The sequence below is a fragment of the Paenarthrobacter sp. E2MeOHC11 genome (assembly GCF_058744955.1).
In genome coordinates this window covers 1,440,482-1,892,399 of sequence record NZ_CP196673.1, presented here as the reverse complement: position 1 = coordinate 1,892,399, position 451,918 = coordinate 1,440,482, and the positions used below count along the sequence as shown (strand labels likewise).

Here is a 451,918-nt window from a genome sequence, read left to right as displayed (position 1 = left end):
TGCTGGATGTGGCGTACGACGACGGCGTATACCGCCTTTCGGTGCAGGGCCCGGACGGCGCTGAGGTGCTTCGCGCCCGCAAACTGGTCCTTGGCACTGGCACGTCCCCGTATGTTCCGGACTCCTGCGCGGGGATAGTCGAAGCCGGCGGACTTGTCCTCCACAACGCCGACTACCTGTCGAGGAAGAGTGAGCTGCAGTCCAAGCGCAGCATCACCATCGTGGGCAGCGGCCAGAGCGCCGCGGAGCTGTATTACGAACTGCTTCAGGAAATCGACGTCTACGGCTACCAGCTCAACTGGGTGACCCGTTCCGGCCGCTTCTTCCCGCTGGAATACACCAAGCTCACCCTTGAGATGACTTCCCCGGAATACGTGGACTACTTCCACTCGCTCCCGGGCGGGCAGCGGGATTCCCTGATCAAGAGCCAGAAGAACCTGTACAAGGGCATCAACTCGGACCTGATCGACGACATTTACGATCTCCTCTATACCAAGAGCCTCTCCGGCATGGTGGATACGCAGTTGCACACGCACTCGTCCCTCACCGCCGCAGAGTGGGACCCCACCACTGGTACCCACGCCCTCCAGTTGCACCACGAGGAACACGGCCGCGACTACAGCCTGGAGTCCGAGGCCGTCGTCCTCGCTACCGGCTATACCTACAAGGAGCCCGCCTTCCTGGCCGGCATCCAGGACCGGATCCGCCGTGATTCCAAGGGCCGTTTCGACGTCGAGCGCAACTATGGGACCGGCGTCGAACCCGGCGAAATCTTCGTCCAGAACGCGGAGCTGCACACGCACGGCTTCGTCACCCCGGACCTCGGTATGGCGGCCTATCGCAACTCCTGCATCCTGCGCGAAATCACGGGCCGCGAGGTCTACCCGATCGAGCGCAGCATCGCCTTCCAACAGTTCGGCGCTCCCGCTCCCGTGGCCGCAGCGCTTCCGGATGCAGTGGGGGCAACCGTATGAGCTTCACCTTCCGGCCCGTCGATCCAGTGACGGACGCACCTGTCCTCCACAGCTGGGTCAGCCAGGAGTACGCGCGGTTCTGGGGCATGGTTTCCGCCAGTGAGCAGGATGTTGTGGAGGAGTACACGAAGATCTCGGATTCGGGCCATCACCAAGCGTTCCTGGGGCTCGACGACGGCGTTCCCGCCTTCCTGATGGAGCGGTACCGTCCCGAGTTATCGCCGTTGGCGGACGTCTACGAGGTCCAGCCCGGTGATGTGGGTATGCACCTCCTGGTATCCCCGCCATCCGGCGAACCGCAGCCTGGGTTCACTACGTCCGTCATGCAGGCCGTGATGGCCGAACTGTTCGCTGACGCGGAAACCCTGCGGGTCGTCGTCGAGCCTGACGCCCGGAACCACAAGATCCATGTCCTGAACGAAAAAGTGGGCTTCCGTCCGCATGGCGTGGTGACCCTTCCCGCCGTCGATCCCGCCGAAGACCACAAGCAGGGCCTGCTGAGCTTCTGCACGCGCGAGGATTTCCTCGCAACCCTGACCCCGATTCTGGCCGCGCCTGTCGCGGCGACCAGAGGAGAATCCCTGTGACCACCACTGCCGACAACGCGACTACCACCGCCATTGATTCCGTGTCCCACCTGACCCCTGAACGCTGGGCCATTGCCAACAGGCACCTGGTCCGCAAGGCCATCGCCGAGTTCTCGCACGAACGCATCCTGGTCCCGGAGCTGATCCGGGAGGAGGGCGCCGGCGTCGGCCTTTACAAGGTGGTGAGCGACGACGACACCGTTGAGTACCGCTTCCGGGCGCGCCTCCTGCAGTTGGAGCACTGGTCCGTCTCCGCGGAATCCATCGTGAAGCTGCGTGACGGCGAGGAATTGCCGGTGGACGCTTTGGACTTCATCGCCGAGTTCCATGAGGCACTGGCCATCCGCCAGGAAATGCTGCCTGTCTATCTGGAGGAAATCAGCAGTACGCTGGCCAGCCACGCGTACAAGCAGGGCAAACCGTTCAGCTCAGCCCAGTTGGCTGCGGGCATCACTGGCGGGGCTGACCGCGCTGCCGACTTCCAGGCCATCGAACACAGCATGACCGAGGGGCACCCTTGCTTCGTGGCCAACAATGGCCGGCTGGGCTTCGGGATTGCCGACTACCACGCCTTCGCGCCGGAAACGGGTGCCACGGTGAAGCTGCAGTGGATCGCGGTGCACCGCAGCAAGGCGGTGTTCACGTCCAGCGCAGGACTGGATTACCGGACCCATTTTGAAGCCGAACTCGGACCAGCCACGCTTGATTGGTTCAACGCTGAACTCTCCGCATCCGGACTGGACCCCGAGGACTACCTGCTCATGCCAGTCCACCCCTGGCAGTGGGACAACAAACTCACCGTGACGTTCGCGGCAGAAATCGCCCAGCGCCACATTGTCCACCTCGGAGCCGGGGAGGACGCCTACCAGGCGCAGCAGTCCATCCGCACGTTCTTCAACACCGACTACCCGGAGAAGGCCTACGTCAAGACGGCCATGTCCGTGTTGAACATGGGCTTCATGCGTGGCTTGTCCCCGCAGTACATGAAAGCGACGCCGGCCATCAACGACTGGCTGCAGGAACTGATCGGACAAGACCGGGAGCTCCAGAACCGGGGCCTGGCCATGATCCGCGAATCAGCAGCCATCGGTTACCACAACCACTACTACGAGGCCGCCTCCGCCAAGGGCTCTCCCTACCGGAAGATGCTCTCGGCGCTGTGGAGGGAAAGTCCCCTTCCGCTGCTCAAGGACGGCCAGCAGTTGGCCACCATGGCATCGCTGCTGCACGTTGATGGGGCCGGGAACTCCGTGGTCACGTCCCTGATTGAACGTTCAGGCCTGGCACCCACAGAGTGGCTTCGCCGCTACTTCGAGGCCTACCTGGTGCCACTGGTCCACTGCCTCTACGAGTACGAGCTCGCGTTCATGCCCCACGGCGAAAACGTGATCCTGATCCTCGAGGACGGTGTGCCGGTCCGCGCAATCATGAAGGACATCGCCGAGGAAATCGTGGTCATGGGGGACAGGCTGGAACTGCCGGAGGAGGTCTCCCGCGTGAAGGCCGAGATCCCTGCCGAGGAAATGGTCCTGGCGATCTTCACGGACGTGTTCGACTGCATCTTCCGCTTCCTCGGGGCCATCCTTGTGGAGGACGGGACGTTGCGCGAGGACGAGTTCTGGGGAACCGCAGCTGCCGTGCTCCGCGAATACCAGCAGCGCCACCCGGAGCTTGCAGACCAGTTCGCCATGCACGATCTCTTCGCGGCCGACTTCGAACTGTCATGCCTCAACCGCCTGCAGTTGCGGAACAACCAGCAGATGCTGGACATCTCGGATCCCTCCGGAGGACTCCAGATGGCAGGCCGGCTGGCGAACCCGTTGGCTAAGTTCGCCTAGTCAGGCGCAGTACCACCTCGGTCTCATAGGCCTGCGAGGACTTCATTGATCCCCTGAACCAGCACACTGCGTGCACCGAAGGGTCGCCGGGCACCACCATCGGGCGGAGGTTGTCCACGGAGGAGTCTTCGGTCACGGCTTCCCACGTCCAGCTCACTCCGGCGTCGGAAGTTACACCGCGGTAGATCTCGTAGTGCGCGGTAGCAACAGCCGTCCGTGGATCTACCGGCGTGGAGATGTACACCCGGTCCAGGTTGTTGGGGTCCACGGCGCCCAGCCCTGTGTAGTCCTGCTCGTGCGGCAGCAGGCCCGCACCGGCGACGGCGAGCGGATGAAGTTCCCAGCGCACCCCATCAAAGCGGGCGTACAGCAGGCGGTGATCGTCGACGTCGAGCATTTGCTCCCGCTGCAGCGGACCGTTCACGTCGTTGGCCCGGCAGGTGACGATCGCGGCAAGTTCCTTGCCCTGCCGGCGAAGGTCAGTAGTCCAGCCATGGGTGAGGGTGTCGCCGTCGAGCGTCATCCCGGCCTCAAAAACGGTGGTGAGGGCCATCTGGTTGACGCCGGCCGAACCGATGACGGGCTTGCCAACCACGGTCCCCCCGGCGTCGTGGAGCCCATCGCCTTGGATGTAGCCGTGGTAGATGCTGTTGTTGAAGTCGCGCGGGTGGTGGTCCGTGGTGATGAGGTCGATGCGGTCAACGCCGTTGGACACGTACCGGGTGTAGCCGTTGACATAGCCGATCTTCGGGCGGGTGAAGAGCTTGCCGCCGTAGCTCCAGGTGCTGCCGTCATCGTCGGAGACCAGCAGTGTGGGGTCGTCGTTGATGGCGCGGACAAAGTTATAGACCCGTTCTTCGGCGTCGAGCCGGTGCAGATTGGAGTAGGTGGCACCGCGGCCGTCCGCCAGCTCAGTCCAATCGAACTGCTGCTCCGGTTCCCATGCGGAAGCGTCGTGCGGGCGGGTGGAAACCCGCCACAGTGAGTAGTTGTCCGTCTTGTGCTTGGCGTACATTGCCACGTAACGGCCATCCGGCCGGATCAGGAGAGCCGGCGCATTGTGGTCATCGGCCTCCAGGCGTTCGTGGAGGACGTGGATGCTGCACTCGCCGGTAGCAAGATCCAGGACAGCGACTTCGATGTTGCCCCCGCGTTCAAGCCCTCCCGGGCCCTCCGGTGCGGCAACCGACCCGACCAGCAGCGAGTTGTTGGCGGGGTCGATGAGTGCCCGCTCATCCTGGAACCAGCACCAGGCGCCGTTGTTGTTGAGGACCAGTGGCTCCTGCAGGGATGGGGCGTCGTTGACCATGGAAATCCTTTGCGGCTTTGCATCGTTTCAAAACCATCTTACGCACCGACGTTCCTGTTAGTGGCAATCCTCCTCGGCCGTATCGTCATGAGGTGCCATCCCGGCGCGGGCCGGGGAGGGGACTAGTCTTGGCGCATGACGACACGAGCCAATGAACTCACCGCCTTGGTCACTGGGGCCACCGCCGGGCTCGGTGCGGAATTCGCCCGCCAACTCGCCGAAGCCGGCCACCACCTGGTCCTGGTAGCCCGCGACGAAGAACGCCTGAAGGAAACGGCAGAAGAGCTTGAACGCGACTTCAGTATCTCGGCGGAGGTCCTGTCCGCGGACCTGACCACCGACGTCGGGGTTTCGGCAGTGGCGGACCGGTTGCGGGACGCTGGCCGTCCGGTGGACGTGCTGGTCAACAACGCCGGCATCGGGTTGTTGAAGTCATTCGAAAGGAACGGCCTGGATGAGGAACGGCGACACCTTCGGCTGCACGTCCAGACACCCATGGAGCTGTGCCACGCTGCGCTCGAAGTGATGCTGGCACGGGGGAAGGGCCGGATCATCAACGTCGCCAGCGTGGCAGCGTTCGCCAACAGGGGCACCTACTCTGCTGCCAAGGCCTGGCAAGTGACGTTCAGCCGGTGGGCCAACATCACCTACGCGAAATCCGGAGTGCAGGTCACCGCGGTTTGCCCGGGTTTCACCCACACCGAGTTCCACGATCGCATGGGCATGGATAAGTCCGTGGCTCCCCGATTCCTGTGGCTCACAGCCGAACGAGTGGTGCGCGAAGGGCTGGAGGACAACGCCGAAGGCAGAGGCGTTTCCATACCGACGCGCAGGTACAAGGTGGTCAGCTTCTTCGCCCGCATCCTGCCAGCCAAGCTCACGTCCGGCCCACCTCGTCGGCCACTGGAGCCATCGACGTAAAACCCGGTCCGATGGTGTTCACTTGATCGGTTCCGGGCCTTAGGCTGGGGCTGGAATGTGGCACCGGGCGCGGCTGCCGCACTGGGGCTACAGCAGCGTGGTCCCGCATGCAGGCCTCACGAAGGTCTTGTTTGCCCGCGTATGATGCCGTGTCCGAAGCGGGTAGCGGCATGGGCGAATCGGCTCCAATGGGGGGCAAGGGGCGGCGCGGAACGCACGACGGCGGTGCCGTCGCCATGGCGGACAGCGACATGGAACTGGTCCTGCAGGTCCGTTCGGGGGACAAAGCTGCGTTCGAGACGCTCTATGGGCGGCACCATTCCATTGCCCAAACGGTGGCCGCAGCGCAACTGGACAACTTCGCTGACGTGGACGATGTTGTGGCTGACGCTTTCGCCTCTGTTTACCAGGCCCTGGCCGCGGGGAAGGGACCTGATACCTTTTTCCGCGCGTACCTTCTGACCGCGGTCCGGCGAACGGCCCACCTCATGAACAGGGCGGCGACCCGTACGCGCCCAACATCTGAGTCTTACGTGTTGGATTCGGCAATTGCCCATGATGATCCAGCCCTGGCTGCGTTCGAATCAACAGCGGTGGCCCAGGCGTTCCGCTCTCTTCCTGCCCGTTGGCAGGAAGTCCTTTGGTACGTGGACATCGAGGGGCTGAAGCCCGCTGCAGTTTCGCCGCTGCTTGGCCTGACTCCCAATGGAGTCTCCTCCCTTGCCCTCCGCGCACGGGAACGCCTGCGCCAGGCCTACCTTCAGAACCACATCAGGTCCTCGGCAGGGGAAGACTGCGAGGAATACTCAACCCAGTTGGGCGCGTACTCCCGGGACGGGCTGAACCGGAAGAGCCAGGACAGGGTTCAGGCACATCTTGAGAACTGCCCCAAGTGCACTGCCTTGCTCCTGGATCTCAATGACGTCCAGTCAGCCATGCGGGCTGTGGTCTTCCCGTTGGTCGCAGGTGCAGCGTTTACCTCCGTCTTTCCAGCTCTCGCAGGGGCGGGCACCGGCGCCGGGGCAGGCGCCGGCTTGGTGCACGGCGTGCCGCACAAGGAGATGGCCTTCTTCTTGAAAGTGGGCGCAGGTGTGCTGGCCGTCGCGGCAGTGACGGTGGGCGCGGCCGTGGCGTTTGGAGGTGGAGGACCAGCCGCGGTGGGCCCGCCTGTGGCGGAGGCGTACCCTACCTCTGGTGGGCAAGTTTCCCATGGCACAGATCCGCCCGGCCCTGGAGCCGGGGAAGACGAGGAGTCCGAACTACCGGGCCGCGATGAGCCGTCAAACGGAGGGATCGAGAAGCCAGCCTTGTTTCCCTTTCCCATGCCCACGAAAACAGCACCCATCGGGTTCCCAAAGCCCGCGCCGTCCCCGACGCAACCACTATTTCCGACGTTCGCACCCACAGGGCCACCGACCTTCCCGGCCCTGGTGCCGACTCCGGGCCCAACCCTTGCTCCAGGCCCAACGTCAACGCCGAGTCCTTCCGCAACGCCAGTCCCCCCTCCGCCGCAAACCCCCACGGCCACGCCCACCCCTACCGCCACCGACGCACCAACACCGGAGCCCGCAGTGACGGCGACGTTCACGGCAGAACCGGGTACCACGGCCTCGGATACCAATGTCTCCATCACCTTCCACCTGCAGGGAGGGACTGTGCCGGCCGCCGCCGAGGTGGTGTTCACGATTTCTGCCGGCGCGGACATGATTCCAGGAAAATTGATCGAACCGCCAGGCTGGAACTGCTCGTCAGATGACGCGGCCACCAGGCAATTCCGCTGCACCAGCACCGCTGTGGACCCGGAGGCCCTGGAGTTCCTGCTCGGCGTCTCCAAAGTGGACGACGCGGGGACCACCACGATGTACTACGAGTTCAGCGGCACAGGCATTGAGACGGCAACATTCTCCAACACCTTCTAAGCGACACGTTCGGAGGTGACTGGCTTCAGGTGCGGGGGACCGGGTTAATCTGCGGTCCCTGCGGAACGCTCCTCCGCGGTGCCCGAACCAACACGGCCACCGCGATGCCCACCACCGCTCCCACGAACGTCTCGATGGCACGCTCCATCACCAGCACGCCTGGATCCATGGGTGCCGCAAGCTGGGCGATGAGCAGGATCACGGGAGTGAAGAACACCATGGCCCATCCGTAATGCCGCGCCATGAACAGCTCGGTGGGGAACTGGCACACCACCACCAGCACGGCGAGGACCACTGCGGTCTGACCAGGGAAGTACTGAAGCGGCGATAGCGGACCGGGGAAAAGTACGACGGCGACCACCGCCAACCCGAGGAACGTCCCCACAATGCGGTGGATGCCCCGGTGGACTCGGCTGGGGAGGTCGGCGCCGGCGAGTGGAACGGCTGCGGCAGCCATGGCCCAGTGCGGGTGGCCACTGCCGCTCAGGACACCGATGGCCCCGGCGGCACTTACCGCGAGGGAATAGCGCGCAGCATGGACCAGCGCTGCCTGACGCAGCGGGCCGCGGAGGACGGGAACATCGCGGGCAGCGCCAGCCTCCCACGCGCGGTGCCGGAACCAGCCGGCGAAGCCAACCAGCAAGGAAAAGCCGGCGGATGCAGCCCCGATGAGTACCGCCGTCGTCCAGGGAACATTGGTGGGCACGGACGCGCAGGCGCCCAATGCGAGGATGCCGAAGAACGGTCCTATGGGCCTGAGGCGCACGGCGTCCGCATAGAGGGAACCGGCGCCGGCGAACACGGTGGCCACGAGGACCAACCACCAGGAGTGGATGTGGTTGACGGACAGGAACACGCCGATGGAAAGCCCACCCACCAGGAACAGGGCCGCTTGGGACTGGTGCTTGAGCCTGAGCTGATGTGCCTCGTTGCGCCCGTACATCCCGGTCAGAGCACCAAACACGGCGTACATCATGAGGTCCGGGCGGCCGATGAGGATAAGGAACAGTCCCGGCACCGCGACACTGAGGGCAACACGTACAGCCGAGAGGCGATCGTTGTTGGCAGGGCCCAGCCGGTGTAGTTCGCGGGCATGGGCGATGATTGCGGGCACGGGGAAACACCACCAATCATCGAGGGACTCCCTTGAAAATTATCAGGATGACCAGCACCCCGCCATTAGCCCGGTCACAAGCCGTAGCGGGATAGGGCACACGCACCCCGCATGGTCTGGGAAGATCGAGGTATGCCCGTCGCTTTCGTCTGCCGCACCCGCTCCGCCATGCCGCCGCAGGAGTTGTTCGATCTCGCCCGCAACATTGACGCCCACGTGGGGTCCATGACCAAGAGCCGCGAGAAGGCCGTGGACGGTGTCACCACTGGTTTGATCTCCGAAGGTGAGACTGTCACCTGGCAGGCGTGGCACCTTGGCGTCCGGTTCCGCATGACCAGCCGCATCACGCGGATGGAGGCACCGGCGTCGTTCTCGGACGAACAGGTGAAGGGCCCCTTCAAGTACCTCCGCCACACGCACGAGTTCCGGCCCGACGGAAGCGGGACACTCATGGTGGACACTGTGGAGTTTGCCGCACCGTTCGGTCCGTTGGGCCGATGGGTGGAGAAGCTGGTGCTGGCCCGCTACCTGCAGAACCTGATCGAAGTACGCAACGAATTCCTGGTGGCCCAAGCACCTCCAGCGCTGGATAGCCGGCCATGATCAGGCTCGCGCATGCGGACGATCTCCTGATTTTGCAGGACATCGAGCGTGCCGCGGGCCAGGCTTTCCGGGCATTGGGGATGGACTCCATCGCCGAGGACGAGCCCCTCTCCGTCGAGGAGCTGAACCACTATGCCGTAGCTGGCCGGGCATGGGTGTTCGTGGACGGGCTCGACTATCCAGTGGCTTATCTCCTGGCGGACATCGTGGATGGAGCCGGCCACGTTGAGCAAGTCAGTGTCCACCCCGACTATGCCCACCAGGGCCTGGGCCGCGAACTGCTGCACGCGGCGCGGGTATGGTCCAGGGGACATGGGATGCATCGGCAAACCCTCAGCACTTTCCGGGATGTGCCGTGGAACGCCCCGTACTACCGTCGGCTTGGGTTCGAAGTGCTCGACGCCGGCACCTGGGGGCCCGAGCTGGCCCGCCTCATGGAGCACGAAGCCGGGTTGGGCTTGACCCGCTGGCCACGAGTAGCGATGTGGCGCCCGGCGGTACCGCCGAAGTAGGGCAGGAAACTTTCGTACCGTGGTTACACTTGCCGGGCTGCCGGACATTAACCGGGTATGAGCTTGCAAACGCATCTGGGGGATCGCGTGGACGTGAAAAGACAAAAGCGGTTTACGGCGGCCCATGCAGCCTGTCACGACGCCGTGTACCGCTACTTTCGTCGCCGAACCACGAATCCTTCCACGGCGGAAGACCTATGCGCCGAGGTCTTTCGGATCACGTGGGAGAAGTCCGCGCATGAGGACCAAGACCTCTCGGCCATGGTCCTCTTCGGCATCGCCCATAACGTATTGCGCAATCACATGAGGTCCTCGGCACGTTCCGCCAACCTTTTGTCTTCCCTTTTCATGGAGCGCATGGACTTGGGCCAAGACCACGGAACCGACGCAGATGCGTCCGTCCGGGATGCCTTGGACCAGCTCAAGCCGGACGACCGCGAGGTCCTACTGCTCACGTACTGGGACGGATTCACCTCGAGCGAGGTATCCGACCTCCTCAACACCTCGGCCACCGCCGTACGGATGCGCCTTCACCGTGCCAGGAAAGCGCTCGGCCACCTGCTCCAGCGCGAACGAGAGTCACAGGAGTCCCAACGATGAAAGAGCTTTCCGCAAAGGATGTGGACCGCCTGCTCGCTGCCGACCCTGCCTCGGATGTCACAGAGTCCGAGTTGGAACGGAGCCGGGCCAGAAGCCTGTCATTCCAGGACTCGGACCTGACCCACATCTTTGCCGGCGGTTCCGGGATCGGCCGCCAGCGGAGGGCCGTGAGGCGCCGCCGCTGGGTCGGCGGCATAGTGGTGGCCGCCGCGGTGGTGGGGGCCACAGTCCTTGTTCCCGCCATCCTTCAGTCACCGCCCTCCACTCCGCCGGCGGCAATAGAGCTGCCGGCTGGTACGGGGACCGGGGCAGCAACTCCGACGCCCACCGCCGCGCAACTTCCGCCGGCCGGGCCGTTCCATGACATGTTCGTCTCCGCGGACGAAGTGCTGGTGGTTGAAGCATTGCCCACCGGGAGCATGCAGCAACTCGGCATCGAACCGGTCAACGTCAGGCAGGTGTTGAAGGGCTCAAGTGCTGTGGGAACCACCTCGGTTGACGTGTCTGCAGCTGACGACAGGATCAGCGGAACGCTGCTTTGGCGGGATTCCCAGAAGGAAGCACCCATGACGTTCCTCGGCTTCTTTGCCCGGGGTGGTGACGGCGGTCTGCAGTTGATGAACACAGCACACTCACTGCTGCGGGTTCAAAATATCCGTACCTCCACCACAGTAAATCCGGTCACGGATGAGCCCGTCGACATCGGCGATGACCTGCGTGCACGCATAAATGTCGCACCCATGGGGGATGTTCCGGTATCGACATACGAAGGAAACCGTTCAGGAGGGGTGGCTCCCGATGTCGTCAAGGGAACGGAGGGCACGGGAGGATCAAGGGAAGGGGTGGTCCGTGGGCACATGTCCGTTGCCGGGGCCTGCTTCACCTTTGAGAACAGTGCCGAGAAGGTGTACCTGCGCTGGCCCACCGGATTCACAGCGGCCATCAGGTCGCTGCCCGTGGATGCCGAGGGCCGCGTTTACGCTAATGCAGCGGTGCAGGCGGACACTCCGGTCATTCTTAATGAGTGGGGCTTCATTTACATGACCGACCTTGAACCGCGGCCCCAAGTGTCCGGCGAATTGACCACGGAGACCGCTTCCTGCGCTGGCGAGACGCTGCGGGTCTTCGAAGTCACCCCCGAGCTTCCAGGGGCCAGCCCGTTCCAGAAGAAGCACGGAGTTGCGCTGCCACGGCCCTAGCGCGCCACGAGTTCAACCTCGAAGCTTCTATGAGGTCCGCGCCCGTTCCACATCTGCCGCGCTCGCCGGGTCGCCCACAGTGCGCAAGCCCTCGATGACCCCGGCCACGTCTGCGGCGCTCCGGTTCTGGCTGAGCTTCGTCTTCGCCTCCACCCGGGTGATCACAAGTTCGACGCCGACAATCGCCTTCAGCTGCCCGGCGATGAACCGCTCGGGTGCTTCGTCCACAGTCCAAGGCTGCGGCATCGCGGCTTCGTGCTGGTGTGACAGGCGGCGCACGTGCCGGGCCAGCCATTCGGCGTCGTCATGGATCACCAGCTCGCCGTAGACGTGGGCGGTGGAATAGTTCCAGGTCGGCACCACCCGGCCGTGCTCGGCTTTCGAGGCATACCAGGAGGGCGAGATGTAGGCGTCGTTGCCCTGCACGATCATGAGTGCCTCACCGGTAACGGGCGAGGACCACTGCGTATTGTTGCGGGCCATGTGGGCGTGCAGGGCACCGTGGTCACCTATCGATGGCTCGTAGACAAACGGTAGGAGCGTGGCGAGCAGTTCATCCTCCGACATGGTCACGAGGTTTGCGGCACCGGCGTCCTGGAGCAGCGCCTCCACGGCTTCGGCGGAGGGGGCAAAGTGTGCGGGTGTGTACATGGCTTCCTACTTCCTGAGCCTGACGCGGACAGCGGCACCGGCGCAGACGATGACAGCGAGGCCACCCACTACGGTGGTCCACGTCATCGGCTCGCCCAGGAGAAGGGCGGCCCACGCGATGGTCATGACGGGTTGGACGAGCTGGATCTGGCTGACCTGCGCCATGGGCCCGATGGCCAGGCCCCGGTACCAGGCGAAGAAGCCGAGGAACATGCTCACTACACCCAGGTACGCGAAGGACAACCATTGGACGGGCGTAGCGTTCGGCATGCCGGAGTCCAAAGACAACAGAGTCAGCACGATCATCGCTGGCGCAGCCACCACCAGTGCCCACGAGATGGTTTGCCATGAGCCGAGTTCGCGGGCCAGCAATCCTCCCTCTGCGTAGCCAATGGCTGCAGCAAGGACCGCTCCGAGCAGCAGGAGGTCGGCCCAATGCAGGGAGCCGAAACCACCGGCTTGAACCAGCGCGAAAACAAGCGCGGCCACAACACCCACGGCCGTAAGGATCCAGAAGAGCAGGCGTGGACGTTCCCGTCCCCGGATGACCGCCGCGGTAGCCGTGGCTGCGGGTAGTAGCGCGATCACCACGGCGCCATGGCTGGCAGAGGTGCTGGTGAGGGCGAAGGTGGTGAGCAAAGGGAACCCGGCCACAATTCCGCCGGCCACCACGGCCAGTCGGATCCACTGGCGGCCCTGTGGAAAACGCTGCCGGGTCAGGGCCAGTGCCAGCGCCGCAAGGATGGCTGCCACAACGGCCCTGCCCGCTCCGATGAACAGGGGAGACATTCCCTCCACAGCCACGCGGGTGAGCGGCACGGTGAAGGAGAAGGCAACAACGCCGAGGAGGCCCCACCAGATTCCGATCGATGTCGGAGTGGATACCACTGGCCGCGAAAGAGTAGTAGCGCTACTATTGTGACTCATGAACAACGATAGCAGTTCCCTCATCGTCTCGCGAGTAAAGGAATGGATCGCAGGGGCGGCCCCGGGAGCTAAACTGCCATCTACCCGGCAACTCGTAACTGAACACAAGGCAAGCCCGGTCACCGTTCAAAAGGCCCTGCGGACGCTCACAGCCCAGGGTTTGATCGAGAGCCGCCCGGGCGTCGGGACATTCGTCCGGGCGTACCGCACGGCACGGCCTTCGGACTACGGCTGGCAAACAGCCGCTCTGAGGGCAGCCAAGGCCGCGCGTCCACTGAATTCAGCCGCCATGCGCAGCGCCTCCAACGACGTCATCGCGTTCCACTCAGGCTACCCGGCCCGCGAATTGCTTCCCGAACGGCTCGTACGTGCGGCGCTGACGCGGTCTGCCCGCGGAGACGCTGCCCTTTCAAGACCGCCGGCGCAAGGCATTCCCGAGCTGCAATCATGGTTCGCGCAAGAGCTCAGCACCTCAACGCCAGTGGGCGTCACGCCGCCCCAGCCGAGCGACGTCGTCGTACTTCCCGGCAGCCAGAGCGGACTCAGCTCGATCTTCCGAGGTCTGGTGGGGCACGGCCAGCCCCTGCTGGTGGAGTCCCCCAGTTACTGGGGCGCGCTGCTGGCCGCCGGCCAGGCCGGCGTGAATGTCATCCCTGTCCCCAGCGGCCCGGAAGGCCCCGATCCCGACGAGCTGGACAGGGCCTTTGCGGAATCCGGGGCACGCCTGTTCTACGCCCAACCCAACTTCGCGAACCCCACAGGTGCGCAGTGGTCGGCAGAACGCGGCGAGGAGGTCCTGCGGATCGTCCAGCGACACGGCGCTTTCCTTGTGGAGGACGACTGGGCCCACGACTTCGGCATCACCGCCCCGTCCGTTCCGATCGCAGCCAAGGACGATTCCGGCCACGTGGTCTATATCCGCTCGCTGACCAAGAGTGTCTCGCCATCCGTCCGCGTGGCCGCGATCATCGCCCGTGGTCCGGCGCGCGAACGCATCATGGGCGCGCAGGCCGCGGAGTCGATGTACGTTAGCGGACTGCTTCAGGCGGCGGCGCTCGACGTCGTCACGCAACCGGGGTGGCAGACCCACCTTCGCGGTCTCAGCCATCAGCTGCAATCACGCCGCGACCTCCTGGTCACCAGCCTGCGGGAGCACGTGCCGCAGGCGCACCTCAGCCATCTGCCCAAAGGCGGCCTTAACTTGTGGTTGCGGATGCCGGACGGGTTCGACGTCGAGCAACTCACCAGGGATTGCGAGGCGGCCGGGGTGCTCATTGCCGCCGGCACGGAGTGGTTCCCCGCTGAACCGGAGGGCCCGTACATCAGGCTCAATTACGCGGGACCCAACCCGGGCGCCTTTCCGGAGGGTGCACGGATCATCGGTGAGGCAGTCAAAGGCTTGCTGCAGGCCTGAGCCGCGGGCGCCGTCGAACCCCACTTAACAGCCGTAGCCACCAGCACCAAGGAGAGCGCCTTGGGGTTGGTGGCTACGGTGGGCGGCAAGCTGCCGCGAACTATCTGAATCGCTGCGCAGAAGTTGCAGGCAAAGAGTTCCTAAGCGGGTGTCAGGTCCTTGTTGCCTTTGCCAAACACGGCATCATCGATTGGCTGGCCGTCGAACGGCATCTCGTCCAGGTTGATGAGCGGGTTGGTGTCCTGCGTTGCTACGAGCTCGCGTGCTTCAGCCTGGGTGTCCACGCTGGGCATGGAGCCCGGCAGGGGGCGCTGGGCCGATTCGCGCAGGAAGTAGATGGCGATCGCACCGATGATGGACGTACCCATCAGGTAGTACGCCGGCATCATGTCATCGCCGGTGCCCTCAATGAGTCCCTGGACGATGAACGGCGTGGTTCCGCCGAAGATCGCCACAGAGAAGTTGTAAGCGATACCCATGCCGCCATAGCGGCTGGACGTCGGGAACAGCGCCGGCAGGGCCGAAGCCAGGTTGGCGATGTAGAACGTCACTGGGAAAGCGATCAGCGCAAGGCCGGCCAGTGTGGACCAGATGTCGCCAATGCCGATCAGAAGGAAGGCAGGCACCGAGAACACGATGGTGCTGCCTGCGCCTACCCACAAGACGGGGCGGCGGCCGATACGGTCCGAGAGCTTGCCGGTCAGCGGGATGCATACGGCCATGATCACCAGGACCGGGATGGTCAGCAGGGTGCCGTGGACGGGGTCGTAGCCCTTGGAATCCGTCAGGTACGTGGGCATGTACGAGGTCAGCGCGTAACCAACGGTGTTGGCTGCGGCCGCGAGGATCATGGCCAGCACGATCTGGCGCCAGTAGGCCTTGATGATGCCAATGGGTCCCTTGGCGACAGCTGCATCCTGGGATGCGGCGTCCTTGGCGGAGGCCTCCTGGGCGTCAAGGGTTGCCTGGAACTGGGGAGATTCCTCGATCTTGCTACGGAAGTACACGGCGATAAGGCCCAGCGGACCAGCGATCAGGAACGGAATCCTCCAACCCCATTCCTCCATGGCTGCCTGTCCGAGCGTGAGCTGCAGGACCGAAACCAAGGCGGCGCCGAGGGCGAAGCCGATGTAGCTGCCCATATCGAGGAAGCTGGCGAAGTAGCCGCGGCGCTTGTCCGGGGCGTACTCGCTGACGAACGTTGTGGCACCGGCGTACTCGCCACCGGTGGAGAAGCCCTGGATGAGCTTCAGGATCACCAGCAACGCGGCGGCCCAGATGCCAATCTGCGCGTAACCGGGAAGGAGGCCGACGGCGAACGTACTTGCCGCCATCAGCATCAGTGTTGCTGCGAGGACCTTCTGGCGGCCCACCTTGTCGCCGAGCCAACCGAATACGACGCCGCCGAGGGGGCGCGCGATGAAGGTTGCGGCGAAGGTGCCCAGAAGGAAGAGTGTCTGGACGGACTTGTCTGCTTCCGGCAGGAAGACAGGGCCCATGGTGGTGATGAGGTAGCCGAACACGCCGACGTCGTACCACTCCATGGTGTTGCCGACGATCGTGCCGCCGAGTGCTTTGCGCAGCATCGGCTTGTTCACCACGTTAACGTCGGACTCTTTGAGCCGGCGCTTCGGGCGAAGCTTCGTTTTCTTCGTTGCGTTCTTTACTGCGTTTGCGGCGCCCGTGGGGGCTGCCGGTTCCTGGTTTCCGGTGGCGTTCCTTGCGCCATCCGGAGAGACGGACTTGCTTTGGTCTATGGGCATTTGGGCTTCTCCTAGGGAGGTCATTTGCTTGCGACTTCTGCTGCCCCGCTCTGGGCAGGGTTTCAATTTTACGCGTTTTGGGCCGAAAACCCGAGTTGAGATCGGATTTTTGGGCCAAATGAGGGTGCAAATTGCCTAGCTGTGTTGCATCTCATTACCCGCTCTTGCCCTGCAATCAAGCGGAACGTGGCCGGTTTTTGCCCCGGTGAGCACGTTGTTACCAAATTGTTTAGCTGAGCCCACTTAACGGGGCGGATTCGGGCCTAAAAGCTGATGGTTTGGGAGTCAATCGCTCCGATCATCGGCCCACTAATACGCGCCGGGCAGTTGCCCGAGTAGAACCAGCCGATGGCACATTGACGGTGGCCACCAGCATTGCGCCGATGGCCACCGCTCCCGGTTAGGGGATGTTGTGCCAGAACAGGCGGACGACATCAACGACTAGTCGGATGATGTTGACCACCAGGTTCCAGGCGCCCCATGGTTCTTCACGTTTCCGTTTGGATTCCATGCCGGCACCTCCTCCCGGAGGAACAGGGCACGGCCTGCACGTGTCTGTGGGCACAACAACGTTGCGCCCTACGTGCGTAGGGCCATACACTCAAAGTGTTCGGATTTGAGGATATGACCCTCTGACCGCACCAATGAGCGCACCGCGCTGAACAAAGACCCGATTGCACTCGGGTCTTTCGTTCGTTAACGGCACAGCAGGCTCGTGCCTGATGATTCCAGCGTATCGGCCAGAAGGCACCTCAACGACCACGCCGGCGTAGCTTCCAGCTAAAGCCGTGCCTCCGCAAACCGAGGCGCCATAGACTCCATCTGCTCCATCACCAGTTTGATCGCTTCAGGCTGCTTGTCCGGCGGGTACCCGAAACGGACCAGAAGCCTCTTGATCGAGGAACGAAGTTTTGCCCTGACGTCATCACGCACCGTCCAATCGGTCCGAACGTCCCGGCGCATCACTGACAGCAGCTCGCGGGCGATATCGGCGAGCACGCCTTCGCCCTGTATCTCCACGGCAGACTCGTTGGAGGCCACAGCGTCATAGAAAGCCAGCTCGTCCGAGTTTAGAGGGGGCGTGAAATGAGCGCCTCGGTTGCCCTCGGCCGCGACTTCGCGTGCCAGCTCCACCAACGCAGCGATGACCTCCGCCGATGTCAGCTGCTGGTTGGTGTACTTCCGCATCAGCTCGGTAATGCGTTCCGAGAAGGCCCGCTGGCGAATCACGTTGTTTCGCGTCACGACGGCTGACTCGTCAGCGATGAGCTTTCGCAGTGCCTCAATTGCCAGCTGCGGGTTGCGGGCGTTCTGGGTCTTGGCCATGAATTCCGGCGTCAGGTCGTCCAGCGACGGCTTCGGCATGCCGGCTGCTTCGTAGATGTCCAGGACCTCGCCGGAAGAGGTTGCGGACGCCACTAGGTTGCCCAGCAGCCGCTGGATCTCTTCCGGGACCGGCTCACCGCTGGCCTGTCGATCTGCGGCGTCGAACTTGGCCATGTAGATCCGAGTCTCCTCGTAGACCTGGATTTCGGGCCGCAGTTCGGCCAAGGTATCCGAGCCGGAACTCAGCGCCCACGCCCGTGACAACTGGCCGGAGTACCGACGGTATTTTGAGGCCAGCGTTTCTTCGCCCTCGGCTGGCTTATTACCCGGTGTCTCCGGGCTTCGCAGATAATTAGCCGCGCCCGTCGCAGCGCTGACAAAAGCCCGCGGGCCGCCCTTCTTCAGCACGGATTTCCAGTCGTATCCGGAGACCATCCCACGGAGTTCTTCGACCAGCAGCACCGTCTGCCCAACCGCTTCATCTAGGTTCTTGCCGACTGGCTTGTTCGCCTGATCATCTTTCGTGTACTCGCCCAACGCCTGGGTTAGATTCTCAGCCAGCGGAGCGTAGGCCACAAGCAGGCCGTCTTGTTTGCCGCGGAAGGTGCGGTTTACACGGGCCAGGGTCTGCATCAACAGCGCACCCTTCAGGGGCCGGTCCAGGTACAACGTGTGCAGGGGCGGTGAGTCGTAACCGGTGAGCATCATGTCCTTGACGATGACGAGCTCCAGTTCGTCGTCAATGTCCTTAAGCCGCTCTTTTACCGTCGCATTCGCCGAGTCGCGTCGCACGTGATCCGACACCGGGGGAACATCGGTGGCGTTACCGGAGTACACCACCTTGATCTTTCCCTTGGCAAGGTCATCCGAGTGCCAGTCAGGCCTCAGCGCCACGATAGCGGAGTAGAGGTTCGCGCAAATTTCACGTGTGCCGCCCACGATCATCGCCTTGCCTGGCGCTTCAATGAACTTGCGCATGCGTTCGCGCCGGTTCTCCCAATGCGCCACCAAGTCTTCCGCCAACGCAGCGATACGCTGCGGCGCACCGTACACGGCGTTCACGACGGCGACGCTCGCCTCGAGTCGCGCTCGTTCAGTATCGTCCAGGCCCAGGGTGGCCTCGTCGGCTGCCTGATCGAGGACCTCTTCTGTCACGTCGGACGCGAGTCCCACCTTGATGAGCCGCGGCTCAAAGTACACGGGCACCGTGGCGCCGTCCTCCACCGCCCGGGTGAGGTCGTACACGTCGATGTAATCGCCGAAGACTTCCTGCGTGTTCCGGTCATCAAAGGAGATCGGCGTTCCGGTAAAGGCGATCAACGTGGCATGGGGGAGTGCGTCGCGCAGGTGCCGGGCGTATCCGTCCAGGTCGTCGTAGTGCGAGCGGTGCGCCTCGTCAACAACCACAATGATGTTGCGTCGGTTGGAAAGCAGCGGGTGCTCGGCGCCGGCATCTTTTTCGGCTTTGCTGCGCCCGAACTTTTGCAGGGTAGTGAAGTAGATACCGCCGGTCGCACGGTTAGTAAGTTCCTCCCGCAGTTCAGAGCGCTTCCGGATCTGCTGTGGCGACTCGGCCAGCAGCAGGCTCCTATCAAAGCCCTCGAACAACTGGCCGTCGAGCTCGTTTCGGTCCGTGATCACCACGACCGTCGGGTTTTTCAACTTCGGATGCCGTGCCACCAGGTTGGCGTAGAGCTCCATCTCCATTGACTTGCCAGAGCCCTGTGTGTGCCAGACGACGCCTGCTTTGCCGTTGCTTTCCACTGCTTGAACGGTGCTGCCGACGGCTTTGGTGACGGCGAAGTACTGGTGCGGCTTCGCGATGCGCTTCAATAGCCCTTCCGGGCCACCGTCGAACGCAGTGAAGTTACGGGCTAACTGCAGAAAACGCTCTTGGTTATACAAACCGTAAAGGGCGGTCTCCAGGGCCGTGACGGCGACGCCGGCCTCCATGTAGCCTGGTGCGATCGGCCGACCATCATCGTCCACATTCCATGGCGAGAAGTGGTTGAGGGGAGTGAACGGAGTGCCGTACTTTGCTTGGATACCATCTGATGCGAGCGTGAACACACAGAAGCGGAACGCCATGGGAAATTCCCGAAGATAAGTCTGTAGCTGCGCATGCGCCGCGGCCACGTCAGCCGTGGCGCTGCCTGCCTTCTTCAGTTCGATGACACTCACAGGCATGCCGTTGCAGTAGAGCACGACATCGAAGCGACGCTTATAGTCCCCCTGCACCAGCGTGACTTGATTGACGGCGAGCCAGTCGTTCTGGTCGGGGTCCCTGCTCAGCAGGTGGATGGTGGGGTTGGCTTCGTTACCGTCCGAGTCGATGTAACTGAGCCGGTACCCATTCACGAGGTAGTTGTGGATGCGGTGGTTTTCGGCAATGGCGTCGATCGATTCCGGAGCGGCGATCTCGGCGAGTGCCTGCTGCAGGTATTGGGCGGGAACAGTAGGGTTGAACCGCTGGAGGGCGGCGAGCAGCCGCGGCCGGATCAGCAGTTCATCCCATGTCTCCCGCTCGTCCGATCCGGGAGCGATGTCCTGCCCCGGCAAGGGCCGCCAGCCGAGTGGCTCGGCCAAGAGCTCAAGGGCCATGCCCTCCCAGTCAGCTTCGGAAAAGGCTACTGCTGGTGTTCCTGCTGTCACGGTTGTTCCCCCTGTTGGACCGGTGGTCATTTAAAATGTTGTGTGAATCCTGCTTCTGTGTCAGAGTCGCTGGTCGGGCTGGCGCGTCCGACCTCACACTCCCGCGTCCTCCAATACCTTCTCCGCGTCCTTGACTCGCAGTTTGCCAGACATGAGCTGGGGGAGGAGTGTATCCCGGGTGGCGGCCAAGGTTTCTTTCTCCTCAACCGCTCTGCGCTTTAAAGCCGTCTCCGCACCGACTATTGTCTCCAACCTGTCAACGTTCCTTGCAGGCAACTCCAGCGCTAGTCGCTTCAGGTTGCCCATGTTGATCTTGGGCTGCACTGCCCCGGTGACCAGCGTCGCGACCTGTGCCCTTGCGATTGCGAGGTACAGAAGCTCCGTGGAAACTCCGATGCCCGTCAGAACGTGTGCATGGTTGTTGACCCATGCTGGCCCCCAAATGTATTGAACAACAGGGGTGCCATCGGCATTTATAACAGAGCCGTCTTCTCCCACCAGCACCAGTGGTTCATCGAATATCGCTTCGTTTACATTTCCAAATATGCCGCTGGCCCCGTAGTATGGAACGTTGCCAGGTCTCAGTTCACGTTCTCGAGCGGACAAGGGTACACGGCGCCGATTATGGAACTCCGCGACCGTAGATAACGGTGCTACGCGCGTTCCTTCGTCAACTGCCGCGGTGTATTCAAGCGCCATTCGGGCGTCAAGTAGGGCGATGAGTTTGGTGTTGGCGGAAATCTTATCGTCGAGAGCGCCCAGAACCTCCGCAATGGCTTGCTGTTCGACGAGTGGCGGGATTGACACGGGCCACGCACCCATCGTGGAAAGACTGATGCGGTTAACGGTCGCCCCATGAATAGTATGTTGTTCAATCGTTCGCTGGAACCCTGGGCTCAGATAGTAGTAGAGAAGAAACTTTGGGTCGACTACTGAACGGTTTGGACGAATAAGTGCCATGCGCCTGCCGAGGCATGCGCGAACGTTCGCGGGCATGAGAGCTGCCTCGCCGAGCCGCGTCTCATAGGAGAAGAGGAGATCTCCTTCTCTCGGCTCAACGCGCCTAGTCCACTTCTGAAAGTCTGGTTCTGATACTCGATCGGACTGGTTCAGATCCAACCGCCCGCCGTTCAAGCTGGAAATGTTCAGGAAGTATGGCCCCGATTCAATTCGCGTGGGTGTTGCGTGGGGACCATCAAAGAGGGTGCCAAGGTCACGAACGGTCCCCTCAGACATCGACCCTCCCCAACTGCTTGCGCACAACCGCCGCCAGCCGCTCGGACTCTTCGAATTGTTCAAACAGCTCCTTCGAAAGCCGCGCGATCTTATCCTCAATCGGTTCGCCGTCGTCCGCTACCTCGGCGGCCCTCACATACCGTCCAGGCGTCAGCGCGTAGTCCGCAGCCTTGATCTCGGCAAGTGACGCCGAGTAGGAGAAGCCGGCCTCGTCGTCGTACGCCAGGTCTGCTTCAATCGCTGATGCTGTGCCGCGCCATGCGTGGTAGGTGTTGGCGATCTTAGCGATTTCGTCGTCGGACAGCGCGCGCTCTGCGCGGTCCACCATGTCGCCGAGGTTCCGTGCATCGATGAAGAGCACTTGCCCGGTTCTGTCAATGGAGCCGCGGGGGCCGGCCGTCTTGTCCTTGGCGAAGAACCATGTGCACACCGGAATGCCGGTGCTGCGGAAGAGCTGGGTGGGCAGGGCCACCATGCAGGAGACGAGATCGGCCTCCACCAGCTGAGCGCGAATCTCACCTTCGCCGCCGGAGTTGGAGGACATGGAGCCGTTAGCCATGACCACGCCGGCGCTGCCGCCGGGGGCCAGCTTGGAGATGATGTGCTGAATCCAGGCGTAGTTGGCGTTGCCTGCCGGGGGTACACCGTACTTCCAGCGGGGGTCGGATTCGGAGCGGGCCCAGTCCTTGATGTTGAAGGGTGGGTTGGCCATGATGAAGTCGGCGCCGTTGTTGCCGGTCAGCTCCGGGTGCTGGTCGCGAGCGAAGGTGTCGCCCCAGCGGGAGGCGAGGTTGGCGTTGAGGCCATGGATGGCGAGGTTCATCTTGGCCATCCGCCAGGTGCGCTCGTTGAGCTCCTGGCCGTAGACGGAGATGTCGGAGCCTTCCGTATTGTGGGCCTCCAGGAACTTCTCGGCCTGAACAAACATGCCTCCGGATCCGCAGCAGGGGTCGTACACTCGCCCGCGGTGCGGCTCCAGTACCTCCACCAGGACGCGGACCACGCCGGCGGGGGTGTAGAACTCGCCACCTCGTTTGCCCTCGGCCTTGGCGAACTTTTCGAGGAAGTATTCGTAGACCTCGCCCAGCAGGTCTCGGGCCTTGCTAGCGCCCTGGCCCGTAAACCGTGCGGAGTTGAACAGGTCAAGCAACTCGCCCAGTCGGCGCTGGTCCACGTTGTCCCTGTTGTAAATGCGGGGGAGCGTGGCGGACAGGGATTTGTTGTCCATCATGATCATGTCCATGGCCTCGTCGATGAGCTGGCCCACTAACTTCGGGTGCTCGCCCATGGCTGCAGGCAGGCCCTTGGCGTTCTCCGCCAGATAGTTCCACCGCGCCCGAGGCGCCACCCAGAAGACACCGCGGCCGGTGTACTCGTCGACGTCGTCGATCAGCTGGGCAATCTGGTCCTCGTTGAGACCGTCCGCCTCCAGTTCGGCTTGGATCTGCTCACGTCGTTCGTCGAAAGCGTCGGAGACGTACTTCAGGAAAACCAGGCCCAGGATCACGTCCTTGTACTGTGAGGCATCCATAGAGCCGCGCAGCTTGTCCGCGGCTTTCCAGAGGGTGTCCTTGAGTTCCTTCATGGTGGACGGGGCGAGGTCCACCTTCAATTTCGGGGGCATTACTGGGTTCCTTTTGTCTGTGGGTCGGCGAGATTACTGCTGGGATCTATCAGGGTGAGGCTTCCGCTCGCCACGCCGTCCGTAATCAGCGTAGCGACTTCGTGGAGTCGCCCGAGCCGTTCTCGGGCTTGTTGCTGCTCCTGCTGCAGCCAGGCAAGAGCATCGCCCAGTTTCCTCCGCTGGGCCTCAGATACGCGACGCAGGCGCCACCTGCGCCAGGCCTTGTCCGTTGGGGAAAGGCTGTTGATGTCGGAGGCAACGACGATCGGCGACAGCCCTCCCGGGTCAGCGGCGTCAACCCGTAGTACCTTCGCCGGGAACATGACGACGGAGCCACCGTGCGTGTCCACCATTGCAGCGGGCTGAGGGCTCGTGCAGAAGACGACGTCGCCTGGCTGGGTGAGCCGGCTCGCTGGATACTTGGCTGCCAGGTCCATTAGGCCGATGTGCCGGGGCGGGACGTTGTGCGGGTCAAGCAGCTCCGCCGGGCCCATTGCCCGGGTTCCCGCCAGCGGATTCAAGTCCACCTCTGCCACCCGGTTTCCCTTGATGTGCTTGAGAGTACCGGCGGAGATGAGTTCTTGGACTGTAGCTGGCTGGGTGTTCATGTTCGTACCTGTGGGCAAGACGTGAATGGCAGGCGGGCCGATGGGCTGCAGCAGACGCGCCAGTTCCTCCACCCGGAGTGCTGCCTCGGCACCATTCGGCATGCCCGCCGAACGATGGGGTGGCGCTGGCACTAAGGACTTCCTGCTGACCAGCAGATGCCGGGTCTGCACTAGCCGAGCGAACCGGAAGGAATGGGCGCGCACAGTTGCGCCGTTTCCCATGGAGGCAACGATGTCGCTAACCAGGTCCTGCTTCACGTCTTCTGTGAGGTCTTGGGTGCTGAGGTCCGCCACCATGGTCCAGCGCTCGGCAATGGGAACCTCAGTGAAGGACGGTCCCATCACCCAGAGCGCCTGAGCTTCGCGGGGCTTGGCGCGCAGCAGACCCAGGGGCAGTCGCACGATGGCGCGGACCCGGCCGATTCGCAGCAACTCCGCACGGAGCGCTGAAGAGTGGCCGTCCATCGGCGAATCGCAGAGAACCCGCGCCGGGGCGATGATGACAGCCCGCTGGTGATCATCCATCTGTAGGAGAATCTGTTCCACCGCCGCAAGGATTTGCGCTCCGTCCATGCCGGATTCACCGGGGGACGGGTACTGAGCCACGTGAACTACAGGTCCTTGGGCGGCGAACTCTCCACTTGGATCGAGATGGATCTGCCCGCACTCCACGCCGTGTACCCGCAGTCGGCGACGCGCCAGGCGACCCGAACCGCCGTCGTCGTCCGCGGTCAGGAAAGTGACCGGCGCTGCTTCCCCGGCGGCATGGACGACGCCCATAAGAAGATCACTGCCGCCTCTTGTGGAATCAGCAAAGACGGAGTTTCCGCCAAGAGTCGCGGCCAGTTCAACGGCGGCAGCTGCCACCAGCCCCACAGCTGAGTCGGTGAGGGCTGTGGCCGAGTACTCTCGCAGCCCCTCGCGGAACCTCGCGGCAAGCAGATGTTCGAAGGCCGCCGCCACGTTGTAGGCACTGTCCACCAGCCGGTCGGCGAATGCCGCCGTGGAGGCAAGCGATGTCCCCGCGGCTTCCATTTCGGAATACAGGAAACTGTCATCCGGATCGCACTCGTCTGCAGCGTCCAGCAATTCCTCCCGGCTCAGCTGTGCCAACGAGTTGCCAGTAATTTCCTTGAGCGTCAGCAGTGCCGTGAGAGTGTCGAAGGTGTTTCCCCGGGCTCCATCGACAGTCATGCCGGGCATGCGGGTAAAGGCGGCGACGTCGTTAGCTGCCTCCCGGTTGTTGCCCCGCCCAGTATCGGTCAGCCAAGCAGCGATGTGGCCGGAGTCAAAGAGTTCCAACCTGCCGTTGAGCGCTACAGGCTTCGGAAATGGGTGGGCGGATCCGGCACTGCGTTTGCGCCACATGGACACTACCGGGCGCTGGACCTTTGCGAGTGCGGCGACGTCAGACAGGGTCATGCGCATGGATTCTGTTTGGTTCATGTCCGCCTCCTTTCGTCGTTGACCTCACCTTATCGCCGTGGAGCGTCTAACAAAACAACAGGCTTGATAAGTAGGGTTATCAGAATATTTGTTTTTGTTATTCGAACCTTGCCGTAGCTTCGTTCTCAAGCAACGAGGGAAGTCTCCGGTTGCGACTGCTGCAGGAAACCATGCATTGGGGGGACCGGTTCCCGCGTATTTCGACAATCCCTCTCCCTCCGAAAGATCGGAGGGTCCACCAGTGCGGCTACACGAGGCCGACATAGCTGATTGAGGTTCCAGACATGCATGACATCAAGTGCCCGCACTGCGGACAGACATTTACTATCGACGAAGCCAGCTACGCCGACATCGCCAAGCAGGTTCGCGATGCTGAGTTCGAACAGCAGCTCAACGAACGGCTTGAACTGGCAGAGCAGGACAAGGCCACGGCTCTCGAACTCGCGGAGGCGAAGTCCGCTGGCGAACGCCAGAAGGTTGCGGCGGCCAAGGATGCTGAGATCCAGGACCTGAAGTCGAAGCTCGATGCTGGTGAGGTTGCACAGAAGCTCGCCGTAACAGAGGCGCTTGGAGCCGTCGAGAAGGAGCGCGATGGGCTGATGAAGGAGCTCGAACAGGCGAAGCAGGAGAAACAGGCATCAGTTGAACTGGCCGAGGCGAAGCTCGCTAACGAACTTCAGAAGACTGCATCGGAGAAGGACTCCGCGATCCAGGACCTCAAGGCGAAGCTCGAAGCCATCGAAACCGTGCAGAAGCTTGAGATCTCCGAAGCAGTCACCACGGTCGAAAAGGAGCGAGACAAACTCAAGAGCAGCCTTGAACGGGCCGATCTCGAGAAGCAGCTCGGTGAGAAGGCTCTGAAAGACAAGTACGAAACCCAGATCAAGGACCGTGAAGAACAGATCGAGCGGCTGCGGGACCTGAAAGCGAAGCTGTCGACCAAGATGGTCGGAGAAACTCTTGAACAGCACTGCGAGACCGAGTTCAACCGCATTCGTGCCACAGCCTTTCCCCTTGCCTATTTCGAGAAGGACAACGATGCGCGGGCCGGGAGCAAGGGTGATTACATCTTCCGCGACTCAGATAGTGCCGGTACTGAGATTGTGTCGATCATGTTTGAGATGAAGAACGAGAACGACGGAACCGCGACCAAGCATAAGAACGAAGACTTCCTGAAAGAGCTGGATAAGGACCGCACGGAGAAGGGGTGCGAGTACGCCGTGCTGGTCTCTCTGCTCGAGCCTGATAGCGAGCTCTACAACACCGGGATCGTCGATGTCTCTCACCGCTATCCGAAGATGTACGTCATCCGGCCGCAGTTCTTCATCCAGTTGATCGCGCTGCTGCGGAATGCCGCGATGAATTCGCTCGAATACAAGACCGAACTTGCGATGGTCAAGGCGCAGAACTTGGACATCACGAATTTCGAACAGCAGATCAGCGATTTCAAGGACGCGTTCGGTCGGAACTGGAGGCTCGCCTCCGACGGTTTCGTGGAGGCGATCAAGCGCATCGATGAAGCGATCAAGGACCTGGAAAAGACGAAAGTGGCGCTGCAGAAGTCTGCCGACAACCTGCGGCGTGCGAACGCCAAAGCCGACGATCTCACCATTAGGAAGCTCACGCGAGGCAACTCGACAATGACCACCAAATTTGCCGAGTTGGAGGCAGCGAAGACGGCCGGGTGGGACGTCAACTGACGCGCCTTTGCCAGGGCCGCTTAATGTGTTGATTCCACCACAGACCTGGAATCCGCCATAGCCGCAAAAGACTTACCGACACTTCCTGAAACAGTGAAGGCTGGCACCCGAAAAGGTGCCGGCTTCCACTGTCTCTGTGTGAGCACGGCTTGGGTCAAAAGCTGCTGGTTTGTCCCGGCCGGCCGCGTGATCCGACTACCACCGTCGCATCCAATCCTTCGTTCGAGGCCACGTCCACGAGCAGCCCTGAATCGGCCATGAGGCTGGCGGTCTCCGGTGCCTGAGTCTTTGAGGTCTCAATGAACAGGAACCCGCCCGGTGCCAACCACTGAGCCGCCCCCTGCGCAACCCGGCGTTGAACGGCCAAACCGTCAGCGCCGCCGTCGAGCGCCACCAGCGGCTCGTGGAGCCGCGCCTCCGGTGGCATCATCCCGATGGACCGGGTGGGAACATACGGCGCATTCGCCAGAAGCACGTCCACCCGGCCCATGAGTTCCAGCGGGAGCGCCGTGTAGAGGTCGCCTTGGTGGACGTTTCCGCCGCGGGGCTCAACGTTGCGTCGTGCGCAGTGGACCGCTGCCGGGTCGATGTCCGCAGCGTGCAACTCGCAGCGCCCCAGACTGTCGCTTAGCGCCGCACCTAAGGACCCCGAACCACAGCAAAGGTCGACGACGACGGCACCAGGCCGGGCGATCATCGCCGCCTGACTCACCAGGAACTCCGTGCGACGACGCGGCACGAATACTCCGGGTTCCACTGCCATGCGCTTCCCGCAAAACTCCACCCAACCAACGATGTGCTCAAGGGGAAGCCCATTGACGCGTTGGCTCACCATGCGGTTGAGCTCGTCCACGTGGCGGGCCGCGTCAACCAGGAGCTGGGCCTCGTCGTCGGCAAAGACACATCCAGCAGCGCGCAGGGTGGTGGCAACGTTGGCGGTGGTGGCAACGTCGGATCCCCGGGTCATGTTGGCCATGCTAGCCAAGGGGTTCCCAAAGTTCGCAGTTTTTGGTTAGGGTAAGAGGCATGGGAACACTGATTTTTGAGTAGACCGGCGCCTGCTTCTGTAGCACGCACCGAGTTTCACCTGACAAAAATCCACGCCTGTCGAGGCCCTGCCTCCATGCCGTTCCCGTTGTCGACGCCTTTTTCTCGAACCGCAACGCCATGGCACAAGTGTCTCTTCAGGACTCACACTCTAGGAGTCCACGCATGACTGCCAACCGCCCTTCCGACAACACCGCACCTGAGAACACCACCCCTGGGGGCGGAACCGAATCCGCTGCCCAGGCTCCGGCCTCCGGCGGCATCAAGTCCAAGCTGACCGACGCCCAAAAGGCCATGCTCGCCAGCAAGTCCGGTGGCGGGGCTCCCGCTGGCTGGCAAAGCACGGGCAAGGGCCACAAGCCCACATCGGCCAGCGGCAAGCTGGCCAAAACGGAGAAGAAGGTCCGCTGGTAGGAAGCAGCAGCCAGCTGATTCCTGCAGACAAGCCTCTCCGGCGCACCTAGTATTGAAATCCCTTCGTTTCACTCTGGAAAGGAAGAATCATGACTGCGAAACATGAAGCTGAAAACATCAATCCTGAGGTAGCAAGCCACTTGGTGGAGTCCATGGACATGGCTCCGATGCCCGAACCGGCAACCATCGCGGTTGCGCTGGGCACGGAACAAGGCAATCAGTGGCCTGACGGGAATGGCAAACGCCGGCACCCGAAAGACCGCGACCAGGCCCACGGCCGCATGGGCCAGGGCGCAGCTGTGACGGCAATCCACAGAACCAGCCGCCCGCAGATGCCACACTCCTCCTAGGCCCGCACCCCCGCAGCCAGCCCAACTGCGACTCAGTTGGGCTGGCTGACGTCTGAGGGGGACTTGTCCGGACGCCACCCACGCCACACGGGGTGACGCAGCCGGCCGGGGCCCGTCCATTCGCCGAACGTCACCTCGGCCACAAGGCCAGGACTCACCCACTTCGCGCCCGCAGCGTCTTCCCGGGGAATATCGGCAAAGGGAGAATCAGCAATCACCAGGGGCTCCAGCTTTTCCATGATGTCCCGGAGCTGCCAATCCTTGAACCCACTGCCAACCCTGCCCACATAGTGCAGCTTGTCGCCGTCCGGAATGCCCAACAGCAACGAGCCGAACGTCCCGCTTCGGGCCCCCGCGCCGGTACGCCAGCCACCCACCACCACCTCCTGGCTCTGCTCCAGCTTGAGCTTGAGCCAGGACCTGCTCCGGCGCCCGATCACGTAGCGGCTGTCCGCCTTCTTCGCCATGACGCCTTCCAGGCCAAGCTCGGCGGCGCTGGCCATGAGGTCTTCCACGTCGTGGTCCAACACGGCGGATAGGTGAAGGGGACAGCCTTTGCGCACGCGCTCCGCAAAGGCTGAAAGCCGTTCGCGGCGCTCGTGGAATGGCAGGGCGCTCAGGTCCGTGCCGCCGTCGTAAAGAAGGTCGAACAGCATGAGCTGCACCGGCACCGATGCGCGTGCCCGCTCGATATCTGCGGTTTTGACCAGGTTCATCCGCAGCTGCAGCCGACCGAAATCCGGTCGGGAGCCCTTGCCCAGCGCCACGATTTCGCCGTCAGCCACGAAGTCACCGTCGGGCCAGCACGCACGGTCAGTGAGCTCCGGGTACGTGGCCGTGAGGTCGTTCCCGTTGCGGCTCATGAGGCGGATCCTTCCCTCTGTACCTGTGATAACTGCGCGGATCCCATCCCACTTCAGCTCATACAGCCAGTCGTCGCCGTGGAGATCGTCCGTGGACCCCGAGGTGGCCAGCATGGGGGTGTAGTCCGGCATGGCCTGGGGTGTGGGCGGCTCGACCGGCGGCTGGGAGAGCGCAGGCTTCACGTCCTTGCTTGGTGGGCCCTTCCGCCCTCCAGGCTGCTCCTTCATGAGGTGGATCAGCCAGTTCTGACCGGTGTTGATGAGGGCGAACCGCTTGGTCCCATGCAACCCACCGCCGGGCTCGCCCGTGAGGGTCGCGATCACTTCCTTGCCATCGCGCCATTTCTCGCAGGTGTACTCCCCGCGGTCCCAGATGCTGACCGTCCCGGCGCCGTATTCACCTTTGGGAATGACGCCGGCGAAGTTGGCATAGTCCATGGGATGGTCTTCGGTGTGCACGGCAAGGTTGTTCCGGTCCGGGGTTTCGGGCACGCCGCGGGGGAGTGCCCAGGAGACCAGGACGCCGTCGTGTTCCAGCCTGAAATCCAGGTGGTAGCGGCGGGCGTGGTGCTCCTGGATGACGAAGGTGCCGCCCGGTGGCGGTGGCTCGCCGGGTTTCGGCTGTTCCGGGGACGAACTACCGGACGGCGCCCTCGCGGCAGATGCGGCCGACGACGACGGAAACGGTTCCGGGGTCTTGTCCGGATCGCGCATCCCAACGTACTTGGCGAGACGGTTCTCGACCGTCACCGCCCGCTCACGGGAGCCGGCCCCACCCGTGCCTGAACTGCCGCCGGCAGCACCGCCGTCGTCATTGCCATCCTCGCCGTGCGGCGGCAGGTGCCGGTCGGAGATCGAAGCGAAGTGGTCCTTGCCGGTGGAAACCCGCTTCATCACTGCGGTGTAGTCGAGATGGTCCAACGATACAGAGGCGAGTTCCCGCCACGTGCGGGGCGCTGCCACCGTGGGGAACGCCCGCCCGCGCAAGGAGTAGGGGACGATCGTCGTCTTATTTCCGCTGTTCTGGCTCCAGTCCACCAGGACTTTGCCTTTGCGGAGGGACTTCTTCATGTCGCTGACCACCAGTTCCGGGTGGTCGGACTCCAGGGCGCGCGCGAGCTCGTGGGCGAAGGCGGAAACCTGCTCGGACGTCAGGGTCCCGTCAAGGCCCGTGTAGAGGTGGATGCCTTTGCTGCCGCTGGTGACCGGGACGGGGTCCATGCCCATGTCCTGCAGGATGGAGCGGGCCAGCTTGGCCACTTCAACGCATTCGGGAAGGCCGGCTCCGGGGCCGGGATCAAGATCCAGCACGAAGCGGTCGGGCCGGAGCGGATTCCCGGCGGCGTCCACCTGCCATTGCGGAACGTGGATCTCCAGGGAGGCGATTTGGGCCATCCAGGTGAGCGTGGCCAGGTTATTGACCATGGGGTAGTCGTTGGTGTGGTCCGAGTGGTGGATGGTGGCCCGCGGTATCCACTTGGGCGCGGAGTCCTCAAGGTTCTTCTGGAAGAACACCTGGCCTGGGTGCTCTGCCGTACCAACGCCGTTGACCCAGCGCTTTCGCGTCACGGGCCTGTTCGCCGCTGCCGGGATGAGAAAGGGCGCGACGGCGGCGTAGTACTCCAGCACTTCGGCCTTGGTTGTCCCGGTTTCCGGGTAGATGATTTTGCCCAGGTTGGTGAGGGTGAGCTCGTGGCCTTCCACGTTTACCCGTTCCTGTTGCTTGCCTGCCACCTCTTCTCCTCTGCTGTCTTGTGCTGTTGACTGGGTGCATGAGGGCCATATGGAAGGGATCCATCGCGTTCGGTCTGGTCAACGTACCAGTGAAGCTCTACAGTGCCACGGAGGATCACGATATTGGCCTGCACCAAGTCCACAATAAGGACGGCGGGCGCATTCGGTACCAGCGAAAATGCGAAATTTGCAGCGAAGTTGTGGCCTATGAGGATATCGACAAGGCCTACGAAGAAGAAGGCCGGACTGTGGTCCTTACCGCCGCTGAATTAAAGTCCTTGCCCGAGGAGAACAGCCGTGAGATCGAAGTGGTGGAGTTTATCCCCGCTGAGCAGCTGGATCCCATCATGTACGAGCGCAGCTATTTCCTTGAGCCGGATTCCAAATCCCCCAAGGCCTATATGCTGTTGCGGCAGACGCTGGAGGACACGGACAGGATAGCCATTGTCCAGTATGCGCTGCGCCAAAAGACCCGGCTGGGGGCGTTGCGGGTACGCGGCGATGTGCTGTTGCTCCAGGCACTGCTATGGGGCGACGAAGTCCGTGAGGCCAAGTTCCCGTCGCTGGAGACGGACATCAAGATCTCCGACAAGGAACTCGAGATGTCCTCCGCCCTGGTGGAGTCCATGGCGCACGACTTTGATCCGGACGAATACACCGATGACTATCAAGCGCAGCTGAAGACGCTGATCGAGGCGAAGCTGGATAAGGGCGAGGCCCTGGACACCGAGGCCACCTTCGGCGTCGTGGAAGGCGAAGGCGAGGGCGGCGACGTCATCGACCTCATGGAAGCACTCAAGCGCAGCCTGGATAAGAAGCGCGGCAAGGAAAAAGAGTCCGACGACGATGCTGCCGCCAGCAAAACTGCCAGCAAGCCAAAGGCGAGGGCAAAGAAAAAGGCGTGAACCGGCGTCGTCAATTTCCTTTCCCGGATGAGGTCGCCGCATTGCTCACTTGGGTCGCAGCATTGCTCACTCTTCCTTCGAGTCGCCGTTGTTGCGCATTCCTTGCCGGTACAGCCATAAAGGCATTCCGACCACCAGGACAAGCAGCACCAGGATGATGAAGCCGCCCGCCACCAATCCGGCGGTCCTGCCTGCCGTGACGTCGAAGACCAGCGATGCGGAGCCGGTGATCAAGATGGCGACTCCACCCAGCGCCCATTTGGTAATGGTGTCTGCGCTGGAGACGAGCACGGATTTGAGGCCGCGGCGGAAGAGTCTTCGGTGAACGCTGACGGGAAGCACTATGAGCACGGTGGTCAGGGCGGCAACCATCACGTTGGTGAGGTAGAGGCTCCGTTGCCAGTCGTCCAGTTCGCCAAAGCGCGGTTGAAAAGGCAACGTCAGCAGGAACCCGCCCAGGATCTGCACTCCGGTTTGAAGGACACGAAGTTCCTGGATTAATTCCATCCAGTTCCGGTCCATCCGTTCTTCGGTGGACTCGTTCCTGCCGAATCTGGGTGCCGGTTCCGGCTCTACCATTCGTGCACCTCCGCGACTTGGTGGACGCCGACGAACGCCTGCGCCCGAACAGGAAATGCCCGCCCATGGATCCCGACGCGGCGCCGCCGCCCTCAGCGACTGGTAGCGCTTCGGACGGCGGTTGATCACGCCGGAGGCCCGACCTCAGTGCGCGTTGGGGTCGCGGTGTGTCTAAACCGTATGGCCCCGACGGCCTGACATGAAGCTCAGCAACCATCCGATGGCCGCGACGACGAGGAGGATGACGCCCACCCAAAGCAACCAGTTAAGGGCTTGGGAGAAACCGCCTACAAGGAGGAGAACAATTGCCACTACACCAGCAATGATCAGAAGCGTATTCATGGTCAGCACATTCCTTTCTGGGGGAACTTTGGCTATTGCCGCCCGTTCCCAACTATGCATTCCGTTTACTTCGATTTAGTGATGCCGGTACTTTGAAGCGGCCCTGCCGCCTCGAAGTGCCTTTCAGTTATCACATACTGGTCTTCGCTGAAGGGGCGAAGTTCGCCAGTCGTGAACAGTAACACTTCTCATTGTACTACTAAGCACCCTTATGAAAGGCTTGTTGAAGTCGTCACCTGATGATGGGGGCAGATGCCGTGGGTATTAGGCGGCATCTCTTCGCTCACATGAACGTCCACGAGAGGAACACATGAAAGCGTCACAGCAGCTTGCAGACAACCTTCAGATCGTCCTGACAGACCTTATCGAGCTACAGCTCCAAGGGAAGCAGGCCCACTGGAACATCGTGGGACCGAACTTCCGCGATCTGCACCTTCAGTTGGACGAGCTGGTCCTCGCCACCCGCCAGTTTGCCGATGACACCGCCGAGCGCATGCGGGCCCTTCATGCATTGCCTGATGGCCGCAGCGCAACCATCGCCAAGGGCACCCGCCTGGAGGAGTTCCCGGCCGGCCTGGTCAACACCAAGAACGCCGTCAAATTGGTGACCGACCGCGTGGAGCGCGCTGTCCAGACAATGCGCGACGTCCATGATGAGGTGGACGAGGAAGATCCCACGACGGCGGACCTGCTGCACGCGTTCATCGCCCGCCTTGAGCAGCTGGTGTGGATGATCAACGCGGAAATCATGAACGCCGGCGCTTCCGTAACGGACCCGGACGAAGCCTAGCCTGGCCGGCTGATCACGGACAGGGCGGATCAACCGTGCCAAGGCTTAAGCGGAGTGACCTTTCCAAGCCCGGCATTGTTCGCCGCAAGGTAGGAAAAGGATTCAGCTACCGCCACCCGGACGGGAGTCTGGTCAGCAAGGAGGATCGCCAGCGCGTCAATGCGCTGGCGATCCCGCCTGCTTGGACCGATGTATGGATCAGCCCTTTCGAGAACGGGCACATCCTGGCGACTGGCGTGGATGATGCGGGGCGCAGCCAGTACATCTACCACCCCACATGGCGGGAACGGAAGGACACCGAGAAGTTCATTCGGGCTGCCACGCTGGGGAGGGTCCTGCCGTCCGTCCGACGTAACGTGACCGTGCATCTCCAGGATTCAGGGGACCCCCGGCAGCAAACCCTTGCTGCCGCAGTGCGGTTCATGGATCTGGGTGCCCTGCGCGTCGGGTCGGAGATCTACATGAAGCAGAACGGCTCCTACGGGCTCACCACTCTCCGGTGCCGTCACGCGCGGGTGGAAGGACCGGACGTCTTCCTCAAGTTCCCCGGCAAGAGCGGCCAATTGTGGGACACCTCCATCCGCGACCCTGCCCTGGCGGCCTTTCTGGAACCACTGGCGGAGCGGCCAGGCAAGGAACGCCTGCTGGCTTACCAGTCCGACGGAACCTGGGTACCCGTCGACGCGTCCATGATCAATGAATACCTGCGTGGCATCGCGGGGGAGGCCTATTCCTCGAAGGATTTCCGGACATGGAAAGGCACTGCGGCTGCGGCGCTCTGCCTCATCAAATCCGGCCACAAAGGCACTCCCCGCCAGGCCGTAGTGCGGGCCATCAAGGAAGCCTCGGAACTTCTGGGCAATACTCCATCCGTGGCGCGATCCTCCTACGTGGACCCGAGGATCATCGAGGGGTACCTGTCCGAAGAACTCAAGGACGTGAAGCCCACCGAAGCGTCGATTGCGGCCTACCTGAACGGAAGCGACTCCTAGAGGCGGGTGCTACAGAAAGAGCCTGGCGACACCCATATCCGGGTGTCGCCAGGCTCTTTCTGCGTCGCTGAGTGGTTCCCTACTCGGCGTCGTGGTCCGTTTCGAGGATCTTCACCAGGCTGTCCAAAGCGGCGTCCGCACCTTCACCCTCGGCACGCAGAACCACCACGTCACCGTGGGATGCTCCCAAGCTCATCAGGGACAGGATGCTGGCAGCGTCCATGGCGTCGTCAGCAGGCTCGCCTTGGCGGGCGATGGTGATGTCGAGGTCAAGGTCGCCGGCAGCTTCGGCGAAGATTGCGGCGGGGCGGGCATGGAGGCCCACACGGCTTGCGATGGTGGCGGTACGTTCAGGCATTGGTGCTCCTTTGTGGTGGTGGGTGGCTTTGTGGGAAGTCTAGACCGTAGGACCTTTAGACACTGGCGGTTGCAGGAACGGGTTCTGCTTCAACCGGCTTCTTCACGGCCCAGCGCTTGAGGGCGATGACAGCCAGGGCGCTGACCACCATTCCGGCCACGATGGCGACGACGAACATCACCAGGTTGCCGATGGCGAAGAAGACGAACAAACCGCCGTGCGGTGCCTGGGATGTGACCCCGGTGGCCATGCAGAGTGCGCCGGTCAGTGCGCCGCCCAGCATGCTGGCGGGGATAACACGCAGCGGGTCGGCTGCGGCGAAGGGAATGGCGCCTTCGGAGATGAAGGATGCACCCAGCAGCCAAGCCGCCTTGCCGTTCTCACGCTCGTTGAGGGTGAAGACCTTCTTGTCCAACGCGGTAGCCAAGGCCATCGCCAGCGGCGGGACCATGCCGGCCGCCATCACGGTGCCCATAATCATCCACGGAGCCTGGTTGTCGGCGCTGCCAGCGCTCAAGCCGGCAACTGCGAAGGCATAGGCAACCTTGTTGACCGGACCACCCAGATCGAAGCACATCATGAGGCCGAGGATGATGCCAAGGACCACGGCGGAAGCGCCGCTCATGCCGGTGAGCCAAGTGTTCAGGGCTACCGTGAGGCCTGCGATGGGACCGCCGAGAACCAGGAACATCAGGCCGGACGCGACGATGGAGGCAAGCAGCGGGATGATGACGACGGGCATCAGGCCACGGAGCCAGCGGGGTACCTGCCAGGTTCCGATCAGATGCGCGATGTAACCGGCCAGCAGGCCGCCGACGATGCCGCCGAGGAACCCTGCACCCATGAAGCCTGATACGGCACCGGCGACGAAGCCCGGGGCAATACCCGGACGGTCGGCGATGGCGTAGGCAATGTAGCCAGCCAGGGCCGGGACCAGGAAGCCCATGGACAGGGCGCCGATCTTGAACAAGACCGCACCGAGGTAGATGGTGAGGCCGCCCTCAGGCAGGTTGCCGAAGTTGTTCTCCAGCACCACCTTGTCCGCCACGGCAGTGATGTCATAGCCGCCCAGCAGGAACCCAAGGGCAATCAGCAGACCACCACCGGCCACGAACGGAATCATGTAGCTCACACCGGTAAGGAGTGCGCGCTTCAGCTTCTGGCCGATGTGCTCGCCCTTCTCGTCCTCGGCACGCTCAGCCTGCTCTTCGGCACCGGAGTGCGGAACACGGCGGGCACGCGGATCTTCAGCGGCGGCGAGAGCTTCCTGGACCATCTTGGTGGGTTCGTCGATGCCGCGCTTGACCGGTGCGTTGATGACAGGCTTTCCGGCGAAGCGCTCCTTGCCGCGAACATCAACGTCGACGGCGAAGATCACTGCGTCGGCCGCAGCGATCACCGCCGGGTCCAACGGCTTGGCGCCGGAAGAACCCTGGGTTTCGACCTGCAGGTCAACGCCCATTTCCTTGGCGGCGGCGACGAGGGAATCAGCAGCCATGTAGGTGTGTGCAATACCCGTTGGGCAGGCGGTCACGGCGACAATGCGCTTTGGCGCGGCAGCCGCCGTCGTGTTTTCTACAGGAGCTGCGGCAGCAGCCGCAGGCTTGTCTGCCAGCGCGCCGTCCACGAGGTCCACGATGTCCTGCTCAGTGGCGGCCGCACGCAGCGCCGCCGTGAAGTCCTTCTTGATCAGCGAACGAGCCAGTTTGGAGAGCAGCTTCAGGTGTTCCTGGTCCGCGCCGTCAGGGGCTGCGATGAAGAAGATCAGGTCTGCCGGGCCGTCCTTGGCGCCGAAGTCCACCTTGTGCGAGAGGCGGGCCATGGCAAGGGCAGGTTCGGTGACGGCGGCCGAGCGGCAGTGCGGGATGGCGATACCGCCGGGGACGCCCGTTGCGGTCTTCTGCTCGCGGGCAAAGGCATCAGTGAAGAGCCCTTCAACCTCGGAAGCACGGCCGGTGTCGGCAACTTTGCCGGCCAGGACGCGGATGACGTCGGCAGGGGAGTCGCCCAAGTTTTGGTCGAGGGTGACCAATTGGGTTGTGATCAGCTGGGTCACTGTGAGTCCTTCTGGAGGGCCGTGATGGTTACGGCATCGGGGGTTGTTTGGTGGACTGCCGGGACAGTGGAGCCCGGCAGGGAAGCAGCAGCGGCACCATGTGCCACGGCCTGACGAAGGCAGTCCTGCGCGGACCCGCCTTGGGTTGCAGCCAGCAAATATCCGGCCAATGCAGAGTCCCCGGCGCCTACCGTGCTGACGGCTTTGATGGGCGGATGAGTGGCAAGCCACGCTCCGTCTGCCGTCACCAGGATTGCTCCCTTGGACCCGAGTGTTGCGAGAACGGCGCCTACACCGCTGGCGACGACGGCGGCGGCGGCTTGGACGGCCTTGGCCGGGTCCGCTTCCAGTTCGTCAGCTGTGGAGACGTTGGTGAAGCCGGCGGCGGCGGCAAGCTCTGCGAGCTCTTCAGCGTTCGGCTTGAGGAGGTCCGGTTTACCTGGGGCGTCGCCCACCAGCGCAGCCGCAAGCGGTGCCCCGGAAGAGTCGATGGCGATGCCGGGGGCGGCCGTTCCGTCCGCGTTCGACCGGAGCCGACGCGCGATTGTGGCGTAGAAATCCGCGGGAACTCCTGGTGGGAGCGATCCTGCGAGTACCACCCAGCTGGCGCCACGGGAGCGCTCCAGCAAGAGCCCGATCAGGGCCTCCTGCTGGTCACCGCTCAGCTCCGGGCCGGGTTCGTTGATCTTGGTAGTGACGCCATCCGGTTCCGTGAGCGTGACGTTGCTGCGCAACGCCTGACCGATGGGCAGCGCCGCGAACGGCACGCCGGCGTCGTGCAGTCCTGAAAGGACCGGGTCCGAATCTGCGCCCGGAAGCACTGCCAGTGTGTCGAGTCCGGAGGCCACCAGCGCCCGGGAAACGTTGACGCCCTTTCCGCCGGACTCCTGGTGGACGGCCACGGCGCGCTGTACCTCACCGCGGGCGAGGGCTCCTGGGAGTTCCACGGTGCGGTCCAGGCTGGGGTTGGCGGTCAGGGTGACGATCATGCGATCACCACGTCAACGCCGGCATCGGCCAGGGCCGCTGCGAGTTCCGCGGACGGTTCGCTGTCTGTAATCAAGGTGTCAACATCCTTCAAGGTGGCGAACTGGACCAGCGTTTCGGCGTCCAGCTTGGAAGAGTCGGCCAGGGCCACCACGCGGCGGGCTGACGTGACGAAGGCGGCTTTGACCGCGGCTTCCTCGGGATCGGGAGTGCTAAGCCCGAAGGTGGAGTGAATGCCGTTTGCGCCCACAAATGCGATGTCGGGGCGAAGTTTGTAGGCCGCCTCCACAGTGGTCTGCCCGACGGCGGCCTGCGTCAGTCCGCGGACACGGCCGCCAAGGATCTGGAGTGCGATGCCCTGCGTGGAGGAAAGTTTGCCGGCGATGGGAATGGCATGGGTGATCACCACGAGTTCATCGTTTCCATTGGCCGATGGTGTCCGCTGGGCCAGCAGGTCCGCCAGGATTTCCGTGGTGGATCCTGCGTCCAGCAGGATGCTGCCTGTCGTAAGTTCCGGAATAAGCGCCAAGGCCGCGTTTGCGATGCGAAGCTTCTCTATCTGACGTTGGACCGCACGTTCCAGGATGCTTTCTTCACGTGTGCTGAGACGGTCCGACGGGACGGCGCCACCATGGACGCGCCTCAGGTTCCCTGAGACTTCAAGGGCTGCGAGATCCCGGCGGACTGTCTCAGTAGTGATGCTGAAACGGTCGGCGAGGTCGGTAACGCTCACCCGTCCGCGCTCTGCGACGAGTGCGGAGATCAGTTGCTGGCGCTCTTCTGCGAACACTTACCCTCCATTGCGGTAAAAGCCAAGATTTTCAGTTCAGCCACCTTGGTGACTGCTGTCACAACGTTGTGGAATTGCTTGACTCTATCTTTGTTTATGTTGGTAAGTCAATAGAAATCAACATAAACAAAGATCGCTGGGGTGGGCTGCCTCCGGACATGCCAAAGGGCATGCCGCGCTCCCTGTAGCGCGACATGCCCTCGTTCGGATCCCGACTGGGGGATTTGCCGGGATCCGGTCCTTGGATGTGCCCGGTGGACCCTAGGTCAGGGGAGCGGGCGGTTCTCCCTGTCCGGGCGGCGACGGCATGGTCGGTCCGGGCGTGGGGTCAGGAATGGGCGGTGGCCCAGGCTCCGGCAAGGGGACGGGCTCGGGAGTAGGGCCGGGCTCCCGGGTTGGATCCGGACTTGGATCGCGTGTGGGATCAGGCTGTGAAGGGTCCGGTGGGAACTCGCTCATGATCAGGCGCTCCTTCGGTGTGAGGGGTGTTTTGGTCCCGGACTTTTGGGGACGGCGGAGGGGTTTCGCTGGGAATCCCACCCGGCGGCCCTGTAGTCAATGGGCAAATTATCCGGATCCGGCGGGTCGGGAAGTTTGTGCCTGCTGGCCGGCCGCGGCGTGGAACCTGTTGTGGACGTTTCTTTCCTCTGTGATTCTGCGTGCATGCTTTCCCTCCCTGTAGCTCCGAAACTGCTGTGCGCTGGTCCTCAGTCCGGGATTTCCATGCGGAAACCGCACTGGCACCCCAGGATGCGCGTGTTGATGAGTACCTCGTAGATCCGCAACTGTCCACCGGGCTTCAGGGCAAGGGGAGCCTGGATCCTCCGCAACTCGCAGCTCTTGGTTTTCATGGGCTCACCGCAGTGCAGGTACTGGCCGCCGAATTGAAGGACACCCTGCGAGACGCCGGGACGGTTCAGTATCACCGCAACCCTCTGAACGGAGGCGATCTGTTGGTAGGCGTACTTGCAGGCATGGCATTCATAGCTGACGTCAACCATGTTGGGCGCGGGTGGATAGTGCGACTGGATGGAATTCACCAGCAAGTGCTTGTCCGAATTGCACCGCTGGCACCAAAGAGGTTGGTCGGGCGGTTGGTGGGCTTCGTCCGGGACTCTGGACGCTGGCTGGGCGGGCATGGGTGTAACCTCTGCATCAAAAAATGCGGGACGCCCGTCTGCATGAGCTAAAAGCCTGGGTCCTGTGATGGGGACTGTTAGCTAGATTGTGCACATAGGTGCACCGCAGATGCAAGGATTTCTGCGGCCTTTCGCCAGAGGGTGACAAGCCGAACCCGGACGACCGTAAACTAAGGCATGGACGAAATGAACGTTGAATTGGCGCTGCCTGATGCCGCTTCAGCGCCCGACGATTCTTCGGTGCCTGAACGGCTGCAGGACCTTGTGATCGACAGCGAAGACGTGGGTGGATTCCTGGGAGAACTCGCTGTGTTCTCGGCCGCGGCCGTGTCCCAGGCCGTTGGCATGAATGTTCATTGTGGCATCACCCTTAGCCGGCGCCGCCGTACGGCAACGGTGGCCGGCAGTACCCACGAAGCCAGGCTGATCGATGAAGTTCAGCAGGCCTACGGTGATGGGCCGTGCCTGGAGGCGATGCGCAGCCACGCAACCGTGCATGTTCCCCATACTTCCACCGAGGAGCGGTGGCCGGAGTACTGCACGGTGATTGCGGAGCGTGGTCATCTTTCCGCCCTCTGCGTCCCGCTGGAGCTTGATGAAGGAGCCACTGCGGCCTTGAACTTCTTTGCTCCGCAGATCGACGCCTTCGATGCAGCCACCATCCAAAATTGCGAGCTGTACGCCAGCCAAGCCGAGCGCTCCCTGCGGTTGGCTGTGCGGATAGGCGTGAAGCAGCAACATGCTGATGACCTCCAGGAGGCCATGCAGTCAAGGACTGTCATCGACCTTGCCTGCGGCATCATCATGGGGCAGAACCGCTGTACCCAGGAAGAAGCATTCCAGATCCTCAAGAAGGCCTCGAGTACCCGGAACCAGAAGCTGCGGGTCGTCGCCGAGTCGTTGGTCAAGACCGTGGCGCATCAGGCTCCCGTTGCCCACTTCGAGGCCTGACCCCACAAAGGGTGCAAGCCGGCAAACCCATGACTTGTGACGCGCGCCACTGGTGAACTACATTTTAGGTGGGTTAAGCAGATAGCCCTTGGAGTCTCATGACGTTGTGCCATCCCGGATGGACCAAGAACTGCACCTTTAGCCGTGGCCGCTTTCGGCCGGCTCGCAGCGTGCCGCATGCAGGCTCCTTGGAGTACTAAAAGGAGAATGGCAATGACGCTTGGATCCCTGCCCGTCCCGAAGCCTGCGCGAGAGACAGAACCCGCAACTGCCGAGACCGGGGTACGTCCTTGGTGCACAGCTTGCGGCACTGATTCCTACATTTTTGTGGAAACGGTGGTGGAAGCGGAAGCGAATCAGTCAGAGGTTGTCGAAGTCAGCTACACCTGCAGCGAGTGCGATACGTTCTATGCCCACACAGTCCGCCTGGAGTCATTGGTACCGGAGATCCAGCGGGAATTTCTTTCAACTTCGGCAGCGGGACTCTGGTTCAGCTGTACCCATTGCGGCGATCCGATGACCTTGGGGCGTCCCGCCGAGCGGGTGATTGAGGCCCCCCGGACCACCGATGATCCGGAAAGCCCCAGCCTCCTGGAGGTCTACTTGCAGACGCAGGTGCTGCATTGCCGTTGCGGTTTCCAAATGGAGGTTCCACGCCACGTTGGATGACCGCCGTCTCTGAATAACTCATCGCGGGGAGGGGTGGCTGTGCGCACGTTTGGTGTTGAAGAGGAACTACTGATCGCGGATCCCGCGGACGGCTTGCCGTTGGCGCTGGCGGCCGACGTCCTGGACGTGGCAGCTCCTCGGAGTGGGGAGGCCGGGCGCGGGGAGTATGGCGCTGATGAAGCGACGCTCAAATCGGAGTTCAAGCAGGAGCAAGTGGAGGTCAATTCACGCCCCTGTAGAACTGCGGCCGAGCTCCGTGCTGAAATCCGTGCCGGACGGGCGATGTCGGACGAGGCCGCGAGGGCCGTGGGTGCGCGGGTTGCCGCGCTGGCCACACCCCCGGTTTTTCATGCCACGCCTACCTTGGGTAATCAGCGGTACAGCACCATGGGCAACGAGTTTGGGTTGATAGCGCGCGAGCAGCTCACCTGCGGCTTCCACGTGCACGTCTCCATCGAGTCGCCCGAGGAAGGTGTCGCAGTCCTGGACCGGATGCGCCATTGGCTGCCCGTACTCCTGGCGTTGAGTGCGAACTCGCCGTTCTGGATGGGGGCCGATACCGGCTTTGCAAGCTACCGTACCCAGATTTGGAACAGGTGGCCCACGGCCGGACCCATGGACGTTTTCGGTTCCGCCGATGGCTACCGGGCAGTGCTTTCCGAGCTTCTGGAGACGGGAGTTCCGCTGGATGAAGGCATGATCTATTTCGATGCCCGGCTGTCCAGGGGGCACCCCACGGTTGAAGTGAGGATCGCCGACGTCTGCCTCTACGCCGAAGATGCACTGACCATTGCGGTCATCGCGCGTGCCCTGGTGGAAACAGCGGCCGCCGAATGGCGGAGCGGCGGGCCGCCGTCGAGCACCATGACCCCCGTTATTCGTATGGCGAACTGGAAAGCCAGCCGGTTTGGTGTCAGCAACCAGCTGCTCCACCCGCTGGAGCAGCAGCCCTATCCCGCCGCGGACGTGGTGGGCGCCCTGCTCCGACACGTCCGCCAAGCCTTGAGCGAGGCCGGGGACTTGGGGCTCGCGCGGGCTGGAGTCGCGAACATTTTGCGCCGCGGAACCGGCGAGCGGCTGCAACGCCAGGCGTACGGTCAACGGCGCCGATTGTCCGACGTCGTGTCCGCCGCCATTGCGTCGACGCACCAGGACGGTGAACTGTCCGACGCCGGCCTGCTGAGTCTCTAGCAGGCCGGCGTCGCCTGAATCAGCCTTGGTTGATGCGGATCATATTGCCCGAGGGATCGCGGAAGGCGCAGTCGCGCGGACCCCACGGCTGGTCGATCGGTTCCTGGAGTACTTCAGCGCCGGACGCGCGGAGCTTCTCAAAGGTGCCGTCCAGATCGTCCGTGTTGAACACGAGCATCGGCATGACGCCCTTGGTCAGCAGTTCCTGGATGGCGTCGCCGTCGGCCTGGGAGCGGCCGGCGTGCGGAGGGGACAGGACCAGTTCAAGGTCAGGCTGGGCATCGCTGCCCAAGGTGACCCAGCGCTGGCCGTCGGAGCCGACGTCGTTCCTTACTTCCATGCCCAGGGCGTCCCGGTAGAAGGCGAGCGACTCATCGACATCGTTGACTGTGACGTGTGCGTACTTCAATGAAATATTCATGAATCACACGCTATTGCAGCTGTGACGTGGGCGCTTCTTCAATCCTGCTCAGGTTTTTGTTGCTGTCACTGTTCCTGGTTCTTTCAGGGCGGGTTTGCTGCTTGGCGATGCAATTGGGCATGGCTTTCACCGCGTGATGTTCACGGGAGCGGTATTCGCTGGGGTTGATGCCCACGATTTCGGTGAAGCGTGCGCTGAAGGAACCCAACGACGTACAGCCCACTTCCATGCAGGCATCGGTGACGCTGGTGCCCGCACGAAGCAGGGCCATGGCCCGCTCGATCCGCCTGGTCATGAGGTAGTTGTAGGGGGATTCGCCGTATGCGGCTTTGAACTGGCGGGAGAAATGCGCAGGAGACATGAGCGCGCCGGCGGCCATGGTGGGCACATCCAATGGACGCGCATACTCGCGATCGATGAAGTCGCGTGCGCGCCGCAGATGGGCCAGGTTGGCCAGTTCCTGCGGAGTCATGGCGCCAGTCTACTAGGCTCGTGACCATGGATTCAGTGGTGTGGTCGAAGCCCGAAAGCCAGCGCAAGGACACTCCTCTGCTGGTGATGATGCACGGTTATGGAACCAGCGAACAGCGCATGGTGGACCTCTTCCCGCACCTGCCCGGCGAGTTCACGTGTGCCGCACTTCGGGGTCCCAAAGTGATCGGCGACCACTACGGATGGTTCCTGCTGGACTACTTCCTGACCAACGACTTCGCCGACGTCATCGCGTCCACCAACTCGGTGTTCAACTGGATCAACTCCGTCAAGGACAACCACAGCAGTGTCAGCCTGCTGGGCTACTCGCAGGGTATGGCCATGGCCAGCACCCTCCTGCGTTTGCGGCCGCACGCCTTCAGAGCCACCGTCGGCCTGTCCGGTTTCGTCCTGGACAACGATCTCCTCGCCCTGAGTGAGTCCTTCGATTCCCCGCCGCCGTTCTTTTGGGGCCGGGACAAGGCTGACCCCGTGATCAACGAGGACGCGATCGCCCACACCGAAGAGTGGTTGGAGGCCAATGTTGCCCTCACCGCGCGAAGCTATCCGGGCGTGGGGCACAGGATCGAAGCGCCGGAGCTGGTGGATGTCAGTGCATTCCTGAAGTACTACGTCCTGAACGGTGCCTGACCTGTCCTGTCCTGAACGGTGCCTGACCGCTGCCGGACCGTGGAAGGAATGCCCGGATTAGAAGGCATCAGGGCTCCGGAATCAAGCCCTTGGTGAGATTCGCGTCACAATATCGCATTCGACTGCACTCTATTGAATGACAAAATTGTAAGCGCTTACACTTTTGGCTGGTGACCCGGTCGGGGTCTCACGCCCCAGGCGTCAGGCGAGCATGGAAAGGGTTGAGGCCGTGTTGCATGGTTAGGACTCACAGGGTGACGATCCAGGACGTTGCCGTCCTCTCCGGATTGTCCATTTGCACGGTGTCGCGGGCACTCAGGAAGCTCCCCAATGTTTCTGAAAAGGCACAGCGACAGGTGGCGGAGGCCGCCAGCAAACTTGGCTACAAAGCCTCGGCTGCCGCGTCACGGCTGGCAGGCGGCACCACGGGATCGGTGGCCATCGTTGCACCTACGGCCACGGCCTGGTTCTTCGCCCAAGCAGTGGAAGCAGCAGAAGAAGTCTTCGGCGACAGCGGCTATGACACAGTCCTGATCAGCCTGCGCAACAAACCCAGCGTGAGGAAGCAGGTCTTTGGGGAGTTGGAGAACCTCGCCCAGAGGGTGGACGGGCTTCTCCTGCTCAATATTGACCTCGCGGCCGCGGAGGTGGAAGCGTTGCAAGCGTCCGGGCTGGCAGTGGCCAGCGTGGGTATGGGAAATGTTCCGTGGGACAATGTAGGTATCGATGACGAACACGCGGCCTGGCAGGCCACCCAACACCTGCTGGGGCTGGGCCATTGGGACTTGGCCGTTCTCTCGAGCAATGAGCACCCCGTTGTGACTGAGACCCCACGGTTCCGTGGTTTCAGGCGTGCGCTGGATGAACACGACCTCACCGTCCACCCGGACTTTGTGGTGGGTTCCGGGCCAAGCATCGACGACGGCCGGCGGGCAATGACAGAACTCGTCGCCCGCGGTGCTAGGCCCACGGCAGTGTTTGCCCACTGTGATGAGGCCGCGTTCGGTGTGTTGACTGCGCTGCGCGAACACGGCCTGTCCGTGCCCAAAAACGTGTCCGTGATCGGTATGGACGACCACCCCATGAGCGGGTTCCTTGGCCTGAGCACTGTGGCGCAGCCCGTCGCAGACCAAGGCGCCTTCGCAGCAAACCTGCTGTGTGAACGCCTGCTGAATATCGAAACTCCCCATCAACCGACCAACCACCTGCTCGATACCAAGCTCATCGAACGCAAAACCACGCGCCACAAGCGCTGAACGGAATACTGCATATGACTGATCTTCGTACTGCCTGGACGGGCGCCTCTGCGCTGTTGTTCGACCTCGACGGCGTGCTGACGCCCACTGCCGTGGTGCACGAGCATGCGTGGCAGGAGCTGTTCGATGGCTACCTGACTGGTGCGGGCCATCCGCAGGGTTACCAGGAGAGCGACTACTTCGATCACATCGACGGGAAGCCGCGCTTCGACGGAGTCCGGGATTTCCTGGCCTCCCGTGGCATTACCTTGCCCGAAGGTCCGGTCCACGACGACCCCGACAACGAGACGGTGCAGGGCCTGGGCAACCGGAAGAACGCGATTTTCAATGAGATCGTGAATTCCCGCGGCGTCGAGCCGTACGAGGGCTCGGTCAAATTCATCAACGCGGCGGTGGAGTTGGGGCTCAAGGTGGCTGTGGTGTCCTCCTCCCGCAACGCGCCCGCAGTGCTGAAGGCCGCGGGCCTGGACCACCACTTCGAGGTTGTCGTCGACGGTCAGGTGGCCGCCGCCGTCGGACTTCCCGGTAAGCCGGACCCGGCCACGTATGTCTATGGAGCAAGCCTGCTGGGCGTGCCCGTGGAGGAATGCATCGTGGTGGAGGACGCAGTGTCCGGCGTGCAGGCCGGCGCCGGTGCCAACTTCTTCGCCGTGATCGGTGTGGACCGCGGAGCAGGCCGACAGGCCTTGCTCGACGCCGGCGCCACGCTGGTGGTCGACGACCTCAACGATCTTCTCTGACCCTACTTTTTCGAAGGACTTCAACAGCCCATGGCACTCATCAGCTCCGATCGGCTGCGCTTCCCCTGCGAGCCCTGGAAGCTCGTGGAAAACATCCACGTCGCCGGTGACGAGGGAACGCTGGAAACGCTGTTCGCGCTCGGCAACGGCCACCTTGGTATCCGTGGCTCGCATTCAACGGCCGGGGACAGCGAGCTTCCCGGTACGTTCGTCAACGGTTTCCATGAGATCTGGGACATCAAGCACGCCGAGAATGCTTACGGCTTCGCCCGGACGGGCCAGCGGATCGTCTACGTGCCGGACGCCAACAATTTCACGGTGTCCATTGACGGTGAGGCCCTGAGCCTGGCGGAGTCCACGGTGGTGGACTACCACCGCAGCGTGGACTTCTCCACAGGCGTCTACGAGGAAAGCATTACCTGGGCCTGCCGTTCAGGTGCCACGGTCACCACGGTGGAGCGCCGTGCGGTCGGGTTCGATTCGCGCGGATGCCTTGGCTTGGAACTGTCGCTGACAGCTGACCGGGACGTGTCCGCGGACATCACTTCCGGCGTCGTCAACCGCCAGGACCAGCCTGTGGAGGACCACTCCGTCCATGATCCGCGCCGCTCCGGCCGGCACGCCGGCCGCGTCCTGTTGCCCTTGCACCTGCAGGGAGCCGACGGTTCCCTCCGCCTGGCGTGGGAGACCTCCGAATCGCGACAGCGTGTTGCCATGGCCGTGGATCACTGGATCTCTGCCGAAGGCCAGCCGTTCGAGACGTTGGTGGCTGAGGACGAATCGTCCGTGCGCTATGTCCTGGCAATCCACGACGGCGACACTTTCCGCGTCGAGAAGTCGGTCAGTTACGTCGTGGCCGGCTCCAGCGACGCCGAGGACCGCGGCGAGAGCCTGGCCGCCGATGCGGAAGCCAACCTCGTTTCCTTCGCCGAGGTCCTGGCGCAAAGCAAAGCGCACTACGAGCAGTACTGGACCACGGCCGACATCTCCATCGGCGGCCAACCCGAGATGCAGCAGGCCGTTCGCTGGGGACTCTTCCAACTGGCGCAGGCCACTGCACGTGCCGGGGTGGCCGGTATTCCGGCAAAGGGCGTCAGCGGGTCCGGCTATGAGGGCCACTACTTCTGGGACCAGGAGGTCTACCTCCTGCCGTACCTGACGTACACCAACCCCTGCGGTGCCCGGAAGGTGCTCGAATCCCGCCATGCCATGCTGCCGGATGCCCGGGTGCGGGCCAAGGAGCTCAGTGTTGATGGCGCACTGTTCCCGTGGCGCACCATCAACGGGCTTGAGGCCAGTGCCTACTACGCTGCCGGGACTGCCCAGTTCCACATCGCCGCGGCCATCGCTTTCGCGGCCAACCGGTACCAGTGGGCCAGCGGCGACGACACCTTCAGCGGCGAACTGGGGGCCGACCTGCTGATTGAAACAGCACGCATGTGGGCCTCCCTGGGGTTCTTCGGCAAGGACGGCATGTTCCACATCCACGGCGTCACCGGCCCGGATGAATACACGGCCGTGGTCAACGACAACCTGTACACAAACGTCATGGCGCGTTTCAACCTGCGTGCCGCTGCCGCCCTGGAGGATGAGGGAATCGCCGACACCGAGCGGATGGTGTGGCGCCAGGCTGCCGAGCGCATGTCACTGCCTTACGACCCCCACCTTGAAGTGTTCAGCCAGGACAACGACTTCATGACCCTGGAGCCATGGGACTGGAACACTCCCAAGTCCAAGTACCCGTTGCTGCTGAACTTCCACCCCTTGGTGATCTACCGGCACCAGGTCCTCAAGCAGGCCGACACCGTGTTGGCGATGTTCCTCCAGTGGCAGGACTTCACGGCGGAGGAAAAGCAGCGCGCCTTTGACTTCTACGATCCCATCACCACCGGCGACTCCACCCTGTCTGCGTGCGTCCAAGGCATCATGGCGGCCGAGGTCGGGTATGGCGACGTTGCCTTGAAGCACTTCACCGACGCCCTGTTCATCGACCTCGACAATTCCCACGGCAACACGATCGACGGCGTCCACATCGCCTCCACCGGCGGAATCTGGAGCTCCTTGGTGTGCGGTTTCGCGGGCATGCGGGACCAGGGCGAGGTGCTGCGCTTCGATCCGCGTCTGCCCGTGGAGTGGGAGGGTTTGTCCTTCCGGCTCAAGGTCCAAGGACGCTTGCTGGCCGTGGATCTTTCGCAAGGTTCCATCGCGCTCACACTCGCGGGCGGACCGGACTACAGCGACGAGCCGCTGCGCCTGAACGTGCGGGACCACCACGTTACAGTCGGCGCGGACACCGTGACGGTGCCGCTGGAAACCGTACCGGTCCCGCCGCCGTCGATCTTCCCCAGCGTCTTCCCGACGGCGGGCCTCCCGATCATCCGTTAAGTCCCGCCTTCGCGGGGCTACTTGGCGGCTACTTGGCCGCGAGGTCCATGGTGGTCAGGCGCAGCCACAACCACAGCCGTTTCTGCGGGTCCGCCAGGTCCAGGTTGAAGTCCTCGGCCAGGCGGGCCACGCGGTAGCGGACGGTGTTGTTGTGTACATGGAGGTGGGTGGCCATGGCGGAGATGTTGCCGTTGGACGCCAGATAGGCCCGGAGGGTTTCGAGGTAATCTGTTTGCTGCTCGGCGTCGCGGGCCTGGATCCTGGCGATCCCGTCCGAGCCGCCCAGCCCGTTGTCCTCAATGAACGCGCCGATTTTCAGCAGGTCCAGCGGTATTTGAAAGTCTTCAAAAAGTGCAATGCCCGGCGCTTTTATCCCGCGTGCCTTGTTCTCACGTGACTGGAGGTTCAGCAGGTGGTGCAGGGTTTGCATGGCCTCGGACCTGGATCGGGCAAGGCCCTCGATGCTTTCGGCGATGCCTCCCACGGTGGCGATGACCGGGAAGGAGCTGATGGTGTGCGAGTACGCCTCAATTTCCTGGATGATCCGTCCGTGCAGTGCTCGCGGCGAGGTCCCGTTGCAGGGGAGCAGTGCGTAGACCACAGACCCGATCAAGGCGCTGTGGCTGGTGCCGAACTGCACATTGCACACAGTGGTTACAAGGTGCAGCAGGCGATGGATGTCACGCACTGATTCAAGGCTTCCGGTCTCCGGCCGGACTATGGAAAAGGCCGCCACGGCCAGGCCGTTGGCTGTGTCCAGGCCCAGTTGGGCAGCAGCAAACGATGCGTGCGGAGTGTCATCCATGAGGGTCCGGATGAGGTCGGCATTGCGTCGCTCGCCAAAGTCCGAGGCCGAGCGCGCGTGGAGCATGTGCAACCCGGCCAAGGGCGCCATGCGGTCCAGTGCGTTCAACGCGGTGGCGCGTTTCTCCTCACCAGGGTCGATGATCCAGACGGAACCCAGCAGCTCACCGCCGGCCCGGACGGCCAGCGCAAGGCGGGCCATGCCGTCGTCGGGCGCCGGCACCAGCACCGCTCCCGGGGCTGCGTAGACGATCTTGAAGTCCTGGTCGAAAGCCGGTTGGGTGGTCTCCTGCAGGGTGAGCGTGGTGATGCGCCGGAGCTCATCGATGGGCTGGCCCGGCAAGGTGGAATAGCCAAGGATGCGGCCGAGCGGATCTACTATGCTGGCGGCGCCGTTGGTGATGGAGGCCGCGGCGTTGGCGAAGGCGTAGAGGTCACCGAGCCGTACCCCTGAGACTGAATCCGCTGCCGCACCCATCACCGATGCCCTGGCCAGTGCCACCAACCGCGTCCAGTCCGCGGTATCAGGGGCTACGAGCACGGACAGGCTGTAACCAACCGCAGCAGAACGCAGCTGCTCCATCTTTGCGCCATGTGCCTTGACGATCACTGCAGCCGCGTTGCTGTTCGCCGCCCTGTGGAGGAGTTGATCGAAATCCGGGGACCCGAAGGTGCATCCGACCGCCAGGATGATGCGGTCGTCCACACTGGACCAGTTATCCAGGGGGTCGTACATCAGCACGTCAGAAACGGGGTGCCCCAGGTTCTCCGGTGTGGGATTGGCGTGCACCAGGTCCGCCTGCATGAGTTGGATGCAGTCGGACAACCGCACCACGGATTGCTGCATCCCTGACTGGGAACGCTCGGCCTGTTGAGGATCGGGAAGCGGCGCTGCTTGGTCCATGAATGGACGTTATCACAAGAGGGATTCCTATCTTATAGAGGAATTTACATATAGAGAGATGGAGATCTGCGTCACTATTGGGAAAGGAGCTGGGAGGGTAACCCCAGCAGGAACGCAGAGGACACACCATGAAACTCAAGGACATCAAGGCGCTCGCCTCGGTGCAGGGACCGGCCCGATCCGTCTCGGAGCGCCTGTCGCGTAAGTGCTACAGCGTGGAGGACATGCGGAAGCTGGCGGCCAAGCGCCTGCCCAAGAGCATCTTCGAATACATCGAAGGTGGCGGCGAGGACGAGGTGTCGCTGCGCCGCAACAGCGCATCGTTCGACGATTGGTCTTTCCTCCCCAAATGGGGCTCCGTGGAGAACCTGGACCTCAGCTCAACCCTCCTGGGCGGACCCGTTTCGATGCCGGTGACCCTCTCACCCACAGGCGGTACCCGGCTGTTCCACCCGCAGGGCGAGTCCGCCGTCGCCCGTGCAGCGCTCGCCGAAGGTATTCCGTACGGCCTGGCCCACCTGAGCACCACCACCATGGAAGACGTCAGCGCGGCGGCACCGGGACTTCGCCGATGGTTCAACCTGGAACCCACCTCGGACAAGGGCCTCCTGCAGGCCGTCCTGGACCGGGTATCCAACGCCGGCTACGAAGCCCTGCTGGTCAACGTCGATTGCCGGGCCATAGGACACCGCGAGCGCGATTACCGCAACGGATTTACCGCCCCGCCGTCCATCAAGCCGAAGACGGTTGTGGAGGGAATGTTGCACCCCGCGTGGGCGCTGGGATTCCTGGCCAATGACGCGATCGCCTTCCCCAACCTGGACGCCGAGGTGCCTGAGGGCCCACTGGCCAGCTCGCCGGACATGTGGCGCACGCTGCTTGCCGGTTCCTATGAGCCCACCGATTGGGACGATATCAGGGACCTGCGGGATCGCTGGAACGGTCCCATCGTGCTGAAGGGCGTTGTGAACGCGAACGACGCCGCGCTGGCAGCTGCCATGGGAATCGACGCCATCCAGGTCAGTAACCACGGCGGACGGCAGCTGGACCACATGGCTGCTCCACTGGATGTCCTCGCGGACATCGTTGAGAGGACCGCCGGCCGGATGGAGATCATTGTCGACGGCGGAATCCGCCGGGGTTCGGACGTGGTCAAGGCGTTGGCACTGGGCGCCGATGCCTGCTCCATCGGCCGCCCCTACCTTTACGGGCTGGCTGCGGCCAGTGAAGCGGGCGTGGCCCACGTCCTAAAAATGTTCCGGGCCGAAATGACCCGCACCATGATGCTCCTCGGAGTATCCACCATCAAGGAACTGCGTACCGAAGGCCGGGACTTGATCCGGCACCGCAACGAAGCGTTCACCCGCACCCAACCCAACCTAATCCCTGGGGCCCCTTCGGGCCTCGAAGAAATGAGGACCCCCTGATGAAGAACTTGCCTGCCAAACTCGGCTTACCCACCGTCGTCGTCACGGCAGCGCTCATGCTGGCAGTGACGGCATGCAGCCCCACCGGCAACGCATCGGCGTCGAACCCGTCCGGCGACGCAGCCGCAGCGGGGACCGGCGTCCCCGCGCTGGAAGTCAACCAAGCCGCCGTCGACCTTCTTCCGGAGTCCATCAAGGCTTCCAAGGTCCTGCGCGTAGCCATCCCCACCAACGAACCGCCAACGCAGTTCTACCGCGAAGGCACGCAGGAAATGACCGGAACCAATCCGGATGTGGCCCGTCTCATCGGCGAGGCATTGGGTGTCAAAGTGGACATCCAGGTGGCAAACTTCGACTCCATCATTCCCGGCCTTGCAGCCGACCGCTACGACATGACGGTCTCCTCCATGACCCCCACGGAAAAGCGCATGGAAGTCCTGGACTTCGTTGACTACATGCAAATCGGTAACGCGATCGCTGTTCCCAAGGGCAACCCGGCAGGCATCAAGGACGAGAACGCACTGTGTGGAAAGAAGGTGGGACTCCTCACGGGCTCGTACCAGCTGACCGTCAACGTTCCTGCATACGACGAAGCGTGCGTCGCGGCCGGCAAGGAAGCCATCCAGAAGAGCGAATTCCAGGACACCCGGCAGGCAATCTCCGCACTGACCAGCGGACGGCTGGATACGGTATTGGCTGACTCGCCCATCCTCAATTACGCAGCTACCCAGAACCCGCAGATCGAGGTTGCCCGTACGTACGAGTTCGCTCCCGTAGGGGTGGGGATGCCTAAGGAATCCGGCTTGGTGAAGTCCGTTTCCGCCGCCCTGGACGTCGTGATCAAGAGCGAGTCCTACATCAAGGTCCTCGGTAAGTACGGCCTGGAGACCAGCGCCATCACCGACGCCCGCGTCAACTTCGCCCAGTAGCGGAATACACAGTAATGAATTCCACCAGCAAAGAGGTGACGGCAATGCACAATCAACCCCCAGTCCCTGACACCAAGGAGCCGGCGACAGCGGCTTCCGGAGATTCGATTCCCGTAGTGCCCCTGAAGCACCCGGTCCGCTTGGCCCTGGCCATCGTCCTCATCCTTGTTGCGCTGAGCGCCGCCTGGGATGTGGCGGTGAACGAGCGTTACCGCTGGGACGTCGTGGTGTCCTACCTGTTCGCCCCGCAGATCCTTGCCGGCGCCGGACTGACAATCGTGCTGACAGTGGTGTCCATGACCGTCGGCATAGCCCTGGGTACGCTGCTAGCCATCATGCGGCTCTCCGACAACCCGATCCTGAGCACCATCAGCCGTGCCTACATCTGGTTCTTCCGCGGTACGCCGCTGCTGGTCCAGCTGATCTTTTGGTACAACATTGCAGCCCTTTACCCGGTGATCGCCTTCGGTCTTCCGTTCGGGGGACCGTCCATGGTCCTGGGCTCGGCCAACGTGCTGATCTCACCGCTGGGGGCTGCGCTCCTGGGATTGTCCCTGAACGAGGCCGCATACATGGCCGAGATTATCCGCGGCGGCATCGGCTCCGTGGATAAGGGCCAGTACGATGCAGCCCGTGCCTTGGGAATGAGCGGTGGCAAGCTGATGAACCGGGTCATCCTGCCCCAGGCCATGCGGGTGGTCCTTCCGCCCACCGGCAACCAGGTCATCTCGATGCTGAAGGGCACGTCGCTGGTGAGCGTCCTGGCGATTTCGGACCTGCTCTACTCGGCCCAGATCATCTACGCGAACAACTACCAGACCATCCCGCTGCTCATTGTGGCCAGCCTCTGGTACCTGCTCATGACCACTGTCCTGAGTTTCTTCCAAAACAAACTTGAACGCCGTTACGGACGTGGCTTCGACTCAGCACCCCGACGGATCCGCAAGCCTAAGACAAGGACAGCATGATGACTACCGCCATGGTGGAAGCCCGGGGAGTCCGGAAGAACTTCGGCGTTATCGAAATCCTGAAAGGCATCGACCTCAGGGTTGAAAAGGGATCGGTGACCTGCCTGATCGGTCCGTCCGGTTCCGGCAAGACCACGTTCCTTCGCTGCATCAACCATCTCGAAAAGGTTGACGCCGGCCGGCTCTACGTGGACGAGCACCTGGTGGGCTACGCAGAGCGCAACGGGAAGCTCTACGAAATGAAGGAACGCCAAACGGCCCGCTCACGGCTCAATGCCGGCATGGTGTTCCAACGCTTCAACCTCTTCCCGCACATGACCGTGCTGGAGAACATCATCGAGGCACCCGTGCACGTTCTTGGCCGGCCCCGGCGTGAAGTTGTTGTCGAAGCCCAGGCCCTGCTGGACCGGGTGGGCCTGGGTAACCGCGGGCACTCCTACCCCCAGGAGCTCTCCGGCGGGCAGCAGCAGCGCATTGCGATCGCCAGGGCCTTGGCCATGAAGCCCAAGCTGATGCTCTTCGACGAGCCCACCTCCGCTCTTGACCCCGAACTGGTGGGCGAAGTCCTGGACGTGATGAAGTCGCTGGCTGAAGCAGGAATGACCATGGTTGTGGTCACGCACGAACTCGGTTTCGCCCGGCAGGTGGCCGATCAGGTGGTGTTCATGGACGGCGGCGTGGTGGTGGAAAGCGGCCCGCCCGAGCAGGTCCTGGGCGATCCGCAGCACGAACGCACCAAGGCGTTCCTCTCCAAGGTTTTGTAAGTTCTCCAAGCACCGCGAAAGGCATCACCATCATGACCCGTCACCAAGTCACCACGGACCTCGCACCCAGCCCGGCCGGTCCCTACTCCCAGGCCATCGTGGCCAACGGATTCCTTTTCACCGCAGGCCAGACCCCGCACGACCCCATGACGGACGAACGCGTCGGGATCACCATCGAGGAACAAACCATCCAGGCCATGAAGAACCTGGGTGAGGTCCTGGGTGCCCACGGTCTGGACTTCTCCCACGTGGTTAAGGCGACCGTGCACCTGCACCACCCGGGGCGCGACTTCGAGGGCTTCAACGCCATCTATGAAAAGTACGTCGTGGCTCCTTACCCGGCGCGGACCACTGTTGGTTCGTTCCTGGGTGACTTCCTGGTGGAGATCGACGTCGTGGCGGCCATCCCGTAACAACCGCGCCCCCGCAAGAACGTCCCAACACCTTCACGCGGCCCCGTCCGATGCATGTCACAGCGTATTTGGGCGGGGCCTTCCTTGACTGCGCCCACGACACTGCCGCATCACCTTAATCCCGGCAGCTCCGTCCAGGCTTCTCCATCCCTTGAAAGGCCCGTTATGGCAGTCCAAACGACGCCCTGCCCAAACGGTGGTGACCCGGCTTCCGCAGAACCACTGAGCGACCAACAGCTGTTGGCGTTGGTGCGGGGAGGTGATGTTGCAGCCTTCGGGGAACTGTTCATCCGGTACCGGCGGGTGGGAAGTTTCGTGGCCCGCGCGGAATCAGACAACCCCTTTGACGCCGCAGACGTAGTGGGTGAAGCTTTTGCCGCCGTCTTCCAAGCGACCATTAAGGGCAAGGGTCCTGTGGAGTCGTTCCGGCCCTACCTCCTGACCACCATCCGCAGGATGGCCCACCGAAAGAACCAGACGTCCGCCCGGCTGGTTCTCACTGACTCCAGCGCGATGGATGCCCTGGCCTTTGCCGGTGACGATCACGTCCTGGGGACCCACGAGACCATCATTTTGGTGCAGGCCTTCCGTGATCTTCCCCGGCGCTGGCAAGATGTGCTCTGGTATGTGGACGTTGAGGGTCTCAAGCCGGCACAAGCCGGCCCGTTGCTGGGGCTGACCCCGAACGCCGTGTCCGCGTTGGCCCTGCGTGCACGCGAGGGGCTCCTGCAAAGGTACCTGCAGAAGCATGTGGGCGAGCCCACCATCCAGTCCTGCGCACAATATCTGAAGCATTTCGGCAGGTACGTCCGCAACGGTTTGAGCGGAAATGCGCAGGCCAGAATCAGGCAGCACGCGGATCACTGTCACCACTGTTCAGCAGTCCTGGCTGAACTCCAGGAGCTTCAGGTTTCCATGGGGGCCAACGCCAAAGGCCAGCCAGCCTCAGGAGGCGTCCTTGTCCGGGGCGACTGATGCCTGTCCTGCCACCACTGCGTCTCCGACCGGTGCCGTTCCGGACGCCTGATTTCCCGCCACACGTCGACGCTCCAACTCGCAGTTGATGAGGTCCAGCAGCGCCTGCGCTGGTTCGGATAAGTGATGCGTGTCGGGTGAACCGAGTTGGTCGCAATGGATCAGTACGTGGCGGATGCGTTCCAGTTCACGGGATGGCACCAAGGGCCAGCGGTGGAACAGCTGACGGACTGCAATCGCTCCGAGGAGGGCATCGGGCTTGTTTGCCACGCCATGGTTGCCGTGCTGAGCGGCTGCCCGTCGCCTGGCGATGGTGGCCGCCGAGAGCGCGACGCCATGGGCCATGAGATTCTCGGCCTTGAGTGAATTCGGGGCCATGGGGACCTCCCCGGGTAGGGCGAAGGAAGCCGTATGCCTGACTTTGAAATTAGCTTACAGAATGTGACTTATGTCATGTCAATATTAACGCGAGATATCCGCCGAGCCGTACTAAAGATGCGGGCGCCGCCACCCGGACAGGGTGGCGACGCCGATCGTTCAGCCCAGGTGAACGTGCGGGGTATCGCTTGTTCCGCTGAAGCTCCTGCGGTCGATCCTGATCAGGAGGAGTGCGAGTGGGGTTATCAAAACCGCCACCCCGGCCGCCCAAAGGAACACCATTGAATAGCCCGAGGTCAGCGCCGTAAGGGGACCGCCGCCAGCTGCCGTAGTGGTCGCTGCCGCGGTGGTAGCAGCCGCTATGGCGCTGAAGAGTGCAATGCCCAGCGATCCGCCGATCTGCTGCGAAGCGTTGACCAGGGCGCTGGCCACCCCGGCGTCGTCCTTGTCCACACCGAAGAGGGCCAGGTTCTGCATGGGGACGAAGACCAGGCCCAATCCGATGCCCATGAGGATCAACGCAGGCAGCATGTTCACCGCGTACGTCCCATCCGGCGTGACCTGAGTGAGCCACAGCATGGCTGCGGCCATGAAGACCGGACCCACTGCGCTGGGGACCTTGGCGCCCAGTCGGGGCAGGTTCTTCGCCGCAACGCCCGCCGTGATGATCAGCACCACCGTCATGGGCAGGGATGCGATTCCGGCCGCGAACGGGGCGAAGCCCAGAACGATCTGGAGGTAGAAGTTGATGAACAGGATGCCGCCGATCAGCACTGCTCCGGCAAGGAAGGACGCCAGGAATGCAGCGGCGCGGTTACGCTCGGTGGCGACGCGCAACGGAAGCAGCGGGTTCTTGACCTTGCGTTCGACGGCGACGAAAAGTACCAGCAACAGCGCACCTGCCGCAATGAAGCCCCACGATTCCACCGCACCCCAGCCGTGTTCGGCGTTGGCGAAGCCGTAGACCAATGAGCCCAGGCCCAAGGCGGCAAGGACGACGCCGGGCCAGTCGTATTTGGTGGAGCCTCCCGCTTTGCTTTCGCCCACCAAGGTCCACACGCCGATCAGCGCGATGACCGCGATAGGTACGTTGACGAAGAAGCACCACCGCCACGAGACAAATTCGGTGAGGAAGCCGCCCAGCAGAACTCCCACCGCTGCACCGACGCCGCTGATGGAGCCGAAGATGGCGAAGGCTGTGCCGCGGTCCTTGCCACCGGGGAAGGCTACCGTCAGGAGTGCCAGGGCCGCCGGCGCGAGGAGGGCAGCGAAGATGCCCTGAAGTGCGCGGGCCCCGATGAGTTCCCAGGGCTGCTGGGCCAATCCGCCGATGAGTGATGCCACCGCGAAGCCTGCCGAGGCCGTGATGAAGGTCCGCTTCCGTCCCCAGAAATCGGAGATCCGTCCGCCCAAGAGGAGGAAGGCGCCGAAGACGAGGGCGTACGCAGTGACCACCCAGGAGCGGGTGGAATCGCTGATGCCCATTTCCATCTGGAGGCGGGGGAGTGCCAGGTTCACGATGGTGCCATCCAGGACCACCATGAACTGGGCGAGGGCCAGGAAGGGTAGGGCCCGCCAGCCGATGTTGCCTTTACCGCCCGGTGGGGCTGGTGTGTTTGCTTGGGCTTGTCCGCCCGATGTCTCCAGTAGTTGCGATGCCACGCGTCACCCATTCTTGAAAGTAGTAATACTTATAGAAGTATAAGTACTTATGGTGGCGGGTGTAAGCCCGGATCAGGGTGACGTGCCTTACGTGTTCCTGGGGTGCGGAAGCTTGGGGTGTGCCGGGTCCATCTCAGGTTCTGAAAGGAACGAAGCCAACCGCTGCAGCGCCGGAAGGCTGGCCGCGATCTGCTCGCGCTCTTCGGGAAGCAGGCGGGCGCTCGCCGCGATGATGGCGTCGGCCCACCCATTCTCCAGGAGCGCCTTGATCCGTCTGGATTCGTCCGTGGGGTGGAGGGAAACGTAGCGCTTGTCTGAGGCATCCTTGACCCGCGTGACCAAGCCGGAAGCTACGAGCTCGCGCAACTGGGAACTGATGTTGCTCAACTGCCGCCCAAGTCTGGCCGCCACCTCGGCAACGGTGACACCAGGATGGCTTTCAACAACGCGAAGGATTTCCAGCAGACCATTCGAGATGGGGCGGAGGCCGGTCTCGTTCAGTGACTTGCGGCGAATGTCGGACGAGATATCAATCATGCAGACGGCCAGGGCCTTGTGGTCCACAGTCTCTTCTCCCATCCCTCAAGCATAGGTGGGGCCGTGCCTCTTCAAATCGCCGGCGGTCGGCTGCAATAGTGGCAGGATGATCAACCAGCAACAGCTCTGGGACGACGATGCCGCGCAGCAGTACGACACTCCCGGGCAGGGGATGTTCTCCCCTGACGTGCTTGGCCCCACCGTGGAGGTGTTGTCGGAACTCGCGTCGGGAGGTCCCGCCGTCGAGTTTGCGATCGGAACCGGGCGCGTGGCCATCCCGCTCCTGGAAGCCGGCGTGCCGGTCAGCGGCATTGAGCTGTCCCACGCCATGATCGCGCGCTTGCGCGAAAAGGTGAGCGAAGACCAGATTCCCGTGGTTCAGGGCGACATGTCCGAGGCTTCAATAGGCGGGAATTTCACCCTGGCCTTCCTGGTGTTCAACACCATCGCGAATCTTCTGACACAGGACCAGCAAGTCCGGTGCTTCGAGAACGCTTCCGGCCATCTCGCCCCCGGCGGTCGGTTTGTCATTGAACTCTGGGTCCCACAACTGCGTTCACTGCCCCCGGGACATGGGGGAACGGTGGAAGTGAGCGAGCCCGGCTACTTGTTGGTGGACACTTACGATGTGCTCCGCCAGCACGTTGTCTCGCACCATGTGCGGTTCGGCTCTGAGCTATCCGATGGGCGTGAGGCCCTGATTGGCCGGACGCCACACCGCTATATCTGGCCGAGCGAGCTCGACCTCATGGCACGGATAGCAGGTTTTGAACTGGAATCCAGGTGGGCCGACTGGGACCGCAGCGAATTCACCGCTGAGTCCCGCAGCCACGTATCGGTGTACCGGCTCACAGAACGCCCCTAGCCAATCACTGCCCTGACCTTGCGAATAGGCGTCGCATCCCACCACGCGCCAGCATCAGCACGATGATGAGGGCTGTCACTGCGAAGAACCCGCCGAGTTGTACGGCGTCGCCGAACACGAAATCGACCAACTCCAGCACCACGAACTTGCTTCCCGGCATGACAAACAGCAGTGCGACAACGCTGACAATCCGGGCTGCCACGGTCTTTCCATCCCTGATGCGTCCGACGATCTTCTTCTTGGCGAACATCACGATCTCGAGCACTGCTTTCAGCAGGATCGCCGTGAGAAGGGCCAGCAGGAAGGACTCTGAAATGACGGCGGGGAACAGCTGGATAAACACGCCCAACACGACCAAGTAGACGAGTACATCCACAAGATCGATCGGCCGGATCCGCATTCCGTGAGCGTATCAATCCAAGCAACCACGGACTAGGCAAACATGGGCCATGCTGCCGGATTGCTAGGCTGGACTCATGACCCGTCGCCTTGCAGCCCTGTCCGCCGTCCCTCTTTTGCTGCTGCTTGTCGGCTGCGGAGCAGTAGAGGAAGCTGCCGGAAATGCCGCCAGCGAGGCCGCCTCAAAGGTAGCCACTGCCGCTGCCGATGAAGTAACCAAGCAGATTTGCGCAGTGGTCCAGGACGGCTTGGTCAGCGTTCAGGACAAGCAGCTGCTGTCCGGTTTGGTGTCGGCAGCCAATGCTGCTGGAGTTCCCTCGGACATCACGACGCCGTTGAACCAGATCGCGGAGGCCGGCGACCAAGTGCCAGCTGAGTCCGTTCAGGCATTGAAGGACGCCTGCCCGGCATAGGGCGCGGCTGCGCTGGGGCTGCGCGGCGTTGCTGCTGCCCGGCCGGTTTCTAGGCTGGGACCCGCTTCTTTCTCCGGTGAAACTTGCCTGCCTTCGCGCGCTTGATGTGCCTGCGTCGGTTGTGCTGGGACTGCCGTTGGTGTGACTGTTGTTGCTGTTCAAGCGTGGGAACGCTGGTTGCCGGTGGAGGCGCCGCCACGTGCCCGTAGTTATGCCCGGGCAGAGGCTGGGCCTTCGATTGATAACTGTGACCGGTGGGTGTGCGGATTTCGAGAGTGTGGACACCTTCGGGGAGGGTTTTCGCCGTCCAGCCGGGGTTTTCTTTGGTGTGGTTGCAGGCTTCGCAGAGTCCAGCCCCGTTGGCCAGCGTGGTGGTCCCGCCGGAATGCCAAGGGACCACGTGATCGATATGCCGGATGGGCGCGTCGCAATAGGGGGTGCGGCAGGTGTCATCACGGGTTTCGATGAAGCGACGTAATCGTTGGGGGAAGATCCGGGCTTTGGAGTCCATGCTCAGGAGTTCGCCTGTGGCCGGCGCGGTGTAGAGCCGGCGGAGCCACACGGTTAGCTCGTCGTCCCGCGTTGGCGCCGGCTCCTGCCTTGGTGCCGGGGCCTGCTCGGACAGCGCCCCGCTTCCGGCGCCAACCAGTGCCCTAGCCCATTCTGCAGGCACAACTCCGTACCCCTGGAGCCGGGCAGGTTCGCTGTCGCCCTGAACGAGGGTTCGATCGGTCATCACGAGCTGCAGGTCGATTCCGCTGATCCCGCCGCGCCTGCCGGTGATGCGCTCGACGAGAGTGTCTGCCATGACCTGGCCCCGGATCCGGGGGTCCCCGGCCGAACGGGCAGAGTCAGCAGCCCGGGTCAGAGCGGTGTACGCCGCCACACCCTTCGCGACCGGAAGGAGGGCGGTCAGGTAGGTCATGGTGTCCGGCGCCGGGCGCAGGGTCACGGTCCGTTCGGTGGAAGCGTGGGCGGCGCGTTGGGCAACGGAACGCGGATCACGCCGGTAGGCGGCAGCCTTCGCCGCGGCGATGACCGCCCGGTCGCCCTTCCCCTCGAACGTGCCGGTATCTGCGGAGAGTTCCTCGTCCACGGCGCACCGGTCCTCCGCAGACAGGCATGCTGTTTCCTTGACCAGCAGCGTGGCCCGCCATTCATTCAACTGGCCCGATTCCAGCGCCGCCATGGTGTGCGGCATCTCCGTCACCAGCGCCTTCGCCATGCCCAGGAGTCGCGAGCCCCGGTTCGGGGATTCCCGCCGGGCCAACGCGATCTGCGCCCCAACACCGTGGCCCCGTTCGGACGCGGGCACACCCGCCGCGGCCTGCTCCTGCCGCTGGGCGAAGTCAAAGGCCACCGCGGCACGGGCCTGCAACCCCACGATGGCGGACTTCAGGTCTTCAAGCCCGCGGATCTGGTCGATAAGCTCCCGGCTCGCGGTGCCGAGGGGGATCGCGCCCAGGAGCGTGATGAGATCAGAAACCCGAGGCGTGGTCTCGTCGGTCCAATGCCTCGAGACAGGAACAAGCGCCGCGTCTGGCGGTGTCTGCATGCCCCGAATCTGCTCCATGCCTCAACTCTTCCAGCAGGCATTGGGCGCCATAAGGTCGAAAGCCCCCTATGTGGAAAAGCGATGACGTCTACGTCCAACGAGCAACTGATGCCATGCCGGAGCTGTCGGGGAAACGTGGTTGGATCTAGCGGCCTGCCAACACAGTCCGGGCCCTCACCGTGATGGCCGCCCCGAGAACCAGGGCAGCAGCGACGGCCGCCGCGACCGCCGTCGGGAAGGACTCGGGTGCATCGGTACTGCGGCCGACCGTGATCCAGACGAGGCCCCACGCGATGGCGGCTGCCAGGGCGAGGCGCCTGTGTCCTTTGATAGCCAAGGCGACACCGACGACCGCCACCACCACGAGCACAGCGACGGACCAGATCTCAGGACGCAGTCCGAAGCCCAGAAAACCAAACGCTTTCAAAGCTGCTGCGATGTTGGCGCACACGGCCACGCTGGTCCAGCCCAGATACAACCCCAGGGTTCCGTCCACCACAACTGCCTCAACCCACGAGGCAGCGCGGCTCTGGCTGTAGCGAAGGAACGCCAGGACGAGGGACACCAGCAGCGCCAAGATCACCAGAACACTGACGAAGAGCCACCCAGCCTGCACGGACAGGATCCACGCGGCGTTCAGGACCATGGACACGGCCACGATCCAGCCGAGGGAGCGCTGCCGCGGATTGGCCTGCTGGGACGGCAGCCACTGCCACACCGTGTAGGCAACAAGGCCGGTGTACACCACGGACCAGATGGAGAACGCGGGGGTGGCCGGAGCCAGCAGAGTGGAGTCGGCGGACAAAGCCCCGCCCGCTGCCTGCGCAATCGGGGTGCCGCCGAACACCCCCACGCCGATCATCGAGCCGATGATGCAGACCGCCAAGCTCACGGTGACCGTGATTTGCCGGGCGAGGTCGGAGCTTGCTGTTGCCATGTGCAGTGCCTCTTTCCTGGTGCTGCGTGGGTGTGGGATGGACGGTGTCATGCATTCATGGGGTCCGTGACCTAGTATCAAAATGCTAGTGAATCAAGCTTTACGCTTATCGAAGGAACATCGGATGGACTCGGAAGGCCACTCAAAGGGCTACTGGTACGGCAAAGACCCAGGTCAGAAGGCCATTGCCATTGACGTACTGAACGCCCTGCGCGATTACCGCGCCTCCGAGCAGGCGATGCGCCGGAGGACGCGTACGTCCATGGGAATGGGTGAGAAGGACCTGCTGGCCCTGCGTTATTTGTTCGAGGCAGAGGCTGCCGGCAAGGTGATGAAGCCGAAGGACTTGGGCGACAAGCTGGGGATAACGTCGGCGTCCATGACCACCCTGATCGACCGTTTGGTGGAATCCGGCCATATTCGCCGCGAACCCCACCCCACTGACCGGCGGGCCTTGATCCTGAAGGCCACTCCCGGTTCAGACCAGGAAGTGCGGCACACCCTGGGCGGAATGCACCGCCGGATGCTGGATGCGGCGTGCGCGTTGAGCCCGGACGAATCCCAGATCGTGGTGAATTTCCTCCAGCACATGCGCGAGGCCCTGGACACCCTTGACGAAGAGCCCGGGGACCAGCCCCGTTCATGATGTGAGGCTCCACTGCAGGATCAGTATCAGGGTCACCAAAAACCCTGAACCGTAGTTGAGCCAGATGAACCGCCGCCAGGCCACATTGGTGCGTGCCGCCGTCGTATCCGTAACGTTCCAGTAAGGCGCGCAGTTAACGATGTACGGGACGGCGATGATCGCCGCCAGGGGGCCGGGCCACGGCGTGGCCAACATTGCCAGACCGGCAACAAACCAGAGCATGACGGCGAGCCTCACCGTTCGTCGGGCACCGATGACTGTCGCTATGGAGCCGATGCCGGCCTGCCGGTCGGGCTCGATGTCCTGGACGGCGCCGAAGGCGTGCGCGGCCATGCCCCACAGGAAGAACGCCGCCAGCACGACGATCAAGCCCGGTGTCACATTGGCGTCGGCCAAGGCAAGGCCGACGACGGCGGGACTCACGAAGTGCGTGCTGGACGTCAGCGAGTCCAGGACCGGGCGTTCCTTGAAGCGCAGGCCGGCCACGGAGTAGGCCACAACGGCGAAAGCGCTGACGGCCAGGCTCAGCCAGGCGGCTGGTCCTCCGGCAACAGCGAGCACCAGCAGGAACGGCACATTGGTGATCGCCGCGAGCCACAGCATGGGCCGGTGCAACCGGGGCTGGAGCAGCGCACCCTCGATCCCACCCTTGCGCGGATTCTTCAGGTCCGACTCGTAATCGAAGACATCGTTGATCCCGTACATGGCCAGGTTGTAGGGGATCAGGAAATAGAACGTGCCGACAACCAGCACCCAATCGATCTCGCGGGTGGTCAGGAGCATGGCCGCGGCGAATGGGTAGGCAGTGTTGATCCAGCTGACCGGGCGGGATGCGAGCAATGCTTGGGGGACAAGGCCCTTGAGCCCCGGTTCCGCGCCGCCCTCGCTGGGTTGCTTGTGCTTGCGCGTCAACCACATCCACAGTCCTGGAAGTGCCACGACGCCGGCCAGCGGATAGGCGAAATCCTCGATCGGCGCGAGTCCTACCTTGACGCCAAGGATGTGCGATGCGTCGTAGTGGAAGAGCTCCATGCCGATCATGACGGAGTCGAACACAGCGGTCAGGACAACCAAGGCCGCGAACGCGAGGCCTACCGCTTTCCAATGCCTGCCTGCCTCGCCGGGAAACGCGCCGTGGCGGGCAAAAACCACGCCGGCCACCACTGCCGCCGCGATGAAGACGAGCGCGAGCCACAAGTACGTCATACGTTCTCCCGCTCCCGCTGCTTCCCGCTGCGGGTGGACGGGATCCGGTCAAGCAGCCGCCGGGAGCCTGTGTACAAAACCATCGTGCACAGCACCAGGAAAAGCAGGAAGACTGGCTCCTCGATGGGCAGCTCGGGGGCGATCAACAGACCTGTCGCGATGGTACCTTCACCGCGCAGGAAGATCCCCAAGCCGATTCCGGCCAGGTCCCAGAAGAGAAGGAACAAGACCCCGACGGCGGTGACGATCGCCGCTGCTTTGGCATCGCGCCAGAAAAACAGGCGGAAGCGGTGGTCCAGCAGGAGCATGCAGCCGATCCCGAGCAGCAGCGAGAGCAAATAGAGGACACCCATCAGCCAATCCTGCTGGCTACGGGCCTCACCGTGGTGGGGCCGGGACTGTGGTCGCCGCGGATCCGCTTCAGTACCAGCTCTGCACTGATGAGGCACATCGGTACCCCCACGCCGGGGGCAGTGGTGGCGCCGGCGTAGTAGAGGCCACGCACACGCTTGGAGGCGTTCTGGGCCCTGAACATTGCGCTCTGCCTTAGCGTGTGTGCCGGTCCCAGCATGCCGCCGCGCCATGAGTTGTACTCGTGGACGAAGTCAGCGGGGCCCGTGGTGTGCCGGACAACGATCCTCTCGCGGAGGTCCGGGATGTTGGCCCAACGGGCGATCTGGTCGATGGCGGCGTCGGCGGTCCGCTCGATGAGGGCATCGCCGCTACCGTCGGGACCACCGGCGCCAAGCTGCGGATCGGCCGGGACGGGAACCAGGACGAAGAGGTTTTCGTGGCCCTGCGGGGCGACGCCGGAGTCGGTGGCGCTGGGTTTGCAGACGTAGATGGAGGCGGGGTCGGGGATGCTGGTCTCCTCCCCGAAGATCGCGGCGAAGTTCGCCTCCCAGTTCCGCGTGAAGAACAGTGAGTGGTGGGGAAGTTCCGGCAGCGAACCCTTCACGCCAAGCATGACCAGGACTGCGCCGGGACCGCTGGTGCGGCTCTGCCAGTACTTGCTGTTGTAGCTCCGGTCCCTGACACCCAGCAGTTGGGTTTCGGTGTGGTGCAGGTCGGCGCCGGAGACCACGAGGTCCGCAACGCTGTAATGCTCCGCACCGGCGTGGTCGCGCCACTTTACCCCGGTGACCTCGCGGCAGTCCTTCCCGGAAAGAGGAGCAGGGAGCCTGACGCCATCGAAGCGGCCCAGCTTCTTGGTCCGGGAGGCCTCGCGCGTGGTGATCTTTTGGGCTTCCGCTCCGGTGTGGATCCTGACGCCGGCGTCCACTGCCAGCGCCTCAAGCCGGCCCACGAGCTCGTGGAACCCGCCCATCGGATACTGCACGCCGTCGCCCAGGTCCAAGGCACTCATCAAGTGGTACATGGCGGGAGCAGCTGCGGGGTTGGTGCCAAGGAAAACCGCCGGGTATCCGAGGACCTGACGCAGAACAGGGTGCTGGAACCGCTGGGACACGTACTTATCGAGGGGCGTCAGGAGCAGTTGCGCGAGCTTGGGCAAACTCCGCACCACCTCTGGATGGAGCAGCGCCTGCAATTTGGTGAACGGGTTATAGAGGAAAAAGCGTTCCGCCATCTCCGTCGTGTGCCTGGCGGAGGCGAGGTAGGAGGTGAGCTCCTTCGCGCTGCCAGGCTCAACTCCCTCGAAAGTCTCCAAGACCTGATCGCTGCCCAAGGGGACCGTCAGGGGGTCCGGCCGCACGCCGTCGTGGTTTGGTTCGCTGAAGACGCGGTACGCGGGACTGAGGGTGTGAAGGTCCAACTGTTCGGCAGCACTGGTGCCGAGCAACCGGAAGAAGTGGTCGAAGACTCCCGGCATCAGGTACCAGGAAGGGCCGGTGTCCCACCGGAAGCCGTTCCGTTCAAGGCTGCCCGCGCGCCCGCCAACCCGGTCGCGCTGCTCGAGGAGCTGGACCTCGTGTCCTTCATGGGCGAGGAGTGCGGCCGTGGCAAGCCCCGCGATGCCACCGCCGATCACCACTGTCCGGGTCATCGGTGCAACTCCATCCAGGTAGAGGCGACCGCGCGGGCGGCGAGGCCGGCCTTCACGGCGTCCGGAACCCGCACCCGGTGGCGGTACAGCTCGTCCACGGTTGTCTGTTCAATCCGGTCCGTCAGTGCGGAGAACAGGGCCAGGGCGCTGCGGACTGCCGCCCGGGCGTCGCGCGGCAACAGCGGAATGACGGCGTTGGCATCGGCCAATTGGGACCGGATGGTGCTGACCCATTCCATGCGATCGCGGTCCTCAAGGTGGTCCGAGGTGCCGAGGTAGCTGCGGCCCAAGCGGGTGGTGTCGTCGGCGAGGTCCCGCAGGAAGTTGATGTTTTGGAAAGCAGCGCCCAACCTGCTGGCGCCATGCTGCAAAGCCGCTGCGTCGCCGTCGTCGATGTTCTCATCCCGCATGAAGACGCGCAGGCACATCAGCCCCACCACCTCGGCGGAGCCGTGGACATAGCCGTCGTGGGCATCGGCATCGAAGCGGAGGGGTGCCGGCTGTTGCGAAGACGCGCGTGAGCCGGTGCCCTTGAGAGAGTCAGTGCGCTCGCCGAGGTCCATGCGCATGGAGTCAAAGAACGGATCGATGAGCGTGTCATCGATGCCCGCAGTCCGGGCCGTTTGGGCAAATGCATGGACGATGAGGTCGCTGCTGTAGCCGAGTTTGACGGCGCGGTGGGTCTCATCAATGAAGTGGGCCAAGGCGTCGCACTGTTCCTGGTAGCTGAGGCCGGCTTCGGCGGTGACGCCATCGACGAGTTCGTCCGCTACCCGCACCAGCGCATAAATATTGCGGACGTGTTGGCGGTGCCTTGGTCCCAGCAGCCTGCATGCCAGGCCGAAGGACGTGGAGTAGGCGGCGATGACCTGGTTGGCCGCGCGCTCGGCTGTCCGGGTGAAATGGATGAACGAGGTTTCGGTGGCGACGCTCATGATTGCCGTCCTTCCAGCTGCCCCGCAAGGTCAAGCAGTACATTGCGTGCGCCCGGCGGAATCGTGCTTGTCAGCAGTGTGTTGAAGGCCCGTACTTGGTCTTCGATGAGGCCCTGGACAAAGGCTTCCGCCCCGCAGTCGCTGAGGTGCCGGCGAACATGCTCGCCTTCGTTGCCATTGAGCCCGGGCCTGCCGAAGTAGGGCTCGATGTCCGGCCACGTGCTGGTGGTGCGGGCATGCGCGATGATGGCGGTTTCCTTGCCTTCCCGGAGGTCCGAAAAAGGATCTTTGCCGTGGCGGCGGGGATCTCCGAACGTGGACAGGAGGTCGTCCTGGAGTTGGAACGCTAGCCCCAGATGCCGGCCTGCAGTTGCCAGGGCAGTCTCGACGGCGAAGTCGGCGCCGGCCAGGGTTGCGGCCGCCCGCAGCGGGAGTTCGAAAGTATAGGTGGCGGTCTTGTAGCCGCACATGACCAGGATGGTCTCGAGGTCCGGGGCAATGATGCCGTCGCCCAGGCCGACATCCAGTTGCTCACCGGCAACGGTCTCGTTGATGGTGTGTTCCAGGAGGTCCAGCAGGCGCAGACGCGGTTCCCGGGGTAGATCGGCACGCGCAAAGGCTTGGTGCGTGGCGGCGAGCAGCATGTCACCCATCAGGATCCCGCCGGTTTGTGCCCAGTGCAGTCCGCTTCCGCTGCGTGCGCCATGGGTGTTGTCCGGGAGTTCGCCGGCCTCCGCGAGGAGGGAACCAATTAGGTTCGGGTGCCCGCGGCGGACGAGGTCGCCGTCGATCACGTCATCGTGGAGGAGGAAGGCATAGTGGAGGAGTTCGACGGCGGCGGCGATGTTGATGGCGGTTTCGCGCTGTTTGGAGCCGGCCTGTTCCAGGGCGTCGAACATTTCCATGAGCAGCAAGGGCCGGACGAACTTGCCGCCGAGCACATTCCGGCCTGCCAGCGCCCATAGCCGTGCGAAGTTGGGGCCATAGGCCGCTGCCGCGCTGGCCCTCTTGCCGATAAGTCCGCCCAGTTCGTTTTCGATGGCGGCGCAGAGATCGGTACGGCTTCGAATGGCGCCGGAGGTGACGGTCATGCGTCGGCCCCAGCTTGGAGGGGCAACGCGCGCGCTTTGAGGAGCTGCGGGAACTGCAGCCCGAGCCAGGGGCTGAAAGCGGACGGCGTGTGCTCCAAAGCGTCAGCGAGCAGCGAGGGCGAAATCCAGGCCCAGTCAGCGACCTCGGCGGGATTCGGGTGCAGTGCGCCGCTGATCCGGGCCACAAAGACGGGGCACACTTCGTTTTCCACGATGCCCGTGGGGTCCACCGCCCGGTAGCGGAAATCGGGGAGGACGAGTTCGATCCGGTTCGCGTCCACCCCGAGTTCGAACTGCGCACGCCGCAGCACGGCGTCTTCGAAGTCTTCGCCCGGTCCAGGGTGTCCGCAGAAGCTGTTGGTCCAGACACCCGGCCAGGTCTTCTTCTCAGGTGAACGGCGGGTCAGGAGAATTTCCCCGGCTTCGTTGAGCAGGTAGCAGGAAAAGGCCAGATGGAGTGGGGTTTCCAGTGTGTGCACACTGCTCTTCGGGGACTCCCCGATGGGAGCTCCGGCGTCATCAAGGAGGACCACCATCTCTGTCGCGTTCATCTTGCGCCTTCCTCCAAAGCCTGTGCTCTCATCTAAATAGGGATATTGCTAGACAAGCTAGAAGAAAGGCTACCATGTAGGAAGTTAGGTGTAACATACTCAACATGTCCAGTCCAGAAGAGATTCCTGAAGAAGCCGGGACCCCGGCTTCCTCCGGGATTTACCATTTGGACGCCAATGATCCGAACCACGAGCTGGTGGATCGCTCAGGTCTGTCCGAATCTGATGTTGAGCAGATCAGTGACCTCATGGCTGCACTGGGAAGACTGCGAGAGGCCGAACAGCGACTCTCCGACGCCTCACTGCGGTACATGAAACTCAACCAATCAGACATGCGCGCACTGCATTACCTGATCATCTGCGCCAACCATGGCGTGATTGCCACCCCTGGCGCAATAGCCGCCCAGCTTCACATTTCGACGGCGTCCACCACCAAGCTGCTTGATCGGCTGGAACGCGCGGGCCACGTCACGCGACACGCCCACCCCTCCGACCGCCGCGCGCTTGCCATCGCCATCACGCCCGCAACGCACGACGCTGCTATGCGGACAGTCGGGCGGCAGCAGGCCAAGCGTTTCCTGGCTGCGGCCCGACTGACGCCCAAGGAACGAAGAACTGTGAAGCGATTCCTGGATGACATGGCACAGGAAATCGAGGTGGCCGAAGAGGCATGGGCGGGGACATAGCCGGCTACTGCAGCGAGGGCTAGTACAGGAAGATCGGCAGCCACTCCCGGTTGTGGGCGTGCACCAGCGCCAGGAACAACACGAAGTCAAAAAGCAGGTGCACCGACACCACGTAGGTGAACGACTTGGTCAGCTTGAACGTGTAGCCCTGCAGCAGTGCGAAGGGGAACGTCAGCAAGGGACCCCAGGATTGGTAGCCGATCTCCCACAGGAATGAGGAGAACACCACAGCCTGCAGGAGGTTGGCCAGCCAATCCGGGAAGTGCTGGCGGAGCAGGGTGAACGTGGTGCAGATGAAGAATAACTCGTCCCAGATCCCCACGGCATTGACGCCAACGAAGAGCCGCCAGAAGACGTCGGGATCGGAAGCATCGGGCCAGTTTTGGTACACGCCGGTGCTGATCAGGTAGACGGGAAGAATGAAGTAGCCCAGTGCCACTACGCCAACCAGGTACAACTTTGCGGCCAACGGCCACTTACGGCCGGTGTTGACGGGGAACTTGATGATGTCTTCGCGATACACGAAGCGGGACACCAGCCAGGGCACCACGACAGCCAGCGCCAGCGCACCACCCATGAGGGCCATGTGTTCGGTGCTGAGGTCCGCGTTGAGGGGGACCTGGCTGAAGATGAACATGCCCGCAGCTATCAACGCGAGGTGACGCATCAACCGGTAGTCGATGAAAGCGGCCGTGACGACACCCGCGAGCAGCAGGCCGTACCCGAGAAGCTCGTTGCCAAAGGCGAAGAGCGGTACACCGGATAAGGAAAGCAACGCTGCGGGCAACAGTTTCCAGCTGAGCGCGGTGCGGGATGCTTCCGTTGAGATGGACGTCACCCCCTAAGCATCTCAGGGCTTGTGGCGCTGCGACACGGTTTTGCGCGTCTGGAAAAGCGCACCGCCACAACGTCGGAGGGTTCTTCTGTATTATTCGTGACAGGGCCCACAGATGGGTCGGTCGGGTAGTTGTCTGGCTCAGCCAGCGGGGGATACACATAAAGGAATAGCCGATGGCTCAAGAAGAGGGCTCTCTCTCACCGGACGGCGGTGCGGAATCCGTACGCCCGAACGGCGTTGACGCGTCACCGCCCGCTGAAGCGACCGTATCTGCTGAAACGACCGCGTCTGCCGCAGCGACCATGCGCGAGCAGGTGAAGGACATTATCGAGTCCATCCTTGCCGATTCTGAACCGCGCAGCGAAGGCGCCAGAATCAAGCTCCGCGAGTTGGTGGAGGCAAATCCGGACGATCCTGCGGGGGCCCTGCTGGAGCACCTGCTGGAAACGCGCAAGGAGCCTTCATCGGCAGCCGCCGTCCCCGTTCAACTTGAATCCTCCAGCGTCCACCTTGAGTCCGTTGGCGCCGCCCGGACCGTTTCAGTCCCCGTCAGCCACGAGGTGCGCGAAGGCATCCAGGCGATCCTCGCGGACAAGCTCCTCCTGACGGCCTTCCAACCTGTCCATGCACTCCCAACCGGCGATGTGGTTGGCGTGGAAGCATTGACAAGGTTCGTCGGAGAAGATGGTGCCGGCGCCGACGTCTGGTTCAACGAGGCTGCTGCCGCTGGACTGGGGACCGAGTTGGAGATTGCTGCGCTGCACTGCGCGCTGACGGCGGCGCACGACGTCCCGGACAACATGTCTGTTGCACTGAACCTCACTCCGGCAACGTCCAGTGACCCGAGGGTGCGGAACCTGCTGGCCGCCGCGTCCCTCGCCCCGGACCGGATCATTGTTGAACTGACCGGCAGCCTGGCGGATGTTGAGGCCCAAACCGGCAACGACGGACTGGGGCCGCTGCGCACACTTGGCCTGCGGGTAGCCATCAGCGCATCCGGCGCAGCTTTGGTCTCCTTGGAGCGGGTGGAACAACTGCGCCCCGACATCATCAAACTGGACCGGCACCTGATTGAGGGCATCGAAGGCAGCGAGGGGCAACGGATCCGGGCCCGGGCCATCGTTGAGCTTGCCAGGGAGATCGGTGCCGAAGTCATTGCAGTCGGCGTCGAAACAGCGGAAGAACTTCAGGAAGTCACCGCGCTCAAGATCACCGCAGCCCAGGGATACCTCTTGGGACGCCCTTCGGTTCACCCCCTGGACTGGTCGGCGTGGAGCATCCGCGCGCAAACGGAAGCCCAGCCCGCCGGCTAGGTGTCCGCGATGTTCCGGGGATCGTTGCCCACGAACATACCGGGAGGCATCCCGGCGCCAAAGACAGGGCCCGGGTCCGGTCGCTTGGGGTGACGGCCGTCGTCGGCATTCCGCTGCGTCAGGCGGCGCACGACCCACGGAAAGAGGTGTTCGCGCGCCCAGACGATGTCGCCCGCCCGTGCTTCGCGCCAGTTGCGCTCGGGCAGGGGTTTAGGCGTTAGGGGCTCCAAGGAATGTGGGACATTCAGGGTATCGAGCACCATGATGGCGATGGTGTGCTGCCCCAGCGGCGAGAAATGCAGCCGATCCGGGTCCCACATCCGGGGATCGGTGAGTCGGCGCAGCGCCCACAGATCCGCCACCACAGCGTCATGGCGGGCAGCTACTACCCGGATGTTCTCGTTGTAGATGGCAACCTTGCCGCGGGCCAGGCCCAACACCGGGGTAGCGCCCCAGTCCGGCCCGGTGAACAGTAGGATGGCGGCGCCGGTGGAGGCAAGTTCTGCCACGCCTGCGTCCAGTTCCAGCGCGAGTTTGTCGGGGTCGCTCCTATGGAAGAGCAGGTCATTGCCGCCGGCGTTGAGGGTGATCAGATCCGGCTTGAGGTCCAGTGCCGGGCCCACTTGCTCTTCGAGGATCTGATGGAGCAGGCGTCCGCTGATCGCCAGGTTCGCATAGGCGAAATCATCGTGACCGGCGCTCAATTCTTCCGCCACCCGGTCCGCCCACCCGCGGAGGCCGCCGGGGCTCCGCGGCTCCGGATCGCCTAAACCCTCGGTGAACGAGTCGCCCAAAGCCACATAACGGCTCCACGGGTGCAGGCCGGCCCCGAAGCTGCCGGAACCGCCCTGTGACCATCCATTGGCACTCTGGGCGTTCATCCCCCCATAGTGCGCTTAGTCGACCCGCTGCGCCATGGGTGGAGTGGCTAGATCCACTGTGGCGCTGCCGGTGTGGTGCTGTTGTTGTTGGGTCCGGTTGCTGTGACGCCCGTGGTGCCGCGGCCGGTGGCCCATTCGGCGACGGCGGGAAGGGGGCCGGTGATGACCGTCGGGTCCGCGGCGCTGGTGTCGCCGAACGTGAGGTCGGTGCCGTTCCCGGCAGTGTTGGTGGCCTTGATGAGGAGTCCGGTGTCTGTGCCGCGGGTTTTCCAGGCGCTGGTGATGTCTTTGAGCAAACGTTCGAGGACGAGGGCTGGGATGTCGTTGAACGTGGCTCCGTTGTCCAGGTCAACGGCGTGGACCCAGACTTCGCGGGTGCGCATCCACACGGTTTCGGACGCCGGGACTGTGCGGCCTTGGGCGGTGCGGACCTCGTTGGCCCAGTTCGCGTCGGGCAGGTCGCGCCATTCGACGGACAGGTGCACCGCGGAGTGGTCGAACAGGTTCCGCAACGCAATCGGAGACAGGGTCGCGCCGAAGTTGATTTCGTGGTTCCGTGCCTCGGCGGAGGGATACATGGGTGTTTCCACTCCGGTGGCAGCCCATTCCACCAGCCGGGCGATCGCGCGGGCGTTGTATCCCACGTGCGCGATGACGTGGCGGCGGGTCCAGTCCGGAAGGCGGGTGCCGCCGTCGAGCTGGGCATCGGTGAGTTCGTTGAGTTTGCGGGCGAAGAACGCGGTGCCCCGCCGCGCCTGCAGGAGTTCTTCCTGCAGGCGCGGATCGGTGGCGAGATCGTGGCGGGCTGCCATCAGGCTTCCTTGACCACGCGGTTGTTCAGTTGGCCCAGGCCCTCGATGGTGGTGACCAGGAGTTGGCCTTCCTGCAGGTACCTTTTGGGGTCCTGGGCGTGGCCCACGCCGCCGGGCGTGCCGGTCGCGATCACGTCACCGGGGTTCAGGGTGATGATGGTGGAGATGTAGGAGACCAGGAATTCGGGGGTGAAGACGAGGTCGCCGGTGGGGGTGGACTGCTGGATTTCGCCGTCCACGGCGGAGGTCATGAGCGGGCCGGCGGTGAATTCGTCGCGGGTGACCAGGGCCGGGCCGAACGGGGTGGAGTTCTCCCACGTCTTGCCCTGCAGCCACTGGATGGTGCGGAACTGGTAGTCGCGCATGGACACGTCGTTCAGGACCGCGTACCCGGCAATATGCTCGGCAGCGTGGGCTTCGGCGATGCGGCGGCCCTTTTTGCCGATGATGACGGCGAGTTCGGCTTCCCAGTCCACGGTGTCCGATTCCTGCGGCAGGGCAAGGTCATCATTCGGGCCGATCAGCGATTCGGTGTACTTCGCGAACAAGGTGGGGTGTTCGGGGATCTCGCGTCCCATTTCCTTGATGTGGTTGCGGTAGTTGTGGCCCACGCAGATGATCTTGCCCGGTGACGGCACGACGGCGGCGAGGTCGGCGCCGTCGAGCGCGTGCGTTGCGCCGTTGGCCGCCTTCGCTGTGGTTTCCCAGGCGGGGTCTGCCAGCAGCGCGCCGACATCGGCGAAGCCGGGGATTTCGGTGAGGGTGTCGCCGTCCTGACGGACGGCCTTGGTTCCGGTTTCGGTGCGGAGGGTGAGGAGTCTCATTTACTTGCGTCCTTCGGTGTAGCTGCGGTTGAAGTTCAGTCGTTCGAAGATGGGGGCGTCGCTGAAGCGGAACAGATCAAACCCTGTTTGATTAACAGCGTCCGTGTCGGCGGTCAGGGACCATTCCTGCCAGGACGGGACCACGAACAGGTCGCCCCTGGCCAGCTGCTTGGTTTCGCCGTTCAAGATCACGGTGCCGGTGCCCTCGAAGACCTGCCAGACACTGGACCCAACCTCGCGCAACGGCTCGGTGGAGGCGCCGGGACGGAAGCGGTGGAACTCGGCCCGGATGGTGGGCATGACGTCCCCGCCGGTGGTCGGGTTCGAGTACCGGACGGCGGCGTGGCCCTGGGACACGGTGGCCGGGTGGCCCTCATCCTCCAACAGGAGCTGTTCACGGAGGGCGGCGTCGGTGTGTTCCCAGCGGTACGCGGCGATGGGGGAGTTGGTGGTGTCATCGAGCCCGGAGAGGGGGCGGAGGCCGGGGTGTGCCCAGAGCCGTTCGGAACGGGAAATATCCGGGGTAGCTTCGTCGGTGACGCGTTCGGTGCCGAACTCGAAGAACCCGGCATCGGCGTAGTGCACGAACGGGATGTCGAGGCCGTCGATCCAGGCCATCGGCTGGTCGGTGTCATTGTGGTGGCCGTGGAAGTTCCACCCCGGAGTCAATAGGAAATCACCGCGGCGCATCGCCACCGGATCCCCGTTCACCACAGTCCACACGCCTTCACCCTCGACCACAAACCGGAACGCGTTCTGCGAATGACGGTGTTCCGGGGCCACCTCGTGGGCGCCCAGGTACTGGATCGCCGCCCACAACGTCGGAGTCGCATACGGGGTGCCAGCAAGGCCGGGGTTCGCGAGGGCTATGGCCCGCCGCTCACCACCCCGGCCTACCGGAACCAGATCCCCGGCACGGGCGGCCAACGGGTACAAGTCATTCCAGCGCCACACATGCGGAACAGCCTTCGGAGTAGGGACCATCGGCATCAAATCACCGATCTCCGTCCACAAAGGCACCATGTTCCCCGCAGCGAAATCCTTGTACAGCTGCTCCAACTGGGCAGCTTCCTCCGGAGTCGGCTCCGGCAAGGCGTGGCTGGCGGCCACGGATTCATGGGTCGTGTTCTCGGCGCTGATGGACACGTAGGCCTCCTCGATAGGGTCCGAACAGTTTTTGGCGTAGTTCGACCCTAGGGATGCCAGGCTGCGACCTCGAGTCAATTCTGCTGTACAGAATTATTCTTATTCGGGATCAGCCGGGTTTGCAGCGATGTCGATCTCCAACTGCCGGCAGGTTTCGCGCAGGGCGGCGACCAATCCGGCGTCGAACACCTTTCGGAACCGTGTGGCAGGCGTGGCGACGCTGAGCGCCCCAACTACCTGGCCGTGCCGGTTATGCAGAGCCATGCCCAGGGCGCTGACGCCTTCCTCGGTGCCCTCGAAGTTGGCCGCGAAGCCGTTGGCGCGGATGCTGTCGAGTTCGCGCAGGAAGGCCTGGTACTCGGCCTCCGGAATGGTGTCCCCGCCGATTTCGGCGTTCTGGCTCCGGAACAGTTGCTCGATCATGGCCGGGTCCAGTTCGGCCAACATCACCTTGCCACCGGACGTCTTGTCGGCAGGCATCACGGTACCCTGGCGGTCTCCGATCCTCAGGACGTTGCCGCCTTCAACTGTGCTGAGGAAGCGGACCTTGGTGCCGACGCGGACCATCAGGTTTACGGTCTCGTCGAGCCGCGAGGACAGGAGCTCCATGTGGGGCTGGGCGAGGTTTCGAAGGAGCCTGGTCCAGCTTAGGCCCGCCGGGCCAACACCCATTGCGGGCCCGGGCACGTAGCGGCGGTTTTCATCCTGGACCGCGAAACCGCGATAGACCAGCATCGCCAGGAGTCGATGGGCGGTTGACGGGGCTACGGCCAACTCCGCAGCGGCATCCTTGAGGCGGAGGGCGCCGCCGTCGCGGAGCAGCTGGAGGAGTTGAAGGGCGTTGTCCACGGCGTCGATGGAATACGTGGGCCGCTTCTGCACGGGTTTCCGGTTTTGGGCTGGCTTCCGGCTGGCCTGACCCGGGTTGATGTTCTGCACAACAGAATTGTATGGCCCTTCGCTTGCCGTTCACCTGACAGTGGTGGGATGAATCACACACTTCCCGCTGCAGCGTCGCAAGGGTCAATCGTCAACGCTGCCGGCAGTGCGCCGCGGTTCTCCAAAGGCTCTGCACTCGCCGTCCTGGTTTGTTGGCTGTTGGTGGTCTTCGACGGCTATGACCTCATCGTTTACGGAACGGTGCAGTCCTCCCTGATCTCCGAAACAGGCTGGGGCCTCACCAAGGCAACCGCAGGGACCATTGGCTCCATGGCGTTCCTGGGCATGATGATCGGAGCCATCTTCGCCGGACGCATGGCCGACTCCTGGGGCAGGCGCAAGACCATCCTGGGTTGCGCGATCGTCTTCTCCATCTTCACCATCCTCTGCGCGTTCGCCCCCAACGCGGCCGTGTTCGGTGCTCTGCGGCTGCTCGCCGGCATCGGACTCGGCGGTTTGGTGCCGTCCGCCAACGCCTTGGTGGCCGAACTGGTTCCCACCAAGTGGCGGTCCACTATTGCCACGCTGATGATGTCCGGCGTCCCGATCGGCGGCTCAATCGCCGCACTGGTGGGCATCCCGCTGATTCCCGCGTTCGGTTGGGAGGCCATGTTCCTGGTGGCCGTGCTGGCACTGGTGATCGTGGTGCCGCTGGGGCTGAAGTACATTCCGGAGACACTGACACCCGCCGGATCCGAAAGCAAAGCCTCCAAGGGCTCCGCCGGTTTCGGTTCACTGCTCCGGGCGCCCTACCTGGGCGTCAGCGTACTGTTCGCAGTGGCCACGATTGCCACGCTCTTCGCTTGGTACGGCCTGGGCACGTGGCTGCCTAACCTCATGCAGCTGGCTGGCTACAACCTGGGATCGGCGCTCACTTTCGCCCTGGCCCTGAATCTCGGCGCCGTTGCCGGTTCGGTCATTACCGCCTGGGCCGGCACGCGCTTCGGTCCGATTCCGACGGCGATAGCGGCAGCCGCGGTGGCCGCCGTCGGGCTTTCCGTCCTCCTGGCCAGCCCGCCCGTCACCGTTGTTTATCTCGCCCTGGTGCTTGCCGGCGTCGGAACCCACGGCACGCAGTGCCTCATCATCGCCGCAGTCGCCAGTCACTATCCCGACCATTTGCGGGGGACCGCGCTCGGCTGGGCGCTCGGAACCGGCCGCATTGGCGCCGTCGTCGCACCGCAGGTGGGTGGCCTCCTGCTGGCAGCCGGGCTGGGCGTCAACTCCAACTTCCTCGCGTTCGCCGGAGCCGCCGCCATCGCAGCGGTCCTGTTGGCCGCCGTCGGACTCAAAATCAAATCCACCATCTCGCAAGGAGCACGCAATGCCTGAGTACACCACATCCACCGATGTCCTGGTGGTGGGAGGGGGCATGGCCGGTTTGGCCGGAGCCCTGGCCCTCCGCGAAAACGGTGCCAACGTCACGCTCGTGGAACGGGCACCGGAATTTGGCGAGGTCGGTGCCGGCCTGCAGATGGCCCCGAACGCCTCCCGGGTTTTGAAGCGTTGGGGCCTGTTGGAGAAGGCGCTGGAGATCGGGGTGCAGCCCAGGCATCTGGTGTTCCGCGACGCGACCACCGGTGAGGAGCTCACCCGTCAGTCGCTGCGCGGGGAGTTTGAGGAACGCTACGGCGCCCCGTACGTAGTGATCCACCGCAGCGACCTGCACCGCGTGCTTCTCGAAGGATGTGAAGCTGCCGGCGTGAAGCTGGTCAACGACGTCATGGTTGAGAGCGTGGAAACCGTGGACGGACGCGGCGTAGTGCACACGGCAGCCGGCGTGGACTATGAAGCAGACGTAATCATCGGCGCAGACGGTCTCAAGTCCACGCTTCGCCCGCTCGTGGCAACAGATGAGCCCGTGTCCTCTGCCTACGTTGCCTACCGCGGCACCGTGCCTATTACCTCTGAGACTCCGGCGACCGACCTCGAGGACGTAGTTGTCTACCTCGGCCCCGACTGCCACCTGGTGCAGTACCCGCTGCGCAAGGGTGAACTGCTGAACACCGTGGCCGTCTTCAAATCGCCGTCGTTTGAGCGCGGTGAAGAGCAGTATGGGGGAGTAGACGAGCTCCAGGCCGCCTACAAGGACTGCATTCCCGCGGTGCAGGCAGCCCTCGCGAACCTCGGCACGGGCATCCGCTGGCCCATGTACGACCGCGATCCGATCGAGAACTGGATTGCCGGCCGAATGGTCCTGATGGGCGACGCCGCCCACCCCATGCTCCAGTACTTGGCCCAGGGTGCCTGCCAGGCACTCGAAGACGCCGCCGTGCTGCAGGACGTCAGCGCAGGCACCGTCTTCACCACCGACGGCGTCAACCCGGCGGCGTGGGACGAGGCAATTGTCGCGTTCAACTCCGCCCGCGCCGCCCGGACCGCCCGTGTCCAGAGCACGGCCCGCGTGTGGGGAGAGTCCTGGCACGTCTCCGGCTTGGGGCGCACGCTGCGAAACCTGCTCTTCAAGAGCCGCAAGGACAACGACTTCCAGTACAACGACTGGCTCTACGGCCAGGCGGGCGAAGGCGTGCCTGCCCCCGTGGCGCCGCGCGTCGCCAACCAGCTGCCTGCCTGACGGATGGCGCTTAAGCCGCCTGCCGCCGTCGTGCCTTATTAACAGCAGCACGACGGCGGTGGGCGGCTTAGCGTGTCTGCTTTCGGTGTCACTCCCATCGCCTACGATGACAGCACCGGCGAAGGAGGACGTATATGGGCGCCATGGATGAGCTGATCAATTCCACGGTGGTGACCGAGCTGCGCTCCATACTCATGGGCGCCAGTCCGGGCATTGAGCTGCCAACACTGGAGCGCTCACATGGTGACCTCGACGGGCAACGCCTCCGGCAGCGGGTGGATGTAGTGAGGGATGCCCTCCTTCAGGACTTACCGGCGGGATCCTCCGATGTTCAGAGGATCATGATCGATGCTCTCGACGACCCCCGCTTTACGGGATGGATGGTCTGGCCGGCCACCGAAGTGGTGACCGGAAGGGCACTTCACTCGGGATCGCTCACCGATTTTGATGCTGCGCTCGCGGTCCTGTCCCGCCTGACGGGGAGGCTCACGGCAGAGTTCGCCATCCGCGACCTCATAGCTGCCCGGCCGGAACGAGCCATTGCGACGATGCAAACCTGGACGAATCACAACGACGAACACGTTCGCCGACTCGCAACGGAGGGCTCCCGCGCCTACTTGCCGTGGGCCAAAAGGGTGCCGTGGCTGGTGGCCAATCCAGCGGCAACCCAGGAGATCCTTGATGCCACCTACCAGGATCCCACCGACTATGTCCGACGCTCCGCAGCGAACCATCTTAACGACCTGAGCCGGATCGATCCGCAGCTGGTGCTGGCTACTGCCCGCCGTTGGTCTGGAAAGCCGGATGACACCACACCCAAGGTGATCCGCCATGGGCTCAGGACCCTGGTTAAACAAGGCAATCCGGACGCGCTCGCCCTCCTGGGCTACACCGGCGGCCAGCTGGTGGTCAGGGAGCCTCACCTGCGCCACACGGCAGTCGCTTGGGACGGAACCGTGGAATTTTCAGTCGAGGTAGTCAACGAAGGCCCCCAGCCCGCCAACGCAGCCATCGACTACTCCATCGGGTTCCAGCGTTCCAACGGCACGGTCAGCGCAAAGACCTTCAAGCTCACGTCCCGCCGCATTCCACCCGGCGAGACCGTCACAGTCACAAAAACACACTCATTCCGCCCCATAACAACCCGCTCCTATTACCCAGGGCAGCACTACGTTGTGGTCCAGGCAAACGGCGTCGCGTCGACCCCTGCGCACTTCGTCCTGGACAAGCAGGAGCTCAGCTGAACCGGGTGCCCGGCAGCGTGCTTCAGCTCCTCATCAACCGCCGCATCTGCTCACCGGCGTCACTCCCGGGTGCAGGTGTATAGACCACGATGTGGAGGTCCGGCCGGTCCGATGGGGAGACCTGGTGGTGCTCCATGTGGAGAACGCCAACCGCGGGGTGGTGGAACTGCCGCTCGCGGGATTCGAAGCCCAGGATGTCGTACCGGTCCCAGCTCTCTTGGAACTCCGGGCTGGCTGCTTTGAGCCGTTCCACCTGGTACTCCACATCCGGATCACCCAACCGTTGGCCGGTTTCGGCCCTGAACTCAGCCAAAAAGCGTTTGCTCGTGACGTCCCAGTCCGGGAGCAGGTCACGAATGTAGGGATCGGTGAAGACAAGCCACAGCAGGTTCCTGTCCGAGGCATCGAACGTTCCGATGTTGGGGTACAGCGCCTCGTACGCGCGATTCCAACCGGCGATGCCCCAGTCCGGGGATAGCGCGTAGGAAGGGTTGGGGTCCAGGGCATCCAGCAGGCGTTGGACATGGGCCGGCGCATCGGCAGCCACCGGGCCCTTCGGTGGAGCGGAGGAATAGCCACCCAGGGAAAGCACGTAGCTCAACCCGGTATCGGAGAGATGCAGCGCCCGCGCTATGGATTCCAGGACCTGCCGCGAGGGACTGATGTCCCGGCCTTGCTCCAGCCAGGTGTACCAGGTGACGCTCACGCCGGACAGGAAGGCGATCTCTTCCCGGCGAAGCCCTCGCTCGCGGGATCGTCCTACCGGGGGCAGCCCGTAGTCCGAGCGCAGGGCCTGGGTGCGGCGTGTCCTGAGGTATAGCCCCAGCTCCTTGCGTCTCTCATCTTTCACGCCTTCAACACTATTACTCTGGTACTTGCACTACTAGTAGCAACACCGTCTTCCACCGACCAAGGAAGAACAGCAGGATGGTATTTATGCCTGCACTACGCTCAAGAACAGTTACCCATGGCCGCAACATGGCCGGCGCCCGCGCACTGCTTCGCGCCTCCGGCGTCGCCAACACGGACATCGGCAAGCCGATCATCGCCGTCGCCAACTCCTTCACCGAGTTCGTCCCCGGCCACACCCACCTGGCTCCCGTGGGCCGGATCGTCTCCGACGCGATCCTCGCCGCCGGCGCTGTTCCGCGCGAATTCAACACCATCGCCGTGGACGACGGCATCGCCATGGGCCACTCCGGCATGCTCTACTCCCTGCCGTCCCGCGACCTGATCGCCGACTCCGTTGAGTACATGGTCAACGCTCACTGCGCCGACGCCCTGGTCTGTATCTCCAACTGCGACAAGATCACCCCCGGCATGCTCATGGCGGCGCTCCGCCTGAACATCCCCGTAGTGTTCGTTTCCGGTGGTCCCATGGAGGCCGGCCGCGTAACCCTGACGGATGGGTCCGTCCGCTCCCTGGACCTGGTCAACGCGATTGCCGACGCCGTGGACGAATCCATCTCCGATGAAGACATCAACCTCATCGAAGAGAACGCCTGCCCCACCTGCGGTTCCTGCTCGGGCATGTTCACCGCCAACTCCATGAACTGTCTCGCCGAGGCCATCGGCCTGGCCCTGCCGGGCAACGGCTCCGTGCTCGCGACCCACACCGCCCGCAAGGCGCTGTACGAGAAGGCCGGCGCCACCGTCGTCGATCTCGTGAAGCGCTACTACGACGGCGACGACGACTCCGTCCTGCCGCGCTCCATCGCCACCGCCGAGGCCTTCGACAACGCCATGGCCCTGGACATCTCCATGGGCGGCTCCACCAACACCATCCTGCACCTGCTTGCCGCGGCGCAGGAGGCGGGCGTGGAGTACGGCCTGGCCGAGATGGATGCCAAGTCCCGCCAAGTGCCTTGCCTGGCCAAGGTGGCCCCGAATGTTGCCGGGGACAAGACGTATTACATGGAGGACGTGCACCGCGCCGGTGGCATCCCCGCCCTCCTGGGTGAGCTGAACCGTGGCGGTCTCCTGCACAAGAATGTTCATTCCGTGCACTCCAACGACCTGGACGGCTGGCTGGACGACTGGGACGTCCGGGGCGGCAAAGCCACCGCGGAGGCCCAAGCGCTGTGGCACGCGGCTCCCGGTGGCGTCCGCTCCTCCACCGCGTTCTCGCAGTCGAACGAGTGGACCTCCCTGGACACCGACGCCGAGGGTGGCTGCATCCGTTCCGTGGAGCACGCTTTCTCCAAGGATGGCGGCCTGGCGGTGTTGCGCGGCAACGTCGCAGTGGACGGTGCCGTGGTGAAGACCGCAGGCGTGGACGAGTCCATCTGGATCTTCGAAGGCCCGGCCGTTGTGTGCGAGTCACAGGACGAAGCCGTGGAAAAGATCCTGAACAAGTCCATCAAGGAAGGCGACGTGGTGGTCATCCGCTACGAAGGCCCCAGGGGTGGTCCGGGCATGCAGGAAATGCTCTACCCGACGTCGTTCCTCAAGGGCCGCGGCCTGGGCAAGAAGTGCGCCCTCATCACGGACGGCCGCTTCTCCGGCGGCACCTCAGGCCTGTCGATCGGCCACATCTCCCCGGAGGCTGCCTCCGGCGGCGCGATCGCCCTGGTTGAGGACGGCGATATCATCAGCATCGATATCACGCAGCGCTCCCTCCAGTTGCAGGTCTCCGACGAGATCCTCGCCGAACGCCGCGAAAAACTTGAAGTCAACGGTGGCTACAAGCCAAAGGACCGTGAACGCCACGTCTCACCCGCGTTGCGCGCTTACGCCGCCATGGCACTGTCCGCGGACAAGGGCGCCGTCCGCGACGTCTCGCTGGTGGAAAACCTGTAACGCACCGCGGCACGCGAACGTCGACCTGCCCGGTTGGGCAGGTCGACGTAGCGGAATTGGTCTGAGCTAGTTAATGGCTGCCTTCAGTTCCTTGGCGGCCAACCCGGGGTCTGAAGCGCTGTAGATGGCACTGCCTGCAACGGCGACGTCTGCGCCAGCCAGCTGCACGGCTGCAATGGTTCCGACGTTCACGCCACCAGCTACGGAGAACGGCACGCGTGCTTCCTCGCCTGCGTTGAGCAGCGTGCGCAGGTTGTAACCGGGCTGTGCCTGCTCATCCAGGCCTGCATGGAACTCAACGAACTTGGCCCCCAACGCGCGGGCTTCCTTGGCGCGGGAAACCTTGTCCGCCACACCGATCAAGTCCACCACGATGCCTTTGTTGTGAGTCTTCGCGGCCTTGACCGCGCCGGCAATGGTGGAGTCATCGGCCGTGCCCAGGACCGAGACCAGGTCCGCGCCGGCGCTGAAGGCCATGTCGGCTTCGAGCTCACCTGCATCCATGGTCTTCATGTCCGCGAAGACGATCTTGCTGGGGTGGGCTTCCTTGATCGCGGTGACTGCGCTCAGGCCTGCAGCTTTGATCAGCGGTGTGCCGAGCTCGATGATGTCCACGTGCTCGGCCACTTTGGCGGCCAGTTCCAAGGCGTCCTCGACGGTGAGGAGATCCAGTGCTACCTGAAGTTTCATGGTGTTCTTCTTTCATTCGGATGTTTCGTTTGGAGCGGGTAATGCAGGCTGGGGGTGGGAGCTACTCGAGATTGGCGTGGCGCAGCCAGAGGTGTTCCGCAGGCTCGTTGGTGTCCTCCCAGAGCGTTTGGAACACTGTCTCCGTTGCAAGGAAGAGGGATTGCTCGAACAGGCTGCCGGAGTACTGGCGGGAACGGCTGGAGCCGTGATCGGTTTTCTGCGCTGCGGGTATGATCACCAGCGCATCGGCCAGGGCGGCCAAGGGTGATTCCTGGTTGGTGGTCACGGCGGCAACGTCCGCCCCGGCGGCGGCTGCGGTTTGCGCTGACTTGACCACACCTGAGGTGGTTCCCGAGCCGGATGCCACCAGCAGGAGGTCACCAGAGGCGATGGCGGGCGTGGTGGTGTCGCCGGCAACATGGACCGTCAGGCCCAAGTGCATGAGTCGCATGGCTGCCATGCGAAGAACCAGTCCGCTGCGCCCGGCTCCTGCGAGGAAGACACGCTCTGCCCCTCGGATTCTGTCGGCGAGGACTGCCAGCTGGTTGACGTCGATCACGTTGGTGGTGCTGACCAGTTCGTCCTGGATCAGGGACAGGTTGAGCGCGGCCCGGGCTGGCGTTTGGCTCAGGGCGGGCTTTTCTGCGACAGCGTCCACACTCTCTCCTTCAGTAACCGTGGTGTTTGCTTCCCTTCCAGCTTGGTGCAGTCCAAGGGTGGGGAGAACGCTGATTTGTGACAGTCTCTCCTATCCGTTTGGGTAGTACCGGACCCTGTTTGGCACATATGCTGGCCGAATGCAGAACTGGGCACTCCTCCACTCCGTCAGCGACCTGGCCGCCGCGCCGCTGAACCGCATTGCCGAAAGCCTCCGTGAGGCCACCCTCCCGTTCCTGGCAAGCAGTGCCCTGGTCATCTTCACGGAGGACTGCACGGGACGGCCCCAGAAGAAGGCGGGCGACGAAAGCATAGTCAGCCGCGTGTCCATCACGGAACTGGACCAGTTGCGCTCGGCGATGCCGGGTGAGGATCCGTGGCGCACGTCCGCGGTCATCGCCGGTGAGGAGCGGCAAGTCCTTGCCTTGGGCTATGCGCCCAGCCAGGCGCTGCTGGTACTGACCGACCCCTCCGTGACTGCCGGGTTGGAAGGATCGGAAGCAGCAGGGGAAGCGCTCCGTCTTCTCAGCTATCTGTGGGGATTAACCGCCCGACGCATCCAGGAGAAGGTAACCGACGCGCCGCCGTCGTACCTTTTGGAATCACGGGCCGCATCCGCTGAGCGGATCCGCGTAACGGCCGAGCTGGTCGACCAGCACTCCACGACCCTTGAAACGCTGCTGGCGGCCTTGCGGTCGACCTCCATGAACGACGCCGCGGCGCGCGCCTCCGTGACGGACCTAGCCGTCAAGGCACTGGTGGATTTGCGGACGCTCAGCGACCGGACCAGTGATCTGGTGGAGGAACCGGTGGCGACCGCATTTGAGCGGCTTCGCGAAGACCTCCGGCCCCTGATGCACTTCAGCAATATCGACATCCAGTTCATCGAGCCGCCCGCCAACGGGCGTGCACTCCCTGGTGAAGTTGCCCATGCTGCCCGCGCCGTTGTCCGTGGGCTTGTGCTGGCCATCGCGGAGCAGCCGGACGTCCGCCGGGTCAGGGCACAGTGGGATTGCGACGGCGAGAACCTGCTGATCAATGTGCGCGACGACGGCCTGGGCGCCCTCTCGCCGGATTCTCCCAACATCGTCCGGCTGCAGCAGCGGGTGCAGGCAGTTGACGGGCGGATGTCCCTCGAGGTGATGCAGGGCTGGGGTGCCGATATTTCCGTGGTGTTGCCGCTGGATCCGCCGGCGGCTCCAGCAGGTGATGTTGCGGTCTGGAATCTGGCGCCCCGCGAGTTGGAGGTCCTGCAGTTGCTCACTTCAGGGCAGCGGAACCGGAGCATCGCTGGTGCGCTCCACATCAGTGAGAACACTGTGAAGTTCCATATCCGGAACCTCTTCCGGAAACTCGACGTGCGTTCCAGGACCGAGGCGATTGCTTTGGCGCACTCAGCTGGCCTGCGGTAAAGGAATCTATTTCGCACGACATCATGAACGCACGACGTCGGTGGGCGGCTTTTGTTTATGGGACGAACCGGTAGCCCATCCCGGGCTCGGTGATGAAATGGCGCGGGTTGCCCGGTTCAACTTCCAGCTTTCGGCGGAGCTGGGCCATGTAGACGCGCAAGTAGTTGGCTTCCTTGGCATACGCCGGGCCCCAGACTTCGCTGAGGAGCTGCTGTTGGGTGATCAGTTTGTCCGGATTGCGGACCAGGATGTCCAGGATGTTCCATTCGGTGGGCGTCATCCTGACGTCCTGTCCGGACTTGGTGATTTGCCTCTTCGCAAGGTCCACGGTGAAAGAGCTGGTCTCGATCGTGGTGGTTTCCCCGATGGATTCGGTGCTTCGCCGCAGGATGGCCCGGAGGCGTGCCAGCAGTTCGTCCAGTCCGAAGGGCTTGGTGATGTAGTCGTCCGCGCCGGCGTCGAGGGCTTCCACCTTGTCGCTGGACCCGTGCCGGGCTGACAGGACCAGGATGGGCACGGCGCTCCACTCGCGGAGCCGGGTGATGACCGTGGTGCCGTCGATGTCCGGCAAGCCCAGGTCAAGGATGACGACGTTGACTGGCCGTTGCGCGGCAGCGTGGAGTGCCGATTCCCCATCCATGGCTGTTGTGACGGTGTATCCCTGCCCTTTGAGGGTGATGGCAAGTGCGCGGACAATGTGGGGATCGTCGTCCACTACCAAAACGCTATTCATGCCGGATGCCATTCACTGGGTGTCTTTCGGGGGACGGAAGGAAGTACACGCCCGTGGATAAGGGCAGCCGGATCACCATGGTCAGGCCGCCGCCGGGCGTTTCCTCGGCGGTGAGGGTGCCGCCCATTGCCTCGGTGAATCCCTTGGCCACGGCGAGTCCCAACCCCACTCCAGTGGCGGCCGGGACGTCGTCGAGCCGCTGGAAGGGCTGGAACATTTGGAGCACGCTGGCCGCGGGGACACCTTGTCCATGGTCGATGATTCGGAGTTCGCTGGCCGGTTGCCCGGCCAAGGTGGTGGTGCTGAGTCCGCCGGCGGCGCCAACAATCACGATGTCGGAGTTCGGCGCGTATTTCACGGCATTCTCCACGATGTTGGCAACCACCCGTTCAAGCATGCCGGCGTCGGCGTCCACCTCGGGCATGTTGGGGAGGAGGTCCACACGGACCCGTCCAGCCGGGACTCCGTGAAGTGCAGCTGGAATCACGTCGAACCAACGGACGGGCTTGATCAGGGCGTTCACAGAATCGGACGTAATCCGGGACATGTCCAGGAGGTTGCCCACCAGCACGTCCAAGCGGTCCGAGCATTCATCGATGGTGGCCAGGAGCTCCTGTTCCTCTTGTTCCGTGTAGTGGATACCGGGCTGCCGCAGGCCGCCGACGGCCAGTTTGATGCCGGCCAGGGGGGTGCGGAGGTCGTGGGATACGGCGCGGAGAATGGACGTGCGCATCGTGTTGCTTTCGGCCAGCCGCATGACTTCGCGGCGGCTCGCTGCAAGTTGCCGGCGTTCCAGCTGTGCTGAGAGGTGTGAGCCGAAGGCACCGAGCAGGCGGCGGTCGCTGGCAGGGAGGACCCGGCCGGTCAGGACCAGTCGCGTGCTGGCGTCGATCTGTTCGATGTTCTCGTTGTCGTCCGGGGCTTCATCCCCGGCCGCGGCTACGAGACGCCAGCCGCCGTCAGGAGAAGAAGACTCGTAGAGGGCGGCCCGGCGGACTTGGAAGACGTCCACAGCCTGCTCCAGCAGGCCCACCACCGTGTCCTCGGCCGTGGTCGCTCCGCGGGTGAGATCGCCCAGGGTGGCTGCTTCCGAACGGGCCCGGGCGGCCTCCTTGGAGCGCCTGGCCGAAAGGTCCACCACCACGGCCACAGCCGAGGACACCCCGGCGAAGACCAGCAGTGCCAGCAGGTTCTGGGGATCGCTGATGGTCAGGGTGCCAAGGGGCGGAACGGAGAAGAAATTCACCAGGGCACTGCTCCACAGGGCACCCAGCAAAGCGGGCCACAGGCCACCCACCAGGGCAACGGCAACAGAACCACTGAGCTGGACCAGGACGGCCGTCGCGATGTTGTGCGATGGGCTTGCGGCCAACAGGAGTTGCAGCAGGACGGGCACCACAATGGCCATGGCAAAGCCAACCATCACCCGGACCCGGCCGAGGTCGCGTGGCCGCGAAGGCTCCTTGCCGCGGCCACCAAGGGGATGCGAAACCATGTGGACGTCGATGTCGCCCGAGTCCCGGACCACTTTGTTCCCTACGCCGCCGGTGAGCCGCCCGGCCAGGGCCTTCCGACGCGATACGCCCACCACGATCTGGGTGGCATTGACGCTTCGGGCGAAGTCGAGCAAGGCTTTGGCGGGGTCCTCACCAGCCACAATGTGGTAGCTGCCGCCCAGATCCCGGATGAGGGTGCGTTGGGCTTCCAAGGCCTGCGGGGATTCGGCGGCCACGCCATCGGCCGCGCGAACATGGACGGCCAGCAGATCGCCTCCGTTGACACGTTTGAGGATCCTCGCGGCCCGTCGGATCAGGACCTCACCTTCGGGACCACCTGTCAGTCCGATGACGATGCGTTCCCTGGCCGGCCAGCTTTCCTCGATCTGGTTTTCTTCACGGTAGCGGGCCAGGCCTTCGTCCACCCGGTCCGCAAGCCACAGCAGGGCAAGCTCGCGGAGCGCCGTCAGGTTACCCACCCGGAAGTAGTTGGACAGGGCCGCGTCGATCTTGTCCGCGGCGTAGATCTTGCCGTCGCCCAGCCGCTGCCTCAGCAGTTCCGGTGAGATGTCCACCAGGTGGATCTGGTCGGCGCGACGCACGACGTCGTCCGGGACAGTCTCCGCCTGGTGCACATCGGTGATGGCGCTGACGACGTCGCCCAGGGAGGCCAGATGCTGCACGTTGACGGTGGAGAGGACATCGATACCCGCTTCCAGCAGTTCCTCAATGTCCTCCCAGCGCTTGTGGTTGCGACTGCCGGGGATGTTCGTGTGCGCGTACTCGTCAACGATGGCTATGCGCGGCCGACGCTCCAGGACGGCGTCCAGGTCCAGTTCCTCAAACGAACTGCCCCGGTAGTCGATGCTCCGGGTGGGGATGACTTCGAGCCCTTGGGTCAATGCGCGGGTATCGGCGCGGCCGTGGTGCATGGCGAAGGCCACCACCACGTCCTCGCCACGGCCAAGCAATCTGTGGGCTTCCTCGAGCATGGCGTAGGTCTTGCCGACGCCCGGGGCGGCCCCCAGGAATATTCTCAGTGTTGCCCGCGCCATAACGTCATTCTTCCACTCGGAACGGGAGCCTACTGGTCATTGCCGGCCGCGGCGACATCCAGGTTCAGCAGTGTCACGTTGACCGACGGTTGGCCGAGGAACGCTTCCAGCCCGCTGCTCGTCCGCTTGTCCACCAAACCCTGCACAACGTCCGTGCTGAGCCCGTGGGCTGCAGCAACCCGGGCGACCTGGAGGGCCGCGTAGTCAGGTGAGATGTGCGGATCAAGGCCGGACCCGCTGGCCGTCACCGCATCGGCGGGGACGTCGGCCTCACTGACGCCTTCTGCCGCGGCCACTGCGGCGCGGTTGGCGGCAACGGCGTCGAGCAGTTTCGCGTCGTTGGGGCCCAAATTGCTGGCCGAAGACGATGCGGGATCCCATCCGACGGCCGAGGGCCGTGCGTGGAACCACGCGGGATCCTGCGTGCCGGCGTCGTCCGCAGACACTTGGGCGATCAGTGCCGATGCCGCGGGTTCGCCCGCAGAGTCCTTGACCACTGAACCGTTCGCTTGGAAGGGAGCCACCAACTGCCCGACCCCGAAGATCGCAAGCGGGTACAGGAGCCCCAGGACGATGGTCGCGAGAAGCAGGAACCGGGCTGCGGTGCCCGCCTGGCGAAGATAACCGGTAAACACATTCATGGTGGAGTCCTAGCCGATGCCGGGGATGAGGGAAATGATCAGGTCAATGAGCTTGATCCCGAGGAACGGTGCCACGAGGCCGCCGAGGCCATACAGCAGCAGATTCCTGGCAAGCGCTTGATTCGCGGACACGGCCCGGTACTTCACGCCTCGCAGCGCCAAAGGAACCAGTACCAGGATGATGAGGGCGTTGAAGATCACCGCCGAAAGGATGGCCGACGACGGACTCGCCAGGCCCATGATGTTCAGCATCCCGAGTCCCGGGAACGCAGCGGTGAACAGCGCCGGCACGATCGCGAAGTACTTCGCCACGTCATTGGCCACCGAGAACGTGGTCAGCGCCCCGCGTGTTATCAGCAGTTGCTTGCCGATGCCCACGATGTTGATCAGTTTGGTGGGATCGGAATCCAGGTCCACCATGTTGGCCGCCTCCTTGGCAGCGGGTGTTCCCGAATTCATCGCCACGCCCACGTCAGCCGCGGCCAACGCGGGGGCGTCGTTGGTGCCGTCACCCGTCATGGCAACCAACCGCCCTTCGCCCTGCTCGCGCCGGATGACGTCCAGTTTGTCCTCGGGCGTGGCTTCCGCCACGAAGTCGTCGACGCCGGCCTCCGCCGCGATTGCCTTTGCCGTCACGGGGTTGTCGCCGGTGATCATCACCGTGCGGATCCCCATCCTGCGCAGCTCCGCGAAACGGGCGTGCATGCCGGGCTTGACCACATCGGCCAGGTGCACTGTTCCCAGAACCCGGGCGCCGCCGTCGTGCGTGTGCTCGGCGACCAGCAGCGGCGTGCCGCCCTCGGCGGAGATTTCCTGCACTCGACGCTGGACTTCTGCAGGCATGCGCCCACCGGCTTCGGCGACGAAGCGTTCGACGGCGGCCGCGGCGCCTTTGCGGATCAGGCGCCCGTCGACGTCCAGGCCGCTCATGCGTGTGCTGGCCGTGAACTCCACGATGCTGATGTCCTTGGAGTCCTTACGGAGCTGGTCAAGCTCCGGGCCGTCCACGCCTTTGTCGTTGGCGAGTTCCACAATGGAGCGGCCCTCAGGGGTTTCATCCGCGAGGCTGGACAACCGGGCCGCGGTGATGAGTTCGTGGCGTTCCACGTCGTTGGCCGGGAAGAAGTTGACCGCCCGCCTGTTGCCGTAGGTGATGGTGCCCGTCTTATCCAGCAGCAATGTGGTGATGTCACCGGCAGTTTCCACTGCCCGCCCGGAGGTCGCCAGCACGTTGTGTTGGACCAGTCGGTCCATGCCGGCGATGCCGATAGCCGGAACCAGGGCGCCAATGGTGGTGGGAATGAGGCAAACGAGGAGGGCGACCAGGACGATCGGCGACGGCGTTGCTCCCGCCAGCGACGCGAGCGGGGCCAGGGTCATGGTGACCACCAGGAACACGATGGTCAACGAAACCAGGAGCACGTGCAGGGCGATCTCATTGGGAGTCTTTTGACGGACGGCTCCCTCAACGAGTTTGATCATCCGGTCAATGAACGTAGCTCCGGGTTCAGCCGTGATGCGGACCAGGATCCGGTCCGACAAGACCTTGGTACCGCCGGTCACTGACGAACGGTCACCGCCGGACTCCCGGATGACCGGTGCTGACTCGCCCGTGATGGTGGACTCGTCCACGCTTGCCAGGCCTTCGATGATTTCGCCGTCGGAGGGGATAACGTCACCCGCTTCGCAGATGACGACGTCGTTGAGCTTGAGGTCCGTGCCGGCCACTTCCTTGGTGGTTCCATCGTCCAGCCGCAGGCGGGCCAGGACGCCCTTGCGGCTGGCGCGGAGGCTGTCCGCCTGGGCTTTCCCCCGGCCCTCGGCGATGGCCTCGGACAGGGTGCCGAACAGGACCGTCAGCCAAAGCCACGCCGTGACAACAATGCCAAAGACTGCCGGTTTGAACACACAAATCAAGGTGCAGGCGGCGGCTCCCACCAGCACCACGAACATGACGGGCGAATGGACCATCTGCCGGGGATCCAGCTTTTTGAACGCCACCGGCAGGGCCGCGCGGAGAGTGGCGGCATTGAGTTTGGCCGGAGCCTTGGTGTGGTGTTTGTGTTCCCCGGGTGTTCCGAGTGGGTTGCCGTCAGCGTAGGTGAGTGCTGACGTGTCCGCGGCTGTAGCCGTGCTGGACCGGGTCATTTGATAAGTCCTTCTGCGAGTGGGCCCAGGGCGAGGGCAGGGAAGTAGCTGAGGGCCGTCATGATCACGGTGACGCTGAGGAGGAGTGATCCGAAGAGCCCTCCGTGGGTTGGCACGGTTCCCGCTGATGCGGGGATCTTCCGTTGCCGCGCCAAGGACCCGGCCAGTGCCAGGACCAGGACGATCGGGAGGAAGCGACCCAGCAACATGGCAATTCCGAGCATCACGGACAGATACGGTCCGGAGCTGGTGATACCACCGAAAGCTGAGCCGTTGTTGTTGGCGCCTGAGGTGAAGGCATACAGCAACTCACTGAACTGGTGGGGTCCGGCCGCCGGCGCGTTGGCCATGACGTCAGGGAGCAGCGCTGTGATGCCTGCCAGGACCAGCACCAGGGTGGGGGTCACCAGGATGTAGAGGGCCGCGAGCTTCATTTCCCGCGGGCCGATCTTCTTGCCCAGGAACTCCGGCGTCCGGCCGACCATCAGGCCTGCGATGAAGACGGCGATAATCGCCAGGATCAGCATGCCGTACAGCCCGGAACCGGTGCCTCCGGGGGCCACCTCGCCCAGCATCATGTTCACCATTGCGATTCCGCCCGCGAGAGGGGGAAGGGAATCATGGGCCACATTCACCGCTCCGGTGGAGGTGAGGGTGGTGGACGCGGCGAAGATGGAGCTTGCGGCTGGCCCCAGGCGTTGTTCGAAGCCTTCACCCAAGCCTCCGGCCGCCGACGATGCAGCCCCTTGGCCCGACGCGACCGCCCAGCCCATCAGGGCAGTGGAGGTCAGCCAAAGAGCGGCCATGACGCCGGCAACGGTGAAGCCTTGGCGCCGGTCGCCGACCATCCTTCCGTAGGTATAGGGAAGGGCGGAAGGGATGAGCAGGATCAGGAACACCTGGAACAGGCTGGTGAAGACACTCGGATTCTCGAAGGGGTGGGCTGAGTTGGCGTTGAAGTAGCCGCCACCGTTGGTGCCCAGGACCTTGATGGCCTCCTGGGAGGCTACCGGTCCGCCAGGTATCACCTGGGTGACCCCCGTGGCTTGGTTGGCGACCTCGGTGGACCAGAAATTCTGTACGACGCCGCCCATCACCAACGCGATGGCGCCCACTGCGGCGATGGGCAGCAGGAGCCGGAAAGATGCCCGGGTGACATCAACCCAGAAGTTACCCAAACGGTCCGTCTTTGTCCGCACGATGCCGCGGATCAAGGCCACCGCCACCACGATTCCAACTGCGGCGGAGAGGAAATTCTGCACTGCCAGGAGGCACATCTGGACGAAGGTGCCCACGGTGGCCTCAGGCACGTACGTTTGCCAGTTGGTGTTGGTGACAAAGGAGATGGCCGTGTTCATGGCGATCCACGGATCCACGCCCGGAAGCCCGTTGCCACCGGGCAGCAGACCCTGAAGCCGCTGCAGGGCAAAGATAGCCAGGATGGAAACGGCCGAAAAGACCAGAACGCTGCGCAGATACACAGACCAGCTCTGTTCAGTTCCGACGTCCACTCCCGCGAGCCGGTAGAACACCCGCTCCAACCTGGAATGTGTGCTCCCCGCGAAAACGCGTTCCATGTAGAGGCCCAAGGGCTTGTGCAACAGAAGCAACGCGAGGAGAAGGACAACTATTTGGGTGATGAATGCTGCCGTGCTGAAAACCACTTGCCGTCACCACTTTTCCGGGTGAAGCAACACAGCCAGCAAGTACCCGGTCATGGCCAGGCCCACGATGAACAACGCAACCCACATGATGGCGTCCAGATTCATTGCCCGCTCACCGGGCCCTCGCCGTCGATCATTTTGCCCAAAAGGTGGGCCACCCACATCACGATTCCCATGCTCACCACGAGAATCGCCACAACAGCCACGTCGGCCATTGGAACGTCCTTTCATCCGCGCCCCGTTCGCGGGGCTGATGTCAGTCAACCCCCGTGAAAGTGGCCAAAAGGCGTTCCTTACGGTTCCTTAACGCGGCGGCCCCAAATCTTGACGCGCTCTTAACGTTCCCCCGTATGGCGGGCTTCCCAAGGCAGCAGGGTGTCGCGGCCAGCGACCCGGTTCACGCATGCCTGGGCAATTTATCGTTCAGAGGCCAACAAATTTGCGCCATTGTGGGCTATCTTGATCGTTAGGCGGCTCAAATTGACAATTCCCCCGGGAGGGTCCGCAGGCTGCTGAGTAATAATGCTGTTGTTTCATGTTCTGCACGTTTGTAATTGTTCTGTATCGATGAAAGGAAAAGCCTTGGCTGTTTCTGTTGAATTGGGCAAAGCACTCGACAAATCCTACGAAAATGCAAGCCTGGACGAAGTCCTCGCCGCACCGCCGTCGGCGCTTGCCGGACTGACCGAAAAACACGATGAATTACTTGCAGGGCTGGGCATCAAGACGGTGCGCGATCTCGGCAGCAACAAGTTCTTTGCCACCGCCGGCGTGCTGGTGGCGTTGGCTGGAAAAGCTGACTGAAAGACTCAACGCCAAGCGAACGACGACGGGACTTCCCGTCGTCGTTCGCTTTGTCAGCGCAGTATCTCCACCAGGGCCACCCACGAAAAAACCACCGCACCGATCAGCGCGATGATCGTTCCGAGGGCCACCACCACCAAACCGGCCGGAAGGGATATAACGATCAGGACGCCGCCCACGGCGTATATCACCAAAGGGAAAACGAACGAGGCGATGTGCTGGGCATCCCAGCGGTGCTGATGCCCGGGAGTGTCGTCCTCCAGGAAGGTGGTTTACCCGGCAACAGGTGACGGGAGGCCGAACTCTTCCTACGATTAGGCCCATGGAACCCATGGACAATGCCGAACACATCCGAAGCCTGCACGAATTGGTAGTCGGCAGCTCAGACATCCACGGAATTTTGAACGGCGTGACTGGCTTCGCCTCCGACGCAATGAGCAAAGTGGCCGGGGAGAACATCGATTGTGCCCTCACACTGCGTCGCCGCAAACGGACCTCCACTGTTGCAGGTAGCAGTGAGAGGGCAATTCAGCTGGACAAGATTGAACAGGCCCTGGGGCAGGGCCCCTGTCTGGAAGCGTTGGACGCCGGCCGTCCGGTGCTGCTGGCAGACGTTGCCACCGACACCAACTGGCCGGAGTACAGCCGGGCTTTGGCTGCAGAAGGTATCCACAGTGCCTTGGGTGTACCGATGGCCCTGGGTGAGACATCCCAGGCGGTCATCAACTTCTTCGCCCCGAAGGCGGGTACATTCACTGATGCTGTGATAGCCGAAGCTGCCTCGTTCACGGAGGTCACGGGAAGTACCCTGCGTCTGGCCATCCGGATCGAAACCGTGGAGCAACTGAACGCGGACCTGAAGACGGCGATGTCCTCCAGGACTGTCATTGACCTTGCCTGCGGCGTCATTATGGCCCAGAACCGTTGCAGCCAAGACGAGGCCTTCGACTTCCTGACCAAGGCCTCGAGCCACAGGAACAAGAAACTGCATGCCGTCGCAACGGACATCATCGCGCACTTGAGCGGCAGCACCGAAAGCCATCTGCGCTTCGAAGACTGAAACCAGCGGTACAGCCCCCTCAGCAGTTCCACAATCTGCTCACGCTCGCGCGGTGGTGCCGGAATCCTGGCGTCCTCATGAGCATCAACCCAGTGTTTGCCGCGATCATCGGTGCCGTAGCCCTGCATCAGGACCTTGCCGTGGGGCAGTGGGCCGGGATCGGTCTGATCGTCGCAGCCATTGCGGCCGTGCTGCTGCTAAGCGGGTGCCGGGAGTCGTCGCGGCAACCTTGCGTTGATAGCCACGGCCCATGAGGGCCAAACTGATGATGGGTGCGAACAGCAGGAGCAGCAGGACGCTGCCCGTACCGGCTAGACCCGCCAGGAACACCAGTCCTGCCATGAACAACAGGCGGAAGTCCGGCGCTTCGGGCAACACAAAGGCGGCCGTCATGGCCATTCCGTGGGGTGAGTTCATTTCTTGCTCCTGGGGCGCATCCGTTGGCAGTTTTTCCGTCCACTGATAAGTGGGCGGAACCAGCTGAAAGTGACGCGGGTTCAGGCGGCCTTGTTGGTCAGGGCCGGCGCAACGGCATGTCCTTGGCCAGTTTCACCACGATCTTCTTGTCATTGCCTGGGTCCAGGGGGTCGTACCAGAGAGTGGTCTCCTGGCCGTCCACTACAGGCTCGGCGGCAGTAATCAGCAGCGGGCGCTGGACCCAGCGTTGGGTCCCGTTCGCATCGTGGAAAGTGAAAGTCACAGTAGTGAGGATCTTGGCGCTGTCGCTGAAGGACAGGTAGCCCTTGTCGGTGACCCTCGCTGACGTCATGGTGCCGGTGCTCATCACCATCGCTTCGCGGTGCGCGATGGCCCTGCGGGTCCTTGCGCCGATGATTCCCAGGATGCCGAGGAACAAGGCAATGGCCAGGCAGCCGGCGCCCACCCAGGTGAGCAGCGGCGTCAGGCCCGACTGGACCGCGATCGCTGCGACTCCGAGCGAGGCGCCAAGCCACGCCAAGGTCCCACCAAGGGCGAGTCCGAGTTTGCTGTGCTTTATGGCCACGGCAGTCCACGCGATGGAGCTCAGGACCAAAACCGGGATGCTTGAGACGATCGCGATCATGGGCAATGCCGGCGGTTCGACCTCTTCCAACAGGGCCAGGTGCGGCCAGCCATAACCTGCGGCGAGTCCGCCGATGAATTGGAAGGCCAGCGCCAGCACGATGCTGACCGGACCGGGGCGTTTGTTTGCGCGGAGTTTCCTGAGGGCGATGGGGTCCACAGTGCTCATGGGGCCCATTAAACAGGGTGGATGCAGTCATTCGGTGCTAGCCCTGCATCCGTTGCCTGAATTTCCGCGGCGTCTCGCCGGTTTCCCTGAGGAACTGACGGTTGAAGTTGGACAAGTTGCTGAAGCCTACCTCGTAGCAAATGTCCGATATTGGCTTGTCGGTGCGTTCCAGCAGGCGCCGTGCATGGGCCAGCCGCAGCTTCCGGACAAGGTCCGTGAAATTTTGCCCGGTGGCACGTTTGAAGTATTTGGAGAACGTGGGCTCGGCCATGCCCACCATCGCTGCGGCCTCTGACATGGAGACGCTGCCGGCATGGTTGCTGAACACGTACTCCAGGACAATGTCCACCACAGCTTCGGCCTGGCCGTCCAACTGCGGCCGGAACCATTCGTCGGCGAGATATTTGCGTTCGTGGTCCGGTGCCCGGGAGAGGATCGCGAACAGGGCCAGCAGGTGACGCAGCCGTTCCAATCCAGTGGAACTGCCCATGGCTTCAATGGAGGCGGCTGCCGTTTGTGCCGTCTGGCCAAAGAATTCGATCCCACGAGCCGACTGTTCCAGGAGCGGCAGTACCTCGGTCAGTTCGGGCACCAGTACAGCAGCCTGCTCCACCCATTTGCCGTCGAACTGGATCACGGCATCGCGATTTTCAAGGACTTCCCCTGGGTCGAGGTCGCTGACCCAGTCGTGAGGTAGTCCGGACCCGACCAACGCGACGTGGCCGGCCTCGAAGGTGCCGATATGGTCGCCCACAATGAACTTCCCGGTGCCCTTGCGGATCAGGTGGATCTCGTACTCGGGATGATAGTTCCAGCGGGCTATAGGGCTGGGGTAGTCGTGTTCGTGCCATCTGACCGAATGATGTGGATCTTCGGGAATCACTTCGCGGTTGGCGCGCATCCCCACCAGACGGTGTGCCAGCCGCGTCGCTGCACCGTCTCCAGGATCGGTTGGACTCATCAGAGGCCTCCAGGGGAGCAGGGAAAATAAGTATCAGTATGCGTCATCAAGGACGCTAGTTGTGTCCCACCCCACACGCCTAGTGTTGAGGAACACAGCGAGGCTCCCCGGATATCCCGGCTGAATGCCCCGCCCAGGTCTTGTACTTCCACGCAGTAGTAGGAGTGCGGAGACTGCGCACCCCCATGAAGAACGAAGGAGTCCTCAATGCGCCCAAATACACGTGCGGCAGCCCTTGCAGCCGGCGCCCTGTGCATCGCGCTCACCGCCACGGCCTGTGCCGGAGCGGGCGGAACAGGGGCTGGTGACCGGAACAGCATCAGCGTCCTCATGGTCAACAACCCGCAGATGGAAGATCTGCAGAGGCTCACTGCGGATAACTTCACCAAGGAGACCGGCATCCGGGTCAACTACACGGTGCTGCCGGAGAACGATGTCCGGGCAAAGATCAGCCAGGAGTTCTCCAGCCAGGCCGGCCAGTACGACGTCGCCTCGTTGTCCAACTACGAGATCCCGTTCTACTCGGCCAACGGCTGGTTGGCGCCTCTTGACGATGTCGCGGACGACCCGGAGTTCAATCAGGCCGACATCCTCCCGGCCTACACCGCGTCCCTCACCGGCACCGACGGCAAGCTCTACGGTGAGCCGTTCTATGGCGAATCCTCATTCCTGATGTACCGGAAGGACGTTTTCGACGCCAAGGGCCTCACCATGCCGGACAAGCCCACCTGGGACGAAGTGGCACAGCTCGCCGCCAAAGTAGACGGTGCGGAACCAGGGATGAAGGGCATCTGCCTCCGGGGCCAGCCTGGGTGGGGGCAGGTCTTCGCGCCGCTGACAACGGTGGTCAACACCTTCGGCGGTACGTGGTTCGACAAAGACTGGAACGCCAAGGTCAACTCGCCCGAATTCACTGAAGCAACAGAGTTCTACACCAAGCTGGTCCGGGAACATGGTCAGGCCGGCGCAGCCCAGGCAGGCTTCACCGAATGCCTGAACAACCTCACCCAAAGCAAAGTGGCAATGTGGTACGACGCCACGTCGGCCGCCGGAGCACTGGAGGCCGAAGCCTCCCCGGTGAAGGGCAAGATCGGTTACGCACAGGCCCCAGTGAAGGAAACCGCATCCTCCGGTTGGTTGTGGACGTGGTCCTGGGCCCTGCAGGCGGCTTCAAAGAAAAAGGACTCCGCCGAAAAGTTCATCGCTTGGGCCAGCTCCACGGACTACGAAGAACTGGTGGCCTCCGAACTCGGCTGGGCAAAGGTGCCCTCGGGCAAGCGCATCTCCACGTATGAGAACACCGACTTCCAGGACGCCGCCCCGTTCTTCGAAGCCGAACGTTTCGCCATTGAGAACGCAGACCCTAAGAACCCCGGCCTCCAGGAGCGGCCCGCCGTCGGAATCCAGTTTGTCGGCATCCCCGAGTTCGCCGCGCTTGGCACCAATGTCTCCCAAGGCGTGAGCTCTGCAATCGCCGGTCAAGGGAGCGTGGCCGATGCGCTGGCCAAGGGCCAGGAGGCCGCGCAAAAGGTTGGCGACAAATACAAGAAGAAGCAATAACGGAAACCCCAGGAGAACATCATGACTACCGCAACGGCGCGCATCTCCCGCCCGGGACAAGCCACAGCCAAACCTTCACGCACCAAAGCATCTCGACAACGCGCCCTCGCCTGGGCACGGCGGGCGCCGCTGCTTCCTGCCCTCATCTTCCTCATCATCGTCACGCAACTGCCGTTCGTGGTGACCCTGATCATCTCGTTCCTGAACTGGAACAGCCTGAGCCCCGGCACCACCGGCTTTGCTGGCTTCGAGAACTACGTCACGGTCCTCACCGATCCCGACCTCCGCCAAGCAATCTTCACCACCATCCTCCTCACGGTGGCCGTGGTCCTGGCTAGTCTGGTCATCGGCCTGGGACTGGCGCTGCTGCTGGACAAGAAATTCATCGGACGCGGCTTGGCAAGGACGCTGCTGATTGCACCGTTCCTGGTAGTGCCCGTGGCCGCTGCCCTGATTTGGAAGCACGCCCTTCTCAACCCCACCTACGGCCTGATCAATGGCGTCCTGACGTGGACCTGGTCCCTGTTTGGCAGCGATACTCCTCCGCAGCTGGACCTGCTGTCGCAAGCACCGCTGATGGCCGTCATCATCTCGCTGGTGTGGCAGTGGACCCCTTTCATGATGCTCATCCTGCTGGCCGGCCTGCAGTCGCGGCCCATGGACACCGTCGAGGCAGCCCAGATGGACGGCGCTACGCCGTGGGCCATCTTCCGGCACCTGACGCTCCCACACCTGCGCCAGTACCTGGAACTCGGAGGCCTGTTGGGTGCGATCTACATCGTGCAGAATTTCGACGCCGTTTTCACCCTGACGTCGGGTGGCTTGGGTACCGCGAATCTTCCGTACGCGATTTACCAGACCTTCTACTACGCCAATGAATACGGGCTGGCCTCCGCGGCCGGCGTCGTGGTGGTCATTGGCACCATCCTCGTGGCGACGTTCGCCCTCCGCACCGTTTTCTCGCTCTTCAAGAAGGAGGCAGCACGATGAGCACACTCAGTCCCGCCGCAGCCCGCACGACGCCTGAAAAATCGAGCGCGCCCGCCGTTGTCCGACGTGGCGGCAAATCCCGGATGGATCCCACGCGAAACAACACGGCCGCCGGCATCACAGCCTGGCTGCTGGCATTGCTCTTTGCCACACCCGTCCTCTGGATGATCCTGACCTCGTTCCACTCCGAGACGGACGCCGCCACCAACCCGCCGTCATTGGCTGCCAATCTCACCTTGGACGCCTACAAGGAGTTCTTCGGGGAGACCTCCGGGGTTAGTCCGTGGCCTTCGCTGATCAACTCCGCCACCGCCTCCATCATGTCCACGGTACTGGTGCTCGCCCTGGCCATTCCCGCCGCGTATGCCCTGTCCATCCGGCCGGTGAAGAAGTGGACGGACGTCATGTTCTTCTTCCTCTCCACCAAGATGATGCCGGTGGTCGCAGCTATCCTGCCGCTCTACCTTTTCGCCAAGACAGTGGGCGCACTGGACAACATCTGGTTCCTGATCCTCATGTACACGTCCATGAACCTGCCCATCGCCGTGTGGATGATGCGGTCCTTCCTCGCCGAAGTCCCCGTCGAAATGCTGGAAGCGGCACAGATCGACGGCGCCAACCTGATCCTCACGCTCCGCAAGGTGATCGCACCTGTGGCGATGCCGGGCATCGCCGCCACAGCCCTGATCTGCTTCATCTTCAGCTGGAACGAACTGCTCTTGGCCCGGGTGCTCACAGGCGTTGTCGCCGGCACGGCCCCTGTGTTCCTGACCGGATTCGTCTCCAGCCAGGGCCTCTTCCTCGCGAAAGTCTGCGCGGCCGCCGTCGTCATTTCGCTCCCTGTACTGTTCGCCGGATTCGCGGCGCAGGACAAGCTCGTCCAGGGCCTCTCGCTCGGCGCGGTCAAGTAATTCAGCGCGGTCAAGAAACCAACTCCAAGGACTTTCATCATGACAACCTCAACCACTCAAGCCCCTCTGCCCAACCAGCCCGGGCTGCCGGCCACCATGCGTGCGGCCATCCTGCAGCGCCAAGGCGAGATGACCATGGAAACCCTGCCCATCCCGCACCTCGAAGCCGATCAAGTCCTGGTGCAGGTATCCGCCGTCGGAGTCTGCGGAAGCGACGTGCACTACTACGAGCACGGCCGGATCGGCGATTACGTGGTGGACCACCCCTTGATCCTCGGCCACGAACTCGCGGGGCGGATTGCCGCCGTCGGAAGTTCCGTGGACCCGGCCCGCATTGGTGCCAGAGTCGCCGTCGAGCCGCAACGCCCGTGCCGGACCTGCAAGCAGTGCAAGGCAGGACGCTACAACCTCTGCCCCGAGATGGAGTTCTACGCGACCCCTCCCGTGGACGGTGCTTTCGCCGAGTACGTCACCATCCAAAGCGACTTCGCGCACGACATCCCGGACAACGTCAGCGACGAAGCCGCTGCCCTGATCGAGCCGCTCTCGGTAGGGCTCTGGGCGTGCGAACGCGCTGAAATCAAGCCCGGCAGCCGGGTCCTGATTGCCGGCGCCGGCCCCATCGGCATCATCGCCGCGCAGGCCGCCCGGGCCTTTGGCGCAAGCGAAATATATGTCACGGACATCGCCGGGGACCGCCTCGCCTTCGCCTTGGAACACGGCGCCACCCACGCGCTGAACGCGCTGACGGACACCGTGGAAGGGCTCGACGTCGATGCCTTCATTGACGCTTCCGGCGCACCTCAAGCTGTCCGTTCCGGCATCAAAGCAGTGGGGCCCGCAGGCCGGGTGATCTTGGTGGGACTCGGCGCAGACGACGTCGAACTGCCCGTTTCCTACATCCAGAACCGCGAGATCTGGCTCTCCGGCGTGTTCCGCTACACCAACACCTGGCCCCTTGCCATCCAACTGCTCGCAGACGGCAGAGTGAACCTGGATGTCCTGGTCACCGGCAAGTTTGCCCTCTCCGAGTCCGAAGCCGCACTCAAGGCCGGCAAACAGCCCGGCCAGCTCAAAGCCGTGGTGTACCCGGGAGAGCGTGCGTCAAGGGCGACGGCGTTGCCAGATTGCGCGCCCGAAAACAATTTTTGAAACACCGCGTCACGTTTACGCAGGTCAGAGCACATATTCAGTGCCCATGTCGCTGAACTGCGGAATGCGCCGTTGCCCTTTTCGGCTGCGTTGCGGTTCATCGACGGAGTTAGCAGCGATGGGTGTGGCGGGTTCTGGGGCCCGCCCGGGGCGCCGTCGCTGCGTAAAACGGGGCTAGTGCGGTCGGTCGTCTGAGTCGCGATCGACCGCACGATCCTTTTCTACGGCCGAATTGTGAGCGCAATTAGGTGTTTGTAGGCAGTTTGCCCAAGCTCTGGTGAATTCCGGAGATGTAAACCTAAACTGACCGCATGGCGCAGACCCAGACCCGCATTATTCGCACTGTTTCCCTGGCCTTCGTTGCTGCTTCTTTTCTGGCAGGCTGTGCGGGAAGCGGCACCAGTCCATTCGTCGGAGTCTGGGGCGACACCAGCGATGCCAAGCAACCGTCCCTCGATATGAAGACCGACGGCAGCGCCACGGGAACTGACGGTTGCAACAGGCTGGTCGGCTCCTGGAAAGAAGACGGCAAAACCATCACGTTCGGGGGTTTCTCGTCCACTCGCATGGCTTGTGAGGGCGTTGACACGTGGCTGTCGAATGCCGTGACCGCCAAGATCCAGGAAGACGGAAAGCTGGCAGTATTCGGCCAGGGCGGGGATGATCTCGGCACGCTTGCCCCCGGCAAATAGCAGGTGTCTCACGATCAGGGTTCATAAGCCAATCTTTGGGGGCAGCCGTGTTGGATTCGAATGTTGAAGGCGTGGAGCAGTCGGTCTCCACAGGAACATTGCCCGGCTGGGAGCAGGTTGATTCGCTGGTCGTCGAATCGCATAGCCGGAATCGTGCGTGCAAGGACGGTGCTGTCGCAGACTACATTCCTGCCTTGGCACATGCCGATCCGGAACTCTTCGGCGTCTGCTTGGTGGAGGTGGACGGCGGAGTGCATGCGGCCGGCGACGCGAACGTGGAGTTTTCCATACAGTCCATTTCCAAGGCTTTCGTTTACGCCTTGGTCTGTGGGGAATTTGGCCATGCCGCTGTGGCAGGCCTTGTGGGCGTCAACAACACCGGCCTGGCGTTCAACTCCGTGATTGCCCTTGAGCTCAACGACGGCCATCCCATGAACCCCATGGTTAACGCGGGTGCCCTGGCCACCACAGCACTGATGCCCGGCAGTACTCCCGATGAGCAATGGGAGGCCATTCACTCAGGACTATCGGCTTTCGCGGGTCGGGACTTGGTGCTGGATGAGGAGGTGTGCCGGTCCGAGGCAGCCACCAACACCCGCAACCGTGCCATTGCCCGCCTATTGGAAAGCTACGGGAGGATCGCTCGCGATCCGATGGAAGTGGTGGACGTCTATACCAAACAATGCGCACTCCGGGTCAGTGCCCGCGACCTTGCCATCATGGGCGCCACACTCGCCGATGGCGGCGTCAACCCTGTGACAGGCACGCGGGTGGTCTCAGCTGACGTCTGCCGGGACACCCTGGCGATCCTTGCAGCAAACGGGCTGTACGAAAGGTCGGGGGAATGGTTGTTCGAGATCGGCCTTCCGGGTAAGTCCGGAGTGTCCGGCGGCCTGCTGACCGTGTCTCCCGGGAAGGCCGGAATCGGGGCCTTCTCTCCGCGGCTCGATCCCGCCGGCAACAGCGTTCGTGGCCAGCAGGCCACAGCGTATCTCTCCCGCGTCCTGGGCCTGAACATCTTCGCTTCCCGGGCACAAGGTCAACCAAACGATTGATGGTCCGGCAGTCCTACCGCGTGATGGCCCGCATGGTGTTGTTCCGCTTCTCGTGGGTGAGCTCAGCCAAACCGAGCGCCTCCAGCAGCGGCGCATGTACATGCCGAACCTGCCACGGTAACCCTTGCGAAGCCCGTACCAGCCACCCACGGGGTTGCTTTCGCTGCGACCCCAGGCTTCGACGGTTCCGGGGGCGGCGTCCTTGCCTTCGTCAGCGGCACCCAGGGGAACCCAATCGCCTTGTTCCACGAGCCATGCATGGAGGTCCTCTATGGCGCGCAGCTGGTAAAGCAACTTGGTGGAACCCACCTGGCAAACAAGGGCAGGCGGATCTGCGGCGTCGTCCTTGTACATGGTGTAGTCGGAGGATCCCGGGGCAGTGGTGAGTTGCCAGGGATCGTCTTTGATTCCAGCGGCCATGGATGTGTCCTTCCTGAGGTACTGCACACGCTACACAGAGTCTGGCTGCGTGTCTGCAGATTCCGGATCCTCGGCACCGGAGGTCAAGGGGTTCTCGATCTCATCAGTCATCATTCGTGCTGCGAAGAGCGCCACGAAGGCCATGATGGGGCACGCCAAACCACCGATAAGGAAGATCAGCCAGAGGGGAACAACCTCCGCAACCGGGCCGGCCAGAGCCATGGAAACCGGCATCAGAGCCAAGGAAACAAAAAAGTCCAAACTGGAAATCCGGCCCAGCAAATGTCGTGGCACGCGCCGTTGCAGCAACGTGCCCCAGATGACTGTCCCGATGCCCTCTGTGACTCCGAAGATGAGCATGGCAGCACCGAGCATCCAGAAGCTGTCCATGAAACCAATAGCGGCAACCGGCAGGCTCCCCAAACCCCATGTCACCACCATCACCGTCAGGTAGCGCCGGGGGAGGCGTAAGGATGCCGTTGCCAGTGCAGCTATGGCGCTGCCGACTCCCATGATGGCCAGCAGGAAGCCAAACATCCTCGAATCGCCTCCCAACTGGTCCTGGACCACGAAGGGAAGCAGGACCTCGATTGGACCGATCAGGAACAGTACGGACAGGCATGCCCACATCAGCGTCCACAGCAGCCACGGGGTACGGATGGTGTAGCTGAATCCTTCCCGGAGGTCCTTGAAGAGGGATGACTTTGCCGGTGGCCCGCCAGGATCGGGGGAGGACGGACCGAGCGTTTGGTGGCTAAGGAAGTTCACGATCCCGAACGCCAGCAAATGGCAGACAGCAACCCCTGCGACAGCGTGTGCCGGAGACAGTGCAGCCACAAGGATCCCCGCAAGGGCTGGACCGGCGGCCTGCTGCAGAACCGGCCGCACAGTACCTTCCAAGCCATTGGCTGCCAGGAGATCATCAGCAGGCAGGATGCGTGGCAGGATGGCCGAGTAGGCGGGGAAGAAGAACGCCTGTCCAACGCCCAGGACGAAGGCGCCGATGGCCAGGTGCCACAGTTGCAGGACATTGAGCATGGCCAGCGCTGTCACCGTGGCGATGACGGCCAGGTTGGCGCCTTCCACCGCGATGATCAGCAGCCGCTGCGGCAGCCTGTCAGCCGCGATGCCGCCCGCCAGAACGAACCCCACCAAACCGACGCTGGCGGCCGTAGCAACCAGCGACAACTCCAGCGGGCCGCCGCCGAGGTGGATCACTTCATAGACCATCGCCACTGCCCACATACCGGATCCGAAGATGGAGATGGACAGCGCAGAAATCAGCACCCGGAATTCCCGGTGTGCAAAGGGACGCAGCGCCCTCAACGCGGCCATCCCACCAGCCTAAACCTGTGCGATGACACTGTGGAAGGCGGGGATTGTGCTGTGGCCGGCGCCCGGGGCACCGGAACGGCGGGCGGGAGGAGGCCACCCTCCGCCGGAGCTCCCCTGTGGTGTGCGCTCTGCGCGGAATCCTGTCCACATAGGACCATTTGCGGGTCCAGCATGTCAGGGGCGTGGCATAGGCTGAATCCAGCAGTTCCCCGTGAAACGACTAACTGCCAAGGAGAGGTGAAGATGCCAAAGCGACCCAACCCGGCGGTGAAAATCGCCCAGGAAACAGCCCACAACGCTGTGTTTGACGAGCAAGGCAACACCAAGCCCGGAGTGCACAACGTGTTGCTGAAAGCGGTGGAAGTCCAGCGCCCACTCGTCCTGGCCAACCTCCGCAGGCTGCAACGCCGGCACCCTAACGACTCGCCGGCCCAGCTCGCCGCGAAACTGGAGCGCCACTACCTGCTGGCCATCTCCGGCGGGGGAGCAGCGGTGGGTGCTACCGCCGTCGTGCCCGGTATTGGAACCGCCGCGTCGCTGGGACTTTCCGCGCTCGCAACAGTGGGCTTCCTGGAGACAACCGCGCTGTACGCGTCGTCCCTGGCCGAACTCCATGGCATCCGCCTGACTGACCCGGTGCGGGCGCAGACCATGGTCATGGCCATCATGTTGGGCGAGGAAGGTACTTCCATGCTCGGGGCACTGAGCGGACAGTCTTTGGGGCGCGGCAAGGGCGTCACCAACGCGTGGGGCAGGACGCTGACCAAGAAGATTCCCGGCAGCGGCTTCGGGGTCATCCGTGACACCATCCAGCGGGCATTCCTCAAGAGCCTGGTGAAGCGGCAAGGTTCCGCATTCCTGGGCCGCGCCCTGCCGTTCGGTGTAGGTGCCGTGGTAGGTGGTGCGGGCAACCTGATGATGGGGCGTGCCGTGGTGTCCACCGCCAAGGATGCGTTCGGCCCGCTGCCGGACACCGTCCCGGGCGAATTGCTCCCGAACGCACCCAAAAACGCCCTGATCAACCCAACGCTGGAAGGCGGTAGCAATGGACCTGAACGCTGACCTCGGGGAGTCTTTCGGCTCATGGACCATGGGAGACGACGCATCGATGTTCCGCATCGTGACCAGCGCCAATGTGGCCTGCGGCTTCCACGCAGGCGATCCCCTCACCATGCTGGACAGCTGCCGCGCGGCCTTTGAACTGGACGTCCGCGTTGGAGCCCACGTGGGATACAGGGACCTGGCGGGCTTCGGGCGGCGTTCCTTGGACATGACGTTCGACGAACTCTTCGGCGATGTGCTCTACCAACTTGGTGCACTCGATGGCATGGCCCACACGGTGGGAGCCTCGGTGGATTATGTGAAACCGCACGGCGCCCTCTACAACAGGATCGTCCGTGATGAAGAGCAGGCCGAGGCCGTGGTTGCCGCCGTCCACGCGTACGATCCCGGGTTGCCTGTGCTTGGCCTGCCGGGCTCGGCATGGCTGACACTCGCCGAACAATCCGGTCATCCGGTGTTCCGCGAGGCCTTCGTGGACAGGGCCTACCTGCCGGACGGCACGCTGGTACCCCGCACCCAGGAAGGTGCAGTTCTCCATGACCAGGCCGCCGTGGTGGCACAGGCCGTGCGGCTGGCAACGCGCAAGGAAGTGCTGGCCATCGACGGAACCGTGGTGCCGGTGCAGGCCGATTCGCTGTGCATCCACGGGGATACGCCCGGCGCCGTCACCATGGCTGCCGCTGTCCGGGAGGGCCTTGACCAGGCCGGCGTTCAGATTGAAGCGTTCGCATAGGTCTGGATCCTTAAGGAGGGTTTGCCTGATGAGTGCAGTCGTGACGGATCCGGGGACGTTGACACTTGCTGTCGAGCCCGACCACGCCTTGGACCGCGCGTCCATGTACCTCGCCAACACCCTGCTCGGCAATCCGGACACCTCAGCCGGGCTTGAGGTGCTGCTGGGCGGGCTCAAGCTGAGGTTCGTGACAGGGTCAGCCGTGGCAGTTACAGGTGCCGAGGGTATGGTGACGCTCAACGGCTCTGAACTTCCCCTGAACAAGGCGGTCCGGGTGGCCCCGGGGGCAGTGCTGGAATTCGGTCCCGCGTTGTTTGGGATTCGGTATTACGTAGCTGTTCAGGGCGGCGTGGAAGCTGGGACTGCACCCTTGCGGGCCGGTGCTTCGGTGACGTTCGGACGGCCGCACGGCCACGGCTTCCCCGAGCTCAATCATCCCGCCCGGCGTGCGCTGGATCCGGAACGACCGGTGGTCGCCAGGGTTATACGGGGGCCCCAGGCCAGGAATGACGACGCCGGCAGTTGGCTTCGGTTGACCAGCGAACCTTGGATTCTCTCGCCGGAGTCGGACCGGGCAGGTGCGCGACTGGCGGGGCGGCCTCTTGAGGTCGCTCCGAGGGAGGGCGGCACGACTCAGTCACCCCAACCACAACCGCTGGAAGCAGGCTTGGTCCTCCTGCCGCCGTCGGGCCTTCCCGTCATTGCGTTGGCCGGCCACCCGCCAACTGCCGCGTCCCCCGTGATAGCGGTGGTCCGCGACGAGGACCTGGACTTGATCGGCCAGGCAAGACCGGGACAGATGGTGCATCTGCTCGGCTGAGAAAGCGCGATATCGATTTTCTCGCGATGGGCTGGCTTTGGGAAACTGCTCGCCAGAGGACCATCTAAGGCCGCCGTGCCGCCTCCTATCGCCGACTTGATTCTGTGTCGTCGGATCCTGCCCTGAACCTATCCTTGCCGTTTCGCGGCCAGTTGCTGCATCTGCCAACCATGTACGTCAGCCAGCCATTCCAGCGGGGCCGAGGGTCCGATGCGGGGATCGTCGGGTTCCCGGCCGTCCCTGAGCGCCTGCACGTACGTGCGATCCATGCTGACCCGTTCCCCCAGTTGCACGGATCCGCCCACCGAGCCGTGGCCGGGGATGACGGCAACAACGTCGTCGGCCACCGACTCGAAGAGCCGCAAAGCGTGGAGGTAGTCGTCCAGGGGATCCGCTGCCTGCAGGTCGAGGAACGGCATCAGGATGTCGGAAAGCATGTCGCCCGCCACCAGGACGCCGGCTCCCTCGATCAACAGCGCCGCATGTCCGGGCGCATGGGCCTGATGTTCCAGGATGCGGACTGCGGGGCCATCCCAAGGAATGTGCGGAGTCTCTGCCGGCAGTCCGGTGATGAGCCCGAGCAAGTCCATCGGGATATCGTCGGCGTGCTCCGGCGGCAGCCCTTCGGCCACCTGTTCCTTCCAGTCCGCGTTGGACAGGACATCCTGGATGGAAGCCGCGCATCGGGACGTTCCGTACCGGGGCGGATCACCAAAATCGGGGTGCCACAGCACGTGGTCCCAATCAGGATGTGTGGAAAAGCCTGCAACCACCGGTTGGCCCAGCCCGCGAAGGTCCTTCGCGATCGCCGCCATTTCGTTGGCAGTGATCCCGGGGTCGATCAGCAACACCCCGTCCCGGCCTTGAACCACGGTGCAATTGCTCTGGATGAATTCGCTCTCGTGAACCAGAACGCCCTCAGCAAGTTGCTTCAGCATGGAAGGGCCTCCTTCCTGCAGTGCAACATTGTGCCCGCCCCGGTCTCAGCCTTGGAGTTTCTGGGCCAGCATGACCAAAATCCCGCTGGGGCCGCGGAGATAGGTGAGTTTGTAGACGTCGCCGTAGGTCGCCACGCCCCGCAGGGGGTGGCATCCATGCTTCGCAGCTATGTCCAGCGCGTGATCGATATCGTCCACCGAGAAGGCCACCCGGTGCATTCCGATCTCGTTGGGAAGAGTCGGGTTGGTTTCGATCGCGTCAGGGTGGATGTATTCGAAAAGCTCCAGTTGCCCGTTGCCATCCGGGGTCTGGAGCACCGCAATTTTTGCGTGGTTGCCATCCAGCCCCACGGCAGTGTCGGCCCACTCACCGCTGACTGTGTCACGGCCCAGCACTGTGAGGCCGAGGTCCGTGAAGAACGCGATGGTTTCTTCGAGATCCCGAACCGCAATACCGACGTTCTCAAGTTTGATAGGCATGCGTTGAAGGTACCAAGGCCCACTGGATAGCTCCAGTGCCCCTAACCGAACAGCAGATGCGCCACCGTGAAGATCGCCAACCCGGCCAGCGCACCAACCACGGTTCCATTGATCCGGATGTACTGGAGGTCCTTGCCCACCTGCAGTTCGATCTTCTGTGACGTTTCCTCGGCATCCCAACGGGCCACGGTATCCGAGATGACGCCGGCGATATCCGAACGGTAGGTGTTGACCAGGTACCCGGCCGCATCACCGATCCACGCGTTGACCTTGCCGGCCAGTTCGTCGTCGTTGACCAGGCGCGCACCGAACTCGCGGACGGCGGTCTTGAAGCGCAGGCTCAGTTCGCTGTCGGGATCGTCGACGGCGTTGAGCAGCGCAGTCTTCACGGTTCCCCATGTGCGGGATGCCAGTTCGCGGACCTCGGGGTCGCCCAGGATTTGCGCCTTGATGCTTTCAGCGCGCTCAATCATGGCGGGATCGTGCTGCAGGTCCTGTGCCAGGTCCGTGAGGTACGCATCGATCGACTGGCGGACCTGGTGGTTCTGGTCCGCTTGTACGGCCCGAACAAATTTGGAGAGTTCAACGTACACCCGGTCGCCCACCAGGCCGTCCACGAACGTCGGCACCCACAAAGGCGAGCGGTCCGAGACGAGCCGGTTCACCGTGGCATGGTTGGCGTCCACCCAGTCGGCGGCACGGTCAACCAACAAGTCAACCAGCGTGTGGTGGTGCCCGTCCGCGAAGATCCGTTCGGCCATCCGTCCAACGGGCGGTCCCCAAGGCGGGGTGAGCAGGTGCTTGCGGACCATACCCTCGATGACTGCCTGCACGTCGTCGTCGTTCAGGACGGTGAAGGCACCGCGGATCATCGCGCCGCCTTCCTTGGCTACACGTTCGGCGCCGCCCGGCGCGGACAACCAGCGGCCGGCCTTGCGGGCAATATCGATGCTGGCCAACTTGTCCTGCACAACTTCCTGGGACAGGAAGTTGCTTTCGACGAAGTCGCTGAGCGATTCGCCGATCTGGTCCTTGCGGCGCGGAATGATGGCCGTGTGGGGGATTTTCAGGCCCATGGGGTACTTGAACAGCGCCGTCACCGCGAACCAGTCAGCCAAGGCGCCCACCATGCCGCCTTCGGCCGCTGCACGGACGTATTCCAGCCACGGATACTGCTTCTGGAACGCAAACGCCAGCGTAAAGATGACGGCCATCGCGATCAACAGCGCCAACGCCAACCGTTTCATGCGGAGCAGCGCTGCCGCTTTTTCCATGTCGCCGGCAGAAAGGCCGACGGCGGCGGAACGTCCTTTCGCGGGAGCGGAACCTGTGGCCGGGGCTGGCCGGGCGGGGTTGGTGACGTCTTCGGTTGGGATTTGTTCAGAGTTCACCTGCATGAGCCCAGCGTAGCCCCCGTACATGCACCAGCGTGGGCTACCGTGTCTGCATGACTAGCGACGACTCCACCCCAAGCCGGCCCAAGGTCTACGCCCATCGAGGTGCCAGCGCGGCCTTCGCCGAGCACACCCGTGCCGCGTACCTGAAGGCCATTGACGAGGGTGCCGATGGGGTGGAATGCGATGTCCACCTGACCCGGGACCAACACGTTGTGCTGCTGCACGACGCCAACCTGGACCGGACCTCCACCGGTACGGGGCCAGTCGCGGAGCACACCCTGGATGAACTCCGTGGGTTGGATTTCTCCTCATGGAAAGGCGCACGCATTCCCGAGGCCTATGGGGGAGTGGCAGACCAACTCCTTACCCTGCCCGAACTCCTGGATATCCTGCGCGGGGCGGGCCGGGAGATTGGCTTGGCCATTGAGCTGAAGCACCCCAGCCCCTACAAGCTCAAGCTCGAGGACCGCGTGCTGGCCCTTCTGGAAGAAGAGGGCTGGACTCCGGAGGAGTCCCGGTTGGAGAACATCCGGATTTCCTTCATGAGCTTTGATACCGATTCTGTCCAGCGCCTCCTGCACAGCGTGCCGAAGGAATACATCTGCCAACTGGTGGACGACTTTACGGTCCAGGAACTCCGGCAGGAACTCGGATTGGGCTTCCTGACGGGCGGCGCCGTAGCCAACGTGATGCGGGCAACCCAGCTTGAGGCCGAACGAGTATTGGACGAAGGAGAAGTGGTCATTGCCGGCCCCGGAATTGAATACGTGAGGGAGCATGCACGGAACGTTCAGCGCTGGTTGGAGTCGGGCCGCATCTTCCGGGTTTGGACTGTCGACTCGGAAAGGGACGTCGCGCTCTGCCAAGGCCTCGGCATTCACGAAATCACGACCAACAGGCCGGCGCAGGTACTTGCGCAGCTGATGGTGTCCAGGTAGGTCGCAGCTGGCGACGTTTTGAGCCGTCAAAACGGCATCTTCTGCTACTTACTTGGGTCCGGCTTTGGGGGTCACCGCGCTTGTGATTGAGTGGTCTCATGTCACTTCGCTGGTCAGCACAAGCAACCCGAACAACTTCCGCAGTAGCCTTGAGCGCACTGCTCCTGGCCAGCGCAGCGAAGCACTTCCGCACGCCCAAGTTCTATTACCCAGTGGTCCCGGAGTACCTGTGCCGAAAGGACGAGCCGGGGAGCCGGCCCAACGGACCCCTGGCAGTCATGTCCCGCGAGGAATGGGTTGCCTCCTCCGGCCTGCTTGAGGCGACTGCCGCCGTCGGACTTCTGATCCCTGCTACCCGTAAGGTTGCCGCGAACGCAACGACAGCGATGTTTGCTGCATTCCTGGCGGGGCATATTGACGCCCTCCGGCGTGCCTATGGCCCCCACGGCACAGCGACCGAGCGGCGTATCCATACCCTTCGCCTGCCCCTTCAGGTTCCCCTCATCCTGTGGTCGTGGAGTCTCCGGAAATGAGCGGCAATGCCGCTCCCATGAAGCTCCGGGATTCGCCCGCCTTCAAGATCGCGGTGTCCCTGAGTATCGCCACGGGTCTTTATGGCGTATCTTTTGGCGCCCTTGCGGTGGCGTCGGGGTTCGATTTCTGGCAGACGATGGTGTTGAGCCTCCTGCTGTTCAGCGGGGGATCGCAGTTTGCCTTCATCGGTGTCGTGGCCGGCGGGGGTTCCGGCGTGGCGGCCATGACGGCCAGTGCCCTTTTGGGCCTCCGCAACGGCATCTACGGTATGCAGATCAACGCCATGCTGCGCCCCGGAGGGTGGAGACGCTACCTATCCGCCCATGTCACCATTGACGAATCGACGGCCACGGCGTCCGGCCAGTCCGATCCCGATGAGCAGCGACGCGGTTTTTGGACTGCCGGAATCGGAATATTCATCTTGTGGAATATTTTCACGGCCATCGGCGCCCTGGCTGGTGACGCGATGGGAGACCCTAAGCAATGGGGCTTGGACGGAGCAGCTGTTGCGGCGTTCCTGGCCTTGCTGTGGCCGAGGCTGAAGGGCCGTGAACCGTGGGCCATCGCCGCCGCGTGCGCATTGGCCACCATCCTGGCCGTGCCGTTTGTGCCCTCAGGTGTTCCCATCCTGGTGGCGGCAGTGGTGGCGGGCGTTATCGGATGGTTCAGCCACGCACGCATGGATGAAGGGCTTGAACCGGACGTGGATCCCTACGCAGGGCAGCACAAGCGCGAACACGGGGGCGGGAAATGAACCTCTGGCTTTGGATTCTTATTGCCTGCGCGCTGGCGTACCTCACCAAGCTGGTGGGCTATTTTGTGCCCGCAAAGCTGCTGGAGAGCCCGCGGATCATGCACGTCGCCGGAACCATGACCATTGGCCTCCTGGCCTCCCTGACAGCGGTGAACGCCGTAGCTTCGGGCCAGGGCTTGGTCTTCGATGCCCGCATCGGCGCCTTGGTGGCTGCCGCCGTCGCGCTATGGCTTCGGGCTCCGTTCCTGGTGGTCGTCATTTCAGGGGCAGCAGCCGCAGCGTTGCTGCGGCTGCTGGGTTGGGGCTAGCGGTACTGCTGCCCGTTGGGCTGCTGGACCGGCGGCTGGGCGTAGCCTTGCGGGTACGCCGGCGGATAGGCCACGAACTGTCGACCGGCAGCAGGTCCGAGGTACTGGGCGGAGCCGTAGGAAAGCATCGGCACGAAGACAACTGGCAGCAGGACCAGGCCGACCGTGTAGCCGGCGTCCTTTCCAAACGACTTGGCGAGGTCGTTCAATGACACGATGCCGAAGTAGATGCCTGCAAACGGGATGAAGAACAGCAGGTACCAGTACCAAGGACGGCCTGCGATCTCCAAGAGTTTAATGCCGTTGTAAACCGGCACGAAGGCACCCCACGCGGGGCGGCCGGCCTTGGTGAAGATTCCCATGTAAAGCACGCCAACGATCGCGAAAACCACGGCGAAGTAGATCAGCATAAACAGCAGGACGAGGCCAGCCGTGGCAGCGGACTCGGCGCCGCTGGAAGAGTATGAGCTCAGGGGAATATTCATGCGATCGACACTACGTGGGGTTGGGCTGTCCTGCCATGGGCAGGACTCACCATCGCAGGCCCGGCAAATGGACCTTAGAGAGGCTCCGCGAACGTCACGCCAGGGATATCCGATTGCTCAGGAAGCGGCCGGGACGGGCGCTCGGTGCGGATAGCGTCTTCGATCAATGCCACCGGACGCTTCCAGGCTTCTGATCCGGGTTCCATGGTGTCCACTGCCCCGATCAGCATGGCAACCAGTCGGACCATATCTTCGATGGTGATGTCACGTCGCAAGGACCCTTGGCCCTGGCCGCGCTCAAGAAGGGTCGCCATAGATCCGATGAGGCCGCCGGTGATGCCCATGAGAAGTCCGCGTCGGCCGGCGACGGCGTCAAGCAGGTTCGCATCGTCGCTGGCTACCTTCATCACGGCGTCGATGACGTTGATCAGGCCCTCAGCGGCGTCCATGCCGTCCAGGGCATCCGCAGCCACCGGGTCCACATGCTGCCGCAGCTGGCGGGACAGCGCGGCGAGGACCAATTGCTCTTTATCCGAGAAGTTGCGGAACAGCGTTGCGGGGCCAACTCCAGCGGTGGCGGCAATGGTCTGCAAGGGTACGTCGGGGCCATGTTCCCGGAAACACTGCCGGGCCGCCGTAATGATCTTGTCCACATTGCGTGCGGCGTCGGCCCTGAGGGGCTTGCGTTCAGAGGGCTGTTCCATGCTTGCCAGATTAGCAACGGAGGACTGCTGGCCCGTTGTTACGCGGGAGTACGTTGTTATATGACAAACCAGCACGTGAAACACTGGATTTCATGTTGCTTGCATTCTCAGTCGCCCCATCGGGCCAGCCCGCTTCCGCCGCCAATGGGGGACCGACCCCCGACGCTTCGGTTCACGACGCCGTAGCTGCCGCCGTCAAGATCGTCCGAGAGTCTGGATTGCCGAACCAAACGGACTCCATGTTCACCACCATTGAAGGTGAATGGGACGAAGTCTTCGACGTCGTCAAGCGCGCCACCGAGGCCGTCGGCCGCTATGGGAGCCGCGTCTCCCTGGTGATCAAGGCAGACATCCGTCCCGGTTACAGCGGAGAACTCACCGGCAAGGTGGAACGCTTGGAAGACGCCATCTCCGCCACGGACTAGATCCTTCCCCCGGGGTGCCGCGGATGCCAGACTGGGGGCCATGATTGAACACGTGACTGAACCCGGGTGGGTTGACGTCGAGCGTTACTTGACTGACGTCGTCGTCCGTCCTGATCCTGCGCATCAGCGCGCCCTGACATCCGCCGTCGAGGCAGGCATGCCTGCCATCGAAGTCGCGCCCAACGCGGGCAAGCTGTTGCGGATGCTGGTGCAGATGTCGGGAGCCAGGCGGGTCCTGGAGATCGGAACCCTGGCCGGGTTCAGCAGCATCTGGATGGCGCAGGGACTGCCCGACGACGGCAGGATAGTTACGTGCGAATTCCTCCAGAAACACGCGGACGTAGCGCGGGCAAACGTGGATGCTGCGGGCGTGGGGCACAAGGTGGACATCCGGGTGGGGGCTGCGCTGGACACCCTCCCCACACTGACGAGCCAGGAATCGTTCGATTTTGTCTTCATTGATGCGGATAAGGAAAACGACTCCAACTACCTGGAGTGGGCCATCAGGCTTGGCCACCCGGGAACGGTGATCGTGGTGGACAACGTCATTTGGGACGGCGCCATCCTTGAACCCGGGCGGGACGATGTCAATGCGCCCGGAATCGTGAAGGCGTTGGAAATGATGGGGCAGGATCCGCGCTTGGATGCCACGGCGATTCAGACCGTTGGCAGCAAAGGCTGGGACGGTTTCGCGATAGCGCGGGTGCGGTAGGTGGATTTCACTCTTCGCCCGGCAACGGTGGATGACGCCGAAGCCATGGCCATCATGCACGTCCAGTCATGGCGCGAGAGCTACGGGTCCTTGTTGCCTCCGGAGTTCTTCGCAAAGCAGGAGGCGGCGCTGCCTGATCGCATCGAACGGTACCGGGCCTTCATAGCAGCGGGGCACACACGGATGCTGGCCCACGGTCCTGACGGTGATCTTGTGGGGCTCGGGGCGGCCGGACCCAGCAGGGACGAGGACGGCCCCTGCGACGTTGAGCTGTTCATGCTTTACACCCTGGAGCGCATCCATGGCCGTGGTGTGGGCCAGGCCTTGATGGATGCCTTGATCGGCGACGGACCGGCCTACCTCTGGGTCCTTGATGACAACCCCCGGGCCCAGGCTTTCTACCGGCGCAACGGTTTTGTGCCGGACGGAAAACGGCAGTTGTGCGATCCCTCGTGGCATTCGCTGCCGGAACATCGGATGGCGCGTCCCGGAGCGCCCGCGGACTGTTCCCAGGGCTGACTCATCTCGATATGGTGATCACGGGCGGTGTCGATGGGGATCGCCCGGGTCGATTCTTGGGAGGAAGCATGTCCAATCCAGAGCAGGATCCAAGCGAGCAGGAAGGCCCGGCAGACGGCGGTGCGGCCGGAGTCCCTGGCGCCCACGACGGCGGCGCGGATGGTGGTGCCGACGGCGGCGCGGATGGTGGTGCTGAAGGGCCGGCAGACGGCGGTGCGGCTGGAGTCCCTAGCACCCACGATGGTGGCGCCGACGGTGGCGCGGATAGTGGCGCCGAAAGACCAGGCAGCTAGGTTTTGAGTTCCACCAGCACTGATTTCCAGGACCCCGGAGCTGTCAAGGATGCCGGGGTCCTGGAAACGCGCCTGATCGACATCGGCTATGAGAGGTTCGCCCGCGACGTCTGGGGGCGGACCGCGTTGCTCACGCGTGGCGTCAGTAACTTCTCTGATTTGTTCTCGGCCAACGCCGTCGACGAACTGGTCTCGCGCCGCGGATTGCGGACACCTTTCCTGCGCGTCGCCAAGGGTGGCTCGACACTTCCAGAGTCCTCATTCACTTCCCCGGCAGGCGTCGGGGCCACCATCTCCGACCAGCTCGACGACACCGAACTTTGGCGCAAATTCGCCGACGGAGCCACCCTTGTCCTGCAGGCGCTGCATCGTACATGGGAACCGGTATCGAGCTTCAGCACCCAGCTAAGCACCGAGCTCGGACATCCAGTGCAGGCCAATGCCTACATCACCCCGCCCCAGAACCGTGGTTTCGACGATCACTACGACATCCACGACGTCTTCGTCCTGCAAATCGAGGGCACCAAGCGCTGGATCATCCATGAGCCAGTCCATGTGGACCCGCTGCGCAGCCAGCCTTGGACCGATCGCCGTTCCGCCGTCGCCGAGGCCGCTCAGGGCAAGGCCTACATCGATACGGTCCTCGAGCCCGGTGACGTCCTCTACCTGCCGCGTGGATGGTTGCACGCCGCAGAGGCCCAGGGCAAGGTCTCGATCCATCTCACGCTGGGAGTCCATAACTGGACCCGCTACGCGCTGGCCGAGCAGCTCGCCCAGGCCGCATTGGCGGCTCTCAACGACGATCCCGAGATGCGCCGGTCCCTGCCATTGGGCGTCGATGGACCCGATGGGGACATCGCCGCCGTCCGTAAACGTCTCGCCGCCGCAGTCGTCGAGGCTGATTCCGCTTCCCTTTTCCACCGCACCCGGAGGGGACAGGGACGCCCGGCCCCGCTTGGTCCCGTCGCCCAGCTCGCGGCCGTCGAGGGCCTCGGCCCCGAGTCGCTGGTGCGGCTTCGGGATGCCTTGGAGGCCCGGCTCGAGGGCTCACGCCTGACGACCCGCGTGGGTTGGCTCGACTTTGCCGAGGCAAATCTGTTGACTGTAAGGCGCCTGCTCGACGGCGGGGATCACCTCGCGGCCGATCTCGGCATTGAACTCGTCGAAAGGCTGTTACGCGCAGGCGTTCTCGTCCCAGCTGAACAGTCGCATTGAGTTGAACAGTCGCATTGAGTTGAACAGTCGCATTGAGTTGAACAGTCACGTTGAGCTGAACCGTGACCTTGAGCTGAACAGCGACGGTGGACAGTGACGACCCCGGTGGCCGCAACAGAACGTTTCTTCTGCGCGGAAAGCGCCCGGATACGCGGCGACTCGATGGCGGGCACGGCGTCACCAGGCGTGGTTTGGGTCCTCATAGAGCACCGGGGTGGGTGGCCATCCACCGGCTTCGACGGCCTTGAGCTGGAGGCTGGGACCAAGGCCCTGGTGTTGGCGGCAGCGCGGACGGCGCGAGCACGGGTTCTCCTGGTCCGGCGGCCTGGCCCCCGCCAGAGCCGCGGTCCGAGCCGTTGGGCCGTGCTGCGCCATCAAAGCACCGGCGCCCATCAACAACTCTGGGGAACGTGGGCTCGGGATGGGGACCTTGCCGATATTGTTCCAGCACTGGCGTCACCTGGAATGCCCGGTTACCCGCCGGTCATCCTGGTCTGTGCGCATGGTCGGCATGATCCTTGTTGCGCAGTGCGGGGCCTGCCCGTGGGGCGTGCGCTCGGTGAGCGGTGGCCGGAGCTGGTATGGGAGTGCTCCCACATTGGCGGTGACAGGTTCGCAGCCAACGTCGTCGTCGCTCCGGACGGTGTGTACTACGGCGGACTCGATGCGAAGTCCGCCGTCGCTACCGTTGAGGATCATCTCGCAGGCCTCATCCACGCAGAATTCCTTCGGGGGTATACGGATCTATCCCCACCGCAACAAGCTGCTGTCGTGGCCGTGCTCGACCGCTTCGGTCCTGCCGGCCGGAATGACTTTCTGGTCACTGAGTCCTTGCGCGAGGGCGACTATTGGCACATCCATGTCACTGGCCGCCCACCCCACCCGGCAATGATCGAGGTGGAGCTGCGAGCCCGCCGCGAACCGGCGAGCCAGTTGACGTGCCGGGCCCCGGCGGCAGGCTCGGCCACCGTCTACGAACCCATCTCCATCCGCAGCTCCTGACACTTGGTGGACCACCGGCACGAGCCAGCAGTCGACGGTCGATACCTCCGTCCCCATGCTCCACTAGGCTTGAAGTATGACTGGGACAGGGCGGCAGTAGTGGCGAAACGCGGTAAACCAAGCAGGTCTCAGAGGTCGACGGCGGGAGTCGTCGAGGTGCCGGTCGGCGCCCGTCCTGACGGTCCGGTGGCGGGCGTTTACTACATCGATACCGGCGACTGCGAGTTGGTCCCGGACCAGGACAACTCCAACGGCTGGCTCCTGAAGATCAACGGTGTGATGAGCTCGCACATCGACCTCGCCGATCCGCTGTTCCTCGACTTTGAATACATGCGCTGGATCGCGGCGTTGGTGGAATCGCGGTGGCCCCGGGAGCAGAAACCGAAACTCCGCGCACTGCATTTGGGCGGGGGTGCCTGTTCCATGGCGCGCTACTTCCATGCCGCTTACCCCGAGGCCCGTCAGGTAGTTGTTGAGCTCGACGGCAAACTGGCCGACTACGTCCGTGGCTGGTTCGATCTTCCCAAGGCCCCCTTGCTGCGGATCCGTGTGGGGGAGGCCCGGCACGTGACCGAGTCACTTACTCCGGACACCCGCGACCTCATCATTCGCGATGTATTCGCCGGAGCCTTCACACCCCGTGCCCTCACCACTCGTGAATTCACTGCGTATGCGGACGCTGTCCTGGCCCCCGACGGCTTGTATGTGGTCAATTCCGGTGACGCCCCGGACCTCAAGAACGCCCGGGCCGATGCTGCCACCATCGCGGACACGTTCGAGCACACCATGATCATCGCCGACCCCGCCATGCTGAAGGGCCGCCGCTACGGCAACATGATCATGGCAGGGAGCCATGCGCCGTTCGGTGAAGACCCCACGTTGGCCCGTAAGCTCCTGGGCGGCGGCGTCCCCGCGCACATCTGGGATGATGCCAAGGTGCGCGCGTTCGCCGCAGGTACGCCGGTCCGGCACGACCCAGCGCCGGAGCCGGCCCCCGAGCCGGCCCCCGAGCCGGCGTCAGCTCCGGCTGAGTGAGCTGTTCCACGCTTCCCAGAGCGTTGCGTAGCGGCCGCCGTTAGCCAACAGTTCCTGGTGGGAGCCCGACTCGACAATCCCACCGTGGTCCATCACTACTACGGTGTCCGCCGAGGCAGCCTGGGACAGGCGGTGCGCGATCACCACGGACGTCCTTCCTGCCAGCGCAGCCTCGGCGGCCTGATCCAGCATGGTGGCCGAGCCCGTTCCTGCCTCAGCGGTGGCTTCGTCCAGGACCGCGATGGGCGGGTCCTTGAGCATCAGGCGTGCAAGCGCCAACTGCTGCGCCTGCTCGGGTGTGAGTTGGTGGCCGCCGGCACCTACGGACGTCTGCAGTCCGTCGTCGAGCGTTTCAACCCAGGCAGCCCCAACATCCTGCAGGGCGCGCGTAAGTTCCTCATCGGAAGCGTCGGGCTTGGCGAGCAGGAGGTCCTCGGCGAGCGTGCCGGAGAAGACGTGCACCTCCTGGCTGACCATGGCGATGCGCTCATGCAAGTCTTCCGGGGGAGCCGCCGCGGAGTCCAGCCCACCCACCCAGGCCGTCCCGCTTCCCGGATGTTCCAATCCCATGATGACTTTGGCCAGGGTGGTTTTGCCTGCGCCGGAGGTTCCCACAATCGCCACTCGCTCGCCGGGCTTCACGGTGAGGGAAACGCCGCGGAGGGCGGGGCGCTGGCCGGGGTAGGCGAACGTGACGTTGTCCAGGACGATGCCGGCGTCAGTGACCGGTGCCCTGGTCGGGGCGGGGGCCGGCGCCGCGGACATGGTCAGGCCGAACATCCGGCCCAGGCCGGCCGCGGCTTTCTGGAGCTCGTCGAACTGTCCCAGGACAAGGCCGATCGGATCGAAAAGCCGGTAGAAGTACAGTGCGGCAGCCGTGGCCGCACCAATGGTCACTGCGCCCTCGGCATGGAGCCAGAAACCCACCACCAGCACGGCGGACAGGCCGATGAGTTCCGCCAGGTTGAGGCGGTTGTAGAAGCGGGTCAGGTAGTTGACGCCCTTGAGTGCATGGCCGATGTTCTCCCGGGAAGCGGCAGCAACCAGGTCGGCGTGACGTGCCCCGAGCCCAAGGGCCAGGACGGAAGGGGATCCGTGAACCGTCTCGATGATCTGCTCGGTCCTGTTGGCCTCGGTAATCCGGACAGTCCGATAAATGGGTGCGGTGCGCCGGAGGAACCAGCGGAGGGTGAAGACCTGCAACGGGGCGGCAATGAGCACCGCGACGGCGAAGCGCCAGTCGATCACGCCCAGGCCCAACAGCGTCACGGCGATGGTGAAGGCCGCGCTGGTGAACGCGGGCAGTACTCCGGAAATTGCCTCGCTGACGGCCTCAACGTCGCCGGACACGCGGGCCACGACGTCGCCGATGCCTGCCTTTTCGAGTTGCGCGAGCGGCTTGCGGACAGCTGCGGCGAACACTTCCTCGCGAAGTCCGGCGAGGGCTTCCTCGCAGATCCGGGCCAGCAGGTTCTGTCCCAGTATGCCCAGCAGGGCACCCAGGCCACCGGCAACCAAGAGCCCGATCGCCAGCCAGAGCAGGGCCATGACGTCTCCGCCGCTGGCTGCAATATTGACCATGATGCCCAGGATGGCCGGTGCCGCCAGCCCACAGCAGGATGCTGCCAGCAGCACCAGGATGGTCAGGGTGAGCCGGCCGGGCCGCTGCGCCAGCAGGCGCCACATGGCCTTCCGGGTCTCGCGGGGTGTGGCAATGGGAAGGATTCCGGTGCTCAAGAGCCCACCACCCCGCGGTAGCCAGCGGACGTGGCAAGCAGTTCGCGGTGCGTGCCGGTTTCAGATGCAGCAGCGCCGCTTCCGCCCATCACCACCCGGTGGCAGACGGCCAGCAGCGTGGGACTGGTAGTCACCAGCACCAAGGCCTTGTCAGGGAAGTTCCGCAAGCCATCTGCGATCACGGCTTCGGTGGCGGTATCGACGGCGGTAGTGGGGTCGTGCAGGACCAGCACCGCTTGCTTTTGGTGCAGGGAACGGCCCAGGACCAGTCGCTGACGCTGACCGCCGGACAGGCTCTGGCCGTGCCCGGTAAGTACAGTTTCGGTGCCTTCGGCCAGTTGCGAGACGAAGTCCCCGACGGCGGCAGCTGCCATGGCGCGTTCCTCCAGTTGGGCGTCGGCTGCTGCGACGTTCTCGCGGACACTGCCGCGGAACAGCACTCCGTCATGGCTGTCTGCGAAGATCCTGGACCGGACGTGGAGCGGGTCCAGGTCTGCGGCGTCCTGGCCATCGATGGCCACCAATCCGCGGGGAGCGGGCGTGCGAAAGCCCAGGGTGTCCACCAGGAGCCGGGCTTGAGTACCGCTGGGAAGAACGACGCCCACGATTTCGCCGGCCGAGGCTGTGAAGGGAGGGAAAGCAGCGTCGCCGGAGCCGGGCCGGAGTTCCAGCAGCGGGACTGGTTCGCCCTGGGAGGTGAGCGTTGCTGCTGAGGTGGTTGCCGCCGTCGTGCGTTCTTCTGATTCAGGTGCGGGGACAGCATCCGGTTCCGCGAGCAGGACTGCTATGCGGGCCGCTGAGGCGCGCTTCCGAGCGAGTTCGACGCTGAGGAAGCCAAGGGCGGTCATGGGGCCCTGAACGAATTGGGTCACGCCAACAACTGCCACCAACTGTCCCACTGTGATGCTGCCCTGGACGGCGAACCAGGCCGCGAAGAAGGCGATTCCGGCCAGGAACGCTGCGGACAGCGCGGTGCTGGCGCCGTTGTAGGCAGATCGGGAGCGGACAGCCCGCAACCCCGCCACCAAGGAGGTCCGGCTGGCGGTCCGATAGCGGGTCACGGCTGCATCTTCGGCGCCCAAGCCTTTGAGGGGTCGTGATCCCGTGATGAAGTCCGTCGCCAGGGCGCCGGCGCGGGCCGCCGTCGACTGCTCCACGTCGCTTCGGTCCTCCAAGGGTTTGGTGAGCCGGCGCATGACCAGCAGCATCACGGGAGTCGCAATGAGAACGGCCAGTCCCAGAGGGACGGAAATGAGGAGGAGTGTGACGGCTGATGTGACGACGCCGGCCGTGGCAGCGAGGGCGCCGGCGATCAGCCACGCCAAGCCGGCCACCCTGTCAGCGTCGGAGGATGCAATGGCAACAATTTCGCCGGGTGCGCGCCGGGCGGCCATCCCGCGGGGGTGCAGGGTGCGCTCCACGGCAAGTTGCCGGAGGTCGTGGGAGCTCAGAAGGAAGGAACGCTCGGTGGCCAGTGTGCCAAGCCGCCAGGAAAGTGCCAGCACGACGAACACCACAGCCAACGCGCCGAGCCATCCGAGGAGGGCGCCGAAATTGTTCGGTTGAATGGCGTTGTCCACTGCGGCGCCGATGGTTGCAGGGACCAAAGCCTCGCTGACCTGATGCAGTCCAAGCCCGGCACAACCGGCCAGCAGGAGCTTCCAGCGGCCGTTGGCGAACAGTGCGACGGTGAAGAGTCTGGAGACCTTCCAGGGTGCTTGCTTGTTACGCCCGGGTGGGCAGGACGGAATGGCAGAACTGGAGGGCATGCTTACCATAGTAAGGCTCACCTAACTTCAAGAAGGCCAGATGACCCGCCAAGCTTTATCGCAATCCGGACAGTCCGTACCGCCGGTGGATGCAGAGCCGGACTTGCGGCCGGTAGCCCCCGACGAGGACCCGGCGTCCTTTCCGGTGTACGGCGTCTACACGGGATACTTCGAGTGCGCCACGCCCGCGACGTGGACTGAACATGTCCACGAAACCCATGAGCTGCTGTGGGGTGCCCGTGGCGTGCTGACCGTTGAGGCCGATGGCGGCTTCTATGCTGTTCCGGCCACCTTGGGGCTCTGGATTCCCGCGGGCGTGGTCCATGCCGTGAAATCCACGCAGGGGACCGGGTTCTACTGTTCGCACATTGATGCGCGGGTTGCCCCGAACCTGGCAGCTCGGACCGTGGCGGTCACGGTGCCCACTGCGGCTCAGGAGCTGTTGCGCCATATGAGCAATTTCGACATGGACGACTCCCTGAGGAGGCGTTCGGAGCGGGTGGTGCTGGGGTTGCTCGACGTAGTGGATGCGCGCCCCATGCTGCTGCCGATGCCCACCGATCCGCGGCTGGAACTCATTGCCCGCGCCCTCCTGGACAACCCCGCCCTGGACCGCTCGCTGGAGGAATGGAGCATCGAAGTATCCATCAGTGTCCGCAACCTGTCCCGGTTGTTCCACAAGGAAACCGGCATGACGTTTGCGCAGTGGCGCATCCATGCCCGGGTGCGCGTGGCGCTGGGATTGCTGGCGGCAGGGTATCCGGTGTCGTCCGTCAGCAGGCGGGTGGGCTACAACAACCCCAGCGCCTTTGTTCAGGTGTTCCGGAAGGTCATGGGGCACACCCCCGGTTGGTACGTGTCCTCACTTAAGGCCGGAAACCACCACTCTTTGGCCGGTTCCGAATAGAATCGAGCGGTTTCAGGGGTCGATGCGTTGTTAGGGTAGGTATACCTAACTTCGGTAGCCGCTCAGAGAATCCATCAACGGGTCGCGGCGCCAACGGGAGCTTCCCCAACTCCCCTGAGAATCAAGAGGACCGCAGTGATTTCACGCACCAAAACCATGTCCGCCGCCGTTGCGGCCCTGGCCTCCGCAGCTCTTCTCCTGAGCGGATGCGCCACCACCGACGCCAGCGCCACTGCCACATCGGAAACCCGGACGGTCCAAAGCGAGGTCAAGGAAGTAGTCATGCCGGCCGAGCCCAAGAAGGCTCTGGGCATGTACACCACGGACCTGGACATGCTCATCACCCTCGGGATTCCGCTTGCCAGCCAGCAGCCCATCCGCGACAGCGGTTACTCGGGCTTCCCGTACTTCTTCGACCAGGACGCCCTCAAGGACATCACACCGTTCACCAACTACCCGGAGTTCAACTTTGAGGCCATCCTCAAGGCGCAGCCGGATGTCATCCTGAACGGCCTGGGTTACGAGAAGGAGCTTGACGCCAAGCTCTCCGACATCGCCCCGACCTACACTTTCAACGGATTCGACGGCAGCGACTGGCGCACCAAGTTCAAGACCGTCGCCGAGTCCTTCGGCAAGACCGGGCAGTACCAGGCGTGGATGGACAAGTACCAGGCCAAGGTTGACGACGTGAAGAAGCGTCTGGCCGAGGCAGGCAAGAGTGACCTGGTCATCGGCCCGGTGGACTACTACGAAGACCAAGTATCGGTCAGCTGCTACGGAACGCCGTGCCTGGTCATCAAAGACCTCGGCTTGAAGGTTTCCCCGCTGGCCGATGGCGAAGGCGTCAAACTCAGCGCCGAGCAGCTCGAACAGCTCAACGGAATCGACGCCATCATCACCACCGAGGTCCCCGAAAAGGACGGCGCCAACCCTGATGCCTTCGCTCCTTTGGCCAACAACAAGCTGTGGACCTCACTGCCCTTCGTGGCCAACAAGCAGATCCACACCTACGACCTCGAAATGATCTACGGCTCCCCGAGCGGCCAGTACGCACTGCTGGAGAAGTTCGAAAAGGCCCTCCTGTCATGATGGGCATCTACCGGGCCGAGGTAGTCGCTACCCGCATGCTCACCCCCGGAATGGTCCGGATCACCTTTGGCGGTCCAGGGCTGGCCGGCTTCGACACCACGGGTGTCGGCGACGAATACCTCCGTGTGTTCCTGCCGGATCCGGGCACCCATGAGGCTCGCCTGCCGATCTCCACCGGGGACTCCTGGGACTGGTCCGAGGGCGTCGAACCGTCCGCCATGCGGACCTACACGGTCCGCGCTGTGGACGCCGCTGCAGGAACCGTGGACATCGACTTCGTCGTCCACGACGGCGGTTTGGCAGCTTCGTGGGCGCAGCGCGCCCAGGTGGGTGACGCCGTCGGGCTTAACTCGCCTACCGGACTGTATGAACCGCCGACCGGGCTGCAGTGGCAGATCCTGCTGGCCGACGCCACTGGCCTTCCGGCTGTTGCCCGGCTGGTGGAGCAGACGCCGCCGGGTGTCCGGACGCGTGTGCTGATCGAGGTTGAGGACCCGTCGCACCAGCAGGAGCTGACGCTCGGCGCTGGAACGGAAGTCGCATGGATTCACGGCGGGAACGGCCACAGCCAGTCCCGGCTGGACGAGGTCCTCAAGAGCATGGAGTTCCCCGGCGGCGTCGGCTACATCTGGGTGGCCGGCGAGACCAAGGTGCTGCGTGGGATCCGCAAGTACCTTCGGCACGAAAAGAAGCTCACGCCCGAGTCCTACAAGCTGATCGGCTACTGGACGGACAAGAGCGAAGCCTGGGAAGAGCGCTGGGAAAACCTCGACGCCGAAACCCGGCGCTGGTTCGACGACCTCTGGTCCAACGAGAAGCGGGATCGCGAGGAAATCGTGGACCTGCAGGACGCCAAGTTCGAATTGCTGGGCCTCTAAATGGCGTCCGGAACCATGGCGCCGCGTTCTGTTGCACCTCAAGCGCAGGACGCGGCACCGGTTTCTGCCCAGGACGCGCGCCAGGGTGGTCCACGCCCAGCGGGCTTGGCGGCCGTGAACCGGTACCGGTTCCTGGGGTTGCTCGGGGCGGTCGCCGTGCTGGCCCTGGTTCTCTGGTTGAGCCTGGTGGTGGGCTCCAAGGACGTGGACATGGCCAAGCTGTGGCCCGCGATCACCGCATACGACAGCTCGCCGGAACACGTGATCATCCACGACCTCCGCCTGCCCCGAACCGTCACCGGCGTGGTGGTGGGCATTGCCCTGGGACTGTCCGGGGCACTGATCCAGGCGCTGACACGCAACCCGTTGGCGGACCCCGGCATCCTGGGCGTCAACGCTGGTGCGGGCTTCTTCGTGGTCCTGGGAGTGGCACTTTTCGGAGTGACCAGCATCCAGGACTACATCTGGTTCTCCTTCGCCGGTGCTGTGGTGGCCACTGTGGCTGTGTACTTCATCGGGTCGCGGGGCAGGGGAGGGGCAACCCCGCTCCGACTCACCCTTGCCGGAGTTGCCCTGGGCGCTGTCCTGGGCGGTATTTCGTCCGGCATCACGCTCCTGCGCCCCGCCGTTTTCGACAGCATGCGCAGTTGGAGCGCGGGTACTTTGAACAACCGCACGTGGGAAATCTTCACCACCGTGGCACCGTTCATCCTGGGTGGAACCCTCATCGCCCTCGCCATGGCCCGACCCTTGAACGCCGTTGCCATGGGCGACGATACCGCCAGGTCGCTTGGTGCCAACATTGTGCGAACCCGGATCTGGACCATCGTCTCAGTCACCCTGCTCTGCGGCGCCGCGACGGCAGCCGCCGGCCCTATCGGATTCGTAGGGCTCATGGTTCCGCATGTCGCCCGGTGGATCGTTGGGCCGGACCAGCGCTGGATCCTGGCCTACACCCTGGTGCTCTCGCCCGTGCTGCTCCTGGTGTCCGACATTCTTGGCAGGCTCGTTCTCCGCCCCGGCGAAATGCAGGTAGGAATCATCACCGCATTCGTTGGCGCACCCGTCCTCATCTGGCTCATTCGACGCCGGAAAGTGAGCACGCTATGACATCGGTTGATCAGGCGACGTCCGCTGATCGTGCGTCTTCCATCGACTTCGGTCGTCGCACCTTCGCCGTCCGCCATTTTGGCGGACGCGTCTCACTTCGCGTCGACGTCCGCACCCTGGTTGTCACCGCCGTCCTGTTTGCCGCCGCACTGGCGCTCGCCGTCGTCGCCCTTGGCCTGGGCGAGTTCAGCGTTGCGGTACCGGACGTTGTTTCGGCACTGCTGGGGCACTCCAGCGGTGCCGTGCACATGGTGGTGGTGGAGTGGAGATTGCCCCGCGTCCTCCTGGCCCTGTTGTTGGGGGCGGCCATGGGGGTCAGCGGGGCAATCTTCCAATCGCTGACCCGCAACGCGCTGGGAAGCCCGGACGTAATCGGTTTCAACACCGGCGCCTACACGGGAGCGCTGGTGGTCATCCTGTTGATGGGCGGCGGCTACTTTGCCGTGTCTGCCGGTGCGCTGGTGGGCGGGCTGGTGACTGCCGCACTGGTTTACTTGTTCGCCTTCAAGAAGGGCATCCAAGGTTTTCGGCTCATCATTGCCGGCATCGCAGTGAGCGCCATGTTGGCGTCGGTGAACACCTTCATGATCCTCAAGGCGTCCTTGGAGCAGGCCATGTCCGCTGCCGTCTGGGGTGCCGGGTCCCTGAACAAGATCACATGGGACCAAGTGCTGCCGGTGGTGATCGTGTTCGTGGTGCTGCTGGCGGTGCTGTCACTGTACGGGCGGCGGTTGGGGCTCCTGGAGATGGGCGACGACGCCGCCCGGGCCTTGGGCGTCCGGCTGGAAGGCTCGCGGCTGGTCCTCGCAGTGGTGGGCGTGGCTTTGACCGCGATGGTCACCGCCGCGGCTGGTCCCATTGCCTTTGTTTCTTTGGCCGCCCCGCAGCTGGCCCGCCGCCTGACCCGTTCCGCTTCCGTGGGAATGGTTCCCTCTGCCGCCATGGGTGCATTCCTCCTGGTGGCCAGCGACATCGTGGCGCAGAACCTTTTCGCGCCGATCCAACTGCCCGTGGGCGTAGTGACTGTCAGCATCGGTGGCTGCTACCTCGTGTGGCTCCTTGCCCGTGAGGTGAAGCGGCAATGAGTGAAGAATTGAAGGAGATTGCTATGACTGACGTGGTGCTTGAAACGGTTCCTGTTCCTGGGCTGGCGCCGGGTGCCGCGCGCCTCAGGGCCGAGAACGTGAGCCTGGGTTACGCGGGCCGCACTGTGTCTTCGGCGCTGGACGTGCGGATTCCCGACGGCGAATTCACGGTCATCGTGGGCCCTAATGCCTGCGGTAAATCGACGCTGCTGCGGGCGCTGTCCCGGCTGCTGGAGCCCAGCTCCGGGTCCGTGCTGTTGGACGGCAAGAGCATCTCGTCCTACGGTGCCAAGGAGGTGGCCCGACGTCTGGGTTTGTTGCCGCAAACCTCCATTGCGCCCGACGGGATCACCGTGGCGGACCTCGTTGCCAGGGGGCGCTACCCGCACCAGAAGTTGCTGCGTCAGTGGTCTGAGGCAGATGAGGCCGCGGTCGTTGCCGCCCTGGAGGCCACCAACGTGACCTCGCTGTCCGGCCGATTGGTGGACGAGCTCTCCGGCGGGCAGCGGCAGCGCGTGTGGGTGGCCATGGTCCTCGCCCAGCAAACCCCGCTGCTCCTGTTGGATGAGCCCACCACGTTCCTTGATATCGCGCACCAGATCGAGCTTCTGGAGTTGTTCCGGCGCCTCAATGGCGAAGGCAACACCCTGGTGGCCGTGCTCCACGACCTCAACCACGCCTGCCGCTATGCCACGCACCTGATCGCGATGAAGGACGGCGCAGTGGTTGCCGAGGGCCGGCCCGCCGATGTTGTGACGGCCGAGCTGGTGGAGCACGTGTTCGGGCTGCCGTGCATCGTGATCGACGATCCCGTGAGCCACACGCCGCTGGTGATCCCGCTGGGGTCTTGATTTACCCGCGGGGTGGACCTCAGCCTGCGCCCAACAACTCCTCCCGCCGGTTCTCCGTCTCTTCACGCAAGGCCTGCACGACGGCGGCTACCGCGGGGCGGCGCATGGAGTCCGGGCGGAGGACCATCCAGTAGGGGAGGAGCTCGGCGAAGTCCGACGGCAGGAGCCGCACCAAATCCGCGTGCCGATCGGCCATGAAGCACGGCAGGAACCCGATGCCTGCCCCTGCCCGGGTGGCCTCGACGTGGACGAACACATTGGTGGAGCTCAGCCCGTCGCGCATGGTCGGGACCAACCTGCGGGGCGCATCCAGGTCGTCCACTTGCAGCATGGAATCCACGAAGTAGACCAGTTGGTGCTCCGTGAGCTCTTCGACGCTGGCGGGTGACCCGTGGTCCTTCAAGTACGCGCGGGACGCGTACATTCCCAGCCGGTATTCGCCGAGCCTGATCGCTTCGGCACGGTGCACCTGCGGCGTCCCGACCACCACCTCGATGTCCAAACCGGACCGCTGCTGCAATGCCCGCCGGGTCACTGTCACGATCTCGACACTCAGCCCGGGGTGCGCCCTCCGCAAGCGCGCCACCGCTGGGGCCGCGATATATGCGCTGAAGCCATCGGTCGCGGTCATGCGCACGACGCCGGTAATCGGGTCTGGTGCGCGGTCGCTGGGTCCCAGCGTGCCCACCGCAGCTTCGATACGCTCTGCGGCCTGCACGGCTTCGGTGCCCAACTCCGTCACCTCCCAACCACCGGCTGCTCGTGCAAGGACCCTGCCGCCCAGCGCCTTCTCCAGCGCCGCTATCCTGCGCGAAACGGTGGTGTGGTTGAGCCCCAAGGCTTGGGCCGCCGTCGTGAATCTTCCTGAACGTGAGACGGCCAGGAAGATGAGAAGGTCATCGGGATTCGGCTTCATATCTGCAATTTTGCACACACATGGTGCCTCTTTGGTCATTGAGGCGCGGCAAATCTGCGGCAATACTCAGTGGAGCATTTCGTGTTGTGGATCACATCACGTTCACAAGGGTCAAAGAGGACACTGAGGAGATGGATATGAGCGTAGAGCAGCGCTCCGCATCAAGAGCCGGGAAAGACGCCGGCAAGGGCTCCGGCCTGAAGAAGATCGTCGCGGCGTCGATGGTGGGCACCGTGGTGGAGTGGTACGAGTTCTTCCTGTACGCCACCGCCGCCACCCTGGTATTCGGCAAGTACTTCTTCCCCAGCACGGGCAACGAGCTCGATGGCATCATCCAGGCGTTCATCACCTACGCGGTGGGTTTCGTAGCCCGGCCACTCGGCGGAATCGTGTTCGGCCAGATCGGTGACAAACTCGGCCGCAAGCCTACCCTGCAGCTGACCATCGTGATCGTGGGTGTCTCCACCTTCCTGATGGGCTGCCTCCCGGGCTTCATGGAAATCGGGTACTGGGCACCGGCCATGCTGGTGGCTCTCCGCTTCATCCAGGGCTTCGCGCTCGGCGGGGAATGGGGCGGCGCAGTTCTGCTCGTGGCGGAGCACAGCCCCAACAAGTCCCGCGGCTTCTGGTCCTCATGGCCGCAGGCTGCCGTGCCGGTGGGCAACCTCCTGGCCACCCTGGTCCTGTTCGTCATGTCCACCACGCTCAGCAGCGAGGCCTTCCTCGGCTGGGGCTGGCGCGTCGCGTTCTGGCTGTCTGCCGTGATCGTGTTCGTTGGCTACTACATCCGTACCCACGTCACCGAAGCCCCGATCTTCCTTGAGGCCAAGGCACAGGTGGAGGAGTCCAAGGCCATCAGCTACGGCGTGGGCGAGGTCATCCGCAAGTACCCCAAGGGAATCCTCCAGGCCATGGGCCTGCGCTTCGCGGAGAACATCATGTACTACCTGGTGGTGAGCTTCGCGATCGTCTACCTCAAGAGCGTCCACAAGTACGACACGTCCTCGCTCCTGATGGCACTGCTGATCGCCCACGTCATCCACTTCCTGGTCATTCCCCAGGTGGGACGACTGGTGGATTCATGGGGACGCAAGCCCGTGTACCTGGTTGGCGCGATCGCCGGTGCAACCTGGCCGTTCTTCGCCTTCCCCATGTTCGACACCAGGAACGCTGTGGTGATCGTGCTCGCCGTGACCATCGGCCTCTGCCTGCATGCCTTCATGTACGCCGGGCAGCCGGCCATCATGTCCGAGCTCTTCCCCACCCGCATGCGCTACTCCGGCGTTTCCCTCGGCTCGCAGGTCACGTCGATCTTCGCCGGCTCACTCGCGCCGCTCCTGGCGACCCAGTGGCTCAAGGACACAGGCTCGTGGGTTCCCACCGCGATCTATCTTGTGGTCGCGTGCGCCATCACCGTCGTCGCCGTCGTTTCGCTCAAGGAAACCAAGGGCATCGCGCTCCAAGAGGTGGACGAGGCCGACGCGATCCGGCACGGGCTGGTTACTTCATCCGCTTCGAAAGGCTAGACCCATGGACAACTCCCTGAACGGACGCAAAGCCCTGGTGACCGGTGGCGCGAGCGGAATCGGGGCCGCCTGTGCCCGGGCCCTCGCCGCCCGCGGGGCGAAGGTAGTAGTGGCCGACGTCGATGCCTCCGGAGCCGCGGCCTTGGCCGACGAGCTGGGCGGCACCGCCTGGACGGTTGATCTGCTGGACGTGGACGCCCTGGCCGCACTGAGCCTCGACTGCGACATCCTGGTCAACAACGCCGGCATCCAGAAGGTCGCGCCGATCGAGGAGTTTGAACCCGCGGAGTTCCGGCGGATCCTGGCCCTGATGCTGGAGGCTCCGTTCCTCCTCATCAGGGCCGCGCTCCCGCACATGTATGCCAACGGGTTCGGCCGGATCATCAATATCTCATCGGTCCACGGCCTCCGGGCCTCCGCCTACAAGAGCGCGTACGTCTCCGCCAAGCACGGCCTTGAGGGACTCAGCAAGGTCACTGCCTTGGAGGGTGGCGAGCACGGCGTCACGTCCAACTGCATCAACCCGGGCTACGTACGCACGCCGTTGGTGGAGAAGCAGATCGCCGACCAGGCCCGGCTCCACGGCATCCCCGAAGCCGAAGTCCTGGCCAAAGTGATGCTGACGGAGTCCGCGGTCAAGCGCCTGGTGGAGGTGGAGGAAGTTGCGTCGCTGGCAGCCTGGATGGCCTCCGACGACGCCGGCATGGTCACCGGCGCGAGCTACACCATGGACGGTGGTTGGTCGGCCCGGTAGGCCCGGTTGGCGGGGGAATCCGGGCTAACTTTGGCCGCCGATGATTTCTTCGGCATTATCGAAGGCCCAGGTCACCAGGGGGATCAGCAGTGCCGTGAGCTCGCGGCCGCGTTCAGTCAGGCTGTAGTCCACGCGCGGCGGGATGACGGGTCGTGCGTCGCGGCGTACCAGTCCGTCCCGTTCGAGCGTTTTCAGGGTTTGGGCCAGCATTTTCTCGCTGATGCCCTCAGCCCGTCGGCGCAGTTCGCTCCATCGCTGATCTCCTTCGGACAGCGACAGCAGGATCAGCACGCCCCATTTGCTGGTGATGTGGTCCAGTACCGTCCTGCTCGGGCAGCCGGCTGGGAAGACACCGTCCGCGACGCCGGCAGGGAGGGGAGCCAAGAGGGTACTTACTTTCATGTCAGTACCTTACCTTTAAGTGCGTACTCTCTTTCGGGAAGTTATCCATGAAAGCACTGGTTGTGATCGGTGACCGACCCAATAACTTCCTTGAAAGGAACCAGTCATGAGCATCGTCATTACCGGAGCAACAGGCCAGCTGGGCCGCCACGTCATAGAGGCCCTGCTCGAGCGCAATGTCCCCGCTGACAGCATTGTTGCCACCGGCCGCTCCATCGAAAAGCTGTCCGGCTTTGTTGCCCGCGGCGTTCGCGCGGCTGCAATGGACTACGACGACGCTGCTTCGGTGGCCCAAGCGCTTAAGGGTGCCACCAAGGTCCTTCTCATTTCGGGAAGCGCCGTCGGTCAGCGGGTAGAGCAGCACCGCACGGTCATCGAGGCAGCAAAGGCCGAGGGCGTGGAGCTTCTGGCCTACACCAGCATTGCCAACGCAGACACCACACGCATGAAGCTGGCCGCAGAGCACCAGGCCACGGAATCCATCCTCAAAGAATCCGGCGTTCCCTTCGCCCTCCTTCGCAACAGCTGGTACATCGAGAACTACACCGATCAGCTGCCGGGAACGCTTGCGCAGGGAGCGCTTGCTGGCAGCGCCGGAAACGGCAAGGTCAGCGGCGCTTCCCGCGCAGACTATGCACAAGCTGCAGCCGCGGTTCTGGTCGCGGAGCACCAGGCCGGCAAGATCTACGAACTGGGTGGGGACGAGGCCTTTACCTTGGACGAGCTGGCCGCCGAAATCAGCGCTGCATCAGGGAAGTCCATCGAATACCGAGACCTCCCGGCAGACCAGTACGCCGATCTCTTGACGGGCGCAGGGGTACCGGAAGGCTTCGCGCAGATCCTGGCCGATACCGATCTGGGCATTGGCCGCGGCGAACTGTTGGTCACCACCGGTGATCTCCGGAAACTGATCGGGCGCCCGGCAACTCCCTTGTCCGACGCCGTGCGCTCCGCAGCTGCTGCAATCTGAGCCGAACCCCCCGCGAGACTACAGTTAATGCCAATGTTCCGCGCGAACATTGGCATTAACTGTAGTTTCGGCGCAGGGAATCAGGCGGTTTCGTCCACCAGCTCTGCCCGGCGCAGCCCTCCACCGCGGACCCACAGTTTGTAGGCTACGAACAGCAGGACCAGCCACGTGCCACCTACATACAGGGCTACCCGGGTGTCCTCGAAGACGCCGAGGATCACGATCACCATGGCCATGAACGCCATGGTCAGGATGGACGCGGCAGGCCACAGCGGCGAACCGAATTCCGACGCCGGCAGGCCCTTGCGCTTGATCTCCCGCTTCATGGCGACGTGCGAAGCGAGGATCATCACCCAGACCCATACGGTGGCGAACGTGGCGATCGATGCAATCAGCACGAACACGTCCTCTGGAATGACGGCATTCAGGACGACGCCCACCAGCAGGATTCCGCCCATCATCACCACGGTCATCCACGGAACACCATGGCGGGAGATCTTGCTGAAGCTCTTGGGTGCGTGGCCCTGCTGGGCCAGCCCAAACAGGATGCGGCCGGCGCCGAAAATGTCGCTGTTGATCGCCGAGAGAGCAGCCGTGATGACCACGGCATTGAGGATATGCGGAGCGGCAGGGATGCCCAGTCCGTCAAAGATCTGCACGAACGGGCTTCCACTGCTGCCGATTTCATTCCACGGGAAGATGCTCATCAGCACGCCCAAGGTCAGGACATAGAAGAGCAGAACGCGGACCGGAACAGTGTTGACTGCCTGCGGGATGACCTTCTTGGGATTGGCCGCTTCGCCGGCGGTGATACCGATCGTTTCGATCCCGCCGAAGGCAAACATCACGACGGCGAACGCGGCCAGTAGCCCCTCGAAACCGTTCGGGAACAAACCGCCATGGTTCACGAGGTTCCCCAGCCCCGGTGCCACGCCACCGCCGTCGCCCGTTTGGAAGCCGAACACGACGATCGCTGCGCCTCCGACGATCATGGCGACAATCGCCACCACCTTGATGAGCGAGAACCAGAACTCGAGCTCACCGAACACCTTCACGCTGAGCAGGTTCATGGCGCCCAGGAACAGGATGATCGCGAGCACCCAGATCCATCTGTCCACCTGAGGGAACCAGAAGCCCATGTAGATACTGAAGGCCGTGACGTCGGCAATGGCTACGATCGCCATCTCGAACACGTAGGTCCACCCGGTCACAAAGCCTGCGAACGGTCCCAGATACTTGCTGGCGTACTGGCCGAACGAGCCCGACACGGGGTGTCGAACTGCCATTTCGCCGAGGGCGCGCATCACCATGAACACGGCCGCGCCGCCGATGATGTAGGCGAGCAGGACGGCCGGTCCGGCCTTTTGGATGGCGGAGGCGGAGCCGTAGAAGAGGCCCGTGCCGATCGCGGATCCGAGTGCCATAAAGCGGATGTGGCGGACGTTGAGGCCTCGGCTGAGCGCCGTACCCGCGGCTTGGAGCACAGAGCTCTCCGCAGCCAGCTTGGTCTGTTGCATAGTAAAACCTTCTCGTCTTTGGGAGGGGATCGCTATCCAGCAGATCACTTTTGGGCCGCTTGTGATCGGACTCACGGGGGTTTGGTGTCTTTGATCGCAGACACTTTGCGGAAGGCTTGGGTGGTGGGAACAGCAATGTCTGGCATTTCAGACATTACCCCGGCGTGGTGGGCTGGTGCCTGCCCTGCCAAGGGTGCACGCTGGAGTACGGGATACCGGACATGCGCTGTTCGACGAGATACCGACCCCCCAGCAGTGAGGAACCATGACAACGTCGCCAATGGCACCAGGCAAGGCCACCTCCAAAGTCCCTGCCGCCGAAAACACGCTGCGGATCCTGAAACTGTTGGCCTCGCGCCGTGGTCCCATGGCGGCGTCGAATATTGCCACCGCGCTGGGTCTCCCGCGCTCCAGCGTTTATCACCTGTTGGGTGTGATGGAGGCCAATGGCTTCGTCCTGCACCTGCATGAGGAACAGCGTTATGGTCTGGGCATCAGCGCCTTCGAACTCAGCTCGGCCTACTCACGCCAGGAACCACTGTCGCGTCTTGGCCGGCCCATGCTTGCCTCGCTGGTGGACGTGATCGGCGAGAGCGCCCACCTCGCCGTGCTCCATGGCCGCGACGTTCTCTACATCGTGGAGGAACGCGCCAAGAACCGCCCGAGCCTGGTGACCGACGTCGGGGTCCGCCTGCCCAGTCACCTCACGGCCTCGGGCCGCGCGATTCTGGCCGCCCTGCCAAAGTCGCAGGTCCGTGCCCTTTACCCCAACGCCGCAGCCTTTACCTCACGGCACGAGGTGGAGTTCCCCATCATGAAGTACTCCGCATTGTCCTCGCATTTGGACCAGGTGCGCCAGCGTGGCTACGCCACGGAAAACGGCGAAATTACGCCGGGGTTCTGCTCCATCGCGGCCGCAGTGACGGACCACGTCGGATGGCCGACGGCGGCAGTCGCCGTCACGTTCTTGGAGGACAAGGTGCCGGCTGAGCAATGGCCGGTCCTGGCTGCCCGCATCCGCAAAGCGGCCGACGAGTTGTCGGTCCGGATCCACGGGCGCCCTGCCCAGTAGGAAACGCCGGGCGCGTCTGTAATCCCGGACAGCACCCTTCCAAAAGCCGTTCCGGCCGCGGGATAAAGGGGCTTTAGTAGAAGCAGAAGATCTTTCCACCACACACTTCCCACAGACGAAGGAGTCACCATGGCACCCGCCGATTTCACCACTGGTGCCCGTCCGGTCAAGGCCGCCCGGGGTACTGAACTTACTGCCAAGTCGTGGCAGACCGAGGCGCCGTTGCGCATGCTGATGAACAACCTGGATCCCGAGGTCGCTGAGCGCCCGGATGATCTGGTGGTGTACGGAGGCACGGGCCGTGCTGTGCGTTCCTGGGCTGCGTTTGATGCGATTACCCGCACGCTGGAGACCATGGAGAAGGACGAGACGCTGCTGGTCCAGTCGGGGAAGCCGGTGGGTGTGTTCCGCACCCACGAGTGGGCGCCCCGTGTTCTCCTCGCCAACTCCAACCTGGTGGGGGACTGGGCCACGTGGCCTGAGTTCCGCCGGCTCGAGGCTGAGGGTTTGATGATGTACGGCCAGATGACGGCTGGTTCTTGGATCTATATCGGCACCCAGGGCATCCTGCAGGGCACCTACGAAACCTTTGCCGCCGTCGGAAACAAGTTGGCTGCTGAGGGACGCCACCCGGCACCCGCCGCGCAGGGTTCCACCGAGGGGCCGCTGGCCGGGACGCTGACGTTGACGGGTGGTTGTGGTGGCATGGGCGGGGCCCAGCCGCTGGCCGTGACCCTGAACGACGGTGCCTGCTTGATCGTGGACGTGGATGAGACCCGTCTCCGCCGCCGCGCCGGCAAGCGCTACCTGGACGAGGTCGAAACGGACCTGGATGCTGCGATCGCGAAGGTCCAGAAGGCCAAGGACGAGCGCCGTGGCTGGTCCGTCGGTTACGTGGGTAACGCCGCGGAGGTGTTCCCGGAACTGCTGCGCCGCCACAAGGCCGGCGAGGTCACTTTTGATGTGGTTACCGACCAGACCAGTGCGCATGACCCCCTGTCCTACCTGCCCGAAGGCATCACCGTCAACGAGTGGCACACCGAAGCCGAGGCGGATCCGGAAGGGTTCACCAAGAAGGCCCAGGCTTCGATGGCCCGCCACGTCCAGGCGATGGTGGAGTTCCAGGACGCCGGCTCTGAGGTGTTCGATTACGGCAACTCCATCCGTGATGAGGCCCGTAAGGGCGGGTACGTCCGGGCGTTCGAGTTCCCCGGTTTCGTTCCGGCGTACATCCGTCCGTTGTTCTGCGAGGGCCTTGGCCCGTTCCGTTGGGTTGCCCTGTCTGGTGATCCGGAAGACATCGCCGTGACGGATGCAGCGATCAAGGAACTGTTCCCGGAGAACAAGCACCTGCATAAGTGGCTCGACGCCGCGGCGGACCGGGTGGAGTTCGAGGGCCTGCCGGCGCGTATTTGCTGGCTCGGTTATGGCGAACGCGCCAAGGCCGGCCTGCTGTTCAACCAGCTCGTGAAGGAGGGCAAGGTCAAGGCCCCGATCGTGATCGGCCGTGACCACCTGGATTCGGGTTCCGTGGCGTCCCCGTACCGGGAGACCGAGTCCATGGCCGACGGGTCCGACGCGATTGCTGACTGGCCGTTGCTGAACGCCCTGATCAACACCTCCTCGGGCGCCACCTGGGTGTCCATCCATCACGGCGGCGGTGTCGGCATTGGCCGGTCCCTGCACGCCGGGCAGGTTTCCGTCGCTGACGGCACCGATTTGGCCGCGGAGAAGCTCGAACGGCTCCTGACCAACGACCCCGGCATGGGCGTCATCCGCCACGTCGACGCCGGCTATGACCGCGCCGTCGACGTCGCCAACGAACGCGGCGTCCGCATCCCCATGAACGAGAAGTAGGCAACACCATGACTGTTACCTCCAGCGAACAGCTCACCGTTACCCTCGGCTCAAGCGGCGTGACCCCGGAAGACGTCGTCGCCGTCGCCCGCCACGACGCCAAGGTGACCATCTCCCAGGACGCCCTGGACAACGTTGCCAAGGTCCGTGCGCACATTGATGATCTGGCTACCAGCGATGTCCCCGCCTACGGCATTTCCACGGGCTTCGGTGCGCTGGCCAACCGCCACATCCCCAACGACCTCCGCACCCAACTGCAGAAGTCGCTGATCCGCAGCCACGCCGCAGGAATGGGCCCGGCTGTAGAACGCGAAGTGGTCCGCGGCATCATGTTCCTCCGCGCCAAGACCCTGGCATCGGGCCGCACCGGCGTCCGCCCCGTGGTTCTTCAGACCATGGTGGACGTCCTCAACGCAGGCATCACCCCGCTGGTCCGCGAGTTCGGTTCGCTGGGTTGCTCCGGCGACCTCGCCCCGCTGTCCCACTGTGCGCTGGTCCTCATGGGCGAAGGCGAAGCAATGGGTCCCGACGGCGAACTGTACGGAACCGCAGGCAAGCCGCCTGTCGCTGAGCTTCTTGCGCTGCACGGCATCGAGCCGGTCACCCTTGCCGAGAAGGAGGGCCTGGCCCTCGTCAACGGCACCGAAGGCATGCTTGGCATGCTGCTGATGGCCATCGCCGATATCCGCTTGCTCCTTGCGACGGCGGATGTCACCGCCGCGCTCAGCGTCGAGGCGCTGCTCGGCACGGACCAGGTGTTCCTCCCGGAGCTCCACGCCGCACTCAGGCCGCACCCCGGCCAGGCCGCCAGCGCGGATAACATGCTGCGGGTGCTGTCCAACTCGCCGATCGTCGCATCCCACCGGATCAACGACACCAAGGTCCAGGACGCCTACTCGCTGCGCTGCGCTCCGCAGGTTGCCGGCGCTGTCCGTGACACCGTGGACCACGCCGCGCTGGTGGCGTCCCGCGAGCTCGCCGCAGCGATCGACAACCCGGTGGTTCTCCCGGACGGCCGCGTTACGTCCAACGGCAACTTCCACGGCGCTCCCGTGGCCTACGTCCTGGACTTCCTGGCCATCGCCGTGGCGGACCTGAGCTCCATCGCCGAACGACGCACGGACCGTATGCTCGATCCCGCCCGCTCGCACGGACTGCCGGCCTTCCTCGCTGGAGACCCCGGCGTTGACTCCGGCCTGATGATCGCCCAGTACACGCAGGCCGGCCTGGTCTCGGATAACAAGCGCCTGGCCGTTCCGGCGTCGGTGGACTCGATCCCGAGCTCCGCCATGCAGGAAGACCACGTGTCCATGGGCTGGCACGCTGCCCGGAAGCTGCGCAAGGCCGTGGAGAACCTCCGCCGCGTGCTCGCCGTCGAGCTTGTCACCAGTGCCCGCGCCATTGACATGCGGACGCAAATGTCCGACGGCGAACTCACCCCGGGTCCCGCCGGTACGGCTGTGCTTGAGGTGCTTCGTGAAGTGGTCCAGGGTCCCGGTACCGACAGGTTCCTGTCGCCGGAACTGGAAGCGGCTGACCGTTTGGTCGGCTCCGGAGCGGTCCGTGCGGCCGCCGAATCCGCCGTCGGCATATTGGCCTGACGTCGAATAAAACGCTCATTTGATGGGCATATTTGTCACGCCCCGGTCTTTGTTCGCAACGCAATCACCGGGGCGTGGCAAATGTAGTAGAACTTATGGTGTACGTCACGTCCACGCCAATGATGTCGTGGGCTTGACGGTCAACCGTTCGAAAAACTCAATACACAACAGAGAACATCCACAAAGGGGTAGAAGTTCAATGAAGGCACGCGGAGCAGTCCTGTCCAGGCGAAACGCTCACTCGGCTACGGTTTCCGACTGGAAGACGCTGAACGTTGGCGAGGCGGTGGAAGTGGTCAAATACGCCCACGTGATCGCCACCGGCCGGGTCGAGGAAATTTCCAGCAGCGGGAATGTGGTGTGGCTTGAGCACTCGGGCCCCGGCGTCACCGAAGAGGGCAAGGAACTGTTCATGAAGTCCGACGGCGTCACTCTCCGCCGGGCGTAGGTACCCAATTGCGACCTGCTTGGGTGGGATAGTTGTTAAACAGAAACCGGGGCTCGTTCCCTTCCGCGGGTAGTAGATGCGGAAGGGGACGGGCCCCGGTTTTTGGCGTCGCTGCCAGAAAATACGTTGGGGGTATCAGGCGGCGAGGACTTCGTGGGTCTGACCGAAGGGAACGGATTCGTCCAGGGCCACGGTGTAGGTGCCGGGCTCGTGGCGCGTCACCAGAATTCCACAGGCAGCGTCTGCTGCTGCGTTTTCGATCAGGGCATCCACTGCGCGGTCGAGTCCGTCGTGGATCTCGTCTGCCTTCGAGAAGGACAGGCGAATTTCGCGTTCTGCAGTCATTGCAGGGGTCATTGGGGGCCTCCTATTACGTGCCGCATGCGAGGGCGACCCATCAATCATAATCGCTGAGACCCGAAAATATGTAAGATGACTGGCAGGTGAGTGACCTGGGTCTCATCTGCGAACCATGGCGCGGAGCAGTTTTACTGCCACTGAAAGAGCCGCGATGTCCACCGGACCTGGCTTGATGGCTTCCTGGATGGTCTCCTGGATGCGCGCCAATTGTTCGATGTTTCCGTGCTCCCAATCCATGATCCGTTCCACGGGATCAGCAGCCACGGTGGACCGCGGAGTATGCCGGACCACCGCCTTGGTCATGTCGGCCAGGACCAGATACATGTCGTCCCTCAGCGCTGCCCTCGCCAACGACTCCCAGTGCGTGTCGCGCGGAAGCATGGTGATGTGTTCCAGCAAGGGGATTGCGGAGATCCGCTCAAAAACGGCGAAGTACACCTCCGCCACACCCTCTGCCGGCTCCTGCAGTTCCTCGGCGATGGCGGAAATGTCCAGCAGTCCGTAGCTGACCAGGAGCTCTGAAGCGCGGATCCCCAAAGAGTGCGGCAGGCCGACGGCGTCAGTGTGGGCGAGGCGCTTCAAGGAGTGCGCCAGATTGATGCCATGCAGCAACCCGGTGAAATTGGCGCGCATCAAGGACATCGGTTGTTCAAGCCGGGCCAGGGCATCGGAGATCGGCTTGTCACGGAAATCGTGGGTCACGTACCAGCGCACGGACCGGTCCAACAGGCGCCGCATGTCCAGGGCCACGGCTGCGCCATGCTCGCTGGGTGTGCTGGCCGGCAGTCGGGCGATGGCCTGCGTTACCGAGTCCAGATCCCAGACGTTCCGCATCACCACGAACGCGCGTGCTACGGCCGCGGCTGACACGGTGGTCTCTTCCATGGCCCGGAAGGCGAACGCAATGCCACCCATATTGATCATGTCGTTGGCCACCACAGTGGCTACGATCTCCCGGCGCAGCGGGTGGGTGGACAGATGTTCGCCGAACCGCTCCGAGACTTGTTGGGGGAAATAGTGGTGGAGCGTCTGCGAGAACCACGGATCGTCGGCAAGGCCTCCCTCCGTGAGTTCCCGGGCCAGCTCGATTTTGGCGTAAGCGGCCAGCACTGCGAGCTCGGGGGTTGTCAGCCCCTTGCCCGTCAGGACGCGGGCCTGGAGTTCCTCGTTGCCGGGGAGGAACTCCAGGTCCCGGTCCAGGTCGGTGACTGACTCAAGCCAGTCCATGGTCCTTTCGAAGCTGGGGCTCCACTCGACGGCCAACTGCTTGTCATTGAGCAACAGGACGTTCTGGTGGTCATTGGTTTTCAGCACCAGCTTCCCCACTTCACCTTGGAGTGAGTGCAGGAATACGGTCCGTTCGGCCGCAGGCATCCTGCCGGCCGCGATCATACGGTCCAGGAAGACCTTGATGTTCACCTCATGGTCGGAACAATCCACCCCTGCCGAATTGTCGATCGCATCGGTGTTCACCAGGATGCCCGCCAGCGCAGCCTGGATCCGGCCGCGCTGGGTGACGCCGAGGTTGCCGCCTTCAGCGATGATGTGGGTGCGGAGCTGGTCGCCATCGACGCGGATGGCATCGTTCGCTTTATCCCCGACGTCGGCATGGGACTCCGTGGACGACTTCACGTAGGTTCCAATTCCGCCGTTGTACAGCAGGTCCACCGGCGCCATGAGGATCGCCTTGAGGAGCTCCGGTGGACTCATGACCTGCTGGCCGTTGGGTTCGGAGCCCGCTTCCAGCCCGGCACCCTCTTCCAAACCCAGGGCGAGCCGGACCTCCTCGGTAATCACTATTGACTTCGCCGTCCTCGCGAAGACACCGCCACCCGGGCTCAACCTTCCCGGGTTGTAGTCCGCCCAGGATGACCGGGGGACCTTGAACAGGCGTTCCCGCTCGGCATAGGACTCCAGCGGATCCGGTGTGGGGTCCAGGAAGATATGCCGATGATCGAACGCAGCTACCAACTTGATGTGCTTGGAGAGAAGCATGCCATTGCCGAAGACATCACCGCTCATGTCCCCGATGCCCACCACGGTGAAATCCTCCGCGGTTGAATCGATCATGAGTTCACTGAAATGGTGGCGCACCGATTCCCATGCGCCGCGGGCCGTGATGCCCATCTGCTTGTGGTCGTAACCCACTGAGCCGCCGGAAGCGAAGGCGTCCCCCAGCCAGAAGCCGTACTCCTCCGCCACAGCGTTGGCGATGTCTGAGAAGGCGGCAGTTCCCTTATCCGCCGCGACCACCAGATAGTAGTCGTCGCCATCGTGGCGTACCACCCGGGGCGGGGTCGCCACCCGGCTGTTGCTGCCGCCGTCGGGATCCGGCATGAGGTTGTCCGTGACGTCCAGCAGCCCACGAATAAAAGTCCGGTAGCTTTCCTGGCCCTCCGCGAGCCAAGCAGCGCGATCCTCCGCCGGGTCCGGTAGTAGTTTGGGGAAGAAACCACCTTTGGCGCCGGTGGGAACAATCACGGCGTTCTTGACAGTTTGTGCCTTCACCAGCCCAAGGATTTCCGTCCGGAAGTCCTCGCGCCGGTCCGACCACCGGAGTCCTCCGCGGGCCAACGGTCCGAAGCGCAGGTGGACCCCCTCAACGCGGGGTGAGTAGACCCAGATTTCGAATTTAGGACGTGGCGCCGGTGCGGCCGGAATGCCGGACGGATTGAGTTTGAAGCTGATGTACGGCTTGTCCAAGTAGAAATTGGTGCGCAGGGTGGCGTCCACCAGGCTTGCGAGCGTCCGGAGGAGTCGGTCGGCGTCCAGGACCGGGATGGCGTCAATAGCCTCGCCAAGTCTGGCACGGGCTGCGTGGATGGCCTGCGTACGATGGCTCAGTTCGCTGCTGCCTTCCTCAAAAACATCGCCGTCAGGCCGGTGTGCGTGGCTGTTGAGTTCGGGATCAAACAGGTCCGGCGCGTAGCTGTCCGGATTGAACTTCGCCTCGAAGAGTTCCAGGAGCGCATGTGTTGCCTCCGTGTTCGCCCGGAGTGTGTCCGCGATGAAGCCGAAAGAGTTGGTGCTCCCCAATTGCCGCAAGTACTTGGCGTAGGCGCGGAGGATAGCCACCCGCCGCCAACCGATGCCTTCGCGGATGACCAAGGCATCGAAGGCGTCCGACTCCGCAGCGCCGCGCATGGCGGCGCAGAACGCGCCGCCCAGCAGTTCGCCCGTGGTCAACGGGTCCACCCCGCGCGGGTACTTCAGCCCGAGGTCGTACAGAAAGAACTGTCGGCCATCTCCACGCTGGACGTCGAACGGACGCTGGTCCAGTACCTTCAAGCCAAGGTTGTGGAAGAACGGAAGGATCTGGGTGAGGCTCTGGGGGCGGGTCAAATACAGCCTGATCCTGGCATCTTCGATGAGAACAGCAGTTCCGGGTCGTTTGTAGACGGTCAGCAGCGGGTCTGGTTCCTCGCTTTGGCCTGGCGGAAAGCTCTCGAACTTCGAGATGTCCTCCACCGCGTCCTCTACTTCGAAATCGGCTTTGTAACTGGCAGGGAAGGCCGCGGCCCATTCGCGGGAAAGCCGCCCGGCCTCCTCCAACGGGTAGCGCGCCTGCAGCGCTTCGGCCAGGCCTTGGGCCCAGGTCCTGGTGGCGGCGATGATCCGCGGCTCCAGTACCGAGGCATCTACGACGCCGGGAGTCCCCTGACGCGTCGACGCCGCCTGCGGTAACAGCACCCGGAAGAACACCCTGGCCATGGCGGATTCGCCCAAGCGGAGCTCAAACTCGATGGAGTCCGCACCGAATGCCTCGCGCAGTTCGCGTTCAATGTTGAGCCTGACTGCGGTGCTGTACCGACGGCGCGGGAGGAACACGAGCGCTGTCATGAACCGTCCATAGGAGTCCGGGCGCAGGAACAGCCGGGTGCTGTGGCGTTCCTGGAGTCGCAGGATTTCGCGGGCATGGGCGGCGAGCTGTTCGGCGTCGATGTGGAATAGCTCATCGCGGGGATAGCCCTCCATGACGGCCAGGAGTTCCTTGCCGTGATGCGAGCTGGGCGGGTAGCCAAACGCCCGCAGCACTTCCTTCACGGTGTCCCGGATGACAGGAATCTCCAAGGCCGATTGCGCCGTGGAATTGGGGGAGAAGAGACCAACAAAGGTCTGTCCGCCGTCCTTCCCCTCCGTGCCGGGCGAGGCCACCGTAATCTCGTCGAGGTAGGCGCGGCGCAGGACCGTGGAGCGCTGGGCGGACTTGGTGAGCGTGAGGATCCGGGGTTCTGCCCCCGGAGGATTCCTGTGCAGTTCCTCTGCGTCCCTCGGTTCCCGCAGCACGCCAAGCCCGCGGCGCCCGCGAAATCCGAGGAACACGAAGTTCCCATCGCCCAGCCATTGCAGCAGCTCACGGGCTTCCCTGGCTTCAGGATCCGAGCCTGCCCGCTCACCCAAGGCCCTGACCTCGCGGGCCAGTTCCGCATGGATTGCAGCATGGTCCTCAGCGGCGGTCCGGACATCGTGCAGGACCCTGTGCAACCGGCCAATGAGGAGTTCCGTCCCGGGCTCGTCCGGGAGCCTTGGAATCTCGATCGCCATCCACGCCTCGGCGAGTGGTCCGCCGTCGTACTCCTCTTGTTGGGCGGGCACCTGCGCACTGGTGCCGGCGGTGGAAGCTTCGACGCTGGCGGGGAGCCCGGTGCGGTGCGGTGCCCGCTGGATTTCGGTCAGGCGATGGGTGGCTGGATCGCGGGTGACGCTGAAGGTGGGATGGACGAGGAGTCGGATGGAGGCGGTATCCCGGGCGATCTCCGCAGTGACGGAGGGGAGGAGGTAGGGCATGTCATCTGCCACGACGGCCACCACGCTGGCGTCGGACTCATGCAGAACTCCGATGACGGCCTGCCCCGGTTCCCGCCGTTCGGCCAACGACCGGTGGTAGCGGGCGCGCTCCAGCAGCGTTTCCGGCGTGTAGTTGCGGGCGTCGTCCTCGGCCACGTGCTCGTAGTAGTCGGTCAGGAATCCGTCCGCCGGCTCGGTGCTGGAGGACATATTCTCATGATCGCTTAAACCCCGCGAGATGGCACCTCATGCCACTGTTTGAGCGGCAAAGTCATAGGGTCGTTGCAACGCTCTGATTGATGGAGCGTTTCATGGTCAAGTTGTTTCCTTCGGGTGCGCGTGCCGAGTTTGTTGATTTGGTGTGTGCGGGGGTCTCGGTTCTTGAGGCTTCCCGGCGTGTCGGGGCGGTGCACGCGACCGGGGGAAACTGGTGGGCTCAGTCTGGCCTGATGATGACGTTGAACCGTGGCGCTGTCGGGGGTCTTGCCGATCCTGCGCCTTCGGCAGAGGGACCTGGCCGGGCCTTGGGTCTGGGCGAGCGGGGGATGATCCAGATGGGTGTTCTGCTGGGGCTCAGTTACGCCAAGATCGGTGAATTGATTGGCCGGGATAAGTCCGTGGTCTGGCGGGAGGTGAAGCGGCACAGAAGCGCGGACGGGAAGTATTACGCCTCGGTCGCCCACGCCAAAGCGCACCAGGACAGGCGCCGGCCCAAACCGTTCAAACTCGTCCAGGACGAGGACCTCTGCCGGCTGATCGGTGTGTGGATGGATGACGGGTGGAGCCCGAAATTGATCTCCTCAATGTTGGCGCACTACTTCGTCGACGATCAGACTATGCAGGTGAGCCACGAGACGATCTATCAAGCGCTGTATGTCCAAACCCGCGGGAACCTGCGGGCTGACCTGGCCGAAAAGCTCAGCCTGAAACGCAAGCAACGCGTTCCGCACACCAGTGACCGCCGTAAGAACAGCCCTTACGGTGAGGCATTCAAAATCAGCCAACGCCCGCCCGAGGTCCAAGACCGGGCAGTGCCTGGCCACTGGGAAGGGGACCTCATCATCGGGACCGACGGGACCGCGATCGGCACGTTGGTGGAACGCTCGACCCGGTTCACGATCCTGCTGCACCTGCCCGGGGACCACACCGCGGAGACCGTTGCCGCTGCGATGATCCGGGAGATGGCTTCCCTCCCGGATCACCTGCGACTCTCGATCACTTGGGACCGCGGAACCGAACTGGCCGACTACGCGAAGATCCAAACCGCACTCGAAACGACCCTGTATTTCTGCGACCCGCACTCACCCTGGCAACGCGGCACCAACGAGAACACCAACAGGCTCCTGAGGTTCTGGTTCGAGAAAGGCACCGACCTTTCAGTGCACACCCCCGAGGACCTCCGCCTGGTCGCAGCGAAACTCAACCGCCGACCCAGACCAACCCTGAACCTCGAAACACCAGCCAACCGACTAAACCAGCTGCTACAAGCGGCCTAACCCCCAGCGTTGCTCCCACCAGTTGACTTTGCCAGCCAAACATTGGCATCAAATGCCACCTCGGTGGAGGGATGGGAGGCCTTAGCGCTTGACGGCGTCCAGCTTGAGCATCTTGGCGATCACGCCGTCGAGTTCGGAGTCGTCGAAGATCTTCTTCCAGTCGTCCTTGATGATGGTGTCCTTGCCGTACTGGATGGCGATTTCGCAGGCTTCGGAGAACGGGTTGGATCCGCGCAAGGCGTTGGTGAGGGCGATCTGGACGTGGCCGAACAGCATGGCCTTGGCTGCTTCCTCGGGAACGCCGGCGGTGTGCACGGTCTCGTGGAGTGCCTCGTTGAGGAGCGTGCCGATCATGCAGGCCACGGTTTCCACCAAGGTGGGTTCCAGGATGGCGAGCTGCTTGACGGTGACCCAGTGAACGTCGATCACGGGTGCGTAGATGGTGCGGATGACGGCTTCTGCTACGTCGCGGGTTGCTGCGGGTGCGTCCTCGTCGATCGCGGAGACCACGTTCTGTGGGGCGCCCTGGCCGCCGAAGGTGTCGGCCCATTCTTCCTTGGTGGTGCGCTCCAGGAACACGGACGGGTGGCAGGGGTGCGCGACCGCCTGGACGACGTCGTCGCGCTTGGCCAGCAGGCCTGCGTACGCGGCGGCGGGATCGAGGGTCAGGAGGATCGCGCCTGACTTCATCTGCGGGACGACGCCCTCGGAAACGATGCCGAGGACGGTGTCCGGTACGGCGAGGATGACGACGTCGGCTGTGGGAACGGCGTCGTCGGTGGCGGTGATGTCGCGGCCCTCGGCGCGGACGCGGTCCTGGCCGGCGGGGGAGTTCTCACTGTAGAAGACGTTGTGGGTGGACTTCTGGAGGTTGCGGGAAACGCGCATCCCCATTTTGCCACCGGCTCCGACAACGGCGACGGTCAATTGTTCTGCTGACATTTCACTTGCTCCTTAGGAAATCGAGGCTTTGTTGGGTCCACTGGTTTTCGAGGCGGATGGTCTCCGCTTCGGAGTCCTGCCACGGCAGCCAGTGCTCCACGATTTGGTTGATGTTTCTTTCTTTGGGCTGGATCTTTTCGACCATGTAGTCGTAGTCGAGAAGGCCTTCGCCGAGGGGTGCGCCCGAGTACGTGAACCCGACCCATCCCTGCTTGCGGCTGAACGCAAAGTCTTTGATGTGCATGTTCAGGACATAAGGCGCGACGGCGTCAATCACCTGCCGCGGCATCTCCAGCGCAGCCACGGTGTTGGCGGGGTCGCTGCAGATTCCGAGGTAGGGGCTGTTGACGTGGCGGACGACGTCCAGGATCCGGTCCGTGGGGACCTGTTCATAGGTCTCGACGGCGATCCTCACCCCGGCTGCCTGGAATTCCGGCAGGATCCCGGTGAAGATCCTGACGGCTTCCTCGGTGTCCGGGGTGTGGCCGGGGACGTTTAACATGGTCCGCAGCAGGTCCGAGCCCAGCATCTGGGCGATGTGCAGGAACTTCGCCAGGTGCTCCGGACGGATACCCTTGGTCCCCACTTCCAGGGTGATGCCCAGCTCGTCCGCCGTACTGCGGACGGCGGCGAGCCCGGCGTCGTTCATGTCTTCCAGCGGCGCGTAGTCGCAGATCTGGAAGAGGTCCACGCCCAGGTTCGCAGCCTTGCGCAGCGCGTCATGGATGCTCAGCGGCTGGCTGACCTGGTCCGAGAGCTGCCAGAAGAACGCGTAGCTGCTGAGGCCGATCCTGCTTTGGGAGGCGCCGTTCATGCTGCCACCGCCTTAGCGGCCAAGCGCGCGGCGGTCTCGTCCAGGATGGTCTTCAGCGCTGCAGGATCGTGCGCGAAGCGGCCCAGGAACAAGCCGGCGACGGCGGTGTCCAGTTCCGTGATGAGGCCCGGTCCGGCGCTGCCGCCGTAGATGACGCGGCTCTCTTCCTGGCCGGGCAACGAACGCAGGTGCTCGTCCAGTCCGCGGACCACGGCGCTGATGTATTCCGGTGTTGCAGGTTCCGGGGCGCCGATGGCCCATTGCGGCTCGTAGGCCACGATGGTCCGGTCTGTGGGGCCGAGCGTTGCGGCGCGGTTGAGGGCAGCGTCGATTTCGGCCGTGCACTGGGCGATGGCTTCCTCGGGGGAGCCTGCGATCAGTTCGCCAACGCACAACACCGGGGTGAGCCCGTTGCGGTAAGTGGCAGCGGTCTTCAGGCCGATGATCCGTTCGTCTTCGCCGAAGATCCTGCGGCGCTCCGCGTGCCCAACCTCAACATACCGTCCGCCGAGTTCGGCGACGGTCTTGCCGCCTACCTCGCCGGTGTACGCGCCTTCGTCTTCCCAGAAAATGTCCTGCGCTCCGGTACCAACGCCGGCCGCGCCCAGGATCCGGGCAGCTTCGGGCAGGGCGGGGAGAGTGGGCAGCACGAACAGTTCGATGTCGCCGCCCACCACTGCCGGGTGCTTGAAAGCGATGGTGGCGATGTCGCGGCAGTAGTCCACGGAGCGCTGGTAGCCGAAGTACATCTTCAGGCTCACGCCGATCACCGCACGTGGTTGCCGGGAAGCCGCGTCGGTGGTCTTAGCAGGAAGTGACACCCTCGTAGTCCTTAATCAGTGTGACCTTCTCGGCCGAGGCAGAGGTTTCGTCGAAGGTGTACGTGAGCCATTCCTTGGCCAGGCGGCGGGCGAGTTCCAGCCCGACCACGCGCTGGCCGAACGTGAGGACCTGGGCGTTGTTGCTCAGGATCGAGCGTTCCACGGAGAAGGAATCGTGGGCGGTGACGGCACGGATGCCGGGGACCTTGTTGGCGGCGATCGCGACGCCCAGGCCGGTGCCGCAGACCAGGAGTGCCCGGTCGGCCTTGCCGGCGGCGATCAGTTCAGCAGCGGCGATGGCTACGGACGGGTACGGAGTGTGGCTCGTGGCGTCCACTCCGACGTCGGTGACGGACTCAACGAGGCCGTTCGCTTCCAAGTCGGCTTTGAGGGCTTCCTTGTACTCGAATCCGGCGTCGTCCGATCCTATGACCAGGCGCAGTTTGGTGCTCATGCGTTCTCCTTAACTGGTGTGTTCCCTGCGGTTTGTGTTTCCGCGAAAGTGTTGTGGATGGCCCGGACGATCAATGCCATGGAGACGGCTCCGGCGTCGGGGGTTCCGAGGCTCTTTTCGGCGTGCGGGCGGGCGCGGCCCATGAGGGGCAGCAGGTTGGCGGTCGCTTCGGCGGATTGCTCGGCGATGGTGGCAGCGGCGCCCCATGCATCCCGAAGTGTTGCTCCGCCCTGAACTGCCGCGGTGAGTGCTTCGCTGAACGGGGACAGGACGTCCACCAAGGTTTTGTCGCCTACTTTGGCCTTGCCGAAGTCCATGATGGAACGCTTCGCTTCGGCCACACCCGCGGCCACGGCTACGGCGTTGGGGGCGTCGGTGTCACCGACGGATTGTCCGACGGCGCGCAGGGCCATTCCCCACAGCGCACCTGAAGTGCCACCGGCTTTGTCCGCCCAGGCGTCGGCGGCCAGGTTCAGGGCGGTCCCTGCCCCGGCACCGCGTTCGACGGCGTCTGCCGCAGCAGCGACGGCGGCGTGGATGCCACGCTCCATGCCGATCCCGTGGTCACCGTCGCCGGCGATCGCGTCGATCCGGCCGAGTTCTTCCACGTTGGCGTCAACCACGGCTTTGGCGGCGTTGAGAGCCGCGAGGATGGTGGGCGCTGCGGTTTTGGACTCTTTGCTGGCGTCCGGGATCACGGAACGCTGCTCGGCGGCCATGGTGAGCTGGTCGGCGTCGAGCGCTTGAGCGCTGACCGCACCGCGGCGGAAAGCCGGGGCGTCCGCGGGTGCGAGCCAGAGTTCCTCGAGCTCGGAGTCCAGCCAGAACAGTGTGAGGGAGGTGCCGGCCATGTCGAAACTGGTCACGAGCTCGCCGACCTGCGGGTCCACAGCCTCGATACCGGCCTCGGCGAGCAGCTGGGCCACGCGGCGGTAGACCACGAACAGCTCCTCGTACTTGACGCTGCCCAGGCCGTTGAGGATCGGGACCACCCGTGCGCCGTGCACGGAAAGGCCGTCCGGGATCTCGGCAAGGAGGTCCTTGACCAGCAGTTCGGCGAGTTCATCCGCCGTCGGGATGTTCGTCTCGGCAATGCCGGGTTCGCCGTGAATGCCCATGCCCACTGCCATGCGCCCTTCGGGAACGGAGAAGAGCGGGTGGTCCGCGCCCGGGAGCGTGCACCCGGTGAACGCGACGCCGAAGGAACGGGTGCGGTCATTGGCGCGCTCGGCGATCTCCACCACAGCGTCCATGGAGTAGCCGGCCTCAGCGGCTGCGGCCACCACCTTGAAGACTGTCAGGTCCCCGGCGATCCCGCGGCGCTTGTGTTTCTCGGCCAGGGGAGCCGAAGAGATGTCGTCCGTGACTGCGATGCTCCTGCAGTCGATGCCCTCGGCACGGAGTTTGTCCTGGGCCTGGGTGAAGTGCAGGACGTCGCCGGCGTAATTGCCGTAGCCCAGGAGTACGCCGCCGCCGTTATCCGCTGCCTTGGCCACGTTATAGACCTGCTGTGCCGAGGGTGAGGCGAACAGGTTGCCCATCGCCGCGCCGTGCGCCAGGCCCTGGCCAACCAGCCCGGCGAAGGCCGGGTAGTGGCCGGAGCCGCCGCCGATCACCAAGGCGACCGAGTTCGGCGTCGACCGCGTGCTGCGGGCAACCCCACCGGAGACGCGCCGGACCCACCGGCCGTGCGATGCGACGAAGCCTTCGATCATTTCATCAGCGAAGGCTGAGGGCTCGTTGAAGAGGCGGGTCATGGGGTATCTCCTGGGCTGTACTGAAGGGTGTGAAGTGTGGTGGTTGTGCCCTCCCTGCTGGAAGGGCACAACCTGCTTGTGGTGGTTACGGCTCCGCGTGCTGCCCGGCCCCTTGTGGGTCCAGCGCCTCGGCAGGCGTGCCAGCAGATGCCTTGCCCTGCTTGCTGAGGGTCACCATGAGGATGGAGGAGAGCAACATGAAGCCGCCGACGACGAACATCGGGACCGTGTAGCCGCCCGTCAGATCCTTGAGCCAGCCGGTGATGTAGCCGGCGCTGAAGCCCGCCAGGTTGCCCACCGTGTTGATCAGTGCGATGCCTGCTGCTGCGGCTGCGCCGGTGAGGAACTGCGTGGGGACGGTCCAGAAGTTCGGCAGGGCAGCGAAGATTGACATGGCCGTGACCGTGATGACGGCGATGGTTGCCGCGGGGGATCCGGCGAACAGCGCCAGAGGGATGCTGACACCGCCGATGAGGGCCGGAAGGGCGATGTGCCAGGTCTTCACGCCGCGCTTGGTGGCGTCCTTGGACCAGAAGTACAGGGCAAAGGCTGCCGGCAGATACGGAATGGCCGTGATGAGTCCCTTCTGGAACACATCGAACTTGGTGCCGTAGAGGCCCTCGAAGCCGGCGATGATGGTCGGCAGGAAGAAGCCCAGTGCGTACAAGCCGTAGATGAAGCCGAAGTAGATCAGGGAGAGCATCCAGACGCGGCCGTTGCCGAACACCGTGCGAACGCTGACGTGCTTGTTGCTGGCGGCGGTTTCCTTCTTTTCCTTTTCGAGGGCGCCGGTCAGCCAGGTCTTCTCTTCTGCGGTAAGCCACTTGGCCTTGGAGGGGTTGTCTGCCAGGTAGAACCAGGCGATGATGCCGACGATGATCGCGGGGATGGCGACTCCGAAGAACATGAAACGCCAGCCCTCGAGGCCAAAGAACATTCCGTGCTGCTGGATCAAAGCGCCTGCGAGGGGAGCCCCGATCACCGTGGTGAGCGGCTGCGCCAAGTAGAAGAGGGCCAGGATCTTGCTGCGGTGCTTGGACGGCACCCAGAGGCTCAGGAAGAGGATGGCGCCGGGGAAGAAGCCGGCTTCTGCCACACCCAGGATGAATCGGAGAATGTAGAGCTGCTCAACGTTGCCCACCCAGGTGAAGAGCAAGGACACGATGCCCCAGCTGACCATGATGCGGGCCAGCCAGCGGCGGGCGCCGAACTTGTGGAGGGCCAGGTTGCTGGGGATTTCGAGCAGGATGTACCCGATAAAGAAGACTCCGGAGGCGAAGCCGAACTGTGCCGCTGAGAGGGCGAGGTCGTTGTTCATGCCGTTGGGGCCGGCGAAAGAAATGGCGGTGCGGTCCAGATAGTTGATGAAGAACATCAGGGCGACGAACGGCACAAGCCGGACTGCCACCTTCTTAATTGCGGATTTTTCGACCACCGATTGTGTGGTGTCCACATTGACTCCTAGATGTTGGTGTCCCTGCGGATCCTGCACTGGATGCGCCGGGCTGGTTCGTGGCATGGCCGGCGGGGATCCGGCGATGGCGAAGCTTGTGATTTAAACCATAGGACTGGATTCTAAATTGGTCAACCGGTTGACTGGTTAAAGTTTTTTTGGGCGCTGACTAGTCGCCGCAGGGATTGGTCATCCGGTTGCTACGCTGTGAAGGTGTCAGCGAACTCAGCAGCAGCGGCCCACATGACGGCCGCGCTTGCCCCCATGGAGCAGGGCTCCGTTGTGTCCGAAGTAGCGGAGCGCCTCCTTGCCTACTTCACGAGTGGAGACATCGCCCCCGGCACCCGGCTTCCGGCAGAGCGGCAGTTGGCGGCTTCACTTGGTGTTGGACGTTCGGCCGTCCGCGAGGCCCTCGCTGCCTTGGAGATCCTCGGGATCGTGATCGTCCGTCCCGGCTCGGGAACGTACCTGCGCGACGGCGTTTCCGAACTTTTGCCGCGGACGCTCAGCTGGGGATTGATGCTGGGGGAGCCGCGGACCCGCGAGCTGGTGGAATTGCGCAGCGGACTGGAAGTTCAGGCTGTTGAGTTGGCGGCCCTGAGGGTCACGGATGAAGCCTTGGAACGGATGCGGGCCGACCTTGACGTCATGGAGAGGAACCTCGACGACCTCGCAGCCTTCGTGGAAGCCGATGCGGCCTTCCACCGCGAGATCGCCGCGGCCTCCGGCAACATGGTCCTGGAAGAACTCCTCCAAAGCATCCGCTCGCTGCTGCGGATCTGGGTGGACCGGGCACTGACCGATGAAGGCCACGCCGAGGCTGCCCTGCGCGAACACACTGCCATCTACGAGGCACTTGTTGCCCGGGACGCGTCCGCCGTTTCACAGAACATGCGCTCGCACATGGCTACGGCATCGCGGCGCCTGTTGGCGGGCTTCGACGCAGCCCAATAATCTCCCGCGGGATGGCAAATAATGCCAATGCCTGAGCGGAACATTGCCATCAAATGCCATCCCGCGAAGGGGATTCCGGCTCAGGTCCCCCGAGACGTGGTGGCGGGATTCGAACCCGCGTGCGCTGCTTTGCAGGCAGCTCCCTGGCCTCTCGGGTACACCACGTGCAAACGACACTAGGCGCCTGGGCGCAGCCGGATCAAAGTTCAGTTCGCAGGCTTTCGCAGGGCTACGAAGCGTTGCCGCAGGTTGCTGCCCGTGACCTCAAAGCTGTCTAATGCGACCCCATCCCCGCTGCCGTACACGGCCCAACAAACGGTGGGCGGTCAGAGGCTGTGGTTCGCCCTTCGAAGCGGCTGTGCTCGTTTCTGCGCCGCCAGCCTGCTCACACCCGCGGCAATCACAAGTGTGAGGATTGCCGCTGCCATGTGGGTGTAGAGCAACAGATGCACTGAGCCACCGCTGGGAGCGGCCCCTGCTGGCACTTCTCCCAGGACCTGGCCGCTGTGTAAGTGGTCCAGCAGTCCGCTGCCGGCAAAGAAGCCACCGAAGGCGTCGAACCCGACGTGCAGCAACTGCTGCGCCAGCCCGGAAAACAGCAGCAACAACAGCGGCCCGTGCACCCAACGGGCAATGAGCTGGGCGGCGAGTGCAGCCAGCGCAGCGAAGGCCAGGACGACAGGTATGGCCGGAGCGCTTCCGCCCGCGACCATGTGCGCTGCGAGTCCCAGAACCACAGCCACCGGCCCGGCAATCCAGGCCCACCTGTCCTGCACAGGAGTTGCGCGCATCGCCATCCTTCCCTCAACACAGGCTAAGCGGAGGAGGCGGCTGGCAACAGGGGCCTAGGCGAGCAGCGTGTTTACCAGACGTGCCGCTACTTTTGCTGTCCTGGAATCAATGTCGAACTCCGGATTCAGTTCCGCGACGTCCAAGTGCACCAGCTTCCCGCTCGCAGCGACCTGACGGCAGATTGCGCTGATCACCGGCAACGGCACGCCATATGCGGCAGGCGCGCTCACTCCGGGCGCCACGGATGCCGGCATGACATCCAGGTCGATCGTCAGGTACAGCGCGTCAACGCCAGCCAGGAAGTCGGCAACAAATACCTCCACGGCCTCCGAGGAGCACAACTCATCAAGCAGGTACTTCACGCCCAGCCGGTCTGCGGTGTCGAAGAGTGTTCGCGTATTGTTCGGCTCCGAAATGCCCACGACGGCGTACTGGAGTTCGCGCCCGGCGGCCGCTTCAGCGTGGGCCATCTGAAGGAACGGTGTACCCGAGCTCGGCGTGGGTTCATCGCGCAGGTCAAAGTGCGCGTCCAGGTTCAGCACGCCCAGTCGCTTCCCACGAACGGCTTCAGAGCCGGCTACGCCCAGGTAACTGGCAAACGCGGTCTCGTGGCCGCCGCCCAGCACTACAGTGAGGTTTCCGGCGTCGAGCAGTCCCGAAATGGCGCGTCCGGCGCGCTCTTGGCCCGCTTCCAGTGAGTCGTCCTCCACAACCACATCGCCGGCGTCGAATACGTCACGGTCAAGGTGGAAAGCCAGCGGACCCAGCGCCGAGCGGATGGCGGCCGGTGCCGCCGCGGCACCCACGCGGCCCTTGTTGCGGAGGACTCCGGCGTCGCTGCAGAACCCAAGTACGACGGCGGGACGCGATGCCGTTGCGGGAGCGGGCGACGTCAGGGGTGCTACAGCCTGCCACCACCGGCGGTGCCCGGCACCGTCGCCGTCAAAGCGGCCGGTCCACGGGGTGGGGCTGACATCTACGGCGAGGGTGGTTTCCATGCTTCAAGCACACCCGAACGGGCACGCGAAAACCAGCCACCCCGCACCGCGCGTGTCTGAAACCCCGGATTTCCCTATTTGACCCCGAGCAGCTCTTCCACGGTTCCGATGCCGAAGAACAGCAGGAACGCGGCAGCCACAGCCCACATGAGCGGGTGGACTTCGCGGGCACGGCCTTGGAACGTGCGGATCAGGACGTAGGAGATGAAGCCGGCGCCCAGGCCGTTGGCGATGGAGTACGTGAACGGCATCAGGGCGATGGTCAGGAACGCCGGGATGCCGACGCCCCAGTCCTGCCAGTCGATCTTGCCCACCTGGGAAACCATCATGAAGCCCACGACAACCAGTGCCGGGGCAACGGCTTCGAACGGAACCAGGTTGATCAGCGGCGTGAAGAACATGGCCACCAGGAACAGCACTCCGGTAACGATCGAGGCGAGGCCGGTGCGTGCGCCTTCGCCGATGCCCGCTCCGGATTCAACGAAGATCTGGTTGGACGATACGGACGCGCCGCCACCGACGATTGCGCCGAGGGCGTCAACCTGCAGGACCCGGTCCACGTTGGGGATGTTGCCGTCCTTGTCCACGGTTCCGGCCTCGTTTGCCAGGCCCACCATGGTGCCCATGGCATCGAAGAAGATGCTCAGGAGGATCACGAAGGCCAGCAAAGCAGCAGCGATGAAACCGAGGTGCTCGAACGCGCCGAAAGGGTTCGCCTTGCCGATCAGGGACAAGTCCGGGGCGCCCCATTCTGAGAGCGTGGGCGCCACGAGCGACCATCCGCGCGGGTTGACGTTCTTGCCGTCAAAGCTCGGGCCGATGTGGAGCGTGAATTCAAGGATGGCTGCCAGGGCGGTGGAAACCACGATCCCGATCAGGATGGCGCCGCGGACTTTGCGAACCACCAGGGCGATGGTCAGGATCAGGCCCACCGCAAAAACCAGGGTGGGCCAGCCCATGAGCTTGCCGTCCACGCCCAGCCCCAGGGGAACCGTGGTGCCGGCAGCGTCCGGGATGCGGCGCACGAATCCGGCATTGACCAGGCCGATCAGTGCAATGAAGAGACCAATGCCCACCACGATTGCCGTCTTGAGGGCTTCTGGAACGGCTTTGAACACCGCAGTACGGAAACCGGTGAGCACCAGGATGAGCATGGTGACGCCGGAAAGCACCACGAGGCCCATCATGTCCGGCCAGGTCAGTCCGGGGTGTGAGGCCACGGTCACTGCCACGAACGCGTTCACGCCGAGCCCCGTTGCAACGGCGAACGGGTGCTTGGCCCACGCGCCCATGAGGATGGTCAGGATGCCCGCCACGAAAGCCGTAGTGGCTGCGACGGCCGTGAAGCCCAGGGACGCTCCGCTCGAGTCCGCTCCGCAGAGGATCAGGGGGTTCAGCACCACGATGTAGCTCATGGCGAAGAACGTTGCGAAGCCGCCACGAATTTCCCGGGAGTACGTGGATCCACGTTCAGTGATTTTGAAGTAGCGGTCGACTGCAGAACCTTGTTTAAGCATGAAGGACTCCGGGGATCGAGGGGAGTGTGCTCTCAAATCCTATGCGGTCGGATACGGGCGCCCCGGACGATTCGCCTAGTCTGTAAGGAAGCCAACACTAGGAGAAACCGCCCCATGCGTACCATCCGCCCGCTTCTGGCCGCCGTCGTTGCTGCCCTCGCCTTCGCGTCGGCCTTGCTGTTTTCCGCGGCTCCGGCGTCCGCCCATGACGTCGCCGAATCCACCACGCCGGCCAACGGTGCCAGCGTGACTGTTGTCCCGGCGTCGGTCTCCATCACGTTCAACAACCGGCCGCTGGCCATCGGTTCGGGCGTAACGGTCACGGCGGGCGGCGAAAACTGGGCAGACGGTCCCGTGGAAATCATTGACAACCAAGCTGTCCAGAAGCTGCGCGAAGGCGCACCCGCGGGCGAGTACACGGTGGTCTGGCGGGTCGTCAGCAGCGATTCGCACCCCATCGAGGGCACCTTTACGTTCACGGCAGCCGGAGGCGCGACGTCGGCAAGCGGTTCGGCGGTTGCCTCACCGTCTGCTTCGGCTCCTTCAGCCTCGGTACCGACGGCCGGTACCGGTGCGCCGGGAACGGGCACCAGCGAACCGGCAGCGGATGCCTCCCAGCCGTTCCCGTGGAGCATCGTGGGACTGGCCGTTGTTGCTATCGGACTCGTTATCTTTCTGGCTGTTACGGCACGTAGGAAACTCGCTGCTTCCAACGACGCGGATGGCGATAATCCCGCGGAATAACGGGGTTTTCTACGTACCTGCGAATATCTCGAAACGGTCACCGCGACACGCCAGAAGAGTAGTTCTCGTTACTTAAATGTGACTTCGGCGTGATCATCGCGTACGGTTGTACCTGTGCCTGTTCCACGTAGCGGGCACTTCCGGCCTGATTGCCTAGCTCTGCCGCAGTCCGGAATCCGTTCGCAGACAAACCTTACGGCAGAGACGGGGAACCCATTTTAGGTCGCTTTCGAGCGTGCCTTGGGGTGAAGTCACGAAGCTTCCGCTGAACAGCGGGGGATAGTGACCGGGTGACTCCCATCCGAATCCGACAGCTAACCTCGCAGGCATCGGGAGAGGCTCTTTCATGTCTTCACGCATTCTTCGCGGCCGTCGTAAGGCGGACAGCGTACGTCCTAATCCGTTCATCTCCATCTCCAAGGCAGTTGCCAGCAACGCCTCCGGCGCTGGCCGCCAGGCAGCTGTCATCGCAGCAGCCTCGGGCCTCGTCTTGACCGGCTCCATCGCCGCCCACGCAGCTGAAGCTCCGGTTCAGCGGGACTCCAGCCCCGCCACGGTCGCAGAGACCGCCTCCGAAGCTCCCACCCAGGTTGTTACCGCCGCCTCCACGGCGACCATCAACTTCGAGCGCCCTGCCGTTGCTTCCGTAGCGGCTCCGGTCATCGAGAAGCCGGCTCCCGTCGTTGAGGCTCCCGTAGCCAAGAAGGCAGCAGTCACCACTGCCGCTGCAACGGCTCCTGTCGCCAAGTCCGCAGCTGCCGCTCCGGCTGCTGCTGCTCCCGCTGCTGCTGCCCCGGCAGTCGGTGGCGTCAACGCAGCCATGGTTGCCTCGGCTTACGCCCAGATCGGCATCATGCAGGACTGCACCGCCATGGTGGAACGGGCTCTCGGCTCCGCAGGCATCCCTGTTGGTGACCTTGGCCCCATGCAGTTCATGAACTACGGCAAGGTCGTCAGCGACCCCCAGCCCGGTGACATGATCGTTCAGTCCGGCCACGTCGCCATCTACATCGGCAACGGCCAGGCCATCAGCGGTGGCATCAACGGCAACCAGACGGGCATCCACCCGATCAGCTGGTTGACGGCAACGGGTCCCCTGACCTACGTACGCGCTGGCGCATAAGCCTCACGCTTCAGTCCAAAGGCCGGTGCCTTTGAGGAATCACTCCTCAAAGGCACCGGCCTTTGGCGTTAAGTTTTGTGCGTAAAAGTTCCAGACATGGACGTACGACGGCGGGTAGGCGCGCCTTTGCCGCGTAGTGGGGCAGGGTGTGCCGGTTGGATCGGCTAGGCGGTGGCCAGGCCTGGCCCTGCCGGGAGGGCAACCTTGGAAGAGATCGCCTGACCCACTGCTTTGGCCTGCCGAAGGACTTCCTTGGGGGTGGGCGTAATGAGTTCGCCGACGCCTACAAGATGCATCCCGACTGCCCTCATGGCCGCGGCCAGGTTTTGGCCGATGGCAATCCCGAGTTCGGCCAGCATCCGGCGCAGCTGGCTCTGCGCACAGCGCGTGACCACGATGTGGTCGGCCAGGAGAACCCCGTTGGCGGTGTGGACTGCCCACTGGCGACGGGTGGATTCGAGGGGGCCGGATACGTGGAGTCCGGTTCTCAGCCCCGCAGTGGTCATGCTGGCGGCCAAACCGTAGCCAATCTGCTGTGACGGATCCGAGCCCAGGAAATCAAGGCGCACGGCGCGCGTGGTGCTGCGGACGTCCAGCTGATGGCTTGCCGCGTAGTTCCGCAAGTGGCGGAGGATCTCGTTGCGTTCCTTCATTGCAGCGGGATCGGCGGCGTCGCAGCGTTGAAGCATACCTGTATGGACCGACGGGCCCGTTGCGGACAACGCACCAAAGCCGTCCACGACGATGGAACCCACGCCATAACGGCTGAGCTCACTGGCAACTGCCAAGCCGGACAAGCCGGCTCCGATGACCACGGTGGTGGTGCGTTCCGTGGCGGAATCAGGCGTGAGTGACACTGCTTGGTTCCTCCTTGACGTGTGTGCCCTTCGGCATCGCGTGGGGTCGCGTCCGAGTTCCCCAAGCGGCCGCAAATAAATGGCCGGAGTGTGTCGTGAAACACGTTTGCCGGCCATTCGGTGACTCGAACACTACCGAACTTTTTCGGCCATGGATAGCCTCCCGGATGCGCGTGTTTGGGTTGTTCATCCGGAGCGCAAAATGGACCTCCGATAACCGAGCCCGGACCGTTATACACATAGCCCAAAGTCGCCTTGATTCGGCGTTGCCGACCGAGAATAGTGGGCCTTGGAAGGAGAAATTTCCAGGTTTCTCCTGCCCCGGCCATTGACAATGAAGCAGTCAGGGAATCCGACCCGGAAAACCTCTGGCAGAATAGCCGGAACATCAAGCAGTAGGTGGAGAGGCGGGCCCCAATGGACCAGCACGGCAGACACAGTGAAGAGCCACAGCAGGGCGACGACCAAGCTGTCGCACCAGGCGGCATAGTCGTTGGAGTGGACGGTTCGGAGCACGGTCAGTGTGCCTTGGTTTGGGCCGCGCGGGAAGCAGAGCGCCGGCAGCTTCCGTTGCACATCGTCACGGCCTACTCCGTGCCCATCTTCGCCGCATCAGGGCTGGACGGTGGCTACGCAACCGTGGACGATTCAGTGATTCGCGAGGGCGCGGATGCGATCGTGAAGCAGGCCATGGACAAGATCTCCGGCTATGCCATCGACGTCGACGCTTCGGTGGAGAACGGCGACGCTGCAGGTGTCCTGCTGGATCTCTCCGCAGAGGCCGCACTCCTTGTTTTCGGCAGCCGGGGCCGTGGAGGTTTCGTCGGGCGCCTGTTGGGTTCCGTCAGCAGCGCCTTGCCGGCCCACGCCAAATGCCCCACCGTGACGGTGCCCCTGTATTGCGCCGACCGGCTGGGGGAGAATACCGAGGACAAACACATCAAGGCCGAGCATGCCAAGGCAGGCCCCCGCACCGTGGAAAACGTGGTTGCAGTGGGCGTGGATGGCTCTGAGCAAGCCCGTGTGGCAGTGCTCGAAGCAGCTGAGCAAGCCCAGCGCATGGGCGCCAAGCTCCGAGTGATCTGTGCGGTGCCGCAGTACAGCGGTTCCCTGGCCTGGGTCCCGGCCCCGTTGGACCGCGATGCTCTGTTTGCGGACATCAGGGTCCAGCTCGACGCCGGTGTCGCGTGGCTTAGGAGCCACTTCCCGCAACTGACCATTGAGACGGACCTCCGCGATGGATCGCCGGTGGACGTCCTGGTCGAGACGAGCCGCAGCGTGGAGTTGGTGGTGCTGGGGACCCGTGGCCGCGGCGGGTTCGCTGGCATGCTCCTGGGTTCCACCTCGGACGGCGTCCTGCACCACGCCAAGGGGCCGGTGCTGGTGGTCCCGGACCGTGAGGATCCCCGGCTTGCTGACCGCGACAAGTTTGGGCCGATGCTCGGCGCAGCCTAAGCCGCGGATTGCCACCTTCCATGGACAGCCAGCAGGCCGGGGAGCAGCCGCAGGACCAGGGAGCGGACCCAGTCGCGTCCGGGTCGGTGTTCACGCTGGATATTGCCGACATCCGCGCACCTATGCTTCCGGAAGTGGGTGGCAAGGCCGCGAACCTAGGTGAGCTGGCAAGCGCCGGGTTGCCCGTCCCTCATGGCTTCTGCCTCACCACAGCGGCATACCGGCTCGCGCTCTCGGACATAGGCCTGCAGGAGGTCATTGCCGCCTTGGAAGCGGCCGGCCCTTCTGATCTTGACCAGTTGAACGGGCTCGCCACCCGTGCCCGGTCCTTGGTGCTCGACGCCGGAGTCCCGGCTGCGGTGGCTGACGCCGTGCGGTCCGCCTACCAGCAGTTGGGAGGCAACGTCCCTGTCGCCGTCAGGTCGTCAGCTACCGCCGAGGACCTGGCCTTCGCGAGTTTCGCTGGCCAACAAGACACATACCTGAACGTCGTCGGCGTCGACGCTGTGCTGGAGGCCGTTAGCCGCTGCTGGGCCTCGCTCTGGACAGACCGTGCCGTGGCCTACCGGACCACCAACGGCATTGACCATGCTTCGGTGACGCTGGCCGTGGTCGTGCAGGAAATGGTGGATTCCGCTACCGCCGGTGTCATGTTCACCGCCAATCCGGTCACAGGGAACCGGTATGAGGCAGTGATTGACGCCAGCCCTGGTTTGGGAGAGGCCGTGGTGTCCGGAGCGGTGAATCCGGACCAGTATGTTGTGGACGTCCGTCGAAGGTCCATTGTGAAAAGGACCATCGGGGACAGGCAGGTGGAGATCCGTTCGCTTCCTGGTGGTGGCACGGAACGTGTCGAGCGCCCCGGCCGGGATGGTCCTGGTGCTCCTGCCCCGCAACCTTGCCTCAGCGATCCCCAAGTCCTCGCCTTGGCGGACTTGGGCCGTAAAGTCCAGGAGCACTACAGCGCTCCGCAGGACACCGAGTGGGCCATCGATGATGACGGAAAACTCTGGCTAACCCAGGCCCGGCCCATTACCACCCTGTATCCGCAAACCACGCGCACACCTCCGGGCGCCGGCGAGCACGCTTTCCTGAACTTCAGTCTTGCGCAGGGCCTCACCAGGCCACTGACACCCATGGGCCTGGCCGGTATCCGCCTCATAGCCTCGTCCGTTGCCAGGACTGCGGCGTTCGATGTCCCGGATCCCCGGTCCGGGCCACCGCCGTACTACGAGGCGGGCCAGCGCATCTTCTTCGACCTCACTGCGGTGCTGAGGAGCCGGGTTGGCCGGGCAATCGTGCCGCGGGTTTTCGATGTCATGGAGGCCCGGTCAGCTACGCTCATGCGTGGCCTGTTCGACGATCCACGCTTCACAGTCAGAATCAAGACACCCCTGAAGCTGATTCGCCACGTCGCTCCGGTCGCTGCCAAGTACCGTGTGCCGGAGTCACTCTTCCGCGGCCTGTTCCGCCCGGCTGCCGCCATGAAACGTCTAGAGGCGCTGACCGCGGAACTTCGCAAAACCCTCGATGTCCCGCGTATGGCAACGTCCCATCAGCGGCTCGCCCACGTCCAAAGAATCCTTGGCGAGGAGCTGTTCGCCACAGTGCCGCAGGTACTGCCCCTTCCCGCGCTCGGTTTTGCGATGCTGGCGCTGGTGAGGCGGATCCTGGGGGATCAAGCCACGTACGACGAACTTCAGACGGTGATCCGAGGCCTGCCCAACAATGTCACCACAGAGATGGATCTGGCCCTGTGGCAGCTTGCCTCGCAGATCCGCGAAGACCCCGACGCCGTTGCCTCCATGGCTGGCCGGACGGCAGCGGCGTTGGCGGAACAGTATCGGGACGGAAGCCTCCCACCCGTTGCACAGTCAGGTCTGGATTCTTTCCTGAGCCTGTACGGGCACCGGGCCGTTGCCGAGATCGACCTCGGCATGTCCCGCTGGTCAGACGATCCCACCCACATCCTTGGGGTCGTCGCCAACTACTTGAGGCTCGCGGACGGCGCAGAACCTCCGGATCAGCAGTTCCAAAAAGCCGCATGGGAAGCGGATGAGCAGGTTGCGCGCTTCGTGGCGCGGGCCAGGGCGAAGAGCCCGGTGCACGCGGCGATTGTGCGCATCGCGTTGGACCGGACCAGGAGGTTCGCGGGACTTCGCGAATTGCCCAAGTACAACCTCGTCCTGGGACTGGCTGCCGCGCGGGAGCAGTTGCTCTCGGTGGGACGCGAACTGGCAGAGTCCGGGCGCATTGAGCGTGCTGAGGACATCTTCTTCCTGGATCTTGACGAAGCTGAGGCTGCGCTGGCTGGAGATGACCTCCATGGAAGAGTGGCCGAGCATCGTGCGGCCTACCAGCAGGAACTCCGGCGCAGGCATATCCCGCGGGTGCTGTTGTCTGATGGAACCGAACCAGAGGCCACGCCGGGGATCAGCGGAAAACAGCGCCCAGGCACCTTGTCCGGCAGCCCGGCGTCGGCAGGCATCGTGACAGCACCGGCGCGCGTCATCATGGATCCCGTTGGCGCGCACCTCGAGCCAGGAGAAATCCTCGTCGCACCGTCAACGGACCCAGGATGGACGCCGCTGTTCCTTACTGCTGGGGGACTGGTCATGGAGATGGGCGGGCCCAACTCACACGGTGCAGTGGTGGCCCGTGAATACGGGATCCCCGCAGTGGTCGGGGTTCCGGACGCAACATCGCGCCTTAGGACCGGTCAGCGCGTCACGGTGGACGGGGGCGCCGGGACAGTCAGCGTTGAGGACGCGGGTGGCGGGACAGCCTAGGCGTGCTGGTGCGATTCGTGCTCGGAGTGGCTCACAGGCTCCAACTGGAAGGTGCAGTGCTCGGTGTCGAAGTGCCGGCCAAGGCAGGACCCCAGCTGGTCAAGGATGCTGTCCGCCCCGCTGGCGTTGAGGACCGCGTCCTCCACCACAACATGGGCTGAGAACACGGGCACGCCGGAAGTGATGGTCCAGATGTGAATGTCGTGGGCCTCGACCACGCCATCCACAGCGAGGATGTGCTCGCGGATCATGTTCACGTCCACGCCCTTCGGGGTTGCCTCCAGGAGGACATCCACCACGTCGCGAAGCAAGTGCCAGGCACGGGGAATGATCATCAATGCGATCACCACAGAGGCGATGGGGTCTGCCGCGCTGAAGCCCGTGGTCATGATGACGATTGCTGCCACGATGACCGCGATGGAACCCAGGAGATCTCCAAGGACCTCAAGGTAGGCGCCACGGACATTGAGGCTTTCCTTTTGTGCACCCTGCAGGATCAGGAGCGAGACAAGGTTGGCCACGGCACCCAGAATGGCTGCCCACAGCATGACATCGGTATGAATGTCCGGGGATTCCCCGAAACGGCGGATGGCCTCGATCATGATCACAACAGCGATGACAATCAGAATCAGGGCGTTGGCCAGGGCAGCCAGCACTTCGGCCCGCTGATAGCCATAGGTGCGCTGGTCACTTGCTGGACGCGTAGCAATCCACGCCGCCATGAGGGCGATGAAAACGCCTGCTGCATCAGAGAGCATGTGGCCGGCATCAGCCAGCAGGGCCAAGGATCCAGACACGACGGCGCCAACAACCTGGATGCCCACCACCCCTAAGGTGATGGCCAGGACGGCAATGAGCCGCTTCCGATGCTTGCCGGTTGCTGTGACTCCGTGGGAGTGGTTGTGGTCGTGCCCCATGGATATAAGGCTAGCCCCAGCCGAGCTCATGCAAGCGGTCGTCGTCTATCCCAAAATGGTGAGCTATCTCATGGACCACAGTGATGGCCACTTCATCAATGACTTCTTCACGCGTGCTGCAGATGTCCAGGATCGGCTGGCGGTAAATGGTGATCCGGTCAGGCAGGGAGCCCGCCTCCCACCAGGAATCACGTTCGGTCAGCGGGACGCCCTCGTAGAGTCCCAACAACACTGTGTCCGGATCTTCTCCGGCTTGCGGCGTGTAGTCGTCCTCAATGAATATCGCTACGTTGTCCATGGCGCTGGCCGCCTTGGGCGGGATCAGTTGGATGGCGTCACTGACTGCCTCTTCAAATTCCTCGGGAGACATTTCGAAAGGCCGGGCCACTCCAGCCGCGTAGGCCTCGTCCACGGGATTGTGCTCAACGGGACTGTGCACCGTGTTCCGTTCCCTGAGGGGAGACGAAGGGCGCTCGCCGTCCGGGACGATGGGCAAGCCGGGAGGAAGATTCGCGGGCATGATCCGACTTTAGTCCGCTGCGGCCGCATCGGCGCCGTGTGTGATGAGAGATACTAAAAGTCAATCTCTTTTCGACAGACACAGGAACCGCATGACCGGCACCTCTTCCCTCGCGCCTGAGCCCCTCGACGTCGTCGTTGTAGGTGAGGCCTTGATCGACATCGTGCAGTCCTCCGATGGGCAGGTGGAGTACCCCGGTGGTTCGCCGGCCAACGTCGCCTTCGGCCTGGGCCGATTGGACGTCAAAGCCGGCTTGCTGACCGCCATTGGCCGTGATGCGCGGGGCGACGCCATCGCAGCACATCTGCACAGCGCGGGTGTGGTGCTGTTGCCCGGCTCCATGTCAGCCGGAAAGACCGCGACGGCGACGGCCCGGATAGCTGCCGACGGTTCGGCTGATTACACCTTCGATATCGATTGGGACTTGCCTCCGATTGCCTTGCCCTATGCGCCGAGAATCCTGCACACAGGCTCAATCGCCACCTTCCTTGAACCCGGCGCAAGCGTTGTCCGGAGTTTGCTGGAGCAAGCTCAGGGCGGGTGCATGGTCACCTACGACCCCAACATCCGCGCCGATCTTCTGGGGAGCCACCACGAGGCCCTGGCGCTCTTCGAGGAAATAGTGCCGCTGACCGACGTCGTGAAGCTCAGCGGCACCGACGCCCGCTGGCTGTATCCGGGCAAAGCGCTCGAGGATACGGCGAACCACCTCCTCGCCCTTGGGGCCGGATTGGTAGTGGTGACCCAAGGGGTCAAGGGCTCCCTCATGGCTACCCGGCACATACAGCTCAACGTTCCCGCCGTTCCCGCCACTGTCGCGGACACCATCGGCGCGGGCGACTCCTACACGGCTGCGCTCATCATGGGGTTGCTGCTACGTGGCAGCGACGGATTGGCTCCTACCGTCATGGAACGAATCGGCACCATTGCCTCCATGGCTGCCTCCATCGCCGTCGGCCGGCCGGGCGCCAATCCGCCCACGCACCGCGAACTTTTGGCCGGAATGGCCCGCTAACGGGAAGCTAACGGGTTCGACGACGGGTCAGGCCGACGCCGATCAGGCACACCACGCCTCCGATCAGCCCCCAGATGGTGGGGACCTCCTGAAGTACGGCCCATGAAATCAGGATGGTGGTGCCCGGCACCAGGTACGTGGTGGCAGCCAGCTTTCCCGCCGAAATCAGTGACAGGGCGTAAGCCCACGTGGTGAATGCGATGGCCGTGGGGAAGATGCCAAGGTAGATCAAACCCAGAGTGGCGGGGAGCGGTGCTGCTTGGACCTCGGAAATCAGCTGCCCTGTCCACGGCAAGCAGCAGATCGCGCCCACCATGATCCCGAACCACGTCGCCTGTCCTGCCGTGAACTTCCGGAGCACGGGCTTCTGCAGGATGGCACTCACCGAAGCGAGTACGGCGGCGAGCAAGCACAACAGCACCCCGGCGACGTCCGCCGTCGAACGCTGTCCCGAACCCAACGCGATCATCGCGACGCCGCAGAATGCCACCCCGCTGCCAATCAGCAGCCAACGCGGGAAGCCCTCCTTGAGGAAGATTCCGGCAAGGATCGCGATCAGGATGGGCGAGACGTTGATCAGCATGGCGCTGGTCCCGGCGTCCAGCATGTGCTCCGCAGCGTTCAGCGCTACGTTGTAACCGCCAAACCACATGACACCGTAGGCCACGATCGGGAACCATTCCCGGCCGCTTGGCCAGACTTTCAGCGTTGGAAGCACCACGATTCCCAGCACGACGGCGGCAACCGCCAAGCGTCCGAGCGTCAAGGAACCGGGGGAGAAGCTGGGGCCGACTGCGCGGATGCCCACGAAAGCCGAAGCCCAAAGGACGACGGTGACGATCACGGCCGCGATGCCGAGCTTGCTGATGGCCGGTGCCGGCGCGGGGGTGGTGCGCTGGGGCAGGTCCGGGGAGGGCTGGCCGGGTTCGGCCGGGGAGGTGGTTGTCATAGAGCCAAATCTAGCCGTCAGACAGTCGGTGCGGCTGGCGGTTTTCGGACGCGTCAGGGCAATATCCTGCCAATGTTCGGCGACCGGCCCGATGGCCTCAGCTGTGGGTCCCTGGACCGTGCGCAGACCTCGATTTGGGAATATCGCCATCTATGCTCTAAAGTTTTAGAGTCCAGTTCGGACGAGCGAGACACGGAAAGAACGCGTAAAGCGTCGCTTTTCTTTGCGAAATCCGAATTGAGTTCAGGCCCCCATCGTCTAGCGGCCTAGGACACCGCCCTTTCACGGCGGCGGCACGGGTTCGAATCCCGTTGGGGGTACGCAAGGAAGTGGTAAATCGGATGAAAAAAGTCTGGTAAGCTAGAAGCCTTGAAAAAAACGCGGTAGAGATACTGCAAACGCAAGGCCCTGTAGCGCAGTTGGTTAGCGCGCCGCCCTGTCACGGCGGAGGTCGCGGGTTCAAGTCCCGTCAGGGTCGCTCTGAGCGCCGAAGAAATTCGGTTCTCAAGGTGACATGTCACCTAGGCTCTGTAGCTCAGTTGGTAGAGCGTTCGACTGAAAATCGAAAGGTCACCGGATCGACGCCGGTCGGAGCCACCACTGGGAAGCATCAGTTCTTCGGAACTGGTGCTTTTCTTCTTTAACGCGATCAACCCGCCTGACGCGTAGGGCCGTGTGCGGCCAGCATTTACTCTGATTCTTCGCAGGGGCTGACCCGCCGGATCTCCGGTGTGTCGAAGCTCACGTCAGTTCACAGAGGGTGGTGGCGGTACGGATACTTCGCCCGCTGGCTCCTCCGCATCCCCTAATGTGCGGATTCACCGCCGGGGCATCCCCAGGATTTGGGGTTCTCTTCGCAGGTGTCGGCTACGAGTGCTCTCTGTGTTTTCCAGACCTGGATGGTTTTGGGCGGTGTGCTGATGTCGAGTGTTCCGTTGATGGGCAGTGGTGGGCCGTTGTTGACGGAGTAGGTGCCGGTGAAGCTTGCTGTGAGGGTGGCTTGGTAGTTGCCGGTTTCGGTGTAGATGTGGCTGGTGCGGGTCTCGTTGCTGAGCCATTCGGTCTCGGGGATGGAGTAGCCAGCTACCGGGGTCGGTCCGAGGGTTGTTCCGTCGCCGAAGGTGTAGGTGTAACTAACGGGTGTTGCGGTGAGGTGGACGGCTTGGCCGAGGATGGTGAGGTCGAAAGCCTGTTCTCCTGCGGTGGCGTAGAAGTTGGTGGGTCCGCCTTTGAGGGTGTGTGGGAAGGGTTGGGCTTCGAGGGTTCCTGGATTTACGGGTAGTTGGCGGAAGTCGTTGAGGATTCTGGCTGCGATGTTGGCCAGGACGTTCTCGGGTTGTGGGTCGTACAGGCACGTGGGTCCGCTGACGGGGATCCAGTCGGTCCAGCCGGGGTTGGTGATGGCTTTCGGCGCCTGTTTCCAGATGACCGGGGTGCCTTCTTCGCCGCCAACTGTGGTTGCAGGGCATTCGAGGGCGTCACAGCCGGGGTCCTTGGTATCGGGCCCGTCGGCGCGGCAGTGAGTATCAGCCATGTACTGGTTCGGGTCCTCAGAGGCCGGTGAAGTCCCGGGGCTTGGCTCTGATTTACCGGTCTCGGGGTTGAACACGAAGGTTGCCCCGACTTCTATCTGCCGTTCATGCCTGTCAGCGCTGACGCGTGTGTCATCGGCCTTAGCGGCGCCGGGTGCTAACACGATCTGCGAGAGAACGAGCAACAAGAAGCTGAGGCGAGTGGCGAAGGCCGACATGGCTAACCCACGATCGTTCCGTAGTCGGTGACCTTCCAAGCCCCATCCAGGTAATTAGCGAAGACGGCATCGGCCGTATTGGTGGCGGCGGAGTCCTCCTGGCCTTTGGCACCGCCGGCATCGAAGTATTGGATTGATTCCTGAAGCACTTGGACCTTAGCTGAAGAGGTCCTTCTTGCCGACCCGTCCCAAGTGGCGTCAATTACTGGGGTTGTAAGCCTGCCGCCTACCATCCATCTACCGTCTATGTGATTGAGCCTCACAGACTCTTCGTGGGCAGCAGCAACTGGGATCTTAGTGTCAGTGATCTTCTTCCACCCAGCTAGATCGCCTGTTTCGATTGCGTAGGAGTAAGTCGCATACCAGTACCCAATAAACGCCTCCAGCCCAGCCTTCGAGTTCTCTTTCGCCAGGTCGGGCATCACGGGTACCGGCACATTCTGTGCCTTCCCCTGGGCATCCGCAGGCTTGTACACGGCAGACGCCGACGCTGTACCCGGGGTAGCCGAAGCTGCCGGGACCGAAGAGCTTGTGGTGGGTGACGCCGTCGTCGTGCCCGTATTAGATGGTGAACCGCCGGGCGTGGAGCCGTTCTGGCAGCCCGCCAGAAGCAAAGCAAGCCCCACGCCCAAGGCCACCGTCCGGGAGAGCGCAAAAGGAAAAGTGGCAGACGAAAGGCGTGGCATGACAGGCTCCCCAGCAGCTGTTTGGCGGTGTGTCGGCCAGTCTAGGTGCGTCAAACGCGCCCACCACAGTCACGAACCGGGCCTTGTGGATAACCCAACCCTTTTCACCGCGGGGTGCTGGGCGTAGTCTTGCCTCGCTGGCCCGTCAATCGCACGCATCCTATGGGGGAACCATGGTCACCATCCCACGTTCAAGTACGCCCAAGCGCCGCCGCCTCATTCCGGTAGCCCTTCTGATTGCCACGCTGACCCTCAGCGCGTGCACCATCCCGTCGCCGGTTGCGCAGCAGTCTCCCAGTGCGTCGTCGGAGGCTCCGGCCGCGGAGGTGGGAACCAGTTCAGCCGCACCCCCAGAATCGAGCCCGGACGCAACAGCCAGCACCGGCGCCACCACTGGCATGGGCGGAGCCTACGGTGAGTTCACGTCGATTTCCGAAGCCTGCATCTCGGTCAGCGCCACCATGCTGAGCGTCACCATCCTGCCGTTGGCTGGACTGGTGGGCGGCAATCCCGATGACGTGGAGAAGGCCAAGCAGGAGTTGTCCCAAATGCAGGGCAAAGTGCCGGATGAATTGAAGCCCGCCTTCGAAAAGCTCAGGGCTTTCACGGAGTCCGCAGGATCGGATTTCAGCAAGTATGGCGATGGGAAGTTCGAAGAACTCATGAAGCCCATTCAGGACTGGATGGATAAGAACTGTAAGTAGCCGCCGCGCGCACTCCCCTCTCGCCTGACGCTTCTCCCAAAGCGTCGGAGCTAGACGCTAGGGTGGTACTCAAGAGAAGGGGAGTGCTCCATGGAAGACCAGAACGTGCAGTTTGATCCCGTGCCTGGGGGCGAGATCCTTGGTACCGGACGCACCATCATCTCCGAGGCAGCCGTGGCCAAAGTTGCGGGCATCGCTGCCCGAACCGTGCCGGGCGTCTACTCGTTGGGATCGGGGCCGTCCCGTGCTCTGGGCGCCATTCGCGACGCCGTCGGCAGTTCGGACCATGCAGCGGGCGTCCGCGCAGAAGTCGGCGAAACCCAGGTGGCCGTGGACATCAATCTGGTAGCCCTCTATGGACATCCCCTGCACAGCGTCGCCAACCAGGTCCGGAGCGCTGTTTTCCGTGCGGTTGAGGAACTTGTTGGCCTCCAGGTCATTGAGGTCAACATCGAGATCAACGACGTTTACGTGGCCCCATCGGCCAAACCTGTTGGTACCAAGAATCTCCTCGCTGAAAGGGAGGCACTCCAGTGAGCATGACCGTTGTTGGAATTGCGATCGGCGCCTTCGTGGCCTTCATGTCCTTTTCGTTCGGACTCTGGGGTTTCCTGATCTCGCTTCTTTTCATGGGCATCGGTGCGCTGCTGGGCCGCGCAGCTGAGGGCAAACTGGACCTCCGCAGCGTGCTGGATGCCATTACGGGCCGGCGCTCTTCGTCATGAGCGTGGCTGAGGCTGTGGACACCACCACCAGCCTGGCCGGCCACAACCGGATCAGTACCCAGGCATTGACATCCTTGGCGCGCGCTGCCGCCGCCGAGGCTCTTGGCGTTCCCGCCACCGACATCCGCGCCGATTGGGCGGACGACGACGGCCTGCTGGCTTTGTCGATCGTGGCACCGATCAGCATCCCGGCTTTGACCGAGGTCCTTCGGGATCCGTTGCGTGTACAGGGCTTCGGGGGATCCATCTGGGATCGTGCGGTGGCAGCCAAGGCAATTGTTCTTGACACGGTCACGAGACTCAGCGGCTCCCAAATAAGCCGGGTAGACATCAGGATCAGTGGAGCGCATGTGACGGAGGGAGGCCGCGTTCAGTGACACAGGACCAGGAAACACAGGTGGACCCGAACGCAGGAGCAGGCCCGGTGGCAGGTGAAGACCCTGAAATGAGCCGAATCCTGCGCCGTGAGACGCATTCGTCCCGGGCAGGGGCAGCCGTCATCGCCGCGGTGCTGGTGATCCTTTTCTGCGTCTATGCGCTGCTCGAAGCAGGTGTTCGCGCAGTTGGGCAACCGCCGTGGCTCATCGACCCCACCACAGCGGCCGAACGCATTATCAAGCTCCCCGACGGCATTACGCCCCTGCTGTTGGGTGCCTGTGGTGCCGTTATCGCGATGATCGGCCTGTTCTTTTTCCTGCATGCAGTGCTGCCCGGCAGGCGGGCACGGCATCTGCTCCGGGACCCGCGTACCGCCGTCGTAGTTGATGATGAGGTCCTTGCCTCCGCCCTGGCACGTCGTGCACGAACTGCTGCGAACGTGACCCAGGAGCAGGTCATGGTGGTTGTCTCGCGCCAAATGGTGGTGGTCAATGTACGGCCCACCTCGGGCAGCAGGGTCAGTGAAGAGGCTGTTCTGGCTGCGGTGCAAGCCGAACTTGATGAGATGTCGCCGGTACCGATGCCTTCTGTCCGGGTAAACCTGGCGTCGTCGGGGGTGATTGGCGCGTGAACGGAACACCCAGGGCCCTCAACCGTGTACTGCTGTTCATTATTGGCGTGAAACTCCTGGCCGTCGGTCTGCTTCTCCTGTTGTTGGCCACCGTGCCAGCGGTGGCTGCATGGTGGCATGGCTGGTCGGCCAGTGTCTGGGCAGGCATGGAGTCCGCCTTCCGCGAGACGCGCTTCCCAGGGCGGGAAGAAAGCTGGCTGTGGATTGTGGCCGGCGCGATCCTGGTGGTCATCATCATCGCCATGGTCGCCTGGCTCTCCCAGCAAGGTAAGGGCCGGGCCAACCTTTTGGTCGCCAGTGACGACGACAGCCATATCAATGGCGAAGTCCGGATTGGTGGAGGGGTCGCCGAGCAGGCGCTCAGGGCGGCCTTGTCTGAGAGATCAGACCTCGCGGGCGCCTCAGTGGCGACCTATGAAGTGAAGGGCAAGCCTGGCCTGCGTATTCGGATCCAACCGAGGCAAGGAGTGGCGCCGCATATCCTCGCGGCCGAGGTGTCGCAGCTTGTTGAAGCATTGGACCAAGTAATTGGTCAGAAGACGCCGGTGCTTGTCCACATGGTTTCCGGAGCCCGGTCCCGTTTCACTAAGGCGGAACGTGTCCGCTGATATTGCAGAACCCGACACCAAGCCAATAGGTTGAATCCAAAGGGGGAATAACTTCCTTTGGCACGTACTGTCCCAGATCCAACCGTCACAAAGGAGAGCACCATGAGTGAAGAGACCACGGGAGCCGAAGCGGTCAACAGCGCGGCGGAAAATGCCAAGGATGCCGCTGGCGATGCCTTGGAGAATGCCAAGGAATTTGCTGGCGAGGCTGTTGAGAATGTCAAGGAGTTTGCCGGTGACGCTGCTGAGAATGTCAAGGAGTTTGCCGGTGACGCAGCCGAGAATGTCAAGGAATTCTTCTCCGGTGATGTAGGAGAAAACGCCAAGGAATTGGCGGGCGATGTCGCGGAGAAATCCAAGGAAATCGCTGGAGACGTTGCCGAAAACGTCAAGGGTTTGGGCTCGAAGATCGCCGGTCTGTTCAAGGGCGAGAAGTAACCACGCAAAACAACTGATGGCAGCCCCCACCGCGGACAACCGACGGGACGGGGGCTGCCATCTTCTTGTCCTTGCCTAGTAGCCTGAGATTCATACGCAATGGACAGGAGACTGCAGTGGCTGGAACGACGGTGCTGGAAACGACCGTGGCCGAACTCATGGACGAGCTGGCCGCTCTGGAGGAACCCCGGGCCCGGGAAGTCAACGAAAAGCACGGCGACGACCACGGCGTGAACCTCAGCAAGCTGCGCGCCGTCGCGAAGAGGCTGAAAACGCAGCAGGAGCTGTCGCGCGAACTGTGGTCCACGGGCGACACCGCTGCCAGGCTGCTGTCACTCCTGATTTGCCGCCCCAAGGCCTTTGAAAGCGAGGAGCTGGACAGTATGCTCCGTGAGTCCCGGACTCCCAAGCTGCAGGACTGGCTGGTGAACTATGTGGTGAAGAAAAGCGCGCACTGCGAAGATTTGCGGGTGGCGTGGTTTTCTGACCCTGACCCTGTGGTGGCGAGTGCGGGGTGGGCGCTGACGTCCGAGCGGGTAGTCAAGAAACCTGAGGGCCTGGCCCTGGAGCAGCTTCTGGACATCATCGAGGCCGAAATGAAGGGCGCTCCGGACCGCCTCCAGTGGGCCATGAACCAGTGCCTGGCCCAGATCGGGATCGAGTTCCCTGAACATCGAGCCAGGGCTTTGGATATCGGCGAGCGGCTTGAAGTCCTCAAGGACTACCCCACGCCCCCTAACTGCACGTCACCTTTCGCGCCCAGCTGGATCAATGAGATGGTCCGGCGCAAGGGCTGACCATCCGCCGGGCCTAGCCCCTGTTGCGGTGCATCATCCGGTAGGTGAGTTCTGCGAGGAGTTCTTCGTCGGAGAGGTGCGAAGCCCGGGCGATGGGAGCAGCGGGTACTGCTATGCGCGGAGGTCCCTGACGCGGTTCGTCGCCCGAACGCATGTCGTCGGGGGTGATCATTTCCGGCGCAAAGCTGGATTTTCCTTTGAGGACCTCTGAGACGGAGCCGGCCCGCCAACCCAACGCGTGTTCCAGCTTGCGCTGGTTGATTTCCTGGGTGCGCCGCGTGCCCGATTCCAACGTGCGGACGGTCTTGATGGCGGTGCCTGCCTGCTTGGCCAACTGCACCTGGCTCAGACCTTGGGCCAAGCGTTCCTCTTTGATCAGGCGGCCGATGGTCTGCAGTGCTTCAAGTTCATCCACGCTTCCTACTTTTCCATAGGCAACACTGGGTAAACAAATCGGAAGACTGCCCTGCCGGTCGCGGCGGACTTCCGAAGAGGCGGCTCCAAGGGGTCGCCGCTGACCCTCAATCGAGATCAGCAGACTGCTTGGTATCGATGCGGTTACGTTCGGTGTAAGCGCTTGCATTTATGCTTCCATCATGGCTAGTGTGAGCGTCACCACATCAATTGCGCCGCCGAAATCACTTGTACTCAGCGAGGAGTCTTTAGCATGAAGAAAACCAAGTACCTGCTACCGGTCGCAGCCGCCGGTGTTCTGGCACTTACCCTCTCAGCCTGTAGCGGAGATGGTGGTGGTGGGGGATCCACCGCCGGCTCGGATAACTGCTCCGCCTACGAAAGCTACGGCAAGCACGACGGCAAGACCGTCTCCGTCTACTCGACGATCGTCGATATCGAAGCCACCAACCTCGAGGAATCCTGGAAGCAGTTTGAAGACTGCACGGGAATCACCATCAAGTACGAAGGCAGCAAGGAATTCGAAACGCAGATCGGCGTCCGGGCCCAGTCCGGCACCGCTCCTGACGTGGCAATCTTCCCGCAGCCCGGTCTTCTTGCAACCCAGGCCCGGGCCGGGTACTTGAAGCCTGCTCCCAAGACCGTCTCCGACCTCGTGGACAAGAACTGGTCCCCGGACTGGAAGAAGTACGGCACCGTGGACGGAACGTACTACGCGGCCCCGATGCTTGCGAACGTCAAGGGCTTCGTTTGGTACGCGCCCAAGACCTTCAAGGACAAGGGCTGGGAAGTCCCCAAGACGTGGGACGAAATGATCGATTTGTCCAAGAAGATCGCGGCAGATGACAAGAACATGAAGCCGTGGTGTGCCGGATTCGAGTCCGGTGAGGCTACGGGCTGGCCCGGCACTGACTGGATCGAAGACGTCGTCCTGCGTGCCCACGGCCCTGAGGTCTACGATCAGTGGGTTGCCCACCAGATTCCGTTCAACGACCCCAAGATCGTGGAGTCCTTCGATAAAGCCGGCGACATCCTGCTCAACCAGGACATGGTCAACGGCGGCTTCGGTGACGTCCGCTCGATCCTGAGCACCGGCTTCGCCCAGGCTGGCCAGCCTGTCCTGGATGGTACGTGCGCGATGCACCACCAGGCCAACTTCCAGGCCGCCAACTGGCCTGCAGGAACCAACGTTGCCGAGGACGGCGATGTGTGGGCCTTCATCACCCCGCCGATTGACGAAAGCAAGGGCAAGGCAGTCACCGGTGGCGGCGAGATGGTTGGAGCGTACAAGGACACCGCAGAGGTCCAGTCGTTCCTGGCCTACCTGGCAAGCGCCGACTTTGCCAACAACCGCGTGAAGCTGGGCGGCGTTGTCAGTGCAAACAAGGGCCTGGACCCGAACAACGCACAGTCCGACCTCGACAAACTGACCGTCAAGATCCTCCAGGACCCCGAGACTGTCTTCCGTTTCGATGGCTCGGACCTCATGCCGAGTGCAGTTGGTTCCAACTCGTTCTGGAAGGGCATCGTGCAGTGGATCAACGGCACGTCTTCCCAGGATGTTGCCAACAGCATCGAGTCCAGCTGGCCTAAGAGCTAACTCCCAAAGTGCTGCCTCCCCTGACTGGAATGCCCAGCCGGGGAGGCAGTGCTTTTCCCGGAACTCAGTGATTCACTCACGCCCCGGAGGTTGGGTATGGAATTTATCGGAGGAAAACTCCTTCAAGTAGTGATAGCCCTGGCGATATTCGCAGCGGTTATCGGCATCATCATGCTGGTGGTGGACAGGGCACCGAAATCGGTCAAGGACAGGGTTACCGTGGCCGGCTTCCTTGCCCCGGCCGCAATCCTTATGCTGGTGGGCCTGGTGTATCCCGCGATCCGCACATCAACGCTGGCCTTCACCGATGCCAGCGGCAATGGCAATGGATTCGACAACTTCGTCTGGATGTTCACGCAGCCGGAGGCTCTGACCACGCTGCGGAACACCGTCATCTGGACTGTCCTGGTTCCCCTGTTGTCCACGGGCTTTGGACTCGCCTACGCAGTCTTCATCGACAAGGCAAGGGGCGAGAAAGTACTGAAGTCCTTGGTCTTCATGCCGATGGCCATCTCGTTTGTGGGCGCCGGCATCATCTGGAAGCTTGTGTACGACTACCGTGGTCCTGGCATTGAACAAACCGGTGTCCTCAACTTCTTCCGCGACGCCCTGGGAATGGACCCGAAGCAGTTCCTCCTGGACGCCCCGGAAAACACGTTCTTCCTGATCATCGTGATGGTCTGGATCCAGACCGGCTTTGCCATGGTGATCCTTTCGGCCGCCATCAAGGGTGTCCCGGTGGAACTCGTCGAGGCAGCCCGCCTTGATGGAGCGAACGCCTGGCAGCAGTTCCGCAACGTCACCATTCCGGGTATCCGTGGAGCACTGGTGGTGGTGCTGACCACCATCACCATCGCCACCCTGAAGGTGTTCGACATCGTCCGGACCATGACTGCCGGAAACTACGACACTTCTGTTGTGGCCAACGAAATGTACACACAGGCCTTCCGCGCAGGTGAGCCGGGACGCGGTGCCGCATTGGCGCTGGTCCTGTTCCTGATGGTTCTGCCCATCGTCGTGTACAACGCTCGAGTCCTTCGCAAGCAAAGGGAGATCCATTGACAGCCACGCCAGCCCCGAAAGAGGCCTCGAAGGCCACCCGGCAGCGTCCTGGATCCGACCCTACGGAGGACGCCCAGCCGATCATGCGGAGGGTCAAAACCAAACTGACCTCCAAGTGGGCAACAGCGGCAGCGATCGTTATCGCAGTCGTCTGGTCCGTCCCGACGTTCGGTCTGTTTGTCACCTCGTTCAGGCCGGCTGCCAAGCAAGTTGGACCCCGGTCCAACGGCTGGTGGAATGCCTTTGTGGACTGGGACTTCACGTTCAAGAACTACACGGACGTCCTCACGCCGGCCGGCTCACAGTCGGCCAACTTGTCCCAGTACTTCGTCAACTCCATAGCGATCGTCATCCCGGTCACCATCTTTGTGCTGGTGCTGGCATCCATGGCTGCCTACGTGTTCGCCTGGGGCAAGTTCAAGGGTCGGGACGCACTGTTCATCTTCGTCTTTGCCCTGCAGATCATCCCGCTCCAGATGGCGTTGATTCCGCTCCTGCAGTTCTTCACGCAGACCCTGCACCTGCCGGCGGGCTCGTACGCCCAGCTCTGGATCGCCCACACCATGTTCGGTCTTCCGCTGGGTATCTTCCTCCTCCACAACTTCATCTCCGAAATTCCCGGTGAAGTCATCGAGGCGGCAAGGGTGGATGGTGCCGGACACAGCACCATCTTCTGGCGGATCATCCTGCCGCTCTCCGTTCCGGCTCTGGCATCCCTGGCGATCTTCCAGTTCCTGTGGGTCTGGAATGACCTGCTGGTGGCCCTGGTGTTCTCCGGTGGAACAGCGGATGTAGCCCCGATTACGCAGCGTTTGGCGGAGATTTCCGGTACGCGCGGCGCCAGGGACTACTTGAACCCGGCGGCGGCATTCGTTTCCATCATCATCCCGCTCCTGGTGTTCTTCGGCTTGCAGCGCTACTTCGTGCGCGGCCTGCTGTCCGGCGGCCTCAAGGGCTAGGAACCGCAGCCCTCGGCTGCGCAGCGCATTACGATGCCGCGTAACCGAGGGCTGCAAACCACCCGTCCACATTTAAGGTGAAGGCGGAGCAACGGCGGCCGGAGAGGGGAGCCTGTGTCACGAACAACGGGTAGGTCCCAACGCGGCGGCCACACCGGCGTCGGTATTGAGGACGTCGCTGCAGCCGCTGGCGTCTCGACGGCGACCGTCTCACGGGCGGTGCGGGGACTGCCGCGGGTGTCTCCGGCGACCCGCGAAAAGATCCTCGAAGTTGCCAGTTCGCTGGGATACGTGGCGTCGTCGTCGGCGTCCGGGCTTGCAACGGGCCGCACCCGTACCATCGGCGTCCTGGCACCCTTCGTCAGCCGATGGTTCTTCTCCAAGGCCATCGAGGGCGCGGACCGGGAACTGCATTCCCGCAAGTACAACCTTTCCCTGTTCAACCTTGGTGGCCACGGCAGCAACCGTGAGCGGCTCTTCAGTTCCACCATGGTCTACAAGCAGATCGATGCATTGTTGGTCCTGTGTATGTCCTTGACCGAGGAAGAACTCGAACACCTCCACAAAATCGACATCCCGCTGGTAGTGGTGGGTGGCCATGTTGAAGATTGCGCCTACATCGGCATCAATGATTACGACGCCGCTTCCACGGCCGTGCGGCACCTCCTGGACCTGGGCCACAAGGACATCGCCCTGCTCCACGGCGACGACGAAACGGACCTGAACTTCGACGTCCCCCGGGTGCGGATCCGCGCCTTCCAGGAGGTCATGGCCGACGCCGGGCTGGAAGTCCGCCCCGAATGGGACCAGTGGGGCGATTTCACGGTTGCCAGCGGCCAGCAGGCTTTCAACAGGCTTTGGAGCCAGCCGGGGCGCAAGCCCACGGCCATCTTCTGCTCTTCGGACGAGATGGCGATGGGCGTTATTTTCGAGGCGGGCCGCCACGGGGTCAGGGTGCCGCAGGATCTCTCGGTCATCGGCATTGACGACCACGACTTCTCGTCCTCCATTGGCCTGACCACCGTGGGCCAACGGCCCGACAACCAGGCCGAACTTGCCACGAAAATGCTCCTTGACGAGCTGGACGGCAACCCGGAAGCCGTGCATTCGGAAGTTGCCCCCCACGAGCTGATCGTTCGCGAGACAACAGCCCCGCCAAGCGCCTAAAGCCCCATTCGTCGCCTCAAGCCCCATTCGGCGCCTCAAGCCCCGCCAAGCTAGGAAGCGCGCGCCAACTGCCGGATGGGGATCCACCGCGACGCGAGCCGGCGGTAGGCAGCGGCCGCTCCGGTCATGTCGCCCTCAGCCAAGCACTCGATACCCAGCCGCACATCCATGGGCGACTCGTCCGGGTACACCTTGTCGGCCACGGCTCCATAGTCCAGCTCAACCATCGACTGAAGGTGGAACAGCTCCAGCCATTCCGTCAGCTGCGTCAGGTCATCCAGCATGTCCAGGTCCGGCGCGGCCAGGGCCAGGTGGGCCACGGCGAAGCGGGCCCGATCCAGGGCCTCCGTCAGGGGAGTCCACACCCGCACGGTCAGAATGCGCCCCTCGGATTCCACCACGTCCTTGCGGTCCGACTCGGCAAAGAGCGAGAACCAACTGAACGGGATTCCCCATGTTGACGCCCGGGTGTGGACGCGCTTGGCGTCTTCCCCGGCATTGATGCGATCGATTCTGACCTGGTGCCTATCCCTTTGAGAGACCGGAATCAGAAGGTCGGCCAGCGGACTATGCACACCGTCCATGAGCGCGTTCGCCGCCAAGCCGGCCCGAATCACCAGTTGGCTGGGGCAGTAAAGCAGCCGACCGGCGTCGTGATCTTCTTTATCCGCCCCGGCGGCATGCCGCCCGGCGGGCACCCGCGTCATGCGGACCAGGTCCGTTCGGCCAGTAGGGAAAGGATCGCCGCCGGACCGCGTGATGCGGCCCAGCGAGGCCTGCAGCTCCGCATTTTCGACGGCGGCCCGGGAACCTATCTTGCCGCCCTCCGCCACGAGTTGGCGCTGCTGTTCGGGCGGGAACGCTTCGAGCGGCTCATAAATGCGCAGCGACGAAGAGAACGGCAGTCCTGCCTGGCCCCGATACAGGTTTCCAGTCATGTCCAGCCGTCCCCTTTCTTCGCGGTGAGCGTGTTCTTAGTCTGCGAGCTCCACCATCACGGGAGCGTGGTCCGAGGCGCCCTTGCCCTTGCGTTCCTCACGGTCGATGGAGGCACCTGTGACACGCGATGCCAGCGCCGGGGACGCGAGGCAGAAGTCGATGCGCATGCCTTCCTTCTTGGGGAAACGCAGCTGCGTGTAGTCCCAGTAGGTGTAAACGCCGGGGCCGGGAGTGTAAGGGCGGACGACGTCGGTGAACCCGGCGGCTTCGAAGGCGTGGAAGGCGGCGCGCTCGGGTTCGGAGACGTGGGTGTAGTTGTTGGTGCGGAACAGCTCGATGTCCCACACGTCGTCGTCGAACGGGGCGATGTTCCAGTCACCCATAAGTGCGATCTGGGCGGTCGAGTCGGACTTGACCCACTCGGCTGCGTGGCCCTGCAGGACGTCGAGCCACTTGATCTTGTACGGCATGTGTTCGTCGTCCAACGAGCGGCCGTTGGGAACGTAGAGGCTCCAGATCCGGATGCCGCCGCAGGTGGCTGCAATGGCACGCGCTTCCTGGGCGGGGTCCTTGCCTGCCTTGCCGAATGCCGGCTGGTCCAGGAAGGTGCGCTCCACATCGTCCAAACCCACACGGGATGCGATGGCCACCCCGTTCCACTGGTTGACGCCGAAGTGTGCAACCTCGTACCCCATGCGCTCAAAGAGCTCCCACGGGAAGTTCTCGTCCTTGCATTTGGTTTCCTGGATGGCCAGGACATCGCAGTCGCTGCGCTCAAGCCAGGCTTCAACGCGGTCGGCACGGGCGCGGAGGGAGTTCACATTCCAGGTAGCTATCTTCACAGCCACTAACTTACCGAACTTGGCGCTGAGCGCATCCCCTCACGGCTTTTTACCGGGATACTAGTGGCCATACAACGGCCGGGTATCGGCCAGTTTGCGCAGCCCGATGCCTGAGGCAATGAGCAGCAGGCCAGTCAGGATCGCGAACCCTGCCAGCATCCACACCACGCCCAGGAAGCCGAGGCCCGGATTCACCAGCACCACAATCCCGAACACCGTGGTGATGAGCCCGGTCAGGAACCAGAGCCCCCAGTTGCTGACGAAGTTCCTGGCAGCCAAGGACAAGACAATCTGTGAGAGCCCGAGCACGAGGGCCCACAACCCGATGAGGACGCCTACGGCCGCTGCCGTGATCCCGGGCCAGGCGATGGCCAGGATGCCGGCAGCGATCGAGATGAGGCCACCGGCAATCGACCACCGTGACCGGCCCGCGGGGTCATAAAAGTAATGGGCCAGGCTGGTGATGCCGTCGATGATCGCGAAGAACCCGAACATCACAACCACAACGAACGCCGTGGCGCTTGGCAAAGCCAGGATTAACAGGCCAAAAACGATGGCGAGGACACCCCTGACGATCAAAGCCGTTCCCGGGGTCTTGAACAATTTTCGATCCGCTGCGTCCGACATACGGTCAGCGTAGCCAACCACGTGTCCTACCGCATCCCCTCGCGCCGGATAGCTGTGGCAATTGCTGCAGCCCGTGTCTCGACACCCAGTTTGGCGTAGATATGGGCGAGGTGGGTTTTGACGGTTGCCTCGGAGATGAACAGGCGTTTCCCGAGATCGCGGTTGCTGAGGCCCTCGGTCAGCAGGCTGAGCAGTTCGGCTTCGCGCGGGGTGAGGATCTCGTCCGGATTTCGAAGCTGTTGGAACAGGCGCGAGGCCACTGGCGCGCTCATCACGCTCTTACCCTCCACAGCGCCACGGACCGCTGCGAAGATCTCTGCCGGCGCTGCGTCCTTGAGCAAATAGCCCATGGCGCCTGCGTCCACGGCACGGACGATGTCGGCATCGGAGTCATAGGTGGTGAACACGATGACTGCCTGCTTGGGTCGGCGCTGGCGGAGCTGTTTGATGGCTTCGATGCCGTCCATCCCTGCGCCCATGGCAAGGTCCATGAGGACGACGTCGGGTGCGTGCTGCTGGGCCACTTCGAGCGCTTCCTCACCGGATGCGGCTTCGCCGACGACGGCGATATCAGGTTGGGTGCCCAGAAGCGCCTTGAGTCCGCTCCGGACTACGGTGTGGTCGTCCACGAGCACCACGGAAATGGTGGTCACAGGGCCTCCTTGGAAGAACTGGCCGGCGGGCTGACAGGCAGCTGCGCCGCGATAATGGTGCCTTCTCCCGGCGCGCTTTCCACCGACAATTCTCCGCCCAACTGTTCCACCCGTTGCCGCATGGCCCTCAGCCCGTAACCGCCCTTTTCCGACGGCGATGGCAGCGCTGCGGGATCAAAGCCGCGACCGTCGTCGAATACGTCCAAGGTCACCGCATCCGGAAGGTACCCAAGCGTCACGCTGGCGTGGTCGGCACTGGCGTGCAGCTTGATGTTGGCCGCGGCGCTCTGGGTCACGCGCAGAAGGGCGTGCCGTACCTCGGAGGGAAGGAGCCTCGGGTCTCCGGTGACTTGGACCCGGATGGCATCGACGTACTGACGGGCCGCATGTTCCAGCGCCTCGGGGAGGGGCGCGGCCTCCAGGCCCGGGGCGGAGAGTTCGTGAACCAGGCTGCGGGTGTCGGCGAGGTTTCGTCGCAGCACATCGGTTGCCTTGCGCACGTCAGGGTTCGCAGCATCGGGCCAGGACCGCTGTGCTGCCTCCAGGAGGAGCAGGCTGCTAGCCAGGCCTTGGGTGACGGTGTCGTGGATTTCGCGGGAAACACGCTCGCGTTCCGCGGCGATGCCGGCCTCCCGTTCGCTTGCGGCAAGCTGCTCCTGGCCGCGCTCGACCTTGTCATAGATCAACGTGAGCATGGCACCGGCGGCGAGCGGGCCCAGGAGCATGGCAACGTCCGTCCACTCGCTCATCCGGAAGAGTCCGACGGCGGTGGCGGCCACTGTTGCGCCGCCCGCCACATACGCGGCCGGCCCGCGGAAGGCCGTCCGGGTGAGGAAGAAGATGGCGAAGGAACACCACGCGAAGCTCGGGGCGACCACCACCAACGCGGCCCACGCTGCAACCAAAGCGATCATCCATGCCAACCACAGCTGGTGCCTGCGTTCGCCGGGTTGCCGCCGATGGGCCAGGAGCGCGGTCACGGTGTACAGCGCACAGACTGCTGCTGCCAACGCCACGGTCCAGAGGTTGTCCGCGGGGGAGTGCCGCATGACGTAGCGGACCGCCGAAGCGACCATCAGGACGGCAAAGCCCGAGTGCACGACGGCGTCGATGCGGCCGTCGATCCGGCTGCTTGTGTCCGGCCGTGGCGCGGCTGCTGGCATGCGTGGTTCCCGTTTCCGATTCTGTAGAGGGCGTTCTTCCCATGCTAGATGCCCCGCGTTCATTGGTCTCTCCACCTTTTGGCTGATACCGCTGGCGGAAGGTATGAGGCCGTGGCCTGCTTCGGGCCGATGCCGCAGCGGTTCCGTCCCGGGAGCATGGAGATGTACCCGATGCTTACTACGAGGAGAACTCTGTGAAGAAGTCCAACAAGATGATTGCCGCCGCCGCAGCCGGAGCACTGTTGCTTACCGGCGGTGTTACAGCCGTGGCCAATGCCGTTGCGCCTGCCGCCGCGCCGGTTGCCGCCCCCGTCAAGGTCGCAGCCGACGTTCAGCCTGCACCGGAGAACGTCGTGGCCCAGAACCGCATCACCGTGGGAGCTTCGAGCAAGGCCGTGAACGCCGCGCTCGCCAAGTGCCAGGCTGACAAACTGCCTTTCGTGACAGTTGCCCTGGTGGACCGGTTCGGCACCGTCCAGGCGCTCCTCCGTGGTGACAACGCCGCCGAGCACACCATTGAGGCGGCCAAGCAGAAGGCGTACACGGCGGCTGCGTTCGGTGCTCCCACCAGTGAACTGGCCAAGCGCATCAATGGCAACGGACCCTCGATTGCCGACCTCCCCGGCACCCTGTTCCTGGCCGGTGGCGTCCCGCTGAAGGTCAACGGTGTTTCGGTGGCCGGCATCGGCGTGGGTGGAGCACCGGACGGTGCCCTGGACGAAGCCTGCGCCACCGCCGGCGCTGAGGCCTTGGCCGTGGCAGCGAAGTAGCCATGAATCCTCGTGGAGTTTTTGTACAGATACCGCCCTTATGGAAGCGTTTTAGGGGCGTTTTCTGTACAAAAACTCCCGTGGTTGGGGCGGGATTGCTGGTGCTCGCGCTGCTGTCCGGATGTACGACGGCGACAGCCCCGCCGTCCGGCGCGCAGCCTTCCAGCCCGAGCCCGACTCAAGCAGCTCCCACCTCAGCCGCACCGTCGAGCGTGGGCCCTGGCCCGGCGTCGTCGGCTGCCGCGCCGCCCCAACTGTCACCGGAGGCCCAGATCAAAACCGACCGTCTCCTGATCCTCGCCGCGAAAGCCAACGATGTTGTGAAGGTCCGTGAACTGATCGCGGCCGGTGGCAACGTCAACGCGAAGGATGACATCCAGGACTCAGCGTTCCTCTACGCGGGAGCCGAAGGATTCAACGAGGTCCTTCAGCTGACGTTGGGTGCCGGGGCGGATGTTCGCAGCATCAACCGATACGGCGGCACTGCCCTGATCCCGGCGAGCGAACACGGGCACACGGACACTGTGCGCATCCTCATCGCGGCGGGCGTTCCTGTGGACCACGTGAACAACCTGGGATGGACCGCCATGCAGGAAGCCATCCTGCTCAACAACGGCGGACCCAACCAGCAGGACGTGGTCCGGCAGCTCCTCGCTGCGGGAGCCAACCCGGATATCCGTGACCCCCAAGGCCGAACCGCCCTGCAGAACGCAGAGCGGCTCGGGTTTGCGGAGATCGCGGCGCTGATCCGGGGTTAGACAGACTCCAGCACGCTCACGTAGTTCGCGATGCCCACGCCGCCCATGTTCTGCACGGCACCGCGGCGCGCGTTGGGCAGTTGCATGTCCCCTGCGGTTCCGCTCAGTTGCATGGCCGAGATGACGTGCTGCGAGACACCTGTGGCGCCGACGGGGTGGCCCTTCGCTTTCAGGCCGCCGGAAACGTTGATGGGCAGCTTGCCGTCCTTGTAGACCCAACCCTCCTGGACGGCACGGCTGCCTTCGCCGCGCGGTGTCAGCCCCATGGCCTCGTACATGATGAGCTCGGCGATGGTGAAGCAGTCGTGCACCTCGGCGAAATCCAACCCCTCGATGCCGACGCCCGCCATGGTGAAGGCGCGCTCCCACGACGCCCTGGTGGAGGCGAATTCGGTGGGATCGCGCTTCTCTGCCGGGAAAAAGTCGTTCGCGTGGCCAAAACCAGCCAAGCGCACAGGTGCGGTTGCGCCCCCGGTTGCCGACGTTGAGAGCACGACGGCGGCGGCACCGTCCGATACCGGCGAACAGTCCGTGCGGCGCAAGGGCTCGGCCACCATGGGGTTCTTGTCGGAAATAGTCCGGCAGAACTCTACGCCGAAGTCGCGGTGCATCTGGGCGTACGGGTTGTCCATGCCGTTGTGGTGGTTCTTGGCGGCGATGGAACCGAGGATGTCGCCGAGGCCACCGGGGTACTTTTCAGCGTCGATGCTGGACCCGTAGCGCTTCCCGTAATGCTTGGCCACCTCTGCGAACAAGCCCGTGAATCCGGTGCTGGATGCCTTGCCGGCCATTTCATACGAAGCACCGAGGAGGGCTGCTCCCACCACATCTGCGCCGGCGTCGGTCATTTTCTCTGCGCCGATCACCAAAACGTTGCGTGCTGTTCCGGCGAGCACTGCTTTCACGCCCTGCTGGAACGCCGCGGATCCTGAAGCGCAGGCGTTCTCAGTGCGGGTGGCCGGGACATTGCCCAGGTCCGCTGAGAGTTGGAGCGCCAGGGACGACGTGAATCCCAGGGGCTGCATGCCGGAATTGAACTGGCCCAGGTAGATCTCGTCGATGTCCTTGGGGTCGAGCCCGGAGTTGCTGATTGCTTCCCCCGCAACCTGGACAATTAGTGATTCCAGGGTGTCGTCCGTCAGCTTGCCGAACTTGCTGTGTCCCCATCCCGTGAGCAGGATGTCCTTGCCGAACTGGTCTTTCAGGCTCATGCGTTGGCTCCTTCAAGCGTGTGTTCTTCAGACGTGTGCGCTTCCGCGAACTCCGCGTCCGTCTTGCTGCGGATCTCCTCCACCGTGACGCCGGGCGCGAGGCGGGTCAGCAGAAGGCGGGTGCCGCCGTCGTGCGTTTCTTCGATATCGAAAACGGCGAGGTCCGTGATGATCCGGTCAACGCATCCGAGCCCGGTCAAGGGCAGGGTGCATTCGCTGACGATCTTGGCCGTGCCGTCCTTGGCATTGTGCTCTGTGAGGACCACGACGCGCGGTGTCCCGGCCACTAAGTCCATGGCTCCGCCCATTCCCTTGACCATCTTGCCGGGGATGGTCCAGTTGGCGAGGTCGCCGGAGCCGGAGACCTGCATGGCACCCAGAATGGCCACCTTCACGTGCCCGCCGCGGATCATGCCGAACGACGTTGCGGAATCGAAGATGCTCCCGCCGGGGGTGATGGTGACGGTCTGCTTGCCTGCGTTAATAAGGTCGGCGTCTTCGTCCCCTTCATAGGGGAAGGGGCCCATGCCGAGCAGGCCGTTCTCGCTCTGGAGAACCACCCGCACGCCGTCGGGCAGGTTGTTGGCCACCAGCGTGGGGATGCCGATGCCGAGGTTGACGTAGTCGCCGTCGTTCAATTCTTCGGCCGCGATGGCGGCCATCTGGTCGCGTGTCCATGCCATGGTGAATGCTCCTTTGTTTCTAAACAGTGAGGGATTCGCGTCGCGACCGGACCGTACGCTGTTCGATGTCTTTGACGCGATCGGTCGCCTGCACCAGCCGTTGGACGTAGACGCCCGGAGTGACGATGTGGTTGGGGTCCAGCCCGCCCGGCTGCACAATGACTTCGGCCTCGGCGATGGTCACCTTGCCTGCGGTGGCGACCACGGGGTTGAAGTTCCGTGCGGTATAGCGGTAAATCAGGTTGCCGTTTGTATCTGCCGTGTGGGCATGGACCAGCGCGACGTCGGCGGTGATGGCGCGCTCGCGGACGTACGTGACGCCGTCGAACTCTTCCAGAGGCTTGCCTTCGGCAACCAAGGTGCCCACACCCGTCCGCGTGTAGAAGGCAGGGATGCCCGCGCCACCGGCGCGGAGGCGCTCGGCCAGCGTGCCCTGCGGCGTGAACTCGACCTCGAGCTGCCCGGCCAGGTATTGCTCGGCGAAAAGCTTGTTCTCGCCGACATAGGACGCGATGACCTTCCGGACCTGGCCCGCCTCAATCAGGACGCCCAGGCCCTTGCCGTCCACGCCCATGTTATTCGAGACGATGGTGAGGTCCTTGGCGCCCGACTCCCGGACGGCGTCGATCAGGTCTGCGGGGATGCCGCTCAGGCCAAAACCGCCGACGGCGATGATCATGCCGTCTGCCATCAGGTCATGGAGCGCCTGGGCTGCGCTCGCGTGGATTATGGACATTCTGGACTCCTCGTTGAGTGTGGCTGGATGGTATCCACTTTGTGGACTCGTTGCCTCTGTACTGGAGCCTAGGTTTCTTCGGGTGGGTGGTCAACGATCAATGGTGTTGGCTACTCACGGTGTGGACGCTACGCTTGAAGCTGTCCATATTGTGGATGAATTCTCCAGGAGGATGCCGTGGCAGTACAAGGAGCCCAAGTAGTGGGCCGAGTGGCCTTGTTACTGCGCCTGGTGGGTCGGAAGCCCGAGGGCACGTCGTTGGCGGGCTTGGTGCGCGAATCCGGGCTGACCAGGCCAACGGTTCACCGGCTGCTGACGTCCTTGGCCGCAGAGGGTTTGCTGGAACATGATTCCGCCTCCGGAAAGTGGGTATTGGGACCGGAGATCTTCCTGCTGGGATCGGTGGCCGCGGCTCGCTTTCCCATGGAGGACATTGCCCGGCCGTCCCTGCGCAGGCTCGCTGCGGAGACGGGCGAGAGCGCATTCTTTTCCATCCGCCGCGGGAACGAAACCGTATGTGTCCTGCGGGAAGAGGGCTCGTTTCCGGTGCGTTCATTCGTACTCCACGAAGGTGTGCGTTTCCCGCTGGGAGTGGCGTCAGCGGGCACAGCCATCATGGCTTTCCTGTCTTCCGAAGAACAGGAGTCGCTGCTGGCGGATTGGCCGTCGCATGCGGGCGACTTTGCTGGAGGGCATCCTGCGGACGTGGTGCGGAGTAACCTTTCTCAGACCCGGCTGGCGGGCTTCTCCGTTAATCCCGGGCTGATCCTGGAAGGCAGTTGGGGCATGGGCGCCGCCGTCTTTGACCAGCAGGGCCGGCCGGCCTGGGCACTTTCCTTGACGGGAATTGAACCCCGGTTCCGTCCGGACCGCCAGGAATTCCTCGGCAAGCTGTTGCTCGAGGAGGCGCACCGAATGACGGCCCGGTTGCAGGGCGGCTAGCTGAGATCCAGGCGCATCAGCACCCGGGGGAAACCGTTGAGCACGGAGGTCGTCTCAGCTACCTTCTTGAAACCTGCCTTCTCGAAGAGCTTCCGCGTGCCTACGTAGGCCATGGTCAGATCAACCTTGCCGCCCTTATTGTCCACGGGATAGCCCTCGATGGCCGGGGCGCCGTGGCTCTTGGCGAAGTCGATGGCGCCGCGCAGGAGTTCATGGGAGATGCCTTTGCCGCGATGCCCGGGCCTGACGCGGATGCACCAGACCGACCACACCTCGGCGTCGTCAACGTGGGGGATCTTCCGGTTCTTCGCGAAAGTGGTGTCCGCGCGGGGGTGGACAGCTGCCCACCCCACCACTTCGTCGCCGTCGTACGCCAAAACGCCGGGAGGAGGGTCCTCGGCCACCAGCTTCTTCACGAACTTTCCACGGTCCTGCCTCTGGAGTTCTTGGTTGAGTTTGGAGGGGATCCTGTAACTCAGGCACCAACACACATTGGAGTCGGGGCTCTTGGGCCCAACAAGGGCTTTCACGTCATCGAACACCGTCGCGGGCCGCACTTCGATTGCCATGGCGCCCATCTTGTCATTGGGTTGAGCCCCTCAGCTAGACTTGCGGACGTGATGACCGGATCGGGCTTCTGCCCTGCACGGATCGGCTACCCGGCCGACCTCTGACGCGCTGCGGCGCCCACCGTGGTGTTGCCCCGCGGGCGCCTCCTTGTGGATCGATGAACCCTTCAGCCCATCGACATAACCCCGCATACAAAGGAGTTCCGCATGCCCGCGTTGTTCAACCACACCATCATCGCGTCCCTCGACCGCACGGCGTCAGCCGAGTTCTATCGTTCCATCCTTGAAGCTGAGGAAGCCCCAGGCTGGGGGCCCTTCACCAACCTCACGCTGGACGGCGGGGTGATGCTGCAATTCGCCGAGCCGCCGGTCGAGATCCAGATGCAGCACTACGCATTCCTGGTTGATGACCAGCACTTCGACCGCGCCTATGAGCGTCTGGTGAGTGCCGGCGTCGAACATTGGGCGGATCCGCAGATGACCCGCCCGGGCGAGACAAACACCGAACACGGCGGCCGCGGCGTGTATTTCAAAGACCCCGCCGGTCACGCGCTGGAGCTGATCACCAAGCCGTACTTCTAAAGGCGGAGCGGCGGCTGTCGAGGGGCCGCGGTGGGGTGGGTATCGCTGGTTTAAAAAACTTTTTCAATCCGGACCCATCCACCCCGTCCCATCCTCCGAATAGCTGGTGAGACACAAACCGCCGGTGTAGCAAAAGCCGCACCTGCAGCCCGTGTCCCACCACCCGATGGATCCAACGCCCTGGTTCCAAAAACAAGGAGAATGACATGTTGTCCACAAAGCGCCCCGCCCTCGCCTTCGTTGGCCTCACTGCAGCCGCCCTTCTCGGACTCACTGCCTGTGGTGGTTCGAGCACACCTTCATCCTCGTCGGCAGCTCCGTCCTCCGCGCCGGAGTCGTCGTCGGCCATGCCGTCTGCTTCGCCGTCGGCCTCCATGAGCAGCGCCGCCATGGATCCGGCCGCTAACCTTGTGGGCCCCGGCTGCGCCGGTTACGCCGCACAGGTTCCGGACGGTGCCGGTTCGGTCATGGGCATGGCCCAGGACCCGGTAGCCGTAGCAGCATCGAACAACCCGCTGCTCAAGACCCTGACCGCCGCTGTGTCAGGCAAGCTCAACCCCAAGGTGGACCTGGTTTCCACCCTGAACGGCAGCGAATTCACGGTGTTCGCACCGGTTGACGATGCCTTCGCCAAGATCGACCCCGCAACAATCGAGACGCTCAAGACGGACGATGCCCTGCTGAGCAAGATTCTCACCTACCACGTAGTCCCCGGTCAGCTGACCCCGGACCAGATCGTCGGCACCCACAAGACTGTCCAGGGTGGCGAAGTGACGGTTGCCGGCACCAAGGATGCCCTCACGGTTGACGGCGGAGCCAACGTGATCTGCGGTGGCGTCCAGACTGCCAACGCGACGGTTTACCTGATCGACTCGGTGCTGATGCCCAAATAAGCCTTAGGGTTTTGGCAGTAGCAACAACAAAGCAGTAGCAACAACAAAGCAGGCGCCGGGATCCGGCGCCTGCTTTGTTGTGTTGCGGAGTGTTGTGGTGAGGCCTAGCGGCCGAAGTCACTGTCGACGTACGAGCCGGCCCTGTTGTGTTCCGATCCACACGGGCAGTGGTCAACCTCAATCCGGACTGTCATTGGCTTGGATGAGTCCAAGGTGAGGCTCACATCCTCGCTGGCTCGGGCATTGCGACTTGCCTGGGTGTTGAGGCGGAGGGTGCCTGGGGCAGACGTGTTGGGCATGGTGGACCTTCCTGATGCGTGAATGGGTGTTGGCCGGAAACCGGGTTACTTGGTGTCTGGGTCCTGAGGTGGTTTGCCAACCAGGGGGATGGTTCCCGTCGGTGTTCCCCCGGCGCAATCGGATTCCGTGCACTTTTCGGCGCAATCGTGCCTGGTGACGAGGTCGAACTGAACGCCGCCGTGTTGTTCCACCCCGGTCCGGATGGCTCGTTCCACCACCGAGGTGGCCAGGCGTTTATGCAATTGCAGGGGATCGCGGCGAAGGTCCTTGACCAAGGCGAAACAGAGCAGCAGCATGACGATCACAAAAGGCAGGGCAGCCACAATGGTCACTCTTTGCAGCCCGGACAACGCTTCCGAGGGTTTATCGCCGCCTGCAAGCAGCATGACCGCTGCCACTGCACCGGTGAGGCTTCCCCAGAAGATCACGACTCCTCGACGCGGGTGCTCAGCACCATTGGAGCTGAGGGATCCCATCACGATGGAAGCCGCGTCGGCACCGGTGACGAAGAAGATCGCCACCAGGACCATGGCCAGGACAATGACGGCTGCGGTCAGCCAGCCGGGCATGCCCAGGTTCTTTACCAAGTCGAAGAGGGCGCCGTCGAAGTTGATGGAGGGGGCGCCGTCCACCATGGTCACCAGCCCGGGAGTTCCGGCCTTGTCCGCCTCCTGCTGAACGTGGAAGGCAGCACCGCCGAAGATCCCGAACCAGATCACGCTGACTACGCTCGGCACCAGCAGCACGCCGGTGACGAACTGGCGGATGGTGCGTCCACGGCTGATGCGGGCGATGAACATTCCCACGAAGGGCGTCCAGGAGATCCACCAGGCCCAGTAGAAGATGGTCCAGCTGGTCATCCAGCTGCGCAGGGAGTCGTCTCCCACGGCCTCGGTGCGGGAGGACATTTCAGCCAAATCCCGGGCGTAGTCACCCACGGCGGAGGGGATCAGGTTGAGGATGAACAGTGTCGGCCCGGCCACGAACACAATGAGAGCGAGGACAACGGCCAGGACCATGTTGATGTTGGACAGCCACTGGATGCCGCGGCTGATGCCTGAAACGGCTGATGCCACGAAGCAGAAGGTCAGGATCGCGACGATGACCACCAGCACGGGAGTGCCGATCTCGCCCAGCCAGCCGTTGGAGGTCATGCCGCTACCGATCTGGAGTGCACCGAGGCCCAGCGAGGCGGCAGTTCCGAAAAGCGTGGCGAAGATGGCCAGGATGTTGATGAACTTGCCGAGCGGCCCTTCCACCATGCGGATGCCAAAGAGCGAGGTGAAGGCCGCGGAAACCAGTTGCTTGCGGCCCAGACGGTAGGTGCCGTAAGCCATGGCGATGCCGACTACTGCGTACATGGCCCAAGGGTGCAGGGTCCAGTGGAAGATGGAGGTGGCCATGGCAGTCTGGATGGCTGCCGGTGTGCGGCCGTCCACTGTTCCTGGTGGTGGCGAGATGTAGTGGTACAGCGGTTCAGCCACACCATAGAACATGAGCCCGATGCCCATGCCGGCGGCGAACATCATGGCCACCCAGGAGATGGTGCGGAATTCGGGCTTCTCGCCGTCCTTGCCCAGCGGGATGTTGCCGAATTTTCCGAGTGCGAGCCAGAGGACGAAGATCACGAACAACGAGGCGAGGACCATGAAGAGCCAGCCCGTGTATTCCATGACCCAGTTGAGGGCGCCTTTCGAAGTTTCAGAAAGGCTGTCCCTTCCAACAAAGCCCCAGACCACGAAGGCGACGGCGATGGCGCCCGTGATCCCGAAGGTGACTTTGTCGAGGGTAAGTTTGCGGTTTCGGCGGGCCGAAACGGCCTGCTCGGTCTTGGCATGGCGCAGCTCTTCCATGATCTGTTCGTGTTCTACAGAATCGGAGAGGGGCTCTGCGCCTCCGTCCTCAGCGTTGAGGGCGGCCAAGTTGGTGTCGTCGGGGGAGACGCTGATGACTGCTTCAGGGTTCTCCGCGTGGGCGGGGCTGGCTGCGGCCGGGGTACCCGCCACGTGATCATTGGCAGGTAATTCGTCGGGTGTTAGCGGTTTTGTGTCACTGTTTATAGCCATGAGCGGGTCCTTTGCTCGGCGTGTCATGAGCCTGCATTTCTACGAGGCCTTGGTGAATGGACTGGTGGGAAGGTTGGGTCTTCCTCCGATCCGATGGTCATGGCGGGCCGTGGCGCCTCCCCGAGTGCGCGGTCACGGAGTGGGCAGGCGATAGCGATGATGCACCTCTTCTGGTTCGTGGGGCGGGCGGTTGAATCGTCCTTCCACGCCCCGAAAGCGTGTTCCGCAGGAATCAACAACATCCGCACTATGCAACAGAGTGCTCTCCGTCACATCCAAAGTCAAGGGATTTTCACTCTTTAACGGCAGATTGATATATCAATTGGCTGGAAGCATACGCGTTGCGTATCATGGATGACGTTGCAAATAGCGCGTCACCTTGGGGTGCTTGGAGCAGCGGGCGTTATGCCGGCGAACGCCATCCCGGAGTGTTGGCCGATGCGTGGTCGCGCTAGCGGCGCCTGTAGCCCATTCGGTCGCTGATGGTCAGCCCGGCCTCGCGGAGACCGTCAATGAGCCCTGGCTGGTCCTCGGGTGAGAAGCGGAACGCGGGGCCGGAGATGCTCACCGCGGCAATGACGCTTCCCGCGTGGTTGTAGATGGGCACGGCAACGGCCGTGAGGCCGATTTCGAACTCTTCGTGCACTGTGGCATACCCTCTGCGGGCCACGTCCAGCAGCTGCTTTTCCAGCTCTCCACGGTTCGTCACGGTACGGGGCGTACGCGCGGGCAGGCCCACCGTTTTGAGGACCTGGCTTCTCTCGTCGGCCGTCAGTGCAGCAAGAAGAACCTTGCCGCTGGACGTGGCGTGCAGGGGTGTCAGGCTGCCGACCCAGTCGTAGGTGGCAAGCGTCGACGGTCCCATCGCCTGGTCCACGTTTACCGCGTAGTTCGACCTCAGCACGGCCAGGTTGACGGTCTCCTTGTATTCGGCCGCCAGCGCCTCCAGGACTCCGCGTGCCTCATGCACCACACTGAGTCGGCCGGGGATGGAAGAGGCCAGGCGGAGGATCCCAAAGCCCAGCTGGTACTTGCCGCGTTCACTGTTCTGCCGGACGATGTCGCGGTTGACCAAGGAGCCCACCAGCCTGGACACGGTGGATTTATGGACGCCCATTTCTTCGGCGATTTCACTGACTCCGGCATCACCTTGGCGAGCCAGGATTTCCAGGATCTGGAGCGCCCGGTCCACAGATTGGACGCCGCCGCCTTGGGCGTCTGCGTCCTTGTCGATGTCCGGGTTGTTGCGTGCGGCCATGGTGCCTCGTGTCGTTGTCCAGGCAGGCCGCCCCGGGCTGATCGCTCTGTCCGGCCTGCACCCCTAGTCTGTCCTCATCCTAGACGGAGTTTTGCACGGACCCTTTCACACCGAGGGAACCCGCGATGGTCAACGGACCGCTGGTCAACGGGGCTGCTGGAGGTCTGTCCACGGCAACGGCAGGACGGGTACTGGAGAGCCGGCTGCCACGCCCTCCGGAGGGACAGCCATGTATGCGTCCGCCCATGAAAGCCCACGCATCATCCCGGGCCCAGTGTGGGAGGCGGGGAACACGAGGCCGTGGATCAGGGTGCACGGTATGAGACGGGTGCTTCCGGGGGTGGGGTCAAGGTCCGCCCCGGAGACCATCTGCGCGGCCGGTTGGAAGGAACGGCTGCCCAAAGCGGCGAAGAGGGGTTCACCGAGGGTCATCAGGGCCATCATGGCGGCCAGCGGGTTTCCCGGTAATCCGATGACGAAACGGCCATCAGGAAGTTCCGCCAACACTGCCGGATGGCCCGGCCGCATGGCAATCCCGTCCAGGAGGAGGCGCCCATCGAGTGCCGCAACGGCGTCGCGGAAGTGGTCTGTCCCCGATTTCCCGGTTCCGCCGGTAGTAATGGTCACGTCCGGCTGCGGTCCATCAGGGGCGCAGCCCAGGGCTGAAAGCCACTCTTCGTACGAATCGCCAATCCTGAGCTGGCCCCCGGGCGTCCCACCCAATTGCGAAATGACGGCATCGAGCTGCGGCCCGAATGCGTCGCGGACCCGTCCCGGCGCAGGCTCACCTGAGGTCACCACCTCCGATCCGGTAAGTACGACGGCGACCCTCGGCTTGCGCTGTACCGGCAGGTGATCGTGTCCAGCCACAGCGGCGAGGGCAATGTGGGCTGGATTGAGGACCGTTCCTGCGGGTATGAGGACTTCACCCGCGGAGGCTTCTTCACCAGCGGGACGGATGTGCCGACCAGGGGCAGCCTCGCCCGGCTTCGCGTCGTGCCTGACTGAGAGGTGCGCGTCCCCGCAGGCCTCTCCACTCTCCTTGCGGAGCACCGCAGTGGCACCGGATGGAATCAAGCCGCCGGTGGCAATAACGCTGGCTTCACCGACGGCGAGCGTCCGGCCTGACTCTGTGACGATCCACGGACCGCTGCCATTGACTGCCCAGCCGTCCATGGCCGATGACGCGTAATGGGGCAGGTCCTGGTGGGCAGTGACCGGGCTGGTCAACGTGCGCCCGATCGCTTCGCCGAGGGCGACGTTCGACGACGGAAGCGGGCCGGCCCAGTCGTAGGCCAGCTGCCGGGCTTCGGCCCAAGTCAGGGCATGCCTTCGTTCATCCGAAACCAGGGGACTGGGAGCGTCGGTAAAGATTGCTTGTGCGAGCATGGATGCCCCTGCCTGATGTGGTGGTGCTGATAAGAGCAGATACCGGGGACTGCACGGCCTTCCCGTCATGCTTGCCGCGCAGTCCCCGGTATCCGTTGGTGCGTACTGAATTTGTTCTTACTACGCCTTCACGTAGCCGTTGGGGTTCAGCACGAACTTTGTTGCCGCTCCGGCGTCGAATTCGGCGTAGCCTCGGGGAGCGTCCTCGAGCGGGATCGCTTGGGCGTTGACTGCCTTGGCGATCTGGACCTTGTCATGCAGGATGGCCATCATCAACTGACGGTTGTACTTCATGACCGGGCACTGGCCAGTGGTGAAGGACAAGGACTTGGCCCAGCCGGTACCAAGGGACAGCGAGAGGGAGCCGTGCTTGGCGGCGTCGTCGATTCCACCCGGGTCGCCGGTGACGTAGAGCCCCGGGATACCCAGGGATCCGCCGGCGGCAGTGATGTCCATGAGGGAGTTCAATACAGTGGCCGGAGCCTCATGTGAGGCATCCTTGCCGTGACCGCGGGCTTCGAAGCCAACTGCGTCCACGCCGCAATCCACTTCCGGAACGCCAAGGATCTGTGCGATCTGTTCCTTGGGATCGCCGTTGGACACGTTGACGGTTTCGCAGCCGAAGGAGCGCGCCTGCGCCAGCCGGTCCTCGTTCATGTCGCCCACAATCACGACGGCGGCGCCCAGCAGTTGCGCGCCCACGGCGGCAGCAAGGCCCACGGGCCCGGCACCTGCGACGTAAACCGTGGATCCGACGCCCACGCCGGCGGTGACGGCGCCGTGGAAGCCGGTGGGGAAGATGTCCGAGAGCATGGTCAAGTCCATGATCTTTTCCAGTGCCTGATCGCGGTCCGGGAAACGCAGAAGGTTCCAGTCGGCGTAGGGAACCAGCACAAACTCGGCCTGTCCGCCCACCCAGCCTCCCATGTCCACGTAGCCGTAGGCGCTGCCCGGGCGGTCAGGGTTGACGTTGAGGCAGATGCCGGTCTTTTGCTCCTTGCAGTTGCGGCAGCGGCCACAGGAGATGTTGAACGGTACCGAGACGATGTCGCCCACCTTGATGAACTCGACGTCGGGGCCAACCTCCACCACTTCGCCGGTGATTTCGTGGCCGAGGACCAGGTCCTGCGGAGCTGTGGTGCGGCCCCGGACCATGTGCTGGTCCGAACCGCAGATGTTGGTGGTTACCGTCCGGAGGATCGCGCCATGCGGCACCTTCCGCCCGACGTTTGCCGGGTTGACGCCCGGTCCGTCCTTGAGCTCAAACGTTGGGTAGTCAGTGTCGATGATTTCAACGACACCGGGTTCCTTGTAGGCGACTGCTCTGTTTCCTGACATGGTCACTCCCTATTCTTTGGCTGTTGCTGCAAAGTGCTGCCCAATGATCCGAAAGCGGTGCTTCGATGAGGAAATACCTCCCCAGGTTTCAGGCACCGAAGCACCATTCACGGACCATTGGACACGTGGAAAATTAGACGGGTGGGAATCTTGTTATGGATCTATGCCTTTTCCAGCCGGATGATCACCGACTTTGAGGTGGGCGTTCCGCTCGTATCCGCTACGGAATCGAGGGGCACAAGGACGTTGGTTTCGGGGTAGTACGCGGCCGCGCAACCCTTCGGCGTCGAATAGGACACGATGCGGAAGTTCTCGGCCCGTCTGTCGGTTCCCTCGAACTCGGAGATCAGGTGGACCATGTCCCCGTCGGCAAAGCCGAGCCCGCTGATGTCCTCCGCGTTCACGAGGACTACGCGCCGGCCGCCATGGATGCCACGGTAGCGGTCGTCCTTGCCATAGATGGTGGTGTTGTACTGGTCGTGGGAGCGCAGGGTTTGGAGGACCAGCCGGCCAGGCGGGATCTTGATGAACTCCAGGGCGTTGCCCGTGAAGTGTGCTTTCCCGGAGGCGGTGTCGAACTTCCTGGCATCGCGTGGCGGGTGTGGCAGCACGAAGCCGCCCGGATGTTGGATCCGCGCTTCGAAGTCCTCAAATCCGTCGAACACGGCTTCGATGTGTTTGCGGATCAGGGTGTAATCGTCCCGCATGGCCAGCCACGACGCCTGCGGTGTGTTGGGCAGGCGGGCATTCCCATCAGTAAAGAGCCTGTGGGCCAGATTGCAGACGATCGCCACTTCCGAGTGGAGGTGGTCGCTGGCGGGCTTGAGCCGTCCCCGTGATGCGTGCACAGCGCTCATGGAGTCCTCCACGGTGACGCGTTGATCGCCGGTGCGTTGGGTGTCCTTCTCGGTGCGGCCGAGTGTGGGCAGGATCAGCGCCCGGCGTCCGGTGGACAGGTGCGAGTGGTTCAGTTTGGTGGAGATCTGGACACTCAGCCGGGTGTTGGCCAGCGCCAGTTCAGTTACGTCCGAATCCGGGGCTGCCCTGACGAAGTTGCCACCCATGCCCATGAAGAAGCGGACTTTCCCGTCCCGCATGGCGCGGATGGCTGCCACGGTGTCATAGCCGTGCTCCCGGGGAGAGCGGAACTCGAATTCCTGGTCCAGCCGGTCGTGGAACGTCGAAGGCATTTTCTCGAAGATGCCCATGGTGCGGTCGCCTTGGACGTTCGAGTGGCCGCGCACGGGGCATACGCCGGCTCCGGGCTTGCCGATGTTGCCTTGGAGCAGCAGGACGTTGACCACGTCGCGCAGGGTAGGGACAGAATGCTTGTGCTGTGTCAGTCCCATGGCCCAGCACACGATGGTGGCACTGGAGGCGAGCAGCCGCTCACCCGTCGAATGGATCTGATCCAAGGTCAGGCCGGTTGCCTCCACGATGTCATCCCACTCCACCTTCTCCAGGAACCGCAGGTAGTCGTCGATACCCACGGTGTGGTTGTCGATGAATTCATGGTCCAGCACAGTGCGCAGGCCCGGGGTGTTCCGTCCCGCAGCTTCGGCTTCCAGCAGGTACTTGCCCAATCCTTGGAAGAGGGCCTGATCCCCGCCGGCCCGGATCTGCAGGAAGTCGTCCGTCAGCTGGGTCCCCTGAATCATGCCGGCCACGTGCTGTGGGTTTTCAAAGTGCAGGAGCCCGGCTTCGGGAAGGGGGTTGACGGACACGATGATGGCGCCGTTCTTCTTCGCCTTTTCCAAAGCACTGAGCATGCGCGGGTGGTTGGTGCCGGGGTTCTGGCCGGCCACGAAGATCAGCGACGCCGTTTCCAGGTCCGTCAGGCTGACAGAGCCCTTGCCGATGCCAATGGTTTCCACCAGCGCGGAGCCGGAGGATTCGTGGCACATGTTGGAGCAGTCCGGGAGGTTGTTGGTGCCCAGGCCGCGCACCAAAAGCTGGTACACGAAGGCCGCCTCATTGGAGGTCCGGCCGGAAGTGTAGAAGACCGCTTCGTCAGGGTGTTCCATGCCCCGCAGCTCCTCGGCCATGAGGTCATAAGCGTCGTCCCAGTCAATGGCCCTGTAGTGGGAAGCGCCTTCGTCCAGGTACATCGGGTGCGTGAGCCTGCCCTGTTGACCCAGCCAGAAGTCATCGCGGGTCTTGAGCTCGGCAATGGAGTGGCGGGCAAAAAATTCCGGCGTGACACGGCGACGGGTGGCTTCCTCGGCCACTGCCTTGGCCCCGTTCTCGCAGAATTCCGCTGCATTGCGCTTTTCATGTTCGGGCCAGGCGCAGCCCATGCAGTCGAACCCGTCCAGCTGGTTCACTGCCAGCAGGGTCTGGACACTGCGAAGCGGTCCCATCTGTTCCAGCGAAATTTTCAACGCGTTGGCAACGGCCGGGATGCCGACAGCCTTGGTCTTGGGCTTGCTGACGGTCAGCTTTGACTCGTCGATGTTCTCGCGCGGAGCTTTGGAATGCATGGGAGACCCTTCAGATCCGGGAAGTGGAAGCGGCCAGCAACCCGCTGCGGGACTGCTGCCGGGCGGCTTCGACCGTGTGCAGCAACAAAAGCGCGGTGGTCACTGAGCCTACGCCCCCCGGAACCGGACTCAGGCCGGCCGCGACGCCGGTGACGCTGGCTTCGTCAACGTCCCCCACCAGGGAACCATCGCGCAGGACATTCGTGCCGACGTCGATCACTACTGTCTCCGGCGAGAGGTGGCTGCCCTTCAGCAGCCCCGTCCGGCCGGCAGCAACAACCACGACGTCGGCTGGCTGGGTATAGCGCTCCAGCGGTCCCGATTTTGAGTGGCAGATGGTGACGGTCGCATCCCGTTCGAGCAGGAGCAGGGACAGCGGCTTGCCCACCACGGCGGAACGCCCGACGACGGCCACGTTCCGTCCTGCGACGGGGATGTGGAAGTGGTCCAGCAGTTCCACGACGGCGCGTGCAGTGGCGGGTGCGAAGGCGGGCTGACCGACAGCCAGGCGGCCGAGGCTGAGGGGATTGGCGCCGTCGATGTCCTTTTCCGGAGTTATGAGTCCCACCAAGCCGTCAGCCCTGACGTCGTTGGGCAGTGGCGTCTGGAGAATAATGCCATGTACGGATGGTTCAGCGCTGAGGTCCTCCAGGACACCAGCCAGCGCTTGTTCGCTGGCATCGTGGCCGAGGTCGACGATCCTGCATCCGACGCCGGCGCGTCCGGCGGCGCGTTCGATGGACCGCACGTACCAGTGCGTTGATTCGTCGTCCGTGGCGACGACAACAGCCAACGCCGGGCGAAGTCCATCGTTTTCGAGAATGCGCGCGCCGTCCTGTGCCTGTTGCTGGATGAGGCCAGCGAGCACCTTGCCGGAGAGTATTTCGGTGTTCACGCAAGGATCCTTTCGCGGACACGCTTCGCCAGGGAATCGGCCGCCAGGACTACCTTGTCCTCGATGCCGTTGGTCTGCCCGGCCAGGACGGAGCGGGCATCGAAGTCCTTGATGGCGACGACGTTGATATCGATGTTGACGCGGGCGGTTGTGGCGGCTGCGCGGGCTGCATCGGCGGCAGCTGCGACGTCGCTGATGACGTTGGGGTTGGCCACGTCAAAGAGTTCGGTGGCGAGGTCCACCACCTCACCGGCAACCTTGATGAGCTGGGCCGGAGTATGGGCAGCCTGGACCAAGGCGTCTTGGATGGCTGTTGTCTTAACTGCCTTGAGCTCGTCGGTTTCCGAGGGGAGCTTGTAGGAATCGATGACGGACTGGAAAGCGTGTTCGTCGGCGTCCGCAAGGCGCAACGCCTCGACGATCAGGTGGTCGGCGGCGCTGGTGATCCGGCAGACAAGTGCGGCATGTTCCTCATATTTTGCACCGGTGGTGTACCTGGCGACCATGGCGACCAAGGCAGCGCCCTGGGCGGCATGCAAGGCTGCGGCTGCGCCTCCGCCGGGAGTGGGCTGACGTGAGGCAAGCCTGGAGAGGTAGTCGTTGATGGTTTCTGAGCTGATCATTGATTAGCCCCGGAGCCGGCTCATGGTGGGGTCGTACAGCGGGTCCTGGGTCACGGTCGCCTGGATGCGGCGGCCGAAGTACTCGATTTCCACGGAGTCGCCGATTGATACTGCAGCGGGTAGGTACGCGTAAGCAATCGGTTTGCGGACCGAGTAGCCGTAAGCGGCACTCGTGACGTAACCCACCGCCTGGTCCTTGTAGAACACCGGTTCCTTGCCCAGCACCAGGCTCCTGCCGTCGTCGACCGTCAAGCAGCGCAGGCGGCGCTTGGAGCTTTCCTCGCTGCGCCCCTCCAAAGCGGCCTTGCCGACGAAGTTCTCCTTGGTCATCTTCACCGCGAAACCAAGGCCCGCTTCGTAAGGATCATGCTCAGTGGTCATGTCCGTGCCCCAGGAACGGTAGCCCTTTTCGAGCCTCAGCGCGCTGAAGGCTGCGCGGCCTGCGGCGATGACGCCGAACGGCTGTCCGGCCTTCCACAGGGCGTCCCAGAGGCGCTGCCCGTTGTCCGCGCTGGTGTAGAGCTCCCATCCGAGTTCACCCACGTAGGACAGGCGCATTGCGGTGACGGTAACGCCGCCGATGGTGACCTTCTTGGCACGGAAGTACTTCAGGCCGTCGTTGGTGAAGTCATCGCTGCTGACCGTGCTGATGAGGTCACGGGCGAGGGGACCCCACAGGCCAATGCAGCAGGTGCCACCGGTGGTGTCGCGGACCTGGACCCAGTCGCCGGCGCTGCCGTTCTCGGTTTGGTGCCGGGCTGCCCGCTCGAAGTAGGCGGTGTCGATGTTGCCGTTGGCGCCGAGCTGGAACGTGTCTTCGCTCAGGCGGGCCACCGTGATGTCGCTTCGGACGCCGCCGGCTTCGTCCAGGAGGAGGGTGTAGGTGACTGCACCCGGCTTCTTGGCCAGGTCTCCAGTGGTCAGTTCCTGGAGCAACTTCAGGGCGCCGGGACCGGATACTTCAAGGCGCTTGAGCGGCGTCATGTCGTACATGGCAACCGCGGTACGGGTCTTCCACGCTTCGGCGGCGGCGATGGGGGAGCTGAACATTCCGGACCAAGCATCGCGGGCCGGCGGCTGCCAGTCGTCCGGCATCTCCTTGAGCAGCTCAGCGTTGGCTTCGAACCAGTAAGGGCGTTCCCACCCGGCGCCTTCCAGGAAGTATCCACCCAGTTGCTTGTGGCGGGCATGGAAAGGGCTGACGCGAAGGTTGCGGGGGGAAAGCTTGGGCTGGAGGGGGTGCATGACGTCGTAGATTTCCACGAAGTTCTGCTGGGAAGTTTCGCTGACGTATTCGGGGGTCAGCTGGACCTCCTCGAAGCGGTGGATATCGCAGTCGCCGAGGTCGATCTGCGACTTGCCGGTGGTGAGCAGCTCCGCCACGGCTCGGGCGATGCCGGCGGAGTGGGTGACCCACACGGCTTCAGCAACGAAGAATCCGTCCACTTCCTTGGACTCGCCCACCAGCGAGCCGCCGTCCGGGGTGAAGGAGAAGATGCCGTTGAAGCCATCCTCGATTTCGCTTTCCCGCAGTGCCGGCAGGATCTGCTTGGTTGCCTCCCACGCGGGGAGGAAGTCTTCCAGGGTGAAGTCCAGGCGGGAGGGCATGTTGTGTTCGCTGATGCTGCTGGGCTCGTAGCTTCCCAGCTCATCGAGGTCCACGGGCATGGGGCGGTGCGCGTAAGAGCCGATGCCGTAACGGTCGCCGTGCTCGCGGTAGTAGAGGTCCTGGTCCTGGTGGCGCAGGATGGGCAGCTGGGCGCCATTGGGCAGCTGGTTCTTGCCCTTCTGGGCGGGAACCGGGGTGGTCTTGACGTACTGGTGTGCCAGCGGGAGGAGCGGAACGGACATCCCGATCAACTCGCCCACCTTGGCGCCCCAGAATCCGGCGCAGGAAACCACGATATCTGCGGGGATGACGCCATCGGCGGTTTCGACGCCGGTCACGCGGCGGTTTGACTGCTCAATTCCGGTGACCTCGGTGTTGCCGATGTACTTCACGCCGGCAGTTTCGGTGCGCTTGATCAGCAACTGCACGGCGCGGGCGGCAAGCGCCAGGCCATCGGTGGGGACGTGAAGGCCACCGAGGATGTCTTCCTCATTGATCAGGGGGTAGAGCTCCTTGCATTCCTCGCGGGTGAGGATCTTGCCGTCGATGCCCCACGATTGTGCGTAGCCGAGCTTGCGCTTCAGGTCAGCCAGGCGCGTCTCATTCGTGGCGACTTCAAGGCCGCCCACTTGGTTGAAGCAGCTCTGGCCGTCCTCGGTGAGCGATAGGAGCTTTTCCACCGTGTACTTGGCGAAGAGCGCCATGGACTTGGAGGGGTTGGTCTGGAACACCAGGCCCGGTGCGTGGGACGTGGAGCCACCGGGCATATTCAGGGGTCCTTGGTCCAGGACGGTGATGTTGTTCCAACCGCGGGTGACCAGTTCGTCGGCGAGGTTGGTGCCAACAATCCCAGCTCCGATGATGACAATGCGAGGCGTGGATGCCATGGGGGTTCTCCTGCTGAAGTTAAAGGGGTGAGTCTGCTGGTGTTCTAGTGCGGTGTCTAGCGGAAAACCACTGTGCTGGTCTGGTCCAGCAGCACACGGTGTTCGCAGTGCCACCTGACAGCGCGGGACAATGCCAGGGCTTCGGCGTCCTGGCCCACGGTTGAGAGGGTGGTGGGGCCGTAGCTGTGATCGACGCGGATGACTTCCTGCTCGATGATCGGTCCCTCATCCAGGTCCGCAGTGACGTAGTGGGCAGTGGCACCCACCAGTTTCACGCCGCGGTCATAGGCCTGGTGGTAAGGGCGGGCGCCCTTGAATCCCGGCAGGAACGAGTGGTGGATGTTGATGGCGCGTCCTTCGAGGGCGCGGCACAAATCGTCCGAAAGCACCTGCATGTAGCGTGCCAGCACAACGAGGTCTACGTTGTACTCCTCCACCAGGTCCAAAAGCTTCTGCTCGGCCTCTGCCTTGGTATCCGGGGTGACAGGTAGGTAGACGAAGGGCAGGCCGGCGGCTTCCGCCATGGCACGGTGCGTTTCATGGTTGGAAGCAACCACCACGAGGTCACCGCCGAGGCTGCCACCCCGCCAGCGGAAGATGAGATCGTTCAGGCAGTGCCCGAACTTGGACACCATCACCAGGACGCGTTTCTTGGTTTGGTCGTGGAAGCTGAACTTCATCTCGAAGCGGTCGGCAATCGCGCTGAATTCCTCTTCAAGCCGCTCCGGTGAGTAGGACAGCGGGCCCGAGAAAGCGGTCCGCAGGTGCAGCGTCTGGCGGAGGCCGTCGTCGAACTGCTGGTGTTCTTCGATGTTGAAGCCGCGGTCAAACAGGAAGGTGGTTACTGCCTGAACGATTCCGGCGCGTTCGACGCACGACAATGTGAGTACGAACTTCTGTGCTTGCTCTTCTTTGAGCAATTCGGGCTTCGGCAGGGTGCTTACCGGTGAGTCTGTCGCCATGAGGGTCATGTCGCCTCCTTTAGATATATTCTTGGGTCCTGAACTGATATATTAGGATTGGGATTCAGCGTATACTGGTGACTCAGGCAGGTCAATAGCTTTTTTGGTTGTGAAGAAGGGGATGGCGCTGTGGCTTTTGGAACTTTGGCATTGGCCGGCGAGGACACGAAGAAGTCCTTGGCCGACATCGCCTATGAACGCCTCCGGGATCGACTCCTGATGTTGGATATCAAACCCGGCGACCTCCTTAACGACGATCAGCTCGCCAAGGACCTGGAGATCGGCCGGACGCCGGTGCGTGAAGCACTGAAACGCCTGGAGCTGGATCGCCTGGTCATTACGTATTCGAGGCGGGGGACGTTTGCCACCCGCGTTGAAGTAACCGACCTCGCCTTTATCTCCGAAATTCGGGCACAGCTGGAACCCCTTGCCGCTGCCAGGGCGGCGCGGGTTGCTTCCGCTGCCACCAAGGAGCACCTGCGCGAAGTGATGCGCGCAGTGGAGGACTTTGACGTTGACGCCGCCTCGGTGGTTGAAACCCTACGGCTTGACGCCAGCGTTCACCGTGGAATCTATGCAGCGGCGGCGAACCCGCACCTCGAAGACATCCTGATTCGCTACGACAATCTGGCAACCCGGATCTGGTGCATGGTTTTGGATCGCTTGCCCGATCTTGAGCACCACGTGCGTGAACACCTGGACTTGCTCAGGGCGGTCATTGACGGTGATGAGGATCAGGCTGCCGAGTTGGCCCGTGTCCACGTCAGCGGCTTCGAGCAGGCCGTGCGCCAGGCGCTTTTCGCGGCTTAGTTCCAGCGCTAAAACCCCTGTTGACTCCGCGCTTCCGTGATTGCATACTGAAGATTCCATCTAATATATCACCCGGATATCAGTAGCTCTTCCAGCCTGCGTCCGGGCGCTTGTGATGCAATCACAGCCTTCAGCCCTTGGAGTATCACGTGCCTACAAGACCCCTCCTTTTTGAAAACATACCGTTGACGGGCAGCAGCCGTGTTAAGCGGGGCATGGCGGAGATGCTCAAGGGCGGCGTCATCATGGACGTCGTTAACGTCGAGCAGGCCCGCATCGCCGAAGACGCCGGTGCCGTCGCTGTCATGGCGCTCGAGCGTGTCCCGGCCGATATCCGCGCCCAGGGTGGCGTGTCCCGCATGTCGGATCCGGACATGATCGATGCGATCATCGCCGCCGTGTCCATCCCGGTCATGGCCAAGGCCCGCATCGGCCACTTCGTCGAAGCCCAGGTCCTGCAGTCCCTCGGTGTTGACTACATCGACGAGTCCGAGGTCCTGACCCCGGCGGATTACATCAACCACATCGACAAGTGGAACTTCACTGTCCCGTTCGTGTGTGGTGCCACCAACCTTGGTGAGGCTTTGCGCCGCATCAACGAGGGTGCGGCGATGATCCGGTCCAAGGGTGAAGCCGGTACCGGTGATGTTTCCAACGCGACCGGGCACATGCGCAAGATCCGTTCGGAGATCGCCAAGCTCGCAGCACTTCCCGAGGACGAGCTCTACGTTGCGGCCAAGGAGTTGCAGGCCCCGTACGAGCTGGTCAAGGAAGTTGCCGCGACCGGCAAGCTTCCCGTGGTGTTGTTTACCGCCGGCGGCATCGCCACTCCGGCTGATGCTGCGATGATGATGCAGCTCGGCGCTGACGGTGTGTTTGTTGGCTCGGGGATCTTCAAGTCCGGCAACCCGGCAGAGCGCGCCGCCGCAGTCGTCAACGCCACCGCCTACTATGACGATCCTGACGTCATCGCCAAGGTCTCCCGCGGCCTCGGGGAAGCCATGGTGGGCATCAACGTCGACGACATCCCGCAGCCCCACCGCCTCGCAGAACGCGGCTGGTAGGTTCCGTTGCCCCCGGCGTGCCCTGATCCTCTGCGTGCTATTCCCCGCTCTCGCTGCCGCCATTTTGCTGGCGGGCCGGGGCGGGGACCCTTTTACGCACGCTGCCGGATCAGCGCTCACCGCTCCGTTGTGGGAGTGTTTGTTTGTTAGTGAGGGACTCTCCACCAGGAAGTTGTTCGATAAGTCGACGGGCTACCAGGTCTGGGCCTGAGCGGCTGTTACTCCGGACTTTTAGCGGTCATCCTCTGGGCGGGCCGTGAGGATCCGATGAGCGCTCTCCTGCAGGATGGCGAGCGACTCCTGGATGAGGGGCGAGGCGATGCTGCCCCTGCGAACCGCAGCGACGATGCGGCGTGAGGGCCTGCCTTTGCCGCTGATACGAAGCCGAACCACGTTTTCGGTGTTATGCAAGGGTGCCAACCGCGGCAGCAGACCCACGCCAAGTCCCGCTCCGACGAAGGCGATCTGGGTTTCCCACTCAACGGCCTCATGGGCAATCCGCGGCGTCACCCCGACGGCCGTGAACGCCGCTGTAAAAAGGGCGTGGTAGGTGGAGCCGGCGGCTTCGGTGATCCATGGTTCAGACGCGAGCTCTTCCAGCGTCACCGTTTCCCGCGATGCCAAGGGATGGTCAGCCGGAATGATCACGTCCAGGGGATCGTCGAGCAGGATCGTCTGTTCGAAGCGGGGATCGTCTTCCACGTAGGTGTCGGACTGCATGGCGACGATGACCGCAAGATCAATTCGTTCTGCCACCAGCAGGTCGAAGCAGCGGGCCGGGTTGGCCTCGAGTACCTGCACCTCCAGTAGTGGGCGCGTGGTGCGGAGGGTGGCGGCCAGCGGGGCGAGCAGCTGCGCGGCCGCCGTCGAGAATCCGCCGAGGCCAAAACGGGACTGCACCTGATCGCCCGCCTCCATGGCTGCCGCGCGCAGGCTTTCCCACTCGGCAATGAGGGTGTCCGAGCCCTCCACGAGAAAACGGCCCGTGGCGGTCAGCCGAACGCCCCGGCCGTCCTTGGTCAGCAACTGCATTCCCAGCATGCGCTGGAGCTCCCGCAGCTGTGCGGAAACAGCGGACGGGGAGTAGCCGGTGAGCTCCGCGGTTGCGCCAATGGTGCCGCACCGGGCAAACACCCGAAGTGTGATGAGCCTCGCATCGATCATGCACCTATTGTGCACGGTTATCTTCTGAATCTTGCGCTTTTGTTGCGGTTCAATCGTCCCTAATCTCATGACTATAAGGTTTTCGACCACGCCGCCCGCCCCCAACGCAGCGGTGCTCCCCACGAAACACACTCTGACCCACGCCTCCCGGGAGGAAAACATATGTCTGCTCCAGTCTTGCCCCTCAACTCACGCGGAAAACTCGCCTCATCTTTGCCTGCAGAGCAGCTGGCGGAGATCAGCGCGTTGTTCGAGTTCCGGCGCAAGGGATTTTCCCTCGATGCGCCCTTCTACACCGATGCCACGATCTTCAAGATCGACATGGAAGCCATTTTTGGCCAGCACTGGATCTTTGCCGGCAGCGTCGCCGAGCTGCCGGAGCCAGGCGACTACATCACGGTGGACTACGGGCCCTACTCCCTGATCGTGCTGCGCAATGACGACGGCGGCGTGAACGTCCTGCATAACGTCTGCCGTCACCGTGGCGCCCGCGTCCTGACCGAGGCTGCCGGGTCCACAGGAAACCTGGTGTGCGGCTACCACTCGTGGACGTACTCTCCGGAAGGCAACCTGATCCACGCCTCGGCGCCAGGGGAGACGAAGTTCGACAAAGGCTGCTTCGGCCTCAAGCGCGCCCACAGCCGTGTGGTGGCCGGACTCATCTTCGTCTGCATTGCCGACGAGCCACCAGCCGACTTCGACGAAACCTCAAAGATCTTTGAGCCGTACCTCGCGCCCCACGATCTGTCGAAGACGAAAGTCGCCTACCAGCAGAACATCATTGAGGAGGGCAACTGGAAGCTCGTCATGGAGAACAACCGTGAGTGCTACCACTGCGACGGACACCCGGAGCTCGCCTGTTCCCTCTTCCCCACCTGGGGCCTGACGGAGGGCCTGATCCCCGCCCATCTCGAAGAAGTGTGGGACCGCAACAAGGAGGCACAGTCCTCGCTCGAGGAGCGTTGCCGCCGCTATGGCCTTCCCTACGAAGTGGTGGAGGAGCTGGACACCCGCATCGCCGGAATCCGTATTTCACGCGAATCCCTCGACGGCGAGGGCGAATCGTTCTCGGCCGATGGGCGCAGGCTCTCCAAGAAGCTGCTCGGTGACTTGCCGGACTTCCGCCTTGGCCGCTGCTCCATGCACCTGCAGCCCAACAGCTGGTTCCACTTCCAAAGCGACCACGTCATCACGTTCGGCGTCTTCCCCGTCAACGAGCACCAGTCCTTGGTCCGCACCACCTGGCTGGTAGCGGATGACGCCGTGGAAGGCGTGGACTACGACCTGGAGAAGCTCACCTACACCTGGAAGCAGACCAACCTGCAGGACAAGGCATTCGTGGAGCTGTGCCAGACCGGTGCCGGCAGCCCTGCCTACGAGCCCGGCCCGTACATGAAGAGCGAGTACCAGGTGGAGGCCTTCATCAACTGGTACGTACAGCGCGTCCAGGAGCACTTGGCATGACCGAACTCCTCACTGAGACGCTGGTCCAGGAGCCACATCGCATTCGCGGCCTTGAAATGCCGTGGAACAGGGTGATGGGAAGCAGCGAGGGACCCGCCAGCGCAGCCCGTGCGTTGGGTCCCTGGCATCCGCAGGAGTTTACGGCCGAATGCGTGGAGATTGTTGCCGAAGTGGGCGGCATGATGACCTTCGTGTTCCGTCGCTCCGATGGTGCACCCCTGGCGTTCCGAGCCGGCCAGTATGTGAACGTGGCCTTCCCTGTGAACGGGGAAGACCAGGACCCGGCGGACCGAAGCTACTCGCTGTCCAGCGCCCCCACGAGGCCGTGGACCTTCGACATCACTGTTAAACGCGATCCCACGGGGCTGGTCTCGCCGTGGGTGCACCAGAACATCAAACCCGGCACTGTTTTGGAGATGCTGGGGCCCGTGGGGGCCTTCCACCTGCCCGACGTCGACCGGCGGGCACGGTACCTCCTGCTGGCTGCCGGGGCCGGCATCACCCCCATCATGTCCATGGTTCGGACCATCCATTCCCTCCCTGGACAGGCCGATGTGGTGGTGCTTTATCACGGGGCGGCGGACGAGGGCTTTGCCTTCAACAAGGAGCTCGCCTACATCGCCTCGGTGGACTCGCGCATCAAGGTCTTCTACTCCCTAGGCAACCGAGCCAAACCCGCGGACTGGGAAGGGCTGAGTGGAAGGCTCACGGCGGCCATGCTGGATGAGGTGGCTCCGGATGCCAATGGGCGGCAGGTCTATGCGTGTGGTCCCGAGGGCTACCTGAACACCGCCACTGAGCTCCTGGGGAAGGTGGGCGTGGACGACACCTCCATCCACATGGAGTTCTTCACCGGAGACCGCCAGACCATCCTTGAATACCAGGCGGAGCTTGCGCATGCGGCGGACATCGCGGAGGAGATCGCCGAGGAAATAGCGGAATCCGCCGAGGATTACTACGAAAGCCAGCCCGCTGCGTTTGGGCTCTACGAGCCAGGCTACGACGCCGAGGGAACCTTGCAGGCGACCGGCCTGGAGCTGGAATCCGCGGAGCCGGACCTGACCGGTCCCGAAGCTTTCGACGGCGGTGCGGATGCGGGAGCGGAGGTCTCAACTCCCGATGCTTCGAGCTTTGAGACAGTGGGAACGGGAAGCCTCACCCTGTCCTTCATGCGCACCGGCATCAATGTGCGCGTGGACCCGTCCGAGCACATCCTGGGCCCGGCCCAGCGTGCCGGCGTCAGGATCGGCGCCAACTGCAAGGAGGGCATGTGTGGCTCCTGCAAGATCGTCAAGCTTTCCGGCGACGTCGAGATGAACCACCAGGGCGGCATCCGGGCACGTGAGATCGACGCTGGCAAGTTCCTGCCCTGCTGCTCAACGGCGCTCACTGACATGGTGATCGACGCTTAGCTCAGGGCTCAGGGCTCAGGGCTCAGGGCTCAGGGCTCAGGGCTCAGTACGCCGCAGCTCTGCCCGTTCCACGAGCTCGGTGATCCACGGCCGTTGGGCACGGTGGAGCGTCAAACCTTCCGGAAGCCCCTCAACCCGGGAGGAAGAACCGACCACGTCGATGGTGATGCGCCCGCTTCCCATGGGGGCGTTGCTGATGTGCAGGTCACCGTAGGACTCGGGCAATACGGGATCCAGCCAGACGCCGCCCAAGGAAATGTGGGCGTCGTAGCGCATGAGTCCGGTGATGAGCTGGATGGGAGTAGCGGCAGCCCAGGCCTGTGGGGAACATGCCGTGGGGTACGGCACGGGCTCCCTGAACTGTTCGCGCGCAAACCCGCAGAACAGTTCGGGGAGCCTGCCGCCGGAGAACTCGGCTGCTTCAAGCAGGGCAGTGGCGATGCGCTGCGCTTCCTCCACGAATCCGTAGCGGAGCAAGCCTGCCGCTATCAGCGCATTGTCATGCGGCCAGACCGAGCCATTGTGGTAGCTGGCCGGGTTGTAGGCGCCCATGTCGCTGGCCAGGGTGCGGACTCCCCAACCGCTGAACATTTCCGGAGACATCAGCCGCTCCACCACACGGGGAGCCTTGTCTTCGTCCACCAAGCCAAACCACAGGCAGTGCCCCATATTTGACGCGCAGGCGTCGACAGGGCGCTTGTCCTTATCCAAGGCCACCGCGTAATAGCCCTTGTCCGGGAGCCAGAAGTCCTCGTTGAACTTCTTTTTCAGGCGATCCGCGCGTTCCCGAAGCTCGGCTGCCAAGGTGTGGTCGCCGTCGTCGTAAGCCATCCAAGCGCGCGCCATGTAGGCGCCATGTACGTAGGCCTGGACTTCGCACAGGGCCAACGGTGGCTCAGCGATGGTGCCATCGGCAAAGTTGATACCGTCCCAGGAATCTTTCCAGCCCTGGTTGATGAGGCCGTGCTCGTTGGGACGCCCGTACTCCACGAAGCCGTCGCCATCCCGGTCGCCATAGTCCCTGATCCACTCGAGCGCGCGATCCGCGTTGGGGAGGAGCTCGGAAATCACGTCCTTGGCGAAGCCCCAACGGCTGACCGAACCCAGGACAGCGACAAAAAGGGGAGTGGCGTCGACGCTGCCGTAGTAGGCGGACTTGCCGCCGAGGGCCAGGCTGCTGGAGACGTCCAGCCTCACCTCATGCAGGATCTTGCCGGGTTCTTCCTCCGTAGCGGTGTTCACCTCGCTTCCTTGGCGGTCAGCCAGGGTGCGCAGCGTGCCCAACGCCAGGGATGGATCCACGGGAAGTGCCATCTCTGACGCCCAGAGGGAGTCCCGGCCGAACAACGTCATGAACCATGGCGCTCCTGCGGCCACCACCACCCTGTCCGGGTGCGCCGGATCCTGAATGCGGAGGGCACCCAAGTCCTCGTAACTCCTGCGGAGGGTCTTTTCGATGGACCGGTTGCCTATTTGCATCACCGGGATCTTGCCCACCCATTCCTGCCTCCGCCGATCACTGGGGGACATCTCGCCCCGGCCGGGATGGGTGAAGGGAGCTGCCGACCCGTCAAGGGTGGGCATCGCGCTGATACGTGTACTCCATTGCCCATAGGGCGGAATGCTCGTCCTGAAACCCAAGGCCTTGGCTCCGGCGCCGGCGCCTTCGGCCCGGATCATCACGCCCTTCTTCAGCCCCTCCCACAGCCCGCGGATTTCCAGCGAGTCACCTTCCAAACGACGCGTTTCCTTCCATTCGCGGGTGATCCGGGCTTCCTTCACTTCAAAGAGATCCGCGAAGTCCGCTTCGACCGCCAGCGTGATGCTGCACTCAGCCGGTTCTTTGGAGTAGTTCCGGATAGTGATTTCCTCAAGCATGCCGGCCCCTACTTCACGGAGCCGTTCTACGAGCAGGGGACTGTCGGCGTAGCCGCCTGAGCGCGGCACACGGCCTGCGAACAGGGCCCGGTACGGTTCTTTGGTTTCTGCCGCCAAGGGTTCGACGGTCTGGCCGTTGATGGTCAGCTCCCAGCGGGACAAGATGCGTGTGTCCAAGTGGAACAGGCCCTGCGGCAGCTCAGGCCTGATGTCTCCGTTGGCTGCAGAGATGCAGAAAGTAGAGCCTTCCACGAGGGTTACGGTGCCGGAGCCCAGTGGGCCGGCTGCGGTGTCTGCGTTCCATCCAGCCACGGCTTGCCTCCAATCATCACGCCCTGATTGCCCGCTCCGCTGGGGAACGCAGGATTCCGGGGTGTGTGGCTGTATCTGAAGCTACGCCGAACTCGGGGATGGCGCCAGAGCCCGCGCATCGGTTGCCACGGCACGGTGTGGCGCCGGTTTCGGCGCGGGACAGCACCTCTTCGAAACCCAGAGTTAATCTGTTTTCCGGTTACTCCGCGGTACGGGGGGTCTATAGTGGGGGAACAGGACATTCGCTGATGCAGCCCGGCGGCCCGTATTTTCTTCCGACGCCGGAGGCCCCGTAATGACCGACACCCAAATAGGCAGCTTTATTCGCGACTGCGTGGTGTTTGAGGACGACACCGAGAACGGCTTGGATTTTGACACTTTCTATGGCCTGTACATCAGTTGGTGCGTTCTTGGACGAAAAATTCCCATTCCAGACTCCGCTTTCAAAACGGCCCTTGTCCGTGAGGGTCTGAGGTCCATCAAGGAAAACGGCCGCAGGATCTATGCAGGATTGAGCATGGTGGGCCCTGCAGCCAGGGACTACGTGGTAAACAGCGTTCCCGTGTGGGATGCAACGGGGGCCGATGCTCCCGCACTTTCCGAGATCGTCGAGGAAGCTGTTCCATCCATCGCCTAGCCTTATTCAACAGCGAGCGTTCAGCCCATGCCCCTAGGATTCATAAGGGGGCATGGGCTGTTCCCATTTCCGGGGGTGTCCGCTGAAAGGAATTAATGAAACCGTCCATCGTTTGGTTTCGCGACGACCTGCGGGTCGCCGACAACCCGGCCCTGCGTGCCGCCGTCGACGACGGTGAAGCCGTTGCCTTATTCGTCCTCGACGAAGAATCGCCAGGAATCCGCGCCCACGGCGGTGCCGCACGGTGGTGGCTTCACCACTCGCTGACGGCGCTCCGTGATGAGCTGGACAAGCTGGGCATACCGCTGCTGCTCCGCCGCGGAGCAGCCTCTGACGTGGTCCGGAAGACGACGACGGCGGTTGGCGCCGGCGCACTTTACTGGAACCGCCGGTACGGCTCGGCTGAGCGGACGGTCGACGCCGGCATCAAGGCCTGGGCGGGTGACGCAGGACTGCATGTGGCGAGTTTTCAAGCGTCCCTGCTCCACGAGCCATGGAATGTGGCCACGAAAACGGGCGGGCAATACAAGGTCTTCACTCCTTTCTGGCGGACCGTGTCTGCACAGGATTTCCGCGAGCCGTTGGCTGTGCCCGCAAAGGGCCATGGGTATGCCGGCGAACTGCCCGGGTACGACGAACTGGACTCCTGGCATCTCTTGCCCACCGATCCGGACTGGTCCGGCGGATTGGCCGACATGTGGACGCCGGGGGCTGCTGCCGGGCACCAGCGCCTTGCCGGGTTCGTGGAGAAGGGGCTTTCCAATTACAGCGAGGGGCGGAACCGTCCGGACACCGATGGCAGCAGTTGCCTCTCGCCTTACCTCCGCTGGGGTGAGCTGAGCCCGTTTGAGGTGTGGCATGCCCTGGGTTCCAAAAGGTCGGACAGCGCTTCGATTTACGCTTCCGAGCTGGGCTGGCGTGAATTCTGCTGGCACCAGTACTTCCACAACCCTGGCCTCGCAACGGCCAACCTTCGCCCTGAGTTCGATCGCTTCCCCTGGGCGTGGCCCGGGGCTGCTGGAGACGGCAGCAGTGGTGGCGACGGTAAACACCCCGGCCACGAAAGTGCGCCGGAGGAGCTCCGCGCATGGCAGCAAGGCCGCACCGGCTTCCCTATGGTGGACGCCGGACAACGGCAGCTCTGGCATACGGGGTGGATGCACAACCGTGTCCGCATGGTTGCCGCGAGCTTCCTGGTGAAAAACCTTGGCATCCACTGGCAGCTCGGCGAGCAGTGGTTCTGGGACACCCTGGTGGACGCTGATCCGGCGTCGAACCCCGCCAACTGGCAGTGGGTGGCAGGGTCCGGGGCCGATGCGTCGCCGTTCTTCAGGATCTTCAACCCGGAGGCCCAGCGCATTAAGTTCGATCCCCAGGGAAAATACATTGCCCATTGGATTCCGGAGTTCGGCACACCCGGCTACCCGGAGGAGATCGTGGACCTCAAGACCACCCGGGCGGAAGCGCTGGAGGCGTACAAGGGGATGAAAGAGGTCCATTAGGCGTCCCAGGACACCCCTCTGGAAATTAGTAGGAAGTCCGAGTATATTCGGGTTCAGAGATGACCTGGATCACAGTTGGTCACGTGTTCCCCGCAGCGGTCCCAGCACCCGGCGGCATGGCAGTCATTCACGATGCAAAGGAGCATTCCACCATGGTGCGCGAGCTTTCACACTACGTAGACGGCCAAAGGATTGACGGCACGTCCGGTCGGTTCAGCGATGTCTACGATCCCTGCACCGGCGAAGTCCAGGCCCGGCTTCCGCTGGCCAGCGCGGACGAGGTCCGCAACGCCGTCGCAAATGCGGAGAAGGGCCAGCTCGAATGGGCGGCCATGAACCCGCAGCGCCGTGGACGCATCCTGCTCAAGTTCGTGGACCTGGTCAACGACAACATGGACGAGCTCGCCAAGCTCCTGTCCTCCGAGCACGGCAAGACGTTCGCCGATGCCAAGGGCGACATCCAGCGCGGCATCGAGGTAGTCGAGTTCTCCGCAGGGGCACCACACCTGCTCAAGGGAGAGTTCTCGGACAACGCGGGGCAGGGCATTGACGTCCACTCACTCCGCCAGCCCTTGGGCGTCGTCGCGGGCATCACGCCCTTCAACTTCCCGGCCATGATCCCGCTGTGGAAGTCGGGCCCCGCGCTCGCCGCCGGAAATGCGTTCATCCTCAAGCCCTCCGAACGGGACCCGTCGGTTCCCCTGCGCCTGGCCGAGCTGTACAGCGAAGCCGGGGTTCCGAACGGCGTCTTCAACGTGATCAACGGCGACAAGGAAGCCGTGGACGCGTTGCTTGAAGATCCGCGCGTCAAGGCAATCGGCTTCGTGGGCTCCACACCGATCGCCCAGTACATCTACGCCACAGCAGCCGCGCACGGCAAGCGCGCGCAGTGCTTTGGCGGCGCGAAGAACCACATGGTGATCATGCCCGACGCCGACCTGGACATGGCCGCCGACGCCCTGATTGGTGCCGGGTACGGTTCAGCAGGCGAACGCTGCATGGCGATCTCGGTGGCCGTGCCGGTGGGCCAGGAAACCGCCGATGCCTTGGTGGCCAAGCTGACCGAGCGCGTCAAGGACCTGAGGGTGGGCCACAGCCTGGACAAGGACTCGGACTTCGGACCCGTGGTGGCTGCTTCAGCCAAGGAACGGATCGAGGGCTACATCCAGTCCGGCGTGGATGAAGGCGCGACGCTGGTTACTGATGGCCGCGGCCTCACCGTGGACGGCTACGACGGCGGTTTCTGGGTTGGCCCTACGCTCTTCGACAATGTCACCAAGGACATGAAGATCTATAAGGAAGAGATCTTCGGCCCTGTCCTCAGCGTGCTGCGCGCGGCTGACTATGACGAAGCGCTCAGGCTCTGCAGCGAGCACGAGTTTGGCAACGGCGTCGCAATTTTCACCCGCGACGGTGACTCCGCCCGGGACTTCGCCAGCCGCGTGGAGGTAGGCATGGTGGGCATCAACGTGCCTATCCCCGTCCCGATCGCGTACTACACGTTCGGTGGTTGGAAGGCGTCCGGCTTCGGCGACCTCAACCAGCACGGCGCCGACGCCTTCCGCTTCTACACCAAGACCAAGACCGTGACATCACGGTGGCCCTCCGGCATCCGACAGGGCGCCAGCTTCGTGATGCCGGCAGGCAGCTAATGGGGGCATTGGAGACAGAAGACGAGGTTCTCTTTGAGCGCCGGGGCCATTTGGGCATCGTGACCCTGAACCGACCCAAGGCTGTCAACGCGCTCAATGCGGGAATGGTGAAAGCCATGCTCGGGCAGTTGGCGGACTGGGCGGACGACGACGCCGTCGCCACAGTTTTGGTGCGCGGCACCGGCGACCGCGGCCTGTGCGCGGGCGGGGACATCGTGGCCATCTATAAGGACATGCTCCACAGCGGAACAGAAACAGCGGAGTTCTGGGCCGACGAGTACCGGCTGAACGCCCTGATCTCGCACTATCCCAAACCGTATGTGGCCTTCATGGACGGCCTGGTGCTGGGCGGTGGTGTCGGCATCTCGGCGCACGGTTCCTTGCGTGTCGTCACCGAACGGACACGCACCGGAATGCCCGAAACCACCATTGGATTCGTGCCCGACGTCGGCGGCACGCTCCTGCTGTCACGCTCGCCGGGAGAGACGGGAACCCACGCTGCCCTGACGGGTGCCCATCTGGCCGGCGCCGATGCCCTGTTCCTGGGCCTCGCGGACCACTTTGTGCCGTCCGAAAGCCTGCCCGCGTTGGCGGAAGCGCTGGAAACCTCGACGGCGGAAGCCGCCGTCGAGCGCTTCGCCCAAGCCGCGCCGGACTCGGCCCTGGCGGCCCAACGCGGGTGGATCGACGCCGCGTACGCGTACGACGATGCCGAGGAGATCGTGCGGGGCCTGCGCTCGGCGGGGGCTGAAGCGGCTGCCGTTGCGGACACGATCGAGGCGAAATCGCCGACGTCCGTGAAAGTCGCTTTGGCATCCCTGCGCCGGGTCCGGGGGCTCTCGCTCGAGGAAGCGCTGGACCAGGAGTATCGGGTAGGGCTTCGTTGCCTTGCAGGTCCGGACTTCCGTGAAGGCATCCGCGCGCAGGTGGTGGACAAGGACAGGAATCCGCAATGGAAGCCGCCGACGCTCGCTGACGTCCGCACGTCCGACGTCGAGGGCTACTTCGCGCCGCTTGGAGAACGCGAGCTGGGGCTTTCAGCCAGTCCAGTCCAGTCGAATTGAAGGAGACGAGCATGACAGAGAACGCAGCCACGTCAGATATCCAAGCCCCCTCAACAGGACTCATCGCTTTCCTCGGCCTCGGCCACATGGGCGGACCCATGGCGGCGAACCTGATCAGAGCGGGGCACGAAGTCATCGGCTATGACCCAGTCCCTGCGGCTGTCGAGGCAGCGCTGGCCCACGGGATTCCCATGGCGTCCACGGCACATGAGGCCGCAGCGGAAGCGGCGGTGGTGTTGACCATGCTCCCCAGCGGCAAGCACGTGCTGGACGCCTACCGGGGCGTGGACGGTCCTGGGCTCCTTTCCGTTGCGAAGCCGAACACCCTGTTTCTGGACTGCTCAACCATCAACGTGGACGAAGCGCGCGAAGCGGCTGCCGTTGCACTGGAAGCCGGGCACCGCTCCGTGGACGCCCCGGTTTCCGGCGGCGTGGTGGGTGCCGAAGCGGGCACCCTGACGTTCATGGTGGGTGCATTGCCGGAGGATTTCGAGACCGTGAAACCGATCCTGGAACTCATGGGCAAGAGGATCGTCCACTGTGGTGACCATGGTGCAGGGCAGGCCGCCAAGGTCTGCAACAACATGATTCTGGGCGTGTCCATGATCGCTGTTGCGGAGGCTTTTGTCCTCGGCGAGAAGCTGGGCCTCACGCACCAGGCGTTGTTCGACGTCGCCTCCAACGCGTCCGGACAATGCTGGGCACTGACCACCAACTGTCCCGTTCCGGGACCTGTGCCCACCAGCCCGGCCAACCGCGATTACCAGCCGGGGTTTGCCGGTGCGTTGATGGCCAAGGACCTGCGCCTGGCACTGAACGCGTTGGAAAGCACAGGTGTTGCGGCAGAGATGGGACCGCTGGCATCGCGTATTTACGATGCTTTTGCCGCCGGCGAGGGTGCCGGCAGGGACTTCTCCGGCATCATTACGGAGATCCGCGACAAGTCCGTGTGAAAGGTTGGAACTGAACTTATGACGAGCTTGGCGGAGAGGGAGAGCATGACGGAGCAGTACAAGAACATTGTGGTGGAACGGCGGGGCCGGGTGGGCCTGGTGACCCTGAACCGGCCGGAGGCATTAAATGCGCTGAACACGGCGCTCATGACTGAACTCGTGGATGCTGTCACGGCCATGGACACCGATCCGGACGTGGGCGCGGTGGTCATCACGGGCTCCGCCAAAGCGTTCGCTGCCGGGGCCGACATCAAGGAAATGTCTTCCAACAGCTACATGGACATGTACGCCGCAGACTGGTTCCGGCGGTGGGAGGACCTCACACGCCTGCGGATTCCTGTCATTGCTGCTGTCTCCGGTTTCGCCCTCGGCGGTGGCTGCGAACTGGCGATGATGGCCGATTTCATTATTGCCGGAGACAACGCCAAGTTCGGCCAGCCCGAGATCAACCTCGGTGTAATTCCGGGGATGGGCGGCTCGCAGCGGCTCACCCGCGCCGTGGGCAAGGCCAAGGCGATGGACATGATCCTGACGGGCCGGTTCATGGATGCCGACGAGGCCGAACGCTCCGGCCTGGTCTCCAGGGTTGTTCCTGCCGCTGAGGTGATCGATGAAGCAGTCAAGGCTGCCGACGTCATCGCGTCCAAGTCCAAACCGGTCGCGATGGTGGCCAAGGAGGCCGTCAACGCTGCCTTCGAGACGGGCTTGGCCCAAGGGGTTGTCTTTGAACGGCGGGTGTTCCACTCACTCTTCGCCACTGAGGACCAGAAGGAAGGCATGGCCGCGTTCAGCGAGAAGCGCCAACCGGAGTTCAAACACCGCTAATTCGCAGGCGGGGCAGCCAGGGTTTTGGGCACTGCGCGGATAGACTCGGGGCACTTACAAATGGGGAGAGAACATGTCAACGGAGATCGTTCAGGCTAACCACACTGAAGCGTCCACCCAGCCGATCAACCGGCAGGCCCTCGTAGCCGCCGCGATGGCAGTAGTTGCCCTCGTGGGGCTGTTCTTCGCGGGTATGGCAGTCATCGCGGTCTTCGTCGTCGGGGCGGGCCATGTGGCCTTGAACCAGATACAACAGCGCGGTGAGCGCGGACGGGGCTTCGCCATTGCGGCTTTGGCTGTGGGCTACGGCATCGGTCTCCTGTCCTTGGGCTCGGCGCTGATCTTCGCGTTCACCTCGGCAGGCTGATCTTCACTTCGGCAGGTTAATAGGGCGCAGGTCACGGTCCTTCTTTCGTCACGTTCCGGCTGCTCGCGTGTCCTATCAATGGACACGAACAGGCGACGACGAGGGACCCCATGACCTGGCAATTTTGCGATAACGACGACTGCCCTGACAGCTGGCACTGGACGAACCTGGCGGGAATTCCGGAGGCCTGCCGAGGGTCCGCTGAACAGGAGAACCGTGCAAGGGTTGTCCCCTCATACTTCGCGGCGTAGGCTCCTGCGGGCCATCACCGCGTTCGAGGAGTGAGTCATGGGACAACTGATCGTCCAGGATTTTGTCACCGCCGACGGATTCGCCGCCGACACCAACAATGAGTTCAAGGCCGATGAACTGCTGGAAGGTGGAACGGCTGAGTTCGACCGCGCCCAGCTCGAGTGGCTCGGCAGCGTTGAAGCCATGGTTCTGGGCGCCACCACGTACAGATACTTCGCCGAGTTCTGGCCTACGCCTGCATCGGAGGGCGAAATCATTGCACCGGCCCTCAATGGCCTGCGCCGCCACGTGTTTTCGCGCCAACTGAAGGAAGCCCCGTGGGGTGACTTCCCGCCGTCGACTATTGAATCCGGCGACGCGATCGAAGCGATCCGCCGCATCAAGCGCGAGTCCGAAAAGGACATTGTCCTGTGGGGCAGCCTGTCCCTCGGCGGGACGTTCTTCGCGGCAGGCGAGGTGGACGCGGTCCGGTTGGTGGTCATGCCGGTGGGCCAAGGCGCCGGCCGCGGCGTCTTCCCCGCCGGACACGACCCCGCGCTGTTGAAGCTAGTGGACGTGAACAGCTACGACCAAGGCCTGGTGGAGCTCAGTTACACCCTGCGGAAGCAGAGCTAGCGGATAGCTGCGCTGACAAGCGCCGCGTCGAAGAACGCCCGCTCCAGCCGCACCGCTTCCGCGAAAGTACCGGTCACACGGTGCCGATCCTGCGGGGATGAAGGCTCGACGGCGTCGAACTCGTCGCGCAACCACGTCACCCACGCGTTGTACTCAGGGTTGTTGTGGAGACGGATCCACTCGGCATGCTTGGGTTCGGCGGGCCAGCTGTCAGGATCGCCGGCGCGGGCTGCCCAGTCGCCGTAGAGCCACTCGGCAACCAGCAGGACTGCCAGGACATCCGGGTAGGAGCGGGTGGCGAGGGCGCTGCGCATGAGGGCATCGAAAGCGCGGGTGGCAGGTCCGAGGACTGGTGTTGTCCTGTCTGCTTCAGGTACGTCCAGTTCATTGAAGCAATCCTGGAAGAACGTGTTCTCGTCCGAAGCGAAGGCCCCCAGCACTCCAGCGAACACCAGCCGGGAAGGCAACGAAGGCGCCGAAGCTACGGCCTGGCCCAGGAGGGCGGTGAAAGCATCGCAGAACTGGTAATCCTGCACGAGGTAGTGGCGCAGGTCCTCGTCCGGGAGGGACCCGTCCAGAAGTTGGTCCACGAACGGATGGTTGACGGCAGCGTCCCAATCTTCGGCGTACTGATTCCTGAGTTCTTCGGCAAAGCCCACGGTGTTTCCTCCTGAAGTGTCAGCATCGGAGCCTAGCAGCGTACTGGGTTTTGGCGGCGGGCGTTACGCTATGGTGCCGCTTCCCGCGCCAGCGTAGGCTCTGGCCATGACGGAAACCCGCACGATCGTGGTTGGCTATGACGGATCCGAAGAAGCGAAGCGTGCCGTCCAATGGGCAGCCCGACACGCGGTCCGGCGGGACTGTTCCCTGCAGATTGTCCACTGTTCCCTGTGGGTCCTGCTGTCCCATAACAGGGGGCCGGTCCCCGGGGTGGCTGACAGCGGCCTCGAACGTGCGGCACAAAAAGTCCTGGAAGAGGGGTTGGCCCTCGCCCAGGAGACTGTTCCCGAGCTGACTGTCCACACCACCTTGTTGCATGGGATGCCCCGCGACCATCTTGCCCACGTTTCCGTCGGCGCGGAGATGCTGGTGCTGGGAAGCCGGGGCCTTGGCGGGTTCATGGGATTGCTGGTGGGATCCGTCAGCCTTGAATTGGCCGCAACCGCAGAATGTCCCGTGGCCGTGATCCGTGCGGATGACCACCCCTCCGGCCCCGTGTTGCTTGCCGTGGATGACTCAGGATCACCGGCAGCACTCGACGATGCCTGCGTATTCGCTGCGGCAACGGGCGCGGACCTCATGATCGTCCATGTACTTCACGAACCTGCCGGCTACCGCCTGCTGCGTGAACCTGTGGAAGCGTACCCGGACGCTGAAGCCTTGCTGGACTCCGTGCTGAGCCAGGCCCGCCACAAAGCACCCGGGCTCGCCGTAGCCGGAGAGCTGCTGGTGGATGCTTCCTTCTCCCGGGCGGTGGTCAAGGCCTCCCAAGGAGCACGCCTTACGGTGGTGGGGACCAAAGGGCACGGCGTCATCAAGGGCACCATCGGCTCCACCGCCCACGCCGTACTCCACCATGCCCACAGTCCCGTGTTGGTGTCGCGCCGGAAGGCCGGGCCGGCGTAAGTCGTTGGGGGCCCTCAAGGGGACTCCCTCTGATGGCCAGACCGGCCCTATGGTGAAGTCATGGACAATCGGGCAGAAGTACGCGAATTCCTGATCTCCCGGCGCGCCCAAGTGGCCCCCGAGCAGGTTGGATTGCCGGCCGGCTCCAATCGGCGCGTGAAGGGATTGCGTCGCAGCGAGGTGGCCACGCTGGCCGGGCTGAGTGTCGAGTACTACACCCGCCTGGAGCGCGGCGCCATCAGTGGCGCTTCGCCACAAGTACTCGAGAGCCTAACCAGGGCGCTGAATATGGATGATGCCGAGCGCGCCCACCTCTTTGATCTGGCCCATGCAGCGAGTCCAGTTGCCCGACCGCCGCGACGCCGGAACTCGAAGTCCTATGTGCCCCACCAGAGCCTGCAGTGGGCGTTGGATGCTGTCACGGCAGGACCTGCGTTTGTCCGCAACGGCCGGATGGATCTGCTGGCCGTGAACCCGTTGGCCCGGGCGTTCTACAAGGACTCCTACGACATGCCGGGCCAGCCGCCCAACATCGCCCGCTTCACCTTCCTGGACGATCGTGCACATGAGTTCTATCCGGACTGGGATGCGTTTGCCGAGGCGACTGTCTCGATTCTCCGCACGGAGGCCGGACGCGACCCGCACAACAAGGAGCTCCACGATCTCATTGGTGAGCTCAGCACCCGCAGCGATGAGTTCCGCACCCGCTGGGGCGCACACAACGTCCGCCATCATGGCACCGGTTTCAAGACCTTCAAACACCCCATCGTTGGTGAAATGACACTCGCCTATGAGGGCCTGGAAATGGCCGCGGAACCTGGACTGACCCTCACGATCTATGCAGCCGAGCCTGGATCGCCGTCGGCCGAACGCCTTCAGCTGCTGGCATCGTGGGCGGCCAGCGAATACGGTGTTCAGCCTGCTGCCGAAAGGACCGTCGCGGACAGCTGACTGCCGGACGGCTGATGCGTCTTCAGCGGCTGACTTCTACACGGACTTCCTGGCCTTCGAAGCGTGCAAGCTCTTCGGGGAAGTCTCCGAACGCGAAATGGAAAACGCCCTGACCAACCGGATTGCCGAAGGCCTCCGGGAACTTGGACCGGGCGCTCCGATCGACAACGACTTGGTCGATCTGCTCTTCCTCGCTACGTCGTCGTTGAACTGGAGACGGGCAAGTTCCAGCTCGACTTCCACGTCGCCCTTATAGAGGAAATGCTGCGACGCGAGAACCGCAACGAAACCATCGGCATTCTCATCTGCGGTACCCAGAACGATCGCAGCGCCTGACACAGCCTCGGCCGCTCAACCTCACCAATGGCAGTCGCAGCCTACGCCAACGACCATCGACAGACGTGAAGCGTGCCCGACCCAATGGTGGACCCGTCGTGGACGCCCTGGAATGGTCCAACCCAACCACCGCCCTTAGAACTGAACGCACCACGGTCCGGTTAAAACGCCGATAAGCACTCTTTCGTCCGCTTGCCGATAGCTGGAGCTGTCGAAGAGCCTCGTTGAGGAGTGCGCTACGCTTCACGCCAGTTGAGTTTGAGGATTTCGAATGCTTCGTTGATCGCCGCAGCGTCGTGGTGGATGTCAACCACTTGGGTCCGGCCAAGTTTGGGGCTGGTTGGGGGATCCCCGGGCCGCTCGAAGATTGCCCACAGCCGGAGCTCGTCGCCGTGGCGGGAGTTGAAGGTGACACCATCGACAGTGGTTGTTTCGTATAGCCAGGCGGCGACGCCCTGAGTCAGTTGTCTCGGGCGGGCGTCTTTCAACGCCGCCGCGTCGAAATCGGCCAGTCCGAGACTCAAGGCAGTAGCGATGAAGTTCGGATAGAGGGCGGCGATGGTTTGGGAGGCGGTGACGGCGCAGTAGTGCCCGGAGAGTTCGGCGCGGGTCGCTGCTCGTGGTTCCAGCCATTCACGTGGAACTTCTCCTGGCGGGATGGTCGGGTGCAGCACTTGGTCTTCATCGTCTTCGACGATTTCGTCCAGTTCCGCGGCGAGTCTGGCGTCGCGGCGGAAGCCGGCCAGGACTTCCAGGAGGCATGCCTTCAGGCTTGAGCCGGCGTAGACGGTGCGGAAGTTGCCGTGCAGGTCATCCCAGCGTCCCGGGAAACGGCCATCCGTTGCCCATTCCCAGCCGCTCCACGCCCAGGGCTCGGGGCGGAACCCGATGCGCCACACAGGGCCGGCCGCTGGGATGATGGCTAGTTCGTTCTGTTCCACCCGTCAGCCGGCGGCCGCGAAGGCCCGGGCAGCTGCAAGGACCGATTGTGCGGCCTCGTCGATATGGCCTTCGCGCAAGAGCCTGGCCGGCGGCACATCGTCCAGCTGCGGGTTCATGCCCTGGAACCAAGCCTGGACCACGGCCCTGGAATCGCGCTCTGCCAGCAAGGCCGCGACATGGTAGGCGTGCCGCAGCCGGGTCATGACCTCTGCGGAGGGTTTCCGTTCACCGTGTGCCCATTGGCGTACCGCACGGGTTTCCTTGACTGAGCCGATGTAGGCGACAAGTTTTGCGCCCAGGATGTCCCTGAGGTCGCGGACTAGCTCGGCCTCGGGCAGCCGAATGGAATCCTGATGGGCCTTCAGCCCTCCCCGGGCTCCTGCAACTGCTGTCATGTCTCCATGCTGTCATGAATGACACTTTGTTTCAACGGTTAGAACACACCATTGATCACACCCGAAATCTCACGCACGGAAAGCCGACAACCGTGTCTATGACATGTTGAAGCGCACTGTATGCCTTCGGCAGCGCGTGGCCAGCTCAAGGTTGGCAAGACTCTCTACGGGCACTTGGTGGCCTTCTACTTCCGATCCGAGTTTCGCCGCCTGCTCACGGACATCTTCGGTGCGGCGAAGTGCGAGGAGCTGCATGGCCTTTTCTTGCTCAGCCGCCGCTTCAAGGCCTCTTCCTGGGCTGGGTGCAAGTGCGACCTAGCGACCCCTCTCCGTGGTGACGGTCCGACTCGAGGCAAGTGGCGTCCGTGCCGACGTCGTGGATGTCGATGCCACGCTCAGCGGCTGACTTCTACCCGGACGTCCGGCCCCTCGAACTGCGCAAGCCGTTCCGGGGTGGCGGTGTAGCGCCCCAAATGGATGGTCTGGTCCGAAAATCCGATACCTGAGGCATCGTAGTAGAAACCAAGATTCCCCCAAGGGACGAAGTAGATCAGGTCGCCGTTTTCAGGGTCGGACCCGGGGGATCCTTGGTGGTTGAGAGGTCTCGGCAGCTCAGCGATTTTCTCCCGGCCGGCGAACTCTTCCATAGTGAGCGTGAGCGGCAGCAGGCTCAAGAAGTCCCGGGTGGCCGGGTTGTCCTCACCGATGGTCACGTCAAGTGATGCCGAGCCGGTGCTGAAGCGGACCACGGTACCTACGACGCTGCCGGTGGCGGGAGTTGATGTTTCGTCGGCCGGACTCGGTGCGGGTTCGCCGGAGGGCGTTGTGTTGCAGCTGGCCAGCGCCGCGGCCGCCGCAATGGTGATGGCGGGCAACAATCTTCCAGCGACGCTGCGCCTCATGCCACGGCACCTTCCTTCCGATCCTTGAGCATCAGCACCGTGAGCGGCAGGAAGTAGAGCGCAGCTACTCCCGCACCCACCAGCACCGGACCGCTGGCTCCCAGCGCGGACTCCAGCGCGAAGCCGGCCATCCACGATCCCACGGCCGTGCCCAGATTGAACGCCGAAGTGCTGAGCGCCGAGGCCAGGGTTGGAGCTTGCCCGGCGTAGCGCACTGCCTTGCCGATCAATATTGGGTTCGTTGCCATGCCGAAGAGGCCCAGCAGGAAGATCAGGACCACTGTCACCACGGCGTAGTGGGAGAACAGGAAGAGGGCTCCGAGAACCAGGAATGTCATGCCTGCTGAGATGAACAGGGCCGGGTAGGGGTGGTGTGCCCCGAAGTGGCCACCCAGGGTGGATCCGATGAACGCCCCGATGCCGTAGGCCATCAGCACCAGCGGAACCGCGGCTGCGGCAAGCCCAGTGTTCTCGGTGAGCAGCGGAGAGATGAAGGTGTAGGCGGCCAAGGAAGATCCGCACACCATCGCGCAGCCCGCCAGGACAAGCCAAACCCTCGAGTCCCGCATACTCGCCAGCTCAGCACGGACCGACGGGGTGGGTCCGGAAACAGGATCCGAGGCAACCAACCGGTACACGGTAACTGCACCCACCAGGGCCAGGCCAGCGAGTACCCAGAACGGTCCCCGCCAGCCAATGACCTGACCGGCAAACGCCCCAAGGGGAACACCCACCACGTTGGCAAGCATCCCGCCGCCCAACACCACCCCTAGCGCCCGCGAGGCTGCCGCAGCGCCTGCCGCTTTGGCACCCACGACGGCGGCTACCGCCCAGAAAGCGCCCGTCGCCAAGGCCGTCAGGAAACGTGCGCCAAGAATGAGCGTGAAATCGGAGGTGAGCGCCACGATGACGTGACCAACAGAGAACACCACCAGCGCGAGGCTCAGCGTCAGCCGGCGTGGCAGCTTGAGGGTCAGGATGGACATCGTGGGAGTGCCCACGATCATGCCGACAGCAAACACCGTGATCATGAGTCCCGCACTTGCCACGGAGGTGCCCAGGTCGCTGGCGATCTCCGGCAGTATCCCCGCAACAATGAACTCGGTGGTTCCCATCAGGAACACACCCGCAGCCAGAACGTAGGTCACCAGGGGTAAACGCCGGGTCCTGGCGGTGGAAATTGTAGTGGTCATGACTTCAGAACATCAGGTTCGCAGCGGGGGAGGGAGTCCCGCTTGAGGGAGGTCCTCCAAGGGACTCCCTCACCTCGCGGCCAGTGAATGGGGCTCCCCTGTGATCGCTGGCCTTATATTGTCAGTGCCTGCTGCCAGAGTTAGGGCATGGAGCGGATTGGGGAGAGGCAAGCGGGCGCAGTAGTGGCGCTCGGGCGCGCTCCAGTCGTCGTGGATTCCGTTCAGCGCGGCAGGGGTACAGCCAGCACCGTTAGTGGGGACCTGATCGAGCAGTTGCGGGCCCTGGAGGAGATGAAGTCGGCAATCACCGCTTTGCAGGCGCGGGTTGCTGTGGCTTTTGATCTTGCCCAGCGCGCCGAGCAGGCCGAGGCAGGGGTCCCCGCCTCGGAGCGTGGCCAGGGCGTGGGAGCCCAGGTGGCACTGGCACGGAGGGAATCACCGAACCGTGGCTCCCGGTTGCTTGGTTTGGCGAAGGCGCTCGTGATCGAGATGCCGCGCACCTTGGCGGCGCTGCAGGCCGGGCAGCTGAATGAGTGGCGTGCCACGCTGCTGGTGAAAGAAACCGCCTGCCTGTCTGTTGAGGACCGAACCGCTGTCGACGAGGAGCTCGCCCCCGACACAGGGACCTTTGCCGGGAAGGGCGACAAAGCGATCGTGGCCGCGGCGAAGGCTGCCGCGTATCGGCGGGATCCGCGGTCGGTAGTCGGGCGTGCCAGTCGCGCTGCGGCCGAGCGGACTGTCAGCCTGCGCCCGGCGCCGGACACCATGACCTACCTCACGGCATTGCTTCCGGTTGCCCAGGGAGTGGCGGTCTACGCGGCGCTGACCCGAGCGGCTGATTCGGCCCGTTCCAGTGGGGATGCTCGAGGTCGGGGTCAGGTTATGGCCGACACCCTGGTCGAACGCACTACCGGTACCCCGGGCGGGATTTCGGGGATCAACGTGGACCTCGTTATGACGGACCGCACCTTGTTCCAAGGTGACAGCGAACCAGCCCGGCTCAAGGGCTACGGAATCGTCCCCGCTGAATGGGGAAGGGAACTGCTCGGATCGGCGCAAGCCGCAACCCTGGGACAGGAGGGCGCGAACTCAGCTTCCGGAACAGGGCAAACCGGTCAAGGTCATGCGGCAGTGCCGAAGACAGAGCTCACTGTCTGGCTTCGCCGGCTCTACACCGCGCCAACCACGGGAGAACTCCTTGCCGCCGACTCCAAGGCCCGGGTCTTCGCTGGCGGGCTCCGGCGCTTCATCGAAACCCGTGACGACATCTGCCGGACCCCGTATTGCGATGCGCCCATCCGGCATATTGACCACGTGGTTCCGTGGCGTTCCGGAGGGCAAACAAACCTCGCTAATGGCGCAGGACTCTGCGAAGCATGCAACCACACCAAGGAAAACCCCGGCTGGAGCACCAAAGCCGTGCCCGGTGGCGTGCACACCGTGGAAATCAGCACCCCCACCGGACACTCGTACCAATCAAAGGCGCCGCCCCTGCCGGGACACCGCCCCTCCAGAACGTAGAAACCCCGGACACGAAGAAGGCCCGTTGAGCGCCTTAGTCTTCGAAATCTCCCGCATCCCTGCGGAAGGTGCCCAGTACGCGGATGAGGTGATCGACGTCGTCGTCTCCGAAACCTGACTTGCCGAAAACCTCGGAGTTGAGTGCCGCCGTCGCCTTCTTGGCGAGGGTCCGGCCCTCGGCGGTGAGTTCGATCAGGGTGGTGCGGCCGTCGGTGGGATGCGGCGAGCGGGCCACCAGGGCGGCTTTTTCCAAGCGGTCGACGGCGTTGGTCACCGAAGTGGGGTGCACCTGCAGGAGCGCGCTGGCTTTGTTCATGGGCAGCGCACCGCTCCGGGCGAAACTCAGCAGCGCCAGGAGTTCGTAGCGTGCGAAGGTTAGCCCGAACGGCTTGAGGACCGTTTCGATACGCGCCAGCAGGATCTGCTGGGTGCGCATGATCGCGGTGATGGCAGCCATGGGCGCGGCGACATCGCCCCAGCCATGCCGTTCCCAGTTGCGCTGGGCATCGGCAATGGGGTCGCGGGGGAGCGGGGTGCCCATGGGCCTCCTTCGTTTGCTTGGTTGGCCGAGTGTTCGGTTGGCTAGTCTTTCAGATTCGGGAACTCCTCCTCGGAGTATTCGACGCCCAAACCTGACGGGAGCGGACCGTCGCCGTGCCGAGCAACCTCTGTACCGCGCAGTTCGACGCGCCGGATCTTGCCGGAAATGGTCTTGGGCAACTCGCCGAATTCCAGCCGCCGGATGCGCTTGAACGGCGCCAGATGCTCACGGCAATACTTGAGGATGTCCTCGGCCACAGCCGGTCCCGGTTCGTAGCCGGCGGCCAGCACCACAAACGCCTTGGGTACCGACAACTTCACGGCATCAGGTGAAGGCACGACGGCGGCTTCCGCCACTGCGGGGTGTTCGATCAGGACGCTTTCAAGTTCGAATGGCGACAAACGGTAGTCGGAGGACTTGAAGACGTCATCGTCCCGGCCGACATAGGTGATGACGCCATCGGCGTCCCGGCTGGCCATATCGCCGGTGTGATAGTAGCCATCGCGGAAGGCCTCGGCCGTCTTGGCCTCGTCACCGAAGTAGCTCTTCATGAGCCCCACGGGCCGGGGGGCCAAGCGCAAGCAGAGTTCGCCGTCGTCGGCTTCCTGGCCGGTGACCGGGTCCACCAGGACGACGTCGTACCCGGGCAGCGGCCGTCCCATGGAGCCGATCTTTACCGGCTGGGCAGGAGTGTTGGCGATCTGGACCGTGGATTCGGTCTGGCCGAAGCCGTCACGGATGGTGACGCCCCAGGCCTCCTCTACTTGCCCGATGACTTCCGCGTTGAGTGGTTCGCCGGCCGAAACCACCTTCAGCGGAGGAGTGGTGAGCTGCGTGAGGTCTGCTTGGATGAGCATGCGCCACACCGTGGGCGGCGCGCAGAAACTGGTGACGCCCTCCCGGCCCATCTGCTCCATGAGGGCGGCGGCATCGAAGCGTTCGTAGTTGTAGATGAAGACGCAGGCCTCAGCGATCCAAGGAGTGAAGACGTTGGACCATGCATGTTTGGCCCAGCCGGGGGAGGCGACGTTGAGGTGGACATCGCCGGGTTCGAGGCCGATCCAGTACATCGTAGACAGGTGGCCCACGGGGTAGGACGTGTGGGTGTGTTCCACCAGTTTGGCGCGGGAAGTGGTGCCGGAGGTGAAATAGAGGAGCAGCGTCTCGTCGGCGCGAGTGGGGGCGTCGGGCGCGAAGTCCGTGCCGGCGTCGTACGAATCTGCGTACTGTTTGGCGTCCGCGTTGGTGGGTTCCGCGCCGATCTCGATCAGGGTGTAATCGCCTTCCACTGCGGCGAACTTGCTGATGTTGGCACTTCCGACGGCCACCCAGCTGGCCCCACCGCGCTCAACGCGGTCCTGGAGATCGCGGGCGCCCATGAGGGTGGTGGTGGGGATCATGACGATGCCCAGTTTGATGCCGGCCAGCATGAGTTCCCAGAGTTCAACCTGGTTGCCGAGCATGATGATCATGTGGTCGCCGCGCTGGACGCCCTGGCCGCGCAGCCAGTTGGCTACCTGCGATGACCGATCTGCGAGCTCCTTGAACGAGCGGCGGGTGGAACTGCCGTCCTGTTCCACGATGACCAGCGCGGGCTTGCCGCCTTTTTCCTTGTCCGCCGCGATCTGGTCGAACCAGTCCAAGGCGAAATTGAACTCCTCGAAGCGTGGCCACGCGAATTCGCTGTGTGCCTGCTTGTAGTCCTCGCGCAGTTCCAGCAACCGGTCGCGGGCCGCACGGAAGTCATCGGTGACTGTCATAGTCCGCCTTTCGCTGGGGCTTCATTGCCCGGCCTAGTGATCCACATCACCTTGCAATATACTAGGACATCCAAGGGTTTGGAAGAGCCTGTGCGGGACATGACGAAGGGGTCTAATGCTCGACGAAAAAGCTGCCGGCACCGTCACCAGCGGTGCGGCAACAGAACGTGTCCTCCCTCCTTACCCGGAGGCGGACCTTATGCACGTAGTGGATCTGCTCCCACCATCGGAGCGTGTGCGCTACCTCGAGATCAGGGAATTCCTGCAGGCACGCATACGGGCGGCCAGTATCGAGTACTGGAACCGGGAGGAATTTCCGTTCGGACTGCTGGCCGACATGGCCAAGTTCGGGCTTGGAGGACTACAGACAGACGGCTCCACCAAGCTCTTCAAGGGCCTCATGTACACCGAGATCGCCAGGGCGGACGTGTCTCTTTCGGCGTTGGTGGGCATCCACAACGAACTCATCGTGGGCATGATCCACGAGCTCGGCTCTGATAAGCAGAAGCGCACGTGGCTGCCTGGGCTGGAGGCCTTTACCCAGTTGGGCGCCTTCGCCCTCACCGAACCTGACCACGGCTCCGACATCGCCGGAGGACTCTCGACGACGGCGCGGCGCGACGGCGGCGAATGGATCATCAACGGTGCCAAGCGCTGGATTGGTGCAGGCACGATCGCCGACTTTGCGCTGGTGTGGGCCCGGGACGAATCCGACGGGCAGATCAAGGGCTTCATTGTGGAGACCGATCGCCCCGGGTACTCGGCCACTAAGATCTCCAACAAAATCGGGCTCAGGATCATGCAGAACGCGGACATCGTCCTGGACGAGGTCCGCATACCTTTGGAGAATCTCCTGCCGGGGGCCACGGAGTTCTCGCGGGCGAACGATCTTTTGCGTGATTCCCGGGCTTGGGTGGGTTGGCAGGCTGCAGGGATTCAACTGGCCGCGTTTGATATCGCCCGTTCTTACGCCTTGGAACGCCAGCAATTCGGCAAGGAGCTGGCCCGTTTCCAGCTGGTGCAGCAGCAGCTCGCGGATATTTTGGGCAACGCGAATGCCTCACTGTCCATGATGGTTGAGCTCGCGCGGATCCAGCAGGCCGGCAAGCTCGAAATGGTCCAAGCTGCCATGTGCAAAGCCACCACCACCCGGCTGGCGCGCTCATCCGTGGCGATGGGCCGTTCCCTCTTGGGCGGGAACGGGATCACCACGGATTACGAGATGGGCAAGCTCTTCGGTGACGCCGAGATCCTTTACACGTATGAGGGCAGCTACGAGATCAATTCGATGATCGTTGCCCGGGCGGTGACAGGGAAGTCGGCCTTCGTCTGAGACCGCCCGGGCATGCGTCAGGCTTTCCGGGCTGCGACCAAGGCCGGATCCGGGTCCGGATCCGAAGGCGCAGCGACGGCTGCGTGTTCGGCCAGGACTCCGGTCTTGTGCCGGATTCGCAGGCGGTAGAGGAGCGTCCCGCCGATGATGACCGTGCCGACAAACATGACGCCGCCCCATTGCAGGTACCACTCGAACGGCGGCACCGAGTTGTAAATCTCCGGCCGCGGCCACACCAGGTTCAGTGTCATGGCACCGCCCCACAGCACCGCCAGGATGTTCACGGGCAGCCCCCATTTGCCGAGGCTGAATCCCGGTTCTGATCCGTCGTCCTTGAGGGGCCACTTCTTCAAGAAGCGGCGCCGCAGCATGGGCACCGTCACCAGGAGGTATGACAGGTAGATCAGGACGATGCTGATGCTGGAGAGAATCGTGAAGATAGCCGGCTGGGAGATGTTGACGATCAGGGGAATGACGGCCACGACACCGATAACGATGGCGGCCACTGTGGGGGTTTTGCGGGTGGGATGCACTTTGCTGAGCTGACGGCTGAACGGGAGGTTGTTGTCCCTGGCCATGGCGAACATCATCCGGATGGCTGCTGCGTGGACGGCCAACGTGCAGACCACCACGGCCACCACGATGCACGCCAGGAAGGCCTTGCCGAATGGACCGCCCAGCACCGACAGCACGATGTACTGCAGCCCGCCATCGGCCGCTCCGAGTTTGGGATCTGAAAGATCGGGCGCGGCAAGGATTCCGCCGAGGAGGAGCAATCCTCCCAGGAGGAAGGACGCCGTGACAGCACGCAGGATCGCCCTGGGAGCCGTCTTCTTGGGGTCCTTGGTTTCTTCACCCAGGGAACTGGCGGTGTCGAAGCCGTACATGACGTACCCCGAAGCCATGGCGGCAATGAGGAACACGCCAAAGAAGCCCAGGGGATGTTCTTCGCCGAATCCCGCAGTATCCAGGAGGACTTCCGGCCCCCGCACGGAGTGCCAGATAAGCGCCGCAATGAGCAGGACGGCCGCAACCAGTTCCACGAACACGCCCACGCTGTTGATCATGGTCATGAGTTTCACGCCGAACGCGTTAATGAGGGTGGAAATGCCGATCATGATGCTGGCCAGGACAACTCCGTTGACGGCGAAGTCATAGGGCCCCGTTCCATCACCCACCAGTTGGAAGCCGCTCCAGATTTGCGGGAGGGTGATTTGGAGGGCCAAGGCAACGGACCCCAGGGCCATGATGGAGGAGAGCAACAGCAACCAGCCCGCCAGCCACGCCCACGTTCCAGTCGAGAGCCTCTTGGCCCAGTTGTAGACCGACCCGGCCACCGGGTAGCGTCCTGCCAATTCCGCAAAGCACAGGGCGACCATCAGCTGGCCGACGAAGACGATGGGCCACGACCAAGCGTAGGCGGGTCCCGCCGTCGAGAATCCGAAGTAAAACAGTTGAAAAACGCCGGTGAGGATGGAGATGTAGCTGACGCCGGCGGCGAAGCTGGCGAACTTACCGATGCTGCGGTCCAGGGTTTGGGCATAGCCAAACTCGTCCATGCCGCTTGCATCGCTCTTGCAGGGTCCTAATTTGCTGGGTTCTGACATGCGAACTCCTAGTTCAGACGTGCACGAATGGTGACTTTCTGCGGCCGCCATTGGACGCAGATGAAATCAAGGCCGGGCACCGCGTTGTGCCTCCGGCTGTTTCCCCCATTGTTTGTTGCGTGGGTCTAAAAGCAGGGTGCCTGGTCAGGCGAGGGACAAGCTGAAGCCGGCTTCCGCCGTCGTGGTGTCCTCCGTCCGGCTGTTGTTGAAATCGGCCTTGATGAAATCGGCGCAGCGCTCGCCAATCATCATCACGGTGATATTCGGATTGACGGTGATGTGTTCCGGCATGACGGAGGCGTCCGCCACGCGCAATCCGGTAACGCCCTTGACCCGCAGTTCGGGATCCAAGGGTGACATGTGGTCGTCCACCGATCCCATGCGGACAGTGCCGACGGGGTGGTACACGGTGTTGTGCGTTTTGCGGATGTAGTCCTGCAGTTCCTCATCGGTCTGCGCTTCGATGCCAGGGGAGAGCTCCCGACCGGTCCATTCAGCCATTGCCGGCTGTGTGGCGATTTCGCGGGCCTTGCGGATACCGGCCACCATGACTCGCATGTCGTGGCCGTCCGGATCGGTGAAGTAGCGGGGGTCCACCATGGGCTTGTCCCGGAAGTCACGGCTGCGCAGCCTGACCGTCCCGCGGGAACGCGCGTGGGTGACGTTCGGAGTCAGGCTGAAGCCGTTCTCCGTGGTGGGGTAGCCGTACCGCAGGGTGTTCATGTCGAAGGGCACGGAGCCGTAGTGCATCATCAGGTCCGGGCGGTCCAGGCCATCCTGGGTGGGAGTGAAGATGCCGATCTCCCACCACTGGGTGGAGGCCTGCACCATGGGCTGCTTGGCCTCGAACTGAACCACGCCTTCCGGGTGGTCCTGCAGGTGCTCGCCGACGCCGGGGGAATCCACCAGGACCTCGATGCCGTGCGTGGCCAGGTGTTCGGCAGGGCCAATGCCGGAGAGCATGAGGAGCTTGGGGGAGTCGATTGCCCCGGTGGACAGGATGACTTCGCGATGCGCGTTCAGCCTGTGCGTACGGCCGAAAGCCGAGTCCACGACGTCGACGCCGGTGCAGCGCTTGTCCGCGTCGAACACCAGTTGTCGCGCCCGCAGGCCGGTCAGCAGGGTGAAGTTTTCGCGATCAATGATGGGGTGGATGTAGGAGACCGAGCTGGAAGAACGTGTCCCGTCCGAGCGTCGGTTGATCTGGAAGAAGTTGGCGCCGTTGATCACGGTGGTGCCGTCATTGAACTTCGCCCGGGGGATGCCGGTCTGCTCGCAGGCATCAAGGAGCGCGACCCCGGCGGGATCGTTCGGAGGAACGTTCATCAGGTGCACCGGGCCGTCGTGGCCGTGGTGTGGAGCTTCCGGTCCAGCGTCCTCGTTCGTTTCCAGACGCTGATACAAAGGCCAGGCGGCAGCAGCGTTCCAGCCCGTGGCGCCGTACTTCGATTCCCATTCATCCAGGTCTTCGCGGGGAGCCCAGAAAGCGATGCAGGAGTTGTGGCTGGAGCAGCCGCCCATGACCTTGGCGCGGGCATGGCGCATGAAGGAATTGCCGTTCTCCTGCGGTTCCACCGGGTAGTCCCAGTCGTAGCCGGATTCCAGCAGTTCCATCCAGCGGTCCAGCTGCAGAATTTCGGGCAGGCCCCGGTCATCCGGGCCAGCTTCCACCAGGGCCACGGTGACGGCAGGGTCCTCGCTCAGCCGTGCGGCGACGGCAGCTCCGGCAGATCCTCCGCCAATGACGACGTAATCGAACCCGCGCTCGCTGAGGTTCTCAATGTTGTCAACGTGCATCTATTTCTCCTTGCCGTGGTCTGCGAACCAGCCGGTCACCTGCGGGCTGGTGTTCTGGTAGATGTGCTTGGCTTCCTGGTACTCGCCCAGCCCGGTGGGACCGAGTTCGCGGCCCACGCCGGACTGGCCGAAGCCACCCCACTCGGCCTGCGGAAGGTAGGGGTGATAGTCGTTGATCCAGACCGTGCCGTGCCGCAAACGGCCCGCTACCCGCTGGGCCTTGCCGGCATCCTGGGTCCAGACGGCGCCCGCCAGCCCGTAGATGGTGTCGTTGGCGGTGGCCACGGCTTCGTCCTCGGTGCGGAAGGTTTCCACTGTTACTACCGGGCCAAAGGCTTCATCGATCACTACGGACATTCCCCGGGTCACGCGGTCCAGGACGGTGGGCTGGTAGTAGAAACCGGCGTCGAACTTTTCGCCTTCAGGGGCCGCGCCGCCGCAGCGCAGCCGCGCGCCTTCGGCAACACCGCGCTGGACGTAGGCGTCCACCTTCTCCCGGTGTGCGGCGGAAATCAGCGGACCGGTTTCGGCGGACTCATCGAACGGGCCGCCCAGGCGGATGTCCTTGGCCTTGCGGACCAGTTCCTCGACGAAACGCTCCGCGATGGATTCCTCCACCACCAGCCGAGCCCCGGCGGAGCAGACCTGCCCTGAGTGCACAAAGGCGCCGTTCAGCGCATTGTCGACGGCGGCGTCGAAGTCAGCGTCAGCGAACACCACGTTGGGGTTCTTGCCGCCGAGCTCCAGCGCCACCTTTTTCACGGTGCCGGCTGCGGCGGCGGCAATGCGCTTGCCGGTTTCCAAGCCGCCGGTGAAGGACACCAAGTCAATGTCGGGGTGCTCAGAAAGTGGTGCGCCCGCTTGAGCGCCGGGGCCCGTTACCAGGTTGGCGACGCCGTCCGGCAGGCCCAGATCCTGCAGCAACTGCATGGCCAGGATTGCGGTGGAGGGGGTCAGCTCCGCAGGCTTCAAAACGAAGGTGCAGCCGGCGGCCAGTGCGGGAGCGATCTTCCACGCGGCCTGCAGCAGCGGGTAGTTCCACGGCGTGATCAGGCCGCAGACTCCGACGGGCTCGTAGACGATTTTGCTGACGACGGCGGGGTTCCCGGCGTCGACCACCCGGCCCGCCGACTGCCCAGCGAGACGTCCGAAATATTCGAAGCAAGCGGCGATGTCATCGATGTCGATGCGGCTTTCGATGATCCGCTTGCCGGTGTCCAGCGATTCAGCGCGGGCAAACTTCTCGCGACGTTCGCGCAGTTCCGCGGCGACCTTGAGCAGGAAAGCGCCGCGCTCCGGAGCGGGGACGTTTGCCCAAACACCGGAATCGAAGGCCTTGCGGGCTGCGGAAATGGCGCGCTCGGCATCTTCGCGGCCGGCTTCGGACACCGTGGCGACCAGTTCGCCGTCGGCCGGGTTGCGGATCTGCCGCACGGCGCCTGACGCGGCCGACTCCCACGAGCCGTTGATGAAAAGCGTGGAGGCAGAATCAGAAAATGTGGCTTGGGTCATACGAAGCAGGCTAGTGCATCTTGAACATTCGTTCAAGGAAAATTATGAACAGATGTTCAAAGTTTGTGGTTGGGGTGGTCCGGATCCTCACCCATCCCTGTTCCCTGCCGCTACGAACCCCTGACATGAAAAAGCTCGGACTCCGGACCAAAGGCCCCGAAACCATGGCAGCGCTGGCAGGCGTGGTATCTGCCGCCGTCGTGCTGGCCGTAGCCGAGCTGGTCGGTGCATTCTTCACCGCCAGGGCGACCCCCGTATTCGCGCTGGGATCCACGTTCATCGACTTCACGCCTTCGTGGATGAAGGACTTTGCGATTGCCACGTTCGGTACCAACGACAAAGCCGCATTGTTCGTAGGCATGGGCCTTACCATCGCCCTGCTTGCCTGCGTTCTGGGTGTTGTAGCCTACAAGAAGTGGGCGCTGGGCGTCCTGGGCGTGCTGTTCATGGGTGCCGTGATTGTTGCCGCCGTCACCACCCGCGCCGGCGTTGGACCCGCCGACGCCATCCCGTCCATCGTGGGAACCATTGCAGGCCTCTTCGTCCTGCGCCGCCTTATCAAGCCGTTGTGGGGCTTGAAGTCGTGGCCGGAGGCCCCCGCTGACATAGCGGCCGACGCCGACAACCAGGTTGGGGGTCCCGGCACCAGCCGCCGGCGCTTCTTCGCCGCGGCCGGCATCACCGCCGTCGCCGCCGGAATCGCGGCCACCGGTGGGCGGCTGCTGGGTGCCGCACGCAACAATGTTGCGCAGGCCCGGGATGCACTCCGGTTGCCGGCACCCGTCAAGGCTGCGCCCGCTGTTCCGGCGGGAGTCCAGTCCCCGGTGGCAGGAGTCTCCGCTTGGCTGACACCGAACAACGATTTCTACCGCATTGATACTGCCCTGAGCGTCCCGGAAATCAACGTCGAAGACTGGGTACTGCGGGTGCACGGAATGGTTGAGAAGGAAGTGACCCTCACCTTCCAGGACCTGCTCGACGCCGATCTGATCGAATCGCACGTCACCCTCACCTGCGTATCCAACCCCGTAGGCGGAAAGCTCGCCGGAAACGCCAAATGGCTGGGAATGCCCCTCCGCGAAGTCCTGGCCATGGCCAAACCGAAGGAAGGCGCGGACATGGTGCTCTCAACATCCATTGACGGATTCAGCGCCTCCACTCCACTGGAGGTCCTGCAGGATGACCGCGATGCCATGCTGGCCATTGGCATGAACGGTGAGCCGCTTCCGGTGGAGCATGGATACCCCGTGCGGATGGTGGTTCCAGGGCTGTACGGGTTCGTTTCCGCCACCAAGTGGGTGGTGGACCTGGAGGTCACCCGCTTCGCTGACAGCAAGGCGTACTGGACCGAGCGTGGTTGGTCGGAGCGCGGCCCCATCAAGACCATGGCGCGTGTCGACGTACCCAAGTCCTTTGCGAAGTTCGCGCCGGGAAAGGTCGCCGTGGGCGGCACAGCATGGGCCCAGACGCGGGGAATCACCAAGGTGGAAGTCCAGATTGACGACGGCGAGTGGGTGGAAGCAAACCTTTCCGACGAAGCCTCCACCATCACCTGGCGCCAGTGGTCCTATGAATGGGATGCCACGCCCGGCCTGCACTACGTCAAAGCCCGGGCCACCGACGGCACCGGCGAAGTCCAGACGGAGCAGCGCGCCGATCCAGTGCCGGACGGTGCCTCGGGCTGGCCGTCGGTGATGGTGACGGTGGAGTAGCTGTTCGAAGTTCGCGGGCTGACGGGGGGGGACGACGACGGCGGCGCGCTGCCGCCGTCGTCGGCTCTTTTAGCCCGGCAGTAAGAAGGGGCTAGCCGAACACCCGGGTACCTTCAGGCATCGCGGGCATGGAGGAGGCTCCGCCGCCGAGGTCCTGGTCATTGGCGGTCAGTCCGGTGGGGTCGTAGTACGCGGCAACCAAGCGCTGCTTGATGTAGCCCAGCACTATCTGGCCCTTGCTATCGCAGTTCCTGGCGGTGATGGCCGTGAAGTTCTGCCAACCATTCCCCGCAGCCGGGCGGATGGTCTTGGAGCTCCACTGGGTGGGTGTGGCGTCCGGGATGATGTACTGGCGCAGTTCGCCGGTGGAGAGCGTGGCCATCAATACGGCAACGGGCCTGCCGTTGATGGCGATTGAAGGCGCCGAGCCGATGGATGTGATGGAGGCGCCACCGCCGAACACCTTGACCGTGCCGGTGATGGTCCGGGCGTTCGTGTCGAGGTTGTAGCGGTAGAGTTCGCCGCCGCTGGTGAGCCGGAAGATGAACTGCTGGCCCCGGACGTCGGCTGTTCCGCTGTAGGCGGTGGTGATGGACTTCTGGAACCAGCCGTTACCGATGGTGGTCACCGGTCCGTCGATGGTGTGCTTCCAGGTGCCGTCCGCCTGGAGGTCCTGCCGCTGGTTGTAGAACTTCGCTTTGCCGTCTGAGGCAGTGCCGAAGTAGGAGAACTTGCCGAAGGTGTCGTCCCCCATCCCGCCGGTTTGCGTCAGGTAGGTCGCATCGAACGGTACGGGCGAGGACCAGCTGCTGTTCTCCCAACGGAGCTTGCCGCCGCTGAGGAAGACGGCACCGAGATTTCCGTTAGGTTCCATGCTCAGCAGGCCGCCGAAGCAGTCGGTGGGTGTCGGGGTGGGAGTGGGATAAGCCGTGGCGGCGCTCGCCGGTGCGGCCCCGGAGAGTGCGAGCGCGCACGCGGCAAGGCCGCCGAACAGTTTGGTGGTGAGTTTCATGTGGGGACTGCTCATCGCACGTTGCGCCAAACCTGAACGGCCCTGGTGCCTGCCGGGCAGTTGGCGTAGGAGGTGTTAAAGCCTTGCGAGGCAGGCATCTGCCACCTCCAGGGCCCGGTCACGATTGCCTCATGGCCGGTGGGGACATGACGGCACTTGCCCGCGACCTGATACTCAGTGCCCGGCGCATCGGAATTGCAGGTGCCTCCCACACTGAACTCGTAGTGGATCCAGACGTTGCAGTTGGCATAGCCATCGTCAGCCAACGCAGGCTGAGCCGTGAGCAATGTCCCGCCCATGAAGGCAAGGGCGGCGCCGGCAGCAAGAATCTTTCGAGAAAAGTTCATGGTGTTCCCCCAAATCTGTGTGGCTTCCAATGTGGTCATTTGATATTCGGCTACATCCTGCCTTGGCGCTATGGGGCGAACTACCCACGCGTTGTGGTCAGCGAGGGGCGAAGGCGATGTCTTCCGTGCGGGCAATACCGCGCTCGATGGCTGCCTTGTCGATGCCCAGGAGCGTGGTGAGCCACATGCCGTTCTGCACCACGACGACGTCGGCCGCACGGTCCCGGCATTCCTCAGGTGACAGTCCGGGAACGGCGTTGCCGATCAAGGCCGCAAGCCCTTGGAGGTACCTCTCAAAGGCTGCGGCATTGATGCGCGCAAAGTCCTCATCCGCCTGGGCGAGGGCCCACAAATGAAGGCGGAGGGATAGATACGGCGTGGTCAGGAGGCGTGGGTCCGCAACGCGACGAAGGGACTCCCGGAGTTGCTCGTCCGGGGTCGACGTAGCCTGCGGCTCCACCAAGAGGAGGTCGTGCTCTTCAATCTGGTGGAGCACCGCGCGGATCAAACTCGGTTTGTCCTCGTAGTAGTAGTTCACAAGCCCAAGTGCGACGCCGGCTTCACGCGCCACAGCGCGCATGTTGATGCCCGAAATGCCGTGGCGGGACAGCAGTTCCAAGGCTGCGTCGAGGATGCGTTTTTGTCTGTCAACCTGTCCGCCGGACTTTACGGTGCTTGTACCCATTCGGCCAGACTATTGTGAAACCCTGATCGGCGCATCCTGAGCGTCTACAGGTTCTTTTCCGCGTAAACCCGCAGCGCATCCCGGACGAATGTCGCCCCTGATTCCCCGCCGTAGTTGGCCGCGAACCGCGGATCAGCAACGTACATTTCTCCGAGTCCCGTGACGTAACCCTTGACGTCTCCGCCAGGTGCCGCCGTCGGGGTTCCCGGAATGCCGCTGAGCCACTCAACGTGACGCCTTGCCAGGTCCTGCGCCTCGGCGCTGTCCGCCGAAACCCCGGATTCTGCGGCGGAGATCCAATCCGTGCCCAGTTTCTGGACGCGGTCCTTCCACTGCTGCTTTTCTTCGGTGCTCATCCCGCGCCACCAGGAATCACTGGCGGCGTAGGCATCCTTGCCCCAGCGTTCCTCCACCTCGGCCTTGTACTGAGTGTGGTCGAAGCCATCAAACATGTTCTGTGCCATGTACTTTCCATCCCCTTTCATCGTGTCGATGGTTTGCCGAACGGAGGCGATCTGCCGGGTCAGCCTGTCCTGCTCCTGGGCGAGCCATTCCAGATGGCTGCTCAGCGCTTTGACGGTGTCCGTCTCGCGGTCAAGAACTTCGGCGATGGCCGGCAAGCCAAGCCCCAGTTCCCGGAGCAGGAGGATGCGCTGGAGCTGAACCAGAGCCGGACCGTCATAGTGGCGGTAGCCGTTATGGCCGGTCCGGCTTGGCTTCAGCAGGCCGATGTCGTCGTAGTGACGCAGCGTTCGGCTGGTGGTGCCCGCGATCTTTGCGATTTCCTGGATTGACCAGTCCATCAGTCCTCCGTCCTAGCCTTGTTCTTCGACTGTAGGGGTTGACGCTACGTCAAGGTCAAGGGGACTGTGGCGATCACTAGTCAGCCAGGATCAGGTAGAGCGCCCTGCGGGTTTCGTCCAGCTTCTCGATGGCAGCTTGACGCTGTTCATCGGTAGCGGCTGCGCGGAACTGGTGGATGACGCCCATGAGCTTGCCGACGCTTTGGTGGAATGCGGCGCCGGTTCCATCGGCCTCGGTGTTCCAGGCGTTGGCGAGTTCCTCTTCATGCTCGGCGATGTAGGCCTTGCCGTCATCAGTGAGCGTGAATTCGGTGCGCCGGCCTTCGCCGACGGCGACGATCAGTTCTTCGTCGACCAACTGCTGCAGCGTCGGGTAGACCGAACCGGGGCTGGGGCGCCATGCGCCGGACGTCTTTTCGGCGATGGTCTTGATCAGGCCGTAGCCGTTGGACGGAGACTCGGCCAGCAGCGAGAGAATTGCTGCGCGGACGTCGCCGCGGTTGGCTCGGCGTGAACCGCCGGGACCGAAGCCCCTGGGGCCGAATCCGGGTCCAAAGCCGGGGCCGAAACCGCCCGGTCCGAAGCCTGGGCCAAATCCGCCGCCGCCGTGTCCGCCCGGGCCGCGTCGGCCTTTGCCGCGATTGAAGCGGCCTCGTCCATGTCCGTGTTCCGGGTGTCCGTGATCGTGCTCGGGGAATGAGTTGTCGTGTTCGTTGATGCCTTTCATAACAGCATCGTCCTTTCGGTTGTTGTTACGCCGAAGGAGTATCGGCGATAGTTAACGATATATCGGTAACTATCGCGACGTCAAGACCCCGAAATTAGGGGGTGAGAGAGGGACCGCGGGAAAGCGTCGAAAGGTGAGAGAGGGACCGCGGGAAAGCGTCGAAAGGTGAGAGGGGATCGGTTAAAGCACGACGGCGGGTGCGGACCTCCGTTCGGAAGCCGGCACCCGCCGTCGTGGTTTGTTCTAAAAAGCGGTAGCTATTTCCACCACGTATCAAAGATGGTGACCGGAACAGTGCGCTTGTGGCGCGTCCGGAGGTACTTCTGCTCGATCAGTCCGGCGGCGTCCTCGGGAACGTCGCGGCCCTCAAGGTAATCGTCGATCTGGTCGTAGGTGATGCCGAGCTCGTCCTCGTCGGTGCGGCCGGGCTTGCCGTCCAGGAGGTCGGCGGTGGGGACCTTCTCCCACACGCGGGCTGGTGCGCCGAGTTCGGCGAGGAGGGCGCGGTTCTGGCGTTTGTTCAGGCCGAACAGCGGCAGGATGTCCGCGCCGCCGTCGCCGAATTTCGTGAAGAAGCCCGTCACGGACTCGGCGCCATGGTCGGTCCCGATCACCAGGTAGTTATGCTCGCCTGCCAGTGCATACTGGGCAATCATGCGTGCGCGGGCCTTGGTGTTGCCCTTGTGGAAGTCGGAGATCGGAGATCCGGTGGTCTTCTCGAACTCTTCCTCGAAGCCATCCACGGCCTGGGAAATGTTGTAGGTCCACTCCGTCTTGGCTTTGATGAAGTCCAAGGCTGCTTGGGCATCGTCTTCATCGTGCTGGATGCCGTACGGGAGGCGGACCGCAACGAAGTTCGCGTCGACGCCTTCAGCCTCCAGCTCCTCGACAGCCAACTGGGCGAGGCGGCCGGCAAGGGACGAATCGATGCCGCCGGAAATGCCCAGGACAAAACCCTTGGTGCCGGTCGCTTTGACGTAATCCTTCAGGAAGGCGACCCGTTTGCGGATCTCCTCCGCAGGATTGATCCGGGGCTGTACGCCCATTTCCTCAATGATGGTGGCCTGGAGTTCGCGCATGGTCCAACACTAGTCAGCGGTGTGACGAAGGCTCAACCATGTTGCACGCGTATGGCCCAAGTGACAGTTAGTTGGGGGAGGTCGGTCCCGTTGAGCCGCGGACCGTGAGGTGGGTGGGCATGACGGAGCGGCTGCGGTTTCCGCCCCCGGCCAGCGGGTTGAGCTGGGCAAGCAACATGGACACGGCCACGCGTCCCGCCTGTTCGATGGGGGAGCTCATGGTGGTCAACGGGGGATTGCAGAAGTCGGCACCAAAGATGTCGTCACAGCCCACGATGCTCATGTCCTCCGGTACCCGCAGTCCGCGCTCCCGAAGCCTCTGCAGCATGCCGATGGCAATGAGGTCGTTGAAGACGATGCACGCCGTGACTCCGCTGTGGACCGCCGCATCAGCGGCAGCAGCTCCCGACTGTGTCTTGGGCGCGAAGGGACCAATGATGCGAACGTCCACGCCCCGGCTTTCAGCGGCCGCGGATAAAGCATCCCACCGTCGGGCACTGGACTGGGAAACCGCCGGTCCGGAAACGTAGGCGACGGACGTGTGGCCCAGGGAGATGAGATGGTCCAAGGCCTGTGGCATGGCCGAGGGCGTATCGATGATGACCGCCGGGACGCCGTCGACGTCCCGGTTGACGGTGACCATCGGCATGCGGGCGGCGGCAGCGGCAAGTGCCTCGTCGTTGAGGCGTGACGCCGCAACAATCACGCCATCGGCGCTCTTGCGGAGTTGCTCCAGGGTGCTGGCCTCCACTTCATCTGACTCTTCGGTGTCCACGAGCAGCTGTGTGTAACCGGCGGCCTTGAGCTGCAGCTGCGTGCCCCGGATGAGGTCGAAGTAGAACGGGTTGGTGATATCCGGGACCAGGACTCCCACTGCGCCGGTCCGGCCGGAACTTAGTGCCTTCGCTTGGGAGTTGGGCGTGTAATTGAGTTCGACGGCGGCGGCCTGGATCCGCTCGCGGGTGCGGATATTGACCCGGTCCGGATTGGCGAGGGCCCTGGATACCGTGGACGCCGCGACGCCGCACAGGGCGGCGATGTCGTGGATGGTCGCAGGCCGGCCTGCAGCCACGGGTTGCGTCGCCATGGGCGTTCCTCTCTGAACGTCGAATCATGCGGCTGTGACTAGTGCCACGCCGTTGATCTAGAGTGCCACACCTTGGCAGATTTTGGCAATCGGTTGTCAAGTTGGTGCCAATGTGGCTAAACTCAGGGGAACAAGACCTGCCTGTGAACTGCGTCACCGAGCCCCCTCGCGGTGCGGCCACAGGACTAAGCCAGGACCACCTAGGAGATTTCGTGACTCAACCCAATGCCGTGTGGAACCTGTCCGGTTTCGGCGACGAAGTAGATCCTGACCCCGCCATCCAGGCCGCAGTGCTGCTGGCCCTCGGAGCGAACCACATCGAAGTCCGCAGCGCGTGGGGCACCAATGTTTCAGAACTGGACACGGAGTCGGTGACGCGACTCAAGGTCATCCTTGATGGGAAGGGCCTCAAGGTTTCCGCCGTCGCCAGCCCCATTGGCAAGGTGGACGTCAGCCTGCCGGTGGAGCACGAGGTCGCCCGGCTCCGCCAGATCATCTCGGTCGCCAAGGCCCTGGACACCAAATACGTGCGTATTTTCTCCTTCTACCGCGCTGAAGGCCAGAGCCAGGACGACATCCGCGAAGCCGTCATGGAACGTATGGCTGCGCTGGCGGGAGAAGCCGCGGCACACGGCATCATCCTGTTGCACGAAAACGAGAAGGGCATCTACGGCGATACCCCGGACCGGGTCCTGGACATCATGGAAACGGTCAACTCACCAGCGCTGCGAGTGGCATGGGACAACGCCAACTTCGTCCAAGTGGGCGTCAAGCCATACACCGAGGGCTACGCCATCCTGCGCCCGTACCTGGAGTACCTGCAAGTCAAGGATGCCATCGCCACCACTGGCGAAGTGGTCCCGTCAGGTGAAGGTGACGGAGAACTGGACGCCACCATCAGCGCCCTTGCCGCCGATGGCTACACCGGTTTTGCCTCCCTTGAGCCGCACCTGGCCAGCGCCCATGAACTGGGCGGATACTCGGGCCCCGTCGCCTTCGGCGTCGCGGCACGCGCATTTGCCGGCCTCGCCGCGAAGAACAACGTCACCCTCGCCTGACAAGCGCAAAACCCGACAGCATCATCCTTCGAAGGAGCAGGAATGACTACAGCGGCAATCATCGGATGCGGTGACATCTCAACCGTCCATTTTTCGGCGATCTCCACCCTGGCCGGCGTCCAGTTGGCGGCGGTCTGCGACACCGATCCCGGGAGGTTGGAGGCGGCGTCAGCCGCCCACGGCGTTCCGGGCTACGCGGATTACCTGGACATGCTCCAGAAGGTGCGTCCCGACGTCGTGCATGTCTGTACGCCGCACCACCTGCATGCCTCGGTGGCCGCCGACTGCCTTGAGCGCGGTGTCAACGTCATTGTGGAGAAGCCCCTGGCGCACACGCTGGCGGAAGGTAAGCGGCTCATTGAGGCGGCTGAGCGGAGCCCGGCGAAAATCGCCGTCTGCTTCCAGAACCGCTACAACGCGACGTCGCAGGCCATGCGGAAATTGCTCGACGACGGCGGGCTGGGCCAGGTGATTGGCGCGTCGGCCACCGTCATTTGGCACCGGGACGGCGACTATTACCGGAGTCGGCCGTGGCGCGGGACGTGGGCCGAAGGCGGCGGGGGCTTGATGATGAATCAAGCCATCCACACAGTCGACCTGCTGCAATGGCTGGTGGGCGATGTGGCCAAGGTGGAGGGCCGGGCGTCGACGCGATCGTTGGGTGGCGTCATCGAGGTGGAGGACACCGCGGAGTTCGTGGCCGAGCATGTTGGCGGTGCGCGGAGTGTCTTCTATGCAACGTTGGCCAACGCGGTCAACGCCCCTGTGACCCTGGATATTGTGACCGAAAAGGCCACGCTTAGCTTGCGGGGTGACCTCACGGTGACCTACGCCGACGGCCGGGTGGACGTCATCCCGGAGCGGCTGGTGGAGTCCGGCGGCCGGTCCTATTGGGGTGTCTCGCACGAGCTGCTTATTGCTGACTTCTATTCCAGGCTGGCAGAACCCGGACCTTTCTGGATCAACCCCGCGGAGGCCGGGAAATCATTGGGCATCATCAAGGACATCTACGCACAGAGCTACCCTGAAATGCCCGGGCGGGTGGGCTGAGCCATCTGTGCAACCGCTTGGCGATGGGGGCCGGAAACCGTTGGGGGTTCCGGCCATTTTCGTGTCTGATTCACGGCTTTTGATGAGGGCTTGCGGCCACTTGGCAACAATCTAAGAAACTTTTGACAATCGGTTGCCAACCTCGAACAAAGTCCGTACTGTAAATCCCACACCCAGAAATATGTGGCGCAGGCCACATCACCCGCTCTGACTCGCATCAGGCAAAGACTCAGTAGGAGCCGACAATGAAGTTAGGTCCCAAGGCGGCAGCAGCCGCCATCGTCCTCAGCGCCTCCCTGGCGCTCACCGCATGTGGCGGCGGCGGAGCCGGAGCTGGTTCAAACGCCGGCGGCGGAACCACTATTACCGCCCTGACGCTTGGCACCCTCCGGGACATCACTTCCTGGGATCCGGCCCAGGCCCACGTCGGCCACGCACTCCAGCCCTACCAGGCCGCATACGATTCCCTGATCCTGCGCGAACCCGACGGCAAGCTCAGCCCCATGCTGGCAACCGCATGGAAGTACAACGAAACCAACACCAAGCTCACGGTGGACCTCCGGACCGACGTCACCTTCAGCGATGGCGCCAAGTTCGACGCCACGGCGGCCAAGGCCAACCTGGACCACTTCAAGAAGGCGAACGGTCCGCAGATGGCCCAGCTGAGCTCGGTATCGGACATTGCAGTGGTGGACGAGGACACCATCGACATCAACCTCAGCGCCGCAGAGCCTGCCCTGGAATACTTCCTGAGCCAGGCGGCCGGCCTGATGGGAAGCCCGGCAGCTTTGGGGACGGACGCCATCAAGACCGTGCCGGTCGGATCGGGCCCGTACGTCATGGACAAGGCAGCCTCGGTGAAGGACTCGCAGACGGTCTTCACCGCCCGTGAAGGCTACTGGAACAAGGACCTCCAGAAGTACAAGAAGCTGACCCTCAAGATCCTCATCGACCCAACCGCCCGCACCAACGCCTTGGTATCCGGCCAGATCGACGCCACTCTCCTGGATCCCAAGAACGGCAAGCAGGCCGAGGGCGCCAAGATGAAGCTCGAAACCAACCAGGTTGACTGGTCCGGTTTGCTCCTCCTGGACCGTGACGGCACCAAGAACCCTGCGCTGGCCAACGTCAAGGTCCGACAGGCCATCAACCACGCCTTTGACCGCAAGACCATCCTGGATCAGGTCATGCTGGGCCAGGGCACTCCCACTTCGCAGCCGTTCGGCAAGGACAGCGGTGCCTGGACCGAGGAGCTGGAGAACTACTACAGCTACGATCCGCAGAAGGCCAAGGACCTCCTGAAGGAATCCGGTTTCGAAGGCAAAGTGACCATTGACGTTCCCACCTTGCCGGGGGCTGAAACCCTCATTTCGGTGCTCCAGCAGCAACTGGCGGATGTCGGAATCACCCTGAAGCCGGGCGCTGCGATCACCAACACCTTCACCTCTGATGTTGCGGCGCAGAAGTACCACGCCCTGTTCTTCAACCTCTTCCAGGGCGAGCCCACGGTTGCGATCGACCAGATCGTCTCCACCAAGGCTCTTTACAACCCGTTCAAGAACACCACTCCCGAGCTTGAGGCCAAGATTGCGGCCGTCCGCAGCGGCGGCCAGGATGCCGGCAAGTTGGCCCAGGAAGTCAACAAGTACGTGGTGGAACAGGCCTGGTTCGCCCCGCTGTTCCGCGTGAACCAGATGTACTACCACAACGACAAAGTGAACGTCACCCCGCAGGCACAGCAGGCCGTTCCGTCCATCTACAACTACTCGCCCGCCAAGTAGGAAACCATGATCAAGTTCATTGCGAAAAGGCTGGGCAGCGGGCTGGTGGTGTTGTTTGTGGTCTCCGCGCTCACCTTCACCCTGCTGTACACCTCCAGCGGCAGCATCGCCCGGAACATCCTGGGCGACCAGGCCACTCCTGAGCAGGTTGCCTTGAAGGAACAGGAGCTGGGACTCGACCAGCCCCTGGTGAGCCGTTACTTCGCCTGGCTCGGCGATGCCCTCAGCGGAAATCTCGGAGCCTCCTGGTTCACGTCGGAACCGGTGGCCAACTCCCTGGCCACCCGCATCCCCGTCACCATGACCATGGTCTTCACCGCAATGATCCTGATCGCCATCTGCGCAGCGCTCATCGGTGTTGCCGCAGCCGTCAAACGCGGCTGGGTGGACAGGGTGGTCCAGATTGGCGCGATCGTGGGGGACTCCATCCCCGGCTACGTGATCGGCGTGTTCCTGGTAACCATCCTGGCCATCCAGCTGGGCTTCTTCCCGGCCACCAGCACCATCTCTCCCGAGGTGGGTCCGGAGGCCTGGGTCTACTCGATGACCCTTCCCGTGATCGCACTCCTCATCAATGGCGTGACCGGCGGCGCGCAGCAGATCCGCAGCGCCGTGATCAAGCAGCTGGAGCGCGACTACGTCCGGACCCTGCGCAGCCGCGGCATTGGGGAGCGCGAGATCCTGTTCAAGCACGTGCTGCGCAGCGCCGCTCCCGCAGGCTTGACGGTCTTGAGCCTGCAACTGATCGGCATGCTGGGCGGCGTGGTGATCATCGAGCAGATCTTCGCCTTGCCCGGAATGGGACCCCTGGCGGTCACCGCCACCGGCCAGTCCGACCTTCCCGTGGTGATGGGAGTGGTCATGTACACCGTGGTGGTGGTCATCGTGGTGAACCTCCTGGTGGACATCCTCAATGGTTGGCTCAACCCGAAAGTGCGTGTCTCATGAGCGACTCCGTAGAAACAGCAGCAGTAACTGCGGCCGGTGCCGGCCCAATCCCCACAGGCCAAAGTGGCACCGTGGTCCGTTCCACCGTGATGCGTCGCCTCCTCAGGAACCCCTTGGGCATCGCCTCGCTGGTGATCCTGGGCTCCATCGCCTTGCTGGCCATCTTCGCCCCCGTCCTGGCGCCGTTCGAGGAAAACTTCGCGAACATCACCAAGACCCTGGCACCCGCCGACGCCGTGAACATCCTCGGCACCGACAGCGCAGGACGCGACACCTGGAGCCGCCTGCTCTTCGGTGCGCAGCTCACCCTGCTGTCCGCCCTGCTCTGCGCCGGAGTAGCCATCGCCATCGGCCTCCCCGCGGGCCTGATTGCCGGGTACTACGCCGGGAAGTTCGAGGCCGTGTCCAACTGGGTGGTCAGCATCCTCATGAGCCTGCCAGGCCTGATCGTGCTGCTCACCATCCGCGCGGCGTTCGGACCCTCGGTCTGGATTTCGATGATCGCGTTCGGTGTCCTCATCAGCCCGTCGTACTTCCGGTTGACCCGCACCGCAGTGCAGTCGGTCCGCAACGAGCTCTACGTCGACGCAGCCCGCGTCTCCGGATTGTCGGACCTGAGCATCATCGCCCGCCACATCTTCTCCGTGGTCCGGGCACCCATCATCATCCAGACCGCGGCAATCGCGGGAGTGGCCATTGCCATCCAGTCCGGGCTTGAGTTCCTCGGCCTCGGAGATCCCACCAAGGCAACCTGGGGCGTCATGCTCTCCGAAGGTTTCAAGAACGTCTACTTGACGCCCACGCTGCTGCTGTGGCCGGCTCTGGCCATGGCGCTCACCATCGGCGGCCTGGTCCTGCTGGGCAACGCCATCCGCGATGCCTTGGAAGACGGCGAGAAGATCAAGCACCGCAAGAAGAAGATCGTCCCAGCGGAACGCACGACGGCGGACCCCGCCACGGCGGGCCAGTCACGCAAGTCCGTGGCCGCCGTCGAGGTTGGAACCGAGCACCACCTCATCAAGGTGACCAACCTGGGCGTCGGATATCCGCAGGCAGACGGTTCGGTCAAGAAGGTTGTGGACGACGTCTCGTTCCATGTGGACCGCGGCGAGATCCTGGGGATTGTGGGCGAATCGGGTTCGGGCAAGTCCCAGACCGCGTTCTCCATCCTCGGCCTGCTGCCGGACAACGCCCGGATCGTGGGCGGTTCCATCCAGTTCGACGGCAAGTACACCGTTGCCCCGGGTGATGACCGCGTGAGCCAGGAACGGTTGTCCAAGCTGCGCGGCAAACGGATCTCCTACATTCCGCAGGAACCCATGAGCAACCTGGACCCGGCCTTCACCATCGGCTACCAACTGGTGACCCCCATGGTGCGTGTCCTGGGAATTTCCAAGGCAGAAGCCCGGAAGCGGGCACTCAAGCTGCTCACCGACGTCGGAATCGCCAACCCGGAACGCACTTTCGAGGCGTACCCGCACGAGGTTTCCGGTGGCATGGCACAGCGCGTGCTGATCGCCGGCGCTATCAGCTGCGAACCTGACCTGGTGATCGCCGACGAACCCACCACCGCCTTGGATGTCACCGTCCAGGCTGATGTGTTGGACCTGCTGCGTGAGCTCCAGCAACGCTTGAACATCGGCGTGATCCTGGTGACCCACAACTTCGGAGTTGTTGCCGACCTCTGCGACCGCGTGGCCGTGATGCAGAACGGGCGGCTCGTGGAAGAAGGCACGGTCCGGGACATTCTCCGGAACCCGAAAGAGCCGTACACGCAGACCCTGCTGGGGTCCATGCTCGAAGGAAAGACCCCCATGACCATGCTTGTATCCAAGAACAAGGAGCCTGTCGCATGAGTGCCGCAGACAAGTCCCCGCTCCTCTCTGTGGAGAACCTGGTGGTGGAGTACCCCAGCAAGCGATTCCGGGCCAAGCCGTTCCGCGCGCTGACTGACATCAACATCACCATCGGGCAAGGCGAGACCCTGGGGCTGGTGGGGGAGTCCGGCTCTGGCAAAACCACCCTGGGCCGCGCCGTCCTGGGACTCGCGCCGGTGACCGCAGGGAAGGTCATTTTCGAAGGCAACGACATCAGCAACGCTTCCCGCAAGGAGCGGCGGACACTGAGCCGGGACCTCCAGGTGGTCTTCCAAGACCCCTACACCTCGCTGAACCCGGCCCTTGAAATCGGCGATATCCTCGCGGAACCGCTGGGCGTCCAGGGCATGGAGCCGGCCGCTGCCAAGAAGCGGGTCAAGGAGTTGCTGGACCAGGTTGGACTTCCTTCCGACGCCATTCACCGGCTGCCCCGTGAGTTCAGCGGCGGCCAGCGCCAGCGCGTCGCCATTGCCCGGGCCCTGGCGTTGTCTCCCAAACTGATCGTGTGCGACGAACCCGTGAGCGCCCTGGACCTTTCCACCCAGGCGCGCGTGCTGGACCTGTTCCTGCAGATCCAGAAGGACACCGGCGTTTCCTACCTGTTTGTCTCCCACGACCTCGACGTCGTGCGGCACATCAGCCACCGCGTGGCCGTCATGTACCACGGCGAAATCGTGGAGCAAGGTCCCGCGGAGATCGTCACCCGCGATCCCGAGCACCCTTACACGCAGCGGCTGCTGCTCGCCTCGCCAGTGCCCGATCCCGACCGGCAGGAGCAACGCCGCGCGGACCGGCACCGGCTGATGGCCACCCAACGCAACCAGAATGAACAAGCGGGTGCCGTGGCCTGATGGCCGGCGGCACCCAGCAGAACCCATGCGGCCCCTTAACTGTGGCCGGAAATTTCGGAGGAAAAAGTGGCCACAATAGGCGTACAGGCGATGATGTTGAAGGACAGCTTCGCCGAAGTTGGAGCGTTTGAGACCCTGCGGAAAGTCAACGCAATCGGGTACAACGCGGTGGAGATCTCCCAGATCCCCATGACACCGGAAAACGTTGACGAACTGGACCGTTCCCGCACGGAGTTGGGCATGGATATTGCGGCGCTCTCCGTCAACGTGGAAGGCCGCAAGGGAATGCCCGTGGAATCACTCGCGGACAATTTCGACAAGATCGTTGATGATGCCAAGCGCCTCGATGCCTCACTGCTGCGCATCGGCATGCTGCCGTTCCCGGCCATGAAGTCGCTGGACGCCGTGGTGGAGTTTGCCAAGCAAGCCAACGGCTACGCCGAACGGCTCCAGGAGCACGGCATCGGACTTTACTATCACAACCACCACATCGAATTCGCCAAGTTCGACGGCAAGTACATGCTGGACATCATCGCGGACAACTCCCCGGCAATGGGTATGGAAATCGACGTTCACTGGGTTCAGCGCGGCGGACTGGATCCTGTGCGCACCTTGGAAAAATACGCGGGCAAGACCGCCATGGTGCACCTGAAGGACTACAGGATCGGACAAATGCCGGACGCGTCCTTCGGGCTCCTGGAGAAGGGCGACTTTCCGGGGTTCATGGCCGAGTTCAAGAACGTTGTCCAGTTCGCCGAGGTGGGCGAAGGAAACCTGGACTTCCCGTCCATCGTGCCCGCAGCCGTGGCCGCCGGCGCCCAGTACCTGCTGGTGGAACAGGACGAACTCTACGGCCGCACTGTCTGGGACGCGCTGCAAACCTCGTACGACAACCTGGTGGCCATGGGCCACGGCGACCTTTTCTAGACCTTTCGACAGGAGATTACATTCATGAGCACCAAAGTACGCCTCGGCATCATCGGCCTCGGCCAGCAGGGCGGCGCCTACGCCAGGTTCATCAAGGATGGGCTGGTCCCGAACATGGAGATCGGAGCCATCTGCGACGTCGATCCCGCCAAGAAGGATCTCGCTGCCTCCCTGTACCCCGATGTCCCGTTCCACGACGATTACATCGCCATGCTCGAGAGCGGTTCCGTGGACGCGATCGTCACCTGCGTTCCCCACTTCCTGCACCCGGAGATGGGCATTGAATCGCTCAAGCGGGACATCCATGCACTGGTGGAGAAGCCGGCCGGCGTTTACACCAAGCAGGTCAAGGAACTCAATGAGTTCGCGGCCTCCAAACCGAAACTCTCCTTCGGCATCATGTTCAACCAGCGCAACAACCCGCTGTACAAGAAGCTCAAGGAAATCGTAGACAACGGGGACATTGGCAGCATCCGTCGCACCAACTGGATCATCACCAACTGGTGGCGTCCGCAGGGTTACTACAACTCCAGCGAGTGGCGCGCCACGTGGGGCGGCGAAGGCGGCGGCGTCCTGGTGAACCAGGCACCGCATCAACTGGACCTCTGGCAGTGGATCTGCGGCGTCCCCAAGTCCGTGTACTCGAAGGTGGCCTACGGCTTCCGCCGCGATATCGCCGTCGAGGATGAAGTCACCGCGGTAGTGGACTATGGCGACGGCGCCACTGGCGTTTTCGTGACGGCCACCCACGACATCGTGGGAACCGACCGCTTCGAAATCCTGGGTGACCAAGGGAAGATCGTGGTGGAAGACAGCAAGGTTGCCACGGTAACGCGCCTGGTCAAGCCAGAACGTGAACTCAGCGACTCCATGGATATGGACGATGTCCGCAAGCTCTTCATGGGCCAGCTGAACCGCGACGAGTTCTACACCACCGAGGTCATCGAGTTCGAGTCCGTGTGGGGCGGCCAGCATGCAGGTGTCCTGGAGAACTTTGCCGCCAACATCCTGGACGGCACGCCGCTGCTCGCTCCGGGATCCGACGGCATCAACGGTGTCCGCCTTGCCAACGCGATCCACCTCTCCAGCTGGACGGGCAAGGAAGTCTCCCTGGACTTCGACGAGGACGAATTCCTGCAGGAACTGAACAAGCGCATCGCCGAAGAGGGCAAGTTCCCCGAGCGCTCCTGACCCCTTCGGAACAGGCCGGCTGCCACCATTTTTTGGCAACCGGCCTGTTTTGTTGCCACGAGGTCTACGATGGAGCGGTGACCGACGTGACGAGCCCCGGAGCAGCAACCGCACCCGCCAAGCGTGGACGGGGCGAGAAATCCTCCGCCACCATCTACGACATCGCCAAGCTTGCGGGGGTGAACCCCTCCACGGTGTCCCGAGCCCTCAGCAAGCCGGGCAGGGTCAGCGCCAAGACCCAGAAGATCATCGAGGACGCGGCGGCGGAACTGAACTACCAGGTGAACCCCTTCGCCCGCGCACTCCCCACGGGCCGCACACAGACCATCGGGCTGATCGTCGCGGACATCACCAACCCCACCTTCTTCGACATCATCCGCGGTGCCGAGACCACAGGATCAGCCCGCGATTACACGCTGGTCCTGGCCGAATCCGCAGAGTCTCCGGAGACCGAGGTCACGGCCGCGCGACGCCTGCTGAGCACTGTCGATGGCCTCATCCTGGCCAGTCCCCGCATGGACGACGACCATATCCGTGCTCTTGCGGCGGACAAGCCGGTGGTGGTCATCAACCGGCAAATCGATGGCGTGCCGTGCGTCGTGCCTGACGTCAACAAGGGCATCAGCGAGGCCGTTCGCAGCTTGGCCGCCAACGGCCACACCAGCCTCGCATACGTTGCCGGACCGGCGCAGTCGTGGATGACGGGCCGCCGTTGGGAAGGTGTCAAAGCTGCCTGTGAGTGGTCCAAATTGGGGGCCGTCCGCCTGGAATCGTCCAAGCCAACGGTCGACGGCGGCAGGCAGGTTGCGCGCGATGTCCTGGAGCGCGGGGTGACGGCGGTCATCACCTACAACGACCTCCTGGCCATCGGCCTCATGCAGGAACTGCAGGCCGGCGGCATGCGCGTTCCGGACCAGATCAGCATTGTTGGTTTCGATGACATCTTCGGGGCGGATTTCACCACCCCTGCCCTGACCACCGTGCGTTCACCCCTGGGGGAGTGCGGCACCCGCGCCGTGACCATCCTGCTGGACGTGCTGCAGGGCCATGACGCCCCGGATGAAGCCGTAAGCGTGGAAACCGAACTCGTGGTGCGCGGCTCCAGTGGCAGGCTTCTCGCCTAGCTGGCGGCTCCAGGAAGTGCTCAGTAGCAACTAGTTGGCAATTTTTGGCAACCGGTTGACAAGGATGGCAAGTGGGCCGCAAGATTGACCTATGTCACAGTCCATTGCCGCACACCCTGACAGGCTCCTGCCCGCAGATCCCGGGACGCGCAGCATCGCGCGGTCCTTGCTGGAGCGCGTCCAGGACCTGCCCATCATTTCTCCGCACGGCCACGTTGACGCCGCCGTCATCGAGCAGAACACTCCGTTCCCCGATCCCGCGGCCCTCCTGGTCAGTCCGGACCACTACGTCACGCGACTGATCCACGCCAATGGTGTTCCGATGGACCAGTTGCTCTCCGGCGCAGCCTCCGCGCCGGAATCCAGGGAGATCTGGCGACAGTTCGTTGAAGCCTGGCCGCTGTTCGAGGGCACGGCCTCCGGGTACTGGCTGCGCACGCAGTTCGACGACGTGTTCAAGCTCGGCGCGGATCTCCGCGACATGCCGGCCGACGCGAGCTACGACGCGATCGCTGCAAAGCTGGTGGAACCTGACTTCAGGCCCCGGCAGCTCTTCAAGGACTTCAACATCGAAGTCCTTGCCACCACGGATGACCCCCTGGACAGCCTTGCCAGCCACAAAGCCCTCACCGAAGACCCCAGCTTCAACGGCCGCGTCCTGCCAACCTTCCGCCCCGACGCCTACCTCAATGTGGCGCACCCCAGCTGGAGTGCCAACGTAGACAGGCTGATCGAAACCGCGGCCGACGGCGCGACAGGCTACGCCGGCTACATCGCAGCCCTGGAAAACCGCCGTCGCTACTTCGTGGAGCATGGCGCGGTCTCCGCGGACCATGGCGTCCGAACGCCCGCCACACTCAAACTCGATCCTGCCGAAGCCGAAGCCCTCTTTGAGAAGGCGCGCTCCGGCAAAGCGACGGCTGTAGACCGCGACGCGTTCGAGGCCCACATGATGTACCAGATGGCCCGGATGTCCGTGCAGGACGGCCTGGTCATGACCATCCACCCGGGCTCCTACCGGAACCACCACGAACCCACGTTCGAGTCGTTTGGGGCTGACACCGGTCACGACATTCCGTTCGCAGTGAACTACACCGAGGCCATCCGTCCGCTGCTGCAGGACTTCGGCACGGCCAAGGACTTCCACCTGGTGCTCTTCACGCTGGACGAGACAGTCTTCTCCCGCGAACTGGCTCCACTTGCCGGTTTCTACCCGTCTGTCTACATCGGCGCACCCTGGTGGTTCCTCGACGCGCCCGATGCCATGCTGCGCTTCCGCTCCGCCGTCACTGAGACCGCTGGCTTCTCACGGTCATCGGGTTTCATCGATGACACCCGCGCGTTCTGCTCCATCCCCGCGAGGCACGACGCCTCGCGCAGGATCGAAGCCTCCTTCCTCGCGCGTCTCGTTGCCGAGCACCGCGTGACCGAAGACCGCGCGCATGAGCTGATCCTCGACGTCGTCGATTCCTCGCCCCGCAGGGTGTTCAAGCTGTGACCGCCGGGAAGCTTCCGCGCCTGGGCCGTTCGGTTTCGCCTGCAGCCAAGGCGCCGGTCCGCATGGTGCACCTTGGCCTGGGCGCCTTCCACCGTTCACATCAGGCCTGGTACACGCAGCACGCCGGCGACGCGGGGGAGTGGGGCATTGCCTCCTTCACCGGTCGTCGCCCGGACGCCGCCGAAGTTCTCGCCGCCCAGGACGGTTTGTTCACGGTGGTGGAGCGATCCGATGCGGGCGACTCGTTCGAGCTAGTGGGCAGCATCGTCGAAGCCGTGGATGGTGCCAACGTGGACCGTTTGGTTGAACTGGTGGCGTCGTCGGGGACTGCTGTGGTCACGCTGACCATCACGGAAGCGGCCTATGGCCTCGGTGCCGCCGATGCCCCGCTGCTGGTTTCCGGCAAACAGCCCGCGACGCCGTTGGGCCGCTTGGTCCTCGGCCTCGCCGCCCGTCGGGATGCAGACGCCGGTCCCCTCGCCGTGGTTTCCTGCGACAACCTTTCGGACAATGGAAACGTCGCCAAGGAAGGCGTTCTGGGCATCGCCCGCGCATACGACACTGGGCTTGCGGACTGGATCGAAGCCAACGTTAGTTTCGTCAGCACCTCGGTGGACAGGATTACGCCGCGCACTACGGAAGCAGACCTCGACGCCGTCGCGGCCTCGTGTGGGTACCAGGACGACGCCCCGGTGGTCACCGAGCCCTTCCACAACTGGGTACTGAGCGGGGATTTCCCGGCCGGTCGCCCTCGGTGGGAAGACGCCGGAGCCGCCTTCGTGGACGACATTGAGCCCTACGAGAACCGCAAGCTCTGGCTCCTCAACGGAGCGCACTCGATCCTGGCCTACTCCGGGCAGCTTCGAGGGCATACCACCGTGGCCGAAGCGTTGGCCGATGCCGTGTGCCGCGACGCTGTGGAGGAGTTCTGGGAGGAAGCGTCCCGCCACCTTCCGGGTGACGAGCTGGGGATTCCCGAATACCGGGCTGCGTTGCTGGAGCGATTTGGCAACTCACGGATTGCGCACCACTTGGCCCAGATTGCCATGGATGCCAGCACCAAACTGAGGATGCGGGCAATACCTGTCCTCCGGGCTGAACGTGAGGCGGGTCGGAGTGGTGCGGGGGCGGCCACCATGATCGCGGTGTGGGCCGCATTTGTGGCGGGCAATCCCGGCCTGCAGGACCCGCAGTCGGATGCCGTCGCTGAGGCCAACCGACTTTCCGGCGTTGAACGTACCGCTGCCCTTGTGGCGTTGCTTGATACAGGGCTTGCCGGGGATCCCGCGGTTGTGGAGCTCATCCAGGAGCTCAGCGCAGGCTTCGCGTCTGTGGTTCCCGCGAAGACAGGGACTGCGGCTTAGGCCTCTTTGAGATTCGGCACCCGTTAGCGTGCCCAGGCTGTCCAGAGTTCACCGGCAACCGCTTGCCAAAGTGACTAGAATTACAACAGCTGCACACCCGGTACCCGGATTCCAGTGATCCACCTACTGGGCGACCCAATCGCTCGGTGATCCAGGCACTGTCGAGCCGGACCGGACCGCAATGACGCGAAGGGTAAAGGAGCCCGCATTGAAAAAGCTCAGCAAACTCAGCATCGCCGGCTATGGTGCCGGCGATGCCGCCAATAATCTGGCCTTCACAACGGCCACCATGTTCCTGTTGGTTTACTACACGGATGTCGCGGGAATCTCAGCCGCCGCGGCAGGCACCTTGCTCCTGGTGGTCAGGATCTTCGACGCCTTTGCCGACGTTTTCGCCGGACGCCTGGTGGACCGCACGTACAGCAAGCGTTTCGGGAAGTTCCGCCCGTTCATCATGTTCGGTTCCATTCCGCTGCTGCTCCTGAGTGTTGCCACGTTCTCCGTGCCGCAGCTGGGGGAGACCGGGACCCTGCTCTACGCCTACGTGACCTACGCGGCCCTGGGGTTGGCCTACTCCTTGGTCAACATCCCCTATGGATCCCTGGCCGGAGCGATGACCCAGGACCCGGGGGACCGCGCCAAGCTTGGCTCGGCCCGCATGGTGGGCGCGCTGCTGGTCGGTTCTGCCCTGGGAATCTTCGTGGCTCCCCTGATCAAGCCCGGCGCGGATCTCCAGTCCACCTTCACCACCATCACTTTGGCCTTTGTGGTGATCGGCGCAGCGCTGTACTTCTTTACGGTGCTTACCGCCAAGGAGCGCGTTCACCGTTCGGTGCCCAATGTTTCCTTCAAGCAGAGCATGGATACCCTGAAGACCAACCGCCCTCTGCTGATGCTGTGCCTGAGCAGCTTCCTTTTCCTCACCGGCTACATGGCCTTGTCCTCCGTGCAGCTGTACTACCTGCGCGACGTCCTGGGGCGCTTGGATCTCTACCCGGTGCTGGCCATCGTCCAGTTGGTCATGACGCTGGCCCTGGCGCCGCTGATGCCGAGGCTGGTCCGCAAGCTGGGTAAGAAGAACGTCTACATCGCGGCGGGAGCCCTGTCCACGGTGGGTGGAATCATCGTTTTCCTCTCGCCTTCATCCATGGTCTGGGTTGGATTTTCCGGTCTGGTGATCAGCCTGATGGGCGTCATGGCCGTGAACATCGTGGTGTGGGCCCTGGAGGCAGACACTGTGGAGTACGGCGAGTGGAAGACGGGCGTACGCACCGAAGGAATCACCTATGCGTTGTTCTCCTTCACGCGGAAGACCGGCCAGGCTGTTGGTGGTGCCCTGGCCGCCTACTGCCTTGCCGTCGGCGGGTACAAGTCCGGCGTCGCGCAGAGTGCCGAAGCCTTGCAGGGCATTCAGTTTGCCGCCGGGGCGCTCCCGGCCATCATGACCATCCTGGCAATCGTGGTGATGACCAAGTACAAACTCACGGATGTTTTGCACGCGCAGATCGTTGGTGAGATCAGCGCACGGCGTTTGGTGGAACAGGAGCCGGACGCATCCGGACAGGCTGCCCGGGAAACCGTGGAAGCTGACGCCCTCAAGAAATAGTCCGGCAACCGGTTGCCACAAGATGGAAGCCAACCTAAAATCGTACTTAATCCCCCGAAGCGGGCACCGCATCGCCGCGAGTGTCAACGCTTCGACCAGCAGAATCCCGAAAGGTCAAGCTGTGAAAATCATTGCCGCTGAAGTCTTTGTGACCAGCCCATCCCGCAACTTCGTCACCCTGCGCATCACCACCGAGGACGGTGTGACGGGTATTGGCGACGCCACGCTCAACGGCCGCGAACTCGCCGTCGCCGCGTACCTCAAAGAACACGTCGCGCAGTTGCTCATCGGCAAGGATCCGCACCGGATCGAGGACACCTGGCAGTTCCTCTACCGCAGCTCGTACTGGCGCCGCGGCCCGGTCACCATGGCGGCCATTGCCGCCGTCGATATGGCGCTGTGGGACATCAAGGGCAAGATCGCCGGCATGCCGGTGTACCAGTTGCTCGGTGGTGCGTCCCGCAACGGGCTGCGTGCCTACGGCCACGCCTCGGGTGCTGACATTCCCTCGCTGTTCGACTCCGTCCGCGAGCACCTGGAACTGGGCTACAAGTCCATCCGCATCCAGACCGCGATCCCCGGCATCAAGGCCGTCTACGGTGTCGCCGCCCAGGCCCAGGCTTCGGGTGAGCGCTACGACTACGAGCCCGCTGGCCGCGGCGCGTTCCCGCAGGAAGAGGACTGGGACACCCGCGCCTACCTGCGTCACCTGCCCACCGTCTTCGAAGCCGTCCGCAACGAATTCGGCCCCGAAATCCCGCTTCTGCACGACGGCCACCACCGGATGACGCCCATCCAGGCCGCCAAGCTCGGCAAGGCCCTGGAGCCGTACGACCTCTTCTGGCTGGAGGACTGCACCCCGGCCGAAAACCAGGAAGGCCTGCGCCTGGTCCGCCAGCACACCACCACCCCGCTGGCCATCGGCGAAATCTTCAACACCGTGTTCGACTTCCAGACCCTCATCAAGGAACAGCTGATCGACTACGTCCGCGCAGCCTCCACCCACTTCGGCGGCATCTCACCGTTGAAGAAGGTCATGGACTTCGCCGCCCAGTACCAGATCAAGTCAGGCTTCCACGGACCCACTGACATCTCCCCGGTGGGCTTCGCCGCACAGTTGCACGTTGGCCTGGCCATCCACAACTACGGCATCCAGGAATACATGCAGCACTCGGACAAGACCAACGAGGTCTTCCAGCAGTCCATGACCTTCAAAGATGGCTACTTGCACCCGGGCGACAACCCCGGCATCGGCGTCGAGTTCAACGAGGAAGCTGCCGCCGCGTTCCCGTACCAGCAGGCCTACCTGCCCTACAACCGCCTCGTGGACGGCACTGTTCATGACTGGTAAAGCGGTCATGACTGGTGATATGAATGCCCGCCACCACATCGTGGTGATGGGGGTGGCCGGCTGCGGCAAGAGCACCATTGGTGCCGCCCTTGCTGAGCGCCTCGGCGCAGAATTTCTCGACGGCGATTCGCTGCACCCCCAGGCGAATATCGACAAGATGGCCTCGGGTACTCCGCTGGACGACGACGACCGGGCACCATGGCTGGCCGAAATCGGACGGCGGTTCCCGGCGTCGAACTCTGCTCTTGTCATTGCGTGCAGCGCGCTCAAGCGCTCGTACCGGGACATTATCCGCAGTGCCGATCCCTCGGTGGTGTTCGTTCACCTGCACGGCACGCGTGAGCTGCTGAACGCACGCATGAACGCGCGTCCCGGACACTTCATGCCGGCGTCGCTGCTGGACTCGCAATTGGCAACCCTGGAGCCGTTGCAGTCCGACGAAGCCGGGGTGGTTGTGAACATTGCCCAATCCGTGGAGGACATCGTGGCTGAAGTGGGCGCAGCCCTGAGCGGGTTGGCGGAAGTACCGGCCGGAGGGTTCTCCGTGGACCTCAAAGCTGCTCCGTTCAAGCTGGACGACGCCGCTGTGCAATGGGTGGAGTCCACCATCAGCACCATGACGCTGGAAGAGAAGATCGGCCAGCTCTTCATCAACCACAACAACGATTACTCTCCCGGGTACCTCGACGGCGTCCTGGAGAACTTCCATGTGGGCGGCATGCGCTACCGGCCGGGCCCCTCGGCGGCTGTTCAGGAACACATCCGCTACGCCCAGTCCAAGACCCGCATCCCATTGCTCATTGCGTCCAACCCGGAAATGGGTGGGGCGGGCAGCTGCGACGACGGCACGTTCGTTTCCACCCACCTGCAGGCGGGTTCCCACCCGGACAAGTCAATCGCCCGGCAGATGGGCCAGGTTGCCGGCGTCGAGACTGCGGCGCTGGGCTGTAACTGGGCCTTCGCGCCGATCGTGGACATCCACTACAACTGGCGGAACACCGTGATCTCCACGCGTGCGTTCGGCAACACCCCGGAGATTGTGGTGGAGCGGGCCAAGGAGTACTTCGACGGCATCAGTGAATCACCCACGGTCTGCGCCATGAAGCACTTTCCGGGGGACGGGATTGATGAGCGCGACCAGCACGTGGTGACCTCCTACAACACCCTTGGTTACGAGGAATGGAACGCCAGCTACGGACACGTCTACCGTGAAATGATCGGGCACGGCGTGCAGTCCATTATGGTGGGCCACATCGGCGCTCCTGAGGTGTCCCGGCATTTCCGCCCAGGACTGTCGGATTCCGAGGTGTTGCCGGCAACACTGGCTCCGGAACTCCTGCAGGATCTGCTGCGTGGCGAACTCGGTTTTAACGGGCTGGTCCTGACGGATGCGTCACTGATGGTTGGTTTGACGCAGGCCATGAAGCGGCGCGACCTGGTGCCCGCGACGATCGCCGCGGGCTGCGACATGTTCCTGTTCTTCCGGAACCCGGAGGAGGACTTCGGGTACATGCTGGACGGCTACAAGTCGGGAGTCATCACCGAGGGGCGTTTGCAGGATGCGCTGCGGCGGATTCTCGGCCTGAAAGCGAGCCTTGGCCTGCACCTTCGTGCGGACCTGGTCCCATCTGTGGAGGCCCTTGAGGTGATCGGCAGTGCGGCCCACCGTGCCATTGCTGCGGACATCGCGGACAAGACCGTCACCCTGGTGAAGGACACTGGTCACAACCTTCCGATCACCCCGGAAACTCATCCGAGGATCCGCCTCTACGGGATTTCGGGTGGAGCCGACTTCACCCGGGCCGATCCTTTGGCGTGCCTGGACACTGTCCGGGAGGAACTGGAAGCTGCAGGCTTCGAGGTCAGCGTCTTCAAGACCGCTGAGCAGCGTGAAGCTGCGGGAGAGGCCGGCATGAACTTCATGCGGGTCCTGTCCGAGGAAGCCACCGGCGACTACGCGGAGCGCTATGACGCTGCCTTTGTGTTCGCCAATGTGAAGGGCTTCGCCCAGGAGGCGGCCATCCGTATCAAGTGGTCGTCGCCCATGGCTGCCGAGATTCCCTGGTACACCACGGAAGTTCCCACGGTGTTTGTCTCGCTGAACCAGCCAAACCACCTGATCGACGTGCCCATGGTCAAAACAGCCATCCACGCCCACGCAGGAACGCGCGAGGCCATTCGCGCCACCATCCGGAAAATCCAGGGCAAGTCCGAATTCCAGGGGACGTTCAACCAGAACGTGTTCTGCGATTCGTTCGACACCCGCCTCTGATTTCCCTGTTCCCAGCAGGGAAGAGTTCCTCCCCGCCATCACGGAGGAGCCAACAAAACCCGGCGCTGCCCACAAGGCAGCGCCGGGTTTCGTTGCTTGCGGCGCGGCGGTGAACAATTGTGAACGCTAACAACGTTTCAAGTCAAGGTCCTTGGGAGACCTTTTGAATCGCGGCCGTTTCGTGATCCACGGCACTTGACCGCGAGTATTGTTAGCGTTCACAATGGCAGTCGCACCACCTTGACGTGGCATGTGCCGCCCCAAGCCCACAAGCCCGGAAAAGCGTTACCGTGCCGGACGCGCAGATGCTCCGGCTGCATCAGAGTTCGCGGCAATGCTGCCGCGGAAGGAGAGCAACGTGAGATTGAAGAAACTCCTGGGCGCCGTAGCGGTTGTCCTTGCCGTGACTGTCGGAGCCACGGGCTGCGGCAGCCGTGGAGGCACTGCAGAATCCAGCAGCACTGCGAATCCCAGCGATTCACTGGTAGGTATCTCGATGCCCACCCAGACATCCGAACGTTGGATCGCTGACGGTGCCAACGTAGAGAAGTCCCTGAAGGACCTCGGCTACAAAACAGACCTCCAGTTCGCCAACGATGACATCCCCACGCAGGTCTCCCAGATCGAGAACATGCTGACCAAGGGTGCCAAGGCACTGATCATCGCCGCCATCGACGGCACGACGTTGACCGATGTCCTGGCCAAAGCCAAGGAACAGAACGTCAAGGTCATCGCCTACGACCGCCTCATCAACGGCACGCCCAACGTTGACTACTACACCACGTTCGACAACTACACCGTGGGCGTCCAGCAGGCCACCTCGCTGCTGACCGGCCTGGGCCTGGTGGACGCCAGCGGCAAGAAGGTTGAGGGCAAGGGCCCGTTCAACGTTGAGCTGTTCGCGGGCAGCCCGGACGACAACAACGCCAACTTCTTCTGGACCGGCGCCATGGACACCCTCAAGCCGTACATGGATGCGGGTACCTTGAAGGTCCCCAGCGGCCAGACCAAGTTTGAGCAGGCTGCAATCCTGCGCTGGCAGGCACCCGTAGCCCAGAAGCGCATGGAAGACATCCTCACCTCGGCCTACAGCTCCGGCACCAAGCTGGACGGCGTGCTCTCCCCGTATGACGGCCTGTCCATCGGCATCATCTCCGCACTGACCAGCACCGGTGGCTATTCCACCGGAAGCCTGCCCGTCGTCACGGGCCAGGACGCAGAAAAGGGCTCCGTGAAGTCCATCGTCGCCGGCGAGCAGTACTCCACGATCTTCAAGGACACCCGCCAGCTCGGCGCGCAGGCCGTGAAGATGGTGGACGCTGTCCTCAAGGGCACCGAGCCGGAAACCAATGACACCAAGACCTACAACAACAAGGTCAAGGTTGTTCCGGCCTTCCTCCTGAAGTCCGTCATCATCACCAAGGACAACTTCCAGAAGGAACTCATCGACTCGGGCTACTACAAGGAATCCGACGTCAAGTAACACCACCTGTGGCCCCGCCGCGCCCGTGCATTCCTGCGCGGCGCGGTGGGGCCACAGGCTCCCTTAGAGCCTCCGAGCCCTCGGTCCGGCCAAGTTCCAACCAGTCAGCGGGAATTGACGATGAACGTACCCATTCTTCAAATGCGAGGAATCACCAAGACTTTCCCCGGAGTTAAAGCCCTCCAGGACGTCACCCTGGACGTCAACCGAGGCGAGGTCCACGCCATTTGTGGTGAGAACGGCGCCGGCAAGTCCACCCTGATGAAGGTGCTCTCCGGCGTCTACGCGAACACCACCTTCGACGGCGACATCCTCTTCGAGAACGAACCCTGCGAATTTTCAAGTATCACGGACAGCGAGAAGCGCGGCATCGTGATCATCCACCAGGAACTGGCCCTCAGCCCGTACCTGTCCATTGCCGAGAACATCTACCTGGGCAACGAGCTGGCCAACAAAGGCTGGGTGGACTGGCGCAAGACCAACCTGGAAGCTGCCAAGCTGCTGGCCCGCGTGGGGCTCAGCGAAAACCCGGTCACGCCCATCCAACACATCAGCGTTGGCAAGCAGCAACTGGTGGAGATCGCCAAGGCCCTGTCCAAAGAGGTCAAGCTCCTCATCCTGGACGAACCCACCGCAGCGCTGAACGATGAAGATTCAGACCATTTGCTGGACCTCATCCTGCACCTCAAGGGCCAGGGCGTTACCAGCATCATCATCAGTCACAAACTCAACGAGATCCGCAAAGTGGCCGACGCCGTCACCATCATCCGCGACGGCAAATCCATTGAGACACTGCGGCTGGACCAAGGCCAGATCACGCAGGAACGCATCATCCGTGGAATGGTCGGGCGCGACCTTGAGAGCCTCTACCCGGACCGAACGCCCAACATCGGCGAGGAAGTCCTCCGGATCGAGGACTGGACGGTGCAGCATCCGCAGGACCACGCGCGGACAGTGGTTAACAACGCCAGCCTGAACGTCCGCAGGGGTGAGGTAGTGGGCTTGGCCGGGCTCATGGGGGCCGGCCGGACCGAACTTGCCATGAGCGTCTTCGGCCGGACCTACGGCCGCGCCGTTTCGGGCAAGGTCTACAAATACGGCCAGGAGATCAACACGTCCACCGTCTCCGACGCCATCGAACACGGGATCGCCTATGCCACCGAAGACCGGAAGCACTACGGCCTGAACCTGATCGAAGATATCAAGCGGAACATCTCCATGGCAGCGCTGAACAAGCTGTCCAAGCGCGGCTGGGTGGACGGCAACAAAGAGACCACCGTAGCCAACCAATACCGCAAAAGCATGAACATCAAGGCGCCGTCCGTCGCTGCCATCACCGGCAAGCTCTCGGGCGGAAACCAGCAAAAAGTAGTGCTGAGCAAATGGATGTTCTCTGACCCCGACGTCCTGATCCTGGACGAACCAACCCGCGGGATCGACGTCGGCGCCAAGTTCGAGATCTACACGATCATCGCGGAGCTCGCAGCTGCCGGGAAGGCCGTCATTGTGATCTCCTCCGAGCTTCCGGAGCTCCTGGGTATCTGCGACAGGATCTACACGCTGTCAGCAGGCCACATCACCGGCGAGGTCCCCATCGCCGAAGCCACCCAGGAAACCCTCATGCACTTCATGACCAAAGAGAAGGAATAGCGAACATGTCCGCCCTACGAGAATCCCTTGGCTTCCTCACAAGCCGCCTCCGCCAGGTTGGCATCTTCGTCGCCCTGATCCTGATCGTCATCCTTTTCCAGGTCCTGACCGACGGCATCCTGCTGCAGCCGCAGAACGTCACCAACCTGGTGGTCCAGAACAGCTACATCCTGATCCTGGCCATAGGCATGGTGATGGTCATCATCGCCGGGCACATCGACCTTTCCGTCGGTTCCATCGCAGGCTTCATCGGCGCCGTAGCCGGCGTGATGATCGTGCATTGGGGCTGGGCGTGGTGGATTGCCATCCCGGCCTGCCTCCTGGTCGGTGCCCTGGTGGGAGCATGGCAAGGCTACTGGATCGCCTATGTGGGGATTCCAGCCTTCATCGTCACCCTCGCCGGAATGCTGATCTTCCGTGGCCTGACACTTATCACCCTCAAGAACCAGCAGATCACCCCGTTCCCCAACGAACTCCGTGCACTGGGCGGCGGCTTCCTGCCGGACATTTCCGGGGGCACCTCCGTCCTTGAATGGCTCACGGTCATCCTCGGCGTCGGCGGCACCGCAGCCATCCTCTTCCAGGCCCTGAAGGAACGCCGGGTCCGCCGCAAGTTCAACCTCGAGAATGAGCCCATGGCCTGGTTCGCCGTCAAGAACGGGTTCATCGCAATCCTGATGCTCATCATCACCTTCCTCCTGGCCAGCTACCGCGGTACACCCATCGTCCTGATCGTCCTGGCTGTCCTGGTGATTGTTTACTCGGCCTTGATGAACAACAGCGTTTTCGGCCGCCACACGTATGCGATCGGTGGCAACCTCCACGCAGCCGAGCTCTCCGGCATCAAGACCAAGAAGGTCACCTTCCGGTTGTTCGTCAACATGGGCGTCCTCGCCGCGTTGGCCGGACTGGTGTTCACGGCACGCCTGAACTCGGCGCAACCCGCGGGCGGCACCGGCTTCGAACTGGACTCCATTGCTGCTGCCTTCATCGGTGGCGCCGCGGTCCAGGGCGGTATCGGCACCGTGGCCGGCGCCATGATCGGTGGCCTGATCATGGGCGTCCTGAACAACGGCATGTCCATCCTTGGCCTGGGCACGGACTATCAGCAGCTCATCAAGGGCCTGGTGCTCCTGCTTGCCGTCGGCTTCGACATCTTCAACAAGAACCGGACCGGTGCAGGTGGAGGGTCCTCCATGGGCCGCCGCTTCAAATGGAAGACCACGCCGCCTGCAACTGAGGCCGCACCGGCTGCCAGGACTGAACCCGTCGGCGTCGACGCGAAGTAATCCCTGATGTCATCAGGGGGAGCGGCCGGGCCCCAGGCAACGCCCGGGGCCCGGCCGCCAGTGATGAGCGACGTCGCGAAGATGGCAGGTGTCTCGCACCAGACCGTCTCCCGTGTGCTGAACCACCACCCGAACGTCAGCGGCAAGACCAAGGAACGCGTGGAATCCGCCATCGCAGTTCTTGGTTATCGCCGTAACACGGCAGCCCGCAGCCTGGTGACGCGGCGATCCCGGACCATTGGGGTGCTCGCCTGCGAGACAGGCCAGTTCGGGCCTGCCAACACCCTCTTGGGTGTTGAACAGGCGGGAAGGGAAGCGGGGTACTTCGTCAGCATCGCCAACCTTCGCGAAGTGACCAGCGACAGCGTCAACGACGCCATCGCCCACTTCCGAAACCAATCCGTGGACGGCATCGTCATCCTGGTTCCGCACCCTGACGTACTGGCCGTCCTGGGCGACGTTTCGGTCCCCGTGCCGATCGTCGCGGTGGGAGCGGGTGCCGGAAACCAGCTGACGGGCGCCTCCCTGGATCAACGTTTGGGAGCCCGTCTGGCTGTACAGCACTTGATCGCTTTGGGGCACCGGAATATTGCGCACATTTCGGGACCGCCACACTGGATCGACGCTGCCGAACGCATCAAGGGCTGGCAGGAAGCCCTGGGCAGTGCAGGACTTGAAGCGGAGGTTCTGCTCCAGGGCACATGGGACGCAGCATCCGGCTACCGCGCCGGCCTGGAACTCCTCCGACACCACAGCATCACCGCTGTTTTCGTCGCCAACGACCAGATGGCCGTGGGTGTCCTCCGGGCTGTACAGGAAGCCGGGTGCGAGGTTCCGGGAGACATCAGCGTGGTGGGCTATGACGATCAGCCTGAGGCAGAGTTCTTCATGCCGCCACTGACAACCATCAAGCAGGATTTCGAGGAATTGGGCCGCCGCTGCATGGAAGCGGTGCTGCAGCAACTGGAGGGAGACGGAGGCAGCGGCGAACAGATGGTCAATCCCCGCTTGGTGATCCGCTCCACCACGGCGGCCCCTGCCCTTCACAAAGCTCCGTTCCCACTAAACTAGGAGCCATGACTTCCACGCCTGACACTGCTGCTGCCCGCGCCCGCCTTCTTGAACTCATCAAAGAACTCGCGGTGGTCCGCGGCAAGGTGATCCTCTCCAGCGGCAAGGAAGCGGACTACTACATCGACCTTCGCCGCATCACCTTGCACCACGAGGCCTCCAAGCTGGTGGGCCAGGTCATGTTGGCAATGATCGACGACGCCGGCGTTTCAGTTGAGTGCGCCGGCGGACTCACCATGGGTGCCGACCCCGTCGGTACCGCCGTGATGCACGCTGCTGCCGACGCCGGGCGTGCCGTGGATGCCTTCGTGGTCCGTAAGGCCCAGAAGTCCTACGGCATGGGCCGCCAGGTGGAAGGTCCCTCGGTTGAAGGCCGCAACGTTGTGGTCCTGGAGGACACGTCCACCACCGGCGGGTCTGCCCTGACCGCCGTCGAAGGTGTCCGCAAGGCGGGTGGCAACGTGGTGGCCGTCGCCGTGATCGTAGACCGCGACACCGGCGCGAAAGAGAAGATCGAAGCCGAAACCGGTGTGCCGTACCTCTTCGCTTTCGGCAAGGACGAGCTGGGCCTCAGCTAAGGAGTTTTTGTACAGCTCTTGACCTTAAAGGCGCATCTTAAGGGCATCAGCTGTACACAAACTGCGGGGCTGTGAGGCACCGCCTTTCGAAGCCTATGCTTGCTGCGTGGACGTTCAAGTAGGGAAGCTCCCGGCACCTCCGGAGGTAGACGAAAACCTCCCGGTGCCGGCTTCTCCAGAAGCTGGGAAGGCAGAGGATCCGGGCGCATGGGCCCGGATCCTGCCTTACGCTGCCCGGCTCAAGACGACGTCCCGCCGCAACTTCCTCATCACCGCCGGAGCCTCGGCAGCGCTCGCGGGGGACATGCTCTTTACCCGGCATGTGCAGGCCGAGCGCCGGGCAACCAAGATCCTCCGCGTCCCGGATCCGTACTCGGACCTTTACTTTCCCAAGGCCAGCTGGATCCTCTTCCCCGGGTACAAAACGAGCTGGGAAGAAGCTCAATGGATTCTCAACACCCTGCGCCCGGCCCTGCACCAGCGCGGCCGTCTGGCCGCCGTCGGATATTCCAACCTGGGCCTGGACGTGGACGAGGTCGTCCGCGCAATCATCCTCCACGTCCGTGAACTGGAGTTGGAGAAGCTGTACTTCTACGGCCACAGTTTCGGTGGGATGCTGGCCACGCAAGTGGCCGCCCGGCTGCTGGAGCTGCACGGCGTTGAAACACAGTTGATCGTCTTGGACTCGAGCCCGTTCAGCCGGGCGGACGTGCTGGACCAGAGTTGGTTCGACGGTGTGGTGTTCCTTTACGAGAATGGCTTCCGCATCCCTTCGGTCCTCCGCGGCGGCTATGAGCTGGGGGAGCGTGTGGCCCACAAGGACGAGCGCACCTGGCGGCAGATCCTTGACCAAAGCCTGGAGCAGCTCTCGCCGATCGCCCCTTCCAGCGTGCTGATCCAGACGGAGTCGGCGTACATCTACCACTTCGACGGACTTCGCCTGGCTGGAAAGATCGGTGGCGCCAAGATGGCGTTCATGGGCAACTCCAAAGACGGCACCGTGAATTACGAGTCTGCGCGCGCCGGGTGGAGCAAGGTGTTCGGCGCCAACATGGCGATGCCTACGCTCAGCACAGAGGGCGCCCGGCCAGCGCACGCGAGCCCGCAATGGAACGGGAGTGTGTACCGTCCGTTGCTGGAACGCGTCCAGAATGAGCTCCAGCCGCTCCCGCCCGAGCCCGAGGAACCGTCATTCCAGGAGCCGAATGGCAAGGTTATCCGCCCGGTGTAGGTTTCTCCGGTCAGCGCGCTTCACGCAGCGAATCAACCTCGACGGCGGTAAGGCCCGCCTCGCGCAGGAAGCCGTGAACGTCGCCGAACTCCTGCGCGAAACCGGCCAGAAAACGCCGCATCGCAGCTTCGGGACTTTGCAGGATCATGAGGTCAGGGCTGAAGTACTCCGCCGGGGTTGACGGGACGCTGAGACGCCATGTCTCTGCCATGATCTTCAGGACATCCGGAAGGTTGGCTGTGGTTGCGGCGTAGTCAGCCACCACTTGGTCCTCGGTCCCGCCGGATGCCAGGAACCCGATCGCCGACACCACGCCTGTCCGGTCCTTACCCAACGAACAGTGCACCAAAGTGCGTTTGCCTCGGGCGACGGGACGCAGTGCGTCAGCAACCCACTCAGGCCGTATCCGGATCCAGCCCAGATAAAGGTCACCAAGATCCTCGGCCGTTTCGACTGCCTGGAGCGAGCCCGCCACGGCGTTGGGGTCCAGTGGGTTATTGACGAGTTCGACGGCGGGCGGGACCGCGCCGCCGTCGTGAATCAACCCGTCGTCCTGAATCAACCGGTCGTCTTGAATCAACCATGGAACCAAGGACCGCTCCAGCTCGCTGCGCAGGTCCACGATGGCCTGGATGCCGTGCTCCGCCAGGAAGCCGGACGTTGCAGCGGCATCCATACCGAAGGGCTGGCTCCCCCTGAGAATCCGGCCGCCGGCCAGGGGACGCAGATTGAGCACAGCCATGGTTCTATCCTTCTAGATTTGGCTCTTGAGGTCGGCCACGGAGTTCAGGATCTGATTGGGCCTGAACGGGAAGGACACGATTTCCTCCCGCTGGGTGATGCCGCTGAGCACCAGGACCGTGTGCAGGCCAGCTTCCATGCCCGCCACGATGTCCGTGTCCATTCGGTCGCCGATCATAGCCGTGGTCTCGGAGTGGGCATCGATCTGGTTCATGGCGGAGCGGAACATCATGGGGTTTGGTTTGCCCACGATGTACGGCTCGCGGCCGGTCGCTTTGGTGATCATGGCCGCGATGGCGCCGGTTGCGGGCATGGGGCCGTCCTTGGAAGGACCGGTGGCATCCGGGTTGGTCGCGATGAAGCGTGCACCGGCCAGGATGTGGCGGACGGCCATGGTGATCGCTTCGAAGGAGTAGGTGCGGGTCTCCCCGAGGACCACGAAGTCGGGATCGGTGTCAGTGAGGATGAACCCGGCCTCGTGCAGTGCGGTAGTAAGGCCGGCCTCGCCGATGGTGTAGGCGCGGTTGCCTGAGTCCGAGGATTGGACCTGGTCCTTCAGGAACTGGGCGGTGGCCAGTGCGGAGGTCCAGATGTTCTCTTCAGGGACTTCCAGGCCGGACGCACGGAGGCGGGCGGCAAGGTCACGCGGGGTGAAGATGGAGTTGTTGGTCAGCACCAGGAAGCGCTTGGAGGTATCTACCCAGCGCTGGATGAGTTCAGCTGCGCCGGGGATCGCCTGGTTTTCATGGACCAGGACGCCGTCCATGTCAGTGAGCCAGCATTCGATTTCGTGGCCGTTCCGGTAAACGGACGTGGATGTGTGGGGCGTGGATTCTTCTGCCATATTTGCCTCCGGCTGGGATTGTTCATGCACTGCCATCCAGTCTTTCATCAATCCGCCCCCTTAACCTCCTGCAATCCCTCTTATGTGGGTAGTTCTGCCCATGCGGATTATCCGCTGTGACTTGCGTCTGGAGCCTCATGCTCGACTACGCTTGGGGCGGCGCAGGCGTGCCACCACCGTGGGTCGGGGGATCGACACGGCGGATTTCTTGTGTCGCCGCGCTGGAGCAGGTCCCCACTCACTACCTCTGAAAGGGCCTGTCTATGAGCAACAACAACGGAGTTCCGCAGCCTCCCTACAACCCCGACGGCGTGCCGCAGCCCCGCTACGACACCGGCCAAGGCCAGTATGGCCAGTACCAGCCGGGGCAGACGCAGCCCACGTACCAGCCTGAGGGCCAGACTGAAGCGTTCCCGGCGCAGCAGCCACCGACGCAGGCATTCCCAACAGCATCCAACACTGTGCCGCCGGGACAGCCAGGATTCCCGCCGCCCGGCGCAGGCAACCCGTCCCAGCCCGGATACCCAGGACAGCCCGGATACCCAGGACAGCCCGGATACCCAGGACAGCCCGGCGGACCCGGACAGCCCGGCGGACCCGGCGGACCCGGACAACCCGGCGGACCCGGCCAGAACCCGGGCGACCACAATAGGAAGTCCCTGTTCCTCATCCTGGGTGGGGTCGCCGTCGTCGTGATTATTGCGTTGGTCGTGGCGTTCACATGGCTGATCCCCGCAATGACCAAGCCCACGGCTGTCGAAACGCCGTCGGTGACATCCTCTGACGCAGCGTCGGACGCGGCGGCTGAGCCGTCCACTGAGCCGTCCGCCGAGCCGGAACCCTCCGGTGACGCGTCGGCGTCCACCGATATGCCCGCTGACGCCATTCCGTTGCCTGCAGTATGGGAAGAATTCGCCGGGCCCACCAACGTTCCGGCCGACGGCGACCCCCTGTTCAGCAAGTGGGTCACCGGCGAATCGTCCTTCCAGTACCTTGCCGAATGGACCCACGATGAGTCGTTCGGCATCACCAAGGACCCCACCACGGGTGAGGAGATCCAGAAGAAGGCCCAGGGCACGGTTGAGACCGACGGCGACGGAATCGCGCTCGCCTACGCGTTCTTCGCGGAGTCCGAGGAAGGCAAGTTCGGCAAGGATCCCGCAGAGGTCAAGAAGGCCATCGAGGACATCGAGGCCCGGTACAAGGGCATGACGGCCACCGAACTTCCCCAGAACCTGGTAGGCCACAAGTGCACGTCCGATTTCAAAACCTCGATGCCGGAAATCCGTGAATTCCGCCGTGGCGCCGCAGTAGTCATTGGTTTCACCTGCACCAACGCCCGCGGCGAAGCAATCCAGGCCGTCAACCTGTTCTCCGTGACGCCGTGGGGTACACCCCAGATGCTGGGCGTCAGCGGTCACAAGGAATACTGGGATGCCCACCCCGGGCTCTTCGAACAGCTGGCCAACTCCTACCGCATCAACAAGTGGAAGATGGGCTAGGTCCGCTGGCCGAAGCCCGATCAAAACGGGCAACAGGGCAGGGCTAAAGTTGAGGGGTGACTGACCTTCCCCCCACCACAGCCCTGCCCACGCCTGCTGAAACGACACCGGACGGCGAGGCAGAAGCGAAACCCGAGGTCGGCGTCGGGCCTTGGGAAGGTGAGTTGCCGGTTGGTGAGCACTGGGACCCGGACCTGTTGAGGGATGGTGACCGCCGCAACGTGGTGGACCAGTACCGGTACTGGAAACACGAGGCGATCGTGGCCGACCTTGATTCCAAGCGCCACGAATTCCACATCGCCATCGAGAACTGGCAGCACGACCTCAACATCGGCACCGTGGTGCGGACCGCCAACGCGTTCCTCGCCAAAGAGGTCCACATCATTGGCCGACGGCGGTGGAACCGTCGCGGGGCCATGGTCACCGACCGCTACCAGCACGTCCGCCACCACCCCACCGTTGAGGACTTTGTCCAGTGGGCCGAGGGGGAGGGGCTTGCTGTAATCGGCATCGATATCTTCCCGGATTCCGTGCCGCTTGAAACCTTCGACCTTCCCAGGAAGTGCGTCCTGGTGTTCGGCCAGGAGGGCCCGGGCCTCACGCCCGAGGTGCACGAAGCCGCCGTCGCAACCCTGTCCATTGAGCAGTTCGGATCCACCCGGTCCATGAATGCGGCGTCGGCCGCAGCGATCGCCATGCACGCCTGGGTCCGCCGGCACGTGTTCCAGCAGCCAGTCGCTTAGCCCTGCGCCGAGATGGCAAGAGTGCCAACTCGGCGGAAGTGTTAAGTGCCACAGTGACCCGAAACACGGCGTCCCGGCGGATATCGCTAGGATGGGTGCTAGCCGTAAGCGGTCTACTCCAGGGTTACCAACCCACAGACGAATTCAGCATAGGAGTCACCATGCCCATTGCAACCCCAGAGATTTACTCCGAGATGATCGACCGTGCGAAGGCTGGCGGATTCGCTTTCCCCGCGGTCAACGTGACGTCGTCGCAGACTCTGAACGCTGCGATCCGCGGTTTCGCCGAGGCCGAATCCGACGGCATCATCCAGGTTTCCACCGGTGGCGCAGCCTACTGGTCCGGCGCTTCGGTCAAGGACATGGTGGCCGGTTCCCTGGGCTTCGCCGCGTTCGCCCGCGAAGTTGCCAAGAACTACAACGTCAACATCGCCCTGCACACGGACCACTGCCCGCAGGACAAGCTGGCGGACTTCGTCCTGCCGTTGCTGGCCGCGTCCGAGGAAGCCGTCAAGGCCGGCAAGGACCCGATCTTCAACTCGCACATGTGGGACGGCTCGCACGAGACCCTGTCGGAGAACCTGCGCATCGGCCGTGAACTGCTGGAGCGTGCCGCTGCTGCGAAGATCATCCTCGAGGTTGAAATCGGCACTGTTGGTGGCGAGGAAGACGGTGTTGAGAACGAAATCAACGAGAAGCTTTACACCACCACCGAGGACGCGCTGGCCACGATCGAGGCACTGGGTGCCGGCGAAAACGGCCGCTACCTCACCGCGCTGACCTTCGGCAACGTGCACGGTGTGTACAAGCCGGGCAACGTGAAGCTCCGCCCGGAACTGCTTAAGCAGATCCAGGCCGAGGTTGGCGCGAAGATCGGCAAGGAAAACCCGTTTGACCTGGTGTTCCACGGCGGTTCGGGCTCCACGGAGCAGGAAATCGCTGACGCTGTTTCCTACGGTGTCATCAAGATGAACATCGACACTGACACCCAGTACGCGTTCACCCGTCCGGTGGCCGGGCACATGCTCGCCAACTACGACGGCGTGCTGAAGATCGACGGCGAAATGGGCAACAAGAAGACCTACGATCCCCGCGTCTGGGGTGCTTCGGCCGAAGCCGGCATGGCCGCGCGCATCGTCGAAGCCGCCCAGCAGCTCGGATCGGTGGGCAAGACCTTCTAATGTCGGACGAATTCCGGAAGAACCTGATGGGGCCGGAGCCCACGCTCCTGCCCGCCGAAACCGAGATCTACCAGCACCTGGCTCTCGGCAAGGAAGCACTGGACCTCGTGGAGAAGAACCCCACGTCGTCCCTGCTGTGGGCCATCCTCGCGGAGGAAGCCTGGGCCGAAGGCCGGACCATCGAGTCCTACGCCTACGCTCGTGTCGGCTACCACCGCGGCCTGGATTCCCTGCGCCGCAACGGGTGGCGCGGCGTCGGACCCATCCCGTGGGAGCACGAGCCCAACCAGGGCTTCCTGCGTGCGCTCTACGCGCTGGGCCGTGCGGCCTCCGCTATCGGCGAGGCTGAAGAGCCGGAGCGGATCGAGAAGTTCCTGAACGACTCGGACCCCAAGGCCAAGGCAGCGCTCGAAGCCCGCTAAGGCATCAAAGCAATGAACGACGGCGGCCCTCACCAAAAGGTGAGGGCCGCCGTCGTGTGCTTGCTGGGTACGGCTAGGCCTTGCGGGGGATGCCCGTGCGTGCCATGGCCTCGGCGTAGGCGCCGTGGATGGCATCCAGGTATTCCTGCTGGCGTGCCGGAGTTCCGGCGAAGGAGCGGCCACCGAGCGAGCGGACCTTGAAGGTCTTGAAGCCGCGGCGGGCGATGCTGGCCGGAGCAGCCTTCATGAGCTGGTCGGCGAGGCGGTGGGCCTCATTGCCGTGCGCCACCAGTGCGGAGGTGCGCGGGAGGAGCTGGAGGAGGCGCAGCAAAGGCTTGAGGCCTTCGGTGATGTTGGCCGGCGTGAGCTTGCCCGGTTCTTCGGTGGGTTCGATCCACGGGTACGCGTTCCACGGAATCATGAGCTCGGGGCGGAGGCCAAGCTGCCACTGCATGCCGAGCATGCGGGTGGCGGCTTCGTCGTCACCAGGGGTGATGAAGCCCTCGCCGGTGTTGGTGCGCTGATTGGAGAAAAGGCTGACGATGCGGCAGTCATCCATGCTGTGGGCGGGGTCGATGTAAAGGACCTCGCTGCCCGGCTTCTGCTCCTTGATGGAGTCGCACAGCTCGTTGACCTCGGCGATGTGCGGTTCGTAGCGGCGGTTCCAGAGGATTTCTTCGGGTGATTCAGTCGCCAGTTCTTGCATCAGGGGTTAGGTCTCCTAGGTGTTACAGCGCACCATTCCAAGGGGCCGCGGGCATGCCGCAGCCGAACCTCAAAGGGTGCTGTTGGGGGCTAACTAACCTTACCGGACTATGGGGGTTAACGGGGCCCGCTCCGGCGCGCCCCGAAATGCGACGCGGCGTGTTGCCCGGAAACGTGTCGGGTATCTCGACGGCGGCGGTCAAGTCTCGACGACGGCCCGCGGGGTCGTGCATGATGCGGCATATGGAGAAACAAGAACCGTCCGCTGCCGCCCTTTCCGCTTTCGAGGGCCTGGGCGCAGAACTTGCCGCGGCCGGCGTCGTCATGGGAAAGATGTTCGGGGCCAGTTCGCTCATGCTGAACAAGAAGGCGTTGGCCTGCTTGAACGGCGACAAGGTGGTCTTCAAACTCGGCCGGGACACCGCGGAGCACGCCCGTGCGCTTGATCTGCCGGGTGCGGTGTTGTTTGATCCGTCAGGAATGAAGCGCCCGTTCAAGGACTGGGTTGAAGTACCTTTTTCCTGCAACGAAGAGTGGCCCGCGTTCGCCGAAGCTGCGCTGCAGTTCGTGGCCGGTGAGTGATTAACCCTTAAGTGCCGGTCGGCGCCGCTGCTGTCCACCCGAGTAGAAGATGGGTTGGAAGGGGAGCCATTTGGCGACCCGTCACGCGCCAACACTCATCTCGGGGGAACAATGGTTGCACATGAAGTAGCTTCACCGGAAACAAGGCAGCGTCACAGCAAGGCACCCAAGGTCCGCGCTTTCCTGGCCGGTGGGCTGGTACTCGGAGTAGGCGCTGCGATTACCTTGGCAGCGTGGAACGACTCCGAATTTGCCCAAGGCACCTTCACCGCTGGTTCGTTCAACCTTGAGGGCAGCACGGACGGCACGGCGTTCGGAGAGAACCCGGTTGCGACACCGGCAACGCTTGGCTTCACTGCCACGCCGTCCAACCTTTCACCCGGGGACGTGGTCACGGCACCCTTCGCGGTCAGGCTGGATGATGCCACCACCAACGACGCCACCGTCACCGTCTCAACTGAAGCATCAACGGGTGCACTGACCGGTCTCACGTATTCCCTCACGCAATCGACGGATTTTGGGTGCGCCGAACCGGTGGACACCACGTTGGTGGCAGCCGGACAAGTACTGGGGACGACGCCGGGCAGTGTCACCTTTGCGCTGACGCAGGGAGCGGGCACCAATCCGGGCGATGCAGTGAACCTGTGCTTCCGGATCACGGCCGACGATGACCTCGTCCAGTCCCAAACCGGGACCACCACCTGGGAATTCGCCGCGCAATCGCAGTGATCCATGGGTCGTCGACAAGCCAAGACCAAGCACGGTGCGGTTGCCCTGCGCATCCGTGCGATCCTCGCCGGGGCGTTGGTGCTGGGGCTCGGCAGCTCAGTGACCCTGGCGTCCTGGACTGACAGCGACTTTGCCGGTGGCTCCTTCGGGGCGAGCGTTTTCCAAACGGAATCCAATGTCACCAAGCCGTACAGCGCCGCAGGCGCATGGAATACCAATGACGTGTCTCCGGGCGGCACGCTGGTGTTCGCCGCTACTGCGATGAGCCCTGGCACTGTGGCCTATGCACCGTTCGCCATCCGGACCAAAGCCACCTCGGTAGCCGGCGAGGTGGTCCTCGGGGTTCCGGTGGTGACCAGCAGCGGTACCGGAAACGCGGACCTTGGGGCGGCGCTCCGATACCGCGTGGTCCGGTCGGCCACCTGCGACGCGTCGTCGTTTACCGGGACGCCGACGTTCGTGGTGGGCAGCGACGGAGCCAAACCGTTCACGCAAGGGCAGGCGGCCGGCGTCGTAAATCCCCTGGCCGCCGCAACAGCGACGCTTCCCGGGGCTCCGACGCAGTTCTGCTTCGAGGTCACCCTTCCCCTTGGCGCAAACAATGCCCTGCAAGGCCAGACCGCCACCGCAACCTGGCAATTTACTGCCACCTCAAGCTCATGAGCCGCCGCCCGTTCCGCAGCCGGCTGCGGGAAGTCCTGTTGAACATCGCGGCCGCAGGCGGGGCTGTGTGCATCCTGGCGGTGATCTGCGCACTGCTGTTCAACATCACGCTGATCATGTTCAAGACGGGGTCGATGTCGCCCGGTATCCCGGCGGGTTCGCTCGCCGTGGTCCGTGAGATCCCTGCCAGCGGGATCAACGCAGGCGACGTCGTGACCGTGGACAGGCCGGGGAAGCTGCCCATCACGCACAGGGTCCAAACAGTGGAGCCTGCGGACGGATCTGCGCGAACCATCACCATGAAGGGTGATGCCAACACCGAAGCGGATCCGGCACCCTATGTGGTGGAGAAGGTCCGGCTGGTCCTCTGGTCCGTGCCGGGGCTCGCCCAGCCACTGTCCGCGGCCGCCAATCCGGTGGTTCTTGGCGCCACAACTATTGCTGTCTCCGGGCTGGTGACCTGGGTCCTGTGGCCAAGGAATCCGAGCCGGCGCAGGAGCGGGCAGCATGTGGCGGCGTAGTGGGTTGTGGACGGCAGCCGTTGCGGCAGCGCTGCTGCTGGGTGCCGCACCCGCGGTTGCCGCCGATGGGGAGGCTTCGGGTTGGTTGGAGCTCGACGCCGGTCCAGCCGGCCAAGTGCATCGGCTCACCCCGGGCGGCAGTGCGGATTGGGCGGTGGATGTCCATGTTCGCGGCGAACCTGCCACATCCCTCGACGTCGGGCTGCAATCCGAGCCGGCGTCAACGGAGGTGCTGCGGGATTTCCTGAGCGTGGAGCTCAAGGCTTGCTCGCAACCCTGGGAGGGAAGCTCCTGCGCGGAAGGCCAGCGTGTCTTGTTGGGGCGGACATCGCTGGACGCTGCCGGGGGTGTGCAGGTGGACCTCATGGAACCCGGCAGTGCCGAATCGACCAACGCCTATGTCCTCCTGACAGCAACGTTGGCCGAGGACGTGCCCCGTGAGGTGCAGGGGAGCCGTACGCAGATCGTGGTGGGCGTCCACGGGTCAGGGGACGACACGGGTGGGCCGGGCTTCCCCGGAAACCCGGCCGGGCCGTCGTCGGGAATCCTGGCAGACACCGGTTTTCGCCTGGGAGGGTTTGCGCTCCTCGGTTTCGGGGCGGTCGCGGCAGGGTTTGGACTGGCCCGTTTGCGGGGTGCTGCCGGGTGAATATGTTCAGGCGGGCGCGGGTTGGACTGACGGTGGCGTTGCCCCTCGCCGTCGTGTTTTCCGCGGTGAACCCGCCGGCCGTCACGGAAGCGGCATGGCAACGCGATCAGTACTCGGCGGGGAGCTTCGGCACGGTGACCATCCCGGCTCCAACACTCAACGGTCCATGTGTGTACAACAACGGGATCGCCGGTCTGGGCGCCTATGTGCGGGTGTACTGGAAACCACCAGCAGGCTACGCACTGGCGGATGCAGAAATGCAGGCTTCCACCAGTGGCCTGGGGTCCCTTCTGGCGCCACTGACCGGCTACTCGTTGGCTGGGAACACTACCGGGACAGCGGCAGGCGGATACACCACGGACGTTGCCACCAATTTGTTGGGCGGTCTGCTGGGCCTTGGCACGGAACTCCAACTCGCCATTGTGGTAAAGCGGTACGGGTGGACCTCCCAGCCGGCCTCAGTGGCCACGAATGCGGGACTCATCCTTGGACTGGGCGGCAACTGCCGGAACCTGCCGGCCGCTTAGAGATGGCCCGTCCCAGGTTTCACTGAAGAAAACTTCACCCTGCCGCCTTCCAAGACACCTTGACACCAGAGAAAGCGGTGTCATCGGCTAAACTTGGCTGGTAAGAGCCCCGAAACTCTTGCGTAGGTCGCCGCTCGCGGCAGGCTGCACCGGTAACGTCGGGGCATTCTCATGTACGGCGTCGAGTTCTGGTCATCCGGCCAGTGTCTCGCCCGAAAGAATGGGGGAGGATCCCATGCCCGCTATCGTGATCGTCGGAGCCCAGTGGGGCGACGAAGGCAAAGGCAAAGCAACCGATCTGCTCGGTGGCCGCGTTGACTACGTGGTCAAGCCCAATGGCGGTAACAACGCCGGGCACACCGTGGTTGTTGGCGGTGAGAAGTATGAGCTGAAGCTCCTTCCCGCGGGCATCCTGAGCCCCAACGCAATTCCTATTATTGGCAACGGCTGCGTGGTGAACCTCGAGGCCCTGTTCCAGGAAATCGATGGCCTCGAAGCCCGTGGCGCGGATACTTCCCGCCTGCGAGTCTCGGCCAACGCCCACCTGGTTGCCCCGTACCACCAGGTGCTGGACAAGGTCACCGAGCGCTTCCTCGGCAGCCGCGCCATTGGCACCACCGGCCGCGGCATCGGTCCGGCCTACATGGACAAGGTGGCCCGCCTCGGCATCCGCGTCCAGGACGTCTTTGACGAGTCCATCCTCCGCCAGAAGGTGGAAGGTTCGCTGCGCCAGAAGAACGAACTCCTGGTCAAGGTGTACAACCGCCGCGACATCATTGCTGACGAGATCGTGGAGTACTTCCTGTCCTTCGCCGAGCGCCTGCGCCCGTTGGTCATCGACAGCACCCTCGAGCTCAACAACGCACTGGATGAGGGCAAGGTCGTCCTCATGGAAGGTGGCCAGGCCACGTTCCTGGACGTCGACCACGGCACCTACCCGTTCGTCACCTCGTCCAACCCGACTGCAGGCGGCGCCTCCGTTGGTTCGGGCATTGGCCCTACCCGCATCTCGCGCTCCATCGGCATCATCAAGGCGTACACCACGCGTGTTGGCGCCGGGCCGTTCCCCACGGAACTGTTCGATGAGATGGGTGTTTACCTGCAGAAGACCGGTGGCGAGTTCGGTGTGAACACCGGCCGTCCCCGCCGCTGCGGTTGGTACGACGCCGTCCTGGCACGCCACGCTTCCCGCGTCAACGGCTTCACGGACTACTTCGTCACCAAGCTGGACGTCCTCACGGGCATCGAGCAGATCCCTGTCTGCGTCGCCTACGACGTCGACGGTGTCCGCCACGATGAGATGCCCATGACGCAGACCGAGTTCCACCACGCTGTCCCGATCTTCGAGTACTTCGACGGTTGGACCGAGGACATCACCGGTGCGCGCACCCTGGAGGACCTCCCGGAGAACGCCCGCAACTACGTGCTGGCCCTCGAAAAGCTCTCCGGAACGCGCTTCTCGGCCATCGGCGTCGGCCCGGACCGCGACCAGACCATCGTTGTTCACGACCTGATCAACGACTAAGGTCTTCCGGACTTCGCCGTTCATTGAACGCTGACGACGGCGGCGGGTCACCTTGGTTCCTTATGGAACCGACAGGTGGCCCGCCGTCGTCGTTTCCGGTTTAACGGCCCGGCCCGCCGTGCGGGAGGCGTGGCCGGGCCTTCTGGCGCGCCTGCGGATGACGTACTCGGCCACCGCAAGGTTGATGACCCAGGAGGCACCCATGAGGATTGCCCGTGTTGTCTCGTTGGTGGGGCCGGCAACCAGTATCCACGACAGGATGACCAGGGCTTGCGTTCCGGCCCCCAGGGCGATTGCGTAGGCCCGCGTCATCCATGCGCCGTGGGTGGCGTAGTCCCGGCGTCGAATCGCAAAGAGTCCCAGGATGATGCTCGCGACCATGGCCGAACCAAAGATCAGCCGAAGGACCAGAAGCGCCTCGCCGTCGCCTTCGGGGAGGTCGTAGAACATGGACATCCATAAGCCGGACAGGGCAGCGAGCAAGCCGGCCGGCACAAGGATGCGTCCGGCCATCCGGTGCCATGACCGCTTGCCGCGCCGAAGCGAAGGGATGAACTGGAAAGCCCCGAGCAAGCTGTAAACCGTCACGGTGACGATGTGGGTTATCACCGGGATGGGCGAACCGAAGAACCTGGCGTTTTGCGGAGTGGGTGCGCCGCCCGTCAATTCAGAGAGGCGGGCGGCACCGGCAATGACCGGGATGAGGCTGAGTGCGATCAAGGCCGCGGGCACCGCCCACTTTGCCTGGTGGTTGCCGCGGGTGGATGTGGTGGTTCGTGCTGTCATGGCTCTGCCTTGCGCTCTTTGGTGACCGGCGTCCTGGAAGGTGTACGGCGTACACCTTCATGATGGAAAGGCTAGGTGTACGCTGTACACCTGTCAACCCCCCCGGACTCCGGTCCTTGCGGTACTTTTCGGAAGGCATGTCATATGACCCAGCTGGCGGAAGCAGCCCGACGCGTACCCCTGAACCGCGACCGCGTGCTGGAAGCCGCCGTCGCGCTTGCCGACGAGGTGGGAATTGAGTCACTGAGCATGCGTCGGCTCGCGCAGGAACTCGGCGTTGTTCCGATGGCGCTGTACAAGCACGTCGCCAACAAGGAAGAACTCCTGGACGGCATGGTGGACACCCTCGTCAGCGAAATCGACCCGCCCGTTCCGGAGGCGCCGTGGAAGTCTGCGGTCCGGCTGCGGGTGCTTTCGGCCAGGCGGGCACTCCTGCGGCACCCCTGGGCCCGCCCTGTGATTGAGACCCGCACCACCACCACGCCGGCCGTACTCGGATACATGGACGGCTTTGTGGGAATGTTCCTTGGGGGAGGGTTATCCGTGGATCTCACGCACCACGTCATGCACGCCTTGGGCAGCCGGATGTGGGGGTTCACCCAAGAGGTCTTCGACGACTCGGCGGGGCGGGATGCCGGCGGGCAGCAAAGCATGCCGGCCGAGGTCCGGACCGCCATGGCGAGGCAGATGGCCGAGAGCTACCCGAATCTCTTTCGGATTGCCTTGGCGGCAGCACATGAGGATGAGTCCGTTGTAGGGTCCGGTTGCGATGACCAGTTCGAGTTCGAGTTTGCCCTCGACCTCCTCCTTGACGGATTTGAGCGGCTCCACGAGCAGGATTGGACGAGCACGATTGGACGGGCAGATGACCACAGTGACCGATGACGGAATCGGGTTCCGATCCCGTCGTGGACCCATTCTGATTGCTTTGATGCTCTCCACGGGCCTGGTGGCGATCGATGCCACAATTGTTGCCACGGCGGTGCCATCGATCGTTGATGACATCGGCGGGTTCTCCTCATTCCCGTGGCTCTTTTCCGCATACCTGTTGGCTCAGGCGGTGTCCGTCCCTGTCTACGCCAAACTCTCGGATGTCCTGGGCCGCAAACCGGTCATCCTCCTTGGCATCGGCCTTTTCCTGCTCGGATCGATTCTCTGCGGAGTGGCGTGGAGCATGCCGGCGCTCATCGCATTCCGCGTGCTTCAAGGGCTCGGTGCGGGAGCCGTGCAGCCGGTAGCCATCACCATTGCGGGCGACATCTACACGCTTGCTGAGCGGGCGAAGGTGCAGGGCTACCTGGCGAGCGTGTGGGCCGTTTCTTCCGTGGTGGGGCCAACACTGGGTGGCGTGTTCGCATCGCTGGAAATCTGGCGTGGGATCTTCCTCATCAACATCCCGCTATGCCTCCTGGCGGGTTGGATGCTGATCCGTACTTTCCACGAGAACGTGGAGCGTACCAAGCACCGCATCGACTACCTGGGAGCCGGACTGCTGACGATCTCCCTGAGCCTGCTCATCCTGGGGGCGCTCCAAGGGGGCCAGGCCTGGCCGTGGAACTCACCCATCAGCATCACTGTATTTGCCGGGGGAGCCGTGGTGCTGATCGCGTTCCTCCTGGTGGAGCGGAAGGCGTCGGAGCCGGTCCTGCCGCCCTGGGTCGTCTCGCGCAGGCTGCTGGCGACGACGGCGATGGTCGCTTTCGGGGTCGGCGCGGTGATGCTGGGGCTCACCTCCTACGTGCCCACCTTCCTGGAAGGCGCACTGTCCACGTCACCGCTCCTGGCTGGCCTTGCGTTGGCAGCATTGACGCTGGGCTGGCCCATCAGCGCTTCCCAAGCCGGCCGGTTCTACCTCCGGATCGGGTTCAAGCGGACGGCCATCATTGGCATCGTGATCACGGTGGTTGGCACCGCCGTCCTGGCCCTCACCGCCTCGTCGCCCAGCGTTCTGCTGGTGGCGGTTGCCTGTTTCATCGTTGGACTCGGGTTGGGCCTGGTGGCAACTCCAAGCCTCATTGCCGCCCAGACCAGTGTCGAATGGAATGAGCGCGGCGTCGTCACCGGGACCAACCTCTTTGCGCGTTCCATCGGCAGCTCCATCGGTGTAGCCGTGTTCGGGGCGGTGGCCAACGCCATTTATGCCAACGGTCCAAGCGGCGGCCCCGATCCTCAAACCACAGTTCACGCATCCGCTGCCGTCTTCATGGCTGTGCTTGTCAGTGCCATCCTCACGGTCGTGGCAGTTCTGGCGATGCCGTCGGAGGGCAAGGTCAGCAGGACGGAACCGGCCGGGAAGGCCAGCCCGGAACCTGCCAACGACTAGTCTCAAGTCATGGAGAATCTGATCACGGGCACCCTGGAGAAGCTCTTCGAAGGCACTGTGTGGGCGGAGGGGCCAGCCTGGGTTCCTGCGTCGCAGACGGTTCGCTGGAGCGACATCCCCAACAACCGGATTCTCGAGTTCATGCCCGCCACTGGTCGGACGCGTGAGTATGCCACCGCCGTCGAATACACCAACGGGCGTACCCTCGACCGCGACGGCAGCGTGGTGCAGTGCAGCCATGGCCGCAGGCGCGTTGAGCGGGATCACGACGGCGTGGTGACGGGAATCGTCGATTCGTTCGGCGGGCATCGGCTCAATTCGCCCAACGACGTCGTGGTGGCCGGCGATGGCACAGTCTGGTTTACGGATCCGCCGTACGGAATCCTGCCCGGGACCGTCGAAGGCCACGAGGGCGAGCAGGAATACGGTGGTTGCTACGTCTTCCGCTTCGACGCGGGAACGGAAGAGCTGACGCCGGTGGTGACGGACCTTGTTCACCCCAATGGCCTGGCGTTCTCTCCGGACGAGTCGCTGCTGTACGTCGCTGACACGGCGGGTCCGGGACTCGGGGTGCCTTTCCGGATCGCTGTTTATCCCGTTGAGGGCGGCGTTTGCGGGGAAGGCCGGACGTTTGTTGAGCTTGAAGATGACGCGGCATCGGACGGATTCCGCGTTGATGTCGACGGTAGGGTGTGGACGTCAGCTGGGTCATCGGTCCGCGTGTATTCGCCCGACGGCGGGTTGCTGGCCGCCGTCGACGTTCCGGAAAGAGTCTCCAACCTTTGCTTTGGCGGAGCCGATGGCCGCGACCTGTACATCACCGCCACCACGTCCTTGTACCGACTGCGGACATCGACGCAGGACACGGTCGCGAAGCGTTAGCCAAGGCGAACCGTTCGACAGCTGGAGGTGAAGGGGAGCATAATGGTTAGCGGAGCTAATTAGCATTGCTAACTATTATCGCACCTCAGGAGGCGCCTCCCAGTGACGGCAAGCAAGCCAGCAACTAAAACCAGCACAGCAACTAAAACCCAAGCCACAGCCCAGGAATCCGACGGCATTCGGGCGGATATCCTGGCCATCGATCTTCGTACCGCCGTGATGCGCACTTCGCGCAGGCTCCGGATCGAAGCCACGGGCGATGTCATTACCCCCGGCCAGTACACAGTGCTCGCCCACCTCAACGCCGGTTCGCAGACACTCCGCGAATTGGCCGAACGCGAGCACGTCCAGGCCCCGTCGATGACCCGGATTGTGAACGCCTTGACGGACCAGGGTTTCGCTGCCCGGCAGCCGCACCCCGGAGACGGGCGGCAAGTCCACATCAGCATCACTCCCGCAGGCCAGGAAGTCCTGGCGGAGGCACGCAGCCAGCGGACTGCCTGGCTGGCCCAGCGAGTCGCAGGACTTAGCGAGGAGGACCGACTGACGCTTAGCCGCGCCGCGCACATCATGCAGGAAATGAGCGCCAAGTGAGTGCCATGTTCCGGGCCTTGGAGAACCCCAACTACCGGGTCTGGGCGGGCGGTGCGCTGGTCTCCAACGTCGGCACCTGGATGCAGCGAGTAGCCCAGGACTGGCTGGTCCTGACTGTCCTCACCAACCACTCCGGTACGGCCGTTGGCATCACTACGGCACTTCAGTTCCTCCCCATGCTGCTGCTGGGCCCCTACGCCGGCGTACTTGCCGACCGGTACCGCAAGCGCGTGATCCTGCTGTGGACCCAGGCCGCGATGGGGGTCTGTGGGCTGATCGTTGGCCTGCTGGTGGTCATGGGCTGGGCGCAATTGTGGCATGTCTACCTCGCTGCCCTTGCGCTCGGACTTGCTGCAGCGATCGACGGCCCGGCCCGGCAGGCGTTCGTTTCCGAACTTGTAGGACCGGACAAGATCTCCAATGCCGTGGCCCTCAATTCCGCGTCGTTCAACAGCGCCCGGCTGACCGGCCCGGCCATTGCCGGCGTGCTCATCGCGTGGATCGGTACGGGGCCCGTCTTCCTCCTGAACGCCGCGAGCTTTGTGGCGGTCATCATTTCGCTCTTCCGCGTCAAGATCTCCCAGCTCGAGCCGAGCGTCCCGGTGGTTCGCGGCAAGCACCAAGTGGCGGAGGGCCGGCGCTACGTGCGTCAGCGTCCGGACCTGGTCCTCATCCTCGTCATGGTGGGGCTCCTGGGTGCCTTCGGCATGAACTTCGCTGTCACGAACTCCCTGATGGCCACCACCGAATTCGGCATGGGTCCTGAAGAATTTGGACTCCTCGGCTCCATCATGGCCGTGGGAACACTCGCAGGCGCCCTGCTGGCTGCCCGACGGTCCGGTCCCCGTCTGCGCTTCATGCTGGGGGGTGCCTTGACCCTGGGGGCCTTCACCCTCCTGGCCAGCATCTCGCCCACGTTTTGGATCTATGCGGCCGTCCTCATCCCCGTTGGCCTCGCCTCCATTACGTTCCTCAACAGCTGTAACACCACTATCCAGTTGTCCGTGGAACCACAGTTCCGGGGACGGGTCCTCGCCCTGTACCTTGCCATCCTGCAAGGGGGAACGGCGATTGGTGCTCCCCTGATGGGCTGGATCGGCACGGAGTTTGGTGCTCGATGGGCGGTGGCCGCTGGCGGAGCGATCGTCCTCGCCACGGGCGTCGCATCAGTGATCCTGGTCAGCCGTCGCAGCCAGCGCACCATCCGCGATCAGGTGCGTGCCGCGTGGCTCAGGAGGCGCGCGACGCAGGCTTCCTGAGGCCTTGGGCTCCTTGACGATCTAGCGGACCTCGAGGTCCTCCAGGGATTTGCCCTTGGTGTCCGAAGACAGCAGGGTGGCTACCGCCGAGACAAGGCAGATTCCCAGTGTGGTCAGGCCGATGACCATGGGGATGTTCGCTGATCCCGGGGGAGCGATCGCTGTGAAAAGGCTCGGGAAGAACGACGCGATCATGAGGCCGATGTTTTGTGAGACCGCGAAGCCCGTCACCCGCATCCGCATGGGGAACTGCTCCTGGAAGAAGGTGGCAAAGGTGGCGTTCCACATCTGGAAGAGGATGCCTTGCACGATCACAACGCAGATGAACACCAACGGCAGGCTTCGCTGTTCGATCGCCCAGAGGTACCCCACGGTCAGCAGTCCGCCGGAGATTCCACCGGCCACCATGAGGGCACGCCGGCCGATCCGGTCGGACAGGGCGCCGAACAACGGGATGGTGGCTACCGCGGCCACGTTGGCAGCCATGGTGACCCAAAGGAACTCGCTGCTGGAGAAGCCGATGCCGTAGCCCTTCTGGGTGGCGAAGGAGACGCCGAAGATGAGGGTGGCCATGCCGATGACGTTGGTGAAGGTCATGAGGATGCACCGGACCAGGACCCAGGGGTGGGTGCGCAGGAGGTCGACCAAGGGGAACCTGCGCTTGGCGGTGGCGTCCTCGGACTGTGCCAGGTAGGCGGGCGGCTCCTGTACTCGGCGGCGGATGACGTACCCGGCGATGATCACGACTGCGCTGAGCAGGAAGGGCAGGCGCCAGCCCCATGAGTGGAACTGTTCTTCCGGGAGGAGGGCGGCGAGTGGAATCAGGACGGCTGTGGCGAGGATGGAGCCCACCTGCGTGCCTTGCAGGCTGAAGCTGGCAAAGAAGCCGCGCTTGGAATCGGGGGAGTGCTCCACGATCATCGCGCTGGCGCCGCCCAGTTCGCCGGCGACCGCGAAACCCTGGACCAGGCGGAGGATTACCAGGAGGACGGGCGCAAGAAGTCCCACTTGGCCGTAGGTGGGCAGGAGCCCCACGGCAAAGGTGGCGAAGCCCATGAGGAGCATCGCGAACACGAGCACCTTTTTGCGGCCGTGCCGGTCACCGTAGGCACCCAGGACGACGGCACCGAGCGGGCGGGAAACATAGCCCACCGCGTAGGTGGCCAGCGAGGCGATAATGCCGACGGTGGGATTCTCGGTGGGGAAGAAGATAGTGGGGAAAAGCAGGGTCGCTGCCAGTGAGTACAGGGCGAAGTCGTAGTACTCCAGCGCACTTCCGATCCAGCCGCTCATCGCGGCTTTCCTGGGATCCTTGTGGCCGGTGGCTTCGCTCTGGGTGGAGGGGAGATCCCTCCCGTGCATGACGCTCATTGCGGCTGAACTCCTATGTCGTCGTTGGCAAGGAACAAGAGCTCTTCCCATCCAAGACTGAACAATGCGGTGCTCATTCAGCGTGAGGAAGGTTACATCTTGAATCGATTCACAAATCATAAGTCGTGACCTGCGCTACGTCAACGCGCGGCGGATCCTTTATCACTCCACCGATGTCAATGGTTCGGACGCGCTGGTTTCGGGTCTGGTCATCGCACCCGCTGCTCCGGCTGCGTTAGGGGGCATGCCGTGGAAGACTGGACGCATGTCTCCCCGTCCCATGAAACCGCGCCCCCAGTCCGACGCCGTTGAAAGCGACGGGCCCAAACCGGCGGCCAACGCACGTCGCCACCTCGCCATGAGGCTCGACGACGCGTGGCTGGGTTTCCAGACCCGCATTGCCATCCGGCGTGGCCGGGTAGAGACAGTAATTCCCTATACGGGCTACGGTTCCACGTCCTGGGTCCGGGTTCTCGCCCGGGTTGTACGGAGCGATCCCCGGGACGCTGCGGGCCACGCCAAGCCGTTGCAGGAAAGCATGCGCGGCTGGCGAAACTTCACGAGTGCCCCCGTGGCCAACGCCGCAGTGAAAGTCGCTATCGACGGCACCGTTCATGACGTCGTCGCAGACCGCGGCGGAGTGGTGGATGCTCGGATCCCGGTAGCCCTCGACGCCGGGTGGCACGCCATCACACTGCAGTCCGGTGAGTCCCGGGTAGTGGAGGCGCCCGTACGGATTGTCGCGGACGACGCAGACTTCGGCGTCGTATCCGACATCGACGACACCGTCATGGTCACTGCCCTGCCCCGTCCGTTCCTGGCCGCCTGGAACACGTTCGTCCTTAACGAGCACGCGAGGACGCCCACCCCCGGGATGGCCGTGCTGTACGAACGGATTGCCCGGACAGCCCCCTCAGCTCCCGTGTTGTACCTGTCCACGGGAGCATGGAACGTGGCACCCACGCTGTCACGGTTCCTGTCGCGCAATTTGTATCCTGCGGGCCCCAAGCTCCTGACCGACTGGGGCCCCACCCCTGACCGCTGGTTCCGCAGCGGCCAGGAGCACAAGAGGAACTCCCTGGAGCGCCTCGCCGAAGAGTTCCCGCACGTCAAATGGCTGCTGGTGGGCGACGACGGGCAACATGACGAAGCCATCTATTCCGAATTCGCCCAGCAGCATCCCGAAAACGTCAGGGCAATCGCGATCCGCCAACTCTCGGCCGGCGAAGCCGTACTCGCCGGTGGCCGTTCCAAGTCCGGGGGCCAGCCCACTCCTGGCGTCCCGTGGATCTACGCCCCGGACGGTGCCGGGATGTCCGCGCAGCTCGAGGAGTTGGGGATTATCCGGTGACGTCGATGAACACAGGGTTCGCGTAGAACCAGGTGTCCGTCCACGGATCGGCGTCGCCGAGGTTGTCACCGTGGCGGATGGGGCCTGCCGGATCCACGGACGCGCCGTAGTATCCGGCCCTGCGGTCTGTACATTTGTCTATTCAGCAAACAGCTTTTCGCTGAATGTAGTGCCTCTTCCTGCAGGTCCCTTCCCTACGGTGGAACCAGATGCTTCGCACATCGATCCGCCGTCAGAAATGAGAATGCAGTGACTGAAATCAACCAACTCCACGTCGTCCCGCACTGGATCGGTGGCGCCGAGTCGCCGTCGGCCGGGGATCGCACGGCCCCTGTCTTCGATCCGGCCCTCGGCCGGGAAACCAAGCTGGTCAACCTCGGGAACGCGGAAGACATCGAGTCGGCCATCTCTTCGGCCCACAAGGCATTCCCGGCCTGGCGCGATATGTCCATCACCAAGCGACAGCAAATCATCTTCCGCTTCCGGGAGCTGCTGAATGAGCGCAAGGGCGAACTCGCCGGCATCATCACCTCCGAGCACGGCAAGGTGGTCTCCGACGCCCTCGGTGAAATCACCCGCGGCCAGGAAGTCGTGGAACTGGCCACCGGCTTCCCGCACCTCATCAAGGGTGAGCATTCAGAAAATGTCTCCACCGGCGTCGACGTTTACTCCACCAAGGCCCCGCTGGGCGTTGTGGGGATCATCAGCCCGTTCAACTTCCCGGCCATGGTGCCGCTGTGGTTCCTGCCGATCGCCATCGCCGCCGGCAACACCGTGGTGTTGAAGCCGAGCGAAAAGGACCCGACGGCGGCCAACTGGCTCGCTGCCCTGTTCACCGAGGCCGGGCTTCCTGATGGTGTCTTCAATGTGCTGCACGGCGACAAGGAAGCAGTGGATGGGCTTCTGGAGCACCCGGACGTCAAAGCGATTTCCTTTGTCGGTTCCACCCCGATTGCCCAGTACATCTACGAGACCGCTGCCCGCAACGGCAAGCGCGTCCAGGCGCTGGGCGGGGCGAAGAACCACATGCTGGTCCTGCCCGACGCCGACCTCGAGTTGACTGCCGACGCCGCCATCAACGCCGGCTTCGGTTCCGCCGGTGAACGCTGCATGGCCATCAGCGTGGTGGTCGCCGTCGAACCGGTCGCCGACGCGCTGATCGGGAAGATCACCGACCGCATGTCCACCCTGAAGATCGGCGATGGCCGACGCAACTGCGATATGGGCCCGCTTGTCACCCGCCAGCACCGCGACAAGGTGGCGTCCTACATTGACGTCGCCATCGAGGACGGCGCCAAGGTCGTGGTGGACGGCCGCGGCATCGAGGTGGACGGGGACCAGAACGGTTTCTGGCTTGGCCCGACGCTCATCGACGACGTCCCGGTCACCTCCCGGGTGTACACCGAGGAAATCTTCGGCCCCGTGCTGGCCGTGATCCGCGTGAAGAGCTACGAAGAGGGCCTGCACCTGATCAACTCCGGCGCCTTCGGCAACGGCACGGCGATCTTCACGAACGACGGCGGCGCCGCCCGCCGCTTCCAGACCGAGGTCGAGGTGGGCATGGTGGGCATCAACGTGCCGATCCCCGTGCCCGTGGCCTACTACTCCTTCGGCGGCTTCAAGGACTCCATCTTCGGCAGCTCCAAGGCCTACGGCCTGCAGGGCTTCCAGTTCTTCACCCGCGAGAAGGCCATCACGTCACGTTGGCTCGACCCCAGCCACGGCGGCATCAACCTGGGCTTCCCGCAAAACTAACGAAGGGTGAGAGCGCGTCCGTATTTTGTGGCCGGGAGGTGAGAGCGCGTCTGACCTGATGGACGCCCTCTCACCTTTCGCCCGGTTTGGGCTAACGCTCTTCCAGGAACTCGACGGCGGCGAACAGTTCCAGCCTGTCGCGCAGGCTGTCGAGGTTGAGTCCCAGGACGGTGCCCGCAGCATCGATGCGGTTCCTGAGAGTGTGCCGGTGAACCCCCAACTGCCGTGCTGTCCGGTCCCAGGCGCAGTTGTTCGCCAGCCACGCAGTGACCGTCGGCAACAGTTGGGTCTGCTCCGATTCATCATGCTTGGCCAACGGCTCAATCAGGCGCCGAGCAACTGACCCAGCCTCTTCCCGGTGCAGCAGGCCCAGCATCCCGCCTTGCGAAATCTCATCGAAGGCCACCAGCGGGCGGGAGAGTTCCGATGCCCGTTGCAATGATCGCCCGGCTTCCTTCAATGCCTTGTCGAGGTGGCCGAAGTCCGTTTCCCCGGAAGAGCCCGCGGTTGCGCCGTACCTTTCCAGGAGGACAGTGACCTTTTGCTGGAGGGCTGGCCCGGCCAGCACCACGATGTTCTCGTTCCGCTGGGCGTAGAAGACGGCACCGCGGTGGTCGTCCGACAACAACTCCAGCGCTTCCAAGAGGTTCTGTCCCTGCCCGGGAGGCTGCGCCAAGGTCACCACCAAGGGGTTCGCAGGCAGCCGGCCCCAGACCTGCCGGGCCGTGCGCTCAGCAACATCCGTGCTTCCCGCCAGCAATTGCTCGAAAACGCCTGCACGCAGGTGGCGGCGTGCCGTATCCAGGTTTCGCGTCTGCTCCAGTGCAAGGCTTGCCAAAGCAATCACGCTGTTGATGATGTCCGTGCGGGCCGGGTCCAGGGGTTCGATGGCGCCCAGGACCAAGACTCCGCGCAAATGGTGCCTGCGGCCCAGCGTCTGCAGGGTGATCTGCTCGCCGTCGACCGTCAGTTGCGACACAGAACGCGATCCTTGGTCGAGGGATTTCCGCACGGCTTCTTCCACTCCAGGCATCAGGGCAGAGGGCACGGGACGGTTGTTGGGCATCAGGATGTGGTTTCCTGCGGCGTCGAACAGGGCTACCCAGCCATGCAGTTGCCGTTCGAGTTCGGCCAATATGGATCGCAGTCCGTCGGGACGAAGGGCGGCCCGCGCGATGGCCCGTTGGGCTTGGAGCGACCACTCAGACCGCGCGTTCTGTTCCCTCGCCAACCAGTCCGCAACGAACCGTATGACAGCGATGAAGGGAGTCCTGTCGGGGACCTCGAGCAAGGGCAACCCTTGGGTCCGGCATGCCTCAACCAGCCCTGCCGGCAGTGCACCGTGGATCACTTGAGTGGCAAAACCGAGACCGCTGATCCCGTGTTTGACCAACCGCTCCACGTAATCGCTGTAAAGGGAAACAGGGGCATCGCCGACAGGAAATTGCGTTCCATCCGTCAGGAGCAGTTGCCCGGCGTCGAGGAACGGGGTGGGGTCGTCAAGGTCCGAACTATGGACCCAGGACACCGAAGCATCCGCCGCAGGATCTGCGGCCTCCGGGGTCACCAGCCTCAGGTTCAGCGAGCCCTTGTGGAGGATCGTGTTGATAGTTGGCGGCATGCTCAAGCGCTCCTTGGAAAAACGTAGTTCCACACCCCGCTAACTATACAAATGTCGAGAGATACATCTCCTCCCAAAAGCTCATGATGAAAGGGAAGCCCCCGCCCTTTCGAGAGGACCCTCCAATGTCTCCCACCCGGACCGCCCTGGCAGTTTCCACGTCAAATGCCGAGGTTGCTGCCTTGGACACGGCCAATGTCTTCCACTCGTGGTCAGCACAGAAGTCCTTGAAGCCCCTGGCTATCGCCGGTGGTTCCGGCAGCACGGTCTGGGACCACGAAGGCAGGACGTACCTGGACTTCTCCAGCCAGCTGGTCAACACCAACATCGGCCACCAGCACCCGCGCCTGATCGAGGCCATCAAACAGCAGCTGGACACCCTCACCACGGTTGCACCCTCGCATGCCAACCACACCCGCGCCCTGGCAGCCCGGAAGGTCCTGTCCCACGCGCCGTCGAATATGGACAAGGTGTTCTTCACCAACGGCGGCGCTGACGCCAACGAGAACGCCATCCGCATGGCCCGCCTGCACACCGGGCGGGACAAAGTCATCTCCCGTTACCGCTCGTACCACGGCAACACCGGTGCAGCCATCGTGGCCACCGGTGACTGGCGCCGCATCCCCAACGAATACTCCCGCGGACACGTCCACGTCTTTGGGCCGTACCTTTATCGCTCCGAGTTCTGGGCCGAAACCCCGGAACAGGAAGCGGAGCGCGCCCTGCAGCACCTGCGCCGCACCATCGAACTCGAAGGGCCGCAATCAGTGGCCGCTGTGCTCCTCGAAACCGTTCCCGGCACCGCCGGCATCCTGCTCCCGCCGCCCGGCTACCTGGAAGGCGTCCGCGCACTCTGCGATCAGCACGGAATCGTCCTGATCCTGGACGAGGTCATGGCCGGCTTCGGCCGCACCGGCGACTGGTTCGCCCTGGACGCCTTCAACGTCAAGCCCGATCTCATCACCTTCGCCAAAGGAGTCAACTCGGGCTACGTGCCGGTGGGCGGCGTCATCATCTCCGAAGAAATCTCGGCCACCTTCGACGAAAGGGTCTTCCCCGGAGGCCTCACCTACTCCGGCCACCCACTTGCCGCTGCCTCCATCGTGGCCTCGATTGAGGCGTTCGAAGAAGAGAACATCATCGGGAACGCCGCACGCATCGGCGCCGACCACTTGGAGCCCGGCCTGAAGGTCCTCGCTGCCAAGCACGGTGTCATCGGTGAAGTGCGCGGACGCGGCGTGTTCTGGGCCCTCGAACTCGTCGAAGACCGCGAAACCCGCACGCCCGTTACTGCAGGGTTCATGGGCAAGCTCAAAGCGGAACTGCTCAACCGCGGACTGTTGCCCTTCATCGCCGACAACCGCGTGCACGTGGTGCCTCCCGCCGTCGTGACCCCCGAAGAAGTGCGCCAGGCACTGGCGATTTACGACGACGCCCTGACCGCCGTTAGTTGACAGGAAAGTGCCGATGACTTTGTAGCCCGAGACCCACCACAGCCCCAACTGAGCAGTTTCGGAGAAGCATCCAGCCTGCCGGCACCGTAGCTTTGGGATATCCGCAAGATATCCAGCAGAGAAGAGGGGCCTGCCATGGCTGAGACCGGAACGACCAACAAGACCAAGTCCTACGACGGCTTTACGGAGGAAGAGCGCGCCGCAATGAAGGAGCGCGCTCAGGAGCTGAAGAAGGCTCCGCGCAAGAAGGCGTCCAAGGCAGACGGTGAAGCCGACGTGATGGCAAAGATCGCCGAAATGCCCGAGGCGGACAAGGTCATGGCCGAACGGCTCCACGCAATCGTCAAGGAACACGCGCCGGAACTGACGCCCAAGACCTGGTACGGGATGCCGGCCTACGCCAGGGACGGGAAGAACATCGTCTTCTTCCAGAGCTCACACAAGTTCAAAGCACGGTACGCCACGCTCGGCTTCGAAGAAAACGCCAAGCTCGACGACGGCGCCATGTGGCCCACGTCGTTTGCCCTCAAGGAGATTACTCCGGAGGTCGAAACGAAGATCGTCGAACTCATCAAGCGGGCCATCGCCTGACGGTCTGAAATCCGCGACGGCGGCTGGTCGCCCACACGGGCGACCAGCCGCCGTCGTTGACTCTCAAAGGAGGTCAGTAGGTGGGATCTGGGTTCGGGTGCGGCGGAACGGGCCCAGGATCGGGCGCCGGTGACGGGCCAGGTGTTGGGTTGGGGCTTGGAATGGGACTGGGCGGAAACGGTGTGGTGGGGTCCGGTGGTGGCGCCACGGGTCCGGGATCCGGTGGGAATGGCTCGGGCTCGTGAGTTGGCGGAAGGGTCATGGTCTCTCCTTTGCGTCCTCAGGTAGATACCCGCAGCCTACGCGCCGTCGGCACGAAGGTGAACGCATCAGGCGATTTTAGGTCAAATGACCTAGAATCAAGTTTATGAACGATCTCCTTGAACTCGATCCCTCCGGCCCTGTGCTGATCGCAGGCGGCTACGGCACAGTCGGAACTGCCCTCACCCAACTCGCCGCGAAGGAGTGGCCCCTACTTCTGACCGGGAGGAATCCAGACCGGGGAAGCAGCCTCGCCAGCGAAAGAGTTGCCGTCCGTCGGTGGGACCTCAACCAGCCGGAACCCTTCAAAGCCAACGTCAGGGCCGTCATCAGCACGGTCAACGACCCCGACGACAGGGTGCTCCGCGCGGCAGTCCAGGCCGGGATTCCATATGTTGACGTCACCCGCTGGACCAGCCGTGTCACCCGGGCCCTGACCCTGGCAACCCTCATGCAGCCGGAAGGTCCCGTGCTGTTGAGCTCGGGCTGGATGGGAGGAATTACCAACATCGTGGCAGCGGCATTGGCTGAGGACGTGGGAGGCGCTGACCAGATCGACGTCGCCATCCGCTATGACACCAACGACCAAGCCGGCGCCGACTCTGTCGACTTTATCGACCGGCTGGGACTGGACTTTGAAGTACGCAAAGGCGGTAAGGCCGCCGTCGTACGTCCCCTCAGTGACACCCGCTGGGTGGACATTGCCGGCCACCGCACCAAAGTCGCCCGCCTGGACACCCCTGAGCAGTTCACCTTGCCGCTGACTATCGGCGCCGGCTCGGTGGCCACGAGGATTGGCTTCAGTTCCAACACCTCCACGACGGCGTTGCTCGCCGCGAGGACGATAGGGCTGTTCCGCTGGGGGAGCGGAGAACGGTGGGAACCGCTCCGGCGGTCCCTTTTGTACTCGCCGGGATCGGGCGGAACCGCGCACCTTCGTGTGGATGTGGAGGGGCCGGGCGGCACCAGAACTGCCGTCATTTCGGATCCCCAGGGACAGGCGCACCTGACCGCGTTGGGTGGTTTGTTGGGACTCCACTCGGTGCTTGGCGCCGGGGCACAGGCAGGAGTCTTGTTCCCTGAATCGGTGCCGGAACCGGCCTCGCAGCTCGCGAAACTGGAATCGTGGGGTGTGACAATATTGAGGTCATGACCGAAAGCAAGGGCGCCCTGCGGAAGGCGGCGCTCCTTGACGCTGCGGAGGAAGTGCTGGTCACCAAGGGGAACGCAAACGCGGCAATGCGGGACTTCGCCGCCGCTGCAGGTGTGCGGATAGGGCACCTGCAGCACTACTTCCCAACCCGGGCCGACCTCATCCGTTCCGTCCTTGAACGGACACTCGAGCGCTCGCTGCGGAGGCTCGAGGAAACGGCCGGGTTTGAGCTCGGTGCCGAGTCTTCCGGCCAACTTTCCCAGAACGATTCCCACCGCCTGCTCACCGGGCTGCTCCAGGAACATTCGGGCCTGGCAGACGTCAGGATGCACCTGGAAATCTGGGCCATGGCTGCCTCCGACGAGTCAGCGGCCGGTGCCGTGAGGGCGTTCTATTCACAGTACTCGGCGCGTGTGCAAGGCGTGGTCCGGCGTGGCAGGCCGGACCTTACCGAGCCCGAAACAAGCGACGTTGCCGCCGCGATAGTGAGCCTCTTCGAAGGCGCTGCCGTCACACGGTCCGACATCGCAGGACTGCGAACTGAACAAGGCGACCAAACCATCATTCGCACGGCACAGTGGTTGATCCACGGACAGGAAGCTTCTCGGTGACTCAGGTGATGCCCACCCCCGCCCAACTCCGGTGGCAACAGTTGGAATTCGGCGCGTTCATCCACTTCGGCATCAACACCTTCGCCGGTAAGGAATGGAGCGACGGCACCATCCCGGCCTCCACCTTCAACCCCTCAGAGCTCGACGCCGGAAGCTGGGTTCGCGTGGCCAAGGAAGCGGGTGCCAGGTACTTGGTCCTCACTGCCAAGCACCATGATGGCTTCTGTCTCTGGCCGACGACCACCTCTGACTACTCCGTCGCTTCCTCGCCGTGGCGCGGTGGCAAGGGCGACGTGGTTCGCGACGTCGCCCAGGCCTGCGCTGAACAGGGGATAGGACTGGGACTTTACCTGTCACCCTGGGACCGGAACGCCGACTGCTACAGCGATTCCGCAGCCTATGACGACTTCTACCTCCAGCAGCTCACGGAACTGTGCACGGGCTATGGTCCGCTCATGGAGCTGTGGTTCGACGGCGCGGGTTCGGTGGGCCGGGAGTACGACTGGGACAGGATCATTGCGGTAGTTAAGGAACACCAGCCTGAGGCCATGATTTTCAACATGGGCCAGCCGACCATCCGCTGGGTGGGCAACGAGAACGGCCTGGCGTTGGATCCCGTGAACTACGTGGTGGACCGCACGTCCGATACCCAATACACGGACTCCAGCTCGGGGCTCGGAACTGCGCACTACTTACCACCCGAATGCGACGTTTCCATCCGTCGTGGCTGGTTCTGGCACCCGGACGATGAAGCAAAATCCACTGAGCACCTGCTCGCGATCTACTACCAATCTGTGGGAATGGGGGCCAACCTTTTGTTGAACCTGCCTCCGGACACCCGCGGGTTGATTCCAGACGAGGACATGCGACGGCTCCGGGAATGGACGGCGGAGTTGGACCGTCGGCTCTCCGGCGCGGTTGAGGCAACCGTGGAACATCACGACGGCGGAGCGACCTTGAGCTTCCCGGCTGCGGTCACCTTCAATCACCTTGAGCTCGTGGAGGACCTGAGTTCGGGGCAGCGGATCACGCACCACGTTGTTTCCGGAGATGATTCAAAGCTTGTTGAGGGAAAGACGGTCGGTAACCGACGCATCCACCAGCTGCCCGTTGTCACCGCAAAAAGGTTGCACGTGAAACTGAGCGGTGAAGGTGGCAGCATGGCATCGGCGCGGGTCTACACCGGGGCCCTCGATGCTGCAGTGCCAGCGATTCCCGAGGGCTACGAGGCTCCCACGGACGCGCCGGACTGACGTCTGCAGGGCCCGGGCGGGCCGGCACTGCCAGCCGCCGGGCAACGTTCCCGGGGGTGCTCCTTATTTTGTCGGTGCCTCCTGCAAGAGTATGGACATGGAGCAGATTCGGGACAGGCGAGCGGGTGTGGTGGCGTCGGGCGCGCCCATTCCTGCGCTGGTTCCTGTCGGTGACGATTCCGTTCGTCCAAGCCGTATCCGGCTCGGTACTGTGGAGTCCGGCTCATCCAGGCAGTCCAGTTCCTCCCTGCAGCCAAGAGCTGTTGAGTCCGGCACTGTCAGTGGCGATCTGATCAATCAGTTGCGGGCGTTGGAGGAGATGAAGTCAGCCATCGTTGCTTTGCAGGTGAGGATCGCGGTGGCGTTGGATCTGGCACAGCGCCAGGAGCAGGCAGAGGCCGGTGTGCCCGTGTCCGAGCGGGGTAAGGGTGTTGGGGCGCAGGTGGCGTTGGCTCGGCGGGAGTCCCCGAATCGTGGCTCCCGGTTGTTGGGGATGGCCAAAGCCCTGGTCATGGAGATGCCACGAACCTTGGCCGCGTTGAACACGGGCCAGTTGAATGAGTGGCGGGCGACGTTGCTGGTGAAGGAAACGGCGTGCTTGTCTGTGGAGGACCGGTGTGCCGTGGACGAGGAACTCGCAGCGGATACCGGAACTTTCGACGGCGTTGGGGATCAAGCGATCATTGCCGCGGCGAAAGCGGTCGCGTACCGGCGTGATCCGCGGTCGGTGGTGAAGCGTGCCTCTCACGCCGTGTCCGAGCGGACCGTGAGTCTGCGTCCGGCGCCGGACACCATGACGTACCTGACTGCGTTGCTGCCGGTCGCGCAGGGGGTTGCGGTCTATGCCGCGCTCACGCGTCGGGCTGATTCTGCCCGTTCGGCCGGTGATCCCCGGAACTGGGGCCAGGTCATGGCCGACACCCTCGTTGAGCGGGTCACCGGTACGCCGTGCGGGATCTCAGGGATCAATCTGGACCTCGTGATGACCGACCGGACCCTCTTTCAGGGCGATGCCGAACCCGCACGCGTGAAGGGCTACGGAATCGTCCCAGCAGGGTGGGCCCGGAAACTAGTCGGTGCAGGCGGCGCAGGCAGGGAGATTCCAGCGGGGCAGGATCCCGCGGCTGGCAGCGACTCCGGTCCTCCGCGGGATCCTGAGCTCCAGGTCTGGCTTCGCCGGCTTTATACGGCGCCTGCCACAGGAGATCTCCTGACAACGGATTCCAAAGCCAGGCTCTTTCCACCGCGGCTCAGACGCTTCATCGAAACCCGCGATGACACCTGCCGCGCCCCCTACTGCGACGCGCCCATCCGGCACATCGACCACATCGTGCCCTGGCACGCCGGAGGCACCACCATCCTGGCCAACGGGGCCGGCCTCTGCGAAGCCTGCAACCACACCAAAGAAAACCCCGGCTGGAGCGCCAACACCAGGCCCGGGGAAAGACACACCCTGGAAATCCGCACGCCCACCGGACACAGCTACCGCTCGCAAGCGCCGCCCCTGCCCGGGCACCGGCCCTCCAGAACGTAATCACCGCCGTTCAAACGTGCCCGCAGGACGCCCATATCGGTGCGTCCTGACGTGCCCTGAAAAGTTTTCAAAAAAGATTCGTACCCGGCGTAACCCTTTGGCGTACGTGGACGATTACGTCTGTGAAAGGGTCGAGCTGGAATTTGTCCCCCATCATGTTCCAGCTCGGCTCTTCCTTGTCCGGATCAATTTGCCTGATCAGATTTTCCTCGGACAAGCGGGTCCTCCGTGAGGATGGCCCGGCAGAGCAGATACCCTTGGTGAAGTCCTCCGTCGTGCAAAGGCGGGTGACCTGGCTACAAAGCCACGGACCTGCCGCCGATCGAAAGTCCCATAACTGTGACCGACGCATTGACCGACGAAGCGCTTCATGCGCTCAAGGGCAATAACGCGGAACTGTTCAGTGCCGTCTACCAGTCCTACGCGGGCCAGGTTCTCGGCTACCTGACGGCCAAAGGCGTGCCCGATCCTGAAGCAAGTACGCAGGATGTGTTCCTCGCGGTCTTGCCGCGGCTGGATGACCTCAGCGGCGGTGTTAACGGCCTGCGGACATTCATCTTCTCGGTGGCCCATGCACGCATGGTGGATGAGCACCGGAAGCAAAGCCGGGCTCCGATACACCACGAGTTCGAGCCCGAGCGGGATACGCGCGAATCGAGCTCTGCGGAGGCCGAAGCTTTGACCAGGCTGGCGCCGAATGAGGTGGCAGCACTCCTGGATTACCTGGGCGACGACCAACGTGAGGTCCTGAACCTCCGCATCGTGGCCGGCCTGACGGTTGAACAGGTAGCCGACATCATGGGGAAAACCGCCGGCGCAGTAAAGCAGTTGCAGCGCCGGGCTCTTATTACGCTCCGTGAGCATTCGGCAGTAAAGGAATACGTGTCGCCATGACATACAGGGATACAGACCGCGAAGCGATGGTTGACGAGTTGTTGCTCGACGCCGATCTCGCCGACGCCTCGGACGTCCGGAATACGCTGCTTTCGCTGGGTACCTTTGCCAATCTGTCGGCTCCTGCCCCCAGCGCGGAGCTCGCTGCCATGATCGCCGGACCGCACGATGAACTGTCCAAGCGTCGTTGGCGGCACAAGCATCGGACCGCTGTGGTCAGCATTGCCGTGGTTGCTGCGATGGGACTTGGTGTGAGCGGTGTTGCCGCGGCCAGTTCGGGCTTCACTCGGAACCCGTCTTTCATTGATGAACTCATCGGGAATTTCCAGCCCCAGCCGGCAGTCGCCGCGCCGGTACTCCCTGCGCCCGATGCGCCACGTGTCAGCACGGAAGCGGCTCCTGCCGCAGATCCGGCCGCTGTTCCACCTGCCTCGGAAGTGCCGTCGATTCCCGTCGCAGGCACCGTGCCAACACCAGCGATACCTGTCGAAAATCCGGCCCCGGCACAAACCCCGGCAAAGGCGCCGGCAGCGGACGTGGCACAGCCGCCGGTAGCGGTCGCTGTCCCGGAAGCCACCGTGCCCACACCTGCCGTTCCGAACGGGTCCAAGCCAAACCCGGACCAGAACACGCAGGCGAAGCCGAGCCAGGTCAAGACGCGGGGCCAGGAAGCAGTCTGGCCTGAAGCATCAAAACCCGGTGCGGGGCAGTCAGACAAGCCCGGGGCCCAGGGCAGCAAACAAGGCCCGCAGCTTCCGTCGTTGTCCGACAAGCGCGCAGAAGAGCAGTTCCAGACTGCGATGGACAAGTGGAAGCAGTGGCTGAAACGCGGTCACCGCTAGTCGTGTTTGGGGGCTGGCTACGCCAGAACCTGGCGCTTCGAAGAGATAACCCCGGTATCGAAGCCAGCCAGATGGAGGCCACCGTGGAAGCGGGCGTGCTCGATCTTCACGCAGCGGTCCATGACCACGTTGAGGCCCGCAGATTCGGCGTCGCGGGCAACCTCTTCATGCCACGAACCGAGCTGCAGCCACAGCGTCTTGGCGCCAACCGCGACGGCTTCGTCCAAGACCCCCGGAAGGTCGTCGTTCTTGCGGAAGACGTCCACGATATCCGGTGACTCGGGAAGGTCGGCCAGCGACGCGTACGTTGGCTGGCCCAGGATTTCCTTGACCACAGGGTTGACGAAATACACCTTGTAACGGGTGGACGACTGCAGGTACGTGGCCACGAAGTAGCTGGCACGGGACGGCTTGTCCGAGGCACCGACGATCGCGATGGACTTCGCCTGCCGGAGGAGTGCCAGGCGCTCAGGAGCAGATGGGCCCTCCCAGGTACGTTCAGCGGTGCTCATGCTTTCGCTCCTACGGTTTGAGTGCCTGCCGCCGGGATTGCCACCGCGCAGGCTTCACCTGGTTCTTCATCAGATGCAACAGTCTGGGCCGCCGTCAGCGCCTGGTCCAGGTCCCAGAGGATGTCCTCAAGGTCTTCCAAGCCAACGGAGATCCGGACCAGGTCCTCCGGCACGCCAGCCGACTCAAGCTGTTCGGCGCTGAGCTGCTGGTGGGTGGTGGAACCGGGGTGGATGACCAAGGTGCGGGCGTCGCCCACGTTGGCCAGATGGGACGCGATCTGCAGCGACTCGATAAACTTCCGGCCAGCTGCACGACCCCCGGCAACACCGAACGAGAAAACGGAACCCGGCCCCTTGGGCAGGTACGTCCGTGCGCGATCGAAGTGCGGGTGGGACGGCAAACCTGAGTAGTTCACGTACGCCACGCGGGGATCGGCATCGAGCCATTCGGCCACGGCCTGGGCGTTCTTCAGGTGCTCATCCAGGCGCTGGGGGAGCGTTTCAACACCCTGCAGCAGCTGGAACGCGGAAAGGGGTGAGAGCGCCGGGCCGATGTCGCGAAGATGCTCGCAACGCAGCTTGGTGAGGAAGCCGTATTCGCCAAAGTTGCCCCACCAGGAGACATTGCCGTAGGACGGGACAGGTTCGGTCATCATGGGGAACTTGCCGTTGCCCCAATTGAACCGGCCGCTTTCCACGATCACACCGCCCAGGGTGGTGCCGTGGCCGCCGATGAACTTGGTGGCCGAGTGGATCACGATGTCCGCACCGTGCTCGAACGGCCGCACGAGGTAAGGCGTGCTCAAGGTGGCGTCGACCACCAAGGGGATACCGGCGTCGTGCGCTACCTTGGCCAGCCCGGCAAGATCCTGCACTTCCGACGACGGGTTCGCAACGACCTCGACGAAGAGCGCCTTGGTGTTCTCCTGAATGGCTGCGGCGTAATCGGCCGGATCCGTTCCGGGCACGAAGGTGGTGCCCACGCCAAAGCGGCGAAGGGACACGTCCAGCTGCGTGACAGTGCCGCCGTACAGCTGGGACGCCGCGACGATGTGGTCGCCGGACTGCGTCAGCGCGGCGAAGGTGATGAACTCGGCAGCCATGCCCGACGCCGTTGCTACCGCCCCGATCCCGCCCTCAAGGGACGCGATACGCTCCTCGAAAGCCGCGACAGTTGGGTTGCCGATGCGCGAGTAGATGTTGCCGTACTTCTGCAGGGCGAAGAGGTTCGCGGCATCGTTGGTGTCCTTGAAGACGAAGGACGTGGTCTGGTAGATCGGCACCGCGCGGGCGCCGTGCTCGGCGTCGGGAGTGCCGCCGGCATGGAGGGCACGGGTGCGGAATCCGAAGGTACGGTCAGCCATCAGACTGCCACCGAATCGGCGACGGGTGTGGAGGAGAGGTCCAGCTCGGTGCCGTTCTTGCGGGCAAGGTCTGCTTCGAGTTCACGGACGATCGGCAGGACGTCCTGGCCGAACGCAGCGATCTCTTCCTGGAAGTGCAGGTACCCGGTGAGGAACAGGTTCACGCCGATCTTCTTGTACTCCACGATCCGCTCGGCGATCTGTTCCGGGGTGCCGATCAGTTGGGTCTTGAAACCGTCGTTGTACTGGACCAGGTCCTCGAACGTGGAGTCCGCCCACATGCCCTTGCCGTCCTTGGTGGAGGCGCCGGCTTCCTGCACGGCGTCCCGGAAGCCCTGGACTGCCGGCTTGTGGGCCTTTTCCACGACCTCACGGAGGGTGTCGCGTGCTTCCTTCTCGGAATCGCGGGCGATCACGAAGCCGTTGAGGCCAAACTTCGGCAAGGACAGCGCTCCCTCGGTGCCGCGCTTAGTCTCACCGGAAGCGGCCACCACGCCGGCGATGTTCTCCTTGAAGCCCTCCAGGTCCTTGCCGTTGGAGAAGTACCAGTCCGCCACGCGGCCCGCAGTGGCCTGAGCCGCCGTCGAGTTTCCGCCGAAGAAGATTTCCGGGTGCGCACGCCCGGGAACGTCGACGGGCGCCGGGTTCAGGGTGAAGTCGGTGATGTTGTAGTACTTGCCGCCCTGGCTGTAGCCCTGCTCGGTCCACAGGCCGCGGAGGACGTTGATGAATTCCTCGGTGCGGACGTAGCGCTCATCGTGTTCCAGCCATTCGAGGCCGAAGTTGGTGAACTCGCTCTTGAGCCAGCCCGAGACGATGTTCACGGCAGCACGGCCATTGGAGATGTGGTCCGCGGTGATGATGAATTTCGCCAGGACGCCGGGGTGCCACATGCCCGGGTGGACGGCGGCGATGACCTTGAGACGCTCGGTCGCCGCGAGGAGCGCCAGGCTGAACGACGTCGCTTCGTGCTGCTTATCCGCACCGTAGGAAGCGGCGTAGCGGGTCTGGGTCAAGGCATACTCGAAGCCGGAGTTCTCCGCGATCCGGGCAAGCTTCTTGTTGTAGTCGAAGTCCCAGCCGGTGCGCTGCTCGATGGTGGACACCACCAGGCCGCCGGAGACGTTGGGAACCCAGTAGGCGAACTTGAGCGGCTCGGAGAGTCGGGCGACGTTGCTGATCTCGGTCATGAATTTTCCTTTACTAGGGCCCGCTCGCGCAGGACGTCCTGGATGCCGGCAATAGCCGGTTCGTTCTGGAGTGAGGTGGTATCGCCCAGGGCGGTCCCCTCAAAAAGCTGGGTCAACAGACGGCGCATGATCTTGCCGCTGCGGGTTTTGGGTACGTCAGCCACCACGACGACGTCGCGCGGCTTGGCGATGGGGCCGATCTCCTTGGCAACGTGGTTGCGCAGGTTGTTGGTCACTTCCGCAGCTGACCCACCGGAGGCGTCACTGCGGGCGTCAGTGCGGGCGTCACCGCGAAGGACGACGAACGCGACCACCGCGTGCCCGGTGGTGGGATCGGCCACCGGACAGACCCCGGCCTCCACCACGTCCGGGTGTGAAACCAGCGCAGACTCGATCTCGATGGTGGACAGCAAATGGCCTGAGACGTTGAGGGTGTCGTCCACGCGCCCAAGGATCCAGATGTCGCCGTCGGAGTCGTATTTGGCGCCGTCGCCGGCAAGGAACCAGCCCTGCTCCGCGTACTGGCTCCAGTAGGAATCGAAGTACCGCCGCGGGTTGCCCCAGACGGTCCGTGCGATGGCGGGGCCGGGACGGTCCACCACAATGAAGCCCTGCACGCCGGGCTCCGAAAGAGTGCCGGCCTGGTCCACTACCCGTGTGCTGACCCCTGGAAGCGGCCGTGCGGCACAACCGGGTTTGAACTCGGTGTCCGTTGGTGAGGGAGACATGATGGTGGCGCCCGTTTCGGACTGCCACCACGTGTCCACCATGGGTGCAGTGCCCCCGCCGATGTTCCCGCGCAGCCAGCGCCAGGCTTCGGGGTTCACGGCCTCGCCCACCGTGCCCAATACACGGATGGAGGAGAAATCGTAGCTCTCCGGCACGCCGTCGGGGAACCAACCCATGAGGGAGCGGACCAGCGTGGGCGCGGTGTAGTACTGGGTGACCTTGTAACGCTCGATGATCTCGAAGTGCCGGCCCGGATGCGGGGTGTTGGGGGTGCCCTCGAAAATCACCTGGGTGACGCCGTTGGAGAGCGGCCCGTAGATCTCGTAGGTGTGGGCCGTGACCCACGCGAGGTCAGCGGTGCACCAGTGCACGTCGCTTTCCCGCGAGGACGGGTCCGGGTTGCTGAAGAGGTACTCGAAACTCCAGGAGGCCTGCGTGAGGTAACCGCCCGAGGTGTGAACCAGGCCTTTCGGCTTACCTGTGGTCCCGGAGGTGTACATGATGAACAGCGGAGTCTCGGCGTCGAAAGCCTTCGGCTCGTGCACGTCGGAGGCGGTGTCCACGACATCGTGCCACCAGACGTCGCGGCCTTCCTTCATGTTTACGCTGGCCAGATCCCCGGCAGGAGTGGTCCGGTTGATAACCAGTACGTGCTCGATGGCGTTGTCACCGGCGACGGCGGCATCGGCATTGTCCTTCACGGGCACAGCCGTTCCGCGCCGGAACTGCCCGTCCGTAGTAACCAGGAGCTTCGCCTGTGTGTCCTGCACGCGGAAGCGGAGCGCCTCGGCCGAGAAGCCGCCGAAAACCAAGGAGTGGATGGCGCCGATGCGGGCCACGGCTAGCGTAACGATCACAGTTTCGGGGATCACTGGCAGGTAGATGACCACGCGGTCGCCCTTGGTGATCCCAAGGTCCAGGAGCGCGTTGGCGGCCTTGGACACCTCGCGTTGAAGCTCTGCGTAGGTGATGGCACGGCGGTCACCCGGCTCGCCCTCGAAGTACAGGGCTACCTTGTCACCCTTGCCGGCAAGCACATGCCGGTCCACGCAGTTGTACGCGACGTTCAATTTGCCGCCGTCGAACCATCTGATGTCCGGGCCGCGGCCCGCTTCGACGTCTGTCGGCGTCCAAGTGTGCGCGGTGTGCCACGGCGCCGCCCAATGCAGGCGGCGTGCCTGCTCTTCCCAGAAGCCGACGGCCGATCCGGTCTCATCAAAACCGCTGTGACGCGCCCGCTCGCCGAAATCAGCGCCGTGCACTGCGCCGTCCGCGGGCTCAGTCGAGGACCATCCCGATGAGCCGTGAAGGGAGCCGGGCGCGTCAAGCAGCCCTGCTTCAGAGGCCGTCGCGTCCGAAGTGGTGTGTGAAATTTTGGGTACGGCAGAAGTCATGCGAAATCTCCATGCCTGGAATTGGCGCAGTGCGATCCAAGGGATGGTCGCCCTTTGTTTCGCTGGGATGGTCGTTCCTTACTAAAGCCGATCGTTCATTTGACTCAAAATTGGGCAGACTCCATGCGTAATATTCGCTGTTCAGCCGGGCCGAGCGGCGAATGATGCAGATTATTCGGCAAAGCAGCTCCTGGAGGGGCGGGAGTAGGCTTGGCTCATGATGCATGTCAACGATCCGGCCGTCGTCGAGCGGTTGATGCGAACAAAAGGCACATGGGCCGTCGTGGGCCTCAGTACCAACCAGTGGCGCTCCGCTTACGACGTTTCGCTCTATGTCCGGGACACCATGGGCATGGAAATCATCCCGGTCAACCTCAAGGGCGAGGACGTGCACGGCGAGAAGGGGTATAAGACCCTGGCTGATATTCCAGAGGCGAGGCGCCCCATCGACGTTGTGGACTGCTTCGTCAACTCCCAACGAGTCGGTGCAGTGATCGACCAGGCCATTGCCATCGGCGCCAAAGCAGTGTGGCTCCAGCTCGGCGTGTTCGACGACGAAGCCACGCAGCGCGCCAGGGACGCAGGATTGGATGTCGTGGTGAACTCCTGCCCGGCGCGCGAGGGCTGGCACTACGGCTTGTGATTCCTCTGCTAGATTGCAGCTGAATCATTTCTTGAGTCTTGGGGGACAGCCATGTTCGGCGGCCATTCTGCGGTGCCATTTTCCACTCCCAGCAGACGGGCCGCCTTCAGTATTCTTGGCGCTTCCGTGGTTGCCGGTTTGACGGCTTGCACAGCAGCGGAAGGCGCTGACAACACTCAAAGCGCTGAAAGTTCGACGCCGGCGCTGACGCCCGGTGCCGCTTCAGCGTCGCCGGCTGTTACTCCCACGCCTACTCCTACGGCCACCAAGCGCCTTCGGAAATCGTTCATTCCGGACTACCAGTTGCCGCCGATCGTGGGCGGATTGGCTCCGGTCATCACTAAGATCGAGACCCAGCATCCCGTGGTGTTCCTGACCATCGACGACGGAAACATCAAGACGCCCGAATCGATCAAGCTCATGGCCGGGTACGACTACCCGGCATCGCTCTTCCTCACCAGGGACACGATCGCCGACAATCCTGCCTTCTTTAATGCGTTCAAAGCCCAAGGCAGCCTGATCGAGAACCACACGGTAACGCACAACATCAACATGGTGCGGCAGTGGGGATACCAGCAGCAGGTGAACGACATGGTGGGAATGCAGGAGTACGCGTTCCAGCACTACGGCCGCAGACCCACGCTTTTCCGTCCCCCGGGAGGCGCCTATTCCAACGTGATGCGCAAGGCTGTGGCGGACGCAGGCATGAAGGCGATCGTCACGTGGGAAGCCAAGGCAAACGCCGGAAAGATGGACTACCAGGTGGGTAACTCGCTGCGCCCGGGCGACATCGTGCTCATGCATTTCCGTGCCGAGTTCGCGGCGGACCTCGCTGCGTTCCGCGCGGCCCAGTTGGCTGCGGGGCTCGAAGTAGTGTTGCTGGAGGACTTCCTGGGCGTTGCGTAAGCTCGCTGCATGGACGTTTCCCGCCTCCGCGAAATCTGCCTGGGCTTTCCCGGCGCCTTTGAAGACTTCCCCTTCGGTCCCGAGACATCCGTCTTCAAGGTGCGTGCCGCCGTCGCGGGTGGAACCCGGCACGAGGCAAAGATGTTCGCCCTGTCCTCGATGGACCCGGACAACTGGTCCGTGAGCCTCAAGTGTGAGCCGGCGTTGGCCGAACAGCTCAGGGCCGCAAACCCCGAAATCACTGGTGCCTGGCACATGAACAAGACCCACTGGAACGGTGTCCGGCTGGATGGGGCCCTCTCCGATGACATGGTCAGGGACATGGTGGAGGACTCCTACGACCTTGTTGTTGCCACCCTGAGCCGCAAGCAGCAGGAGCAATTGGGCTGGGCCAGGCTCGCCAATCCGCGCGGCAGCTGACACGCGCGCGAACACACTCCCCACGGCGCTGACATGGGACTAGATTGATACTGCATACCTAAGGACCTCAGCCTCAGCGCTGGTCAGGAGCGGTTTGATGCTGGATCAGAAGACGCAACTCCATATGCGCTCCACTGGCGTCGAAAATGCCTCTATGGCCCATGATGATCGAACCAAGGCCTGGATGATTGCTTTGCACGTTAGCCCCAGCATGTTTCTCGGCGGTAAAAACCGGCTCACTGAGGCCGTGGTGGAGTTCCAATTAGTCGAACAATGGGCGGAAAGACGGGGAACTGAGCGGCAAAAGACCCTGGCCCGGGAAGCCATCACAGAGTGCGGAAAGGCCCTCGCGGAGGGTCCGTAGAAAGATCACGCTTTGACAAATGTTGATCGAAACTGCCGCGAAATATTGATTTTCGATCATTCGTGGTGAATTATGTCACAGAAGGTTGGTGCTGCCAGAGCGCCAACCCAGACTGTCTGACTGAACGGCTTTCCCGCCGCAACAGTCGACACTACGAGTCACTGGAGGGTTTAGAAATGAACGTTCAGCACCAGTCCGTCGGTCGCCGTGGATTCCTGCGTGGAGCACTCGCTGCAGCCGTGCTCGTGCCCATGGGGGGAACCATTGCTTCATGTGCCGCAGGTGGCGGTACCACCACCACCGGCCCTACAGGCACTGTCTCCGACACCAACCCGTTCGGTATGGCAGAGAAGGCCACCATCGACGCCGTGATCTTCAAGGGTGGCTACGGCATCGACTACGTCGAGTTCGCCGGCAAGATCTTTGAGAAGACCCACGAGGGTTCCACCGCCAAGATTTCCCCGTCCACGGACATCGCCCAGGAGCTCCAGCCGCGCTTCGTGGGTGGCAACCCGCCGGACCTGATTGACAACTCCGGTGCCAAGTCCATCGGCTTCAGCACCATCCTGGCCCAGCTCGAGGACCTCACGCCGCTCGTGGAGGCCAAGAACCTCGAGGGCAAGGTCATCAAGGACACCCTGTACACCGGCGTACTGGCTCCAGGCACTTTCGATGGCAAGCTGGCCGCCCTGAACTACGTGCTGACCGTCTATGCAATGTGGTACTCGGATTCCCTCCTCAAGGAGAACGGCTGGACCGTTCCCAAGACCTGGGACGAAATGTACGCCTTGGGCGAGCAGGCGAAGGCCAAGGGCAAGTACCTGTTCGTCTGGGGCAAGGAAGCCGCTACGTACTACCAGGAAATGGCGATCGCCTCCGCTATCAAGGAAGGCGGTGACGACGTTCGCCTCGGGTTGGAAAACCTCACGGCGGATTCCTGGTCGCACCCCGCCATCCAGTCCGTCTTTACCGCTCTGGACAAGATCGTCAAGGCCGGCTTCTTCAAGCCAGGTGGCTCGGGCACGCAGTTCACCGCCGCGCAGGCGCAGTGGAGCAACGCCCAGGAAGCTGTGTTCTACCCGTCCGGTTCGTGGATCGAAAACGAAATGAAGGACCAGACCAAGGCGGGCTTCAACATGATGGGCGCACCCGTGCCCACCGCGAGTGCAAGCTCCAAGAAGCCTTATGCGGCTCTCCACAGCGCTGCCGGCGAACCTTTCATTGTCCCCTCGCAGGGCAAGAGCGCCGCTGGCGGCAAGGAATTGCTCCGCATCATGCTGTCCAAGGAAGCTGCCACCAACTTCGCCAAGACCAAGCTGGCTCCCACCATCGTCAAGGACACCGTTCCGGCCGATGGCTTCGGTTCCACGGCCCTGGTTTCGCAGACCAAGTTGCTGGGCGACGCGGGCGAGGACATCTTCACCTGGAACTTCATCGATCTCTACGGCACCAACAAGGACCAGCTGGTTGTCTGGAACAGCTTCCTGGACGGCAAGTCGGACGTAGCAACCTTGACCTCCGCACTGCAGAACATCACCGACAAGGTCCGTAACGACAGCTCGGTCAAGAAGATCGAAGTGAAGTGACCTCAGTGAAAACTCAGCAGAGCCGGAACGACGACGGCCTGGCCGCCGTCGTTCCGGCGACGGCTGCCCCGCAAGTGATAAAGCGGAGGCGGAAGCCGTTGACATGGGACAAGGTCAGCTTCTTCGCGGTTTTCCTCGGACTGCCGCTGGCGATCTACCTGTTGTTCGTGATTTGGCCCTTCGTTCAAGCCTTTGGTTACTCGCTGACGGACTGGTCGGGCTTCTCGCCGAACCAGAACTTCATCGGCCTCGAGAACTACGTAAAGATCTTCACCGACGACATTTTCATGAAGGCCATGGGGAACAACATCCTCCTGGTCATCTTCCTCCCGATCATCACCATCATCCTGAGCCTGGTGCTTGCCTCGTTGGTGACCGTGGGCGGAAGCAGCAAAGGCCAGATCAAAGGACTTCGCAATTCCAGCTTCTACCGTGTGGTGTCGTTCTTCCCGTACACGATTCCGGCAGTAGCCATCGGCATCATGTGGGGCCAGATCTACGATCCCTCCGGCGGCCTGCTCAACGGCATCCTGACGGGGCTGGGCTTTGACCAGTTCAAGGACTTCGCCTGGCTCGGTGACAAGAACACCGCCATGATTGCCACGATGTTCGTGATCGTTTGGGGCTTTGTCGGCTTCTACATGGTCCTGTTTGTTGCAGGCATCAAGGGCATTCCCGCCGAGCTTTTCGAGGCCGCCAGAATCGATGGCGCCGGTCGCTTCCGTACCGCCGTGTCCATCACCATCCCTTTGATCCGCGACAACATCCAGACTGCCTACATCTACATGGGCATCCTGGCTCTGGACGCTTTCGTTTACATGGCGGCACTGAACTCCGGCGGTGGTCCGGACAACTCAACGCTGGTCATGGCCCAGCAGCTGTTCTTCACCGCCTTCAGCAAGGGTCAGTTCGGGCTCGCAAGTGCCATGGGCGTTGTCCTGGCCATTGCAACACTGATCTTCTCCGGCCTGGTGTTCGTGGTTAACCGGCTCACCGGCGGCGACAAGGATGTGAGTCTGTAATGACAACCAAAGTCTCAACTCCGGAAATGAAGTCGTTGCACTTCCAACCGCGGACGCCGGCAACCACAAAGGGCGACAAAGTGGTGGGAGCCGTGTCGCACACGGCTTTGACCATTTGGACGCTCATCGTCATTCTTCCGCTGCTGTGGACGTTCATGTCCTCCTTCAAGACGTCCAGCGAGATCTTCGCCTCGCCGTTCGCCTTGCCGGGTGAGTGGAAGCTGGATAACTACGTCAAGGCCTGGAGCGAAGCCGGCATCGGCAGCGCTTTCCTGAACTCGGTGATCGTTGTTGCAGTTGCCTTGGTGATCGTCATGGTCCTCGGTGCCATGTGTGCCTACGTCCTTGCCCGGTATACGTTCCCGGGCAGCAGGGCCATCTACTACCTGATGCTCGCCGGCCTGACCTTCCCGATCTTCCTGGCCATGGTGCCGTTGTTCTTCGTCCTGAAGAACATGGGCCTCCTGAACACCTTGCCCGGACTCATCCTGGTGTACGTGGGCTTCGCGCTTCCGTTCACGGTGTTCTTCCTGTTCTCCTTCTTCAAGTCGCTGCCTCACGAAATTACCGAAGCAGCGGCCCTTGACGGCGCAGGGGAGTGGCGGACGTTCTTCCAGGTCATGCTGCCGATGGCCAAGCCGGGCCTTGCCTCGGTTGCCATCTTCAACTTCCTGGGCCTGTGGAACCAGTTCCTGATTCCGGTGTCCATCAACGCCGCCGGCCCGCGCGTCCTCTCGCAGGAGCTCGCGGCCTTCGCCGGCCAGATGGGTTACGCAGTGGACTATGGCGCGCTGTTCGCCGCGGTCAGCGTCACCGTCATTCCAGTCCTGATCGTCTACGTGATCTTCCAGCGCCAGCTGCAGGGCTCCGTGTCGCAAGGCACCTCGAAGTAGTACAGCCAAGCTAAAAACAACGGTCGACGGCGGTCCTCACCTTACGGTGCGGGCCGCCGTCGGGCGTTTACCATTGGCTGATGTTCGAGCCACACCAACTCCGTAACGACGTCAGCATGCGCCTGCTCCGTGTGAGCGACGCGCCAGCGCTCGCGGCCGCGTATGTACGCAACCGTGAATACCTTGCGGCCTGGGAGCCGGTGCGTTCCGACGAGTACTTCACCGAAGAGTGGCAGGCGGCGGATATCGCCAAGCGCCTGGCCGTCCATGAAGCAGGCGAGGGGTTCCCCCTGGCGTTGATTGCCGACGATGCCGTTATTGGCAGGTTCACCCTTGCAGGAATCGTGCGCGGTCCTTTCCAGAGTGCAGGACTGGGTTACTGGGTTGACAGCAAGTACGCGGGCCGTGGTTTGGCGTCCGCCGCCGTTAAAGTGATCGTGGAAAAATCCCGGGACGAGCTGGGTCTGCATCGGATGGAAGCGAGCACTCTCCTGCATAACGTTGGCTCCCAGCGCGTGCTGTTGAAGGCGGGCTTCCGGAAGATCGGGATGGCGCCGAAGTACCTGCACATCGCTGGGAAATGGCAGGACCACAACCTTTACCAGGTCATTTTGCATGACTAGCCGGTGGACCGGCCCTGCCGGCTGACGCACGACTCCGAATGGACCCGCGGCTGTGAAAGGCTGGACTGATTCTGTAGTGCAACGAAAGGCAGCAGCCCGTGATTTTTATCGTGGTCAAGTTCAACGTCAAGCCTGACTGGTCCGGGCGGTGGCTGGACCTGGTGGCCGATTTCACCGAAGCGACCCGCGCTGAGCCCGGCAACCTGTGGTTCGACTGGTCCCGCAGCGTGGACAACCCGAATGAGTTCGTCCTGGTGGAAGCGTTCCAGGATGACGCTGCCGAGGCCCACGTCAACAGCGAACACTTCAAGAAGGCCATGGCGGACATGCCCCAGGCCTTGGTGGAGACTCCCCACATCATCAGCCGCCAGTTCGAAGGCAGCGGCTGGGACCGCATGGGCGAGCTCACCATTTAAAGCAACGCGGGGTCACTTACGGCCCATCCCAGAGGGATTCATGGGCCGTAAGTGACCCCGCGTTGTTCTATGGGAACTAGAACATCCAGGGGATCTCCGCATGGCCGAAGTCGCTGAACGAGCCGAAGCGGCCGGCCTTGAACGCGAGCACCTCGCCGTCCCGGTCCCGGCACGTGGTGACCTGGCCGAAGAAGACCTGGTGATCGCCGACGTCGTACTGCTGCACCACGCTGCAGTCCGCCTGGGCGAGGGCGCCCTTGATGACCGGAAGGCCGTTGTCGGTGATGTCGAAGTCGCCGTCGCCGAAGCGGTCCCCGCCGCGGACGGCGAACCGCCGGGCCACGGACTCCTGCTTCGCGCCGAGGATGGACACCGCGAACTTGCCGCTCTCCATCAGGGCCTCGCCGGTCCGGGTGCCGAAGTTCAGCGAGATCATCAGGATGGGCGGCTCAAGGCTGATGGACGTCAGCGAGCTGATGGTCATCCCGTACTGCTCGTCCTCGTGCTGGGTGGTGACCACAGCGACGCCGGTGAGGAAGCGGCCCATGGCGCGGCGCATCCCCATGGCGTCGGGGATGGTGAAGGCTGGTGCCAGGCTCATTTCAGTTGCTCCGCTCCGCTGGTGCCGGATTCGTGTAGTACCGGACCTCGAACATCCTGGCTCCATTCTCGGAGACCCACGGGCCGTGCTCCATGCCGGGTGGGCGGGTGGCCCAGTCGCCGGCCTTGAAGGTCTTGCCGAGACGCTGGTCCACGAAAGAGCCCTCGAAAATGAAGACCTCTTCCCAGAAATCGTGCGTGAGGACGCCGTTGGGGGAGGTATCCGTGCCGGGCTCGAACTTGAGGATCCGGGTGACGCTGTCATTGTCCGAATCGCGGGCGAGGATGGCCTCGGACAGCCCCTCGATGTGCGGGTTGCAGGGTGCGAAGTCCACCGAGGAAACGGGGGTGAACTCGAATTCGGGCTTTGCCATGGTCAGATCCCCTCCGATTCGGTGGAGCCCTCGATGCTGTAGGAACCGAGGAACGTGTCCAGCTCCGCCACCAGGGCGTCGTAGCCGTAGTTCCGGTAGGTGTAGGCGCCGCGGACCACGAACGGTGCGCCAGCGTAGAACATCTCGTACTGCTGGTGGCGGCCGGCGAACTCGGAACCGATGATGTCCCAGGCCAGCTTGAAGAGCTTCACCCGTTCCTCGCTGCTGACGCCGGGCGACTGGACGTAGCGTTCCATGTCCGGCCGGGTCACGCTGCTGGTCATGTCGGCGATGCTGGAGGGAAGCTGCAGGACGCCGCCGCCCACCAGGTCGCGCAGGATCGAGATCACTCGCGGGTAGGTCTCGGACTGCAGGCCCATGGCCCCGTACAGTGCACTCTTTCCGGGAACCCTCATGCCGGCGTCGTCCGTTGTTGCCGTGTATTCGGCGGCGAGAACCGCCGACTCAACGGACTGCACGATCGCTGCGAGCTCGCCGAGCTTCTCCTGGACGCCGGGAATCTTGTCCGTGCCGTTCACCTGGGTGACCTTGCGGGCCACGGAAGCGATGAACTTCAGCTTGGTGGAGAAACGGATCTGGGCCTGCCAGTTGCCCAGGGCGTGGGCGCCGGTGTCGAAGAACTGACGGCGCAGGGTGTCGATGTTCCGGTTGATGAAGACGCGGTCCCACGGGATGAGGACGTCGTCGAAGACCACCAGGGCGTCCGGCTCGTCGTAGTGGCTGGTCAGCGGGTAGTCGAAGTCGCTGGTGGCGGCCGGCGCGAACGGGCGGCGGCAGTAGAGCTTCAGGCCGTCCGTGGCCACGGGGATGGCGAAACTGATCGCAAAGTCCACGTCGTCCGGGCCCAGTGGCTTGATGCAGGTGACAAAAACTTCGTCGGCAATGGCGGCACCGGTGGCGAGCATCTGCGAACCACGGACAATGATGCCCTCCTCGGTTTCACGCACGACGCCGACCTGCAGGTATTCGCCCTCCCAACCTGACGCCGTGGTTGCGCGGGAAACCTGTGGGGGAATGATCGCGTAGGAAAGGTACAGGTTCTCGGACAGGATCTTCTTGTAGTACCGCTCCACGTTCCCGGCGAAGTCCCGCTCGTCATTCTTGAAAACGTCCGGGTGGGAACCGAACGCGGCGAAGAACGTGCCCACATGGTCCGGGCTGCGGCCAACCCAACCGTGGGTGTGCTTGGCCCATTTCTCGATTGCCTGGCGGCGCAGGACGAGTTCCTCCTGCGTCCTGGGAGCGGCGAAGGTCCTGTTGGCCGGTCCGTCGATCTCCTCCGAGTGGAACTGCATTCCGTTGGCGGGATCGGCCGCGATGTCGAACAGCTCGGACATGGTCCGGGCAACCTTCGCGAAGGCCGGGTGTTCCAGGACGTTGCCGACTACCTCGCCATCGAGGATCACTGTCCGGCCGTCGTTCAGGGACTTCAAATACTGCTTACCGGTTCTCATCGAAGTGAGCCTTTCCTGATTTTGTAGTTATGTTCGATTGTGGTCCCATTCGGGAAGGAGAGCTCCAACTTCCAGGAAGTTCCATCAACGAACTTCCCGTCCAGCAGCGGCAGGGTGCCGCCGAGGCACATGAAGTCGGCATCACCGATGTCGGTACGGTCCAAGAGGCGCTCGACGACGTCGGCCGGCGTGCGCAGGCCGCTCAGCGAACCCTCTTGGTACAGTTCCCCGTCCACCCATGAGCGGGCGGTGCAGCTGTCGAGGTCGAGATCCGCCAAGGATTCGACGGCGATGACCTCACCGGCGACGGGCTTGGGGCAGGCCCGCTTGGAATCGCCGATGTCCCGGGCCTCGATGTCGCGGTCCGTGTGGTCCGAGCCGATGCCGAGATAGTACTTGCCGTCGTGGCGGATGTAGAGGGGTTCAATCTCGCCTGAGGTCAGGTTCTCCGAGGTGTCGTGCTCGCCGGAGGTCTCGAACAGGTCCGAGTCCATGCGGTAGAACATGGGAACCTCCGGTGGCGGAGCTACGCCGATGGCTGCCAGTTCATCGATGTGGTGCTGGACTGCCTTCGGATCCCGGCCTGTGTAGCCGGCCACCACTCCGTGGAAATCCGTGACCACGATGGTCTTCTCTGTGCCCACCACCTGGAAGGTCAGTGGGACTTGCCTTGTTGTTTCCATTCCGTCTCCTTGGATGGCTTCTGAACGGTCTTGGGTCTAAACGGTGAGTGTGTCGTAGGCCGCGAGGCGGTCCCCGATGACGGGAAACTCGCTGCGGACGGCCTGGACCTGCAGGGGATCGATGTCCACCAGGAGCACCGATTCCCCGGCGTCCGCTTCGGCAAGGACGTTGCCGGCGGGGTCCACCACCCGGCTGTGTCCGCCGAGTTCCACACCTTCCTGGCTGCCTGCTGCATTGCAAGCGATCACGAAGATTTGGTGCTCCACAGCCCGGGCCGTGGTGAGCAGGCGCCAGTGTTCACGCCGGGCCGCCGGCCAGGCCGCGGGGACGATCACGATCTCCGCACCGCGGTCGCTCAGCTCCACCCACAATCCGGGGAAGCGGAGGTCGTAGCAGGTGATGCCTGCAACGGACCCGAAAGGCAAGGGGACTACGGGGAGGGACGATCCAGCGGTGAGGAGGCTTGCCTCCTTGGACTTGTACCCGAAGACGTGGATTTTCCGATACGTGTGGACCACGTTGCCGTCAGGGCCCAGCAGGATGGAGGTGTTGCTGAGCCGGCCGTCGTCGCCCGCCTCGATGATGCTGCCGAGATGAAGGTATACGCCAAGGTCTTTGGCTACCCGTGAGCACATGGACACTGTGGGGCCGGTGAGCGTCTCCGCCAAGGCCTCGTATTCGTCGAAGTGGAAGTATCCGGCGCTCCACAGCTCCGGCAGGACGATCAGTTCGGCGCCGTTGATACCGCGAAGGATGGCTTCTACGCGCTGGATGCGGTCCTCGCGGGTTTCGGAGTCCGGGCTGGCTACTTGGACAAGTGCGATTTTCATGCTTTTTCCTTTTCCGGGGCGCCGTGTGGATCGTTGTCCAGGTCGCTGAGGCGCAAGCCCTTGGTTTCCTTGGCAAACATCACCGAGACCATGGAGATCAGGCCCATGACGGCGAGGTAGATGCCGATCGCATAGCCGGTGCCGAATGCGCTGTAGAGGGCCAGGGCGATGATCGGTGACAACGAGCCGGCGATCAGCGATGCCAGGTTATAGGCCACTGAGGTGCCGCTGTACCGGACGTCCGTGGGGAAAAGTTCGGAGAAGAACGCGCCGATCACCGAGCTGTACGCCGCGAAGATCAGCAGGCCGCCCACGGCAGCTGCAATGATTCCCCAGGTCTGTCCCGTATTGAGCAGGGCGAAGAACGCGAAGGCCCACACCACGGTGGCAATCGACGCTCCGATCAGGATGGGCTTCCGCCCTACCTTGTCCGCGTACAGCGCCAGGATGGGAATGGCGACGACGGCCACGCCCTGCCCGATCATGACGGCGGTGAGGCCTGTCTGCCGCTGCAACCCCATGATCTGGGTGACGTAGGTAATGATGAACAGCGAATAGATGTAGAAGCCTGCGTTCTCGCCCATCCGGCTGCCGGTGGCGATGAGGATCTCGCGCCAGTTGCGGCGGAACAGGATGGTCAGCGGCATCTTCCGTTCCTTGTTGCCTTCGGCTTCGCGCTTGCGCTGTGCTTCCTTGAACAGCGGGGTTTCCTGGACGTAAAGCCGCAGGACGAGGCCAATGACTACCAGCAGTGCAGACAAACCGAACGCGATGCGCCAGCCCCATGCCAGGAACTCGCTCTCCGGCATGGTGGCGGCGAGGATGGCCAGGACGCCGGCAGCCATCAGGTTGCCCAGCGGTGGGCCCATGTTCGGCCACGAAGCCCAGAACGCGCGCCGGGCGCTTTCGTTGCTGTGCTCGGAGACGAGGAGTACCGCGCCGCCCCATTCGCCGCCGAGGGCAAATCCCTGAATCAAGCGGAGCAGCAGGAGGAGCAGGGGTGCTGCAAGGCCGATCGCTGCGTACGAAGGGATGAAGGCGATGAGGGTGGTGGCGACACCCATGAGCATCAGGCTGGCCACCAGTGTTGCGCGCCGGCCGTGTTTGTCTCCCAGGTGACCCAGGACTATGGCGCCGATGGGGCGTGCCAGGAAGCCGGCCGCGAACGTTCCGAGGGCCAGCATGGTGCCCACCAGGGGATCGTCGGTAGGGAAGTAGAGCTTGTTGAATACCAGCGCTGCGGCGGTGCCGTAGAGGAAGAAGTCGTACCATTCAACGGCCGTGCCGGCCAGGCTCGAAGCAGCCACCACGGGCAGGCTGGAGTGCTTCTGTTGCCGCAGTTCTGCTTTCTTCAAATCGGTCATTGTGGGAATCCTTTGCGAGTGGGAGCCGCGGAGCTTCTGTTGAGTCTGGCGGCCGGGCTCCCAGGAAAATTTGGGTATTTCCGATGCGTGAGCGGAGTCACTGAACAACACTGTAGACGGGTTGTATACAACCTGTCTATATTTGAAGGAGAAGTTTTCAGGAACGTCCCGAACAGTCCTGAATGCAACTCGTATACTGGGCTACGCGAGAAAGGCTCTGCATGATCCAGATGACCCCCGCTGCACAGTCGCAGCCAGAAGTGGCCTACCAGTGGATGAAAAGCTACATCGCAGCCCTGCCCCGTGAGGAAGAAACATTCCTCAACGAGGGAGTCCTGGCCAAGACCACCGGTACCTCACGAACCCCCGTGCGTGAGGCATTGCTGCGCCTTGAAGCCGAAGGATTCGTCAAGAGGATCCCGCACAAAGGCGCCTACGTGCCACCCATCTCCGACCCCGACGTACGCGCCATCCTGCAGGCACGGTCCGTGGTGGAGAAGTGGGCCGTCTCGGCAGTGGAAACCATGCTTGAGGCCCAGATCGATGCCTTCCAGCGCGTGATTGACCAGCAGCAGGAGGCCCGGGACGATCCCGCCAGGTTCATCGAGCTGGACACGGAATTCCACACGCTCATGGTCCGTGCCGGCGGCAACCCCGTACTCGCCGACTTCTACGCGTCGCTCCGGCAAAAACAACTCAGGATCGGCGTCAAAGCCGTTACCCAGGGCACGGATCGAGCCGGGGACGTCCTGCGGGAACACCAACTGATCGTCGACGCGCTCCGCAGCCGAAGCCTGGACGCAGCGCACAAAGCCATCGACGAGCACCTCGATTCCACCCGCTTGGCAGTCATCGGGTACTAGTCCTCGCTGTGCAGCTCCCGTTGCCGATCCCCATGGTTCATTATCACCGCAGGTCAACGGCGGTAGGGGCGACATGGTCTTGATCGAATCTTGAGCCAACTCAGCAATGCGCCTTGAGTTCGGTTCGGCAGTGTCTATGAGGTTGGCCTTGATCGGCTGACGGACACATTCGCTGCTAGTTACTCAGGACTGACATCGTGACCCAAACCCCTGCCGGACCACGCCCGCGCCTCCAAACCCGACCCCACCCGGTCAGGATCCTGCTCGCCTCTGCCGCAACCCTGGCGCTGGCCGCCGTTACCGCCCCTGGAGCAAGCGCTGAACCTGCACCAGCGCAGGGAGCGGCCCTGCAGACCTCATCCAGCGTTTCGGCCCTCGCAGGCCAATCCGAGCAGATGGTGGTGGTGCCCGTGACGGCCGGCTTGGAACCCACCCGGGTGAAGGGGACAATCGCGGTGTCGGGGAAGCCTGAGGGGATGGTCCGGGCCACGGTCAATGGCCGGATCATCCTCGAAAGCAACGCAGCAGCCACTGTTCCCCTCGACGAAGCAGTCAGCAGCGCCGACGTTGTTGGCCAGCAACTCTCCGTTGGACTGCAATACATTCCGGCAACGCAGACCATGTGCGTCCTGTCCAACTCCACGGCAACGCTCGGCAATCTGTCGGTTGAATTCAGCGGAACCGCCGAGGATCCCACCACCGTTGGCGAGTTCTTCCCGGCGTCCGTGCCCGCCGTCGTACTTCCCGTCCCGGCCGATCCCGGAGCAGATGTTTCCGCGGCCATCATGACCGCGTCGGCCGCCATGGCCCACCGCTACCCTGAGGCCAGCATCAGCGTGGTTCCGGACGCTGAACTCGCGGCCCGCACAGCCGGCCTGCCGGCAGGGAGCCGGATCATCAGCGTCGTCGCCGGCTCCGGGGACACCAACACACAGCTGACCGCTGCGGCCGGCCTTCCCCAACTCATCCTCAGCGGCCACGATGAACAACTCCGCACCGCAGCCCGGGCGTTCGCCAGCGACAAGACGGCGCTCGCGGTGACCTCCTCCGTCACCGGCCTTACCTCCGCGCTACCTGCCGCCCCCGGCCTGGTCCAGAGCCTCAAGGACCTCGGCAGCGCCACGCTCAAGCTCTCCGGCTACGGCACGCCGGAATCCTACGTCGGCGTCAGCCAGTCGCAGTTCGGCGGCCCGGTTTCCTCAGTGAAGGTCCAGCTCAAAGGCACGCACACAGCCGTCCCGGACAACGCCCAGGCGCAGCTTTCGGTCTTCTGGAACGACTACCTGCTCGGCTCGAAAAACCTCGACGGCGGTGACACCTTCACGGTGGACGCCGAGGTTCCAGCGGGGCAGCTCCAGGCGAAGAACGGCCTGCGGATCCGCCTCGCTGCGCTCCCGGCCGGCGGTGACTGCACCGGGCCCGCGGGTGTCATGCCCATGGAAGTCACCCTCGATACCGCGGGTAGCACCCTCACCGCCGTCCGGGGCGCTTCCACGAAGGCAGGCTTCGCACGCTTTCCCCAGGCATTGGGCCAGAGCGTTGCCGTGGCCTTCGGAGACGGCAACGCCCAGGCAAACACCGTCAACGCAGCGTCCCTGACAGCGTCCCTGCAGCGGGACAGTGCCACCTTGCTGGACACCCGCGTGGTGGGCCTGGATACCCTGGCAGGCTCCAGCGAGCCCGGGCTGGTAGTGGGCGCCACCGCCGAGGTGGCCAACAAGCTCTCGGCGCCCCTGCGGTTGGCGGAGTTCCGCACCATCTCGCCGTCCGACGTCGAATATGGCGTGGGCACTACGGCGCCGTTCGGCGTGCTGGAAGCGTTCGAGCAGGGCGGCCGCGACCTGCTGCTGCTCGGTGCGTGGGCGCCGGAGGGCGACGAAGCTGCGGCGTCCACGTTGCAGGCATCCCTGGTCTCCCATGTGGGTGGCGTTGAAGGCGGGTGGGCTTCCCTGTCCCGCAATCTCCTGGTGACCCAACCCTCGGGAACCCCGGTCCTGCTGGAAAGCAACGTACTGGTTCCGCAGAAGGCTGTTACCGACGACTACCGTCCCTATGCCTGGTGGATCGGCGGAGCTGTCCTGGTGCTCGGACTGGCCTTCGCACTCCGGACCGTGCTCATGAGGCGTCGTGCCAAGGAAGCACAGACATACGTGGACGCTGAACAGGCGGCAACGGAACGGGCCGAACAGGCAGTGCAGGCCGAACCGGCACATGGCAACTAGCGTCGCCACCCGGCGCCGGGCTGCCCACCGGCAGCCGGCGCTGCGGGCCCTGGTATTGCTGGCCCGGAAGGGCTGGGTCCGGCTCGGTGCCCCGGTGGTTGGCCGCAAGGTCCCGGGCACCAGGATCGTCGCGGTGGTTTCGCTGCTGGTGGGCTACATCGCATGCCTTTACACGATCGGCCACGGCACCAACCTGGACTACTCCGACGCCCAAAGCCACCTGACCATCGCCCGGCGTATCTTCGACAGCAAGGCGCCCGGCTTTGAACAATTGGGCACCGTTTGGCTGCCCATGCCACACCTGCTGCTGGCACCGTTCGTGCTGAACATGTGGTTGTTCAGCACGGGCTGGGCTGCAGGAATCCTGGGTATCCTGGCGTTGTCCGCCACCGCCACCGGTTTGTACTTGATCGCCGCCCGCCTCGGGTTGGGAAGGGCGGGGCGGCTGGCCGCTACCCTGGTGGTCCTGGCCAACCCGGCGGTCCTCTACGTCTACACCACGGCGTTGACCGAGCCCGTGCTCATCATGTGCATCGTGGGAGGCATGGCCGGCCTGGCGCATTGGGCAACCAGCCGGCGCCGGATGAGTGCCGGCGAGCTGGCAGTCTTCGCCGGGATCCCATCGGCCGCCGCAGTGCTTTCCCGTTACGAGGGGTGGGCCTTGGTGATGACCGGAACGCTCTTTGTACTGATCGTGGCCAAACGCCGCACCGGCGGGTGGCGGGAAGCCTTCGTTATGGCCGGCGGCTACGTGATGATCCCGGCCGCGGCAGTGCTTTGGTGGATCTCCTATAACTGGGCCATCTACGGCAACCCGCTGGAGTTCATGTTTGGGCAATACTCCGCTTACGCGCAGCAAAAGAACATTACCGACGGCGGACTGTTGCCAACCAAGGGCAACCTGGGGCTGACGCTGACTACTTTCCACTGGTCGCTGCTGGAGACGGTCGGCGTCGTTGTCCTCGCCTTGGCGGCGTGCGGCGCCGTCGTACTGGTCTTCAGGCGCGGCTTCGCCAACAGCACTTTGCTGGTGGCGGTGACCGGCAGCGCTTATGCTTTTGCGCTGCTGAGCCTGTTCCTGGGCCAGACCGCCATCAACAACGATCACTCGCTGCCATCCACGTGGTGGAACAACCGCTTTGCGCTGACGGCCTTGCCGCTGGTGGCCATCCTGGTGGCCGTGTTCGTCGAGGAAATCACCCGGCCCGCACGGCTCAGGCTTTGGCTGACCGGCGCCTTGCTGGCAGGACTCGTGGTGCAGAACGTTTGGTGGAGCGAGGACCCAACTGGGCGGCTTGCCGTGCTGGCGGAAGGGCGGATGTCCGCTGAATCCACCACGAATTCCACGGCCGCGGCGCGCTGGCTCAACGAGCATTACGAGTCCGGCGGAATCCTGATGGACGAGAGTGCCCGGGGCAATGCGGTGCTTCCAGTGATGGGTATTCCGCTCAAGGAGATCTACAACCGAGCTTCCGGGGATTATTTCGGGCCGGCGCTGGAGGACCCCGCGAAGTACGCACAGTGGGTCTTCGTCAACGTTGAAGCAGGTGCAGGTGCGCGGGACTCCGGGCCCACGGACCTGGTGTACCAGGCGATCGGCAAGAACCCGTCCTTCAACGTCCGCTATTCCGTTGCCTTTTCCACCCCCACCCACCGGATCTATGAAAGGTCCTCCGACCGATGACTTCCTCTTCGCACCTTGCGGACGCCACGCTCAACCGGCAATCGATCGGACAGGCACTGCTCGCCGCCGGATTGGTAACACCGGAACAGTTGCAGCGGGCACTTGACCGGGCAGTGAGCGAAGGTGGATTGCTGGGCCGGCACCTCATCCTGGAAGCCGGCCTGGACCGGCGTCGGATTTATGAAGTCCTGGCTCAGCATTGGGAGGCGCCACTGGTGGACCTGGTTGCCGAACCGGCCGACGACCGGCTCATGGAGATGCTCGGCTACAGCGGACTGGGTGAACCACGTTGGCTGCCATGGCGGATGGAGGGAGACCTCCTGACAGTTGCCACGGCGGTGGCTCCGTCGGCGGCCATTGCGCACGAGGCGGCCCTGACGTTCGGGGCCAAGGACGTCGTCTTCCGGACCACCACTGACTGGGACATCAACCAGTCCATCCAGCGGTCCTTCCGCCGCCACCTCCTCTACGAGTCCGCCGAGCGCCTTGCCGAAGAACGGCCGGGAGAGTCCGCCCGCACCGCCCTGACACAATGGCAGCGCTACCTTCCGGTGGTCCTGGTCCTGGGAATGGTGGCCGCTTTCGTGCTCTCGCCGCTGACTGCGATCATCGTGTTGTTGGCCGCTGCGAACATCGTGTTCCTGGTGAGCATCGGCTTCAAGACACTTGCCAGCCTTCGCAGCCCTTTCGACCGTTTGCATGACGCCGCGGTGGCCAAGGCCAGGGATAAGGAGAGGGCCAGCCGCGGGTTGCCTCCCTTGGCGGAGGAACGGGTTCCCGACGGGGAGTTGCCCGTCTACACCATCCTGGTGCCCGTGTTCCGGGAAGCCAACATCATCGATAAGCTGCTGACCAACCTGGGCCAGTTGGACTATCCGCGGTCCAAGTTGGATGTCCTGGTCCTCCTGGAAGAGGACGACGCCGAGACCATCGCCGCAGCGAAAGCCTCACGGCCGCCGGAGTATGTCCGCATCCTCATCGTGCCCAAGGGCGATCCGCAGACCAAACCCCGGGCCTGCAATTACGGGCTCACGTTCGCCCGCGGCGAGTATGTGGTCATTTACGACGCCGAGGACCGCCCGGAGCCCGGCCAGCTCCGCGCATCCATAGCCGCGTTCAAGCAGGACGAATTCGAGCGGAAACACCTCAACCCCAAGCGCAAGCCACTCATCTGCGTCCAAGCCGCGCTCAACTATTTCAATGCAGACCAAAACGTCCTCACCCGGATGTTCACCATCGAGTACACCCACTGGTTCGACTCGATGCTCCCTGGCCTGGACAACTCCGGAATCCCGCTGCCGCTGGGCGGCACGTCCAACCACTTTGTCACCGCCCTGCTGAAGGAAGTCGGCGCGTGGGATCCGTGGAACGTCACGGAAGACGCCGACCTGGGCCTCCGGGCTGCAGTGGACGGATACCGCGTGGGCGTCATCAATTCCACCACGTGGGAGGAAGCTTGCTCGCAGGTGCCGGCGTGGATCAAGCAACGCACGCGCTGGATCAAGGGCTACATGGTGACCTCGGCAGTCAATACGAGGAACACCCTGCGCTACATCAAGAGCACCGGGATTGCCGGCGCCGTCGGATTCCTCGGCCTGATCCTGGGAACACCCCTGGCTTTCCTGGCCTACCCGCTGGTTGTGGGGTTCACCGTAGTGACGTACATCGGGTACGACATCGTCGGCCTGGTCCTGCCCGAATGGCTCCTGGTGGGAGGCGTGGTCTCCATGCTGTTCGGAAACGCCATGATGATTGTTGTCTCCGGGGTTGCCACGCTCCGCCGCCACGGATGGCGGATCGCGATCTTCGCCCTGCTCAACCCGTTCTATTGGGTGCTGCACTCGGTGGCTGCGTGGCGGGCGGCATGGCAGATGCTCACCAGCCCGCACAAGTGGGAAAAGACGCCGCACGGGCTGGAAGCGGAGTATCACGACGACGGCCACTGGACTGCCTAGGGAGCGCACCTTGGTGGAGTACAGCTGATCTTGAGCAAATCTTGAGCAAATGCCGCATCGGGATTGAGTAAGCCCCGAGACACTGAACTCAAAGCCGATGGATGACCAGCTGAGGGGGTTGGACATGGTGCTCGATGCGTTTTCGGTAAGAGTTGCCCTGGGCGTGGTTACAGTGACTCTCCTGGTGCTGTTCTGTACCTCATTCCACCGCACGCGCTCGCCGTATGCAGGCTGGTGGAGCCTGGCCTTGCTGGAGTTCATGGTGGGCAATGCTGCTTTCCTTCTGAACGGCACCCCTCACCAACAGTGGGCCAACCCCTTGGGCAACGTTCTGGTGGTGGCGGGTGCATTCAGCGTTTGGGCGGGGGCGAAGACCCTGCGGGACCAGAAAGCGCCGCCGTGGCAGTTGGCCGTTGGACCAGCCGTAACAGCTATCGCTTCCATCCTGGAGAGCCCCGCAACCAATGTGTGGTCCGGAGGGTTCGTGTACCTGGCCATGATGACCGTGGGCATTTCGTTGGCCGCCTACGATCTGTGGTTCATCAAGTCCTCGCACTCCCAAGTCCACAAAGCGCTGTCCATCGCCGCGGGCCTGTTGGCCATCTATTACATGGGCCGTTGGATGGTTTATGCATTGGAGGGACCGGCGAGCCACGCCTTCACCACCTACTTTGGCCCCGGACCCTCCGCGCTGATATCCATGGTTCTTCTGGTCACCGTGTCTTTCAGCATGACAGCGCTCACCAGCGATCAGCTCATCAGGGGCCTCAAGGAACGCGCAGCCCGGGATCACCTCACCGGCCTCCTCAACCGCGGCACCTTCCTGGACTTGGCCGGTACTGAACTGAACCGACTGCACTCCACGGGATCCGGCGCGGCTGTAGTCCTGGCCGACCTGGACCACTTCAAAGCTGTCAACGACGAATACGGCCATGGTGCCGGGGATGTGGCCCTGCGGGCCTTCGCCGAAGCCTGCGGCGCTTCGGTCAGGTCCACGGACCTCATCGGACGCTACGGCGGCGAAGAGTTCATTCTGTTCCTGCCCGGGGCCACCCAGGATCGTGCCGAAAGCATCGCAGCGGAAATCAGCCGCCGCATGGCAGCCACACCGGCGCCTGAAGGCGTCTCCTTCCCCACCATCAGCTACGGAGTCACCTCCAGCATCCCTGCCGGCGCCGATCTGACATTCATGATCGAAGTAGCGGACGCAGCCCTCTACAGCGCCAAAGCACAAGGAAGAAACCGGATTGTAGGAGCTGACCGCCTCGAGGCGGCAATTATCGCGGATGAGGCCCGATCATGACCTTCAACGAACTCACCACCAGGATCCAGGTCCAGCACACCCAGGAGCTATCCGCCTTCCGGCAAAACATCACCAGTGCTCCCTACATGGCGGGAACACCCACCTCGCTGAATGCGGACCGCCGCTCGGTCAGGATGGGGCCTGTTCAGTCGGTGGAGGATGGCAATGCCAACCTGACCATAGTGGCCGACGTCGAAGGCCTCGCCTGGTTCACGGCCGACAAGGGCCTCCTGGGAAGCTGCATCACAGTATCCATCGCGGGACACCGCAGGAATACCGGCACCCGCGTCCACCTTCCGCTGGCCGAATGCGACGCCTGGATCGAGGCCATCCTCGGCGGATCCTGGATCACCCACGTGTACCGCGCCGGCAAGCGGGTGGAGCCTGACGGCAGGCTGGACATTGCCTCCTACCGGCTCTTCCTGGACGAACGCCGCAATCCCGTGGACAAACCGCAGGCTGTCGCCGACACCACGCTGCGGCGCCTGGAAGAATCGTGACCAGCACCAAGCCTCGAAGGCTGGTCTCAACTGACGATGCCCGCATCGAAAAACTGGAACGGCACGTCCAGGCCCTGATGCAAGAGCTCCACCAAGCACGTTATGAGCAGCGGCGGGAGGCGCTCACCGATGCGCTCACCGGGCTCGGCAACCGTTTGGCCTTGGTGGATGCGTTCACCGCGGCCCGCGATTCCGCTGCCCGGGGCGCCGCTCCGCCTGCGCTACTCCTGCTGAACCTGGACAGTTTCAAAGCACTGAAGAACTCTGCCGGCCATGCCGCGGGTGACCAGGTTCTGGTCACCGTTGCGATGCGCATACAGTCGGCTGTCCGGGAGAACGACGTCGTTACCCGCCTGGGTGGCGACGAATTCGCCGTGCTGTTGCCCGCCACGCCCCAAACCCGGGCCACCGCCGTCGGCAACCGGATCCTGGCCGCGCTGGAACCCGCCATCGATCTCGGGAACAACAGTGTCCGCTGCGGTGCCAGCATGGGCCTGCGGATCGCAGAGCCGCACCACACCCTCGAGGACCTCCTCCAGGAAGCTGATTTTGCGGTCGACGAGTCCAAGAGCGAGGGACGTAGCAAGCTCAAGGTGTTCGACCCTGCCACCCTGCACGCCCGTCAGCTCCAGCGGCAGATTGTGGGCGAACTTCGCGAAGCGATCCGCTCGGATCAGCTGGTTCTCTTCTATCAACCGATCGTGGAACTGGCGAGTGGAAGGTTAGAGGGCTGCGAGGCCTTGGTCCGCTGGAACCACCCCGTACATGGCCTCATCATGCCGGACCAGTTCATCCCTGTTGCGGAAGCGACGGGGCTCATCGCGGAGCTGGGCAGGTGGGTCCTGCGTACCGCCGTGGGTCAACTCCGGCATTGGCGGGACAACCCGGCCACCGCACACCATGACTTTTCCATGCGCATCAATGTTTCAGCCGCGGACCTTCAAAGCCTGGAATTCGTGGACGACGTCAGCGAGGCCCTGGCGGAGGAAAGCCTGACCCCGGAATCCCTGGTCCTGGAGTTGACCGAGAGCGCCATCATCCAGAACAACGAACTGGACCGTTACACCCTGGCAAGCCTGCACAGGCTTGGCGTGGGACTGGAGATCGACGACTTCGGTGCCGGCTACTCGTCCATGGGCTACCTGAGGAAACTCCCCGTGGACCGGGTAAAAGTGGACCGGCAGTTCGTGAAGGACCTCGGAAAAGACCCTTCCCAGCTCAAGTTCCTTGCCGCCATCCAGGAGGTCATCCGATCGTGCGGGCTTGAAGGCGTTTGGGAAGGCATCGAGACCGCCGACGAGGCAGAGGCACTGCGGAGCATCGGCTGCGCCAGCGGCCAAGGCTATTACTTCGGCAGGCCTTTGCCGGAGGGCGAATTCACGGCGCAGCTGGCGCGGCAGACTGTTTGGCCGGCTTAAACAAGCAACGCGGGGTCACTTAAGGCCCATCCCGAAGGGATTTATGGGCTGTAAGTGACCCCGCGTTGCTTTAGGCGGGGAGGATCAGCCGAAGTACTTCGGCAGGGTGCCTTCGTGTGCTTCGCGGAGAGCATCCAGGGAGAGCTCGTCCACGCCGTTGATCTCCAGCTTTCCGCCGGCGGCGTCAACAACGCCGATCCGGAGGTGGGCGAAGCCGCGGGCGGTGCACATGTCCTTGAACCGGACTTCCTCGGAGCGGGGAACGGACACGATCGCACGTGCCTGTGACTCGGAGAAGAGCGCGGTGAACAGGTCCACGCCGTCGCGCTCCATGAGTTCCTCAAGGGCGATGCGGGCGCCGACGCCGTAGCGCAGCGAGGACTCCACCAAGGCAGCCGCGAGGCCACCCTCGGAGAGGTCGTGTGCTGCGTCAACCATGCCGTCGCGGGAAGCGTTGATCAGGATCTCGCCCAATGCGCGCTCTGCTGCGAGGTCAACCTTCGGCGGCAGGCCACCGAGGTGTCCGCGGAGGTTTGACCATTCCGAACCGTCCAACTCTGCTGCGGTGGTGCCCAGCAGGTAGATGGCCTGGCCGTCCTCGCGCCAGCCCGACGGCGTGCGGCGGGCGACGTCGTCGAGCTTGCCCAGGACAGCCACCACAGGGGAGGGGTGGATGGGCGTGGTGCCGGTCTGGTTGTACAGGGACACGTTGCCGCCCGTGACCGGGATGCCGAGTTCCATGCAGGCGTCGGAGAGGCCACGGATGGCTTCTGCGAGCTGCCACATGACGTCCGGGTCCTCGGGGGAACCGAAGTTCAGGCAGTCGCTGACGGCCATCGGAACAGCGCCGGACGTGGCGACGTTGCGGTAGGCCTCGGCCAAGGCAAGCTGTGCACCCTGGTACGGCTCGAGGTAGGTGTAGCGGCCGTTGGCGTCGGTGGCCAGGGCAACGCCCAGGCCGGTTTCCTCGTCAACGCGGACCACGCCGGAGTCGTCCGGGAAGGCCATGGCAGTGTTGCCGCCCACGTAGCGGTCGTACTGGTTGGTGATCCAGGCCTTGCTGCACATGTTCGGCGATGCCACGAGCTCGGTGACGGCTGCGGCGAGCTCCGAGGGAGCCGAAGGACGGCCGGCGTCCTCGACGGAACCGGTGAAGGTGTTGGCCTGCACCGAGTCCTGCCACTCCGGGCGGGCGAACGGACGGTCGTAGACCGGTCCGTCGTGCGCTACGGTGCGGGGATCGACGTCGACGATTACGTCGCCTTCCCAGGTGATGATGAGGCGACCGGTGTCGGTAACCTCACCCAGCCAGGAGTACTCCACGGCCCACTTGTCCATCACGGCTTCGAACGCGGCGATGTTCTCCGGGGTCACGACGGCCATCATGCGTTCCTGCGACTCGGACATGAGGATTTCGCCCGGAGTCAGCGTGGGGTCGCGCAGCAGGACGGAGGTCAGCTCCACCTGCATGCCGCCGTCGCCATTGGAAGCGAGCTCGGACGTGGCACAGGAAATACCTGCAGCGCCGAGGTCCTGGATGCCTTCAACCAAGGAGCCCTTGAAGAGCTCCAGGCAGCACTCGATGAGGACCTTCTCAGCGAAGGGGTCACCCACCTGGACGGCCGGACGCTTGGAGGGCTTGGTGTCATCGAAGGACTCCGAGGCCAGCACCGAAGCGCCGCCGATGCCGTCGCCACCCGTGCGGGCACCGAACAGGACAACCTTGTTGCCCTTGCCGGAGGCGTTGGCCAGGCGGATGTCCTCGTGGCGCATGACGCCCACGGCCAGTGCGTTCACCAGCGGGTTGCCCTGGTAGACGGAGTCGAAGACCATTTCGCCGCCGATGTTCGGCAGGCCAAGGCAGTTGCCGTAGCCGCCGATGCCGGCAACGGCCCCGTGCATGACGCGGGCCGTGTCCGGGTGGTCGATCGCACCGAAGCGCAACGGGTCCATCACGGCCACCGGGCGGGCACCCATGGAGATGATGTCGCGGACGATGCCGCCGATGCCGGTAGCGGCACCCTGGTACGGCTCAACGAACGACGGCGAGTTGTGGGACTCGATCTTGAAGGTCACGGCCCAGCCGTCGCCCAGGTTGGTGACGCCGGCGTTCTCGCCGATGCCCACCAGCATGTCCTTCTTCATTTCCTCGGTGACCTTCTCGCCGAACTGGCGGAGGTGGTTCTTGGAGGACTTGTAGGAGCAGTGTTCGCTCCACATGACGGAGTACATGGCCAGCTCGGCGCCGGTGGGGCGGCGGCCAAGGACCTTGACGATCTCGTCGAATTCGTTCTGCTTCAGGCCCAGTTCGGCCCACGGGAGTTCCGTGTCCGGGGTCTTGGCAGCGTGCTCAACGGTGTCGATGTTGAACTTCTTGGTGGTTTCCGTGGTCACTTGTCGCCTCCCACAATCTTGGTCAGTACGGAGGTGAAGAAGCCCAGGCCGTCGGTGTCCAGGCCGCCGGTTCCATCAAGCGATTCGGGACCGAAGCCAGCCTCAACAGCGTGCTCCGGGTGCGGCATGAGGCCCACCACGTTGCCCGCGGCGTTGGAGATGCCGGCGATGTCGCGGCGGGAGCCGTTCGGGTTGAAGCCCACGTAGCGGAACACCACGCGGCCCTCAGCCTCGAGGGCATCCAGGGTCTTCTCGTCGGCGATGTACTGGCCGTCCTGGTTCTTCAACGGCACAATGATTTCCTGGCCGTCCGTGTAGTCCACGGTCCAGGCGGTGTTGGCGTTCTCCACGCGCAGCGTCTGGTCGCGGCAGATGAACTTCAGGTGGTCGTTCTTGATCATGGACCCGGGCAGCAGGTGCGACTCGGTCAGGATCTGGAAGCCGTTGCAAATACCCAGAACCGGGAGCTTGGCGTCGGAGTTGGCAGCGTCGATGATCTTGGACATCAACGGAGCGAACCGGGAAATGGCGCCTGCGCGGAGGTAGTCGCCGTAGGAGAAGCCGCCGGGGATGATGACTGCGTCAACATCGCCGAGTTCGCTGTCGGCGTGCCAGAGCGGCACCGCCGTGGCGCCTGCAAGCCGCACTGCACGGGCGGCGTCGCGGTCATCAAGGGTTCCGGGGAAGGTCACAACGCCGATCTTGGCGCCTGCCAAGCGGGGTTCCGCGGCGACGGCTACAGCCTCGCCAATCAGGGGGATCGACGTCATATCAGGCCTCGACGACCTCGACGTTGACAACATCCTCGATCACCGGGTTGGACAGGAGGGTCTCGGCAGCTTCACGGGCCTGGGCCAGGATAGCGTCGGTCACCTCGCCGTCGACCGTCAATTCGAAGCGCTTGCCTTGGCGGACTGCGCTGAAGCTGTTGAAGCCGAGGCGGGGCAGAGCACCCACGATGGCCTTCCCCTGGGGGTCCAGAATCTCGGGCTTGGGCATGACGTCAACGACGATCCGGGGCATCCGGTAACTCCTGTGCGTGAGTTGGGTGAACCTTAAATAAGGCTGCCGCGGAGGTGCCGTCTCACGCCGTTCAGCCGCATTCAAACAGCGTTTCGAACACAGGGTTGGACACGGTGGTGAACTGCAATGTTTGAACGGCATGGGGGGCGCTCCGCGAGCTTGCACACCCATTCTACCGGGCGCGGCGCGCATACCCTATTCAGCCGGAATGCGCGAGGGCACCCCGCCGAGGCGGGGCAAATTGGACCAGATGGCGGCCCGATGCAGGTACTGGAAAACGGCCGACGGCGGCACTGGCCGCGCGTGGTGGGCGTCACTAGGATTGCGGCATGGCTGAGAAACCGAAATCGATGGTGCTGGGCGTTGTGGCCGCGGCAGTTTTTGCTGGTTTGGGCCGTATGGTCATCCAGAAAATCATGGCGGACAGGGCTGCCCGCGAGAACCGGGTGACCGCTCCGCTGGATGCGGAAACGCGAGCCAGGATCAGCGACGCCCTGCGCAGGCCAAGTAAGCAATACCTAACGTTCAAACCGCCGTTTTGCGGCGGAATGGCGCGGATTAGGGCACAGACAAATGCGCTATTCGAAGGGGTTAAATAGCGTGGTTCCGGCGTAGTTTGGAGAGTACACGCGGGGTTCAACCCCAGTACTATTCAGGATCCACACCAGGAGGAACAATGACCGAACACGTTGCCGAAGTATCCGCCTGCAGCGTTGGCACTTGCGGGTTCAACCACAATGGCTGCACGGCCTTCGGAATCACCATTGGCGGAACCACGGATCACGCATCGTGCGCCACGTTCATCGACACGAATGCCATGGGTGGCCTCCCCAAGGTCCTCGCCCACGTAGGAGCCTGCCAGCGCTCGGAGTGCGTCCACAACAACAACCTCATGTGCGAGGCACACGACGTCAAGGTTGGTCCGGGCCGCGAAGCCGCCGACTGCCTGACGTACGAGCACGCCTGATATTCCACGAAGAAGCGGGCCTGCCCTCCTTGGAGGACGGGCCCGCTTCTTTGTGCGTGCGTGCTACTTCTTCCTAGCCGGCCACCTGGTTGGTCAGTGGCTTGCCGTCCTTCAATGCTGAGATGTTCTCCGTGACCAGGTGGGCCGAACCCTTGGGGCGGTTGCCTGCCACGTGGGGCGTGATGATGAGGTTCGGGGCAGCCCACAGCTTCGAATCGGCGGGCAGCGGCTCAACCTTGGTGACATCGAGGGCCGCGGCGCGCAGGCGGCCCTCCTGCAGTGCCGCAAGGAGGGCGTCTTCGTCAACCGTGGCACCGCGGCCCACGTTGACGAATATGGCGGTCTGGGGGAGGGCTCGGAGGATGTCTTCGTTGAGGGCGTCGGTGGTCTCGTCCGTGGCGGGCAGAATGGAAATCAGGACGTCGGTGGTGCCCAGAACCTCGGGTAGCTCGCCTGTTGAAACCACAGGGAATCCATAGCGCTCACCCTTGGAGTTGGCCACGCCGGTGACTTTGGCACCCAGGGCGGCCAGCAGGGGAGCGAGCCGCCCCGCGATGGAGCCGAAGCCCCAAATGGTGACGTTGGCGCCGTCGAGCGTGTAGAGCTGTTCGGTTGCCGGGTTGGACTGTGCCTCGTTGTAGGGCTTGTTCCACGTGGCTGCCTTTTGGGATTCCAGCAGAACGTCCAGCCTGCGGGTTGCTGCCAGTACGAGCGCCAGGGCGTGTTCGGCGACGGGGCCGTCATGGAGTGAGCGGCCTGAGGTGATGGCCACGCTGTCTGCGAAGCCTGCTGCCAGCACGGGGTCCGGTCCGGCTGCGAGCGTCTGGACCAGCTTGAGAGTGGGCATCGAGCGGGCGGCGTCGGTCAGGTTCTCCGTGGTGTTGCGCCACACCACCAGGACCTCCGCGTCGCGGTGCTCGCTGGGAATGAGTTTGTCTACTGCGTAAACCACCGCGTTATCCCCTGCCGCGGTGAGGTGGGCGAGGTCAAGGTCGATGGTGTCGGGGACAAGGATTTTCACGGCGACTCCAGGGTTCGAAAGACGTTGGCGGTTTCGCTTTCGAGGCTACAGCTTTGCCGCGTCGAAGGGCTTCCCCCAGCTTCATCCCTAGCAATGTGACGCCCAACACTCTATGGTTGTAGGACGTTCGACGTAGCACGTAACACGAACGCCCATCGTGATGATTCGAAAGGACACTGGATTTGAAATCCATACCCCCTGCACCATCGCTCGCCCGTATCGCAGCCGCCGGCGCACTGAGCCTGGGCCTCCTGGCAGGCCTCGGCCTCCCGGCCATCGCCGCGCCGATCCCACCAAGCAACCCCACTGCAGCTCCCGGCACCTTCACTGAGGCCAACATCGGTGCCGACCGTACAGGCGCCAACTTCTTCTACCGGATCCCCGCCTTGACGTATCTGGGCAACAACGTGGTGCTCGCGGCCTGGGATGGGCGTCCGGATTCAGCCGCGGACGCTCCCAATCCGAACTCGATCGTGCAGCGCCGCAGCACCGACGGCGGCCAGACCTGGGGGCCGGTCACGGTCATCGCGGCCGGCCATGTGGGCGATGCCAGCGGTCCCAAGTACGGCTACAGCGACCCCTCCTACATCTACGACTCTGAGGCGGGGAAGGTCTTCGCGTTCTTCGTGTACTCCAAGGACCAGGGCTTCGGTGGCAGCCAGTTCGGCAACAACGACGCTGACCGGACCGTGATTTCCTCGGCAGTCATCGAGTCCTCCGATGGTGGGGTCACCTGGAGCCAGCCGCGGCTCATCACCAATGTGACCAAGCCCGGAACCAGCAAGACCAGCCCCGCAGCAGGCGATGTCCGGTCCAACTTCGCGTCCTCCGGCGAGGGCATCCAACTCAAGTACGGCCAGTACAAGGGCCGCCTGATCCAGCAGTATGCAGGGGACATCCGCCAGGCGGACGGCACCAACAAGATCCAGGCCTACAGCGTCTACTCCGATGACCACGGCGCCACCTGGCACAAGGGCGCCAACGTCGGTGACCGCATGGACGAGAACAAGACCGTGGAACTCTCCGACGGCCGCGTGCTCCTGAATTCACGGGACAACGCCAACCAGGGCTACCGCAAGGTGGCCATCTCCACGGACGGCGGCGCCACCTATGGTCCCGTCACGCAGGACACCGAACTCCCGGATCCTGCCAACAACGGCGCCATTGCCCGCATGTTCCCCAACGCGGCGCAGGGCTCCACCGATGCCAGGAAGCTCATCTTCACCAACGCCAACTCCAAGACCGGCCGCGAAAACGTCTCCGCCCGCGTCTCTTGCGACGACGGTGCAACCTGGCCCGGCGTCCGCACCATCCGGTCCGGCTTTTCCGCCTACTCCACGGTGAGCCGCCTCGGGGACGGCAAGTTCGGCGTGCTCTACGAGGGCAATTACACGGACAACATGCCGTTCGCGGCGTTCGATGACGCCTGGCTGAACTACGCCTGCGCCCCGCTCTCGGTCCCGGCTGTCACCACCGCGCCGGGGGCTACCCAGCAGGTGCCCGTGACCGTCACCAACCAGGAAGCCGTCACGTTGTCCGGCGCAACAGCCACTGTCTACACGCCCACTGGCTGGTCGGCCACCACGGTGCCGGTGCCCGCCGTCGCCCCCGGAGCCTCGGCAACCGTCAACGTCGCACTGACGGCGCCCGCGAACGCCAGCGGACCGCAGAACCTGAACGCCGCATTTACGACGGCGGATGGCCGGGTTTCGCAATTCACGTTCACGGCGACGGTGCCGGTGGCCCCGCAGGTAGGCCTGACCATCACGGGAACGGCTCCGACACGCGATGTCGTCGCCAGCCCGTACCAGGTGGGAGAGGTCCTCAGCTACTCGCTCAACGTCAAGAGCACGGCCAACGTCACGGCCAACTCAGTGCCGGTTTCCGGGACTTTCGACTCCGGCTTCCTGCCGCCGTCGGCCCCTAACTGCCGCTTCAACAACCTGGCCGCGGGTGCCAGCTACAACTGCACCACCGCCAAGCACATCATCACCGCTGCCGACGTTGAGCGGGGCTACTTCGTGCCTGAAGCCAGCTTCAGCATCACCGCAAGTTCGACGCCGTCCCTCACCAAGACTGTTCCGTTCGCCGGCTCTGCGGTCGCCCTGCGCGACGGACTGCTGACGGCAGACATCAGCGGGGCGCGTGCCGACGTCGGGCGTGACCTCGCAACCCAGCCGTACGCTGCAGGTGACGTGGTTCCGTATACGTTCGCAGTGAAGAACACCAGTCCGCTGGTTGAGAAGGTGGTCCCGACTGCCGGCAACTTCAGCCCGTTCCTTCCGGAAGGGCCGGGCAACTGCCGCTACGGTGTGCTGCCGGCCGGGCAGAGCTACCAATGCGCCACCCCACGGCACACCGTGACTGCTGAGGAAGCCGAACAGGGATTCTTCACTGCGAAGACCACTTGGGAAGTCAGTTCGGCAGGCCAAAGCACCAAGACCATCACGGTGGATGGCGGCGAAGTGGACCTCAAGGTTCGTGAACCCAAGCTTGAGGCCACCGTCTCGGCCGCGTGGGAAGACGCCGACGGCGACCGGTTCGCCAGTGCCGGTGATCCCGTCACGTACACCTACACGGTGGGCAACGCGGGCAATGTCGCCGTGACCGGTTTGGAAGCACCCGACGCCGGCATCTCGGCGGCTGCGCTCGCCGCCGGGTCCACGGTGACCGCTACGAGCGAGCATGTGCTGACGGCAGCAGATATCGCTGCCGGAACGCTCGGTGCCGTTTCCTTTGAGGCAAAGGCGCGCAACGGCTCCCGTGAAGTTGCCACTGCTGCCGAAGGTGATTCGCTGGTGCTGGCCGTGCAGCCGCTGCAACCGGAGGCTGAGCCCACCGTGACCCACCAGAACCTGGGCACGCCGCCCACCGACCTGGGAACCGCGGACAAGTACCGCACGGGCCAGAAGGTGGTGCTGAAAGGCCTGGAATACGGGGACTGGTACTACGTGTACCTGAACAAGGCCAGCTACCGTCTGGGGTGGATCTTCCCCACCACGGACAACACCGTGGAATTCATCCTTCCCCCGGACGTCAAGAACGGGCGGGACGACGTGGTGGTCCTGGACAAGGACGGCGTCCAGGTCTCGTTTGACCGGCTGCAGGTGACGCCCAAGGGCTGATCATTGCCGTTCGACAACAGCAACGGACCGCAGGAACTTCCTGCGGTCCGTTACTGGTTGTTCCATGACAAATCGCCGGTGCTGTGACAAGACAAATTTCTCCAAATGTGCTCTATGTCATATTTGGCTCTCACTAGGTACTCTGTGACTCGGCTGGTTGCGCTTCTTTGACAGGAACTGTCAAAAAAACCAACCAACTCCAGTTGACAGGCCTTGGCGATGGAGCCCGGGCCTCCCTCAGTGAAAGGTGCAACGACTCGTGAAATCACAAGGAAAGAGCTTCGTCAGAAGCGGGCGGCTTCGAAAGGCTGCGGCACTGGCCGTGGGCTTGCCGTTGCTTCTCTCTTCGATGGCGATGCCGGCCCAGGCCGCTCCCGCTCCGGAGACGCCCGGGAATGTTGCAGGCGTGGCCAAGAAGAACCTTGACCCCAGCGCGTATAAGGACGGCCGTTACATGGTGGTCCTTGCCGAGAAGCCTGCAGCAACCTACGACGGCGGCACGGCGGGCCTTGCGCCCACCAAACCGGAAGAAGGCACGAAACTCGACGCCGACAGTGCCGAGGTGAAGGAATACCAGCAGCACCTGCAAACGCAGCAGCAGGAAGTTGCAACGCAGGAAAACGTCACCATCGAGCGTGACTTCACCACCGCCGTCAATGGTTTCAGCGCCAACCTGACGGCAGACCAGGCCATTAACCTGGCCAAGGACCCCAAGGTCCTCATGGTCGCACCGGACACGCAGTACGCCCCGGACTACTCAACCACCGACTTCCTGAAGCTCAGCGGTCCCACCGGTACATGGGCCACCCAGTACGGCGGACAGGACAATGCCGGCAAGGGCACCGTTGTTGGCGTGATCGACACCGGCTACACCCCCTCCAACCCGTTCTTCGCAGGTGAGCCCGTTGGCCCGCTGGTAGGCAACCCGCAGGTCGGCGTTCCCTACCGCACGGCCGACGGCAAGATCGCCATGCTCAAGGCAGACGGCGACACCTTCGTCGGAGAATGCCAGGCCGGCACCGACACCGGCTCGGATTATGACGGCAGCGCCTGCAACTCCAAGGTCCTCAGCACCCACTACTTCGCGGACGCCTTCCTTGAGACCGTTCCCCCGGAGAATCGTGCTCCGGAAGAGGTCATCTCTCCCGTCGACGTGGACAGCCACGGCACCCACACCGCGTCCACCGCTGCGGGCAACGCCAACGTGGACGCAGTGGTGGACGGCCGCAGCTTCGGAACCACCAGCGGCATCGCACCCGCAGCAAAACTGTCCGTCTACAAGGTCTGCTGGGAAGACACCGACCCCGCCACGGGTGGCTGCTACGGCTCCGCTTCCGTGGACGCGATCGAGCAGGCCATCCTGGATGGCGTGGACGTCCTGAACTACTCCATCTCCGGTTCCACCACGTCCACCACGGATCCCGTTTCGCTGGCGTTCCTGTCCGCGGCCTCCGCTGGTATCTTCGTGGCCACCTCGGCCGGCAACTCCGGACCGACCGCCAGCACCGTAAACCACGGAGCACCCTGGCTGACCACCGTTGCCGCAACCTCCTTCTCGCAGGAGCTCCAGGGCACCGTTGAATTCTCCGATGGCAGCAAATTCCGCGGAGCGAGCATCATGAACCGCGAGGTGAACGGGGCCGGCGTCGTGCTGTCCACCAACGCTGCAAGCGGTGAAGGCAACGCGGCACTCTGTGCCCCGGGGTCCCTGGACCCGGCCAAGGTAGCCGGCAAGGTTGTTGTCTGCGACCGCGGCGTGGTTGACCGTACCGCCAAGAGCGCCGAGGTGCTGCGTGGCGGCGGCGTGGGCATGATCCTGGTGAACCTGACGGATTCGTCGCTGGACACCGACAAGCATGTGATCCCCACGGTCCACGTGAACCCGCCTGCTACCCAGGCCATCAAGGACAAAGTCACGGCCAACCCGGCCATCACCGTGTCCCTGCTGAACCGGGACACCACGGGCCTGCCTGCCGAGGCGCAGCCGCAGATCGCCGGGTTCTCCTCGCGCGGACCGCTGCTTGCCACGGACTCGGACCTGTTGAAGCCTGACGTGTCCGCCCCCGGCGTCGCCATCCTCGCCGGTGTTTCTCCGATCGGTACCGGTGGAGACAACTTCGGCTTCCTGTCCGGAACGTCCATGGCCTCCCCGCACGTTGCCGGTTTCGGCGCGCTGATCCTGGGCAAGAACCCGAAGTGGTCCCCGGCCACCGTGAAGTCCGCCATGATGACCACCGCCGGTCCGGTCAAGCTGGCCAACGGCGCCATCAACAAGGACGTCTTCGCAACAGGTGCCGGACAGGTTGATCCGGCCAAGGTCCTCTCGCCCGGCCTCGTCTACGATGCCACCACCGAGGACTACCTCAAGTTCATCCAAGGCACAGGCATGGACCTGGGCATGGAAGGCCTCGGCACCACGGCCCCGCGCGACATGAACGTTCCTTCCTTCGCCCTCGGTAACCTCGCAGGCAAGATCGAGGTCACCCGTACGGTGACGGCGCTGACCCCGGGCCTCTACCGTGCCTCGGTCAACGTCCCGGGCGTCAACGTCAAGGTCACTCCGTCCGTCCTGAACTTCGGGGCAGCCGGTGAGAAGAAGACGTTCAAGGTCCAGTTCGAAAACAACAACGCACCCCTGGGCAAGTTCGCCATGGGTTCGCTGAGCTGGCAGGGTGCCAACAAGACCGTCACCTCGCCGATCGCTGTCAGGCCGCAGTCCGTCATCGCGGACAAGGCCCTGGCGTTTACCGGAACGGGCCGCAACGGCTCGGCCACCATCAACATCACCTCCGGTACCAACCTGCCGGTGGGCGTCACTGTTGATGGCCTGTCCAAAGCTGATTCCTCGGCAGTCGAGCTTGTTCCCGGCCCGTTCGCGGGTGAGACCAATGCTTCGAACTACGTGAAGAAGGTGACGGTTGGCCAGGGAAGTGCCCTTGCCAAGTTCTCGGTCATTTCCTCCAACGAGGCCGCGGACTTCGACATGCTGGTGCTCACTCCCTCCGGTCAGCAGTTGCCGGCGGCTACGGCTTCTGCCAGCGAAACCCTGTCCGTCCCCAATCCGGAGGCCGGCGACTACTACGTCTTCGCCAACCTCTACGCGAGCCCCAACAACCAGGCCACCAAGGCCACTGTTGATGCCGCAGTCCTGGGAGCCAACCAGGGCAACGCCACGGTGACGCCGAATCCGATCCGCCTCGCCAACGGCAAGACGGGCCAGATTTCGCTGAACTGGAAGAACCTGGAGCCCGGCTCCTACATCGGCCGCCTGACCTTCGCAGGTACCAGCGAGCCGAGCTTCGTCACCGTCCTGGTCAACGCCGGCGGCACCGTAGTGGTTCCTGACGACGAGGACCCGAAGAAGGACAAGAAGGACAAGAAGGACCGCGGCAAGATCCGCGCCGACCAGCCGACGCAAAGCAACAACGCCGGCTAAGGCCTTCTTGACGAGTTAACTGATGGTGGAACGGCAGTGGCCGGTGGGATATCCCGCCGGCCACTGCCGTATCTTTCCATCATTTACCGGCTTCCCATCAGTTACGAGGAAGGAACAGCGGTGGTCGGTTCGGAACTCGGCAGATCGTCGGCTTTGGGTGGCACAGGTCGTTTAGGCTTGCCTGGCCCCAGCGCGAACAAGCCGAAGGCGAGAGTTGCGATGCCGATCATCAACCACGCTGGGGTGTAACCCGCCGAAGCCGCCATCTCACCGAAGATCCAAGGCAGAATAAACCCGCTGACAGCCGTCACGGTCAGGAGAAGGCCCACCGCTGTTCCAATGAGTTCCGGGGGCACGTCCGGATCTTCTCCGGGAGCGGTTTGCCACACCGCAAAGCAGCCGTTGAAGCCAAAGCCGATGAGCGCTGCGGACAGCCACAGCACATCGGATCCCGCAGCGGGCAACAAGAGGATCCCGATTCCCTGAATCGCCAGGAAAAGGAGGAACGTGATCTTTGCGCTCAACAGTCGATCAGCGAGGAGGCCGGCAATGATGCTGCCCGGGATGCCCGCGAGGCCGACCAGCAATCCCGCCAATGCCACCACCTCCACGGAGAACCCGCGTTCTTCTGCCGCATAAACACCTATCAGTTGGGAAGCGACGAAGTACGCCCCGTAGCCACCGAAAAACGCCATGCTGTGACGCCATAGCCTTCGATTGCGGAGTATGGCCGCGATGTTCCGGCCGCTAAGCCTCGTGCCCAGCAGGGCCGGAACTCCCTGCGGAATCCGGTACACCACCAGAACCAGAAGCGCACATGCCACGGCGATGAGCCCTGCCAGGATGAGGGCTCCCCTCCAGCCCATTGACCGTTCGACCGGTCCCCAGGCGTAGAGGCCGACGGCTACGCCTGCACTGAACGCGGCGGAGACAACACCCAAGGCCGCAGCATGTTCACGCCCGCGGAACCAGACGCTGACGGCCGCAATGCCTATTCCTGCATACACAGATGCGGCAAGCCCGGCCAGTACGCGCAAGGTCAGCAGCATTGTGTATCCATCAACGATCCCGGCCAGCGCGGTGAAGAGGCCTTCCAGGAGCAGGCCTCCGACAAGGGCGGCGCGGATGCCGCATTTCGCGGCGATGAAGCCGGCGGGGATGTGCATGATTCCGTAGCCGACGACGAAGCCGGAAATCAGCAGGGCAAGCTGGGGCAGGTCCGCGTCGTAGTCCGCTGAAATGCCGGCGAACGTGGACGGCATGACGAACCAGTTGAAGGTCATCGCAACGAAGCCCACGGCGATGACGCCCAGCATGACCCATCGTGCGGAAGCGTTCTGCTGGAGTTGACTGTTCATGTCGAAACCGGCGCTTAGCTGAAGAACGTCTTGATGGCGGCGGCCACTGATTCGGGATTCTCCAGCGTTGGGAAGTGCGTCTTCCCAGGGATGTGGATGGGCGTGAACCAAGGGTTCCCGGCCGCGAATTCCTCCTGGAACTTCCGGTATTCGGGGTCCAGTGGCTGAGAGTAGATGTGAGCCACCTCGAGGTTGCCCGGGACGGCTTTCATCCGTTCAAGTGGGTTTTGCCATTGTGCATAGCTCTTCTGGATCTCCCGGCAGGCCCGCATCCACATGCTTTCACCGAACCAGGTCATCTCCCGCTGGACGTGGTCGATGACATCAACGGAACCCGTGCCTTCGGTCCATTCGTCGAACATGCTCTGCCGTGCCGCGGCGACGGTAGTGGGGGAGGCTCCTTGTTCGATCTGCTGGTGAAATCCTTCAAATGGTTTCAAGAGCCAGTCGATCACCACGGCTTGGCCGAAACGCTTGGCGCCAAGCCGCTCCTGAACGCCGATGTTGACCCAGCAGCCGTGGGAAGTTGAGGCGATCCTGACATCCTCGAGATCGAGTTGTTCGATGAACTCCACGGTGTCCTGGATGAGGTCCTCGGCAGTGAAATCGGCCGGCGTCCCTGCACTGCCGTCGTGACCACGGAAATTCAGCCGCAGCACACGGAAGTGGTCCCGCAGATGGGGTTCCAGGAGTCGAAAGAGCCGGTGGTCCTGGGCCCACCCGTGGATCAGGATGAGCGGGGGAGCCGAGGGGTCCCCCGATTCGACGTATTCGAGGGATGTGTTGTTGATGGACGTGGTTTTGAGCTGCACGATGACCTCACTCGAGAGTGTCGGAAAGAAGGGGATATTGATTCAATGTGACGAGCGTCACCGGAAGCTTATGGGCCGCTGCTTCGCCAAGTCAATAGCCTGCTATGTAAATATTTTGAGGGTTCCAATTACATAGCTAGGTATGTAATACTTCTCGGCGTGAGCGAGCTCACATCCACCCAAGCACCGATCGAGGAGTTCCAAATGAGCGTTTCGCAGGGCCATGTTGAAATTGCCGGTGGCGGCATCGGGGGGTTGACCGCGGCGGCTGCCTTGGCGCGGCGCGGCTGGACAGTCCGTCTCCACGAAGCCAATCAATCAATCCGTGCTTTGGGCGCGGGGATATACCTGTGGGACAACGGGCTGGCAGTGCTCCGCGCGCTGGGCGTCGAAGGTATGGCCACGGAGGGCGCCCATTACGGGCCCAGCATCCAGAGCCGCGACAGCCAAGGAGCCTTGATCGGGGAGACGCCCATCAACACCGCGGGATCAGTTCGGGTGCTTACCGTGCTGCGCGAGAAGTTGATTGCAGCCCTGCATTACGCCGCCGTTGAGTCGGGCGTTGAGATTGTCACAGGTTCGGTGGCGGTGGGGGCTGAGGTGGAAGGGGTTCTCAGGTTCGCCGATGGCAGCTCGAGGGCGGCCGATCTGGTCATTGCGGCAGATGGTGTTGGATCGCAGGTACGTGAAAGCGTCGGCCTGTTGCGTCGCCGGCAGGCCTTGGGCCAGAGATGCGCACGACTCCTCCTGCCCCGTGCCGCCGGTGATGTTCCCCGTGAGATCGAAGACAACTACATCGAGTACATGTCAGGCCAACGGTTTCTGCTCTATACGCCCAGCAGCTCAGGGGATCTCTATGTGGCGCTCGTTTGCCCGGCCTCGGACCTGGGGGCAATGGGTGGCCATTTGCCGAAGGACGAATGGGTGCGGTCATTCCCTGCACTGGAGTCCCTCATCCGGAGATTGGGTCCCGTTCCCCGTTGGGATGACTTCGAGTGGGTGGAGCTGTCAAAGTGGTCCGCCGGCCGGGTTGCCGTCATCGGAGATGCGGCACACGCCCAGCCACCCTATCTGGGGCAAGGGGGCGGCTGCGCCATGATGTCGGCACTTGGCCTGGCGCATGCAGTCTCCGAATCCGGACGTTCCCTCGAAGGAGCCCTTGCGCTGTGGGAATCCACGGAGCGACCGGTCATCGAACACACCCAGAGGTTCTCGGTTCGCGTGAGTGAACTGAACAACGTCCCCGACGATGCGCGTCGGGAGATCCTCAAAGTCGCCGCCACCTTGCCGCGGATAGGCCGTTCCCGGGCCCGCGCGGCATCAACGGTTCCCACGGGAATGAAGGTGCCGGTGGAAGTCGGCGAACGGTTCAAAGGGTGGGACAGGCTCGCCGATCCAAGCCCCGCTATTTAGCAGAGATCTGGGCGTCAACGATCTGGACGAAGTCCTGCAGGACGGCAACAACCTGGCGGCGTGTTTCCGGCGGAAATTGAAGCAGCGAATCTTTCTGGAAGTCCCGAAGGATACGTCTCTTCCCTTCCCAAAGTTCAGCCCCCCGGGAGGTGAGCTCCACCAGCGTCACCCGGTCATCATGCTCGGAGGGCCTACGGGAAACTATGCCGCGTTCTTCAAGGGAATTCAGCATTCGGGTCACAGTAGGCTGCGCGATTCCGGCTTGGCGGGCAATCTCGCCGACGGGAAGGGCGCCACGCTGGGCGACTGAATCCAGCACGGCCACCTGGGATTCTGTCAGGGTCTCGCCTTCGCCCAGCACGCCTACCCGGCTGCGTCCCCGACGCAGCACCCGATACACGTCGTTGCAGGCGCGGATCCAGTCATCAAGCAGTTCGGGAGGGACGTCGTGGCTGCTCATAATGTGAGGGTTCCTGTGAGAAGTGATTCCTGAAATCCAGACTAGTCGCGTGCCCTTCCTCCAACAAATCCATGAGAGGCAGAAAGAAAAATGCAATCCTCACTTCATAAGTACGGCTCATCTGACCAACAAGTGGTCAGTTTCCATCAACCCGGTGATGGTGGTGCGATCCATGGCACGGCGGTGCTGGTGCATGGAGGGTACTGGCGTGAGGCCTTCACTGCTGAGCTCATGGTGCCGCTTGCGGCAGACCTGGTCATGCGCGGCTGGGCGGTTGCCAATGTGGAGTACCGGCGGGTCGGCCAAGCGCCGGCACCATCCGCAATGGTCAATGATGTTTCGAGGGCTGTGCAGTGCGCGCTCGACTGGAGTGCCGAATCAGGGAACCCAAGGAAGGTGGTCGGAATTGGGCACTCGGTAGGTGCCCAGCTTGGGATGCTCAATGGTGGCCTTCTGGACGCTTTTGTAGCTTTGGCGCCCGTCACCGATTTACCCCGGGCCTACAGGGAAGACCTGGGGGAGAGTGCAGTAAAGGGGTTCATTGGTGACGACGCAGGGGACCTCCCCGCCCGGCTGGAGAGGTACTCTCCTGTGCATCAGTTGCCTCTAGGGAAGCCCCTGCTCGTTGTCCATGGTTCAGACGACCAAAGGGTCCCGGTTGCCCACTCCAAGGCATACCGCGCGAAAGCCACGAGCCTTGGCGACGCGGTCGACTTCTGGCAGCTGCCCCATTTGGACCATCTGCAAGCCATCAACCCTGGCGGCATCCATTGGCCGCAAGTGGTCGAATGGATGCACGCCCGGCAGGCCGATCAGTCGGCTTAGGACGGGTCTCTCCCCGGGAAAGCTGAGCGGGCGGGGTCGCCGCCTATGCGGCGCCGGTTGAGCCTCCGGTGTTTCCCAGCAGGGACGCCAGGGTTTTCCAGCGCGAAATCTCGCAGCCGTCGGTCCTGCTGAAATGGCTGTGGACCTTGCGTCCACGGAACCAGCCAGTGACCACGGCTACTTGGGGGCCGCCGTACTGTTGCGTGCAGATCCGGTCCGGCCGGGGTTCCGGGAAGAAGATCTCCTCGCCAAACTGCTCGACGGCGGCCAGCGCCGCAGGTGCGTCCGGCAAGTTCGAGTCCAGTGAGTCGGAGTCCGGGGAGAGGAAGCCGGCGACGGACCGGAGGTGGAATTCGTGGCTCTCAGCGCCAGGTGCCTCGGTCAGCGTGACTGTGAGGTCGACGTCGTACTCGCTGTTGGGTGACTCGCTCGTGGGGGAAACCATAGTGACCTTTCGCTGGTGGCGGCGGGTGCTCAGGCGGCCAATCCACCCAGCTCATGGAGGAGCGGATCTACTGCCTGGAGCACGCGGGCCCGCAGCTCCTGGGATTCTGCTGCGAAAGCCCGCTGGTATTCAACGTACTCGGCCTTGCCCTGTGGTGTCTCGATCCTGATGGGTGGGTAGCCCCATTCTTCGAGATCGTACGGGGAGGCCTTCATGTCCATGGCACGGATCCGCCACGAGAGCTCGAAGCAGTCCATCACCAGCTCGCTTGGCAGTGCCGGGGTCAGCTTGTACGCCCACTTGTAGAGGTCCATGTTGGCGTGCAGGCAGCCCGGCTGCTCCATGGCCCGCTGGGTTTCGCGGGTGGGTTCGAGCTCGTTCAGGGGAATGGCATCAGGGGTGTAGAAACGGAACGCATCGAAGTGGGAGCAGCGGATGCGGTTCTCTTCCACCACCGTGTCCGTTCCTTCACCGCCGAGCCTCAATTGCAGGTATTCGTGCCGCAGCTCGAACTTCTCCTGGCGGTACACCATGGCCCACTCGTGCAGGCCGAAGCACCCGAACTGGGCCGGACGCTTGGCTGTGCCTGCGAGGATGATGCCCGCGAAGCGGACGGCTTCGGCGCGGTCGGCCACGAAGCTGCTGCGATCAAAGGTGACCGCCGGCGTGCCCGCGGGAAGCCCGAGTGAGGCGAGTTGGCCGTCGTCGAGCGTTCTGTAGAACTTCCACGTGGCACGCTCCAGGGCGCGCGGACCGCTGAGGACTGTGCCGTCCCCAGGGTGCCAGCGCAGCAGTTGGCCCGGTTTTTGGGTGTAGTACGTGAAGAGGAAGTCCTCTACAGGGTGCTTCCTACCGGCCGAGCGTCGAGCCAGGTACGGGTCTGCGTAGCGCGCGACGCGTGCGTGATGGGCTGCCTCCAGCCCGAGCCATTGCTCTTGGGGGAGGTGCTGCGGCCTAGAGGCCGCCATCTGATCCGAGGACGCTCTTGGCGGCGTCCCATAGCGCGATCTGGCAGCCGTCCGTCCGACTGAACGCCGCCGTGACGTCCTTGCCGTCCACGGCACCGGTCACCTTGGCCGTTGCCGGGCCGCCGTATTGCATGGTGCAGGCCTGGTCGGTCTTGGTGGGGGCAGGGCTGAGGATGGAGGGGCTGTTCTTGATGGATGTGCACGCTTCGGCAGCAGACGGGTGGTTGCTTTCGGCGGCCGGCGCGCCGGCCGTGCAGACGAGGGTGAAGGTCTGCGGTGCGGCTTCGGGCGTTTCAATCAGCGTGATGGAGAGCTCGGCATCGCCTGCGCCAGTGGCTGCTGACGCGCTGGGAGTTGCGCTGCTGCTTGAGGGGGCCGACGACGACGGTGCCTGCGTTGCGCTGCCCGTCGAACCTGGCGATGGGGTGCCTGAGCATGCGGCGAGGCCAGCGACGGCCAGGACTGCCAACAAGTACCGAACAAATCGCGTGCGCATGGAATCTCCTAGGTTGCGTCCATTTTACGTGGCACTTTTGGTGCCCGCCTCTGTGTCCGCTTCCAGCAGACCACTGCCGCTGTGCGCTTGGCTAGGGAAACTGGCTGTCGGTTTGGTATCAGGTTGAGCTGCTGCGTTGGGTTGCCGCGATCAGGCCGGTCATGGCTTGGTGGAGCTCGGCTACCTCTTCGCGGCTGAGCTGCAGGCGTTCGCGGATTTCGCCCGGGACGGCAGTCGCCTGCTTGCGGAGGGCGGCGCCCTTCTCTGTCAGCTTGATGGCCAGAGCGCGTTCGTTGCCGGGCACGCGTTCGCGGGTGATGAGCTCGGCTTCCTCGAGGCGCTTCAGCAGGGGGGAGAGGGTGGCTGGATCATGGAGGAGGCTGTCGCTGATGTCCTTCAGCGTCCGGGGGCTCCGTTCCCACAGGGCAAGCATCACCAAGTACTGGGGATGGGTTAGTCCAAGCCGTTCCAGCACGGGCTTGTAGACGCCCACCACGCTGCGGGACGCGACGGTCAGGGCAAAGCAAAGTTGGCGCTCCAGGAGGAGGTCGTCAGTCTCCTGGGTGGGCTCGTCGATGGCCGTCATGGCTGCCTCCTGGGCTTGCTGCGTCAGCTCGCGCCGATCAATTAGTTAGTGTACTAACAATTAGCGTACTATGGACTCATTGAACCGTCTAAAAAAGAGGAGTCGATCCGCGTGGCCAAGGAATCTCTCACCCGGAAGTTCATGCGCGCCACTGGGAAGTTCAGGGTTGTTTTCGGCCCCGCGCACAGCAGTTCGCTCGACCATGAAATGACCGAAGCGAACCGGAAGCTCCTCGCGCAGCGCCAGGCCGAGACGCAGCAATGGGAAACGCTCCGCCGCCCCGATGGCAGCACCTACGTGGTGCCCCGCAATCCGGATGACAAGTCGCTGCGGTAGGCGTTCTTTCACGGATTTGGGCGTAAAATTGCCTCACTGAACGGCATGCACTGGCCCTGCCGCTCTTTCTCTCCCGTAGAAAGGAGGTGGAAGAACATGGGACGCAAGTTGGAGGGATTCCAGCATGTCACTGAACGGCTGCAGTCCGTCTTTGGACCGGCAACCCACGGTGACATGGATACCCCTGTAGTGCACAAGCATGACGATTTTGAGACCGCCTCCGAGGCGGATCTGAAGAACTTCGACGTCGAGACCGATTCCGAAGGCCATCACTACGCTGTCCGGAACAACGATCCCGGCCCGACCTCAACTGACTACTCGGTACGTCACTGACTATCGCGCAACTCATCAGCATGCTTATGATGTAGAAAGCGGTGATGCCGTGACAAAAGGGGGTCGTCGATGAGTTTTCAGGATGATGTTGCAGGGGTTCCAAGCGAGGCTCCCCGTCAGGATCGGACCGCCCCGCCTTCGGTGGCGCCCACGTCCAGGCCAACCCGCACCGCGGCCCTGTGGGTGGCTGTGGCCGTTGGCTTGGTGGTCCTGGTGATGCTGATTGTGTTCTTTGTCCAAAACCAGGACATGATCACGGTCCGCTTCTTCGGACTCCAAGGGACGCTGGCCCTCGGCACCACGCTCTTCATCGCAGCTGTAGGCGGCGGCGTGCTGGTGGCCCTGGCAGGCGGTGCCAGGATCCTCCAGCTCAGAATGGTCAACCATCGCCGCAGGAAGGCTGTGGGCGGCCCGGGGGCGGGACCCTAGAAGCTGTTAACTGCGGAAGGACCGGAGCGCTTGCTCCGGTCCTTCCGCAATTTAATCCCGACGGCGGCACTCCCTGACGATGTTTAGCCCGCCGGGGTGGTGGGTCGTCTTAGCCTTCGCAGTCAGTGCAGTAGGCGACGCCATCTTTCTCGCGTGCGATCTGCGAGCGGTGGCGGACCAGGAAGCAGGAGTGACAAGTGAACTCGTCGTTAGCCTGCGGGATGACCTGGATGACCAGTTCTTCAGCGACGATTTCGCCGCCGGGGCCGTTGGCGTCAAGGCCATCGGTTTCGTCCAGTTCCAGCACGACGCTCTTGGCCGTGGGGGCGCTGGCGGATTGGAGAGCCTGGAGGGATTGCTCCTGGTTCTCTTTTACATCGGTACGGAGTTCGTCGTAATCGGCTGCCACTTTTTAATGCCTCTTCGTGTTAGGGGGTTACCGGGTATGCAACGTACAGCATGCCACGAAAATTCCATACCATACCCCAGTTCTGACGCTTGTGGCGAAAACCACGTGTCTGGCAGCCCAAAAAAGCTGCCAGACACGGTGATTTCGCGCCTGTATTACCGGAGTTCGATGTCCAATGATTGAAATTCGTCGTCGGCGTGGCGACCCACCAGCAGGCCGAACGTGCCCCGTTCAAACTGCCAGCCGCCGTCGTAATGTGCAAATGCCTTGGCGGGAATGCGGATCTCCACGCTCTCTGTACCAGCCGGGGCGAGGTGCGTTCCTGAGTAGCCTGCGAGCCAGCGGACCGGCCTGTCCACGGCGGAATCTGCGCGTTCCAGATACACCTGGACCACTTCGCGTCCCGTGCGGGTGCCGGTGTTCTTGACGGGAACGTGCACCACAATATCCTTCCCGGCCTGCGCTACCTGCGGGGCGTGGGCTGTGCCCAGTTCGAAGGTGGTGTAGCCGAGTCCGTAGCCGAACGGCAGGGCAGGAGCTGCGCCGCCCGCGGCTTCCTGCTTGAGCCAGGCGCGGTAGCCGATGTGGATGCCCTCGGAGTAGACCACCTTGCCGTCAACGGGCGTGGTGTTCAACACCGGGACGTCTGCCAGCGCGGCGGGCCACGTGGTGGGCAAGCGACCACCTGGTTCTTCGATGCCCAGCAGGATGGCGGCGATGGCGCTGCCGAACTCCTGGCCGCCGAACCAGCCCAGCAGGACCGCATCCACCGCGTCCAACCAAGGCATGAGCACTGGCGAGCCGGAGTTCACCACCACTACGGTGCGCGGGTTGGCTGCTGCGACGGCCTCCACCAACTTGTTCTGGTAGCCAGGCAGGTCCAGGTCCTTGCGGTCGAAGCCTTCGGATTCAATGGCCGCGTTTGTACCCACCACCACCACGGCGACGTCGGAGTTCCGGGCTGCATCCACGGCGGCGTCGATTTCCGCCTGCAGGTCCGTAACCACAGTTTCCTCACCCAGCAGAATGGCCGTGAACGGGATGACCTGCTGCTTGGGCAACTGGTACTGGGCCTCGATACGGACTGCCTGGCCGGCACTGGTTTCGAAAGCATGGACGGTCTTGGGCGGATCGAACAGCGCGGCGCCGAGGACGTCCGTATCGTCCTCAAGCTCGCTGTTGAAGACTTCGGTACCATCCAGGGCAAAGCGGATCCGGCCCACGGTACCTACGCCCAGGTGGTGGACGCCTGCTGTTTCGGCTGTCCAGTCCGCTTCCATGCGGATGGAGGCGGCGCCGTCGGGAATTCCTACTCCGAACCAGATCAGGTGCGAGGCCAGGCGGTCTTCGCCGGAGATCTCCGTGCCGTCTTCGGCCAGGAAGGTCACCCGGATTCCGGGCACGTTGGAGACAGGGTTGTGCAGTGAGGTCCGGGGGAAAGCCTGGATGCCCTCGGCAACCTTGGCGCCGCGCGCGTAGGTGACCTTGACGTCGTCGGGCAACGCTTTCCGCAGCCCCTCCAGCGGCGAGACGGTGTACTTGGGCATCACGGTGGCGCTGCCGCCGCCCTGGGTGCGCGCTTCGTCCGCGTTGTGGCCGATCACGGCAACGCTGCCGAGCGCCTTGGTGTCCAGCGGCAACAGGCCCTTGTTGCGGACCAGCACGGCGCCGCGGACGGCAACTTCACGCGCGACGGCGGCCCCGTCCAGTTCCGTGGGGAGCTGGGTGACTGCGGGCGTGAAACCTTCGAGGGATCCCACCCGGGCGGCGAGGCGGAGGATGCGGGTGACCTTTTTCAGGATGGCGTCCCGGCTGACCCGGCCATCGTTGACGGCCGCCAGCAGCTTGGGGCCCCAGTGGCCTACTGGACCGGGCATTTCGAGGTCCTGGTGGGCGTTGGCGGCGTCGATGGAGCGCACGCCGGTCCAGTCGGAGACTACGACGCCGTCGAAGCCCCATTCGGTGGACAGCGGGGTTTCAAGGAGTGTGTTCTCGCTGGCGGTGGTGCCGTTGATGGAGTTGTAGGAGCTCATGACCAGCCAGGCGCGGGCCTCGGTGATGGCGTCCTCGAACGCGGCCAGGTAGAGCTCTCGGAGCGGGCGTTCGTCCACCACGGAGTCGGCAGTGAAACGCTCGGTTTCGGCCTCGTTGGCCAGGTAGTGCTTGGGCGTTGCGCCGACTCCCATGGACTGGACGCCGGCAACATAACCGGCGGCCATGGTGGCGGTGAGATGCGGGTCCTCGCTCATGCACTCGAAGTGGCGGCCGCCCAGGGGCGAGCGGTGCAGGTTGATGGTGGGGCCAAGGACCGCGTGGACGCCCTTGCGGCGCGCCTCTTGGCCCAGCACCTGTCCGTAGCGGCGGGCCGTCTCAACGCTCCAGGTTGCTGACAAAGCGGACGACGACGGCAAGGAGACTGAGTCGTGGCGCTCATCAAAGTCTTCGCCGCGGACACCTGCCGGCCCGTCCGACATGACCACGCGGGACAGTCCGATCTCCGGGATGGCGTGGGTGGACCAGACGTCCGCGCCGGTCAGAAGGTGAACCTGCTGCTCAAGAGTGAGGCTTCGGGCGAGTTCGCTGATCTTCGCCTCCGCATCCTGTGTTCCTGCCTGGGGCGCCGTGACAGCTGCCGGGAGGGTGGGGTTCATTTACTTGACTCCTTTGATACGGGTGACGAGGAGGGCTCCGATGATGCCGACTGTTGCACCACCGAGGAACAATGCGGGGTAGCCGCCAAAAGCGATCACCGGGAAGGCAATGGCGGGAACCAGGGACTGGGGAAGGGCCTGTGCGATGTTGAAGACACCAAAGGTCTTGGCATTCTCCGACTGGTTCTTGGGCAGCAGGTCAGTGATGAGGGCGACGTCCACGGCGCTGAAGATGCCGAGGCCCAGCCCGAGGATGCCTTGGCCAACCAGGACCTGGCCGGTGCCTGTGCTGGTGGCGATGACCACCAGGCCCGCCATCATGATCAGCGCGGACATGATCACCATGCTCTTGCGCTTGCCGATGCGGTCGCTGATCCAGCCGCCGGCGAGGCTGGTGATGACGGTTCCTGCCGAACTCACCAGCGTTGCCTGGAACACCAGGCTGGTGACCTGCGTTTCGGCCACGTGGAGGTGGTCCGTAAAGAAGTATGGAAGGTAGAGCAAGCCCGCGCAGTAGCCCACATAGACCAAGAACTTGGTGACCCAAGCCCACCCCAGGCCGGGGTGATCTTTGGGGTTGAAGTAGAAGGAACCGAGAATCTCCTTGATGTTCAGCGGTGCCGGCTTCTCGGTGAGGACACGGTCCTTGAACGTGAAGGCAAAGGCGATGGCAACTGCCGTGCCCACGATCCCGGGGACCACAGCCATCTGCAAGGCGTTGTCGAACATCTGGGCGAAGAAGGCCGCGGACACAAGTCCAATGGGAAGTGTCATGCCGATAAGGCCTGAGAGGCGTCCGCGCTCCGCTGGGCCCGCTTGGTCGGGAAGGGTTGCGACCAGGGCCGCGAGAGCCGCATTGAAGCCCAGCTGTGCTACAACCCAGGCCAGGAGGACGGTTCCGACCTCCGTGGCCGAACCCAGCAGGAAGAGCGCCGCCAGGCCTATCAGTGAGCCTCCAACGATCCAGGGTTTCCGCATGCCGAATCGGGATGTGGTGCGGTCGCTGAGGCGTCCGAAGAATGGGTTGGCGAGCAACGCGACAGCTGCCCCGACTCCTGCCACAAGACTGAGTGCTCCGGCGCGCGTATCCGGGGTGGTGATCTCCGAAACCTTGATGGCGAGGACCACCAGTGCTGGTGCAATAACGGCCATCCAGAGACCGGCGCTCGCGATGGGCATGCCGATGACGTAGGCGCGGGACGCGGTTTGGGGCTGGGTGCTTCCGGTGCCCGGGGCGGCGGTTGCTGCGCCTGCCATCTGCTGATCGATATTGAGGGCCACATTGCCTCCTGATGAACGGGTGGCCCACCGTTGGGCCGCTGCAATGACTTTAGCTTCAAAAATCTAGTGTGACTAGGTTTTCAGGAAAAAAGTCGAGTGATACTCGATTTTCACGCTGTGAAATAGACTGAACGGATGTCAACGTCCAGGGCCCGGGGCCAGTACGCCAAGGGTGCGGAACGCCGAGAACAGATCATCCAGACAGCAACGGACGTCTTTGCCACCGAGGGGTTTGAGGGAACTGCGCTCAAGCGCGTCGCCGAACTCGTGGGCGTCAAGGAAGCCACCCTCTTTCACTACTTCAAGGGCAAGCAGGAACTCCTCACCGCCGTCCTCGCCGAACGGGACCGGCGCTCAATCGCCGTGAGTGGCCAGGCAGATGTGGGGCTGAACCTGATGCCGCCCATCGCGGAAAGGAACGAGCGCGAGCCTGGATTGACCACTCTTTACGCAGTGGCGTCGGCAACCGCAAATGATCCCGGGCACGACTCCCACAGCTACTTCAAAGAGCGCTACGAGACAGTGGTCCGGGATATCGCCGCTGACATCAAACGGCGTCAGGCATCCGGGGAAGTCCGGACAGACGTCGACGCCGTCATGCTGGCACGTCTGACAGTGGCCGCTTTCGACGGCTTGCAACTGCAGTGGCTCTACGACAAATCCATTGACATGGCGGACGGCCTCCGGCAGCTCATTGACGTCCTGCTGGCACCGCCCCACCCAACTGAGTAACAGATAACGCCGTTCTGAAGGTTCAGAACGGCGTTATCTGCCTTACTTTGGGGCGTTGCCCGCGGCTGGCTAGCGGCCGGTGCCGCCGTAGACGGTTGCCTCAGCGTCGCCGTCGAGCTCGAACGCGTTGTGGATGGCGCGGACGGCGTCATCCAGCTTGTCAGCGCTGGTCACCACGGAGATGCGGATTTCCGAGGTGGAGATCATGTCGATGTTGATCCCGGCGTCGGAGAGGGCCTTGAAGAACGTGGCCGAAACACCCGGGTGCGAACGCATGCCCGCGCCGATCAGGGAAAGCTTCCCGACATGCTCGTTGTATTCGATGCTCTCGAAGCCGATCTGGCCCTCAGCGGCGCGCAGGGCTGCCAAGGCGTCGGCGCCCTCAACGATGGGCAGGGTGAACGAGATGTCCGTGCGGCCCGTGCCGTGGGTGGAGACGTTCTGGACAATCATGTCGATGTTCGAGTGGGCATCGGCGATCACCTGGAAAATCGCAGCAGCCTTGCCGGGGATGTCCGGGACGCCTACTACGGTGACCTTGGCTTCGGACCGGTCGTGTGCAACGCCGGAGATGATTGGCTGCTCCAAGGCAACTCCCTCTTGAATGTTGAACTTTTCGTCGGCGCCGGGGATAACCCAGGTGCCTTCGTGCTGGCTGAATGAGGAACGGACGTGCAGCGGCACACCGAAGCGGCGGGCGTACTCCACGCAACGCAGGTGCAGGATCTTGGCTCCCGAGGCGGCCAGTTCCAGCATTTCTTCGCTGGAGATACGGTCGATCTTCTGGGCGGACGTGACCACGCGGGGGTCTGCAGTGTAAATGCCGTCCACGTCCGTGTAGATCTCGCAGACGTCTGCTTCCAGTGCTGCGGCGAGGGCAACGGCCGTAGTGTCCGAGCCGCCGCGGCCAAGGGTGGTGATTTCGTTCGTGATCCGGCTCATGCCTTGGAAGCCGGCCACGATCGCGATGTGCCCCTTGTCCAGCGCGGTGCGGATGCGGTGGGGGTCGACGTCGATAATCCGCGCTTTGCCGTGGATGCCGTCGGTAATCATGCCTGCCTGGGAACCCGTGAAGGACTGTGCAGAGGCACCGAACTTGTTGATGGCCATGGCAAGCAGGGCCATGGAAATTCGTTCGCCGGCGGACAACAACATGTCCATTTCGCGGGCGGGAGCGGAGTCAGTGACCTGCCCCGCAAGGTCCAGGAGTTCGTCGGTGGTGTCACCCATTGCGGAGACAACAACCACAACCTCGTTGCCGGCCTTCTGCGCATCCACGACACGCTGTGCGACCCGCTTGATGCCATCGGCATCGGCAACCGAGGAACCGCCGAACTTCTGAACGATCAGCTGCTTGGTAATGGCAGCCTCGTTGGAGAGCTCTTCGATCTTCACTTCGGTAGTGGGCATAGTCATGCGCGCACCCTCACTGCATCAATAGGGTTCGAACGCGGCATGCCAATTTCAAATTTGAGCACGCCAGCGTAGCTTATTTGCCCAGTTTATCGCCGCGTGCATGGCTGATAGGAATTGTGACCACATAGCGGCCGCCTGCGTTGGCTACCACCCGGACGTGCCTGGACCACCCTTGAATGGGCCCACGATCTGCTGGGTGATCCAGCCGCCGTAGAAGCTGCCGTCCTGGAAGGTCACCTGCTCGCCGTTCACCTCACAGGAATCCATAGGCTCCGGGTAGAGGGCCACCCGGCTGCTGAGGGCCTCGAAACCCCTGGCTGGCCTCGGGTAGGTCCACCCGCCACGGGAAACTATCCTTCCGCCGGCAACGACGTCGAAATAGTATGCCTCTCCTTTGAACTCGCAGAAGCTGGTGCCTTCCCGGGGAATGAGGACACCCGGGGGAAAGGCATCCAACGGCAGGTAGTAGACCGGTGGATGGCTGGTTTCCAAAACCCTCACGGAATCGGTGGAGTCCGCAATCACCTGGCCGCCAAGCCGAACCACGATCCGTTCCGGGCGTGGTTCAACCTTGGGCGGCCGTGGGTAATCCCACACCGATTCCTGGCCTGGCTTGGGCTTGATGGGCTTGGGACGACGGAAGGACTCGGGAAAGCCGGGAACACGGACCATGCACCCATGCTGCCACCTCCCGCTGGGTCCAGACTGTGAACGTAGAAGCGGGCGGCACGTATTGCTCCCGGGCCTGCCCGGCGTACCATCCAATTCATGAGGAGTGCGAGAGGCGATGGCTGGCGTCCCTGACCATCCGGGCAGTTCGGGTCCGGGATGGAATGAGCCCGAGTATGAGGTCATCGGTGGCGGGATGATCGATGATCAGCGGCGGGTTCCCGATGCTCCGCGGACTGGGCCGGATTCGCCTGCCCGTACCCGTGCGGTGTTCACAAATGTTGTTGCCCAGGCATGGCAGATCGCCCGCCAATCCCTCGCTTCGTGGTGGTTCTGGGTTGCCAGCGCGGCCGGGGTGGCACTCTCATGGGGGATGGCCGTCGGTTTCGTCAGCTGGGGAGAATCCAACGGGTGGTTCCAAAGTACGGTGGCCGGCGCCGTCTTGTTGATCATGGCCGCGTTCCTGGCGTTGATGACCGCCATATTGGGAACCGGCTGGGGCTTCCGCCATGCGGGCGGAAGCGTTCTGGAATTGCTGCTGGCAGGAGCCATGAGGGGTGTGGCCCTGGCCGTGCCGGCGTGCGTTGCTTTGCTCGTGGTGGGCATCGGCGTCGGCGGTCCGATCGCGCTGGTCGGTGCCGCCGTCGTCGTGATTGTCCTGGAAGCAGCCCTGTTCGGGCTGATCGGTTCTGGTTCGCGGGCGTTGTTCGCCAGCGCGGCGCCCGGCATGGCGTTGGCTGTGGTGTTGGTGGCGTTCCTTTGCGTTGGAAACGTTGCGGTCACCCTCATGCTGCTTCCTGCAACCACCGCCATGGATCAGGCTTCCGTGCCTGTAAACGTGGAGCGGGACGACTCAGGCAGAGTCGTCTCCTACCAGTGCGTGGGCGATCTCCGCCCGGTGGAAGTGGCGCACACGGATCGGGTGGCCTGGGTGGCAGCGTCCAACCCCGCTTTGCTGTTGGGCAGCGTCGGAGCCGGCTTCGTGGCCACAGACAATGAGATCGGGTGGGTATTGTCCGGACTTCAGTGGGCTGTCGACGGGCCCTCCCGCGAGGTCCCATGCCTCGGCGGGGAATCAAGCGCGGGACTCGCTCCTTCGGTGCCCGTATTCCTGACCGGTCTCGCGCTCCAGGCCTTGGCGGCCGCAGTGGTCCTGGCGCCGGGTCGCTGGCTGATGGCGCGACGGCAGAATGCTAGTTCGGGTTCCGGCTAGCGTCTTGGCGCGCGTACTCCGAGATCACGACGCCCGACGCGAACTCCGTCGTGGAGACCTCCTTGAAGGCGCTGGGCTGGTAGGCGCCGGGCGCAAAGAGCGGTATGCCATCGCCAAAGAGCAGCGGGCTTCGTTTGAGCACAAGCCTGTCGATCTCACCGGAGAGCACAGTGGCCAACTTGCCGCCACCACACAGCCAGATCGATTCTCCTGGCTCGGATTTCAACCGGCGTACGACCTCCACCGGATCTTCGGAGGTCAGCGCAAGGTTCGGGTGGTCTCCCGGGATGTCAGCCTCGGACCGAGTCCGGGAAAAGACCACCTGCCGCAGATGCTGATACGGGCTGGTCATGCCAAAAGGCAGGCCTACCGCGTAGGTGTTCCAACCCATCAATACGGTGTCGAACATCGTCCCGCTGCGCTCGATGCCCATGGCGTCGGCAATCGCCGTAGGTATGGCGTCAGAGAAACGTTCATTTTGTGCGTCCATATGGTCGCCCTCAACCGGAAATGCGTCGAACTCGCCTCCGGGACCGGCAATGTATCCATCCAGGCTGACGGCAACGTAGTACACAAGCTCTCGCACGGGACCCCCATCACGGTGTTGTTGTGATTGTGAGACTACAACAGTGCGTTGCGCCTGCCCTCGAAGGCCCTGCCGAGCGTGACCTCGTCGGCGTACTCAAGGTCCCCACCGACAGGGAGGCCTGAGGCCAGCCGCGTCACGGTGATCCCGATCGATTTGAGCATGCGCGCCAAGTACGTCGCCGTGGCCTCGCCCTCAAGGTTCGGGTCCGTGGCGATGATGATTTCCTGGATGGCGCCGTCGTTGAGGCGTGTCAGGAGTTCCCGGATCCTCAGCTGCTCGGGACCAACTCCAGCAATGGGATTGATGGCCCCGCCCAGCACGTGATAGCGCCCGCGGAAGGACCGCGTACGCTCAACGGCCAGAACGTCCTTGGACTCCTCAACCACGCAGATCACCGACGTATCACGGCGCGGGTCGCGGCAGATATTGCACGTTTCCTGCTCGGTCACGTTGAAGCAGACACTGCAGAACTTCACGCGTTCCTTGACCGTGGTGATGGCCGTGACGAGGCGCTTCATATCCTCGGGATCGGCCTCAAGGATATGGAATGCCAGGCGCTGCGCCGATTTCGGGCCCACACCGGGAAGTCGGCCGAGCTCATCAATCAGCTCTTGAACTGCACCTTCGTACACAATGTCCTCATTTGTTTGAAATCAATGCTGGAGTCAGCGGGGTTGCAGAGGAGAACCGTCCAAGGCGCGCTCTTCGATCAGCTTTCCGCCCAGAATACGCTCCACCGCAGCCCGACCAAAGACCCTCGATTCCTCGATGGTTTCGTCCTCCGGGCTGGGGATATCCTCAGCCACGGTGGCCGGCGCTGCCTGGGTCCGCACGGGTGCTTGGACACGACCGGCTTGGGCTTCAGGACTGTTCGTCAGGCGCTGGTACAGGCTCTGACGGCCGTTGGGATTGCCCGACGGCGCGTCCTCCTCGAGCGTCGCAACCGAACCATGCGCTTCCTCAGGTTGCGTCGCCAAGGACGGCCACACTGCGGGAACGTTGCCGGCCCCCGGGTTGCTGCCTGCCGGGATGCTGCCGCTTGCGGGGGCGGGCATGGATTGCGTTGCAGGCCAGCTCGACGCCGGTGCGACGTCCCAACTGGAGCTTGGGTTCTGCTCGGCATTGGTTGGGTGGCCGTACGCTCCGTTGGTGCTCTCCGGAACCTGGGCTGCAGCTGGCTCGTAATCCGGAGCCTCCGTTGCCTGCTCGACGACTTCCGATGCCGTGGCGGGCTGCTTGCCCACGTTGGATTCCGTGCCCACTACCCAGGTGCCCGGCGCCTGCTCCACAGCCCTGGACCACGGGTCGGCGGATGATGCCGCGACCGCGGTGCTGCCCCCTGCGCCCGAAGCTGCGGCTGTCGGGGTCGTGGAAGATGCCGCCGGTGCCTGGTTGGCCGGTGGTTGGTTGGCCGGGGATTGGTTCACCGGCGCTTGGTTGACGGCGGGCCGCTGGCTGCCAGCTGCAGCAGCCGGGGCAGGGCTTTGTTGTTGGCCATAACCGGATGGGGGTTCCCAGTCTGCCGGAGGCTCTTCATCCAGCGGAGGGGCATCCTCGTCGAGTGGGGGACCCCAATCGTCGTCAGGGTACGAATAGTCGCCGGTGGACTCGGTGCTCAAAGGTGCCGAGGTTCCAGCTGGTGCAGGGGTGCCCGCCGGCGCAGCTGTGCCCGGGGCAGGCGTTGGGGTCGACTGCGAAGGAACGGGTGCTGCCGCAGTGGTTGGTGCATTTACCGACGCCGTCGCTGTTGCTGCAGGAGTGGTTGGTGCCGCCGCCGTCGCGGGCATTTCCGGCGGGGTGGATTCCGTCGGCAACGGAGTGGTCGCTGACGTTGTCCCTGCAGCCGCAGGGCTGGCGGGGGCAAGACCCCAAGCGGAGTCGACAGCTGAAACCGGGGCTGGTCGCGATTCTGCTGACGACGACGCTGCTGACGATGCGTTGCCTGCTGGCGATTCATCATCAGCCGACGCCGGGGCGCTTGTTGACGATGAAGCAGCCGGAGTTTCCCGGCTAGTAGGCGCTTTTGGGTTTGGCTCAGAGCTCGCTGAACTGTTGCCGCCAGCGACTGCCACGATCTGGCAGTCGATGCCGAGGGTCTTGTGGATTGCCTGGCGAAGGTTCTCGGAGTGGTCCGCACGTCCGAACGCGCCGGCAAGGCCGCCCGTGGTGAACGCGAGAGTCAGCACCTGCCCGTCGAACTGCGCCACTTGGGCGTTCGGTTCCACGAGCGCCCACGTGCTGCGCTTGATCTTGGTCAACGTCTGCAGGACATCCGGCCATGCGCGGCGCAAGGCCTCAACATCGCCGCTGCCTCCGGAAGCCGCAGGTCCCCCAGAAGCAGCAGGTCCTGCCGTTTGAGCGGGCTGCGGAGCCGGCGCCTGGGCCGCAGCTTGCGCTGGAGCTTGAACGGCTGGGGCTTGAACGGCTGGGGCTTGAACGGGTGGAGCTTGAACGGGTGGTGCTTGAACGGGTGGTGCTGCTTGGGATGGTGCTGGCGTCGGCGCTTGTACAGGCTCGGGCTGTGAGGTTGGTTCCTGGACCCGATCCGCAAGGGCCGGAGCCGCCACGGATTCAGCAGCCTGCGGAGCGCGACCGGATGCCTGGCGGTCCTCAACAGGCCAGTCGTTGGTGGACACCCGTGGCGCTGTGATGGCCTCACGCGCCCCAGCCTCAGCGGCCGGTACTGGAACGGGCGTCGCTGCAGGGGGTACCGGTGCGGCCGGGGTCGGTTCAACGGCAGCCGGTGCCACTGGCGCGGAGGCGGGGACCGGCGTCGACTGTGCAACAGGCGCGGCAGCAGGCTGGCCAGCAGCAGCGGCAGCCTGGCCAGCAGCAACAGCTGGCGCGCCGCCGTCGCCCGTGTAATTCAGGCGACGTTCCACGCGGTCGATGCGGGCCGCAATGCCCCGCTCGGTCTGTTCAGCGCTGGGCAGGAGGATGCGCGCGCACAGCAGTTCAAGGTGCAGCCGAGGCGAGGTGGCGCCGGTCATCTCGGTGAGCGCCGTGTTGGTGACGTCCGCTGCCCGTGAGAGTTCGGCTGCGCCCAGGTTGGTTGCCTGGTTGCGCATACGCGCGATCTGGTCGGCGGGCATCCCGCGGAGAATCGCCTGCGCGCTCTCGGGCATCGCCTGGACGATGATGAGGTCGCGGAAGCGTTCCAGCAGATCCTCGACGAAGCGCCGGGGATCGTGGCCGGTCTGGATGACGCGGTCCACGGCCCGGAACACAGTAGCGGCATCGGCGGCGGCGACGGCATCAACGATGTCGTCCAACAAGGAAGCGTGCGTGTAGCCAAGCAGCGCGACGGCGAGTTCGTAGTCCAGCCCGTTGGGTCCGGCGCCCGCCATGAGCTGGTCCAACACGGAGAGGGTGTCGCGGACAGAGCCGCCACCCGCGCGGATCACCAGCGAAAGCACGCCGGGAGCGACCGGAACGTTTTCCTGCTGGCAGAGGAGCTCGAGGTACTGCATGAGCGGCTCGGGCGGCACCAACCGGAAGGGGTAGTGGTGCGTGCGGGAGCGGATGGTCCCGATGACCTTGTCCGGCTCGGTGGTGGCAAAGATGAACTTGATGTGTTCCGGTGGCTCTTCGACGATCTTCAGGAGCGCGTTGAAGCCTGCCGACGTGACCATGTGGGCCTCGTCAATGATGAAGATCTTGTAGCGGTCCCGGACGGGAGCGAAGGTTGCGCGTTCACGAAGGTCGCGGGCGTCGTCGACGCCACCGTGGCTGGCGGCGTCGATCTCGATGACATCGAGCGAGCCGGAGCCGCCGCGGGCGAGTTCGATGCAGCTGGGGCACTTGCCGCAGGGGGTGTCAGTGGGGCCCTCGGCGCAGTTCAGGCAGCGGGCGAGGATGCGCGCAGAGGTGGTCTTGCCACAGCCGCGGGGGCCGGAGAAGAGGTAGGCGTGGTTCACGCGGTTCTTCCGGAGAGCCGTCATCAGCGGCTCTGTGACGTGTTCCTGCCCGATAACGTCCGCGAAAGAGTCCGGGCGATACCTGCGGTACAGGGCAGTTGTAACAGTCACAGGGGAAACCTACCTATAGGGACTGACATTTAAAGTAAGTGACCCCTCATGCACCCGCCAGAGCCCATCTACCCTTGCTACCTTCCGGTCCTGGGGGAGTTCAACAGGATGACGCCACATGAGGGGCCGTCGACAAGCTTACCCGAACTTACTTCGGGGTTCGAATCGGCCCGAAGGGGGTGTGGAAAACGCTCGACGGCGGGTGGCTGGGCTGCGCGAATCACCGCCAGCCGTTCACTCTTCAATGTGAGTCTCCGGTACGTAAACCACCAAAGCATGAAGCTGCGTCATGGGGACATTTTGTCAGTAACTTCGGCTACAAACAGGTCTCAGCCATTGCAAATCCATAGGCGGCAGCGGACCATGGGTATGTACACCGATTGGGGCAATCTCAAGATTGTGAGCTGCGGGGCCTGGGGGCGAGGGGCCGGACCCGGTGGCTCAACGGTGATACCGCAAGAATGGGCGCGTTGGGGGCGTCCATTTTTCCGTTAAGCGGCACTTCGCCAAGCCGGTCCAAGGGCGCCCAAACGGCCCGATTACACGATGCCGAAATTCTCAGGTACAGTAGTATCTGCTTTCGAATCGGAAGCAAGGAGAATTCGCCTAGCGGCCTATGGCGCACGCCTGGAACGCGTGTTGGGTTAACGCCCTCGGGGGTTCAAATCCCCCATTCTCCGCGGTTGGCCCCAGTCTTCGGACTGGGGCCTTTTGCGTTCCCGGACGCCGTCGCATGGAGCCGGGCTAGTCAGCGTCCGCCTGTTGCTCGGCATCCAGCTGCTGTGCTGCCGCCACCCGTTCCAGCACTTCGCGGCACGCCGCTGTGGCGGGATGGATGCGGCCGGCGGTCCTGGTGGAGGTGAAGACGGTTCGTTTCGGCAGGCCTGGAAGATCCAGCAGCTGAACCGTCCGCGTGCGCCCCGTCCAGACGAGGTCCGGCATCAGGGCCACGGCGTTCCCGGATTCGATGAGCCGGATCTGGGCTTGAAGGTCGGCTGTTTCATAACGCACGTCGGGTTCGAAGCCGGCCGAGCGGCAGGCCTGCTCTGCCCAATGCCGGGAAGCGGCACCCCGGGGCTCCATGACCCACGGCATCGACGCGGTGTCCGCAAGGGAGGAAACGGTCTCGCCGCCGAGTCCCACTGGGGGAGTGGCCAGGCGGATGGCGTCGCTGGTGAGGATGACGCGGTCCAGGCCGCTGTGGTGCGGGGCCGCGTGGCCCGGGTATTGCTCGGCCACCACCAGGTCGAAGTCCCGCGCCCACGTTTCATAGAGGGCTGTTTCGGGTTCGCGCTGGGTCATTTCCACGCGCACCTCCGGGTACTCCTGGCGCATGATGCTGAGGAAGTCCGGAAGGAGTGCCAAGGCGGCGGATTGGAAGACGGCCAAGCGGACCGTCCCTGTGACCATGGAGAGCGATGCCGCGAGTTCGGTTTCTGCCCGCTCCAGGGTCTCCAGCAGTGCGGCAGTGTGTGCCACCAGGATTTCGGCCTGGGGCGTCAGTTGCACGCGGCGCCCTGCTTTCCGGAGCAATTCGACCCCCGCTTCCTTCTCCAGCAAGGTCAACTGCTGGGACACTGAAGACGGGCTGTACTGCATCGCGTCAGCCACCTCCGCGAGGGTTCCGCGGATCTTTAGTTCGTGCAGCAAACGCAGTCTGCGGACGTCCAGCACGGTGGCCTCCAAAGCATCGGGAAGGGTAATCAATATTCGTCAGAAAAGATCGCTTTTCCTAACGTGATTGTAGATCCATACTGATGGAAACAAACAAACTTCTCCGTCTCAGAAGGAGCCCCCATGACCAGCACCATCCCGGATGCCACCGCCCCGAGCACCCAGGATTCCGGACAGTTCGACGCTTTGGCCCAGGAAGCCATTGCCTTGGTCCGCCACTGGCTGACCGAAGCCAGCAAGATCCCGGTCGACGTGTCCGCCCAGCGCCTCGCCGGCGTCCTGAAGGACCCGAACGGCTTGGACTTCACGGTTGGATTCGTCGACGGCGTCATCCGCCCCGAGGACTTGTCGGTCGCCGGCCGTAAACTCGCCGAACTGGCTCCGAAGGTCCCCAAGTTCCTCCCGTGGTACATGCGCAGCGCTGTCCGCGTTGGCGGCGTCATGGCCCCGATCGTCCCGCAGGTTGTCATCCCGATCGCCCGTCGTGTGCTCCGCGAAATGGTGGGCCACCTGATCGTGGATGCCACGGACGCCAAGCTCGGCCCGGCCATCGCCAAGATCCGCCAGGACGGTGTGCACCTGAACGTGAACCTCCTGGGCGAAGCCGTCCTGGGTGAGCACGAAGCGCAGCGCCGCCTGGAAGGCACCCTGAAGCTCCTTGCCCGCGAAGATGTGGACTACGTCTCCATCAAGGAGTCCTCCACCGTTGCACCGCACTCCCCCTGGGCCTTCGACGAAGCCGTCGACCACGTAGTGGAGAAGCTCACCCCGCTCTACCGCCTCGCAGCGTCCTTCCCCAAGCCCAAGTTCATCAACCTGGACATGGAGGAATACAAGGACCTCAGCATGACCATCGCGGTGTTCAAGCGCATCCTGGACATGCCCGAGTTCAAGAACCTCGAGGCCGGCATCGTCCTCCAGGCCTACCTCCCGGACGCGCTCGGTGCCATGCAGGAACTGCAGGAATGGGCGACTGCCCGCCGTGCCCAGGGCGGTGCCCCCATCAAGGTCCGCGTGGTCAAGGGTGCCAACCTTCCCATGGAGCAGGTTGAAGCCTCCCTGCATGACTGGCCGCTGGCCACCTGGGGTACCAAGCAGGACTCGGACACCAGCTACAAGAACGTCATCAACTACGCCCTCACCCCGGAGCGCGTTGACGCAGTCCGCATCGGCGTCGCAGGCCACAACCTCTTTGACGTCGCTTTCGCCTGGCTGCTGGCCAAGGAACGTGGCGTCACCAAGGGCATCGAGTTCGAAATGCTCCTGGGCATGGCAACCGGCCAGGCCACCGCGGTCCGCAAGGACGTCGGCAGCCTCCTGCTCTACACACCGGTGGTCCACCCGGGCGAGTTCGACGTCGCCATCGCATACCTGATCCGCCGCCTCGAAGAAGGCGCCAGCCAGGAAAACTTCATGTCCGCTGTCTTCGAACTGAGCGAAAATGAAGCCCTGTTCAAGCGCGAGCAGAAGCGCTTCCTGGATTCCCTGGCCGGCATGACGGCCGAGGTCCCGGGCCCCAACCGCAAGCAGGATCGCCGCCTCCCGGCCGAGCCCGCGCCGCTCGAGGGCTTCAGCAACACTCCCGACACTGACCCGGCCCTCCCTGCCAACCGTGCATGGGGCCGTGACATCCTCAGCCGCATCCCCGGTTCCACCGCAGGCGACATGATCGTCGAGTCCACCAAGGTCTCCGACGCCGCCCAGCTGGACCGGATCATCGCCACCGCCGTCGATCACGGCAAGGCCTGGGGCGCCCGTCCGGCTGCCGAGCGCGCAGCCATCCTGCACCGCGCCGGCGAAGTCCTCGAAGCCCGCCGTGCCGAGCTTCTGGAGGTCATGGCTTCCGAAACCGGCAAGACCATCGACCAAGGCGACCCCGAGGTCAGCGAAGCGATCGACTTCGCGCACTACTACGCCGAGCGCGCCAAGGACCTGGAAACGGTCGACGGCGCCACGTTCGTCCCAGCCAACCTCACCGTGGTGACACCGCCGTGGAACTTCCCGGTGGCGATCCCCGCAGGCTCGACGCTCGCAGCGCTCGCCTCAGGTTCCGCCGTCGTGATCAAGCCTGCAAAGCAGGCCCGCCGCTCCGGTTCGGTCATGGTGGATGCGCTGTGGGAAGCCGGTGTGCCGCGCGAAGTGCTGGCACTCGTGCAGCTTGAAGAACGTGAGCTGGGCACCCAGCTGGTGTCGCACCCGAGCGTTGACCGGGTCATCCTCACCGGTGGCTACGAAACCGCTGAGCTGTTCCGTTCCTTCCGCCAGGACCTGCCGCTGCTCGCGGAGACCTCCGGCAAGAACGCCATCATCGTCACCCCGAGTGCCGACCTGGACCTCGCTGCCAAGGACGTCGTGTACTCGGCCTTCGGTCACGCCGGCCAGAAGTGCTCGGCTGCCTCACTGGTGATCCTGGTCGGTTCGGTTGCCAAGAGCGCCCGCTTCCACAACCAGCTGATCGACGCTGCCCGCTCACTGACCGTCGGCTACCCGGAAGATGCCACCACCCAGATGGGGCCGATCATCGAGGCCGCCAACGGCAAGCTCCTGAACGCCCTCACCACCCTGGGCGACGGCGAAACCTGGGCAGTCAAGCCTGAGCGCCTCGACGAAACCGGCCGCTTGTGGTCCCCGGGCATCCGCTCGGGCATCAAGCGTGGCTCCTACTTCCACCTGACCGAGTTCTTCGGCCCGGTGCTGGGCGTCATGACCGCCGAGACCCTCGAAGAAGCCATCGCCATCCAGAACGAGATCGAGTACGGCCTCACCGCCGGCCTGCACTCCCTGGACTCGGCCGAAATGGGCGTCTGGCTGGACACCATCCAGGCGGGCAACTTGTACGTCAACCGTGGCATCACCGGTGCGATCGTCCAGCGCCAGCCGTTCGGTGGATGGAAGAAGTCGGCTGTTGGTGCCGGAACCAAGGCCGGTGGACCCAACTACCTGATCGGCCTCGGCAGCTGGCTTCCCGCCGAAGCCAAGGCCAAGCGTGGCACCGTGCTCCAGGGTGCGGCCGCGCAGCTGCTCTCTGCTGCAAAGTCCGCTGATGTGACGGCTGACGAGCTTCAGATCCTGCAGCAGTCACTCTTCAGCGACGCCGCAGCATGGGAGTCCGAGTTCGGCACCAGCAAGGACGTCTCCGCCCTGTCCGCAGAGCGCAACGTCTTCCGCTACCGCTCCCTCCCCGTCACCATCCGCCTCTCCGAAGGCGAGCGGCTCGCTGAGTTGCTGCGCGTCGTAGCAGCCGGTGCAGTGGCGGGCTCGAAGCTGACGGTGAGCTCCGCCGTCGTACTTCCCGACGCTGTGGTCACCGTGTTCGCGAACCTGGGCGTCAGCGTCCGGATCGAGGACGACGCCGCGTGGCTGGCCCGTGCGGCCAGCTTCGACGCCGGCCGGATCCGCCTGATCGGTGGCGACTTCGCCGCGCTGAGCGCAGCCATGGGTGGCCGTCCGGACGTCGCGGTCTACCACGGCGACGTAACGCAGGCCGGTCGGATCGAGATGCTGCCGTTCCTCCGCGAGCAAGCTGTGTCCATCACGGCCCACCGCTTCGGCACGCCGAACCACTTGTCCGATCACTTGATCTAAGGGCATGCGCCGAGGGGTGAGCTCTCGGCTGAAAGCACGCGCGAAAAGGTTGAAAGCCAACCCCTCGGCGGGCCCATATAACGTGGGCTTGCGTCGAGGGGTTGGCTTTCGCTTTTAAGCTTCCGCGTAGCCCAGCCTTTGCAACCTTCGGCGGGCCGCTTGCTCGCTCGGACCACGGGAGCCCAAGGCAAAACGTACCATCCCCAGCACGCCCCGTGCCGCCGAGATGACGGGCAGGCGCACGGGACCAAGCCGGGCGGGACGAAGGCCGAGCAGGTCTCGATACTTGGGTTCAAGACTCGCGACGGCGGCCGCGAACAGGATGCGGTAACCAGGCTGGAGCAGCGGGCTCAACGGTGGGTAACGGATGAACGACACCGTCTCGGCCAGACGCTCATCGGCCCGCAGGATCCCGGAGGCGTACCACTGCTCCAGTTCGTCGTGGACCTGGGCCTCGGTGAGCGGGGGATCGGTCACTCCCATGAGCCGTCCCGCTGCTGCCCACTCGCGGACATAAGCATCCGGACCGCCAGGGATCGGCCGGCCCCAGATCCTGTTGGCGGTGATGAAGGACTCCGCGTAGGTGACATGGACCCAGCGGAGGAGTTCGGGATCATTGGCGGCGTACTGTCGTTGGACTCCGTTGCCATCCATGTAGGTCCCGCGGACGCGTTCGTGGATCTTCCGGACACGGGAGGTTGCGGCTTCGGCGGCCTCGGTGGAGCCATAGGTCACGGTGAAGATCCATCGCACGGTGTTGGCGAGCCTGCCCAGGGGGTCTTTCTGGAACCCCGAATGCTCGTACACCCCAGCCAGCGCACCTGGATGGAGGGCCTGCATCAACAAGACCCGGATCCCGGCCACGATGGTGGCCACATGGCCATGCACCGCCCAGACAGCCGACCCCGGAAGGTGATATCCGGCGTCGTTCCCGTCTGCGAGGCGCGGCACCCACTCCGGAGGCGTGCCCGACGTTCCCGTGAAGGTGCGCTGCAGTTCGTGCCTGTACTCGGTGAGGTAGTTCCTCATGCATCCCATTCGACCTCCATTTGGCGGAGGTGTACAGGGGAGATTCTGTACAGGTAATGCCCTAATGCGGACGTATTAGGGCATTACCTGTACAACAACGCGGGTATTAGCTGCGGATGCGGCGTCGTTTCGGTGCCGCGGCCACCAGCAAGGCGGCGATGGCGACGGCGGCACTCAGGATCAGTCCCGGACGGTACTGTTCCAGCATCGCCTGGGCGCTGACGGTCCCGGCGGCTTGACCGTGGCCGCTGACCAGGGCCGTGGTGACGGCCAGGACCAGCGCCGCTCCCACCTGGGTGCTCGTTTGGATCAGGCCGGCGGCGAGACCCTGTTCGGAGTCCTTGATTCCGGCCGTGGCCTGGACGTTGATGGACGGGAAGGCCAGCGCGAAGCCGATGCCCAGGAGGACCACCGACGGCAGGATGTCCAGAACGTAATTCGGCGTGGTGCCCACGCGGAGGAACAGCACGTAGCCCAGGCCGAGTGCCGTGAGGCCCGTCAAGATCAGCTGCGTCGCACCGAACTTCTCGATGAGCCGGTCCGCGAAGGGTGCACTGGTCGCCACCAACAAGCCCGCCGGCAGCAGGGCCAATGCCATTCCCAGCGGCGTCCAGCCCAGGACGGACTGCAGGTACATGGTGACGATGAACTGGAAGCTCAGGTAGGACCCGAACAGCCCCACCGCGCTGAGGTTTGCCCGGGCTACCCAGCCTTCCTTGAGGATGCTGAAGCGGATCAGCGGGTGCTTGACCTTGTTCTCGATCACCGCGAAGGCTGCCAGTACGGCAACGGAGACTGCGAATCCGGCGATTGTTGCCACAGATCCCCAGCCTTGTTCCGGTGCTGACACCAAGGTGTACACGAGGCCAAGCATGCCCAGCGCCAGGGTCACTGCACCCCAGATGTCGTGCCCGCTGTCTTCAACGGACGGCTTGTCCTTGGGAATGAACTTGATGCCCAACAGGACAACCACCACCGCGATGGGCACCGAGACCAGGAACGTCCAACGCCAGCTGAGGCTGGTCATCAGCCCGCCCACCACCAGGCCCAGCGAGAAACCGCTGGCACCGAACGTGGTGAAGATGGACAGCGCCTTGTTGCGCTCGCGTCCCTCCGCGAAGTTGGTGGTGATGATGGAGAATCCGGTGGGTGCAGTGAAAGCGGCCGCGAGGCCCTTGATGAACCTTGTGGCGATGAGGATGGCGGGATCGTCCACCAACCCGCCCAGGAGCGACGCTGCGGCGAACACTGTCAGCGCAATGAGGAAGATTCGACGGCGGCCCAACAGGTCCGCGAGTCGGCCGCCGAGGAGCAACAGGCTCCCGTAGCCAAGGACGTAGGCGGAGACGATCCACTGCAGGGAATCGGTTCCGAGGTTGAGTTCCTGTCCGATGGAAGGCAGGGCGACGCCAACCATGGAGACATCCAGCCCATCAAGGGCCAGGACGGTGCAAACAACCATCAGCAGCAGCCACTGTGCCCGCGTCCAGCGGACGGCTGAAACCAAGGGTGGCTCGGTGGAAGTTTTGAGGGTGGTGGGTGATGTCATGCGATCAATCTATATGACGCGTCATTCAATGACAAGGACTACGATGATGTGTCATTGAATGACGAAGAATCTTATGACGTGGATTCAAATGGCGTAATGAACTAGAATCAGGGCATGGCAACGACGCATGACCGTCAGCTGGTTGAGCAGTGGCGCAGCATCCAAAACTCCTACTTCCGTACCGCGGGAGCTATCGACCGCGCCCTGGAAGCCAAGTTCGACATCGGCCTGAACGAGTTCGAAATCCTGGATCTCGTGGCCGAAAGCGAAGAGTCTGCATGCCGGATGAAGGCGTTGGGAGAGCGCACCCCCATGACGCAAAGTGCAGTTTCCAAGGTTGTTGACCGGCTGGAGAAGGCGGGCCTGGTCTCGCGCCAAACCTGCGTGGATGACCGCCGTTCGTTGTTCCTGGAGCTGACCGAGGCCGGCCGCGCGCTCCACTCGACTGCCGCCGTCGAGCACCGTGCGTTGCTGAAGGAAAACCTCGGATAGAGGTGCAGGCTACCCACTAACTCCAGGCAGGGGGAGGCCTCTCCAGGCAAGGTTGTTCCGCGGGTCCTCCCGGCGTTCGCGGCTCAGTCGATGGTCGCGGATCAGCCGATCAGTGCCGTGGCCGCAGAGTAGCGGGCCAGTGTGGTGTACGCAGTTTTGGTGCCCGTCACGCGTACTTTGATGGCGCTTCCCTTGTCCGCGGCGACCAGTTTGTAGGTCTGGGCGGTGGCGCCTGAAATGGCAGTGCTTCCACGGAACCACTGGTAGGTCAACGTCACCGGAGCAGGGCCCCACACGCCGGGGGTCGCGGTAAGTGTGCTGCCTACTGTTTTGGTTCCTGAGATGGTGGGAGTGGGCGCAGTCAAGGTGCCCGCCGCCACGGCAGCAGTCGCAGCGGAGGTCTTCGCCGCCGTCGTAAATCCGGTCTTGGACCCGGTCACCCGGACCGTCATGGTCTTGCCGAGGTCAGCTGCAGCCAAGGTGTAGGAAGCAGAAGTAGCACCTGTTACCGCAACACCGCTCCGGAACCACTGGTACGCCAGCGTCACCGGGGCCGGACCCCACGCCCCGGGAACAGCCGTCAGCGCTGAACCAACCTTCGCCGTCCCTGACACCGTCGGCACCGGAGCGGTCAACGTTCCCACTGCCACCGCAGCAGTCGCAGCGGAGGTCTTCGCCGCCGTCGTAAACCCGGCTTTCGTTCCGGTCACCTGGACTGTCATGGTCTTGCCGAGGTCAGCAGCAGCCAAGGTGTAGGTAGCTGACGTAGCCCCTGTCACCGCAACACCGCTCCGGAACCACTGATACGCCAGCGTCACCGGAGCGGGTCCCCACGCGCCGGGGGTCGCGGTGAGCGTGCTGCCCACTGTTTTGGTTCCCGAGATGGTGGGAGTGGGCGCAGTCAGCGTGCCCGCCGCGACGGCGGCAGTTGCGGCGGAGGTCTTCGCCGTCGTCGTAAATCCGGTCTTGGAACCCGTGACCCGGACTGTCATGGTCTTGCCGAGGTCAGCCGCAGCCAAGGTGTAGGAGGCTGACGTAGCACCGGTCACCGCGACACCGCTGCGGAACCACTGATACGCCAACGTCACCGGAGCCGGACCCCATGCCCCGGGAACAGCCGTCAACGCCGAACCAACCTTCGCCGTCCCCGAAACCGTGGGGACCGGAGCAGTCAAAGTACCTGCAGCAACAGTGACGGAGGCCTGGCCGTAGTACGGCTGGAGCGGCCAGTCGTGGACGCTGAGCCGGGCCGTGACTTTTTTGCCGGCGTCTGAGGCCTGCAGGACGAAAGTTTTCAGGTTCGACCTGTAGTCCTGGACGCCGTTGACGAACCAGTCGTAATAGGGGCCAAAGTCGGGCGCGGGGGTCAAAATGCCGTGGTCCACGGTCAGGGTATTTCCGGCGCTGGGCGTACCCAGGATAGTGAAGGGCTTGGAGGCCGTGACAGCCTCGGCGCCCGATTTACCGGCGTGCACCGTGTCGTAGTGCGGAGCATACCCGGCCTTGGAACCCGATACTCTTGCCCAGATGTCATACCCGGCGTCGGCAGCGGTGGGCACATAGGTAGGCGCGGTAGCACCTGCGATGTCCTGCAGTTCGGTACCGTCAGTGGAGCGCTGCCACTGGTAGGCCAGGGCTACCGGAGCGGGGCCCCATACGCCGGGGTCAACGGTAAGTGTTTGCCCTGCCTGGGCTGAGCCGTACACGAAGGGCTTGCCGGGCGCCAACGACAGACCCGCTACGTCCAGCTGCATGGTCAGCTTCACGCGTTGACCAGCAGCGGTTGCCGTCAGGACAGTGGCCGTGTCCTTGGTGGGGGTGTTGTCGTAGCACTCGGACTTGTAACGCTTTTCGCGGGGCGTGCCATCGTAGAAAGTGTCCGAGACGCAGAGCTTGTACTTCTTGCCCACCGCCATGCGCCAGTAGATCTTGCCTTGCGCATCAGAGGTGAGGGGGCCCATTTGGGGTCCGTCCCAGGCTCCCGTTGCGTCGTTGTAGACCCACGGAATGTAGCCGACGTCGGCGATCGGCGCGCCAGCGGTGTCTGTCACCGTGGCTTCGATGATGGTTTCATCCTTGAGGACGAAGTTCACGTTGGTCCAGGCGACGCCCGACGGTACGGTAGCCGCCGTGTAGGTGTCTACGGTGCCGGTGCCGGTCCAGTACTGCTCCAGATAGAGGCGCTGGCCTGATTCGTCCCGGACGCTGATGTACGCCTGGTTGGGCGGGATCTTGGTGAGGGTGAAGTAACCGTTGGCATCGGGCTTCGTGCTGCTTACTTGTCCGCCGCCGCTGGGCGAGGCTGAGACGGACACTGCTGTCAGCGGCTGGCCTGCCTTATTGGTGACCCGGCCGCTCATGCTGCCGAAGGCTTCCAACTGCGGGTTGTAAGTGGTGGTGGGGGCAGCATCGGTGACCGCAACCGGCGTCGAACCGTAGGAGCCGGACTGGTTCACGTTCCACTCGCCGGCGTAGGTGGCGGAACAGGGGCCGCTGCTGCAGGTGGTCCACATTTTGTAGCTGCCTGCAGCCGGCACGGTGAAACTGTAGGAGCCATCGGGAGCGGACCAAGCACCAGCAACGAAGTCGGCCCGGTCGTCATTGGTGTACGCACCCACCCACACGTCGCCCAGCACGGTGGCCGTTGCCGTGGCCGTCGGTTTTCCCTTGACCACTCCCTTGAAGGTGTAGGTTGCGGCCGAGGCAGGTGCAGCCCCGGCGAAGAGGCCTGCGGCTATCAGGACGACGGCCGCCAGGATAGCCCACACCCCCTGCCGTGAACTTTGAAACGGATGGTCTGCGGCAGGTCGCGGCAACGGCATGGGTAAGGTCCTTTTCCCCAAAAAAGTGACTGAAGGGACCGAGCGGTCCCCTGCCATCCTAGGCGTCGACCGGCAGCAGTGCCATGGGTAGTTCTGCCCTGTCCGCCACCCCGTCCACCAAGGGTAAGAAACCCACGACGGCGGCAGCCCACTGCCGCTGACAGGCGACCAGTACGCGCTCTATCTCCCCTGACCCGTTCGGATGGGAAAGTGTTCCGCCGACGATGTTCCGTTTCCAAGGAAGTGGGACAAGTAGCCGCGTAGCGTTTTGGGCACCTTCACCGGGCATTTCTGCGGGCGGGTCTTACGGGAATCCAGTGGCCCTGGAACGGCGGGGACTTCGATACACGTTCGATACGGCCGGTGGGGGACCGGCTTACGGGCATGCAGCAACGGTCTTAGTTGGCCGCTTCCGCTTCGGGCAATGGCACTATGGCTATGTGATAATCGAGTCGATGAATGAGGCCATGCAACCCCTTCGTCTTTTAGCGCATCCCTTCGTAGAGGCAGGCAGCCTGGATCCCCGGATACAAGCTGAACTAGACGAGGGACTGACGATTCGGGATGGGTGTCTGCTTTTCGTATCGCAACTGCACAATGTTCGGCAGTCGAGCGTGGCAAGTCTCGGTGGTCCCACCGGATTCGAGGGCTACATTAACAAGCTTCCGCTGGATTGGCTGATCGCCGGCGCGGATAGGTCTGCTGCTTGGTTGGCCTTCGTGGGCACGAGCGAATGGGCGGCCCGCTGCCTCGCCCAGGGCATCATGCTGGGGCGCGGCGTCGCCTCAGCTGCCGCTGACCTTGCGGACGTCCGGATCGACACCTGGATGTCCGTCGATTACGGTCCCGACGAAGAGTACCCCTCCGCTGCCTTCCGCTTCGTGACCTACAGGGCAGACGACCTCTGGGCCGGCGACTTGGCGGGCTTCGAACAGCCCGTCCTGCGAATGACTTCTCAACCGGCAACCGTTCGATGAACGAGGTACTCATCGGTCACAAGGGAACGCTCCACCTCCGTACAGAGCCAGGGGAACCTAGTTCTCGGGAGACTTTCGATTACCTCTTGATCACAGCCAACTTCGAAGGGCTCTGCGCCCGCAAACGGGTCTACGACCTCGATGGGTGGTCGCGTCTTCTTTCCTTTTTCGAGAAGATCGAAGCCAGTTGGCGGGGTTGGGATGGCGACAAACTGTTCACTTCTCCGGAGGGAGATTTCCGACTCGTCGCGAAGCACGTCGGGCACATTCATTTCTCCATCGAGCTGAACGAATTCCAGCGGCTGGATCCTTGGTCTGCGAAGGGTGAGTTCGACCTGGATCCCGGCGACGAGCTGACGGCTACGGTGGAGGCGCTCAAGGCCCTGCTGGTCGTGCGGTAGAGGATCCTGATCCGGGACACTCAATCGTCGGGACGTTACAGTGTTGGGCGGCCCTCTGCGGGTTTGGCGAACTTGCTTGATGCGTCTGGGCCAGGGGCCGCGAGGCAGGTTTAGCCGGTAGGGGCGGGATGATGGTTTGCTTTGGGCATGGGTTTGTTTAACTGGAAGAAGACTGTGGTCAACACCGATGAACATGAGCAGCCGGTTTTTTCGGAGCTGACTTCGGAGTATGAGGAGTTTCTAGCCGCCTACGTGAACATTGCTGAAGGTTCTGGTGTGGATCTTGAAGATCCGGAAAGCGTTGCCAATTTCTACGAGACTGCGCTGGCCACGTGGCAGGCGTCGGACGGGCAGATGGACGCTGAATTGTACGGAAACGCCGCTGGTGTTGCTCTAGGGGAGCTCCTCGTCCGTGTATCTCCTCTTCGATGGGTTGTCGCCGAGGATTCAAAGGGGCGGGAACTGGCCGTTCATTCTGATCGAAACAATTTCCTCGTGTACCCCCTCGACGCAGTCGAGAAGCGGTGGGCCAGAGTTGAAGATGGAGTGTTCATCAAGACTTTCGCGAGTATGGTTATTGACCATTTCAAGGTTAACTAACCGCTGGGAGCAGAGCTGGCTCAGGGTTGGACCAACTGGCGCTCCCGGTCCGTAAGTAGGTGGCTCTCCGGACGCTTCAAAGCGCCCGGTAAAGGATCCACTTTCGCTCGTAGGCAGGGCAATTAGGGATCGTCAGGCGACCTTGGCTAGGTTCCACTCTTACTCCGCCGAAGTCTACGGGCGCCATGCCTGCTCGCTTGGCTGGCCCAAGGCGCTTCTTCGATAGCAATGATGACGGTGTCGTCGACGTCACTGGTGGGAAGTGAAGCCAGCCATGGCACGGCAAGTGAAGTCCAATAGTCCATCTGAGTCGCCACAGCTATCGCCGGAATCGTTGCCAGCGGAACTGTTGAAAGCAGTGTCCCGGGCACCATGGACAGCTCACGCTCGCGCGCTTCAAGCTCTGCTCGGACTTCTTCGTAGGGACGTTCAAGGCACGGAAGTAGCCCGACCGGATGCTCCAGATCGAGCTGCCTTTTAGGTCGTAGTTCATCACCTACGTAGAGGACGTCTCCAGCGAGGCCGAGCCATGAGGCTTGCCCAAGACAAAGTATCCGGATCCACGATGGGTGCATCCGACCAGTGTGAAATACGGAATGCGAGACTGCAAAAACGACAACCCGGGGAGTTACGGGTGGCATGGAGCACTGTCCGGCAAAGGATCCTCTAGCGAACGCTCTGGTGCTCTCCTCTGAGAGCCTGGGCGTTAGGTCTGCCGCAGCCAGAGGGCAAGGGACACCTCATCGGCGGGCCCACAAAGCTCGCGCGTGGACAGCGCTCTTGAAGAAAATACTCCTGTGTTCAGCGGCGGCTTCCCCACGTCTTGTGCCAGTACTCAGCGTCCTTGCTGTTGGAGCATAGGATGGCGTCCGGCTGCGGCGAAGCTGGCCACATCTCCAGTAGGTAATGATCGACCACCTCTTCGGAGAATTCTCCGTCATGGCCTTCGTCGCGGCCTCTGGCGCTGGTCCGCAAACGGTAGCTGCCGGGCGTCACGTCGCGTAGTTCACCGCTGTTCTCGTCGCCCCAGGAAGTCCACCGCATGTGATGTCCCTCGGGAAGAGTGAAGGACACCTCGACGATGTCCTCCCACGGGGAATCGGGGTTTAGCTCTGGTGGCTCATCCAAGAGCACGACGCGGACTGCTGACCCTCCCGACCGTCGACCGAAGTGGAGATAGATTCCATCCGGATTGGTCGACCCGACCAGGCCATTGACTTGGTCGTCGAAGAAGCGTTCAAAGATTCCATCGAAGCCATAGCCGGCCCAATACAGGTCGAACTGGCCATAGTCGGTCATGATGACTTGATCGAGCAGCACTCTTTCCATGGCATCAGGATAGGGGTGGGACCGAGAGGGTCATTCAGCTACGTCCGTGAAGTACTGTGCGACGTCGTAATTGCCGATCAGTCGTGCAAACCCAACGGGGGTCTTTCCACTTCCGTTGACGCTGTGTGGATCAGCTCCGTGCGAACGCAGGAGTTTGATCAGTTCGCCACGGCCGTTTGAATTACCAACAGCAGTAAAGAGCGCAGTGTTGCCCCAGCCGTTTTGCAGGTCAACGGTGGCGCCGGCATAAAGCAAAGCAGCAGCTGCGGCGACGGCATATTCCTGTGCAGCAAAATGTAGTGGCGTGAAACCAGCCTTGTCCTGGGCATCGGGCGAAGCGCCGTCAGCCAGCAGCGCCTCCACGGTGGCAACATCATTTTCCAGGGCCGCGTAGTGGAGCGCTGTGCGGTTCATTCTGTCCATACGTGCAGTCTGCCATCCGGGAACCAGCGGCGGAGAGCGACGCCCTTCGAAATAGCTGTCCGGTGAAGGATCCTTTACCGGGCGCGGACGCGAGTCATGCAGATCCGGCTTCAAGGATTTCCCGAGCACGGTAGTGAACAAATCCTTTTCGATCCAGGTCACCGGACTGAAAACTTCTACGGACGTCGGCCAACGACAGCCGTTCCTTAGAATACTCAATCATCCCGCTCACAAGCCGCTGAACTTCCGCCTCACGCGCCTCATTATCCAAATCGAAGTCCAGACTGAACGCCTGACGAACTTCGTATACGCCTGCTACCGGGGAGAACCCTTCCAATGAAAACACCAGCAGGCAATCGTTCGCTTTCTTCGCCCGCTGATCTTCTACGAGCGTGAACAATTCGACGCCACACATCAACGAGAATCTCGTCCCATGCCTGGACTCCAAGGTGTAGATCCATGCCATCTCGGAGCCTTCGATGATCCAGCTCGCCCCATGCTTTGCTGCGCCGGCCTTCGCCATGGCGGCCCTAACGAGCTTCCGAAACTCTGCCAATGTCATTTAGTTTGCCCTCTCAACCACCGCACAAACGGGTGTGTGCCGAGTGTTCCTGCCGAAACAGCATAAAAGAATCTTCGCCTGTGAACGCACGCCACCAGTCCCTAAGCCGATCCTTCCCGGGCGCTTGCCATTAACGTCGTGAGTATAGGACTTTTCCCGTCGAGGCGTCCCGGACCTTGGTGATGCGGTCGGTAAAGAAGAAATCGATCGGGTGGCCAGCCACGAACGGGCTCGCATTAGTTGTCACATGCGCGTATTCATCGCCGAGGTCGTATCCCCAAGCAATGTTAAAAACTGTGAAAGTGGGCCCGTCCTGTACATCCACCAGGGTTCCGATGCCGTCACGAGCGTTCAAGAGATCGACTAAATCCGCATCTCGGGGCTCAGAGTGCGAATCTTCCATGAAAACAGACTATCGGCACCACTTCCCCGTTCCTTGGCAGGGGTGCCGTGACTCCAGCCCGAGCTGTCCAGGCGTCTTGCTCGAACAGAACACGCTCAGCTGGCGAACGAAGCACGTCCGTTGAAGGATCCCCCAACGAACGCTCTGGCGCTTTCCTCTGAGAACCTGGGCGTTAGGTCAGCCGCAGCCTGAGGGCAACGGCCACCTCATCGGCGGGACCACAAATCTCAGGCGTGGACAGCTGGAAGAGTGCATCCGCCAAGAAATCGCGATCCTCGGGCTTCAGAGCAATATCCTCTCGGCCCTGCAACTCCTCCGCCCATGCGCAAAGATCATCCGCACTAATCTTCCCGGCCCAGAACTCGTCAAGGGCATGGCCGACATCCTGAGCAAAAGCAGTGGCTAACTCCTCCTGAGAGGACCATTCAAACGTCAACAACCGAGCCGACGACTCGCCTAATGGACGACGCAACAGTATGAGGTCATAGAGCGCTTCTCGTCTTTGATCCTGCGACACCAAGGAAGTTCCTCCTTCAGTCCACCAATCGCGGAAACTCATCCCACTGACTAGAAGTCTGTCACTCTACCCAGCGTCCGGTAAGGGATCCCTGAACGGACGCCTCTGCGTCCGATGATCGTAAGGCGTACGGACACATCGTTTCGTAGCCTGGAGAGATTTTCATTCAGTGCTGCAGCTAAGTCTCTCTGTCAGTCGGGTGCCCCGACGCGTCCGCAGTGCAAGACTGTTAGGACGCAAGCTTTGACGCTGTCTCGGGGGGAGATATGACTGCACAGTGCAACATTCAGAATTTGAAGAATCCCATGCACGTCAGACTGGCTAGGGCTTTCCGAATCAGTGTCCTGACGGAATTTGAAGCACGCGTACTTGAAAAGGGGTATGTGTCTCGAGAGGACTACGAGGAAGCGTACCGCCTATGGATCCAGCGAATGACCCTTGAAGGGTTCGCAGTAGAGGACGTCAAGGACAATAACGGGTACTACATCCCAAGCTGGTCATCAGAGGCACGAGATGAACTCCAACAGCGAGGTGCTTCCACTACCGAACTCTCCCGGTATGAAGACGAAGAGCGGGCTACCGTACATAGACTTCAAGCGGGAACGTTCCTTCTGGTCAATGCCGTTTTTCACGAACAATCACACCCGAGCGGCATCCTGGACGACTGAAGCAGTTGCGGGCGTCCCGAAACAGCCGCCCGGTCAGGGATCCCCTTGCGGGCTACCCCATGCGCCAAATAGCGCTGTGAAAACACCGCCATTTACCGCTGAAAGTCACACACGTTCCGCGCGCTTCCTGGTCAAGGCCATGCACGTAAGACCCGCACGATGAAATGCACGGTGACGGGGGGATTACTGCAACCATGTTCCTTATGACTGGAATGAAGATCGGTCATGCCCGGGTATCGACGAACGACCAAGACCTCACCGCGCAGCGAAATGCCCTAGTTGCCCTAGGCGTTGAGGAAAAGCTGATCTTCGTTGACCACGGACTCACGGGAGCGAATCGGGTGCGCCCTGGGCTCCGTGAAGCGATGGCAGCCTGCCGGGCCGGCGATACCCTCGTGGTAACCAAGCTCGACCGGCTGGCGCGCTCCCTATCTGATGCCAGGACATTGCCGATGAACTGACGGCTAAGGGCGTTGTGCTGAGTCTCGGCGGCAGCACCCATGATCCGACTGATCCGGTAGGCAGGCTGCTGTTCAACGTCCTGGGAATGGTAGCCGAGTTTGAGGCGGATCTGATCCGGATGCGCACCCGCGAGGGCACGGCGGTCGCAAAAGCCAAAGGGCGGCTGAAAGGCAAACAACCAAAGTTGTCCAAGGCGCAGCGGAAGCATCTTCTGACGCTGCACGACGCCGGGGAGCACACCCAAGCTGAATTGGCGGAGCTGTTCCGAGTATCCCGGACCACGGTGTACCGCGAGCTCCAAAGGCGCACCATGTGAAGACCGACGCGGAGCCTACTACTAGGAACACGCCAAATAGCGCCGCAAAAAGACCGCCATTTATAGCCGAGCTCCACAACTAGGGGCTGACAGGCTTGCACGGGCCGCCGGCGCATCCACTCCTGCAGGAAACGAACGTTTTCGTGCATCTCTTCACCGGCTTGATCTGTATCGATCTGCATCCGCGGATACATCGGTGCACCCCTCCTCTGCCGCAACTTCCCCATCGTCACCCCTCTGTTAGAAGCGCCCGCAACAAAGCTCAAGACGTCTTGAGCAAAAACTGATGGAACCTTTCCGCGGCAAGGACCGGGGAAGACTTTATTTCTGATGTAATTCCCGCAACAATGGTGCTTGCACGCCAGGCTGGGGTTTGGTGCCGCTGGCTTTGGGGAGTGTTTTGTGGGCAAGCATCATGATTCAGACCGGGTACTTGATTTGATCCGTGCAGAAGGTTTCCGCCGCGTCTTCGTCGCAGGAAGCCTGGCCATTTTGGCCTTCTTCGCGTTTGGCTTCCAGCCACTGAACGCCATGACCACCGGTTCGGTCACTGGTTCCTTGGCACAGGGCGTCGTAGGACCAACATCATTGGGTACGTTGGTGCCACCGGAAGCTGAAACGCTGGTGATAGACCCCCTCCCGGACCCGCCGGAACAAACCGCTGGCACCCCCATGGTTTACTTCGACCGCGCAATGGTCAGGACCGTCAGCAAAGACGGATCCACAGGCCTCACGGTGGCTTCCGCAGGTCTGTCCCGCCCTCCTACCGGCGCCTTGTACGCACCCCTTGAGGTCCTCAACCCGAGTTCGCCCTACGGATACCGCTACAGCCCGCTGACGGGTCTTGCCGGCGAATTCCACTGGGGCCAGGACTACGCGGCCGCCTGCGGAACACGCGTTTACGCTGCAGACGCCGGCGTGGTCCGGGCCGTCGGCTGGCACATCTGGGGCGGTGGCAACAGGGTGGAAATCGAGCACGGCAACGGCCTGGTCACCACCTACAACCACTTGCAGGCCATCGGAGTCACGAAGGGCCAATCCGTTCGAGTAGGCGAAGTCATCGCCGAGGTTGGCACCACTGGCTGGTCCACCGGCTGCCACCTCCACTTCGAGACGATCGTGAACGGCCTGCACACCAACCCCAACGGCTGGACCTACCTGCCCACGCGGCAGATTGATCCGCTGCAGACCATTGCCATGGTCAACTACCAGCCAGGTGTCGGATCGGGCACCTCGGCAGCCCCGCAGTGGGCCGTCCCCGTAGCCGACGGCACCAACCGCGCCGTCATTGGTGGCGAGCACGAAGAACCCGTGGCCCCGCCTGTGGTGGTTCCGCCGGTCACCACGCCGCCGGCCAACTCGGGAGGCACTCCAACAACGACGCCGCCGGCTACGCAGACACCCACGACGCCGACGCCCTCGCCGTCCGTGACGGCCACGCCGACGCCTACCGCGACGCCGACCCCGACGGTCACACCCACGCCAACCCAGACGGCCACGCCGACTCCGACGCCAACACAGACTCCGACGCCGACAGGCACGGCAACGCCGACGCCTACCCCGACGCCAACCACCACGGTCCCTGCAGCGACCACGCCGGCCACGACTACGGTGGTACCAACGGTGACAACGCCTGCAGCTCCGGCACCGGCCGCCGTCGTGCCTCCTGCAGAACCGGCGCCGGCAGCTCCTGCGCCCGCAGCGCCGGCACCAGCCGTAGTGGCCCCTGCACCGGTCGTAGTTCCGGCGGCTCCAGCCCCCGCGCCGGCGGTAACCCAGGTTGTCGCCCCGGCCCCGGTGGCTCCTGTGCCGGCACCGACACCGGCTGCTGTGCTCCCGTCGTCGCTCCCGGCCGTGATTCTTCCGCCTGGATACATCCTGGTTGGACCGGATCTGGTTCAGCGACCTGACGGCGTGATTGTGCCGCTGTCCACGCTCATCATCCCGACGCCCTAAACGTCCACACGCTGAAGGAACGCGAAACGCAGGCACCCCTGCGTTTCGCGCCCCAAGCCAGCTCCCGTAAGCTCGATGGCGGCAATCCCGCCAGCCGACGTCGTCAGGAAGCGAATCCCATGACCAGCCTGTACAGCATTCCCCTCACCTTCAACGATGGCTCCGAAGCAGACTTCGGCCGGTTCGAGGGGAAAGCAGTCCTGGTGGTCAACGTCGCTTCCGAATGTGGCTACACGCGCCAGTACGCGGGCCTTGAGGAGCTCTACGGCAAATACCGCGGGCAGGGCCTGGAGATCCTCGGCGTGCCCTGCAACCAGTTCGGTGGGCAGGAGCCTGGCGCTGACCAGGAAATCGCCGAATTCTGCGAGCGGAACTTCGGTGTGACTTTCCCACTGACCAGCAAGGCGAACGTCCTGGGCAAGCAGCAGCATCCCCTGTTCGCGGAGCTGACCCAGGACGAGGACGGGCAGCCGGTCAAGGTGAAGTGGAACTTCGAGAAGTTCGTCATTAACCGCGACGGTGAGCTCGTGGCAAGGTTCCCATCCGCAGTGGAGCCTGACTCCGAAGACTTGGTAGAAGCAGTGGAAAAGGCGCTGGCATAAAGCCACCGATTCTGAAGGGAGGAAAGTAATTTTCCAACATTCCGCCGGATGTTAGCCAGTTGTTGGCTAGTTGTCTGGTTGGATTAGCCCTACTGGATTGATACGGGAGACGCCGTCTCCCACCAAACGCTAAGGCAAGCTATGGAGCTCATCGAGGCAGAGTACCCCAAACCAGGTCATGTGCTTTTGCACCTGAGCGATCTACACCTGGTGGGTGGTCCGGGCACGCTCTATGGCTCCGTAGACAGTGCAACCAGGCTCCAGGAGATCTGCGACCAGATCATAGCGTCCCGGATCAGGCCCGAGGCCATCATTTTCACCGGAGACCTCGCGGACAGGGGTGAGCTGGAAGCCTACAAGCGTCTCCGCGACATGATCGAACCGGTCTGCGACGCCCTCGGGGCCAAGGCCATCTGGGCCATGGGCAACCACGACAACCGCGCCAACTTCCGTTCCGCCTTCGTGGATGCCTCCGAGGCCAGCAAGCCCCACGACCCCGTGGACCGAAGCTACTTCGTCAACGGACTCCGCATCATCACGTTGGACACCACCGTCCCTGGCCACCATTACGGTGAACTGTCAGAATCCCAGCTGGAGTGGCTGGCCTCTGAACTGTCCACGCCGGCCCCTGACGGCACCATCCTCGCCCTGCACCACCCGCCCGTCCCGTGCGTCCAGGACCTTGCGGTGTTGGTGGAGCTGCGCGGCCAAGCCGCACTGGCCGCCGTCGTCCGTAATACGGACGTCCGCACCATCCTGGGTGGCCACCTGCATTACTCCACGACGGCGGGCTTCGCCGGCATTCCGGTCTCTGTCGCCTCGGCCACGTGTTACACCCAGGACCTGGGCGTGCGCGCGGGAGGGCAGCGGGGCCGGGACGGCGCACAGTCGTACAACATGATCCACGTCTACGAGCACACGATCGTGCATTCGGTGGTGCCGATGTCCGGTGGCGTCACCGTGGGCGAGCCCGTGGACGCAGCCGAGGTTCAGCGTCGGCTGGCTGAAGCAGGTATCCGCATACCCCACGAATCGCGGGTGGGTGCCCACACTTCGCCGGGCACGCACACTTCTTCCATCCCGCTTGTTTCTCCGGGCGGTTTTACTTCTCCCAAGGCGCCTTGACCGGGAAGTACTTCTCCAGGAAGTCCGTCACCAGGTCGGCACGTTCGTTGGCCTCAACCTCCGGGAAACTGCCGTCATTCAGGCAGAAGAAGTCCATGTGGCGCTTGGCCAGGAGCTTGGGCAGATAGTGCAGCCCGGCCCACATGGTGGAATCCACATACCGGACCTTGGCGTTGGTCTGCGTCACCGCGCGACCTGTGAGCAAGGCGTAATAGTGGTAGAAGGAGTTGGTCACCGAGATGTTGTCGGCGGCGCGGAAACGGCTGCCGGCAGTCTTGGCGAATTCGGCCGGGAATTCCTTCTCCATCCGGGCCACCACGCTACGGCGCAACGGAGCAGCCGTGTGTTCGAGGTGACGGGTGGTGATCCTGCCGAAGCGCTCCCACAGCAGCTTGCGGTTGACGCGTGCCGCGTTCTCGAAGCCGCTGCGTTCGGCGTCGTTGTCGCCCAGCCCGATCCGGGTGTCAGCTTCGATGAACTTGGTGATGCCGCCGGGGGTGAAGAACATGTCCGGGCCAACGGGTCGGCCAAAGAACATGTCGTCGTTGGAGTACAGGAAGTGCTCTGAGAGCCCCTCAATGTGGTGAAGCTGGCATTCCACGGCCTGCGAATTGTGGGTGGGCAGCACTGACTTGTCGGCGAAGAACTCCTCGCTGCGCACAATGGTCACTGACGGGTGGTCGGCCAGCCAGGCCGGTGCGGGGGAGTCGGTAGCGATGAAGATCCGGCGGATCCAGGGCGCAAACATGTGGACCGATCGCAACGCGTATTTCAGTTCATTGATTTGGCGGAAGCGGGCCTCATGGTCGTCGCCTTCACCAAGGACCGCGCCAGCCTGCTGGGCGCGCCTCCTGGCGATGTATTCGGGGTCGCTGCCATCCACCCACGAGAAAACGATGTCGATGTCGAAGTCGATGTCGCTGGCATGGTCAGCGAACATGTTCTCGATGGTGGGCCACGTCAGGCCATGCCGCTGGACAGTGCCGCGTACTGCGTCCTGGCGCAGCATGGTGCGGCGGGTCAGGGAATTCTCCACCGGGAGCTCCAGATGGTCGCCCTCGAACCGCCACAGCTCAAGCTGCACGCCCAAGGCAGGGCCGTACCAGAGCCCGCCGCCGATTTCGACGCGGGGGCGGTACAAGCGGAAGATGCGGGATTTTCGGTTGGCGGACAGCTCGCCGTCGGCCACCAGCACCGAGGTCTTCTTTTTTGCGTCCACGGTCATGGAGTAGAACGGCTCATTGTGGAACGCCGACACCAGCGCCTCCCGCACCTCCTTGCGCGACTCCCAATCGACGGCGACAACGGGCCTCTCGTCATTGCCGCGCACCAGGATGAAATCGACGCCGGCAGCGTCCAAGGCGGCCCGTACAGCCAAGAGGTCGGACACCATGGCCTGTTGCGGGGTGAGGTCACCGTTGACCAGGGCGTACCGCCCGCGGTGACGGACGACGTCGGACCTGTGCCTAAGATGCGCAACGACGGCAGGCGAGACCGCCTCGGCAATCGCGTCCTCTTCGATGGACGGGCTGCCGTGGTAAATCGGATCGACCTGTGCTTGTGTGATGGCTGTGTCTCCGGGATCGTCGGTGTGCGTGAAACTGGACTTGCTGGTTGTTAGATGGAAAGGGCCTCGCGCCAGTTGCGGAGGAAAGCGCCGCCGGCGTCGTCGTGGATGACGTCGTCCGCCAGTTGGAGGTCAGCGGCCGTCAGTATGGTGTAGGGCTTCACCGGTACGCCGTCTGCGGGCCGGACGTCCACGTGCTTTACGTCGTGATCGTTGTGGTGAAGCCAGTCTGCCATGGCATAGTCCGTGCGGGAATCACCCACGGTCCGCCAAGAGAGCGGAGTGATGCCCTGCGCCGCGAGCAGTTCGACGGCGCGGCTGGCTCCGAGGTCCTTGCCGAGGCGGACGGATTCGATGTCCGTGGAGATGATGGTGGGGTCCAGGCGGTAGTCCGCCGTGTCATCGGACTCCGGCGCGTGGTGGTCCAGGATTGCCGCGTTGAGACCATGCCGTCCCATGATGTCCAGGGCGTCGGCGTCGAAGAGTTTCTGTTCGGCCAGGTAGTCCGCGCTGGCCACGTCGAGGTGCTGCTCCACGGAAACCATGGCGCGCTTGGTCTCGTCGAAAAACATGTGCGCGGAATAGTCCTCGGCAACCAATCGGCGTATATCGTCGCCGTAGGCCTTGGGCACTGCGAGTTCGTGGTCCACGTGGATAGGACCGGGGCCTTCCGCCGTGTAGCTGAACCACACAGCGCCCTTCTCGCAGATGGCGTGGATGACGGTGTTGGCTGGCATCCCGGCGGCGATCATGGGGCCCATGACCTGCTCGCTGATGAACGCATCCGAGCGGCCCGTGTTGAAAACGACGGGGATCCCGGCCGAAGCCAGGGCAACCATGTCCGCAATAATGTCCGGCTTGACGTCACGCGTCACAGGGCTGGCGATGGGGCCATCGACGTCCAGCAGCAACGCCAAAGGAGGCGTGGCGTGGGCAGCGGTCCGGTCAGTACCGTGGAGCGGTTGAGTCATGCCCCTATTCTGTCAGTCCCCGCGGTCCCCATCACAGCTATGACGTCTGTGACGCCCTACGAAGGATCTGGACGGCACTCGTGGAAAGGACGCGCCAGTACCGACGGACATTGCTTGGTCACTGCTTCCTACCGGAATTTGCCTTCGGGATCCGGCGCGCATCGGGTGTTGCCGCCGAGTGTGGTTCCGAAGCTGCTCGTTCCAAGCTGCATGGAGAACTTGCCATCGCCAAAGCCTGTGGTCGTCTGGTCTCGGTTCGCTCCCGAGGGCTGGGTTTGTACAACTCTTAGCCCTTTGCTTTCAAAGACTTCCTTTACCGTCTTATGTATCGCTTCAGCCTGATCTTCTGAGATCGCGCCGTGCATGCTGTCGAAATTGAACCGAGTGCCCTCGGTCCCGTCCGGGAGGGGGCACGCCATACCGGGTTTATCGGGTGTAATTTTCGTCCAATCGCCCGGGGCGAGAGCTTGAATTTGTGTGAAGATGCCGAGGTATTCCGTGCGGGCTTGTTCGGGCTCCATGGTCTGCTCCGCGGTGCTGATAGGCGGGTTGGTGCTCGGCGCTGAGCCGCATCCTGCAAGGGTGAGAAGAATTACCGCCGCGGCAGTAAGGACGTGTCTGGACCTAGACACCATCAGTAGTCGATTCAACGTTTCTTGATTCCCTCTTTGGCCGCTGTAACCATTACCGTGCCCGTGGAGAGGCTATTTTGCTACCTCCGGGTCCGGGACACAGCGGCTGCTGCCATCGATTATTGTGCCGAGGTCGCCCGTGTATAGGGCGACGGATAACCCATCGGGTCCGAATGCAGTAGTGATGAGCAAATTATTCGTGGTGGTTGATTTATCGAGGGTCTGAACTTTGTACCCGCGTGATTCATAAAATGATGAGACTTTCTGCCTGAGTGTCTCGCGCTCGGCGGAGCTGAGGGGTCCCGTGGTCCGGCCGCCGGCGAACTGCTTGCCGCTTCCGGTGTCCTGGAAGTTGCAGTATCCACCTGCCGGTACGTCCTCGTTCACCCAGTCACCTGGTGACAAGGCCTGAATCTCATCGAGGAGTCCGAAGAACTCCGTTCTGGCCTCTTCCGGTGTCATATTCAACCCATTCCCACCATTGGGAAGCATGTTGCTTGCGGCGGTTTGAGAGGGTGGGAGACCTCCATCAGCACTCCTGCCCGAAGACCCAGCGGCGCATCCGGACACGAGCAGCAGCAGGACGGCACTGGTGGAAAGTACGCGTCTGTAAAGGGGGCGGTGCATGGTTGTCATCGTTTTCTAGCGAAATTTGCCTTCCGGGTCGGGAACGCAGCGGGTGTTTCCGCCAAGGTTTATTTCGTACTTTCCGGTGGTGAGCCCCATGACGAATTTGTCGGGCCCGAACACGTCGGTGTGTCTGACGAAGTTCGGGCCGCCATCGGATTCTTGCTTCACAGTGAACCCCGTGGACACGAAGACAGTTTTTACCTTGTCGTGCAGAGCGTCCATTTCTTCCCGGCTCAGCGGACTTCGACTGGTATCGATTGAGAATTGGGTACCGTCAGACCCGTCCGGGAGCCGGCAGACATCCCCTTGATATTCGGAGGGCGGCGCGACATCCCAGTCGCCGGGGGCGAGGGCCTGAATCTTGTTGAAGAGGTTGAAGTACTCTGTGCGGGCTTGTTCTGGGTCCATGGTTTGCTCCGCGGTGCTGGTAGGTGGGTTGGTTCCAGGGGTTGTTCCGCACCCTGCAAGGGTGATTAGAAGGATGGCTGCGGCGGGAAGGATGCGCCTGTTAAGGGGGCGGTGCATGGTTGTCATCGTGTCGCATTCGTGAGTTGGTCATTCAAGCCGAGGGCGATTCTGGCTTGGTTATAGCTTGACTGGGTTCTCCTGTCGAAGTACCCGTAGATGCCGTCCTTGCCGCCTGTTTGTCCGTCGTGGGTTTTCGTTGGGAGTTCTGTGGCACCATCAGGTCCCGTGATGCCGTCCGTGCCGAAGGTGACGGCGCCGAATCCGGGGCTGCGGTGCTTTTACGCTGCCAGCCGAGCCCATGCCCGACTTCAGCTACGTGGTCCCAGTCGTAGGTTCCCCGGTATACGGTGCCGCCGGGGTTCAGGTGGAGATCGTTCACGGAGGTCACGTTGTCAGGGGCCCCAACGTCCCCGACGAGAACGAGGTTATCGACAGGCAGCTCGGTTTTTGCTGCCTCCATGGCCCCGAGGGAACCCATGGAGTGCCCGACTGCTGTTGTCATGGCTGCGATGTCGAGGTTTTGGTGAACGGCGTTGACCCCTGTCGCGTAGTTGCGAAGGGCAGGACCCACGACTCTTGCTTGGTCGTTGCTGAACACACCCAGACCCTGGGCCGGCTCGACACCAATCCAGGCAACGACAGCAATCCGGTTCTTATCCAGCCCGTTGGAACCGGCGAGTTTGCGTTGATCAAGCCGCTGATCATTGGCCTGTTTGGTCTTGGATGCCATGTCCTTGCCGATGGTGGTGTCCAGCCCGGGGAGCTGGTAGGTGACGTGCTTGGCGGCGTCGAGGTCTCCCACGGAAATAGATGCACCGAACCCGGTCTCCGATCCTGTCCCGAGACTAAAGGGAGCGAAGCTGATTAGTTGCCGGATGTCGGATGGATCCTGAGGATTGGTTTTCGGCTTGCCCTGGCTGTCGTAGAGCGATTCCCAGACTTTGTTGACCATGCCTTCCTGGGAGCCTTCATCAACTTTTCCGCCGTGCTCTTCGCGGTACTTCTTCCAGTAGTCGTGCATCTGCAGCAACTTTTTGCGGTTGGCAAGGTCCCTGGCGGTCGCGGTGACACCGTTCAGGTTCCCAATAACGTCCGGAAGTGCATCGATCAGAAGGTGCTGTTCTTCACCGACGGTGATTTTCCCGGTGGCAGGCTCGACGGTGTGGCCGAGGCCAGACCACCACGTGGCTGTGGCTACGGGGTCCAGTCCTGGTTGGGTCAGGAGTTCCCGCAGCCGGGCGGTGCCACCATTACCGAGCCAAACCTTCAGTTGCGCTGCACTCATGGTTCCGATGTCGTTCAAACCCACTTGGTTTGGTGCTGCGTACTGGATGAAGAGCCCGTTGAGCATGCTGTCCGCCACGGCGCCGCTGCCGGCTGTTTCGAATGCGGTGGCGACCTGCTCTATCCAATCGGCGTCTGCTGCGTTGGCGGCGAGCAACCGCTCAAAACCAGCAACAAACGATTCAGTCTCGATGTTCACCCAGGAACAGGATGCTGTGAAGCCGCTCCAGGCGTTCCGGACTGCGACAAAGTGTGAGTTCAAGGTGTTCGTGGCAGTCCGGGACACTGAGGCGAAGCCGCGCAGCTTGCCCGGGTCAGCCGAGGTGGTTCCGGTTCCTGATCCGCCGGCGAACCGGGGCCGGTCCCGCGGCGAAAACACCGCTGAAACAGCCGGTGCAGGGACCGGTGTGCTCTCGGGCATCGGGTCCAGGATCATGGTGGCGAATGTCACGGATGCTTCGGCGATGTTCCCGGAGAGCAGGTGCTGTTTGCGGATGTTGTCGCGTTGCTGCCAGGCTTCCATGTTCTTTTGCCGGGCTTTCTCTTGCCGGGCCCTGTGCTTGGCCTCGCCGACGTCCTCGGCCAGAACCGCGAGGACACCTGCCAGCTTGCCGCGATCATCGGACCTGATGCCGCAGGCGTCCTTGAACAGGCGCCCGTAGCCGCCGTTGAAGTCCTGCACTGCCTGTTCCACGGCCCCATGCAGGAAGCCTCCCTCGGCACGCAGGAGTTCGTCGGCGAAGTTCGCGGCAGTGATCAGCGCGTCGGCTGCGCCGTCATCAAAAGCAATTCCCATGCCTGCCCCCAAACCAGAACGATAAATCCAACGATTAGCATAACTGCTGTTTGGGCAATTGGAGGTCGTGGTGTTGTACGGCTTTAGGAGGTTGTGTATGCCAGAGGATGCCAAGATGCACCGATTCCTGACGACGGAGCGGGTGGCCGAGGAACTGAATGTGTCAGTGAAGCAAAGCAGGGTGTTGCTTGAGCGGGTGATCTGCGGGAGTCCAGCTCCGGGGCCGTAGGAGCAGAAGCCGGAAGTCACCTTTTGGCTACAACCTGCCTGTGCTGCGGGTCACAAGTTCCGTTAGGGCGCCAACTTCCATAGGCTTGCAGGGTGATCTTCAAAGCTGTGGGCGAGGGACGCCCGTACCCTGACCATGGATACTCGGCGCCGCGGGACTGGGCTGCCTTGCCCCCGCGCCCTATCCGCCTCGATGAACTGGTAACCACCAAACGAACCCTGGATTTGGAGGCATTGTTGGCTGAAGACTCAACCTTCTTCGGCGACCTGTTCCCGCACGTTGTCCAGTATCAGGGCGTCATGTACCTCGAAGACGGGCTCCATAGGGCCGTGCGCACGGCGCTCCACCAGAGGACGGCGATCCACGCACGCGTCCTGGTGATCGATGGCTAGGCTGACGGGTCCGGAGGTGGACACGTCCCCAGCAAAAAAACCTAAGCGTCCCAAGGATGCGACGCAGCTTCACGGCCACCACGTGGTCACCGGACCGGAGCTGCGGGCAACGTTTGCCGAGGATGCCGCGGCCCAGAAGAGCCGTTTCCGACGCCGGTTGTTCCACGGAATCGTTCTTGTGCTGCTGGTGGGCGTGATCGCTGCCGGTGCCGTTGGCGCTTGGGCGATCATGAACGGCGTCATCAAGGTCCCCACCGCGATCGCCAGCAAAGCTCCCACCAGTCTGTGCCCCACCACCACGTTCGACTACGTCCCGAACGAAACGGTTAATCTCAATGTCTTCAACGCTACGTCCCGTGGTGGGTTGGCTGGAACCGTCGCTGAGCAGTTCACGGCCCGCGGTTTCAAGGTGGCGTCCGTGGACAACAGCGACACCGCCTACACAGGAGTCGGCGTTGTGGTTTCCGGAGTCAAGGGGCAAGCGGCCGCGTTCAATATCCAGCGCAACCTTGCCGGCACTGACTACTTCCAGGACAACCGCGAGGACGAATCCGTGGATGTCATCCTCACCTCGGGCTACGAAGGCCTGGTGGAACCGGAACTGGTGGACCAGACTCCGGGGAAGCTGCTCTGCCCGCGTGAAGACCTCCGGATTGCAGACAACTCCAAGTGGCCGGTCGTCCCCACGCTTCCGGCGGGGCAGTAGCCTAGCTGGCCAAGGCGTTGTGGGACGGTGAATCCAACCGGAGGGGCCTGCCCTTTTCGTCGAAGCGGGCACCCGCACCCAGCTGGATGAAGCGCACAGTTTGAGATGTGTGGGCCTCGACGTCGGTGGCCGGGGCTGGCGGGGGAGTCTCGCCGTCGGGCGTTCGGTTGCGTCGTGCGGCGCTGGCAGACAGCGTTCCGAGAATGAGCCGGGCCAGTTGGGCGACGTCGACGTCGGGGAGGTAGCCCTGGTGGACACCGTCCTGCAGGATGTCCTGCAGCAGGACGTTGAGGTCTCCCACGTGGTCCGCGAGCTTCGCGAAGGAACCGGGGGAGAGGACCGCGGCCATGGCCGGCCCGGGAGGCAAGTGGCGGCGGCTCAGATCTTCCACCTGCGCGCGGACATAGAGGGCCAGCCTATCCACCGGATTCTCGAGTGCGGCCAGCGAATCGCGGAGGTCCACGATGAAGCGTTCCGTCTCATCCAAGGCGTACGCGATGAGCAGTTGCTCCATGTCCGCGTAGTAGTTGTAGACGGCGGTGCGGCCGACGCCTGCGTGGCGCGCGACGTCCGTCATGGTGAGGCCGGGAAGGCCATGGGTGAAGAGGAGCTCTCCAAAGGCGGTCAGAATCCGACGTTGGGTCTCGGCACGTTGGGCAGCATTCGTGGCGGCCGTGATCCTTGGCATATAGACACTTTACAGTGATCTGTCACTAAGAGCTGCGGGTTTTGTCAGGTGTCGCTGTTTCCTTCGGGAGCCCGGGCCGTGGTTTTGCGGATGACCAGGTGCGGTGTCCGGACCACGCTGCCCGGCGACTTTGCCCCATCAATTCGGTCCACGGCACGGCCGACGGCGGCGGCGGCAAGGAGCGGAGCGTCCTGGCTGACAGAGGATAGCTGGACGTAACTCAGCTTGGCGAAGTTGCTGTCGTCATAGCCGACTACCGATACATCCGCGGGAATGCTGATTCCCGCGGCCTTGAAACTTTCCATAACCCCGAGGGCCGACCTGTCGTTGAAGGCAATGACAGCCGTTGGCAGGTCAGCCTGAAGGGTCTGCCCCGCTCTCATGCCGTCCTCCTCTCCGGCGCCGCCGGAAACAACCACAGGTTGCAGGCCGTGCCGGATCATTTCCGCGCGGTACGTCTCCCGGCGTTTGTCCGATGAGACGACCGTGCCGCCGTCCACGTGGACGATCCGGCGATGACCCAGGCTGGCCAGATGGTCAACGGCCAGTGCGATGCCGGCGTGATCGTCGCTGCTGACCGAATCCACGTACTCGCCCACATCGTCGCGCAGGAGGCTCACCACCGGCACCTGGTGGGCGTGCCGTGCCAGATCATCCACGCTGAGGGTGGGGGCGATGATGATCAACGCCTCGGCGCCGACATCCAGCAAAGTTTCGATGGCGCGGGCCTCGGGTCTGCCGCCGGCCACTGCGCTCAGCGTTATCTCATACCCCCTGGCAGACGCCTCCGCGTAGGCGGCGTCGACGATTTCAGCGTGAAACGGCTGTGAGCTGGAAAAGGCGAGGCCCAGGAGTTTCGTCCTGCTGCTCCGCAGCAGCCTCGCACGGGAGTCCGCCCGATAGCCGAGATCGCTGGCCGCCTGCAGGACTCTTTGCCGGGTGGATTCCGCCGCGCCGGGTGCGCCCCGCATCACGATGGAAACCAAGGCCCGCGAGACACCGGCCGCCTCGGCTACGTCCATCAGGGTGGGGCGGCGCTGCAATTCTGACATATTTCCTCCCGTTGCAACCAGTGTATAGAACGATCTAGACGGGACGTAAAACGCATGTCAGTATGGTCGGACTAGAACGATCTAGAAGACATGCGTCAGGAGCTCCCATGGTTTACCTTCAGCACCAGGTCAGTGAAGACCGGCCGGTTCGTATTGCTCTGATCGGAGCGGGATGGATTGGCGGTTTCCACGCCGAATCCGTTGCGCAGCGCATCCCCAACGCCCGGCTAGAGGCCATCGTGGATCCGGCTCTTCCCGCCGTCCAGTCACTGGCCGGCCGACTGGGTGTCCGCAAGATCAGTACTGACCCGGAGGATGTACTGAATGATCCCGAGGTGGATGCTGTCCTGATCTCCGCGCCGGCTCGCTTTCATTCCGGGCTGATCGCAGCGGCAGCACGTGCCGGTAAGCATGCCTTCTGCGAAAAGCCGGGCGGTCGCACGGTGGAAGAACTTGACGAGGCGCTGAAAGCAGCAGAGGCCGCGGGTGTGGTGGTCCAGTTCGGTTTCAACCGCCGCTACGCGGCAGATTTCGCTGCCGCCCGCCAACTCATCGATGATGGCGCTGTGGGAACTCCGCAGTTGTTGCGGTCCCTGACCCGCGACCCGGGAAGCAAGGACGGGATTGCCAATCCGGAGCGGATTGCACCGGGCACCATTTTCCTTGAGACCCTCATCCACGACTTTGATACCTTGAACTGGCTGAACCCCGGCGCTGTCCCTGTTCGAGTCCATGCCGTGGCTGACGCGCTGGTAGCTCCCGAGGCAAAAGAGGGCGGGCTGTTGGATACCGCTGTGGTCACCGTGACCTACAGCAACGGGGCCATTGCCGTGGCCGAGGCCAACTTCAATGCCCTGTACGGCTATGACGTGCGCGGAGAGGTATTTGGCACTGCGGGGATGGTGACGGCGGGAGGCCCGCAGGCCAACTCGGCTACGAGCTACACTGCTGCCGGCATCAATGCGGCCACCGTCCGCCTGAACGTGGACCTCTTTCACGATGCCTACACGGCTGAACTCGCCCACTTTGTGGATGCGGTGAAGGCTGACCGCGATGGGACCCAGGCTCCCGCGGCCCAAGGTGCTGGCGGAACCGACGCGCGGAATGCGCTGGCCGTTGCCCTGGCTGCCACCCGTTCGGCCCACGCCGGGCTGTCTGTCGATGTGGCATCGATTGCCGCACTGCGTCCGGCGGAACCCGCGCTGCTCGCTGTGGGGGACAACGCATGAGCTTCCGCCTGGCCGTATGCGCTGAAATGCTCTACGGCGAACTGCCCTTGACGGAGCGGGTGAAGAGGATCCACGGGCAAGGGTTCGAGGTGGAGCTGTGGGACACCCGCGGCCGGGATGTCGCGGCCCTGGCAGCAACAGGTGCCCGGTTCTCGTCGATGAGCGGCTATTTTGGCGGCAGCCTCACTGATCCCGGCGGTGCCGAGGACGTGCTGGCGTCCGCGGAGAAGTTGATTCCCGTGGCGCTTGAACTTGGCGTCGAGCGGATGGTGGTCCACCCTGCGGAGCTCGGGGAGGGAGGCAGGGCTGTCCGACCGGTTCACCGGTCTACCGGTGAGATGTGGCTGACCGGTCGAAGCACCCTCGAACGCCTGGGGGCGCTGGGCGAGAAGCACGGAGTGACCTTCGCGCTTGAGAACCTGAACACCATCCTGGACCACCCTGGAATCCCTTTGGCGCGGGCCAAGGACACTTTGGCGCTGGTCTCCGCAGTTAACCACCCCCATGTCAGGATGATGCTGGACCTGTATCACGCCCAAATCGGCGAGGGAAACCTGATCGAACTTGTCCGGGCCGCGTTGCCCTGGATCGGAGAAATACAGGTGGCTGACGTCCCCGGCCGTTGCGAACCCGGCACCGGGGAAGTCAACTACCGCGGCGTCGCAGATGCTCTTCAGAAGGCCGGATACGCGGGGGTCATAGGCCTCGAGGCGAAGGCCGCCGGGGGAGAGGACCTGCAATCAGGTGATGCCGCGCTGGCGGCTTTCCGTGCGGCCTTTGAAAGCTAGCCAAGAGCGGCCTGCCCGCGGGTCCGGGACGGCACCGAACGCCCTCGCGTTGGCCGTAACTGGCGCCAGGGCGCTGCATCCAGGGAGAAAAACTCGCGTAGCATCAAGGAAAACCGGTCAGTCGCTGCGCCGGTCAACACTGTAGCTAGGGGGCGTATTGCGCGCAACGGTCAAGGACGTGGCGCGCCGTGCGGGGGTTTCGCCCAAAACCGTCTCGAACGTGATGAACGGAGTCGTGCCGGTCAGTGGTCCTACCCGGCTCAGGGTTGAGCAGGCCATGGCGGAACTGGATTACGTCCCCAACCTTTCTGCGCGCGGACTGCGGAATGGTCGCTCCGGGGTTATTGCCTTGGCGTTGCCGGACCTCGCAACACCGTACTCTGCAGAGGTGGCCCATCACATTGTGGAGGTGGCCCACGAGCAGGGCTGGATTGTCCAGATTGAGGAAACGGGCTCGGACCCGCGCCGCGAGCAGGAACTGATGACCCGGGCCCGCTCCAACCTGATCGACGGATTGATCCTCAATCCCGTGGTGTTGGATGAGAGTGCGGTCAAGGTTGGAGTGGCCCTGCCTCCTGTGGTTCTTTTGGGCGAGGTGACGCAGCAGCTGGCCGATCGGGTCTTTGTGAACAGCCTGACGGCGGCCCAGGACATGACGCTGGCGCTGGCCAAGCCCGGGCGTCGGCGCATTGCGGTCCTTGGAACAACCCAGGGGCGAGGATCTGCGGCGGCCATCCAGCGTACCCAAGGGTATGAAGCCGCTTTGGACATCCTGGGTATTCCGCGGGATGAGTCGCTGCTGATTCCTTGCGAAAAGTGGACGCCCGAAACCGCCGCCAAAGCCCTGGATGCTTATCTGGAGACGCATCCTGTCCCAGAGGCTCTCTTCTGTTTCACCGACTCCATGGCGATTGGTGCCCTGAGCGTGCTCTGGAAGAGGGGCTTGCGGATCCCTGAGGAAATCGCCGTGGCGGGTTTCGATGATATTGCCGATGGCCGCTACGCCGTCCCTTCCCTGACGACCGTCTCCTTTGACAAGCGAACCATTGCCAGCGAAGCCCTGCGTCTCCTCACGGAGCGCATGGGCGACCGGGGCCAGGGCCAGCGCCTCGTTGAAATCGAGTACAGCATTGTGGAGCGGGACAGCAGCAAGGCCTGAAACGAGAGCTGGTCACCAAATTGTGTGCGCTAACAATTTTCTCTTGCCCTGTCTATTACATCGATGTAATGTGAGACCTGCGTCACCCCCGGGCCACCTATTACCGAGTGTGGGGACGCGCCGGAGCCGGATCTTGAGCAACACAGCAGTGACCTTTCAGCGGACCCATCCAAAGGAGTGACGGGTGAAGCAGTTTGAATCTTTGACCGGGAAACAGTTGTCCCGGAGACAGCTATTGACAGGTTCGGCCCTTCTTGGCGGGGGGCTCCTGGCAACAGGCCTCAGCGGTTGTGGAGGGGCCGCCCAGGCTGCGGCCGTCCAGGACGTCGGGTTCTGGCACCTCCTCTCCGGCGGTGACGGCATCAAAATGCAGGCCATGATCAACGCGGCCAACCAGGCCAATCCCGGTTTCAAGGTGCACCCCACGGTGCTTGCCTGGGGGCCGCCGTATTACACCAAATTGGCCATGGCATCGGCAGGAGGCCGCCCACCCGAGGTGGCCATCATGCACGCCAGCCGGGTGCCCGGTTATGCGCCGGGCGGACTCATCGATCCGTGGGACCTGGACCTTCTTGCCGAGAACGGCGTGACGGCATCCGACTTCGCTCCCAGAATCTGGGAGAAGAGCCAGCATGGCGGCAAGGTCTTCTCCATCGCCTTGGACTCACACCCGTTCGTGATGTTCTACAACACAGATGTTGCAGGCAAAGCGGGCGTCCTGGGCAGCAACGGGCAGCTTCAGGAGGTGAGCTCTCCGGACGAGTTCAAAGCCATGGCCTTGGAAATGCAGAAAGTGACCAAGGCCCACGGCCTGTCCTTCGGCTACCTGGGCAGTGGGTCGCAGATGTGGCGCCTGTTCTACACCCTCTACAAGCAGCATGGCGTGGACATGGAACTGACGCCGGGCCAGCCTATGAAGGTGGACCGGGACGCGGCCATTGAGTCGCTGGAATTCATGGCTTCACTGTTTGACGACACCATCGCAGCCCAGGCCGGAGACATCAGCACCGGCATCGCCGAGTTCGCCCGCGGCGGCTCGGGAATGTTGTTCAGCGGTGTCTGGGAACTTCCCACCATGAAGAAAGCCGGCATCCCCGTTGACGCCGCCACCATTCCCACGCTGTACGGGACGCCGGCCTCCTACGCCGACTCGCACTCGTTCGTCCTGCCGCGCCAACTCAACGTCAACGAGGACAAGCGCAGGGACGTCTACAAGTTCGTCACCGATGTCCTCAAAGGATCCCTGTCCTGGGCGGAGGCCGGACACATTCCCGGGTACCAGCCTGTGGTCCAGTCGCAGGCGTACCGCGAACTCACCCCGCAGATTCACTACGCCAACGCGGCGGACATCATTGCCTACGATCCCGAAGCCTGGTTCAGCGGCTCCGGCTCGGACTGGCAGACCTACTTCGCCGAGAACGTCCAGAACGTGCTCCTGGGAAGGGACAAGGCATCGGCAGGATGGGATGCCTTCGAACAACGCACCAACACCCTCCTCTCCCGTCCCAACCCGGTCTGACCGGCCCACGCACCGAGCGACAAAGGAGTCCTTTCATGAGTACCTCTACGCTGTCCCGGCCGAGGCCGGAGACCCTGCGCAAACCCGGGAGCCGATCCCGCAGCAACGTGAGCGGATGGGCGTTCGCCACCCCGTTCCTGGTGTTCTTCCTCGTTTTCCTCGTCTGGCCCATCCTCTACGGCTTCTACATGAGCCTCACGGGCAAGTCCCTGACCGGGGCCAATGACAGCCTGATCGGTTTCGCCAACTACGCCGAGGCATTGGCCGACGCAGATATGTGGCGGTCCCTGGGCAACACCCTCTACTTCACGGTGATCAGCACCGTACCCCTTGTCCTCGTGGCCCTGGTCATGGCCGCATTGCTCAACGTGGGGCTTCCTGCCCAGTGGCTGTGGCGGCTCTCCTACTTTGCACCGTACCTGCTGGCCTCCACGGTGGTTTCACTGTTCTTCACCTGGATGTACAACCCGCAGCTTGGCCTGATCAACGAGTTCCTGACGGGAATCGGTCTCCCCAGGGTTGCCTGGCTGAACGATCCGAACGTGGCCATGTGGGCCATTGTGATCGCCACACTTTGGTGGACTGTGGGCTTCAACTTCCTGCTCTACCTGGCCGCCATGCAAAACATCCCGGCCCAGCACTATGAAGCGGCATCGCTGGACGGCGCCGGAGCCTGGCGCCAGTTCTTCTCCATTACGCTGCCGCAGCTCACCCCCACCACCGTGATGATTGTGCTCCTCCAGATCCTGGCGTCACTGAAGATTTTCGATCAGGTGTACCAAATGACCGCAGGCGGGCCGGCAGGATCCACCCGCCCCGTGGTGCAGTACATCTTTGAAACCGGGTTCACCGGCTACCGGCTGGGCTACTCCGCAGCCATCTCCTACATCTTCTTCGGACTGATCGTGGTTGTTTCTGTCATGCAGTTCGTCATCACCCGCCGCAGGAGCGCATAACCATGGCAACCCCTACCCTGACCCGTCCCGCCCCCAGCACCACCACCGGTAACAGCCCCAAGATCCGCCAACCCCGCAAGAAACTGACGGTGGGCAGGATCGCGGCCATCGTGGTCGCCGCCTTTATTGCCGTACTGTGGCTGATCCCGTTCGCGTGGGCCACCGCCACCGCTTTCAAGACCGAGACGGATGCCGCAGCTCCGGACGTCACCTGGCTGCCGCCGTCGGGCTTCACTCCTGAAGCGTTCGTCAAGGTGTTCCAAGACGGCAACATCCCGCTCTGGACATGGAACTCGCTCTACACCTCGGCGGCCATCACGGCCATCACCCTGGTGATCTCGGCACTGGTGGCATATGCACTGTCGCGGATCGATTTCAGGGGGAAGAAGGTGCTGATGACCGTGATCATCGCGTCCATCATCATCCCGCCGCCCGTGCTGATCATCCCGCTGTTTTACCAAATGCTGGCGCTGAACCTGATAGATACCTCGTGGGCCATCATCCTGCCGCAGGTCATCCACCCCGCGATGGTGTTCGTGCTGAAGAAGTTCTTCGACCAAATCCCGCGCGAGCTCGAAGAAGCGGCCGTGATGGACGGCGCCAGCCGCCTGCGCATCTTCACCCAAATCATCCTGCCGTTGTCCCGGCCCATCCTGGCCGCCGTCGCGATCTTCGTTTTCATCGGCGCGTGGAACAACTTCCTGTGGCCGTTCATCGCCACCAACGACGGCAACCTGCTGACCCTCCCAGTCGGCTTGCAGACCATCAAGAGCGCCTACGGCATCCAGTACGCGCAGAACATGGCGTCCGCCCTGCTTGCAGCGCTGCCGCTGATCGTCGTCTTCCTGTTCTTCCAACGCCAGATCATCAAGGGCGTCGCGACGACGGGACTCGCCGGCACCTGACCGGCACCCGGCGCCCACCACCAGTTTCAGAACCCAACAGTTTTCAGCACAACAGTTTCAGATCACAACCAAGGAGATACATGTCCCGCGCACGCATCACCCTCGACCGCGACTTCACCATTGGCGAGGTACCCCGACGACTCTTCGGCTCCTTCGTGGAGCATATGGGCCGCTGCGTCTACACCGGCATCTATGAGCCCGGGCACCCCGAGGCTGACGAAAACGGCTTCCGCCAGGACGTCATGAAGCTGGTCAAGGAACTCGGCGCCACCGTCATCCGCTACCCCGGTGGCAACTTCGTCTCGGGCTACAACTGGGAAGACGGGATCGGCCCCGTCAGCGAGCGGCCCCGCCGCCTGGACGGTGCCTGGCACACCGTGGAGACCAACGCCTTTGGCCTGCACGAGTTTGTGGACTGGTCAAAGCAGGCCGGTACGGAAATCATGGAAGCCATCAATCTGGGCACCAGGGGAGTGGATGCTGCCCGCGAGATCGTGGAGTACGCCAACCACCCCGGCGGAACCTACCTGTCCGACCTCCGCGCCAAAAACGGCCACAAGGACCCGTTCAACATCAAGCTCTGGTGCCTCGGCAACGAGTTGGACGGGCCGTGGCAGATCGGCCACAAGACCGCCGACGAGTACGGCCGGCTGGCACAGGAAGCCGCCAAAGCCATGCGGTTCGTGGACCCCTCGCTTGAACTGGTGGCCTGCGGCAGTTCCAGCTCCAGCATGCCCACCTTTGGTTCGTGGGAGCAGACCGTCCTCACCCACACCTACGACGAAGTGGACTACGTATCCCTCCACGCCTACTACCAGGAACATGAAGGTGACGTGGGCAGCTTCCTTGCCTCCGCCGTCGATACTGACTATTTCATTGAGTCAGTGGTGGCCACCGCGGACGCCGTGCGCGCCAAGGGCAAGCACAAGAAGCACATCAACCTGTCCTTCGACGAGTGGAACGTTTGGTACCAGCGCGGCCTGGACACCGAGGACCAGCCGCACAATGTGGCCAAGGCAGGCTGGCGGGAACACCCGCGCGTTATTGAGGACAAGTACAACGTCACCGACGCCGTGGTGGTGGGTACCCTGCTCAATTCGCTGCTTCGCCATGGCGATCGCGTGAAGATCGCCAACCAGGCCCAGCTGGTCAACGTGATCGCACCGATCCTCTCGGAAGAGAACGGGCCGGCGTGGAAGCAGACCATTTTCCACCCGTTCGCACGCATGGCCGAGCTCGCCAAGGGCCAGATCCTGCGGCTCTCGGTGGACTCGGACAAGTACTCGAATGCGCGGTTTGGCGACACGGACCTGGTGGACGTGAGTGCGACGTGGAACGAGGAGACGGGCCGCGTGGCACTCTTCTTCGCGAACCGTGGGCTGGAAGAAGCCGCCGACGTCGAGGTCGCTTTGCGCGGTTTCGACGCCCGACAGGTGCTCCGCGCCGAGGTCCTTGAAATCCCCGAGGGCGGCGACCGCTTGACCGTCAACACCCAGGATCAGCCGGGCCGGGTGGGCCTGACGGCGCTGGAAGGTGTGAAGGCGACTGGCTCGGAGCTGCGCCTGACGCTGCCCGCCTTGTCGTGGGCCGTCGTCGAGCTTGACGTGGTGAAGGGCTAGCCGCCCACCCGACTGAGTAACAGCAAACGTCGCTATGAGCACTCATAGCGACGTTTGCTGTCACCTGGTTGGGTTAACGCACGACGGCGGTTGGCTGGCTAGATTGCGCAGCCGTCAGGGCCGCAGGCCTCGGCGTCGGAGGCGCCCACCGGGATCAGGGGGTTGGCTTCCTGCCAGGCCTGGTTCAGGGCTTGGCTGAAGAGGTCCGCGGGCTGGGCCCCGGAGATGCCGTACTTGCGGTCGATGACGAAGAACGGGACGCCGGTGACGCCAATGGCGCGGGCCTCATTGATGTCCTGGTTGACCTCTTCCGCGTATTTGTCCGAGGTGAACAGTTCTGCAACTTCGTTGGCGGGCAGACCGAGGGCGGCACCGAGCTCCGTGAGGTACTCCTGGTTGCCGATGTCCTTGCCGTGCTCAAAGTGGTCGCTGAGCAACTGCTCTTTGGCTTGGTCCTGGCGTCCGTGGGAAGCAGCAAGGTGGATGAGGCGGTGGGCGGTGAAGCTGTTGGCCACCACCACCTTGTCGAAGTGGTAATCCAGGCCCTCGCCCTTGGCAGTCTCGGTGACGTGGGCGAACATCTGCTTGACCTGCTCCGGTGCCATGCCCTTGCGGTTGCTCAAGTAGTCCAGCTCCGTCCCGTCGTAGTGCTCGGGAACGGAAGGGTCCAGCTGATAGCTCTTCCACTCGATATCAACGGAATCGCGGTGCGGGAACTGTGCCAGGGCGGTCTCGAAGCGGCGCTTGCCGATGTAGCACCACGGGCACGCGACGTCTGACCAGATCTCAATCTTCATGCTGTTGGCAACCCTGTAGGCCGGCCGGGCATTCCTTGCACTGCTGTTATTTTGCTCACCCATTGTTGTTCCCACCGAAGCCCAATACTCTTGAAAAGGGTTATGAAGCCAGCCCTTGGACTGGGGGTTTTGCGCGGAGGCTCCAGCATGCGCATCGGACTCATTGTTGGCCCGTGGTTTACCGTGCCGCCGGAAAAGTACGGCGGAACGGAACGTGTTGTGGACGCCCTCGCCTGCGCGTTGATGACAGCCGGACACCAAGTTCTCTTAGCCACAACATCGGACAGTACCTGTCCTGTGCCCAGGGTCCCCGACCTCGGAGAGTCAGAACCCGGGGAGCTGGGGACCAGCGAATCGGAACTGAACCACGTCATCAAGGCCTACGCCGGAATGCACCACGTGGACATCATTCACGACCACACGTTGGCAGGCCCTCTCTACGCTCACCGTCCACCGGGGATACCTGTAGTGACTACCATCCATGGGCCCCTCACAGGCCGGACGGCCGGGCTGTACCGCGACATGGCGCGGAACACCGCCATTGTGGCCATATCCCATGACCAGTGCAGCGGAGTCCCCGACCTCCCCATCTCGGCTGTCATCCACCACGGCATTGACCTCTCCCAAGTATCTGCGGGTGAAGGAAAGGGTGGCTACGCGTGCTTCGTGGGCCGGATGTGCCCGGACAAGGGACTCCTGGAAGCCGTGCACATTTCCCGGAAAGCCGGCGTCCCGCTCCGCATTGCTGCCAAGATGCACACCCCGGCCGAGAGGGAGTTCCATGACCAGGTGGTGCTACCACTGTTAGGACCCAATGAGGAGTTTCTGGGCGAACTTTCAGACCCGGAGAAATATGAGCTCATGGGAGACGCCTTGGTCCTGCTGAACCCCATCCAATGGCCCGAACCCTTTGGCCTGGTGATGATTGAGGCGCTGGCCACCGGAACACCTGTACTCTCCACTCCCATGGGGGCTGCACCGGAAATCCTGACTCACGGAGTCAACGGCTTCCTCGCCCCGTCCAATGAGCTGGCCAGTTACATGGAAGCTGTGGCCGGGATCAGCCGGGCAGCGTGCCGCAGCACCGTGGAAGAGCGCTTCACTGCTGCCCGCATGGCGGCCGATCATCTGGAACTCTACGCCCGCGTCATGGCCCCCGTGGACGAGGCTGTTCGCCCATGACCGCCTGGAACGCCGATCCGGACGCTGGTACCTCGGAATTCGGTCTCGTGCGGTACGGCTTCGTGAAGGAAGCCAGCCGGGTTGCGAGCGGACTGTTCGACGCCGCCGAGCACTTTAGCGGTCAACTTCCGGAGCTTTTTGCGGCGCCCTTGCAATTAGCCCGCATCCTGCTGCGGTCCTACCCAGATTTCACCCGAAACGTCCTGCATTTGGCACCCATCCTGCCTGATTCCTTCGGCACCTTCACCGCGGACAACGACTTGCTGGGGCGCTCGATGATCACCATCCAGGCGTCCGGCTCCTCAGGGAACGTGACCGGGCACCCTCTGGGCTGGAGTTGAGGTCCGATCCAAGGCCGCCCTTGACAGGGGAGATGTTCGGTTAGTTTCTAGAGGGTGCCGCGGCGGCCGTACCTCTCACTAGATTCGGTGGTGTCCTTCGCAGCGGTTGTGGTGCCGGGCCGCAGCTCAAATTGCGGGGCTTCGGGGATTTTGGGCGATCGGCCGGCATCGGCGATGTAGGCGGCGGCCAGCCCGCCGAGTTCCACAAGCGGAAGGGTGACGGTGGTGAGGCCGAAGACCGCCCCGCCTCTGGTACCTCCGATGCCGGCCACCGAAACATCATCCGGAATACGGTAGCCGGAGGTCCACAGGCCGGCCAAAACACCCACGGCGATCTCGTCATTGGCGCATACGATCGCTTCGGGCAGTTCTCCCGCGGCGATCAGGTGCGCCACTGCCTCCCGCCCGGATTCCTGGCGCATGCCGGCGTTCCCCAACACCATGGGAAGGGCTTGGGCTTCGAACATCGCACGGCGATATCCGATGACGCGCTGTTCCACGGCTGTCAGCCCCGGCATACCGCCGACAAATGCAATCCTCCGATGGCCCAGGGAGAGCATATAGCGGGTCAATTCGTAGGACGCGGCATGGTTGTCGATGACGATTTTGGTGGAATCGAATCCGCGTGGAGCCAGCGCCACCACCCTGGTTCCGGCCCTGACAGCAAGATTGACCTCCCGCGCCAGTTCAGCCGTTCCAGGGGAGCCCTCGATGTCGCTGCCGCAGAACACGATTCCGGAGGCCTGATGCTCCCGGAGAACGCGGAACTTGGTTCGTTCTTGTTCAGGGTCCCTGTTCGCATTGGCCAGGATGGTGACGAATCCAGCCTTGGCGGCTTCTATTTCGATGCCCCGGGTCAACTCGGCGAAGTAGGGATCCAGGATGTCGCTGGCAATGACCCCGATGATCTTGCTGCGCTGCTGCTTCAAGGCCTGGGCGGCGGCGCTTGGTGTGTAGCCCAGCGTCTGGGCGGCGGATTGGACACTCTCGCGAATGTCCCGGGACACCGGATGGGCTGAGCCATTGAGCACGCGCGAGGCTGTAGCCACGGAGACGGCGGCAAGCTCGGCTACTTCCCGCAATGTGGCCATGTTTCCCAGACTCCTTCGGTGGATTCAACCGTCCAAGCCTAACTGCCACCGGGATGGTTCCCTGGTCGCGGCACGAAGTGCTTGACAGGTGCGTCAGTACACCCTTAGCGTAATGGTAAACCTTTGCCACTGCGATGTATGCCTTTATGGATATAGTGGCAAACGTTATCCGTTAGAACTCAAAGGAGAGATGCAATGACCGACCTTACAAAACCCTTCGACCTGATCGTGGTTGGTGCGGGCGCGGCTGGATTGGCGGCCGCCAACCGTGCGGTGGACCTCGGGGGACGGGTGCTGCTCCTGGAGAAGGGCGGGGCACCTGGTGGTTCTGCCGCACTGTCGGCGGGGATTCTTTGGACCGCCCCAAATCTTGACGTCCTTCGGAGCATCCAACCGGACGGGGATCCTGTTCTTGGACCGTTGGTGGTTGAAGGCTACGACCAAGCGGTGCAGGATGTCCGTGAAGCCGGTGTAACTGTCAGCGATGAATGGCTGGACCATCTGGAATGGGGCCGTGCCTGCAAGATCGACATCAAAGAGCTGATTTCCAAATGGTCGGCAAAAATTGAAGCCACCGGTGGCGGGCTCCTGACGGGCGTGAACGATATTGAACTCATCATTGAGGACGGTGCTGTGGCCGGTGCCTCGTTTGAGTTTGGTGGGGAACGTATCGCCGTCCTCAGTGGGGCAGTTCTCCTGGCCACAGGCGGATTCCAGGGCGATCCTGAGCTGAAACAGAAGTTCATTGGCAATGGCGCCGATGATATTGCTGTCCGAAGCAATCCCCAATCGGTGGGCGACGGATTCCGCTTGGGAGCTGCCGCCGGAGGTGCCGCCAGCCGTCACCTTTCAGGTTTCTATGGGCACACGTTGCCCAGCCCCTTGCCTGTATCTCCGGAAGTGTTCTTGCGGCTGACCTTGTACTTCTCCGCCTACGGCGTCATGGTAAACCGGCTGGGACGGCGGTTCACCGACGAGTCTCTGGGCGATGAGGTCTCCAACCAGGCAGTTGTCCGTGAACCGGGACGCCGTGGTGTTCTGATATGGGATGACGAAGTTCAGCAGACGCGGGCGCTTGCCGTACCGTATCCCAGCGGCATGGCCCTCGACCGGCATGCTGAGGCCTCCCAGTTGGGAGCGCGCACCGCCGAAACTGCCACTCTTGAGGAACTGGTGGAAGTGGTGGCCGGCTGGGGTGTTGACCGTGTGGGCCTAGTGGAGACCTTGGAGAACTACCAGCGTGCATCCAATGGCGAATCAGTCAGCCTGGACGCACCGCTTCCCAAGCGTCCAAGCCCGCTCAAGAAGGGCCCGTTCCGCGCCGTGGAATTCCAGCCCTGCATCACCATCCCGTTCGGCGGACTGAGGGTGAACGGTGACAGCCAGGTTCTGGACCGCGACAATCGTCCTGTCACCGGGCTGTTCGCCGCCGGAGCAGACGCGGGTGGGGCCCAGGACCTCCGTTATGTGGGAGGCATCGTGTTTGGTTTCGTCTTCGGCCGGCGCGCAGCAGATGCGGCCATGCGCACTGTCCGTGCCTCGGACAAACTGGTTGCAGTCTCATGATCACCTCGACAGTGGGCTGCAGGGTAGCGTGGGAAGGACCCGGACAACTCGACTTCGAAGACAGCGCGTGGCCGGCGCCGGGTCCGGATCAGGTGGTGATTCGTGTCGAAAGTGTTGGAGTCTGCGGCACTGACCTCAGCATCTGGCGGGGCGACCATGACGGTCTCCGGAAAGGCTCTGTTCTGGGGCACGAATTCGGCGGCACGATTGTGGACGTCGGGGCCAACGTGGAGTTCAGGTCCGTTGGACAAAAGACAGCTGTAGACCCCAACCTGACGTGCGGAAAGTGCCAGGACTGCCGTGCGGGCTCCCGTGGCCTTTGCAGCGAGCGCAAACTTATGGGACGGGACGTCGACGGCGGGCTGCAGAGCTTTGTGGCGGTGGATGCCGCTCAAACAATCCTTGTTCCCGGGGAACCGGATTCCCGTGCGCTGGCGCTTGTCGAACCGATCGCTGTGGGAGTCCACGCATGTGCACGGGCCGAAGTAAGGTTTGGCAGTCACCTTGGCATCATCGGTGGAGGCGCGATCGGAATGGCCTGCGCCCTTCAGGCCCGCAGCCTGGGCGCCGCGAGCATCACGGTGGTGGAGCCTGACCCCCAGCGCAGGGAAGCCATCGAGGCCTTCGGCGTGAGCGCCTTGGCTCCCGGTGACGTTCCCGGACAGCGCTGGAACGTTGCGATCGACACTGTCGGCAGTGCCGCCACCATCAGTGCCGTGATGGACCTGATGGTGCCGGGCTCCACGATTTGCGTGGCAGGCCTTGCCACCGGCGGAACGCTGCCTGCCGCCGGTGACCTGGTACGCCGCGAGCTCACCATCACCGGAACGTTCTGCTACACCACTGCCAATCTCCACACAGCTGCAGCGCTCGTGGCACTTCACGGGCTCAACGCCCTTCCGCATGACCTCATTCAAGGTCTCCGCAATGCCCCCCAGGCAATCGAAGACTTCGCCCAAGGCCGTCTTGGCCGCGGCAAAACCCTCATCATCCCCTAGCCCAACAGGGCAATTACCAAAGACGACTGAATCTGCAATGAAGGAGAAATCAGTGAAAACCTCCCTGCAAGACACCGCGGTGCTTCCACCGCATGCCAAGAACAGCCCTCGGCGGGCAGCTGTCGCCAGCATGGCCGGCGGAACGCTGGAGTACTACGACAACTACATCTACGCTCTGGCAGCAGCCCTCGTTTTCGGGAAGATCTTCTTCCCGGAGGCAGGAGGCGTGGCGACGTTGGCTGCGCTGGCCACCTTCGCGGTCTCTTACGTTGCCCGCCCCCTGGGTGCAGTGCTCTTGGGACACTTTGGCGACCGGATCGGCCGGAAGAAGGTGCTGGTCTTCATCCTGATCCTCATGGGAACGTCCACCTTCCTGGTCGGCTGCCTGCCCGGCTACGCGCAGATTGGCGTGTGGGCGCCCACCCTGCTGATCACGTTGCGGATTCTCCAGGGAATTTCCGTGGGCGGCGAGACCGCTGCCGCCACAGTATTGACCATTGAAGTTTCTCCTGAAGGCCGCCGCGGCTTCTTCACGAGTTGGGCTCCTAACGGCATCGTGGCCGGTTTCGTTCTGGCAACACTTGTCTTCGTACCCATTTCGGCTCTGCCTGAAGCCCAACTCCTCAGCTGGGGCTGGCGGATCCCGTTCTTCCTGAGTGCCTTCGTCACCATTGCCGGATTCGTGATCCGGGCAAAACTCACCGAACCAGAGGCATTCGTGGAAGCCCAGGCTGAGCACGCGCTGGTCAAAGTGCCGGTTGTGGAGGTGTTCCGGTCCCACTGGGGTGCCATTATCCGCGTGACGTTCTGCTCACTCGCCTTCGCCATCGACACCGTGATCAAAGTCTTCGCCCTCTCCTTCGCCACCAGCGTGTACGACATCCCGCGGAGCACCATGTTGTGGGTCCTCATCGTCAGCCACATCTGCGCACTGGTGACGCAGCCCTTGCTCGCTGCCCTTTCCGATCGAGTAGGCCGCAAGCCGGTCTTCATCGCCGGAAATCTGGGCTGTGCCGTGATGATCTTCGCCTACTTCGCCGCGATTCAGTCGGGCAACGTCCCCCTGCTGTTCCTCACGGGGTTCCTCTCGGTCTCCTTCGCTTACGCGGCCATCAATGCCACGTATCCGTCATTCTTCGCGGAGATGTTCAACCTGAAGGTCCGCCAGACGGGAATGGCCCTGGGCCTGCAGATCGGATTGATCGCTGCGGGCTTCGCCCCCACGATCTACACCGCGCTGACGGCCGGAAACCCGACTGACTGGCTGCCAGTGGCAGTGATCTCCGCCGTCATCTCCCTTCTCGCTGTAGCCGGCGCCCTCACGGCAAAAGAAACGTCCAAAATCCCGTTGGATCAACTCGGATCTCCCATCTCAAACCAGTCCCAGCCCACCCCCATCCGTTCAGGAGAACAGTCATGAACCAACCTTTCCGCGTAGGAATTGTGGGCTGCGGCAACATCGCCGACAACCACTTCCAGTCCTACTCCGCAATCTCCAACGTCCACGTCGTGGGCGTCTGCGATGTGGATCTTGGCCGCGCCCAGGATTTCGCTGCAGAACGTGGCATTGCCGGAGCGGTCCAGTCCGTTCGTGAACTCATTGAGTTGGGGATCGATGCACTCAGCGTCTGCACGCCGCACCCCACCCACGAGGCAGTAGTGACTGAAGCAGCAGCCGCAGGCGTTCACATTCTGTGTGAAAAGCCGGTGGCGACGGACGTAGCGTCAGCCCAACGAATGGTGGCTGCCGCTGAGCGCCACGACGTTACTTTCGGCGTCGTATTCCAGCGTAGGTTCTGGCCTGGGGCCCTGGCTTTGCGCGCTGCCATCGACGACGGCCGGCTCGGGCAGCCGATGCTCGGCCACTGCCAAGTACTCCTGCATCGCGGGACCGATTACTACAACGCTGCCGCGTGGCGCGGTACATGGGCGGCCGACGGCGGTGGAGTGCTGATGACCCAGGCCATCCACTACATAGACCTGTTGCAATGGTTCATGGGAGATCCAGTGGAGGTCAGCGCTAAGGCCGGCACGTTCGTCCATGGGGAGTCCATCGAAGTAGAAGACACGGCGGCGGCACTTATTACCTTCGCCTCCGGTGCGATAGCGACCCTTAGCGCCACAGTGGCGGCATCGCCCAATCTGGGAAGCCGGATCGTGGTGACAGGAAGCCGCGGTGCCACCGTCAACGTCTCTGAATACCCGGAAGGCTCCGACGCCATCAACGACTTGTGGGCTGTCCGGGGTGAAGAACGAGCCATCGACGTGTTCCAGGACGGACTTACGGGGGACATTCCCGTGGCAGAAGTGAATGCCAAGCTCCTCCCTTTGCACAAACTCCAGGTGGCTGACTTCGTCGATGCCGTGAGGAGTGGCCGCGCACCCTGCGTGAGCGGGCGGGAAGCGATGAAATCACTGCAGATCGTCGCAGCGGTCTACGAGTCTGCCCGGACGGGACTGCCGGTTCGGATCGGCAAGGGATCCACGGAAGCGCAGGCCTTCCCCCATTTGAACCAAGTGGTGGCTTCACGATGAGGAACAATGTAGAGCTCAGCCTGAACCAAGCCACGACGCGCCCATACCCCCTGATTGAAACAGCAGAGGCTGCCATGCGAGCGGGCATCCGACACATCGGCCTCTGGATTGAGCCGGTGGAAGAGCTCGGCCTGGCCCGGACCCGCCGGTTGCTCAGCGACACCGGCCTTTCCGTCAGTTCGGTCTGCCGTGTGGGTTTCCTCGCCGACAAAGAGGGAGCCGAATTACGGGCGGCCATGGATGGCGTCAAACGGGCACTTGAGCTCTCATCCGAGGTGGGCAGTCCAATGCTGACGCTCATTGCTGGAGGGTTGCCGCTGCACGATCCGTGTATCCGCAGCGCCGAAAACCGGCTTCGCGGCCTGCTGGAGGAACTTGAGCCACACGCACGTGCAGCGGGAGTGCGCTTGGCACTGGAACCCCTGCATCCGTTGTTCGTTCAGAGCAGGAGCGTCGTCACGACGATTTCCCAGGCGCTCCGTGTAGTCGAGGATTTTCCGGTTGAAAGTGTGGGAATCCTCATCGACGCCTACGCAACGTTCTGGGATCCGAATTTCGACGACGACGTCCTCGCCGCAGGCAATAGGATCGCCGGTTACCAGGTCAGCGATTTCACGCTTCCCTTGCCCGTTCCGGAAAACATGAACGGAAGGCTTTTTCCTGGAGACGGATCCCTCGACCTTGGTGCCCTCACCTCATCCGTCCGCCGTGCAGGCTATACGGGACCCATCGAGGTGGAAATCTTCAACGAAGACATCTGGCGGTTGCCGCTGCAAACCATAGTGGATCGCACCGTGGACAGCTTTAGCCGCCACGTCGCAGAACCCGTCAACGTTAGGGAACGCCAAACAGTATGAAAACCCTGAACTTGACGGGTACAGGACTTCGATGCCTCATAGTGGGAGCGGCTTCCGGCCTAGGGGAGGCAACTGCGCGGAGGCTTGGCAGCAACGGTCACCGAGTCATCGGCGCGGACCTTCCATCGTCGCGGTGGCCTGTTTCGGGTAGTACCTATAGCCAACTGGACATGGATATTACGGACAATCAGTCGGTACAGGCCGTGGTTGCGGAAGTGGTGGCCCGCTTGGGTGGCCTGGATGTGGTTGTTAACACGGCAGGCATCCTTGGCAAGATTCAGCCGTCCTCTGAAGAGTCCGTCGAAGAGTTCGATCTGCTTTTGCGGGTCAACCTCACCGGGGCGTTCGCGCTCTCCAAGGCCGTGCTTCCGGTTATGGCGGAGAACGGCTTCGGGCGGCTCATCCACTTCTCCTCCACAGCAGGCAAGGAAGGCGTTCCGGGGATGACAGGTTATTCAGCGAGCAAAGCCGGCATCACTGGCTTGGTGAAAGCGCTGGCCAAGGAGTACGCCGCCGCGGGCATAACGATCAACGCCATCGCACCTGGCAAGATCGATACGCCGTTGCTCAACGGAGAGGCGCCGACAGCCGAAGACCTGCAGAAAATACCCATGCGTCGCCTGGGGACAGCTGAGGAGGCAGCAGCCCTGGTGGAGTTCATCGCTTCACGTGAGGCCTCGTACACCACGGGCTTTGTGTTCGATCTCTCCGGCGGCCGCGCCGTTTACTAGGAGCCCGTTTTCCAGGATTCGGTCAGAGCTCGTATTCCATCACGAAGTCGTGCTCCACGGTGTTTCCCAGGGTGAAGGACTTGGTGCCGATCCGTTGGAAGCCGCTTTTCTCATAGAAACGGATTGCCTTCGCGTTCTCGCTGTTCACCCCGAGCCACACCCCGGCAGCGCCCTTGTCTGCGGAATGGGCCAACGACGCCTGGATGAGACGTGACGCGGCGCCCTTGCCATGGTATTCCGGGTGCACATAGCACTTGCTCAATTCGGTGGAAGGGAGCGAGGACAGCACGGATGCTACGTCCGGGTCGCTGGCCGGCTTGGCAACCAGGAGCGTGTACCCGTTCAGCTGCCCGTCGTCGTCGAGCACCAGGATGGTGATGTTCGCGTCGGCGAGGTAGTCCTTGAACTTGGCCTCACTGAGCGTCTTTTCGATGTGGGCCTGGATATCGGCCGGCGAAGAGCCCGGCGGGCAAGCTAGCGGGAAGGTGATGGCGGCAAGCTCAGCCAGCTTCCCGGCGTCGTGCGTTGTTGCGGTGCGGATGGTTTCAGTCACGTGGTCCCCCCGGGAGTTTTTGTACAGGTAATGCCCCTAAGAACGAATCTTAAGGGCATTAGCTGTACGAAAACTCCTAGTCCACCGTGGGGGTGGCCCTGAAGGCGTTGGTAGTCCTGTCCGCGAGTACTTGCCGTTCACTGCCCGAATCGAGGATGGTGTTGCGTGTTGATTCGGGGTCAACCAGGACAGCCGTCACGGAAAGGGCATCAGCAGCGTCTGTTGTCAGCAGGGCGTCCACCTGACCTTCGAAGCAATCGTCACTGGTGGTGGCATGCACGTTCATTGCAACGACGTGGTTGTTGGACACGAAGTTCCCTGTACCTTCGCGCAACCGGATGATGACCGGCGTCGCGCCTTCGGGACGGATACTCGCCGAATCGATGATCTGGGAAAAGTGGTTGCCGATCACGGAGTTGTTGTTGCCGCTGACACTCAGGACTCCGTGGAGGTCATCCAGCCCGTTGTCGATCCCCAGGAAGGGTGTCCAGGGCTCGTGGTCACGGAGGAAGTGGTTGGTGGCCACGAGGTTTTCCGAGCTGTTCCCGTCGAGGACGACCATGCCCGCGTAGAAGGAATGCAGGCGGTTGTTGGTGACGCTCGAACGGGTTACGCCGTTGAAGTGGACGCTGCTCGCTCCTCGGGGAAAGACGTTGTTGGCGGTGACAAGGAGCCCGCCGTGGTTTTCCGCGTAGATGGAATGACCCTTGAAGCCGGCGCCGATCAGGTTGTCGGTGACCTTGGACGCCTGTCCCCAGCCACGCAGCTCGATGCAGCTTCCGCATTCCGCGATGAAGTTGTTGTGGATGGACAGTGCGTCCGCGTTGTGGATGGTCAGGGCGTGTTCGAGGTAGATAAAACCCATCTCGTTGACGCGGAAGGAATCGTTGGCACTTGAGACGTGGATGCCGGTCTTCCCATTCACATAGCTGTTTTCCGCGGGTAGCTCCGAGCCGTCCGGAGCGAAGTGGAGCCCATCGATGCAGAAGTTGGCGAACTCCACCGAACTGATCCGGGGACTGCCCGCACGTTCAACCCGGAAGGCAGCTCCCTTGGCCGGGTCAGCCTTGGACAGGTCAGTGCCCCCGCCAGCCGGGAGCAGGTCCACCAGGACGCGGCTCCCACCCGGCCACAGTTCGTGCAGATCGGGCCATTCGTCTTCGGGGACGTTGAATCGGATGCTTGAGGAGGTGAACCCGTGGCCCGAGCCCTGAATCCTCAGGAAGCTGATGTCTATCAAAACCTGGGTGCGCAGGCGGTAGTCACCCGGCGGCAGGTAGATCACCGCTCCCGGCTTTCCGCCGTCGTTGACGTCTGAGGCGTTCTGCCGTTCCTTGATGTCAGCGATGATGCTGTTGATGACCTCGCCGACGTCGTCGGACGGATTGCCGATGGGCCAGTTGGTCACGTCGTAGTAGTTCTTGCTGGACATGGCTTGAGTTCCCTTGATGTGTATGCGGTGGGTTGTTTGGGCGTGGTCAGAGGGCAGGTTGGTGTTCAACCACGTCACCCAGCAGTTCGTCCGACGTCGGTGGGTTGGCGCCCGCGCGCCGCACTGTGATGGCCGCGGCCTTGGTGGCCCTTCGTCCCAACGATTCCAGAGCCTCTTGCCGTAAGCCGACCGCCCCGGTCAGGAGAAGCCCGTAGATCAGGGCGGACATGTACGAGTCACCGGCGCCAATGGTGTCCACCACGGTGGACTTCAAGGAGGGAACCAACAGCCGCGCGTCGGGGGTTGAAAGCATGGATCCTTCGGAGCCCTTGGTGACCACAACAAGCCCGGCCCCAAGGTCCAATATGCGCTGTGAAGCGTCCTCAAGCGACCAGCCAGGGTAGAGCCACCGTGCGTCCTCGTCGCTGAGTTTGACCACCTCGATCAGGGGGATGAGGTCCTCGAAAATGGTCTTTGCCTCGGTCTGGCTGCCCAGCAGGGCAGGGCGGACGTTGGGATCGTAGGTGACTACGCATCGCTGATGCACCTGCTCCAGGAGTTGTCGTACCGCGGATGCTCCAGGCTCCAGGAAGGTGGCGATTGATCCCGTGTGCAGGATTTTTGGCACGCTCACGGGGGCAATGGCGGGAAGCTCCCATTGGATGTCGAAGTCGTAGTGGGCTGAACCGTCCGACGCCAGGGTGGCGGTGGCCGTAGCAGTCCGGCCGGGCCTCCCGGCAGCGGTCAGGAGTTCGACGCCGGCGCTCGCCAAGTGCCGCTCGATGGCAGCACCGTGGTGGTCATCTCCGATGGACGTCAACAGGGCGGTTGATACGTTGAGCCGCCCGAGCCCGTAGGCAACGTTGGCGGGGGATCCTCCCGGGTGCTCAACGGTGCCCCGTGACGAAACGACGATGTCGATCAGAGCTTCACCGACAACTACGACGTCGGCGCCCGAGCCCTGTCGGGTTGCTTGAACGTTGTTCATTCCTGCTTCTCCTTATACGTGTGACGAGACCGTAAGCTTCAGAACCGTTGCTGTGCCGCCCTCGGCGGTCAGCCAGTTCTCCTGGCTCCCGGCGTCCGGGAAAACGAGGTCGGTCAGGACCACCTTGCCGTCCTGGGCAAAGACTTCCACTGAGCTCTGGTCCACCACGATGAGCAGCTTGAGGATGCCGTCCTCCAAGGCAGCGGGCGCTGATTCGGCTGACGCGAACTTTTCGTGGAACGTGGTGTCGCCTGACCGGGTGCGGTCAAGGGTGATGCGGCCGTTGCTTGTGGTGTAGCTCAGTACAGTGCCCTGGCTCCCGTCGGCCCTCGCGAGAAGCCGCAGATCAACGCGCTCGGCGGTTCCCGGCACGATGTCAGCCTCGATCACTTGAGCGGTATCCGGCCTTGCATCCGGCAACCGGAAGGCGTTGGCGCCCAGCGTGAAGCTGCCGGACTTGGCAAGCTCTTGTTTCAGATCTCCCAGGATGGGCCGCTGGACCAGGCGGGTGGCGCCAGTCAAGGAATCGCCGCTGACGGAATCGCCGTTCACTGAACTCAGCACGACCTCTCGGGCAAGAGTCATGGAGGACCGCCACGGTGCCGTGGGCAACTGGTTGGCGTAGTCCCAGTTATTCATCCAACCCATGATGATCCGCCGGCCATCCGGGGTGTTGCTGAAGGACACGGAAGCGTAGCAATCACGTCCCCAATCCAGCCACATGCAGCGCTGCAGTCCCGCAGCTGCCTCATCCGCGTCTCCGATTGACGAGAGACCGGCAGGAGCCACCAGAGAACCGGCATCCGGGAGGAAATGGACGCCGTCGAAGTGCCCGACGAAATACTGGCCGCCCGAACCTCCCGCCACCGCACCGGGGTTGATGTTGACGATCAGCACCCATCTGATGTTCTGTGGATCCCCGTCCACCGCCAAGGGAAAGAGGTCGGGGCATTCCCACTCACCGGAGTCGGCGTTGGCCGGACCAAAGTGGCTCAGGAAGTCCCAGCGTTTGAGGTCGTCGGAGCGGTAGAAAACCACCTTCTGCTGCTGCGCTTCGACGGCGACCATCACCCAAAAGGAACCTTCCCCGCCGTGGTAACGGAACACTTTGGGATCGCGGAAGTGCTCCGAGTTCCTGGTCACCACAGGGTTCTGATCGTATTTGCGCCATGTCATTCCGCCATTGGTGCTGTACGCCAGGGATTGGGCCTGCGTCCCGCTGTGAAGGGTTCCTGCCTTGAAGGCGCTGGTGTACACAGCCACCAAAGCCGGTGACTCCACGGTGCCAAAACCGGAGGTATTTCCGTGGTCCACCACCACGCTTCCGGAGAAGATGTCCTCTTTCTCATCGCCGGCAATAGCGACAGGATGCTCCGTCCACTGCAGGAGATCCGTGGAGGTGGCGTGGCCCCAGGACATGTTCCCCCAGACGTTGCCGTAAGGGTTGTTCTGGAAGAAGAGGTGATACAAACCGTCGTGGTAAACCAAGCCATTGGGATCGTTCAGCCAGGTGTCCCTTGCCGTGAAATGGATGGCAGGCCGGAATCGGGGAGTTACGGCCGGGGCTGTTTCCGGGCGTGCGGCATCAAGGCTACTGGACATGTGGTGCGTTCCTTTTGGGACGTTGAAGTGGCTTGTTGGGGTTACCGCGGAGCTGCGACTGATTCGCGGCTGACCAACGGGCAACCCAGAATGGTTGGGTGGAGCGCCATCAAGGACAGATCGTCCTTGCCCTCGATAGCGTCTATGAGGTGTTCAGTGGCCCAGGCACCCATTTCGTAGTGGGGGAGGGCCACGGTGGTCAGCCCGGGGTAGAGGTTGGCCGCGATGAGTTCCTGGTCATCAAAACCAACAACTGAAAGGTCCGCCGGGATACTGAGGCCCAACTCGGCTGCGGCCCGGTAGGCGCCCATTGCCATGCGGTCGTTGTAGCAGAACAAGGCTGTAGGAATATCGGCGCGGTCATCCCGCGACAGGATCCGTTTGGCCGCCTCATAGCCGCCCTGCACTTCCGAGATCTCGGACTCGACAGGTGCAGCATCGCCGTCGAGCCCTGCTTCGGTGAGCATGGCCCGGAAGGCCTGAAGCCGCTGGCGGGTCGCGGGGACGTCGTCGGTGTTGTTGATGAAAGCTATCCGGGTGTGGCCGGCGTCGAGGAGTGCACCAACAGCGGCGCGGGCACCTCCGTCCTCGTCCGGGACCACAGCCGTGATGTTGCCGCCGATAGCGACGGAGTCCACCAGCACGGACGGGACGCTGCCCAGGTTGTCCGGGAGTTCCACATTGCGGTGGTACATGGTGGCATAAAGGATTCCGTCCACGCGACGTTCCAGGAGGGCCTGGACGTCGGCTTGCCTCGATTCGAGGCTGGCGGAGCCCGGAGTGTTGATGATCATGAGATTGTAGCCCCGGGCCTTGGCGGCCTCATCAGCGCCCAGGATGATCCGGCCGGCGTGGGGAGTGGTGGCGATTTCCTCGCTCACCAACCCCAGCATGCCGGTCCTTTGCGTGCGAAGGGCCTGGGCCAGGCGGTTGGGGCCATAGCCTAGTTCCTCGGCCGCGGTCTTGACTTTGTCCCTGGTTTCGCTGCTGATCCGGGCGTAGGAAACCTCGTTGAGGACATGGGACACCGTGGTGACGGACACGCCGGCGGCGACGGCTACGTCCTTGATACCGATGTTCTTGTTGCTCATCCGACTCCCACGTCCTTATGGTTGGTGATGCCCTTGGGGGCTATCAGTAGGCTACTCGTTGATGGTGGCACTGGCCCTTGAGTACTGGACTTGATGATCAGCCCTTCACAGCGCCCAGCGTCATGCCTGCCACGATTTTCCGCTGCAGCAGCAGCGTCAGCAGGATGACCGGGATCGAGTAGACAGCAGCGAGGGCCGTCATGGATCCCCAGTCCAGGCCGAACTGCGTTTGGAAGTTCGCAATCACCACGGGCGTGGTCTGGGACCGGATGGCTGTCATCAGGAGGGCGAACAGGAACTCGTTCCATGAGGCCAGGAAGGCGAAGATCGCGGTGACGGCGATACCGCCGGACACTACCGGGATCACCACCCGCCACAGGGCTCCAAGCCGGCTGCACCCATCCACGGTTGCGGCTTCTTCCAAGTCCCGGGGGACCGACTCGAAGAAGCTGGACATCAGCCAGATGGACAGCGGAAGGGAGATGGTGGTGTGGGCAATGGACAGGGCTATGGGGGTATCCGCCAGGCCCACCGAGGACATCATGGACGCCAGCGGAATGCCGATGGCCACTGGCGGCACCATGCGGGTGACCAGGGCGGCCATGATGAAGACGCGTCCGCTCGGTGTCTTGTAGCGTGTGATGCCGTAAGCGGCCGGAACGGCCAGGACCAGTGACAACACAGTACTGATGACAGCCGTTTGGATGCTGTTGATGAAGGACGCCAAGACCCCGCTTCGGCCCAGGGCGTTGGTGTAGTTCTCCAGAGTCCACTCCCGCGGCAGGATGGTGGGGGGAACCGCGATGGTGTCGATCGGCGTCTTGAACGACGTGAACAGCAAGTACAGGAACGGGAAGCCGTACAGCACCATGGCCACGGCCAGCAGGATCCAGAGGATGGTACGGGTGCTCCGTTTGCCGGCTTCGAGGCCTTCGCGGTTGACCCCCCGCCGTTTGCGCAGCGGTTGTGGCTCGGAAGTATCCGACGCCGGCGGGCTGGCTTTGGTGGCTAGGCTCGCGTTGCTCATCAGTTGTCCTTTCCAGGCCGCCAGATGGTGGCCACTGCAACGAAGGCAATGGCGAGCATTGCGAGGAGATAGATGGTGCCCATGGCACTGGCGAGCCCTGGGTCGCCGAAGCGGATCATGGTCCGGTAGATCAGCAGGCTCATGGTTTCCGAGGCCGACTGCGGTCCGCCGTTGGTCTGGATGAGGATGGTGTCGAAAGCCCTTGCTGCGTCAATGCCGCGAACCACCAGCGCGACGGCGATGACTGGACGCAGCAGCGGAAGGATGATCCGGAAGAGGAGTGCCGGAGCCCGTGCCCCATCAAGGCGGGCGGCCTCGATTAGATCGCCGGGGATGTTCTGGAGGCCCGCAAAGAGCACAAGGCACATGAAGGAGGTGGTGAGCCAGATGTCCGGAATGGCCACCGAGAACAACACAATGTTGGGGTCGGACAGCCAGCCGATCTGGTTGGGATCGGACAGGATGCCGGCTTGGTGGAGGAGTGTGCCGATGAGGCCGAAATTATCGATCATCAGGAACTTCCACAGCAGGCCCGCCACGATCGGGGCGATCATCAGGGGGTAGAGGAAGACGGTCCGCCAGATCTGGGATTTCTTCCCCAAGGTGGTGAACAGCAGAGCCATGCCCAAGCCGAGTGCGAACTCGAGTGTCACCACCACCAGGGTGTAGGCAAGGGTCCGCCATCCGGCGCTGGTGAAGGCTTCGGAGGTGAACGCCGTGACGTAGTTTTGGAAACCAACAAAATCACGGGGGCCGCCCGCGATAGGGGAGATCTTGAAGAAGCTGTCCGCCACCAAGCGGAAGAGGGGATAGGCCACGAATACGGCCAGGAACAGTGCCGCGGGCGTCATCAGATAGAGGGCGAAGCGGCGATCGGAGATACGCACGGTTTTCTTTTCTGCTGGTTGGGACCGCGGCCGGCACTGTCTTTCGCGCTGTGCGCGGGCCGGTGCCGGCCGCGGAGTTCTACTTCAGGAGGTCCTGGACCTGCTTCTTGGCATCGGCCAGGAGCGCCGAGGTGTCTCCCCCGGCCACGGCCTTCTGCAGCAACGGGATCAGGACGGTGTCAACGATCTGCTGCCACTTGGCGGTTGCCGGCCGGGTGGCCGTTGCCGGAGCGTTGAGGGTTTCAATCAGCGGCTTGAAGCTTTCGTAGCCAGGCTGGTCCTGGTATTTCTCAAACGCGCTGATGCGCGAAGCCAGGCCGAGCTTGGAGTCGATGCCCATGCTGTTGTAGTCATAAGCACATTTGACGAACTTCTTGGCGGCTTCAGTGTTCTTGGTTGCCTTGGGAACGGACAGGTACCAAGGTCCCGGGACGCCTGCGACGCCGGCGCTGCCGCCGATCATCGCTGCGGCACCTACTTTTCCTGCCACGGGTGCATCAGCAGGGATCTGGCGGTAGGCATGGGCCCAGAAGCGGGTCATGGCTGTCTTGCCCTGGTTGAACAGGTTTTGTGCCGCGGCCCAGTCAACCTGTGCGGCGCCGGTGGGGGCAAACTTGGCCAGGCTCACATAGAAGTCGAGAGCTTCCTTGTGGGCCGCGTTGTCGATGACCACGTTGTTGTCCTGGTCCAGCACCATGGGGGAACCGGCCTGGAGCACATGGGCCAGCCATTCTGTTTCGACGGCGCCCTTCACGTCCGTGCCGTACATGCCGTCCTTGGTGAAGAACTCGGAAATGTCCTGGTACTGCTTCCACGTGGTGGGTGCGGCGAGTTCGTAGCCATATTTTGCCTGGAAATCGGCCTTGTTCTTGGCGTCTTCGAAGAGGTCTTTGCGGTACAGGATGATCTCGGCGTTGGTCCAGGCTGGCAGGCCGATGAAGTGGCCGTCCACGTTGGCTTCCTTGACCAGTGCGGGGAAGATGTCCTTCTTGACGTCGTCTGTGAACAGCTCATCGATGGGTTGGACGGCGTCCTTGAAGCTCGGCAGCCAGACCGAGTCCAAAGCCGCGACGTCGAAGGACACGTTGCCCGAGGAGAACTCGCTGGACAGGCGGTTGAACATGCCGTCGTAGGGGAGCTCCACAAAGTTCGCTTCAATTCCAGTGTCCTTCTTGCACTGCTCAGCCACGCCCGTGAGTTCGGCGTGACCACCGGCTTCGACCAGGACGTTGATGGAGCTGGAGCCGGCGGAGCCGCCGGAGGATGGTGCCGGGCCGCCTGCGCCACAACCGGTGGCAGCGAGTGCGACGGCGGTGCACAGCCCGCCGAGGGTGACGAGCTTGGAGATGGTGTTTCGAGTGGACATCGCTGTCGACTCACTTTCTCTTGAACGGAAATTGCAGAGAGACGAAGGGGATTGCAGTTGGCTTGAAAAATCGTTTTGCCAAAACGACTTGGCATTGACATTAGGACTGTAGGGCGAGTTCTGTCAATGGCTTCCGCGAAACATTTAGGACCCCTTGACGCCATTGGTGGCTTGATCATAAAGTGGGCCGCGCCAGTCGACAAATCGTTTTGGCATATTTTGGCTGATTTGGCATTTTTTGGCAAACCTCCCAGTCCTGATCAGTTCCGGGCCGCCGGGCCGCCAAGTCACCATCGAGTTCAAAGGAGAACCATGGATCCAACTCCAACCCCATCCCCATACCTCAGCCGAAGGAGCATCCTTCGGCTGATTCCAGCGGCGGCAGTTGCCGGCACCGCCGTCGTGCTGTCAGCGAAGGAAGCCATGGCGAAAGGCCCGGCGCAGAAGGTGCCTGCTACGGGAGGGGCCCAGGCAGCCCCAGGGCACCGGGGCATCATCGGGGTGCTCTAGCAGCAAAAGCACCACCAGCACCACCGCAAGGCCACTCGAGCAGTACCCCCAACGATGTGAGGAGAAAACGCTGTGACCACTGTCTACGACGTCACCACCTGGAGCGTGCCAGGGAACCCCGCCGCCACCCCGTACAACGACATCGGGCTCATCATCAACAGCATCATCGCTGACATTAAGAGCCAGCAGACCAACCAGGCATCAAAACCCGGCGCAGTGATCTACATTCCGCCGGGAGACTACTCGCTCAAGACCCGTGTCAACGTGGACGTCAGCTTTTTGACCATCCGTGGATCCGGGCACGGATTCACGTCCAGCAGCATCCGCTACAACGCCGGCAACACCTCCGCCTGGCATGAAATCAACCCCGGGGGCAGCCGGATCCGCGTGGAGAACACCGACGGAAATACAGACGCCTTCCGCGTCTACCGGACCGGAGACCCGCGGCTTAGCTCGATCGTGTTCCAGAACTTCTGCCTGGACGGTGTCTCCTTCGGCTCCAACGAAAACGACTACACCAACGGCAAGACAGGCATCCGCTTCGACTCCGCCAACGATTCCTGCAGGGTTGAAGGCATGGGCATGGTGTACCTCGAACATGGCTTGGTGGTGCGCGACACTGATGCCCTCAGCGTCAGCGGCAACTTCCTGGCTGAATGCGGATCGTGCATAGAGCTGACGGGATCAGGCCAGGCCTCCAAAGTCACGGACAACCTCATTGGCGCAGGATTCGTGGGATTCTCCATCTTCGCCGAGGGCCACTGGGGCCTTCTGGTGACAGGGAACCATGTGTTCCCCCGTGGAAAGAGCAGCGTGCACTTCAAGGACTGCGGCCGATCCTCCATTACGTCCAACCGTTTCCACGCTTTCTATGCCGGCATGGTGAATTTCGAGGGGAACTGCACTGAGAATCTGGTGGGAGCCAACCATTTACTGCGGCAGATGGAACCGTTCGATCCACTGAAGCCCTACAACAACGGCCTGGACGATCTTTATGGCCTGGTGCACATCGCCGGCAGCAACAACACGGTCACTGGCAACCACTTCAGCTACGACGTCCCATCCGGTTCCGTGGTGCCGGCAGGGCAGACGCCCACCATCATCCTGGTGGCGTCCGGAAACAACAATTTCATCGCCACCAACAACACGGTTTCGGCCATTCCCGTCCACACGGTGGTCTTGGATGCTTCAACGTCCGGGTCCAAAGTGCTGGACAGCGGCGACAGCAACCAAGTGGTGCGGTACGCGTCCAGCTACTCCTTCAGGCCCACGCCATAGCGGCCGGCAAGCACTCGTGAAAGGTCGGTCAAAGATGACCAGACGTACCAAAGCCTGGCTGTCGATCGGGACTGCCGTGGCACTCACCGCAGCCTCTTTCGCAGTGACTACCAGCGCTGCCCGGGCCACCGACCCGGATCCAGCCACGCAACAATACCGGCCCTCGCTTCATTACACGCCGGAGGCCAACTGGATGAACGACCCCAATGGGTTGGTTTACCACAACGGCAAATACCACATGTACTACCAGTACAACCCCAACGGAACACGGTGGGGAGACATGAGCTGGGGGCACGCCTCCTCAACGGACCTGATCCACTGGGAGGAGCAGCCCCTCGCGATTTCGCGGGGACTCAACGGCAACGGGCAGGTGATCGAAGAGATCTTCTCAGGATCCGTGGTGGTCGACACCCACAACAGCAGCGGATTCGGGACCCTGCAGAACCCGCCCTTGGTTGCCGTATACACGAGCAACTACACGGGAGCGCACCCGCTCTACCCGGGTAAACAGGCGCAATCCCTGGCGTTCAGCCTGGACGATGGTCAAAGCTGGACCAAGTACGGCGGAAACCCTGTCCTCAGCCGGAACACGCCAAGCTTCCGCGACCCCAAGGTCTTCTGGTACGACAATCCATCCGGAGCGGACTATTGGGTGATGGCTGCGGTGGAGGCGGACGAGCACAGGGTTCTCTTCTACAAGAGCAGCGACCTTAAGCAGTGGGAATACCTGGACGATTTCGGCCCGGCGAATGCTGTCGGCGGGCAGTGGGAGTGTCCTGACCTGTTCCCGCTGGCAGTCGATGGGAACCCCAATAACGTCAAGTGGGTCCTGGCTGTGAACATCAACCCGGGGGCCGTCGGCGGCGGCAGCGGCGGACAGTACTTTGTGGGGGACTTCAACGGAACAACGTTCACCGCGGAAAACATCGACCCCGCCGACCAGCTTCCACCCGGCAACGTCCTGGCCGGCTTCAACGGCGGCAACTACGGCGGGTGGAACGTGCAGAACGATCCTTCCAACGGTTCCGGTCCATGGGGGAGCGCTCCGGCGTCGGGAACCATCCCCGGACAGCAGCAAGTAACGGGTCACATCGGTGCGGGACTGCTGAACGGCTTCCACGGTGGCGACACTCCCGTCGGCACCATGGAGTCCGCGCCGTTCACCGTGGACAAGGATTACCTCAATTTCCTCATCGGAGGCGGAAAGCATGCCCAGCAGCCCGGACAGCAGTCGGGCAACCAGGCTCCGCCGGGTTACCTGCTTTTTGACGGGTTCGACTACCCAGGAACGCTCTCCCAAGCCGGTTGGCAACTCAGCGGCGACTTCCAGGCGGCACTGAACCCATCGACGTCGGGCGGTGAATTCGCCAACGGGAAAAGAATCAATACCTTCGAAGGCGGCCCCTACCAGGACAACAACGTCGGCACCATCACGTCCCCTGAGTTCTACCTGACCAACACCAACGTTGCTTTCCTCCTGGGCGGTGGAGAACGAACCGACGGGCATCTCCAAGTGGAACTGCTGGTGGGCGGCGTGCCGGTCCGGACCACGACGGGAACCAATTCGGGGGACCTGAATTGGAAGAACTGGGACGTTTCCCCTTGGTACGGGCAGATCGCGCGCATCAGGATCGTGGATAACGCAACGGGTCCGTGGGGGCACCTGACCCTGGACAACATGGTCCTCGGTTCGGAGCCGGCCAAGGTCCGCAGCAGCGAAACCACCGTGAACCTCGTGGTCAACGGCCAGACGGTGCGGAGCGCAACCGGAGCCAATTCCGAGCACCTGGCCTGGAACGCCTGGGACGTCAGCGCCTATAAGGGCAGCCAGGCCACCATCAGGATCGTCGACAACAACCGCGGAGGATGGGGGCACATCCTTGCCGATGAGTTCGTTTCCTCGGACGCATCCCATCTGGAACAGCACGATTGGCTGGATTGGGGCAGGGACTACTACGCCACGGTGTCGTTCAACAATGCGCCCGACGGCAAACGCATCATGCTGGGCTGGATGAACAACTGGGATTATGGCCAGGACACCCCCACCTCCACCTGGCGCGGAAGCATGGCCCTGCCGCGGGAGGTGGTTCTCACCCAGACTCCTGCCGGACCAAGGCTGCGGCAGCAGGTGGTGTCACAGGCGGGCGCGTTGAAGAACACGGCCGCGAGCTACGCGGCATCCGCGCAGGACCTCCAACAGGGAACCACCGCACTTCCGATCACGGGCGATGTGGTGCAGATTGATGCTGAGTTCTCCCCGGGCAGCGCGTCCGCGTTCGGCCTGAAAGTGCTCGGAAACGCCAACGAATCAACAAGGATCGGTTACGCAACGGCCACTCAGCGGCTCTCCATCGACCGGACCAACTCGGGCAACGAAGGCTTCCATCCCGCCTTCAGTTCAGTCGAGGACGCGAAGGTGGAGTTGATCAATGGCAGGCTCCACCTCCGGGTCTACGTCGACAGGGCATCTGTGGAGGTCTTTGCGCAGGACGGCCTGACGACCCTCACGGACCAGGTCTTCCCCGGTGCTGGCGCCACAGCAATTTCGGTCTTCTCCGAAGGGGGTACTGCCCGGCTGGAAAGCATGACCGTGACGCCGCTCAACCCGGCTATGTGGGGAGGCTGACCCGCCTTGCAACGCACGACGGCGGCTGGTCGCCAAGGTGACCAGCCGCCGTCGTGCCCTCTGACGTTAGTCCGCTTTGACCGCCAGCACCGGGCAGTCCGCTTCCAACAGGATCCGCTGGGAGACGCTGCCCATGATGAGCTTGCCTACCGGGCTGCGCCGGCGCAGGCCGATGACAATCAGATCGGCATCGTTCTCGTCGGCGGCGTCCAGGACTTCGGCAGCTGCATCATGGCCGCGGACCGGCTGCTTGATGATGTGCTGGATGCCGTGCTCGGCCAGGCGTTCCTCGATGCTCTGGATATCCGGCTGCTGCGCGTAGCGGTTGTCCACCAAGGCATCGCCCTTGGACGAGTTGATGACCAACAGGGTGTCGTTGCTCTTCTTGGCCTCGGCGATGGCCTGCGTCAAAGCCGCTTCGCCTTCTGGTGTGGGGACGTATCCCACCACGATGGTCATGGTTTCTCCTTGTTGTACCGAAACTTGTTGTCGTGAAATGGGTTGGTCAGTCGCTGTAGTCGGCAGCGCCCGAATTGGCCGGGAGCAGAGGGCTCTTCGCAGGAAGGTTGCGCCGGATGAGCTTGTAGACAAACGGCCATACCAGGATGATCGCCACGATGATGTAGACCACGATCGCGATGGGTTCGCTGAAGAGGCCTGCGGGGTCGCCGGCGCTCAGCTGCAACGTCTTACGGAGCTGGCCTTCGATGCGCGGACCAAGGATAACTCCGAGGATCAGCGGCAGGACCGGAAGTCCGAAGCGCCGCATCATGAATCCCAGTGCGCCGAGTACCAGCAGGATCACAAGATCGAAAGCTTGCAGGTTGACCGAGTAGGCGCCCAGCGTGGCGAAGAACAGGATGCCCGCGTAGAGGTACGGGCGGGGGAGCTGCAGCAGCTTGGCCCAGACCGGTGCCAAGGGCAGGTTGATGAGCAGTAGCAGGAAGTTGCCGATGAAGAGGCTGGCGATCAACGCCCAGACCAAGGGGCCCTGGCTCGAGAACAATTGCGGGCCGGGCTGGATGCCGTAGGACGTGAAGGCCGCGAGCATGACGGCGGCTGTTGCGTTGGTGGGCAGGCCGAGGGCGAGCATCGGGGTCAGTGTCCCGGCGGCGGCGGCGTTGTTGGCGGCCTCGGGTCCGGCGACGCCTTCGATGGCGCCCTTGCCGAACTCCTCCGGATGCTTGCTGAGCCGTTTCTCGGTGACATAGGAGAGGAAGGTGGGGATTTCGGCGCCACCGGCGGGCAAAGCGCCGAACGGGAAGCCAAAAGCGGTGCCGCGCAACCAAGGCTTCCAGGAACGGGACCAGTCCTTTTTGCCCATCCACGGGCGGCCTACCGGAATGACGTGGAGGGGAGTGCGGCGGAGGTGGGCGGCAACCCAGAGGGCTTCACCCACGGCGAAGATCGCGACCGCGACCACTACGATGTCCAGGCCGTCCACCAGCAAGGGCTGGCCGAAGGTCAGGCGGCGTTGGCCGGTCACGGAGTCGATGCCCACCAGTCCGATGGCCAGGCCGAGGGCAAGCGAAGCGAAACCGCGGAGCCTTGATGAACCCAGGACGGCAGTCACTGCCAGCAGGGCGAGGACCATGATGGCGAAGTAGCTCGGAGCGCCCAAGCTCACGGCAAACTGCACCACGATGGGTGCGAACACAGCCAGCAGGGCCGTGCCGATGGTACCGGCGATGAACGAGCCGATGGCGGCGGTAGCGAGGGCCTGCGCGGCCCTGCCCGCTTTGGCCATCTTGTTGCCTTCGATGGCCGTCACCACTGACGACGATTCACCCGGTGTGTTCAGCAGGATGGAGGTGGTGGAACCGCCGAACATGCCGCCGTAGTAGATGCCGGCGAACATGATGAAGGCGCTGGTGGGTTCCAGCGCAGCAGTGACGGGCAGCAGCAGCGCGACGGTCATGGCCGGGCCCAGCCCGGGAAGAACGCCGACGGCGGTCCCCAGCAGCACGCCGATCACGGCGAACAAGAGGTTCATGGGGGTCAGGGCGGTGGCGAAACCGTCCATCAGGGAGGACCAGACGTCCATTAGAGGATTCCTTCCAGGAGTCCGGCCGGCAGTGCGATGCCCAGGCCGAGGTAGAAGCCGTAGAAGGTCAGCAGGGAGAGGGCGATGGAGATCAGGCCATCACGAATGTAGCGGCGGCTGCCCAAGGCAAGGACGCTGCCCCAGAACAGGACGGTCCCGGAAATGACCCAGCCGGCCCAGTCGATGAGCAGGATGTTGAGGATGAAGGCTCCGGCCAAGGGGAGGACGGTCTTCCAGTCCGCAGGGTGGGCCAGGTCGACGTCCTCGCCGCCTTCGGCCTCACCTTTGCCGCCACGCAGGACATTGATGGCAAGGAGGATGGCGCAGATGATCAGCAGCCCGGAAACAATGAATGGAACAGTCTTCGGACCCACAGGGTCGGACTGCGAATATGGGGTCACCAGGCCGTTCGCGTCCAGGAAGACCAGGACGCCGACCACGCCGAGCAGGAGGGCTACCCCCAGCTCGGCGCGGCCTTTCAGGCCTGTGGCTATGGAGCTCACGCCAACCCGAGCTTGGTGAGGACATCCGCCACGCGCTTGTCCTGGTCGGTCAGGAAGGTCTGGAATTCGTCGCCGGTAACGAACGCGTCAGACCAGCTATGGGTCTTCAGCGCTTCCTTCCAACCGGCAGATGCGTGCATCTTCTCCAGCGCGGCGATCAAGGACTTCTTGTCGTCCTCGCTGATGCCCGGAGGGGCCACGATGCCGCGCCAGTTGGTGAAGACCAGGTCAATGTTGGATTCCTTCAACGTGGGGGCATCCACGCCCTCCAAACGGTTCTCGCCGCTGGTAGCCAGCACGCGGATTTCGCCGGACTTGATCTGCTGCAGGTACTCGCCTGCGCCGGAAGCGGCGAAGCCAAGCTTGTTGCCGAGGATGGCAGGCAGAAGGTCGCCGCCGCCGTCGTAGGAGACAAAGTTGACCTTGGTGGCATCGATGCCAACAGCGCCTGCCAACTGCATCGGCAGGAGGTGGTCCGGGCCGCCGGGCGAGGAGCCGCCGCCGACGGCGATGGAACCCGGGTTGGCCTTCCAGGCTTTCACCAGGTCATCGATCGTCTTGTACGGGGAGTCCTTGCCGACCATGATGGCCCCGGGTTCCTCAATGAGCTTTGCCAACGGGGTGGTCTCGGTCAGCTTCGACTCCGACTTGTTGGTGTAGCTGGCTCCCACGACGCCGAGGCCCATGAGCATGGTGAGGTCGCCGTTGCCCTTCTCGTTGACAATGCGGGCCAGGCCCACGGTGCCACCGGCGCCCGCCAGGTTGAATACCTCGGTATTGGTGGAGATCTTCTCGTCATCAAGGACCTTCGCGGCTGCCCTTGCTGTGGTGTCGTAGCCACCGCCCGGAGTGTTCGGAACCATGATCTGGAAACCGGTCAGCGGTCCTGCAGCGCCGGTACTCTCAGAACCGGTGGAGTTCTTGCCTGTGGCACCGCAACCGGTGGCCATCAGGGCGATGCCGGCAGCGACGGCGGCGACTCGCAATGCGCGGATCTGGCGCATGGTGTTCCTCTTCTCATCATCGAAAATTCGGTGCAGGGCGATCAGCGTTGTGCCCCGTTCACTCGATGCTAGGTGCGCACGTGACGGCGGTCACTCTTGTGTTCGCAGTGATCTTTAAGTTCATTGCGTTCACGGGTTCTGGCCGTCTGAGCTGGTCTTCCGTGCCGCTGGGGTATAGTTCCGGTACGCCACGCAGCGGGCCCTGCCAGCCCACCCGCATCCGGCTCCACCCAAAGGAATCCACGCAGTGACTCGACGGTCTCGAAGAAGAGGGATGTCCCTGGCCGGGCAATACCTTGTGCTGCAGCTGCTCATTGTCCTGGCCGTTCTCGTGGCTGTAGTCGCCATCTCCCTTGCCCAATCAGCCGCCGTATTCGAGCGGACCGAGGGGCGCCGGGCGCTGTCCGCCGCGGAAGCCTTGGGCAACAACCCCACCGTGCGCGCCTTGCTGCCCACCGCGGAACCCCGCGCCGGTTCAGCACTTCCCGCCGTGGCCGAATCAGTCCGCACCGTGTCCGGATCATCCCATGTGGCGCTCGCCAAACTCGACGGTACGGTGGTGGCGTCGTCCGACCCCAGCCTGGTGGGTCAGCCGCTGCCCCTCGGTGAGAGCCGCGTGATGGAAGGCAGGGCGTGGACCGGGGTTTTGCCAGGCAGCGGAGGCGCCGTGCTTTCTGCCCACGTCCCTGTCCTGGACGACTCCGGAGTAATGATCGGCGTAGCCTCGATCAGCCGCAACTATCCCTCCACCATCGAGCGCCTCGGTGATGCCGTGCCCAACCTGCTGACGTACCTGGGTGTCGCCAGCGTGCTGGGTGTCGCCGGCTCCTTCCTCCTGTCCCGACGCGTCAAACGGCAAACCCTGGGCATGGAACCACGGGAAATCACGGGTCTGGTGGAAAACCGGGAGGCGATGCTGCAGGGCTTGAAGGAAGGCGTGGTGGCCCTGGATCCCCATGAGCGGATCACAGTGGCCAACCAGAGCGCCCGCCAACTCCTGGGACTGCCCCCGGATTGCGTGGGAAAGAAGCTGCGATCCCTGTCCGTGGACCCGGCATTGAAAGTGGTGCTGACCCGGGAACAGTCCGACCCCGACCAGCTGGTGCTAGTGGGGGAGCGGTTGGTGGTCATGAACCGTGTGGCCCTCCGCTCCCACGGCCGCGACATCGGATCAGTGACAACCTTGAGGGACCGGACCGAGTTGTCGTCCTTGGAGAGCGAACTCGGAGCCACCCGCACCGTCACCGACACCCTGCGGGCCCAGGCCCACGAATTCGCGAACCAACTGCACGTCATTTCCGGCCTCATCCAGATCGGCGAATACGATTCCGTGGTTCAGTTCGTCAATGGCGCCACCCTGGACCGCACCCGGCTTAATGACGACGTCACCAGCCGCATCGAGGATCCCGCGCTCGCCGCCCTCCTGATCGCCAAAGCCAGCCTCGCCACCGAACGTGGCGTGGAGCTGCAGCTTGATCCGCAGTCCGCGCTGCCGCGCGTCAACGAAGAACTGTCGCGAGACCTCACCACCGTGGTGGGAAACCTGGTGGATAACGCGTTCGACGCCGTCACTGGCCTCGCCGGGGCCTCGGTCCGCGTGCTCGTTGCTGTTTCACGGGACGAGGTCACAGTCACCGTCCGGGACAACGGTCCCGGTGTGCCCACGGGCTCCGCAGAGGACATTTTCCGGCAGGGTTTCTCCACGAAGGACCCCGGGCCGGGCGATGCGCGGGGATTCGGATTGGCGTTGTCCCGGGTGATCTGCCGGCGGTCCGGAGGCGACCTTTCGGTGTCCAACGACAACGGGGCAGTGTTCACCGCGCGGTTCAGCAAGCGGGATTCAGACTCAGGCAAAGGGGCAAAGCGGCCGTGATCAAGGTACTGATTGTTGACGACGACTTCATGGTGGCCAAGGTCCACGCAGGGTTCATCCAGAGGACCACGGGGTTCGAGGTGGTAGGCGTGGCGCACACGGGTGCCCAGGCCGTGGTTGAGACTGAGCGGCTGCAGCCGGACCTCGTGTTGCTGGACATCCACCTCCCGGACATCAACGGGCTGGACCTCATGCACCAACTCCGCGACGTTGCACCGGACCTGGACGTGCTGGTGATCAGCGCAGCCCGTGAAGTTGAAACCGTGCGGAAAGCCCTGCGCGGTGGGATCGTCCATTACCTGATCAAGCCGTTCTCCCAGTCGGACCTTCAGGAGCGGTTGGAGCACTATCTCAGCGCCTACCAGGGCTTGGACGCGTCCAAGGTAGAGGCCGAGCAGTCCGATGTGAACCGTGTGTTCGGGCTCGGCGTTTCCGAACGGACCCTGCCCAAGGGCTGCAGCGTTGAGACGCTCGAATTGGTGGAGGCCGCACTTAAGTCCGCTGCGGGCGACGTGTCCGCAGCGGAGGTTGCCGAGCAACTCGGGACCTCGCGCGTCAGTGCCCGCCGCTACCTGGAGTACCTCCACGACGAGGGGGCGCTGGAGGTCAGACTCAAGTACGGCGTCGGACGTCCTGAAAGACGCTACGTGTTGAAGGGGCGGTAAGCATGCTGGACGCCGGGTAGCCCAAGGGCAGATCCAGCTGCGATGTGTACGAACGTACGCCGGGTGATTTAGAATAGTGGAGCGCGGGCCAGGGACCGGCCTCAGTTGCTTGGATCTCATCTACGGGCAGTGGTAACTGCAAGCCTCGGGGCAGCCCCCAACCCTTGAAGTCCGCGCACCACAAGCCCATGGTCGTCGGCCCGTGACGCATAGTCGGAGAATTCAATGATTAATACGCACCCAGTAGCCCTCTTTCTTACCCAGCTGGATCAGAGGGCACAAAGTGCCCTTCCGCATGCCCCGACGGTGGTTGAGGCAGCGAAGGCGAGACGGACGCGACTGGTCGGGTTCCGTCGCCGCGTAGCCACTGTCCTGCACAGAACTGCGTGGACAATCGAGCCCACGAAGACGTTTACGTCGTAGGCCGCAGCAAAGGCGCGAGTGGTGTTAGCCCGTGTTTAGTACAGTTGTACATATGGCCTCTGACTACTTCCTTGGCGACCCTCGCACTAACTACGAGCGGATGATTTCAGGCGACTTCTACATCTCCGACGACCAGGACATCACGGCCAAACAGCAGCGGGCAATCCGGCTTGCGGGGGAATTTCACGCGGCATTCCTGGACGACGTCGAAGCGGCTCAGGCTGTCGCCCGTGAATTGCTGGGTGCCATGGGTGCGGACTCCCACATTCGCGCACCTATTTATGTTGATTATGGGTTCAACGTGACCGTGGGATCCGGAACGTTCATCAACTACAACCTGACCGCTTTGGATGTAGCCCCGATCCGGATCGGCAGCGACTGCCAGATCGGTCCTAACGTTCAGCTTTTGACGCCAACCCATCCTCTGGAGGCCAAGCCTCGGCGGGACAAGTTGGAGGCAGCGAAGCCAATCGTCATTGGTGACAATGTTTGGCTGGGTGGGGGAGTCATTGTGCTGGCGGGCGTGACCATAGGCGAGAACAGTGTTGTGGGTGCCGGTTCAGTTGTTACCAAGGATTTGCCTGCGGACGTCTTGGCTGTGGGAAGCCCCGCAAAGGTGATCAAATCAATCGGTTAGGTGGGGCATATGACAACCCGGAGAACTGACCCGGACAGGCGCGACCGGATCATCGAAGCCGCCTTGGATCTGATCGCGGCAGAAGGCGTCGCCGGAACGTCGCATCGAAAAGTCGCGGCCTTGGCAGACGTTCCCTTGGGCTCAATGACGTACCACTTCGATGGCATGGACCAGCTGCTCCACGAGGCGTTCACGCTTTTCGCCACCCGAATCAGCGACCGCTTCGAGCGACGCATGAACGAGGCGGAATCAGTCGAGGACGTGAAAGCGGCCGTTGTTGAGATGATCCTTGAGGATACCTACGGCGATCGGAACGCCCTGGTGCTGACGCTGGAGCTCTACACCCTGGCGGCCCGGCAACCGGCATTCCGGCACCTCACGCACGATTGGATGATGCGCAGCCGTACCGCGTTTGAGCGTCACTTCGAACCTGACGTTGCCCGGCAACTGGACGCTCTCGTTGAGGGGTTGTCGATACATAGGGCTTTTGAGCCACAGGACTACGATCGCGGGCTGGTCACCGAGGCGGTCGAGAAGCTGCTGGCCTCCGTGGCAACCCGGCCGGCTCCGAGCACAAGCACAGGCCTGTTCTTCTCCGATAGCGCTCCGGCAACCGATCTTGCCGGGACCCGGCCGGCGAAGAGGCTTTAGCGACGTTGGGCTGTCAGGCCGGACCCTTGGCCCGAATCAGCGTCTCCGATCATGGGTAGGGTGCCGGCGAGTTTCCGGGCGTAAGCACTCTACGCAGGGCGTCTTTGGCGAGTGCTGTTGGAGCGTCCGTGAACGAGAAGAACCGACGCACGGTCAGGCCCTCCACAAGGATCTCCAGGATCTCCGCGGTGACAGGGTCGAAGTGGCGCTGGAGGATCCGTGTGGTGCCATTGATCCATGCCCGGGCAAGCCTTCTGCATTCAGGGTCCCTCAGTGCAAGGGCCTGGAGTTCCCGACTCAGGCACAGGCTCCTCGCCGGTCTTGAAGCCTCTTCGTCGATGAGGATCAAGAGTTCTCGTGAAGCGCCGGCAGCATCGGTGACTCCTTCAAACCGACCCTCAAGCCGGTCCAGTTCATGGGCTATGAGCCGCTCGAACGCCGTCGCCAGAAGGTCCTGCAGCCCCGTGAAGTGATACGTCAGCGAGCCCAGCGGAACGTCGGCTTTGACGGCAATCCGCCGGAGGCTTGATTCTGCGACTCCATATTCGGCCACAACTTCCAAGGCCGCCTCCGCAATCCGGTCCCTGCGGTTCGGGTCGAAGCGCCGGCGTCTCCGAGCGGGGAGTGGCTGCGTGGCCGAGCTCCCGGAATTGTCCCGGGTGCGGAGACGGTCTCCTGCGTCCTGGCCGGATCCCGATCCCACGGTTGGCTGCGGATCATCCATGGCAATCTCTCAATCTGCCGAGTACTTCCTTGTATATGTACGTACGTACAATAGACATTAATTAGGTACGATCGTACACTAAAGTCTTGGAACTTGTGATGGGCATCACTCCATAACCGGAAAATCTGACGTGCTGCCCCAATAGGCAAAGCGTTACCCATGGATAATGCTTGAGTAAATGAATATAACGTGTACTCTTGCTTATAGGTGATGCGCCTCACTGGCCCAATCACAGCACTCCGTAGTCCATGGAGCAGCCCAAAGCTCAAGCAAACCAGCGATGGCTACAATCGAGAGGTTTTGAAGAATGACTGTTCAGCCTTCCTTGCAGACCGAAGGTCCAGCACATACGAACTATGACGTCGTAATCATCGGCAGCGGCATGGGTGGCGGCACTCTCGCATATGCCCTGAAAGACAGCGGGGCAAGCGTTCTCCTTGTAGAGCGTGGAGGATTCGTTCCCCAGGAGCCGGAGAACTGGGACCCGGATGCGGTCTTCGAACAGGGGCGCTACAAGAATGCCGAAAAGTGGTACTCCGAGACCGGTGAGGCTTTCAACCCCGGGACGTATTACTACGTTGGCGGCAACACTAAGTTCTACGGCTCCTCGCTGGTGCGTTTCCGGCGCGAAGATTTTTCCGCCTCCGAGCATGAGGAGGGAACTTCGCCTCGGTGGCCATTCGACTATGACGCTTTGGCGCCGTACTACTCACGTGCAGAACACGTCTACAAAGTGCATGGCGATCACGACGATGACCCAACCTTGCCCAGGTCCGAACCATTCCCCTATCCCGCGATCGGGCACGAGCCGGAAATTCAAGCGGTCGCGGATGGTTTGCGCCGGCAGGGACTTACTCCGTCGAATATTCCCTTGGGGATCGACTGGCGCCAGGGCGGGGCGTGCCTCCGTTGCCGGACCTGCGATGGTTTTCCATGCAGGGTCCTGGCAAAAATGGACGCCGATGTCGCCTGCGTTCGGCCCGCCCTTGAATCCGGAAACGTCGAAATCCTGACCGGTGCCTACGCCGAGAAGGTGCTGACGGATGCTGCGGGGCAGACGGCTACCGGCGTCGAGCTCGTTGTAGGAGGCCGGAGCATCGTGGTCGAGGCCGGCAAGGTCGTCGTTTCATGTGGTGCGGTCAACTCCGCAGCTCTTTTGCTGAGATCGGCGGATGATCAGCATCCCAACGGGCTCGCCAATTCTTCGGGCATGCTCGGCCGGAACTATATGGTGCACAACAACAGCATCATGGTTGCCTTCCATCCCAAGCGAAACAAAGTCGACTTCCAGAAGACGCTCTATTTCAACGACTACCTCCTCAAGGGCACCAAGGACTTTCCCTATCCACTCGGCCACGTTCAGCTGATCGGGAAGCTTCAAGGCGCCATGCTGGTTGGACAAAAGCCTTTCATTCCCAAATGGGCGTTGGATATCGCCGCCGGGCACAGCCTGGACTGGTGGCTGTTCACCGAGGATCTTCCGGACCCCGAAAACCGCGTGACCCTGAGGGACGACAAGGCAATTCAAATCAACTGGAAACCCAACAATGTCCGGGCCCACCAGCTCCTTGTCAAAAAGGTCAAGCGAATCCTGCAGAAGATGGGCTATCCCATGATCTTCAGTGAGACCACAGGAATTGCCGTGAATTCCCATCAGGCAGGGACCATCAGGGCAGGGGAGGACCCCCGCACATCCGTGCTCGATCCCACCTGCCGCACCCACGATGTCGACAACCTTTTCGTCGTCGACTCGTCCTTCTTCCCATCGCTACCCGTGATGAACCCGGCCCTGACGATCGCCGCGAACGCGTTCCGCGTAGCGGACCACATTGTGCCTGGTGCCAGCCAGCATTGGGCAGCAACACGTCAGAACCAATTTCTACCGATAACACCCGTACTTACAGGAAGTAACCACAATGACTGAGAAGCAGCTGACCGGCGGACAAATGATTGTCGACTGCCTCATCCGCGAAGGCGTTGATCGAGTCTTTGCCGTGCCCGGCCATGGCAACACCGCGCTCTTGGACGCCTTCGTGGATCGCTCGGATGAAATCCAAGTGATACCAGCCATGCACGAGCAAGGTGCTGCACACATGGCGGACGGGTATTACCGCGCCTCCGGCAGGATTGCCGCGGTGTGCACCTCCATCGGCCCTGGGGCCACCAATACGCTGACCGGCCTGGTAACAGCCTTCGCCGACTCCCAGCCATTCATTCTCATCACCGGCGCCGTCCACACGTATATGGAAAACCGCGGCGTCCTTCAGGAAATCGACCGCCCCCACGGTAACAACTTTCCCCGGATGGCGGAACCGGTTGTCAAGCGCTGGTGGCAGCCCAACCGCCTCGAACAGATTCCCACTGTCATGGCCCAAGCGTTCAACACCATGAACGAAGGCCGTAAAGGACCCGTTCTCGTAGACGTGCCCCAGGACCTGCAGGCCGAATACGGGAACTACGGACATATTCCAGGAGACCGGCGTGCACACACACGGCCCACTGGCGATGCACGGACCATCGCTGAAGCGGCGGCCCTGCTGGCTTCGGCCAAGCGTCCCGTAATTCTCGCTGGCGGCGGCGTCATCGCAGCTGAAGCCAGCGAGGAACTTCGCTCGATCGCCGAGCGGCTTGGTGCCCCCGTTACACACTCCTTCATGGGCAAGGGCGCCTTCCCCGCAGACCACGACCTGTACGCCTGGCCCTGTGGTGACATGGGCTCCATCCCGGGAAATCGCATGACGACCCAAGCCGACGTCATTCTCGCCGTCGGCTGCCGTTTCAGCGACCGCATCACTTCCTCCTACAAAGAGGGCACAACCTTCAACATCCCCTCCAGAACCAAGCTTGTCCAGATCGACATCGATGGTTTCGAGATTGGACGCAATTACCCCGTCGAGGTGGGGATCGTCGGTGACGCGAAGACTTCCTTGGCGTTGCTGCGGGAGTTGCTCGGCGACGGCCCCGACTACCACGGCACGGAATACTTCGAAGAACTCCAGGACTACAAGCAGCGCTGGGAGGACCACCTTGCCCCAATGCGCGAGACAGACTACCTACCGATGACCAATTCGCGGGCCATGGTGGAGATCCGCAAAGCTCTTCCCCGGGAGGGCATCCTGGTTACCGACTCCAGCAACCCCGCCAACCAGGCATTCAATGAGTTCCCTATCTACGGGCCGAAGACCAACATCGTCGCCGGAGGCATGTCCGGGATCGGTTTCGGTCTTCCTGCGGCCATTGGCGCCCAAATCGCAGTCCCTGAGACTCCTGTCCTCGCCATGGTCGGCGACGGCAGCTTCCTGCAGACCGGAACCGAGCTTTCAACCGCAGTCATGCTGGGCACACCCCTGGTGGTCGTTGTTTTGAACAACGGAGGCTGGGAGGCAATCAAGGACCTCCAAATCAGCCTGTTCGGGGCCGATCGGCGGCTCATCACCAACTGGTGTACTCCAGACGGAAAACCCTACTTCGCAAACATTTCCGAGTTCGCGCGTTCCCTGGGATGTACCGCTGAACGAGTCGAGGATCCGGCACGGCTTGCAGAGGCAATCGAGCGCGGTTTCGCTACGGACGGCCCTGTCGTCATCGAAGCCATGAGCGCGCACGAGCTTCCCTGGAGCGAGATGCACCCCACCGGGTGGTGGGACATCGCCGTCCCCGCATATCACGGCGAAACCCGCGACGAATACGTCGCGCAGCGCGGATTCTGACGAGGTAAAGCCATGGGTGAGATCAAGCTGGGCCTCAATCTCGAGTTTGCACGCTACGAAAACGGTTCGTTTGACTGGGCTATGGACCGCGCGGCGGAAATCGGCTTCCGATACGTGGAGCCCATGGTCCACTGGGGCCGTGAACTCTTGAGCGAGGCTGGCTACTTTCACAGCAGGTCCATGCTGGATGACCCGCTGAAGCTAAAGCATGCGGCGGAAAGCCGTGGACTGCAGATCTCGTCTATCTCCAGTCATGCTCCACTGGCCAAACCGGACATCGCTGTGGATTACCTCAAACAGGCCGTCCGCTATGCAGCTGAGTGCGGCGCTCCCATGATTATGGTCGACGACGGTCCCGTGCCTGTCTGGACTACGGAGGAAGAAAACTTCACCTTGATGAAGTACACCCTTCAAGAGGCGGCCATGGTTGCAGAGCCTCGCGGCATCGCCATCGCTATCGAAACCCACGGCCCCTATACGGCAACCTCCGAAGGGCTGGACCGGCTGATGAAGCTCGTGGACACACCCGTCCTCACCATCAACCTGGACACCGGAAACAGTTACCTGAGTGAGAACGATCCTCACGCTTGGCTGGAAGACATCATCTCCAACGTTACCCACCTTCACGCGAAAGATATCTCCGTAGAGGACGCCAGGAAGTACCGCGGGAAAGTCCGCGGAATGCTTGGGTGTGCCTGCGGCGAGGGCGTCATTGACTGGGAACGCATCGTTCGCACCCTGGCATCCGCTAACCACGACACCGTTCTCTCCGTTGAATGTGGGTCGTTGGATGCCGCAACCAAGAGTTTCCACTACCTGAGCGACGTGATTCGACGCGTCGGTCAACACTCTCCCCAACCCATCAGTTAATCCGGAGGAATAGTCATGAACAACAACTCATCGCTGGTCAGTAACCTGTCCCGGCGCGGCTTTATCTCCCTGGCAGGAGCGGCTGCGTTGACGGCCTCGATGTCCGCATGTGCAGCAGGAGGTGGAAGCGGCAACGCCGCCGGTTCCACCACCCTGAAATTTTGGGACATGCCTTGGGGCCCTACCGGCTACGCAGAAGAAGCCGAGAAGCTCGCCAAGTCATTCCAAGGTGCCGGCAACATCAAGGACATCGGATACCAGCAAGTTCTGTGGAACGGCTTCAACGAGACCTACTCGTCGGCCATCGCTTCAAAGACCGGCCCTGCAGTCTCGACCGGCGGCGGCTTCCAGTCGTTCCAATATGCTGCCCAAGGCGCCGTGGAGTACGCGGACAAGCTCATCGAATCGTTCAAATCGGACGGGCTCTACGACGATTTCCTTCCACACGTCCTGGACGCCATGAAGACACCGGAGGGCTACGTCGCCGTTCCATGGGCCGTGGACATCCAGACGCTCTGGTACCGCAAGTCAGTCCTGGACGCCGCAGGCGTGGCGGCGCCGACCACCTGGGATGAGTTCCTGGAAGCAGGCAAGAAGATCGCTGCGAAGGGCTACTACGCCTGGGGCATCAGTGGCGGTAGCGGCAACTTCGGCCCCATGGCAATCCTGAGCCTGATGATCAACAATGGCGGCGGCCTCTTCAACGAAGGCGGCGAACTCGACATCGTCACCGAACGGAACACCGAAACGGCCGAATTCGTCATCGAAGCAGTAAAGGCTGGATTGACCGATCCGGGCGCAGTGAGCCTCAAGGACGACGACCTGGTTACCCAGTGGACCAACAAGAAGGTCGGCATGGGTTTCTACTACCTCGGCCTGGACGATCAGCTTGCTGACAAGGACATCGTGGTCATGGACCCGCTCAAGGGACCCCACGGCGACACCGGCACCATCCAGTACGTCAACAACATCATGATGTACAAAAACACTCCGTCCCTGGAAGCATCCGAAGCTTTTGTCACCCACTACCTGAAGAACATGAAGGTGCTGTGGGAGAAGAAGCTGGTAACCCAGCTTCCCGCGCTGAAGTCCATCGCGGAGGCATCGTTCTTCACAGCAAGCCAGTCCAACGTCGACATCGTCAACAAGTGGCAGCCAGTAGCCAAGACCCTTGCTTCACAGGGTTCACAGTCCTCCGCCAAGCTTGCAGCGATCGACGGTGGACAAGCTATGGCGGACTTCTGCCAGACGCTGCTCGGAGGCAAGACCGACGCCAAGACAGCTCTCACTAAACTCCATGGCGATATCAAGTCTGTTACCTCGTCATGACTCAGCAATCTTCACTTGTTCGTCCTCCCGCCGGGCAGCATGGTGCCGCCCGGCAGGGGGAAGTAGCCCCCACCAAAAGGCGGAACCAACGGCGCCGTCAGCAGGTGCCCGGACAATCGCGTTCGACAATGGCATTGCTGATCGCGCCATCGGTCCTGATCCTGTTGCTGACCAATGCGTACCCCATTGCTTACGCTGCATTCCAGGCCGTTCACAACGGCTCCCTGATCAACTCCGGCGAGTTCGTGGGTCTGGATAACTTCGCCCGTGTCCTGGGTGGGGAAGCGTTCTGGAAGGCTGCGGGGTTCACTCTTGTCTTCACCTTCACAGGTGTCTTCGGAAGCTGGATTTCAGGACTGGGCCTTGCCCTTCTGCTTCAGAAGCGCATCCCGGCCCGGGGTTTTCTGAAAACCATCCTGCTGCTGCCTTGGGTGGTTCCGGTTGTCGTTTCGTCCACTTCCTGGAACTGGCTGCTGGCGACTGATTCCAGCCCCATCCCCTCGCTGTTCCGGACGTTAGGACTGGGCGAAGTGCGGTTCTTGTCAGATCCGTTCCTTGCACAGCTCACGGTGTGCCTGTTCATCGTCTGGCTGAATTTCCCGTTCATGATGCTCATGATGAGTGCTGCGCTTACGTCAGTGGACGAGAGCATCTATGAAGCCGCAAAGATCGACGGCGCCACACCGCGCCAGCAGTTCATCCACATGACACTGCCCATCATCGCCAAGCCCACCTATATTTCCTGGGTGCTCATGACGATCTTCTGCGTCAACGAATTCCCAGCCATCTACCTCCTGACGCACGGTGGCCCGGTGGGCTCAACAAGCACCCTCGTGGTCCTGGCCTACCGGACGGTTTTCCAGAACTTCCAAACCGGACCTGGGGTGGCCATCGCATTCATGATGACTGTTGCGCTGGCGACGGTCGCAACGATCCTGTTCCGGCAGATCCGAAAGTCGAGAGTCGAATGACAACCACCAGCCTCACCCGAAGCCCAGGCACCCAGGTGCGCAGGAACATGGACCCGGCGGACCGCGGCAAATGGAAGCGGTTCTGGATCCTGATCGTCGTCGCAAGCGTTGCCTTGGTCCCTATCGCAGGAACATTCATCCTGTCCCTGAGGTCAAACAACGGCACCGGCGGTGTGACACTGGATAACTTCATCCATGTCCTCGCCGACACCGAAGTAGTGGCATGGCTACTCAACAGCCTTCAGGTAACACTGGCAACTGTTGTTGTGTCCGTCCTTGTAGCCGCACCCGCCGGTTATGTGCTTTCCCGTGGCCGAAGCCGGCTCGTGGAAGGTTACTCGCTCCTGCTCTTCGTGATCCAGTCACTTCCCGTCATTACGTCGGTCATTCCATTGTTCATTTTGTTCTCCGGTATGGGCCTGGCCGATAACCTGATCGGGATCACCATCCTCTACGTCGCCAGTTCAATGTCCGTATCAACCTGGATGATGGCTTCGTACATGGACGGCATTCCAGACAGCCTGGAAGAGGCGGCCTGGATTGACGGGGCTTCTGTATTCGGTAGCTTCTGGCACATCGTCATGAAGAATTCGTTGCCGGGAATCCTCTCGACAGCCATCTTCACGTTCCTGATGGCCTGGAACGACTACCTGGTGGCCAGTATCTTCCTGCGGTCCTCAGGGACGTTTACGCTGCCCATCGGTGTTCAAACGTTCTTCCAGCAGCATTCAACAGACTGGGGTTCGGTTATGGCCGTCGCCGTCATCATGATGCTGCCTCCGGCGATCGTCTTTGCGGCCCTGAACAAATACTTCAGTGTCGGCGGGGTCGCGGGTTCCTTGGCAGGACGCTAAAAACGGCCACCACGTTGATGGAAGCGTAAGATCCGCCCGTTGGCTGCGCCCGCTCCCCATATTGGGGCGGTAGTGCCCGGGGATCCGCAATAAGCCGCTGCGCGGCCCTCCCATCGGCGGAGACGACGACGGGCGGCATCTGAGGAGATGCCGCCCGTCCGTTCGTTAACAGCGCGGAACCCTTGCCCAGTCATCAAGGCAAGGACGGAGCGGGCCCCCGTCAGCGGTCACCCAGAAACGCTTCAATATCGTGTCCGCCGTTGAGTATCTCAGCGGTCCCATGGTCAGACGTTTGATGATCGATGAGCGCCGAATGCGCCAGCCGGGCCATTTCCTTGGTCGCAGGGGACAGCAGCTGTCCGTGCCTCTTGATCAGCGCCAGTGTGTCGTACATAGGCTCGGCCATGGATACAGCTTGCAATCCCCTCGGGTAAACCTCGGACTCCAGTGCCGCCCTGCAGGCAATTGTGTCGCCGAATCCGTCGGCGGCCAGGGAAAGCGCTGCCGAGAGGTACTCAACTTCAATACCGGCGTTCAGCGACAACCCCCGCAGGCGTGCCCTGGCGGACAGCTGCTTGCGGGCAGGGTCGGTTTGCGCGTAGTGGGCGTCGTAAAGGACCAGAGGAGCTGCGCATATCGCAGCGATGTCCGGTGGCGTTTGAACCCGCTCGGGAACTGCACTGACGTAGACCACTTCGTCACGTGCCAGCGGGAGTACATCGAGGCGGTCATCGTCGATCGGCAGGGTGACAAGACCCGCTTCCAGATGCCCGGCGACCACATCGCTTACGGTCTCTGCGCTGTTCTGGCCCACCAACCGAATCCGCACATTCGGGTGTTTTTGACGGAACCGCTTCGCCAGGTCCTGCCTGATGTAGTACTCCGCATTTCGTAGAAGGCCAAAGGTCGCCGTTCCTCCGCCTAAGGAGAGTAAGGCACTCACGGCTTCAGTGCCCTGTTTGGCGGCAAAAACGGTTTGCTCTGCATATGGCAGCAATTCTTCCCCCGCCGCCGACAACACAAGCGTTCGGCCACTGCGACTGAACAGAGAGGCTCCGAGTTCGGTTTCCAACCGACGAATAAGGTCGGATACTGCAGGTTGACTCATGCCCAGCGCCGCAGCCGCAGCCGTGAAAGTCTGTCCGCTGGCTGCTGCCACAAATGCTTCAAGTTGGGCCAAAGTCATAAGGCAATCCTATAGGTCGGTGGGGGATAGGACGGAGGCGGACTCGCCCTCCGGGAAGACGTGTCCACCCGCAGCTATGACCTGCGGCTGAAGCAAGCGGGCCAAAAGCCCGGGATCAAGGAGCCCCCGGGCCACGACAAGGTCCACGACCGTTCTTCCGGTTCTCAATGACTCCGCGGCTATCTCACCGGACGTCTGGTAGCCGAGGTAGGGGCTCAGTGCGGTGATGACTCCGATGCTGCGGGCAAGGTGTTTTTCGAGCGTGTGCTCGTTCGCAGAGATTCCGTCAACACATAAGTCGGCCAATGACTCGGCGGCGCCGCGCAAATGGTCGATACTTCTGAACAGACTCGCGGCGATGATCGGTTCGAAGGCGTTGAGCTGAAGTTGTCCTGCCTCGGCGGCCATGGAGATCGTCACGTCGGCACCGATGATTTCGAAAGCAACTTGATTGACGAGCTCGGGAATGACGGGATTCACTTTGCCTGGCATGATGCTCGAACCAGCCTGGCGCGGAGGAAGGTTGATTTCTCCCAGCCCAGCCCGAGGCCCGGACGAGAGCAGACGCAAGTCGCTGCTGATCTTGGATAGTTTCACAGCTGCCCGCTTGACCGTGGCGGAAATGAGCACAAAAACACCACAGTCCTGAGTCGCTTCCACGAGATCAGGGCTGGTGGTCAATGGCAGGCCCGTGAGTGACGCCAGCTTGTCCCGAACCAGGGCGGCGTATCGAGGGTGGGCATTAAGCCCCGTACCAATGGCAGTCGCGCCCATGTTGATCTCGTGGAGATTCGCCACCGCCTCACCCAACCGGGCCACATCTTCACGGATGGTCACTGCGTAGCTACGGAACTCCTGCCCCAATGTCATCGGCACTGCATCTTGAAGCTGGGTCCTGCCCATCTTCACAATATGGTCAAACTCCCGTGCCTTCCGCTCACAGGACCGCTCGAACTTGCCAAGGGCCTCCGCCAGGGCCCGGCAGCCCCAGATCGTGGCAATCTTTAAGGCTGTCGGATAGACGTCGTTTGTGGACTGACCCATGTTCACATGCTCATTGGGACCAACTAAGGCATAGGAGCCCTTCGCCTCCTTCATATACTCCAAAGCCCGGTTGGCTATCACCTCATTGGAGTTCATGTTTGTCGACGTCCCTGCGCCACCCTGAATCAGGGGTACAGGGAACTGTTCATGCAGTTGACCCGCCCTGAGGTCCCGGCAGGCCGAAACGATGGCATGCCCTACGCGCGGCGCAAGCAAACCCAGCTCCATGTTGGCCTGGGCCGCTGCTTCCTTGACCGATGCGATGGCCCTGACGAGTTGCGGCGTGGAGCCAACAGTCTCTCCGTTCAGCCGGAAGTTTTCCACCGCCCTCAGCGTGTGGATGCCCCAGTAGGCATCCCCGGGAATCTCCCTGGTTCCCAGAAGATCTGTTTCCACCCGGGTGTCACGCTCTTGGGTCATTCTCGTCCCCTAACTCTCTGGTGGGGTCCGAGATGTGGGCCCCACCCAGTTATAAGTTGATATGCATAGAAATCAGAAAAAGCATAGCTTTAACGTGCCTCAATGGGTGCCGTTGCTCGTCTTTGATAAGTAAAAGCTTTCGACTCTGTTACTTTCCCATAGGTAATGCTATGGTTGAAGGGTTTTCAAGTAACGTGGAGCACACGCACTACCTGCGCTCTGGCTCCAGCAACGAAAGAGAAATCCATTGCGCACCTCCCTTAAGAACGCTGAATTCACCATCTCGGACCCATCGTCGCCAGTCGGCGTGAGGCAAACAGTCGAAACAGTCATCGCGGACGTTCGTGACCGCGGCGACGCCGCGGTCCGCTCCTACTCCGAAAAGTTCGACAAGTGGTCGCCCGCGTCCTTCCTTCTTTCGCAGGACGAGATCGACGCGGCCATTGCCCGGCTCCCCGAACAAACCGTGGAAGACATCAAGACTGTTCAGCGGAACGTGGAGCGCTTCGCCCGTCTGCAATTGGACTCGCTCACTGAATTCGAAGCAGAAGTTGAGCCTGGAGTCATCCTCGGCCAGAAGAACATTCCAATTGACGCAGTTGGCGCCTACGTGCCCGGTGGCCGGTATCCTCTCCTGGCCTCTGCGCACATGACCATCGTCACTGCCAAGGTCGCGGGGGTTCGCAGGGTGGCTGCCGCCACGCCGGCTGCCGGGGGAGTGGTCCCTGACGCTTCAATCGCCGCCATGCACTTCGCCGGAGCGGACGAGATCTACCTCCTCGGGGGCGTTCAGGCCGTGGCCGCTCTTGCCGTCGGCACCGAGTCCATCGCCCCGGTCGATTTCCTGGCCGGCCCAGGAAATGCGTACGTTGCCGAGGCGAAACGGCAGCTGTTCGGTGAAGTGGGAATTGATCTCTTCGCCGGCCCCACAGAGGTTTTGATCGTCGCTGACGAGACGGCCGATCCGTTCCTTATCGCCGTCGATCTGCTCAGCCAGGCAGAACACGGCCCCGACTCGCCTGCCATTCTCGTCACCACGTCGCGCGTGGTTGGTGAGCAGGTTATTGAAGAGATCGACCGTCAACTGCTCGGCCTATCAACCCGTGCAGTCGCCGAAGTCGCTTGGCGCGACCATGGCCAAGTAATTCTGGTCGACGATCTGAAAGAGGCCTATGCCGTCGCCGACGAGTTCGCAAGCGAGCACGTGCAGATCCTGACTGCCAATCCCCGCGAGGCACTCGACAGCATGACCAACTACGGTGCACTATTCCTGGGCGAGAACACGTGTGTTTCCTTTGGCGACAAAGTCATCGGCACCAACCATGTGCTGCCCACACGTCAGGCCGCCCGCTACACCGGCGGCCTGTGGGTCGGGAAGTACATTAAGACCGTCACCTACCAGGAAGTCACTTCCGTTGCTGCCAGCGCTGAGCTGGGGGAGCTGCTTGGCAGGGCAGCTCGCGCGGAAAACTTCGAAGGCCACGCACGATCCGGTGACATCAGGGCTGCCAGACTCGCCGGTGAACGCCCAGCCTGGGCTTCGTAGGTTCCTTGAGGTGGGGTGCCTGTTCTCTCAGTTCGCCCCACCGTTTACCTGCGGGGCTGCCACGGCGCCAATCCGATCGCCAAAGCAAGGAAAGGAGCTTCCCTATGGAAAAGAACGCCCGGCGGCGAGGTCGCGGTGACGTTTCTCCACTGCCCCGTTGGATCGAAACTGCCCTGGCCTGGCTCGATCCCAACAACGTTGTGAACCCAAAAAGACTGGCCGGTCCGAACAGTACTTCGTCAACTGTTGTGCCTTCTGGAAGCTTGTTCAGCACAATCTACGCCGGAAGCCATCGCCGCTACTCCAGGCACGAATCCGACTGACAAGGTCTGTTCGGCCGGAGCGCCCGGTGCTCCCATGCGCATTCAACCTATGGAAGAAGATGAACAATTTTACTGCCGCTCACGGATCTCCAGCTGTCTCCCTCTCTGGCAAGCCTATGCCGCAGGACGACTGGTGTCTCACGAGAGGTCGCCATATCGAAGTACGTCACCGTCTGAACGCTACCCGTATGGGTCTCGTGGAGGACGTCACCTCGGACGGGTCCATACTCTGGCTCGCGGCGGACGGACCGGTAACCAGGACGATGGTGGAGAAGTCCGAGGGCTACGAAGTATGGGCAAGCGAGGAACAGTTTCCGACATGGAACGCGATGCCCACTCTGTAGTCGGAGCCTTGCCATCCCCGACGGCAACTGGCCCTCATGCCGCTTCCAAGTAGGGATGAGCAACTGCCAGTTCAATCAGGGCATTTTGGACTGCCCGCGTACGCGCCAAGCGCTGAAGTTCCCGCGGTACCGCCAACCAATACATTCTGCGGATACTCACCGAGTCTGCCAGGATCCGGACGAGACGTCCGTCGGGTTCGCCCACAAACAAAGGCAAAACGGCAACCCCAAGGCCGGCGACCGCAGACATCCACTGTCCCGTGAGGTTGTTGGTCTGAATGGCGGGGCGGACCCCTGGCAATGCTGCGTCCAGGAATCGCAAGTCGGGGATATCCAGGAGGGAGTCCACGTATCCAATAACAGCGTGTTCCTTCAGGTCCTCGACTGCGGATATGACGGGATTCGCTTCCAAATACGCCGGGGCAGCATAGAAACCCAGGGGATACGCGGCCAGTTCGGTGGCGTCCACGCCCCGGATGGTGGGCTTGGCCAGCGAAATGCCCACATCAAACTCTTTCGTTGCCAAGAGGTTCAAGCGGGTAGCTGTAACGATCTCAACCGCCAAGTCCGGGTGCCTGCTTCTCAGGGCTCCGAGCCCGGGACTGAGGACAAATGCCCCGAATCCATCCGGGGCTGCTATGCGGATGGTTCCCGATATGCGTCCGGGTCCCGACCCGAGTTCTTCGGCGGCGGCTAACAACGAGGACTCAACGGCTTCCGCGTGGACCGCCAGGCGTTCACCGGCATCGGTGAGCTTCCATCCGCCTGCGGAACGAACGAACAATCTGGAACCGGCACTGCGCTCCAAGTGCGATATCCGTCGTCCCACGGTCGTGTGGTCCACTCCGAGGCCGCGTGCAGCAGCAACGAGCTTGCCGGTTCGGGCTGTTTCGAGGAAGAAGCGGAGGTCGTCTGCCGAAATCATGCCCCCATCTTACGTGCATATTTGCACAGCAGCGGGCACTTTTGGTCATTGTTTCGGGCGAAAAACCTATGGAGACTCGAAAGAAAATATCAACGACAATCGCCGGGACGGAGTCCGTCCCCTAGGAAAGAACAGAGGAAGATATGGTCGCAAATATCGCGTTGCCCAGGATCATGAAAGTTGGCGGAGGTGCCATCGAACACGTTGGTGCCCTGCTGGAGGAACTTGGAGCAGCCAGGCCTCTGGTTGTCACAGACGCATTCATGCTGACGACTGGCAGCGTAAACGCGCTCCTGCATTCCATCGAGAGCAGCGGGCTGGAGGCTGCTGTCTTTTCAGGCGTGGTGCCGGACCCCACCACGGACTCCCTCCACGAAGGTGTAACTGCCGCGCACAACCACGAGGCGGACATCATCATCGGTCTGGGAGGTGGGAGCGCCATCGACACAGCCAAAGCTCTCGGTTTGCTGAGCCGCCAAGGCGGTCAGATGCGTCACTATAAGGCTCCACGCAACAACAACGGGCCAGCCATTCCCGTCGTCGCCATCCCCACGACGGCAGGCAGCGGATCGGAAGCAACGCAATTCACGATCATCAGCGACTCGGAAACGCATGAAAAGATGCTTTGTGCTGGGATCTCGTTCCTGCCAGTGGCCGCAGTCATTGACTACGAGCTAACAGTCTCCATGCCACCGCGGCTGACGGCCGATACTGGAATCGATGCGCTCACACACGCCATCGAAGCCTACGTAAGCCGTAAATCGAACCACTTTTCTGATGCGTTCGCGCTCTCGGCAATACGGGCCATCGGCTCGAATCTCAGGCCCGTGTATGCCGACGGGGCGAACACCAAGGCGCGAGAAGCGATGATGCTTGCCTCAACCCAGGCAGGTATTGCCTTCTCGAACTCCAGCGTGGCACTGGTCCATGGCATGAGCCGCCCCATCGGAGCCCACTTCAACGTCGCACACGGACTTGCGAATGCGATGCTGTTTCCGGCCGTTACAAAATTCTCGATCTGTGCCGCCGAGTCGAAGTACGCGGACTGCGCACGGGCATTGGGCGTCACCTCTTCGAGCAGTTCGGACCATGAAGCAGCAAACGCCTTGGTCGCGGAACTGGACACGTTGAACCGGGACCTTGCCGTACCGACACCTGAGGCCTTTGGAATCGATCGCTCCGAGTGGGAAGCCAAAATCGCGCTCATGGCCGATCAGGCGCTTGCCTCCGGCTCGCCGGGTAACAACCCGCTCATTCCTGATGCCGGGCAGATCCGGGCCATCTACGAGGAAATTTACGCCTAACTATCCTCAGCGGGACCGAAGCCAGGTCTCGCCGATCACGAACCGTGCCGATGCATTAAGACACAAAGGAACAAAATGACCACTATTCATCATTTCATTAACGGCACTGAGACCACGGGCGAGGGGGACCGTACGCAACCGGTGTACAACCCGGCGACGGGGCGGGTTTCGGCAGAGCTGCGTCTGGCCAACGAGGCAGACCTGAACGCAACCGTCGCGGCGGCCCGCGCAGCAGCTGATTCCTGGGGCGATATTTCCCTTGCCAAGCGCACCGCGGTGTTGTTCAAGTTCCGTGAACTCGTCGCAGCGCACGTGGACGAACTCGCCGAGCTGATCACCGCCGAGCACGGCAAGGTCCTTTCGGACGCGAAGGGTGAGATCGGCCGTGGCCTGGAGGTCATCGAGTTCGCCTGTGGCATCCCTCAGCTGCTCAAGGGCGACTACTCCGACCAGGTCTCCACCGGCATTGACGTCTTCTCCTTCCGCGAACCCCTGGGCGTGGTGGCTGGTATCACGCCGTTCAACTTCCCGGTCATGGTGCCGTTGTGGATGGCCCCGATGGCCATCGCCACCGGCAACGCGTTCATCCTCAAGCCTTCGGAGCGTGACCCGTCCGCCTCGATGCTGCTGGCCCAGCTGTGGAAGCAGGCCGGCCTGCCCGATGGCGTGTTCCAGGTCCTGCACGGCGGCAAGGAAACGGTCGATGGGTTGCTGACCCACCCGGACGTGGACGGCATCAGCTTTGTTGGGTCCACTCCGATCGCCCAGTATGTCCACGAGACCGCCACCAAGCACGGCAAAAGGGTTCAGGCCTTGGGCGGGGCGAAGAACCATGCCATCGTGATGCCCGACGCGGACCTGGACAACGCCGCTGACCACCTCGCTGCTGCTGCTTTCGGTTCCGCCGGGGAGCGCTGCATGGCCATCTCCGTCGCCGTGGCTGTGGGGGACGCTGCGGATCTGATCGTGAAGAAGGTCGAGGAACGCGCCCTGGCCATCAAGGTCAAGAACGGCACCGAACCCGACGCCGACATGGGCCCGGTCATTACCCCGGCCTCCAAGGAACGCATCCTCCGGATCGTCACCGAAGCCGAAACCGCAGGAGCGGCGATGGTGGTGGACGGCCGCGACCTGGTAGTCCCCGGTCATGAAGATGGTTTCTGGGTTGGGCCTACCGTGATCGATCACGTCACGGCCGAAATGACGGCCTACGCCGAGGAAATCTTCGGACCGGTCCTGGTCGTGGTCCGTGTGGCGGATCTGGAGGAAGGCATCGCCCTGATCAACTCCAACCCGTACGGTAACGGCACGGCGATCTTCACCTCCAACGGCGCTGCAGCACGGAAGTTCCAGCGCTCCGTGACGGTGGGCATGGTCGGCATCAATGTGCCGCTGCCCGTCCCCGTGGCCTACCACTCCTTCGGCGGTTGGAAGAACTCCCTCTTCGGCGACAAGCACATCTACGGCCCCGAAGGCGTCTCCTTCTACACCCGCGGCAAAGTCATCACCTCACGCTGGCCCGAACCCACCCACGCCTCCGGCGCCTCCTACAACTTCCCCTCCAACTAGTCCCCAACCGAACGCCGGGGCCGTCGGGCTTGCTTATGGAGCGGCCACCGTCCCCGGCGTTTGGAATCCCGACCGCTAACATCGGTCGACGCATGGAAAGGCAGTACTTTGCACCTCGAATCCCTGATACCACGTTTCTGGAAGAACATCACATGAACGAGGATGGGCACTTGGTCTGGGGACTTGTCGGCGCCAGCGACATCGCTGCCACCCGCATGATCCCTGCCTTTCGCCGGGTCGGTGACCTGGTGGCTGGAG

At 63.1% G+C, this 451,918-nt stretch carries 422 protein-coding genes, 5 tRNA genes, 1 other RNA gene, 2 pseudogenes and 1 riboswitch (2 of these 431 cut by a window edge); of the genes and pseudogenes, 238 read left to right on the top strand and 192 right to left on the bottom strand.

Annotated features, from left to right (window positions below; translation table 11 throughout):
* The 3 genes in view from ACSSVG_RS08705 to ACSSVG_RS08695 are tightly spaced (each overlapping or abutting the next) and all read left to right on the top strand, a layout consistent with a single transcriptional unit that may run on beyond the window.
* Positions 1-974 carry the 3' portion of a lysine N(6)-hydroxylase/L-ornithine N(5)-oxygenase family protein gene (locus tag ACSSVG_RS08705; protein WP_492418444.1) on the top strand. Its footprint begins 370 nt before the window's first position, so the window shows 974 of its 1,344 coding nt (coding positions 371-1,344); the start codon falls outside the window, past its left edge; its stop codon occupies positions 972-974.
* Positions 971-1,561 carry a GNAT family N-acetyltransferase gene (locus tag ACSSVG_RS08700; protein WP_253465730.1) on the top strand — a complete coding sequence of 197 codons (591 nt, stop codon included), beginning with the start codon at positions 971-973 and terminating at the stop codon, positions 1,559-1,561. Before ACSSVG_RS08705 ends, ACSSVG_RS08700 begins: the two co-directional genes overlap by 4 nt.
* Positions 1,558-3,399 (top strand): IucA/IucC family protein, encoded by a 1,842-nt coding sequence (locus tag ACSSVG_RS08695; protein WP_492418442.1) that lies wholly within the window; start codon positions 1,558-1,560, stop codon positions 3,397-3,399. Before ACSSVG_RS08700 ends, ACSSVG_RS08695 begins: the two co-directional genes overlap by 4 nt.
* On the opposite strand, the gene ACSSVG_RS08690 is transcribed toward ACSSVG_RS08695, so the two are convergent.
* Positions 3,386-4,708 carry a BNR-4 repeat-containing protein gene (locus ACSSVG_RS08690; RefSeq protein ID WP_492418440.1) on the bottom strand — a complete coding sequence of 441 codons (1,323 nt, stop codon included), beginning with the start codon at positions 4,706-4,708 and terminating at the stop codon, positions 3,386-3,388. The genes ACSSVG_RS08695 and ACSSVG_RS08690 overlap by 14 nt on opposite strands.
* A gap of 135 nt (positions 4,709-4,843) precedes the next feature.
* Here ACSSVG_RS08690 and ACSSVG_RS08685 point away from each other — a divergent pair, with 135 nt between their 5' ends.
* Complete coding sequence (locus tag ACSSVG_RS08685) at positions 4,844-5,629, top strand: SDR family NAD(P)-dependent oxidoreductase (RefSeq protein ID WP_492418438.1); 786 nt, start codon at positions 4,844-4,846, stop codon at positions 5,627-5,629.
* Between the two features lie 149 nt (positions 5,630-5,778).
* On the top strand, positions 5,779-7,548 hold the full coding sequence (locus ACSSVG_RS08680) for a sigma-70 family RNA polymerase sigma factor (RefSeq protein ID WP_492418436.1): 1,770 nt from the start codon (positions 5,779-5,781) through the stop codon (positions 7,546-7,548).
* A gap of 25 nt (positions 7,549-7,573) precedes the next feature.
* Here the strand turns inward: ACSSVG_RS08680 and ACSSVG_RS08675 are convergent, their stop codons facing one another.
* Positions 7,574-8,662 carry an FUSC family protein gene (locus ACSSVG_RS08675; protein WP_492418434.1) on the bottom strand — a complete coding sequence of 363 codons (1,089 nt, stop codon included), beginning with the start codon at positions 8,660-8,662 and terminating at the stop codon, positions 7,574-7,576.
* Between the two features lie 132 nt (positions 8,663-8,794).
* On the opposite strand from ACSSVG_RS08675, the gene ACSSVG_RS08670 reads away from it, so the two are divergent.
* The 4 genes from ACSSVG_RS08670 to ACSSVG_RS08655 are packed head-to-tail and all read left to right on the top strand — an operon-like array spanning position 8,795 to position 11,576.
* Positions 8,795-9,265 (top strand): SRPBCC family protein, encoded by a 471-nt coding sequence (locus ACSSVG_RS08670; protein ID WP_492418433.1) that lies wholly within the window; start codon positions 8,795-8,797, stop codon positions 9,263-9,265.
* The gene (locus ACSSVG_RS08665) at positions 9,262-9,777 is read left to right on the top strand and encodes a GNAT family N-acetyltransferase (protein WP_231342809.1); all 516 of its coding nucleotides are present in this window, start codon (positions 9,262-9,264) and stop codon (positions 9,775-9,777) included. Before ACSSVG_RS08670 ends, ACSSVG_RS08665 begins: the two co-directional genes overlap by 4 nt.
* 57 nt (positions 9,778-9,834) lie before the next feature.
* The gene (locus ACSSVG_RS08660; protein ID WP_492418431.1) at positions 9,835-10,377 is read left to right on the top strand and encodes an RNA polymerase sigma factor; all 543 of its coding nucleotides are present in this window, start codon (positions 9,835-9,837) and stop codon (positions 10,375-10,377) included.
* Positions 10,374-11,576 (top strand): hypothetical protein, encoded by a 1,203-nt coding sequence (locus ACSSVG_RS08655; protein ID WP_253465751.1) that lies wholly within the window; start codon positions 10,374-10,376, stop codon positions 11,574-11,576. The genes ACSSVG_RS08660 and ACSSVG_RS08655 overlap by 4 nt, the downstream gene beginning before the upstream one ends.
* A 27-nt stretch (positions 11,577-11,603) precedes the next feature.
* Here the strand turns inward: ACSSVG_RS08655 and ACSSVG_RS08650 are convergent, their stop codons facing one another.
* Positions 11,604-12,227 carry an FMN-binding negative transcriptional regulator gene (locus tag ACSSVG_RS08650; RefSeq protein WP_492418429.1) on the bottom strand — a complete coding sequence of 208 codons (624 nt, stop codon included), beginning with the start codon at positions 12,225-12,227 and terminating at the stop codon, positions 11,604-11,606.
* A gap of 6 nt (positions 12,228-12,233) precedes the next feature.
* Positions 12,234-13,154, bottom strand: a complete 921-nt coding sequence (locus ACSSVG_RS08645; RefSeq protein ID WP_492418427.1) for a DMT family transporter — start codon at positions 13,152-13,154, stop codon at positions 12,234-12,236.
* On the opposite strand from ACSSVG_RS08645, the gene ACSSVG_RS08640 reads away from it, so the two are divergent.
* A complete protein-coding gene (locus tag ACSSVG_RS08640) occupies positions 13,153-14,568 on the top strand; it encodes an aminotransferase-like domain-containing protein (RefSeq protein ID WP_253465754.1) in 1,416 nt (471 codons plus the stop codon). The two genes, ACSSVG_RS08645 and ACSSVG_RS08640, sit on opposite strands and share 2 nt — an antisense overlap.
* Before the next feature lie 140 nt (positions 14,569-14,708).
* Here the strand turns inward: ACSSVG_RS08640 and ACSSVG_RS08635 are convergent, their stop codons facing one another.
* The 5 genes from ACSSVG_RS08635 to ACSSVG_RS08615 form a co-directional block, all read right to left on the bottom strand.
* Positions 14,709-16,331, bottom strand: coding sequence for an MFS transporter (locus ACSSVG_RS08635; RefSeq protein ID WP_231342798.1), 1,623 nt, complete (start codon positions 16,329-16,331; stop codon positions 14,709-14,711).
* 780 nt (positions 16,332-17,111) lie between these two features.
* Positions 17,112-20,339, bottom strand: a complete 3,228-nt coding sequence (locus ACSSVG_RS08630) for a type I restriction endonuclease subunit R (protein WP_492418425.1) — start codon at positions 20,337-20,339, stop codon at positions 17,112-17,114.
* A 63-nt stretch (positions 20,340-20,402) separates the two neighbouring features.
* Positions 20,403-21,545 (bottom strand): restriction endonuclease subunit S, encoded by a 1,143-nt coding sequence (locus tag ACSSVG_RS08625; RefSeq protein WP_492418423.1) that lies wholly within the window; start codon positions 21,543-21,545, stop codon positions 20,403-20,405.
* Positions 21,538-23,169: a class I SAM-dependent DNA methyltransferase gene (locus ACSSVG_RS08620; RefSeq protein WP_492418421.1), complete on the bottom strand. Its 1,632-nt coding sequence runs from the start codon at positions 23,167-23,169 to the stop codon at positions 21,538-21,540. Before ACSSVG_RS08620 ends, ACSSVG_RS08625 begins: the two co-directional genes overlap by 8 nt.
* Entirely contained in the window at positions 23,169-25,223 is a 2,055-nt protein-coding gene (locus tag ACSSVG_RS08615) for a helix-turn-helix transcriptional regulator (RefSeq protein WP_492418419.1), read from the bottom strand. Before ACSSVG_RS08615 ends, ACSSVG_RS08620 begins: the two co-directional genes overlap by 1 nt.
* A 284-nt stretch (positions 25,224-25,507) precedes the next feature.
* Between ACSSVG_RS08615 and ACSSVG_RS08610 the strand changes: the two genes are divergently transcribed.
* Positions 25,508-26,923, top strand: a complete 1,416-nt coding sequence (locus ACSSVG_RS08610) for a DUF2130 domain-containing protein (protein ID WP_492418417.1) — start codon at positions 25,508-25,510, stop codon at positions 26,921-26,923.
* A 154-nt stretch (positions 26,924-27,077) separates the two neighbouring features.
* Here ACSSVG_RS08610 and ACSSVG_RS08605 read toward each other — a convergent pair whose 3' ends face one another.
* On the bottom strand, positions 27,078-27,890 hold the full coding sequence (locus ACSSVG_RS08605; RefSeq protein WP_492418415.1) for a putative protein N(5)-glutamine methyltransferase: 813 nt from the start codon (positions 27,888-27,890) through the stop codon (positions 27,078-27,080).
* 245 nt (positions 27,891-28,135) lie between these two features.
* On the opposite strand from ACSSVG_RS08605, the gene ACSSVG_RS08600 reads away from it, so the two are divergent.
* Positions 28,136-28,384, top strand: a complete 249-nt coding sequence (locus tag ACSSVG_RS08600; protein WP_492418413.1) for a hypothetical protein — start codon at positions 28,136-28,138, stop codon at positions 28,382-28,384.
* An 89-nt stretch (positions 28,385-28,473) separates the two neighbouring features.
* On the top strand, positions 28,474-28,734 hold the full coding sequence (locus ACSSVG_RS08595; RefSeq protein WP_231342791.1) for a hypothetical protein: 261 nt from the start codon (positions 28,474-28,476) through the stop codon (positions 28,732-28,734).
* 32 nt (positions 28,735-28,766) lie between these two features.
* Here the strand turns inward: ACSSVG_RS08595 and ACSSVG_RS08590 are convergent, their stop codons facing one another.
* Positions 28,767-31,331 carry an ATP-dependent DNA ligase gene (locus ACSSVG_RS08590; protein ID WP_492418411.1) on the bottom strand — a complete coding sequence of 855 codons (2,565 nt, stop codon included), beginning with the start codon at positions 31,329-31,331 and terminating at the stop codon, positions 28,767-28,769.
* 38 nt (positions 31,332-31,369) lie between these two features.
* Between ACSSVG_RS08590 and ku the strand changes: the two genes are divergently transcribed.
* Positions 31,370-32,236 (top strand): non-homologous end joining protein Ku, encoded by an 867-nt coding sequence (gene ku / locus ACSSVG_RS08585; protein WP_492418410.1) that lies wholly within the window; start codon positions 31,370-31,372, stop codon positions 32,234-32,236.
* A 66-nt stretch (positions 32,237-32,302) separates the two neighbouring features.
* On the opposite strand, the gene ACSSVG_RS08580 is transcribed toward ku, so the two are convergent.
* Together ACSSVG_RS08580 and ACSSVG_RS08575 are read right to left on the bottom strand one after the other, a co-directional pair.
* Entirely contained in the window at positions 32,303-32,815 is a 513-nt protein-coding gene (locus ACSSVG_RS08580) for a DUF6328 family protein (RefSeq protein ID WP_231342782.1), read from the bottom strand.
* A 171-nt stretch (positions 32,816-32,986) separates the two neighbouring features.
* The gene (locus ACSSVG_RS08575; RefSeq protein WP_231342779.1) at positions 32,987-33,157 is read right to left on the bottom strand and encodes a hypothetical protein; all 171 of its coding nucleotides are present in this window, start codon (positions 33,155-33,157) and stop codon (positions 32,987-32,989) included.
* A gap of 310 nt (positions 33,158-33,467) precedes the next feature.
* On the opposite strand from ACSSVG_RS08575, the gene ACSSVG_RS08570 reads away from it, so the two are divergent.
* Together ACSSVG_RS08570 and ACSSVG_RS08565 are read left to right on the top strand one after the other, a co-directional pair.
* Complete coding sequence (locus ACSSVG_RS08570; protein ID WP_231342776.1) at positions 33,468-33,947, top strand: Dps family protein; 480 nt, start codon at positions 33,468-33,470, stop codon at positions 33,945-33,947.
* 35 nt (positions 33,948-33,982) lie between these two features.
* Positions 33,983-34,939, top strand: coding sequence for a DNA topoisomerase IB (locus ACSSVG_RS08565; protein ID WP_231342774.1), 957 nt, complete (start codon positions 33,983-33,985; stop codon positions 34,937-34,939).
* A gap of 79 nt (positions 34,940-35,018) precedes the next feature.
* On the opposite strand, the gene ACSSVG_RS08560 is transcribed toward ACSSVG_RS08565, so the two are convergent.
* The 5 genes from ACSSVG_RS08560 to ACSSVG_RS08540 all read right to left on the bottom strand — a co-directional run bounded on the left by ACSSVG_RS08560 (position 35,019) and on the right by ACSSVG_RS08540 (position 40,170).
* Complete coding sequence (locus ACSSVG_RS08560; RefSeq protein ID WP_231343400.1) at positions 35,019-35,297, bottom strand: HPr family phosphocarrier protein; 279 nt, start codon at positions 35,295-35,297, stop codon at positions 35,019-35,021.
* A 55-nt stretch (positions 35,298-35,352) separates the two neighbouring features.
* Complete coding sequence (locus ACSSVG_RS08555; RefSeq protein ID WP_492418407.1) at positions 35,353-37,353, bottom strand: PTS fructose transporter subunit IIABC; 2,001 nt, start codon at positions 37,351-37,353, stop codon at positions 35,353-35,355.
* Entirely contained in the window at positions 37,350-38,342 is a 993-nt protein-coding gene (locus ACSSVG_RS08550; RefSeq protein ID WP_231343398.1) for a 1-phosphofructokinase family hexose kinase, read from the bottom strand. Before ACSSVG_RS08550 ends, ACSSVG_RS08555 begins: the two co-directional genes overlap by 4 nt.
* Positions 38,339-39,130 (bottom strand): DeoR/GlpR family DNA-binding transcription regulator, encoded by a 792-nt coding sequence (locus ACSSVG_RS08545; RefSeq protein WP_492418405.1) that lies wholly within the window; start codon positions 39,128-39,130, stop codon positions 38,339-38,341. Before ACSSVG_RS08545 ends, ACSSVG_RS08550 begins: the two co-directional genes overlap by 4 nt.
* A 707-nt stretch (positions 39,131-39,837) precedes the next feature.
* Positions 39,838-40,170 carry a hypothetical protein gene (locus tag ACSSVG_RS08540; RefSeq protein WP_231343396.1) on the bottom strand — a complete coding sequence of 111 codons (333 nt, stop codon included), beginning with the start codon at positions 40,168-40,170 and terminating at the stop codon, positions 39,838-39,840.
* A gap of 285 nt (positions 40,171-40,455) precedes the next feature.
* On the opposite strand from ACSSVG_RS08540, the gene ACSSVG_RS08535 reads away from it, so the two are divergent.
* The 3 genes from ACSSVG_RS08535 to ACSSVG_RS08525 all read left to right on the top strand — a co-directional run bounded on the left by ACSSVG_RS08535 (position 40,456) and on the right by ACSSVG_RS08525 (position 43,080).
* Positions 40,456-41,220 (top strand): GAF and ANTAR domain-containing protein, encoded by a 765-nt coding sequence (locus tag ACSSVG_RS08535; protein WP_492418403.1) that lies wholly within the window; start codon positions 40,456-40,458, stop codon positions 41,218-41,220.
* 213 nt (positions 41,221-41,433) lie between these two features.
* Positions 41,434-41,889, top strand: coding sequence for a hypothetical protein (locus ACSSVG_RS08530; RefSeq protein ID WP_231343394.1), 456 nt, complete (start codon positions 41,434-41,436; stop codon positions 41,887-41,889).
* Positions 41,890-41,922: 33 nt separating this feature from the next.
* Positions 41,923-43,080, top strand: coding sequence for a glutamate--cysteine ligase 2 (locus ACSSVG_RS08525; RefSeq protein ID WP_492418401.1), 1,158 nt, complete (start codon positions 41,923-41,925; stop codon positions 43,078-43,080).
* Positions 43,081-43,099: 19 nt separating this feature from the next.
* Here ACSSVG_RS08525 and ACSSVG_RS08520 read toward each other — a convergent pair whose 3' ends face one another.
* Positions 43,100-43,501 (bottom strand): VOC family protein, encoded by a 402-nt coding sequence (locus ACSSVG_RS08520; RefSeq protein ID WP_159704170.1) that lies wholly within the window; start codon positions 43,499-43,501, stop codon positions 43,100-43,102.
* A 10-nt stretch (positions 43,502-43,511) separates the two neighbouring features.
* Positions 43,512-43,973 carry a helix-turn-helix transcriptional regulator gene (locus ACSSVG_RS08515; protein WP_231341406.1) on the bottom strand — a complete coding sequence of 154 codons (462 nt, stop codon included), beginning with the start codon at positions 43,971-43,973 and terminating at the stop codon, positions 43,512-43,514.
* A 26-nt stretch (positions 43,974-43,999) separates the two neighbouring features.
* On the opposite strand from ACSSVG_RS08515, the gene ACSSVG_RS08510 reads away from it, so the two are divergent.
* The 4 genes from ACSSVG_RS08510 (at position 44,000) to ACSSVG_RS08495 (ending at position 49,004) form a co-directional block, all read left to right on the top strand.
* Positions 44,000-44,623: an alpha/beta hydrolase gene (locus tag ACSSVG_RS08510; RefSeq protein WP_492418399.1), complete on the top strand. Its 624-nt coding sequence runs from the start codon at positions 44,000-44,002 to the stop codon at positions 44,621-44,623.
* A gap of 254 nt (positions 44,624-44,877) precedes the next feature.
* Positions 44,878-45,879 (top strand): LacI family DNA-binding transcriptional regulator, encoded by a 1,002-nt coding sequence (locus ACSSVG_RS08505; protein WP_492418397.1) that lies wholly within the window; start codon positions 44,878-44,880, stop codon positions 45,877-45,879.
* A gap of 14 nt (positions 45,880-45,893) precedes the next feature.
* Entirely contained in the window at positions 45,894-46,619 is a 726-nt protein-coding gene (locus ACSSVG_RS08500) for an HAD family hydrolase (RefSeq protein ID WP_253465777.1), read from the top strand.
* A 30-nt stretch (positions 46,620-46,649) separates the two neighbouring features.
* Positions 46,650-49,004: a glycoside hydrolase family 65 protein gene (locus tag ACSSVG_RS08495; RefSeq protein WP_231341409.1), complete on the top strand. Its 2,355-nt coding sequence runs from the start codon at positions 46,650-46,652 to the stop codon at positions 49,002-49,004.
* A gap of 28 nt (positions 49,005-49,032) precedes the next feature.
* On the opposite strand, the gene ACSSVG_RS08490 is transcribed toward ACSSVG_RS08495, so the two are convergent.
* A complete protein-coding gene (locus ACSSVG_RS08490) occupies positions 49,033-50,712 on the bottom strand; it encodes a PucR family transcriptional regulator (protein WP_492418395.1) in 1,680 nt (559 codons plus the stop codon).
* A gap of 128 nt (positions 50,713-50,840) precedes the next feature.
* Here ACSSVG_RS08490 and ACSSVG_RS08485 point away from each other — a divergent pair, with 128 nt between their 5' ends.
* The 6 genes from ACSSVG_RS08485 (at position 50,841) to ACSSVG_RS08460 (ending at position 56,188) form a co-directional block, all read left to right on the top strand.
* A complete protein-coding gene (locus tag ACSSVG_RS08485; protein ID WP_492418393.1) occupies positions 50,841-52,139 on the top strand; it encodes an alpha-hydroxy acid oxidase in 1,299 nt (432 codons plus the stop codon).
* Positions 52,139-53,068, top strand: a complete 930-nt coding sequence (locus ACSSVG_RS08480) for an ABC transporter substrate-binding protein (protein WP_492418391.1) — start codon at positions 52,139-52,141, stop codon at positions 53,066-53,068. The genes ACSSVG_RS08485 and ACSSVG_RS08480 overlap by 1 nt, the downstream gene beginning before the upstream one ends.
* A 44-nt stretch (positions 53,069-53,112) precedes the next feature.
* Entirely contained in the window at positions 53,113-54,036 is a 924-nt protein-coding gene (locus ACSSVG_RS08475) for an amino acid ABC transporter permease (protein ID WP_231341413.1), read from the top strand.
* The gene (locus tag ACSSVG_RS08470; protein WP_269215773.1) at positions 54,036-54,800 is read left to right on the top strand and encodes an amino acid ABC transporter ATP-binding protein; all 765 of its coding nucleotides are present in this window, start codon (positions 54,036-54,038) and stop codon (positions 54,798-54,800) included. Before ACSSVG_RS08475 ends, ACSSVG_RS08470 begins: the two co-directional genes overlap by 1 nt.
* Before the next feature lie 32 nt (positions 54,801-54,832).
* Positions 54,833-55,213, top strand: coding sequence for a RidA family protein (locus ACSSVG_RS08465; RefSeq protein WP_231341414.1), 381 nt, complete (start codon positions 54,833-54,835; stop codon positions 55,211-55,213).
* A 165-nt stretch (positions 55,214-55,378) separates the two neighbouring features.
* A complete protein-coding gene (locus ACSSVG_RS08460) occupies positions 55,379-56,188 on the top strand; it encodes a sigma-70 family RNA polymerase sigma factor (RefSeq protein WP_492418388.1) in 810 nt (269 codons plus the stop codon).
* Here ACSSVG_RS08460 and ACSSVG_RS08455 read toward each other — a convergent pair.
* The 3 genes from ACSSVG_RS08455 to ACSSVG_RS08445 all read right to left on the bottom strand — a co-directional run bounded on the left by ACSSVG_RS08455 (position 56,159) and on the right by ACSSVG_RS08445 (position 58,807).
* Complete coding sequence (locus ACSSVG_RS08455) at positions 56,159-56,566, bottom strand: hypothetical protein (RefSeq protein ID WP_253465786.1); 408 nt, start codon at positions 56,564-56,566, stop codon at positions 56,159-56,161. The two genes, ACSSVG_RS08460 and ACSSVG_RS08455, sit on opposite strands and share 30 nt — an antisense overlap.
* A 159-nt stretch (positions 56,567-56,725) precedes the next feature.
* The gene (locus ACSSVG_RS08450; protein ID WP_492418386.1) at positions 56,726-58,228 is read right to left on the bottom strand and encodes an MFS transporter; all 1,503 of its coding nucleotides are present in this window, start codon (positions 58,226-58,228) and stop codon (positions 56,726-56,728) included.
* Positions 58,229-58,315: 87 nt separating this feature from the next.
* Positions 58,316-58,807, bottom strand: a complete 492-nt coding sequence (locus ACSSVG_RS08445) for a MarR family winged helix-turn-helix transcriptional regulator (protein WP_231341418.1) — start codon at positions 58,805-58,807, stop codon at positions 58,316-58,318.
* A 64-nt stretch (positions 58,808-58,871) separates the two neighbouring features.
* On the opposite strand from ACSSVG_RS08445, the gene ACSSVG_RS08440 reads away from it, so the two are divergent.
* On the top strand, positions 58,872-59,630 hold the full coding sequence (locus tag ACSSVG_RS08440; protein ID WP_492418384.1) for a class I SAM-dependent DNA methyltransferase: 759 nt from the start codon (positions 58,872-58,874) through the stop codon (positions 59,628-59,630).
* 4 nt (positions 59,631-59,634) lie between these two features.
* On the opposite strand, the gene ACSSVG_RS08435 is transcribed toward ACSSVG_RS08440, so the two are convergent.
* Positions 59,635-60,030 carry a hypothetical protein gene (locus ACSSVG_RS08435; RefSeq protein WP_231341420.1) on the bottom strand — a complete coding sequence of 132 codons (396 nt, stop codon included), beginning with the start codon at positions 60,028-60,030 and terminating at the stop codon, positions 59,635-59,637.
* Between the two features lie 76 nt (positions 60,031-60,106).
* Between ACSSVG_RS08435 and ACSSVG_RS08430 the strand changes: the two genes are divergently transcribed.
* Positions 60,107-60,442 (top strand): hypothetical protein, encoded by a 336-nt coding sequence (locus tag ACSSVG_RS08430; protein ID WP_231341421.1) that lies wholly within the window; start codon positions 60,107-60,109, stop codon positions 60,440-60,442.
* A gap of 49 nt (positions 60,443-60,491) precedes the next feature.
* Here the strand turns inward: ACSSVG_RS08430 and ACSSVG_RS08425 are convergent, their stop codons facing one another.
* Positions 60,492-62,015, bottom strand: coding sequence for an HNH endonuclease (locus ACSSVG_RS08425; RefSeq protein ID WP_492418382.1), 1,524 nt, complete (start codon positions 62,013-62,015; stop codon positions 60,492-60,494).
* A 127-nt stretch (positions 62,016-62,142) separates the two neighbouring features.
* The gene (locus tag ACSSVG_RS08420) at positions 62,143-62,934 is read right to left on the bottom strand and encodes a TspO-related membrane protein (RefSeq protein ID WP_492418380.1); all 792 of its coding nucleotides are present in this window, start codon (positions 62,932-62,934) and stop codon (positions 62,143-62,145) included.
* Between the two features lie 124 nt (positions 62,935-63,058).
* Here ACSSVG_RS08420 and ACSSVG_RS08415 point away from each other — a divergent pair, with 124 nt between their 5' ends.
* A complete protein-coding gene (locus ACSSVG_RS08415) occupies positions 63,059-63,580 on the top strand; it encodes a MarR family winged helix-turn-helix transcriptional regulator (protein WP_231341424.1) in 522 nt (173 codons plus the stop codon).
* Here ACSSVG_RS08415 and ACSSVG_RS08410 read toward each other — a convergent pair.
* The 6 genes from ACSSVG_RS08410 to idi are packed head-to-tail and all read right to left on the bottom strand — an operon-like array spanning position 63,575 to position 69,368.
* On the bottom strand, positions 63,575-64,786 hold the full coding sequence (locus ACSSVG_RS08410) for a prenyltransferase (RefSeq protein ID WP_492418378.1): 1,212 nt from the start codon (positions 64,784-64,786) through the stop codon (positions 63,575-63,577). The two genes, ACSSVG_RS08415 and ACSSVG_RS08410, sit on opposite strands and share 6 nt — an antisense overlap.
* Complete coding sequence (locus ACSSVG_RS08405) at positions 64,783-65,139, bottom strand: lycopene cyclase domain-containing protein (RefSeq protein WP_231341426.1); 357 nt, start codon at positions 65,137-65,139, stop codon at positions 64,783-64,785. Before ACSSVG_RS08405 ends, ACSSVG_RS08410 begins: the two co-directional genes overlap by 4 nt.
* Positions 65,139-66,791, bottom strand: coding sequence for a phytoene desaturase family protein (gene crtI, locus ACSSVG_RS08400; RefSeq protein ID WP_492418376.1), 1,653 nt, complete (start codon positions 66,789-66,791; stop codon positions 65,139-65,141). Before crtI ends, ACSSVG_RS08405 begins: the two co-directional genes overlap by 1 nt.
* Entirely contained in the window at positions 66,788-67,726 is a 939-nt protein-coding gene (locus ACSSVG_RS08395; protein WP_231341428.1) for a phytoene/squalene synthase family protein, read from the bottom strand. The genes crtI and ACSSVG_RS08395 overlap by 4 nt, the downstream gene beginning before the upstream one ends.
* Positions 67,723-68,817 carry a polyprenyl synthetase family protein gene (locus ACSSVG_RS08390; protein ID WP_492418374.1) on the bottom strand — a complete coding sequence of 365 codons (1,095 nt, stop codon included), beginning with the start codon at positions 68,815-68,817 and terminating at the stop codon, positions 67,723-67,725. Before ACSSVG_RS08390 ends, ACSSVG_RS08395 begins: the two co-directional genes overlap by 4 nt.
* Complete coding sequence (idi, locus tag ACSSVG_RS08385) at positions 68,814-69,368, bottom strand: isopentenyl-diphosphate Delta-isomerase (protein WP_231341430.1); 555 nt, start codon at positions 69,366-69,368, stop codon at positions 68,814-68,816. Before idi ends, ACSSVG_RS08390 begins: the two co-directional genes overlap by 4 nt.
* A gap of 104 nt (positions 69,369-69,472) precedes the next feature.
* Between idi and ACSSVG_RS08380 the strand changes: the two genes are divergently transcribed.
* Positions 69,473-70,054, top strand: a complete 582-nt coding sequence (locus tag ACSSVG_RS08380) for a MarR family winged helix-turn-helix transcriptional regulator (protein ID WP_261611287.1) — start codon at positions 69,473-69,475, stop codon at positions 70,052-70,054.
* 19 nt (positions 70,055-70,073) lie between these two features.
* Here the strand turns inward: ACSSVG_RS08380 and ACSSVG_RS08375 are convergent, their stop codons facing one another.
* Positions 70,074-70,892, bottom strand: coding sequence for a CPBP family glutamic-type intramembrane protease (locus ACSSVG_RS08375; protein ID WP_492418371.1), 819 nt, complete (start codon positions 70,890-70,892; stop codon positions 70,074-70,076).
* A 173-nt stretch (positions 70,893-71,065) separates the two neighbouring features.
* On the opposite strand from ACSSVG_RS08375, the gene ACSSVG_RS08370 reads away from it, so the two are divergent.
* The gene (locus ACSSVG_RS08370; RefSeq protein ID WP_492418370.1) at positions 71,066-72,205 is read left to right on the top strand and encodes an EAL domain-containing protein; all 1,140 of its coding nucleotides are present in this window, start codon (positions 71,066-71,068) and stop codon (positions 72,203-72,205) included.
* On the opposite strand, the gene ACSSVG_RS08365 is transcribed toward ACSSVG_RS08370, so the two are convergent.
* From ACSSVG_RS08365 to ACSSVG_RS08345, 5 genes are all read right to left on the bottom strand, one after another.
* Positions 72,202-73,086: an SGNH/GDSL hydrolase family protein gene (locus ACSSVG_RS08365; protein WP_492418368.1), complete on the bottom strand. Its 885-nt coding sequence runs from the start codon at positions 73,084-73,086 to the stop codon at positions 72,202-72,204. The genes ACSSVG_RS08370 and ACSSVG_RS08365 overlap by 4 nt on opposite strands.
* Before the next feature lie 47 nt (positions 73,087-73,133).
* Positions 73,134-73,898 (bottom strand): maleylpyruvate isomerase family mycothiol-dependent enzyme, encoded by a 765-nt coding sequence (locus tag ACSSVG_RS08360; protein ID WP_492418366.1) that lies wholly within the window; start codon positions 73,896-73,898, stop codon positions 73,134-73,136.
* Positions 73,898-74,722: a fumarylacetoacetate hydrolase family protein gene (locus ACSSVG_RS08355; RefSeq protein ID WP_231341435.1), complete on the bottom strand. Its 825-nt coding sequence runs from the start codon at positions 74,720-74,722 to the stop codon at positions 73,898-73,900. The genes ACSSVG_RS08360 and ACSSVG_RS08355 overlap by 1 nt, the downstream gene beginning before the upstream one ends.
* Positions 74,723-75,868 carry a cupin domain-containing protein gene (locus ACSSVG_RS08350; protein ID WP_231341436.1) on the bottom strand — a complete coding sequence of 382 codons (1,146 nt, stop codon included), beginning with the start codon at positions 75,866-75,868 and terminating at the stop codon, positions 74,723-74,725.
* 99 nt (positions 75,869-75,967) lie between these two features.
* Positions 75,968-76,807, bottom strand: a complete 840-nt coding sequence (locus ACSSVG_RS08345) for an IclR family transcriptional regulator (RefSeq protein ID WP_231341437.1) — start codon at positions 76,805-76,807, stop codon at positions 75,968-75,970.
* A gap of 48 nt (positions 76,808-76,855) precedes the next feature.
* Here ACSSVG_RS08345 and ACSSVG_RS08340 point away from each other — a divergent pair, with 48 nt between their 5' ends.
* The 3 genes from ACSSVG_RS08340 (at position 76,856) to ACSSVG_RS08330 (ending at position 80,626) form a co-directional block, all read left to right on the top strand.
* The gene (locus ACSSVG_RS08340) at positions 76,856-78,139 is read left to right on the top strand and encodes an MFS transporter (protein ID WP_231341438.1); all 1,284 of its coding nucleotides are present in this window, start codon (positions 76,856-76,858) and stop codon (positions 78,137-78,139) included.
* On the top strand, positions 78,132-79,382 hold the full coding sequence (locus ACSSVG_RS08335) for an FAD-dependent oxidoreductase (RefSeq protein ID WP_231341439.1): 1,251 nt from the start codon (positions 78,132-78,134) through the stop codon (positions 79,380-79,382). Before ACSSVG_RS08340 ends, ACSSVG_RS08335 begins: the two co-directional genes overlap by 8 nt.
* Positions 79,383-79,516: 134 nt before the next feature.
* Positions 79,517-80,626 carry a DNA alkylation repair protein gene (locus tag ACSSVG_RS08330; protein WP_492418362.1) on the top strand — a complete coding sequence of 370 codons (1,110 nt, stop codon included), beginning with the start codon at positions 79,517-79,519 and terminating at the stop codon, positions 80,624-80,626.
* Positions 80,627-80,648: 22 nt separating this feature from the next.
* Here ACSSVG_RS08330 and ACSSVG_RS08325 read toward each other — a convergent pair whose 3' ends face one another.
* Positions 80,649-81,476, bottom strand: coding sequence for a helix-turn-helix transcriptional regulator (locus tag ACSSVG_RS08325; RefSeq protein WP_492418360.1), 828 nt, complete (start codon positions 81,474-81,476; stop codon positions 80,649-80,651).
* A gap of 86 nt (positions 81,477-81,562) precedes the next feature.
* Here ACSSVG_RS08325 and ilvD point away from each other — a divergent pair, with 86 nt between their 5' ends.
* The gene (ilvD, locus tag ACSSVG_RS08320) at positions 81,563-83,425 is read left to right on the top strand and encodes a dihydroxy-acid dehydratase (RefSeq protein ID WP_492418358.1); all 1,863 of its coding nucleotides are present in this window, start codon (positions 81,563-81,565) and stop codon (positions 83,423-83,425) included.
* 66 nt (positions 83,426-83,491) lie between these two features.
* Here the strand turns inward: ilvD and hxlA are convergent, their stop codons facing one another.
* Entirely contained in the window at positions 83,492-84,115 is a 624-nt protein-coding gene (gene hxlA / locus ACSSVG_RS08315; protein ID WP_492418356.1) for a 3-hexulose-6-phosphate synthase, read from the bottom strand.
* Positions 84,116-84,176: 61 nt separating this feature from the next.
* Complete coding sequence (hxlB, locus tag ACSSVG_RS08310; RefSeq protein ID WP_492418354.1) at positions 84,177-84,773, bottom strand: 6-phospho-3-hexuloisomerase; 597 nt, start codon at positions 84,771-84,773, stop codon at positions 84,177-84,179.
* 139 nt (positions 84,774-84,912) lie between these two features.
* On the opposite strand from hxlB, the gene ACSSVG_RS08305 reads away from it, so the two are divergent.
* Positions 84,913-86,184 (top strand): helix-turn-helix transcriptional regulator, encoded by a 1,272-nt coding sequence (locus ACSSVG_RS08305; protein ID WP_492418352.1) that lies wholly within the window; start codon positions 84,913-84,915, stop codon positions 86,182-86,184.
* A 55-nt stretch (positions 86,185-86,239) separates the two neighbouring features.
* Here ACSSVG_RS08305 and ACSSVG_RS08300 read toward each other — a convergent pair whose 3' ends face one another.
* The 6 genes from ACSSVG_RS08300 to ACSSVG_RS08275 are packed head-to-tail and all read right to left on the bottom strand — an operon-like array spanning position 86,240 to position 94,026.
* The gene (locus ACSSVG_RS08300) at positions 86,240-86,917 is read right to left on the bottom strand and encodes a response regulator (RefSeq protein WP_492418350.1); all 678 of its coding nucleotides are present in this window, start codon (positions 86,915-86,917) and stop codon (positions 86,240-86,242) included.
* Positions 86,910-89,468, bottom strand: coding sequence for a DUF4118 domain-containing protein (locus ACSSVG_RS08295; RefSeq protein WP_492418348.1), 2,559 nt, complete (start codon positions 89,466-89,468; stop codon positions 86,910-86,912). Before ACSSVG_RS08295 ends, ACSSVG_RS08300 begins: the two co-directional genes overlap by 8 nt.
* A gap of 29 nt (positions 89,469-89,497) precedes the next feature.
* Positions 89,498-90,109, bottom strand: coding sequence for a K(+)-transporting ATPase subunit C (gene kdpC, locus ACSSVG_RS08290; protein WP_231340537.1), 612 nt, complete (start codon positions 90,107-90,109; stop codon positions 89,498-89,500).
* A gap of 9 nt (positions 90,110-90,118) precedes the next feature.
* Positions 90,119-92,257, bottom strand: a complete 2,139-nt coding sequence (gene kdpB, locus ACSSVG_RS08285; RefSeq protein ID WP_492418346.1) for a potassium-transporting ATPase subunit KdpB — start codon at positions 92,255-92,257, stop codon at positions 90,119-90,121.
* Positions 92,254-93,921 carry a potassium-transporting ATPase subunit KdpA gene (kdpA, locus tag ACSSVG_RS08280; RefSeq protein ID WP_492418344.1) on the bottom strand — a complete coding sequence of 556 codons (1,668 nt, stop codon included), beginning with the start codon at positions 93,919-93,921 and terminating at the stop codon, positions 92,254-92,256. The genes kdpB and kdpA overlap by 4 nt, the downstream gene beginning before the upstream one ends.
* 6 nt (positions 93,922-93,927) lie before the next feature.
* Positions 93,928-94,026, bottom strand: a complete 99-nt coding sequence (locus ACSSVG_RS08275; protein ID WP_159708520.1) for a potassium-transporting ATPase subunit F — start codon at positions 94,024-94,026, stop codon at positions 93,928-93,930.
* A gap of 477 nt (positions 94,027-94,503) precedes the next feature.
* On the opposite strand from ACSSVG_RS08275, the gene ACSSVG_RS08270 reads away from it, so the two are divergent.
* The gene (locus tag ACSSVG_RS08270; RefSeq protein WP_253465852.1) at positions 94,504-94,725 is read left to right on the top strand and encodes a hypothetical protein; all 222 of its coding nucleotides are present in this window, start codon (positions 94,504-94,506) and stop codon (positions 94,723-94,725) included.
* A 53-nt stretch (positions 94,726-94,778) separates the two neighbouring features.
* Here the strand turns inward: ACSSVG_RS08270 and ACSSVG_RS08265 are convergent, their stop codons facing one another.
* Complete coding sequence (locus ACSSVG_RS08265) at positions 94,779-94,919, bottom strand: hypothetical protein (protein WP_231340541.1); 141 nt, start codon at positions 94,917-94,919, stop codon at positions 94,779-94,781.
* 128 nt (positions 94,920-95,047) lie between these two features.
* Here ACSSVG_RS08265 and ACSSVG_RS08260 point away from each other — a divergent pair, with 128 nt between their 5' ends.
* On the top strand, positions 95,048-95,785 hold the full coding sequence (locus ACSSVG_RS08260) for a GAF and ANTAR domain-containing protein (protein ID WP_492418341.1): 738 nt from the start codon (positions 95,048-95,050) through the stop codon (positions 95,783-95,785).
* Positions 95,786-95,890: 105 nt separating this feature from the next.
* On the opposite strand, the gene ACSSVG_RS08255 is transcribed toward ACSSVG_RS08260, so the two are convergent.
* From ACSSVG_RS08255 to ACSSVG_RS08245, 3 genes are all read right to left on the bottom strand, one after another.
* The gene (locus ACSSVG_RS08255) at positions 95,891-96,202 is read right to left on the bottom strand and encodes a hypothetical protein (protein WP_231340543.1); all 312 of its coding nucleotides are present in this window, start codon (positions 96,200-96,202) and stop codon (positions 95,891-95,893) included.
* A 97-nt stretch (positions 96,203-96,299) separates the two neighbouring features.
* The gene (locus ACSSVG_RS08250; protein WP_231340544.1) at positions 96,300-97,016 is read right to left on the bottom strand and encodes a hypothetical protein; all 717 of its coding nucleotides are present in this window, start codon (positions 97,014-97,016) and stop codon (positions 96,300-96,302) included.
* Positions 97,017-97,053: 37 nt separating this feature from the next.
* Positions 97,054-97,977, bottom strand: coding sequence for an AraC family transcriptional regulator (locus ACSSVG_RS08245; RefSeq protein WP_492418340.1), 924 nt, complete (start codon positions 97,975-97,977; stop codon positions 97,054-97,056).
* 207 nt (positions 97,978-98,184) lie between these two features.
* Between ACSSVG_RS08245 and ACSSVG_RS08240 the strand changes: the two genes are divergently transcribed.
* The 6 genes from ACSSVG_RS08240 (at position 98,185) to glsA (ending at position 104,337) form a co-directional block, all read left to right on the top strand.
* The gene (locus tag ACSSVG_RS08240) at positions 98,185-99,537 is read left to right on the top strand and encodes an ABC transporter substrate-binding protein (RefSeq protein ID WP_492418338.1); all 1,353 of its coding nucleotides are present in this window, start codon (positions 98,185-98,187) and stop codon (positions 99,535-99,537) included.
* A gap of 21 nt (positions 99,538-99,558) precedes the next feature.
* Positions 99,559-100,527, top strand: coding sequence for a carbohydrate ABC transporter permease (locus ACSSVG_RS08235; protein WP_492418336.1), 969 nt, complete (start codon positions 99,559-99,561; stop codon positions 100,525-100,527).
* Complete coding sequence (locus tag ACSSVG_RS08230) at positions 100,524-101,438, top strand: carbohydrate ABC transporter permease (protein ID WP_492418334.1); 915 nt, start codon at positions 100,524-100,526, stop codon at positions 101,436-101,438. Before ACSSVG_RS08235 ends, ACSSVG_RS08230 begins: the two co-directional genes overlap by 4 nt.
* 39 nt (positions 101,439-101,477) lie before the next feature.
* A complete protein-coding gene (locus tag ACSSVG_RS08225; RefSeq protein ID WP_231340548.1) occupies positions 101,478-102,590 on the top strand; it encodes an NAD(P)-dependent alcohol dehydrogenase in 1,113 nt (370 codons plus the stop codon).
* A gap of 311 nt (positions 102,591-102,901) precedes the next feature.
* Positions 102,902-103,282: an META domain-containing protein gene (locus ACSSVG_RS08220; protein ID WP_492418332.1), complete on the top strand. Its 381-nt coding sequence runs from the start codon at positions 102,902-102,904 to the stop codon at positions 103,280-103,282.
* 47 nt (positions 103,283-103,329) lie between these two features.
* Positions 103,330-104,337 carry a glutaminase A gene (gene glsA / locus ACSSVG_RS08215; RefSeq protein WP_492418330.1) on the top strand — a complete coding sequence of 336 codons (1,008 nt, stop codon included), beginning with the start codon at positions 103,330-103,332 and terminating at the stop codon, positions 104,335-104,337.
* Between the two features lie 13 nt (positions 104,338-104,350).
* Here the strand turns inward: glsA and ACSSVG_RS08210 are convergent.
* Both ACSSVG_RS08210 and ACSSVG_RS08205 read right to left on the bottom strand, forming a co-directional pair.
* Positions 104,351-104,691: pseudogene (locus tag ACSSVG_RS08210) on the bottom strand (DUF6855 family protein).
* Positions 104,692-104,787: 96 nt separating this feature from the next.
* On the bottom strand, positions 104,788-106,092 hold the full coding sequence (locus ACSSVG_RS08205; protein ID WP_492418328.1) for an MFS transporter: 1,305 nt from the start codon (positions 106,090-106,092) through the stop codon (positions 104,788-104,790).
* Positions 106,093-106,335: 243 nt separating this feature from the next.
* On the opposite strand from ACSSVG_RS08205, the gene ACSSVG_RS08200 reads away from it, so the two are divergent.
* Genes ACSSVG_RS08200 through ACSSVG_RS08190 form a run of 3 tightly spaced genes read left to right on the top strand, consistent with a single transcriptional unit; the run spans position 106,336 to position 108,707 of the window.
* Complete coding sequence (locus ACSSVG_RS08200; protein ID WP_492418327.1) at positions 106,336-107,154, top strand: hypothetical protein; 819 nt, start codon at positions 106,336-106,338, stop codon at positions 107,152-107,154.
* Entirely contained in the window at positions 107,138-107,887 is a 750-nt protein-coding gene (locus ACSSVG_RS08195) for a LamB/YcsF family protein (protein ID WP_492418325.1), read from the top strand. The genes ACSSVG_RS08200 and ACSSVG_RS08195 overlap by 17 nt, the downstream gene beginning before the upstream one ends.
* 28 nt (positions 107,888-107,915) lie before the next feature.
* The gene (locus ACSSVG_RS08190; protein ID WP_492418323.1) at positions 107,916-108,707 is read left to right on the top strand and encodes a 5-oxoprolinase subunit C family protein; all 792 of its coding nucleotides are present in this window, start codon (positions 107,916-107,918) and stop codon (positions 108,705-108,707) included.
* Positions 108,708-108,835: 128 nt separating this feature from the next.
* On the opposite strand, the gene ACSSVG_RS08185 is transcribed toward ACSSVG_RS08190, so the two are convergent.
* The 3 genes from ACSSVG_RS08185 to ACSSVG_RS08175 are packed head-to-tail and all read right to left on the bottom strand — an operon-like array spanning position 108,836 to position 111,522.
* Positions 108,836-109,645: an MBL fold metallo-hydrolase gene (locus ACSSVG_RS08185; RefSeq protein ID WP_492418322.1), complete on the bottom strand. Its 810-nt coding sequence runs from the start codon at positions 109,643-109,645 to the stop codon at positions 108,836-108,838.
* 45 nt (positions 109,646-109,690) lie between these two features.
* A complete protein-coding gene (locus ACSSVG_RS08180) occupies positions 109,691-110,125 on the bottom strand; it encodes a VOC family protein (protein WP_231340557.1) in 435 nt (144 codons plus the stop codon).
* Between the two features lie 41 nt (positions 110,126-110,166).
* Positions 110,167-111,522, bottom strand: a complete 1,356-nt coding sequence (locus ACSSVG_RS08175) for a DUF445 domain-containing protein (protein ID WP_492418320.1) — start codon at positions 111,520-111,522, stop codon at positions 110,167-110,169.
* 50 nt (positions 111,523-111,572) lie between these two features.
* Here ACSSVG_RS08175 and ACSSVG_RS08170 point away from each other — a divergent pair, with 50 nt between their 5' ends.
* The 4 genes from ACSSVG_RS08170 (at position 111,573) to ACSSVG_RS08155 (ending at position 114,056) form a co-directional block, all read left to right on the top strand.
* Positions 111,573-112,460, top strand: coding sequence for a glycerophosphodiester phosphodiesterase (locus ACSSVG_RS08170; protein ID WP_231340559.1), 888 nt, complete (start codon positions 111,573-111,575; stop codon positions 112,458-112,460).
* Positions 112,461-112,558: 98 nt separating this feature from the next.
* A complete protein-coding gene (locus ACSSVG_RS08165; protein WP_231340560.1) occupies positions 112,559-112,993 on the top strand; it encodes a DoxX family protein in 435 nt (144 codons plus the stop codon).
* On the top strand, positions 112,990-113,748 hold the full coding sequence (locus ACSSVG_RS08160; RefSeq protein ID WP_492418318.1) for an AzlC family ABC transporter permease: 759 nt from the start codon (positions 112,990-112,992) through the stop codon (positions 113,746-113,748). Before ACSSVG_RS08165 ends, ACSSVG_RS08160 begins: the two co-directional genes overlap by 4 nt.
* Positions 113,745-114,056, top strand: coding sequence for an AzlD domain-containing protein (locus ACSSVG_RS08155; protein ID WP_492418316.1), 312 nt, complete (start codon positions 113,745-113,747; stop codon positions 114,054-114,056). The genes ACSSVG_RS08160 and ACSSVG_RS08155 overlap by 4 nt, the downstream gene beginning before the upstream one ends.
* Here ACSSVG_RS08155 and ACSSVG_RS08150 read toward each other — a convergent pair.
* Together ACSSVG_RS08150 and ACSSVG_RS08145 are read right to left on the bottom strand one after the other, a co-directional pair.
* Positions 114,053-114,541 (bottom strand): DUF5684 domain-containing protein, encoded by a 489-nt coding sequence (locus ACSSVG_RS08150; protein ID WP_231340563.1) that lies wholly within the window; start codon positions 114,539-114,541, stop codon positions 114,053-114,055. The genes ACSSVG_RS08155 and ACSSVG_RS08150 overlap by 4 nt on opposite strands.
* Before the next feature lie 74 nt (positions 114,542-114,615).
* Positions 114,616-115,245 carry a TetR/AcrR family transcriptional regulator gene (locus ACSSVG_RS08145; protein ID WP_253465861.1) on the bottom strand — a complete coding sequence of 210 codons (630 nt, stop codon included), beginning with the start codon at positions 115,243-115,245 and terminating at the stop codon, positions 114,616-114,618.
* A gap of 92 nt (positions 115,246-115,337) precedes the next feature.
* Between ACSSVG_RS08145 and ACSSVG_RS08140 the strand changes: the two genes are divergently transcribed.
* The 7 genes from ACSSVG_RS08140 to ACSSVG_RS08110 all read left to right on the top strand — a co-directional run bounded on the left by ACSSVG_RS08140 (position 115,338) and on the right by ACSSVG_RS08110 (position 120,446).
* Positions 115,338-115,670: a thiamine-binding protein gene (locus tag ACSSVG_RS08140; protein ID WP_024819214.1), complete on the top strand. Its 333-nt coding sequence runs from the start codon at positions 115,338-115,340 to the stop codon at positions 115,668-115,670.
* Positions 115,671-115,710: 40 nt separating this feature from the next.
* Entirely contained in the window at positions 115,711-116,382 is a 672-nt protein-coding gene (locus ACSSVG_RS08135) for an O-methyltransferase (protein WP_231340566.1), read from the top strand.
* Positions 116,383-116,901, top strand: a complete 519-nt coding sequence (locus tag ACSSVG_RS08130) for a GNAT family N-acetyltransferase (RefSeq protein ID WP_231340567.1) — start codon at positions 116,383-116,385, stop codon at positions 116,899-116,901.
* Positions 116,902-116,969: 68 nt separating this feature from the next.
* Entirely contained in the window at positions 116,970-117,194 is a 225-nt protein-coding gene (locus ACSSVG_RS08125; RefSeq protein ID WP_492418312.1) for a BatC protein, read from the top strand.
* Between the two features lie 3 nt (positions 117,195-117,197).
* Complete coding sequence (locus ACSSVG_RS08120) at positions 117,198-118,409, top strand: cupin domain-containing protein (RefSeq protein WP_492418310.1); 1,212 nt, start codon at positions 117,198-117,200, stop codon at positions 118,407-118,409.
* A gap of 105 nt (positions 118,410-118,514) precedes the next feature.
* Positions 118,515-119,411, top strand: a complete 897-nt coding sequence (locus ACSSVG_RS08115; protein ID WP_492418308.1) for a sucrase ferredoxin — start codon at positions 118,515-118,517, stop codon at positions 119,409-119,411.
* 99 nt (positions 119,412-119,510) lie between these two features.
* Positions 119,511-120,446, top strand: a complete 936-nt coding sequence (locus tag ACSSVG_RS08110) for a spermidine synthase (RefSeq protein ID WP_492419168.1) — start codon at positions 119,511-119,513, stop codon at positions 120,444-120,446.
* On the opposite strand, the gene ACSSVG_RS08105 is transcribed toward ACSSVG_RS08110, so the two are convergent.
* Positions 120,429-122,183, bottom strand: a complete 1,755-nt coding sequence (locus ACSSVG_RS08105; protein ID WP_492418306.1) for an ABC transporter ATP-binding protein — start codon at positions 122,181-122,183, stop codon at positions 120,429-120,431. The two genes, ACSSVG_RS08110 and ACSSVG_RS08105, sit on opposite strands and share 18 nt — an antisense overlap.
* Positions 122,180-123,952, bottom strand: coding sequence for an ABC transporter ATP-binding protein (locus tag ACSSVG_RS08100; RefSeq protein ID WP_492418304.1), 1,773 nt, complete (start codon positions 123,950-123,952; stop codon positions 122,180-122,182). Before ACSSVG_RS08100 ends, ACSSVG_RS08105 begins: the two co-directional genes overlap by 4 nt.
* Positions 123,953-123,992: 40 nt before the next feature.
* Here ACSSVG_RS08100 and ACSSVG_RS08095 point away from each other — a divergent pair, with 40 nt between their 5' ends.
* From ACSSVG_RS08095 to ACSSVG_RS08070, 6 genes are all read left to right on the top strand, one after another.
* Positions 123,993-124,859, top strand: a complete 867-nt coding sequence (locus ACSSVG_RS08095) for a helix-turn-helix domain-containing protein (protein ID WP_231340572.1) — start codon at positions 123,993-123,995, stop codon at positions 124,857-124,859.
* 135 nt (positions 124,860-124,994) lie between these two features.
* Positions 124,995-125,948, top strand: a complete 954-nt coding sequence (locus tag ACSSVG_RS08090; protein WP_492418302.1) for an ABC transporter substrate-binding protein — start codon at positions 124,995-124,997, stop codon at positions 125,946-125,948.
* Positions 125,945-126,826: a siderophore-interacting protein gene (locus tag ACSSVG_RS08085; protein ID WP_492418300.1), complete on the top strand. Its 882-nt coding sequence runs from the start codon at positions 125,945-125,947 to the stop codon at positions 126,824-126,826. Before ACSSVG_RS08090 ends, ACSSVG_RS08085 begins: the two co-directional genes overlap by 4 nt.
* 15 nt (positions 126,827-126,841) lie before the next feature.
* Positions 126,842-127,936: a Fe(3+)-siderophore ABC transporter permease gene (locus tag ACSSVG_RS08080; RefSeq protein ID WP_492418299.1), complete on the top strand. Its 1,095-nt coding sequence runs from the start codon at positions 126,842-126,844 to the stop codon at positions 127,934-127,936.
* Positions 127,933-129,021: a FecCD family ABC transporter permease gene (locus ACSSVG_RS08075; protein WP_231340576.1), complete on the top strand. Its 1,089-nt coding sequence runs from the start codon at positions 127,933-127,935 to the stop codon at positions 129,019-129,021. Before ACSSVG_RS08080 ends, ACSSVG_RS08075 begins: the two co-directional genes overlap by 4 nt.
* A 23-nt stretch (positions 129,022-129,044) precedes the next feature.
* The gene (locus ACSSVG_RS08070) at positions 129,045-129,872 is read left to right on the top strand and encodes an ABC transporter ATP-binding protein (RefSeq protein ID WP_231340577.1); all 828 of its coding nucleotides are present in this window, start codon (positions 129,045-129,047) and stop codon (positions 129,870-129,872) included.
* A gap of 19 nt (positions 129,873-129,891) precedes the next feature.
* Here ACSSVG_RS08070 and ACSSVG_RS08065 read toward each other — a convergent pair whose 3' ends face one another.
* On the bottom strand, positions 129,892-130,788 hold the full coding sequence (locus ACSSVG_RS08065) for a LysR family transcriptional regulator (RefSeq protein ID WP_492418297.1): 897 nt from the start codon (positions 130,786-130,788) through the stop codon (positions 129,892-129,894).
* Between the two features lie 137 nt (positions 130,789-130,925).
* Here ACSSVG_RS08065 and ACSSVG_RS08060 point away from each other — a divergent pair, with 137 nt between their 5' ends.
* Both ACSSVG_RS08060 and ACSSVG_RS08055 read left to right on the top strand, forming a co-directional pair.
* Positions 130,926-132,314 (top strand): MFS transporter, encoded by a 1,389-nt coding sequence (locus ACSSVG_RS08060; protein ID WP_253465890.1) that lies wholly within the window; start codon positions 130,926-130,928, stop codon positions 132,312-132,314.
* Between the two features lie 4 nt (positions 132,315-132,318).
* Positions 132,319-133,068, top strand: coding sequence for a 3-hydroxybutyrate dehydrogenase (locus tag ACSSVG_RS08055; RefSeq protein ID WP_091464813.1), 750 nt, complete (start codon positions 132,319-132,321; stop codon positions 133,066-133,068).
* A gap of 24 nt (positions 133,069-133,092) precedes the next feature.
* On the opposite strand, the gene ACSSVG_RS08050 is transcribed toward ACSSVG_RS08055, so the two are convergent.
* Positions 133,093-133,470, bottom strand: coding sequence for a winged helix-turn-helix transcriptional regulator (locus tag ACSSVG_RS08050; RefSeq protein ID WP_231340580.1), 378 nt, complete (start codon positions 133,468-133,470; stop codon positions 133,093-133,095).
* Positions 133,471-133,576: 106 nt separating this feature from the next.
* Here ACSSVG_RS08050 and ACSSVG_RS08045 point away from each other — a divergent pair, with 106 nt between their 5' ends.
* The gene (locus ACSSVG_RS08045; RefSeq protein WP_231340581.1) at positions 133,577-134,440 is read left to right on the top strand and encodes an SDR family oxidoreductase; all 864 of its coding nucleotides are present in this window, start codon (positions 133,577-133,579) and stop codon (positions 134,438-134,440) included.
* Between the two features lie 80 nt (positions 134,441-134,520).
* On the opposite strand, the gene ACSSVG_RS08040 is transcribed toward ACSSVG_RS08045, so the two are convergent.
* Positions 134,521-135,957, bottom strand: a complete 1,437-nt coding sequence (locus ACSSVG_RS08040; protein ID WP_492418294.1) for an amino acid permease — start codon at positions 135,955-135,957, stop codon at positions 134,521-134,523.
* 265 nt (positions 135,958-136,222) lie between these two features.
* Here ACSSVG_RS08040 and ACSSVG_RS08035 point away from each other — a divergent pair, with 265 nt between their 5' ends.
* From ACSSVG_RS08035 to ACSSVG_RS08020, 4 genes are all read left to right on the top strand, one after another.
* On the top strand, positions 136,223-137,029 hold the full coding sequence (locus ACSSVG_RS08035; protein WP_231340583.1) for an IclR family transcriptional regulator: 807 nt from the start codon (positions 136,223-136,225) through the stop codon (positions 137,027-137,029).
* A 129-nt stretch (positions 137,030-137,158) separates the two neighbouring features.
* Positions 137,159-138,886: a urocanate hydratase gene (hutU, locus tag ACSSVG_RS08030; protein WP_492418292.1), complete on the top strand. Its 1,728-nt coding sequence runs from the start codon at positions 137,159-137,161 to the stop codon at positions 138,884-138,886.
* Between the two features lie 8 nt (positions 138,887-138,894).
* Positions 138,895-140,487 carry a histidine ammonia-lyase gene (hutH, locus tag ACSSVG_RS08025; protein WP_492418290.1) on the top strand — a complete coding sequence of 531 codons (1,593 nt, stop codon included), beginning with the start codon at positions 138,895-138,897 and terminating at the stop codon, positions 140,485-140,487.
* 199 nt (positions 140,488-140,686) lie between these two features.
* On the top strand, positions 140,687-140,935 hold the full coding sequence (locus ACSSVG_RS08020; protein WP_159709121.1) for a hypothetical protein: 249 nt from the start codon (positions 140,687-140,689) through the stop codon (positions 140,933-140,935).
* A 135-nt stretch (positions 140,936-141,070) separates the two neighbouring features.
* On the opposite strand, the gene ACSSVG_RS08015 is transcribed toward ACSSVG_RS08020, so the two are convergent.
* Together ACSSVG_RS08015 and ACSSVG_RS08010 are read right to left on the bottom strand one after the other, a co-directional pair.
* The gene (locus tag ACSSVG_RS08015) at positions 141,071-141,292 is read right to left on the bottom strand and encodes a hypothetical protein (protein ID WP_090823628.1); all 222 of its coding nucleotides are present in this window, start codon (positions 141,290-141,292) and stop codon (positions 141,071-141,073) included.
* Between the two features lie 102 nt (positions 141,293-141,394).
* On the bottom strand, positions 141,395-146,293 hold the full coding sequence (locus ACSSVG_RS08010) for an NAD-glutamate dehydrogenase (RefSeq protein ID WP_492418287.1): 4,899 nt from the start codon (positions 146,291-146,293) through the stop codon (positions 141,395-141,397).
* Between the two features lie 101 nt (positions 146,294-146,394).
* On the opposite strand from ACSSVG_RS08010, the gene ACSSVG_RS08005 reads away from it, so the two are divergent.
* Positions 146,395-147,579, top strand: coding sequence for an IS30 family transposase (locus ACSSVG_RS08005; protein ID WP_374110765.1), 1,185 nt, complete (start codon positions 146,395-146,397; stop codon positions 147,577-147,579).
* Positions 147,580-147,660: 81 nt separating this feature from the next.
* Here ACSSVG_RS08005 and ACSSVG_RS08000 read toward each other — a convergent pair whose 3' ends face one another.
* From ACSSVG_RS08000 to ACSSVG_RS07975, 6 genes are all read right to left on the bottom strand, one after another.
* Positions 147,661-148,521 (bottom strand): phosphogluconate dehydrogenase C-terminal domain-containing protein, encoded by an 861-nt coding sequence (locus tag ACSSVG_RS08000; protein WP_231338825.1) that lies wholly within the window; start codon positions 148,519-148,521, stop codon positions 147,661-147,663.
* Position 148,522: 1 nt separating this feature from the next.
* On the bottom strand, positions 148,523-149,335 hold the full coding sequence (locus tag ACSSVG_RS07995) for a sugar phosphate isomerase/epimerase family protein (protein WP_492418285.1): 813 nt from the start codon (positions 149,333-149,335) through the stop codon (positions 148,523-148,525).
* Entirely contained in the window at positions 149,332-150,156 is an 825-nt protein-coding gene (locus tag ACSSVG_RS07990) for a triose-phosphate isomerase family protein (RefSeq protein ID WP_492418283.1), read from the bottom strand. The genes ACSSVG_RS07995 and ACSSVG_RS07990 overlap by 4 nt, the downstream gene beginning before the upstream one ends.
* Positions 150,140-150,610 carry a ribose-5-phosphate isomerase gene (locus ACSSVG_RS07985; RefSeq protein WP_492418281.1) on the bottom strand — a complete coding sequence of 157 codons (471 nt, stop codon included), beginning with the start codon at positions 150,608-150,610 and terminating at the stop codon, positions 150,140-150,142. Before ACSSVG_RS07985 ends, ACSSVG_RS07990 begins: the two co-directional genes overlap by 17 nt.
* A complete protein-coding gene (locus ACSSVG_RS07980; RefSeq protein WP_492418279.1) occupies positions 150,607-152,367 on the bottom strand; it encodes a dihydroxyacetone kinase family protein in 1,761 nt (586 codons plus the stop codon). The genes ACSSVG_RS07985 and ACSSVG_RS07980 overlap by 4 nt, the downstream gene beginning before the upstream one ends.
* 85 nt (positions 152,368-152,452) lie before the next feature.
* On the bottom strand, positions 152,453-153,820 hold the full coding sequence (locus tag ACSSVG_RS07975) for an MFS transporter (RefSeq protein ID WP_231338829.1): 1,368 nt from the start codon (positions 153,818-153,820) through the stop codon (positions 152,453-152,455).
* Between the two features lie 213 nt (positions 153,821-154,033).
* Between ACSSVG_RS07975 and ACSSVG_RS07970 the strand changes: the two genes are divergently transcribed.
* Positions 154,034-154,774, top strand: a complete 741-nt coding sequence (locus tag ACSSVG_RS07970) for a FadR/GntR family transcriptional regulator (RefSeq protein ID WP_231338830.1) — start codon at positions 154,034-154,036, stop codon at positions 154,772-154,774.
* A gap of 94 nt (positions 154,775-154,868) precedes the next feature.
* Here the strand turns inward: ACSSVG_RS07970 and ACSSVG_RS07965 are convergent.
* From ACSSVG_RS07965 to ACSSVG_RS07950, 4 genes are all read right to left on the bottom strand, one after another.
* A tRNA-Cys gene (locus ACSSVG_RS07965) sits at positions 154,869-154,939 on the bottom strand.
* Positions 154,940-155,100: 161 nt separating this feature from the next.
* Positions 155,101-155,565, bottom strand: a complete 465-nt coding sequence (locus ACSSVG_RS07960) for a hypothetical protein (protein ID WP_492418277.1) — start codon at positions 155,563-155,565, stop codon at positions 155,101-155,103.
* Between the two features lie 54 nt (positions 155,566-155,619).
* Positions 155,620-156,564 (bottom strand): formimidoylglutamase, encoded by a 945-nt coding sequence (hutG, locus tag ACSSVG_RS07955; protein ID WP_492418275.1) that lies wholly within the window; start codon positions 156,562-156,564, stop codon positions 155,620-155,622.
* A 74-nt stretch (positions 156,565-156,638) separates the two neighbouring features.
* On the bottom strand, positions 156,639-158,081 hold the full coding sequence (locus ACSSVG_RS07950; RefSeq protein ID WP_492418273.1) for an NCS2 family permease: 1,443 nt from the start codon (positions 158,079-158,081) through the stop codon (positions 156,639-156,641).
* Positions 158,082-158,195: 114 nt separating this feature from the next.
* Between ACSSVG_RS07950 and ACSSVG_RS07945 the strand changes: the two genes are divergently transcribed.
* On the top strand, positions 158,196-158,825 hold the full coding sequence (locus tag ACSSVG_RS07945) for a copper resistance CopC family protein (RefSeq protein WP_231338833.1): 630 nt from the start codon (positions 158,196-158,198) through the stop codon (positions 158,823-158,825).
* A gap of 174 nt (positions 158,826-158,999) precedes the next feature.
* A riboswitch (cyclic di-AMP (ydaO/yuaA leader) is annotated at positions 159,000-159,168 on the top strand.
* Between the two features lie 3 nt (positions 159,169-159,171).
* A complete protein-coding gene (locus ACSSVG_RS07940; RefSeq protein WP_492418271.1) occupies positions 159,172-159,948 on the top strand; it encodes an NlpC/P60 family protein in 777 nt (258 codons plus the stop codon).
* 164 nt (positions 159,949-160,112) lie between these two features.
* Here ACSSVG_RS07940 and ACSSVG_RS07935 read toward each other — a convergent pair whose 3' ends face one another.
* Positions 160,113-160,805, bottom strand: coding sequence for an NAD(P)/FAD-dependent oxidoreductase (locus tag ACSSVG_RS07935; protein WP_231338835.1), 693 nt, complete (start codon positions 160,803-160,805; stop codon positions 160,113-160,115).
* 417 nt (positions 160,806-161,222) lie between these two features.
* On the opposite strand from ACSSVG_RS07935, the gene ACSSVG_RS07930 reads away from it, so the two are divergent.
* Positions 161,223-162,260 carry a universal stress protein gene (locus ACSSVG_RS07930; RefSeq protein WP_231338836.1) on the top strand — a complete coding sequence of 346 codons (1,038 nt, stop codon included), beginning with the start codon at positions 161,223-161,225 and terminating at the stop codon, positions 162,258-162,260.
* Between the two features lie 20 nt (positions 162,261-162,280).
* A complete protein-coding gene (locus tag ACSSVG_RS07925; RefSeq protein WP_492418268.1) occupies positions 162,281-165,049 on the top strand; it encodes a PEP/pyruvate-binding domain-containing protein in 2,769 nt (922 codons plus the stop codon).
* On the opposite strand, the gene ACSSVG_RS07920 is transcribed toward ACSSVG_RS07925, so the two are convergent.
* Together ACSSVG_RS07920 and ACSSVG_RS07915 are read right to left on the bottom strand one after the other, a co-directional pair.
* Positions 165,046-165,966, bottom strand: a complete 921-nt coding sequence (locus tag ACSSVG_RS07920) for a cation diffusion facilitator family transporter (RefSeq protein WP_159705357.1) — start codon at positions 165,964-165,966, stop codon at positions 165,046-165,048. The two genes, ACSSVG_RS07925 and ACSSVG_RS07920, sit on opposite strands and share 4 nt — an antisense overlap.
* A gap of 10 nt (positions 165,967-165,976) precedes the next feature.
* Positions 165,977-166,486, bottom strand: a complete 510-nt coding sequence (locus ACSSVG_RS07915; RefSeq protein WP_492418266.1) for a metallopeptidase family protein — start codon at positions 166,484-166,486, stop codon at positions 165,977-165,979.
* A gap of 91 nt (positions 166,487-166,577) precedes the next feature.
* Here ACSSVG_RS07915 and ACSSVG_RS07910 point away from each other — a divergent pair, with 91 nt between their 5' ends.
* Complete coding sequence (locus ACSSVG_RS07910) at positions 166,578-167,501, top strand: carbohydrate kinase family protein (protein ID WP_231338839.1); 924 nt, start codon at positions 166,578-166,580, stop codon at positions 167,499-167,501.
* Positions 167,502-167,508: 7 nt separating this feature from the next.
* On the opposite strand, the gene ACSSVG_RS07905 is transcribed toward ACSSVG_RS07910, so the two are convergent.
* Positions 167,509-168,450 (bottom strand): DMT family transporter, encoded by a 942-nt coding sequence (locus ACSSVG_RS07905; protein WP_492418264.1) that lies wholly within the window; start codon positions 168,448-168,450, stop codon positions 167,509-167,511.
* 247 nt (positions 168,451-168,697) lie between these two features.
* Here ACSSVG_RS07905 and ACSSVG_RS07900 point away from each other — a divergent pair.
* The 3 genes from ACSSVG_RS07900 to ACSSVG_RS07890 all read left to right on the top strand — a co-directional run bounded on the left by ACSSVG_RS07900 (position 168,698) and on the right by ACSSVG_RS07890 (position 169,050).
* Positions 168,698-168,770: transfer RNA gene (locus ACSSVG_RS07900), tRNA-Glu, on the top strand.
* Between the two features lie 84 nt (positions 168,771-168,854).
* Positions 168,855-168,928, top strand: a tRNA-Asp gene (locus tag ACSSVG_RS07895).
* 46 nt (positions 168,929-168,974) lie between these two features.
* Positions 168,975-169,050 (top strand) — tRNA-Phe (locus ACSSVG_RS07890).
* Between the two features lie 205 nt (positions 169,051-169,255).
* Here ACSSVG_RS07890 and ACSSVG_RS07885 read toward each other — a convergent pair.
* Together ACSSVG_RS07885 and ACSSVG_RS07880 are read right to left on the bottom strand one after the other, a co-directional pair.
* Complete coding sequence (locus ACSSVG_RS07885; protein WP_492418262.1) at positions 169,256-170,200, bottom strand: PKD domain-containing protein; 945 nt, start codon at positions 170,198-170,200, stop codon at positions 169,256-169,258.
* 2 nt (positions 170,201-170,202) lie between these two features.
* Positions 170,203-170,676: a DUF6318 family protein gene (locus ACSSVG_RS07880; RefSeq protein ID WP_492418260.1), complete on the bottom strand. Its 474-nt coding sequence runs from the start codon at positions 170,674-170,676 to the stop codon at positions 170,203-170,205.
* A gap of 383 nt (positions 170,677-171,059) precedes the next feature.
* Between ACSSVG_RS07880 and ACSSVG_RS07875 the strand changes: the two genes are divergently transcribed.
* From ACSSVG_RS07875 to ACSSVG_RS07840, 8 genes are all read left to right on the top strand, one after another.
* Positions 171,060-171,590: a hypothetical protein gene (locus ACSSVG_RS07875; RefSeq protein WP_492418258.1), complete on the top strand. Its 531-nt coding sequence runs from the start codon at positions 171,060-171,062 to the stop codon at positions 171,588-171,590.
* A 90-nt stretch (positions 171,591-171,680) separates the two neighbouring features.
* On the top strand, positions 171,681-172,127 hold the full coding sequence (locus ACSSVG_RS07870) for an Asp23/Gls24 family envelope stress response protein (RefSeq protein ID WP_492418256.1): 447 nt from the start codon (positions 171,681-171,683) through the stop codon (positions 172,125-172,127).
* A complete protein-coding gene (locus tag ACSSVG_RS07865; protein WP_018779541.1) occupies positions 172,124-172,315 on the top strand; it encodes a DUF2273 domain-containing protein in 192 nt (63 codons plus the stop codon). Before ACSSVG_RS07870 ends, ACSSVG_RS07865 begins: the two co-directional genes overlap by 4 nt.
* The gene (locus ACSSVG_RS07860; protein ID WP_492418254.1) at positions 172,312-172,692 is read left to right on the top strand and encodes a hypothetical protein; all 381 of its coding nucleotides are present in this window, start codon (positions 172,312-172,314) and stop codon (positions 172,690-172,692) included. Before ACSSVG_RS07865 ends, ACSSVG_RS07860 begins: the two co-directional genes overlap by 4 nt.
* Positions 172,689-173,324 (top strand): DUF6286 domain-containing protein, encoded by a 636-nt coding sequence (locus tag ACSSVG_RS07855; RefSeq protein WP_492418252.1) that lies wholly within the window; start codon positions 172,689-172,691, stop codon positions 173,322-173,324. Before ACSSVG_RS07860 ends, ACSSVG_RS07855 begins: the two co-directional genes overlap by 4 nt.
* Complete coding sequence (locus ACSSVG_RS07850; protein ID WP_492418250.1) at positions 173,321-173,932, top strand: hypothetical protein; 612 nt, start codon at positions 173,321-173,323, stop codon at positions 173,930-173,932. Before ACSSVG_RS07855 ends, ACSSVG_RS07850 begins: the two co-directional genes overlap by 4 nt.
* Before the next feature lie 102 nt (positions 173,933-174,034).
* Positions 174,035-174,370, top strand: coding sequence for a hypothetical protein (locus ACSSVG_RS07845; protein WP_492418248.1), 336 nt, complete (start codon positions 174,035-174,037; stop codon positions 174,368-174,370).
* Between the two features lie 116 nt (positions 174,371-174,486).
* Positions 174,487-175,167 (top strand): DNA alkylation repair protein, encoded by a 681-nt coding sequence (locus ACSSVG_RS07840; protein ID WP_492418246.1) that lies wholly within the window; start codon positions 174,487-174,489, stop codon positions 175,165-175,167.
* 13 nt (positions 175,168-175,180) lie between these two features.
* On the opposite strand, the gene ACSSVG_RS07835 is transcribed toward ACSSVG_RS07840, so the two are convergent.
* Positions 175,181-175,582 carry a helix-turn-helix domain-containing protein gene (locus ACSSVG_RS07835; RefSeq protein WP_231338848.1) on the bottom strand — a complete coding sequence of 134 codons (402 nt, stop codon included), beginning with the start codon at positions 175,580-175,582 and terminating at the stop codon, positions 175,181-175,183.
* A gap of 252 nt (positions 175,583-175,834) precedes the next feature.
* Here ACSSVG_RS07835 and ACSSVG_RS07830 point away from each other — a divergent pair, with 252 nt between their 5' ends.
* From ACSSVG_RS07830 to ACSSVG_RS07815, 4 genes are all read left to right on the top strand, one after another.
* A complete protein-coding gene (locus tag ACSSVG_RS07830; RefSeq protein ID WP_231338849.1) occupies positions 175,835-177,181 on the top strand; it encodes an ABC transporter substrate-binding protein in 1,347 nt (448 codons plus the stop codon).
* A gap of 96 nt (positions 177,182-177,277) precedes the next feature.
* Positions 177,278-178,243, top strand: coding sequence for a carbohydrate ABC transporter permease (locus ACSSVG_RS07825; protein ID WP_231338850.1), 966 nt, complete (start codon positions 177,278-177,280; stop codon positions 178,241-178,243).
* Positions 178,240-179,202, top strand: a complete 963-nt coding sequence (locus ACSSVG_RS07820) for a carbohydrate ABC transporter permease (protein ID WP_231338851.1) — start codon at positions 178,240-178,242, stop codon at positions 179,200-179,202. Before ACSSVG_RS07825 ends, ACSSVG_RS07820 begins: the two co-directional genes overlap by 4 nt.
* A gap of 114 nt (positions 179,203-179,316) precedes the next feature.
* Positions 179,317-180,369 (top strand): LacI family DNA-binding transcriptional regulator, encoded by a 1,053-nt coding sequence (locus ACSSVG_RS07815; RefSeq protein WP_492418243.1) that lies wholly within the window; start codon positions 179,317-179,319, stop codon positions 180,367-180,369.
* A gap of 50 nt (positions 180,370-180,419) precedes the next feature.
* Here the strand turns inward: ACSSVG_RS07815 and ACSSVG_RS07810 are convergent, their stop codons facing one another.
* From ACSSVG_RS07810 to ACSSVG_RS07790, 5 genes are read right to left on the bottom strand one after another with little or no spacing between them, the layout of a single operon-like run.
* Positions 180,420-181,307, bottom strand: coding sequence for a DUF8083 family protein (locus tag ACSSVG_RS07810; protein ID WP_231338853.1), 888 nt, complete (start codon positions 181,305-181,307; stop codon positions 180,420-180,422).
* A 36-nt stretch (positions 181,308-181,343) separates the two neighbouring features.
* Complete coding sequence (locus ACSSVG_RS07805; protein ID WP_231338854.1) at positions 181,344-182,150, bottom strand: exodeoxyribonuclease III; 807 nt, start codon at positions 182,148-182,150, stop codon at positions 181,344-181,346.
* Between the two features lie 60 nt (positions 182,151-182,210).
* Complete coding sequence (locus ACSSVG_RS07800) at positions 182,211-182,777, bottom strand: HdeD family acid-resistance protein (protein ID WP_231338855.1); 567 nt, start codon at positions 182,775-182,777, stop codon at positions 182,211-182,213.
* Positions 182,778-182,803: 26 nt separating this feature from the next.
* Complete coding sequence (locus ACSSVG_RS07795; protein WP_253465925.1) at positions 182,804-183,430, bottom strand: response regulator; 627 nt, start codon at positions 183,428-183,430, stop codon at positions 182,804-182,806.
* The gene (locus ACSSVG_RS07790; protein ID WP_492418240.1) at positions 183,427-184,593 is read right to left on the bottom strand and encodes a sensor histidine kinase; all 1,167 of its coding nucleotides are present in this window, start codon (positions 184,591-184,593) and stop codon (positions 183,427-183,429) included. The genes ACSSVG_RS07795 and ACSSVG_RS07790 overlap by 4 nt, the downstream gene beginning before the upstream one ends.
* 194 nt (positions 184,594-184,787) lie before the next feature.
* Between ACSSVG_RS07790 and ACSSVG_RS07785 the strand changes: the two genes are divergently transcribed.
* Together ACSSVG_RS07785 and ACSSVG_RS07780 are read left to right on the top strand one after the other, a co-directional pair.
* Positions 184,788-185,363 (top strand): GlcG/HbpS family heme-binding protein, encoded by a 576-nt coding sequence (locus tag ACSSVG_RS07785; protein ID WP_231338858.1) that lies wholly within the window; start codon positions 184,788-184,790, stop codon positions 185,361-185,363.
* Positions 185,364-185,443: 80 nt separating this feature from the next.
* On the top strand, positions 185,444-186,121 hold the full coding sequence (locus ACSSVG_RS07780; RefSeq protein WP_231338859.1) for an ankyrin repeat domain-containing protein: 678 nt from the start codon (positions 185,444-185,446) through the stop codon (positions 186,119-186,121).
* Here ACSSVG_RS07780 and ACSSVG_RS07775 read toward each other — a convergent pair.
* Genes ACSSVG_RS07775 through ACSSVG_RS07765 form a run of 3 tightly spaced genes read right to left on the bottom strand, consistent with a single transcriptional unit; the run spans position 186,118 to position 188,751 of the window.
* On the bottom strand, positions 186,118-187,332 hold the full coding sequence (locus ACSSVG_RS07775; RefSeq protein WP_253465931.1) for an acetyl-CoA acetyltransferase: 1,215 nt from the start codon (positions 187,330-187,332) through the stop codon (positions 186,118-186,120). The genes ACSSVG_RS07780 and ACSSVG_RS07775 overlap by 4 nt on opposite strands.
* Positions 187,329-188,015 carry a CoA transferase subunit B gene (locus ACSSVG_RS07770; RefSeq protein ID WP_253465933.1) on the bottom strand — a complete coding sequence of 229 codons (687 nt, stop codon included), beginning with the start codon at positions 188,013-188,015 and terminating at the stop codon, positions 187,329-187,331. Before ACSSVG_RS07770 ends, ACSSVG_RS07775 begins: the two co-directional genes overlap by 4 nt.
* 19 nt (positions 188,016-188,034) lie before the next feature.
* On the bottom strand, positions 188,035-188,751 hold the full coding sequence (locus tag ACSSVG_RS07765) for a CoA transferase subunit A (protein ID WP_492418237.1): 717 nt from the start codon (positions 188,749-188,751) through the stop codon (positions 188,035-188,037).
* A 177-nt stretch (positions 188,752-188,928) separates the two neighbouring features.
* Here ACSSVG_RS07765 and ACSSVG_RS07760 point away from each other — a divergent pair, with 177 nt between their 5' ends.
* Positions 188,929-189,693: an IclR family transcriptional regulator gene (locus ACSSVG_RS07760; protein ID WP_253465937.1), complete on the top strand. Its 765-nt coding sequence runs from the start codon at positions 188,929-188,931 to the stop codon at positions 189,691-189,693.
* Here the strand turns inward: ACSSVG_RS07760 and ACSSVG_RS07755 are convergent.
* Positions 189,690-190,262: a GNAT family N-acetyltransferase gene (locus ACSSVG_RS07755; protein WP_231338864.1), complete on the bottom strand. Its 573-nt coding sequence runs from the start codon at positions 190,260-190,262 to the stop codon at positions 189,690-189,692. The two genes, ACSSVG_RS07760 and ACSSVG_RS07755, sit on opposite strands and share 4 nt — an antisense overlap.
* Before the next feature lie 207 nt (positions 190,263-190,469).
* Here ACSSVG_RS07755 and ACSSVG_RS07750 point away from each other — a divergent pair, with 207 nt between their 5' ends.
* Together ACSSVG_RS07750 and ACSSVG_RS07745 are read left to right on the top strand one after the other, a co-directional pair.
* The gene (locus ACSSVG_RS07750; protein ID WP_253465940.1) at positions 190,470-190,844 is read left to right on the top strand and encodes a VOC family protein; all 375 of its coding nucleotides are present in this window, start codon (positions 190,470-190,472) and stop codon (positions 190,842-190,844) included.
* 206 nt (positions 190,845-191,050) lie between these two features.
* Positions 191,051-191,737: a fasciclin domain-containing protein gene (locus tag ACSSVG_RS07745; RefSeq protein WP_231338866.1), complete on the top strand. Its 687-nt coding sequence runs from the start codon at positions 191,051-191,053 to the stop codon at positions 191,735-191,737.
* Between the two features lie 344 nt (positions 191,738-192,081).
* On the opposite strand, the gene ACSSVG_RS07740 is transcribed toward ACSSVG_RS07745, so the two are convergent.
* The 9 genes from ACSSVG_RS07740 to purU all read right to left on the bottom strand — a co-directional run bounded on the left by ACSSVG_RS07740 (position 192,082) and on the right by purU (position 205,553).
* Complete coding sequence (locus tag ACSSVG_RS07740; protein ID WP_231338868.1) at positions 192,082-194,103, bottom strand: BCCT family transporter; 2,022 nt, start codon at positions 194,101-194,103, stop codon at positions 192,082-192,084.
* 451 nt (positions 194,104-194,554) lie between these two features.
* The gene (locus ACSSVG_RS07735; protein WP_231338869.1) at positions 194,555-195,361 is read right to left on the bottom strand and encodes an IclR family transcriptional regulator; all 807 of its coding nucleotides are present in this window, start codon (positions 195,359-195,361) and stop codon (positions 194,555-194,557) included.
* Positions 195,362-195,505: 144 nt separating this feature from the next.
* Positions 195,506-196,750, bottom strand: a complete 1,245-nt coding sequence (locus tag ACSSVG_RS07730) for a molybdopterin molybdotransferase MoeA (RefSeq protein WP_492418233.1) — start codon at positions 196,748-196,750, stop codon at positions 195,506-195,508.
* 120 nt (positions 196,751-196,870) lie between these two features.
* A complete protein-coding gene (fdhA, locus tag ACSSVG_RS07725) occupies positions 196,871-198,088 on the bottom strand; it encodes a formaldehyde dehydrogenase, glutathione-independent (RefSeq protein ID WP_026005570.1) in 1,218 nt (405 codons plus the stop codon).
* 161 nt (positions 198,089-198,249) lie between these two features.
* Positions 198,250-200,568 (bottom strand): FdhF/YdeP family oxidoreductase, encoded by a 2,319-nt coding sequence (locus ACSSVG_RS07720; protein WP_492418231.1) that lies wholly within the window; start codon positions 200,566-200,568, stop codon positions 198,250-198,252.
* A 10-nt stretch (positions 200,569-200,578) separates the two neighbouring features.
* Positions 200,579-201,463: a bifunctional 5,10-methylenetetrahydrofolate dehydrogenase/5,10-methenyltetrahydrofolate cyclohydrolase gene (locus tag ACSSVG_RS07715; protein WP_492418229.1), complete on the bottom strand. Its 885-nt coding sequence runs from the start codon at positions 201,461-201,463 to the stop codon at positions 200,579-200,581.
* A complete protein-coding gene (locus tag ACSSVG_RS07710) occupies positions 201,460-202,086 on the bottom strand; it encodes a cyclodeaminase/cyclohydrolase family protein (protein ID WP_492418227.1) in 627 nt (208 codons plus the stop codon). The genes ACSSVG_RS07715 and ACSSVG_RS07710 overlap by 4 nt, the downstream gene beginning before the upstream one ends.
* A gap of 3 nt (positions 202,087-202,089) precedes the next feature.
* The gene (locus ACSSVG_RS07705; protein WP_492418225.1) at positions 202,090-204,582 is read right to left on the bottom strand and encodes a GcvT family protein; all 2,493 of its coding nucleotides are present in this window, start codon (positions 204,580-204,582) and stop codon (positions 202,090-202,092) included.
* A 56-nt stretch (positions 204,583-204,638) separates the two neighbouring features.
* Positions 204,639-205,553 carry a formyltetrahydrofolate deformylase gene (gene purU, locus ACSSVG_RS07700; protein ID WP_231338875.1) on the bottom strand — a complete coding sequence of 305 codons (915 nt, stop codon included), beginning with the start codon at positions 205,551-205,553 and terminating at the stop codon, positions 204,639-204,641.
* 120 nt (positions 205,554-205,673) lie between these two features.
* Here purU and ACSSVG_RS07695 point away from each other — a divergent pair, with 120 nt between their 5' ends.
* A complete protein-coding gene (locus ACSSVG_RS07695) occupies positions 205,674-206,354 on the top strand; it encodes a GntR family transcriptional regulator (RefSeq protein ID WP_231338876.1) in 681 nt (226 codons plus the stop codon).
* 215 nt (positions 206,355-206,569) lie between these two features.
* Entirely contained in the window at positions 206,570-207,418 is an 849-nt protein-coding gene (gene pdxS / locus ACSSVG_RS07690; protein WP_272941670.1) for a pyridoxal 5'-phosphate synthase lyase subunit PdxS, read from the top strand.
* 231 nt (positions 207,419-207,649) lie between these two features.
* Here pdxS and ACSSVG_RS07685 read toward each other — a convergent pair whose 3' ends face one another.
* A complete protein-coding gene (locus tag ACSSVG_RS07685; protein ID WP_492418223.1) occupies positions 207,650-208,582 on the bottom strand; it encodes a LysR family transcriptional regulator in 933 nt (310 codons plus the stop codon).
* A gap of 162 nt (positions 208,583-208,744) precedes the next feature.
* On the opposite strand from ACSSVG_RS07685, the gene ACSSVG_RS07680 reads away from it, so the two are divergent.
* Together ACSSVG_RS07680 and ACSSVG_RS07675 are read left to right on the top strand one after the other, a co-directional pair.
* Positions 208,745-210,046, top strand: a complete 1,302-nt coding sequence (locus tag ACSSVG_RS07680; protein WP_231338878.1) for an aromatic ring-hydroxylating oxygenase subunit alpha — start codon at positions 208,745-208,747, stop codon at positions 210,044-210,046.
* Positions 210,043-211,458: a ferredoxin reductase gene (locus ACSSVG_RS07675; protein ID WP_253465954.1), complete on the top strand. Its 1,416-nt coding sequence runs from the start codon at positions 210,043-210,045 to the stop codon at positions 211,456-211,458. The genes ACSSVG_RS07680 and ACSSVG_RS07675 overlap by 4 nt, the downstream gene beginning before the upstream one ends.
* A 36-nt stretch (positions 211,459-211,494) precedes the next feature.
* Here the strand turns inward: ACSSVG_RS07675 and ACSSVG_RS07670 are convergent, their stop codons facing one another.
* Positions 211,495-213,648 (bottom strand): amylo-alpha-1,6-glucosidase, encoded by a 2,154-nt coding sequence (locus tag ACSSVG_RS07670; protein ID WP_492418220.1) that lies wholly within the window; start codon positions 213,646-213,648, stop codon positions 211,495-211,497.
* A 295-nt stretch (positions 213,649-213,943) separates the two neighbouring features.
* Here ACSSVG_RS07670 and ACSSVG_RS07665 point away from each other — a divergent pair, with 295 nt between their 5' ends.
* The 8 genes from ACSSVG_RS07665 (at position 213,944) to ACSSVG_RS07630 (ending at position 221,515) form a co-directional block, all read left to right on the top strand.
* Positions 213,944-214,285 carry a hypothetical protein gene (locus ACSSVG_RS07665; RefSeq protein ID WP_231338881.1) on the top strand — a complete coding sequence of 114 codons (342 nt, stop codon included), beginning with the start codon at positions 213,944-213,946 and terminating at the stop codon, positions 214,283-214,285.
* A 95-nt stretch (positions 214,286-214,380) separates the two neighbouring features.
* Positions 214,381-215,787, top strand: coding sequence for a cryptochrome/photolyase family protein (locus tag ACSSVG_RS07660; RefSeq protein ID WP_492418218.1), 1,407 nt, complete (start codon positions 214,381-214,383; stop codon positions 215,785-215,787).
* 152 nt (positions 215,788-215,939) lie between these two features.
* Positions 215,940-217,439 (top strand): CoA-acylating methylmalonate-semialdehyde dehydrogenase, encoded by a 1,500-nt coding sequence (locus ACSSVG_RS07655; protein ID WP_231338916.1) that lies wholly within the window; start codon positions 215,940-215,942, stop codon positions 217,437-217,439.
* Complete coding sequence (locus tag ACSSVG_RS07650) at positions 217,439-218,503, top strand: enoyl-CoA hydratase/isomerase family protein (RefSeq protein ID WP_253465962.1); 1,065 nt, start codon at positions 217,439-217,441, stop codon at positions 218,501-218,503. The genes ACSSVG_RS07655 and ACSSVG_RS07650 overlap by 1 nt, the downstream gene beginning before the upstream one ends.
* A gap of 11 nt (positions 218,504-218,514) precedes the next feature.
* Positions 218,515-219,456 (top strand): 3-hydroxyisobutyrate dehydrogenase, encoded by a 942-nt coding sequence (gene mmsB, locus ACSSVG_RS07645; RefSeq protein ID WP_231338884.1) that lies wholly within the window; start codon positions 218,515-218,517, stop codon positions 219,454-219,456.
* Positions 219,457-219,501: 45 nt separating this feature from the next.
* Positions 219,502-220,281, top strand: coding sequence for an enoyl-CoA hydratase (locus ACSSVG_RS07640; RefSeq protein ID WP_231338885.1), 780 nt, complete (start codon positions 219,502-219,504; stop codon positions 220,279-220,281).
* A 73-nt stretch (positions 220,282-220,354) separates the two neighbouring features.
* Positions 220,355-220,648 carry a DUF4190 domain-containing protein gene (locus tag ACSSVG_RS07635; protein ID WP_231338886.1) on the top strand — a complete coding sequence of 98 codons (294 nt, stop codon included), beginning with the start codon at positions 220,355-220,357 and terminating at the stop codon, positions 220,646-220,648.
* Between the two features lie 288 nt (positions 220,649-220,936).
* Positions 220,937-221,515, top strand: a complete 579-nt coding sequence (locus ACSSVG_RS07630) for a dihydrofolate reductase family protein (RefSeq protein ID WP_492418215.1) — start codon at positions 220,937-220,939, stop codon at positions 221,513-221,515.
* On the opposite strand, the gene ACSSVG_RS07625 is transcribed toward ACSSVG_RS07630, so the two are convergent.
* Positions 221,512-222,174, bottom strand: a complete 663-nt coding sequence (locus ACSSVG_RS07625) for a TenA family protein (protein ID WP_492418213.1) — start codon at positions 222,172-222,174, stop codon at positions 221,512-221,514. The two genes, ACSSVG_RS07630 and ACSSVG_RS07625, sit on opposite strands and share 4 nt — an antisense overlap.
* 106 nt (positions 222,175-222,280) lie before the next feature.
* Here ACSSVG_RS07625 and ACSSVG_RS07620 point away from each other — a divergent pair, with 106 nt between their 5' ends.
* From ACSSVG_RS07620 to ACSSVG_RS07610, 3 genes are read left to right on the top strand one after another with little or no spacing between them, the layout of a single operon-like run.
* A complete protein-coding gene (locus tag ACSSVG_RS07620; RefSeq protein WP_492418211.1) occupies positions 222,281-223,141 on the top strand; it encodes a universal stress protein in 861 nt (286 codons plus the stop codon).
* A gap of 60 nt (positions 223,142-223,201) precedes the next feature.
* A complete protein-coding gene (locus ACSSVG_RS07615; RefSeq protein WP_492418209.1) occupies positions 223,202-224,092 on the top strand; it encodes a helix-turn-helix transcriptional regulator in 891 nt (296 codons plus the stop codon).
* On the top strand, positions 224,052-224,348 hold the full coding sequence (locus tag ACSSVG_RS07610) for a hypothetical protein (protein WP_253469286.1): 297 nt from the start codon (positions 224,052-224,054) through the stop codon (positions 224,346-224,348). The genes ACSSVG_RS07615 and ACSSVG_RS07610 overlap by 41 nt, the downstream gene beginning before the upstream one ends.
* A 316-nt stretch (positions 224,349-224,664) precedes the next feature.
* Here ACSSVG_RS07610 and ACSSVG_RS07605 read toward each other — a convergent pair whose 3' ends face one another.
* From ACSSVG_RS07605 to ACSSVG_RS07585, 5 genes are all read right to left on the bottom strand, one after another.
* Positions 224,665-225,369, bottom strand: a complete 705-nt coding sequence (locus ACSSVG_RS07605; RefSeq protein WP_231338892.1) for an RES domain-containing protein — start codon at positions 225,367-225,369, stop codon at positions 224,665-224,667.
* 3 nt (positions 225,370-225,372) lie between these two features.
* Positions 225,373-225,765 carry a hypothetical protein gene (locus ACSSVG_RS07600; RefSeq protein ID WP_492418207.1) on the bottom strand — a complete coding sequence of 131 codons (393 nt, stop codon included), beginning with the start codon at positions 225,763-225,765 and terminating at the stop codon, positions 225,373-225,375.
* Between the two features lie 96 nt (positions 225,766-225,861).
* Positions 225,862-226,020, bottom strand: coding sequence for a hypothetical protein (locus tag ACSSVG_RS07595; protein WP_231338894.1), 159 nt, complete (start codon positions 226,018-226,020; stop codon positions 225,862-225,864).
* Between the two features lie 140 nt (positions 226,021-226,160).
* Positions 226,161-226,667, bottom strand: coding sequence for a cyclophilin-like fold protein (locus ACSSVG_RS07590; RefSeq protein ID WP_231338895.1), 507 nt, complete (start codon positions 226,665-226,667; stop codon positions 226,161-226,163).
* Positions 226,664-227,860, bottom strand: coding sequence for an MFS transporter (locus tag ACSSVG_RS07585; protein WP_231338896.1), 1,197 nt, complete (start codon positions 227,858-227,860; stop codon positions 226,664-226,666). Before ACSSVG_RS07585 ends, ACSSVG_RS07590 begins: the two co-directional genes overlap by 4 nt.
* Positions 227,861-228,007: 147 nt before the next feature.
* Here ACSSVG_RS07585 and ACSSVG_RS07580 point away from each other — a divergent pair, with 147 nt between their 5' ends.
* A complete protein-coding gene (locus ACSSVG_RS07580; protein WP_492418204.1) occupies positions 228,008-229,381 on the top strand; it encodes an HNH endonuclease in 1,374 nt (457 codons plus the stop codon).
* 34 nt (positions 229,382-229,415) lie between these two features.
* Here ACSSVG_RS07580 and ACSSVG_RS07575 read toward each other — a convergent pair whose 3' ends face one another.
* Together ACSSVG_RS07575 and ACSSVG_RS07570 are read right to left on the bottom strand one after the other, a co-directional pair.
* Positions 229,416-229,922, bottom strand: coding sequence for a MarR family winged helix-turn-helix transcriptional regulator (locus tag ACSSVG_RS07575; protein WP_231338898.1), 507 nt, complete (start codon positions 229,920-229,922; stop codon positions 229,416-229,418).
* A gap of 41 nt (positions 229,923-229,963) precedes the next feature.
* The gene (locus ACSSVG_RS07570) at positions 229,964-231,682 is read right to left on the bottom strand and encodes an AMP-binding protein (RefSeq protein ID WP_492418202.1); all 1,719 of its coding nucleotides are present in this window, start codon (positions 231,680-231,682) and stop codon (positions 229,964-229,966) included.
* Between the two features lie 115 nt (positions 231,683-231,797).
* On the opposite strand from ACSSVG_RS07570, the gene ACSSVG_RS07565 reads away from it, so the two are divergent.
* A complete protein-coding gene (locus ACSSVG_RS07565; protein ID WP_492418200.1) occupies positions 231,798-233,015 on the top strand; it encodes an acyl-CoA dehydrogenase family protein in 1,218 nt (405 codons plus the stop codon).
* 17 nt (positions 233,016-233,032) lie between these two features.
* Here ACSSVG_RS07565 and ACSSVG_RS07560 read toward each other — a convergent pair whose 3' ends face one another.
* From ACSSVG_RS07560 to ACSSVG_RS07550, 3 genes are all read right to left on the bottom strand, one after another.
* Complete coding sequence (locus tag ACSSVG_RS07560) at positions 233,033-234,622, bottom strand: APC family permease (RefSeq protein ID WP_231338901.1); 1,590 nt, start codon at positions 234,620-234,622, stop codon at positions 233,033-233,035.
* 144 nt (positions 234,623-234,766) lie between these two features.
* On the bottom strand, positions 234,767-236,419 hold the full coding sequence (locus ACSSVG_RS07555; RefSeq protein WP_492418199.1) for a GMC family oxidoreductase: 1,653 nt from the start codon (positions 236,417-236,419) through the stop codon (positions 234,767-234,769).
* On the bottom strand, positions 236,420-237,931 hold the full coding sequence (locus ACSSVG_RS07550; RefSeq protein ID WP_231338903.1) for an aldehyde dehydrogenase family protein: 1,512 nt from the start codon (positions 237,929-237,931) through the stop codon (positions 236,420-236,422).
* 125 nt (positions 237,932-238,056) lie between these two features.
* On the opposite strand from ACSSVG_RS07550, the gene ACSSVG_RS07545 reads away from it, so the two are divergent.
* Entirely contained in the window at positions 238,057-239,643 is a 1,587-nt protein-coding gene (locus ACSSVG_RS07545; protein ID WP_492419165.1) for a molybdopterin-dependent oxidoreductase, read from the top strand.
* Between the two features lie 91 nt (positions 239,644-239,734).
* Here ACSSVG_RS07545 and ACSSVG_RS07540 read toward each other — a convergent pair whose 3' ends face one another.
* The 7 genes from ACSSVG_RS07540 to ACSSVG_RS07510 all read right to left on the bottom strand — a co-directional run bounded on the left by ACSSVG_RS07540 (position 239,735) and on the right by ACSSVG_RS07510 (position 245,383).
* Positions 239,735-240,655 carry a hypothetical protein gene (locus ACSSVG_RS07540; protein ID WP_492418197.1) on the bottom strand — a complete coding sequence of 307 codons (921 nt, stop codon included), beginning with the start codon at positions 240,653-240,655 and terminating at the stop codon, positions 239,735-239,737.
* Between the two features lie 11 nt (positions 240,656-240,666).
* Positions 240,667-241,002 (bottom strand): hypothetical protein, encoded by a 336-nt coding sequence (locus ACSSVG_RS07535; RefSeq protein ID WP_492418195.1) that lies wholly within the window; start codon positions 241,000-241,002, stop codon positions 240,667-240,669.
* 97 nt (positions 241,003-241,099) lie between these two features.
* Entirely contained in the window at positions 241,100-241,687 is a 588-nt protein-coding gene (locus ACSSVG_RS07530; protein ID WP_492418193.1) for a TetR/AcrR family transcriptional regulator, read from the bottom strand.
* Positions 241,688-241,731: 44 nt separating this feature from the next.
* Complete coding sequence (locus ACSSVG_RS07525; RefSeq protein WP_492418191.1) at positions 241,732-242,490, bottom strand: MerR family transcriptional regulator; 759 nt, start codon at positions 242,488-242,490, stop codon at positions 241,732-241,734.
* A gap of 76 nt (positions 242,491-242,566) precedes the next feature.
* Positions 242,567-243,217, bottom strand: a complete 651-nt coding sequence (locus ACSSVG_RS07520) for a PadR family transcriptional regulator (RefSeq protein WP_253466018.1) — start codon at positions 243,215-243,217, stop codon at positions 242,567-242,569.
* A gap of 257 nt (positions 243,218-243,474) precedes the next feature.
* Positions 243,475-244,296: an NAD(+) synthase gene (nadE, locus tag ACSSVG_RS07515; protein ID WP_231342017.1), complete on the bottom strand. Its 822-nt coding sequence runs from the start codon at positions 244,294-244,296 to the stop codon at positions 243,475-243,477.
* Positions 244,297-244,363: 67 nt separating this feature from the next.
* Positions 244,364-245,383: a LacI family DNA-binding transcriptional regulator gene (locus ACSSVG_RS07510; protein ID WP_231342019.1), complete on the bottom strand. Its 1,020-nt coding sequence runs from the start codon at positions 245,381-245,383 to the stop codon at positions 244,364-244,366.
* Between the two features lie 212 nt (positions 245,384-245,595).
* Between ACSSVG_RS07510 and ACSSVG_RS07505 the strand changes: the two genes are divergently transcribed.
* The 20 genes from ACSSVG_RS07505 to ACSSVG_RS07410 all read left to right on the top strand — a co-directional run bounded on the left by ACSSVG_RS07505 (position 245,596) and on the right by ACSSVG_RS07410 (position 271,583).
* Positions 245,596-246,441 (top strand): sugar phosphate isomerase/epimerase family protein, encoded by an 846-nt coding sequence (locus ACSSVG_RS07505; RefSeq protein ID WP_492418188.1) that lies wholly within the window; start codon positions 245,596-245,598, stop codon positions 246,439-246,441.
* Between the two features lie 42 nt (positions 246,442-246,483).
* Complete coding sequence (locus ACSSVG_RS07500; protein ID WP_492418186.1) at positions 246,484-247,491, top strand: Gfo/Idh/MocA family protein; 1,008 nt, start codon at positions 246,484-246,486, stop codon at positions 247,489-247,491.
* 245 nt (positions 247,492-247,736) lie between these two features.
* Entirely contained in the window at positions 247,737-249,272 is a 1,536-nt protein-coding gene (locus ACSSVG_RS07495) for an ABC transporter substrate-binding protein (protein WP_231342026.1), read from the top strand.
* Positions 249,273-249,278: 6 nt separating this feature from the next.
* Positions 249,279-250,220 (top strand): ABC transporter permease, encoded by a 942-nt coding sequence (locus ACSSVG_RS07490; RefSeq protein ID WP_231342029.1) that lies wholly within the window; start codon positions 249,279-249,281, stop codon positions 250,218-250,220.
* Complete coding sequence (locus ACSSVG_RS07485; RefSeq protein WP_492418183.1) at positions 250,217-252,076, top strand: dipeptide/oligopeptide/nickel ABC transporter permease/ATP-binding protein; 1,860 nt, start codon at positions 250,217-250,219, stop codon at positions 252,074-252,076. The genes ACSSVG_RS07490 and ACSSVG_RS07485 overlap by 4 nt, the downstream gene beginning before the upstream one ends.
* On the top strand, positions 252,073-252,948 hold the full coding sequence (locus ACSSVG_RS07480) for an ATP-binding cassette domain-containing protein (RefSeq protein ID WP_492418181.1): 876 nt from the start codon (positions 252,073-252,075) through the stop codon (positions 252,946-252,948). The genes ACSSVG_RS07485 and ACSSVG_RS07480 overlap by 4 nt, the downstream gene beginning before the upstream one ends.
* A 66-nt stretch (positions 252,949-253,014) precedes the next feature.
* Complete coding sequence (locus ACSSVG_RS07475) at positions 253,015-253,875, top strand: sugar phosphate isomerase/epimerase family protein (protein ID WP_492418179.1); 861 nt, start codon at positions 253,015-253,017, stop codon at positions 253,873-253,875.
* 24 nt (positions 253,876-253,899) lie between these two features.
* Positions 253,900-255,066, top strand: a complete 1,167-nt coding sequence (locus ACSSVG_RS07470) for a Gfo/Idh/MocA family protein (RefSeq protein ID WP_492418177.1) — start codon at positions 253,900-253,902, stop codon at positions 255,064-255,066.
* A 77-nt stretch (positions 255,067-255,143) separates the two neighbouring features.
* Positions 255,144-256,190: a LacI family DNA-binding transcriptional regulator gene (locus ACSSVG_RS07465; protein ID WP_492418175.1), complete on the top strand. Its 1,047-nt coding sequence runs from the start codon at positions 255,144-255,146 to the stop codon at positions 256,188-256,190.
* A gap of 91 nt (positions 256,191-256,281) precedes the next feature.
* Entirely contained in the window at positions 256,282-257,688 is a 1,407-nt protein-coding gene (gene uxaC / locus ACSSVG_RS07460) for a glucuronate isomerase (RefSeq protein ID WP_492418173.1), read from the top strand.
* Positions 257,685-259,052, top strand: coding sequence for a mannitol dehydrogenase family protein (locus ACSSVG_RS07455; protein ID WP_492418171.1), 1,368 nt, complete (start codon positions 257,685-257,687; stop codon positions 259,050-259,052). The genes uxaC and ACSSVG_RS07455 overlap by 4 nt, the downstream gene beginning before the upstream one ends.
* Positions 259,053-259,260: 208 nt before the next feature.
* Positions 259,261-260,658, top strand: a complete 1,398-nt coding sequence (gene uidB / locus ACSSVG_RS07450; protein WP_492418169.1) for a glucuronide transporter — start codon at positions 259,261-259,263, stop codon at positions 260,656-260,658.
* A gap of 121 nt (positions 260,659-260,779) precedes the next feature.
* Complete coding sequence (gene manD, locus ACSSVG_RS07445) at positions 260,780-262,009, top strand: D-mannonate dehydratase ManD (RefSeq protein WP_091328003.1); 1,230 nt, start codon at positions 260,780-260,782, stop codon at positions 262,007-262,009.
* Positions 261,999-264,281, top strand: coding sequence for a gluconokinase, GntK/IdnK-type (locus ACSSVG_RS07440; protein WP_492418168.1), 2,283 nt, complete (start codon positions 261,999-262,001; stop codon positions 264,279-264,281). Before manD ends, ACSSVG_RS07440 begins: the two co-directional genes overlap by 11 nt.
* Positions 264,282-264,639: 358 nt before the next feature.
* Complete coding sequence (gene chvE / locus ACSSVG_RS07435) at positions 264,640-265,764, top strand: multiple monosaccharide ABC transporter substrate-binding protein (protein WP_374110772.1); 1,125 nt, start codon at positions 264,640-264,642, stop codon at positions 265,762-265,764.
* 120 nt (positions 265,765-265,884) lie between these two features.
* On the top strand, positions 265,885-267,414 hold the full coding sequence (gene mmsA, locus ACSSVG_RS07430) for a multiple monosaccharide ABC transporter ATP-binding protein (protein ID WP_231342053.1): 1,530 nt from the start codon (positions 265,885-265,887) through the stop codon (positions 267,412-267,414).
* A 5-nt stretch (positions 267,415-267,419) separates the two neighbouring features.
* Positions 267,420-268,703, top strand: coding sequence for a multiple monosaccharide ABC transporter permease (mmsB, locus tag ACSSVG_RS07425; RefSeq protein ID WP_231342055.1), 1,284 nt, complete (start codon positions 267,420-267,422; stop codon positions 268,701-268,703).
* 63 nt (positions 268,704-268,766) lie between these two features.
* Positions 268,767-269,774, top strand: a complete 1,008-nt coding sequence (locus ACSSVG_RS07420; RefSeq protein ID WP_253466058.1) for a LacI family DNA-binding transcriptional regulator — start codon at positions 268,767-268,769, stop codon at positions 269,772-269,774.
* Positions 269,775-269,779: 5 nt separating this feature from the next.
* Positions 269,780-270,352, top strand: coding sequence for an orotate phosphoribosyltransferase (gene pyrE, locus ACSSVG_RS07415; protein WP_231343387.1), 573 nt, complete (start codon positions 269,780-269,782; stop codon positions 270,350-270,352).
* A gap of 106 nt (positions 270,353-270,458) precedes the next feature.
* Positions 270,459-271,583: a thioesterase domain-containing protein gene (locus tag ACSSVG_RS07410; RefSeq protein WP_231343388.1), complete on the top strand. Its 1,125-nt coding sequence runs from the start codon at positions 270,459-270,461 to the stop codon at positions 271,581-271,583.
* Between the two features lie 10 nt (positions 271,584-271,593).
* Here ACSSVG_RS07410 and ACSSVG_RS07405 read toward each other — a convergent pair whose 3' ends face one another.
* Together ACSSVG_RS07405 and ACSSVG_RS07400 are read right to left on the bottom strand one after the other, a co-directional pair.
* Positions 271,594-272,325 carry a tyrosine-protein phosphatase gene (locus ACSSVG_RS07405; protein WP_231343390.1) on the bottom strand — a complete coding sequence of 244 codons (732 nt, stop codon included), beginning with the start codon at positions 272,323-272,325 and terminating at the stop codon, positions 271,594-271,596.
* A 12-nt stretch (positions 272,326-272,337) separates the two neighbouring features.
* Complete coding sequence (locus ACSSVG_RS07400; protein WP_090826227.1) at positions 272,338-273,168, bottom strand: HAD-IIA family hydrolase; 831 nt, start codon at positions 273,166-273,168, stop codon at positions 272,338-272,340.
* Between the two features lie 263 nt (positions 273,169-273,431).
* Between ACSSVG_RS07400 and ACSSVG_RS07395 the strand changes: the two genes are divergently transcribed.
* The 4 genes from ACSSVG_RS07395 to ACSSVG_RS07380 all read left to right on the top strand — a co-directional run bounded on the left by ACSSVG_RS07395 (position 273,432) and on the right by ACSSVG_RS07380 (position 277,016).
* A complete protein-coding gene (locus tag ACSSVG_RS07395) occupies positions 273,432-274,670 on the top strand; it encodes a hypothetical protein (RefSeq protein ID WP_492418166.1) in 1,239 nt (412 codons plus the stop codon).
* A 56-nt stretch (positions 274,671-274,726) separates the two neighbouring features.
* On the top strand, positions 274,727-275,413 hold the full coding sequence (locus ACSSVG_RS07390; protein WP_253466070.1) for a TrmH family RNA methyltransferase: 687 nt from the start codon (positions 274,727-274,729) through the stop codon (positions 275,411-275,413).
* A gap of 161 nt (positions 275,414-275,574) precedes the next feature.
* Complete coding sequence (gene fbaA, locus ACSSVG_RS07385; RefSeq protein WP_024819363.1) at positions 275,575-276,594, top strand: class II fructose-bisphosphate aldolase; 1,020 nt, start codon at positions 275,575-275,577, stop codon at positions 276,592-276,594.
* Positions 276,594-277,016, top strand: a complete 423-nt coding sequence (locus ACSSVG_RS07380) for a DUF3151 domain-containing protein (RefSeq protein WP_159705111.1) — start codon at positions 276,594-276,596, stop codon at positions 277,014-277,016. Before fbaA ends, ACSSVG_RS07380 begins: the two co-directional genes overlap by 1 nt.
* A gap of 73 nt (positions 277,017-277,089) precedes the next feature.
* Here ACSSVG_RS07380 and ACSSVG_RS07375 read toward each other — a convergent pair whose 3' ends face one another.
* On the bottom strand, positions 277,090-277,722 hold the full coding sequence (locus ACSSVG_RS07375; protein WP_231340294.1) for a uracil-DNA glycosylase family protein: 633 nt from the start codon (positions 277,720-277,722) through the stop codon (positions 277,090-277,092).
* A gap of 242 nt (positions 277,723-277,964) precedes the next feature.
* Between ACSSVG_RS07375 and ACSSVG_RS07370 the strand changes: the two genes are divergently transcribed.
* The 7 genes from ACSSVG_RS07370 (at position 277,965) to ACSSVG_RS07340 (ending at position 282,917) form a co-directional block, all read left to right on the top strand.
* Positions 277,965-278,303 carry a hypothetical protein gene (locus ACSSVG_RS07370; RefSeq protein WP_253466073.1) on the top strand — a complete coding sequence of 113 codons (339 nt, stop codon included), beginning with the start codon at positions 277,965-277,967 and terminating at the stop codon, positions 278,301-278,303.
* A 111-nt stretch (positions 278,304-278,414) separates the two neighbouring features.
* Entirely contained in the window at positions 278,415-279,032 is a 618-nt protein-coding gene (locus ACSSVG_RS07365; RefSeq protein WP_231340296.1) for a SipW-dependent-type signal peptide-containing protein, read from the top strand.
* A 3-nt stretch (positions 279,033-279,035) separates the two neighbouring features.
* Positions 279,036-279,695, top strand: a complete 660-nt coding sequence (locus ACSSVG_RS07360; protein WP_231340297.1) for a SipW-dependent-type signal peptide-containing protein — start codon at positions 279,036-279,038, stop codon at positions 279,693-279,695.
* The gene (locus ACSSVG_RS07355) at positions 279,692-280,216 is read left to right on the top strand and encodes a signal peptidase I (RefSeq protein ID WP_231340298.1); all 525 of its coding nucleotides are present in this window, start codon (positions 279,692-279,694) and stop codon (positions 280,214-280,216) included. Before ACSSVG_RS07360 ends, ACSSVG_RS07355 begins: the two co-directional genes overlap by 4 nt.
* Positions 280,203-280,865 carry a hypothetical protein gene (locus tag ACSSVG_RS07350; protein WP_492418163.1) on the top strand — a complete coding sequence of 221 codons (663 nt, stop codon included), beginning with the start codon at positions 280,203-280,205 and terminating at the stop codon, positions 280,863-280,865. The genes ACSSVG_RS07355 and ACSSVG_RS07350 overlap by 14 nt, the downstream gene beginning before the upstream one ends.
* 32 nt (positions 280,866-280,897) lie before the next feature.
* Positions 280,898-281,392: a hypothetical protein gene (locus ACSSVG_RS07345; protein WP_492418162.1), complete on the top strand. Its 495-nt coding sequence runs from the start codon at positions 280,898-280,900 to the stop codon at positions 281,390-281,392.
* A gap of 235 nt (positions 281,393-281,627) precedes the next feature.
* A complete protein-coding gene (locus tag ACSSVG_RS07340) occupies positions 281,628-282,917 on the top strand; it encodes an adenylosuccinate synthase (RefSeq protein ID WP_011773318.1) in 1,290 nt (429 codons plus the stop codon).
* Between the two features lie 60 nt (positions 282,918-282,977).
* Here the strand turns inward: ACSSVG_RS07340 and ACSSVG_RS07335 are convergent, their stop codons facing one another.
* Positions 282,978-283,703, bottom strand: coding sequence for a DUF2306 domain-containing protein (locus ACSSVG_RS07335; RefSeq protein ID WP_492418161.1), 726 nt, complete (start codon positions 283,701-283,703; stop codon positions 282,978-282,980).
* A gap of 144 nt (positions 283,704-283,847) precedes the next feature.
* Here ACSSVG_RS07335 and ACSSVG_RS07330 point away from each other — a divergent pair, with 144 nt between their 5' ends.
* The 5 genes from ACSSVG_RS07330 to ACSSVG_RS07310 all read left to right on the top strand — a co-directional run bounded on the left by ACSSVG_RS07330 (position 283,848) and on the right by ACSSVG_RS07310 (position 288,761).
* Entirely contained in the window at positions 283,848-284,588 is a 741-nt protein-coding gene (locus ACSSVG_RS07330; RefSeq protein ID WP_492418160.1) for a TetR/AcrR family transcriptional regulator C-terminal domain-containing protein, read from the top strand.
* On the top strand, positions 284,569-286,026 hold the full coding sequence (locus ACSSVG_RS07325) for an MFS transporter (protein WP_492418159.1): 1,458 nt from the start codon (positions 284,569-284,571) through the stop codon (positions 286,024-286,026). The genes ACSSVG_RS07330 and ACSSVG_RS07325 overlap by 20 nt, the downstream gene beginning before the upstream one ends.
* A gap of 9 nt (positions 286,027-286,035) precedes the next feature.
* On the top strand, positions 286,036-286,908 hold the full coding sequence (locus ACSSVG_RS07320) for an SMP-30/gluconolactonase/LRE family protein (protein ID WP_492418158.1): 873 nt from the start codon (positions 286,036-286,038) through the stop codon (positions 286,906-286,908).
* A 219-nt stretch (positions 286,909-287,127) separates the two neighbouring features.
* Positions 287,128-287,502: a MarR family transcriptional regulator gene (locus tag ACSSVG_RS07315; protein WP_231340348.1), complete on the top strand. Its 375-nt coding sequence runs from the start codon at positions 287,128-287,130 to the stop codon at positions 287,500-287,502.
* The gene (locus ACSSVG_RS07310) at positions 287,499-288,761 is read left to right on the top strand and encodes an MFS transporter (RefSeq protein ID WP_492418157.1); all 1,263 of its coding nucleotides are present in this window, start codon (positions 287,499-287,501) and stop codon (positions 288,759-288,761) included. Before ACSSVG_RS07315 ends, ACSSVG_RS07310 begins: the two co-directional genes overlap by 4 nt.
* Positions 288,762-288,782: 21 nt before the next feature.
* Here ACSSVG_RS07310 and ACSSVG_RS07305 read toward each other — a convergent pair whose 3' ends face one another.
* Positions 288,783-290,132, bottom strand: a complete 1,350-nt coding sequence (locus ACSSVG_RS07305) for an MFS transporter (protein ID WP_231340306.1) — start codon at positions 290,130-290,132, stop codon at positions 288,783-288,785.
* A 265-nt stretch (positions 290,133-290,397) separates the two neighbouring features.
* On the opposite strand from ACSSVG_RS07305, the gene ACSSVG_RS07300 reads away from it, so the two are divergent.
* The gene (locus tag ACSSVG_RS07300) at positions 290,398-291,483 is read left to right on the top strand and encodes an App1 family protein phosphatidate phosphatase (protein WP_492418156.1); all 1,086 of its coding nucleotides are present in this window, start codon (positions 290,398-290,400) and stop codon (positions 291,481-291,483) included.
* 249 nt (positions 291,484-291,732) lie between these two features.
* Positions 291,733-293,238, top strand: a complete 1,506-nt coding sequence (locus ACSSVG_RS07295; RefSeq protein WP_231340308.1) for a CoA-acylating methylmalonate-semialdehyde dehydrogenase — start codon at positions 291,733-291,735, stop codon at positions 293,236-293,238.
* A gap of 91 nt (positions 293,239-293,329) precedes the next feature.
* Here the strand turns inward: ACSSVG_RS07295 and ACSSVG_RS07290 are convergent, their stop codons facing one another.
* Complete coding sequence (locus ACSSVG_RS07290; protein WP_492418155.1) at positions 293,330-294,859, bottom strand: PucR family transcriptional regulator; 1,530 nt, start codon at positions 294,857-294,859, stop codon at positions 293,330-293,332.
* 125 nt (positions 294,860-294,984) lie between these two features.
* Between ACSSVG_RS07290 and ACSSVG_RS07285 the strand changes: the two genes are divergently transcribed.
* The 8 genes from ACSSVG_RS07285 (at position 294,985) to ACSSVG_RS07250 (ending at position 303,452) form a co-directional block, all read left to right on the top strand.
* Positions 294,985-296,313: an aspartate aminotransferase family protein gene (locus ACSSVG_RS07285; protein WP_253466100.1), complete on the top strand. Its 1,329-nt coding sequence runs from the start codon at positions 294,985-294,987 to the stop codon at positions 296,311-296,313.
* 135 nt (positions 296,314-296,448) lie between these two features.
* Entirely contained in the window at positions 296,449-296,904 is a 456-nt protein-coding gene (locus ACSSVG_RS07280; RefSeq protein ID WP_492418154.1) for an iron chaperone, read from the top strand.
* 367 nt (positions 296,905-297,271) lie between these two features.
* Positions 297,272-298,318: a saccharopine dehydrogenase family protein gene (locus ACSSVG_RS07275; protein ID WP_492418153.1), complete on the top strand. Its 1,047-nt coding sequence runs from the start codon at positions 297,272-297,274 to the stop codon at positions 298,316-298,318.
* A complete protein-coding gene (locus ACSSVG_RS07270; RefSeq protein WP_492418151.1) occupies positions 298,315-298,929 on the top strand; it encodes a TetR family transcriptional regulator in 615 nt (204 codons plus the stop codon). The genes ACSSVG_RS07275 and ACSSVG_RS07270 overlap by 4 nt, the downstream gene beginning before the upstream one ends.
* Positions 298,926-300,182: an alpha-L-fucosidase gene (locus tag ACSSVG_RS07265; RefSeq protein ID WP_492418149.1), complete on the top strand. Its 1,257-nt coding sequence runs from the start codon at positions 298,926-298,928 to the stop codon at positions 300,180-300,182. Before ACSSVG_RS07270 ends, ACSSVG_RS07265 begins: the two co-directional genes overlap by 4 nt.
* 91 nt (positions 300,183-300,273) lie before the next feature.
* Positions 300,274-301,716: an HNH endonuclease gene (locus ACSSVG_RS07260; RefSeq protein ID WP_492418147.1), complete on the top strand. Its 1,443-nt coding sequence runs from the start codon at positions 300,274-300,276 to the stop codon at positions 301,714-301,716.
* A 339-nt stretch (positions 301,717-302,055) separates the two neighbouring features.
* Positions 302,056-302,610 (top strand): RNA polymerase sigma factor, encoded by a 555-nt coding sequence (locus ACSSVG_RS07255; protein ID WP_231340316.1) that lies wholly within the window; start codon positions 302,056-302,058, stop codon positions 302,608-302,610.
* Positions 302,607-303,452: a hypothetical protein gene (locus tag ACSSVG_RS07250; RefSeq protein WP_492418145.1), complete on the top strand. Its 846-nt coding sequence runs from the start codon at positions 302,607-302,609 to the stop codon at positions 303,450-303,452. The genes ACSSVG_RS07255 and ACSSVG_RS07250 overlap by 4 nt, the downstream gene beginning before the upstream one ends.
* 17 nt (positions 303,453-303,469) lie before the next feature.
* Here ACSSVG_RS07250 and ACSSVG_RS07245 read toward each other — a convergent pair whose 3' ends face one another.
* Genes ACSSVG_RS07245 through acs form a run of 4 tightly spaced genes read right to left on the bottom strand, consistent with a single transcriptional unit; the run spans position 303,470 to position 308,641 of the window.
* Complete coding sequence (locus ACSSVG_RS07245) at positions 303,470-303,964, bottom strand: CoA-binding protein (protein ID WP_231340318.1); 495 nt, start codon at positions 303,962-303,964, stop codon at positions 303,470-303,472.
* Complete coding sequence (locus tag ACSSVG_RS07240; RefSeq protein ID WP_492418143.1) at positions 303,961-305,328, bottom strand: O-acetylhomoserine aminocarboxypropyltransferase/cysteine synthase family protein; 1,368 nt, start codon at positions 305,326-305,328, stop codon at positions 303,961-303,963. Before ACSSVG_RS07240 ends, ACSSVG_RS07245 begins: the two co-directional genes overlap by 4 nt.
* Positions 305,328-306,518 (bottom strand): dimethylsulfone monooxygenase SfnG, encoded by a 1,191-nt coding sequence (gene sfnG / locus ACSSVG_RS07235; protein ID WP_492418141.1) that lies wholly within the window; start codon positions 306,516-306,518, stop codon positions 305,328-305,330. The genes ACSSVG_RS07240 and sfnG overlap by 1 nt, the downstream gene beginning before the upstream one ends.
* The gene (gene acs, locus ACSSVG_RS07230; protein WP_492418139.1) at positions 306,515-308,641 is read right to left on the bottom strand and encodes an acetate--CoA ligase; all 2,127 of its coding nucleotides are present in this window, start codon (positions 308,639-308,641) and stop codon (positions 306,515-306,517) included. The genes sfnG and acs overlap by 4 nt, the downstream gene beginning before the upstream one ends.
* A 217-nt stretch (positions 308,642-308,858) precedes the next feature.
* Here acs and ACSSVG_RS07225 point away from each other — a divergent pair, with 217 nt between their 5' ends.
* From ACSSVG_RS07225 to ACSSVG_RS07185, 9 genes are all read left to right on the top strand, one after another.
* On the top strand, positions 308,859-309,284 hold the full coding sequence (locus ACSSVG_RS07225) for a CoA-binding protein (protein ID WP_231340322.1): 426 nt from the start codon (positions 308,859-308,861) through the stop codon (positions 309,282-309,284).
* Between the two features lie 138 nt (positions 309,285-309,422).
* Complete coding sequence (locus ACSSVG_RS07220; protein ID WP_492418137.1) at positions 309,423-310,190, top strand: polysaccharide deacetylase family protein; 768 nt, start codon at positions 309,423-309,425, stop codon at positions 310,188-310,190.
* Positions 310,191-310,199: 9 nt separating this feature from the next.
* A complete protein-coding gene (locus tag ACSSVG_RS07215) occupies positions 310,200-310,610 on the top strand; it encodes an MmcQ/YjbR family DNA-binding protein (RefSeq protein ID WP_159705716.1) in 411 nt (136 codons plus the stop codon).
* A 97-nt stretch (positions 310,611-310,707) separates the two neighbouring features.
* Positions 310,708-310,974, top strand: a complete 267-nt coding sequence (locus ACSSVG_RS07210; RefSeq protein ID WP_492418135.1) for a hypothetical protein — start codon at positions 310,708-310,710, stop codon at positions 310,972-310,974.
* A 176-nt stretch (positions 310,975-311,150) separates the two neighbouring features.
* Positions 311,151-312,560, top strand: coding sequence for an N-acetylglucosamine/diacetylchitobiose ABC transporter substrate-binding protein (gene ngcE / locus ACSSVG_RS07205; RefSeq protein ID WP_253466137.1), 1,410 nt, complete (start codon positions 311,151-311,153; stop codon positions 312,558-312,560).
* A 5-nt stretch (positions 312,561-312,565) separates the two neighbouring features.
* A complete protein-coding gene (locus ACSSVG_RS07200) occupies positions 312,566-313,582 on the top strand; it encodes a carbohydrate ABC transporter permease (protein WP_231340326.1) in 1,017 nt (338 codons plus the stop codon).
* A complete protein-coding gene (locus ACSSVG_RS07195) occupies positions 313,582-314,475 on the top strand; it encodes a carbohydrate ABC transporter permease (protein ID WP_231340327.1) in 894 nt (297 codons plus the stop codon). Before ACSSVG_RS07200 ends, ACSSVG_RS07195 begins: the two co-directional genes overlap by 1 nt.
* 80 nt (positions 314,476-314,555) lie before the next feature.
* Positions 314,556-315,098, top strand: coding sequence for a GNAT family N-acetyltransferase (locus ACSSVG_RS07190; protein WP_492418132.1), 543 nt, complete (start codon positions 314,556-314,558; stop codon positions 315,096-315,098).
* A 98-nt stretch (positions 315,099-315,196) separates the two neighbouring features.
* Positions 315,197-315,514, top strand: a complete 318-nt coding sequence (locus tag ACSSVG_RS07185; RefSeq protein ID WP_231340329.1) for a putative quinol monooxygenase — start codon at positions 315,197-315,199, stop codon at positions 315,512-315,514.
* Between the two features lie 76 nt (positions 315,515-315,590).
* On the opposite strand, the gene ACSSVG_RS07180 is transcribed toward ACSSVG_RS07185, so the two are convergent.
* The 6 genes from ACSSVG_RS07180 to ACSSVG_RS07155 are packed head-to-tail and all read right to left on the bottom strand — an operon-like array spanning position 315,591 to position 320,841.
* Entirely contained in the window at positions 315,591-316,115 is a 525-nt protein-coding gene (locus ACSSVG_RS07180; protein ID WP_231340330.1) for a flavin reductase family protein, read from the bottom strand.
* Position 316,116: 1 nt separating this feature from the next.
* A complete protein-coding gene (locus tag ACSSVG_RS07175; RefSeq protein WP_105693876.1) occupies positions 316,117-316,488 on the bottom strand; it encodes a cupin domain-containing protein in 372 nt (123 codons plus the stop codon).
* Between the two features lie 2 nt (positions 316,489-316,490).
* Positions 316,491-317,963, bottom strand: coding sequence for a 4-hydroxyphenylacetate 3-hydroxylase family protein (locus ACSSVG_RS07170; protein WP_253466142.1), 1,473 nt, complete (start codon positions 317,961-317,963; stop codon positions 316,491-316,493).
* Positions 317,960-318,646, bottom strand: coding sequence for a DUF2848 family protein (locus ACSSVG_RS07165; protein WP_231340333.1), 687 nt, complete (start codon positions 318,644-318,646; stop codon positions 317,960-317,962). The genes ACSSVG_RS07170 and ACSSVG_RS07165 overlap by 4 nt, the downstream gene beginning before the upstream one ends.
* 36 nt (positions 318,647-318,682) lie before the next feature.
* Positions 318,683-319,477 (bottom strand): carbon-nitrogen family hydrolase, encoded by a 795-nt coding sequence (locus ACSSVG_RS07160; protein WP_492418129.1) that lies wholly within the window; start codon positions 319,475-319,477, stop codon positions 318,683-318,685.
* A complete protein-coding gene (locus ACSSVG_RS07155) occupies positions 319,474-320,841 on the bottom strand; it encodes an MFS transporter (RefSeq protein WP_231340335.1) in 1,368 nt (455 codons plus the stop codon). The genes ACSSVG_RS07160 and ACSSVG_RS07155 overlap by 4 nt, the downstream gene beginning before the upstream one ends.
* A 221-nt stretch (positions 320,842-321,062) precedes the next feature.
* On the opposite strand from ACSSVG_RS07155, the gene ACSSVG_RS07150 reads away from it, so the two are divergent.
* The 7 genes from ACSSVG_RS07150 (at position 321,063) to ACSSVG_RS07120 (ending at position 330,786) form a co-directional block, all read left to right on the top strand.
* The gene (locus ACSSVG_RS07150) at positions 321,063-321,704 is read left to right on the top strand and encodes a GntR family transcriptional regulator (RefSeq protein WP_231340336.1); all 642 of its coding nucleotides are present in this window, start codon (positions 321,063-321,065) and stop codon (positions 321,702-321,704) included.
* Positions 321,705-321,901: 197 nt separating this feature from the next.
* Entirely contained in the window at positions 321,902-323,926 is a 2,025-nt protein-coding gene (locus ACSSVG_RS07145) for a hypothetical protein (RefSeq protein WP_492418126.1), read from the top strand.
* Positions 323,916-325,610, top strand: coding sequence for an ArnT family glycosyltransferase (locus ACSSVG_RS07140; protein WP_253466155.1), 1,695 nt, complete (start codon positions 323,916-323,918; stop codon positions 325,608-325,610). Before ACSSVG_RS07145 ends, ACSSVG_RS07140 begins: the two co-directional genes overlap by 11 nt.
* Positions 325,607-327,565: a glycosyltransferase gene (locus ACSSVG_RS07135; RefSeq protein WP_492418124.1), complete on the top strand. Its 1,959-nt coding sequence runs from the start codon at positions 325,607-325,609 to the stop codon at positions 327,563-327,565. The genes ACSSVG_RS07140 and ACSSVG_RS07135 overlap by 4 nt, the downstream gene beginning before the upstream one ends.
* 124 nt (positions 327,566-327,689) lie before the next feature.
* On the top strand, positions 327,690-328,868 hold the full coding sequence (locus tag ACSSVG_RS07130) for a GGDEF domain-containing protein (protein ID WP_492419162.1): 1,179 nt from the start codon (positions 327,690-327,692) through the stop codon (positions 328,866-328,868).
* The gene (locus ACSSVG_RS07125; RefSeq protein WP_231340340.1) at positions 328,865-329,368 is read left to right on the top strand and encodes a hypothetical protein; all 504 of its coding nucleotides are present in this window, start codon (positions 328,865-328,867) and stop codon (positions 329,366-329,368) included. Before ACSSVG_RS07130 ends, ACSSVG_RS07125 begins: the two co-directional genes overlap by 4 nt.
* Positions 329,365-330,786: a putative bifunctional diguanylate cyclase/phosphodiesterase gene (locus ACSSVG_RS07120; RefSeq protein ID WP_492418122.1), complete on the top strand. Its 1,422-nt coding sequence runs from the start codon at positions 329,365-329,367 to the stop codon at positions 330,784-330,786. Before ACSSVG_RS07125 ends, ACSSVG_RS07120 begins: the two co-directional genes overlap by 4 nt.
* Before the next feature lie 84 nt (positions 330,787-330,870).
* Here ACSSVG_RS07120 and purL read toward each other — a convergent pair whose 3' ends face one another.
* Genes purL through purS form a run of 3 tightly spaced genes read right to left on the bottom strand, consistent with a single transcriptional unit; the run spans position 330,871 to position 334,203 of the window.
* The gene (gene purL / locus ACSSVG_RS07115; RefSeq protein WP_492418121.1) at positions 330,871-333,180 is read right to left on the bottom strand and encodes a phosphoribosylformylglycinamidine synthase subunit PurL; all 2,310 of its coding nucleotides are present in this window, start codon (positions 333,178-333,180) and stop codon (positions 330,871-330,873) included.
* Entirely contained in the window at positions 333,177-333,950 is a 774-nt protein-coding gene (gene purQ / locus ACSSVG_RS07110) for a phosphoribosylformylglycinamidine synthase subunit PurQ (protein WP_253466163.1), read from the bottom strand. Before purQ ends, purL begins: the two co-directional genes overlap by 4 nt.
* 1 nt (position 333,951) lies before the next feature.
* The gene (gene purS / locus ACSSVG_RS07105) at positions 333,952-334,203 is read right to left on the bottom strand and encodes a phosphoribosylformylglycinamidine synthase subunit PurS (RefSeq protein ID WP_011773385.1); all 252 of its coding nucleotides are present in this window, start codon (positions 334,201-334,203) and stop codon (positions 333,952-333,954) included.
* Positions 334,204-334,532: 329 nt separating this feature from the next.
* On the opposite strand from purS, the gene ACSSVG_RS07100 reads away from it, so the two are divergent.
* Together ACSSVG_RS07100 and ACSSVG_RS07095 are read left to right on the top strand one after the other, a co-directional pair.
* A complete protein-coding gene (locus tag ACSSVG_RS07100; protein WP_492419291.1) occupies positions 334,533-334,802 on the top strand; it encodes a hypothetical protein in 270 nt (89 codons plus the stop codon).
* A gap of 77 nt (positions 334,803-334,879) precedes the next feature.
* Positions 334,880-335,170, top strand: a complete 291-nt coding sequence (locus tag ACSSVG_RS07095; RefSeq protein WP_159705675.1) for a DUF1540 domain-containing protein — start codon at positions 334,880-334,882, stop codon at positions 335,168-335,170.
* A gap of 73 nt (positions 335,171-335,243) precedes the next feature.
* Here the strand turns inward: ACSSVG_RS07095 and ACSSVG_RS07090 are convergent, their stop codons facing one another.
* Positions 335,244-336,191 (bottom strand): NAD(P)-dependent oxidoreductase, encoded by a 948-nt coding sequence (locus ACSSVG_RS07090; protein WP_492418117.1) that lies wholly within the window; start codon positions 336,189-336,191, stop codon positions 335,244-335,246.
* Positions 336,192-336,373: 182 nt separating this feature from the next.
* Between ACSSVG_RS07090 and ACSSVG_RS07085 the strand changes: the two genes are divergently transcribed.
* Positions 336,374-339,316, top strand: a complete 2,943-nt coding sequence (locus tag ACSSVG_RS07085) for an exo-alpha-sialidase (RefSeq protein ID WP_492418115.1) — start codon at positions 336,374-336,376, stop codon at positions 339,314-339,316.
* 259 nt (positions 339,317-339,575) lie between these two features.
* Positions 339,576-342,752: a S8 family serine peptidase gene (locus tag ACSSVG_RS07080; RefSeq protein ID WP_492418113.1), complete on the top strand. Its 3,177-nt coding sequence runs from the start codon at positions 339,576-339,578 to the stop codon at positions 342,750-342,752.
* A gap of 101 nt (positions 342,753-342,853) precedes the next feature.
* On the opposite strand, the gene ACSSVG_RS07075 is transcribed toward ACSSVG_RS07080, so the two are convergent.
* The gene (locus tag ACSSVG_RS07075) at positions 342,854-344,110 is read right to left on the bottom strand and encodes an MFS transporter (RefSeq protein ID WP_492418111.1); all 1,257 of its coding nucleotides are present in this window, start codon (positions 344,108-344,110) and stop codon (positions 342,854-342,856) included.
* Positions 344,111-344,124: 14 nt separating this feature from the next.
* The gene (locus ACSSVG_RS07070; protein ID WP_492418109.1) at positions 344,125-344,922 is read right to left on the bottom strand and encodes an alpha/beta fold hydrolase; all 798 of its coding nucleotides are present in this window, start codon (positions 344,920-344,922) and stop codon (positions 344,125-344,127) included.
* A gap of 159 nt (positions 344,923-345,081) precedes the next feature.
* Between ACSSVG_RS07070 and ACSSVG_RS07065 the strand changes: the two genes are divergently transcribed.
* Entirely contained in the window at positions 345,082-346,335 is a 1,254-nt protein-coding gene (locus ACSSVG_RS07065) for an FAD-dependent oxidoreductase (RefSeq protein WP_492418107.1), read from the top strand.
* Here the strand turns inward: ACSSVG_RS07065 and ACSSVG_RS07060 are convergent.
* Positions 346,328-346,795 (bottom strand): MarR family winged helix-turn-helix transcriptional regulator, encoded by a 468-nt coding sequence (locus ACSSVG_RS07060; RefSeq protein WP_231340473.1) that lies wholly within the window; start codon positions 346,793-346,795, stop codon positions 346,328-346,330. The genes ACSSVG_RS07065 and ACSSVG_RS07060 overlap by 8 nt on opposite strands.
* A gap of 90 nt (positions 346,796-346,885) precedes the next feature.
* On the opposite strand from ACSSVG_RS07060, the gene ACSSVG_RS07055 reads away from it, so the two are divergent.
* Positions 346,886-347,620, top strand: coding sequence for an alpha/beta hydrolase family protein (locus tag ACSSVG_RS07055; protein WP_492418105.1), 735 nt, complete (start codon positions 346,886-346,888; stop codon positions 347,618-347,620).
* 43 nt (positions 347,621-347,663) lie between these two features.
* Here the strand turns inward: ACSSVG_RS07055 and ACSSVG_RS07050 are convergent, their stop codons facing one another.
* The 4 genes from ACSSVG_RS07050 to ACSSVG_RS07035 all read right to left on the bottom strand — a co-directional run bounded on the left by ACSSVG_RS07050 (position 347,664) and on the right by ACSSVG_RS07035 (position 350,115).
* Entirely contained in the window at positions 347,664-348,065 is a 402-nt protein-coding gene (locus ACSSVG_RS07050) for a serine protease inhibitor (RefSeq protein ID WP_492418104.1), read from the bottom strand.
* 29 nt (positions 348,066-348,094) lie between these two features.
* Positions 348,095-349,033, bottom strand: a complete 939-nt coding sequence (locus tag ACSSVG_RS07045; protein WP_492418102.1) for a 3-methyladenine DNA glycosylase — start codon at positions 349,031-349,033, stop codon at positions 348,095-348,097.
* Positions 349,020-349,529: an SSI family serine proteinase inhibitor gene (locus tag ACSSVG_RS07040; protein ID WP_231340477.1), complete on the bottom strand. Its 510-nt coding sequence runs from the start codon at positions 349,527-349,529 to the stop codon at positions 349,020-349,022. Before ACSSVG_RS07040 ends, ACSSVG_RS07045 begins: the two co-directional genes overlap by 14 nt.
* A gap of 118 nt (positions 349,530-349,647) precedes the next feature.
* Positions 349,648-350,115, bottom strand: a complete 468-nt coding sequence (locus ACSSVG_RS07035) for a MarR family winged helix-turn-helix transcriptional regulator (protein WP_253466186.1) — start codon at positions 350,113-350,115, stop codon at positions 349,648-349,650.
* Positions 350,116-350,226: 111 nt separating this feature from the next.
* On the opposite strand from ACSSVG_RS07035, the gene ACSSVG_RS07030 reads away from it, so the two are divergent.
* From ACSSVG_RS07030 to ACSSVG_RS07020, 3 genes are all read left to right on the top strand, one after another.
* Complete coding sequence (locus ACSSVG_RS07030) at positions 350,227-350,451, top strand: hypothetical protein (RefSeq protein WP_026541816.1); 225 nt, start codon at positions 350,227-350,229, stop codon at positions 350,449-350,451.
* Between the two features lie 96 nt (positions 350,452-350,547).
* A complete protein-coding gene (locus ACSSVG_RS07025; protein WP_253466189.1) occupies positions 350,548-350,784 on the top strand; it encodes a hypothetical protein in 237 nt (78 codons plus the stop codon).
* 69 nt (positions 350,785-350,853) lie between these two features.
* Complete coding sequence (locus ACSSVG_RS07020) at positions 350,854-351,213, top strand: LapA family protein (RefSeq protein ID WP_492418099.1); 360 nt, start codon at positions 350,854-350,856, stop codon at positions 351,211-351,213.
* A gap of 109 nt (positions 351,214-351,322) precedes the next feature.
* Here the strand turns inward: ACSSVG_RS07020 and ACSSVG_RS07015 are convergent, their stop codons facing one another.
* The 3 genes from ACSSVG_RS07015 to ACSSVG_RS07005 form a co-directional block, all read right to left on the bottom strand.
* Positions 351,323-351,622, bottom strand: a complete 300-nt coding sequence (locus ACSSVG_RS07015) for a DUF4193 domain-containing protein (protein ID WP_011773410.1) — start codon at positions 351,620-351,622, stop codon at positions 351,323-351,325.
* Between the two features lie 155 nt (positions 351,623-351,777).
* Positions 351,778-354,273 carry a beta-glucosidase family protein gene (locus tag ACSSVG_RS07010; RefSeq protein ID WP_492418097.1) on the bottom strand — a complete coding sequence of 832 codons (2,496 nt, stop codon included), beginning with the start codon at positions 354,271-354,273 and terminating at the stop codon, positions 351,778-351,780.
* Positions 354,274-355,554 carry an MFS transporter gene (locus tag ACSSVG_RS07005; RefSeq protein ID WP_231340482.1) on the bottom strand — a complete coding sequence of 427 codons (1,281 nt, stop codon included), beginning with the start codon at positions 355,552-355,554 and terminating at the stop codon, positions 354,274-354,276.
* A 135-nt stretch (positions 355,555-355,689) separates the two neighbouring features.
* On the opposite strand from ACSSVG_RS07005, the gene ACSSVG_RS07000 reads away from it, so the two are divergent.
* Positions 355,690-356,286 (top strand): TetR/AcrR family transcriptional regulator, encoded by a 597-nt coding sequence (locus tag ACSSVG_RS07000; RefSeq protein WP_492418095.1) that lies wholly within the window; start codon positions 355,690-355,692, stop codon positions 356,284-356,286.
* A 69-nt stretch (positions 356,287-356,355) separates the two neighbouring features.
* Here ACSSVG_RS07000 and ACSSVG_RS06995 read toward each other — a convergent pair whose 3' ends face one another.
* Positions 356,356-357,702 (bottom strand): aspartate kinase, encoded by a 1,347-nt coding sequence (locus ACSSVG_RS06995; RefSeq protein ID WP_159705651.1) that lies wholly within the window; start codon positions 357,700-357,702, stop codon positions 356,356-356,358.
* Positions 357,703-357,846: 144 nt separating this feature from the next.
* Entirely contained in the window at positions 357,847-358,374 is a 528-nt protein-coding gene (locus ACSSVG_RS06990) for a DUF427 domain-containing protein (protein ID WP_492418093.1), read from the bottom strand.
* Between the two features lie 115 nt (positions 358,375-358,489).
* On the opposite strand from ACSSVG_RS06990, the gene ACSSVG_RS06985 reads away from it, so the two are divergent.
* Entirely contained in the window at positions 358,490-359,584 is a 1,095-nt protein-coding gene (locus tag ACSSVG_RS06985; protein WP_492418091.1) for a hypothetical protein, read from the top strand.
* Here the strand turns inward: ACSSVG_RS06985 and ACSSVG_RS06980 are convergent.
* From ACSSVG_RS06980 to ffs, 4 genes are all read right to left on the bottom strand, one after another.
* Positions 359,565-360,170, bottom strand: a complete 606-nt coding sequence (locus ACSSVG_RS06980) for a dihydrofolate reductase family protein (RefSeq protein ID WP_492418089.1) — start codon at positions 360,168-360,170, stop codon at positions 359,565-359,567. The genes ACSSVG_RS06985 and ACSSVG_RS06980 overlap by 20 nt on opposite strands.
* Before the next feature lie 35 nt (positions 360,171-360,205).
* Positions 360,206-360,805: a recombination mediator RecR gene (gene recR / locus ACSSVG_RS06975; RefSeq protein WP_492418087.1), complete on the bottom strand. Its 600-nt coding sequence runs from the start codon at positions 360,803-360,805 to the stop codon at positions 360,206-360,208.
* A gap of 33 nt (positions 360,806-360,838) precedes the next feature.
* On the bottom strand, positions 360,839-364,201 hold the full coding sequence (locus ACSSVG_RS06970; RefSeq protein WP_492418085.1) for a DNA polymerase III subunit gamma and tau: 3,363 nt from the start codon (positions 364,199-364,201) through the stop codon (positions 360,839-360,841).
* A 34-nt stretch (positions 364,202-364,235) separates the two neighbouring features.
* Positions 364,236-364,332, bottom strand: an RNA gene (gene ffs / locus ACSSVG_RS06965) — signal recognition particle sRNA small type.
* 464 nt (positions 364,333-364,796) lie between these two features.
* Between ffs and ACSSVG_RS06960 the strand changes: the two genes are divergently transcribed.
* Positions 364,797-364,881, top strand: a tRNA-Ser gene (locus tag ACSSVG_RS06960).
* 64 nt (positions 364,882-364,945) lie between these two features.
* On the opposite strand, the gene ACSSVG_RS06955 is transcribed toward ACSSVG_RS06960, so the two are convergent.
* Positions 364,946-365,875, bottom strand: a complete 930-nt coding sequence (locus ACSSVG_RS06955) for a LysR family transcriptional regulator (RefSeq protein WP_231340529.1) — start codon at positions 365,873-365,875, stop codon at positions 364,946-364,948.
* A gap of 123 nt (positions 365,876-365,998) precedes the next feature.
* On the opposite strand from ACSSVG_RS06955, the gene ACSSVG_RS06950 reads away from it, so the two are divergent.
* A complete protein-coding gene (locus tag ACSSVG_RS06950; RefSeq protein ID WP_492418083.1) occupies positions 365,999-369,460 on the top strand; it encodes a bifunctional proline dehydrogenase/L-glutamate gamma-semialdehyde dehydrogenase in 3,462 nt (1,153 codons plus the stop codon).
* A 114-nt stretch (positions 369,461-369,574) separates the two neighbouring features.
* Here the strand turns inward: ACSSVG_RS06950 and ACSSVG_RS06945 are convergent, their stop codons facing one another.
* Positions 369,575-370,498: an oxygenase MpaB family protein gene (locus tag ACSSVG_RS06945; protein WP_231340489.1), complete on the bottom strand. Its 924-nt coding sequence runs from the start codon at positions 370,496-370,498 to the stop codon at positions 369,575-369,577.
* A gap of 97 nt (positions 370,499-370,595) precedes the next feature.
* Entirely contained in the window at positions 370,596-372,038 is a 1,443-nt protein-coding gene (locus ACSSVG_RS06940) for an MFS transporter (RefSeq protein ID WP_492418081.1), read from the bottom strand.
* Positions 372,039-372,152: 114 nt separating this feature from the next.
* Here ACSSVG_RS06940 and ACSSVG_RS06935 point away from each other — a divergent pair, with 114 nt between their 5' ends.
* Positions 372,153-372,530 (top strand): MarR family winged helix-turn-helix transcriptional regulator, encoded by a 378-nt coding sequence (locus tag ACSSVG_RS06935; RefSeq protein ID WP_159705631.1) that lies wholly within the window; start codon positions 372,153-372,155, stop codon positions 372,528-372,530.
* Positions 372,531-372,631: 101 nt separating this feature from the next.
* On the opposite strand, the gene ACSSVG_RS06930 is transcribed toward ACSSVG_RS06935, so the two are convergent.
* Positions 372,632-375,352: a carboxypeptidase regulatory-like domain-containing protein gene (locus tag ACSSVG_RS06930; RefSeq protein WP_492418079.1), complete on the bottom strand. Its 2,721-nt coding sequence runs from the start codon at positions 375,350-375,352 to the stop codon at positions 372,632-372,634.
* 614 nt (positions 375,353-375,966) lie between these two features.
* Between ACSSVG_RS06930 and ACSSVG_RS06925 the strand changes: the two genes are divergently transcribed.
* The 3 genes from ACSSVG_RS06925 (at position 375,967) to ACSSVG_RS06915 (ending at position 377,330) form a co-directional block, all read left to right on the top strand.
* Positions 375,967-376,329 carry a hypothetical protein gene (locus tag ACSSVG_RS06925; RefSeq protein WP_492418077.1) on the top strand — a complete coding sequence of 121 codons (363 nt, stop codon included), beginning with the start codon at positions 375,967-375,969 and terminating at the stop codon, positions 376,327-376,329.
* An 86-nt stretch (positions 376,330-376,415) separates the two neighbouring features.
* Positions 376,416-376,730, top strand: coding sequence for a DUF6228 family protein (locus ACSSVG_RS06920; RefSeq protein WP_492418075.1), 315 nt, complete (start codon positions 376,416-376,418; stop codon positions 376,728-376,730).
* A 147-nt stretch (positions 376,731-376,877) separates the two neighbouring features.
* Complete coding sequence (locus ACSSVG_RS06915) at positions 376,878-377,330, top strand: DUF3806 domain-containing protein (RefSeq protein ID WP_492418073.1); 453 nt, start codon at positions 376,878-376,880, stop codon at positions 377,328-377,330.
* Positions 377,331-378,131: 801 nt separating this feature from the next.
* On the opposite strand, the gene ACSSVG_RS06910 is transcribed toward ACSSVG_RS06915, so the two are convergent.
* From ACSSVG_RS06910 to ACSSVG_RS06890, 5 genes are all read right to left on the bottom strand, one after another.
* Positions 378,132-378,659 (bottom strand): hypothetical protein, encoded by a 528-nt coding sequence (locus ACSSVG_RS06910; protein ID WP_231340503.1) that lies wholly within the window; start codon positions 378,657-378,659, stop codon positions 378,132-378,134.
* A gap of 30 nt (positions 378,660-378,689) precedes the next feature.
* Positions 378,690-379,082: an ankyrin repeat domain-containing protein gene (locus ACSSVG_RS06905; protein ID WP_231340504.1), complete on the bottom strand. Its 393-nt coding sequence runs from the start codon at positions 379,080-379,082 to the stop codon at positions 378,690-378,692.
* A 94-nt stretch (positions 379,083-379,176) separates the two neighbouring features.
* Positions 379,177-379,644, bottom strand: a complete 468-nt coding sequence (locus ACSSVG_RS06900; protein ID WP_492418070.1) for a hypothetical protein — start codon at positions 379,642-379,644, stop codon at positions 379,177-379,179.
* A 130-nt stretch (positions 379,645-379,774) separates the two neighbouring features.
* Entirely contained in the window at positions 379,775-380,047 is a 273-nt protein-coding gene (locus ACSSVG_RS06895) for a hypothetical protein (protein ID WP_492418069.1), read from the bottom strand.
* A 172-nt stretch (positions 380,048-380,219) separates the two neighbouring features.
* A complete protein-coding gene (locus ACSSVG_RS06890; protein ID WP_492418067.1) occupies positions 380,220-380,567 on the bottom strand; it encodes a hypothetical protein in 348 nt (115 codons plus the stop codon).
* A 428-nt stretch (positions 380,568-380,995) separates the two neighbouring features.
* On the opposite strand from ACSSVG_RS06890, the gene ACSSVG_RS06885 reads away from it, so the two are divergent.
* The 5 genes and pseudogenes from ACSSVG_RS06885 to ACSSVG_RS06865 all read left to right on the top strand — a co-directional run bounded on the left by ACSSVG_RS06885 (position 380,996) and on the right by ACSSVG_RS06865 (position 385,693).
* The gene (locus ACSSVG_RS06885; protein ID WP_492418065.1) at positions 380,996-381,232 is read left to right on the top strand and encodes a hypothetical protein; all 237 of its coding nucleotides are present in this window, start codon (positions 380,996-380,998) and stop codon (positions 381,230-381,232) included.
* A gap of 203 nt (positions 381,233-381,435) precedes the next feature.
* A pseudogene (locus ACSSVG_RS06880) lies at positions 381,436-382,010 on the top strand (recombinase family protein).
* Between the two features lie 402 nt (positions 382,011-382,412).
* The gene (locus ACSSVG_RS06875) at positions 382,413-383,966 is read left to right on the top strand and encodes a M23 family metallopeptidase (protein WP_492418063.1); all 1,554 of its coding nucleotides are present in this window, start codon (positions 382,413-382,415) and stop codon (positions 383,964-383,966) included.
* 119 nt (positions 383,967-384,085) lie between these two features.
* Positions 384,086-384,568, top strand: a complete 483-nt coding sequence (locus ACSSVG_RS06870) for a glutathione peroxidase (protein ID WP_492418061.1) — start codon at positions 384,086-384,088, stop codon at positions 384,566-384,568.
* A gap of 141 nt (positions 384,569-384,709) precedes the next feature.
* Positions 384,710-385,693, top strand: a complete 984-nt coding sequence (locus ACSSVG_RS06865; RefSeq protein WP_231340516.1) for a phosphodiesterase — start codon at positions 384,710-384,712, stop codon at positions 385,691-385,693.
* On the opposite strand, the gene ACSSVG_RS06860 is transcribed toward ACSSVG_RS06865, so the two are convergent.
* From ACSSVG_RS06860 to ACSSVG_RS06835, 6 genes are all read right to left on the bottom strand, one after another.
* Complete coding sequence (locus ACSSVG_RS06860; RefSeq protein ID WP_374110774.1) at positions 385,671-387,086, bottom strand: stealth family protein; 1,416 nt, start codon at positions 387,084-387,086, stop codon at positions 385,671-385,673. The genes ACSSVG_RS06865 and ACSSVG_RS06860 overlap by 23 nt on opposite strands.
* A gap of 224 nt (positions 387,087-387,310) precedes the next feature.
* Positions 387,311-388,231, bottom strand: coding sequence for a Cof-type HAD-IIB family hydrolase (locus ACSSVG_RS06855; RefSeq protein ID WP_492418059.1), 921 nt, complete (start codon positions 388,229-388,231; stop codon positions 387,311-387,313).
* 128 nt (positions 388,232-388,359) lie between these two features.
* The gene (locus ACSSVG_RS06850) at positions 388,360-388,752 is read right to left on the bottom strand and encodes a hypothetical protein (protein ID WP_231340518.1); all 393 of its coding nucleotides are present in this window, start codon (positions 388,750-388,752) and stop codon (positions 388,360-388,362) included.
* A 183-nt stretch (positions 388,753-388,935) separates the two neighbouring features.
* A complete protein-coding gene (locus tag ACSSVG_RS06845) occupies positions 388,936-389,325 on the bottom strand; it encodes a hypothetical protein (RefSeq protein ID WP_492418057.1) in 390 nt (129 codons plus the stop codon).
* Between the two features lie 180 nt (positions 389,326-389,505).
* Positions 389,506-389,901, bottom strand: coding sequence for a hypothetical protein (locus ACSSVG_RS06840; RefSeq protein ID WP_157731655.1), 396 nt, complete (start codon positions 389,899-389,901; stop codon positions 389,506-389,508).
* A gap of 151 nt (positions 389,902-390,052) precedes the next feature.
* The gene (locus ACSSVG_RS06835; protein ID WP_492418055.1) at positions 390,053-392,041 is read right to left on the bottom strand and encodes an alpha/beta hydrolase; all 1,989 of its coding nucleotides are present in this window, start codon (positions 392,039-392,041) and stop codon (positions 390,053-390,055) included.
* 321 nt (positions 392,042-392,362) lie between these two features.
* On the opposite strand from ACSSVG_RS06835, the gene ACSSVG_RS06830 reads away from it, so the two are divergent.
* Both ACSSVG_RS06830 and ACSSVG_RS06825 read left to right on the top strand, forming a co-directional pair.
* Complete coding sequence (locus ACSSVG_RS06830) at positions 392,363-392,662, top strand: type II toxin-antitoxin system VapB family antitoxin (protein ID WP_011773432.1); 300 nt, start codon at positions 392,363-392,365, stop codon at positions 392,660-392,662.
* Positions 392,663-392,678: 16 nt separating this feature from the next.
* A complete protein-coding gene (locus tag ACSSVG_RS06825; protein ID WP_253466229.1) occupies positions 392,679-393,368 on the top strand; it encodes a LytR C-terminal domain-containing protein in 690 nt (229 codons plus the stop codon).
* Between the two features lies 1 nt (position 393,369).
* Here the strand turns inward: ACSSVG_RS06825 and ACSSVG_RS06820 are convergent, their stop codons facing one another.
* Positions 393,370-394,056, bottom strand: coding sequence for a TetR/AcrR family transcriptional regulator (locus ACSSVG_RS06820; RefSeq protein ID WP_231340522.1), 687 nt, complete (start codon positions 394,054-394,056; stop codon positions 393,370-393,372).
* Positions 394,057-394,100: 44 nt separating this feature from the next.
* Positions 394,101-395,108, bottom strand: coding sequence for a LacI family DNA-binding transcriptional regulator (locus tag ACSSVG_RS06815; RefSeq protein WP_492418052.1), 1,008 nt, complete (start codon positions 395,106-395,108; stop codon positions 394,101-394,103).
* A 107-nt stretch (positions 395,109-395,215) separates the two neighbouring features.
* Here ACSSVG_RS06815 and ACSSVG_RS06810 point away from each other — a divergent pair, with 107 nt between their 5' ends.
* From ACSSVG_RS06810 to arfA, 7 genes are all read left to right on the top strand, one after another.
* Positions 395,216-396,337: a Gfo/Idh/MocA family oxidoreductase gene (locus tag ACSSVG_RS06810; protein ID WP_492418050.1), complete on the top strand. Its 1,122-nt coding sequence runs from the start codon at positions 395,216-395,218 to the stop codon at positions 396,335-396,337.
* On the top strand, positions 396,334-397,125 hold the full coding sequence (locus ACSSVG_RS06805; RefSeq protein ID WP_492418048.1) for a TIM barrel protein: 792 nt from the start codon (positions 396,334-396,336) through the stop codon (positions 397,123-397,125). Before ACSSVG_RS06810 ends, ACSSVG_RS06805 begins: the two co-directional genes overlap by 4 nt.
* Before the next feature lie 157 nt (positions 397,126-397,282).
* A complete protein-coding gene (locus tag ACSSVG_RS06800) occupies positions 397,283-398,284 on the top strand; it encodes a LacI family DNA-binding transcriptional regulator (RefSeq protein ID WP_492418046.1) in 1,002 nt (333 codons plus the stop codon).
* A 184-nt stretch (positions 398,285-398,468) separates the two neighbouring features.
* The gene (locus ACSSVG_RS06795) at positions 398,469-399,803 is read left to right on the top strand and encodes an extracellular solute-binding protein (protein ID WP_492418044.1); all 1,335 of its coding nucleotides are present in this window, start codon (positions 398,469-398,471) and stop codon (positions 399,801-399,803) included.
* 35 nt (positions 399,804-399,838) lie between these two features.
* A complete protein-coding gene (locus ACSSVG_RS06790; RefSeq protein WP_231340528.1) occupies positions 399,839-400,759 on the top strand; it encodes a carbohydrate ABC transporter permease in 921 nt (306 codons plus the stop codon).
* A gap of 2 nt (positions 400,760-400,761) precedes the next feature.
* Positions 400,762-401,664: a carbohydrate ABC transporter permease gene (locus ACSSVG_RS06785; RefSeq protein WP_253466235.1), complete on the top strand. Its 903-nt coding sequence runs from the start codon at positions 400,762-400,764 to the stop codon at positions 401,662-401,664.
* A gap of 80 nt (positions 401,665-401,744) precedes the next feature.
* Positions 401,745-403,283, top strand: coding sequence for an arabinosylfuranosidase ArfA (arfA, locus tag ACSSVG_RS06780; protein ID WP_492418042.1), 1,539 nt, complete (start codon positions 401,745-401,747; stop codon positions 403,281-403,283).
* Between the two features lie 98 nt (positions 403,284-403,381).
* Here arfA and ACSSVG_RS06775 read toward each other — a convergent pair whose 3' ends face one another.
* The gene (locus ACSSVG_RS06775; protein WP_492418040.1) at positions 403,382-404,080 is read right to left on the bottom strand and encodes a DsbA family oxidoreductase; all 699 of its coding nucleotides are present in this window, start codon (positions 404,078-404,080) and stop codon (positions 403,382-403,384) included.
* Positions 404,081-404,227: 147 nt separating this feature from the next.
* Between ACSSVG_RS06775 and ACSSVG_RS06770 the strand changes: the two genes are divergently transcribed.
* Positions 404,228-405,262 (top strand): glycosyltransferase family 4 protein, encoded by a 1,035-nt coding sequence (locus tag ACSSVG_RS06770; RefSeq protein ID WP_492418038.1) that lies wholly within the window; start codon positions 404,228-404,230, stop codon positions 405,260-405,262.
* Positions 405,259-405,603 carry a hypothetical protein gene (locus ACSSVG_RS06765; protein WP_492418036.1) on the top strand — a complete coding sequence of 115 codons (345 nt, stop codon included), beginning with the start codon at positions 405,259-405,261 and terminating at the stop codon, positions 405,601-405,603. Before ACSSVG_RS06770 ends, ACSSVG_RS06765 begins: the two co-directional genes overlap by 4 nt.
* A 47-nt stretch (positions 405,604-405,650) precedes the next feature.
* Here ACSSVG_RS06765 and ACSSVG_RS06760 read toward each other — a convergent pair whose 3' ends face one another.
* A complete protein-coding gene (locus ACSSVG_RS06760; protein ID WP_492418034.1) occupies positions 405,651-406,694 on the bottom strand; it encodes a LacI family DNA-binding transcriptional regulator in 1,044 nt (347 codons plus the stop codon).
* 195 nt (positions 406,695-406,889) lie between these two features.
* On the opposite strand from ACSSVG_RS06760, the gene ACSSVG_RS06755 reads away from it, so the two are divergent.
* From ACSSVG_RS06755 to ACSSVG_RS06730, 6 genes are read left to right on the top strand one after another with little or no spacing between them, the layout of a single operon-like run.
* On the top strand, positions 406,890-408,260 hold the full coding sequence (locus ACSSVG_RS06755; RefSeq protein ID WP_492418032.1) for an FAD-binding protein: 1,371 nt from the start codon (positions 406,890-406,892) through the stop codon (positions 408,258-408,260).
* The gene (locus tag ACSSVG_RS06750; RefSeq protein WP_231341940.1) at positions 408,257-409,258 is read left to right on the top strand and encodes a zinc-dependent alcohol dehydrogenase; all 1,002 of its coding nucleotides are present in this window, start codon (positions 408,257-408,259) and stop codon (positions 409,256-409,258) included. The genes ACSSVG_RS06755 and ACSSVG_RS06750 overlap by 4 nt, the downstream gene beginning before the upstream one ends.
* 52 nt (positions 409,259-409,310) lie before the next feature.
* Positions 409,311-410,678, top strand: a complete 1,368-nt coding sequence (locus ACSSVG_RS06745) for an MFS transporter (RefSeq protein WP_231341941.1) — start codon at positions 409,311-409,313, stop codon at positions 410,676-410,678.
* Positions 410,675-411,793, top strand: coding sequence for a Gfo/Idh/MocA family protein (locus tag ACSSVG_RS06740; RefSeq protein ID WP_492418029.1), 1,119 nt, complete (start codon positions 410,675-410,677; stop codon positions 411,791-411,793). The genes ACSSVG_RS06745 and ACSSVG_RS06740 overlap by 4 nt, the downstream gene beginning before the upstream one ends.
* Positions 411,790-412,650 carry a sugar phosphate isomerase/epimerase family protein gene (locus ACSSVG_RS06735; protein WP_492418027.1) on the top strand — a complete coding sequence of 287 codons (861 nt, stop codon included), beginning with the start codon at positions 411,790-411,792 and terminating at the stop codon, positions 412,648-412,650. The genes ACSSVG_RS06740 and ACSSVG_RS06735 overlap by 4 nt, the downstream gene beginning before the upstream one ends.
* A complete protein-coding gene (locus tag ACSSVG_RS06730) occupies positions 412,647-413,381 on the top strand; it encodes an SDR family NAD(P)-dependent oxidoreductase (RefSeq protein WP_492418025.1) in 735 nt (244 codons plus the stop codon). Before ACSSVG_RS06735 ends, ACSSVG_RS06730 begins: the two co-directional genes overlap by 4 nt.
* Positions 413,382-413,403: 22 nt before the next feature.
* On the opposite strand, the gene ACSSVG_RS06725 is transcribed toward ACSSVG_RS06730, so the two are convergent.
* The 8 genes from ACSSVG_RS06725 to ACSSVG_RS06690 form a co-directional block, all read right to left on the bottom strand.
* Positions 413,404-413,934 (bottom strand): GNAT family N-acetyltransferase, encoded by a 531-nt coding sequence (locus tag ACSSVG_RS06725; RefSeq protein ID WP_253466241.1) that lies wholly within the window; start codon positions 413,932-413,934, stop codon positions 413,404-413,406.
* Between the two features lie 76 nt (positions 413,935-414,010).
* Positions 414,011-415,366 (bottom strand): NosD domain-containing protein, encoded by a 1,356-nt coding sequence (locus tag ACSSVG_RS06720; protein ID WP_492418023.1) that lies wholly within the window; start codon positions 415,364-415,366, stop codon positions 414,011-414,013.
* A gap of 46 nt (positions 415,367-415,412) precedes the next feature.
* Positions 415,413-416,354, bottom strand: a complete 942-nt coding sequence (locus ACSSVG_RS06715; RefSeq protein WP_492418022.1) for a carbohydrate kinase family protein — start codon at positions 416,352-416,354, stop codon at positions 415,413-415,415.
* Between the two features lie 12 nt (positions 416,355-416,366).
* Positions 416,367-417,956, bottom strand: a complete 1,590-nt coding sequence (locus ACSSVG_RS06710; RefSeq protein ID WP_492418020.1) for a glycoside hydrolase family 32 protein — start codon at positions 417,954-417,956, stop codon at positions 416,367-416,369.
* Between the two features lie 41 nt (positions 417,957-417,997).
* On the bottom strand, positions 417,998-419,047 hold the full coding sequence (locus tag ACSSVG_RS06705; RefSeq protein WP_231341949.1) for a LacI family DNA-binding transcriptional regulator: 1,050 nt from the start codon (positions 419,045-419,047) through the stop codon (positions 417,998-418,000).
* A gap of 97 nt (positions 419,048-419,144) precedes the next feature.
* Positions 419,145-420,074: a carbohydrate ABC transporter permease gene (locus tag ACSSVG_RS06700; RefSeq protein ID WP_231341950.1), complete on the bottom strand. Its 930-nt coding sequence runs from the start codon at positions 420,072-420,074 to the stop codon at positions 419,145-419,147.
* Positions 420,074-420,961: a carbohydrate ABC transporter permease gene (locus tag ACSSVG_RS06695; protein ID WP_105692744.1), complete on the bottom strand. Its 888-nt coding sequence runs from the start codon at positions 420,959-420,961 to the stop codon at positions 420,074-420,076. Before ACSSVG_RS06695 ends, ACSSVG_RS06700 begins: the two co-directional genes overlap by 1 nt.
* Positions 420,962-421,040: 79 nt before the next feature.
* Positions 421,041-422,327 (bottom strand): ABC transporter substrate-binding protein, encoded by a 1,287-nt coding sequence (locus ACSSVG_RS06690; RefSeq protein WP_492418018.1) that lies wholly within the window; start codon positions 422,325-422,327, stop codon positions 421,041-421,043.
* Between the two features lie 312 nt (positions 422,328-422,639).
* On the opposite strand from ACSSVG_RS06690, the gene ACSSVG_RS06685 reads away from it, so the two are divergent.
* The 3 genes from ACSSVG_RS06685 (at position 422,640) to ACSSVG_RS06675 (ending at position 426,741) form a co-directional block, all read left to right on the top strand.
* Complete coding sequence (locus tag ACSSVG_RS06685) at positions 422,640-422,837, top strand: hypothetical protein (protein ID WP_492418016.1); 198 nt, start codon at positions 422,640-422,642, stop codon at positions 422,835-422,837.
* 72 nt (positions 422,838-422,909) lie between these two features.
* Positions 422,910-424,115 (top strand): NosD domain-containing protein, encoded by a 1,206-nt coding sequence (locus tag ACSSVG_RS06680; protein WP_492418015.1) that lies wholly within the window; start codon positions 422,910-422,912, stop codon positions 424,113-424,115.
* Between the two features lie 34 nt (positions 424,116-424,149).
* A complete protein-coding gene (locus ACSSVG_RS06675; RefSeq protein ID WP_492418013.1) occupies positions 424,150-426,741 on the top strand; it encodes a GH32 C-terminal domain-containing protein in 2,592 nt (863 codons plus the stop codon).
* 66 nt (positions 426,742-426,807) lie between these two features.
* On the opposite strand, the gene ACSSVG_RS06670 is transcribed toward ACSSVG_RS06675, so the two are convergent.
* From ACSSVG_RS06670 to ACSSVG_RS06655, 4 genes are read right to left on the bottom strand one after another with little or no spacing between them, the layout of a single operon-like run.
* A complete protein-coding gene (locus ACSSVG_RS06670; RefSeq protein ID WP_231342893.1) occupies positions 426,808-427,200 on the bottom strand; it encodes a universal stress protein in 393 nt (130 codons plus the stop codon).
* A 46-nt stretch (positions 427,201-427,246) separates the two neighbouring features.
* A complete protein-coding gene (locus ACSSVG_RS06665; protein WP_231342892.1) occupies positions 427,247-428,785 on the bottom strand; it encodes a tripartite tricarboxylate transporter permease in 1,539 nt (512 codons plus the stop codon).
* Positions 428,785-429,288 carry a tripartite tricarboxylate transporter TctB family protein gene (locus ACSSVG_RS06660; protein ID WP_231342888.1) on the bottom strand — a complete coding sequence of 168 codons (504 nt, stop codon included), beginning with the start codon at positions 429,286-429,288 and terminating at the stop codon, positions 428,785-428,787. Before ACSSVG_RS06660 ends, ACSSVG_RS06665 begins: the two co-directional genes overlap by 1 nt.
* Positions 429,285-430,292, bottom strand: a complete 1,008-nt coding sequence (locus ACSSVG_RS06655; RefSeq protein WP_231342885.1) for a Bug family tripartite tricarboxylate transporter substrate binding protein — start codon at positions 430,290-430,292, stop codon at positions 429,285-429,287. The genes ACSSVG_RS06660 and ACSSVG_RS06655 overlap by 4 nt, the downstream gene beginning before the upstream one ends.
* Positions 430,293-430,566: 274 nt before the next feature.
* Between ACSSVG_RS06655 and ACSSVG_RS06650 the strand changes: the two genes are divergently transcribed.
* From ACSSVG_RS06650 to ACSSVG_RS06635, 4 genes are all read left to right on the top strand, one after another.
* Positions 430,567-432,165, top strand: a complete 1,599-nt coding sequence (locus ACSSVG_RS06650) for a sensor histidine kinase (protein WP_492418010.1) — start codon at positions 430,567-430,569, stop codon at positions 432,163-432,165.
* On the top strand, positions 432,162-432,830 hold the full coding sequence (locus ACSSVG_RS06645) for a response regulator (RefSeq protein WP_253466273.1): 669 nt from the start codon (positions 432,162-432,164) through the stop codon (positions 432,828-432,830). Before ACSSVG_RS06650 ends, ACSSVG_RS06645 begins: the two co-directional genes overlap by 4 nt.
* Before the next feature lie 475 nt (positions 432,831-433,305).
* Complete coding sequence (locus ACSSVG_RS06640) at positions 433,306-433,890, top strand: sugar O-acetyltransferase (RefSeq protein ID WP_231342880.1); 585 nt, start codon at positions 433,306-433,308, stop codon at positions 433,888-433,890.
* A gap of 9 nt (positions 433,891-433,899) precedes the next feature.
* Entirely contained in the window at positions 433,900-434,541 is a 642-nt protein-coding gene (locus ACSSVG_RS06635) for a TetR/AcrR family transcriptional regulator (RefSeq protein ID WP_492418007.1), read from the top strand.
* 49 nt (positions 434,542-434,590) lie between these two features.
* Here ACSSVG_RS06635 and ACSSVG_RS06630 read toward each other — a convergent pair whose 3' ends face one another.
* Positions 434,591-435,265, bottom strand: a complete 675-nt coding sequence (locus tag ACSSVG_RS06630) for a TetR/AcrR family transcriptional regulator (RefSeq protein WP_231342877.1) — start codon at positions 435,263-435,265, stop codon at positions 434,591-434,593.
* Between the two features lie 307 nt (positions 435,266-435,572).
* On the opposite strand from ACSSVG_RS06630, the gene ACSSVG_RS06625 reads away from it, so the two are divergent.
* The 6 genes from ACSSVG_RS06625 (at position 435,573) to ACSSVG_RS06600 (ending at position 442,999) form a co-directional block, all read left to right on the top strand.
* Positions 435,573-437,189, top strand: coding sequence for a GMC family oxidoreductase (locus tag ACSSVG_RS06625; RefSeq protein WP_231342876.1), 1,617 nt, complete (start codon positions 435,573-435,575; stop codon positions 437,187-437,189).
* Positions 437,182-438,975, top strand: a complete 1,794-nt coding sequence (locus ACSSVG_RS06620) for a thiamine pyrophosphate-binding protein (protein ID WP_253466281.1) — start codon at positions 437,182-437,184, stop codon at positions 438,973-438,975. Before ACSSVG_RS06625 ends, ACSSVG_RS06620 begins: the two co-directional genes overlap by 8 nt.
* A 12-nt stretch (positions 438,976-438,987) precedes the next feature.
* On the top strand, positions 438,988-439,845 hold the full coding sequence (locus ACSSVG_RS06615) for a sugar phosphate isomerase/epimerase family protein (protein ID WP_492418004.1): 858 nt from the start codon (positions 438,988-438,990) through the stop codon (positions 439,843-439,845).
* Between the two features lie 15 nt (positions 439,846-439,860).
* Positions 439,861-441,174, top strand: coding sequence for an ABC transporter substrate-binding protein (locus ACSSVG_RS06610; protein ID WP_231342868.1), 1,314 nt, complete (start codon positions 439,861-439,863; stop codon positions 441,172-441,174).
* Positions 441,175-441,302: 128 nt separating this feature from the next.
* On the top strand, positions 441,303-442,145 hold the full coding sequence (locus ACSSVG_RS06605; RefSeq protein WP_492418002.1) for a carbohydrate ABC transporter permease: 843 nt from the start codon (positions 441,303-441,305) through the stop codon (positions 442,143-442,145).
* Positions 442,142-442,999: a carbohydrate ABC transporter permease gene (locus ACSSVG_RS06600; protein ID WP_231342863.1), complete on the top strand. Its 858-nt coding sequence runs from the start codon at positions 442,142-442,144 to the stop codon at positions 442,997-442,999. The genes ACSSVG_RS06605 and ACSSVG_RS06600 overlap by 4 nt, the downstream gene beginning before the upstream one ends.
* Before the next feature lie 220 nt (positions 443,000-443,219).
* Here ACSSVG_RS06600 and ACSSVG_RS06595 read toward each other — a convergent pair whose 3' ends face one another.
* Both ACSSVG_RS06595 and ACSSVG_RS06590 read right to left on the bottom strand, forming a co-directional pair.
* Entirely contained in the window at positions 443,220-444,185 is a 966-nt protein-coding gene (locus ACSSVG_RS06595) for a LysR family transcriptional regulator (protein WP_231343429.1), read from the bottom strand.
* Positions 444,186-444,194: 9 nt separating this feature from the next.
* Positions 444,195-445,649 carry an aspartate ammonia-lyase gene (locus tag ACSSVG_RS06590; RefSeq protein WP_231343428.1) on the bottom strand — a complete coding sequence of 485 codons (1,455 nt, stop codon included), beginning with the start codon at positions 445,647-445,649 and terminating at the stop codon, positions 444,195-444,197.
* Positions 445,650-445,896: 247 nt separating this feature from the next.
* Here ACSSVG_RS06590 and hisD point away from each other — a divergent pair, with 247 nt between their 5' ends.
* Together hisD and ACSSVG_RS06580 are read left to right on the top strand one after the other, a co-directional pair.
* Complete coding sequence (gene hisD, locus ACSSVG_RS06585) at positions 445,897-447,195, top strand: histidinol dehydrogenase (protein ID WP_492417999.1); 1,299 nt, start codon at positions 445,897-445,899, stop codon at positions 447,193-447,195.
* 511 nt (positions 447,196-447,706) lie between these two features.
* Positions 447,707-447,862, top strand: coding sequence for a hypothetical protein (locus tag ACSSVG_RS06580; protein ID WP_231343425.1), 156 nt, complete (start codon positions 447,707-447,709; stop codon positions 447,860-447,862).
* Between the two features lie 34 nt (positions 447,863-447,896).
* Here the strand turns inward: ACSSVG_RS06580 and ACSSVG_RS06575 are convergent, their stop codons facing one another.
* Positions 447,897-448,787: a LysR family transcriptional regulator gene (locus tag ACSSVG_RS06575; RefSeq protein WP_231343424.1), complete on the bottom strand. Its 891-nt coding sequence runs from the start codon at positions 448,785-448,787 to the stop codon at positions 447,897-447,899.
* Between the two features lie 143 nt (positions 448,788-448,930).
* On the opposite strand from ACSSVG_RS06575, the gene ACSSVG_RS06570 reads away from it, so the two are divergent.
* From ACSSVG_RS06570 to ACSSVG_RS06560, 3 genes are all read left to right on the top strand, one after another.
* Entirely contained in the window at positions 448,931-450,091 is a 1,161-nt protein-coding gene (locus ACSSVG_RS06570; RefSeq protein ID WP_231343423.1) for an iron-containing alcohol dehydrogenase, read from the top strand.
* Between the two features lie 75 nt (positions 450,092-450,166).
* Positions 450,167-451,660, top strand: coding sequence for a CoA-acylating methylmalonate-semialdehyde dehydrogenase (locus ACSSVG_RS06565; protein ID WP_253466290.1), 1,494 nt, complete (start codon positions 450,167-450,169; stop codon positions 451,658-451,660).
* A 152-nt stretch (positions 451,661-451,812) separates the two neighbouring features.
* Positions 451,813-451,918 carry the beginning of a Gfo/Idh/MocA family protein gene (locus ACSSVG_RS06560; RefSeq protein ID WP_231340641.1) on the top strand. 914 nt of this gene lie beyond the right edge of the window, so the window shows 106 of its 1,020 coding nt (coding positions 1-106); the start codon lies at positions 451,813-451,815; its stop codon lies off the right edge, out of view.

Excerpts from the sequence above, each read along its gene's own strand:
- ACSSVG_RS08700 (WP_253465730.1), top strand. The coding sequence starts at position 971 with ATGAGCTTCACCTTCCGGCCCGTCGATCCAGTGACGGACGCACCTGTC.
- ACSSVG_RS08690 (WP_492418440.1), bottom strand. The coding sequence starts at position 4,708 with ATGGTCAACGACGCCCCATCCCTGCAGGAGCCACTGGTCCTCAACAAC.
- ACSSVG_RS08685 (WP_492418438.1), top strand. The coding sequence starts at position 4,844 with ATGACGACACGAGCCAATGAACTCACCGCCTTGGTCACTGGGGCCACC.
- ACSSVG_RS08670 (WP_492418433.1), top strand. The coding sequence starts at position 8,795 with ATGCCCGTCGCTTTCGTCTGCCGCACCCGCTCCGCCATGCCGCCGCAG.
- ACSSVG_RS08665 (WP_231342809.1), top strand. The coding sequence starts at position 9,262 with ATGATCAGGCTCGCGCATGCGGACGATCTCCTGATTTTGCAGGACATC.
- ACSSVG_RS08660 (WP_492418431.1), top strand. The coding sequence starts at position 9,835 with ATGAGCTTGCAAACGCATCTGGGGGATCGCGTGGACGTGAAAAGACAA.
- ACSSVG_RS08655 (WP_253465751.1), top strand. The coding sequence starts at position 10,374 with ATGAAAGAGCTTTCCGCAAAGGATGTGGACCGCCTGCTCGCTGCCGAC.
- ACSSVG_RS08650 (WP_492418429.1), bottom strand. The coding sequence starts at position 12,227 with ATGTACACACCCGCACACTTTGCCCCCTCCGCCGAAGCCGTGGAGGCG.
- ACSSVG_RS08640 (WP_253465754.1), top strand. The coding sequence starts at position 13,153 with ATGAACAACGATAGCAGTTCCCTCATCGTCTCGCGAGTAAAGGAATGG.
- ACSSVG_RS08645 (WP_492418427.1), bottom strand. The coding sequence starts at position 13,154 with ATGAGTCACAATAGTAGCGCTACTACTCTTTCGCGGCCAGTGGTATCC.
- ACSSVG_RS08635 (WP_231342798.1), bottom strand. The coding sequence starts at position 16,331 with ATGCCCATAGACCAAAGCAAGTCCGTCTCTCCGGATGGCGCAAGGAAC.
- ACSSVG_RS08630 (WP_492418425.1), bottom strand. The coding sequence starts at position 20,339 with ATGACCACCGGTCCAACAGGGGGAACAACCGTGACAGCAGGAACACCA.
- ACSSVG_RS08625 (WP_492418423.1), bottom strand. The coding sequence starts at position 21,545 with ATGTCTGAGGGGACCGTTCGTGACCTTGGCACCCTCTTTGATGGTCCC.
- ACSSVG_RS08620 (WP_492418421.1), bottom strand. The coding sequence starts at position 23,169 with ATGCCCCCGAAATTGAAGGTGGACCTCGCCCCGTCCACCATGAAGGAA.
- ACSSVG_RS08615 (WP_492418419.1), bottom strand. The coding sequence starts at position 25,223 with ATGAACCAAACAGAATCCATGCGCATGACCCTGTCTGACGTCGCCGCA.
- ACSSVG_RS08610 (WP_492418417.1), top strand. The coding sequence starts at position 25,508 with ATGCATGACATCAAGTGCCCGCACTGCGGACAGACATTTACTATCGAC.
- ACSSVG_RS08605 (WP_492418415.1), bottom strand. The coding sequence starts at position 27,890 with ATGACCCGGGGATCCGACGTTGCCACCACCGCCAACGTTGCCACCACC.
- ACSSVG_RS08600 (WP_492418413.1), top strand. The coding sequence starts at position 28,136 with ATGACTGCCAACCGCCCTTCCGACAACACCGCACCTGAGAACACCACC.
- ACSSVG_RS08595 (WP_231342791.1), top strand. The coding sequence starts at position 28,474 with ATGACTGCGAAACATGAAGCTGAAAACATCAATCCTGAGGTAGCAAGC.
- ku (WP_492418410.1), top strand. The coding sequence starts at position 31,370 with ATGAGGGCCATATGGAAGGGATCCATCGCGTTCGGTCTGGTCAACGTA.
- ACSSVG_RS08580 (WP_231342782.1), bottom strand. The coding sequence starts at position 32,815 with ATGGTAGAGCCGGAACCGGCACCCAGATTCGGCAGGAACGAGTCCACC.
- ACSSVG_RS08575 (WP_231342779.1), bottom strand. The coding sequence starts at position 33,157 with ATGAATACGCTTCTGATCATTGCTGGTGTAGTGGCAATTGTTCTCCTC.
- ACSSVG_RS08570 (WP_231342776.1), top strand. The coding sequence starts at position 33,468 with ATGAAAGCGTCACAGCAGCTTGCAGACAACCTTCAGATCGTCCTGACA.
- ACSSVG_RS08560 (WP_231343400.1), bottom strand. The coding sequence starts at position 35,297 with ATGCCTGAACGTACCGCCACCATCGCAAGCCGTGTGGGCCTCCATGCC.
- ACSSVG_RS08550 (WP_231343398.1), bottom strand. The coding sequence starts at position 38,342 with ATGATCGTCACCCTGACCGCCAACCCCAGCCTGGACCGCACCGTGGAA.
- ACSSVG_RS08535 (WP_492418403.1), top strand. The coding sequence starts at position 40,456 with ATGAACGTTGAATTGGCGCTGCCTGATGCCGCTTCAGCGCCCGACGAT.
- ACSSVG_RS08530 (WP_231343394.1), top strand. The coding sequence starts at position 41,434 with ATGACGCTTGGATCCCTGCCCGTCCCGAAGCCTGCGCGAGAGACAGAA.
- ACSSVG_RS08520 (WP_159704170.1), bottom strand. The coding sequence starts at position 43,501 with ATGAATATTTCATTGAAGTACGCACACGTCACAGTCAACGATGTCGAT.
- ACSSVG_RS08515 (WP_231341406.1), bottom strand. The coding sequence starts at position 43,973 with ATGACTCCGCAGGAACTGGCCAACCTGGCCCATCTGCGGCGCGCACGC.
- ACSSVG_RS08510 (WP_492418399.1), top strand. The coding sequence starts at position 44,000 with ATGGATTCAGTGGTGTGGTCGAAGCCCGAAAGCCAGCGCAAGGACACT.
- ACSSVG_RS08500 (WP_253465777.1), top strand. The coding sequence starts at position 45,894 with ATGACTGATCTTCGTACTGCCTGGACGGGCGCCTCTGCGCTGTTGTTC.
- ACSSVG_RS08495 (WP_231341409.1), top strand. The coding sequence starts at position 46,650 with ATGGCACTCATCAGCTCCGATCGGCTGCGCTTCCCCTGCGAGCCCTGG.
- ACSSVG_RS08490 (WP_492418395.1), bottom strand. The coding sequence starts at position 50,712 with ATGGACCAAGCAGCGCCGCTTCCCGATCCTCAACAGGCCGAGCGTTCC.
- ACSSVG_RS08485 (WP_492418393.1), top strand. The coding sequence starts at position 50,841 with ATGAAACTCAAGGACATCAAGGCGCTCGCCTCGGTGCAGGGACCGGCC.
- ACSSVG_RS08480 (WP_492418391.1), top strand. The coding sequence starts at position 52,139 with ATGAAGAACTTGCCTGCCAAACTCGGCTTACCCACCGTCGTCGTCACG.
- ACSSVG_RS08475 (WP_231341413.1), top strand. The coding sequence starts at position 53,113 with ATGCACAATCAACCCCCAGTCCCTGACACCAAGGAGCCGGCGACAGCG.
- ACSSVG_RS08470 (WP_269215773.1), top strand. The coding sequence starts at position 54,036 with ATGACTACCGCCATGGTGGAAGCCCGGGGAGTCCGGAAGAACTTCGGC.
- ACSSVG_RS08465 (WP_231341414.1), top strand. The coding sequence starts at position 54,833 with ATGACCCGTCACCAAGTCACCACGGACCTCGCACCCAGCCCGGCCGGT.
- ACSSVG_RS08460 (WP_492418388.1), top strand. The coding sequence starts at position 55,379 with ATGGCAGTCCAAACGACGCCCTGCCCAAACGGTGGTGACCCGGCTTCC.
- ACSSVG_RS08455 (WP_253465786.1), bottom strand. The coding sequence starts at position 56,566 with ATGGCCCCGAATTCACTCAAGGCCGAGAATCTCATGGCCCATGGCGTC.
- ACSSVG_RS08445 (WP_231341418.1), bottom strand. The coding sequence starts at position 58,807 with ATGGGAGAAGAGACTGTGGACCACAAGGCCCTGGCCGTCTGCATGATT.
- ACSSVG_RS08440 (WP_492418384.1), top strand. The coding sequence starts at position 58,872 with ATGATCAACCAGCAACAGCTCTGGGACGACGATGCCGCGCAGCAGTAC.
- ACSSVG_RS08435 (WP_231341420.1), bottom strand. The coding sequence starts at position 60,030 with ATGCGGATCCGGCCGATCGATCTTGTGGATGTACTCGTCTACTTGGTC.
- ACSSVG_RS08430 (WP_231341421.1), top strand. The coding sequence starts at position 60,107 with ATGACCCGTCGCCTTGCAGCCCTGTCCGCCGTCCCTCTTTTGCTGCTG.
- ACSSVG_RS08425 (WP_492418382.1), bottom strand. The coding sequence starts at position 62,015 with ATGGAGCAGATTCGGGGCATGCAGACACCGCCAGACGCGGCGCTTGTT.
- ACSSVG_RS08420 (WP_492418380.1), bottom strand. The coding sequence starts at position 62,934 with ATGGCAACAGCAAGCTCCGACCTCGCCCGGCAAATCACGGTCACCGTG.
- ACSSVG_RS08415 (WP_231341424.1), top strand. The coding sequence starts at position 63,059 with ATGGACTCGGAAGGCCACTCAAAGGGCTACTGGTACGGCAAAGACCCA.
- ACSSVG_RS08410 (WP_492418378.1), bottom strand. The coding sequence starts at position 64,786 with ATGACGTACTTGTGGCTCGCGCTCGTCTTCATCGCGGCGGCAGTGGTG.
- ACSSVG_RS08405 (WP_231341426.1), bottom strand. The coding sequence starts at position 65,139 with ATGGGTGTCCTCTATTTGCTCTCGCTGCTGCTCGGGATCGGCTGCATG.
- crtI (WP_492418376.1), bottom strand. The coding sequence starts at position 66,791 with ATGACCCGGACAGTGGTGATCGGCGGTGGCATCGCGGGGCTTGCCACG.
- ACSSVG_RS08395 (WP_231341428.1), bottom strand. The coding sequence starts at position 67,726 with ATGAGCGTCGCCACCGAAACCTCGTTCATCCATTTCACCCGGACAGCC.
- ACSSVG_RS08390 (WP_492418374.1), bottom strand. The coding sequence starts at position 68,817 with ATGACCGTCACCTCCGGCGCCATTCGAAGCCGTACCGATCTCTGCGCC.
- idi (WP_231341430.1), bottom strand. The coding sequence starts at position 69,368 with ATGAACGCGACAGAGATGGTGGTCCTCCTTGATGACGCCGGAGCTCCC.
- ACSSVG_RS08380 (WP_261611287.1), top strand. The coding sequence starts at position 69,473 with ATGTCCAGTCCAGAAGAGATTCCTGAAGAAGCCGGGACCCCGGCTTCC.
- ACSSVG_RS08370 (WP_492418370.1), top strand. The coding sequence starts at position 71,066 with ATGGCTCAAGAAGAGGGCTCTCTCTCACCGGACGGCGGTGCGGAATCC.
- ACSSVG_RS08365 (WP_492418368.1), bottom strand. The coding sequence starts at position 73,086 with ATGAACGCCCAGAGTGCCAATGGATGGTCACAGGGCGGTTCCGGCAGC.
- ACSSVG_RS08360 (WP_492418366.1), bottom strand. The coding sequence starts at position 73,898 with ATGGCAGCCCGCCACGATCTCGCCACCGATCCGCGCCTGCAGGAAGAA.
- ACSSVG_RS08355 (WP_231341435.1), bottom strand. The coding sequence starts at position 74,722 with ATGAGACTCCTCACCCTCCGCACCGAAACCGGAACCAAGGCCGTCCGT.
- ACSSVG_RS08340 (WP_231341438.1), top strand. The coding sequence starts at position 76,856 with ATGAATCACACACTTCCCGCTGCAGCGTCGCAAGGGTCAATCGTCAAC.
- ACSSVG_RS08335 (WP_231341439.1), top strand. The coding sequence starts at position 78,132 with ATGCCTGAGTACACCACATCCACCGATGTCCTGGTGGTGGGAGGGGGC.
- ACSSVG_RS08330 (WP_492418362.1), top strand. The coding sequence starts at position 79,517 with ATGGGCGCCATGGATGAGCTGATCAATTCCACGGTGGTGACCGAGCTG.
- ilvD (WP_492418358.1), top strand. The coding sequence starts at position 81,563 with ATGCCTGCACTACGCTCAAGAACAGTTACCCATGGCCGCAACATGGCC.
- hxlA (WP_492418356.1), bottom strand. The coding sequence starts at position 84,115 with ATGAAACTTCAGGTAGCACTGGATCTCCTCACCGTCGAGGACGCCTTG.
- ACSSVG_RS08305 (WP_492418352.1), top strand. The coding sequence starts at position 84,913 with ATGCAGAACTGGGCACTCCTCCACTCCGTCAGCGACCTGGCCGCCGCG.
- ACSSVG_RS08300 (WP_492418350.1), bottom strand. The coding sequence starts at position 86,917 with ATGAATAGCGTTTTGGTAGTGGACGACGATCCCCACATTGTCCGCGCA.
- ACSSVG_RS08295 (WP_492418348.1), bottom strand. The coding sequence starts at position 89,468 with ATGGCGCGGGCAACACTGAGAATATTCCTGGGGGCCGCCCCGGGCGTC.
- kdpC (WP_231340537.1), bottom strand. The coding sequence starts at position 90,109 with ATGAATGTGTTTACCGGTTATCTTCGCCAGGCGGGCACCGCAGCCCGG.
- kdpB (WP_492418346.1), bottom strand. The coding sequence starts at position 92,257 with ATGACCCGGTCCAGCACGGCTACAGCCGCGGACACGTCAGCACTCACC.
- ACSSVG_RS08275 (WP_159708520.1), bottom strand. The coding sequence starts at position 94,026 with ATGAATCTGGACGCCATCATGTGGGTTGCGTTGTTCATCGTGGGCCTG.
- ACSSVG_RS08260 (WP_492418341.1), top strand. The coding sequence starts at position 95,048 with ATGGAACCCATGGACAATGCCGAACACATCCGAAGCCTGCACGAATTG.
- ACSSVG_RS08255 (WP_231340543.1), bottom strand. The coding sequence starts at position 96,202 with ATGAACTCACCCCACGGAATGGCCATGACGGCCGCCTTTGTGTTGCCC.
- ACSSVG_RS08250 (WP_231340544.1), bottom strand. The coding sequence starts at position 97,016 with ATGAGCACTGTGGACCCCATCGCCCTCAGGAAACTCCGCGCAAACAAA.
- ACSSVG_RS08245 (WP_492418340.1), bottom strand. The coding sequence starts at position 97,977 with ATGAGTCCAACCGATCCTGGAGACGGTGCAGCGACGCGGCTGGCACAC.
- ACSSVG_RS08240 (WP_492418338.1), top strand. The coding sequence starts at position 98,185 with ATGCGCCCAAATACACGTGCGGCAGCCCTTGCAGCCGGCGCCCTGTGC.
- ACSSVG_RS08235 (WP_492418336.1), top strand. The coding sequence starts at position 99,559 with ATGACTACCGCAACGGCGCGCATCTCCCGCCCGGGACAAGCCACAGCC.
- ACSSVG_RS08230 (WP_492418334.1), top strand. The coding sequence starts at position 100,524 with ATGAGCACACTCAGTCCCGCCGCAGCCCGCACGACGCCTGAAAAATCG.
- ACSSVG_RS08225 (WP_231340548.1), top strand. The coding sequence starts at position 101,478 with ATGACAACCTCAACCACTCAAGCCCCTCTGCCCAACCAGCCCGGGCTG.
- ACSSVG_RS08220 (WP_492418332.1), top strand. The coding sequence starts at position 102,902 with ATGGCGCAGACCCAGACCCGCATTATTCGCACTGTTTCCCTGGCCTTC.
- ACSSVG_RS08205 (WP_492418328.1), bottom strand. The coding sequence starts at position 106,092 with ATGGCCGCGTTGAGGGCGCTGCGTCCCTTTGCACACCGGGAATTCCGG.
- ACSSVG_RS08200 (WP_492418327.1), top strand. The coding sequence starts at position 106,336 with ATGCCAAAGCGACCCAACCCGGCGGTGAAAATCGCCCAGGAAACAGCC.
- ACSSVG_RS08195 (WP_492418325.1), top strand. The coding sequence starts at position 107,138 with ATGGACCTGAACGCTGACCTCGGGGAGTCTTTCGGCTCATGGACCATG.
- ACSSVG_RS08190 (WP_492418323.1), top strand. The coding sequence starts at position 107,916 with ATGAGTGCAGTCGTGACGGATCCGGGGACGTTGACACTTGCTGTCGAG.
- ACSSVG_RS08185 (WP_492418322.1), bottom strand. The coding sequence starts at position 109,645 with ATGCTGAAGCAACTTGCTGAGGGCGTTCTGGTTCACGAGAGCGAATTC.
- ACSSVG_RS08180 (WP_231340557.1), bottom strand. The coding sequence starts at position 110,125 with ATGCCTATCAAACTTGAGAACGTCGGTATTGCGGTTCGGGATCTCGAA.
- ACSSVG_RS08175 (WP_492418320.1), bottom strand. The coding sequence starts at position 111,522 with ATGCAGGTGAACTCTGAACAAATCCCAACCGAAGACGTCACCAACCCC.
- ACSSVG_RS08170 (WP_231340559.1), top strand. The coding sequence starts at position 111,573 with ATGACTAGCGACGACTCCACCCCAAGCCGGCCCAAGGTCTACGCCCAT.
- ACSSVG_RS08165 (WP_231340560.1), top strand. The coding sequence starts at position 112,559 with ATGTCACTTCGCTGGTCAGCACAAGCAACCCGAACAACTTCCGCAGTA.
- ACSSVG_RS08160 (WP_492418318.1), top strand. The coding sequence starts at position 112,990 with ATGAGCGGCAATGCCGCTCCCATGAAGCTCCGGGATTCGCCCGCCTTC.
- ACSSVG_RS08155 (WP_492418316.1), top strand. The coding sequence starts at position 113,745 with ATGAACCTCTGGCTTTGGATTCTTATTGCCTGCGCGCTGGCGTACCTC.
- ACSSVG_RS08150 (WP_231340563.1), bottom strand. The coding sequence starts at position 114,541 with ATGAATATTCCCCTGAGCTCATACTCTTCCAGCGGCGCCGAGTCCGCT.
- ACSSVG_RS08145 (WP_253465861.1), bottom strand. The coding sequence starts at position 115,245 with ATGGAACAGCCCTCTGAACGCAAGCCCCTCAGGGCCGACGCCGCACGC.
- ACSSVG_RS08140 (WP_024819214.1), top strand. The coding sequence starts at position 115,338 with ATGTTGCTTGCATTCTCAGTCGCCCCATCGGGCCAGCCCGCTTCCGCC.
- ACSSVG_RS08135 (WP_231340566.1), top strand. The coding sequence starts at position 115,711 with ATGATTGAACACGTGACTGAACCCGGGTGGGTTGACGTCGAGCGTTAC.
- ACSSVG_RS08125 (WP_492418312.1), top strand. The coding sequence starts at position 116,970 with ATGTCCAATCCAGAGCAGGATCCAAGCGAGCAGGAAGGCCCGGCAGAC.
- ACSSVG_RS08100 (WP_492418304.1), bottom strand. The coding sequence starts at position 123,952 with ATGCCCTCCAGTTCTGCCATTCCGTCCTGCCCACCCGGGCGTAACAAG.
- ACSSVG_RS08095 (WP_231340572.1), top strand. The coding sequence starts at position 123,993 with ATGACCCGCCAAGCTTTATCGCAATCCGGACAGTCCGTACCGCCGGTG.
- ACSSVG_RS08085 (WP_492418300.1), top strand. The coding sequence starts at position 125,945 with ATGATGGGCATCTACCGGGCCGAGGTAGTCGCTACCCGCATGCTCACC.
- ACSSVG_RS08080 (WP_492418299.1), top strand. The coding sequence starts at position 126,842 with ATGGCGCCGCGTTCTGTTGCACCTCAAGCGCAGGACGCGGCACCGGTT.
- ACSSVG_RS08075 (WP_231340576.1), top strand. The coding sequence starts at position 127,933 with ATGACATCGGTTGATCAGGCGACGTCCGCTGATCGTGCGTCTTCCATC.
- ACSSVG_RS08070 (WP_231340577.1), top strand. The coding sequence starts at position 129,045 with ATGACTGACGTGGTGCTTGAAACGGTTCCTGTTCCTGGGCTGGCGCCG.
- ACSSVG_RS08065 (WP_492418297.1), bottom strand. The coding sequence starts at position 130,788 with ATGAAGCCGAATCCCGATGACCTTCTCATCTTCCTGGCCGTCTCACGT.
- ACSSVG_RS08060 (WP_253465890.1), top strand. The coding sequence starts at position 130,926 with ATGAGCGTAGAGCAGCGCTCCGCATCAAGAGCCGGGAAAGACGCCGGC.
- ACSSVG_RS08055 (WP_091464813.1), top strand. The coding sequence starts at position 132,319 with ATGGACAACTCCCTGAACGGACGCAAAGCCCTGGTGACCGGTGGCGCG.
- ACSSVG_RS08050 (WP_231340580.1), bottom strand. The coding sequence starts at position 133,470 with ATGAAAGTAAGTACCCTCTTGGCTCCCCTCCCTGCCGGCGTCGCGGAC.
- ACSSVG_RS08045 (WP_231340581.1), top strand. The coding sequence starts at position 133,577 with ATGAGCATCGTCATTACCGGAGCAACAGGCCAGCTGGGCCGCCACGTC.
- ACSSVG_RS08040 (WP_492418294.1), bottom strand. The coding sequence starts at position 135,957 with ATGCAACAGACCAAGCTGGCTGCGGAGAGCTCTGTGCTCCAAGCCGCG.
- ACSSVG_RS08035 (WP_231340583.1), top strand. The coding sequence starts at position 136,223 with ATGACAACGTCGCCAATGGCACCAGGCAAGGCCACCTCCAAAGTCCCT.
- hutU (WP_492418292.1), top strand. The coding sequence starts at position 137,159 with ATGGCACCCGCCGATTTCACCACTGGTGCCCGTCCGGTCAAGGCCGCC.
- hutH (WP_492418290.1), top strand. The coding sequence starts at position 138,895 with ATGACTGTTACCTCCAGCGAACAGCTCACCGTTACCCTCGGCTCAAGC.
- ACSSVG_RS08020 (WP_159709121.1), top strand. The coding sequence starts at position 140,687 with ATGAAGGCACGCGGAGCAGTCCTGTCCAGGCGAAACGCTCACTCGGCT.
- ACSSVG_RS08015 (WP_090823628.1), bottom strand. The coding sequence starts at position 141,292 with ATGACCCCTGCAATGACTGCAGAACGCGAAATTCGCCTGTCCTTCTCG.
- ACSSVG_RS08010 (WP_492418287.1), bottom strand. The coding sequence starts at position 146,293 with ATGTCCTCCAGCACCGAGCCGGCGGACGGATTCCTGACCGACTACTAC.
- ACSSVG_RS08005 (WP_374110765.1), top strand. The coding sequence starts at position 146,395 with ATGGTCAAGTTGTTTCCTTCGGGTGCGCGTGCCGAGTTTGTTGATTTG.
- ACSSVG_RS08000 (WP_231338825.1), bottom strand. The coding sequence starts at position 148,521 with ATGTCAGCAGAACAATTGACCGTCGCCGTTGTCGGAGCCGGTGGCAAA.
- ACSSVG_RS07995 (WP_492418285.1), bottom strand. The coding sequence starts at position 149,335 with ATGAACGGCGCCTCCCAAAGCAGGATCGGCCTCAGCAGCTACGCGTTC.
- ACSSVG_RS07985 (WP_492418281.1), bottom strand. The coding sequence starts at position 150,610 with ATGAGCACCAAACTGCGCCTGGTCATAGGATCGGACGACGCCGGATTC.
- ACSSVG_RS07980 (WP_492418279.1), bottom strand. The coding sequence starts at position 152,367 with ATGACCCGCCTCTTCAACGAGCCCTCAGCCTTCGCTGATGAAATGATC.
- ACSSVG_RS07960 (WP_492418277.1), bottom strand. The coding sequence starts at position 155,565 with ATGCGCGCAACTCCTGTGCAGGACAGGTGGGCCTGGATTGCCGGGCCG.
- hutG (WP_492418275.1), bottom strand. The coding sequence starts at position 156,564 with ATGGAAACCACCCTCGCCGTAGATGTCAGCCCCACCCCGTGGACCGGC.
- ACSSVG_RS07950 (WP_492418273.1), bottom strand. The coding sequence starts at position 158,081 with ATGCTTAAACAAGGTTCTGCAGTCGACCGCTACTTCAAAATCACTGAA.
- ACSSVG_RS07945 (WP_231338833.1), top strand. The coding sequence starts at position 158,196 with ATGCGTACCATCCGCCCGCTTCTGGCCGCCGTCGTTGCTGCCCTCGCC.
- ACSSVG_RS07940 (WP_492418271.1), top strand. The coding sequence starts at position 159,172 with ATGTCTTCACGCATTCTTCGCGGCCGTCGTAAGGCGGACAGCGTACGT.
- ACSSVG_RS07930 (WP_231338836.1), top strand. The coding sequence starts at position 161,223 with ATGGACCAGCACGGCAGACACAGTGAAGAGCCACAGCAGGGCGACGAC.
- ACSSVG_RS07925 (WP_492418268.1), top strand. The coding sequence starts at position 162,281 with ATGGACAGCCAGCAGGCCGGGGAGCAGCCGCAGGACCAGGGAGCGGAC.
- ACSSVG_RS07920 (WP_159705357.1), bottom strand. The coding sequence starts at position 165,966 with ATGGGGCACGACCACAACCACTCCCACGGAGTCACAGCAACCGGCAAG.
- ACSSVG_RS07915 (WP_492418266.1), bottom strand. The coding sequence starts at position 166,486 with ATGCCCGCGAATCTTCCTCCCGGCTTGCCCATCGTCCCGGACGGCGAG.
- ACSSVG_RS07910 (WP_231338839.1), top strand. The coding sequence starts at position 166,578 with ATGACCGGCACCTCTTCCCTCGCGCCTGAGCCCCTCGACGTCGTCGTT.
- ACSSVG_RS07905 (WP_492418264.1), bottom strand. The coding sequence starts at position 168,450 with ATGACAACCACCTCCCCGGCCGAACCCGGCCAGCCCTCCCCGGACCTG.
- ACSSVG_RS07885 (WP_492418262.1), bottom strand. The coding sequence starts at position 170,200 with ATGTCGGCCTTCGCCACTCGCCTCAGCTTCTTGTTGCTCGTTCTCTCG.
- ACSSVG_RS07875 (WP_492418258.1), top strand. The coding sequence starts at position 171,060 with ATGGTCACCATCCCACGTTCAAGTACGCCCAAGCGCCGCCGCCTCATT.
- ACSSVG_RS07870 (WP_492418256.1), top strand. The coding sequence starts at position 171,681 with ATGGAAGACCAGAACGTGCAGTTTGATCCCGTGCCTGGGGGCGAGATC.
- ACSSVG_RS07860 (WP_492418254.1), top strand. The coding sequence starts at position 172,312 with ATGAGCGTGGCTGAGGCTGTGGACACCACCACCAGCCTGGCCGGCCAC.
- ACSSVG_RS07845 (WP_492418248.1), top strand. The coding sequence starts at position 174,035 with ATGAGTGAAGAGACCACGGGAGCCGAAGCGGTCAACAGCGCGGCGGAA.
- ACSSVG_RS07830 (WP_231338849.1), top strand. The coding sequence starts at position 175,835 with ATGAAGAAAACCAAGTACCTGCTACCGGTCGCAGCCGCCGGTGTTCTG.
- ACSSVG_RS07825 (WP_231338850.1), top strand. The coding sequence starts at position 177,278 with ATGGAATTTATCGGAGGAAAACTCCTTCAAGTAGTGATAGCCCTGGCG.
- ACSSVG_RS07810 (WP_231338853.1), bottom strand. The coding sequence starts at position 181,307 with ATGACTGGAAACCTGTATCGGGGCCAGGCAGGACTGCCGTTCTCTTCG.
- ACSSVG_RS07800 (WP_231338855.1), bottom strand. The coding sequence starts at position 182,777 with ATGTCGGACGCAGCGGATCGAAAATTGTTCAAGACCCCGGGAACGGCT.
- ACSSVG_RS07790 (WP_492418240.1), bottom strand. The coding sequence starts at position 184,593 with ATGCCAGCAGCCGCGCCACGGCCGGACACAAGCAGCCGGATCGACGGC.
- ACSSVG_RS07775 (WP_253465931.1), bottom strand. The coding sequence starts at position 187,332 with ATGAGCCTGAAAGACCAGTTCGGCAAGGACATCCTGCTCACGGGATGG.
- ACSSVG_RS07770 (WP_253465933.1), bottom strand. The coding sequence starts at position 188,015 with ATGGCATGGACACGCGACCAGATGGCCGCCATCGCGGCCGAAGAATTG.
- ACSSVG_RS07765 (WP_492418237.1), bottom strand. The coding sequence starts at position 188,751 with ATGTCCATAATCCACGCGAGCGCAGCCCAGGCGCTCCATGACCTGATG.
- ACSSVG_RS07755 (WP_231338864.1), bottom strand. The coding sequence starts at position 190,262 with ATGGCAATCGAAGTGCGGCCCGCGACGGTGTTCGATGACGTGAAAGCC.
- ACSSVG_RS07750 (WP_253465940.1), top strand. The coding sequence starts at position 190,470 with ATGCCCGCGTTGTTCAACCACACCATCATCGCGTCCCTCGACCGCACG.
- ACSSVG_RS07745 (WP_231338866.1), top strand. The coding sequence starts at position 191,051 with ATGTTGTCCACAAAGCGCCCCGCCCTCGCCTTCGTTGGCCTCACTGCA.
- ACSSVG_RS07740 (WP_231338868.1), bottom strand. The coding sequence starts at position 194,103 with ATGGCTATAAACAGTGACACAAAACCGCTAACACCCGACGAATTACCT.
- ACSSVG_RS07735 (WP_231338869.1), bottom strand. The coding sequence starts at position 195,361 with ATGGCCGCACGCAACAACCCGGACATCGACAAGGACGCAGACGCCCAA.
- ACSSVG_RS07730 (WP_492418233.1), bottom strand. The coding sequence starts at position 196,750 with ATGCTCGCACAAGCAATCTTTACCGACGCTCCCAGTCCCCTGGTTTCG.
- fdhA (WP_026005570.1), bottom strand. The coding sequence starts at position 198,088 with ATGTCAGGAAACAGAGCAGTCGCCTACAAGGAACCCGGTGTCGTTGAA.
- ACSSVG_RS07720 (WP_492418231.1), bottom strand. The coding sequence starts at position 200,568 with ATGCATTCCAAAGCTCCGCGCGAGAACATCGACGAGTCAAAGCTGACC.
- ACSSVG_RS07710 (WP_492418227.1), bottom strand. The coding sequence starts at position 202,086 with ATGATCAGCTCAGAAACCATCAACGACTACCTCTCCAGGCTTGCCTCA.
- ACSSVG_RS07705 (WP_492418225.1), bottom strand. The coding sequence starts at position 204,582 with ATGGCATCCACGCCTCGCATTGTCATCATCGGAGCTGGGATTGTTGGC.
- purU (WP_231338875.1), bottom strand. The coding sequence starts at position 205,553 with ATGACCCTCATGGCGACAGACTCACCGGTAAGCACCCTGCCGAAGCCC.
- pdxS (WP_272941670.1), top strand. The coding sequence starts at position 206,570 with ATGGCGGAGATGCTCAAGGGCGGCGTCATCATGGACGTCGTTAACGTC.
- ACSSVG_RS07685 (WP_492418223.1), bottom strand. The coding sequence starts at position 208,582 with ATGATCGATGCGAGGCTCATCACACTTCGGGTGTTTGCCCGGTGCGGC.
- ACSSVG_RS07680 (WP_231338878.1), top strand. The coding sequence starts at position 208,745 with ATGTCTGCTCCAGTCTTGCCCCTCAACTCACGCGGAAAACTCGCCTCA.
- ACSSVG_RS07675 (WP_253465954.1), top strand. The coding sequence starts at position 210,043 with ATGACCGAACTCCTCACTGAGACGCTGGTCCAGGAGCCACATCGCATT.
- ACSSVG_RS07665 (WP_231338881.1), top strand. The coding sequence starts at position 213,944 with ATGACCGACACCCAAATAGGCAGCTTTATTCGCGACTGCGTGGTGTTT.
- ACSSVG_RS07660 (WP_492418218.1), top strand. The coding sequence starts at position 214,381 with ATGAAACCGTCCATCGTTTGGTTTCGCGACGACCTGCGGGTCGCCGAC.
- ACSSVG_RS07655 (WP_231338916.1), top strand. The coding sequence starts at position 215,940 with ATGGTGCGCGAGCTTTCACACTACGTAGACGGCCAAAGGATTGACGGC.
- ACSSVG_RS07650 (WP_253465962.1), top strand. The coding sequence starts at position 217,439 with ATGGGGGCATTGGAGACAGAAGACGAGGTTCTCTTTGAGCGCCGGGGC.
- mmsB (WP_231338884.1), top strand. The coding sequence starts at position 218,515 with ATGACAGAGAACGCAGCCACGTCAGATATCCAAGCCCCCTCAACAGGA.
- ACSSVG_RS07640 (WP_231338885.1), top strand. The coding sequence starts at position 219,502 with ATGACGGAGCAGTACAAGAACATTGTGGTGGAACGGCGGGGCCGGGTG.
- ACSSVG_RS07635 (WP_231338886.1), top strand. The coding sequence starts at position 220,355 with ATGTCAACGGAGATCGTTCAGGCTAACCACACTGAAGCGTCCACCCAG.
- ACSSVG_RS07630 (WP_492418215.1), top strand. The coding sequence starts at position 220,937 with ATGGGACAACTGATCGTCCAGGATTTTGTCACCGCCGACGGATTCGCC.
- ACSSVG_RS07620 (WP_492418211.1), top strand. The coding sequence starts at position 222,281 with ATGACGGAAACCCGCACGATCGTGGTTGGCTATGACGGATCCGAAGAA.
- ACSSVG_RS07615 (WP_492418209.1), top strand. The coding sequence starts at position 223,202 with ATGGACAATCGGGCAGAAGTACGCGAATTCCTGATCTCCCGGCGCGCC.
- ACSSVG_RS07600 (WP_492418207.1), bottom strand. The coding sequence starts at position 225,765 with ATGACAGCAGTTGCAGGAGCCCGGGGAGGGCTGAAGGCCCATCAGGAT.
- ACSSVG_RS07595 (WP_231338894.1), bottom strand. The coding sequence starts at position 226,020 with ATGCAGCTCCTCGCACTTCGCCGCACCGAAGATGTCCGTGAGCAGGCG.
- ACSSVG_RS07590 (WP_231338895.1), bottom strand. The coding sequence starts at position 226,667 with ATGAGGCGCAGCGTCGCTGGAAGATTGTTGCCCGCCATCACCATTGCG.
- ACSSVG_RS07585 (WP_231338896.1), bottom strand. The coding sequence starts at position 227,860 with ATGACCACTACAATTTCCACCGCCAGGACCCGGCGTTTACCCCTGGTG.
- ACSSVG_RS07580 (WP_492418204.1), top strand. The coding sequence starts at position 228,008 with ATGGAGCGGATTGGGGAGAGGCAAGCGGGCGCAGTAGTGGCGCTCGGG.
- ACSSVG_RS07575 (WP_231338898.1), bottom strand. The coding sequence starts at position 229,922 with ATGGGCACCCCGCTCCCCCGCGACCCCATTGCCGATGCCCAGCGCAAC.
- ACSSVG_RS07570 (WP_492418202.1), bottom strand. The coding sequence starts at position 231,682 with ATGACAGTCACCGATGACTTCCGTGCGGCCCGCGACCGGTTGCTGGAA.
- ACSSVG_RS07565 (WP_492418200.1), top strand. The coding sequence starts at position 231,798 with ATGCTCGACGAAAAAGCTGCCGGCACCGTCACCAGCGGTGCGGCAACA.
- ACSSVG_RS07560 (WP_231338901.1), bottom strand. The coding sequence starts at position 234,622 with ATGTCAGAACCCAGCAAATTAGGACCCTGCAAGAGCGATGCAAGCGGC.
- ACSSVG_RS07555 (WP_492418199.1), bottom strand. The coding sequence starts at position 236,419 with ATGCACGTTGACAACATTGAGAACCTCAGCGAGCGCGGGTTCGATTAC.
- ACSSVG_RS07550 (WP_231338903.1), bottom strand. The coding sequence starts at position 237,931 with ATGACCCAAGCCACATTTTCTGATTCTGCCTCCACGCTTTTCATCAAC.
- ACSSVG_RS07545 (WP_492419165.1), top strand. The coding sequence starts at position 238,057 with ATGAAAAAGCTCGGACTCCGGACCAAAGGCCCCGAAACCATGGCAGCG.
- ACSSVG_RS07540 (WP_492418197.1), bottom strand. The coding sequence starts at position 240,655 with ATGAAACTCACCACCAAACTGTTCGGCGGCCTTGCCGCGTGCGCGCTC.
- ACSSVG_RS07535 (WP_492418195.1), bottom strand. The coding sequence starts at position 241,002 with ATGAACTTTTCTCGAAAGATTCTTGCTGCCGGCGCCGCCCTTGCCTTC.
- ACSSVG_RS07530 (WP_492418193.1), bottom strand. The coding sequence starts at position 241,687 with ATGGGTACAAGCACCGTAAAGTCCGGCGGACAGGTTGACAGACAAAAA.
- ACSSVG_RS07525 (WP_492418191.1), bottom strand. The coding sequence starts at position 242,490 with ATGGACTGGTCAATCCAGGAAATCGCAAAGATCGCGGGCACCACCAGC.
- ACSSVG_RS07520 (WP_253466018.1), bottom strand. The coding sequence starts at position 243,217 with ATGAAAGGCATCAACGAACACGACAACTCATTCCCCGAGCACGATCAC.
- nadE (WP_231342017.1), bottom strand. The coding sequence starts at position 244,296 with ATGCGCGAACTCCAGGCCACCATCATTGAGGAAATGGGCGTACAGCCC.
- ACSSVG_RS07510 (WP_231342019.1), bottom strand. The coding sequence starts at position 245,383 with ATGGCGACGCAACCCGTGGCTGCAGGCCGGCCTGCGACCATCCACGAC.
- ACSSVG_RS07500 (WP_492418186.1), top strand. The coding sequence starts at position 246,484 with ATGACTACAGCGGCAATCATCGGATGCGGTGACATCTCAACCGTCCAT.
- ACSSVG_RS07495 (WP_231342026.1), top strand. The coding sequence starts at position 247,737 with ATGAAGTTAGGTCCCAAGGCGGCAGCAGCCGCCATCGTCCTCAGCGCC.
- ACSSVG_RS07490 (WP_231342029.1), top strand. The coding sequence starts at position 249,279 with ATGATCAAGTTCATTGCGAAAAGGCTGGGCAGCGGGCTGGTGGTGTTG.
- ACSSVG_RS07485 (WP_492418183.1), top strand. The coding sequence starts at position 250,217 with ATGAGCGACTCCGTAGAAACAGCAGCAGTAACTGCGGCCGGTGCCGGC.
- ACSSVG_RS07480 (WP_492418181.1), top strand. The coding sequence starts at position 252,073 with ATGAGTGCCGCAGACAAGTCCCCGCTCCTCTCTGTGGAGAACCTGGTG.
- ACSSVG_RS07470 (WP_492418177.1), top strand. The coding sequence starts at position 253,900 with ATGAGCACCAAAGTACGCCTCGGCATCATCGGCCTCGGCCAGCAGGGC.
- uxaC (WP_492418173.1), top strand. The coding sequence starts at position 256,282 with ATGTCACAGTCCATTGCCGCACACCCTGACAGGCTCCTGCCCGCAGAT.
- ACSSVG_RS07440 (WP_492418168.1), top strand. The coding sequence starts at position 261,999 with ATGACTGGTAAAGCGGTCATGACTGGTGATATGAATGCCCGCCACCAC.
- mmsA (WP_231342053.1), top strand. The coding sequence starts at position 265,885 with ATGAACGTACCCATTCTTCAAATGCGAGGAATCACCAAGACTTTCCCC.
- mmsB (WP_231342055.1), top strand. The coding sequence starts at position 267,420 with ATGTCCGCCCTACGAGAATCCCTTGGCTTCCTCACAAGCCGCCTCCGC.
- ACSSVG_RS07420 (WP_253466058.1), top strand. The coding sequence starts at position 268,767 with ATGAGCGACGTCGCGAAGATGGCAGGTGTCTCGCACCAGACCGTCTCC.
- pyrE (WP_231343387.1), top strand. The coding sequence starts at position 269,780 with ATGACTTCCACGCCTGACACTGCTGCTGCCCGCGCCCGCCTTCTTGAA.
- ACSSVG_RS07405 (WP_231343390.1), bottom strand. The coding sequence starts at position 272,325 with ATGGCTGTGCTCAATCTGCGTCCCCTGGCCGGCGGCCGGATTCTCAGG.
- ACSSVG_RS07400 (WP_090826227.1), bottom strand. The coding sequence starts at position 273,168 with ATGGCAGAAGAATCCACGCCCCACACATCCACGTCCGTTTACCGGAAC.
- ACSSVG_RS07395 (WP_492418166.1), top strand. The coding sequence starts at position 273,432 with ATGAGCAACAACAACGGAGTTCCGCAGCCTCCCTACAACCCCGACGGC.
- fbaA (WP_024819363.1), top strand. The coding sequence starts at position 275,575 with ATGCCCATTGCAACCCCAGAGATTTACTCCGAGATGATCGACCGTGCG.
- ACSSVG_RS07380 (WP_159705111.1), top strand. The coding sequence starts at position 276,594 with ATGTCGGACGAATTCCGGAAGAACCTGATGGGGCCGGAGCCCACGCTC.
- ACSSVG_RS07375 (WP_231340294.1), bottom strand. The coding sequence starts at position 277,722 with ATGCAAGAACTGGCGACTGAATCACCCGAAGAAATCCTCTGGAACCGC.
- ACSSVG_RS07370 (WP_253466073.1), top strand. The coding sequence starts at position 277,965 with ATGGAGAAACAAGAACCGTCCGCTGCCGCCCTTTCCGCTTTCGAGGGC.
- ACSSVG_RS07365 (WP_231340296.1), top strand. The coding sequence starts at position 278,415 with ATGGTTGCACATGAAGTAGCTTCACCGGAAACAAGGCAGCGTCACAGC.
- ACSSVG_RS07360 (WP_231340297.1), top strand. The coding sequence starts at position 279,036 with ATGGGTCGTCGACAAGCCAAGACCAAGCACGGTGCGGTTGCCCTGCGC.
- ACSSVG_RS07355 (WP_231340298.1), top strand. The coding sequence starts at position 279,692 with ATGAGCCGCCGCCCGTTCCGCAGCCGGCTGCGGGAAGTCCTGTTGAAC.
- ACSSVG_RS07350 (WP_492418163.1), top strand. The coding sequence starts at position 280,203 with ATGTGGCGGCGTAGTGGGTTGTGGACGGCAGCCGTTGCGGCAGCGCTG.
- ACSSVG_RS07340 (WP_011773318.1), top strand. The coding sequence starts at position 281,628 with ATGCCCGCTATCGTGATCGTCGGAGCCCAGTGGGGCGACGAAGGCAAA.
- ACSSVG_RS07335 (WP_492418161.1), bottom strand. The coding sequence starts at position 283,703 with ATGACAGCACGAACCACCACATCCACCCGCGGCAACCACCAGGCAAAG.
- ACSSVG_RS07330 (WP_492418160.1), top strand. The coding sequence starts at position 283,848 with ATGACCCAGCTGGCGGAAGCAGCCCGACGCGTACCCCTGAACCGCGAC.
- ACSSVG_RS07325 (WP_492418159.1), top strand. The coding sequence starts at position 284,569 with ATGACCACAGTGACCGATGACGGAATCGGGTTCCGATCCCGTCGTGGA.
- ACSSVG_RS07320 (WP_492418158.1), top strand. The coding sequence starts at position 286,036 with ATGGAGAATCTGATCACGGGCACCCTGGAGAAGCTCTTCGAAGGCACT.
- ACSSVG_RS07315 (WP_231340348.1), top strand. The coding sequence starts at position 287,128 with ATGCGCACTTCGCGCAGGCTCCGGATCGAAGCCACGGGCGATGTCATT.
- ACSSVG_RS07305 (WP_231340306.1), bottom strand. The coding sequence starts at position 290,132 with ATGAGCGTCATGCACGGGAGGGATCTCCCCTCCACCCAGAGCGAAGCC.
- ACSSVG_RS07300 (WP_492418156.1), top strand. The coding sequence starts at position 290,398 with ATGTCTCCCCGTCCCATGAAACCGCGCCCCCAGTCCGACGCCGTTGAA.
- ACSSVG_RS07290 (WP_492418155.1), bottom strand. The coding sequence starts at position 294,859 with ATGCCGCCAACTATCAACACGATCCTCCACAAGGGCTCGCTGAACCTG.
- ACSSVG_RS07285 (WP_253466100.1), top strand. The coding sequence starts at position 294,985 with ATGTCTCCCACCCGGACCGCCCTGGCAGTTTCCACGTCAAATGCCGAG.
- ACSSVG_RS07280 (WP_492418154.1), top strand. The coding sequence starts at position 296,449 with ATGGCTGAGACCGGAACGACCAACAAGACCAAGTCCTACGACGGCTTT.
- ACSSVG_RS07275 (WP_492418153.1), top strand. The coding sequence starts at position 297,272 with ATGAACGATCTCCTTGAACTCGATCCCTCCGGCCCTGTGCTGATCGCA.
- ACSSVG_RS07270 (WP_492418151.1), top strand. The coding sequence starts at position 298,315 with ATGACCGAAAGCAAGGGCGCCCTGCGGAAGGCGGCGCTCCTTGACGCT.
- ACSSVG_RS07260 (WP_492418147.1), top strand. The coding sequence starts at position 300,274 with ATGGACATGGAGCAGATTCGGGACAGGCGAGCGGGTGTGGTGGCGTCG.
- ACSSVG_RS07250 (WP_492418145.1), top strand. The coding sequence starts at position 302,607 with ATGACATACAGGGATACAGACCGCGAAGCGATGGTTGACGAGTTGTTG.
- ACSSVG_RS07245 (WP_231340318.1), bottom strand. The coding sequence starts at position 303,964 with ATGAGCACCGCTGAACGTACCTGGGAGGGCCCATCTGCTCCTGAGCGC.
- ACSSVG_RS07240 (WP_492418143.1), bottom strand. The coding sequence starts at position 305,328 with ATGGCTGACCGTACCTTCGGATTCCGCACCCGTGCCCTCCATGCCGGC.
- sfnG (WP_492418141.1), bottom strand. The coding sequence starts at position 306,518 with ATGACCGAGATCAGCAACGTCGCCCGACTCTCCGAGCCGCTCAAGTTC.
- acs (WP_492418139.1), bottom strand. The coding sequence starts at position 308,641 with ATGACTTCTGCCGTACCCAAAATTTCACACACCACTTCGGACGCGACG.
- ACSSVG_RS07225 (WP_231340322.1), top strand. The coding sequence starts at position 308,859 with ATGATGCATGTCAACGATCCGGCCGTCGTCGAGCGGTTGATGCGAACA.
- ACSSVG_RS07215 (WP_159705716.1), top strand. The coding sequence starts at position 310,200 with ATGGACGTTTCCCGCCTCCGCGAAATCTGCCTGGGCTTTCCCGGCGCC.
- ACSSVG_RS07210 (WP_492418135.1), top strand. The coding sequence starts at position 310,708 with ATGCTGGATCAGAAGACGCAACTCCATATGCGCTCCACTGGCGTCGAA.
- ngcE (WP_253466137.1), top strand. The coding sequence starts at position 311,151 with ATGAACGTTCAGCACCAGTCCGTCGGTCGCCGTGGATTCCTGCGTGGA.
- ACSSVG_RS07195 (WP_231340327.1), top strand. The coding sequence starts at position 313,582 with ATGACAACCAAAGTCTCAACTCCGGAAATGAAGTCGTTGCACTTCCAA.
- ACSSVG_RS07190 (WP_492418132.1), top strand. The coding sequence starts at position 314,556 with ATGTTCGAGCCACACCAACTCCGTAACGACGTCAGCATGCGCCTGCTC.
- ACSSVG_RS07180 (WP_231340330.1), bottom strand. The coding sequence starts at position 316,115 with ATGAGCCTGGCACCAGCCTTCACCATCCCCGACGCCATGGGGATGCGC.
- ACSSVG_RS07175 (WP_105693876.1), bottom strand. The coding sequence starts at position 316,488 with ATGGCAAAGCCCGAATTCGAGTTCACCCCCGTTTCCTCGGTGGACTTC.
- ACSSVG_RS07170 (WP_253466142.1), bottom strand. The coding sequence starts at position 317,963 with ATGAGAACCGGTAAGCAGTATTTGAAGTCCCTGAACGACGGCCGGACA.
- ACSSVG_RS07165 (WP_231340333.1), bottom strand. The coding sequence starts at position 318,646 with ATGGAAACAACAAGGCAAGTCCCACTGACCTTCCAGGTGGTGGGCACA.
- ACSSVG_RS07160 (WP_492418129.1), bottom strand. The coding sequence starts at position 319,477 with ATGAAAATCGCACTTGTCCAAGTAGCCAGCCCGGACTCCGAAACCCGC.
- ACSSVG_RS07155 (WP_231340335.1), bottom strand. The coding sequence starts at position 320,841 with ATGACCGATTTGAAGAAAGCAGAACTGCGGCAACAGAAGCACTCCAGC.
- ACSSVG_RS07150 (WP_231340336.1), top strand. The coding sequence starts at position 321,063 with ATGATCCAGATGACCCCCGCTGCACAGTCGCAGCCAGAAGTGGCCTAC.
- ACSSVG_RS07140 (WP_253466155.1), top strand. The coding sequence starts at position 323,916 with ATGGCAACTAGCGTCGCCACCCGGCGCCGGGCTGCCCACCGGCAGCCG.
- ACSSVG_RS07135 (WP_492418124.1), top strand. The coding sequence starts at position 325,607 with ATGACTTCCTCTTCGCACCTTGCGGACGCCACGCTCAACCGGCAATCG.
- ACSSVG_RS07130 (WP_492419162.1), top strand. The coding sequence starts at position 327,690 with ATGGTGCTCGATGCGTTTTCGGTAAGAGTTGCCCTGGGCGTGGTTACA.
- ACSSVG_RS07125 (WP_231340340.1), top strand. The coding sequence starts at position 328,865 with ATGACCTTCAACGAACTCACCACCAGGATCCAGGTCCAGCACACCCAG.
- purQ (WP_253466163.1), bottom strand. The coding sequence starts at position 333,950 with ATGACGTCGATCCCCCTGATTGGCGAGGCTGTAGCCGTCGCCGCGGAA.
- purS (WP_011773385.1), bottom strand. The coding sequence starts at position 334,203 with ATGCCCCGGATCGTCGTTGACGTCATGCCCAAGCCCGAGATTCTGGAC.
- ACSSVG_RS07100 (WP_492419291.1), top strand. The coding sequence starts at position 334,533 with ATGGCTGAGAAACCGAAATCGATGGTGCTGGGCGTTGTGGCCGCGGCA.
- ACSSVG_RS07095 (WP_159705675.1), top strand. The coding sequence starts at position 334,880 with ATGACCGAACACGTTGCCGAAGTATCCGCCTGCAGCGTTGGCACTTGC.
- ACSSVG_RS07075 (WP_492418111.1), bottom strand. The coding sequence starts at position 344,110 with ATGAACAGTCAACTCCAGCAGAACGCTTCCGCACGATGGGTCATGCTG.
- ACSSVG_RS07060 (WP_231340473.1), bottom strand. The coding sequence starts at position 346,795 with ATGAGCAGCCACGACGTCCCTCCCGAACTGCTTGATGACTGGATCCGC.
- ACSSVG_RS07055 (WP_492418105.1), top strand. The coding sequence starts at position 346,886 with ATGCAATCCTCACTTCATAAGTACGGCTCATCTGACCAACAAGTGGTC.
- ACSSVG_RS07050 (WP_492418104.1), bottom strand. The coding sequence starts at position 348,065 with ATGGTTTCCCCCACGAGCGAGTCACCCAACAGCGAGTACGACGTCGAC.
- ACSSVG_RS07045 (WP_492418102.1), bottom strand. The coding sequence starts at position 349,033 with ATGGCGGCCTCTAGGCCGCAGCACCTCCCCCAAGAGCAATGGCTCGGG.
- ACSSVG_RS07040 (WP_231340477.1), bottom strand. The coding sequence starts at position 349,529 with ATGCGCACGCGATTTGTTCGGTACTTGTTGGCAGTCCTGGCCGTCGCT.
- ACSSVG_RS07035 (WP_253466186.1), bottom strand. The coding sequence starts at position 350,115 with ATGACGGCCATCGACGAGCCCACCCAGGAGACTGACGACCTCCTCCTG.
- ACSSVG_RS07025 (WP_253466189.1), top strand. The coding sequence starts at position 350,548 with ATGGGACGCAAGTTGGAGGGATTCCAGCATGTCACTGAACGGCTGCAG.
- ACSSVG_RS07020 (WP_492418099.1), top strand. The coding sequence starts at position 350,854 with ATGAGTTTTCAGGATGATGTTGCAGGGGTTCCAAGCGAGGCTCCCCGT.
- ACSSVG_RS07010 (WP_492418097.1), bottom strand. The coding sequence starts at position 354,273 with ATGAACCCCACCCTCCCGGCAGCTGTCACGGCGCCCCAGGCAGGAACA.
- ACSSVG_RS07000 (WP_492418095.1), top strand. The coding sequence starts at position 355,690 with ATGTCAACGTCCAGGGCCCGGGGCCAGTACGCCAAGGGTGCGGAACGC.
- ACSSVG_RS06995 (WP_159705651.1), bottom strand. The coding sequence starts at position 357,702 with ATGACTATGCCCACTACCGAAGTGAAGATCGAAGAGCTCTCCAACGAG.
- ACSSVG_RS06990 (WP_492418093.1), bottom strand. The coding sequence starts at position 358,374 with ATGGTCCGTGTTCCCGGCTTTCCCGAGTCCTTCCGTCGTCCCAAGCCC.
- ACSSVG_RS06985 (WP_492418091.1), top strand. The coding sequence starts at position 358,490 with ATGGCTGGCGTCCCTGACCATCCGGGCAGTTCGGGTCCGGGATGGAAT.
- ACSSVG_RS06950 (WP_492418083.1), top strand. The coding sequence starts at position 365,999 with ATGACCAGCACCATCCCGGATGCCACCGCCCCGAGCACCCAGGATTCC.
- ACSSVG_RS06945 (WP_231340489.1), bottom strand. The coding sequence starts at position 370,498 with ATGGGATGCATGAGGAACTACCTCACCGAGTACAGGCACGAACTGCAG.
- ACSSVG_RS06940 (WP_492418081.1), bottom strand. The coding sequence starts at position 372,038 with ATGACATCACCCACCACCCTCAAAACTTCCACCGAGCCACCCTTGGTT.
- ACSSVG_RS06935 (WP_159705631.1), top strand. The coding sequence starts at position 372,153 with ATGGCAACGACGCATGACCGTCAGCTGGTTGAGCAGTGGCGCAGCATC.
- ACSSVG_RS06930 (WP_492418079.1), bottom strand. The coding sequence starts at position 375,352 with ATGCCGTTGCCGCGACCTGCCGCAGACCATCCGTTTCAAAGTTCACGG.
- ACSSVG_RS06915 (WP_492418073.1), top strand. The coding sequence starts at position 376,878 with ATGGGTTTGTTTAACTGGAAGAAGACTGTGGTCAACACCGATGAACAT.
- ACSSVG_RS06910 (WP_231340503.1), bottom strand. The coding sequence starts at position 378,659 with ATGGAAAGAGTGCTGCTCGATCAAGTCATCATGACCGACTATGGCCAG.
- ACSSVG_RS06905 (WP_231340504.1), bottom strand. The coding sequence starts at position 379,082 with ATGGACAGAATGAACCGCACAGCGCTCCACTACGCGGCCCTGGAAAAT.
- ACSSVG_RS06900 (WP_492418070.1), bottom strand. The coding sequence starts at position 379,644 with ATGACATTGGCAGAGTTTCGGAAGCTCGTTAGGGCCGCCATGGCGAAG.
- ACSSVG_RS06895 (WP_492418069.1), bottom strand. The coding sequence starts at position 380,047 with ATGGAAGATTCGCACTCTGAGCCCCGAGATGCGGATTTAGTCGATCTC.
- ACSSVG_RS06885 (WP_492418065.1), top strand. The coding sequence starts at position 380,996 with ATGACCCTTGAAGGGTTCGCAGTAGAGGACGTCAAGGACAATAACGGG.
- ACSSVG_RS06870 (WP_492418061.1), top strand. The coding sequence starts at position 384,086 with ATGACCAGCCTGTACAGCATTCCCCTCACCTTCAACGATGGCTCCGAA.
- ACSSVG_RS06865 (WP_231340516.1), top strand. The coding sequence starts at position 384,710 with ATGGAGCTCATCGAGGCAGAGTACCCCAAACCAGGTCATGTGCTTTTG.
- ACSSVG_RS06860 (WP_374110774.1), bottom strand. The coding sequence starts at position 387,086 with ATGGTGTCCGACCTCTTGGCTGTACGGGCCGCCTTGGACGCTGCCGGC.
- ACSSVG_RS06855 (WP_492418059.1), bottom strand. The coding sequence starts at position 388,231 with ATGACTCAACCGCTCCACGGTACTGACCGGACCGCTGCCCACGCCACG.
- ACSSVG_RS06850 (WP_231340518.1), bottom strand. The coding sequence starts at position 388,752 with ATGGAGCCCGAACAAGCCCGCACGGAATACCTCGGCATCTTCACACAA.
- ACSSVG_RS06845 (WP_492418057.1), bottom strand. The coding sequence starts at position 389,325 with ATGACACCGGAAGAGGCCAGAACGGAGTTCTTCGGACTCCTCGATGAG.
- ACSSVG_RS06840 (WP_157731655.1), bottom strand. The coding sequence starts at position 389,901 with ATGGACCCAGAACAAGCCCGCACAGAGTACTTCAACCTCTTCAACAAG.
- ACSSVG_RS06835 (WP_492418055.1), bottom strand. The coding sequence starts at position 392,041 with ATGGGAATTGCTTTTGATGACGGCGCAGCCGACGCGCTGATCACTGCC.
- ACSSVG_RS06820 (WP_231340522.1), bottom strand. The coding sequence starts at position 394,056 with ATGCCAAGGATCACGGCCGCCACGAATGCTGCCCAACGTGCCGAGACC.
- ACSSVG_RS06815 (WP_492418052.1), bottom strand. The coding sequence starts at position 395,108 with ATGTCAGAATTGCAGCGCCGCCCCACCCTGATGGACGTAGCCGAGGCG.
- ACSSVG_RS06810 (WP_492418050.1), top strand. The coding sequence starts at position 395,216 with ATGGTTTACCTTCAGCACCAGGTCAGTGAAGACCGGCCGGTTCGTATT.
- ACSSVG_RS06805 (WP_492418048.1), top strand. The coding sequence starts at position 396,334 with ATGAGCTTCCGCCTGGCCGTATGCGCTGAAATGCTCTACGGCGAACTG.
- ACSSVG_RS06790 (WP_231340528.1), top strand. The coding sequence starts at position 399,839 with ATGAGTACCTCTACGCTGTCCCGGCCGAGGCCGGAGACCCTGCGCAAA.
- ACSSVG_RS06785 (WP_253466235.1), top strand. The coding sequence starts at position 400,762 with ATGGCAACCCCTACCCTGACCCGTCCCGCCCCCAGCACCACCACCGGT.
- arfA (WP_492418042.1), top strand. The coding sequence starts at position 401,745 with ATGTCCCGCGCACGCATCACCCTCGACCGCGACTTCACCATTGGCGAG.
- ACSSVG_RS06775 (WP_492418040.1), bottom strand. The coding sequence starts at position 404,080 with ATGAAGATTGAGATCTGGTCAGACGTCGCGTGCCCGTGGTGCTACATC.
- ACSSVG_RS06770 (WP_492418038.1), top strand. The coding sequence starts at position 404,228 with ATGCGCATCGGACTCATTGTTGGCCCGTGGTTTACCGTGCCGCCGGAA.
- ACSSVG_RS06765 (WP_492418036.1), top strand. The coding sequence starts at position 405,259 with ATGACCGCCTGGAACGCCGATCCGGACGCTGGTACCTCGGAATTCGGT.
- ACSSVG_RS06760 (WP_492418034.1), bottom strand. The coding sequence starts at position 406,694 with ATGGCCACATTGCGGGAAGTAGCCGAGCTTGCCGCCGTCTCCGTGGCT.
- ACSSVG_RS06755 (WP_492418032.1), top strand. The coding sequence starts at position 406,890 with ATGACCGACCTTACAAAACCCTTCGACCTGATCGTGGTTGGTGCGGGC.
- ACSSVG_RS06750 (WP_231341940.1), top strand. The coding sequence starts at position 408,257 with ATGATCACCTCGACAGTGGGCTGCAGGGTAGCGTGGGAAGGACCCGGA.
- ACSSVG_RS06740 (WP_492418029.1), top strand. The coding sequence starts at position 410,675 with ATGAACCAACCTTTCCGCGTAGGAATTGTGGGCTGCGGCAACATCGCC.
- ACSSVG_RS06735 (WP_492418027.1), top strand. The coding sequence starts at position 411,790 with ATGAGGAACAATGTAGAGCTCAGCCTGAACCAAGCCACGACGCGCCCA.
- ACSSVG_RS06730 (WP_492418025.1), top strand. The coding sequence starts at position 412,647 with ATGAAAACCCTGAACTTGACGGGTACAGGACTTCGATGCCTCATAGTG.
- ACSSVG_RS06720 (WP_492418023.1), bottom strand. The coding sequence starts at position 415,366 with ATGTCCAGCAAGAACTACTACGACGTGACCAACTGGCCCATCGGCAAT.
- ACSSVG_RS06715 (WP_492418022.1), bottom strand. The coding sequence starts at position 416,354 with ATGAACAACGTTCAAGCAACCCGACAGGGCTCGGGCGCCGACGTCGTA.
- ACSSVG_RS06710 (WP_492418020.1), bottom strand. The coding sequence starts at position 417,956 with ATGTCCAGTAGCCTTGATGCCGCACGCCCGGAAACAGCCCCGGCCGTA.
- ACSSVG_RS06705 (WP_231341949.1), bottom strand. The coding sequence starts at position 419,047 with ATGAGCAACAAGAACATCGGTATCAAGGACGTAGCCGTCGCCGCCGGC.
- ACSSVG_RS06700 (WP_231341950.1), bottom strand. The coding sequence starts at position 420,074 with ATGAGCAACGCGAGCCTAGCCACCAAAGCCAGCCCGCCGGCGTCGGAT.
- ACSSVG_RS06690 (WP_492418018.1), bottom strand. The coding sequence starts at position 422,327 with ATGTCCACTCGAAACACCATCTCCAAGCTCGTCACCCTCGGCGGGCTG.
- ACSSVG_RS06685 (WP_492418016.1), top strand. The coding sequence starts at position 422,640 with ATGGATCCAACTCCAACCCCATCCCCATACCTCAGCCGAAGGAGCATC.
- ACSSVG_RS06675 (WP_492418013.1), top strand. The coding sequence starts at position 424,150 with ATGACCAGACGTACCAAAGCCTGGCTGTCGATCGGGACTGCCGTGGCA.
- ACSSVG_RS06670 (WP_231342893.1), bottom strand. The coding sequence starts at position 427,200 with ATGACCATCGTGGTGGGATACGTCCCCACACCAGAAGGCGAAGCGGCT.
- ACSSVG_RS06665 (WP_231342892.1), bottom strand. The coding sequence starts at position 428,785 with ATGGACGTCTGGTCCTCCCTGATGGACGGTTTCGCCACCGCCCTGACC.
- ACSSVG_RS06655 (WP_231342885.1), bottom strand. The coding sequence starts at position 430,292 with ATGCGCCAGATCCGCGCATTGCGAGTCGCCGCCGTCGCTGCCGGCATC.
- ACSSVG_RS06650 (WP_492418010.1), top strand. The coding sequence starts at position 430,567 with ATGTCCCTGGCCGGGCAATACCTTGTGCTGCAGCTGCTCATTGTCCTG.
- ACSSVG_RS06640 (WP_231342880.1), top strand. The coding sequence starts at position 433,306 with ATGGCCTCTGACTACTTCCTTGGCGACCCTCGCACTAACTACGAGCGG.
- ACSSVG_RS06635 (WP_492418007.1), top strand. The coding sequence starts at position 433,900 with ATGACAACCCGGAGAACTGACCCGGACAGGCGCGACCGGATCATCGAA.
- ACSSVG_RS06630 (WP_231342877.1), bottom strand. The coding sequence starts at position 435,265 with ATGGATGATCCGCAGCCAACCGTGGGATCGGGATCCGGCCAGGACGCA.
- ACSSVG_RS06625 (WP_231342876.1), top strand. The coding sequence starts at position 435,573 with ATGACTGTTCAGCCTTCCTTGCAGACCGAAGGTCCAGCACATACGAAC.
- ACSSVG_RS06620 (WP_253466281.1), top strand. The coding sequence starts at position 437,182 with ATGACTGAGAAGCAGCTGACCGGCGGACAAATGATTGTCGACTGCCTC.
- ACSSVG_RS06615 (WP_492418004.1), top strand. The coding sequence starts at position 438,988 with ATGGGTGAGATCAAGCTGGGCCTCAATCTCGAGTTTGCACGCTACGAA.
- ACSSVG_RS06610 (WP_231342868.1), top strand. The coding sequence starts at position 439,861 with ATGAACAACAACTCATCGCTGGTCAGTAACCTGTCCCGGCGCGGCTTT.
- ACSSVG_RS06605 (WP_492418002.1), top strand. The coding sequence starts at position 441,303 with ATGGCATTGCTGATCGCGCCATCGGTCCTGATCCTGTTGCTGACCAAT.
- ACSSVG_RS06600 (WP_231342863.1), top strand. The coding sequence starts at position 442,142 with ATGACAACCACCAGCCTCACCCGAAGCCCAGGCACCCAGGTGCGCAGG.
- ACSSVG_RS06595 (WP_231343429.1), bottom strand. The coding sequence starts at position 444,185 with ATGACTTTGGCCCAACTTGAAGCATTTGTGGCAGCAGCCAGCGGACAG.
- ACSSVG_RS06590 (WP_231343428.1), bottom strand. The coding sequence starts at position 445,649 with ATGACCCAAGAGCGTGACACCCGGGTGGAAACAGATCTTCTGGGAACC.
- ACSSVG_RS06580 (WP_231343425.1), top strand. The coding sequence starts at position 447,707 with ATGGGTCTCGTGGAGGACGTCACCTCGGACGGGTCCATACTCTGGCTC.
- ACSSVG_RS06575 (WP_231343424.1), bottom strand. The coding sequence starts at position 448,787 with ATGATTTCGGCAGACGACCTCCGCTTCTTCCTCGAAACAGCCCGAACC.
- ACSSVG_RS06570 (WP_231343423.1), top strand. The coding sequence starts at position 448,931 with ATGGTCGCAAATATCGCGTTGCCCAGGATCATGAAAGTTGGCGGAGGT.
- ACSSVG_RS06565 (WP_253466290.1), top strand. The coding sequence starts at position 450,167 with ATGACCACTATTCATCATTTCATTAACGGCACTGAGACCACGGGCGAG.